Annotated in this window: 404 protein-coding genes, 2 tRNA genes, 1 other RNA gene, 1 pseudogene and 1 riboswitch (2 of these 409 running past the window's edge); of the genes and pseudogenes, 271 read left to right on the top strand and 137 right to left on the bottom strand. The window is 66.9% G+C overall.

Annotated elements, in window-relative coordinates; genetic code table 11:
• From MLG_RS11135 to lpxC, 12 genes are all read left to right on the top strand, one after another.
• Window positions 1-11: the end of a UDP-N-acetylmuramoyl-tripeptide--D-alanyl-D-alanine ligase gene (locus MLG_RS11135; protein ID WP_011629933.1), read on the top strand. 1345 nt of this gene lie to the left of the window's left edge; 11 of the gene's 1356 nt are visible here — the last part of the coding sequence; the start codon falls outside the window, past its left edge; it ends in the stop codon at window positions 9-11.
• An 18-nt stretch (window positions 12-29) separates the two neighbouring features.
• Window positions 30-1094 carry a phospho-N-acetylmuramoyl-pentapeptide-transferase gene (gene mraY, locus MLG_RS11130; protein WP_156774742.1) on the top strand — a complete coding sequence of 355 codons (1065 nt, stop codon included), beginning with the start codon at window positions 30-32 and terminating at the stop codon, window positions 1092-1094.
• Between the two features lie 2 nt (window positions 1095-1096).
• Window positions 1097-2446 carry a UDP-N-acetylmuramoyl-L-alanine--D-glutamate ligase gene (gene murD / locus MLG_RS11125; RefSeq protein WP_011629931.1) on the top strand — a complete coding sequence of 450 codons (1350 nt, stop codon included), beginning with the start codon at window positions 1097-1099 and terminating at the stop codon, window positions 2444-2446.
• Entirely contained in the window at window positions 2439-3644 is a 1206-nt protein-coding gene (ftsW, locus tag MLG_RS11120) for a putative lipid II flippase FtsW (protein ID WP_011629930.1), read from the top strand. The genes murD and ftsW overlap by 8 nt, the downstream gene beginning before the upstream one ends.
• Entirely contained in the window at window positions 3641-4714 is a 1074-nt protein-coding gene (gene murG / locus MLG_RS11115) for an undecaprenyldiphospho-muramoylpentapeptide beta-N-acetylglucosaminyltransferase (protein ID WP_011629929.1), read from the top strand. Before ftsW ends, murG begins: the two co-directional genes overlap by 4 nt.
• Window positions 4711-6150 (top strand): UDP-N-acetylmuramate--L-alanine ligase, encoded by a 1440-nt coding sequence (murC, locus tag MLG_RS11110; RefSeq protein ID WP_011629928.1) that lies wholly within the window; start codon window positions 4711-4713, stop codon window positions 6148-6150. Before murG ends, murC begins: the two co-directional genes overlap by 4 nt.
• The gene (gene murB / locus MLG_RS11105; protein WP_011629927.1) at window positions 6147-7043 is read left to right on the top strand and encodes a UDP-N-acetylmuramate dehydrogenase; all 897 of its coding nucleotides are present in this window, start codon (window positions 6147-6149) and stop codon (window positions 7041-7043) included. The genes murC and murB overlap by 4 nt, the downstream gene beginning before the upstream one ends.
• On the top strand, window positions 7040-7975 hold the full coding sequence (locus MLG_RS11100) for a D-alanine--D-alanine ligase (protein ID WP_011629926.1): 936 nt from the start codon (window positions 7040-7042) through the stop codon (window positions 7973-7975). The genes murB and MLG_RS11100 overlap by 4 nt, the downstream gene beginning before the upstream one ends.
• Window positions 7972-8787 carry a cell division protein FtsQ/DivIB gene (locus tag MLG_RS11095; RefSeq protein ID WP_011629925.1) on the top strand — a complete coding sequence of 272 codons (816 nt, stop codon included), beginning with the start codon at window positions 7972-7974 and terminating at the stop codon, window positions 8785-8787. Before MLG_RS11100 ends, MLG_RS11095 begins: the two co-directional genes overlap by 4 nt.
• Before the next feature lie 26 nt (window positions 8788-8813).
• Complete coding sequence (gene ftsA, locus MLG_RS11090; protein WP_011629924.1) at window positions 8814-10052, top strand: cell division protein FtsA; 1239 nt, start codon at window positions 8814-8816, stop codon at window positions 10050-10052.
• A 91-nt stretch (window positions 10053-10143) separates the two neighbouring features.
• The gene (ftsZ, locus tag MLG_RS11085; RefSeq protein WP_011629923.1) at window positions 10144-11283 is read left to right on the top strand and encodes a cell division protein FtsZ; all 1140 of its coding nucleotides are present in this window, start codon (window positions 10144-10146) and stop codon (window positions 11281-11283) included.
• A 172-nt stretch (window positions 11284-11455) separates the two neighbouring features.
• On the top strand, window positions 11456-12373 hold the full coding sequence (lpxC, locus tag MLG_RS11080) for a UDP-3-O-acyl-N-acetylglucosamine deacetylase (protein WP_011629922.1): 918 nt from the start codon (window positions 11456-11458) through the stop codon (window positions 12371-12373).
• Window positions 12374-12472: 99 nt separating this feature from the next.
• On the opposite strand, the gene MLG_RS15780 is transcribed toward lpxC, so the two are convergent.
• Complete coding sequence (locus MLG_RS15780) at window positions 12473-19000, bottom strand: excinuclease ABC subunit UvrA (protein WP_011629921.1); 6528 nt, start codon at window positions 18998-19000, stop codon at window positions 12473-12475.
• Window positions 19001-19106: 106 nt separating this feature from the next.
• On the opposite strand from MLG_RS15780, the gene MLG_RS11070 reads away from it, so the two are divergent.
• Window positions 19107-19754: an MBL fold metallo-hydrolase gene (locus MLG_RS11070; protein WP_011629920.1), complete on the top strand. Its 648-nt coding sequence runs from the start codon at window positions 19107-19109 to the stop codon at window positions 19752-19754.
• A gap of 12 nt (window positions 19755-19766) precedes the next feature.
• Here the strand turns inward: MLG_RS11070 and MLG_RS11065 are convergent, their stop codons facing one another.
• Window positions 19767-20990 carry an MFS transporter gene (locus MLG_RS11065; protein WP_011629919.1) on the bottom strand — a complete coding sequence of 408 codons (1224 nt, stop codon included), beginning with the start codon at window positions 20988-20990 and terminating at the stop codon, window positions 19767-19769.
• A gap of 99 nt (window positions 20991-21089) precedes the next feature.
• On the opposite strand from MLG_RS11065, the gene MLG_RS11060 reads away from it, so the two are divergent.
• Window positions 21090-21479: a DUF3775 domain-containing protein gene (locus MLG_RS11060; protein ID WP_041718040.1), complete on the top strand. Its 390-nt coding sequence runs from the start codon at window positions 21090-21092 to the stop codon at window positions 21477-21479.
• 72 nt (window positions 21480-21551) lie between these two features.
• Here the strand turns inward: MLG_RS11060 and MLG_RS11055 are convergent, their stop codons facing one another.
• Window positions 21552-22151, bottom strand: coding sequence for a hypothetical protein (locus MLG_RS11055; protein WP_011629917.1), 600 nt, complete (start codon window positions 22149-22151; stop codon window positions 21552-21554).
• A 242-nt stretch (window positions 22152-22393) separates the two neighbouring features.
• On the opposite strand from MLG_RS11055, the gene MLG_RS11050 reads away from it, so the two are divergent.
• The 5 genes from MLG_RS11050 (at window position 22394) to MLG_RS11030 (ending at window position 29429) form a co-directional block, all read left to right on the top strand.
• Window positions 22394-24982, top strand: coding sequence for an ABC transporter substrate-binding protein (locus MLG_RS11050; protein ID WP_011629916.1), 2589 nt, complete (start codon window positions 22394-22396; stop codon window positions 24980-24982).
• Between the two features lie 62 nt (window positions 24983-25044).
• The gene (locus tag MLG_RS11045) at window positions 25045-26097 is read left to right on the top strand and encodes an ABC transporter permease (RefSeq protein WP_408626111.1); all 1053 of its coding nucleotides are present in this window, start codon (window positions 25045-25047) and stop codon (window positions 26095-26097) included.
• Window positions 26094-27431: an ABC transporter permease gene (locus tag MLG_RS11040; protein ID WP_011629914.1), complete on the top strand. Its 1338-nt coding sequence runs from the start codon at window positions 26094-26096 to the stop codon at window positions 27429-27431. Before MLG_RS11045 ends, MLG_RS11040 begins: the two co-directional genes overlap by 4 nt.
• 4 nt (window positions 27432-27435) lie before the next feature.
• Window positions 27436-28401, top strand: a complete 966-nt coding sequence (locus tag MLG_RS11035; RefSeq protein ID WP_011629913.1) for an ABC transporter ATP-binding protein — start codon at window positions 27436-27438, stop codon at window positions 28399-28401.
• Window positions 28398-29429 carry an ABC transporter ATP-binding protein gene (locus tag MLG_RS11030; RefSeq protein WP_011629912.1) on the top strand — a complete coding sequence of 344 codons (1032 nt, stop codon included), beginning with the start codon at window positions 28398-28400 and terminating at the stop codon, window positions 29427-29429. The genes MLG_RS11035 and MLG_RS11030 overlap by 4 nt, the downstream gene beginning before the upstream one ends.
• Before the next feature lie 31 nt (window positions 29430-29460).
• Here MLG_RS11030 and MLG_RS11025 read toward each other — a convergent pair whose 3' ends face one another.
• Window positions 29461-30447, bottom strand: coding sequence for an alpha/beta fold hydrolase (locus MLG_RS11025; RefSeq protein WP_011629911.1), 987 nt, complete (start codon window positions 30445-30447; stop codon window positions 29461-29463).
• Between the two features lie 125 nt (window positions 30448-30572).
• Window positions 30573-31178 carry an IMPACT family protein gene (locus MLG_RS11020; RefSeq protein WP_011629910.1) on the bottom strand — a complete coding sequence of 202 codons (606 nt, stop codon included), beginning with the start codon at window positions 31176-31178 and terminating at the stop codon, window positions 30573-30575.
• 35 nt (window positions 31179-31213) lie between these two features.
• Here MLG_RS11020 and MLG_RS11015 point away from each other — a divergent pair, with 35 nt between their 5' ends.
• Complete coding sequence (locus tag MLG_RS11015) at window positions 31214-31918, top strand: transglycosylase SLT domain-containing protein (protein ID WP_011629909.1); 705 nt, start codon at window positions 31214-31216, stop codon at window positions 31916-31918.
• Window positions 31919-31950: 32 nt separating this feature from the next.
• On the opposite strand, the gene MLG_RS11010 is transcribed toward MLG_RS11015, so the two are convergent.
• A complete protein-coding gene (locus MLG_RS11010; protein ID WP_011629908.1) occupies window positions 31951-32961 on the bottom strand; it encodes a hypothetical protein in 1011 nt (336 codons plus the stop codon).
• 17 nt (window positions 32962-32978) lie between these two features.
• Complete coding sequence (locus MLG_RS11005; RefSeq protein WP_011629907.1) at window positions 32979-34205, bottom strand: EAL domain-containing response regulator; 1227 nt, start codon at window positions 34203-34205, stop codon at window positions 32979-32981.
• A 244-nt stretch (window positions 34206-34449) separates the two neighbouring features.
• Between MLG_RS11005 and MLG_RS11000 the strand changes: the two genes are divergently transcribed.
• The 5 genes from MLG_RS11000 (at window position 34450) to MLG_RS10980 (ending at window position 42148) form a co-directional block, all read left to right on the top strand.
• Window positions 34450-35280: an OmpA family protein gene (locus MLG_RS11000; RefSeq protein ID WP_011629906.1), complete on the top strand. Its 831-nt coding sequence runs from the start codon at window positions 34450-34452 to the stop codon at window positions 35278-35280.
• 113 nt (window positions 35281-35393) lie between these two features.
• Window positions 35394-37307, top strand: coding sequence for a BapA/Bap/LapF family prefix-like domain-containing protein (locus MLG_RS10995; protein ID WP_011629905.1), 1914 nt, complete (start codon window positions 35394-35396; stop codon window positions 37305-37307).
• Window positions 37308-37333: 26 nt separating this feature from the next.
• On the top strand, window positions 37334-38686 hold the full coding sequence (locus MLG_RS15885) for a TolC family protein (RefSeq protein ID WP_198003226.1): 1353 nt from the start codon (window positions 37334-37336) through the stop codon (window positions 38684-38686).
• Window positions 38683-40872, top strand: coding sequence for a type I secretion system permease/ATPase (locus MLG_RS10985; protein ID WP_011629903.1), 2190 nt, complete (start codon window positions 38683-38685; stop codon window positions 40870-40872). The genes MLG_RS15885 and MLG_RS10985 overlap by 4 nt, the downstream gene beginning before the upstream one ends.
• Window positions 40865-42148 carry an HlyD family type I secretion periplasmic adaptor subunit gene (locus MLG_RS10980; RefSeq protein WP_011629902.1) on the top strand — a complete coding sequence of 428 codons (1284 nt, stop codon included), beginning with the start codon at window positions 40865-40867 and terminating at the stop codon, window positions 42146-42148. The genes MLG_RS10985 and MLG_RS10980 overlap by 8 nt, the downstream gene beginning before the upstream one ends.
• A 169-nt stretch (window positions 42149-42317) precedes the next feature.
• Here MLG_RS10980 and MLG_RS10975 read toward each other — a convergent pair whose 3' ends face one another.
• Together MLG_RS10975 and MLG_RS10970 are read right to left on the bottom strand one after the other, a co-directional pair.
• Entirely contained in the window at window positions 42318-42818 is a 501-nt protein-coding gene (locus MLG_RS10975; RefSeq protein WP_011629901.1) for a prepilin peptidase, read from the bottom strand.
• Complete coding sequence (locus MLG_RS10970; RefSeq protein ID WP_011629900.1) at window positions 42818-43003, bottom strand: Flp family type IVb pilin; 186 nt, start codon at window positions 43001-43003, stop codon at window positions 42818-42820. Before MLG_RS10970 ends, MLG_RS10975 begins: the two co-directional genes overlap by 1 nt.
• A gap of 274 nt (window positions 43004-43277) precedes the next feature.
• On the opposite strand from MLG_RS10970, the gene cpaB reads away from it, so the two are divergent.
• The 13 genes from cpaB to MLG_RS10905 all read left to right on the top strand — a co-directional run bounded on the left by cpaB (window position 43278) and on the right by MLG_RS10905 (window position 57208).
• Window positions 43278-44228 carry a Flp pilus assembly protein CpaB gene (gene cpaB / locus MLG_RS10965; protein ID WP_011629899.1) on the top strand — a complete coding sequence of 317 codons (951 nt, stop codon included), beginning with the start codon at window positions 43278-43280 and terminating at the stop codon, window positions 44226-44228.
• Window positions 44229-44253: 25 nt separating this feature from the next.
• A complete protein-coding gene (locus MLG_RS10960; RefSeq protein WP_011629898.1) occupies window positions 44254-45540 on the top strand; it encodes a type II and III secretion system protein family protein in 1287 nt (428 codons plus the stop codon).
• Window positions 45530-46750 carry an AAA family ATPase gene (locus MLG_RS10955; RefSeq protein WP_011629897.1) on the top strand — a complete coding sequence of 407 codons (1221 nt, stop codon included), beginning with the start codon at window positions 45530-45532 and terminating at the stop codon, window positions 46748-46750. Before MLG_RS10960 ends, MLG_RS10955 begins: the two co-directional genes overlap by 11 nt.
• A complete protein-coding gene (locus MLG_RS10950) occupies window positions 46750-48066 on the top strand; it encodes a CpaF family protein (RefSeq protein WP_011629896.1) in 1317 nt (438 codons plus the stop codon). Before MLG_RS10955 ends, MLG_RS10950 begins: the two co-directional genes overlap by 1 nt.
• Before the next feature lie 9 nt (window positions 48067-48075).
• Window positions 48076-48960 (top strand): type II secretion system F family protein, encoded by an 885-nt coding sequence (locus MLG_RS10945; protein ID WP_011629895.1) that lies wholly within the window; start codon window positions 48076-48078, stop codon window positions 48958-48960.
• A 16-nt stretch (window positions 48961-48976) separates the two neighbouring features.
• Complete coding sequence (locus MLG_RS10940; protein WP_011629894.1) at window positions 48977-49915, top strand: type II secretion system F family protein; 939 nt, start codon at window positions 48977-48979, stop codon at window positions 49913-49915.
• On the top strand, window positions 49908-50663 hold the full coding sequence (locus tag MLG_RS10935; protein ID WP_232209250.1) for a tetratricopeptide repeat protein: 756 nt from the start codon (window positions 49908-49910) through the stop codon (window positions 50661-50663). Before MLG_RS10940 ends, MLG_RS10935 begins: the two co-directional genes overlap by 8 nt.
• Before the next feature lie 15 nt (window positions 50664-50678).
• Window positions 50679-50996, top strand: a complete 318-nt coding sequence (locus MLG_RS10930; protein ID WP_011629892.1) for a DUF3613 domain-containing protein — start codon at window positions 50679-50681, stop codon at window positions 50994-50996.
• A gap of 28 nt (window positions 50997-51024) precedes the next feature.
• Complete coding sequence (locus tag MLG_RS10925) at window positions 51025-52836, top strand: TadG family pilus assembly protein (RefSeq protein WP_011629891.1); 1812 nt, start codon at window positions 51025-51027, stop codon at window positions 52834-52836.
• 59 nt (window positions 52837-52895) lie between these two features.
• Window positions 52896-53357: a TadE/TadG family type IV pilus assembly protein gene (locus MLG_RS10920; RefSeq protein WP_041718037.1), complete on the top strand. Its 462-nt coding sequence runs from the start codon at window positions 52896-52898 to the stop codon at window positions 53355-53357.
• Between the two features lie 20 nt (window positions 53358-53377).
• Window positions 53378-53767 (top strand): response regulator, encoded by a 390-nt coding sequence (locus tag MLG_RS10915; protein ID WP_011629889.1) that lies wholly within the window; start codon window positions 53378-53380, stop codon window positions 53765-53767.
• A gap of 214 nt (window positions 53768-53981) precedes the next feature.
• Window positions 53982-56342: an ATP-binding protein gene (locus tag MLG_RS10910; protein ID WP_049753573.1), complete on the top strand. Its 2361-nt coding sequence runs from the start codon at window positions 53982-53984 to the stop codon at window positions 56340-56342.
• Window positions 56343-56422: 80 nt separating this feature from the next.
• The gene (locus MLG_RS10905; protein ID WP_041718576.1) at window positions 56423-57208 is read left to right on the top strand and encodes a response regulator transcription factor; all 786 of its coding nucleotides are present in this window, start codon (window positions 56423-56425) and stop codon (window positions 57206-57208) included.
• Between the two features lie 99 nt (window positions 57209-57307).
• Here MLG_RS10905 and MLG_RS10900 read toward each other — a convergent pair whose 3' ends face one another.
• The 6 genes from MLG_RS10900 to MLG_RS10875 all read right to left on the bottom strand — a co-directional run bounded on the left by MLG_RS10900 (window position 57308) and on the right by MLG_RS10875 (window position 63375).
• Complete coding sequence (locus tag MLG_RS10900; protein WP_011629886.1) at window positions 57308-57868, bottom strand: C39 family peptidase; 561 nt, start codon at window positions 57866-57868, stop codon at window positions 57308-57310.
• Window positions 57869-58237: 369 nt separating this feature from the next.
• Window positions 58238-58765, bottom strand: coding sequence for a hypothetical protein (locus MLG_RS10895; protein ID WP_011629885.1), 528 nt, complete (start codon window positions 58763-58765; stop codon window positions 58238-58240).
• On the bottom strand, window positions 58758-59984 hold the full coding sequence (locus MLG_RS10890) for an ABC transporter permease (protein WP_011629884.1): 1227 nt from the start codon (window positions 59982-59984) through the stop codon (window positions 58758-58760). Before MLG_RS10890 ends, MLG_RS10895 begins: the two co-directional genes overlap by 8 nt.
• A complete protein-coding gene (locus MLG_RS10885; protein WP_011629883.1) occupies window positions 59981-60718 on the bottom strand; it encodes an ABC transporter ATP-binding protein in 738 nt (245 codons plus the stop codon). Before MLG_RS10885 ends, MLG_RS10890 begins: the two co-directional genes overlap by 4 nt.
• Window positions 60719-60727: 9 nt before the next feature.
• A complete protein-coding gene (locus MLG_RS10880; protein WP_011629882.1) occupies window positions 60728-61981 on the bottom strand; it encodes an efflux RND transporter periplasmic adaptor subunit in 1254 nt (417 codons plus the stop codon).
• A 2-nt stretch (window positions 61982-61983) separates the two neighbouring features.
• Window positions 61984-63375: a TolC family protein gene (locus MLG_RS10875; protein WP_049753572.1), complete on the bottom strand. Its 1392-nt coding sequence runs from the start codon at window positions 63373-63375 to the stop codon at window positions 61984-61986.
• A 266-nt stretch (window positions 63376-63641) separates the two neighbouring features.
• Between MLG_RS10875 and MLG_RS15590 the strand changes: the two genes are divergently transcribed.
• Window positions 63642-63818 (top strand): hypothetical protein, encoded by a 177-nt coding sequence (locus MLG_RS15590; protein ID WP_198003225.1) that lies wholly within the window; start codon window positions 63642-63644, stop codon window positions 63816-63818.
• A gap of 90 nt (window positions 63819-63908) precedes the next feature.
• Here MLG_RS15590 and MLG_RS10870 read toward each other — a convergent pair whose 3' ends face one another.
• A complete protein-coding gene (locus MLG_RS10870; protein ID WP_011629880.1) occupies window positions 63909-64580 on the bottom strand; it encodes an SDR family oxidoreductase in 672 nt (223 codons plus the stop codon).
• Complete coding sequence (locus MLG_RS10865; protein ID WP_011629879.1) at window positions 64577-65095, bottom strand: hypothetical protein; 519 nt, start codon at window positions 65093-65095, stop codon at window positions 64577-64579. The genes MLG_RS10870 and MLG_RS10865 overlap by 4 nt, the downstream gene beginning before the upstream one ends.
• A gap of 136 nt (window positions 65096-65231) precedes the next feature.
• Between MLG_RS10865 and MLG_RS10860 the strand changes: the two genes are divergently transcribed.
• From MLG_RS10860 to MLG_RS10845, 4 genes are all read left to right on the top strand, one after another.
• Window positions 65232-65918 (top strand): SOS response-associated peptidase, encoded by a 687-nt coding sequence (locus MLG_RS10860; RefSeq protein ID WP_041718036.1) that lies wholly within the window; start codon window positions 65232-65234, stop codon window positions 65916-65918.
• A gap of 117 nt (window positions 65919-66035) precedes the next feature.
• Window positions 66036-66779 carry a glutamine ABC transporter substrate-binding protein gene (locus MLG_RS10855; protein ID WP_011629877.1) on the top strand — a complete coding sequence of 248 codons (744 nt, stop codon included), beginning with the start codon at window positions 66036-66038 and terminating at the stop codon, window positions 66777-66779.
• 86 nt (window positions 66780-66865) lie between these two features.
• Window positions 66866-67522: an ABC transporter permease subunit gene (locus tag MLG_RS10850; protein ID WP_011629876.1), complete on the top strand. Its 657-nt coding sequence runs from the start codon at window positions 66866-66868 to the stop codon at window positions 67520-67522.
• The gene (locus MLG_RS10845; protein WP_011629875.1) at window positions 67519-68250 is read left to right on the top strand and encodes an amino acid ABC transporter ATP-binding protein; all 732 of its coding nucleotides are present in this window, start codon (window positions 67519-67521) and stop codon (window positions 68248-68250) included. Before MLG_RS10850 ends, MLG_RS10845 begins: the two co-directional genes overlap by 4 nt.
• A 21-nt stretch (window positions 68251-68271) precedes the next feature.
• Here MLG_RS10845 and MLG_RS10840 read toward each other — a convergent pair whose 3' ends face one another.
• Together MLG_RS10840 and MLG_RS10835 are read right to left on the bottom strand one after the other, a co-directional pair.
• Window positions 68272-68658, bottom strand: a complete 387-nt coding sequence (locus MLG_RS10840) for a DUF4870 family protein (RefSeq protein WP_011629874.1) — start codon at window positions 68656-68658, stop codon at window positions 68272-68274.
• Window positions 68655-69710 carry an NAD(P)-dependent alcohol dehydrogenase gene (locus MLG_RS10835; protein WP_011629873.1) on the bottom strand — a complete coding sequence of 352 codons (1056 nt, stop codon included), beginning with the start codon at window positions 69708-69710 and terminating at the stop codon, window positions 68655-68657. Before MLG_RS10835 ends, MLG_RS10840 begins: the two co-directional genes overlap by 4 nt.
• A gap of 721 nt (window positions 69711-70431) precedes the next feature.
• Here MLG_RS10835 and ubiU point away from each other — a divergent pair.
• Genes ubiU through ubiT form a run of 3 tightly spaced genes read left to right on the top strand, consistent with a single transcriptional unit; the run spans window position 70432 to window position 72832 of the window.
• Window positions 70432-71427, top strand: coding sequence for a ubiquinone anaerobic biosynthesis protein UbiU (ubiU, locus tag MLG_RS10830; protein WP_011629872.1), 996 nt, complete (start codon window positions 70432-70434; stop codon window positions 71425-71427).
• Between the two features lie 17 nt (window positions 71428-71444).
• On the top strand, window positions 71445-72362 hold the full coding sequence (locus MLG_RS10825) for a U32 family peptidase (RefSeq protein ID WP_041718570.1): 918 nt from the start codon (window positions 71445-71447) through the stop codon (window positions 72360-72362).
• Window positions 72359-72832, top strand: coding sequence for a ubiquinone anaerobic biosynthesis accessory factor UbiT (gene ubiT / locus MLG_RS10820; protein WP_011629870.1), 474 nt, complete (start codon window positions 72359-72361; stop codon window positions 72830-72832). The genes MLG_RS10825 and ubiT overlap by 4 nt, the downstream gene beginning before the upstream one ends.
• Here the strand turns inward: ubiT and MLG_RS10815 are convergent.
• The 4 genes from MLG_RS10815 to MLG_RS10800 all read right to left on the bottom strand — a co-directional run bounded on the left by MLG_RS10815 (window position 72807) and on the right by MLG_RS10800 (window position 79046).
• Entirely contained in the window at window positions 72807-73577 is a 771-nt protein-coding gene (locus MLG_RS10815) for a helix-turn-helix domain-containing protein (protein WP_011629869.1), read from the bottom strand. The genes ubiT and MLG_RS10815 overlap by 26 nt on opposite strands.
• A 306-nt stretch (window positions 73578-73883) precedes the next feature.
• On the bottom strand, window positions 73884-77579 hold the full coding sequence (gene metH / locus MLG_RS10810) for a methionine synthase (protein ID WP_041718035.1): 3696 nt from the start codon (window positions 77577-77579) through the stop codon (window positions 73884-73886).
• A 166-nt stretch (window positions 77580-77745) separates the two neighbouring features.
• Window positions 77746-78069, bottom strand: a complete 324-nt coding sequence (locus tag MLG_RS10805; RefSeq protein ID WP_011629867.1) for a chaperone modulator CbpM — start codon at window positions 78067-78069, stop codon at window positions 77746-77748.
• A 5-nt stretch (window positions 78070-78074) separates the two neighbouring features.
• Window positions 78075-79046, bottom strand: coding sequence for a DnaJ C-terminal domain-containing protein (locus MLG_RS10800; RefSeq protein WP_011629866.1), 972 nt, complete (start codon window positions 79044-79046; stop codon window positions 78075-78077).
• Window positions 79047-79270: 224 nt separating this feature from the next.
• Here MLG_RS10800 and MLG_RS10795 point away from each other — a divergent pair, with 224 nt between their 5' ends.
• The 7 genes from MLG_RS10795 to gdhA all read left to right on the top strand — a co-directional run bounded on the left by MLG_RS10795 (window position 79271) and on the right by gdhA (window position 92039).
• Window positions 79271-79960: a TetR/AcrR family transcriptional regulator gene (locus tag MLG_RS10795; protein ID WP_011629865.1), complete on the top strand. Its 690-nt coding sequence runs from the start codon at window positions 79271-79273 to the stop codon at window positions 79958-79960.
• Window positions 79961-80104: 144 nt separating this feature from the next.
• A complete protein-coding gene (locus MLG_RS10790) occupies window positions 80105-82432 on the top strand; it encodes an acyl-CoA dehydrogenase (protein ID WP_232209249.1) in 2328 nt (775 codons plus the stop codon).
• A 34-nt stretch (window positions 82433-82466) separates the two neighbouring features.
• Window positions 82467-84317 (top strand): AMP-dependent synthetase/ligase, encoded by a 1851-nt coding sequence (locus tag MLG_RS10785; protein ID WP_049753673.1) that lies wholly within the window; start codon window positions 82467-82469, stop codon window positions 84315-84317.
• A 16-nt stretch (window positions 84318-84333) separates the two neighbouring features.
• Window positions 84334-86751: a 3-hydroxyacyl-CoA dehydrogenase/enoyl-CoA hydratase family protein gene (locus MLG_RS15880; protein ID WP_011629862.1), complete on the top strand. Its 2418-nt coding sequence runs from the start codon at window positions 84334-84336 to the stop codon at window positions 86749-86751.
• A gap of 35 nt (window positions 86752-86786) precedes the next feature.
• Window positions 86787-87977: an acetyl-CoA C-acyltransferase gene (locus MLG_RS10775; protein WP_011629861.1), complete on the top strand. Its 1191-nt coding sequence runs from the start codon at window positions 86787-86789 to the stop codon at window positions 87975-87977.
• A gap of 16 nt (window positions 87978-87993) precedes the next feature.
• Window positions 87994-90468 carry an acyl-CoA dehydrogenase gene (locus tag MLG_RS10770; protein WP_011629860.1) on the top strand — a complete coding sequence of 825 codons (2475 nt, stop codon included), beginning with the start codon at window positions 87994-87996 and terminating at the stop codon, window positions 90466-90468.
• 221 nt (window positions 90469-90689) lie between these two features.
• Window positions 90690-92039 (top strand): NADP-specific glutamate dehydrogenase, encoded by a 1350-nt coding sequence (gene gdhA / locus MLG_RS10765; RefSeq protein WP_011629859.1) that lies wholly within the window; start codon window positions 90690-90692, stop codon window positions 92037-92039.
• A gap of 103 nt (window positions 92040-92142) precedes the next feature.
• Here gdhA and MLG_RS10760 read toward each other — a convergent pair whose 3' ends face one another.
• On the bottom strand, window positions 92143-94782 hold the full coding sequence (locus tag MLG_RS10760; protein WP_011629858.1) for a PEP/pyruvate-binding domain-containing protein: 2640 nt from the start codon (window positions 94780-94782) through the stop codon (window positions 92143-92145).
• Between the two features lie 140 nt (window positions 94783-94922).
• Between MLG_RS10760 and MLG_RS10755 the strand changes: the two genes are divergently transcribed.
• The gene (locus tag MLG_RS10755; protein WP_011629857.1) at window positions 94923-95318 is read left to right on the top strand and encodes a DUF4870 family protein; all 396 of its coding nucleotides are present in this window, start codon (window positions 94923-94925) and stop codon (window positions 95316-95318) included.
• Here MLG_RS10755 and MLG_RS10750 read toward each other — a convergent pair whose 3' ends face one another.
• The 5 genes from MLG_RS10750 to MLG_RS10730 all read right to left on the bottom strand — a co-directional run bounded on the left by MLG_RS10750 (window position 95319) and on the right by MLG_RS10730 (window position 100279).
• Window positions 95319-95510 carry a hypothetical protein gene (locus tag MLG_RS10750; protein WP_041718034.1) on the bottom strand — a complete coding sequence of 64 codons (192 nt, stop codon included), beginning with the start codon at window positions 95508-95510 and terminating at the stop codon, window positions 95319-95321.
• A 17-nt stretch (window positions 95511-95527) separates the two neighbouring features.
• Window positions 95528-97471, bottom strand: a complete 1944-nt coding sequence (locus MLG_RS10745) for a nitric oxide reductase activation protein NorD (protein ID WP_011629856.1) — start codon at window positions 97469-97471, stop codon at window positions 95528-95530.
• Window positions 97472-97499: 28 nt separating this feature from the next.
• Window positions 97500-98312, bottom strand: a complete 813-nt coding sequence (locus tag MLG_RS10740; RefSeq protein ID WP_011629855.1) for a CbbQ/NirQ/NorQ/GpvN family protein — start codon at window positions 98310-98312, stop codon at window positions 97500-97502.
• A 110-nt stretch (window positions 98313-98422) separates the two neighbouring features.
• Window positions 98423-99766 (bottom strand): cbb3-type cytochrome c oxidase subunit I, encoded by a 1344-nt coding sequence (locus MLG_RS10735; RefSeq protein ID WP_011629854.1) that lies wholly within the window; start codon window positions 99764-99766, stop codon window positions 98423-98425.
• Between the two features lie 60 nt (window positions 99767-99826).
• Entirely contained in the window at window positions 99827-100279 is a 453-nt protein-coding gene (locus MLG_RS10730) for a c-type cytochrome (protein WP_011629853.1), read from the bottom strand.
• Window positions 100280-100475: 196 nt separating this feature from the next.
• Between MLG_RS10730 and MLG_RS10725 the strand changes: the two genes are divergently transcribed.
• Together MLG_RS10725 and MLG_RS10720 are read left to right on the top strand one after the other, a co-directional pair.
• Window positions 100476-101072: a cytochrome c oxidase subunit 3 gene (locus MLG_RS10725; protein WP_011629852.1), complete on the top strand. Its 597-nt coding sequence runs from the start codon at window positions 100476-100478 to the stop codon at window positions 101070-101072.
• A 3-nt stretch (window positions 101073-101075) separates the two neighbouring features.
• A complete protein-coding gene (locus MLG_RS10720; RefSeq protein WP_011629851.1) occupies window positions 101076-101390 on the top strand; it encodes a cytochrome C oxidase subunit IV family protein in 315 nt (104 codons plus the stop codon).
• Between the two features lie 123 nt (window positions 101391-101513).
• Here MLG_RS10720 and MLG_RS10715 read toward each other — a convergent pair whose 3' ends face one another.
• Entirely contained in the window at window positions 101514-102251 is a 738-nt protein-coding gene (locus tag MLG_RS10715) for a phosphoadenylyl-sulfate reductase (RefSeq protein ID WP_011629850.1), read from the bottom strand.
• A gap of 208 nt (window positions 102252-102459) precedes the next feature.
• Window positions 102460-103716: an OmpP1/FadL family transporter gene (locus MLG_RS10710; RefSeq protein ID WP_232209322.1), complete on the bottom strand. Its 1257-nt coding sequence runs from the start codon at window positions 103714-103716 to the stop codon at window positions 102460-102462.
• Window positions 103717-104039: 323 nt separating this feature from the next.
• Here MLG_RS10710 and MLG_RS10705 point away from each other — a divergent pair, with 323 nt between their 5' ends.
• A complete protein-coding gene (locus tag MLG_RS10705) occupies window positions 104040-104567 on the top strand; it encodes a thioesterase family protein (RefSeq protein WP_011629848.1) in 528 nt (175 codons plus the stop codon).
• 494 nt (window positions 104568-105061) lie between these two features.
• On the opposite strand, the gene fadJ is transcribed toward MLG_RS10705, so the two are convergent.
• The 3 genes from fadJ to MLG_RS10690 all read right to left on the bottom strand — a co-directional run bounded on the left by fadJ (window position 105062) and on the right by MLG_RS10690 (window position 109482).
• Window positions 105062-107206: a fatty acid oxidation complex subunit alpha FadJ gene (fadJ, locus tag MLG_RS10700; RefSeq protein ID WP_011629847.1), complete on the bottom strand. Its 2145-nt coding sequence runs from the start codon at window positions 107204-107206 to the stop codon at window positions 105062-105064.
• Window positions 107203-108519 carry an acetyl-CoA C-acyltransferase FadI gene (gene fadI, locus MLG_RS10695; RefSeq protein ID WP_011629846.1) on the bottom strand — a complete coding sequence of 439 codons (1317 nt, stop codon included), beginning with the start codon at window positions 108517-108519 and terminating at the stop codon, window positions 107203-107205. The genes fadJ and fadI overlap by 4 nt, the downstream gene beginning before the upstream one ends.
• Window positions 108520-108654: 135 nt before the next feature.
• The gene (locus MLG_RS10690) at window positions 108655-109482 is read right to left on the bottom strand and encodes an SDR family oxidoreductase (RefSeq protein WP_011629845.1); all 828 of its coding nucleotides are present in this window, start codon (window positions 109480-109482) and stop codon (window positions 108655-108657) included.
• 385 nt (window positions 109483-109867) lie between these two features.
• On the opposite strand from MLG_RS10690, the gene MLG_RS10685 reads away from it, so the two are divergent.
• Window positions 109868-111823 carry an acetoacetate--CoA ligase gene (locus MLG_RS10685; RefSeq protein WP_011629844.1) on the top strand — a complete coding sequence of 652 codons (1956 nt, stop codon included), beginning with the start codon at window positions 109868-109870 and terminating at the stop codon, window positions 111821-111823.
• Window positions 111824-112977: 1154 nt separating this feature from the next.
• Here the strand turns inward: MLG_RS10685 and metE are convergent.
• Window positions 112978-115299, bottom strand: a complete 2322-nt coding sequence (gene metE, locus MLG_RS10680) for a 5-methyltetrahydropteroyltriglutamate--homocysteine S-methyltransferase (RefSeq protein WP_011629841.1) — start codon at window positions 115297-115299, stop codon at window positions 112978-112980.
• A gap of 97 nt (window positions 115300-115396) precedes the next feature.
• Here metE and MLG_RS10675 point away from each other — a divergent pair, with 97 nt between their 5' ends.
• Window positions 115397-116323 (top strand): LysR family transcriptional regulator, encoded by a 927-nt coding sequence (locus MLG_RS10675; RefSeq protein WP_011629840.1) that lies wholly within the window; start codon window positions 115397-115399, stop codon window positions 116321-116323.
• Here MLG_RS10675 and MLG_RS10670 read toward each other — a convergent pair.
• Window positions 116320-117387, bottom strand: a pseudogene (locus MLG_RS10670) (ribonucleotide-diphosphate reductase subunit beta); the annotation flags it as partial. The gene MLG_RS10675 and the pseudogene MLG_RS10670 overlap by 4 nt on opposite strands.
• A 572-nt stretch (window positions 117388-117959) precedes the next feature.
• The gene (locus MLG_RS10665) at window positions 117960-120746 is read right to left on the bottom strand and encodes a ribonucleoside-diphosphate reductase subunit alpha (protein WP_011629838.1); all 2787 of its coding nucleotides are present in this window, start codon (window positions 120744-120746) and stop codon (window positions 117960-117962) included.
• 158 nt (window positions 120747-120904) lie between these two features.
• Window positions 120905-121051: riboswitch (cobalamin riboswitch) on the bottom strand.
• Between the two features lie 264 nt (window positions 121052-121315).
• On the opposite strand from MLG_RS10665, the gene MLG_RS10660 reads away from it, so the two are divergent.
• Window positions 121316-122593 carry an O-acetylhomoserine aminocarboxypropyltransferase/cysteine synthase family protein gene (locus MLG_RS10660; RefSeq protein ID WP_011629837.1) on the top strand — a complete coding sequence of 426 codons (1278 nt, stop codon included), beginning with the start codon at window positions 121316-121318 and terminating at the stop codon, window positions 122591-122593.
• A gap of 129 nt (window positions 122594-122722) precedes the next feature.
• Here the strand turns inward: MLG_RS10660 and MLG_RS10655 are convergent, their stop codons facing one another.
• The 13 genes from MLG_RS10655 to MLG_RS10600 form a co-directional block, all read right to left on the bottom strand.
• Complete coding sequence (locus MLG_RS10655) at window positions 122723-122938, bottom strand: SPOR domain-containing protein (RefSeq protein ID WP_011629836.1); 216 nt, start codon at window positions 122936-122938, stop codon at window positions 122723-122725.
• A gap of 105 nt (window positions 122939-123043) precedes the next feature.
• Window positions 123044-123913: a formyltetrahydrofolate deformylase gene (gene purU, locus MLG_RS10650; RefSeq protein ID WP_011629835.1), complete on the bottom strand. Its 870-nt coding sequence runs from the start codon at window positions 123911-123913 to the stop codon at window positions 123044-123046.
• 247 nt (window positions 123914-124160) lie between these two features.
• Window positions 124161-125828 (bottom strand): energy-dependent translational throttle protein EttA, encoded by a 1668-nt coding sequence (gene ettA, locus MLG_RS10645; protein WP_011629834.1) that lies wholly within the window; start codon window positions 125826-125828, stop codon window positions 124161-124163.
• A 122-nt stretch (window positions 125829-125950) separates the two neighbouring features.
• The gene (locus tag MLG_RS15470; RefSeq protein ID WP_156774671.1) at window positions 125951-126109 is read right to left on the bottom strand and encodes a hypothetical protein; all 159 of its coding nucleotides are present in this window, start codon (window positions 126107-126109) and stop codon (window positions 125951-125953) included.
• Between the two features lie 8 nt (window positions 126110-126117).
• Complete coding sequence (gene nadC, locus MLG_RS10640) at window positions 126118-126975, bottom strand: carboxylating nicotinate-nucleotide diphosphorylase (protein WP_011629833.1); 858 nt, start codon at window positions 126973-126975, stop codon at window positions 126118-126120.
• A 13-nt stretch (window positions 126976-126988) separates the two neighbouring features.
• Window positions 126989-127408, bottom strand: a complete 420-nt coding sequence (gene mnhG, locus MLG_RS10635) for a monovalent cation/H(+) antiporter subunit G (RefSeq protein WP_011629832.1) — start codon at window positions 127406-127408, stop codon at window positions 126989-126991.
• A complete protein-coding gene (locus tag MLG_RS10630) occupies window positions 127401-127673 on the bottom strand; it encodes a monovalent cation/H+ antiporter complex subunit F (protein WP_011629831.1) in 273 nt (90 codons plus the stop codon). Before MLG_RS10630 ends, mnhG begins: the two co-directional genes overlap by 8 nt.
• 11 nt (window positions 127674-127684) lie before the next feature.
• Window positions 127685-128164 carry a Na+/H+ antiporter subunit E gene (locus MLG_RS10625; RefSeq protein WP_011629830.1) on the bottom strand — a complete coding sequence of 160 codons (480 nt, stop codon included), beginning with the start codon at window positions 128162-128164 and terminating at the stop codon, window positions 127685-127687.
• Window positions 128161-129666: a Na+/H+ antiporter subunit D gene (locus MLG_RS10620; protein WP_011629829.1), complete on the bottom strand. Its 1506-nt coding sequence runs from the start codon at window positions 129664-129666 to the stop codon at window positions 128161-128163. The genes MLG_RS10625 and MLG_RS10620 overlap by 4 nt, the downstream gene beginning before the upstream one ends.
• Window positions 129663-130010 carry a Na+/H+ antiporter subunit C gene (locus MLG_RS10615; protein WP_011629828.1) on the bottom strand — a complete coding sequence of 116 codons (348 nt, stop codon included), beginning with the start codon at window positions 130008-130010 and terminating at the stop codon, window positions 129663-129665. Before MLG_RS10615 ends, MLG_RS10620 begins: the two co-directional genes overlap by 4 nt.
• 1 nt (window position 130011) lies before the next feature.
• Complete coding sequence (locus MLG_RS10610) at window positions 130012-130434, bottom strand: Na+/H+ antiporter subunit B (protein WP_011629827.1); 423 nt, start codon at window positions 130432-130434, stop codon at window positions 130012-130014.
• Between the two features lies 1 nt (window position 130435).
• Entirely contained in the window at window positions 130436-132748 is a 2313-nt protein-coding gene (locus MLG_RS10605; protein WP_011629826.1) for a putative monovalent cation/H+ antiporter subunit A, read from the bottom strand.
• Between the two features lie 307 nt (window positions 132749-133055).
• Window positions 133056-134105, bottom strand: coding sequence for a class I fructose-bisphosphate aldolase (locus MLG_RS10600; RefSeq protein ID WP_011629825.1), 1050 nt, complete (start codon window positions 134103-134105; stop codon window positions 133056-133058).
• A gap of 167 nt (window positions 134106-134272) precedes the next feature.
• Here MLG_RS10600 and MLG_RS10595 point away from each other — a divergent pair, with 167 nt between their 5' ends.
• Window positions 134273-135802, top strand: coding sequence for a DUF1631 family protein (locus MLG_RS10595; protein WP_041718032.1), 1530 nt, complete (start codon window positions 134273-134275; stop codon window positions 135800-135802).
• A gap of 10 nt (window positions 135803-135812) precedes the next feature.
• Here the strand turns inward: MLG_RS10595 and MLG_RS14900 are convergent, their stop codons facing one another.
• Window positions 135813-136277 carry a DUF721 domain-containing protein gene (locus MLG_RS14900; protein WP_011629823.1) on the bottom strand — a complete coding sequence of 155 codons (465 nt, stop codon included), beginning with the start codon at window positions 136275-136277 and terminating at the stop codon, window positions 135813-135815.
• 111 nt (window positions 136278-136388) lie between these two features.
• On the opposite strand from MLG_RS14900, the gene secA reads away from it, so the two are divergent.
• From secA to MLG_RS10575, 3 genes are read left to right on the top strand one after another with little or no spacing between them, the layout of a single operon-like run.
• Window positions 136389-139118 (top strand): preprotein translocase subunit SecA, encoded by a 2730-nt coding sequence (gene secA, locus MLG_RS10585; RefSeq protein WP_011629822.1) that lies wholly within the window; start codon window positions 136389-136391, stop codon window positions 139116-139118.
• 10 nt (window positions 139119-139128) lie between these two features.
• Entirely contained in the window at window positions 139129-140325 is a 1197-nt protein-coding gene (gene argJ / locus MLG_RS10580) for a bifunctional glutamate N-acetyltransferase/amino-acid acetyltransferase ArgJ (RefSeq protein ID WP_011629821.1), read from the top strand.
• A gap of 4 nt (window positions 140326-140329) precedes the next feature.
• On the top strand, window positions 140330-141289 hold the full coding sequence (locus MLG_RS10575) for a Nudix family hydrolase (protein ID WP_011629820.1): 960 nt from the start codon (window positions 140330-140332) through the stop codon (window positions 141287-141289).
• Between the two features lie 33 nt (window positions 141290-141322).
• Here the strand turns inward: MLG_RS10575 and zapD are convergent, their stop codons facing one another.
• The 14 genes from zapD to MLG_RS10505 form a co-directional block, all read right to left on the bottom strand.
• Complete coding sequence (zapD, locus tag MLG_RS10570) at window positions 141323-142180, bottom strand: cell division protein ZapD (protein WP_011629819.1); 858 nt, start codon at window positions 142178-142180, stop codon at window positions 141323-141325.
• Complete coding sequence (coaE, locus tag MLG_RS10565; protein ID WP_011629818.1) at window positions 142167-142817, bottom strand: dephospho-CoA kinase; 651 nt, start codon at window positions 142815-142817, stop codon at window positions 142167-142169. The genes zapD and coaE overlap by 14 nt, the downstream gene beginning before the upstream one ends.
• Window positions 142817-143698 carry a prepilin peptidase gene (locus MLG_RS10560; RefSeq protein WP_011629817.1) on the bottom strand — a complete coding sequence of 294 codons (882 nt, stop codon included), beginning with the start codon at window positions 143696-143698 and terminating at the stop codon, window positions 142817-142819. The genes coaE and MLG_RS10560 overlap by 1 nt, the downstream gene beginning before the upstream one ends.
• Before the next feature lies 1 nt (window position 143699).
• Window positions 143700-144953, bottom strand: coding sequence for a type II secretion system F family protein (locus tag MLG_RS10555; RefSeq protein ID WP_011629816.1), 1254 nt, complete (start codon window positions 144951-144953; stop codon window positions 143700-143702).
• A 24-nt stretch (window positions 144954-144977) separates the two neighbouring features.
• The gene (gene pilB, locus MLG_RS10550) at window positions 144978-146714 is read right to left on the bottom strand and encodes a type IV-A pilus assembly ATPase PilB (RefSeq protein WP_011629815.1); all 1737 of its coding nucleotides are present in this window, start codon (window positions 146712-146714) and stop codon (window positions 144978-144980) included.
• Between the two features lie 148 nt (window positions 146715-146862).
• Window positions 146863-147543: a rhomboid family intramembrane serine protease gene (locus MLG_RS10545; protein WP_011629814.1), complete on the bottom strand. Its 681-nt coding sequence runs from the start codon at window positions 147541-147543 to the stop codon at window positions 146863-146865.
• Window positions 147540-148688: a GGDEF domain-containing protein gene (locus tag MLG_RS10540; RefSeq protein WP_011629813.1), complete on the bottom strand. Its 1149-nt coding sequence runs from the start codon at window positions 148686-148688 to the stop codon at window positions 147540-147542. Before MLG_RS10540 ends, MLG_RS10545 begins: the two co-directional genes overlap by 4 nt.
• A 78-nt stretch (window positions 148689-148766) precedes the next feature.
• Window positions 148767-149522: an OmpA/MotB family protein gene (locus MLG_RS10535; RefSeq protein ID WP_011629812.1), complete on the bottom strand. Its 756-nt coding sequence runs from the start codon at window positions 149520-149522 to the stop codon at window positions 148767-148769.
• Entirely contained in the window at window positions 149512-150345 is an 834-nt protein-coding gene (locus MLG_RS10530) for a motility protein A (protein ID WP_011629811.1), read from the bottom strand. Before MLG_RS10530 ends, MLG_RS10535 begins: the two co-directional genes overlap by 11 nt.
• Window positions 150346-150358: 13 nt before the next feature.
• Window positions 150359-150787 carry a CBS domain-containing protein gene (locus MLG_RS10525; protein ID WP_011629810.1) on the bottom strand — a complete coding sequence of 143 codons (429 nt, stop codon included), beginning with the start codon at window positions 150785-150787 and terminating at the stop codon, window positions 150359-150361.
• Window positions 150788-150886: 99 nt separating this feature from the next.
• Window positions 150887-153007 carry a TRAP transporter permease gene (locus MLG_RS10520; RefSeq protein WP_011629809.1) on the bottom strand — a complete coding sequence of 707 codons (2121 nt, stop codon included), beginning with the start codon at window positions 153005-153007 and terminating at the stop codon, window positions 150887-150889.
• A 54-nt stretch (window positions 153008-153061) separates the two neighbouring features.
• The gene (locus tag MLG_RS10515) at window positions 153062-154015 is read right to left on the bottom strand and encodes a TAXI family TRAP transporter solute-binding subunit (RefSeq protein ID WP_011629808.1); all 954 of its coding nucleotides are present in this window, start codon (window positions 154013-154015) and stop codon (window positions 153062-153064) included.
• 89 nt (window positions 154016-154104) lie between these two features.
• Window positions 154105-154725, bottom strand: a complete 621-nt coding sequence (locus MLG_RS10510) for an acyl carrier protein phosphodiesterase (RefSeq protein WP_011629807.1) — start codon at window positions 154723-154725, stop codon at window positions 154105-154107.
• 86 nt (window positions 154726-154811) lie between these two features.
• Window positions 154812-156128, bottom strand: coding sequence for a DEAD/DEAH box helicase (locus tag MLG_RS10505; protein WP_011629806.1), 1317 nt, complete (start codon window positions 156126-156128; stop codon window positions 154812-154814).
• A gap of 552 nt (window positions 156129-156680) precedes the next feature.
• Here MLG_RS10505 and MLG_RS10500 point away from each other — a divergent pair.
• On the top strand, window positions 156681-158006 hold the full coding sequence (locus MLG_RS10500) for an MFS transporter (protein ID WP_041718030.1): 1326 nt from the start codon (window positions 156681-156683) through the stop codon (window positions 158004-158006).
• A gap of 40 nt (window positions 158007-158046) precedes the next feature.
• Here the strand turns inward: MLG_RS10500 and MLG_RS10495 are convergent, their stop codons facing one another.
• Window positions 158047-158217 carry a rubredoxin gene (locus MLG_RS10495; RefSeq protein WP_011629804.1) on the bottom strand — a complete coding sequence of 57 codons (171 nt, stop codon included), beginning with the start codon at window positions 158215-158217 and terminating at the stop codon, window positions 158047-158049.
• A gap of 116 nt (window positions 158218-158333) precedes the next feature.
• Between MLG_RS10495 and thiE the strand changes: the two genes are divergently transcribed.
• The 3 genes from thiE (at window position 158334) to tsaA (ending at window position 161558) form a co-directional block, all read left to right on the top strand.
• Window positions 158334-158975: a thiamine phosphate synthase gene (gene thiE / locus MLG_RS10490; protein WP_011629803.1), complete on the top strand. Its 642-nt coding sequence runs from the start codon at window positions 158334-158336 to the stop codon at window positions 158973-158975.
• A 110-nt stretch (window positions 158976-159085) separates the two neighbouring features.
• Window positions 159086-160840, top strand: coding sequence for a putative bifunctional diguanylate cyclase/phosphodiesterase (locus tag MLG_RS10485; RefSeq protein WP_011629802.1), 1755 nt, complete (start codon window positions 159086-159088; stop codon window positions 160838-160840).
• Window positions 160833-161558: a tRNA (N6-threonylcarbamoyladenosine(37)-N6)-methyltransferase TrmO gene (gene tsaA / locus MLG_RS10480; protein WP_011629801.1), complete on the top strand. Its 726-nt coding sequence runs from the start codon at window positions 160833-160835 to the stop codon at window positions 161556-161558. The genes MLG_RS10485 and tsaA overlap by 8 nt, the downstream gene beginning before the upstream one ends.
• A gap of 1 nt (window position 161559) precedes the next feature.
• On the opposite strand, the gene MLG_RS10475 is transcribed toward tsaA, so the two are convergent.
• Window positions 161560-162933 (bottom strand): CmpA/NrtA family ABC transporter substrate-binding protein, encoded by a 1374-nt coding sequence (locus MLG_RS10475; protein WP_011629800.1) that lies wholly within the window; start codon window positions 162931-162933, stop codon window positions 161560-161562.
• A 256-nt stretch (window positions 162934-163189) separates the two neighbouring features.
• Between MLG_RS10475 and MLG_RS10470 the strand changes: the two genes are divergently transcribed.
• Both MLG_RS10470 and MLG_RS10465 read left to right on the top strand, forming a co-directional pair.
• The gene (locus MLG_RS10470) at window positions 163190-164206 is read left to right on the top strand and encodes an AIR synthase family protein (protein ID WP_011629799.1); all 1017 of its coding nucleotides are present in this window, start codon (window positions 163190-163192) and stop codon (window positions 164204-164206) included.
• A gap of 102 nt (window positions 164207-164308) precedes the next feature.
• Window positions 164309-166552 carry a mechanosensitive ion channel family protein gene (locus tag MLG_RS10465; RefSeq protein ID WP_011629798.1) on the top strand — a complete coding sequence of 748 codons (2244 nt, stop codon included), beginning with the start codon at window positions 164309-164311 and terminating at the stop codon, window positions 166550-166552.
• Here MLG_RS10465 and MLG_RS10460 read toward each other — a convergent pair.
• Window positions 166496-167824 (bottom strand): MFS transporter, encoded by a 1329-nt coding sequence (locus MLG_RS10460; RefSeq protein ID WP_011629797.1) that lies wholly within the window; start codon window positions 167822-167824, stop codon window positions 166496-166498. The two genes, MLG_RS10465 and MLG_RS10460, sit on opposite strands and share 57 nt — an antisense overlap.
• A gap of 90 nt (window positions 167825-167914) precedes the next feature.
• Window positions 167915-168295 (bottom strand): hypothetical protein, encoded by a 381-nt coding sequence (locus MLG_RS10455; protein WP_011629796.1) that lies wholly within the window; start codon window positions 168293-168295, stop codon window positions 167915-167917.
• A 245-nt stretch (window positions 168296-168540) separates the two neighbouring features.
• Here MLG_RS10455 and MLG_RS10450 point away from each other — a divergent pair, with 245 nt between their 5' ends.
• Both MLG_RS10450 and MLG_RS10445 read left to right on the top strand, forming a co-directional pair.
• Window positions 168541-169641 (top strand): alcohol dehydrogenase family protein, encoded by a 1101-nt coding sequence (locus MLG_RS10450; RefSeq protein ID WP_011629795.1) that lies wholly within the window; start codon window positions 168541-168543, stop codon window positions 169639-169641.
• Window positions 169631-170728: a proline racemase family protein gene (locus MLG_RS10445; RefSeq protein ID WP_011629794.1), complete on the top strand. Its 1098-nt coding sequence runs from the start codon at window positions 169631-169633 to the stop codon at window positions 170726-170728. The genes MLG_RS10450 and MLG_RS10445 overlap by 11 nt, the downstream gene beginning before the upstream one ends.
• Here MLG_RS10445 and MLG_RS10440 read toward each other — a convergent pair.
• Window positions 170704-171078 (bottom strand): hypothetical protein, encoded by a 375-nt coding sequence (locus MLG_RS10440; protein ID WP_011629793.1) that lies wholly within the window; start codon window positions 171076-171078, stop codon window positions 170704-170706. The genes MLG_RS10445 and MLG_RS10440 overlap by 25 nt on opposite strands.
• Before the next feature lie 169 nt (window positions 171079-171247).
• Between MLG_RS10440 and MLG_RS14895 the strand changes: the two genes are divergently transcribed.
• Complete coding sequence (locus MLG_RS14895; protein WP_011629792.1) at window positions 171248-172705, top strand: DUF294 nucleotidyltransferase-like domain-containing protein; 1458 nt, start codon at window positions 171248-171250, stop codon at window positions 172703-172705.
• A 15-nt stretch (window positions 172706-172720) separates the two neighbouring features.
• Here MLG_RS14895 and MLG_RS10430 read toward each other — a convergent pair whose 3' ends face one another.
• A complete protein-coding gene (locus tag MLG_RS10430; RefSeq protein WP_011629791.1) occupies window positions 172721-172972 on the bottom strand; it encodes a hypothetical protein in 252 nt (83 codons plus the stop codon).
• A gap of 219 nt (window positions 172973-173191) precedes the next feature.
• Here MLG_RS10430 and MLG_RS10425 point away from each other — a divergent pair, with 219 nt between their 5' ends.
• From MLG_RS10425 to MLG_RS10400, 6 genes are all read left to right on the top strand, one after another.
• Complete coding sequence (locus MLG_RS10425; RefSeq protein WP_011629790.1) at window positions 173192-173614, top strand: response regulator transcription factor; 423 nt, start codon at window positions 173192-173194, stop codon at window positions 173612-173614.
• Window positions 173614-175758, top strand: a complete 2145-nt coding sequence (locus MLG_RS10420; RefSeq protein WP_011629789.1) for a 3'-5' exonuclease — start codon at window positions 173614-173616, stop codon at window positions 175756-175758. The genes MLG_RS10425 and MLG_RS10420 overlap by 1 nt, the downstream gene beginning before the upstream one ends.
• Window positions 175759-175940: 182 nt before the next feature.
• The gene (locus tag MLG_RS10415) at window positions 175941-177881 is read left to right on the top strand and encodes a DUF294 nucleotidyltransferase-like domain-containing protein (RefSeq protein WP_049753566.1); all 1941 of its coding nucleotides are present in this window, start codon (window positions 175941-175943) and stop codon (window positions 177879-177881) included.
• Between the two features lie 67 nt (window positions 177882-177948).
• The gene (locus MLG_RS10410) at window positions 177949-178224 is read left to right on the top strand and encodes a DUF4212 domain-containing protein (RefSeq protein ID WP_011629787.1); all 276 of its coding nucleotides are present in this window, start codon (window positions 177949-177951) and stop codon (window positions 178222-178224) included.
• Between the two features lie 12 nt (window positions 178225-178236).
• The gene (locus tag MLG_RS10405; protein WP_011629786.1) at window positions 178237-180018 is read left to right on the top strand and encodes a sodium:solute symporter family protein; all 1782 of its coding nucleotides are present in this window, start codon (window positions 178237-178239) and stop codon (window positions 180016-180018) included.
• Window positions 180019-180361: 343 nt separating this feature from the next.
• Window positions 180362-181390 (top strand): DUF294 nucleotidyltransferase-like domain-containing protein, encoded by a 1029-nt coding sequence (locus MLG_RS10400; protein WP_049753565.1) that lies wholly within the window; start codon window positions 180362-180364, stop codon window positions 181388-181390.
• Window positions 181391-181442: 52 nt separating this feature from the next.
• Here the strand turns inward: MLG_RS10400 and MLG_RS10395 are convergent, their stop codons facing one another.
• The gene (locus tag MLG_RS10395; protein ID WP_011629784.1) at window positions 181443-182540 is read right to left on the bottom strand and encodes a histone deacetylase family protein; all 1098 of its coding nucleotides are present in this window, start codon (window positions 182538-182540) and stop codon (window positions 181443-181445) included.
• A gap of 190 nt (window positions 182541-182730) precedes the next feature.
• Here MLG_RS10395 and MLG_RS10390 point away from each other — a divergent pair, with 190 nt between their 5' ends.
• The 5 genes from MLG_RS10390 to MLG_RS10370 all read left to right on the top strand — a co-directional run bounded on the left by MLG_RS10390 (window position 182731) and on the right by MLG_RS10370 (window position 189434).
• Window positions 182731-184332 carry a gamma-glutamyltransferase family protein gene (locus MLG_RS10390; RefSeq protein WP_011629783.1) on the top strand — a complete coding sequence of 534 codons (1602 nt, stop codon included), beginning with the start codon at window positions 182731-182733 and terminating at the stop codon, window positions 184330-184332.
• Window positions 184329-185150: a sulfite exporter TauE/SafE family protein gene (locus MLG_RS10385; protein ID WP_011629782.1), complete on the top strand. Its 822-nt coding sequence runs from the start codon at window positions 184329-184331 to the stop codon at window positions 185148-185150. Before MLG_RS10390 ends, MLG_RS10385 begins: the two co-directional genes overlap by 4 nt.
• Before the next feature lie 387 nt (window positions 185151-185537).
• Window positions 185538-186950: a cytochrome ubiquinol oxidase subunit I gene (locus tag MLG_RS10380; RefSeq protein WP_011629781.1), complete on the top strand. Its 1413-nt coding sequence runs from the start codon at window positions 185538-185540 to the stop codon at window positions 186948-186950.
• Between the two features lie 7 nt (window positions 186951-186957).
• On the top strand, window positions 186958-187959 hold the full coding sequence (gene cydB / locus MLG_RS10375) for a cytochrome d ubiquinol oxidase subunit II (RefSeq protein ID WP_011629780.1): 1002 nt from the start codon (window positions 186958-186960) through the stop codon (window positions 187957-187959).
• Between the two features lie 203 nt (window positions 187960-188162).
• Window positions 188163-189434 (top strand): sigma-54 interaction domain-containing protein, encoded by a 1272-nt coding sequence (locus MLG_RS10370; RefSeq protein ID WP_232209320.1) that lies wholly within the window; start codon window positions 188163-188165, stop codon window positions 189432-189434.
• Window positions 189435-189448: 14 nt separating this feature from the next.
• Here MLG_RS10370 and MLG_RS10365 read toward each other — a convergent pair whose 3' ends face one another.
• Together MLG_RS10365 and serB are read right to left on the bottom strand one after the other, a co-directional pair.
• Window positions 189449-190507: an EAL domain-containing protein gene (locus MLG_RS10365; protein ID WP_011629778.1), complete on the bottom strand. Its 1059-nt coding sequence runs from the start codon at window positions 190505-190507 to the stop codon at window positions 189449-189451.
• Between the two features lie 286 nt (window positions 190508-190793).
• Complete coding sequence (serB, locus tag MLG_RS10360) at window positions 190794-192008, bottom strand: phosphoserine phosphatase SerB (RefSeq protein WP_011629777.1); 1215 nt, start codon at window positions 192006-192008, stop codon at window positions 190794-190796.
• A 74-nt stretch (window positions 192009-192082) separates the two neighbouring features.
• Between serB and MLG_RS10355 the strand changes: the two genes are divergently transcribed.
• The 5 genes from MLG_RS10355 to MLG_RS10340 all read left to right on the top strand — a co-directional run bounded on the left by MLG_RS10355 (window position 192083) and on the right by MLG_RS10340 (window position 196076).
• The gene (locus MLG_RS10355) at window positions 192083-192808 is read left to right on the top strand and encodes an SIR2 family NAD-dependent protein deacylase (protein ID WP_011629776.1); all 726 of its coding nucleotides are present in this window, start codon (window positions 192083-192085) and stop codon (window positions 192806-192808) included.
• A 73-nt stretch (window positions 192809-192881) separates the two neighbouring features.
• Complete coding sequence (gene msrB / locus MLG_RS10350) at window positions 192882-193277, top strand: peptide-methionine (R)-S-oxide reductase MsrB (RefSeq protein WP_011629775.1); 396 nt, start codon at window positions 192882-192884, stop codon at window positions 193275-193277.
• A gap of 145 nt (window positions 193278-193422) precedes the next feature.
• Window positions 193423-195300 (top strand): biosynthetic-type acetolactate synthase large subunit, encoded by a 1878-nt coding sequence (ilvB, locus tag MLG_RS10345; protein ID WP_011629774.1) that lies wholly within the window; start codon window positions 193423-193425, stop codon window positions 195298-195300.
• A 280-nt stretch (window positions 195301-195580) separates the two neighbouring features.
• Window positions 195581-195874 carry a methylated-DNA--[protein]-cysteine S-methyltransferase gene (locus MLG_RS15755; protein WP_232209248.1) on the top strand — a complete coding sequence of 98 codons (294 nt, stop codon included), beginning with the start codon at window positions 195581-195583 and terminating at the stop codon, window positions 195872-195874.
• 1 nt (window position 195875) lies between these two features.
• Window positions 195876-196076 carry a hypothetical protein gene (locus tag MLG_RS10340; RefSeq protein ID WP_011629772.1) on the top strand — a complete coding sequence of 67 codons (201 nt, stop codon included), beginning with the start codon at window positions 195876-195878 and terminating at the stop codon, window positions 196074-196076.
• 41 nt (window positions 196077-196117) lie between these two features.
• Here the strand turns inward: MLG_RS10340 and MLG_RS10335 are convergent, their stop codons facing one another.
• The 6 genes from MLG_RS10335 to MLG_RS10310 are packed head-to-tail and all read right to left on the bottom strand — an operon-like array spanning window position 196118 to window position 201362.
• Entirely contained in the window at window positions 196118-196876 is a 759-nt protein-coding gene (locus MLG_RS10335) for an energy-coupling factor ABC transporter ATP-binding protein (protein ID WP_011629771.1), read from the bottom strand.
• Window positions 196866-197426 carry a hypothetical protein gene (locus tag MLG_RS10330; RefSeq protein WP_011629770.1) on the bottom strand — a complete coding sequence of 187 codons (561 nt, stop codon included), beginning with the start codon at window positions 197424-197426 and terminating at the stop codon, window positions 196866-196868. The genes MLG_RS10335 and MLG_RS10330 overlap by 11 nt, the downstream gene beginning before the upstream one ends.
• Window positions 197423-198076: an energy-coupling factor ABC transporter permease gene (locus MLG_RS10325; protein WP_011629769.1), complete on the bottom strand. Its 654-nt coding sequence runs from the start codon at window positions 198074-198076 to the stop codon at window positions 197423-197425. Before MLG_RS10325 ends, MLG_RS10330 begins: the two co-directional genes overlap by 4 nt.
• Window positions 198063-198521: a hypothetical protein gene (locus MLG_RS10320; RefSeq protein ID WP_011629768.1), complete on the bottom strand. Its 459-nt coding sequence runs from the start codon at window positions 198519-198521 to the stop codon at window positions 198063-198065. The genes MLG_RS10325 and MLG_RS10320 overlap by 14 nt, the downstream gene beginning before the upstream one ends.
• Window positions 198518-199330 (bottom strand): DUF4198 domain-containing protein, encoded by an 813-nt coding sequence (locus MLG_RS10315; protein WP_011629767.1) that lies wholly within the window; start codon window positions 199328-199330, stop codon window positions 198518-198520. The genes MLG_RS10320 and MLG_RS10315 overlap by 4 nt, the downstream gene beginning before the upstream one ends.
• A 25-nt stretch (window positions 199331-199355) precedes the next feature.
• On the bottom strand, window positions 199356-201362 hold the full coding sequence (locus tag MLG_RS10310; protein WP_011629766.1) for a TonB-dependent receptor plug domain-containing protein: 2007 nt from the start codon (window positions 201360-201362) through the stop codon (window positions 199356-199358).
• A 426-nt stretch (window positions 201363-201788) separates the two neighbouring features.
• Here MLG_RS10310 and MLG_RS10305 point away from each other — a divergent pair, with 426 nt between their 5' ends.
• From MLG_RS10305 to htpG, 23 genes are all read left to right on the top strand, one after another.
• A complete protein-coding gene (locus tag MLG_RS10305; protein ID WP_041718025.1) occupies window positions 201789-202889 on the top strand; it encodes a hydrogenase small subunit in 1101 nt (366 codons plus the stop codon).
• Window positions 202890-204677, top strand: coding sequence for a nickel-dependent hydrogenase large subunit (locus MLG_RS10300; RefSeq protein WP_011629764.1), 1788 nt, complete (start codon window positions 202890-202892; stop codon window positions 204675-204677).
• 47 nt (window positions 204678-204724) lie between these two features.
• Window positions 204725-205447: a Ni/Fe-hydrogenase, b-type cytochrome subunit gene (gene cybH, locus MLG_RS10295; RefSeq protein ID WP_011629763.1), complete on the top strand. Its 723-nt coding sequence runs from the start codon at window positions 204725-204727 to the stop codon at window positions 205445-205447.
• Window positions 205448-205509: 62 nt separating this feature from the next.
• A complete protein-coding gene (locus tag MLG_RS10290; RefSeq protein ID WP_011629762.1) occupies window positions 205510-206136 on the top strand; it encodes a HyaD/HybD family hydrogenase maturation endopeptidase in 627 nt (208 codons plus the stop codon).
• Entirely contained in the window at window positions 206136-206522 is a 387-nt protein-coding gene (locus tag MLG_RS15200; protein WP_011629761.1) for a HypC/HybG/HupF family hydrogenase formation chaperone, read from the top strand. The genes MLG_RS10290 and MLG_RS15200 overlap by 1 nt, the downstream gene beginning before the upstream one ends.
• Window positions 206491-206928 carry a thioredoxin domain-containing protein gene (locus tag MLG_RS10285; RefSeq protein WP_011629760.1) on the top strand — a complete coding sequence of 146 codons (438 nt, stop codon included), beginning with the start codon at window positions 206491-206493 and terminating at the stop codon, window positions 206926-206928. The genes MLG_RS15200 and MLG_RS10285 overlap by 32 nt, the downstream gene beginning before the upstream one ends.
• 8 nt (window positions 206929-206936) lie before the next feature.
• Complete coding sequence (locus tag MLG_RS10280) at window positions 206937-207773, top strand: hydrogenase expression/formation protein (RefSeq protein ID WP_011629759.1); 837 nt, start codon at window positions 206937-206939, stop codon at window positions 207771-207773.
• Window positions 207770-207994, top strand: a complete 225-nt coding sequence (locus MLG_RS10275) for a rubredoxin (protein WP_011629758.1) — start codon at window positions 207770-207772, stop codon at window positions 207992-207994. Before MLG_RS10280 ends, MLG_RS10275 begins: the two co-directional genes overlap by 4 nt.
• Before the next feature lie 11 nt (window positions 207995-208005).
• A complete protein-coding gene (gene hybE / locus MLG_RS10270; RefSeq protein ID WP_011629757.1) occupies window positions 208006-208467 on the top strand; it encodes a [NiFe]-hydrogenase assembly chaperone HybE in 462 nt (153 codons plus the stop codon).
• The gene (locus MLG_RS10265) at window positions 208467-209606 is read left to right on the top strand and encodes a nickel-dependent hydrogenase large subunit (protein ID WP_011629756.1); all 1140 of its coding nucleotides are present in this window, start codon (window positions 208467-208469) and stop codon (window positions 209604-209606) included. Before hybE ends, MLG_RS10265 begins: the two co-directional genes overlap by 1 nt.
• A complete protein-coding gene (gene hypA / locus MLG_RS10260; RefSeq protein WP_011629755.1) occupies window positions 209606-209947 on the top strand; it encodes a hydrogenase maturation nickel metallochaperone HypA in 342 nt (113 codons plus the stop codon). The genes MLG_RS10265 and hypA overlap by 1 nt, the downstream gene beginning before the upstream one ends.
• Window positions 209947-210894, top strand: a complete 948-nt coding sequence (hypB, locus tag MLG_RS10255; protein WP_011629754.1) for a hydrogenase nickel incorporation protein HypB — start codon at window positions 209947-209949, stop codon at window positions 210892-210894. Before hypA ends, hypB begins: the two co-directional genes overlap by 1 nt.
• Before the next feature lies 1 nt (window position 210895).
• Window positions 210896-213217, top strand: a complete 2322-nt coding sequence (hypF, locus tag MLG_RS10250) for a carbamoyltransferase HypF (protein ID WP_011629753.1) — start codon at window positions 210896-210898, stop codon at window positions 213215-213217.
• Window positions 213218-213223: 6 nt separating this feature from the next.
• Window positions 213224-213451 (top strand): HypC/HybG/HupF family hydrogenase formation chaperone, encoded by a 228-nt coding sequence (locus tag MLG_RS10245; RefSeq protein WP_011629752.1) that lies wholly within the window; start codon window positions 213224-213226, stop codon window positions 213449-213451.
• Window positions 213448-214584: a hydrogenase formation protein HypD gene (hypD, locus tag MLG_RS10240; protein ID WP_011629751.1), complete on the top strand. Its 1137-nt coding sequence runs from the start codon at window positions 213448-213450 to the stop codon at window positions 214582-214584. Before MLG_RS10245 ends, hypD begins: the two co-directional genes overlap by 4 nt.
• On the top strand, window positions 214581-215633 hold the full coding sequence (hypE, locus tag MLG_RS10235; RefSeq protein WP_011629750.1) for a hydrogenase expression/formation protein HypE: 1053 nt from the start codon (window positions 214581-214583) through the stop codon (window positions 215631-215633). The genes hypD and hypE overlap by 4 nt, the downstream gene beginning before the upstream one ends.
• Window positions 215634-215654: 21 nt before the next feature.
• Window positions 215655-217382 carry a hydrogenase maturation protein gene (locus MLG_RS10230; protein WP_011629749.1) on the top strand — a complete coding sequence of 576 codons (1728 nt, stop codon included), beginning with the start codon at window positions 215655-215657 and terminating at the stop codon, window positions 217380-217382.
• The gene (locus MLG_RS10225) at window positions 217379-218833 is read left to right on the top strand and encodes a sigma-54-dependent transcriptional regulator (protein ID WP_011629748.1); all 1455 of its coding nucleotides are present in this window, start codon (window positions 217379-217381) and stop codon (window positions 218831-218833) included. The genes MLG_RS10230 and MLG_RS10225 overlap by 4 nt, the downstream gene beginning before the upstream one ends.
• Window positions 218830-219849, top strand: coding sequence for an NADH-quinone oxidoreductase subunit B family protein (locus MLG_RS10220; RefSeq protein ID WP_011629747.1), 1020 nt, complete (start codon window positions 218830-218832; stop codon window positions 219847-219849). Before MLG_RS10225 ends, MLG_RS10220 begins: the two co-directional genes overlap by 4 nt.
• Window positions 219846-221294: a nickel-dependent hydrogenase large subunit gene (locus MLG_RS10215; RefSeq protein WP_011629746.1), complete on the top strand. Its 1449-nt coding sequence runs from the start codon at window positions 219846-219848 to the stop codon at window positions 221292-221294. Before MLG_RS10220 ends, MLG_RS10215 begins: the two co-directional genes overlap by 4 nt.
• Window positions 221295-221316: 22 nt before the next feature.
• Window positions 221317-222729: a PAS domain-containing sensor histidine kinase gene (locus tag MLG_RS10210; RefSeq protein WP_011629745.1), complete on the top strand. Its 1413-nt coding sequence runs from the start codon at window positions 221317-221319 to the stop codon at window positions 222727-222729.
• On the top strand, window positions 222722-223141 hold the full coding sequence (gene nikR / locus MLG_RS10205) for a nickel-responsive transcriptional regulator NikR (protein WP_011629744.1): 420 nt from the start codon (window positions 222722-222724) through the stop codon (window positions 223139-223141). The genes MLG_RS10210 and nikR overlap by 8 nt, the downstream gene beginning before the upstream one ends.
• A 100-nt stretch (window positions 223142-223241) precedes the next feature.
• On the top strand, window positions 223242-225200 hold the full coding sequence (gene htpG, locus MLG_RS10200; RefSeq protein ID WP_011629743.1) for a molecular chaperone HtpG: 1959 nt from the start codon (window positions 223242-223244) through the stop codon (window positions 225198-225200).
• 66 nt (window positions 225201-225266) lie between these two features.
• Here the strand turns inward: htpG and MLG_RS10195 are convergent, their stop codons facing one another.
• From MLG_RS10195 to MLG_RS10185, 3 genes are read right to left on the bottom strand one after another with little or no spacing between them, the layout of a single operon-like run.
• The gene (locus MLG_RS10195) at window positions 225267-227456 is read right to left on the bottom strand and encodes a 3'-5' exonuclease (RefSeq protein ID WP_011629742.1); all 2190 of its coding nucleotides are present in this window, start codon (window positions 227454-227456) and stop codon (window positions 225267-225269) included.
• A gap of 15 nt (window positions 227457-227471) precedes the next feature.
• Window positions 227472-228599, bottom strand: a complete 1128-nt coding sequence (locus MLG_RS10190) for a DUF294 nucleotidyltransferase-like domain-containing protein (RefSeq protein ID WP_011629741.1) — start codon at window positions 228597-228599, stop codon at window positions 227472-227474.
• Window positions 228600-228613: 14 nt separating this feature from the next.
• Window positions 228614-230482: a putative nucleotidyltransferase substrate binding domain-containing protein gene (locus MLG_RS10185; protein ID WP_011629740.1), complete on the bottom strand. Its 1869-nt coding sequence runs from the start codon at window positions 230480-230482 to the stop codon at window positions 228614-228616.
• A gap of 404 nt (window positions 230483-230886) precedes the next feature.
• Here MLG_RS10185 and MLG_RS10180 point away from each other — a divergent pair, with 404 nt between their 5' ends.
• From MLG_RS10180 to MLG_RS10170, 3 genes are all read left to right on the top strand, one after another.
• On the top strand, window positions 230887-233061 hold the full coding sequence (locus MLG_RS10180; RefSeq protein ID WP_011629739.1) for a sodium:solute symporter family protein: 2175 nt from the start codon (window positions 230887-230889) through the stop codon (window positions 233059-233061).
• Window positions 233062-233123: 62 nt separating this feature from the next.
• Window positions 233124-233363: a hypothetical protein gene (locus tag MLG_RS10175; protein ID WP_041718023.1), complete on the top strand. Its 240-nt coding sequence runs from the start codon at window positions 233124-233126 to the stop codon at window positions 233361-233363.
• Window positions 233356-233937, top strand: coding sequence for a tetratricopeptide repeat protein (locus tag MLG_RS10170; RefSeq protein WP_011629737.1), 582 nt, complete (start codon window positions 233356-233358; stop codon window positions 233935-233937). Before MLG_RS10175 ends, MLG_RS10170 begins: the two co-directional genes overlap by 8 nt.
• A gap of 40 nt (window positions 233938-233977) precedes the next feature.
• Here the strand turns inward: MLG_RS10170 and MLG_RS10165 are convergent, their stop codons facing one another.
• Entirely contained in the window at window positions 233978-234160 is a 183-nt protein-coding gene (locus MLG_RS10165) for a hypothetical protein (protein WP_011629736.1), read from the bottom strand.
• 478 nt (window positions 234161-234638) lie between these two features.
• On the opposite strand from MLG_RS10165, the gene MLG_RS14890 reads away from it, so the two are divergent.
• From MLG_RS14890 to minE, 4 genes are all read left to right on the top strand, one after another.
• A complete protein-coding gene (locus MLG_RS14890) occupies window positions 234639-235235 on the top strand; it encodes a S24 family peptidase (protein WP_198003224.1) in 597 nt (198 codons plus the stop codon).
• A gap of 478 nt (window positions 235236-235713) precedes the next feature.
• On the top strand, window positions 235714-236439 hold the full coding sequence (gene minC, locus MLG_RS10155) for a septum site-determining protein MinC (protein WP_011629734.1): 726 nt from the start codon (window positions 235714-235716) through the stop codon (window positions 236437-236439).
• 32 nt (window positions 236440-236471) lie between these two features.
• Window positions 236472-237281, top strand: a complete 810-nt coding sequence (gene minD, locus MLG_RS10150; RefSeq protein ID WP_011629733.1) for a septum site-determining protein MinD — start codon at window positions 236472-236474, stop codon at window positions 237279-237281.
• Between the two features lie 2 nt (window positions 237282-237283).
• Complete coding sequence (minE, locus tag MLG_RS10145) at window positions 237284-237568, top strand: cell division topological specificity factor MinE (RefSeq protein ID WP_011629732.1); 285 nt, start codon at window positions 237284-237286, stop codon at window positions 237566-237568.
• Between the two features lie 21 nt (window positions 237569-237589).
• Here minE and MLG_RS10140 read toward each other — a convergent pair whose 3' ends face one another.
• Both MLG_RS10140 and gloB read right to left on the bottom strand, forming a co-directional pair.
• Window positions 237590-239194, bottom strand: coding sequence for a lytic transglycosylase (locus MLG_RS10140; protein ID WP_156774738.1), 1605 nt, complete (start codon window positions 239192-239194; stop codon window positions 237590-237592).
• A 78-nt stretch (window positions 239195-239272) separates the two neighbouring features.
• Window positions 239273-240043, bottom strand: a complete 771-nt coding sequence (gene gloB, locus MLG_RS10135) for a hydroxyacylglutathione hydrolase (protein ID WP_011629730.1) — start codon at window positions 240041-240043, stop codon at window positions 239273-239275.
• A gap of 210 nt (window positions 240044-240253) precedes the next feature.
• Between gloB and MLG_RS14885 the strand changes: the two genes are divergently transcribed.
• From MLG_RS14885 to pdxH, 6 genes are all read left to right on the top strand, one after another.
• A complete protein-coding gene (locus MLG_RS14885) occupies window positions 240254-240991 on the top strand; it encodes a methyltransferase domain-containing protein (RefSeq protein WP_049753563.1) in 738 nt (245 codons plus the stop codon).
• Window positions 240969-241433 (top strand): ribonuclease HI, encoded by a 465-nt coding sequence (rnhA, locus tag MLG_RS10125; RefSeq protein ID WP_041718020.1) that lies wholly within the window; start codon window positions 240969-240971, stop codon window positions 241431-241433. The genes MLG_RS14885 and rnhA overlap by 23 nt, the downstream gene beginning before the upstream one ends.
• Window positions 241430-242161 (top strand): DNA polymerase III subunit epsilon, encoded by a 732-nt coding sequence (gene dnaQ / locus MLG_RS10120; RefSeq protein ID WP_011629727.1) that lies wholly within the window; start codon window positions 241430-241432, stop codon window positions 242159-242161. Before rnhA ends, dnaQ begins: the two co-directional genes overlap by 4 nt.
• The gene (locus MLG_RS10115; RefSeq protein WP_011629726.1) at window positions 242154-242858 is read left to right on the top strand and encodes an HAD family hydrolase; all 705 of its coding nucleotides are present in this window, start codon (window positions 242154-242156) and stop codon (window positions 242856-242858) included. The genes dnaQ and MLG_RS10115 overlap by 8 nt, the downstream gene beginning before the upstream one ends.
• Before the next feature lie 103 nt (window positions 242859-242961).
• Window positions 242962-244383 (top strand): NfeD family protein, encoded by a 1422-nt coding sequence (locus MLG_RS10110; RefSeq protein WP_011629725.1) that lies wholly within the window; start codon window positions 242962-242964, stop codon window positions 244381-244383.
• Between the two features lie 79 nt (window positions 244384-244462).
• Window positions 244463-245053, top strand: coding sequence for a pyridoxamine 5'-phosphate oxidase (gene pdxH / locus MLG_RS10105; protein ID WP_011629724.1), 591 nt, complete (start codon window positions 244463-244465; stop codon window positions 245051-245053).
• Window positions 245054-245087: 34 nt separating this feature from the next.
• Here pdxH and MLG_RS10100 read toward each other — a convergent pair whose 3' ends face one another.
• Window positions 245088-246311 (bottom strand): hypothetical protein, encoded by a 1224-nt coding sequence (locus tag MLG_RS10100; protein ID WP_011629723.1) that lies wholly within the window; start codon window positions 246309-246311, stop codon window positions 245088-245090.
• A gap of 304 nt (window positions 246312-246615) precedes the next feature.
• On the opposite strand from MLG_RS10100, the gene MLG_RS10095 reads away from it, so the two are divergent.
• Window positions 246616-246933, top strand: coding sequence for an H-NS histone family protein (locus MLG_RS10095; protein ID WP_011629722.1), 318 nt, complete (start codon window positions 246616-246618; stop codon window positions 246931-246933).
• Window positions 246934-247011: 78 nt separating this feature from the next.
• Here MLG_RS10095 and MLG_RS10090 read toward each other — a convergent pair whose 3' ends face one another.
• The 3 genes from MLG_RS10090 to MLG_RS10080 are packed head-to-tail and all read right to left on the bottom strand — an operon-like array spanning window position 247012 to window position 250064.
• Window positions 247012-248355, bottom strand: a complete 1344-nt coding sequence (locus MLG_RS10090) for a nicotinate phosphoribosyltransferase (protein WP_011629721.1) — start codon at window positions 248353-248355, stop codon at window positions 247012-247014.
• A gap of 7 nt (window positions 248356-248362) precedes the next feature.
• Window positions 248363-249145: an ABC transporter permease gene (locus tag MLG_RS10085; protein WP_011629720.1), complete on the bottom strand. Its 783-nt coding sequence runs from the start codon at window positions 249143-249145 to the stop codon at window positions 248363-248365.
• Window positions 249138-250064, bottom strand: coding sequence for an ABC transporter ATP-binding protein (locus tag MLG_RS10080; protein ID WP_011629719.1), 927 nt, complete (start codon window positions 250062-250064; stop codon window positions 249138-249140). The genes MLG_RS10085 and MLG_RS10080 overlap by 8 nt, the downstream gene beginning before the upstream one ends.
• A 230-nt stretch (window positions 250065-250294) precedes the next feature.
• Between MLG_RS10080 and carA the strand changes: the two genes are divergently transcribed.
• The 4 genes from carA (at window position 250295) to MLG_RS14880 (ending at window position 255692) form a co-directional block, all read left to right on the top strand.
• Window positions 250295-251431 carry a glutamine-hydrolyzing carbamoyl-phosphate synthase small subunit gene (gene carA, locus MLG_RS10075; protein WP_041718019.1) on the top strand — a complete coding sequence of 379 codons (1137 nt, stop codon included), beginning with the start codon at window positions 250295-250297 and terminating at the stop codon, window positions 251429-251431.
• A 52-nt stretch (window positions 251432-251483) separates the two neighbouring features.
• Window positions 251484-254705 carry a carbamoyl-phosphate synthase large subunit gene (gene carB, locus MLG_RS10070; RefSeq protein ID WP_041718018.1) on the top strand — a complete coding sequence of 1074 codons (3222 nt, stop codon included), beginning with the start codon at window positions 251484-251486 and terminating at the stop codon, window positions 254703-254705.
• Window positions 254702-255178: a transcription elongation factor GreA gene (gene greA / locus MLG_RS10065; protein WP_011629716.1), complete on the top strand. Its 477-nt coding sequence runs from the start codon at window positions 254702-254704 to the stop codon at window positions 255176-255178. The genes carB and greA overlap by 4 nt, the downstream gene beginning before the upstream one ends.
• 79 nt (window positions 255179-255257) lie before the next feature.
• Window positions 255258-255692, top strand: a complete 435-nt coding sequence (locus MLG_RS14880; protein WP_198003223.1) for a DUF4149 domain-containing protein — start codon at window positions 255258-255260, stop codon at window positions 255690-255692.
• On the opposite strand, the gene yhbY is transcribed toward MLG_RS14880, so the two are convergent.
• On the bottom strand, window positions 255679-255981 hold the full coding sequence (yhbY, locus tag MLG_RS10055) for a ribosome assembly RNA-binding protein YhbY (protein ID WP_011629714.1): 303 nt from the start codon (window positions 255979-255981) through the stop codon (window positions 255679-255681). The genes MLG_RS14880 and yhbY overlap by 14 nt on opposite strands.
• Window positions 255982-255998: 17 nt before the next feature.
• On the opposite strand from yhbY, the gene MLG_RS10050 reads away from it, so the two are divergent.
• The 24 genes from MLG_RS10050 (at window position 255999) to MLG_RS09935 (ending at window position 278514) form a co-directional block, all read left to right on the top strand.
• On the top strand, window positions 255999-256268 hold the full coding sequence (locus tag MLG_RS10050; RefSeq protein WP_011629713.1) for a hypothetical protein: 270 nt from the start codon (window positions 255999-256001) through the stop codon (window positions 256266-256268).
• The gene (gene rlmE, locus MLG_RS10045) at window positions 256255-256884 is read left to right on the top strand and encodes a 23S rRNA (uridine(2552)-2'-O)-methyltransferase RlmE (RefSeq protein ID WP_011629712.1); all 630 of its coding nucleotides are present in this window, start codon (window positions 256255-256257) and stop codon (window positions 256882-256884) included. Before MLG_RS10050 ends, rlmE begins: the two co-directional genes overlap by 14 nt.
• A gap of 92 nt (window positions 256885-256976) precedes the next feature.
• Window positions 256977-258896: an ATP-dependent zinc metalloprotease FtsH gene (gene ftsH / locus MLG_RS10040; RefSeq protein WP_011629711.1), complete on the top strand. Its 1920-nt coding sequence runs from the start codon at window positions 256977-256979 to the stop codon at window positions 258894-258896.
• Entirely contained in the window at window positions 258896-259792 is an 897-nt protein-coding gene (gene folP, locus MLG_RS10035; RefSeq protein ID WP_011629710.1) for a dihydropteroate synthase, read from the top strand. The genes ftsH and folP overlap by 1 nt, the downstream gene beginning before the upstream one ends.
• A 1-nt stretch (window position 259793) precedes the next feature.
• Window positions 259794-261149: a phosphoglucosamine mutase gene (gene glmM, locus MLG_RS10030; protein ID WP_011629709.1), complete on the top strand. Its 1356-nt coding sequence runs from the start codon at window positions 259794-259796 to the stop codon at window positions 261147-261149.
• Between the two features lie 65 nt (window positions 261150-261214).
• On the top strand, window positions 261215-261967 hold the full coding sequence (tpiA, locus tag MLG_RS10025; RefSeq protein WP_011629708.1) for a triose-phosphate isomerase: 753 nt from the start codon (window positions 261215-261217) through the stop codon (window positions 261965-261967).
• 45 nt (window positions 261968-262012) lie between these two features.
• Window positions 262013-262369, top strand: coding sequence for a preprotein translocase subunit SecG (secG, locus tag MLG_RS10020; RefSeq protein WP_011629707.1), 357 nt, complete (start codon window positions 262013-262015; stop codon window positions 262367-262369).
• Window positions 262370-262480: 111 nt separating this feature from the next.
• Window positions 262481-262565: transfer RNA gene (locus MLG_RS10015), tRNA-Leu, on the top strand.
• A 135-nt stretch (window positions 262566-262700) separates the two neighbouring features.
• Complete coding sequence (locus MLG_RS10010; protein WP_011629706.1) at window positions 262701-263057, top strand: NADH-quinone oxidoreductase subunit A; 357 nt, start codon at window positions 262701-262703, stop codon at window positions 263055-263057.
• Window positions 263048-263524, top strand: coding sequence for a NuoB/complex I 20 kDa subunit family protein (locus MLG_RS10005; RefSeq protein WP_011629705.1), 477 nt, complete (start codon window positions 263048-263050; stop codon window positions 263522-263524). Before MLG_RS10010 ends, MLG_RS10005 begins: the two co-directional genes overlap by 10 nt.
• A 10-nt stretch (window positions 263525-263534) precedes the next feature.
• The gene (locus MLG_RS10000) at window positions 263535-264278 is read left to right on the top strand and encodes an NADH-quinone oxidoreductase subunit C (RefSeq protein WP_011629704.1); all 744 of its coding nucleotides are present in this window, start codon (window positions 263535-263537) and stop codon (window positions 264276-264278) included.
• Window positions 264271-265524, top strand: coding sequence for an NADH-quinone oxidoreductase subunit D (locus MLG_RS09995; RefSeq protein WP_011629703.1), 1254 nt, complete (start codon window positions 264271-264273; stop codon window positions 265522-265524). The genes MLG_RS10000 and MLG_RS09995 overlap by 8 nt, the downstream gene beginning before the upstream one ends.
• Window positions 265521-266021: an NADH-quinone oxidoreductase subunit NuoE gene (nuoE, locus tag MLG_RS09990; RefSeq protein WP_011629702.1), complete on the top strand. Its 501-nt coding sequence runs from the start codon at window positions 265521-265523 to the stop codon at window positions 266019-266021. Before MLG_RS09995 ends, nuoE begins: the two co-directional genes overlap by 4 nt.
• 3 nt (window positions 266022-266024) lie before the next feature.
• The gene (nuoF, locus tag MLG_RS09985; RefSeq protein WP_011629701.1) at window positions 266025-267302 is read left to right on the top strand and encodes an NADH-quinone oxidoreductase subunit NuoF; all 1278 of its coding nucleotides are present in this window, start codon (window positions 266025-266027) and stop codon (window positions 267300-267302) included.
• A gap of 2 nt (window positions 267303-267304) precedes the next feature.
• Window positions 267305-269698: an NADH-quinone oxidoreductase subunit NuoG gene (nuoG, locus tag MLG_RS09980; RefSeq protein WP_011629700.1), complete on the top strand. Its 2394-nt coding sequence runs from the start codon at window positions 267305-267307 to the stop codon at window positions 269696-269698.
• Window positions 269699-269729: 31 nt separating this feature from the next.
• Complete coding sequence (gene nuoH / locus MLG_RS09975; protein WP_011629699.1) at window positions 269730-270749, top strand: NADH-quinone oxidoreductase subunit NuoH; 1020 nt, start codon at window positions 269730-269732, stop codon at window positions 270747-270749.
• A gap of 11 nt (window positions 270750-270760) precedes the next feature.
• Complete coding sequence (nuoI, locus tag MLG_RS09970) at window positions 270761-271252, top strand: NADH-quinone oxidoreductase subunit NuoI (protein ID WP_011629698.1); 492 nt, start codon at window positions 270761-270763, stop codon at window positions 271250-271252.
• 94 nt (window positions 271253-271346) lie between these two features.
• A complete protein-coding gene (locus tag MLG_RS09965) occupies window positions 271347-271943 on the top strand; it encodes an NADH-quinone oxidoreductase subunit J (protein ID WP_011629697.1) in 597 nt (198 codons plus the stop codon).
• Between the two features lie 43 nt (window positions 271944-271986).
• Window positions 271987-272292, top strand: coding sequence for an NADH-quinone oxidoreductase subunit NuoK (nuoK, locus tag MLG_RS09960; protein WP_011629696.1), 306 nt, complete (start codon window positions 271987-271989; stop codon window positions 272290-272292).
• 5 nt (window positions 272293-272297) lie between these two features.
• Window positions 272298-274259, top strand: a complete 1962-nt coding sequence (gene nuoL, locus MLG_RS09955) for an NADH-quinone oxidoreductase subunit L (RefSeq protein WP_011629695.1) — start codon at window positions 272298-272300, stop codon at window positions 274257-274259.
• A 62-nt stretch (window positions 274260-274321) separates the two neighbouring features.
• Window positions 274322-275827 carry an NADH-quinone oxidoreductase subunit M gene (locus tag MLG_RS09950; protein ID WP_011629694.1) on the top strand — a complete coding sequence of 502 codons (1506 nt, stop codon included), beginning with the start codon at window positions 274322-274324 and terminating at the stop codon, window positions 275825-275827.
• 82 nt (window positions 275828-275909) lie between these two features.
• The gene (gene nuoN / locus MLG_RS09945; protein WP_011629693.1) at window positions 275910-277376 is read left to right on the top strand and encodes an NADH-quinone oxidoreductase subunit NuoN; all 1467 of its coding nucleotides are present in this window, start codon (window positions 275910-275912) and stop codon (window positions 277374-277376) included.
• Window positions 277369-277728: a DUF2818 family protein gene (locus MLG_RS09940; protein WP_011629692.1), complete on the top strand. Its 360-nt coding sequence runs from the start codon at window positions 277369-277371 to the stop codon at window positions 277726-277728. Before nuoN ends, MLG_RS09940 begins: the two co-directional genes overlap by 8 nt.
• Window positions 277729-277803: 75 nt before the next feature.
• Complete coding sequence (locus tag MLG_RS09935) at window positions 277804-278514, top strand: pseudouridine synthase (protein ID WP_041718016.1); 711 nt, start codon at window positions 277804-277806, stop codon at window positions 278512-278514.
• Between the two features lie 58 nt (window positions 278515-278572).
• Here MLG_RS09935 and MLG_RS09930 read toward each other — a convergent pair whose 3' ends face one another.
• Window positions 278573-279790 carry a hypothetical protein gene (locus tag MLG_RS09930; RefSeq protein ID WP_011629690.1) on the bottom strand — a complete coding sequence of 406 codons (1218 nt, stop codon included), beginning with the start codon at window positions 279788-279790 and terminating at the stop codon, window positions 278573-278575.
• A 329-nt stretch (window positions 279791-280119) separates the two neighbouring features.
• On the opposite strand from MLG_RS09930, the gene MLG_RS09925 reads away from it, so the two are divergent.
• The 10 genes from MLG_RS09925 (at window position 280120) to pnp (ending at window position 292375) form a co-directional block, all read left to right on the top strand.
• Window positions 280120-280674 carry a DUF2058 domain-containing protein gene (locus MLG_RS09925; RefSeq protein ID WP_011629689.1) on the top strand — a complete coding sequence of 185 codons (555 nt, stop codon included), beginning with the start codon at window positions 280120-280122 and terminating at the stop codon, window positions 280672-280674.
• Between the two features lie 7 nt (window positions 280675-280681).
• A complete protein-coding gene (gene rlmKL, locus MLG_RS09920; protein ID WP_011629688.1) occupies window positions 280682-282820 on the top strand; it encodes a bifunctional 23S rRNA (guanine(2069)-N(7))-methyltransferase RlmK/23S rRNA (guanine(2445)-N(2))-methyltransferase RlmL in 2139 nt (712 codons plus the stop codon).
• Between the two features lie 743 nt (window positions 282821-283563).
• Window positions 283564-283640 (top strand) — tRNA-Met (locus tag MLG_RS09915).
• 128 nt (window positions 283641-283768) lie between these two features.
• Window positions 283769-284227, top strand: a complete 459-nt coding sequence (gene rimP / locus MLG_RS09910; protein ID WP_041718015.1) for a ribosome maturation factor RimP — start codon at window positions 283769-283771, stop codon at window positions 284225-284227.
• Window positions 284228-284252: 25 nt separating this feature from the next.
• Window positions 284253-285749 (top strand): transcription termination factor NusA, encoded by a 1497-nt coding sequence (gene nusA, locus MLG_RS09905; protein ID WP_011629685.1) that lies wholly within the window; start codon window positions 284253-284255, stop codon window positions 285747-285749.
• A gap of 73 nt (window positions 285750-285822) precedes the next feature.
• Window positions 285823-288474: a translation initiation factor IF-2 gene (infB, locus tag MLG_RS09900; protein WP_011629684.1), complete on the top strand. Its 2652-nt coding sequence runs from the start codon at window positions 285823-285825 to the stop codon at window positions 288472-288474.
• 7 nt (window positions 288475-288481) lie between these two features.
• A complete protein-coding gene (rbfA, locus tag MLG_RS09895; protein ID WP_011629683.1) occupies window positions 288482-288874 on the top strand; it encodes a 30S ribosome-binding factor RbfA in 393 nt (130 codons plus the stop codon).
• 11 nt (window positions 288875-288885) lie between these two features.
• Window positions 288886-289812: a tRNA pseudouridine(55) synthase TruB gene (truB, locus tag MLG_RS09890; protein WP_011629682.1), complete on the top strand. Its 927-nt coding sequence runs from the start codon at window positions 288886-288888 to the stop codon at window positions 289810-289812.
• 97 nt (window positions 289813-289909) lie between these two features.
• Complete coding sequence (gene rpsO, locus MLG_RS09885; protein WP_011629681.1) at window positions 289910-290179, top strand: 30S ribosomal protein S15; 270 nt, start codon at window positions 289910-289912, stop codon at window positions 290177-290179.
• A 99-nt stretch (window positions 290180-290278) separates the two neighbouring features.
• The gene (gene pnp, locus MLG_RS09880; protein WP_041718014.1) at window positions 290279-292375 is read left to right on the top strand and encodes a polyribonucleotide nucleotidyltransferase; all 2097 of its coding nucleotides are present in this window, start codon (window positions 290279-290281) and stop codon (window positions 292373-292375) included.
• A 166-nt stretch (window positions 292376-292541) separates the two neighbouring features.
• Here pnp and MLG_RS09875 read toward each other — a convergent pair whose 3' ends face one another.
• Window positions 292542-293825 (bottom strand): TRAP transporter large permease, encoded by a 1284-nt coding sequence (locus MLG_RS09875; RefSeq protein WP_011629679.1) that lies wholly within the window; start codon window positions 293823-293825, stop codon window positions 292542-292544.
• A 66-nt stretch (window positions 293826-293891) separates the two neighbouring features.
• A complete protein-coding gene (locus MLG_RS14875) occupies window positions 293892-294719 on the bottom strand; it encodes a TRAP transporter small permease (protein WP_011629678.1) in 828 nt (275 codons plus the stop codon).
• A gap of 250 nt (window positions 294720-294969) precedes the next feature.
• Here MLG_RS14875 and dctP point away from each other — a divergent pair, with 250 nt between their 5' ends.
• A complete protein-coding gene (gene dctP / locus MLG_RS09865; protein WP_011629677.1) occupies window positions 294970-296037 on the top strand; it encodes a TRAP transporter substrate-binding protein DctP in 1068 nt (355 codons plus the stop codon).
• 179 nt (window positions 296038-296216) lie between these two features.
• Entirely contained in the window at window positions 296217-296795 is a 579-nt protein-coding gene (locus tag MLG_RS09860; protein WP_041718013.1) for a thioredoxin family protein, read from the top strand.
• Between the two features lie 52 nt (window positions 296796-296847).
• Here the strand turns inward: MLG_RS09860 and MLG_RS09855 are convergent, their stop codons facing one another.
• A complete protein-coding gene (locus MLG_RS09855) occupies window positions 296848-297642 on the bottom strand; it encodes a cytochrome C assembly family protein (RefSeq protein ID WP_041718012.1) in 795 nt (264 codons plus the stop codon).
• Between the two features lie 177 nt (window positions 297643-297819).
• Here MLG_RS09855 and ffh point away from each other — a divergent pair, with 177 nt between their 5' ends.
• From ffh to MLG_RS09840, 3 genes are all read left to right on the top strand, one after another.
• Window positions 297820-299190, top strand: coding sequence for a signal recognition particle protein (ffh, locus tag MLG_RS09850; protein WP_011629674.1), 1371 nt, complete (start codon window positions 297820-297822; stop codon window positions 299188-299190).
• Between the two features lie 104 nt (window positions 299191-299294).
• Entirely contained in the window at window positions 299295-300920 is a 1626-nt protein-coding gene (locus tag MLG_RS09845) for a methyl-accepting chemotaxis protein (RefSeq protein WP_011629673.1), read from the top strand.
• 103 nt (window positions 300921-301023) lie between these two features.
• Window positions 301024-302403, top strand: coding sequence for an SLC13 family permease (locus tag MLG_RS09840; protein WP_156774735.1), 1380 nt, complete (start codon window positions 301024-301026; stop codon window positions 302401-302403).
• Between the two features lie 300 nt (window positions 302404-302703).
• Here the strand turns inward: MLG_RS09840 and MLG_RS09835 are convergent, their stop codons facing one another.
• Both MLG_RS09835 and MLG_RS09830 read right to left on the bottom strand, forming a co-directional pair.
• The gene (locus tag MLG_RS09835) at window positions 302704-303309 is read right to left on the bottom strand and encodes a glutathione S-transferase family protein (protein ID WP_011629671.1); all 606 of its coding nucleotides are present in this window, start codon (window positions 303307-303309) and stop codon (window positions 302704-302706) included.
• Window positions 303306-304472: an NnrS family protein gene (locus MLG_RS09830; protein ID WP_011629670.1), complete on the bottom strand. Its 1167-nt coding sequence runs from the start codon at window positions 304470-304472 to the stop codon at window positions 303306-303308. Before MLG_RS09830 ends, MLG_RS09835 begins: the two co-directional genes overlap by 4 nt.
• A gap of 137 nt (window positions 304473-304609) precedes the next feature.
• On the opposite strand from MLG_RS09830, the gene MLG_RS09825 reads away from it, so the two are divergent.
• Window positions 304610-304984 carry a putative zinc-binding protein gene (locus tag MLG_RS09825; RefSeq protein ID WP_011629669.1) on the top strand — a complete coding sequence of 125 codons (375 nt, stop codon included), beginning with the start codon at window positions 304610-304612 and terminating at the stop codon, window positions 304982-304984.
• 136 nt (window positions 304985-305120) lie between these two features.
• Complete coding sequence (locus MLG_RS09820; protein ID WP_011629668.1) at window positions 305121-305501, top strand: DUF2237 family protein; 381 nt, start codon at window positions 305121-305123, stop codon at window positions 305499-305501.
• A 20-nt stretch (window positions 305502-305521) separates the two neighbouring features.
• On the opposite strand, the gene MLG_RS09815 is transcribed toward MLG_RS09820, so the two are convergent.
• Window positions 305522-306586: a hypothetical protein gene (locus MLG_RS09815; protein ID WP_011629667.1), complete on the bottom strand. Its 1065-nt coding sequence runs from the start codon at window positions 306584-306586 to the stop codon at window positions 305522-305524.
• A gap of 224 nt (window positions 306587-306810) precedes the next feature.
• On the opposite strand from MLG_RS09815, the gene MLG_RS09810 reads away from it, so the two are divergent.
• The gene (locus MLG_RS09810; RefSeq protein WP_011629666.1) at window positions 306811-309018 is read left to right on the top strand and encodes a putative bifunctional diguanylate cyclase/phosphodiesterase; all 2208 of its coding nucleotides are present in this window, start codon (window positions 306811-306813) and stop codon (window positions 309016-309018) included.
• 9 nt (window positions 309019-309027) lie between these two features.
• Here the strand turns inward: MLG_RS09810 and MLG_RS09805 are convergent, their stop codons facing one another.
• Entirely contained in the window at window positions 309028-310434 is a 1407-nt protein-coding gene (locus MLG_RS09805) for a deoxyguanosinetriphosphate triphosphohydrolase (protein WP_011629665.1), read from the bottom strand.
• Window positions 310435-310642: 208 nt separating this feature from the next.
• On the opposite strand from MLG_RS09805, the gene MLG_RS09800 reads away from it, so the two are divergent.
• From MLG_RS09800 to MLG_RS09775, 6 genes are all read left to right on the top strand, one after another.
• Entirely contained in the window at window positions 310643-310909 is a 267-nt protein-coding gene (locus MLG_RS09800) for a hypothetical protein (protein ID WP_041718009.1), read from the top strand.
• Window positions 310910-311024: 115 nt separating this feature from the next.
• Window positions 311025-311414 (top strand): winged helix-turn-helix domain-containing protein, encoded by a 390-nt coding sequence (locus MLG_RS09795; RefSeq protein WP_011629663.1) that lies wholly within the window; start codon window positions 311025-311027, stop codon window positions 311412-311414.
• A 138-nt stretch (window positions 311415-311552) separates the two neighbouring features.
• Window positions 311553-312338 (top strand): xanthine and Co dehydrogenase maturation factor, encoded by a 786-nt coding sequence (locus MLG_RS09790; protein ID WP_011629662.1) that lies wholly within the window; start codon window positions 311553-311555, stop codon window positions 312336-312338.
• A 161-nt stretch (window positions 312339-312499) separates the two neighbouring features.
• The gene (gene modA / locus MLG_RS09785) at window positions 312500-313246 is read left to right on the top strand and encodes a molybdate ABC transporter substrate-binding protein (protein ID WP_198003222.1); all 747 of its coding nucleotides are present in this window, start codon (window positions 312500-312502) and stop codon (window positions 313244-313246) included.
• Window positions 313247-313289: 43 nt separating this feature from the next.
• Entirely contained in the window at window positions 313290-313958 is a 669-nt protein-coding gene (modB, locus tag MLG_RS09780) for a molybdate ABC transporter permease subunit (RefSeq protein ID WP_011629660.1), read from the top strand.
• On the top strand, window positions 313951-315075 hold the full coding sequence (locus MLG_RS09775) for an ABC transporter ATP-binding protein (RefSeq protein ID WP_011629659.1): 1125 nt from the start codon (window positions 313951-313953) through the stop codon (window positions 315073-315075). The genes modB and MLG_RS09775 overlap by 8 nt, the downstream gene beginning before the upstream one ends.
• 104 nt (window positions 315076-315179) lie before the next feature.
• On the opposite strand, the gene MLG_RS15465 is transcribed toward MLG_RS09775, so the two are convergent.
• The 3 genes from MLG_RS15465 to MLG_RS15460 form a co-directional block, all read right to left on the bottom strand.
• Window positions 315180-315767: a hypothetical protein gene (locus MLG_RS15465; protein WP_011629658.1), complete on the bottom strand. Its 588-nt coding sequence runs from the start codon at window positions 315765-315767 to the stop codon at window positions 315180-315182.
• 91 nt (window positions 315768-315858) lie between these two features.
• Window positions 315859-316431 (bottom strand): MarR family winged helix-turn-helix transcriptional regulator, encoded by a 573-nt coding sequence (locus tag MLG_RS14870; RefSeq protein ID WP_011629657.1) that lies wholly within the window; start codon window positions 316429-316431, stop codon window positions 315859-315861.
• 117 nt (window positions 316432-316548) lie between these two features.
• The gene (locus MLG_RS15460) at window positions 316549-317253 is read right to left on the bottom strand and encodes a hypothetical protein (RefSeq protein WP_041718007.1); all 705 of its coding nucleotides are present in this window, start codon (window positions 317251-317253) and stop codon (window positions 316549-316551) included.
• Between MLG_RS15460 and MLG_RS09755 the strand changes: the two genes are divergently transcribed.
• The 5 genes from MLG_RS09755 (at window position 317252) to MLG_RS09735 (ending at window position 322786) form a co-directional block, all read left to right on the top strand.
• Window positions 317252-317791, top strand: a complete 540-nt coding sequence (locus MLG_RS09755) for a DUF1989 domain-containing protein (protein ID WP_011629656.1) — start codon at window positions 317252-317254, stop codon at window positions 317789-317791. The two genes, MLG_RS15460 and MLG_RS09755, sit on opposite strands and share 2 nt — an antisense overlap.
• Before the next feature lie 186 nt (window positions 317792-317977).
• Window positions 317978-318523: an allophanate hydrolase-related protein gene (locus MLG_RS09750; protein ID WP_198003221.1), complete on the top strand. Its 546-nt coding sequence runs from the start codon at window positions 317978-317980 to the stop codon at window positions 318521-318523.
• Window positions 318524-318778: 255 nt separating this feature from the next.
• On the top strand, window positions 318779-319675 hold the full coding sequence (locus MLG_RS09745; protein ID WP_041718005.1) for a DMT family transporter: 897 nt from the start codon (window positions 318779-318781) through the stop codon (window positions 319673-319675).
• A 278-nt stretch (window positions 319676-319953) separates the two neighbouring features.
• Complete coding sequence (locus MLG_RS09740; RefSeq protein WP_011629653.1) at window positions 319954-321252, top strand: ATP-grasp domain-containing protein; 1299 nt, start codon at window positions 319954-319956, stop codon at window positions 321250-321252.
• Window positions 321253-321820: 568 nt separating this feature from the next.
• Window positions 321821-322786 carry a zinc-binding metallopeptidase family protein gene (locus MLG_RS09735; RefSeq protein ID WP_011629652.1) on the top strand — a complete coding sequence of 322 codons (966 nt, stop codon included), beginning with the start codon at window positions 321821-321823 and terminating at the stop codon, window positions 322784-322786.
• Between the two features lie 123 nt (window positions 322787-322909).
• Here the strand turns inward: MLG_RS09735 and MLG_RS09730 are convergent, their stop codons facing one another.
• The 6 genes from MLG_RS09730 to smpB form a co-directional block, all read right to left on the bottom strand.
• Window positions 322910-324178 carry a M20/M25/M40 family metallo-hydrolase gene (locus MLG_RS09730; protein WP_011629651.1) on the bottom strand — a complete coding sequence of 423 codons (1269 nt, stop codon included), beginning with the start codon at window positions 324176-324178 and terminating at the stop codon, window positions 322910-322912.
• Between the two features lie 97 nt (window positions 324179-324275).
• Window positions 324276-325535, bottom strand: a complete 1260-nt coding sequence (locus tag MLG_RS09725; RefSeq protein WP_011629650.1) for a class I SAM-dependent methyltransferase — start codon at window positions 325533-325535, stop codon at window positions 324276-324278.
• Window positions 325536-325537: 2 nt separating this feature from the next.
• Window positions 325538-326239, bottom strand: coding sequence for a PEP-CTERM sorting domain-containing protein (locus MLG_RS09720; RefSeq protein WP_011629649.1), 702 nt, complete (start codon window positions 326237-326239; stop codon window positions 325538-325540).
• 331 nt (window positions 326240-326570) lie between these two features.
• Window positions 326571-327008 (bottom strand): hypothetical protein, encoded by a 438-nt coding sequence (locus MLG_RS09715; RefSeq protein WP_011629648.1) that lies wholly within the window; start codon window positions 327006-327008, stop codon window positions 326571-326573.
• A gap of 379 nt (window positions 327009-327387) precedes the next feature.
• Window positions 327388-327746, bottom strand: a transfer-messenger RNA (tmRNA) gene (gene ssrA, locus MLG_RS15180).
• A gap of 51 nt (window positions 327747-327797) precedes the next feature.
• Entirely contained in the window at window positions 327798-328271 is a 474-nt protein-coding gene (smpB, locus tag MLG_RS09705; protein ID WP_041718532.1) for an SsrA-binding protein SmpB, read from the bottom strand.
• 122 nt (window positions 328272-328393) lie between these two features.
• Between smpB and MLG_RS09700 the strand changes: the two genes are divergently transcribed.
• Both MLG_RS09700 and MLG_RS09695 read left to right on the top strand, forming a co-directional pair.
• Window positions 328394-328825, top strand: coding sequence for a type II toxin-antitoxin system RatA family toxin (locus MLG_RS09700; protein WP_011629646.1), 432 nt, complete (start codon window positions 328394-328396; stop codon window positions 328823-328825).
• Window positions 328818-329111 (top strand): RnfH family protein, encoded by a 294-nt coding sequence (locus MLG_RS09695; protein ID WP_011629645.1) that lies wholly within the window; start codon window positions 328818-328820, stop codon window positions 329109-329111. The genes MLG_RS09700 and MLG_RS09695 overlap by 8 nt, the downstream gene beginning before the upstream one ends.
• A 7-nt stretch (window positions 329112-329118) precedes the next feature.
• Here the strand turns inward: MLG_RS09695 and MLG_RS09690 are convergent, their stop codons facing one another.
• Window positions 329119-329472 carry an outer membrane protein assembly factor BamE gene (locus MLG_RS09690; protein WP_011629644.1) on the bottom strand — a complete coding sequence of 118 codons (354 nt, stop codon included), beginning with the start codon at window positions 329470-329472 and terminating at the stop codon, window positions 329119-329121.
• Between the two features lie 94 nt (window positions 329473-329566).
• Here MLG_RS09690 and fur point away from each other — a divergent pair, with 94 nt between their 5' ends.
• Window positions 329567-329989 (top strand): ferric iron uptake transcriptional regulator, encoded by a 423-nt coding sequence (fur, locus tag MLG_RS09685; protein WP_011629643.1) that lies wholly within the window; start codon window positions 329567-329569, stop codon window positions 329987-329989.
• Window positions 329990-330007: 18 nt separating this feature from the next.
• Here fur and recN read toward each other — a convergent pair whose 3' ends face one another.
• Window positions 330008-331702, bottom strand: coding sequence for a DNA repair protein RecN (gene recN, locus MLG_RS09680; protein ID WP_011629642.1), 1695 nt, complete (start codon window positions 331700-331702; stop codon window positions 330008-330010).
• 133 nt (window positions 331703-331835) lie between these two features.
• Window positions 331836-332729, bottom strand: a complete 894-nt coding sequence (locus MLG_RS09675) for an NAD(+) kinase (protein ID WP_011629641.1) — start codon at window positions 332727-332729, stop codon at window positions 331836-331838.
• Window positions 332730-333133: 404 nt separating this feature from the next.
• On the opposite strand from MLG_RS09675, the gene hrcA reads away from it, so the two are divergent.
• The 5 genes from hrcA to dapB all read left to right on the top strand — a co-directional run bounded on the left by hrcA (window position 333134) and on the right by dapB (window position 339112).
• Entirely contained in the window at window positions 333134-334186 is a 1053-nt protein-coding gene (hrcA, locus tag MLG_RS09665) for a heat-inducible transcriptional repressor HrcA (RefSeq protein ID WP_011629640.1), read from the top strand.
• A 127-nt stretch (window positions 334187-334313) separates the two neighbouring features.
• Window positions 334314-334970 carry a nucleotide exchange factor GrpE gene (gene grpE, locus MLG_RS09660; protein WP_011629639.1) on the top strand — a complete coding sequence of 219 codons (657 nt, stop codon included), beginning with the start codon at window positions 334314-334316 and terminating at the stop codon, window positions 334968-334970.
• A gap of 63 nt (window positions 334971-335033) precedes the next feature.
• Window positions 335034-337049: a molecular chaperone DnaK gene (gene dnaK, locus MLG_RS09655; RefSeq protein WP_011629638.1), complete on the top strand. Its 2016-nt coding sequence runs from the start codon at window positions 335034-335036 to the stop codon at window positions 337047-337049.
• Between the two features lie 105 nt (window positions 337050-337154).
• Window positions 337155-338306, top strand: coding sequence for a molecular chaperone DnaJ (gene dnaJ / locus MLG_RS09650; RefSeq protein ID WP_011629637.1), 1152 nt, complete (start codon window positions 337155-337157; stop codon window positions 338304-338306).
• A gap of 2 nt (window positions 338307-338308) precedes the next feature.
• A complete protein-coding gene (gene dapB / locus MLG_RS09645; protein WP_011629636.1) occupies window positions 338309-339112 on the top strand; it encodes a 4-hydroxy-tetrahydrodipicolinate reductase in 804 nt (267 codons plus the stop codon).
• A gap of 37 nt (window positions 339113-339149) precedes the next feature.
• On the opposite strand, the gene MLG_RS09640 is transcribed toward dapB, so the two are convergent.
• The 4 genes from MLG_RS09640 to MLG_RS09625 all read right to left on the bottom strand — a co-directional run bounded on the left by MLG_RS09640 (window position 339150) and on the right by MLG_RS09625 (window position 343874).
• Window positions 339150-339971, bottom strand: a complete 822-nt coding sequence (locus MLG_RS09640) for a sulfurtransferase (RefSeq protein WP_011629635.1) — start codon at window positions 339969-339971, stop codon at window positions 339150-339152.
• 101 nt (window positions 339972-340072) lie between these two features.
• Window positions 340073-341287: a glycolate oxidase subunit GlcF gene (gene glcF, locus MLG_RS09635; RefSeq protein WP_011629634.1), complete on the bottom strand. Its 1215-nt coding sequence runs from the start codon at window positions 341285-341287 to the stop codon at window positions 340073-340075.
• A gap of 7 nt (window positions 341288-341294) precedes the next feature.
• Window positions 341295-342359, bottom strand: a complete 1065-nt coding sequence (glcE, locus tag MLG_RS09630) for a glycolate oxidase subunit GlcE (protein ID WP_011629633.1) — start codon at window positions 342357-342359, stop codon at window positions 341295-341297.
• 12 nt (window positions 342360-342371) lie between these two features.
• Window positions 342372-343874 (bottom strand): FAD-linked oxidase C-terminal domain-containing protein, encoded by a 1503-nt coding sequence (locus MLG_RS09625; RefSeq protein WP_011629632.1) that lies wholly within the window; start codon window positions 343872-343874, stop codon window positions 342372-342374.
• 702 nt (window positions 343875-344576) lie between these two features.
• Here MLG_RS09625 and MLG_RS09620 point away from each other — a divergent pair.
• From MLG_RS09620 to MLG_RS09610, 3 genes are all read left to right on the top strand, one after another.
• Window positions 344577-344795: a hypothetical protein gene (locus MLG_RS09620; protein ID WP_011629631.1), complete on the top strand. Its 219-nt coding sequence runs from the start codon at window positions 344577-344579 to the stop codon at window positions 344793-344795.
• Between the two features lie 198 nt (window positions 344796-344993).
• Entirely contained in the window at window positions 344994-347171 is a 2178-nt protein-coding gene (locus MLG_RS09615; RefSeq protein ID WP_232209244.1) for a PepSY domain-containing protein, read from the top strand.
• Window positions 347172-347236: 65 nt separating this feature from the next.
• A complete protein-coding gene (locus tag MLG_RS09610) occupies window positions 347237-348286 on the top strand; it encodes a porin (RefSeq protein ID WP_011629629.1) in 1050 nt (349 codons plus the stop codon).
• A gap of 67 nt (window positions 348287-348353) precedes the next feature.
• Here MLG_RS09610 and ppsA read toward each other — a convergent pair whose 3' ends face one another.
• Window positions 348354-350729: a phosphoenolpyruvate synthase gene (gene ppsA / locus MLG_RS09605; RefSeq protein ID WP_041717999.1), complete on the bottom strand. Its 2376-nt coding sequence runs from the start codon at window positions 350727-350729 to the stop codon at window positions 348354-348356.
• A 120-nt stretch (window positions 350730-350849) separates the two neighbouring features.
• On the opposite strand from ppsA, the gene ppsR reads away from it, so the two are divergent.
• The 3 genes from ppsR to iscR all read left to right on the top strand — a co-directional run bounded on the left by ppsR (window position 350850) and on the right by iscR (window position 352792).
• Window positions 350850-351674 carry a posphoenolpyruvate synthetase regulatory kinase/phosphorylase PpsR gene (ppsR, locus tag MLG_RS09600; RefSeq protein ID WP_011629627.1) on the top strand — a complete coding sequence of 275 codons (825 nt, stop codon included), beginning with the start codon at window positions 350850-350852 and terminating at the stop codon, window positions 351672-351674.
• Between the two features lie 87 nt (window positions 351675-351761).
• Window positions 351762-352202, top strand: coding sequence for a DUF1249 domain-containing protein (locus tag MLG_RS09595; protein WP_049753559.1), 441 nt, complete (start codon window positions 351762-351764; stop codon window positions 352200-352202).
• Between the two features lie 113 nt (window positions 352203-352315).
• Window positions 352316-352792, top strand: a complete 477-nt coding sequence (iscR, locus tag MLG_RS09590) for a Fe-S cluster assembly transcriptional regulator IscR (protein ID WP_011629625.1) — start codon at window positions 352316-352318, stop codon at window positions 352790-352792.
• Window positions 352793-352863: 71 nt separating this feature from the next.
• Here iscR and MLG_RS09585 read toward each other — a convergent pair whose 3' ends face one another.
• From MLG_RS09585 to MLG_RS09570, 4 genes are read right to left on the bottom strand one after another with little or no spacing between them, the layout of a single operon-like run.
• Window positions 352864-353571 (bottom strand): glycerophosphodiester phosphodiesterase family protein, encoded by a 708-nt coding sequence (locus MLG_RS09585; protein ID WP_011629624.1) that lies wholly within the window; start codon window positions 353569-353571, stop codon window positions 352864-352866.
• Window positions 353572-353599: 28 nt separating this feature from the next.
• On the bottom strand, window positions 353600-355570 hold the full coding sequence (locus MLG_RS09580; protein ID WP_011629623.1) for a transglutaminase TgpA family protein: 1971 nt from the start codon (window positions 355568-355570) through the stop codon (window positions 353600-353602).
• Complete coding sequence (locus tag MLG_RS09575; protein WP_011629622.1) at window positions 355567-356538, bottom strand: DUF58 domain-containing protein; 972 nt, start codon at window positions 356536-356538, stop codon at window positions 355567-355569. The genes MLG_RS09580 and MLG_RS09575 overlap by 4 nt, the downstream gene beginning before the upstream one ends.
• On the bottom strand, window positions 356538-357458 hold the full coding sequence (locus tag MLG_RS09570; protein ID WP_011629621.1) for an AAA family ATPase: 921 nt from the start codon (window positions 357456-357458) through the stop codon (window positions 356538-356540). The genes MLG_RS09575 and MLG_RS09570 overlap by 1 nt, the downstream gene beginning before the upstream one ends.
• 255 nt (window positions 357459-357713) lie before the next feature.
• Between MLG_RS09570 and ccoN the strand changes: the two genes are divergently transcribed.
• From ccoN to MLG_RS09510, 12 genes are all read left to right on the top strand, one after another.
• Window positions 357714-359138 (top strand): cytochrome-c oxidase, cbb3-type subunit I, encoded by a 1425-nt coding sequence (gene ccoN, locus MLG_RS09565; RefSeq protein WP_011629620.1) that lies wholly within the window; start codon window positions 357714-357716, stop codon window positions 359136-359138.
• 12 nt (window positions 359139-359150) lie between these two features.
• On the top strand, window positions 359151-359762 hold the full coding sequence (gene ccoO, locus MLG_RS09560) for a cytochrome-c oxidase, cbb3-type subunit II (RefSeq protein WP_011629619.1): 612 nt from the start codon (window positions 359151-359153) through the stop codon (window positions 359760-359762).
• An 8-nt stretch (window positions 359763-359770) separates the two neighbouring features.
• Window positions 359771-359962: a CcoQ/FixQ family Cbb3-type cytochrome c oxidase assembly chaperone gene (locus tag MLG_RS09555; protein WP_011629618.1), complete on the top strand. Its 192-nt coding sequence runs from the start codon at window positions 359771-359773 to the stop codon at window positions 359960-359962.
• Window positions 359955-360857, top strand: coding sequence for a cytochrome-c oxidase, cbb3-type subunit III (gene ccoP, locus MLG_RS09550; RefSeq protein WP_011629617.1), 903 nt, complete (start codon window positions 359955-359957; stop codon window positions 360855-360857). The genes MLG_RS09555 and ccoP overlap by 8 nt, the downstream gene beginning before the upstream one ends.
• Window positions 360858-360892: 35 nt before the next feature.
• Entirely contained in the window at window positions 360893-361210 is a 318-nt protein-coding gene (locus MLG_RS09545; protein ID WP_011629616.1) for a hypothetical protein, read from the top strand.
• Window positions 361211-361220: 10 nt separating this feature from the next.
• Window positions 361221-362603, top strand: a complete 1383-nt coding sequence (gene ccoG / locus MLG_RS09540) for a cytochrome c oxidase accessory protein CcoG (RefSeq protein ID WP_011629615.1) — start codon at window positions 361221-361223, stop codon at window positions 362601-362603.
• Between the two features lie 20 nt (window positions 362604-362623).
• Window positions 362624-363181 (top strand): FixH family protein, encoded by a 558-nt coding sequence (locus tag MLG_RS09535; RefSeq protein ID WP_011629614.1) that lies wholly within the window; start codon window positions 362624-362626, stop codon window positions 363179-363181.
• 2 nt (window positions 363182-363183) lie between these two features.
• A complete protein-coding gene (locus MLG_RS09530; protein ID WP_011629613.1) occupies window positions 363184-365664 on the top strand; it encodes a heavy metal translocating P-type ATPase in 2481 nt (826 codons plus the stop codon).
• 3 nt (window positions 365665-365667) lie between these two features.
• Entirely contained in the window at window positions 365668-365901 is a 234-nt protein-coding gene (gene ccoS, locus MLG_RS09525) for a cbb3-type cytochrome oxidase assembly protein CcoS (RefSeq protein ID WP_011629612.1), read from the top strand.
• Window positions 365902-365968: 67 nt separating this feature from the next.
• The gene (locus tag MLG_RS09520; RefSeq protein WP_011629611.1) at window positions 365969-367498 is read left to right on the top strand and encodes a sensor domain-containing diguanylate cyclase; all 1530 of its coding nucleotides are present in this window, start codon (window positions 365969-365971) and stop codon (window positions 367496-367498) included.
• A gap of 20 nt (window positions 367499-367518) precedes the next feature.
• A complete protein-coding gene (sixA, locus tag MLG_RS09515) occupies window positions 367519-368028 on the top strand; it encodes a phosphohistidine phosphatase SixA (protein ID WP_011629610.1) in 510 nt (169 codons plus the stop codon).
• A 3-nt stretch (window positions 368029-368031) separates the two neighbouring features.
• Window positions 368032-369525, top strand: coding sequence for a Ppx/GppA phosphatase family protein (locus MLG_RS09510; protein WP_011629609.1), 1494 nt, complete (start codon window positions 368032-368034; stop codon window positions 369523-369525).
• Between the two features lie 27 nt (window positions 369526-369552).
• Here the strand turns inward: MLG_RS09510 and ppk1 are convergent, their stop codons facing one another.
• Window positions 369553-371637: a polyphosphate kinase 1 gene (gene ppk1 / locus MLG_RS09505; protein ID WP_011629608.1), complete on the bottom strand. Its 2085-nt coding sequence runs from the start codon at window positions 371635-371637 to the stop codon at window positions 369553-369555.
• Between the two features lie 263 nt (window positions 371638-371900).
• Between ppk1 and MLG_RS09500 the strand changes: the two genes are divergently transcribed.
• Window positions 371901-372503, top strand: coding sequence for a DedA family protein (locus tag MLG_RS09500; RefSeq protein WP_011629607.1), 603 nt, complete (start codon window positions 371901-371903; stop codon window positions 372501-372503).
• Between the two features lie 56 nt (window positions 372504-372559).
• Here MLG_RS09500 and dapE read toward each other — a convergent pair whose 3' ends face one another.
• The 5 genes from dapE to map all read right to left on the bottom strand — a co-directional run bounded on the left by dapE (window position 372560) and on the right by map (window position 379461).
• A complete protein-coding gene (dapE, locus tag MLG_RS09495; RefSeq protein ID WP_011629606.1) occupies window positions 372560-373687 on the bottom strand; it encodes a succinyl-diaminopimelate desuccinylase in 1128 nt (375 codons plus the stop codon).
• Between the two features lie 218 nt (window positions 373688-373905).
• The gene (dapD, locus tag MLG_RS09490) at window positions 373906-374724 is read right to left on the bottom strand and encodes a 2,3,4,5-tetrahydropyridine-2,6-dicarboxylate N-succinyltransferase (protein WP_011629605.1); all 819 of its coding nucleotides are present in this window, start codon (window positions 374722-374724) and stop codon (window positions 373906-373908) included.
• 94 nt (window positions 374725-374818) lie between these two features.
• Window positions 374819-376009, bottom strand: coding sequence for a succinyldiaminopimelate transaminase (gene dapC / locus MLG_RS09485; protein WP_011629604.1), 1191 nt, complete (start codon window positions 376007-376009; stop codon window positions 374819-374821).
• The gene (gene glnD, locus MLG_RS09480) at window positions 376006-378690 is read right to left on the bottom strand and encodes a [protein-PII] uridylyltransferase (protein WP_011629603.1); all 2685 of its coding nucleotides are present in this window, start codon (window positions 378688-378690) and stop codon (window positions 376006-376008) included. The genes dapC and glnD overlap by 4 nt, the downstream gene beginning before the upstream one ends.
• 3 nt (window positions 378691-378693) lie before the next feature.
• Window positions 378694-379461, bottom strand: a complete 768-nt coding sequence (map, locus tag MLG_RS09475; RefSeq protein WP_011629602.1) for a type I methionyl aminopeptidase — start codon at window positions 379459-379461, stop codon at window positions 378694-378696.
• 241 nt (window positions 379462-379702) lie between these two features.
• Between map and rpsB the strand changes: the two genes are divergently transcribed.
• From rpsB to MLG_RS09310, 33 genes are all read left to right on the top strand, one after another.
• Window positions 379703-380449, top strand: a complete 747-nt coding sequence (gene rpsB / locus MLG_RS09470) for a 30S ribosomal protein S2 (RefSeq protein ID WP_011629601.1) — start codon at window positions 379703-379705, stop codon at window positions 380447-380449.
• Between the two features lie 85 nt (window positions 380450-380534).
• Window positions 380535-381413, top strand: a complete 879-nt coding sequence (tsf, locus tag MLG_RS09465) for a translation elongation factor Ts (protein ID WP_011629600.1) — start codon at window positions 380535-380537, stop codon at window positions 381411-381413.
• A 75-nt stretch (window positions 381414-381488) separates the two neighbouring features.
• Window positions 381489-382217 carry a UMP kinase gene (gene pyrH / locus MLG_RS09460; protein WP_011629599.1) on the top strand — a complete coding sequence of 243 codons (729 nt, stop codon included), beginning with the start codon at window positions 381489-381491 and terminating at the stop codon, window positions 382215-382217.
• Window positions 382214-382771, top strand: a complete 558-nt coding sequence (gene frr, locus MLG_RS09455; RefSeq protein ID WP_011629598.1) for a ribosome recycling factor — start codon at window positions 382214-382216, stop codon at window positions 382769-382771. The genes pyrH and frr overlap by 4 nt, the downstream gene beginning before the upstream one ends.
• A gap of 139 nt (window positions 382772-382910) precedes the next feature.
• Window positions 382911-383684 carry an isoprenyl transferase gene (locus MLG_RS09450; protein ID WP_011629597.1) on the top strand — a complete coding sequence of 258 codons (774 nt, stop codon included), beginning with the start codon at window positions 382911-382913 and terminating at the stop codon, window positions 383682-383684.
• Window positions 383677-384507, top strand: a complete 831-nt coding sequence (locus MLG_RS09445; protein ID WP_011629596.1) for a phosphatidate cytidylyltransferase — start codon at window positions 383677-383679, stop codon at window positions 384505-384507. The genes MLG_RS09450 and MLG_RS09445 overlap by 8 nt, the downstream gene beginning before the upstream one ends.
• Complete coding sequence (ispC, locus tag MLG_RS09440; protein ID WP_011629595.1) at window positions 384486-385691, top strand: 1-deoxy-D-xylulose-5-phosphate reductoisomerase; 1206 nt, start codon at window positions 384486-384488, stop codon at window positions 385689-385691. The genes MLG_RS09445 and ispC overlap by 22 nt, the downstream gene beginning before the upstream one ends.
• A 6-nt stretch (window positions 385692-385697) precedes the next feature.
• The gene (gene rseP / locus MLG_RS09435; RefSeq protein WP_011629594.1) at window positions 385698-387062 is read left to right on the top strand and encodes an RIP metalloprotease RseP; all 1365 of its coding nucleotides are present in this window, start codon (window positions 385698-385700) and stop codon (window positions 387060-387062) included.
• Between the two features lie 93 nt (window positions 387063-387155).
• Window positions 387156-389486 carry an outer membrane protein assembly factor BamA gene (gene bamA, locus MLG_RS09430; RefSeq protein WP_041717997.1) on the top strand — a complete coding sequence of 777 codons (2331 nt, stop codon included), beginning with the start codon at window positions 387156-387158 and terminating at the stop codon, window positions 389484-389486.
• A 75-nt stretch (window positions 389487-389561) separates the two neighbouring features.
• The gene (locus MLG_RS09425) at window positions 389562-390041 is read left to right on the top strand and encodes an OmpH family outer membrane protein (RefSeq protein ID WP_232209243.1); all 480 of its coding nucleotides are present in this window, start codon (window positions 389562-389564) and stop codon (window positions 390039-390041) included.
• Window positions 390042-390138: 97 nt separating this feature from the next.
• On the top strand, window positions 390139-390606 hold the full coding sequence (fabZ, locus tag MLG_RS09420; RefSeq protein WP_011629591.1) for a 3-hydroxyacyl-ACP dehydratase FabZ: 468 nt from the start codon (window positions 390139-390141) through the stop codon (window positions 390604-390606).
• A complete protein-coding gene (gene lpxA, locus MLG_RS09415; RefSeq protein WP_011629590.1) occupies window positions 390603-391379 on the top strand; it encodes an acyl-ACP--UDP-N-acetylglucosamine O-acyltransferase in 777 nt (258 codons plus the stop codon). The genes fabZ and lpxA overlap by 4 nt, the downstream gene beginning before the upstream one ends.
• Before the next feature lie 14 nt (window positions 391380-391393).
• On the top strand, window positions 391394-392542 hold the full coding sequence (gene lpxB / locus MLG_RS09410) for a lipid-A-disaccharide synthase (RefSeq protein ID WP_011629589.1): 1149 nt from the start codon (window positions 391394-391396) through the stop codon (window positions 392540-392542).
• A gap of 8 nt (window positions 392543-392550) precedes the next feature.
• A complete protein-coding gene (gene rnhB, locus MLG_RS09405; protein ID WP_011629588.1) occupies window positions 392551-393147 on the top strand; it encodes a ribonuclease HII in 597 nt (198 codons plus the stop codon).
• 190 nt (window positions 393148-393337) lie between these two features.
• The gene (gene dnaE / locus MLG_RS09400) at window positions 393338-396886 is read left to right on the top strand and encodes a DNA polymerase III subunit alpha (protein ID WP_011629587.1); all 3549 of its coding nucleotides are present in this window, start codon (window positions 393338-393340) and stop codon (window positions 396884-396886) included.
• Between the two features lie 100 nt (window positions 396887-396986).
• On the top strand, window positions 396987-397706 hold the full coding sequence (locus MLG_RS09395; RefSeq protein ID WP_011629586.1) for a MotA/TolQ/ExbB proton channel family protein: 720 nt from the start codon (window positions 396987-396989) through the stop codon (window positions 397704-397706).
• On the top strand, window positions 397696-398088 hold the full coding sequence (locus MLG_RS09390; RefSeq protein ID WP_011629585.1) for an ExbD/TolR family protein: 393 nt from the start codon (window positions 397696-397698) through the stop codon (window positions 398086-398088). The genes MLG_RS09395 and MLG_RS09390 overlap by 11 nt, the downstream gene beginning before the upstream one ends.
• 4 nt (window positions 398089-398092) lie before the next feature.
• Window positions 398093-398497: an ExbD/TolR family protein gene (locus tag MLG_RS09385; RefSeq protein ID WP_011629584.1), complete on the top strand. Its 405-nt coding sequence runs from the start codon at window positions 398093-398095 to the stop codon at window positions 398495-398497.
• Window positions 398494-399300 carry an energy transducer TonB gene (locus MLG_RS09380; RefSeq protein ID WP_011629583.1) on the top strand — a complete coding sequence of 269 codons (807 nt, stop codon included), beginning with the start codon at window positions 398494-398496 and terminating at the stop codon, window positions 399298-399300. The genes MLG_RS09385 and MLG_RS09380 overlap by 4 nt, the downstream gene beginning before the upstream one ends.
• Before the next feature lie 80 nt (window positions 399301-399380).
• Window positions 399381-399962: a PilZ domain-containing protein gene (locus MLG_RS09375; protein ID WP_011629582.1), complete on the top strand. Its 582-nt coding sequence runs from the start codon at window positions 399381-399383 to the stop codon at window positions 399960-399962.
• 92 nt (window positions 399963-400054) lie between these two features.
• The gene (gene accA / locus MLG_RS09370; RefSeq protein WP_011629581.1) at window positions 400055-401011 is read left to right on the top strand and encodes an acetyl-CoA carboxylase carboxyl transferase subunit alpha; all 957 of its coding nucleotides are present in this window, start codon (window positions 400055-400057) and stop codon (window positions 401009-401011) included.
• Between the two features lie 27 nt (window positions 401012-401038).
• Window positions 401039-402376, top strand: coding sequence for a tRNA lysidine(34) synthetase TilS (gene tilS, locus MLG_RS09365; RefSeq protein WP_011629580.1), 1338 nt, complete (start codon window positions 401039-401041; stop codon window positions 402374-402376).
• Between the two features lie 287 nt (window positions 402377-402663).
• Window positions 402664-404286 (top strand): CTP synthase, encoded by a 1623-nt coding sequence (locus MLG_RS09360; RefSeq protein WP_011629579.1) that lies wholly within the window; start codon window positions 402664-402666, stop codon window positions 404284-404286.
• Between the two features lie 53 nt (window positions 404287-404339).
• Entirely contained in the window at window positions 404340-405173 is an 834-nt protein-coding gene (gene kdsA, locus MLG_RS09355; RefSeq protein WP_011629578.1) for a 3-deoxy-8-phosphooctulonate synthase, read from the top strand.
• Between the two features lie 52 nt (window positions 405174-405225).
• Complete coding sequence (gene eno / locus MLG_RS09350) at window positions 405226-406515, top strand: phosphopyruvate hydratase (RefSeq protein WP_011629577.1); 1290 nt, start codon at window positions 405226-405228, stop codon at window positions 406513-406515.
• Window positions 406516-406542: 27 nt separating this feature from the next.
• A complete protein-coding gene (ftsB, locus tag MLG_RS09345; RefSeq protein WP_011629576.1) occupies window positions 406543-406830 on the top strand; it encodes a cell division protein FtsB in 288 nt (95 codons plus the stop codon).
• Window positions 406827-407534: a 2-C-methyl-D-erythritol 4-phosphate cytidylyltransferase gene (ispD, locus tag MLG_RS09340; RefSeq protein WP_011629575.1), complete on the top strand. Its 708-nt coding sequence runs from the start codon at window positions 406827-406829 to the stop codon at window positions 407532-407534. Before ftsB ends, ispD begins: the two co-directional genes overlap by 4 nt.
• A 49-nt stretch (window positions 407535-407583) precedes the next feature.
• On the top strand, window positions 407584-408078 hold the full coding sequence (ispF, locus tag MLG_RS09335; protein WP_011629574.1) for a 2-C-methyl-D-erythritol 2,4-cyclodiphosphate synthase: 495 nt from the start codon (window positions 407584-407586) through the stop codon (window positions 408076-408078).
• Window positions 408068-409099, top strand: coding sequence for a tRNA pseudouridine(13) synthase TruD (truD, locus tag MLG_RS09330; protein ID WP_011629573.1), 1032 nt, complete (start codon window positions 408068-408070; stop codon window positions 409097-409099). Before ispF ends, truD begins: the two co-directional genes overlap by 11 nt.
• 96 nt (window positions 409100-409195) lie before the next feature.
• Window positions 409196-409882, top strand: coding sequence for a response regulator transcription factor (locus tag MLG_RS09325; RefSeq protein WP_011629572.1), 687 nt, complete (start codon window positions 409196-409198; stop codon window positions 409880-409882).
• Complete coding sequence (locus MLG_RS15875) at window positions 409879-411942, top strand: sensor histidine kinase (RefSeq protein ID WP_011629571.1); 2064 nt, start codon at window positions 409879-409881, stop codon at window positions 411940-411942. Before MLG_RS09325 ends, MLG_RS15875 begins: the two co-directional genes overlap by 4 nt.
• Before the next feature lie 168 nt (window positions 411943-412110).
• Window positions 412111-412737: a response regulator transcription factor gene (locus MLG_RS09315; protein WP_011629570.1), complete on the top strand. Its 627-nt coding sequence runs from the start codon at window positions 412111-412113 to the stop codon at window positions 412735-412737.
• Window positions 412738-412792: 55 nt separating this feature from the next.
• Window positions 412793-413743 (top strand): diguanylate cyclase domain-containing protein, encoded by a 951-nt coding sequence (locus MLG_RS09310; RefSeq protein WP_011629569.1) that lies wholly within the window; start codon window positions 412793-412795, stop codon window positions 413741-413743.
• Here MLG_RS09310 and MLG_RS09305 read toward each other — a convergent pair.
• Window positions 413687-414223 carry a Smr/MutS family protein gene (locus tag MLG_RS09305; RefSeq protein WP_011629568.1) on the bottom strand — a complete coding sequence of 179 codons (537 nt, stop codon included), beginning with the start codon at window positions 414221-414223 and terminating at the stop codon, window positions 413687-413689. The two genes, MLG_RS09310 and MLG_RS09305, sit on opposite strands and share 57 nt — an antisense overlap.
• A gap of 84 nt (window positions 414224-414307) precedes the next feature.
• On the opposite strand from MLG_RS09305, the gene surE reads away from it, so the two are divergent.
• The 5 genes from surE (at window position 414308) to rpoS (ending at window position 418349) form a co-directional block, all read left to right on the top strand.
• Window positions 414308-415078, top strand: a complete 771-nt coding sequence (gene surE / locus MLG_RS09300) for a 5'/3'-nucleotidase SurE (protein ID WP_041718517.1) — start codon at window positions 414308-414310, stop codon at window positions 415076-415078.
• Between the two features lies 1 nt (window position 415079).
• Window positions 415080-415745, top strand: a complete 666-nt coding sequence (locus MLG_RS09295) for a protein-L-isoaspartate(D-aspartate) O-methyltransferase (protein WP_011629566.1) — start codon at window positions 415080-415082, stop codon at window positions 415743-415745.
• A complete protein-coding gene (locus tag MLG_RS09290; RefSeq protein WP_011629565.1) occupies window positions 415745-416326 on the top strand; it encodes a YqaA family protein in 582 nt (193 codons plus the stop codon). Before MLG_RS09295 ends, MLG_RS09290 begins: the two co-directional genes overlap by 1 nt.
• Window positions 416323-417117, top strand: coding sequence for a peptidoglycan DD-metalloendopeptidase family protein (locus MLG_RS09285; RefSeq protein ID WP_011629564.1), 795 nt, complete (start codon window positions 416323-416325; stop codon window positions 417115-417117). The genes MLG_RS09290 and MLG_RS09285 overlap by 4 nt, the downstream gene beginning before the upstream one ends.
• 203 nt (window positions 417118-417320) lie before the next feature.
• A complete protein-coding gene (gene rpoS / locus MLG_RS09280; protein WP_011629563.1) occupies window positions 417321-418349 on the top strand; it encodes an RNA polymerase sigma factor RpoS in 1029 nt (342 codons plus the stop codon).
• A 103-nt stretch (window positions 418350-418452) separates the two neighbouring features.
• Here the strand turns inward: rpoS and MLG_RS09275 are convergent, their stop codons facing one another.
• On the bottom strand, window positions 418453-418827 hold the full coding sequence (locus tag MLG_RS09275; protein ID WP_011629562.1) for an Mth938-like domain-containing protein: 375 nt from the start codon (window positions 418825-418827) through the stop codon (window positions 418453-418455).
• 217 nt (window positions 418828-419044) lie between these two features.
• Between MLG_RS09275 and alaC the strand changes: the two genes are divergently transcribed.
• The 10 genes from alaC to MLG_RS09225 all read left to right on the top strand — a co-directional run bounded on the left by alaC (window position 419045) and on the right by MLG_RS09225 (window position 429798).
• Entirely contained in the window at window positions 419045-420262 is a 1218-nt protein-coding gene (gene alaC, locus MLG_RS09270; protein WP_041718516.1) for an alanine transaminase, read from the top strand.
• Entirely contained in the window at window positions 420259-421572 is a 1314-nt protein-coding gene (locus MLG_RS09265) for a homoserine dehydrogenase (protein ID WP_011629560.1), read from the top strand. Before alaC ends, MLG_RS09265 begins: the two co-directional genes overlap by 4 nt.
• A gap of 22 nt (window positions 421573-421594) precedes the next feature.
• Window positions 421595-422731, top strand: a complete 1137-nt coding sequence (gene thrC, locus MLG_RS09260) for a threonine synthase (RefSeq protein WP_011629559.1) — start codon at window positions 421595-421597, stop codon at window positions 422729-422731.
• Between the two features lie 11 nt (window positions 422732-422742).
• Window positions 422743-423762, top strand: a complete 1020-nt coding sequence (locus MLG_RS09255) for a hypothetical protein (protein WP_011629558.1) — start codon at window positions 422743-422745, stop codon at window positions 423760-423762.
• Window positions 423763-423830: 68 nt separating this feature from the next.
• The gene (gene recJ / locus MLG_RS09250; RefSeq protein ID WP_011629557.1) at window positions 423831-425564 is read left to right on the top strand and encodes a single-stranded-DNA-specific exonuclease RecJ; all 1734 of its coding nucleotides are present in this window, start codon (window positions 423831-423833) and stop codon (window positions 425562-425564) included.
• A gap of 15 nt (window positions 425565-425579) precedes the next feature.
• Window positions 425580-426269: a zinc metallopeptidase gene (locus tag MLG_RS09245; RefSeq protein WP_011629556.1), complete on the top strand. Its 690-nt coding sequence runs from the start codon at window positions 425580-425582 to the stop codon at window positions 426267-426269.
• Window positions 426270-427466: 1197 nt separating this feature from the next.
• Window positions 427467-427655, top strand: a complete 189-nt coding sequence (locus MLG_RS09240) for a DUF3149 domain-containing protein (RefSeq protein WP_011629555.1) — start codon at window positions 427467-427469, stop codon at window positions 427653-427655.
• A 508-nt stretch (window positions 427656-428163) separates the two neighbouring features.
• Complete coding sequence (locus MLG_RS09235) at window positions 428164-428682, top strand: hypothetical protein (RefSeq protein WP_011629554.1); 519 nt, start codon at window positions 428164-428166, stop codon at window positions 428680-428682.
• Between the two features lie 3 nt (window positions 428683-428685).
• Window positions 428686-429309, top strand: coding sequence for an SCO family protein (locus MLG_RS09230; protein ID WP_011629553.1), 624 nt, complete (start codon window positions 428686-428688; stop codon window positions 429307-429309).
• 39 nt (window positions 429310-429348) lie between these two features.
• On the top strand, window positions 429349-429798 hold the full coding sequence (locus tag MLG_RS09225; protein ID WP_011629552.1) for a copper chaperone PCu(A)C: 450 nt from the start codon (window positions 429349-429351) through the stop codon (window positions 429796-429798).
• Between the two features lie 69 nt (window positions 429799-429867).
• On the opposite strand, the gene thiD is transcribed toward MLG_RS09225, so the two are convergent.
• Entirely contained in the window at window positions 429868-430695 is an 828-nt protein-coding gene (thiD, locus tag MLG_RS09220) for a bifunctional hydroxymethylpyrimidine kinase/phosphomethylpyrimidine kinase (protein ID WP_011629551.1), read from the bottom strand.
• 2 nt (window positions 430696-430697) lie between these two features.
• Window positions 430698-431450, bottom strand: coding sequence for a UDP-2,3-diacylglucosamine diphosphatase (locus tag MLG_RS09215; RefSeq protein WP_011629550.1), 753 nt, complete (start codon window positions 431448-431450; stop codon window positions 430698-430700).
• A gap of 128 nt (window positions 431451-431578) precedes the next feature.
• Between MLG_RS09215 and gltX the strand changes: the two genes are divergently transcribed.
• The 3 genes from gltX (at window position 431579) to MLG_RS09200 (ending at window position 434886) form a co-directional block, all read left to right on the top strand.
• Window positions 431579-433012 carry a glutamate--tRNA ligase gene (gene gltX, locus MLG_RS09210; protein WP_011629549.1) on the top strand — a complete coding sequence of 478 codons (1434 nt, stop codon included), beginning with the start codon at window positions 431579-431581 and terminating at the stop codon, window positions 433010-433012.
• A 65-nt stretch (window positions 433013-433077) separates the two neighbouring features.
• Complete coding sequence (gene cysS, locus MLG_RS09205) at window positions 433078-434466, top strand: cysteine--tRNA ligase (RefSeq protein WP_041717996.1); 1389 nt, start codon at window positions 433078-433080, stop codon at window positions 434464-434466.
• Window positions 434467-434469: 3 nt separating this feature from the next.
• Window positions 434470-434886 (top strand): DUF2802 domain-containing protein, encoded by a 417-nt coding sequence (locus tag MLG_RS09200; RefSeq protein ID WP_011629547.1) that lies wholly within the window; start codon window positions 434470-434472, stop codon window positions 434884-434886.
• Between the two features lie 18 nt (window positions 434887-434904).
• Here the strand turns inward: MLG_RS09200 and MLG_RS09195 are convergent, their stop codons facing one another.
• A complete protein-coding gene (locus MLG_RS09195; RefSeq protein ID WP_011629546.1) occupies window positions 434905-435264 on the bottom strand; it encodes an EscU/YscU/HrcU family type III secretion system export apparatus switch protein in 360 nt (119 codons plus the stop codon).
• A gap of 4 nt (window positions 435265-435268) precedes the next feature.
• The gene (locus MLG_RS09190) at window positions 435269-436474 is read right to left on the bottom strand and encodes a flagellar hook-length control protein FliK (protein WP_011629545.1); all 1206 of its coding nucleotides are present in this window, start codon (window positions 436472-436474) and stop codon (window positions 435269-435271) included.
• Between the two features lie 257 nt (window positions 436475-436731).
• Here MLG_RS09190 and MLG_RS09185 point away from each other — a divergent pair, with 257 nt between their 5' ends.
• From MLG_RS09185 to lysS, 3 genes are all read left to right on the top strand, one after another.
• A complete protein-coding gene (locus tag MLG_RS09185; RefSeq protein WP_049753556.1) occupies window positions 436732-437628 on the top strand; it encodes a GGDEF domain-containing protein in 897 nt (298 codons plus the stop codon).
• Between the two features lie 90 nt (window positions 437629-437718).
• A protein-coding gene (gene prfB, locus MLG_RS09180) for a peptide chain release factor 2 (RefSeq protein WP_156774668.1) occupies window positions 437719-438814 on the top strand; the annotation gives its coding sequence in 2 pieces (ribosomal slippage) (window positions 437719-437790 and window positions 437792-438814; 1095 coding nt in all).
• 101 nt (window positions 438815-438915) lie between these two features.
• On the top strand, window positions 438916-440409 hold the full coding sequence (lysS, locus tag MLG_RS09175; RefSeq protein ID WP_041718510.1) for a lysine--tRNA ligase: 1494 nt from the start codon (window positions 438916-438918) through the stop codon (window positions 440407-440409).
• 328 nt (window positions 440410-440737) lie between these two features.
• Here the strand turns inward: lysS and MLG_RS09170 are convergent, their stop codons facing one another.
• The 5 genes from MLG_RS09170 to MLG_RS09145 all read right to left on the bottom strand — a co-directional run bounded on the left by MLG_RS09170 (window position 440738) and on the right by MLG_RS09145 (window position 448583).
• Complete coding sequence (locus MLG_RS09170; RefSeq protein WP_011629541.1) at window positions 440738-441130, bottom strand: response regulator; 393 nt, start codon at window positions 441128-441130, stop codon at window positions 440738-440740.
• Window positions 441127-442467, bottom strand: coding sequence for a sensor histidine kinase (locus MLG_RS14860; RefSeq protein WP_049753555.1), 1341 nt, complete (start codon window positions 442465-442467; stop codon window positions 441127-441129). Before MLG_RS14860 ends, MLG_RS09170 begins: the two co-directional genes overlap by 4 nt.
• A 165-nt stretch (window positions 442468-442632) precedes the next feature.
• Window positions 442633-443301: a peptidoglycan binding protein CsiV gene (locus tag MLG_RS09155; protein ID WP_011629539.1), complete on the bottom strand. Its 669-nt coding sequence runs from the start codon at window positions 443299-443301 to the stop codon at window positions 442633-442635.
• Window positions 443302-443379: 78 nt separating this feature from the next.
• Window positions 443380-446880 (bottom strand): transcription-repair coupling factor, encoded by a 3501-nt coding sequence (gene mfd / locus MLG_RS09150; protein WP_011629538.1) that lies wholly within the window; start codon window positions 446878-446880, stop codon window positions 443380-443382.
• Between the two features lie 314 nt (window positions 446881-447194).
• On the bottom strand, window positions 447195-448583 hold the full coding sequence (locus MLG_RS09145; RefSeq protein WP_011629537.1) for an integron integrase: 1389 nt from the start codon (window positions 448581-448583) through the stop codon (window positions 447195-447197).
• A 247-nt stretch (window positions 448584-448830) separates the two neighbouring features.
• Here MLG_RS09145 and MLG_RS15935 point away from each other — a divergent pair, with 247 nt between their 5' ends.
• The 7 genes from MLG_RS15935 to MLG_RS09135 form a co-directional block, all read left to right on the top strand.
• The gene (locus MLG_RS15935; protein WP_011629536.1) at window positions 448831-450120 is read left to right on the top strand and encodes an IS91 family transposase; all 1290 of its coding nucleotides are present in this window, start codon (window positions 448831-448833) and stop codon (window positions 450118-450120) included.
• A gap of 54 nt (window positions 450121-450174) precedes the next feature.
• Window positions 450175-451284 (top strand): DUF262 domain-containing protein, encoded by a 1110-nt coding sequence (locus MLG_RS15170; protein ID WP_156774667.1) that lies wholly within the window; start codon window positions 450175-450177, stop codon window positions 451282-451284.
• A complete protein-coding gene (locus MLG_RS15165) occupies window positions 451281-451913 on the top strand; it encodes an MAE_28990/MAE_18760 family HEPN-like nuclease (protein ID WP_011629534.1) in 633 nt (210 codons plus the stop codon). The genes MLG_RS15170 and MLG_RS15165 overlap by 4 nt, the downstream gene beginning before the upstream one ends.
• 134 nt (window positions 451914-452047) lie before the next feature.
• A complete protein-coding gene (locus MLG_RS15455) occupies window positions 452048-452896 on the top strand; it encodes a hypothetical protein (RefSeq protein ID WP_011629533.1) in 849 nt (282 codons plus the stop codon).
• An 89-nt stretch (window positions 452897-452985) separates the two neighbouring features.
• Window positions 452986-453891, top strand: a complete 906-nt coding sequence (locus tag MLG_RS15450) for a hypothetical protein (protein WP_156774666.1) — start codon at window positions 452986-452988, stop codon at window positions 453889-453891.
• A 70-nt stretch (window positions 453892-453961) separates the two neighbouring features.
• Window positions 453962-454576 (top strand): poly-gamma-glutamate hydrolase family protein, encoded by a 615-nt coding sequence (locus MLG_RS15160; protein ID WP_011629531.1) that lies wholly within the window; start codon window positions 453962-453964, stop codon window positions 454574-454576.
• 159 nt (window positions 454577-454735) lie between these two features.
• A protein-coding gene (locus MLG_RS09135) for a type I restriction-modification system subunit M (protein ID WP_011629530.1) crosses the window boundary here: on the top strand, window positions 454736-456779 show its 5' portion. 134 nt of this gene lie beyond the right edge of the window; only the first 2044 of its 2178 coding nucleotides appear in the window; it begins with the start codon at window positions 454736-454738; the stop codon falls past the right edge of the window.

The following is a 456779-nucleotide window of genomic DNA, read 5'->3' as shown; positions in this document are numbered from 1 at the left end:
GAGAGAGCTGAGTGCTTTATCACCTGGCCATGGCGCTGGAGGGCGTGTACTCCGGTTTCAACGTCTTTCAGTACCTGACATTCCGGACCATCCTGGGGGTGCTCACCGCCCTCGGGATCGCGCTGCTGGTGGGGCCGGCCGTCATCCAGCGCCTGGTCGAGCATCAGATCGGCCAGCAGGTGCGCGACGACGGTCCGCAGAGCCACCTGTCCAAGGCGGGCACGCCCACCATGGGGGGGGCCCTGATCCTGGTGGCCATCGCCGTGGCCACCCTGCTCTGGTCCGATCTGACCAACCGCTATGTCTGGGTGGTGCTGCTCACCACCCTGGCCTTCGGTGTGATCGGCGGCGTGGACGACTACCGCAAGCTGGCCCTGGGCAACAGCAAGGGCCTGTCCGCGCGCGCCAAGTTCTTCTGGCAGACGGTGGTTGCGCTGATGGCCGCCGTCTTTTTGTTCTCCACCGCGCAGTCGCCGTTGGAGACGAGCCTCATCGTGCCACTGTTCAAGGACGTGGTGTTGCCGTTGGGGCTGCTCTTTATCCCCCTGGTCTGGCTGGTGGTGGTGGGCTCCTCCAACGCCGTCAACCTCACCGACGGCCTGGACGGGCTGGCCATCCTGCCCTCGGTGCTGGTGGCCGGCGGCCTGGCGGTCTTTGCCTATGCCACCGGCCACGCCGTGTTCGCCGATTACCTGGGTATCCCCTTCGTGGCGGGGGCCGGTGAGGTGGTGGTTTTCTGCGGCGCACTCATCGGCGCCGGGCTGGGCTTCCTCTGGTTCAACACCTACCCCGCCCAGGTGTTCATGGGCGATGTGGGGGCGCTGGCCCTGGGTGCGGCGCTGGGCATCCTCGCGGTGGTGGTGCGCCAGGAGCTGGTGCTGCTGATCATGGGCGGGGTGTTTGTCGTCGAGACCCTGTCGGTGATGTTGCAGGTGGCCTCCTACAAGCTCACCGGGCGGCGCATCTTCCGCATGGCGCCGCTGCACCACCATTTTGAACTGAAGGGCTGGCCCGAGCCCCGGGTGATCGTGCGTTTCTGGATCATCACCGTGGTGCTGGTGCTGGTCGGTCTGGCGATGTTGAAGGTGCGCTGAGCATGCAGGCAGTGAAACGGCAAGCAGGATACCGCGCGGTGGTTGGCCTCGGCCGCACCGGGCTGGCCTGTGTCCGTTTCCTGGCCGCCCGCGGGCTCGATGTGTGCGTCACCGACAGCCGCGACGAGCCGCCGGAGCAGGCCACCCTGCAACGGGAATGGCCGCAGGTGCCGGTGCGCGCGGGCGGCTTCGACGCCGCCCTGCTGGCGGGCGCCGGGGAGATCATCGTCAGTCCCGGGGTCAGTCTCCGGGAGCCGGCGCTGGAGACCGCCCGCCGGGCCGGTGTGCCGTTGATCGGCGAGATCGAGCTGTTTGCCCGTCACGCCGATGCGCCGGTGGCGGCGATCACCGGCTCCAATGGCAAGAGCACGGTCACCACCCTGGTGGGGCGAATGGCCGAGGCGGCGGGCCGGCGGGTGGCGGTGGGCGGCAATCTGGGCACCCCGGCACTGGCACTGCTGGATGGGGAGACCCGGCCCGATGCCTACATTCTGGAGCTCTCCTCCTTTCAGCTCGAGACCACCCACAGCCTGGCCCCCCGGGTGGCGGCGGTGCTCAACATCAGCGCCGACCACATGGACCGCCACGGCAGTGTCAGCGCCTACGCCGGGATCAAGGCGCGTATCTTCCACGGCGCCGGCGTCCAGGTGCTCAACCTGGACGATCCGGTGGTGGCCGCCATGGCGCAACCCGGCCGCACGGTCCTGGGCTTCAGCCTGGCGTCCAACCCGCGCCGGGGGGCCGGCGTGGCCGACCACCGGGGCGCCCCGTGGCTGCACCTGAATGGTGAGCCGGTCCTGCCGGCGGCGGACCTGCGGCTGCCCGGGCTGCACAACCGCGCCAACGCCCTGGCCGCCCTCTGCCTGGGGCAGGGACTGGGCCTGCCGGTGGCGGCGATGGCCGAGGCGCTGCGCCGTTTCACCGGCCTGCCCCACCGCACCGAATGGGTGGCCGAGCACGCCGGTGTGCGCTGGTACAACGACTCCAAGGGGACCAATGTGGGGGCGGCCGTGGCCGCCATCCGTGGCCTGGCGGGCCCGGTGGTGCTGATCGCCGGCGGCGACGGCAAGGGGGCCGACTTCTTGCCGCTGGCCGACGCGCTTCGCGAGAAGGGCCGGGCGGCGGTGCTGATCGGCCGGGACGCCCCGCGCCTGGCGCAGGTGCTCTCCGGGGTGGTGCCGGTGGAGCGGGCCGCGGATATGAGGGACGCCGTGCGCCGGGCGGCCAACCTGGCCCGGTCCGGCGACGCGGTGCTGCTGTCGCCCGCCTGTGCCAGCTTCGATATGTTCCGGGGCTTCGAGCACCGGGGTGAGGCCTTCCGCGACGCGGTACGGGAGGTGGCCCATGGCTGAAGTGCTGCGCTGGCTGCGTCTGGACCTCGGCCAGTCGGGCGGACTGGCCTGGGAGCGCCTGGACTGGCGCCTGGCGCTGACCGTGCTGGCCCTGGCCGGCCTGGGCCTGGTCATGGTGGGCTCGGCCTCGGTCTCCATCGCCGAGGGGGCCACCGGGGATCCGCTCCACTACCTCTACCGGCAGGCCGTCTTCCTGGCCGTGGCCCTGATGGCCGCCGTGGCCTGTCTGCACCTGTCGCTGGACCAGTTCTACCGCGGCGGCCCGGTGTTGTTGGTGCTCGGCTTCTTCCTGCTGCTGGTGGTGCTGATCCCAGGGGTGGGCCGGGAGGTGAACGGCGCCACCCGCTGGATCCCGCTCGGGCTGATCAACCTGCAGGTGGCGGAGGTGGCCCGGGTCTGTTTCATCATCTACCTGGCCGGCTACTGCGTACGCCGGCACGCGGAGCTGCCCAACACCAGCAGCGCCTTCGCCGTCCCGCTGGCGGTCTTTTCGCTGGCCGCTGTCCTGCTGCTGGCGCAGCCCGACTTCGGCACCGCCCTGGTGCTCATGGCCACGGCGCTCGGCCTGTTGTTCCTGGCCGGTGCCTCACTCTGGCGGATCGGGGTGCTGGGCCTGCTGCTGGCCGGCGCCGCCTGGCTGCTCATCGTCGGCTCGCCCTATCGCTGGCAGCGGCTGACCACCTTCACCGATCCCTGGGCCGACCCCTTCAATGCCGGGTTCCAGCTCACCCAGTCGTTGATCGCCATCGGCCGCGGCGAGTGGTTCGGCGTGGGGCTGGGCGCTAGCGTGCAGAAGCTCTTCTACCTGCCGGAGGCGCACACCGACTTCCTGTTCGCCGTGCTGGCGGAGGAGCTGGGTCTGCTCGGCGTGGTCGTGGTGGTGGCCCTGTTCACCTACCTGGCCTGGCGCGGCATGCAGATCGGCCTGGCCAGCCTGCGGGCCGACCGGCCCTTCGGCGCCTACCTGGCCTGGGGGCTGACCATCAGCATCGGGCTGCAGGCCTTCATCAATATGGCCGTCACCATGGGGCTGTTGCCCACCAAGGGGCTGACCCTGCCGCTGATGAGCTACGGCGGCAGCAGCCTGATCATGACCGGCATCGCCCTGGCGCTGCTCCTGCGGGTGGACTACGAGGCCCGGCTGGCGGCCCAGCAACCCAGGCCGCGCAAGCGACCGTCAGGGAGGGTGCGCCCATGACGATGCCCGTCCTGATCATGGCCGGTGGCACCGGTGGCCACGTCTTCCCCGCGCTGGCGGTGGCGGAGCGCCTACGCGAGCAGGGGGTGCCAGTGGTCTGGCTGGGCACCCGCGAGGGCCTGGAGGCCCGGGTGGTGCCGGCGGCGGACATCCCGCTGGAGTCGCTGCGGGTGCGCGGCCTGCGCGGCAACGGCCTGCGGGGCTGGCTGGCCGCGCCGTTTGTGCTGCTGCGCGCCCTCTGGCAGGCCCTGGGCGTCCTGCGCCGGCACCGGCCGCGGGCGGTATTGGGCATGGGGGGTTACGCCGCCGGCCCGGGGGCGGTGGCCGCCTGGCTGACCCGCCGGCCGCTGATCATCCACGAGCAGAACGCCGTGGCCGGTCTGACCAACCGCCTGCTGAGTCGGCTCGCCCGCCGGGTGCTCACCGGCTTCCCCGGCATCCTGCCGGAACGGGGCGGCGAGCACGTGGGCAACCCGGTGCGCGACGCCATCACCCGGGTACCCGGCCCGGCGGATCGCGGTGCCGGCGCCCACGAGCCTCTGCGCCTGCTGGTGGTGGGCGGCAGCCTGGGCGCGCTGGCCCTGAACAGCACCGTCCCGGCGGCGCTGGCCCGGCTACCGGAGGTGCAACGGCCGGTGGTACGCCACCAAGCCGGCGAGCGCACCCTGCAACAGGCCCGCGAGGCCTACGATCAGGCGGGTATCGCGGTGGACCTGCAGCCCTTTATTGAGGACATGGCCGCGGCCTGGACCTGGGCGGACCTGGCGATCTGCCGTGCCGGCGCCCTGACCGTGGCGGAGCTGGAGGCGGTGGGCGTGCCCGCCATCCTGGTGCCGCTGCCCGGCGCCGTGGACGACCACCAGACCGCCAACGCCCGGCAGTTCGTGGCGGCCGGCGCCGGGGTCTTGCTGCCCCAGTCCGAACTCAGTGCCCAGCGCCTGGCGCTGGAGCTCAAGACCCTGTTGGCCGACCCGCCACGCCTGCAGCGCATGGCCCAGTGCGCGCGCGGGTTGGGGCGGCCGGACGCCGCGGCCACGGTGGCGCGGATCTGCCTGGAGGAGGCCCGATGACTGACGGTGACACGAGCCCGGCCCATACCCGCCCGGACGCCTTTGGCCGCGTCCGCCACCTGCACTTCGTCGGTATCGGCGGTGCGGGCATGGGCGGTATCGCCGAGGTGCTGCACAACCTGGGCTTTACCGTGACCGGGTCCGATCTGCGGGAGAACGCCATCACCCGGCGCCTGGCGGGGCTGGGCGTGCAGGTGGTGTTCGGTCATGAGGCCGACCACGTGCAGGGGGCCGATGCGGTGGTGGTCTCCAGCGCGGTGCAGGCGGACAACCCGGAGGTGCAGGCCGCCCGCGAGTACCGTATCCCGGTGGTGCGCCGGGCCGAGATGCTGGCCGAGCTGATGCGCTTCCGTTACGGCATCGCGGTAGCCGGCACCCACGGCAAGACCACCACCACCAGCCTGGTGGCCAGCGTGCTCGCCGAGGGCGGTTTGGACCCCACCTATGTCATCGGCGGGCGGCTCAACAGCTCCGCCAGCCACGCCCGGCTGGGCAGCGGCCGCTATCTGGTGGCCGAGGCCGACGAGAGCGACGCCTCCTTCCTGCACCTGAAGCCGATGATGGCGGTGGTCACCAACATCGATGCCGATCACCTGGAGACCTATGGCGGCGACTTCGACCAGCTACGCCATACCTTCGACGAATTCCTGCACCACCTGCCCTTCTACGGCCTGGCGGTGCTCTGTCACGACGACCCGGTGTTGCGCGATTTGGGCCCGGAGATCGCCCGCCAGGTGCGCAGCTACGGCTTCGCCGAGGACGCCGACCTGCGGGCGGTGGACATCGAGCAGAGCGGCCGGCGTACCCGCTTCACGGTGGTGGATGGCGAGGCGACCTTCCCGGTGGAGGTGAATCTGCCCGGCCGCCACAACGTGCAGAATGCCCTGGCGGCCATCGCCGTGGCCCGCGAGCTGCATGTGGACGTCGCCGCCATCCAGCGCGCCCTGCAGCGCTTCCAGGGGATCGGCCGGCGCTTCCAGGACCACGGTACCCTGCGCTTCGGCGACGCCCGGGTGACCCTGGTGGACGACTACGGCCACCACCCGCGGGAGATCGCCGCCACCCTGAGAGCGGTGCGCGACGGCTGGCCCGGCCGGCGGGTCCTGGTGGTCTTCCAGCCCCACCGTTACAGCCGCACCCGGGATCTGTTCGAGGACTTCGCCCGGGTGCTCTCCGAGGCCGATGCGCTGCTGGTCACCGAGGTCTATGCCGCCGGCGAGCCGCCGGTGGCCGGCGCCACCGGGCGTGGCCTGTGCGCGGCGATCCGCGCCCGCGGCCAGGTCAACCCGGTCTTCGTGGAGACCCTGGAGGAACTGCAGCAGGTGCTCCCCGGGGTGGCCCGGGACGGCGACCTGGTGCTGACCCTGGGGGCGGGCAGCATCGGCGGTGCCGCCGCGGAGCTGGCCCGCCGCCACGGCGTGGAGGATGGGGGATGATGGCCGCCGAACGCCGCATACAGCCGGGGGAACTGCGCCATTGGGAGCCGATGGCGCGCTACACCTCCTGGCGTGCCGGTGGCCCGGCCGAACGGCTCTACCGGCCCGCCGGGCTGGCGGACCTGGTGGCGTTCCTGCGCCGGTTGCCGGAGGACGAGCCGCTGTTCTGGTGCGGCCTGGGCAGCAACCTGCTGGTGCGCGAGGGCGGCCTGCGCGGCACGGTCATCCTCACCCAGGGCGGACTCGATGCGCTGCGGGTGGAGGGCGAGCAGGTCCATGCCGAGGCCGGGGTGGCCTGCGGCCGGTTGTCCCGCTACTGCATCCGCCAGGGGCTGGCCGGGGCGGAGTTCTTCGCCGGTATCCCCGGCACCCTGGGCGGCGCCCTGGCCATGAATGCCGGCGCCTTCGGCGGCGAGACCTGGTCGCGGGTGCGCCGGGTGGAGACGGTGGACCGGCACGGTGTGCTGCGCCGGCGCGGGCCTGAGGATTTCCGGGTGGGTTACCGCCACGTCAGCGGGCCGGCCGGGGAATGGTTCGTCGCCGCGGTGCTGGACCTGGAGCCGGGCGACGCCCAGGCGATGCAGGCGCGGGTCAAGGCCCTGCTTAGCCAGCGTAACCGCACCCAACCCATCGGCGAGCCGAGCTGCGGCTCGGTGTTCCGCAACCCGCCCGGTGACCACGCGGCGCGGTTGATTGAGGCCGCCGGGCTCAAGGGGCTGCGCCGCGGCGCCGCCCAGGTCTCGGAGCGGCACGCCAATTTCATTATCAACACCGGCGGGGCCACCCCGGCGGACATCGAGGCCTTGATCGAACAGGTGCGCGATGAGGTGGCGCGCCGGCACGGGGTCACCCTGGTGCCCGAGGTGCATATCGTGGGGGAGGCGCAGTCATGAGCAGCGAACAGGCAGCGGCGATGGGCCGGGTGGCGGTGCTGATGGGGGGCGACTCCGCCGAGCGTGAGATCTCCCTGATCAGCGGCCGGGCCGTGTTCGAGGCGTTGCGCCGTCGCGGTGTTGATGCGGAGGCGGTGGATACCGCCCAGGTGGCGCTGGCGGAACTGACCGGTTTCGACCGGGCCTTCATTGCCCTGCACGGCCGTGGCGGCGAGGACGGGGTCATCCAGGGGGCGCTGGAGGCCCTGGGCGTGCCCTATACCGGCAGCGGTGTCCTGGGTTGCGCCATCGGCATGGACAAGTGGCGCACCAAGCTGCTCTGGCGTGGCGCCGAGCTGCCGGTGCCGCCCGGGGCGCTGCTGCGCCCGGAGACCAACCGCCAGGCGCTCATCGGCAGCGTCGGCCTGCCGCTGATGATCAAGCCGGCCCATGAGGGGTCGAGTATCGGCATGGCCAAGGTGGAGCGGCCGGAGGAGCTGGAGGCCGCCCGCGCCGAGGCCGCCCGCTACGACGACCTGGTGCTCGCCGAGCGCTGGATCGAGGGCGGGGAGTACACCGTGGCCATCCTGGGCGAGGAGGCGCTGCCGGCCATTCGACTGGAGACCCCGCGCGGTTTCTACGACTTCGAGGCCAAGTACCGCAGCGGGGACACCCGCTACCACTGTCCGGCCGGGCTCACCGAGGCCGAGGAGCAGCAGATCCGCCAGTTGGCGCTGGACGCCTTCCGGGTGGCCGGTGCCAGCGGCTGGGGCCGGGTGGATTTCATGCGCGACCGGCAGGGCCGGTTCTGGTTGTTGGAGATCAACACCATCCCCGGCATGACCGATCACTCCCTGGTGCCCATGGCGGCCCGGGCGGTGGGTATCGACTTCGACGAACTCTGCTGGCGGATCCTGCTCGACAGCCGCCGGCGGGAGGCGGGGCGGCCATGACGGTGCTGGCCGCATCGGCGGGCGGCCCCCGGCCGCGGGGCACGCCAACGCGGGCCCACCGCGGCGCCGGCATGCTGGGCTGGGCCGCCGGCGCCGCGGCACTGCTGCTGGCACTGGCCGGCGGCAGCGCCGCGTTGGAGCAGTTGCGCAGCGGTGAGTGGTTCCCGGTGCAGATGGTGCGCCTGGACAGCCCGGTCCGCCACCTGGCGCCGGACGATGTGGAGACGGCCCTGGAGCCGTTCCTGGACAAGGGGATGTTCGGCCTGGACGTCACCGGCATGCGGCGGGCGGTGGAGGCGCTGCCCTGGGTGGCCAGCGCCTCGGTGCGCCGGGTCTGGCCCGATATGGTGGAGTTGACCATCCGCGAGCACGCGCCCCTGGCCCGCTGGGGCGAGTCGGGGCTGATCACCGGGGCCGGCGAGGTGTTTGAACCGGACCCGGCGAGCATCCCGTCCGGGCTGCCGCGGCTGTCGGGGACGGCGGGGCGGGAAGAGGCGGTGGTGCGGCATTACCGCGATCTGACCCGGCGCCTCCAGGCCGCCGGGTTCGAGCTGATGGCGCTGGAACAGGATGCGCGGGCGGCCTGGCGGGCCGAACTGGCCCCGGAGGACGGGGTGGCGCCGGGCGACGAGGGGCCGATCCGCCTGGAGATGGGGCGCGAGCAGGTGGTGGCGCGGGTAATGCGCTTTCTGGACGCCTGGCCGCTGATTGCCCGTGAACAGGAGCAGGGCCGGGAGCTGGCCAGTGCGGATCTGCGCTACCCCAACGGCTTCGCGCTGGGCTGGCGGGACGCGGGCACGGCAACCGAATAATGCGATCGACAGGGAAACAACACGGCATGGTAAAGAAGTCCGAACGCAACCTGCTGGTGGGGCTGGATATCGGCACCTCGAAGGTAGTCGCCATCGTGGGCGAGGCCGGGGAGGACGGCGAGATCGAGGTGGTGGGCATCGGCTCCCACCCCTCCAGCGGCCTGAAGAAGGGCGTGGTGGTCAATATCGAGTCCACCGTCCAATCGGTGCAGCGGGCGGTGGAGGAGGCCGAGCTGATGGCCGGCTGCGAGATCCACTCCGCCTACGTGGGCATCTCCGGCAGCCATATCAAGAGCATGAACTCCCACGGCATGGTGGCCATCAAGGACCGGGAGGTGACCCAGGGCGACCTGGACCGGGTGCTGGACGGCGCACGCGCGGTGGCCATCCCGGCCGATCAGCGGATCCTGCACGTGTTGCCCCAGGAGTTCGTTATCGACAACCAGGAGGGCATTCGCCATCCGCTGGGCATGTCCGGGGTGCGCCTGGAGGCCCGGGTGCACATGGTGACCGGCGCCGTCTCGGCGGCGGAAAACATCACTAAGTGTGTCCGCCGCTGCGGCCTGGAGGTGGACGACGTGGTCCTCCAGCAGCTCGCCTCGGCCCAGGCGGTGCTCACCGACGACGAGCGGGAGCTGGGGGTCTGCCTGGTGGATATCGGTGGCGGGACCACCGATATCGCCGTGTTCACCGGCGGCGCCATCCGCCATACGGCGGTGATCCCCATCGCCGGGCACCAGGTCACCAACGACATCGCGGTGGCTCTGCGCACCCCGACCCAGCACGCAGAGGAGATCAAGGTCAAGTACGCCTGCGCCCTGTCGCAGCTGGCCAATCCCGAGGAGAGCATCGAGGTGCCCTCGGTGGGTGACCGGCCGCCGCGCCGGCTCTCCCGCCAGTCGTTGGCGGCGGTGGTCGAGCCCCGTTATGAGGAGTTGCTCGGCCTGGTGCAGGCAGAACTGCGGCGCAGCGGTTTTGAGGACCTGATCCCGGCGGGCGTGGTGCTCACCGGGGGCAGTTCCAAGATGGAGGGCGTGGTGGACCTGGCCGAGGAGGTCTTCCACTTGCCGGTGCGGGCGGCCAGTCCGACCCAGGTCACCGGCCTCTCGGACGTGGTCCGCAACCCCATCTATTCCACCGGCGTCGGGCTGCTGGTCTACGGCGCCCGGCACGAGGGCAAGCCAGCGCTCACCGACTTCAGCGAGGAGGGCGGGCTACAGGCACTTTGGGCGCGTATGAAGAGTTGGTTCAAGGGCAATTTCTGAGCCAGGGCGAATCCGGGCGGGCGGGTCCGGGGAAGGAAAAGTTACTGCAATTTCTGTATTCGGACCGAAACGGTCCCAGGAGGATAGGGTCATGTTTGAACTGATGGATAACGTCAACCAGAACGCGGTTATCAAGGTCATCGGCGTAGGCGGCGGCGGTGGTAATGCCGTGCAGCATATGGTGGCCGCCGATATCGAGGGTGTGGATTTCATCTGCGCCAACACGGACGCCCAGGCGCTGCAGAACGTGGCTGCGCGCACCACCCTGCAGCTCGGTTCCGGCATCACCAAGGGCCTGGGCGCCGGGGCCAACCCCGGCGTCGGCCGTGAGGCGGCCGTCGAGGACCGCGAGCGCATCATGGAAGCGATTGAGGGCGCGGACATGGTCTTCATCACCGCCGGCATGGGCGGTGGCACCGGCACTGGCGGTGCCCCGGTGGTGGCCGAGATCGCCCGCGAGATGGGGATCCTCACAGTCGCCGTGGTGACCAAGCCCTTCCCCTTCGAGGGCAGCAAGCGGATGCGGATCGCCGAGGAGGGCATCAAGGAGTTGGGCCAGCATGTGGACTCCCTGATCACCATTCCCAACGAGAAGCTGATCAGTGTGCTGGGCAACAACCTGACGCTGCTGGATGCCTTCAAGGCGGCGAACGATGTGCTGCTGGGTGCGGTAAAAGGTATCGCCGAGTTGATCACCCGCCCGGGTCTGATTAACGTGGACTTCGCCGATGTGCGCACGGTGATGTCGGAGATGGGTATGGCGGTGATGGGTACCGGCTCCGCCTCCGGTGAGGGGCGCGCCCGTGAGGCCGCCGAGCGGGCCATCGCCTGCCCGCTACTGGAGGACGTGAACCTGGCCGGGGCCAACGGCATCCTGGTCAATGTCACCGCCGGGCTGGACCTGGGCATCGGCGAGTTCAACGACGTGGGCAATGCGGTGCGCGAGTTCGCCTCCGACGAGGCCACCGTGGTGGTGGGTACCGTCATCGATCCGGAACTCGAGAACGAACTGCATGTCACAGTCGTGGCCACCGGCCTGGGTGCATTCCAGGAGCAGCGCAAGCCCGACCTGAAACCGGTGCGCAAGGCCAGCGGGGATGTGGACTACAACCAGCTGGACCGGCCGACGGTGATCCGCAAGAAGGCGGCCAACGACCGGCCGGGTGTGGAAGACGAGGGCGATATGGAATACCTGGATATTCCCGCCTTCCTCCGGCGTCAGGCGGACTGACCGCTGGCGCCGGCGGTGCCGGCCGGAAAGGGTCGCGGCGCTATGTTGCACTGCACTATACACGGTGCGGTGGATTACAGTAGAATGACGTCGCTCGCCGCCGTCCCACGGGCCCGTTGTGCCCGAAGACGCCGGTGACTGGCAACAATAAACCCTGGAGTTGGCCGTCGACATGATCCGTCAGCGCACGTTAAAGAACAGTATCCGCGCCACTGGCGTGGGCTTGCACACCGGCGAGAAGGTGTACCTCACCCTCCGACCGGCGCCGGCCAACACCGGTATTATCTTCCGACGGGTGGATCTGGACCCGCCGGTGGATATCCCCGGCCATGCGCTGAACGTCGGGGATACCCGACTCTCCACCTGCCTCTCCCAGGGGGAGGCGCGGGTCTACACGGTGGAGCACCTGCTCTCCGCCATGGCCGGCCTGGGGATCGACAACGCCTTCGTCGAGGTGAGCGCCCCGGAGGTGCCGATCATGGACGGCAGTTCGGGGCCGTTCGTGTTCCTGATCCGTTCTGCGGGCATCGAGGAACAGAATGCGCTGAAGCGGTTCATCCGGATCCGCAAGCCGGTGCGGGTGGAGGAGGACGACAAGTGGGCCGCCTTCGAGCCGTTCAACGGGTTCAAGGTGGGCTACACGCTGCATTTCGACCACCCGGTGTTCACCGAGCAAAACGGCTTCGCGGAATTGGATTTCTCCAGCACCTCCTTCGTCAAGGAGGTGAGCCGTGCGCGCACGTTCGGCTTCATGCGCGACATCGAGATGCTGCGGGCCAACCGGCTGGCGCTGGGGGGCAGCCTGGACAACGCCATCCTGGTGGACGACTACCGCATCCTCAACGAAGACGGGCTGCGCTATCAGGATGAGTTCGTCAAGCACAAGATCCTGGATGCCATCGGCGATCTCTACCTGCTGGGCCACAGCCTGATCGGGGCCTTCAAGGGCCATAAGTCCGGGCACTCGCTGAACAACAAGCTGTTGCGGGCGCTGCTGGCGCAGGAGGACGCCTGGGAGGAGGTCACCTTCGATCAGGCCTCCGACTCGCCGATCGCCTACGATCGACCGGGGCTGGCGGTGGCCGGCTGATCGGTGGCGGTCAGCTTCCGACCGGACGAAGGGGCGCCCTCGGGCGCCCCTTCGTCGTTTTAGGGGCGCCGACCCGGGGGCCGGTCGCCGTGCGCCCGGTTACTTCCGCTTCAACACCTCCGCCAGGAAGCGTCCGGTCGCGGTCGACCCGGCGGCCACGGCCTCGGGCGGCCCGGCGGCGACCACCCGGCCGCCGGCGTCGCCCCCCTCCGGACCGATGTCCACCACCCAGTCCGCCTCGGCGATGAGATCGAGGTTGTGTTCGATGACCACCACGGTGTGGCCGGCGTCCACCAGCCGCTGCAGGGCGTCGATGAGTCGCTCCACGTCTGCCATGTGCAGGCCCACGGTGGGCTCGTCCAGGACGTAGAGGGTGTGGGGGGTACGCTGGGCGCGCAGGTCGGGGCGGGCCTTGGCCAGTTCGGTGACCAGTTTGATGCGCTGGGCCTCGCCCCCGGAGAGGGTGGGGCTGGCCTGGCCCAGGGTGAGGTAGCCCAGGCCGACGGCCTCGAGCAGTGTGAGCGGGTGGTGGATGCGCGGTTGCGCGGCGAAGAAGGCGGTGGCCTCTTCCACGCTCATGTTGAGTACGTCGCCGATGTGCCGGCCTTTCCATTCCACGGCCAGGGTCTCGCGGGTGAAGCGCAGTCCGTGGCAGGTCTCGCAGGGTACGGTGACGTCGGGCAGGAAGTTCATCTCGATCCGGCGTACGCCCTGGCCGTCGCAGTCAGGGCAGCGGCCGTCTTTGGTGTTGAAGGAGAAGCGGCCGGGGCCGTAGCCGCGCAGGCTGGCCTCCTGGGTGCCGGCGTAGAGCTTGCGGATGTCGTCCCAGAAGCCGATGTAGGTGGCGGGGCAGGAGCGCGGGGTCTTGCCAATGGGGGTCTGGTCCACCTCCAGCACGCGGTCGACGGCCTGCCAGCCATCCAGGCCGGCGCAGTGGGGCAGTGGTGGGGTCGCCTGGTCCCGTTTGCGGCTCAGCAGGCGTTTCAGGGCGGGTTTGAGGACGCCGCGGATGAGGGAGGATTTGCCGGAGCCGGAGACGCCGGTCACGACCATGAGGCGGCCCAGGGGCAGGTGTAGGTCGTGGCCCTGGAGGTTGTGCAGGGTAGGGGCGTGCAGGGTCAGGACGTCGTGCTCGGCCGGCGTTGTCGGTTGCGGGTGGGACCCTGCCGGGGTGGTGGCCAGGCTGACGGTTCGCCGCTGGCCGCGCAGGGGGTGGTGCAGGGGGTGGCGGAGGTAGCGGCCGGTGATGGAGCGGGGGTGTTGCAGCAGTTGCTCGACGGTGCCGGCGGCGACGACCCGGCCGCCGTTGATGCCGGCGCCGGGGCCCAGGTCGATGATGTGTTCGGCGCGGCGGATGGTGTCTTCGTCGTGTTCGACGACGACGATGGTGTTGCCTTTGCCTTCGAGGCGGGCGAGGACGTCGAGGAGCAGGCGGTTGTCGCGGGGGTGGAGGCCGATGGTGGGTTCGTCCATGACGTAGCAGACGCCCTGGAGGTTTGAGCCCAGTTGGGCGGCGAGGCGGATGCGTTGGGCTTCGCCGCCGGAGAGGGTGGGGGCGGCGCGGTCGAGGCTGAGGTAGCCGAGGCCGACGTCTTCCAGGAAGCGGAGGCGGTGGTGGATTTCCGGGAGGACGTCGCGGGCGATGGTGGCCTCGCGGTCCGTCAATGCCAAGGGTTCTGCATTATCGTTTCCGGGCCCATGTGCGTTTGGTGGTGCGACTTCGACGGGGTTGGACGCGGGGTGGGGGGCGGAGCGCGCCGGTGCCGAGCTGCGCTTCTCCGTCCCGCTGGCGGGGCCGACCGACAGGCCATCCCTGGCCTGACGGTCGGTGGCCGCCTGCTCAGCAGCGCTATCCTGCGCTGCTGGCAGGGCCGGGGCGAGCCATCCGTGGCCCGCCCGTTCGGCGGGATCGGTGTCCACTGGACACCGATCTGTTTCCGCCTCACCCCTGCGGCCACCCTTCGGGCCTGATCCGCCAGCGGGCCGCGCTCCGCTAGGCACCGGCGTGCTCCGCCCCCCACCCCGCTCGGCAGCTTCGGGGTCATCGACTTCGATTTCCTTTGGTCCAGGCTGGGGGGAGTGGGCGCGCATTACCCGGAACCAGGCCCTGGCCTCGCGGACGGTGAGGGCGGAGAGTTCGGGGAGGGTGCGGCCCTGGAAGGTGACGGCGCGGGCCTCGGCGTTGAGGCGGGTGCCGTTGCAGGTGGGGCAGGGGGCGGGGAGGGCGTCGTCGTCGCTTTCGGTCTCCCGCCAGTGGCGCTCTTCGCCGCTGTCCTCGTCGCTGAAGCCTTCCAACACCTCGCCGGTGCCGTAGCAGGTGGGGCACCAGCCGTGGGGGCTGTTGTAGGAGAACTGGCGCGGGTCGGGTTCGTCGAAGCTGCGTTGGCAGCTGGGGCAGGCCCGTTCGGTGGAGAGGGTCTGCAGGGTTCGTTCGGCGGTGAGGATGCGCAGGACGCCTTTGCCTTGTTCCAGGGCCCGGGCGATGGCCTGGCGCAGGGGTTGGGCGTTTTCCGGTTCGATGCGCAGTTCGGCCACGGGCAGGTCGATGTCGTGTTCCCGGTAGCGGTCGAGTTTCGGCCAGTCGGCGGTGGGCAGGAATTCGCCGTCCACGTAGAGGTGCCCGACGCCCTTGCCCGCGGCCCAGCGGGCCAGTTCCTTGTAGATGCCCTTGCGGCCGCTGACCATGGGGGCCAGCAGGTGCAGGGTCTCGCCGCGGTGCTCGCGCAGAAGCTGGGCGTGGATGGCCTCGGGGGTCTGGGCCTGGATGGGCACCTGGCAGGCGGGGCAGTGCCAGGTGCCGAGGCGGGCGTAGAGCAGGCGCAGGAAGTGGTGCAGCTCGGTCAGGGTGGCGACGGTGCTCTTGCGCCCGCCGCGGCTGGTGCGCTGTTCGATGGCGACGGTGGGCGGGATGCCCTCGACGCTGTCCACGTCGGGGCGCGCCGCCGGTTGCACGAACTGGCGGGCGTAGGCGTTGAGTGACTCCAGGTAGCGGCGCTGGCCTTCGTTGAAGAGGATGTCGAAGGCGACGGTGGACTTGCCGGAGCCGGACAGGCCGGTGATGACCGTGAGCCGGTTGCGCGGGATGCGGATGTCCACGCCCTTAAGGTTGTGCTCGCGGGCGTGGTGGATGTCGATGTAGTGCTGCGTCCCCCTGCCGGACATCCCCGGCCCGGGTTCGCCCGAAGCCGCCCCCTCCGAAGCCTCCGCTGTCGTACGGAGGCGCTCTAGTGCCCCGGTGTACTCGGCCAGCGCCCGCCCGGTGTGGGAGAGGTCGCTTTGCGCCATGATCTGTTCCGGTGTGCCGGTGCAGACCAGCCGGCCGCCCCGGTCGCCCCCCTCCGGCCCCAGGTCGATGATCCAGTCCGCCGCCCGCATCACGTCCAGGTTGTGTTCGATGACCAGCAGCGCGTGGCCCTCGTCCTGCAGCCGCCGGAAGGCGCTGAGCAGCACGGCCACGTCGTGGAAGTGCAGCCCAGTGGTGGGTTCGTCAAACAGGAACAGCAGCCGTTGTTGTTGCTTGCGCCGGCCGCTGGTCTTGGCCAGGTGCCCGGCCAGTTTCAGCCGCTGGGCCTCGCCCCCGGACAGGGTGGGGACCGGCTGGCCCAGTTTCAGGTAGCCCAGGCCCACGGCCTGCAGCGGTTCCAGGCTGCGCAGCACGGCCGGGGTGGTGCGGAAGAACTCGGTGGCCTGGTCCACGGTCAGGTCCAGGATTTCGGCGATGTGCCTGGGGCCGTCGCCGGCGGTGCCCAGGTCGGCCCCGGGGTCGGGCAGGCGCTGGATCTCGAGGATTTCCGGGCGGTACCGGCTGCCGTTGCAGTCGGGGCAGCGCAGGTAGACGTCGGAGAGGAATTGCATCTCCACGTGTTCGAAGCCGTTGCCGCCGCAGGTGGGGCAGCGGCCCTTGCCGGAGTTGAAGCTGAAGACGCCGGGGGTGTATTGGCGTTCCCGGGCGAGGGGTTCGGCGGCGTAGGCCTTGCGGATGGGTTCGAAGGCGCCGGTGTAGCTGGCGGGGTTGGAGCGGGTGGTCTTGCCGATGGGGGATTGGTCGACCAGCACCACGTTGTCGATGTGTTCGTCGCCGGTGAGGGTTTGGAAGGCGCCGGGTGGGTCGCCGGGGTGGCCTTTGCGGCGGGCGAGTTCGTTGTGGAGGATGTCGCGCATGAGGGTGGATTTGCCGGAGCCGGAGACGCCGGTGAGGCAGACTAGGGCGGGGTGGACGGGGATTTCCACGGTCAGGTGCTGGAGGTTGTGTTCGGTTGCGCCCTGGATCGTGACCTTGGGGGTGTCAGGCGGTAGCGGGGTCACGGCTTGGCTGGAGCCGTTATTTGGCTCGGAGTCGGGGGCCTGGCGGTGATGGCGGGTGGGTTCGGAGCTCCGCTTCTCCGGGCTCCGGGCGGGGCCGGCCGACAGGCCATCCATGGCCTGACGGCCGGTGGCCGCATCCCTGCGGCCACCCTTCGGGCCTTCTCCGCCCTGCGCCCGCGCTCCGCTACGAACCCACCCGCCATCACCGCCAGGCCCTGCGGGGTTCGGGGCTCCGCCTTCCCCCCACGCGTCTTTACGGTTCCGCCCGGAACACGAACCGCTCTCGGCAGGCGCGTTGCCCTCGGCCTTGCGCTCCTGGAGTCGTGTCCCTGCTTTGTTACAAACTCGGCTGCCGGACTCGCCGGACTCGCCGGACTCGCCGGACTCGCCGGACTCGCCGGACTCGCCGGACTCGCCGGACTCGCCGGACTCGCCGGACTCGCCGGACTCGCCAGGCCCAGCGTCTGCGTCGTTGTGGCCATAGCGATCAGGGCGTGCATTTGTCGGCACCACCTGTCTTCGGCCGGTGAGGTAGTCGGCGGTGAGGGAGTTTTCGGTGCGTAGCAGTTCGGCGGGGGTGCCGTTGAAGGTGATCTGGCCGCCGCGTTCGCCGGGGCCGGGGCCGATGTCGATGAGGCGGTCGGCCGCCTGCATCACGGCCGGGTCGTGTTCCACCACGAGCAGGGAGTTGCCGGCGTCGCGTAAGCGGTGCATGACGGTGACGATGCGGTCGATGTCCCGCGGGTGGAGGCCGATGGAGGGCTCGTCTAGGACGAAGAGGGTGTTGACCAGGGCCGTGCCCAGGGCGGTGGTGAGGTTGATGCGCTGGACTTCGCCGCCGGAGAGGGTGCGGGACTGGCGGTCGAGGGTGAGGTAGCCCAGGCCGACGGTGTTGAGGTAGGTGAGGCGGTTGCGGATGCCCTCCAGCAGGATCTCCGCCGCCTCGTCCAGCGGGGCGGGCAGGTGGATGTCCTGGAAGAAGCGGGCGCAGCGGTCCAGCGGCAGGGTGAGGACGTCGTGCAGGTGCAGGCCGGGCAGGCCGTGGAGGGCGTGTTCGGGCAGGGTGGCGCCGTGGGGGCGGTGGCGCTCGGCGCGGTCGATGACGGCGTCGCTGTCTTCGTGGTTGCCGATGCGCCAGAGCAGGGCGCCGGGCTTGAGGCGGGCGCCGTGGCAGTCGGGGCAGGGGTCGTAGCTGCGGTAGCGGCTGAGTAGCACGCGCACGTGCATCTTGTAGCTCTTGCGCTCCAGATACTGGAAGTAACCATCGACGCCGTACCACTTGCGGCCGTTGAATTTGCCTTCCCCCTGGATGATCCATTGCCGGTCGGCCTCCGGCAGGTCGCGGAAGGGGATGTCGGTGGCCACGCCCCGGCGGCGGGCGTGGAACAGCAGGTCGTCCTGGCACTCGGCGGAGCGGCCGGACTGGAAGGGCTTGATGGCGCCGGCTTCGAGGCTGAGGGCGTCATCCGGGATGACGAGGCGGTAGTCGATGCCCATCACCCGGCCGAAGCCGCGGCAGGTCTCACAGGCGCCCACCGGGGAGTTGAAGGAGAAGAGCCCGGGGGTGGGGTCGTCGTAGTGGATGTCGCAGTCGGCGCAGTGCAGGTCGGCGGAGTAGCGCAGGGGCTTGCCGGGTTCGCGGTTTTCATCCAGCAGGCGCACCTGGATGTGGCCCCGGCCCAGCTTCAGGCCCGACTCCAGGGCCTCCACCAGGCGGTCGCGGCGGTCCGGCACCAGCCGGATGCGGTCGGTCACCACCTCCAGGTGGGTGCGGTCCTCGCCGTGGATGCGGGTGTAACCCTGACCGGCGAGCAGCTCACGCAGGGTGTCGGCGCTGGATTTTTTGGGGATGGCGACCCGGGCGGTGACCATCGCGCGCTCGCCGGCGTGGCCAGCCAGCAGGCGGGCCGCCACCCCCTCGGCGGTGTCGCGCTGGACGCGCTTGCCGCAGCCGCCGCAGTAGAGCTGGGCGGTGCGGGCGAAGAGCAGCTTCAGGTGGTCGTTCAGCTCGGTCATGGTGCCCACGGTGGAGCGGGAGGTGCGCACCGGGTTGGTCTGGTCGATGGCGATGGCGGGCAGCACGCCGTCGATGCGGTCCACCGCCGGGCGGTCCATGCGGTCCAGGAACTGCCGGGCGTAGGGGGAGAAGGTCTCCACGTAGCGGCGCTGACCCTCGGCATAGACGGTGTCGAAGGCCAGCGAGGACTTGCCCGAGCCGGAGACCCCGGTGATCACCACCAGCTCGCCCAAGGGGATGTCCAGGTCGAAGCCCCGCAGGTTGTTCTGGCGGGCACCACGCACCCGGATGCAGTCGCGCGACATTACGTACCTCCAGCGCCGAAGGAAGAGGCCATATACTGCCAGTGACGGCGCGGCTGTGCTAGAATTTAGAATTACTCCAGATTGAAAAACTTTGTTCGGGGTTGTCATGAAACTCTACGTGATTCCGGTGACCTCCTTTCGGCAGAACTGCGCCGTCGTGGCCTGTGAGCGGACCGGGCTGGCGGCGGTGGTCGATCCGGGTGGTGAGGTGGACAAGGTGCTGGCCGAGGTGGAGGACCTGGGGCTGACGGTGGACCGTATCCTGCTGACCCATGCCCATATTGATCACGTGGGCGGGGTCAGGGAGATGGCCGACCGGTTGCAGGTGCCCATTTTCGGCCCGCACCAGGCGGATCGGGAGCTCCTGTCGCAGTTGGATGAGCAGGCCCGGATGTTCGGTCACCCGCCGGCCCCGGCGTTCGAGCCGGACCACTGGGTGGAGGACGGTGAGATCGTGCGGGTGGGCGAGGTGGCCCTGCGGGTGGTGCTGGTGCCGGGACACACCCCGGGCCATGTGGCCTATTTTGACCCGGAGAGCCGGTACGCCCTGACCGGAGACCTGCTGTTCCAGGGCGCCATCGGCCGCTCGGATTTCCCGGGGGGCGATCACGACACCCTGGTGCAGTCCATCCGCGAGAAGCTTTTCCCGTTGGGGGATGATGTGACCTTCATCCCGGGCCACGGACCGGCCAGCAGCTTCGGCGAGGAGCGTCGCAGCAATCCCTTTGTGGGCGACGCCGCCATCGTCGCCTGACGCGGGCCGGGTTCAGCCGCCGGCGGGGGCTCGCATCGCTGGCGGTGCCGGGGCCGCCCGGGCGCAGAGGCCGGCCACCAGCACGTAACCCACCATCGCACCCGCCAGGGCGGTCACCGACCAGCCCCGGTCCAGCAGCACCCCGGCCACCACCGGGGCGATCGCGGTGCTGGCCACCATTACCCCGTGGGCCATGGCCCGGATGGCGCCCAGGTGGCGCACGCCATAGCGCTCGGCCCAGATGGCGCCGCCGGCGGTGGCGCCCCAGCCCAGCGTTGCGCCGGTGAGTGTCAGGTAGGCGAAGGGCACCCACCCGCCACCGCCGCCGAAGGCCAGGATCAACAGGCCGAGGCCGATGGGCCCCAGGGCCAGGGGCAGGGCCCGGTGGGCGCCGATGCGGTCCACCAGTGGGCCGGCCAGCAGCAGGCTGGCCAGGTGGCCGGCGGCGAAGCCGGTGAAGGCGGCGCCCATGAGGGGCAGCGGCCATTCCCGGGCCTCGGCGATGGCAGCCTGGTGGAAGAGCATGGCGGTGACGATGAACGGGGCGGCGAGCACCGCCGGCAGCAGCAGGTAGAAGCCCGGATCCCGCAGAGCGTCTCGCCGGCGATGGCCGTTGTCGGTGCCGCCCGCCTCCCGAGCGGCCTCCGCCGCACTGGGGGCGTGCCAGGTGAGCCGCAGCAGCAGCGGCAGCATGCAGAGCAGCAGGAAACCCGCGCCCAGGAGCCAGGGCATGCGCCAGCCCCCGAGCCCCATAATGGCCACTGCCGCTGCCGGCAACAGGGCCTCGGCGAGGGGAAAGCCGCTGGCCGCCAGGGCCATGACCTTGCCGCGGTGGGTGGAGAAATAGCGCCCGGCGGCGGTCAGGCCCAGGTGGGCGCTGAGCCCCTGGCCGGCGAAGCGGATGAGAAGGAAACCTGGGAGCAGTAACGCCGCCGTGGGGGCCAGTCCCACGGTCAGGCAGCCCAGTGCCAGCAACAGCAGGGTCACCGCCACCGCCCGGCGCAACGGCCAGTGGTCCACCCAGGCCCCGGCCCGTAGCAGCAGCAGGGCGCTGACCAGGGTAGCGGCGCCGTAGAGCGTGCCGTAGGCGCTGTGGCTGAGGTCGAAGGCCGCGCGAATCTCGCCGCCGAAAACCGACATCAGGAAGGTTTGGCCAAAGCCGGAGGTGGCCGTGGCCAATAGCGCAAAGGCGGCCAGTTCAGGCCGTGGCTGGAGGAATCGAGGCAAGGGCAGCATCGACCCATTGTAAAGGCGCTTGCAAGGGGCGCCCACTGGGGTACGCTGGTATTGCCACACCGCGAATGGGTCCGGCCCAGTGCCGCCAAGGAGGCCGCCATGCTCAACGTGAACCCCGACCTGGTCTGCAACCTGATCCAGCGGATCCGGGAGTTTCAGGCCCAGGAGGACGTGGTCATCCCGGACGATGGTCCCACCAGTTACAGCGAGGATTGGGCCATGCAGGTCCTGGCCGGCCACGCCGATGACCTGACCTACCAGGAGTGCGTGGAGACCATCGCCGATCTGGAACCGGATCAGCAGATGGAGCTGGTGGCCCTCATGTGGTTGGGGCGGGGTGATTTCGAGGCCGACGACTGGTCCGGTGCGCGGGCCGCGGCGCAGCAGGGCTGGACCCCACGCACCGGGGAGTACCTGCTCTCCACGCCGTTGGCACCGGATTACCTGGAGGAGGGTCTGGAGGCGCTGGGCTACGACTGCCACCAGTGACCGCCGCCGGCGTGGCGCGGGTGAAGCGCGCGCCACGCCGATCACCACCCTTCACGCCAGCCGTCCGGCCCGTTACTCCGTCAGGATATCGAGGACATCCAGCACCAGGCCGGTGGTCTCGAGGACCCGCACGACCTGGTCCTCCAGCTCCAGCAACTCCGTGTCCGTTGGCTGCCGGGGCAGACGCCGGCGCAGGTCCGGGGAGACCCGGCTGTAGCGGATCAGCTCGCTGTCCACCACCTCGCCGCGGGCCACCTTGCGTTGCCAGCCGGGCGGCAGCTCGCCGCCCCGCTCCAGGCGCTGCTGCAGGCCCGGGGGCAGGGTACGCTGGCCGCCGGAACGCCCCGGGGTCTGCGGTCGTCCTGGTGGGCCGCCGGCGACGGTCTCATCCTGGCGCTCGCGCAGCCATTCGCGGATGATCTCCCGCTCCTGATCGCGGAACCGGCCCTCGCCATACTCGCTGCGCCAGCGTTCCACCCGGTCGTCCGAGCGCTGCCGGTCGTCCCGGCGCTGGTCGCTGCTACGCGGCTCGGACCGTTGCCCCGGCGGGCCACGCTCGGCGCCGGCGGCACCGGGGCCGGCGTGCCCCGGCGGCTGGGCGTTGAGGGTGAGTGGGGCCAGCAGGAGGCCGGCGGCCAAAAGGGCAACGGTGTAGGGTCTGAATCGGCGCATGGGCTCTCCCTGTGCTGGTGGCTCGCTGCTTGGGCCCGCCGCGCGGTGCCCTGTACTGTAACAGTCTAACGCCTCTTCACGGCCAGCGCCGTCGGCATGGCGTCACCCCTGGTCCGGCCGCGTATCGCCTGTGGCGGGCCGGGCCGTGTCGGTGCGGCGGTGGATTGTGCTAAAAGAGGCGCGGTGGCTTCTGTACCATGCGGGGAGGGGCCTGCCGGGGTCGCCCCGGACAGGGGTGGGCGATGGCGGCGCCGGCAGGCGGTCAGGACTTCCGGAGGGCTGTGCAGTTGGGTCGATTGCGAGGATGGCTGTTCCCCCTGGTGGCGTTGGCGTTGCTGCTGGCCCTGGTGGGCTGGTTGGCCGGCGGCGCCGGTGAGGGCCACCAGGTGGTGGACCGTGGCCAGCCCGCCGACCGGGGCCAGCTCGAGGCGCGACGCGGTGCGCTGGTGGACGAGGTGGTGTTCACTGAGCAGCGGGACGTGGGTCAGGTGACCGGGCTGATCGAGCGCGGCAGCCACCAGGTGTTCGCCCAGGGCATCACCCGGCCGGGTCTGTTCCACCGGCTGCGCGATTCCGCCGCCACCGCCCACGACCTCTCCTACGGCACCTCGGTGGAGCTCACCCTCAACCCCTCCGGTCCGGAGTTTGCCGACGGCCGGCTCAACCCCTTCGCCGTACCGGCCATGCGTGAGGCGCTCAACTGGCTGGTCAACCGGCGCCACGTGGCCGAGGAGATCTACGGCGGCCTGGCGGTGCCCCGCTACCTGCCGTTGAGCACCGCCTTCCCGGATTATGCCCGCCTGGCCGAGACCGCCCGTGAGCTGGAGCTGCGTTACGCCCACAATCCGGCCCGGGCCCGCGAGGTGATCCGCCACGAGATGGGGCGGCTGGGCGCGGAGCTGCGGGAGGGGCAGTGGTACTACGGGGGCGAGCCGGTGCAGCTCACCCTGCTCATCCGCAACGACGACGAGCGCCGCCGCATCGGCGATTACCTGGGCAACCTGCTGGAGGCGGAGGGGTTCCGGGTGGAGCGGCTCTACCGCACCGCCGAGGAGGCCTCGCGGATCTGGATTGCCGGCGACCCGTCGGGGGGGCGCTGGCACATCTACACCGGGGCCTGGGTCTCCACCCTGATCCAGCGCGACCAGGCGGAGAACTTCAGCTATTACTACACCCCGCGCGGGCGCGCCGAACCCCTCTGGCAGGCCTACGAGCCGGACCCCACCTTCGACGACATTGCCGACCGGCTGCAGCGCCGCGACTACCGGGACTGGGACGAGCGCCAGGCCCTGATGCGCCAGGCCCTCGACCTGGCCATGGGGGATTCCGCCCGGGTCTGGCTGGTGGACCAACTCAATGTCTGGCCCCGGGCCCGCGACGTGAACCTGGCCGGGGACCTGGCAGGCGGCACGTCCGGCTCTGCCCTATGGCCCTACACCCTGGGCTACGAGGGGCGGCTGGGTGGCCGGGTGGTCATCGGCACGCCGGAGATCATCACCGAGCCCTGGAACCCCATCGCGGGGAGCAACTGGATCTTCGACCGGATGATCACCCGCGCGCTCAGCGACCCGCCGGTGCTGCCCGACCCCTTCACCGGCCTGCACCACCCCCAGCGCCTGGCGCGTGCCGAGGTCACCGTGGAGGCCGAGACCCCGGTGAACAGCACGCTGGACTGGGTGCAGGTGGACACTGTCGAGACGATCCGTGTGCCGGACGGGGCCTGGGTGGACTGGGACAGCGGCGAGCAGCGCTTTGTGACCGCCGCCGAGGCTGAGCCGGACGGGCTCACCGCCCGCACCCGGGTGCGGTTGATCTACGAGCCGGGCTACCTGGAGCGCCGCTTCCACGACGGCACCCGCGCCTCGTTGGCCGACGTGGTGTTGCCCTGGATCCTCACCTTCGAGCGTGCCGACGAGGATAGCCCGCTGTTCGACGTCGCCCACGTGCCGGCCTACGAGGCCTTCCGTCGCCATTTCCGCGGCTGGCACATCGTCTCGGAGGACCCGCTGGTGATCGACGTCTACAGCGACCAGATCTTCCCGGATGCCGAGACCATTGTCGCCGCCCGCGCCCCCGGCACCACCCCCTGGCACATGTTGGCCCTGGGGATTATGGCCGAGCGCGAGGGCAGTCTGGCCTTCTCCTCCAACAAGGCCGACCGGTTGCGGGTGGACTGGTTGAGTCTGGTCTCAGGACCGAGCCTGCCGGTGCTCAGGCGCCAACTGGAGCGGCTGCAACAGACCGACCATCTGCCCTATGCCCCGACGCTCGCCCAGTACCTGACGCCGGATGAGGCGGCCGCGCGTTACCAGGCCCTGGCGGATTGGTACGCCGCCCGGGGGCACTTTTACGTGGGCGACGGGCCCTTCTACCTGCGCGGCGTGCACCCCGTGGACGGCAGCGTGGTGCTGCGCCGGTTCACGGACTTCCCCGACCCGGCGGACAAGTGGCTGCAGTTCGCCGAGCCGCAGATCCCCGAGCTGACCCTGGACGGGCCGGTGGTGGTGGCCCACGGGGAATCGGTGGCCTTTGAGCTGGCCGTCACCTTCGAGGGCGAGCCCTATCCCCGTGAGGCCATCCAGCAGGTCCAGTTCCTGCTCTTCGACGGTGACAACCGGCTGGCCCACCGGGGCGAGGCCGAATACCGCGGCGAGGAACGCTGGCGCGTGTCGGTCCCCGCCGAGGTGCTGCAGCGGTTGGGGCGGGGCGCCAACAGCCTGGAGATCGCCGTCACCACCGACCGCGTGGCCCTGCCCGCCTTCGCCTCTCACGCCTTTGCCACTGTGCCGGGCGGGAAGCCGCTGGCGCCGCCGTTGGAGGTGTCGCCATGAGCCTTCGGCCCACCCTGAAACCGTCGGGGCGGGCCCGCGGTCGCTGGCGGGATGTCTGGCGCATGCTGATCTTCTCCGGCAAGCGGCTGCTGGCGCTGTTGCTCACCGTGCTGGCGGGGGTTTACCTCACCATCATTATCGCCAACATGGGCGGGCAGGTGGATGAGCTGCGCCTGGTGCAGATCCGCGGTGAGATCTCCGAGGCGGTGCGCGCGGACCCCGCCTTCCAGGACATGAGCAGCGCCGAGCGCAACGAGCTGATCCAGCGCCAGGTGGCCCTGGAGGTGGAGCGACTGAACCTGGATCAGCCCTTCATCCTGCGCAGCTTCGACTACCTCTACCGCGCCATGCGCCTGGACCTGGGCCGGGCGGAGCAGATGCACAGCGATGCCGGCTCGCGCCAGGTCTTCGATATCATCGTCGAGCGCTTGCCGGCCACATTGCTGCTGTTTGGTACCGCCAACCTGCTGATCTTCCTGACCTCGGTCTGGGTGGCGTTGCACCTCTCCCGGCGCTACGGCAGCGTGCTGGACCGCAGCGTGGTGGGGCTGGCGCCCAGTTCGGCGGCGCCCGCCTGGTTCTACGGCATGTTCCTTATCCTGGTGTTCGCCTTCGTGCTGCCGGCGCTGCCCTCCGGCGGCATGGTGACCGCGCCGCCGCCGGAGGGCCGGCTGGACTACCTGGCCAGCGTGGTGCGGCACATGGCGCTGCCGCTGGTGGCCATGTTCCTGTCGCAGATCTTCATCTCCATTTACTCCTGGCGCACCTTCTTCCTAATCCACTCCAGCGAGGACTACGTGGAGATGGCCCGGGCCAAGGGCTTGCCGGAATACCTGATCCAGCGCCGTTACATCCTGCGGCCCACCCTCTCGCCCATCGTCACCAGCTTTCTGCTGATGCTCATCGGGCTGTGGAGCGGGGCGATCATCCTGGAGCAGGTCTTTAACTGGCCGGGCCTGGGCACCCTGGTCTTCCAGGCCATCGGCCACCGGGACACGCCGGTGATCATCGGCACCGTGGTGATCTTCGCCTACCTGCTGGCGGCCACCGTCTTCCTGCTCGATATCCTCTACGGCATCCTGGATCCGCGGGTGCGGATCGAGGGGGGGCGATGAGGCGCTGGCTGGAGGGGCTGAAGCAGCTGCGCCGCTACCCCTCGGCGGTGTTGGGCACGGCGCTGATCCTTTTTTTGATCGGGTTGGCGGTCTACACCGTGGTGGCCATCCCCTACAGCCAGGCCTTGGACCTGTGGCGGGGCGGCGAGCAGTGGCGGATGCACCCGGTCAATGCCTCGCCGGTCTGGACGGACAGGTTGCGCGGCGGCGATCTGCCGGAGACGCAGATCATCTCCAGCGCCGATGTCACGCCGGAGGCGGAGCCCTTCCCCGGTGGTCGTCGGCTGCAGATTCCCCTCAGCTTCGATTACCAGAGCAGTGCCTTTCCCAGCGAGATCAACCTCTTCCTGACCGCGGAGGAGCAGGCCCGGGCGCCCTTCGTGCGCCTGATCTGGCAGGCGCCGGACGGCCGCGAGGAGGTGCTGGGAGGGCGGCGAATGGCGCGGGAGGAGCGGGTCTCCATCTCCCAGGACTGGGCGCTGGAGCGGCGCCTGGGGCATATCCCCCACGTAGGGCTGATGCTCGACCCGGAGACCGCCGATCGCCCCGGTCCGGCGGTGCTGCAGGGCACCCATACCCTGCTGCTGGACGTGGTGCTGTTCGACGAGAACGCGGGGCTCGACGCCGACCTGGTGGTCTACGGCCGGGTGCACGGGGTGGCCGGCACCGACCACCAGCGCCGCGACCTGATGGTGGCGCTGATGTGGGGCACCCCGGTGGCCCTGGCCTTCGGGCTGCTGGCGGCGGTGGGCACCACGGTCACCACCCTGGTGATCGCCGCCATGGGGGTCTGGTACCGGGGCTGGGTGGACGCGGTGATCCAGCGCCTCACCGAGGTGAACATGATCCTGCCCATGCTGCCCATCCTGGTGATGGTAGGCACCCTCTACTCCACCAGTATCTGGCTGATGCTGGGGGTGGTGGTGGCGCTGGGCATCTTCAGTGCCGGCATCAAGATGTACCGGGCCATGCTGCTGCCCATCCGCGAGGCCCCCTACATCGAGGCGGCCAAGGCCTACGGGGCCAGCAACGCCCGCATCATCCTGCGCTACATGGTGCCCCGGGTGCTGCCGGTGCTCATCCCCACCTTCGTCACCCTGATCCCCACCTTCGTCTTCCTGGAGGCCTCGCTGGCGGTGCTGGGGCTGGGCGACCCGGTGCTGCCCACTTGGGGCAAGGTGCTCAACGACGCCCAGGAGCAGAGTGCGTTGTACAACGGCTTCTACTACTGGGTGCTCTCCCCCGCCTTCCTGCTCATGCTCACCGGGCTGGGTTTCGCCATGCTCGGCTTTGCCCTGGACCGGGTCTTCAACCCGCGACTGAGGAACCTCTAGCACTATGACCGAGACCCTGCTGCGCGTGGAAGACCTTCGCCTGGCCTACCGCACCGAGCGCGGGGTGGTGCAGGCGGTGGACGGGGTCAGTTTCGACCTGCGCCGGGGCGAGGCGGTGGTGGTGCTGGGGGAGAGCGGTTGCGGCAAGAGCTCGTTGGCCAAGGCCCTGCTACGCATCCTGCCGCGCAACGTGCACAGCCATACCGGCCGGGTGTGGCTGGGCGATACGGACGTGATGGCGCTGCCGGTGGAGCGCTTCCGGCGCGAGGTGCAGTGGCTGCGCATCGCCATGGTGATGCAGGCGGCCATGAACGCCCTCAACCCGGTGGTGCGGGTGGGGGAACAGGTGGCCGAGCCGCTCGTGGTGCACCGGGGCTGGTCGCGGAAGAAGGCCATGGGCAAGGCGGCCGAGGTCTTCCAGCGGGTGGGGGTGGCCACCGATTTTCTCACCCGCTATCCTTTCGAGCTTTCCGGCGGCATGCGCCAGCGGGCGGTGCTGGCCATGGCGCTGATCACCGAGCCGGATCTGGTCATTCTGGACGAACCCACCTCGGCCCTGGACGTGCTCACCCAGGCCAGCATCATGAATGTGCTCAAGCGCATCAAGCGCGAGCAGGACACCAGCTTCATCCTGATCACCCACGACGTGGCCACCTCCAGCGAACTGGCCGACCGGGTGGCCCTGATGTACGCCGGCCAGGTGGTCGAATACGCCGATGCCCGCCGCTTCTTCACCGAACCGGCCCACCCCTACTCGCAGATGCTGATGGCCAGTGTGCCGCGGCTCCACCAGACCGAGGCGCCGGTGCATATCCCCGGCCAGCCGCCGGACCTGCTCGCACCCCCTGCGGGGTGCCGCTACGCGGACCGCTGCCCCCACCGCTTCGGACGCTGTGCCGAGGATCCGCCACCGCAGCGGTTGGGCGAACGTCACCACGTGCGTTGCTGGCTTTATGGAGGCCGCCGATGAGCCGGACCGCGAATGCCGTGCCATCGCCGCCCGACCGGCGGCGAGCGGGTGCGGGGGAGACCCTGCTGGAGGCCCGCGACCTGCACACCTGGTTCGAACTGCGCCAGTGGGGCTTCCTGCGGGTGGGCCATGTGCGCGCGGTGGACGGGGTGAGCTTCGCCCTGCGCCGGGGCGAGGCGGTGGCCTTCGTGGGCGAGAGCGGCTGCGGCAAGAGCTCCCTGGCCCGCACCCTGCTGGGGTTGCACCGCCCCACCCGGGGGGAGGTGGTGTTCGAGGGGCGGCATCTGGAGGCGCTGGATAAAGCCGGGTTGACGTCCTACCGGGCTCGGGTGGGCTACGTGCAGCAGGACCCGTATGGCGCGCTGCCCCCCTTCATGGACGTGGGCCGCATCCTGGAGGAGCCGTTGATCGTGCACGGGGTGCGCGACCGGGTCGAGCGCCGTCGCCGGGTAAGGGCGGCGTTGGAGGAGGTGCGCCTGTCGCCGCCGGAGGCCTATCTGGGCAAGTTCCCCCACCAGCTCAGCGGCGGGCAGCAGCAGCGCGTGGTGATCGCCCGGGCGCTGGTGCTGGCCCCGGCGCTGGTGATCGCCGACGAGCCGGTCTCCATGCTGGACGCCTCGGTGCGGGTGGAGATCCTGCGCCTGCTGCGCCAGGTGCAGACCGAGCGCGGCCTCACCCTGGCCTTCATCACCCACGACCTGTCCACCGTGCGCCATTTCGCCGAGCGCATCTTCGTGATGTATGGCGGCCGGGTGGTGGAGCAGGCGGCGGTGGACGAGCTGCTGGATCACCCGCAGCACCCCTACACCCAGGCCCTGCTCAACGCCATCGCCGACCCGGACCCGGACAACGCCGCCGAGGAGCGCCCGGTGCCGGCCGGCGAGGCCCCCAGCCTGGCCAGTCCGCCGCCGGGGTGCCGTTTTCACCCCCGCTGCCCGCACGCCATGGCCGGGCTCTGCGACGTGGAGGAGCCCCACGACTTCGAGCCCCGGCGGGGGCATTACTCGGCCTGCTGGCTGCACCGCTAGGCCATCGGCGCGGCGCCGTGCGGCCCGGGGGTCAGCCGGGGTCGTGCAGGTACAGCCGGTCGTCCTCCTCGCGCCGGGTGGGGATGGAGTGGCGGTCCAGTTCGCCGTGCAGGGTGTGGCAGAGGTCGCGGGCGAACAGCGGGTCGCCGATGTGCCAGGAGTGGGCGAAGTTGCCGAAGTAGTCCTCGCCGGGGGTGCGGCTGTCCGGGTCGATGCCGGCGAAGTAGGGGCTGCAGTCCACGTTCACCGCCTTGCGGTGGGCGTTGTCGGGCAGGCCGACCCGGCCGGCGCGGGCGCGCAGGCCGATGCGCTTGGCGTTGGAGACGCGCAGCACGCCATCGTGGCCGCTCTGGTAGTTGGTGAGCCGGGAGCAGTGGCGGTAGACGGAGACGAAGCGCGAGTCATCGGCGGCCAGGGAACTGCTGGAGACATCGGCACCGATGAGAGCGATCTGGCTGACCTTCCAGGGGCGGTTCTTGATCTCGGCGACCTCGTCGGCGTCGGCGAAGGCGTGGCGGATGACGTAGGCGCCGGTGGAGTGGCCCAGCAGGTGGACATTCAGGTCACAGCCGCGCGCCTGGCGTGTCGAGAACAGGCTGATGCAGTCGTCGGTGAGCCGCTCCGCGGTGTGCTTGGCGTAGCGGCGGTCGCGCATGTAGAGCAGCGTGGCCTCGGCGCTGGGCCAGTCGAAGCTGACCACGGTGCCCCGGTAGCCGGCCGCGTGCAGCGTCGCCTTGAGCTTGCGGTGGCGCTTGATGACGATCTCCTGGCTGTTGTTGTAGCCGTGGATGAAGACCAGGACGTTGCCGGTGGGGTTGTCGGACATGGGGTCCCTGCCGGTGGTGCCGGCGGCCATGACCGCCTCCACCCACTCGGCGCGGGGCACGGTGTGCGCGGGTTGCTGCACCTCGCCATCGGGGACGAGCAGGAACCGGGTGGGCCCCGGCGCGCGGCCGAAGACCCGCTTGCCGCTGCGGACACGGGTGTTGATGACGCAGACCACAAAGTCGTGACTCATGGGGGGGACTCCCTCCCTGGACGTGGTGGGCGGACCGGGCCGGTGGCGCGCAATGACGGCCCCGGCCGTTTCCTGGAAGGATAGCCCGCCGGGCCGGCCCTGCACTCGGTAGCGGCTTGAGCCGGTCAGTCGGTCTCCAGGCGGATACCGCGGGCCTGGGCGAACTGGCGCAGCGCCGCTACCGCCCCCTCGGGCAGGCGGAGGGTGAGGGTGACGCCCTCGCCATAGGCTACCGCCTCTACGGTCGCCTGGTGCTGTGCGGCCCAGTGACGCAGGGGCTGTTCCTGGGCGAAATCCAAGGCCAACCGGCAGCGGGTGTGCGGTTCGTGGGCGGCCAGCGGCAGCTCGGCGAGCACCTTTTGGGTGGCCCCGGCGTAGGCCCGCACCAAGCCGCCGGCCCCCAGCTTGATGCCGCCGAAATAGCGGATCACCACCACGATCACATCACCGATCCGCTTGTGCTGAATGACATTCAGGATAGGCTTGCCAGCGGTGCCCGACGGCTCGCCCGCATCGCTCATGGCGGCCGTGGTGGCGGACGCCGGGTCGCCGATCAGATAGGCCCAGCAGTGGTGGCGGGCGTCAGGGAAGTCAGTCATCGCCCGGTCCACGAAGGCCAGGGCCTGCTCGCGGCTCTCCACCCGCCCGGCGCGGGCGATGAAGCGGCTCTTCTTGACCTCCAGCTCGTGCTCCAGGGTCCGGGCGGGGGTGGGGTAGGTGTTCTCGGGCATGGACCTCACATCACCAACGTTGCATCATCTGCGGTATGGAGCGGGTCAGGATAACGCATAGTAGGGGCGGGACAGGGAAAGGCCGGTCGGTCCGGGCCGCAGAGGGATGGGCCCGCCGTGCGGCACTGCTGGCGCTGCTGGCCATCGCGACCAGTGGCTGCACCACCCTGGCTCCGTCACCGCCGGCGGATCAGAGCGATCTCTGCGAGATTTTCCGCGAGCAGCCCCGCTGGTATGACTACGCCCGCGCCTCGCAGGAACAGTGGGGCACCCCCATCGCCACACAGATGGCCTTCATCCACCAGGAGTCCTCCTTCCGCAGCCATGTGCGCCCGCCCCGGCAGCGGCTGCTCGGGTTTATCCCCTGGCGCCGGCCGTCGTCGGCCTACGGCTATGCCCAGGCCCAGGATCCGGTCTGGGGCGAATACCGCGAGGACGCCGGCAGCCTGATGGCGCGGCGCAGCCACATGAAGCACGCCACCGACTTCATCGGCTGGTATAACCGCCGCAGCCATGAGCGGCTGGGGATCTCGCTGCACAATCCGGAGCACCTCTACCTCGCCTACCACGAGGGGCCCACCGGCTACCGGCGCGGGACCTACCAAGGCAAGCCGCAGGTGCAGCGGGTGGCGCGGCAGGTGGCCCAGCGTGCTCAACGCTATCGCACCCAGTTGGCGGGCTGTGAGTCGGAGTTCCGCTGCCGCCGGTTCTACCAGTTCGGGCCGTTCTGCCGGGATTGATCCAAGGGAGATGGGGTGGCGCGGCCGGCCGCTCAGTCATCCAGGTGGTAGGTGTATTGGTAGAGGTCGCGGGGGTCCAGGGCCACCGCCACCCGTTCCGGACTGACCGCCTTGTCGATGGGTGATGTCATTTTGTCCACCACCAGCAGCCGGGGCTTGCGCAGCCGGCGCCCGGCCCCGTCGGCAAACAGCAGGGTGATCGGCTCGGCGGGCGAGGCGGTGAGTTGCACCACCACGCCGATGCCCTGATCGCGCACGCGGACGTAGGAGCCCGGGGGGAAGGGCGTCAACAGGGCGAGCAGCCGCTCCACGGCGGCCTGCTCCTCATCGGTCTCACGGCTGCCGCGCAGATCGCGCAGGGCGTCGATGGGGGTGACCACCGGCTGCCCGGACGGGGGGCAGACCTGCCCCAGGTAGGCACCGGTCACCCGGATGGCGGCGGTCAGGCGGTGAGGGAGCGGTTCCAGCCGGGCCGGCCCCGCCTCTGGATGGAGCGGCACGGCCAGGCAGGCGGCCACCGCCGCGTTGGCGGTCTCCGTCGGCTCGTCCCCGGCCTGCAACATCCCTGCCGTCAGCAGGGCCGAGCGGAACCCCAGTGCCAGGGGGTGGGGCCAGTCCAGGGGCAAATGGGCGAGGGCCAGCGCGGTGTCCAGGCTTTCGGTGGCCAGTTCGGCAATGCGGTGAGCGAGGGTGGCCAGCGGCTCGGTCTCCAGGGCATCGTCGCGCCTCAGCCGGCCGACCCCGAACAGCAGGCTCTCGACCCGGATGTCCAGCGCCTGTTGCTGCTGCCGGCGACGGTCGCTGCGGGTGTTGGACTTGGTCAGGTCCAGCTTGGGCGGCTTGGTGTCGGTGAACCCCAGGGCCAGCAGCTTGCGCCGCTGGTGGTGATTGGCCAGGGTCGCGCCCTTGGCCATCAGCAATCGGCCGTGATCGTCATAGACCGCGTAGGGGAGGGTATGGCCCACCATGAGGTCGATGGCGCGCACGCGATACCGCACCGGGCGCCCGTCCTGCCCGCTCTGGCTCTGCGTTGTTGGGGTCATGGGGTTATGCTGCCACGTTACCGCTCCGGCTGCCCGCCGGCAGCGTCAGGATCCGATGCTAGACCCTGAGTAGTGTAGTGTTTTTTGAAGGCCGTTTCCGCCGGTTCCGGCAGGCCCAGTCCGTAGCCCTGGCCGACGGTGAATCCCAATGAGCGGGCGGTGGCGAGCAGGGCTCGGTTTTCGATGCCCTCCATCACGGTGGTGATCCCTCGGCCATTGAAGAACCGGGCGATGCTCCTGAGGATGTCATTCTGGCCGCGATCGGTCTCCGTCGCCTTGAGCAGGGTCCGATCCATCTTGATCTCGGTAATGGGCAGGGCCTCGGCGCGCTCGAAACTGGCGTAACCGGTGCCGAAATCGTCCAGGGAGAGGCCGAAACCCTGGAGGCGGGTCCGGATGATGCTGGTCCGGCAGTCCAGGGACAGATCCGGGTCGTTCTCCGTGATCTCCAGGGTGATCTGCCGGGGTGCTATCCCGAATGCGGCAATATGCGCCTTGACCCGCTGGGGGAAATCGGGCTGGGAGAAAACGACCGCCGGCGCATTGACGCTGACCTTTTGGGGGGTGTCTGTCAGGCGGAAATGCTTGATCTCGCGGGCGACGGAGGTGAGCATTGACCAGAAGATGGCCTGCGCAAACCGATGGCCCTCCATGTGCTCCCGCAATTGCCCGGGCATAACCGGCGCGTCATCGGGGCTCCTTTGGTAGCGCAATAAGGCCTCGAACCCCACCCGGTGCCCGCTCTTTAGGTCGAACTGAGGCTGGTAATAGGGCCTCAGCTTCCCGGACCGGATCGCGTTCTCGAGCTCGTCTGCGGGAATGGGGGATGACACCGTTGGGTGGCGGCGGTGGCCCCGATCGGTCTTCAGGGTGTCCAAAAGGGCCTGCAAGGCTGGAAGGTCCACCGGCTTCGATAGATGCCCCAGTACCGTCAAACCCATGTCGTTCGCCAGGTCCGTGGCCGCCTGGCGCAGCCCGTCGTCGCTGCCGGAGATCAAGGCCACCGCCGTGTCGGGCGCGGCGACCCGCGCCAGATGGGCGAGCAGATCGAGCCCGTCCCCGTCGGGAAGCGAGAGATCAACCAGCACCAGATCGAAGGCCTGGCGTGTCGTTATCGCCCGGGCCTGGTTAATGGAATGGGCCTTCTGAACCTGGCTGTCAAAATTTAATAAGAACTGTTCGATTTCTTCGGCGAAATCCTTGTCGTCATCGACAACCAGTATCGTCCGGTTGGGTATGTCCAATTCCGTTCTCCCCGGAGGTGGTCTCGCAGGTCATGGAGCGGCTAATACAGGCTCTCGACCGTGGGCGCGGGCATCATGCAGCGTGGGCTATTGTAAAGTCGCGACCCATCGGCCACAACCAAACAAGGGGTAGTCTGCGAGGGTTAGTAGCAATCGATTATTACTATTTTAGGTGTGTACCCGGTAGATACCTGCGGATAATCTCCCTGTTCAATATGGCGCTGAATAATGGTGAAAAGCAGGGATGAACAGGATCACATTATACAGTTTTGTTGTCCTCCTCTCGGTCTGTATAAACGTTGGGGGGGCGGTGGCCTTTGCGGGGGAGCGGGGTGACGCGCCCCTGTTTCCGGATCTGGAGGTCTCTCTGGTTGATATGGAGGAGGGGCTCCTCCGCTACGGCCGCTCGGCCGATCCACTGGGCCTGGAACAGATCAGCGAGGGGCTGACCCGCGACGAAGTGCGCGATGCCATTGGTGAGCCCGCCGACCGGCGGCAGGTGGCCGGCAATCCGGTCTGGTTTTACGACTTCAATCTGCCCTTCCCCCGCAGTGACGACGTGGTGGTCTGCCAGTACAAGGTCCAGTTCGATCACTGGGGGCGGGTGTCCGGTTATCAGTGGCGTCGCCTGCTCTGCGAGATCATGGCCGAAAACCTCGCGCGGGAGCGCACGGTTGAGGTCGAGCGGGTCGTGTACCGGACCCTGTCGACGGACGTGCTCTTCGACTTCGACAGCGCCGTGCTGCGTGCCGAGGGGCAGGACACCATCCGCGAGGTGGCGGCAGGCCTTCAGAAGGAATTCATTGATCCGCTGGTGGTGATCGTCGGTCACACCGACCGCATTGGCGATCCTGGGTATAACCAGCGCTTGTCCGAGCGCCGCGCTGACGCGGTTATGGACGCACTCCTCAAGAATGGGTTCTCCCGCCGCGACGTGGTCGCACAGGGGCGGGGAGAAGCCGAGCCGGTGGTCTTCTGCGAGGGCGACCGGGCCACGCCGGCGCTTATTGCCTGCCTGTCGCCCAACCGCCGGGTGGAGGTGCAGGTGTTGGAGCGTGGCAACGACGAACGGTAGCGGCATCAGCTAGCGGTGTGGGCGATACCCAGGGAGGGCAGGCGCACACCGGCGGGTATAAACCATTGTCCGCGGGATAATCATCCGGCGGTTGTAATTGCATGGGGGTCAATATGCGGGGTTCCGATTCGATCACGTTGGTGGACAAGGAGAGCGGCCGGGTCACGGAGGTACCGCTGGGTTCCCTGGAGCCCATGGAGAACACGGTCGTCAAACTGCCGGTGGGGCCGGAGCAGGTGGCCGGCTTCGACAACCGCGCCGGGGATCTGGTGCTGACCCTCGCCACCGGCGAGGAAGTCATCATCCCGGGCTTTTTCGACGCCGAAGGCGTGGCGCGCAACGAACTGGTGCTGGAAGACTCCAGCGGGGTGCTCTGGTGGGGGCAGTACGAGACCCCCTGGTCGGAGTTCGCCTTTGCCGAGATCAACACGGTGGATGACCTGGTGGCCGACGATGGCGGCGGCCTGGGCGCGGCGGCCCTGGCCGGGCTCCTGGGTGCGGCGGCCCTGGCCGCCGCCGCGGGCAGCAGTTCATCCTCCTCTAGCGATGACGGTCCCCCGGACGATGACGATGACGACGACAATGGGGACGTGGGGCTGGTGGTGGAGATCACCGAGAATACCCCGCTGGCCGTTGCCGGGACCGCCTCCGATGACGCGGAAGAGGTGCAGGTCTGGGCGGAAGACGGCGAGACCCTGCTGGCCTCAGGGGCCGTGGACGGCGGGCAGTGGTCGCTGACGCCGGAATGGCTGAAAGACAATCTGGAATCCGGCATCGAATGGGATGACCACTTTTCAGAGGACGACAACCTGGCGGCCTTTAACGGTTATGTGTCGGTGACCGATGGCGAGGGTAATGTCTCGCCGCAGGTGGGCCTGGAGGTGCCTTCGTTGTGGCCCTTCGACGACGTGGCGGCGGCCAACCTGAAGTTCGGCATCGATGATCTGGAGGACCTCCTGGAGGACTCCCTGGAGCTGGACGACGTTGTCCTCCAGGGTGGGCTTCTCGGGGGGGAGGCCAGGGCCGAATCCGAGATTTTCACGGTAGGGGAGGGCCAAGTCGGCGCGATCTCCTTTACGGCCAGCAGCGGGGGGCTGCTGGCGCTGCTGGATAGCGGCTACGAAATCGACATGGTCGACGTCGCTACCGGCGATGTCATCAGCAGCACCAAACACAATGGCGGATTGTTGGGGCTTGACCTGCTGGGGCTGCTCAGTCCGGACCTGGATATCAGTGAGACGGCGATCCCCGAAGGGAGCTACCAGCTCATCCTTCACCGCAACGGGGGTGACGGCGGGCTGCTGAGCTCCAGCCATCAATTGAGCGATATCCGGGTCGACCTCTTCAACGAGGCCCTGCTTAAGGATCTGCTCGAGGGCAACCTCGATCAGGACCTGCTCGACAGCTTGGAGCTGGTTGGTGCCGACCAAGTGCCGGGTAATATCATCACCGACGTCGGTGCGGCCGGCCGGCCCGATATTGTCGCCGGCGATGAGCCGCCCACCGTCTGGGTGAAGAATGGCCAGGGTGACTGGCAGGCGGTGGAGAGTGAGACCACCATCGCCGGCCAGTGGGGCGAGCTCACCATGCAGGCGGACGGCAGTTACAGCTATCAGGTGAACGAGGACCGGGACGCCTACGGTGAGCGGGAGTCCTTCACCTACAAGCTGGTGCGGGGCGACGAGGAGAGCCCGGAGGCGGAACTCGCCTTCGGTATCGGCGGTGAGCTGGATGAGATTCCGCCGGAGCTCGAGGGCATGGGGGCTGACACGGTGGGCGGTGCGGTCGCCATGGCCGGGCTCGACGAGTTGAACGACGATCCGGAATCCCTGGTGTCGGCCAGCGACGAACCGCTGCCCGCCGAGGCGGACGTCCTGCAGGCGGACGAGCCGGCCATTGTGCCGGCCGGCGCTGCCGAGGGGGCGACGGTTGAGGGTGGTGGCGCTGCAGCGGCCGATGGGATCGCCGTGGAGGCGGAAGGCACCTTCGCCAATGATGACGATTCGTCGAACCTGCCCCTCGCGTGATGGGGCGCCGCTACCCACACCGGGCGGTGGCGCTATCTCTTGCCGCCGGCCTGGGCGGGCTGGCGGCCGGCGGTATGGTGCCGCCGGCCGCCGCCGGGGATGCCCTGGTGGCGAGCCCGGGCTCGGCCGGTCTCGGGGCCGAAGCGCCCGCCGATGGGCCCGAGCTGGTGCTGCCCGATGCCCTGAAGGCGGCCGTAGGGCATGACCCGCGCGTGGCCGAGGCCCGGGCCGAGCTGGCCCGGCGTGGCGACGAGGTGGACATGGCGCGGGCCGACCGGTGGCCACAGGTCTCCGCCAGCACCCGCAGCGAATTCAACAGCACCCTGAACCGCCACGTGCCGGTGGCCAGCGTTACCGCGTCTCAGCGGCTCTACGACTTTGGCGAGGTGGGGGGACGGGTGGACGGTGCCCGCGCCGGCGAGGTGGCGGCCCGGGCCGAGTGGCAGCAGACCGTGGAGGATGTGGCCGCGGACGCCGCCCACGCCTTCATCCAGGTGCAGCGCTACCAGGCCCTGCTGGTGGTGGCGGAGGAGCAGGTGGCCGCCATGAGTCGGCTTGAGGGGCTGATCCAGCGTCGCGCGGCAATGGGTGCCAGCACCCGGTCCGACGAACGGGAGGTGGCGGCCCGGGTGGACGCCGCCCGCCTGACCCGGGCGCAGGTCGCGACCCAACTGGCCGACGCCAGACGGGCGCTGCGCCGCCTGGTGCCCGGCCGCTACACGGTGGCCCACCGGGCCGAACCGCCGGCGCAACTGGCCGGGGCCTGCGACCGGGTGGACGTGGAGGACATCGACCACCTGCCGGAGTTGCAGGCGGCCGCCGCGCGCAGTGCCGAGGCGCGGGCGGGGGTCAAGGCGGCGCGGGCGGCCCGGTTCCCGACCCTGAGCCTGGATGTGACCTCGGACCGCTTCTTCGACAGCGACGTCCCCAATCAGACGGAGACCAGCGTGCTGCTGAACGTCCGCGCCGATCTGTTCGCCGGCGGCCGCAACCGGGCCGGGCAGTCGGCCAGCCGCCACCGACTGGCCGCCGCCGAAGCAGCGGCGGCCGGCGCCCGCCTGGACGCCGATCAACGGCTGCAACAGGCCGCTGAACAGGCGGCGGCGCTGGCGGAGCGCATGGGTGTCCTGGCGCGCCGGATCGAAACCCTGGACGAACTTCGCGATCTGCACCAGTCGCAGTACCTGCGGGCGGGCACGCGGTCGCTGATGAACCTGCTGGATGTGGAGCAGGACTACTTCCAGGCCCGTTTCGACCAGTTGGATTTACGCCACGATCAGAAAGCTCGCCAGGTGGACTGCCTGAGTGCCGTGGGGGCCCTCGGGGTCACCTTCGAGCTGGATGACCGTCGGCCGGAGGCGATTGATCTGCCGTTATGACAACCGTCGCCGCAGATTCCGAACAGGCCCGGCCGGGTATTGACCCGGACGCCTGGCTGGAGGCGTTTCTATACGTCGCCCGGGCCTACGACTGCAACTTCTCGGAGCAGAATGTCCGCGTGGCCAGCGCCTGGGAGGCGGATCGGGCGGATCCCGACCGGCTGCTGGCGCGGATGGCCGGGCAGCTCGGGCTGAAGCTGCACGCCCACGACGAGGCGCCGGACTGGGAGCGGTTGTCGCCCTGGCGCCTGCCGCTGGTGCTCGCCTTCGCCGACGGGCGGGTCGGGGTGCTGGAGGGGCGCAGCCGGGATGGACGGGGTTGGCAGGTGGCGTTCTCCGGCGAGGGCGGCCTGCCCACGCCGGTCTCTGTCGCCCAGTTGCGCGAGGGGGTGGTGCGGGTCCTGGTCCCCCGCCCGGCCCGCAACGCCGCCGACCCGCGGATCGACGAGTATATCCAGCCCTACCGCCCACACTGGTTCCGTTCCATCATCTTCGACCGGATCCGGCCCTACGGCCACGTGATGCTCGCCTCCCTGTTGGCGAACACCCTGGCCCTGGCGGGGCTCATATTCGCCATGCAGGTCTACGATCGGGTGATCCCGGTCGGCTCGCTGCCCACCCTCTATGTCCTGTTCAGCGGGGTCCTGCTGGCGCTGCTGTTCGAGCTGTCCATGCGGGTGGCGCGGGTCAGTCTGATCGACCTGCTGGGCAAGCGGGCGGATCTGCGCATCTCCGACCGGGTCTTCGGCCATGCCCTGCGCATAAAGAACACCCAGCGGCCGGGCTCCACCGGCACCTTCATCTCCCAGCTTCGGGAGCTGGACCGGGTCCGCGACTTCATGACCTCCACCACCGTCTCGGTGCTGGCGGATCTGCCCTTCTTTCTGCTCTTTCTGGCGGTCTTCTGGTACGTGGCCGGGAGCCTGGTGCTCATCCCGCTGGTGGCGTTGCTGGTGCTGGTGGTGCCGGGGCTGCTGGCCCAGGGGCGGCTGCACCGGTTGGCCCGTGAGGCCATCCGCGAGTCCTCCCTGCGCAACGCCATGCTGGTGGAGTCGGTGCAGGGGCTGGACGATATCAAGACCCTGCAGGCCGAGCCGCGGTTTCAGAACCAGTGGAACCACTTCAACGGCGTCACCACCGACGTCAACCTGCGGCTGCGCTTTCTCACCAATTCCCTGACCGCCTGGGCGCAGACGGTGCAGACCGGCTCCTTCGCCGTGGTCGTCCTCTTCGGGGCCCCGATGGTAATGGCGGGCGACCTGACCACCGGTACCCTGGTGGCCGCCTCCATCCTCGCCTCGCGCATGCTGGCGCCCATGGGTCAGCTGAATCAGGTACTGAGCCGCTGGCAGCATGCGCGCGTGGCGTTGCAGGGGCTGGACCAGATCATGCAACGCCCGGTGGACCACCCGGAGGAGGCCCGCCGGGTCCATCGGGTGGCGCTGGAGGGGGCCTATCGGCTGGAAAAGGCGGCCTTCCGCTACAGCGCGGATGACGCCGGCACCGCGCTGGAGGTGGCGCGGTTACGGATCGAGCCGGGTGAGCGGGTCGGCCTGGTGGGGCGGAACGGTGCGGGCAAGTCCACCCTGATCCAGGCGCTCTCCGGGCTGCTCGAGCCGGCCGAGGGCGAGCTGCGCCTGGACGGTGTGCGCCTGGGCCAGCTCGACCCGGCCGATGTGCGCCGTGACGTGGGGGTGCTGACCCAGCAGGCCCGCCTGTTTTATGGCACGGTCCGCGACAACCTGCTGCTGGGCGCGCCGCGGGCCAGCGACGAGGCGTTGCTGGCGGCCCTGCGGGCGGTGGGCGGCGAGGAGGTCTTCCAGAACCTGCCCAACGGCCTGGATCACACCGTCAAGGAGGGGGGGCAGGGGCTGTCCGGCGGGCAGCGCCAGTTGCTGCTGGTGGCCCGGTTGCTGCTGCGCGAGCCACGCATCCTCCTGTTGGATGAGCCGACCACGGCGCTGGACGACAGCGCGGAGCGGCGGGTCATCGACCATCTGGATGAATTCGCCCGGGGCCGCACCCTGGTGGTCGCCACCCACCGGCGCAATGTCCTGCGGCTGGTGGACCGGGTGATTGTCGTCGATGGCGGGCGGGTGGTATTGGATGACACCCGGGACCGGGCCCTGCGGCGCCTGGCCGGGCAAACCAACGACAATGGCAGGGAAAGGCGTCGTCATGCATGAGGGCGCGGTAACCGGGAAACGGCCGCTCTGGCGCTGGGCCCTGGCCCGGCTCTGGCATGGTCCGGATCGCGCAGCCGGCGCTTCGGCACCGGCCTGGTCGGGTGGCATCGGCGGCTTGGAGCCGGCGGAGGACGCAAGGGTGGCCCGGCGGATCGGGCGTTTTATCGGTCTGGTGGGCCTGTTTGTGGGTGCCTTTGTCGTCTGGGCCTATTGGGCGGAACTGGCCGAGGTCTCCAGTGGCCAGGCGACGGTGGTACCCAGCCGCGGCACCCAGGTGATCCAGTCCCTGGAGGGCGGGATCCTCCAGGAGCTGCTGGTGGCCGAGGGGGAGATGGTGGAGCCGGGGCAACCGCTGGCGCGCCTGGACCCGACCCGCACCCAGGCCGACATGGACGAGGTGATCGCCCGCTACCAGGGGGCGCTGGCGCGAAAGGCGCGGCTGGAGGCGGAACTGGCCGGTGAGGGCGAGATCCGGTTTCCCGAAGAGCTGGACCTCGCCTCGGAGGTGGTGGCCGCCGAGCGAACCCTGTTCGAGGCGCGCCGTGCGCATCTGGAGCGCACTGAGCAGGACATCCGGACATCGCTGCAGCTGGTCGGTAACGAACGCTCGATCACCGAGGAGCTGGTCCGTGCGGGTGCGGCGAGCGAGGTGGAGTTGCTGCAGCTGCGCCGCTCCGAGGCGGATTTGCGCCGGGAGTTGAATCAATTGCGTAACGAGTTCCGGGTGCGCGCGCGCCAGGACCTGGCAGAGACCCGCACCGAGGTGGAGGCGTTGCGCTCCAGCCTGCGCGGTCACGAGGACACCCGTCAGCGCCAGACCCTGCGCTCGCCGGTGCGCGGCCGGGTGCAGAACCTGGCGGTCACCACCATCGGCGGCGTGCTGGCTCCCAACGGCGAGTTGATGGAGATCGTGCCCCAGGACGGGGAGTTGCGGATCGAGGCCCGCATCTCGCCCCGGGACATCGCCTACATCCACCCCGGTCAGCGCGCCCAGGTGAAGATCACGGCCTACGATTACGCTATCTACGGCGGCTTGGAGGGCGAGGTGGTGAACATCTCACCCGATACCGAGCGCGACGAGATCAACCCCGAGGAGGTCTATTACAAGGTCTTCATTCACACCGACAGCGATGAGCTGGTGGTGGAGAACGGTCAGCGTTTCCCCATCTCCCCCGGCATGGTGGCGGAGGTGGATATCGAGACCGGCCAGCGCACGGTCTTGCAGTATATTATAAAGCCCTTTAACCGGGCGCGGGAGGCCTTGCGGGAGCGGTGAATCGGGCGGGAGAAACGCTGGCTCAGGGGCGACGGGCGCACAATCTGCGTGGCTAATTGTCGCAGGCATCCGTTTTGGTAGTGCGGGCGGGCATGGACGGCTTCGCTGTGGTGATTTGACGCACCGATGGTCTATTTCATTTGGCTGCGGTTAATCGCCGCGTCGCCGGTTATTGCAACCAGGTCAGCCAGACGATATAGCCAAGCAGGCCGGCACACAGGCCGACGCCAAAGGGCAGCCGGGCCTCGCGCGGCCCGGGGAGGCGCTGAAGCGAACAGCGTAAGGGCCCGGGCAGGCCCGGCCACGGTGCCAGCCGGGTGGCCAGGATCAGCGCCAGGAAGAGGCCCGTGACCGTAAAGGCCGCGACCACGAAACTGCTCAGTACCGCCGGGTGCCCCCCCAGCAGGCCAATCGCCAGCAGCAGCTTGACGTCCCCGCCGCCCAGCTTGCCCAGGGCAAAGCCCGGCAGGGTCAGCACCAGGGCGATGGCGGCGCCTGCCGCCACTGCGCCCCAGGGCAGCTCACCCAGCGCGGCGGTCTGGGTGACCACCGCGTAGGCCAGCCCGGCCAGGGCGGCCGGGAGGGTCAGCAGGTTGGGGATGCGGCGATGGCGGGCATCCCAGTACCCGGTCAGGCTGCACCAGACCGCAATGGCGGTGGTGGAGATCATTAATCGCCATTGCCGTTGGCACCGGTCAAGGCATTGAGGATGTCGTTAAAAATGCCGGTGATCGCGTCGCGGACCGGCCCGACGAACGCCACAAGGGCAACCGCCACCATCGCCGCAATCAGGGCATACTCGATGGCGGAGGCGCCCTCTTCGTCTTTCCACAGCTTTAGCAGGAACTTCTTCATCGGTACGTTCTCCGGCAGGGATGGGTGAGACTATATAGAAAGCTTAGCAAGCCGCGGGTTTTTCCACAATTACTATTATTATGTGCTCGTGGGGTGAAATTGGGCAGTGCCCGCATCGGTTTTGTGTCGACCGAGTCAATGCGTAGAATAGAACTAGTCCCTTCTTGTATTGCCAATAAACCCTGCGGCCGTCATGATTACTATTCGTTTGGTCTTGCCGCCTCCGGTGGTCGGGCGGTCATCCGTTTCTGCCTTGGGGGGATAGTTAGGCGCTATGAACAGCCGGGTTCTGATCGTACTGGCGATTGTTTTTATCGGGGCGGCACTGGTGGTGGGCTGGTGGGGCATCAGCCTGGTCACCGATGACGAGTCCGAAATCCGCATTGACGAGGTCACCGACGTCCCCGAGCCCGATGAGCCTCGGCCGGATGAGGATGGGCATCCGGTGGTGTTCGCAGTCACGGAGCTGGAGCCGGGGCAGTTGGTCGGCGAAGCGGATATCCATACCGAGACCCTGCGGCGGGTCCCGCCGCTGGCCTTTTCCGACCCCGAAGAGGTGATCGGGCTGCGGGTTGAGGCCCCGATCCAGGAGGGCGAGCTGCTCACCGCGCCGCGCTTCTCCGTGGCCAGCCAGGTCAGCCGCGGGCTGCTGCCCGGCGAGCGGGCGGTGGCCATCAGTGTCGACGACGTGATCGGGGTCGGCGGCTACCTGTCGCCGGGCGATCGCGTCGATGTCATGCTCTACCTGAGTCAGCGCGGCGTGGGCGAGATCGGCCGCCTGCTGCACCCCAATATCCGCGTGCTGGCCTACGGCGAGGACCTGGCGATTCCCCCGGACGGCGTGGTCGACCGGCGCGACGAGGAGGGCACTCAGCGCCAACGGGGCGCGCGCACGGCGGTCCTCGCCCTGCCGGAGGAGGACGTCGCCACCCTGCTGCTGGCGGACAGCGCCGGGACCCTCCGTCTCGCCGCCCGGCCGGCCATCGAGCGGCGTCCCGATTTCGATCCGGAGGCCTTCGAGGCGGAATGGGGGACGGAGCCGGCGGAGCGCTTCGCCCGCCTCCGCACCCTGCACAGTCCCGACGACCCGCGGGCCTGGGGCCGCGTCGCGCTGACCGACCTGCTGCCCGTGGAGGCGGTGGCGGATGAGCCCGCGCCGGAGCCGCCGCCGGTTTACCTGCACCGCGGCACGCAGCGGGAGACGGTCCGCCCGGGCCAAAATTAAACCAATTGGGGGCGAAACGGTGCGCATGTTCAAGCTGACCGCAATGATTCCCGGCCCTGCCCGGCAGGGCCTGCTCGGTGTCCTGGTCCTAGGGCTGATGCTGGGGGGGATATCCGGCAACGTGGCCCAGGCCGGCTGCGACCGGGTCAACAGCGTGTTGCCCCACGTCAAGCACCTGGACGCCGGGGTCCACAAGCGGTTGACCTTCCCCACCCGGGTGACCCGAGTGGCGGTGGGTGACCCGGACGTGGCGGACCTGGAGATTATCGGCGACCGCGAACTGCTGTTGACCGGTGTCGATGGCGGGTTGACCTCGGTCTATGTCTGGACCACCTGCAACGACCGGCCTGATCGGACGCTGGTGATCGTCAGTGCCCGGGAGGCGCTCCAGGTGCACGAGGCGGAGGGCAGCCGCGACCAGGTGGCGGACCTGCCCATGCAGGTCCAGGCCGATATCCGCCTGGTGGAGGTCAGCCGCTCCAAGTTGCGCGAGATGGGGGGCTCCATCCTAGGCCGGCGCGGCAGCGCCAACTTCCTGTTCGGCGGCCCGGGGTCGGTGAGCGGCTCGGTTGCCCCCGGCGGCGTGGGCGACGCCAACGTGGGGCTGCCCGCCTCCGACTCGGGGTTCAACATCTTCTACGGCGGTGGCGGCAGTCGCTTCCTCTCGATGATCAACGCCCTGGAGGCCAACGACTTCGCCTACACCCTGGCGGAGCCCAGCCTGGTGGCCCTGAGCGGTCAGAGCGCGACCTTCCATGCCGGTGGCGAGTTCCCGGTGCCGGTACCCAGCTCTGGCTCGGACACCATCAACATCCGCTTCAAGGAGTTCGGTGTCCGGGTCTCGTTCACGCCCACCGTCATCGACGGCGACCGCCTGACCCTGAAGGTGGCGCCGGAGGTCAGCGAACTGGACGATACCTCCGGAATCGAGATTGCCGGCACGCGGGTGCCCGGCCTGCGGGTGCGCCGCACCGATACCACGGTGACCCTGGGGGATGGGGAGAGCTTTGTCATCTCCGGCTTGGTGAGTAATCACATGGCCTCCCAGGTGGACAAGTTCCCGGGGCTGGGCAACATCCCCGTGCTCGGTGCCTTCTTCCGCTCTTCGCGGGTGAGCGAGGAGGACCGCGAACTGCTGATGATCGTCACCCCGCACCTGGTGCAGCCGCTGGCGCGGGACGCCGAGCAGCCGCCCCTGCCCGGCGAGGACCTGCGGGACTACCGCCCCAGTTGGACCGAGCAGTTCTTCCTGGAGGACGGCAGCTTTGAATCAGGCCGCTCCGGCGGCGGGGGGCGTGGCCATGGCGAATGAGGTGGCGGCGACCCAGGGCGCCCATCGGTTCGTGGCCGCCCTGCCGGAGGGGCGGGCGCTGGAATGGCTGAAGCTCAGCCTGGGGGAGATGGGCACGGTGGTGCCGGCGGAGACCGGTAACCTGGAGGAGATCCGCGGGGTGTTGGACCTGACCGACACACCGCTGCTCTTCGTCTGGATGGACCGCCACAACCTGGCACAGTCCGCAGCCCTGGTGGAGGGTATCCTCGACGTCAAGTCCTTGATCACCGTGATTGCGGTGGGGGAGGGGGTGCACCAGGACGAACTGCTGGCGGCCATGCGGGCGGGGGCGCGGGACTTTCTCACCGTGGGCACCCGGGCCAGCGAGGTGCGGGCCCTGATCCGCCGGGCCCTGGACAAGGCCCCGGTGCAGCCCAGCGATGCCGCCGACAAGGGGCGGGTCTGGGCGGTCATGAACGCCCGGCCCAGCATGGCCAACGCCTTTTTCTGCACCCATTTGGCCCAGGCCATCCAGCGGGACAGCCGGGATGCCCAGGTCCTGTTGCTGGACCTGGCGATCCCGCCGGCCGACTCCCTCGCCCTGCTCAACCTCAAGTCCTCCTTCTCCTTTTTCGATGCGGTCCGCAATCTGAAGCGGCTGGACCGGACCCTGCTGGTGAACGCCCTGCCCACCCACGCCACGGGGCTGCAGGTGCTCTCCATGCCGGACTCCTTCGAGGACGAGGAAGAGGAGGTGAGCACCGCCGAGCTCTATCTGCTCCTGGGCTCGCTGAAGCGCTACTACAGCCACCTGGTGGTGAACCTGGGTGGGTTGCCCGCCGGCGGGTTCCTGAATGTCATGCTGAGTGGTGCGGACGAGGTGTTGCAGGTGGTGGACCAGAGCATCCCCAGTTGCCAGCAGAACCTGCGCCGGATCCGCCAGGTGGAGGACAGCGGGGTGCGCATCGAGTCTCGGCATATCGTGGTGGACCGTTACCAGCACCGGCAGGCCCCCAAGGCCGAAATGGTGGCCGACCGTATGGGCGCACCGCTGGCGGCGGTCCTGCGCACCGGGGACGGTCAGCGGCTGCGGGCCATCAACCTGGGCAAGACCCTGCTGGAGCTGGCCCCCTCCGACCCCTATGCGCGGGAGGTGCAGAGCCTGGCCCGGCAGTTGCTGCAGGGCGATGAGGTGAGGGCCCGCAAGGGCGGGCTGGCGCGGCTGAAGCGGCTGCTGGGAGGCCGGTGATGAAAGTGGGGATGTACGGCAAGCGCATCGCGCTGCGGCAGAAAGCCGATGAGCAGAACCTCAAACTGCGGCTGCACCGGTATCTCATCGACGCCATTGAGGAGGACGGGGTCGACCTAGCCACCTGGGTGCGGCCCGCCATCCTGGAATACGTCCGCGAGAAGGTGGGCGGGTACGTGGCCAGCCACCGGCTGGCCGTCAGCCGCCAGGACCTGGACCGGCTCGCGGAGGACATCGCCGATGAGCTCTGCGGCCTCGGGCCGCTGCAGACCCTGCTGGCCGACCCCTCGATCTCCGAGGTGTTGGTGAACGGTCCCGAGCACATCATCGTGGAGCGCGACGGCAAGCTGTTCGAGACCGACCACCGATTCATCGACGACGACCACGTCAAGCGGGTCATCGACCGGATCCTCGCCCCCCTGGGCCGGCGGTTGGACGAGGCCAGCCCGATGGTCGACGGCCGTCTCCCAGACGGCAGCCGGGTCAACGCGGTGATCCCACCGGTGGCGCTGGACGGCCCCTGCGTCTCCATCCGCAAGTTCGCCGCGGACCCCCTGCGGGGCAATGACCTGATCGCCTACAAGACGCTGGACGAGGGCCTGTTGGCCTTCCTGCGCAACGCGGTGGAGCAGCGCGCCAACATCCTCATCAGCGGCGGGACGAGCACCGGGAAGACCACGCTGCTCAATGTCATGAGCGGCTATGTGGGTGCGACGGAGCGCATTGTCACCATTGAGGACACCGCCGAGTTGCAGCTTCACCATAGCCACGTGGTTCGGCTGGAGACCCGGCCGCCCAACGTCGAGGGCTATGGGGAGATCACCGCCCGGGACCTGGTCAAGAACGCCCTGCGCATGCGCCCGGACCGCATCATCCTCGGTGAGGTGCGCGGCGATGAGGTGGTCGAGGTGATGCAGGCAATGAACACCGGCCACGACGGCTCCATGTCCACGGTGCACGCCAACAACGCCACCGATGCGCTGCTGCGTATGGAGATGCTGTTCGGCATGGCGGGGCGGCAGATGTCTGAGGTCACGGTGCGCCGCATGATCGGCGCCGCCGTAGACCTGATCGTCCAGTTGGTCCGGCTCAGGGACGGAACCCGCTGTATCAGCGAGGTGCGGGAGCTGGTGACGGTGCGGGACGGTAACTTCGTCACCACGGTCCTGTATGAACGGGACGCGGAGAGCGGACAGTTTGTGCGCAGGGACGACCCGGTCTCCAACCCGAAGCTTCAGGCCCTCAACGCCCCCGCCCGGCGGGAAGGCCCCCGGGTGGGGACCCGGTGGGCAGCCCCACGCACCCGGCATGAGTGAGGCCCGGTCATGGTAGCGGAGCGTTACATCCTGCTGGTGCTGGCCCTCGGTCTGGCGGCGACCGGGAGTGTGCTGCTGTACCTCGCCAGCCGGAGGCGGGACCTGGAGACCGTCGATGAGCGGATCGATGAGTTCGTGGCGGCCCCCCGGAGCCTACCGCGACGGGGGGTATTGACCCGTTTCCTGATGCGGGCCGGGTTCTCCGGCCGGATCAGCGGCCTTTACGTTGCCCTGGCGGTGCTGCTGTTGGTCGGTCTGGCGGGGGTGTATATCGCCGGGGCCCGGGGCGGGGTCGTCAGCCTCCTGATTGCCCTGGCGGCGGCCTACCTGGTGGTCTACTGGCGCGGCCAGCGGCGGCTCCGGGCGATGGAGGCCCAGTTGCCCGGCTTCGTCGAGCACATCATCCGCAGCCTGCAGGCCGGGCGCACCCTGTCGGTGGCGGTGGCGGCCGCCACCCGGGAGATGCGCCCGCCGGTGGCCGAGGTCATGCAGCGGGTCCAGCGGGAGGTGGATATGGGTGCAAGCCTCAGCGATGCCCTGCAGGGGGCCGCCGATATCTACCGGGTGGACGCCCTGCAGCTGGTGGCCATCGGCGTCCGTATCAACCTGCGCTACGGCGGCAGCGCCATCCAGTTGATGGAGCAGGTGGTCACTCTGCTGCGCCAACGGGAGCGTGCCCGCCGGGAACTGAAGGCAATGACCGGCGAGACCCGTATCAGCGCTGGCGTTCTGGCCATACTGCCGGTGGGGGTCGGGGGTTACACGGTGATGATGAACCCGGACTACTACGCGACCATGCTGGAATCCACCGTGGGCGTCTGGCTGCTGGGTGGGGCCATGGCCTGGCAAGTGCTTGGCATCTTCTTGATCTGGCGCATGGTGAAATCGTTATGACAGGGGGAGCGCCGGCATGATGGTCTGGCTGTTCGTTGCCTCCCTGGTGTTGTTCGCGGCCGGGTTGGCCTTGGTGGTCTGGCCCCTGTGGCGCCGCTCACAGGAGTACGGCCGTGTGGAGGGCCGGCTGATGGGCACCGCCCGGGGCGGCGGGCGGGATTGGGATGAACCGGTGGACGGGCGATCCGGCGCGCACACCCTCTGGCGCCGGTTGGCGGCCGGACGCGGGGCCGCCCCAGCCCTCGCGCAGGACCCGGTCTTGGCGCGCCGCCTTCGGCAGTGGGGTCTGCGGCGGGCCGGAGACCGGGCGGCGGTGGCCCTGCTGGTCCAGGCGCTGCCCTGGGTGGTGGTGGCCGGCGGGCTGGGCTTTGTCTGGATCAGCCGCGGGGCCTTGACCGGTGAGGATGTCGGACTGCTGGCGTTGCTGGGCCTGGCCGCGCTGTTCCTGCCCAAGCGGGTGGTGGCCGGTCTCGCCTCGGCGCGCCAGATGCGCATCGGTGAACAGGTGACGACGGCCGTGCAGATCCTGCGCATGCTGCTGGATTCCGGCCAGTCGGTGCAGCATGCCCTGGGCATGGTGGCGGTGGAGGGCCGGGAGCTGATGCCGGACCTGAGCCGGGAGCTCGACCTGGCCCTGAACCGGGCCCGGAGTGGTGAGGGTCTGGTGGAGGTGCTCGATGGCCTGGCCCGGGACCTGGAGGTACCGGAGCTGGACGATACGGTGTTGATCTTGAAGCAGGTGGTGGAGCAGGGCGGCAATGTGGATGAGCCGCTGACCCGGCTGGCGGAGTTGATCAACGACCGGCAGCGTACCCGGACCCAGGAGAAGGTCACCAAGATGTCGGCCAAGATGAGCGTGGTGATGATGCTGTTTCTCTTCCCCGCCCTGCTGGTCGTCCTGGCAGCGCCCGGGCTCATCAGTCTGGTAGGGGCCCTGGGAGGTGTGGGTGACTGACTTTCGACAATGGCTCACAGGGCTGGGGGCGGCGCTGCTGCTCTCCGGCTGTGCGGCGCTGGGCCCGAACGCGGACGACGCCCGCCCCGGGGCGGGCGAATGCCGGTCCGACCTGGACCCGGAGCAGCGCATGGCCATGGAGGAGGCGGAGCAGCTGATGGCCCGGGGGCAGGCCTATGCCGCCCTCGCACACCTGGATGGCCTGGGCGGCGGGTCGGCCGAGATCCGGCTGGCCAAGGCGCAGATCCTCAGCCAGATGGGGCGGGCGGAGGCGCGGGACCATTTCCACGCCGTCGAGAACGACGCCTGCCTCCGGGGGGCGGCCCGCCATGGCCTGGGGGTGCTGGCCATCCGGGAGGGCGATTATGCGCGCGCGGCCGAGGCACTGGCCGCCGCCCGGCGCGATCTGCCCCGGGTGGCCCAGGTACGCAACGACTACGGCTTCGTGCTCCTGATGCTGGGCCGGGACAGCGAGGCGGAGTTCGAGCTGCGCAGCGCCCTGGAGTTGAGCGAGGGGCATGAGCAGCCACTGGAAAACCTGATGCTGCTCTATCTCAGCCAGGACAACATCCCCCGGCTGAATGCGTTGCTGCAGCGTTACGACGTGGACCAGACCCTGGTGGCCCGGCTCAACGAGCGCCTGCCGCGCCTGGAGCAGGCGCGGGCCCGGGCGCAACGGGGCGAGCGGGTGACGGAACCGGTCCAAGGCGTATCCGAAGCCCCGGACTTGGGGTTGCCTTCCGATTGATCAGCGAGGTCTTGCATGATGTCACAGCGAGTCAATGAACAGCCGCGATGGCGTTGGTGCTGGCCGGCGGTGCTGGTGCTGTTCCTAACCGGTCCGGTACTGGCCGACGGGGCGGCGGAGGAAGCGGAGTCGGCCGTCCGGTCGTCCCCGGAACGGGCGGGGGAGCAGACCCGTGCCTGGCTGGCGCTGCAGCGGGACGGTGACCAGGCCTCGACCTATGTGCAGGGCCTGCCGGAGGCGGCCCGCACCCGTGCGTTGCGGCGTTATCTGGACAGCTTCACCCACCCGATCCCCGAAACCTATTTCGACCGCGACTCCTTCGGGGTCGACTAAAAGGCGCGGGCGCCCGCGCAGGAGCCTGATGGTGAGACTGCAAGGACAGGGAATCGGTCCGGGGCGGCAGCGGGGTGCGATCGGCCTGGCGGCGGTCCTCCTGCTGGTGGTGGTGGTCGTGTTCCTGGCCCTGGCTCTGGATGCCGGCCGGCTCTATATGGAGCAGCGGAACCTGCAGCGGATCGCCGATGCGACGGCCCTGGAAACGGCCTGGAAGCATACCGGCTGCACGGCGGATCCTGCATCGGCGCTACAGACGGCGCAGGCGGTGGCGGAGCGCAACGGCTACCAGGGTGATGACCTCGTCATAGGAGCGCAGGGGCTGTTGCTGGGCCGTCTGGTGGAGGACGGCGTCCTCCGGGTGTTCGAGACCATGCCGGATGTAGGCCATCACGGGGTGGTGCCGGAGGCGGCGCGGGTGCACGTGGAGCACGAGGTGCCGCAGAGCTTGGTCCTCGGGGGGCTGTTTGGCCAGCAGGCCACCCTGAGCGCCGAGGCGGTGGCCCGGCGCATGCCGCTGGTGGGGATCTCCGCCGGCTCCTGGGCCGCGCGGGTGGACACCGAGAACTCCCCCCTGCTCAATGCCCTGCTTAACGGTCTGCTGGGGACCAACCTGCAGTTGGACGCGGTGGCCTTCGCCGGCCTGGTGGATACCTCAGTGACGCTGCTCCAGTTGGCTCAGGACCTGGCGGTACTGGGGGTGGATCTCAGTGTCGCGACGGTCGATGAGCTGCTGTCCGCAAATGTGCGTTTGCTGGATGTGCTGGAGGCAGCCGTCCGGGCGGTGGAACGGGAGGGTGTCCTCGACGTGAACGCCTCGGTCCTGCGCAACCAGCTCCTGAACATCGGGGTGGAAAACCTGGAGCTGCAGCTTGCCGACATCCTCCAGGTCCAGGCCCCCTCCATGGATCCGGACGCAGCCCTGGACGCCCAAGTCAATGTGCTGGACCTGATCATGACCACGGCGATGACCGCAACCCGGGACCACGCCGTGGAGCTTGATGTTCTCCTGCCACTGAGTGATCTGAATCTGCTGAACCTGGTAGATGTTGACGCCCGGGTTAAGGCCACGATTGTCGAGCCGCCGCAGATTGTCATCGGCCCGCCCGGCCGGGGCCCCGACGGGGAGTGGCGGACCATTGTGGATACCGCGCAGGTGCGCCTCCAGGCCGCCGCGGACCTATCATTGAATGTGGGTATCGCAGCGGTCGACGTCGACCTGGGGGTGGCGCTGCAGGCGGCGCAAGGGAGCGCCTGGGTTGAGGGGGTTGGCTGTCCTCCGGACACCCCCGGGGCCACGGAGGTGGCGGTCGGCACTCTGCCCGGGGTTGCTAATCTGGAGCTGGGGGAGTTTGATGACATCGCTGTCTCCGACCCGTCGGTGTTACCGGTGGCGGTCGAGGTGAGGGCCTTGGGGATTCACATTGCCACCCTGGCGCTCGCTGCGAACGCGCCGATTCAGCCTGCTGCCGGCGAAACGCTTCATTTCCTGGTTGAGGACCGGGCGGCGTTGCCTACAGAGGTGCAATCCGTCGCCAGCGGCTTGGGCGGAGCACTGGCGAACGGGTTACAGACCTTGGGCGAGAGTATCGATGTGGAGATCACCCTGGTCGAGGATTTGGGAGTGCTCGCAACGTTGCTGGGACTGACCACGGCCGTGGTGGAAGCGCTGGTTAATGAAGTGGTTGCGATCTTGCTGAGCCTGGTATTACCCCTCGTGCTGCAGCTATTAGGGAGCGTCATTCTGGAGCCGCTGCTGAGCATGCTTGGCGTTGGCGTGGGAGGGTTAGACGTCCAAGTGGTGGAGCTGCTTGAGGGCGGCGTCGATCTGGTCCGATGACGGTGAATCCAGTGTCAAGGCGATCCCGGTCCGCATCGTGGTGGCGAAAAAGGCGAATCATGGGCGTGCAGATGGGTGGCAACAGGAGGCAGCGCGGCGCGGCGGCCATAGAGTTCGCCCTGGTCTTCCTGCTCTTTTTCACGGTGTTCTACGCGATTGTCTCCTACACCTTTCCGATGCTGTTGGTGCAACAGATGAATATGGCAGTGGCCGAAGGGGCGCGGGTGGGCTTGCGGGTCGATCCCTCCCGGACGGATTTCGGCCAATATGACACCTATCCGGATGCGGTTATTGGGCATTCGAAACAGGCCACCAATGACCTGCTGTCGGAGTCGGTCCTTACGGCCCTGGCACCCGGAGATTTCGACGTGGAGGTCACCCTGACCGGAGACGTCCTTTCGGTTCGGGTGGCGTATGATTACCAGGCTGCGCCGTTTGTCGTGCCGCTGGTGTTTCCGGGAATCGGGGCTGTCCCGCAGTTGCCGGAGACACTGGAGGCCAGCACCCGTATAGAGTTCTAATACCTTGGTAAGGGGTGGTGATGATTCAGCCTAATGTCCTGTTGGTCGATGACGATGCCTTGGTCCATGAGGAATTGACCGAGGCGTTGGAGGATGCGGGTTATAACGTTTGGCATGCTAATAATGGGCAGGGGGCCATTCAGACCCTGTGTGAGGATTTGAGCATTCGCATCGTCATACTTGACTTGCGGATGCCAATCCAGGATGGTTTTTTTGTATTGAACACCCTGAGAAGGGATTTTGGTGATTATCACGGCATCATCATTATCACCGGTCACGGGACCAAGGAGGCCGCGCTCGAAGGGATTCGCAAGGGGGTGACCGATTTCCTGGAGAAACCGGTATCGCCCGACGACGTGATCGCCGCGGTGGAGGCGATCCAGGCCGCTGATGCCCTGAAGTCGTTGTAGCCGCCGGCCCTCATGGCTGATGGGGCCGTCGGAGGCCCCAGCCGGTTTGCTCGACCGCGGAGGTTGACCCTTGCCCGAGTCATACGACAGCCATCCTCACCAGGCGTCGGCCTGGCGGGAGGACTATGCGCACGGATCCGTCCGGGCGTCGGCTATTGTCTCGGAGTGTGCCCATTTGCTCTCGCTCGCGCCCCCCGCCACCGGTGCAGGCCCTTTGCGGCGCCTGGCTGGGGTGCTGGGGCAGGCGCTTCAGGCGGACCACGTCGTTATTCACTTGGATCAGGGCGAGATCTCGGGGTTTCCGGAGTCGGCTGTCCACTGGCATCTGCACCCGCCCCTCCAGTCCAGCGAGCGGTTAACGCCGCGGGCCTACGAACAGACCCGGGATTGGCAGCGGATGCTGGATACCCTCAGTCCGGGTGTCTGGCTGCGCCAACCGGACCGCAGTGGCATTGATCAGGCCGTGCCCCTGCCCAAGACCGTCGAGGGGGTGATGGCGGAGCGCCGGGTGCGCTCGCTGCTGCTTTTCCCGCTGGTGAGCGGTGGCCGGCCTTTGGGCATGCTGGCGGTGGAACAAGCCGGTATTCGGGAGGACTGGGATGACTCGCTGGCCCGCGGCCTGATGCCCGTCGGCTGCCTGGTCGCCGGTTACATCGCCCAGGTGGGGCTGGTGCAGGAGCGGCGAGGAGAGGCGGAGCGCTATCAGGGCCTGATCACGCTGGGGGGCTTGGGGCAATTGGTCTGGTGGCCCGGACCGGATCGCCTGCAGTGGTTCGGGCCCGCCACCCGAGTGCTGGGCCTGCCGCCCTCCGGCCAGGGGCACCTGGCGCAACTGGAACGGGCAGGGGCGTTGCCCGATGCGGCGCCGGTGGTCAGCGGTTTTCGCGATGCGGCCGCGGGCGCCGTCGGGCTCGAATCGGAGGTTCGGGTGGCGGTCTCTGATCCCCGCGGGACGGGCCAGGGGCGACGGTGGTACCAGCTCCGCTTCCGGCGGGAGTCCGGGTCGCAGGAGGACCGGGTGCTGGCGGTTCTGTATGAGATCACCGGGGAGGTGGAGGCCCGGGAGGCCCACCGGGTGAGCGCCTATGCCCTGGAGAGTGTGGCCGAAAAGGCGGGGATTACCTTCTACTCGGCACGGCTGGAGGGGCATCGCCTGTTGCCTGATTACGTAAGCTCCTCCTCCGAGGGGTTATTGGGGCAGGCCGTCCGGAATTTGCCGGCGCAGGAGCGCCTCAGCTCGCTGACTCACCCGGCGGACTTGGCCATCATCAAGGAGCGGGTGAAGCAGCTTCAGCGCGAAGGGCAGTTCTCGGCCATTTACCGGCTGCGCACCGCTGACGGCGGGTACCGTTGGGTCTATGAGGGTGTCCAGAGTGCGGGCGGGGGCAACGTCGTGGGCATGTTTTGGGATGTGACCCGGCGCCAGCAGCTTGAGCAGGCCATTGCGGACAGCGAGCGCCGGTACAAGGCCATCGTGGACGATGCCCCGGCGTTTATCTGCCGCTACACCACGGACTTCCGGATTGTCTTTCATAACACGGCCTTTTTCGAGTCGTTCATTGAGCCGTTGCAGGGGGAGCAGGACGGGGTTACCTGGCTGGATCTGCTTCCGGAAGAGGAGCGCGTTGGTATCGGCGACCGCCTGGGCCAGTTGACGCCGTTGTCGCCCATCATCAGCTACGAGCTGAGAATGCAGGTGCCGGGCCGGGGGGTGCGCTGGGTGACCTGGTCGGAGCGGGGGTTCTTCTCCGACGATGGCGACCTGCTGGAGGTGCAGGCGGTGGGACACGACAACACCGAGATCAAGAGCGCGCAGGAGAAGCTGATCCATGCGGCCAAGATGGCGACCGTGGGCGAAATGGCCACGGGGGTGGCGCACGAGATCAACCAGCCGCTGAATGTCATCAAGATGGCGTCGTTCAACGCCCGGCGCAACCTAGCCAAGGGCGAGGCCGGCCTGGAACAGGTGGGCAAGAAGCTGGACCGCATCATCGGCCAGGTGGAGCGGGCCGCCGCCATCATCCAGCAGATGCGGGTCTTTGGCCGGAAAAGCGATCCTGAAGCGCGATTGTTCTCGGTGGTGGCCGCCATTGAGGATGCCCTGGTTCTGATCCAGGAGCAGTTCACCGGCAATGGCCTGCAGGTGACGTTTGAGGATCGGGCCCGCGGAGCCTGCCAGGTGCTGGGTAACCAGGACCAACTGGTTCAGGTGTTGCTGAACCTGATGATCAACAGCCGGGATGCCATCAGGGAGCGGGCCCGGGAGCAGGGTAACGCGGAGTACTTACAGGGTGAATGGATTACACTAAAGTTAGAGTCCATTGACGACGATGGAGGGCGCGAAATGCTGCGCATACGTGTCCAGGACTCAGGGCCGGGGATCAGTGACGCCGCCTTGGGTCACCTGTTCGACCCGTTCTTTACCACCAAGGAGGTCGGTGAGGGGACAGGGCTTGGACTCTCGGTCAGTTTCGGGATCGTAAAGAGCATGGGCGGCGTGATTTCGGCACGCAATACCGATGCGGGTGCGGAGTTCACGGTCGATTTGCCCGCCGTTGAAGAACGGACGTTATGAGTCGGTTGAAGCGGATGCCGCAGTCGGCACCCGCCAATCAGTAGTTCATTTCTTTTTTAGAAGGTGCGACAGTGGATGTGATGCAAAGAGAAGACAGTCACTCCGAACCGGTGGCGGTTCTGGTGGTCGATGATGAAAAGTATATCGTCGAGGAGATCGTCGAATATCTCTCCGAGCTCGGTTACGATTGCGAGAGCGCGACCTCAGCGGATGAGGCGCGGAAAAAGTTCTTCGAGCGTAAAGACATCAAGGTGGTGATCACCGATATCAAGATGCCGGGCGAGGACGGGATTACGTTCGCTGGCTGGCTCATCGATTCGTTTGAGGCCGACCGGGTGTTCGAGGTGGCGGTATTGACGGGCCACGGCTCCCATAGCAACGCCATTGCGGCGCTGCGCAGTGGTGTCCGGGAATACCTGCAAAAGCCGGTCAATCTGGACCAGCTGGCCCGATGTGTCGAAAAACTGGTTGAGCGGGTCAATCGCCGGAGCGAAATCCGCGGCGGGGGCGAAATCGGGGTGAAACTCGATTCCGTGGCGACCTCGGTGAGCACCATGGCCAGTGACCTTGAGGAGATCAAGGGCAGCGTTATGGGGCAGCGCGGTGGTCAGGCAACCCGCGGGAAGGAGGGCGTCCAGGGCGGGCTGGTGGAAGGCTTCGCCCGGCTGACCAAGCGGCAACGCGAGGTGACCGAGCTGATCGCCAAGGGGCACAGCAATTACCAGATTGCCAACCACCTGCAGATCTCGGAGAACACGGTCAAGCTTTACGTGTCGCAGGTCCTCGCCCTGACCGGGGTCTCCAACCGGACCCAACTGGCCCTGCTGGCGAACCGCCACGGCTTGCTGGAGGAATCCTCCGGCTGAAACGCAGGGTATTATGGCCTGCCACTGGCCCGGGGACGCGGGGCGATGGGCAACCGTGATCGCCGCCCGTAGTGCGAACCGGGCGGCGACTGCGGCGGCCTAACGTCCGGCCGGCGGGGGGAACCAGTCGCTGACCGTTTCCGGCGGGCTGCCCGGAAGGTGCTCCTCGTTCAGGGGTAACCATTCCTCGTCCGCTCCGGCGACGTAAAGGACGTGACCAAAGGGTTTGCGAGGCACGTACCAGTGTTTCTTGAGGGCGGTCAGGTCCAGGTGGACGTTGCCGCGCATGGGATCGGCGAGCCACGCTTTGTCGTCCGCAACCCCCCGGACCACCACGTAGTGCCCGATCCGGCGCGAGGCCCCCATATGCAGTATGGCCGGTCGTTGCACCCGAAGGAGCAGGTCCAGGTCGACCGCGTAGGCATGGGCCTTGAGGCCTGCCTGGCGACTAAGCTTGCTCAGGTCAGTCAGGCTGGCGGGGCGGCGGTGTTTCAGTCTCGCCTGCAGCGCGGCTTCGCTCGTCGGTAAGTGTAGGACCTCATTCATCAGGGTGGCCAGGGCGGCCAGACCGCAGGAGTCAGGGCGGGACTGGGGAATGACCCGGCTGAAATCCCGGCCGGCCTGCGCGCGGTTGAAGGACCGATGTTTGAGCAGCGTCACGATGTCACCTCCTTTACAAAATCCTTTGGGCAACGGCTGGATAAGCCGTCATCCCGAGCCCCCCTGCGCGGGCCCGAATCACCGACGAATGGCTTGCCCCCGTCATCGCGAGGGCCGAGGCTTTCTTCCCCCCGTCATCGCGAGGGCCGAAGGCCCGTGGCGATCCAGAGGGGTAGACTGCCGCGTCGGCTTCGCCTCCTCGCAGTGACGGTGGGGGCGACCTTCCGCTTCCGGCACAGCCCAATGCTTCAAGAGGGCCGAGGCTTTCCCCCGTCATCGCGAGGGCCGAAGGCCCGTGGCGATCCAGGGCGGCCGACTGCCCCGTCGGCTTCGCCTCCTCGCAGTGACGGTGGGGGTGGCCTGCCCTTTTCAGCCGAACAACCGGGCGCCTACCAACGCCAGGGCAATCAGGGCCACCCAGGTCAGGCCGGTGAGGAGCAGGCTGCGGTTCCGAGGTTGCTCCGCCACATCCAGAAACACCAGGGCGATCAGCCCGGCAAACGCCAGCAGCATGAGGTGGCCAAGGACGGGTACCGGTCCGAGGATGAGCGGGATCATGATGAGAATGGTCCCGCTATGCACCCGCTGCCAAGCGATGCGTACGGCGCAAAGAAGCTGGACCAGCAGCCATATCACGGTCGCCGTGGCCAGTGAGGCTAGGATTGCGGATTGCGCGCCGGAGAGTAATTGCGTCCCCAACCCCTCGCGACCCATGGCCAGGGCCATCAGGGTGTTCAGAAGGATGATCCCGGCCAGGATGAGGAGCGCCGCGGACCACTCGGTCCACGAGCCGGAGAGTTGCCGCAGGGTGGTCCGCGGTGCGGTGACGACGCCCTGCAGCAGGCCTGTCGCGGCCCGGGGGACCGAAGGGAGATGAAGAGCGGTCGTTTCAGTCATAGCGCAAGGCCTCCATGGGTGGCATGTTCGCCGCTTTACGTGCCGGGTAGTAGCCGAAGAAGCCGCCAATACTCGCTGAGAAGAGCAGGACCAGCAGCACCGAGGTGACCGTCAGGCTCCCTTCCCAGGGCAGCAACTGGTTGGCGAGGAGGATGGAAATAAAGGCCAGGCACAGCCCGACCACCCCCCCGACCACGGTGAGCATGGCCGCCTCGGAGAGAAACTGCAGCCGGATCTGGTTGGCATTGGCCCCCACCGCGCGCCGGATGCCGATCTCGCTGACCCGTTCGCTGACCGAGGCCAGCATGACGTTCATCACACCGATCCCCCCGACCACCAGGCTGACGCCGGCGATGCTGACCAGGGTCCAGGTCATGGCGTCGACAATCCTTCCGGCCAGGGTCGCGATCTCGCCAAAGTCGGTCACGGTGTGGGTCTTGCCGGCATTGCTGAGCCGGGATTTGCGGGTCATCAGGTGCAGATCGATGGCGCGGGCCACTGCGTCCTTGGTTTCACGGCCGGTGGGCTCCACCATGATGTATTCCACGTGGTGGGCCCCAGCCAGGGCCCGCTGGGCATACCGGATGGGGACGAAGAGGTTGCGGTCCTCGCCCTGCCCCAGCGCCGCGTCGTCCCGTTGGCTGAGCACCCCGACCACCTCCAACGGTTGCCCGCGGAAACGGATGGACTCGCCCAGCGGCGGTTGGTTGCCGAACAATTGCTGGGCGAGCTCCGCACCGAGGACGGCAACCGGTGCCGCGGAGCGCTGATCCGCCCTGTTGAGGAGCCGGCCGGTGTCCACGCTCAGCTCCCGGAGGGCGAAATAGTCGGGCTCTGTGCCCACCACGCTGCCGGCCGCCCGCTTGTCGGCCACGCTGAGTTCGCCGCTGAGTTGAAAGACGGCCGCCACCCGGTGGACGTCCGGGATCCGGTTGCGGAAATGCTCGGCATCGGCCAGGGTCAGGCTCTCCATGATCACCGGGTTGAAGAAGCTGGTGGGGTCCTCCGAGGAACCGGGCGTCACCACCAGCAGGTCCGAGCCGAGGATCTGGACCTGGCCCTCGATGTAGCTCCGTGCGCCCATGCCAATGGCCAGCAGGGTCACCACTGCCCAGATCCCCACGGCGATGCCGAGCACCGTCAGCCCGGAGCGCACCTTGTGCTCCCGCAGCAGGGCGAAGGCGTTGCTGATCGAAGCGGTGGAAACGGGCAGTCTCATGCCGGACAGGATGCGCTGATTGTCTGCACGCCAGGCCCCGCCTGGTCCCAGTGCACCCGGTGGAGCCGACCGCGGTGGAGCTCGTAGGCGATCTCAGCGTCTGCGGCGAGCGCCATGTCGTGGGTGACCAGGATGACCGCCATCTCCGGGATGACCTGGCGCAGTTCGTGGATGATCCGCATGATGCTGCGGCCGGTGTCCGGGTCCAGGTTGCCGGTGGGCTCGTCCAGCAGCAGCACCGTCGGATGGGAGGCCAACGCCCGGGCGATGGCCACCCGCTGTTGCTGACCGCCCGAGAGCTGCCGGGGGCGGTGGTGGGCGTGCTCGGCCAGGCCGACGCGTTCCAGGCTCTCCCAGGCCCGGGCCCAGGCCTCCTCACGGGTCAGATCATCACGGTATTCCAACGGCATGGCCACGTTCTGCAGGGCCGTCATCCGGTCGATGAGGTAGAAGCGCTGGAATACGAAACCCAGGGTCTTGCCGCGAAAGGCGGACAGCTCCTCATCGGAGAGATCGCGGGTGGGCCGGCCCCGGATATAGACCTCGCCCTGGTCCGGCCGCTCCAGGCAACCGAGCACGTGAAGTAGGGTGGATTTCCCGGAGCCGGACGGCCCCACGATGGAGACCAGATCGCCGCGCCGGACCACCAGATTCGCATCAATCAAGGGCGAGACCCGATGGCCCCCCACTGAGAAGCTCTTGGCCACGTGAGCGAGTTCGAGAACGATAGACATGGTGGCACTTCACTCGTAGAAGAGGACTCGAATACCGTCAGCGTCGTCGTCGGACCAGGGGGTATCCCGCAGGACCGCATACTCGTCGTCCTGCTCGCCCAGTTCGACGCCCGCCGGGCGAATCTCCCCGGACCGGTCCTGGATCCAGATGATGCTCCGGCCCTCATCCCGCAAGGCGCGGAGGGTGTCCCGGTGCGGGTCCAGGAGGCGTTCGGATTCCGGCTCAAAGACCAGGGCCCGCAGAGGGATGGCCGGGCGGGGCTCGGTTTGTTCGATATGGATGCGTGCCTGCACACTCATGCCCGGCATCAGGCGGTGGTGCGGATTTTCGGCGTCGGCCCGCACCTCGTAGACCTGGACCCCGCGGCGCTCGTAACCGCCCGGCAGGACGCGCCGGACCTCGGCATGGAAGTCCTCCTGGCGGTAGGCCTCCACGTTGAAACGGATGCGCTGCCCGGCTCGGATCTTGCCGATGTCGGCTTCGTTGACCTCGAGCCGGAGCTCCATCGGCTCGAGGCCGGCCGCCACGGTGAACACCGGTGTCTGGCCGCCGGGGGCGACCCGGTCGCCCAGTTCGGCGGCGATATTGAGCACGCGGCCGTCGATGGGGCTGCGGACCTCGGTGTGCTGCAGGTTGTCCCGTGCCTGCTCCAGGCGGATCTCTGCCTGGCGGACATGGGCACGGGCGGTTTCCAGGGCAGCCCGCATGTCCTCGTAGTGGGCCCGCTCCTGGTCGCGTTCGTCCCTGGGGATCAGATCCTCCCGATACAGCCGCTCGGCCCGGTCCCGCTGTTGGATGGCGCGCTGGTACCGCCCTAGCGCCGAGGCCAGCTCGGCCTTGGCCCCCCAGAGCGCGGCCTCCGCGTCCTCCACCTCAATGCGGATGTCCTCGTCGTCCAGGGTGACGATGGCCTCGCCCCGGCTCACCCGGCCGTTGGCCTCCGCGGCCTCCGCGGCGATGTCGACCACGGTGCCCGCCACCCGGGGGTAGACGTTCATCTGCCGGTGGGCGCGCAGGGTGCCCTGGGCGCGCACCTCCATATTGAGGGGCCGCGGTTCGATAGGGGCCGCCGCCACGCCGTCCGGCAGTGATCGCCCGCCGCTGGTCAGCAGGGCAAGGAGCAATCCGCCGAACAGCACGGCCGCGACAATCGCGGTCCGCCGCCGGAAGCTGAGCCCGTGCCAACGTGCCAGTGCGTTATCCAGCGAACGCTGGAGGGATTGCAAGCGGTCTTCGCCATCGGGTTGTTGCGATTGGCTCATAATTACAAGCCGGCCTCCGTCAGCCGTTCCAGTGATGCCCGGCCCATGGCCCAGTAGATACCGATCACAGCCTGCTGGCGATCGAACTCGGCCAGGGCCAGTTCCAATTCGGCCTCCCGCAGATCTAGGGCGGCGTCGGAGAGGTCGGAGAATGCGCGGATGCCTTCGCGGTAGCCGATGGTGGCGCTGCGCAGGTCCTGCTCCGCCGCCCGGATCAACGTCTTGCTGAGCTCTATCCGTTCCTCGGCCTCGGTGAGTTCACGCTGTGCGTTGTGCAGTTCCGTCAGGACATCGCGGCGTGCCTCGCGTTGCCGTTCAGCGGCCGCCATCATCTCCGCGCGCGCCTCGGCGGCGCGCGCCCGGCGCTGGCCGCCGTCAAAGAAGCGCCACTCCAACTGCACCCCCACGGTATAGTTTGGTTCCGAGCCCGGTCCGGAATGGAACTCATCGACGCGGTAATTGCCGGTGAGCCGGATCTCCGGGCGCCGGTCCGCCTTCACCTGTTCCAGCTCCTCGTGGTGGGCCCGGAGGAACTGGCGTTCGGCCTGTAGCCGGGGGTGGTCTTCGATCACCCGGTGGGTGGCGTCCCGCCTGCCGAGTTCCTGCGGTGGCGTCAGTTGAGCCCCTTCGACGACCGAGAACGCCCAGCCCGCCTCATCCAGTCCCATGGCGGTGCGCAGTCGCACCCTGCTGGCCTCCAGGTCGTGGCCGGCGCGGGTGACCTCGAGACGGGCTCGGGCGCGTTCCGCCTCGGCCTTGATGACGTCACCCCGCGTTACCCGCCCGGCCCGGTGCATGCGCCGGGCGAGGTCCAGGTTCTCCTGCCGGCGTTCCAGGAATTCCTCCTGGATCCGCAGCGCGTTCTGGAACCTAAGGACATCGAAATAAGCTTGAGTCACATTGAAGACGGTGCTGGAGGTGATGTCATTCAGCCGGGCCTGTTCCGTGCCCAAATGGGACTCGGCGGCGCGTTTTCCGTGCTGCCGGCGGCCGAAATCGTAGAGCATGTATTCTGCCTGCAGGGCCGCCCCGTAGCGGGTGAAGCCCGACATGCTGGTATCCGGGTCCTTGGTCTCGATTTCCACACCGTTGAAGTCGAGTACTGCGCGGGCTGAATCGGGCCGGGCGGTGTTGAGGGTCAGCCTTTCGATCCGGCTGGATGCGGAAAAATGGGGATAATACAGGGATTCGGCCTGATCCAGGCGCGCCTGGGCCCGGTCAATGTGGGCCTCGCCGGTGCGGATGCTTGGATGGAGCTGCAACGCCTTGCCGATGGCGGAGCGCAGATCCAGTTCGCGGTTGGGGGCGGAGTGGCGGTCCTCGTCGGCCATGGTTGCTGTGGGGGCAATGCCCATGACGACGATCATCAGAACGGTAAGCCAGGTCTTTGTCATTGGGCGACTCTTGGGTAGTTGGTTCATTAACCATCTATTTCGCTAAGTATTTGCCGGATTATCCATTCGTGATATATGCTTGGTAAGGCTTATGCCAATGAGTCCATTCCCGCAGAATGATATCAGCTAATCAGGGTGGAAGGATTCGCCCAATAGTAATAGTTGAATTTAATGATTGGCTGCTTCTTGTTTCTGGGCGTAGGATCGAATTCGCTGGCTGAAGGCTGGCAATTATTTCTGCCATAGGCAAAGTCAAGGAGTCGATTATGTTCCGTGAACTGACCAACGTGGAGATGGATGCGGTAGTGGGCGGTGCCGGCGTGAGCCTGGACCTCCAGGTTAGCGGCGTGCTCGAGCTGCTGGGTGCCGTTTCGGGTATCGTGGACGGCCTGCTGGGCACCGTTCTGGGTGCCGTGGGCCCGCTGCTCGGCGGCCTGCTGTAAGCGCCCACTGATCAGTGCCTGAACGGGCACGCAGTGATCGCACCCCTGTCCGGGCCAAGGCCCTGGCAGGGGTTTTTCGTTACAGAAGGCCTACCAGGGGAGCGGCTCCCCCTTGGGTGCATGCCAGAACCGGCCTGTCTCCTCCAGGGTCAGCTCGTCCATGCACCGGATGATCCCGGCCGCCGACTCCGGCGGGTCGATCAGCCCGTTGTGGGCGGTCATATCGGTGCGCACCCAGCCGGGGTGGAGCAGGGCCACGGCGATCGCCCGCTCGCGCAGATCGTGGGCCAGGGAGACGCCCGCCATGTTCACCGCCGCCTTGGACATGCGGTAGCCGTAGCTGTTGCCGGAGGTGTTGTCGGCCAGCGAGCCCATCCTGCTGGTCAGGATCCCCAGCTTGCCGCCTGGCCGTACTCGCGGCGCCAGCGCCTCCGCGGCCATCAACGGGCCCAGGGCGTTGGTCTCGAACTGCTGGTGGATGCCGGCGACCGCCGCCTCGTCCAGGGCGCCCAGGCGCTGCTTGCTCATGACCCCGGCCACCACCAGCAGCCAGTCCAGCTCCCGGTCGGCCAGGGCGGTCGCTAGGGCGCGCAGGGTCTCGTGGCGGGTGATATCCACCTCGGTGTGGATCTCCGCACCCGTGGCCTCCAATTCAGCGGACGATGTACGGGCCGCGGCAATCACCGTATCGCCCCGTGCGCGCAATTGCCGCACCACCTCCAGTCCGATGCCGCGGCGGGCGCCGATGATCAGCTTGCTCATGAGTGGTCTCCTTGGCGTTGTCGGCGGGGCAGACGGGCGCTGGTCTCAGCGTCCACCGCCAGGGCGATGAACAGGGCGTCGGCGTAGAGGTGGGTGGGCGGGAGGCGGCCCTCCCGTTCCTGTTCCAGCGCCCTGTCGAGGGTCTGTCGGGGTTCGTCCGGTAGCCGGGCCAGGGTCTGCTCGCCGAGGGTGTCGACATAGCTGGTCAGAAAACCGATGGCGCGCAGCCGGCGGATGCGCCCTGCCACGGCCCGGCGCCAGAGAGGACCGCGTACCGAATGCACCAGCAGGGTGTAGAGCGGCGGCCCGAGCAGCATCAGGAAGAGCAGCACAGAGACGACAATGCCGAAGGGGATCTCCATCGCCTCGGCCGCCAGGTAGAAGCCGACGATCAGCGCCAGGGTGGTCAGCCCCACCAGCAGGTTGGCCTTCAGCAGCACCCGCTGCGCCAATTGAGTCAGGTTCTTGCGTTCCCGCGTAATCCACTCGTCCATCACCACCCCCTCTCTGGTCATACTTTGGGGGCTTTCCCGCCGGGACTCAAGCGGCCGGCCCGCGGTGCTGGGGCAGTCCGGCAGGGACGGGGCGTTGATGGGCGAATTCGCGGTACCCTGGTGTCGAATTGCAGAGGCACTGAGGCAGGACAGGACGATGTGTGGACGCTTCGCCCTCTCGGCGTCGCTGGAGCGGATCGCGGCGGATTGGTTTGAGCTACAGGGGGTGGGCCCGGAAGGGGGCCCGCGTTACAACATCACCCCGGGTACCGCGATCCCGGCGTTCCTGAGTGACGGCGGGAAGGGCGCGGAACTGGCCGCGCTGCACTGGGGCTTCCGGCCCGCCTGGGCCCGGGAAGGGCCCATGCCCATCAACGCCCGTGCGGAAAAGGCGGCCACCAGCCCCTATTTTCGTGAGGCCTTCGCGCGCCGCCGCTGCCTGGTGCCAGCGGACGGCTGGTTTGAGTGGCAGGAGGCGGAAGGAGGCAAGCAGCCCTACTTCGTCACCCAACGGCCACGGGCGACCGCTCCGGTGCTCTTCCTTGCCGGGCTGTGGACCCCGGGCCCGGACGGTACTCCGGGCAGTTGCGCCATACTCACCGAGCCGGCCGCCCCTGTCTTGGCCCATATTCACCACCGTCAGCCGGTGGTGTTGGATCCGGAGTGCCGTTGGGCCTGGCTGGATCCCGATCTGCGTGACCGCAGGGCGATCCGCCAAGCGGTCAGGCGTCTGGACCCGGCACGGCTGTACGCCTATCCGGTCTCCCGCCGGGTCAACCGGCCCGCCGAAGACGATCCGGGGCTGATCAAGGTTGACGATGGTTCGGATGGCGGGCCAACCTGACCGGCGCCCGCCCCCTTTCGAACGGTGAGCCATCCCCGGCTTTGACGCGGGGCGAAGGACTGCCTAGTTTCAAGAGGACGGCCCTTGTCAGCGGGCGATTACAGGGAGGCCTGCATCATGCGTTGGTTGCGATTTTCCTTGCTCACCCTAGTCCTGCTGGGACTGGCGCTGCCGGTCCACGCCGATCGGCTGACCATTGCTATCCCCTCCGGGTTCGTGCCTTTTATGTTTGAAGAGGACGGCGAATGGACCGGCTTTGAGATCGAGCTCTGGGAGGCCATCGCCGAGGAGAACGGCTGGGATTATGAATACAACACGATGAATTTCTCCGGCATCATCACCGCGCTGCAGACCGGGCGCGTGGACGGTGCCATCGCCGCCATCACCATCACCTCGCAGCGCGAGGAGACCATGGATTTCTCCCACGCCTACTACGACAGCGGCCTGATGCTGATGGTGCGTAGCGATAACGAGACGGTGCGGGGTATCGATGACCTGGCCGGTAAGACCCTGGCGGTGACCACCGGCACCACCAGCGACGACTACGCCTCGGACAACCTGCCGGACACCCAGCTGCGCCGCTTCTCCCGCGCTGAACAGGCCTACCTGGAGGTGCGCGCCGGCCGGGTTGACGCCGCCCTGCACGACACCCCCAACGTGATGTTCTATATCGAGACCGCCGGTGACGGCGAGGTGATGGCCGTCGGCGAGAACCTAGAGGCCCAGTCCTACGCCATGGCCTTCCCCCGCAACAGCGAGCTGCGCAACGACTTCAACATCGGCCTGCTGCGGATGATGGAGGATGGCCGCTACGCTGAACTGTACGAACGCTGGTTCGGCGAGGCCCCCAGCCCGCGCTGAGCTGTCTTCGTGATCTCGGGGGACGGCCGGTCCGGTCAGGGGCCGGCCGCTGGGGCCGTGTGACTGACTGAACCAAGGGGGTGTGGATGGAGTTTCGCTGGGATGTGGTCATCGACGCCATGCCGCAGATGCTGGCCGGCGCGCAGCTCACCGCCTACATCACCCTGCTGGGCATTGGCGGCGGCCTGCTCCTCGGCACCCTCTGCGGGCTGATCCTCGCCTTCCGCATCCCGGTCATCAACTGGATCGTCTTCGCCTACGTCTCCGTCATCCGCGGCACCCCCATCGTGGTCCAGGCGATGTTCATCTACTTCGCCCTGCCCATGGCCCTGGATATCGTACTCACCGGCTTCGCCGCCGCCTCCATCTGTCTGGCCATGAACGCCGGGGCCTATATCACCGAGATCGTCTGCGGTGCGGTGCTCTCCATCGACAAGGGTCAGACCGACGCCGGGTTGGCGCTGGGGTTGTCCTATCCGCAGGTGATGCTCCACATCGTCGGGCCGCTGGCGTTCCGGCGCAGCATCCCGCCGTTGGGCAACCAGTTCATCATCAGCCTGAAGGACTCCGCCCTGTTCCTGGTGATCGGGGTGGCGGAGCTGGCCCAGCGCGGGGAGCAGCTCACCGCCCAGACCGGGCGGGCGCTGGAGATCTGGACCGCGGTGGCGGTGTTCTATCTGATCATGACCTTTACCCTGGCGATGATCATGCGCGCCATTGAGCAGAGGATGCGCATCCTGTGAGCCTGATCAAATGCCGAAAACTCGGTAAGCGCTTCGGTGACACCCTGGTGTTGCAGGATATCGACCTCACCGTGGAGGCGGGGGAGGTGGTGGTGCTGGTCGGCCCGTCGGGTTCCGGCAAGAGCACCCTGCTGCGTTGCCTGAGCGTGCTGGAGCTGCCCAGTACCGGGGAGTTGGCCATCGATGGGCGGCGGCTGGGTGCGCCCGGGGTGCGCCGTCGGGACCTGCGCCGGCAGACCGGTATGGTCTTTCAGCAGTTCAACCTCTTTCCGCACATGACCGCGCGGGAGAACGTGATGCTCGGGCCACGCAAGGTGAAAGGGCTGTCGCGCCGGGAGGCCCGTGCCCTCGCCGACCGCCTGCTGGATCGGGTGGGGCTGGCGGATCGGGCCGACCACTACCCCGCCGAGCTCTCCGGGGGGCAGCAGCAGCGGGTGGCCATCGCCCGGGCGCTGGCGGTGAACCCCAAGGTGATGCTCTTTGACGAGCCCACCTCGGCGCTGGATCCGGAACTGCGCGGGGAGGTGCTGAAGGTGATGCAGGACCTAGCCGACGAGGGCACCACCATGGTCATCGTCACCCACGAGATGCGTTTTGCCGAGGAGGCCGCCAGCCGCCTGCTGTTTATGGACGAGGGCCGCATCGTCCATGACGGCCCGGCCCGGGCGTTGCTCCGGGCGCCGCCCTCCACCCGCTTCCAGGAGTTCATCGGCCACGTGGGCCACTGAGGGCCCACCGGCCGCCGTTGGTCACCAGAGCCAGGTGGTCGGCTCGGCGATGGCCCGGCGCTCGGAGTTCAGCACCAGCCCCTTGATGCAGCGGGTGAGAAACCACAGCAGCGTCAGCACCAGCACGAGAAAGCCAATCCCGATCGGGGTGGTGATCATGCCCACCACGAAGTAGAGCAGCCCGATCCAGAAGGTGCGGATCTGGTAGCGGTAGTGGCTGGCGGAGACCGGATCGGCATCGCACCGCTTGATGTAGGCGAGGATCAGGCCGGCGATGGCGGTCAGCATGACGAACAGGCCGACCAGGTAAAGGATGTAGATCACCAGCACCAGCTGCCGGCCGCTGTCGCTCTGGCCCGCGCCCGGCGGTTGCTGCCGGGCACGGGGGTCGGGATAGTGCTCACTCATGGGGTGATCGCCACCTTCAGCACGCCGTCGCGCTGGTGCGAGAAAAGGTCGTAGGCCTCGACGATCTGGTCCAGCGTGTAGCGGTGGGTCACCATGGCGGTCAGGTCCACCCGGCCGGCGGCCACCACCTCCATCAGCCGGCGCATGCGCTCCTTGCCGCCGGGGCAGAGGGTGGTCACGATGGTGTGATCGCCCAAGCCAGCGGCAATGGCGTCCAGCGGCATGGAGAGTTTTCCGGAGTAGACCCCCAGGCTGGACAGGGTGCCGCCGGGTTTGAGCACCCGCAGGCAGGCCTCGAAGGTCTCCTGAAGCCCCAGGGCCTCGATTGCGACATCCACGCCGCGTCCCCCGGTCAGTTCCATGATGGCCTCGACCGGATCCTGCTCGCGGAAGTTGACGCCAACGTCGGCGCCCAGCTTGCGGGCGGTCTCCAGCCGCTCGGGGACCCCGTCCACCACGATGATCCGGGTGGCCCCCATCAGCTTGGCGCCGGCGGTGGCGCACAGCCCGATCGGCCCCTGGGCGAAGATGGCCACGGTGTCGCCGATCCGGATATGGCCGTTTTCCGCACCGCCGAACCCGGTGCTCATGATGTCCGGGCACATCAGCACCTGCTCGTCGGTCAGCTCGTCCGGCACCGGGGTCAGGTTGGCCTGGGCGTTGGGGATGCGGACGTACTCCGCCTGGCAGCCGTCGATGGTGTTGCCCAACTGCCAGCCGCCCATGGCCTTGCCGCCGCACTGGCTGGAGACCCCGTCCTGGCAGGCGTGGCATTGGCCGCAGGGGGTGATGGCCCCGGCGATCACCCGCTGACCGGGCTCATAACCGGTCACCGCCTCGCCCAGCTTCTCGATCACCCCCACCGGCTCATGACCGACGATCCGACCCGGTTCCACCGGATACTCGCCCTTGAGGATGTGGACATCGGTGCCGCAGATGGTGGTGGTAGTGACCCGGAGCAGGGCGTCGGTGGGCCCGATCTCCGGTATGGGTTTTTCCTGGACCTCGATGCGGCCAGGCTCGACGAAGACCGCTGCCTGCATCGTGCTCATGATGACCTCCCGACCCGTTGGGTGTTGGGTGAACCGCTCTGACTCCCAATTTACGCCGTTTATCCAAGGGGTCAAACCGGCGGCTAATCCCTAAGTAGAGGTGTGGGAAATCTTGCCATCGATCAATCCCTGGGGGGTGTCGGCGAGGCATGCTTAGCCGGATAAGGAAACGCCGAAGACACCGGCCGCCGGCGCGGGCGGGAGTTCCTGCAGGGTCGCTGCCGGGAGCACCGTCTCCGTCATTGCGGGAAGGTCCCTTCTCCGTCATTGCGAGCGAAGCGAAGCAATCCATAGGGTACGGCAACTGGCGGGACATGGATTGCTTCGTCGCTTCGCTCCTCGCAATGACGGGGCGGGGGCTCCTCGCCATGACGGGGGGCCTCGCAATGACGGGGTGGAGGCTCTGGCCCTCGCGATGACGGGGTGAAGCCCTCGGCCCTCTTGAAGAACTGGACTGCGCAGGAAGGGCCAGGCCGCCCCACCGTCACTGCGAGGAGCGAAGCGACGTGGCAGTCTACCGCTATGGATCGCCACGGGCCTTCGGCCCTCGCGATGACGGGGAGGAGGCCTTCGGCCCTGGCGATGACAGGGGTGCCCCGTTCCTCGTTGATTCGGGCCCGCGCAGCGGGGGGTGGGGCTCGCGATGACGGTTGATTCAGCGCTTCCTTAATAGACCATATCGGCGCTCGGCCGGTGGCGGAGGCCAATGCGAGGAGAGGCTATGGAGCTGTTGTGCCCGGCGGGAAGTCTGGTGGGGTTGCGCAAGGCCATCGACAACGGGGCCGATGCGGTCTACATGGGGCTGCGCGATGACACCAATGCCCGCCATTTCCCCGGACTAAACTTTACCGATCAGCAGATGCAGCAGGGCCTGCGCTACGCCCGGGACAAGGGTGCGCGGGTGTTGCTGGCGGTGAACACCTATGCCCAGCCCCGGGGCTGGACCCGCTGGCAGCGGGCCGTGGATCAGGCCGCCGACCTGGGGGCGGACGCGCTGATTGCCGCCGACCTGGGTGTGCTGGACTACGCCGCCCGGCGCCACCCGGGGCTGGCGCTCCACCTCTCGGTGCAGGGGTCGGCGACTAGCGCCGAGGCCCTGCGCTTCTATCAGGATTACTTCGGCATCCGGCGGGCGGTGCTGCCGCGGGTGCTGTCCATGGCCCAGGTGCAGGCCCTGGCCGAGAGCACCGACGTGGAGCTGGAGGTGTTTGCCTTCGGCTCCCTCTGCGTCATGGTCGAGGGGCGCTGCCTGCTCTCCTCCTACGTGACCGGGTGCTCGCCGAACCGCTCCGGGGCCTGTTCCCCTGCCAGCGCCGTGCGCTGGCAGGAGACCCCCCGCGGTCTGGAGTCGCGGCTCAACGGCGTGCTCATCGACCGCTTCCAGGACGATGAGCAGGCGGGTTACCCCGTGGTCTGCAAGGGGCGGTTCCGGGTGGACGACCGGATCGGGCATGTGCTGGAGGCGCCCACCAGCCTCAACACCCTCGGCCTGCTGCCGGAGCTGATGGCCGCCGGCATCAGCGCGGTGAAGATTGAGGGCCGCCAGCGCAGTCCCGCCTACGTGGCCCAGGTGGCGCGGATCTGGCGCCAGGCGATCGACGCCTGCCAGGCCGACCGGAACGGCTTTCGCCCGCGCGAGGACTGGATGAGCACCCTGGCGGAGCTGTCGGAAGGGGCCCAGACCACCCTCGGCGCCTATCACCGGAGCTGGCAATGATGCGGGAGCGAATGCCCATGCAAGTGACCCTGGGGCCGGTGCCCTATTACTGGCCGGCCGAGCGCCTGAGCGCCTTCTACCAGTCGGTGGCCGACTGGCCGGTGGATACCGTTTATCTGGGGGAGACGGTGTGCAGCAAGCGCCGCGCCTTCAGCCTGGATGACTGGATCGGCTTGGGCCGGGAGCTGCGCCAGGCCGGTAAGGCGGTGGTGCTCTCCAGCCTGGCGCTGGTGGAGGCGCGTTCGGAGATGGGCGTGGTCCGGCGCCTGTGCGAGAACGGCGAATTCCGGGTGGAGGCCAACGACATGGGGGCGGTGCAGTTGGCGCGGGAGGCGGGTGCCGCCTTCGTCGCCGGGCCCACCCTGAATGTCTACAACCCCCGCACCCTGGCAGTGCTGCAATCGGCGGGGATGCGGGTCTGGGTGCCCCCGGTGGAGATGCCGGAGGAGATGGTCCGCGACAATGTTGACGGACTGGGGCAGGCGGCCGAGGGCCTGGAGGTCGAGGTTCAGGTCTTCGGCCCGCTACCGCTGGCCTGGTCGGCGCGGTGCTTTACCGCCCGGGCGGTGGACCGGCCCAAGGATCAATGCGGCTTTCGCTGCCTGGAACACCCCAGCGGCCTGCCCATGGCCACCCGGGACGGCGATGAGTTCCTGCGTATCAACGGCATCCAACTGCAGTCCGGCCGCTGGCTGCACCTGCTGGACGCCCTGGACTCCGTCCGCGACGCGGGGGCCACCGCCATCCGTCTGAGTCCCTGGGGCGAGGATATGGCCGCGGTAGTGCACGCCTACGCGGCGGTCGCCGCGGGCCGGCCGGCGCCGGCCCTGATCCCGGGACTGGACCCGGCGGCCTGTTGCGATGGCTACTGGTTCGGCGAGGCTGGCATGGCACGGCTGGCTCGCCAGGCACAAGAGCAGGAGGAACAGGTATGACGCATCTGCCAACGCCCCCCGGGGCACGATTCCTCAAGCGGCGCCTGGACCGGGTGCTTGTAGGGCTGATCAACCAGGCACTGGCCGACCCCCTGGCGGATGGGGTGTTCGACTTCCTGGAGGCGCGCTGCCTGGAGGTGCGGCTGAGGGACTGGGGCCTGGCCCTGCCGTTGAGCTGGCGGGACGGGCGGCTGGTGGCGGCCCACGGGTGCGAGCCGGAGGCCTCCATCCGCGGCGACCTCGGGGCCTTCCTGCTGATGGCCGGCGAGTGCGCCGACCCGGATACGCTCTTCTTCCAGCGGCGGCTGAGTATTCAGGGTGATACCGAGCTGGGCCTGATGGCGAAGAACGCCCTGGACCAGCTCGATCCCGAGGCGTTGCCCCCCCGTTTCCGGCGACCGCTGCTGCGACTGGCGGGGCTGGTGGCGGAGGGCGAGCGCCGCTTCAGGCCGAGCGAGCCGTCGGCGTAGGCTCCGACCAGTTCGCCAGCTTGGCCAGGGCCTCGGGGTCCAGCAGGGTGATCTGGCGGCCGTCCGCCTCCAGCCAGCCCTGCTCTTTCAGGAAACGGAAGGCCCGGCTGGTGGTATTGGGCGCCAGGCCGAGTTGATTGCCCAGCTCCTGGCGCGGCATGGGCAGATCGAGGGTCTGGGCGGACATGCCGCGCCGGGCCATCCGGTGTGCCAGGTCCAGCAGGGCGTGGGCGAGCCGGGCCTCGGCCAGCGTTTGGCTCATGGCCAGACGGCTGCGCTTGTGCTGGTAGACGGCCTCCCCGGAGAGCCGGAGCAACTGGTGCCAGAGCTGGGGCACCTCGCTGGCCAGTGCCTGCAGCGGTTGAAAGGGCAGCTCGCAGACGTAGCTGCTTTGCAGCAACACCGCATTGGTGGGGTGGCGCTGTTGGTAGAGGGCGTCCAGCCCCATCACCTCCCCGGGCAGGGCAAAGCCGACCACGCGCCGGGTGCCCCCCTCGCCCCCGGTCGGGCTCTCCCGTCGTGCTGACCCCACCCGGATCACGCACAACCGCTCCAGCGGGTCGTCGGCCTCGAACAGCACCGTGCCGGAGGGCAGGGGACCGCGCCGGCAGATCAGCCGCTCCAGCAGATCCGCCTCGGGGGCGTGGTGGAGGATGCCGAAACAGATATTCCGCAGGCCGCAGCCCCGGCAACGGTCGCGCCGCTGGCTCAGGGGAGTGATGTTGTCGGTCTTGTAGTCGTGCATGGCCTTTACCGGAGCCGACGCTTGGCGCGCCGGGTCTACTGATGTGTTAGGGCTTAAGCGTGGTGTCTTCCCGGTGCCGGTGCAATACCCCGAAAGGTGGAGACCGACTACGCCGACGGGGGGAGTGAGGGGGCTCCAACTCCTCCTAGGCGATAATTATGACCGCGCTGCCAGGTTATCTCATTGATTCATGGGGAGCCCAGCATCGAATCCGGTTAGGGCGCCGGCTCCGGCGGGTGGCCCCACTGGATGGGTGCGGTGAAAAGTCGCAGCGCCTCTCACCCTGGGCCCCGCCGGCACCCGCTTTCAGTCCTCCGGCTCGTAACCCAGGTTGGGGGCCAGCCAGCGCTCCATCGCCCGGCGGCTCATGCCCTTGCGCCGGGCGTAGTCCTCCACCTGGTCCTGGTAGATCTTGCCGATCCCGAAGTAGCGGCTCTTCGGGTGGGCGAAATAGAGCCCGCTCACCGCCGCCGTGGGCACCATCGCCTTGCTCTCGGTCAGGGTCAGGCCGATCCGCTGGTCAACATCAAGTAGCGCCCAGATCAGGTCCTTCTCGGTGTGGTCCGGGCAGGCCGGGTAGCCGGCGGCCGGCCGGATGCCCTGGTAGTGCTCCTTGATCAGCCCCCGGTTGTCGAGCTGCTCGTCCGGGGCGTAGCCCCAGAATTCCTTGCGCACCCGCTCATGCAGGCGCTCGGCGAAGGCCTCGGCCAGGCGGTCTGCCAGCGCCTTGAGCAGGATGGCGTGGTAGTCGTCGTGGTCGGCCTCGAAGCGGGCGATATGCTCGTCGATGCCGATGCCGGTGGTGACCGCGAAGGCGCCGATGTGATCCGGCTTGCCGGTCTCCTTCGGCGCGATGAAGTCGGCCAGGCTCTGGTGGGGGCGGCCCTCCGGCTTCTCGGTCTGCTGGCGCAGGTGGTGCAGGGTCAGCAGTACCTGCGCCCGGTCTTCATCGGCGTAGAGCTCGGTGTCGTCGCCCACGCCGTTGGCGGGGAACAGCCCGAACACCGCCCGTGCGGTCAACCAGCGCTCCTCGATGATCTGCGCCAGCATCGCCTTGGCGTCGTGGAACAGCGTGCGCGCCTGTTCGCCCACCACCTCGTCGTCGAGGATCTTCGGATAGCTGCCGGCCAGCTCCCAGGACTTGAAGAAGGGCGTCCAGTCGATGTAATCGACCAGCTCCGCCAGCGGGTAGTCGTCCAGCACATGCACGCCGGGTGCGTTGGGGAAGGCCGGCTCGAAGGCGTCCCAGTCGATGGGGGTGCGGTTGGCGCGGGCGGTCTCGATCTTGACCCACTTCTGCTTCTTCTGCCGGTTGGCGTGCTGCCGGCGCACCCGCTCGTACTCCTCGCGGAGGCCGGCCACGTAGGCCTCGCGCCGGGTCTCGCTCATCAGGTTGGAGGCCACGCCCACCGCCCGCGAGGCGTCCTTAACGTAGATCACCTCCTGGTCATACTGCGGGGCGATCTTCACTGCCGTGTGCACCCGCGAGGTGGTGGCACCGCCGATCAGCAGCGGCTGGGTCAGGCCCCTTCGCTGCATCTCCTTGGCCACATTGGCCATCTCCTCCAGCGAGGGGGTGATCAGCCCGGACAGGCCGATGATGTCCACCTTTTCCTTCTCGGCGGTCTCCAGGATGGCCTCCGCCGGCTGCATCACGCCGATGTCGGTGACCTTGAAGTTGTTGCACTGGAGCACCACGCCGACGATGTTCTTGCCGATGTCGTGGACGTCGCCCTTCACCGTGGCCATCAGGATGTGAGCGGCGGGTTTGTCGTCCCCTTCGGCCTTTTCCGCCTCGATATAGGGGAGCAGGTAGGCCACCGCCTTTTTCATCACCCGGGCGGACTTCACCACCTGGGGCAGGAACATCTTGCCCTCGCCGAAGAGATCGCCCACCACGTTCATGCCGTCCATGAGCGGGCCTTCGATCACCTCGATGGGGCGGTCGTGGGCCTGGCGGGCCTCCTCCACGTCATCGTCGATGTAGTCGACGATGCCCTTCACCAGGGCGTGCTCCAGGCGCTTGTTCACCGGCAGTTCGCGCCAGGCGAGATCCGCTTCCTTCTTCTTGGCGCCACCCTGGTCCTTCACCGACTCGGCGAACGCCAGCAGCCGCTCGGTGGCGTCCTCCCGGCGGTTGAGGATGACGTCCTCCACCCGCTCCAGCAGGTCCTTGGGGATGTCGTCGTAGACCTCGATCTGGCCGGCGTTGACGATGGCCATGTCCAGCCCCGCCTTGATGGCGTGGTAGAGGAAGGCGGAGTGCATGGCCTCGCGCACGGCGTTGTTGCCGCGGAACGAGAAAGAGAGGTTGGACAGTCCGCCGGAGACCTTGGCGTAAGGCAGGTTGGCCTTGATCCAGCGGGTGGCCTCGATGAAGTCGATGCCGTAGTTGTCGTGCTCCGGGATGCCGGTGGCCACCGGGAAGACGTTGGGGTCGAAGATGATGTCCTCGGGCGGGAAGCCGGCCCGGTCCACCAGCAGCCGGTAGGCCCGCTCGCAGATCTCAATCCGGCGCGCGTAGGTGTCCGCCTGGCCGTCCTCGTCGAAGGCCATCACCACCACGGCGGCGCCGTAGCGCTTGAGCTTCTCCGCCTGCTCCAGGAAGGGCGCCTCGCCCTCCTTCAGCGAGATGGAGTTGACCACCGCCTTGCCCTGCAGGCACTGCAGGCCCGCCTCCAGCACCTCCCACTTGGAGGCGTCGATCATCACCGGAACCCGGGCGATGTCCGGCTCGGCGGCGATCAGGTTGAGAAAGTCCACCATGCAGGCGCGGGCATCGAGCATGCCCTCGTCCATGTTGATGTCGATGATCTGCGCGCCGTTCTCCACCTGCTCCCGGGCCACCTCCAGGGCGGTGTCGTAGTCCTCTTCCTTGATCAGTCGGCGGAAGCGGGCGGAGCCGGTGACGTTGGTGCGCTCGCCCACGTTCACGAACAGGCTGTCCTTGCCCACGTTGAAGGGCTCCAGGCCGGACAGGCGCATGGCCCGCTCCCGTTCGGGGATGGGGCGGGGGACGCAGTCGGCCACCGCCTCGCGCAGGGCCGCAATGTGCTCGGGGGTGGTGCCGCAGCAGCCGCCCACCACGTTGACGAAGCCGCTCTCGGCGAACTCGCGCACGATGGCGGCCATCTCCTCGGGGGTCTGGTCGTACTCGCCGAACTCGTTGGGCAGGCCGGCGTTAGGGTAGATGGTGACGTAGGTGTCCGCCACCCGGCTGATCTCCTTCACGAAGGGGCGCATCTGGTCGGCACCGAGGGCGCAGTTGAGGCCCACAGTGAAGGGGTTGGCGTGGCGCACTGAGTTCCAGAAGGCCTCGGTGGTCTGGCCGGAGAGGGTGCGCCCGGAGGCGTCGGTGATGGTGCCGGAGATCATCACCGGCAGGCGCCGGCCGATCTCTTCGAACAGCTCCTCCAGGGCGTAAATGGCCGCCTTGGCGTTGAGGGTGTCGAAGATGGTCTCGATCAGCAGCAGGTCGGCGCCGCCCTCCACTAGGCCGCGCGCTGCCTCCAGGTAGGCGGCGCGGAGCTGGTCGAAGGTGATGTTGCGGTAGCCGGGGTTGTTCACGTCCGGCGAGATGGAGGCGGTGCGGTTGGTCGGGCCCAGGGCGCCGGCCACGTAGCGCGGGTGGTCGGGGTTTTCGCGCTCGGCGGCGTCGCAGGCCTCGCGGGCCAGCCGGGCGGCGGCCACGTTCATCTCGTAGGCCAGGTGCTCCATCCGGTAGTCGGCCTGGGCGATGGTGGTGGAGCTGAAGGTGTTGGTCTCCACGATGTCCGCGCCCACGGCCAGGTTCTCCGCGTGGATCTCGCGGATCACCTCGGGACGGGTGAGCACCAACAGGTCGTTGTTGCCCTTGAGATCGCAGGGGTGGTCGGCGAAGCGCTCGCCCCGGAAGTCGGCCTCCTCCAGCTTTCGGTTCTGGATCATGGTGCCCATCCCCGAGTCCAGGATCAGGATCCGGCGGGCGAGGGCGTCTTCCAGGGTCTTGCGGCAATCGGTCATGGTCTGGTGGCTACGTCGGCGGCTAATGCAAGGGAACCGCATAGGATACCAAGTGTGGCCTCAGGTTGCTGGAGCGCACACCGCTCGCCGGGCAGGCGGCCCGGCGCAATACGGTCTCCCGGCGGGCTGGCACCGAACCGGGCGGGCCCGGGCGGGGCCCGTCCCGTCAGGGATGGCCCTCCAGGCGCTGCAGGCGCTGGCGTAGCGACTCCATCTCCTCCAGCAGCTCCAGGGCCAGGGCGGCGCCGGCCCAGTTCACGCCCAGGTCGCGGTGCAGCTGCACTGCCCGGTGCACCCGACGCACGCTGGCGCCGTGAAACCGCCATTGGGTGGTGGGGCCGCGCTCCAGCGGTTCGATGATGCCCTCATCCACCATCACCAGCAGTTCGTCGGCGGGCAGCCGGCAGACCCGACACAACTCGCCCAGGGTCAGCACCACCTCCTCTTCCAGGATCTCGCCGCGGATGACCGTCTGCATCTTCCTTGTCATGGTGTTCACACCCCCAGCCTGGCGCGCGGGTTGAAGTCGAGGGCCTGCTGCATGTCGCGGTAGGCCTTGCGGGCCGCCTCGGTATCGGCCGGTGGCAGGGCAATCCGCAGCACCGCGTAGAGATCACCCGGCGGATGGCCCGGGATACCACGGCCCTTCAGCCGCAGCTTGTGTCCCCCCAGCGAGCCCGCCGGGATGTGCAGCGCCACCTTGCCGGTGGGGGTGGGCACCTGCACGTGGGCCCCCAGGGCGGCCTCCCAGGGCGCCACCGGCAGGTCGAGGAAGACGTCGCGTCCCTCCACCCGGTAGAGGGGGTGAGGGCGGAACGCCACCTCAAGGAAGAGATCGCCCGGCGGGCCGCCGCCGATGCCCGGATTGCCCTGTCCGGCCAGGCGGATGTGCTGGCCCTGGTGGACCCCTTTGGGGATGTGCACGTTGAGGGTGCGCTCCCGGCGCCGGGGCCGCCCGTCGTCGCCGATCTCCGTGGTGTTCAGGGTCAGGGTGCGATTGGCCCCGTGGAAGGCGTCGTCCAGGTCGATGAGGATACGGGCGTGGGCGTCCTCACCGCGGGCCCGGAAGTGGGGGCCGCCGGCCCGGCGGCCGCCCCGGGCGAATCCCCCCGGCCGGCCGAAGCCGCCCCCGAACAGCGACTCGAAGAAGTCGCTGAACTCCGAGGCGTCCGCGCCGGTGAACTCCGCGCCGTGGAACTGAAAGCCCTGTTCACCCCAGTCCGGCGGTGGCCGGAAGTCCTGTCCGGCCTGGTAGTCGCGTCCCAGCTGGTCGTAGGCGGCCCGCTTTTCCGGGTCCTTAAGGACCTCGTAGGCCTCGCCCAATTCCTTGAATCTCTGTTCCGCGTCCGGCTCTTTGCTCACATCCGGGTGGTACTTGCGGGCCAGTTTGCGGTAGGCCCGCCTGATTTCGTCCTGGCTGGCGTCCCGGCTGACGCCCATGATCTGGTAATAGTCCTTGAACTTCATGCGCGTCCGTGTCCCTCGTAGTGGCCCATGGCACTTTCAGCTGTCGCTACGTCTTATTCGCATCCTCTTCATCTATATGGGTCGTCAACGGGGTGGCTTCAAGGCAGTCGGTTGCCTCGGGAACCAGGGCGGGCCAGAATGGTGCGACGCACCATAAAAGGGGCTTGACCCGGCGCTGAGAGGCGCTATAAATAAACGTACGTTTAACTCCGGGATCTGACACCATGGCCGAAGCCTCCGACACCAAGGAACGCATTCTGGACACGGCCGAGCGGCTGTTCGCCGAGCGCGGCCTGGGGCAGACCTCGCTGCGCCAGATCACGTCGCAGGCGGAGGTCAATCTGGCCGCAGTTAATTACCATTTTGGCTCCAAGCAGGGGCTGATCAAGGCGGTGTTGGGGCGGCGGCTGGAGCCATTGAACCGCGAGCGCATCCGCCGGTTGGACCGGCTGGAACGCGCCGGCGAGCTCACCCTGGAGGGGCTGATTGAGGCCTTCATCGGCCCGCCGCTGGAACTGAGCCGGGACGGTGGCGGTGGCAGCCGGTTCGTGCGCCTGATGGGCCGTACCTATACCGAGCACGCCAGCTTCCTGCACGACCACATGCGCCAGGCCAACGAGGGGCTGGTCAGTCGTTTCAAGCCGGCCTTCCGCCAGGTGCTGCCGGACTTACCCAAGGGCGAGCTCTACTGGCGCCTGCACTTCATGGTGGGGGTGATGTCCTACGTCATGGCGGGCAACGACATGATGCAGGTGCTGGCGGCGAGCCGCAGCGCCAACCCGGACGAGCCGCGGGAGATCATTCGGCGGGTGGTGCCCTTTCTGGTGGGTGGGCTGCGCGCCCCGCTGCCCCCGGAGCTGCAGGAGGAGGCCAGCGAGGCGGGTACGACCGAGGTGGCCGCCGGCTCGGGCTGAGGTCCGGGTCGTGCGGGGTCCCGGGGTTTTTTTACCCCGGCGTCAAACAAACGTTTTACCTATAGCCGGCCGGCGGCGATCCGACCGCCGGCATCCGCCCCAGGCGGCGACAGATCGCCGGGGCCCGGAGGATGAAGGGAGGAGATGATGCTGAGCTACCTCATCGCGGTTGCGGTGCTACTGGTGCTGGCGCTGCTGTGGCTGGCGCCGCTGCGCCGTTCGCTGCTCAGCGCCCCGGTCATGGGCCTGCTCCGGCAGCGGCTGCCGTCAATCTCCGCCACTGAGCGGGAGGCGCTGGAGGCGGGCGATACCTGGTGGGATGCGCAGCTCTTCACCGGCCGGCCGGACTGGGCGGTGCTGCGCTCGCTGCCCCCGGCGCGGCTGAGCGAGGCGGAGCAGGCCTTTCTCGACGGGCCGGTGGAGGCGCTCTGCCGCATGCTCGACGCCTGGGAGGTGAACGAGCAGCGGGACCTCCCGGAGCCGGTCTGGCGCTTTATCCGCGATCAGGGCTTGCTCGGGATGATCATCCCCCGGGCCTATGGCGGCCTGGGGTTCTCCGCCGCCGCCCACTCCCAGGTGGTGATGAAGGTGGGCGCGCGTGAGGGCACCGCCGGGGTCACGGTCTCGGTGCCCAACTCGCTGGGCCCGGCGGAGCTGTTGCTGCGCTACGGGACGGAGGCACAGCGCAACCACTATCTGCCGCGCCTGGCCCGGGGGGAGGAGATCCCCTGTTTTGCCCTCACCGGGCCCACCGCCGGCTCCGATGCGGCCTCCATCCCCGATCGTGGGGTGGTCTGTTACGGCGACTACCGCGGAGAGCGGGTGCTGGGCATGCGCGTGAGTTGGGACAAGCGCTACATCACCCTGGCCCCCGTGGCCACGGTGCTGGGCCTGGCCTTCCGGCTGGAGGATCCGGACGAGCTGTTGGGCCGGGGTCCGGTGCCCGGGATCACCGTGGCACTGATCCCCACCGATCACCCCGGCGTGGAGATCGGCCGACGCCATTTCCCGGCCGGGGTGGCCTTCCAGAACGGCCCCACCCGCGGGCGCGATGTCTTCATCCCCCTGGATTTCATCATCGGCGGGCCGCCGCGCGCCGGCCAGGGTTGGCGCATGTTGATGGGCTGTCTCGCCGCGGGGCGCTCGATCTCGCTGCCGGCCGCCGGCGTGGGCAACGCCAAGCTGGCGGCGCGCACCGCTGGCGCCTACGCCCGGGTGCGCCGCCAGTTCAATACCCCGGTGGGCCGCTTCGAGGGGGTGCAGGAGGCGCTGACGCGCATTGCCGGCCAGGCCTATCGCCTGGACGCCGGCCGCTGGGTCACCACCGCCGCCCTGGATGCCGGCATCGAGCCGGCGGTGATCTCGGCCATTCTCAAATACCAGGCCACCGCCGGCGGCCGCGAGGCCATCACCGACGCCATGGATGTGCATGGCGGCAAGGCCATCTGCACCGGCCCGTCCAACACCCTCTTCGGGGCCTACCAGGCCCTGCCGGTGGGGATCACCGTGGAGGGGGCCAACATCCTGACCCGCAGCATGATCGTCTTCGGGCAGGGGGCCCTGCGCTGCCACCCGTGGCTGCTGCGGGAGGTGCAGACCGCCCAGGCGGGGGACCTGACGGGCTTCGACCGCGCCTTCTGGGGCCACGTGCGCCACCTGCTCGCCAACCTGGGTCGGGTGGCCCTCCACAACGCCACCGGCGGTCGCCTGGCCAGTGCCCCCGGCGCCGGTGCGTTGGATCGCTGGTACCGCCAGCTCGCACGCGAGTCGGCCAATTTTGCCCTGGTTGCGGATGCCGCGCTGCTGATCCTCGGCGGCGAGCTGAAGCGGCGCGAGCGCCTCTCCGGCCGGCTGGCGGACGTCCTCAGTGAGCTCTACCTGATGAGCTGTGCGTTGAAACAGCACGAGGACGACGGCTGTCCGATCGCCGACCGGCCCCTGCTGGACTGGGTCTGCCAGGAGGGGCTCTACCGCATCCAGGAGCGGTTGGACCGGGTTCTGGCCAACCTGCCGGTGCGCCCGGCGGCGTTCCTGCTGCGGCGGTTGCTCTTCCCCTGGGGCCGGCGCCGGCGCCCCGCGGACGACCGCCTGGGTCGCCGCGTGGCCGAGACCCTGTTGGAACCGGGCGAGGTGCGGGACCGGCTCACGGCAGGGCTGTACCTGAGTCGGGATCGCGACGACGCCACCGGCGCCCTGGAGTGGGCCCTGCGCGAGGTGGTGGCCACCGAGGACCTGGAGCAACGCCTGCGCCAGGCGGTGCGCGACGGCCGTCTGCCCGATCTCGACGGTGCCGCGCTCCACCAGGCGGCGCTGGACGCGGGGGGGATCAGCGAACCGGACCACCGCCGGCTGCGAGCGGCCCACCAAGCGGTGATGCGGGTGATCCAGGTGGACGAATTCGAGGCCGCGGACCTGTCCCGGCCCGGAAAAGTGCCGCGACCGGCACAGCGGTGTCAATCAGAGGCTGCCTGAAGACAGCCCGTTTGCGAGGCGTTTGGAGGAGACCGTGGAGAAGACAACCGACTACATCGAACCGGGGGAGGCCGGCACCCTGCACCGGCTGTTCCTGGAGCGGGTGCGGCGCAGCCCCGATGCGCCGGCCTACCGTCAGTACGACTACGCCCACCAGAGCTGGCGGACGTACACCTGGCGGGAGACCGCCGAGGCGGTCCGCCGCTGGCAGGCGACCCTGGCCCGGGAGGGGCTGCAGCGCGGTGACACCGTGGCGGTGATGCTGCCCAATGGCTGGCCGTGGGTGCTGTTCGACCAGGCGGCCCTGGCCCTGGGGCTGGTGGTGGTGCCCCTCTACACCAGCGACCGGCCGGACAACGTGGCCTATATCCTGGAGGACAGCGGGGCGCGGGTGCTGATCCTGGAGCAGGCGGAGACCTGGCAGGCCATCCAGCGGGGCGGCCACCGGCTGAACGCGGTGCAGCGGGTGGTGGTCACCCAGGGCGTGGCGCCGGCCGACAGCAGGGGCACCGTGGTGGCGTTGGAGGCCTGGCTGGCGCCCGAGGGCGATCCCGGCGATCCGCCCGAGCCGCCCCGCGACGGCCACGCCCTGGCCTCCATCGTCTATACCTCCGGCTCCACCGGCCGGCCCAAGGGCGTGATGCTCAGCCACCGGAACATGCTGGAGAACGCCTACGCGGGCCTGCAGCGCATTGCCATCTACCCAGACGACCTGTTCCTCTCCTTCCTGCCGCTCTCCCACACGCTGGAGCGGACCATCGGCTACTACCTGCCGATCATGACCGGCTCCACCGTGGCCTACGCCCGCTCGGTGCCCGATCTGCCCGAGGACCTGGCCACCCACCGGCCCACCGCCCTGGTCAGCGTGCCGCGCATCTACGAGCGGGTCTACGGACGTATCCAGGAGGGCCTGAAGGCGAAGTCGGGGCTGGCCCGCGCGCTGTTTCACAGCGCCGTCCGCGTCGGCTGGCACCGCTACCAGCGAGGCCAGGGCCTGTGCGGCTGGCACCCCAGGGAACTGGCCTGGCCGCTGCTCCACCGGCTGGTGGCCGGCAAGGTGACCGCCCGGCTGGGCGGCCGGGTGCGGGTGGCCATCAGCGGCGGCGCCCCGCTGAGCCGGGAGGTGGCCCAGCTCTTCCTGTCACTGGGGGTGCCGGTGCTGGAGGGCTACGGGCTCACCGAGTCGAGCCCGGTGATCTCGGTGAACACCCTGGAGGACAACCGCCCAGGCACCGTCGGCAAACCGCTGCCCGGGGTGGAGGTGCGCATCGGCGAGCAGGGCGAGCTGCTGGCCCGAGGCCCCAACATCATGCTCGGCTACTGGAACAATCCCGAGGCCACGGCGGCGGCACTGGACCGCGACGGCTGGCTGCACACCGGGGATCAGGCCCGGCTGGATGACGAGGGCCGGATCACCATCACCGGCCGGCTCAAGGAGATCATCGTCATGGCCAACGGCGAGAAGGTGCCGCCGGCGGACATGGAACTGGCCATCGCCAACGACCCGGTGTTCGAGCAGGTGATGGTGGTGGGCGAGGGCCGGCCCTACCTGGGGGCACTGGTGGTGCTGAACGAGGCGGTCTGGCCCAGCGTCGCCGGCGAGCACGGTCTGCCGGAGGCGGTGACCGCCGCCCGCGACGATCCGCGGGTGGAGCGCTACCTGCTGGAACGGGTCGGCCACCTGCTGCACGCCTTCCCCGGCTATGCCCAGATTCGCCGCCTGCGGGTCCTGCCCGAGCCCTGGAGCGTGGACAACGCCATGCTCACCCCCACGCTTAAGCTCAAGCGCGCGCGGATCGCGGAGCACTTCCAGGATGAGCTGGCCACCCTGTACGCCGGGCACGATACCCCGGGCGGCAGCGCCCGCCAGTCCGGTCAACACTGAGAAGAGGGAGGAGACGATGAGTTCAGTACTGAAAAGCCGGATGGCACCCCGGGCCGGCGCCGGCTCCGAGCGCCGGCCCCGCTACATCCGCCGCGCCGCCGTGTTGGGTGCCGGGGTGATGGGGGCACAGATCGCTGCCCACCTGGTCAACGCCGGGGTGGAGACCGTGCTCTTCGAGCTGCCCGCCGGGGGTGCCGATAAGGACGCCAATGCCCGCAAGGCTATCCAGGGGCTGCGCAAGGCACAGCCCACCCCGCTGGCCGAGCCGGCGGTGGCCGACCGGATCGTGCCGGCCAACTACGACACCGGCCTGGGGCAACTGGGCGACTGCGATTTCGTCATCGAGGCCATCGCCGAGCGGCTGGATCTGAAGCGCGAGCTGTTCGCCCGCATCGCGCCCCATCTGCCCGCCGAGGTGCTGCTGGCCAGTAACACCTCCGGGTTGTCCATCAACGCCCTGGCCGAGGTGCTTCCCGACGCGGTGCGCGAGCGCTTCTGCGGTGTGCATTTCTTCAACCCGCCCCGCTACATGCCGCTGGTGGAGTTGATCCCCAGCCGGTCCACCCGCCCGGCGGTGCTGGACGAGTTGGAGACCTTCCTGGTGGGCACCCTGGGCAAGGGGGTGATCCGGGCCCGGGACACCCCCAACTTCGTGGCCAACCGCATCGGGGTCTTCTCCATCGCCGCCACCCTTCACCACGCCGAGCGCCTGGGCATCCCCGCCGACGTGGTGGATGCGCTGACCGGACCGGCCATCGGCCGGCCCAAGTCGGCCACCTTCCGCACCGCCGATGTGGTGGGCCTCGATACCCTGCAGCACGTGGTCGCCGGCTCGGCGAAGCTGCTGGACGAGGACCCGTGGCAGGGGTACATCCACCTGCCCGACTGGTTGGACGGTCTGGTGGCGCAGGGGGCGCTGGGACAGAAGACCCGCTGCGGGGTCTATCGCAAACAGGCGGGCCGGATCCAGGTCTTCGACCCGGCACGCGGCGACTACCGGGACGCCCGACAGCAGGCGGACGAGGCGCTGCAGGCCATCCTGGCCGAGCGGGACCCGGCGAAGAAGTTGGCGGCCCTGCACGACAGCGACCACCCCCAGGCGCGGTTCCTGTGGGCCATCCAGCGGGATGTCTTCCACTACGCCGCCTACTGGCTGGGTGAGATCGCCGACAACGCCCGCGACGTGGATCTGGCCATGCGCTGGGGTTTTGGCTGGACGCTGGGGCCGTTCGAGACCTGGCAGGCGGCCGGTTGGCAGCGGGTGGCGCAGTGGATCCGGGCGGATATTGAGAGCGGGCAGGCCCTGGCCGCGGTGCCGCTGCCCGACTGGGTGGACACCCTCGACGCCGTGCACCGCCCCGAGGCCTCCTGGAGTGCGCTCGACTACGGCTGGCACCCGCGCTCGGAGCTGCCGGTCTACCAGCGCCAGTACTTCCCCGACCGGGTGCTGGGCGAGGCCGACCAGGAGACCGGGGTCACCACCTTCGAGACCGACGCGGTGCGCCTGTGGCACCTGCAGGCGGACGTGGGCATCCTCAGCTTCCGCACCCCGCAGAACGCCATCGGTGCCGACGTGCTGGAGGGGGTGCTGGCGGCGGTGGCCGAGGCCGAGCAGCGCTACCGCGCCCTGGTGCTCTGGCAGCCGAAGGCGCCCTTCAGCGTGGGCGCCAACCTCAAGCAGGTGGTCGACGCCCTGGAGCGGGAGGACTACGACGCCCTGGCGGCGATGGTGGCCCGCTTCCAGCAGGCCACCGGCCGTTTGCGCCAGGCCCGCATCCCGGTGGTGGGGGCGGTACGCGGTATGGCCCTGGGGGGTGGCTGCGAGTTCGTCATGCATTGTGACCACGTGGTGGCGGCGCTGGAGAGCTACCTGGGGCTGGTGGAGGCGGGCGTCGGGCTGATTCCGGCCGGTGGCGGCTGCAAGGAGCTCGCCCGGCGCGCCTCCGCGCTCACCCCGGACGGCGACGTCTTCCCCTTTATCCGCAACTACTTCGAGATGATCGCCATGGGCAAGGTCGCCCGCAGTGCCGTGGAGGCGAGACGATTCGGCCTGCTGCGCCCCTCCGACACCGTGGTGCTCAACCCCCACGAGATCCTGCACGTCGCCCACGCCCATGCCCGGGCCCTGGCCGAGTCGGGCTACCGGCCGCCGCTGGAGACCCCGGTGCGGGTGGCCGGCAAGGCGGGGCTGGCCAACCTGAAGGCGCAGTTGGTCAACCTGCACGCCGGCGGCTTCATCTCCGACCACGACTTTGCGGTGGCCGAGCACGCCGCCGCCGCCCTCTGCGGGGGCGAGGTGGAGGCCGAGAGCACGGTCCCCGAGGGGTGGCTGCTGAAGCTGGAGCGCGAGCCGTTCATGGCGCTGCTGCGCAGCGACAAGACCCGCGAGCGCATCGTCCATATGCTCAAGACGGGCAAGCCGTTGCGCAACTGAGCCGGTGCGGTTACCGAATGGAGGAGTGAGAGACCATGACTGAAACCGTATACATCGTCGCCGCCCAGCGCACCCCGGTGGGCAAGGCCCCGCGCGGCGCCTTCCGCCACACCCGCCCGGACGATCTGCTGGCCCACGTGATCCGCGGCGCCGTGGACCGGTGCCCGGGGCTGGATCCGGCCGAGATCGCCGACGTGATCGTCGGCTGCGCCATGCCCGAGGGCAGCCAGGGGCTGAACGTGGCCCGCATCGGTGCCCTGCTGGCCGGGCTGCCGGACCGGGTGCCCGGTTACACCGTCAACCGCTTTTGCGCCTCGGGGCTGCAGGCGGTGGCCCTGGCCGCCGACCGCATCCGTCTGGGCGAGGCCGACGTGGTGGTGGCCGGTGGCACCGAGTCCATGAGCCAAGTGCCCATGATGGGCCACAAGCCACAGTTCAACCCCGCCCTGTTCCAGGACGACCCGCATCGGGCCATCGCCTACGGCATGGGTATCACCGCCGAGAAGGTGGCCGAGCGCTGGGGTGTGGGGCGTGAGGCGCAGGACGCCTTCGCCCTGCGCAGCCACCAGCGGGCGGTGGCCGCCACCGAGGCGGGGCACTTCCGCGACGAGATCCTGCCCTACACCGTGCGCGAGTCGGTGCTGGACCCGCAGGGGGGCGCGGTGGCCCTGCAGGAGCGGGTGGTGGACAGCGATGAGGGGCCGCGGCCGGAGACCAGCGCCGAGGCGCTGGCCAAGCTCAAGCCGTCCTTCGCGGCCCGGGGCAGCGTCACCCCGGGGAACAGCTCGCAGATGAGTGACGGCGCCGGCGCCGTGGTGCTGATGAGCGAGCGCCGGGTCAGCGCCCTGGGGTTGACGCCGCTGGCGCGCTTCGTCGGCTTCTCGGTGGCCGGGGTGGCGCCGGAGATCATGGGCATCGGGCCGGTGGAGGCGGTGCCGCGGGTGTTGCGACAGGCCGGCCTCCGGGCGGCCGACGTGGACTGGGTGGAGCTCAACGAGGCCTTCGCCGCCCAGAGCCTTGCGGTGATGCGCGACCTGGAGCTGGACCCGGAGCGGATCAACCCGCAGGGCGGGGCCATCGCACTGGGCCATCCGCTGGGGGCCACCGGTGCCATCCGTACCGCCACCCTGGTGCACGGACTGCGCCGCACCGGCGGCCGCTACGGCCTGGTGACCATGTGCGTGGGCACCGGCATGGGCGCGGCCGGTCTGTTTGAGCGGATGTGAGGTGGAGGAGACAACCATGACCCTCATCTTTGCGATCGCGGTGGCCCTGGCGGGCTTTCTGGCCCTGGCTTATGCCGGCGCACGGCTGCCGGTATGGACAGCGGCCGTGGCCCTCTACCTGCTGGGCCTCTGGGTTGTCGGCGCGGCGTCCGGCGCGGCGGTGGCTCTCGCCGCGCTGGTGTTGGCACCGGTGGCGTTACTGTTCAACCTGCCGGCGTTGCGCCGGCGGGTGATCACCCGGCCCCTGTTCCAGGCCTTCAAGCGGGTGTTGCCGCCCATGACCACCACCGAGCGCGAGGCCCTGGAGGCCGGGGACACCTGGTGGGAAGGCGAGCTCTTCCAGGGCCGGCCGGACTGGCAGCGCCTGCGCGAGACCCCGGTGACCCGGCTCAGCGATGAGGAGCAGGCCTTTCTGGATAACCAGGTGGCGACACTCTGCCGGATGCTGGATAACGACCGGATCGAGCGCGAGGCGCACGATCTGCCCGCCGAGGTGTGGGACTTCATCCGCCGTGAGCGCTTCTTCAGCCTGATCATCCCCAGGCAGTACGGCGGCCGGGCGTTTTCCAGTTACGCCCAGAGCTGCGTGGTCACCCGCATTGCCACCCGCAATATCTCCGCCGCGGTGACGGTAATGGTGCCCAACTCCCTGGGGCCGGGTGAGCTGTTGATGCAATACGGCACCCAGGCGCAGAAGGACTACTGGCTGCCGCGCCTGGCCGACGGCCGCGAGATCCCCTGTTTCGCCCTCACCGGCCCGGATGTGGGCTCCGATGCGGCGGCCATGCCCGACTACGGGGTGGTCTGTCGGGGCGAGCATGAGGGCCGGGAGGTGCTGGGCATCCGCCTGAGCTTCAGCAAGCGCTATATCACCCTGGCGCCGGTGGCCACGGTGCTGGGTCTGGCCTTCAAGCTGCACGACCCGGACGGGCTGCTGGGCGGTGAGCGGGACTGCGGTATCACCTGTGCCCTGGTGCCCACCGACCACCCGGGGGTGCAGGTGGGGGAGCGCCACTTCCCCATGGGGATGGCCTTCATGAACGGCCCGGTGCAGGGCGAGGATGTCTTCATCCCGCTCGACTGGATCATCGGCGGGCCGGAGATGGCCGGCCGCGGCTGGCGCATGCTGATGGAGTGCCTGTCGGTGGGCCGAGCCATCTCCCTGCCCGCATTGGGCACCGCCGCCGGTCACATGAGCGCGCGCATGACCGGCGCCTACGCCCGCATCCGCCGGCAGTTCAAGCTGCCCATCGGCAAGTTCGAAGGGGTGCAGGCCGCCATGGCGCGGATTGGCGGCTATGCCTACCGGCTGGAAGCGGCCCGGCGGCTCACGGCCAGCGCGGGCGATCTGGGGGTGAAGCCCTCCGTGGTCTCGGCCATCGCCAAGTACCACATGACCGAGATGATGCGCACCTCCCTGAACGACGCCATGGACGTGCACGGGGGGCGCGGCATCATCTTCGGGCCGCGCAACTACCTGGGCTACGGCTACCAGGCCATCCCAGTGGGCATTACGGTGGAGGGGGCCAACATCCTCACCCGGAACCTGATGATCTTCGGTCAGGGGGCCATCCGCTGCCACCCCTACGTCTTTCCGGAGATGGAGGCGGCGCGCAAGGACGACCTGGCCGGTTTCGACCGGTTGCTGTTCAGCCATATCGGGTATTCGCTGAACCGCGGTGTGCGCGCCTTCGTCCTGGGGCTGACCGGTGCCCGCCTCGGCGACAGTCCGGTCAAGGGGGCCACCGCCCCCTACTATCGGGAGCTCTCGCGCATGAGTGCGGCCCTTGCCTTTGTCTCCGATGTGGCCATGGGGGTGCTGGGGGGCGACCTGAAGCGCCGGGAACGGCTCTCAGCCCGCCTGGGGGATGTGCTCAGCCACCTTTACCTGGCCTCGGCGGTGCTCAAGTTCCACGAGGACGCCGGGAGCCCGGAGGCCGAGCGCCCCTTCCTGCGCTGGGCCCTCGACGACTCGCTCAACGCCATCTACGAGGCCTTCGACGGCTTCCTTCGTAACTTTCCGAACCGGTTGCTGGCCGGCGTCCTGCGCCGGGTGATCTTCCCCCTCGGGCGGCCTTACCACCCGGCCGCCGACCGCGACGGCCAGCGGGTGGCCGAGGCCCTGATGGAGCCCGGTGGCGTCCGTGAGCGAGTGACCGCGATCGGCTACTGGGCGGAGGATGACCGGGACGACCCCATGGGCCGGATGGAGGTGGCGCTGCGGACCCTGGTGGCGGTGGAGCCCCTCTATAACCGCTTCCAGAAGTGGGTGGCCAAGGGGGAGGCGCAGGGCTTCAGTTTCGCCGAGCGCATCGCCGACGCCCGTGGCAAGGGGCTCATCACCGCGGCCGAGGCCGAGCAACTGCAGGCCTGGGAGCACCTGCGCTACGACTGCATCATCACCGATGCCTTCCCGCCGGAGGCGATCAGCCCCGCCGCCCCGGCGGGGCGATCCGGTGCCGCCCACTGGCGGCGCCAGGCCACCGGGTAACCGCCCCGCGGCCCGCGCAGAAACGGAGCATCCGGACCGGGACGCCGGCCCCAGAGAGGGGCCGGCGTCTTGGCGTGCGACGAATCGATACAGGCCCAAAGATGTCAATCTGTTCGATTTTGGTGCAAAATCCCCGCCCCTGAACTTAAATTGGGCGACCTGTCTCCGGTGGCCCACGAATGCCAGCACCCATTGGGTGCGCAATTTAAGGAGTACACAGTATGGCAGCCAGGCTCGACGAGAAGCTGGAACCGATCTTTCAGGACGTATTGCGCCGCAACCCCGGTGAGAGCGAATTCCACCAGGCCGTGCACGAGGTGCTGGAGACCCTGGGTCCGGTGCTGGTGAAGTACCCGGAGCTGGCCGAGCGTAAGATCATCCAGCGCATCTGTGAGCCCGAACGGCAGATCATCTTCCGCGTGCCGTGGCAGGACGACCGGGGTGAGACCCACATCAACCGTGCGTTCCGGGTGGAGTTCAACAGCGCCCTGGGGCCCTACAAGGGCGGCATGCGCTTCCACCCCTCGGTCTACCTGGGCATCATCAAGTTCCTGGGCTTTGAGCAGATCTTCAAGAACGCCCTGACCGGCCTGCCCATCGGCGGCGGCAAGGGCGGTAGCGACTTCGATCCCAAGGGCAAGTCCGAAGACGAGATCATGCGCTTCTGCCAGAGCCTGATGACCGAGCTCTATCGCCACTTGGGCGAATACACCGATGTGCCCGCCGGCGATATCGGCGTCGGTCAGCGCGAGGTGGGGTTCCTGTTCGGCCAGTACAAGCGCATCACCAACCGCTACGAGTCCGGTGTGTTCACCGGCAAGGGCCTGAGCTGGGGCGGCAGCCGCGCACGCAAAGAGGCCACCGGCTTCGGTACCGTCTATTTCCTCGAGGAGATGCTGAAGGCCCGCAACGACGGCCTTGAGGGCAAGACCTGCGTGGTTTCCGGCTCCGGCAATGTGGCCGTCTACGCCATGGAGAAGATCTACGAGCTGGGCGGCAAGGTCATCGCCTGCTCTGACTCCAGCGGCATCGTGGTCGATGAGAAGGGAATTGACCTGGACCGCGTCAAGCGCATCAAGGAGGTGGAGCGCCGACGGATCTCCACCTACGCCGATGAGGTCAAGCACGCCAAGTACATCGAGGACGGCAACATCTGGGCCGTGCCCTGCGAGGCGGCGCTGCCCTGTGCCACCCAGAACGAGCTCAACGGCAAGGACGCGAAGAAGCTGCTGCAGAATGGCTGCATCGCCGTGGCCGAGGGTGCCAACATGCCCAGCACCCCGGAGGCCATCCGCCTGTTCCTGGAATCCGGTATCGCCTACGGTCCGGGCAAGGCGGCCAACGCCGGTGGCGTGGCGACCAGTGCGCTGGAGATGCAGCAGAACGCCAGCCGTGACTCCTGGACCTTCGAGCACACCGAACAGCGGTTGCACGAGATCATGAAGAACATCCACCGTAACTGCTACGAGACCGCCGACGAGTTCGGGGCCCCCGGCAACTACGTCACCGGCGCCAACATCGCCGGCTTCCTGAAGGTCAGCCAGGCCATGGAGGCCATGGGTCTGATCTGATCGGGTGTGGCCCGATCGCGGCGGTAATGCCGCCCTGGAAAACCGCCCGCGGGCCATCCGCCCCGGGCGGTTTTTTTCGCTCGGGTGGCGCCGATGGCGCCGCTCAGGCGGTCTCCTCCGGCTGAAAGCAGAACAGGCGCTGCCGGACCACGTCCGCCACCACCCGCAGGCCCTGATCATTGACCTGGAAGTGGCTCACCACGGCCGCCACCGCCGGGTCCTCCACGGTCTCAACATCGGACGGAGCGGCGTCCAATGGCAAACGACAATGGCCGGGGAGCCGCTCCAGCCAGTCGGGCTGGTAGTCGCTGTCGCGCTCGCCCGGGAACAGGGCCACGTAGGCGATCTCTGACTCCACCAGGTCCTGGAAGAAGTGCGAGCCGAAGGAGAGGTCCGGCACCATGCCGGCGCCCAGTTCGGCCACCTCCACCAGCACGGCCACCTTGCTGATATCGGCGAAGCGCACCGGCACGCCGAGCTCCGGGCTGCTGGTGCCCCAGCGGCCGGGGCCGATGAGCATCACCGGACAGGCGATGCGGTCGGCCATGGCCCGGTTCAAGCTCCCCACCAGGCGGGCCACCGCGTACTTCTGGCTGGTGCTTAAGGCGGCGTAGCGCGGTCCGTCCACGTGGATGATGCGGGCAATGCGCAGGTCGATGTTGCCGCCCATGAAGTGGCCGCGGGTGGCGAAGAACAGCCGCTCCGGGGCGACCCGGGCGGGCAGCCGCACCGGGTCCTGGTTGGCGCCCAGGGTGGCCAGTGGGCGGCACTGCACGATGTTGAAGCTGGGCGAACCCTGGGCGTCCAGGTGCACGGTGAACTCCACGTCCACCGGGTGCTCGTAGGCGGCCTCCAGGGTCTGCAGCAGGTCCTGTGCCAGGGGTACGAAGGCCTTATCACGCAGCAGCGGGTCGAAGGTCAGGCGCCAGACCGGGCTGTCGTGGCCCAGGCTGCGGGCGCGCCGGGTGGCCTCCCGGTCCTGCTCCCCCAGGCGGGCCAGGGGCAGGCTCCGCGCCTGTGCCACCAGGTCGCGCAGGGGCACCGACTGGTGCTCGTTGTCGTTGATGTCAAGCACGTCCACCAGGTGCTGGGAGAAGCGGTAGACGTCGTCGCGGTTGCGGTAGGGGCGCTTGTGGGGCTGGTCGAGGGCGACGACGCAGGCGTGGTCGCCCTCGATGCGATCAACGGCACGGGTGCCCAGGCCCATGACCAGGCGCAGCATCCCGGCGGCCGGGTCCATGTCCGCATCCCAGACGAAGGTGTTGCGTGAGACGCCCACCCCGGCGGCGTCGGGCAGGTAGAGGTGGTCGTGGTAGCGCCCGTTGACCCGCTGGAGCAGCAGGGCCATGGGCTCCTCCTGGTGGGACAGCCCGCGCTGGCGGCGGTAGACCAGGGCGTCTTCGCTCATGGTGGAGGCGTAGACCTGGCGGATGGCGTCCTCCAGGCGGGCCAGTCGCTCTTCGGGGTCCCCCTGGTTGACGCAGAAGATGCTCTCGTACTTTCCGGCGAAGGCGTTGCCGAAGCCGTCCTCCATCAGGCTGCTGGAACGCACCAGGATGGGGTACTGGCCGTAGTGGTCCAGCATGCGCTCCAGCTCCTGGCGTACCTCCGGCGGCATCCGCCCCTGCAGCATGGCCTGGTGCAGGGCGCGGCCCTCCTCAAAGTAGCCCGCATCGGTGCGTTGCCGCATCAGCCGTGGCCACCAGCCGTTGTGGACGATGTAGGCGTAGTAGACATCGGAGCCCAGGTGGTAGGAGTCGTGGGGTTCCAGATGCTCTGCCCAGGTCCCGGGAGCGTGTTCCAGCAGGATGCGCCGGGCCAGCAACATGCCCACCGCCTTGCCGCCGATATAGCCGCTGCCGATCATCCGTGCCCGGATCCCCAGCAGGTCCTCCAGGTTGAGGTAGCGCCGGGCCAGCGCCTGCATGCGGGGCTCACGGCAGATCAGCACGTTGAGGATCTGGTCGCGCACGGCCTCGCGGGCGGTGGTGTTGTGGTCCTCGGACAACACCTGGGAGGCCCGCAGGAAGAGCCGATCCCAGTAATCCAGTAGCCGTTGCTGGCTCAACTGCTGGTGGCGCTGCTCGAGCTGGGCCTGCAGCCGGGTGGCGTCGCTGCTGTCCACCACGGGTAGGAACCGCTCGCCACGCTGGCGGTGGGGCAGGAACATGGTGGGAGAGTGGCGCTGCCAGACCTTAACCGGCTGGACCTGCATCTCGTTGTCCGCCCGCCGCACGTCGATTAGCACCTGGGTGGTCTCGCGAATCCGCGCGAGGGTGCCGTGGGAGTGGCTGTGCGGCAGCAGCGCGAAGTAGGCCACGGTATCCAGTTCGTAGAGATAGGGGCAGATTACCTGGAAGAAATTGCCCACCATATAGTCGGTGGCCCAGGCGTTGAGCAGGTCGGAGAGGCAGTCACAGACATAGAAGGCGCCGTGACCATGGTCGGTGATCAGCTGGTAGACCTGCCGGGTGAAGGCCTCAAAGCCGCCCAGGGCGTCGAGGCTGACGATGCGGATGCCCTCGTCCGGGCTCAGCAGCGGGGCGTGCTGGCCATAGCGCAGGTAGATGATGGAGCGGCCCTGGGCCTGGGCGGCATCCACGAACGGGCGGACGAACCGCCGGTAGTCATCCAGGTCGTCCACCCGCCAAACCACGTTGTCGCCGATGCGCAGTCCGTCCAGCACTTGGTCCAGGCCGTCGATCCCGGTGGAGACCACGCGATCTTCGTAGTGTGTTGTCATGCCGCTCCTGCGATTGGTGGGTGCTGTGACTGATTCTGCCAGAAAGCTGTCGGCTCGTGATCGGTCGCTCTGGCAGAAGCTCCATTGTGTCGGGGCGGACGGGTGCGTTAGCCTTGGAAGGTGTATTAACGGAGTATGTTATGTCCTATTCATCAGGGGCAGAGGGCCCGGCCACGTTGCAGGACGAACAGGCAACGGCCGGCGGAGGCGGCACCTGGGCCGCGACGGTCTACCTGCTGCTGCTGGGCGGTATCATGATGGTGGCCACCGCCCCGGTGGGGGTGGTGCTGGCCCACTGGCGGCGTAACCGGGCACCGGCATGGCTGAGGAGCCACTACACCTTCCAGATCCGCACCTTCTGGCTGGGGCTGTTGCTGCTGGCCGTGGCATTGGGCCTGGCCATGACCCTGCTCGGCTATTTCATCCTGGCTGCCTGGATGGTCTGGGCCGTGGGGCGCTGCGCGGTGGGCGTCAATGACTTGATGCAGGGACGGGCGGTGCCCAACCCCCGCGGGCTGGGCTTCGGGCGGGGCTGATCAGCCCCCATCCCGGGCCCAGCGGTCCAGCCGGCGCGCTAGGCGGATCATCAGGAACACCGCCAGGGGCACGATGAGCATCATGGCCACGCCCCAGTCATGATTGTTGATCAGCCAGGCGAGCAGCCACACCGCCCCCATAGAGATGACGGCGGCGATGGCGAAAGCGGTCAGATAGCGTCGATTGGGCATGTTCCCCCCGTCAGGGCCTATTCGCTGATGATCTGACGGTAGATGGCCGGCAAGCTCTGGGCCAGGTGGGCGGGCCGCTGGACGATGCTGTAGCCGGCCCGTCCGAACAGGTAAGGAAAGTACTGTTGGGCCTCGCTGTCCACGGTGACACCGAACACCGTCTGGGCCTGGCGCCGGGCCTCCCGTACCGCCTTGCGCGTGTCCTCGATGGCGTAGCGGCCCTCATAGTAGTCGGTATCGTTGGGCTTGCCGTCGGTGAGCACCAGTAGCAGTTTGTGCCTATTGGGCCGTTTGGCCAATTCGCCGGAGACGTGGCGTAGCGCCGGTCCCATGCGGGTGTAATGGCCGGGCTTGAGTGCCCCGATCCGGCGCTCCACCCGCGCCTGGAGGGGTTCGTCGAAGGCCTTGACGGTATTTACCCAGACCTTCTGCCGCCGGTGGGAGGTGAAGGTGTAGATGGCATAATCGTCTCCGCAGCCCTTGAGGCCATGGGCCAGCACCAGCAGGGCCTCCTTCTCCACATCCAGTATCCGCTGATCCTCCAGCCAGGCGTCGGTGGAGAGCGAGCAGTCCACCAGGATCGCCACCGCCAGGTCGCGGGCCTGGCAGCGGGCCGCCTGGTAGATGTTGTCGGAGCCCTCGCCGGTGGCCCGGAGGTCGCAATGGGCGCGGATGGTGGCGTCCATGTCCAGTTCCGCGCCATCGATCTGGGCGCGCAGCAGTTCCCGGCGCGGGCGCAGGGCCTCGAACTGGCGTTGCACCCGGCGGATGCGCCGGCGGGTGCCGGCATCGGGGCGCCAGGCCTCGCCCTCCTCGGGCTGCAGGTCCGTGTGCACGGCGCAGTGGTCCGGCAGGTAGGCCTGCTTGCGGAAGTTCCACTCCGGGTAGGTGTGGGTTGCGCGCAGGCGATCGCCGGTGACGGCGTCCGGCGGCAGGTCCAGGTCCACCTTCAGCCGGGTGGCCGCGCGCTGCTTATGGGGGCTGAGGGTGATCTCCTCGATCTGTTCAGCAGCCCGTTTGGCCTCTTCGTCCTCCTCGTCTTCAACCAGCCGGTTGACGTTCACCATCTCCGTCCAGGAGAGCATCTTCTCGAAGCGGTTGAGGACCAGCGGGTCGTCGCGCTCGCATTGGTCCTGGTGACGGCGCTCGGCCTGGCGCTTGCCCTCGCTGGCCTGCTTGGGGCTGCCCGTGGCGCCGCCCTCGTCGTGGCCCTCGCCCGGCTTGGCGCCGGTCCCCGTGCCCAGCGGGACGACCTCGCCCCAGAGCGGCATGGGCAGGGGTGGTCGGTAATCCCGGTCGGCCTGGAACGCATCCAGGGCCACTTGTGGATCGGTGACGGCGCGGACGATGGCCGTGGCGGCGCTCCGACCCGGCAGGGCGGCCCCGAGCAGGTACTGCACGGCCAGCTCCACGGCGGACTCCTGGGGCGGCAGGCGGCGCCGGGGGCGCAGTGCCAGCATGGCGCTGCCCAGGGCGCGGTAACGCTGGTGGAGCCCCGGTAGCCGGTCGCGGATGGTTTGGATCACGCGGTGGACCTCCCGCAGCCGGACGATATCCTGCTGCAATGGGTCGTGCAGGCGGTCCGTGCGCGGTGGCCGCGCCAGGGCCAGGAAGGCCGCCAGCCAAAGATAGTGGTCGCGGTTCTGAGCCGCGGTGGGGAAGTAGTCCAGCACCGGTGGCAGCAGCAGGTTCTCCTCATCGCGGCGGGCCCGATCCACCGGCTCCTCGTCGAACCCGAGGCGCTGCCGCCAGGTCAGGCGGTGACGGGAGTTGCGGGCCACGATGGAGGCCACCGGCACCCCCGCCGGCCCCCCGCTGGCGCGGAAGAACACGCCCAGGAGGCCGCGCAGGGTGGCGAGCTGGACCGCGGCCTCCGGGTGGCGCGGGTAGCTCCGTGCCTGCGATGCCCAACGGTGCCAGTGGCGACCGACGAACTCTTCCACCTCCAGGAACTGCAGCATGGGCTTCTCCTGCGCCTCGGGCGGATGGTCAGCCGAAGGTGGCGTGCACGGCTTCAGCGAGTCCGGCCTTGACGTCCTCATCGTCGCTGAGCGGCTCCACCAGGGTGCAGTGGGCCGCCTCCAGGATGGGGACGCCGGAGCGGATCAGGCTGGCGCAGTAGACCAGCAGCCGGGTGGAGACGCCCTCCTCAAGGTCCTGTCCCTTGAGGGCGCGTAGCCGCACCGCCAGGTTGACCAGGGCCAGGCAGCGGTCCCGGTCCAGCCCGCTCTCGCGACTGACGATGGCCACCTCGGTCTCCGGTGGGGGAAAGTCAAAGGAGAGCGCCATGAAGCGTTGCCGGGTGCTCGGTTTCAGGGTCTTCAGGATGTTCTGATACCCCGGGTTGTAGGAGACCACCAGCATGAAGTCCTTCGGGGCCTGCAACAGCTCGCCGGTGCGTTCCAGGGGGAGCACACGGCGGTCGTCGGTGAGCGGGTGCAGCACCACGGTAACGTCTTTGCGCGCCTCCACCACCTCGTCCAGGTAGCAGATCCCGCCCTCGCGCACCGCGCGGGTCAGCGGGCCGTCCACCCAGCGGGTCTCGCCGCCCTGCAACAGGTAGCGGCCGGTGAGATCGGCGGCGGTCAGGTCGTCATGACAGGCGACGGTGTACAGCGGCCGGCCCAGGCGGGTGGCCATATGGCTGACGAAGCGGGTCTTGCCACAGCCGGTGGGGCCCTTGAGCAGCAGCGGCAGGCCGTGCTGGTGGGCGTGCTCGAACAGGCGGCATTCACCGCCCACGGGCTCGTAATAGGGAGTGTCGCGGGATGGCGTTGCCAGTGCTTCTGCGGATCGGGGCATGAGCCGGACCTCTTGCGTATCGGGAACGGGTCGGGATCGCTCAGCCGGAGCGGGTCTGCCACCGGGTTCCGGACCCGGTGGCAGACCGTCGTGGCCTGGCCGGAAGGCAGTCAGGCGGTGCCTGGGACATTGGCCGTCTGTGGCACCTGCTCGCGGGTCCGGCCGTAAATCGACCAGAGGAACAGTACCAGGCCTACGGCCACGGCCACGCCCGCACCCAGCCGCATCACGTAGAACATATCCAGTTGGCCCTGCACCTCCATGAAGTTCATGCCCAGCACCCGTTGCAGGTGGGTCTGCACCACACCGGCGAAGGTCAGGGTGAAGGTCATGAAGCACATGGCGGAGGTCATGATCCAGAAGGACCACATGTTCATCACCTGGTTGTAGGGCTGGACCCGGCGCATCTGCGGCATGGCGTAGGAGATGAGCGCCAGGACCAGCATCACGTAGGCCCCGAAGAAGGCCAAGTGGCCGTGGGCGGCGGTGATCTGGGTGCCGTGGGTGTAGTAGTTGATGAACGACAGGGTGTGCATGAAGCCCCAGACGCCGGCGCCGAAGAAGGCGATGACCGCACAGCCGAGGGTCCACAGCATGGCCGCCTTGTTGGGGTGATTCCGGCTGCCCTTCCAGAACATGTAGAAGGCGAACACCACCATGGCGAAGAAGGGGATGACCTCCAGGGTGGAGAAGATGCTGCCGATGGGCTGCCAGTAGCCGGGGGTGCCGATCCAGTAATAGTGGTGGCCAGTGCCGAGCAGACCGGAAAACAGCGACAGACCGACGATCACATACAGCCACTTCTCGATGATCTCCCGATCCACGCCGGTGAGCTTGATCAGCAGGTAGCCGAGCAGGGCGGCCATGATCAGCTCCCAGACGCCTTCCACCCAGATGTGGACGATCCACCACCAGTAGAGCTTGTCCAGCGCCAGGTTGGACGGGTTATAGAAGGCGAACATCCAGAAGATGGCCGCCAGCCAAAGGCCCAGCATGAGCACCAGGCTCACCGCCGTGCGCCGGCCCTTGATCAGCGTCATCGTGGTGTTGAACAGGAACATCAGGAAGGAGAGGGTCAGCAAGCTCTTCACCCAAAAGGGCTGCTCCAGGTAGTGGCGTCCCTCGTGGATACCGAACTGGTAGCCCACCAGGGCGGCGGCCCCGGCAAAGGCGAAGATCCCCAGCTGGATGTAGGCCAGCTTGGGACTGTAGAGCTCGTGTTCCGTCTCCTCCGGTATCAGGTAGTAGGTGCAGCCGAAGAAGCCGATCAGTAGCCAGACGATCAACAGGTTGGTGTGGCTGGTGCGGATGATGTGAAAGGGCATCGCTTCGGCGAGGAAGTTGGGCAGTACGTAGACCGTGCCGGCCAGAATGCCGAAGGTGATCTGCAGCGCGAACAGCGCCATGGCGACCAGAAAGAAGGGGTAGGCCACCCGTTGGGTTTCATACTTCATGGTTGACGTGCTCCTCGTCTCGGGACCCGTTGTACCGGTGGTTCAGTCAGTGCCGGTGGCTCATCCGGATGGGTGGGGCGGCCAGTCTTGGGTGTCGATGTTGTCGGTCCATTCGAGGAAATCGATCAGCGCGTCCATCTCCTCATCGTTGATTTCGAAGTAGGGCATTTGCCGCCGCCCCGGGGCCCCGGTGGGCTGGGCGCGTATCCAGCCGGCAATGGCGGCGCGTGCACCCTCGGGGCTCCGGTGCCCGCCGAACCGGGTCCAGACATTGCCCATCTCAGGGCCAAAGTAGGCGCCCTCGCCGAGGATGGTGTGACAATTAATGCAGTTGTGCTCCTCCCAGACCTCCTTACCCGCCACGACCGAGTCGGTCATGCCGGCGTGGTCGGTGGAGTGATTGACGATGTACCAGTGGCTGTGTGCCGTCAGTGCGGCAAAGAGGATGAAGAAGAACAGCGACCCGCCGAAGAAAATGTTCCGGGCCGCGGCCTTGGTCAGACCGTCGGACATCGGCGTATACCCCCCAGTTGATGGCGATGGCTCAGTGCCGTGATGCTGCGGATTAACGTGACCTGTCAGCCAGAGCCATAAGATGTAAAATAACAGCATCTTTAAGTCCAGCGGTGGGCATGGAAAAGCGCTGCAAACTTGATTCACGGCAATTCGAAAACGGCGCGGGGGGAGGGCCTTGCGCGATGGAGGGCTGATGCGACCAGGTGGTGGGACCGATAACGGCGGGGCCCCGTTGGTCTGCAATCCGGGCTGGGGCCCATTGGCCGGGCTGCCCGGAAACCCGCTGATGTGGGTGTTGATCCTGAGTGAGGTGGTGGTCTTTGCCGCCTTCTTCGCGGCCTTTGCCTGGGCCCGCGCCGGCGAACCGGAGGTGTTTGAGGCCTCGCGGCAACTGCTCAACCCGCTACTGGGCGGGCTGAACACCCTCATTCTGCTCACCAGCGGTCTGTTTGCCGCGCTAGCCCTGGAGGCCGTCGCGGTGGGAGGGGTTCGGCGATGCCGTCAGTGGTTACTGGCCGCTATGGTGCTGGGACTGGTCTTTGCCGTGATCAAGGTGGTGGAGTACGCCGACAAACTGGGTGCCGGGCTCACGCCTGAGAGCAACACCTTCTTTACCTTCTACTACCTGCTGACCGGTTTCCACTTCGCCCACGTGGTGTTCGGCCTGGTGTTGCTGGCGCTGGTGGTCTGGCGGCCGCGCATGACCCATGTGGAGACGGGCACGGCCTTCTGGCACATGGTGGATCTGGTCTGGGTGCTGCTGTATCCGTTGATCTACCTGTTGAGGTGAGCGATGACTCAACCGTTGCCCGGTAAACGCCGGCTGCTGCAGACCTGGGCGGTGCTGATGGCGCTGACCGGGCTCTCCATGTGCGCCGCGCAACTGGGCGGTGAAGGGGCTGCCCGGACATTGCCGCTGTGGTCCGCCGGCTTGCTGCTGCTGAGCACCGGCTTCAAGGCCCACCAGGTGGCGATGGTGTATTTGAATCTGCGTGCCTCCGGATCGTCCTGGCGCGGGGCCTGGCTGGGGTTGCTGTTACTGACCCTGGCGGTGATCGCGGCGGGCTATCTGGCGGTCTCGTGGAGTCACCCAGCGTCCGGAGGATAACCAGATCCAGTGAGCGCAGGACCCGGGAACCGACGGCGGGCGTGTCCGGCGTCTGACGCCACCCACCCGCCGACCGCCACCGCTGACCGCGGAGGCGGGGGCGGGCGTCAACCAGGCCGATGCTCAGACCAGGTCGTGCAGACCGCACTCCCGGCGCAGGCCGAAGAAGCGCGTCTCCTCCTCGCTCATGCCGTCGGCGAGCCGGCGGGTGGTGTGGACGTCGCCGATGGAGACGTAGCCTTCGTGCCAGAGGGGGTGGTAGGGCAGGTCGTGGCGGGTCAGGTAGCGGTGGACATCCCGGTCTGTCCAGTCGATGATCGGATGCACCTTGACCCGGTCGTTCTGGATCTCGACCACCTGCCGTTGTTGCCGCGAGTGCGCCTGCTGCCGGCGCAGCCCGGCAAACCAGGCGTCGGCCCCCAAGGTCTCCAGGGCCTGCTGCATGGGCTCGACCTTGTTCATCCGATTGTAGCGTTCGATCCCCTCGACGCCCTGCTCCCAGAGACGGCCGAAGCGCGCCTCCTGCCAGGCCGCGGAGTGCGCCGGGCGGGCGACTTGAAGGTTGAGACCGAGCCGTTCAGTGAGCTCGTCCACAAAGCGGTAGGTCTCCGGGAAGAGATAGCCGGTATCCACCAGTACCACGGGGATGTCGGGCTGTTCACGGGTCACCAGGTGCAGGGACACCGCGGCCTGCGCCCCGAAGCTGGAGGCGAGGACAATGCGTCCGGGGAAGCGGGCGAGGCCCCAGCGCACACGCTCCTGCGCCGATGCCGCCGCCAGTTGCCGTCGGACCGAGTCGAGCTCCCCGGGGGCGAGAACCGGCTGGGGGTGGATCTTCAATGCCTGTGGTCTGTTGGCCATAACGCGGGCTCTCCAGTCTCCCATCCCGTGACGAGGCGTTGACGGTTTGAGAGAGCGTAACGCCTGGGGCTTAGCAAAAAAAAGAATTGATCGTGGTAATTTAATGCCGGATACGAATAAAAAAATGGAGTGAGGTCCGGCTGGTGGAATGAGAAAGGGGCCGAACGGGGGTGTCCGGCCCCCGGTGGGGCGATCGACAGGCGGGCTGTCAGAACCGGTAGTTGAATGAGGCGGTGAGGATCTGCACAGAGCTTTCGTACTCGCCCTCCACGTCCGGGACATTGGGGTTGTCGTCGTTCAGCACGATATCGGCGTCGTCCAGCCAGATGTAGGTGTAGCCAAAGTCCAGTTTCACGTTGTCATTGGGCTGGTAGCTGGCGCCGAAGGCCAGCCAGGTGCGGTCCTCGTCCGGGATGCGCGGGGTGCGGCAGCAGTTGCTGACCGGGCTTTCGTCGTGGGCCACCCCGACCCGCAGTGCCCATTCGTTGTTGGGACGGAAGGTGGCGCCCAGGGCGACGAACCAGGTGTCGTCCCAGCTGTAGTCGTCGACGCTGCCGGAGGAGGTGATCGGCCCCATCAGGGTGGTGCCGATGGTGATGTCCTCGTCGAAATCCACCCGTAGCTCATCGAAGCGGCTCCAGCGGGTCCAGGTGGCGTCGGCCATCACCGCCCAGCGGTCGTTGATCGCCTGGTGGATGCCCAGACTGAGGGTCTCGGGCAGGCGCAGTTTGGCGCTCCCCCCGACCTCCTGGGGCTCGGCGGTGCCCGGGCCGAAGTTCGCCGGGTCGTACTCGGCATCCCCCGAAAGGTCATGGGTGATGCGCGAGCGGTAGGCCACCCCGAGGCGGGTCCCCTCGACCGGTTCGAACAGGGCCCCCAGGTTGAAGCCATAGGCCCAATTGTCCCCCTCCACGTCGAGCTTGCCGTCGGTCGAGGGGTCCATCCCCTGACCGGGTATGGCGCTGCTGAGGCTGGCGTCGGCGTACTGTGCGGACAGCCCCGCGGCCACGGCGAACTGTTCATTGACCCGCCAGGCGACGGTGGGGTTAATGTCGATGGTCAGCAACTCCGTGTTGATGGCGTCGTAGCGGCCGATCCAGTCGCGGTCATAGTCGGTCTCCAGCCCGTAGGGCACCGTCACCCCGACGCCCATGCGGATATCGTCCCGCAGTTCCCAGGCGGCGTAACCCACCGGCACGAAGGCGGCCTCCCGGCTCCTGCTGGAGTGGTCCCCGGGGTAGGGGTTGCCGGCGGTGGGGTCATCCGATTCGTACTCGAACTCGGGCAGGATATAGCTGCCCACCAGGGCGATCTCGGTGCCCGAGCCCCAGGCCAGGGCGGCCGGGTTGAAGAAGCTGTAGGTGAGGTCCTCGGCGCCGGCGGTGGCGCCCGCGAAGGCATTGCCGAGCGCGGTGGCGCTTTGCTCCTTGAGGGCAAAGGCCGCGCCGGCCGCGGTCCCGGAGATGCCCCCGAGGGCGAGGGCGCAGGGCAGGGCGACGGCCAGTGTCCTGGCTCTGGGGAACTGGATGCATCGGTTCTCCTCCTGCTTTCAGCAAGGCCTTGTTGTTCGGTCGTTCTAATCGGTCGTTTGACGACCTGGTTCAAGGTTAGAAAGAGGGCGTCGCTCTTTCAAGCGTTTAAAACGAGTTAAGCTGCTGATCCGGGTGTTTAATTTTGTGCGTTTGCAGCATGGCCCGGTCGCCGTGGCGGGCCTTCGTTTTAAACGCGGGCCCGAGTTAAGGTTTGATACAGTCGTTTGAACCGTCATCGAAAGGGGGTGGCACCGCCATGAACCTGTATTTCCGGCTGCTGTGGCTCAGTCTGATGGCCCGTTTCCGGCCCCGGCTGGGGGCGCTGGACGAGTCCGTGCTGCGGATGCGGGTCTGGCCCTTCGACCTGGACCTGAACCGGCACATGAACAACGGTCGTTTCCTCACCCTGATGGACCTGGGCCGGATCGACCTGATGCTGCGCAGCGGCCTGGGCCGGGTGGTGGTGAGGGAGCGCTGGATGCCGGTGATCGCCTCCTCGATGGTGCGCTGGCGCCGTTCGCTGCTCCCCTTTCAACGCTTCGAACTGCGCAGCCGTATGCTCTGCTGGGATGACAAGTGGTTCTATGTGGAGCAGCGCTTCGTCCGCGACGGGCGAACGGTGGCCATCGGGCTGGTGAAGGGGGTGATCCGCTGCAGAGGCGGGCATGTGCCGCCGGCCGAGGTCTTCGCCCAGGTGCTGGGGCAGGCGCCGGAGGCGCCCCCGGTGCCGGCGGCCATCGAGGACTGGCGCGCCTTCGAGGGGCATCTCTCCGGCCTGGACTGATGCCGTACAAACGGTCATTGCGAGCCCCCCTCCCCGCTGCGCGGGCGCGAATCAGGGAAGAACGGCGGGGCTGCCATGGCGAGGGCCGCGGGTTTTCGGTCGTCATCGCGAGGGGGGCGCCCCACCCGTCATGGCGAGGGCCGAAGGCCCGCGGCGATCCAGGGCGCTAGACTGCCACGTCGGCTTCGCCTCCTCGCAGTGACGGTGGGGGGGACCGCGCTCCCAGTGAGGGTAGGGGGCGCCCGCAGCGTCTGGCCATGTTCATCAAGAGGGCCGAAGGCTTCCCCCCGTCATCGCGAGGGCCGAAGGCCCGTGGCGATCCAGGGCGGTAGACTGCCGCGTCGGCTTCGCCTCCTCGCAGTGACGGTGGGGGCGGGTTTGCGCTTCGCTCCTCGCATTGATGGTGGGGGCGGGTCCGCGCCCGCAATGACGGCGAAGGGGCCCGCAATGACGTGACGCCCGCGGCGGGACGTCCGCGCCGACGGGGCGTGGCCTCAGCCCTGGAGCGAGGGGGCCGGCGCGAAGCGTGGGCCGTGCTCCGCGGCCAGGGCCTGCAGGCGTTCGGTTACCCCGGCCGCGCCCTGCTGGCGCAGATAGTGGAAGGGGCCGCCGCGAAAGGGCGGGAAGCCGATGCCGAACACTGCACCGATATCCCCGTCCCGCTCGCAGCGGATGATCCCTTCATCCCGGCAGCGCACCGCCTCGTTAATCATGGGCAGCACGGTCCGGTCGATGATCGCCTCTGGTGCCATGTCGCGCCCCGGTGCCAGCCCGAGCAGCCGGTAGACCCCCTCGTCCACCGGGCGCCCCCCTTTGCCACGCTTGCGGTCGTAGCGGTAGAACCCCTTACCGCTCTTGCGCCCCTTGCGGCCGTCGGCCAGCATCCGCCCGCCCACGTCCACCGGGGTCATGCGCTCGCCGAAGGCCCGGTGCAGGATGGGCGCCACCTTCTCGCTGACATCCAGCCCCACTTCGTCCAGCAGGGCGAAGGGGCCCACCGGGAAGCCGAAGCGCACCAGGGTGCGGTCGATGTGGTCGATGGCCACGCCCTCCTGCAGCAGCCGGCAGGCCTCGTTGAGGTAGGGGGCGAGGATGCGGTTGACGTAGAAGCCAGCGCCGTCGCGCACCACGATCACGGTCTTGCCCTGGGTCCGGCCCAGGGCGACGGTGGTGGCGATGACCTCGGGGTCGGTGCGGTCGGTGGCGATCACCTCCAGCAGGGGCATCTTCTCCACCGGTGAGAAGTAGTGCATGCCGATGACCCGCTCCGGCCGTTGCGCCCCGGTGGCGATCTCGCTGATGGGCAGGGACGAGGTGTTGCTGGCGAAGATGACATGCTCCGGGCCGTGGGCCTCCACGTCGGCCAGCATCCGGTGTTTCAGCTCCGGATCCTCGAAGACCGCCTCGATCACCACGTCCAGGGCACCGAAGCCACGGTAGTCCAGGGTGGGGGTGACGCGGGTGCGCTGGCGGGTGGCCTCGAAGTCGGTCAGTGCCCCACGCTTGTGCCGGGCGCGGATCTCGCCGTCGATGTGGCGCATGCCGTTGTTCAGGCCCTCCAGCGCGATGTCCTTGAGGCGCACCGGGGTCCCGGCCTTGGCGCTGGTGACGTAGGCGATCCCGGCCCCCATCAGGCCGGCGCCGAGCACACCCACTCGTCGCACCGGCCGGGGTTCGACGCCGGCATCGGTGCCGCTGTCCTTTTTCAGTGCCGTGGTGGCGAAATAGAGCGCCATCAGGGCCCGGGCCTCGGGGGTCATGGCCAGTTCGCCGAAGTGGCGGCGCTCGGTCTCCAGCCCGGCCTGGCGGCCCCGCTCCCGGCCGGCGCGCACCGCGTCGATGATGCGCGGCGGGGCCGGGTAATTGCCGTGGGTCTTGGCCTGCACCGTGCGCTCGGACTGGCGGTAGACCAGCCGTCGGCCCAGCGGGTTGTTCTCCAGCAGCCGGGTGGTCAGTGGTCGCTTCGGCCGATGGCGGCGCGGCTCGGCCAGCTCATCGATCCGTTTGCGGGCGGCGTCCAGCAGGATGGGCGGGGCCACCAGGTCGTCCACCAGCCCGCGCTTCCGGGCCTGGCGGGCGCGCAGCTGGCGGCCGGTGAGCATCAGGTCCAGGGCCAGCGGCAGCCCCACCCGGTCGGGCAGGCGCTGGGTGCCGCCGCTGCCGGGCAACAGGCCTAGTTGCACCTCGGGCAGGCCGAGGCGCGTTGCCGGGTGGTCGGTGGCCACCCGGCCGTGGCAGGCCAGCGCCAGTTCCAGGCCGCCGCCCAGGCAGGTGCCGTGGATGGCGGCCACCACCGGTTTCGGAAAGGCCTCCAGCCGGTCGAACAGCCGCTGCCCGGCGTGGGCCAGCTCGCGGGCGGCCTCGGCGGTCTCGCAGGCGGCCAGCATGTGCACGTCGGCCCCGGCGATGAAGTTGTCCGCCTTGCCGCTGGTGAAGATCACGCCCCGCAGCGCAGGCTGCTCGTCCAGGGTATCGAGCAGGGCGTTGGCCTCGCGCACCATCTCGCCCTTGAGCACGTTCATGCGCTCGCCGGGCACATCCACCGTGATCACGGCGATACCGTCATCGCCCAGGGCCAGGTGGAAGGCGGTTTCCTGTTCCGGCCGGTTCTCTTGTGCCGTCTTCGGGTGCGTTGTCATCCGTCCACCTCCAACACCATGGCGGCGCCCAGGCCGCCGGCGGCGCAGGCGGTGGTCAGGGCGAGACCGCCGCCGCGCCGGCGCAGTTCATTCAGGGTTTGTACGATCATCCGGCCGCCGGTGGCGGCGAAGGGGTGGCCGTAGGCGATGGAGCCCCCCAGGACGTTGAACCGCTCCGGGTCCACCTCGCCGATGGGGGCGTTTCGCCCGAGGGCCTCGCGGGCAAAGCGACGGCTGGGCCATTGCTTGAGGTTGGCCAGCGACTGCGCGGCGAAGGCCTCGTGCATGTCCACCAGTGCCATGTCGTCCAGGGTCGCACCGGCCCGGTCCAGCGCCAGCGGGGTGGCGTAGGAGGGCCCCATCAGGCCGTCGTTGAAGGGGTCGATGGCGGTGAAGGCCCAGCTGCGCAGGGTGCCCAGTGGGGTGTGGCCCAGGGCCCGGGCCCGGTCCTCGCGCATCAGCAGCAGGGTGCTGGCGCCGTCGGTGAGCGGCGTCGAGTTGGCCGCGGTCACGGTGCCGTGGCGCCGGTCGAAGGCCGGGCGCAGCCGGGCGAGCTGCTCCGGGCTGCTGTCCCCGCGGATGTTGTTGTCCCGCGCCAGCGCCTCTTTATAGGGCGGGACGATGGCCGGCATCACCTCGTCGGCCAGCCGCCCCTCCTCCCAGGCTTGGTGGGCCTTGCGGTGGGAGTCGAGGGCGAAGCGGTCCTGGGCCTCGCGGCCGATGCCGTGGTTCCTGGCCATCTGCTCGGCGATATCCCCCATCCCCAGGCCGGTGGTGTAATCCTTCACCGCCGGTGGCCTGGGGATGAAGTGCCGCGGCCGGACGCCCCTGAGGCAGCGCAGGCGTTCACCCAGGGAGCGGGCCTTGCTGGCATGAATCAGGGCCCGGGCCAACGGCCGGCTGAGCTGCAGCGGTAGCACCGAGGTGGAGTCGGCGCCACCGGCCAGGCCGATCTCGATCTCGCCGTTGGCGATGGCGGTGGCCACCTCGGCAGTGGACTGGAAGCTGGTGGCGCAGGCGCGGGAGACGCTGTAGGCATCGGTGCCCGCCGGCAGGCCGGCGCCCAGCACCACCTCGCGGGCGATGTTGGGGGCCTGGGGCAGGATGCCCACCTGCCCGTAAACCACCCGCTCCACCAGGGCCGGGTCCAGGTCCAGGCGCGCCATCAGCTCGGCGGTCACCAGGATGCCCAGGTCGATGGCCGAGAGCTCGCGGTAGGCGGTGAGCTGCCGGGCAAAGGGCGTGCGCAGGCCGGCGACGATGGCCACCCGCCGTCCACGCTCACTGGGCGCGGGGTTGATTCGCGTCGTCATGGATGGTGTCTCCTCCCCGATCCGTCGCCCCGCTCGGCGCAGGTCAGGAATCGATGCCTAGGCAAAACGTTTGTTTGATTGGTCGTTGTCATCAACTCTAGTCGTTGCCGGGGATATTGCCATCGCGGGGATGGCTCAGAGAAACAGATCGTCCATCAACGCGGATTCCGCCAGGTCCGGATCGACCTGGTAGCGGCGGAAGTCGGTGACCCCGGCCTTGCGCAACACCGCCTCGTCGATCAGGAACTGCCCGGTCTGTCCCCGCGCGGCGCGGGTGAGCACGACGTGGGCGGCGTCGGCCACGATCTCCGGGCGGCGACCGCGGCGCGCCACCCCCTCGCCACCCAGCAGGTTGCGCACCGCCGCGGTATCGAGCAGCGTGCGCGGCCAGAGCGAGTTGAAGGCAACCCCGCGGTCGCGGAACTCCTCGGCCAGCCCCAGCGTGCAGAGGCTCATCCCGAACTTGGCCAGGCTGTAGGCCAGGTGGGGGCCGAAGTGCTCCGGCTTGAGATTCAGCGGCGGTGACAGGGTGAGCACGTGGGGGTTGTCCGCCCGCAGCAGGTGGGGCAGGCAGGCCCGGGCGCAGAGGAAGGTGCCGCGGGCATTCACCTGGTGCATCAGGTCGAAGTGCTTTATCTCCGTGTCCAGCGTGCCGCTCAGGCGGATGGCGCTGGCGTTGTTGACCAGGATGTCGATACCGCCAAAGTGATCAGCGGTGCGCTCCACCGCCGCCGCCACCTGGTCCTCATCGCGGATGTCCACCGTCAGGGGCAGGGCACGGCCGCCGGCCTGTTCGATGGCCTCAGCAGCGGTGTAGATGGTGCCGGGCAACCTCGGGTGGGGCCGGTCGGTCTTGGCCGCAATGGCGATATTTGCCCCGTCCCGGGCGGCGCGCAGGGCAATGGCCAGGCCCACCCCCCGGCTGGCGCCGGTGATGAACAGGGTGCGTTGGTGCAGGCTCATGGGTCACTCTCCATCCTTCCGGATCGTTCTGCTTGTTGTTCTTGGACTCTAACAGTCGTTTGATTGAGGCGGCAAGCCGCGGTTCTACGCCTTGCGGGGGTGCCGGGTATTGCCTATCCCTTCCTGTAGCCATGCCAACCACCGGGGCGATGTGGGCGTCGCCCGCTATCGGGCGGGAGGACGAGGCCTGACAAGGTGTCCTGTTCGGAGGCCGGACACCCGGCGCCCGTTTTCCGGACAGTCCGGCCATGTCCGGCGCGCACGCAGGCCGACCCTCATCCCCTCCCGCGCGCGGACTACAATGGCCTGGAACCTCAAGCGGGAAACGTGGCGCCGTTCCTGCATAGGGTATGGCCGGGACGCTGCGGGCGATGGGGAGGCCCTTATGAGTGAGAACAGCGAAGTACTCTGGCAGCCGGGCGAGGCGGAGCTGCGGCAGAGCAATATAGCCCACTACATGGGCTGGCTGGCTGCCGAGGGCTACGGCCGGTTCGAGGACTATCATGCCCTGCACGCCTGGTCCATCGAGGACCTGGAGCGTTTCTGGTCCAGCATCTGGGACTACACCGGGGTGATCGCCAGCCGGCCCTACGACCGGGTGCTCGGGCGCCGGGAGATGCCGGGCGCCGAGTGGTTCCCTGGCGCAAGGCTGAACTTTGCCGAGAACCTGCTGCGCCATGCCCTGCATGGGGATGCCTCGGCCGAGGCGCTGGTGGCGGTGTCCGAGTCCGGCGCGCCGGTGCGTCTGAGCCGCGGTGAGCTGCTGGAGCAGGTGGCCGCGTTGCAGGGCTTTCTACTCGCCCAAGGCGTGGGCCCGGGCGACCGGGTGGCCGGCGTGGTGGGCAACACCGAGCATGCGCTCATCGGCATGCTGGCGGCCACTGGGCTGGGGGCCATCTGGAGCTCCGCCTCGCCCGATTTCGGCGTCTCCGGGGTGCTCGACCGCTTCAGCCAGATCGAGCCCAAGGTGCTGCTGGCGGTGAACGGCTACAGCTACAACGGCAAGCCCTTCCCGCGGCTGGAGCAGAATGTCGAGTTGGCCGAGCGCCTGCCTGGACTGGCGGCGGTGCTCAGCATCCCGCTGCTGCCCGACGTCGGTCACCCTGAGGGCGGGCTTTTCACCCCCTGGGACGAGGCCCTGGCCGTCCACGCCGGCGCCCGGCCGGTATTCGAGCAGCTGCCGGCGGACCACCCGGTCTACATCCTCTACTCCTCGGGCACCACCGGGGTGCCCAAGTGCATCGTGCACGGGGCGGGCGGGATGCTGCTCAACCACAGCAAGGAGCTGATGCTGCACGCCGACCTCAAGCCCGGGGATACCTTCTTCTACTTCACCACCTGCGGCTGGATGATGTGGAACTGGCTGGCCTCGGGGCTGGTGACCGGGGCGCGGCTGGTGCTCTTCGAGGGCTCGCCGGGCTACCCCGACCTGGATGTCTGCTGGGACCTGGCCGAACGCGAGGGCATCACCCACTTCGGCACCAGCGCCAAGTTCCTGGGCGGTTGTCGCAAGAAGGAACTGGCGCCGGGCGAGGCGCACGATCTGTCCGCCCTGCGGGTGCTCTTCTCCACCGGCTCGCCGCTGCTGCCCGAGGACTACGACTGGGTCTACGGCCAGGTGAAGCGTGACGTGCTGCTGGCCTCCATCTCCGGCGGCACCGACATCTGCGGTTGCTTTGTCGGCGGCACGCCCAACCTGCCGGTGCGCCGAGGCGAGATCCAGTGCCGGCTGCTGGGCGTGGACGCCGCCGCCTACGAGGATGACGGCCACGACGCCGGTCACGGCCGGGGTGAACTGGTGGTGCGCCAGCCCTTTCCGGCCATGCCGGTGCGGTTCTGGAACGACCCGGACGGGAGCCGCTACAAGGGCGCCTACTTCAAGACCTTCCCGGGTGTCTGGGCGCATGGCGACTACGTGCGTTTCACCGAGCACGGCGGGGCGGTGATCTACGGCCGCTCCGACGCCACGCTCAACCCCGGTGGCGTGCGGATCGGCACCGCGGAGATCTACCGCCAGGTGGAGCAGGTGCCCGAGGTGGCGGACAGCCTGGTGGTGGGTGAGCCGGTGGACGGTGACGTGCGGGTACTGCTGCTGGTGGTGATGGCCGAGGGCCAGACGCTGACCGAGGCGCTGGAGCAACGGATCAAGCAGGCGATCAAGGAGAACGCCAGCCCGCGGCACGTGCCGGGGCGGATCGTGGCGGTGCCGGATATCCCCTACACCCGCAGCGGCAAGAAGGTCGAACTCGCCGTTGCCCGCATGCTGCAGGGGCGCGAGCCAGGCAACCGGGGCGCCCTCAGCAACCCCGAGGCGCTGGATGCCATTGCCGAGCGATTGTAAGCCGGCGACGGGGCATGCCGCCCGTTGGGTCAGAGCCGGTAGATGGCCGGGGTGGTCCCCAGGGCAGCAGCAAACAGGCCCGCGCCCAGCAGCAGGATGATCAGGCCACCGGCCAGCGCCACCCAGTCACCGGCACCGGCCAGCAGCCCGCCATGGCCGTTTACGTCCCGGGGGTCAACGTGGTGGTTGTGACCGAAACGGCAGACAGGTACACAAGGGCCGCCCGGTCTGGCGTTTCCCCATTATTTACGAGCGTATTGGGATCAGCGTTGGGCTGTCAGCAAACTGGTCGGGGATGATGGGCGGCTTGGGCCTATGAGGTCGTCGCCACCAGTGGTAATAAACGCGTCGTGCGGACTGGAAGAGCCGCTGCCAACCGGCAAGCAGCGAGGATAAGGGAAATATCGGCTGGTTCCCCCGCTTTGGCGCCGAGCCTGCACGCCCTCGAGCTGAAAGCCCTGCTTGGTGAAGCGGTACCCCTCCTCGCATGCCCACCGATCCAGGTACGCCTGGATCAGTCGCTCACCCTGGCGTCGGCCCCGGCCCCGGCCCCGATCCCCGCCCCGGCCAATCACCCATAAGGGCGCTCCAGACACATGGCGCTGAACCGTCTCCATCACCGAGAGCAAATCCGTATTCTCACTGCGATGGCCCGCTCGCGCCGAGGAGAGCAGCCGCGTGAGCAGGGGCAATGTCTGACCGCTGCCCAGATCCGGTGCCACCACGCTCATCAGCGGATAACCGCCCACCTTCAGCAGCTTGCAGACCCGCCCTGGAAAAAATGGGGAGACACCAGCCGGGTGGGTGGTGCGGGAGCAAAGCGACGAAGCAATCCATTACCCGGTGATGGTCAAGACATAAAGACTGCTTCGCTACGCTCTTGATGAACATGGCCAGACGCTGCGGGCGCCCCCTACCCTCACTGCGAGCGCGGTCCCCCCCCACCGTCACTGCGAGGAGGCGAAGCCGACGTGGCAGTCTACCGCCCTGGATCGCCGCGGGCCTTCGGCCCTCGCGATGACGGGTGGGGCGCCCCCCTCGCGATGACGGGGGGAAAGCCTTCGGCCCTGGCAATGACAGGGGTGCCCCGTTCCTCGTTGATTCGGGCCCGCGCAGCGGGGCGGGGGGCTCGCAATGACGGGCCAGGGTATTCCTCAGCGTTTCCCCTGGGTTGCCACCCGGGTCTGCGCCTGGCCGTAGCGCTCGCGCAGTATCTCCGCCGCCGCCACCATGTTCTGCAGCGCCGGCTCCACTTCCGCCCAGGCACGGGTCTTCAGGCCGCAGTCCGGGTTCACCCACAGCCGCTCCACCGGGATGCGCCGGGCGGCCTTCTCCATCAGCCTTACCATCCAGTCCACCGACGGGGTGTTCGGCGAGTGGATGTCGTACACCCCGGGGCCGATCTCATTGGGGTACTCGAAGCCCTCGAATACCTCCAGCAGTTCCATGTCGGAGCGTGACGTCTCGATGGTGATCACGTCCGCGTCCAGTGTGGCGATGGCGCCCATGATGTCGTTGAACTCCGAGTAACACATGTGGGTGTGGATCTGGGTCGCATCCTGCGCCACCGAGGCGGTCAGGCGGAAGCAGTCCACCGCCCAGTCCAGGTAGCCCGGCCACTGCCGCTGCTGCAGGGGCAGGCCCTCGCGCAGGGCCGGCTCGTCGATCTGGATGGCCGGGATGCCCGCCGCCTCCAGGTCGGCCACCTCGTCGCGCAGCGCCAGGGCGATCTGCCGGCAGGTCTCCGAGCGGGGCTGGTCGTCGCGCACGAAAGACCACTGCAGCACGGTGACCGGCCCGGTGAGCATGCCCTTCATGGGCCGTCCGGTGAGCGATTGGGCGTATTCGCTCCACCGCACCGTCATCGGCCGCGGGCGGCTGACATCCCCGTAGATGATGGGGGGTTTGACGCAGCGGGAGCCGTAGCTCTGCACCCAGCCCGCGCGGGTGAAAGCGAACCCGTCGAGCTGTTCGCCGAAGTACTCCACCATGTCGTTGCGCTCGGCCTCGCCGTGGACCAGCACGTCCAGCCCGATCTCCTCCTGGCGCGCCACGGCAAAGGCGATCTCCTCGCGCATGCGTGCCTCGTAGGCTTCGGGCGTGAGTCGGCCAGCCTTCAGATCGCGGCGTGCCGCGCGAATCTCCGCCGTCTGCGGAAAGGAGCCGATGGTGGTGGTGGGGAACAGCGGCAGTGCCAGGCGTTTGCGCTGTTTGCGGGCCCGTTCCGGGTAGGGTTGCCCGCGCTGGCGATCGGCCGGCCCGACGCGCTGCATGCGTTCCGCCACCTCGGCCTTGTGGATGTGCGTCGAGGCCTGGCGGTCGGCCAGGGCGGCGCTGGCTTCCGCCGCTGCCTGTTCGTCCGCGGCGCCGGCGCGGTCACCCAGCAGCCGGCCCAGGACGACGAGCTCGTCGAGCTTCTGGCGGGCGAAGGCCAGCCAGCGCCTCAGTTGCGGTTGCAGCTCGGTCTCCAGATCGAGGTCCACGGGCACGTGCAGCAGAGAGCAGGACGGCGCCAGCCAGAGCCGCTCCCCCAGCCGTTCGCGCACCGGCGCCAACGTCCGGGCCAACGCGGCCAGGTCGCTGCGCCAGACGTTGCGGCCGTCGATGACCCCCAGCGACAGGACCTTGTGCGGTAGCAGCCGGTCGAGCACGGCGGTGAGCTGGTCGGGATCGCGCACGCAGTCGATGTGGATTCCGTCCACCGGCAGGTTCAGGGCGGTGGAGAGGTTCTCGCCCAGGCCCCCGAAATAGGTGGCCAGCAGCAGCTTGACCGGGCCGGCCTGCAGCCGGTGATACGCCCGCTCGTAGGCCTGTTGCCAGTCGGCGGGCAGGTCCTGTACCAGTGCTGGTTCGTCCAGCTGTACCCACTCCACGCCCTGTTCGCCCAGTTGCTGGAGGATCTCGCCGTAGACATCCACCACGCCGTCCAGCAGGTCGAGGCGGTCTAGCCCGGGGGACTTGGCCTTGCCCAGCCAGAGCCAGGTGAGGGGGCCGGTGAGCACGACCTTGACCGGGTGCCCGGCGGCCCGGGCCTCGGCCACCTCGTCGAACAGGCGCCGGGAGGCCAGCCCGAAGCGCTGATCGGCGTGCAGTTCCGGGACCAGGTAGTGGTAGTTGGTGTCGAAGTACTTGGTCATTTCGCAGGCGGCCGCCGGCTCACCGGTGGGTGCCCGGCCCCGGGCCATGCGGAAGGTGGTGTCCAGGTCCACCGTCTCGCCCGCATCGCCGAAGCGCGGGGGGACGGCGCCGAGCAGGGCGCTGACGTTGAGTACATGGTCGTAGAAGGCGAAGTCGCCCACCGTCACCCAGTCCAGGCCCGCGTCCCGTTGTGCCTGCCAGTGCCTGGCGCGGAGCTCGCGGCCGGTGCGCTCCAGTTCCGCCTGGTCGATTTCGCCCTTCCAGTAGGCCTCCGTGGCGCGTTTTAGCTCCCGGCGGGCCCCGATGCGCGGATACCCCAGTACATGAGTGGTACTCATGAAAACCTCCGTCGGTATTGAATGATTCGCGGCAGTTTCCGCGTTGGGGTATCATGAATCAATCGCGCCTTTTTCAATTGGATGATTAAATTTTCTCATGAACACGCTGGAACTGCGCCACCTGCGCACCCTGGCCACGGTGCGCGATACCGGCTCGCTGAGCGCGGCGGCGCTCCGACTGCACCTGACCCAGTCCGCGCTGTCGCACCAGGTCAAGGATCTGGAGGCCCGCCTGGGCCAGACGCTGTTTCTGCGCAAGAGCCGCCCGTTACGCTTTACCCCCGCCGGGCAGCGGCTGCTGGACCTGGCCGACGAGGTGCTGCCCCGACTGCGGGCCACCGAGCAGGAGCTGATGCGCATGAGCGGGGAACGGCCGGGGCGCCTGCACCTGTCCATCGAGTGCCACAGCTGCTTTCAGTGGCTGCTCCCCACCCTGGATCAGTACCACCGCCAGTGGCCGGAGGTGGAGATCGACATACCGGAGGGCCACCAGTTCGACGCCCTGCCGGCGCTGGGGAGCGAGCAGCTGGACTTGGTGGTCACCGCCGACCCGAGGCCATTGACCGGCGTGCACTATGAGCCGCTGTTCCGCTACCAGTCGCTGCTGGCCGTGGGCCGCAACCACCGCTGGGCCGGCCGGGACTGGGTCGCCCCGCAGGAGCTGGCCGAGGAGACGTTGATCACCTATCCGGTGGAGCACGCCCGGCAGGACATCTTCACCCAGTTCCTGGACCCGGCCGGCGTGCGCCCCCACCGGGTGCGCACCGCTGCCATGGCCGTGCTGATGATGCCACTGGTGGCCAGTGGCCGCGGGGTTTGCGGGATGCCCAACTGGGCGCTGGCCGAGTACCTGGAGCAGGACTACGTCTGTGCCCTGAGCCTGGGCGAGGGGGGTGTCTGGCGCACGTTGTACGCCGCCACCCGGGAGGAGGATGGCCACCTGCCCTGGATGGCGGACTTTCTGCGCACCGCCCGCGAGACCGCCTTTCGGGTACTGAGCGGCATTCGCCCCGCCTCAGCCTAGTCCCACTGCAGGGCGCCCCCGGTGCGGTAGTCGGTGACCCGGGTTTCGAAGAAGTTCTTCTCCTTCTGCAGGTCCATCACTTCGCTCATCCAGGGGAAGGGGTTGGTGGCCCCGGGGTAGAGCTCCTTCAGCCCCAACTGGGCGCAGCGGCGGTTGGTGATGAAGTGCATGTACTCCTCGCACATGTCGGCGTTCAGCCCGAGCATGCCGCGGGGCATGGTGTCGCGGGCGTAGGCGACTTCGAGTTCGACCGCCTCGCGGAGCATGGTCAGCACTTCCTGCTCGAAGTCGTTGGTCCAGAGTTCGGGGTTTTCGTGGCGGATCTGGTTGATCACGTCGATGCCGAAGTTCAGGTGAATGGACTCGTCGCGCAGGATGTACTGGTACATCTCGGCGATGCCGGTCATCTTGTTCTGCCGGCCCAGGGAGAGGATCTGGGCGAAGCCGGTGTAGAACCACATGCCCTCGAAGACCACGTAGAAGGCCACCAGGTCGCGCAGGAAGCTTTGCGCCCCCTCCCTGGAGGTGGTGTCGAAGTGGCCGCTCTCGAGATTCTGGGTGTATTTCAGCGCCCAAGCGGCCTTGTCGGTGATGCTGGGCACTTCGCGGTACATGTTGAACAGCTCACCCTCGTCCAGGTCGAGGCTCTCGACGATGTACTGGAAGGTGTGGGTGTGGATGGCCTCCTCGAAGGCCTGGCGCAGCAGGTACTGACGACACTCGGGGTTGGTGATGTGGCGGTAGATGGCCAGGACGATGTTGTTGGCGACCAGGGATTCGCTGGTGGCGAAGAAGCCCAGGTTGCGCTTGATCATCAGCCGTTCGTCGGCGGTGAGGCCGTCGGGGTGGCGCCAGAGGGCGATGTCGGCGCCCATGGGCACCTCGGTGGGCATCCAGTGGTTGTTGCAGCCGGCCAGGTACTTCTCCCAGGCCCACTCGTACTTGAGGGGCAGCAGCTGGTTCACGTCGGCGCGGCAGTTGATCATGCGCTTCTCGTCCACGCTGACGCGGTGGGCGCCGGCTTCGATGGCCTCCAGGCCGGTGGCGTTCTGGTTTTGCATGGTGTTCTCCTTATGTTGTTCCCTTTAGGTCGGCTTGAATGTCGTTGACTTTGTCCTGTCCTTTCCAGTCCGCGGCGGGGGTGCTTGAGGGTGGATCGGGTGGCCTGACGGTGAGTCCGGGTAGCGGGCGGGCGGATTTCGCTTCAGGGGACGCCGCAAGTACGTCCCTGTAGGCTCGTCGCTGGCCATCCCTGGCCAGCGACGCCCCTGAATCGAATTCCGCCCGCCCGCTACCCGGACTCACCGTCGTGATCGCCGGTTGCCCTCCGCCGCGACTCTGGTGTCGCGGGTTGCTCGGCCGTGCGCTGGAGACGGGACGGAGCCGGGTGGCTGCAGTGGGTGTCGGTAGTGGGCTGCACTCCGTAAGCCACTTCCCTGTCGGTTGTCAGGGCTGGCCGGGGGGATCGGGGACGAATCGTAGGCAGCAGGGATGCTGCCTACGAGCCTACAGGGACGTATTCACGGCGTATTCGTCCCCGATCCCCCCGGCCAGACCGTTCCGGCACTAAAACGAAGTCGTCCCACCCGACCGGCGCTCCAGCACGCCCGGATCAGCAGCCCCGGATCACCCGAAACTACTGACACGCCTCACACTCCGGATCATCAACCGAACAGCTCTGCCCACCCCCCGGCGCCGCGCTCACCGCGTTCAACCGGTTGGCCCGCGCCGGGTCCATGGTGCTCTTCTCCACCTGGGTGGCCCCGGTGCTGCGCAGGTAGTAGGTGGTCTTCAGCCCCAAGCGCCAGGCCTGGCGGTAGAGCGCATCCAGCTTCGGCCCCGAGGGCTCGGCCATGTAGAGGTTCAGCGACTGGGACTGGTCCAGCCACTTCTGCCGCCGGCTGCCGGCCTGGACCAGCCACTCCGAGTCCAGTTCGAAGGCGGTGGCGAAGCGCTGTTTCAGTTCCTCCGGTACACGGCCGATGGGCTGCACGCTGCCGTCGTAATACTTCAGGTCATTCACCATCACCGCATCCCACAAGCCGTACGCCTTCAGCGCCCGGACCAGGGCCGGGTTCACCACGGTGAACTCGCCGGAGAGGTTGGATTTGACGTACAGGTTCTTGAACGCCGGCTCGATCCCCTGAGAGACCCCGACGATGTTGGCGATAGTGGCCGTGGGGGCGATCGCCAGGCAGTTGGAGTTGCGCATGCCGGTGCGCACCTTCTCCCGCAGGGCGGCCCAGTCCAGGCTGGACGAGGTGTCCATGGTGCAATCGCCATCCCGTGCCTCCACCACCCGCTGAATGGAATCCAGCGGCAGCTCACCGCGCTGCCAGAGCGAGCCCTCGAAACTGGGGTAGGCCCCCCGTTCCCGCGCCAGGTCCGCCGAGGCCTCGATGGCGTAGTAGCTGATCGCCTCCTGGCTGCGGTCGGCGAAGGCGACCGCCTCGTCGCTGGCGTAGGGCAGGTCCTGGGCGTAAAGCGCGTCCTGGAACCCCATCACGCCCAGCCCCACCGGGCGGTGGCGCAGGTTGGCGCGGCGGGCCTGGGGCACGCTGTAGTAGTTGATATCGATGACGTTATCCAGCATGCGCATGGCGGTGCGGACCGTGTTGCGCAGCCGCTCGTGGTCCAGACCATCGGGGGTGGTATGGGCCGCGAGGTTCACCGAGCCCAGGTTGCAGACGGCGATCTCTTCGTCCGAGGTGTTCAGGGTGATCTCCGTGCACAGGTTGGAGCTGTGCACCACACCCGCGTGCTGCTGCGGGGAGCGCAGGTTGCACGGGTCCTTGAAGGTGATCCAGGGGTGGCCGGTCTCGAACAGCATGCCCAGCATGCGGCGCCAGAGCTGCTTGGCGGAGACCACCTTGTAGTTGCGGATCTCACCGCGCGCCGCCCGGGCCTCCAGGTCTTCGTAGGCGGCCTTGAACGCCTGGCCGTAAAGCTCGTGCAGGTGAGCGGCATCGTCCGGCGAGAAGAGGGTCCAGTCGGCGTCGGCCTCGGCCCGCTGCATGAACAGGTCGGGCACCCAGTGGGCAGTGTTCATGTCGTGGGTGCGGCGGCGGTCGTCGCCGGTGTTCTTGCGCAGCTCCAGGAACTCCTCCACGTCCAGGTGCCAGGTCTCCAGGTAGGCGCAGACCGCACCCTTGCGCTTGCCCCCCTGGTTCACCGCCACGGCGGTGTCGCTGGCCACCTTGAGGAAGGGCACCACGCCCTGGGAGCGGCCGTTGGTGCCCTTGATGTGGGCGCCCATGGCCCGAACGCGGGTCCAGTCGTTGCCCAGGCCGCCGGCAAACTTGGACAGCAGGGCATTGTCGCGGATGGCGCCGTAGATACCGCCCAGGTCGTCGGGCACGCTGGTCAGGTAGCAGCTGGAGAGCTGCGGGCGGCGGGTGCCGCTATTGAACAGCGTGGGGGTGGAACTCATGAAGTCGAAGCTGGAGAGCAGCCGGTAGAACTCGATGGCCCGCTCCTCGCGCTCCACCTCCTGCAGGGTCAGGCCCATGGCCACGCGCATGAAGAAGGCCTGGGGCAGCTCGAAGCGGGTGCCGTCCCAGTGCTGCAGGTAGCGGTCGTACAGGGTCTGCAGGCCCAGGTAGTTGAACTGCAGGTCGCGCTCCGGCATCAGGGCCTCGGCCAGCCGCTCCAGGTCGAAGGTCAGCAGCTGTTCGTCCAGCAGTTCCAGTTCCACCCCGCGCCGGATGTAGCGGGCGAAGTAGTCGGTGTAGCCAGGGTCGGCGCCGGGTGCGCCGTCGTAGGGAAAATCGAGAAAGCGCAGGGCCTCGCCGTTGAGCTGGTGTTGCAGCAGGCGCGCGGCCACGTGGCCATACGCCGGCTCCTGCTCGATCAGGCTGCGGGCGCTCAGGATCAGCGCCTTGTGCACCTCCTGCTCGGTGACCCCGTCGTAGAGGTTCCGCCAGGCCTCGCGGGCCACGCGCTCGGGGTCGGTATCCGCCAGCTCATGGCAGGCGTGGTGCAGCACCCGGCGCAGCAGCGACTCATCCAGCGGTACCTGCTCACCGTCGGTGCGGGTCATGTGCAGCCGCGGCGGCTCGTCCGTGGCCTCCTGGCGGCGCTTGCGAGCGTGTTCCTCGCGGTAGAGTACGTAGGCGCGGGCCACCTTGTGCTCGCCGGCGCGCATCAGCGCCAGCTCCACCTGGTCCTGGATATCCTCGATGTGGATCGGGGTGGCGGTGGGGCGCCGGGTCAGGGCCTGGACCACCTGCGCGGTGAGTTCGGCGGTGACCTGCTGGATGCGGGCGGCATCGGCCGATCGCTCGCCCTCCACGGCCAGGAAGGCCTTCTTCATGGCCAGCTGGATCTTGTCGGGGTCGAAGGCGGTCAGCGCGCCGTTGCGGCGGATGACCTGCTGGGTATCGCTCTGGGCCGTTGGTGCGGCCTCGGCAGCCTTGGCGGACATGAGATTCCTCCTGCTCGTCCAGATGAACCGGGAGGAACCGACGCGAGGGATGTGAGGGCAGGGCGCACGCAGCGGAGCGCGACGGGCGGTTGGCTGCAGCGAGGGCGTCCTGTCCCCGGGCACCTTTGACGCGAAGGTTCCGGGCTCGGCACACCCGCCGGGGGTGGCCGGTCCTCGGAGGTATTCGGGCTCGACAGCGGCCTGGACGGCCCTGTCACACCGTTGCGCGACAGCCCCGGATTCTCACCGGTGTTCCCCTCCGTTGGCCACATATCGTGTGGCGCACGAGGACAGAGCCCAATATATGGGCTTTGGGGGCTAAGTGCAAGCCGCTGGTACGCGGGGTGGGTCAGGCTTTGGGGCGCCCTCGCGGGCGGTGGTGGCTGGACTATGATGGTGCGGAGACGGTCGCTCTGACCGCAGAAGCCAGTCGCCTAAGGGTATGCCATTTTGTTAGTGGCGCCGGGCTTTTAATCCCGCACCCTGCTGAGCAGAATGGTCGAGGCCAATAACCAGCCGGCGCCCCAGAGGCGTCTGCGGATCCGAACACCGAATAGAGGGAGCAGGACGTGAAACCGGAAACCCTGGCAATCCACGCGGGCTACAGCCCGGACCCGACCACCAAGGCGGTGGCGGTGCCCATCTACCAGACCACCAGCTACGCCTTCGACAACACCCAGCATGGGGCGGATCTGTTCGACCTCAAGGTGGAGGGCAACATCTACACCCGCATCATGAACCCCACCAACGCGGTGTTGGAGCAGCGGGTGGCCGAACTGGAGGGGGGTATCGGCGGGTTGGCCGTGGCCTCGGGTATGGCGGCCATCACCTACGCCCTTCAGTGCATCACCCGGTCCGGTGACAATATCGTCTCCACCAGCAAGCTCTACGGCGGCACCTACAACCTGTTCGCGCACACCATGCCCAACTTCGGTATCGAGGTGCGTATGGCCAGCCACGACGACTTTGACCGGCTGGAGGCGCTGATCGATGGCAAGACCAAGGCGGTCTTCTGCGAGACGGTGGGCAATCCCTCCGGCGAGCTGGCGGATATCGGGCGGCTGGCGGAGATCGCCCACCGTCACGGGGTGCCGCTGATCGTGGACAACACCGTGCCCACGCCCTTTCTCTGGCGGCCGATCGATGACGGCGCGGATATCGTCGTGCACTCACTGACCAAGTTCATGGGCGGTCACGGCACCACCGTGGGCGGGGTCATCGTGGATTCGGGCAAGTTCCCCTGGGCGGACCACGGCGAACGCTTCCCGATGATGGTGGAGCCGGACCCGTCCTACCACGGGGTGGTCTATACCGAGGCCCTGGGGCCGGCCGCCTTCATCGGCCGCTGCCGGGTGGTGCCCCTGCGCAATACCGGCGCCGCGCTCTCGCCCATGAACGCCTTCCAGCTGCTGCAGGGGATCGAGACCCTGCACCTGCGCATGGAGCGGCACAGTGAGAACGCCCTGGCCGTGGCGCAGCACCTGCAGAACCACCCGCAGGTGACCTGGGTGAAGTATGCCGGCCTGGAGTCCAGCCCGGACGACCCGCTGGTGCAGAAGTACATGCGCGGTGGTATGGCCTCCGGCATCCTCTCCTTCGGTATCCGCGGGGGCAAGGAGGCCGGGGCGAAGTTCATTGATGCCCTGCAACTCATCACCCGCCTGGTGAACATCGGTGACGCCAAGTCGCTGGCCACTCATCCGGCCACCACCACCCACCGCCAGTTGAACGAGGCGGAGCTGGAGCAGGCGGGGGTCAGTCAGGACATGGTGCGCATCGCGGTGGGCATCGAGCACGTGGACGACATCATCGCGGACATCGACCAGGCCCTGGAGGCCGCAAAATAGCCCCCGAGAAATAGACCCCTAAAAAGCAGACCTATGGGCCCGTCGCCATCAGGGCCGGGTGGTCCCGGGTCCTGCAAGCGCCCCTGCCGGTGTCTGTGTACCGCCAGGGGCGTCCCTTCTTAGGCTGGATTATTGGACGGGGCGGGCCCAGACATCTTTCGGGCTATGGCGCTTGAGGATCTCCTCGGCCTCGCGCTGCCCACTGTCCGGCACCATCACCTTCACCTGGATGTTCTCCTTGTCGAGAAAGACCTTCTCCTGGTCATAACCATCGGAGATCAGTTCATCGACCGCATTGCGGGCGGCCTCTTCGCTCTCGTATGCAGCGGTCACGGTCTGTGCCATAAATGCGTTCCTCTCGGAGTGGGGGTGTTCGTCAGCGGACCCAACGGCCCGGAGGCCGTTACTCCCAAAGGTAGACAACAGCCGCGCATATTTCCCGATTCAGGCTCAGTCGAACACCACCGTGCGGTTCTGGTAGACCAAGGTCTTGCGTTGCACATGCAGCCATACGGCACGTGCCAGCACCAGCTGCTCCAGGTCACGCCCCTTGCGCACCAGGTCGCTGACCGCGTCGCGGTGCGTCACCCGGGTGACGTCCTGCTCAATGATCGGGCCGGCGTCCAGGTCCTCGGTGACGTAATGGCTGGTGGCACCGATGATCTTCACCCCGCGCTCATGGGCCGCGTGGTAGGGCCGGGCCCCGGCGAAGGCCGGCAGGAAGGAGTGGTGGATGTTGATAATGCGCTCCGGCCAGGCGTGGATGAAATCGGCCGACAGGATCTGCATGTAGCGGGCCAGCACCGCGAAGTCGACCCGGTACTCGGCCAGCAGGTCGTTCTGTTGGCGTTCCACCTTGGCCTTGGTGTCCGGCGTGACCGGCAGGTGGTAGTAGTCGATGCCGAAGCGCTCGGCCACCGGTCGCAGGTCCGGGTGGTTGCTGATGATCAGGGGGATGTCCACCGCCAGCTCGCCGGTTTGCCAGCGGGCCAGCAGGTCGTAAAGGCAGTGCGCCAGCCGCGAGACGAAGAGCGCCATGCGCGGCCGTTCATCCGAGAAGTGCAGCCGCCAGGTCATCTCGAAGGGCTCGGCCAGCTGCCGGCGGAAGGCCTCGGCGATACCGTCGGCGGGTAGGGCAAACCCCTTCAACTCCCATTCGGCCCGCATAAAGAAGACGCCCTGTTCCACATCCACGTGCTGGTCCAGGTCGACAATGTTGCCGCCGTGTTCCGACAGGAAGCGGCTGATGGCGGCGACGATGCCGCGCCGATCCGGGCAGTGGATGAGCAGGATGGCGGTGCGACTGGCGGTATCACTCATGGCGGGGCTCGATGGGGTTGTGTTTTTGACCGGGTTGTTTCGCCCCAGCGTTATACCACATCACGCCCGCCGTTGAGCCGAGTGCGGCCTGCCGTGGAGCCGCACACTGAACCGCGAGAAGATCCATCAGGCACACTGAACCACCCGGCGGCAGCGACCCCCGACCTCGGACCAGGGACGGTCCGGGGCGTGGTCAGATGGGACGGCCGGCGCCCGGCGCGAGGGCATGGCGCCGGCCATGCCACCGTCAGGTCCCCAATCGCCGGTACTTGATACGGTGGGGGTTGAGGGCCTCGTCGCCCAGCCGCTTCTTGCGGTCCGCCTCGTACTCCTGGTAGTTCCCCTCGAACCAGGTCACCTGGCTGTCGCCCTCAAAGGCGAGGATGTGGGTGGCGATCCGGTCCAGGAACCAACGGTCGTGGGAGATGACCATGGCGCAGCCGGGGAAGGCGAGCAGGGCCTCTTCCAGGGCGCGCAGGGTCTCCACGTCCAGGTCGTTGGTGGGCTCGTCCAACAGCAGGGTATTGCCGCCGCTGCGGAGCAGCTTGGCCAGGTGCACGCGGTTACGCTCACCGCCGGACAGATCCCCGATGTACTTCTGCTGGTCCGAGCCCTTGAAGTTGAACCGGCCCACGTAGGCGCGGGACGGGGTCTCGTATTTGCCCACCTTGATGATATCCAGACCGTCGGAGATCTCTTCCCAGACGGTCTTGCTGCCATCCAGGCTGTCGCGGGACTGGTCCACGTAGGCGAGTTCCACTGTGTCCCCGACCTCAATGCGGCCGCTGTCCGGCTCGTCCTGACCGGTGATCATGCGGAACAGCGTCGTCTTACCGGCCCCATTGGGGCCGATGATGCCCACGATGCCGCCCGGGGGCAGGTTGAAGCTCAGGTCCTCATACAGCAGCTGATCGCCAAAGGCCTTGCTGACGCCATCGGCGATGATGACCTTGTTGCCCAGGCGCGGACCCGGCGGGATGTAGAGCTCCTGGGTCTCGTTGCGCTTCTGGAACTCCTGGCTCTGTAGCTCCTCGAAGCGGGCCAGGCGCGCCTTGCTCTTGGCCTGGCGGCCCTTGGGGTTGCTGCGCACCCACTCCAGCTCGGCCTTCATGCTGCGGCGGTGGGCGGCCTCCTGTTTGGCCTCCTGCTCCAGGCGCTTCTCCTTCTGCTCCAGCCAGGAGCTGTAGTTGCCCTCCCAGGGGATGCCGTGGCCGCGGTCCAGCTCCAGGATCCAGCCGGCGACATTATCAAGGAAGTAGCGGTCGTGGGTGACGGCCACCACGGTGCCCGGGAACTCCGCCAGGAACCGCTCCAGCCAGGCCACCGATTCGGCGTCCAGGTGGTTGGTGGGCTCGTCCAGCAGGAGCATGTCAGGGGCCGAGAGCAGCAGGCGGCAGAGCGCCACACGGCGGCGCTCACCGCCGGATAGCTTGCTGACGTCCGCCTCCCAGGGTGGCAGCCGGAGGGCGTCGGCGGCTTGTTCGAGCTTGCGTTCCAGCTCCCAGGCACCGGTGGCATCGATACGGTCCTGGAGCTTGGCCTGCTCGGCCATCAGTGCCTCAAAATCGGCGTCCGGCTCGGCAAACTTCGCGGAGATCTCGTCGAAGCGGGTCAACAGTGCCTTGATCTCGGCCACGCCCTCCTCGACGTTGCCCCGCACATCCTTGCTGTCGTCCAGCTGGGGCTCCTGCGGGAGGTAGCCGATCTTGGTGCCAGGCTGGGCGCGGGCCTCACCCTCGAACTCCTGGTCCACACCGGCCATGATCCGCAGCAGGGTGGATTTGCCGGAGCCGTTGAGCCCCAGCACGCCGATCTTGGCGCCCGGGAAGAAGGACAGCGAGATGTCCTTAAGGATGGTCTTCTTGGGCGGCACGATCTTGCTCACCCGGTTCATGGTGTAGATGTACTGCGCCATGGGACTCCGTCCGGTTGCTGGTGAGCCGGGCCCGCCACGGGGCGGTCCGGACTCCAGGGGTTGGTGTGAACCGGGCATTATCAGCCAGGGGCGCGGGTATTCCAAGACCGGGTGGCGGTGGGCTAAACCCAGGTGAGCAGCCCGGCCGCCAGCAGCACGGCGACCGCCACGGCCGTCCAGCGCAGCACGCGGGCAGCGCTGCGCCGGTCGTTGGCCATCAGGAACTCGGCGGCGATGAGCAACAGCAGGATGAAGATGACGCCAATGAGCAGGGTGCGCATGGCGGGGCCTAGAGCCTGAGACGCAGCGAATAGTCCACGGCGCGCACGTGCTTGGTGATCGCACCGATGGAGATGTAGTCCACCCCGGTGCCGGCCAGCTCGCGCAGTCCCTGCTCGCCCAGGTTGCCGGAGGCCTCCAGCTTCGAGCGCCGCGCGGTGAGGGCAACGGCGCGCTCCACGTCGGCCAGACTGAAGTTGTCGAGCATGATGGTGTCGGCTTCGGCGGCCAGGGCCTGTTCCAGCTCCTGCAGGGTCTCCACCTCCACTTCCACCGGCAACTCCGGCGCACGCTCGCGGGCGGCGGCCACGGCGGCGGCGATGGAGCCACAGGCCAGGATGTGGTTCTCCTTGATCAGAATGGCGTCGTACAGTCCCTGGCGGTGGTTGAGGGCGCCGCCGCAGCGGGTGGCGTACTTCTGCGCGGCACGGAGGCCGGGCAGGGTCTTGCGGGTGTCCAGTATGCGGGCATGGGTGCCGGCCACGAGGTCGACGAAGTGCCGGGCCTGGGTGGCGGTAGCGGACAGGGTCTGGAGGAAGTTCAGCGCCGTGCGCTCACCGGAGAGCAGCGCCCGCGCCGGCCCGGCGAAGGTGCAGACCGGCTGGTCCGGGGTCAGGCGCTGGCCCTCGCCGGCGGCCCAGTGGATCTCCACCCGGTCGTCCAGTTGGCGAAAGACCTCGTCGAACCAGTGGTGGCCGCAGAGCACCGCCTGCTCGCGGCAGATCACCTGACCCTGGGCCCAGGCGTTTCGTGGCACCAGCTCGGCGGTGACATCGCCGGTTCCAAGGTCCTCCTCCAGCGCCCGGGTGACGTCGGCCTGGATCTGCTCGGCGGCCGGGGGCTGAGGTCTGACGTTGGTTGGGCACATATCTATCAGCGGCTCAGTCGCGGCGAGGCTCAGTGCCGGTCTCGCCCGGAGGGCCTTCGAACCCGCTCTCCAGGCCGTGACTCTCCGGGTCGTAGTGCTTTTTTAGTTCGTCTTTCACCGTGCCCTCCCAGAGTGGTACGCCGACGAAGTAGCCGGCGCGGCCGATGACGTGCGCCGCCACCGGTGCGGTGAGCAGGATGAAGACGATAACGGCCAGCGCCCGCGCCACGATCGCCCCCTCGGGCAGGTAAAAGGCCACGGCGAGCATGGTGAGGCTGGCGCCCAGCGCACCGGCCTTGGTGGAGGCGTGCATCCGGGTGGGCAGGTCGGGCAGGCGGAGGATGCCCACCGCCGCCAGGATCATGAACCCCCCGCCAGCCAACAGCAGCAGGGCCACCAACAGGGTGGACAGGGTGGAAAGGAATTCAGTCATCGCGCTCACCTCCCTTCTCAAGGTAGCGGGCAAAGCCGATGGCGGCGAGGAAGGCCATCAGGGCCATTACCACGGCGACATCCAGGAATTTGTCCACGCCGGTGTCGATGGTGTAGACGGCGATCATGCCCATGACGATGGAGGCCACCAGCTCCAGGGCCACTACTCGGTCGGGCAGGCTCGGGCCCTTGGCCAGCCGCACGAAGCTCAGGATGAGCGCCGTTGCGAGCATCAGGTAAACGATGACGATCACGGTATCCAGCATTCCGGCTCACCTCAACGCAGGATCCTGAGGACCCGGCGCTCCATGTTCTTGATGTCGTCCAGCAGAGCGGCCTCGTCGGCCATGTACATGGCGTGGATATAGAGCACCCGCCGGTCATCGGAGACGTCCAGGCTCAGCGTCCCCGGTGTCAGGGAGATGGCGTTGGCCAGGAAGGTGATCTCCACATCGCTGCGGGCCTCCAGCGGGAAGGCGATCACGCCGGGGGAGATGGCCTTTTCCATCTCCGGGCGGATCACGTCCTGGGCCACGCGCATGTTGGCCTTGATCAGTTCACCGATGAAGAAGAAGACGAAGCCGATCACCCGTGGTGCGCGCTGGGCGTAGCCCTGCAGGATCGGTAGCTGGGACTGAATCATGGCCAGTGCCAGGTAACCCAGCAGCAGGCCCAAAAACAGGTTGGGGCCGCTGAAGTTTCCGGTCAGCGCCACCCAGGCGAGGCCGAGCAGGATATTCCAGGCAAATCCGATCATGGCTGCACCCCCAGAACGGCTTCAATGTACTGGCTCGGGTCGATCAGCTGCTCGGCGGAGGCGGCCGCCAGCTCGTAGATGGGCTGGCCGTAAAGGCCGATGAACAGCGTGCACAGCGCCAGGCCGATGATCGGTGTGTACATCAGCCACAACTGGGTGTCCTGGCTCTCCAGTCGGTGGGCGTTCTGGTTGTGCTCGGGCACCGCCTTCCAGAACGCCTCGGCCCAGATCTTGATCATGGAGTAGAGCGTCAACAGGCCCACCAGCAGGGCGATACCGGTGACCACCCACTCCTCGGCCTCAAGACCGGCGCGGATGATGACAAACTTGGCAAAGAAGCCGGAGAGCGGCGGCAGCCCGGCCAGCGAAAGTGCCGGGATGAGGAATAACACGCCCAGGAAGGGCCGCTTGCGATAGAGCCCGCCCAGGTCCTTCAGCTCGTAACTGCCCAGCAGACGGTAGGCCACGCCCGCCACCAGGAACAGGTTCGTCTTCACGATGATGTGGTGCATGATGTAGAACACCCCGCCGACGATGGCCAGCGGTGTGTACAGCGCCACACCCATGATCATGTAGCCGATCTGACTGATGATGTGGAAGCTCAGGATGCGGCGGAATTCGAACTGTGCGGCCGCGCCCAGCACACCGGTGAGCATGGTCAGCGCCGCGCCCCATAGCAGGATGTTGTGGGTGAACTCCACGTCCTGGTTGAAGATCAGCGTGAACACCCGGAACAAGGCGTAGACACCCACCTTGGTGAGCAGGCCGGCGAACAGCGCCGAGACCGCCACCGGCGGGGTGTGGTAGGAGGCCGGCAGCCAGAAGAAGAGCGGGAAGGCACCGGCCTTCACCCCGAAGGAGATCATGAATAGCATCCCGATCACGGTGACCAGACCGGGCTCCTCCACCTCCTGCAGCTTGTAGGCGATATCCGCCATGTTCAGTGTGCCCACCAAGCCGTAGAGCAGCCCGATGGCGGTGAGGAAGATCATGGAGGAGATCAGGTTCAGGGTGACGTACTTGATGGCCCCCTCCATTTGCGCCCGCTCACCGCCGAGTATGAGCAGCGCGAAGGAGGCGATCAGCATCACCTCGAACCAAACGAACATGTTGAAGATGTCGCCGGTCAGGAAGGCGCCGGCCACCCCCGCTAGCAGCAGGTGCATGAGCGGGAAATAGCCGAACTTCTCGTGGCCCTTGCCGGTGGTGGCCAGCGAGTAGAGCGCCACGGCAAAGCCCATGATGCCGGTGAGCACCACCATGATGGCGCCCAGCAGGTCGGCGACGAAGACGATGCCGAACGGCGCCGGCCAGTTGCCCATTTCCATCACCACGTGGCCTTCGCGGTGGGTGGTCATGAGCAGCCAGACACTGACATAGAGCAGGGCACCGGTGCCGAGCACGGCGATCCAGCGCTGCAGCACCACGGAGCGCCACACCACCAGCGAGAAGGAGCCGGCGAGCAGCGGGATCAGTATGGGAAGAGCGACCTCGGGTCTCACGTGTCGGTATCCTTCATCTGGTCCAGATCATCGGCCTTCACCACCTCGTAGGCACGGTGGATCAGCACCACGGCAAAGGCCAGCACGCCAAAGGCGATGACGATGGCCGTCAGCACCAGGGCCTGGGGCAGCGGATCGGCCACCGCGCCCTCCGGGCCCAGCATCCCCTCCGGGACCAGGGGGGGCGCGCCGCGGGTCAGGCCGGCGGACGTAAAGAACAGCAGGTTGGCGGCGTTGGAGAACAGGATGATCCCGATCACCAGTTTGACCAGGCTGCGCCGGAGCATCATGTAGAGGCCGGCGGCATAGGACGCCCCAACCACGATGGCGAGTAGTGGTTCCACGTCAGTCCTCCGCTTCTGCCAGTGCGATGACGATGGCCAGTACCGAGCCGAGCACCGTCAGATAAACCCCAATGTCGAACAGCAGCGGGGTGTTGAGCTTGATCTCACCGATCATCGGCACCGGCACGTCCCACCACAGGGCGGTGAATAGCGGGAGCCCCATGAACAGTGGCGGCACCGCGGCCAGGGTGCCGATGAACAGCCCCCAGCCGAACAGATCCTGGGGTGAGACCCGCAGCAACTGCTTGGTGGCCGGGATGCCGAAGGCGAACAGGTAGAGCGCAAATGCCCCGGCGGCCACCAGGCCGGCGATGAACCCGCCGCCGGGTTCGTCGTGGCCGCGCAGCAGCAGGAAGATCGAAAACAGTAACTGCAGGGGCAGCAGGAAGCGCGCGGCCGTCTGCAGAATCAGTGAATGACCCATATCAGCACTCCCTCTCGTCCTTGACGCGATCCTCGGCCTTGAACTTGATCATGGCGTAGACGCCGATGGCGGCCAGCCCCAGCACGAAGATCTCGCCCAGGGTATCCAGCGCCCGGTAGTCCACCAGGATCACGTTGACGATGTTGCGCCCGTAGGCCTCCGGCACGCTGCGCTCGATCAGCCACTCGGAGATCGGCGGATGGAACTGGTGCTCCACGGTGGCCAGAATCAGCAGCGTGATCAGCCCGCCCAGCGAGAGGGCTACGGCGGCATCACGCAGGCGCGCCCCCGGCGAGGAGAAGTTGATGAACCCGGGCAGACGGAACAGCACCAGGATCAGCAGGATGACGGTGAGCGTCTCCACCAGGATCTGGGTGATGCCCAAGTCCGGCGCGCTGAACAGGATGAAGATCAGCGCGATGGCGAAGCCGAAGACACCCGCGGAGGCCACCGCGCCCAGCCGGGAGTGGGTAAGACAGGCGAACAGGGCCGAGGCGACCAGCAAGCCCGCCACGGCATACTCGTGGAGCCGGATCTCACCGAAGGCCACCATGCTCACGTCATAGCGGCTGAACAGCGCATAGCCCACCAGGCCCACGGTGGTAAGCACGATGGTGAGGATGTAGTTGCGCAGGTAGCCGTTCTGCAGCACCCGGGTCTGCCAGTCGGCGGTCCAGACCAGCCCGTCCATGACCTTGAAGTAGCCGGCCTCCGGGCCGCGGTCGTAGAGCCAGTCCAGTTTGCCCATGGCCCCGCGCACCCGGTCCCAATTAAGGAACAACAGGGCACCGAGGAGCAGGCTGGCCAGGCTCATCAACAATGGGGCATTGATCCCGTGCCAGAGGGACAGGTAGAACTCCACCGGCTCGCCGTACACGGCCAGCACCGTCGCCTGGACCAGCAGGGTATCGGGGATGAAGACCAGCACCCCGAAAAAGAGCGAGAGCGATGCCAGCACGATGGGGCCGAGCAGCATGGGCAGCGGCGCCTCGTGTGGCTTCTTTGGCGTCTCCTTGAGCCGCCCCCAGAACGGCCGGATGGCGACGATGGCGGCCACCGCGATCACCAGCACCGCCGAGGCGATGGCCAGCACCGACAGGAACAAGGCCAGGCCGCCGGCCTCCAGCACCGATTCAAACATCAGCTCCTTGGCGACGAAACCGAACAGCGGTGGGATGCCCGCCAGCGACAGGGCGGCGATGGCCGCAAAGGTGGCGGTGACTGGCATCTTTCGCCGCAGCCCGCCCAGCTTGGTCACGTCCTTGGTGCCGGCCTCGTGGTCCACGGCGCCGGCGACCATGAAGAGCGCGCCCTTGTACAAGCTGTGCGCCATCAGGAAGCAGGCGAAGGCGATCATGGCCGTCTCGGTGCCGATGCCCACCAGCATGGTCAGCGTGCCCAAGGCCATGACCGTGGAATAGGCCAGCACCCGCTTGATGCCGGTGGAACGCACCGCCAGATAGGCGCCGGTGAACATGGTCAGCGCACCGACGATGGGCAGGATGGTCATCCACAGCTCGGTGCCGCCGAGACTCGGGTTGAGGCGGGCCATCAGGTAGACGCCCGCCTTCACCATGGTGGCCGAGTGCAGGTAGGCCGACACCGGAGTGGGCGCGGCCATGGCGTTGGGCAGCCAGAAGTGGAAGGGCACCTGGGCCGACTTGGTAAAGCAGCCCGCCAGCACCAGGATGAGGATCGGCAGATAGAGGTGGCTGTCGCGGAGCACGTCACCGCTGTTGAGGATCTCGTGCAGCGAGAAGCTGCCCGCCACCCCGGCCATCAGGATCAGCCCGGCCAGCAGTGCCAGCCCACCGCCCACGGTGACGAGCAGACCCTGCAGGGCGCACTTGCGGGCCTCCTTGTCCTCGTGGTTATGGCCGATCAGCATGTAGGAGGTAATGCTGGTCAGCTCCCAGAACACGAACAGGGTGATCAGGTTGTCCGAGAGCACCAGCCCCAGCATGGCGGCCATGAAGGCGAGGATCAGCACATAGAAGCGCGGCAGGTATTCGTCGCCCTTCAGGTAGGCGCTGGCGTAGAGCACGATGAAGGTGCCGATCAGGCTGATCAGCAGGGCGAACAGCAACGACAGCCCGTCCACCAGGAAGGAGAGGTTGATCTCCAGCCCCGGCACCCAATCGTAGTGAATGACCACGGCCTCCCCGGCCATCACCTGCGGCAGGAAGGTGGCGAAATACACGGTCAACGCGGCCGGCAGCAAGGCCAGCACCCAACCGGCACGGTCCTGCAGCGATTGATACAGCCAGGGCGCGGCGATGGCCACCAGAAACCCCGAGAGTACGGCTAGCAGCATGGCGGATGGTTACCCCGTCGCAGGCCCACCGTTCCGGCCCTCTTCCCGGCCGGGCCCCGCCTGTAGGGCGAGGTGGGCAATGATTTGTTCGAGTTGTCCCGTCGGCACAAAAGAGGCGTGCCGGCAACGGCCTCGCAAGATAACGGAGGGGGCCGTTAAAGGCAAGCGCTTCTGTCTGCGCTAACTGTTTGAACTGTTGGGCAAAAACGCCTTAAAACAGAGCGCGACACTTATTATATATAGGGCCACCGGTGGGGCCGCCGGATGGCACCGCCCCGGTGCGCCGGGGCGGTGCCTGCCAGCGGGGTCAGGCCACCGTGATGGCGTCGTCCAGGTAAACGTCCTGGATGGCGTGCAGCAGCTCCACCCCCTTGTCCGTCGGCTTTTGGAAGGCCTTGCGTCCGGAGATCAGCCCCATGCCGCCGGCGCGTTTGTTGATCACGGCGGTGCGCACGGCCTGCTGCAGGTCGTTCTCACCGGAGGCACCGCCGGAGTTGATCAGCCCGGCGCGGCCCATGTAACAGCAGGCCACCTGATAGCGGGTAAGGTCGATGGGGTGGTCACTGGTCAGTTCATCGTAGACCTTGGGGTGGGTCTTGCCGAAACCCAGTGCCTTGAAACCGCCGTTATTCTCCGGCTGCTTCTGTTTCACAATGTCGGCGTTGATGGTGGCCGCCAGGTGGTTGGCCTGGCCGGTGAGGTCGGCGGAGACGTGGTAGTCGGTGCCGTCCTTTTTGAAGTCGTTGTTGCGCAGGTAGGCCCAGAGGATGGTGCACAGCCCCAGTTCGTGGGCGCGGGCGAAGGCCTCGCTGATCTCCTGGATCTGGCGTCGGCACTCGGGGCTGCCGTAGTAGATGGTGGCGCCCACCGCCACCGCCCCCATGTCGAAGGCCTGTTCCACCTGGGCGAAGAGCGTCTGGTCGTGGATGTTGGGGTAGGTCAGCAGCTCGTTGTGATTGAGCTTGACGATGAACGGGATGCGGTGGGCGTAGCGGCGGGCCACCGACGAGAGCACCCCCAGGGTGGAGGCCACGCCGTTGCAGCCGCCCTCGATGCCCAGCTGCACGATCCTTTCCGGATCGAACATGGCCGGGTTGGGCGCGAACGAGGCCCCTGCCGAGTGCTCCACGCCCTGGTCCACCGGCAGCAGCGAGAGGTACCCGGTCCCGGCCAGCCGGCCGGTGTTGAACAGCGCCTGCAGGTTGCGCAGCACAGCGGGTTTACGGTCCTTCTGGGCGACCACCCGGTCGATGTAGTCGCCGCCCGGCAGTTGCAGTTGCTCGCGGCGAATCCCCTCGCAGCGATGGTTCAACAGGGTTTCCGCTTCATTGCCGAGTATGGCCTCAATATCCGTCATGGGTCTCCTCCTGACTTGTTCGCGCTTGCACGGCCCCGCCCCTTGCGGACAATATTGACGGCAGGGAGCGCCCCCGCCGGTTCGGGTGCGCCAAACGGCAAAGTATATCGGCTTTGCCCGGTATGGGCATCAGCATAGACACCCAGCGGGCCAATTGCGGAGGTCAAGTGGCGGACAGGGGCGGTAAGGTGGTTTACCTGCGACGGGAGGCCTCCAACGTCGGCCAGCCGATGCCGGAGCGGGTGGCGGACGTATCCCGGCTGGCCGAGGAGCGCCTGCTTACGCTCATTCGCCGGGTGTTCGATGAGGCCGATGACACCCTGTTCGACTGCGCGCGTCCGGTGGTGGCCGAGGGCGGGCGCGACCACTACCTGCGGGCGATGCGGGAGCTGCGCTTGCGGCGCCATGAGCTGGAGGAGGTGTTCCGCGCCGGGCTGGAGGCCCGCTTCACCGCACTGCCCAGTCCGATGGGGCCGCCCGTGGCCGGTGACAGCCCGTCCCCGGATGCCACCGACCTGGATGCCCGTGAGCTGGCCCTGGCGGTGGACGCCCTGGCCGCCAAGGCCCGCCGCCGTTTCAGTCCGCAACTGGTGGCGGTGACCCGGCTGTTGGGCCGGGAATACCCCGGGGGTGAGGTCCGCGAGGAGGATAATCCGCTGGATCCCGGCCGGGTGGCGCAGTGTTTTGCCCGGGCCATCGACGTGCTGCGCGTGGGGCTGGAGCCCCGACTGGTGCTGCTCAAGCTCTTTGATCGCCACCTGATGCGGGGGTTGGGGGCGATCTACGCCGAGGTGGAGACCGCCATGACCGGCCGCGCGCCGGTGGTGCCGGCCCGTGGCCCGTCGGGGTTGGATCATGCCGGTGGTGGCAGTGATCCGGCCGACCCGGGGACACAGGGGGCCGCCGGTCTGTCATCCGGGGCCGATCGGGACGCCGAGCGGGCGATGCGCCAGCAGGCGGAAGAGAACCGCAGCCAGGTCGAAGCGGCGCGGGAGCGGGTGCGCCGGGAGGTCGGCCGCTGTCTTGAGGGCCGGAACCCGCCGCGGCTGGTGCGGGAACTGCTCGAGGACACCTGGTCCCGGGTGCTGTTCATTACCTGCCTCAAGGAGGGCGTGGACAGTGAGACCTGGGTCCGCCAGTGCGCCCTGATGGAGCGCCTGCTCTGGAGCGTGGAGCCCCATGACGACCCGGTGGTGCAGCAGCAACTGGTGGTGGAGATACCGTTGCTCCTGCACGAGCTGGCCGAGGGGCTCTCCTGGGTGCTTTACAATCCCTTTGAGATGCACAAACTGCTGCGCGCCCTGGAGGCCGAGCACCTGCGCTGCCTGCAGGCGGCCGATCCGGCCCTGGACGAGTCGGTTTGGCCGGCGGAGGCCGAGGCCGTGGGGGCGGATCCGCGTGATCTGGAGGCCAACCGTCAACGGCTGCGCCAGGTGCCGGTGGGGACCTGGTTCGAGTTCCTCCGCGATCACGGGCGTCGGCTGCAGGGCCGGCTCGCGGAGCGGCGCGACGACGGGCGGGCGATGGTGTTCGCCAACCGGGCCGGGTTCAAGGTGTTGGAGACCGGCGTGGACGATCTGGCCCAGGGCCTGGCCGACTCCTCCGTGCTGATTCTCGACGACAACCGCCTGTTCAATACCGCCTTGGCGGATGTGGTCCGGCGCCTGAAAGAGCGCCATGCCGGGCAGCGGGACTAGCGTTCCACTGTCAGTCCAGTGGGTCGTCCGGTTTGCCCTCCGCGTGCCGGGCCAGCCGCAGTAGCGCCCGGCGCAGGGGCTCCGGTGCCTGTTCCGCGCTCTGGCGGATGCTCTTGATGGCCTCCGGCCCCGGCGGTTGTCGGGGGGGCTGGCGGCGGCGTGCCCGCTCCCGGGCCGGGCGGACTTGCACCTCCAGCCGCCGCGGGCGAAGCCCCCCGATGCGTTCCGCCGCGTCCAGCAGGGGCGTCTCCAGGTAGCGCAGCCGGGTGGCCCAGAGGCTGTCCTCGGTGACCAGCAGCAGGCGTTCGGCATCCAGTGCGGCCAGTTTCCAGGGCCCGTGGAGCTCCGGCGGCATCTCGGCGTTCAGCCGCCGCGCCAGTCGGGCGAAGTGGCCGAGCTGGCGCAGGGTGCGCTGCTCCACCGGCAGGTTGTTCAGCCAGTGATTCAGGGGCTTGGGTCTGCCGGGCTGACTCATCGGGTCTCTCCGCGGTTGCCGCCGGGGTCATGCGACCCCCAGCCATATGATATATAGTAGGTCGCTTCCCGAACCATCGATGAAACCCGAGCAGTCCCCCTGGGAGAGTTCATGTTCAGCGCCATTGCCAAGAAGGTCTTCGGCACCCGCAACGATCGCGCCGTGAAGCGCCTGGCCAAAGAGGTTGAGCGCATCAACGCGCTGGAACCCGAGATAGAGGCCCTCTCCGACGACCAGCTGCGTGCACGCACCGAGGCGTTCCGCGAGCAGGTGGAGCAGGGGCGCACACTGGACGACCTATTGCCCGAGGCCTTTGCCGTCGCCCGGGAGGCCTCCCGGCGGGTCCTGGGGATGCGCCATTTCGACGTGCAGCTCATCGGTGGCATGGTACTCCACCAGGGCAAGATCGCCGAGATGAAGACCGGTGAGGGCAAGACCCTGGTGGCCACCCTGGCGGTTTACCTGCATGCCCTGAGCGGCCGCGGGGTGCACGTGGTGACGGTCAACGACTACCTGGCCCGTCGCGATGCCGCCTGGATGGGGCGCATCTACGAGTTTCTGGGCCTCTCGGTGGGCGTGGTGGTCCCCGGCCAGAGCCGGGAGGAGAAGAAAGCCGCCTACGAGGCCGACATTACCTACGGCACCAACAACGAGTTCGGCTTCGACTACCTGCGTGACAACATGGCCTTCCGCCCCGAGGACCGGGTGCAGCGGGAGCTGGCCTACGCCATTGTCGACGAGGTGGACTCCATCCTCATCGACGAGGCGCGGACCCCACTGATCATCTCCGGGCCGGCGGAACAGAGCAGCGAGCTCTACCAGCAGATGACGCGTATCGTGCCCAGGCTCCAGCGCCAGGAGGAAGAGGACGGCCCCGGCGACTATTACCTGGACGAGAAGGCCCGCCAGGCCCATATCACCGAGGAGGGGCACGAGAACATCGAGCGCCTGCTCCAGGCCGAGGGGTTGCTGGAAGAGGGGGAGAGCCTGTACGACGCCCGTAACATCTCCCTGGTGCACCATCTGAACGCGGCCCTGCGTGCCCACACCCTGTTCCAGAAGGACGTCAACTACCTGGTGCAGGACAACAAGATCGTCATCGTCGACGAGTTTACCGGCCGCGCCATGCCCGGGCGGCGTTGGTCCGAGGGGCTGCACCAGGCGGTGGAGGCCAAGGAAGGGGTGCCCATCCAGTCCGAGAACCAGACGCTGGCCTCCATCACCTTCCAGAACTACTTCCGCATGTATGAGCTGCTCGCCGGCATGACCGGGACGGCGGACACCGAGGCGTTCGAGTTCCAGCACATCTACGGGCTGGAGGTGCTCTCCATCCCCACCCACAAGCCCATGATCCGCGACGACATGACGGATCTGGTCTACCGCACGGCGCGGGAGAAGTACGACGCCATCATTGAGGACATCCAGTGGTGCGCCCAGCATGATCGCCCGGTGCTGGTGGGTACTACCTCCATCGAGGCCTCGGAACTGCTCTCGAAGGCGCTGCGCAAGGCGAAGATCCCCCACAATGTGCTCAACGCCAAGAATCACGAGCAGGAGGCCGGGATCATCGCCAACGCCGGCCTGCCGGGGGCGGTGACCATTGCCACCAACATGGCCGGTCGCGGGACCGACATCGTGTTGGGCGGCAACCTGGAGGCGGAGTTGGCCGAGTTGGGGGAGGACGCCAGCGAGGAAAAGATCGAGCAGGTCAAACGCGACTGGCAGGCCCGTCACGACCGGGTGATCGAGGCCGGCGGCCTGCATGTGATCGGCACCGAGCGTCACGAATCCCGGCGGATCGACAACCAGCTGCGCGGCCGCGCCGGCCGGCAGGGCGACCCCGGCTCCTCCCGCTTCTACCTGTCGCTGGAGGACAGCCTGCTGCGCATCTTCGCCTCCGAGCGCATGTCCGGAATGATGCAGCGCCTGGGCATGGAGGAGGGTGAGGCCATCGAGAGCCCCATGGTCTCGCGGGTCATTGAGAATGCCCAGCGCAAGGTGGAGGCGTACAACTTTGATGTTCGCAAACACCTGCTGGACTTCGACGATGTCGCCAACGACCAGCGCCGGGTGATCTACCAGCAGCGCCGGGAGTTGCTGGAGGCCGACGACGTCTCCGAGACCGTCGATGCCATGCGCAACGACGTCATCGACAGCGTCATCTCCGAGTTCATCCCGCCCGGCTCCATCGACGAGCAGTGGGACGTGGCCGGCCTGGAGGAGACCCTGGAGTCCGACTTTGGACTCAAACTGCCGCTGCGCCAGTGGTTGGACGAGGACGACTCCCTGCACGAGGAGACCCTGCGCGAGCGCATCCACCACGAGGTGGAGGCCCATTACCGCGGCAAGGAGGAACTGGCCGGGGCCGAGGTCCTGCGCCAGTTCGAGAAGGCGGTGATGCTTCAGGTGCTGGACAAGACCTGGAAGGACCACCTGGCCGCCATGGACTACCTGCGCCAGGGCATCCACCTGCGGGGCTACGCCCAGCGTAACCCCAAGCAGGAGTTCAAGCGCGAGGCCTTTGCCATGTTCCAGGAGATGCTGGAGGGGCTGAAGCGCGAGGTGGTCGGACTGCTCTGCCGGGTCCGGGTCCGTGCCGAGGAGGACGTGGAGGCGGTGGAGGAGCAACGCCGCCGCCAGGGCGATATGCAGTATCGCCACGCCCAGGCCAACAGCCTGTCCGGGCAGGGCGCCGGCGGCGAGGGGGCCGCGGGCGGGACGGCGCGGGGGCCGGTTCAGCAGGCGGATCAACTGCCCTTCGGGCGCAAGGTCGGCCGCAATGAGCCCTGCCCCTGCGGCTCCGGCAAGAAGTATAAGCAGTGCTGCGGCAAGCTGAGCTGAGGAGGGTGGCATGAGCGAACCGCAGCCGCTTCCCGTGCCCGGTGTACGGCTCGGCACGGCCCAGGCGGGTATCAAGCGGGTCGGGCAACGGGACTTGGTGGTCATGGAACTGGCCGCCGGCAGCCGCTGCGCCGCGGTCTTTACCCGCAACCGCTTCTGCGCCGCACCGGTGCACGTGGCGCGCGAGCACCTGGCCGCCGGTAGCCCCCGCTGGCTGCTGATCAATACCGGCAACGCCAACGCCGGCACCGGCGAGGCCGGGATGCGCGACGCCCGCGCCTGCTGCCAGGCCCTGGCCCAGCAGGTGGGCGTGGCGCCCGAGGCGGTCCTGCCCTTCTCCACCGGTGTCATCGGTGAGCCGTTGCCGGTGGACCGCATCGTCGCCGGGCTGCCGGACGCGGTGGCGGCCCTGAGTGAGGCGGGCTGGCAGGAGGCCGGTTGGGGCATTCTCACCACCGACACCCGGCCCAAGCTGGCCTCAGCCACGGTCCAGCTGGCGGGCGGGGCGGTGACGCTGACCGGCATGGCCAAGGGCTCGGGCATGATCCGGCCCAACATGGCCACCATGCTGGCCTTCGTGGCCACCGACGCCGACATCCCGCAGGCCACCCTGCAAGGGTTGCTGGGCGAGGCGGTCGCCCAATCCTTCAACCGGGTGACGGTGGACGGCGACACCTCCACCAACGATGCCTGTACGCTGGTGGCCACCGGCCACTCCGGTGTGGCGCTTGCCGGCGAGGGGGACCGTGAGCGGTTGGCCTCCGCCCTGACCGACCTCTGCGTCACCCTGGCACGGGCGATCGCCCGCGACGGCGAGGGCGCCACCCGGCTGATCAATGTCGTCGTGGAGGGCGCGCAGGCGGTCGCCGAGGCCGAGCGGGTGGCCTTCACCGTGGCCGAGTCGCCCCTGGTGAAGACGGCCCTGTTCGCCGCCGACCCCAACTGGGGGCGCATCCTGGCCGCGGTGGGCAGGGCGGGCATCGATGATCTGGACGTCGCCGGCGTGACCATCGACCTGGACGATTACCGGATCGCCGAACAGGGGGGACGGGCCGCCGGGTACGATGAGGCCGAGGCCTCCCGCCGCATCCAGGGCTCGGAGGTGACCATCCGCATCGGCCTGGGGCGGGGCGCGGCCGCCGCCACCGTCTGGACCTGCGATTTCTCCTACGACTACGTGCGCATCAACGCGGAGTACCGTACCTGAGCCCATGGCGCGTCTGCACGTGGCCGTGGGTGTCATCCTCGACGACCGGCAGCGGGTACTGGTGGCGCGCCGGGCCGCCCACCGCCACCAGGGCGGGCGGTGGGAGTTTCCCGGCGGCAAGGTGGAGCCGGGCGAGACGGTGGTGCAGGCGCTCTGCCGCGAACTCGAGGAGGAGTTGGCGATCAGCCCCACCCGCACCTCGCCGATGATGCGCATCGAACACGACTACCCGGACCGCCGCGTCAGCCTGGATGTGCACCGGGTGAGCGCCTGGCGGGGCGAGCCACGCGGGCTCGAGGGCCAGCCGCTGGCCTGGCTGAGGGCCACGGAGTTGGCCCGCCGGCCTTTTCCGCAGGCCAATCTCCCCATCATCCGACGGCTGGCCCTGCCGCCCTTTCTGATCATCACCGAGCCGCTGGCCCCCGGTGACCTGGCGGGCCTGGCGCGCCGGCTCCAGTCGCTGGCCGTGCCGGCTCGCGGGGCCTGGCTGCAGCTGCGTCTGCCGGACTGGGATGATCGGGCCTATGGCCGGGCGCTGGCGTTGGCCATCAGGACCCTGGGGCCCCGGGGGGTGGACGTGACCGCGAACCGCTCACCCGCGGTGGCACGCCGCGCCGGTGGTCACGCCCTGCACCTGAACGCCCGCGCGCTGATGGCCTGCGAGGCGCGTCCCGAGGGCTTTGTGCGGGTGGGGGCCTCCTGCCACAGCCCTGAGGAACTGGCCCGGGCCGAGGCCCTGGGGCTGGACTATGCGCTGCTCTCTCCGGTCGCCGCCACGGCCTCGCACCCCCGGCAGGTGCCGTTGGGCTGGGAGCGATTCCGGGACTGGCTGGGCCGGGTGGACCTGCCGGTCTACGCCTTGGGTGGCTTGGGGCCGGAGGCGCTGGAGTTGGCCTGGGCCCATGGGGCGCACGGGGTGGCGGGGATCCGCGGCTTCTGGCCGCCGCGCGGATCGCCGCCATAGAGCGCGCCGATGGCGGAGGCGCCGCCGGCCGCCTCAGATCGCGCAGGTGTAGAGGCTGAAGGGGATGGCTGCGCGGGTCTGCTCCGGCCGCTCCCGGGTATCCGGCTGGGCCATGAAGCGGATGGTGACAAAATACCGGCTGCCGCTGATCTCGGGGAAGACCGCCAGCTCCGGATCCAACCCCACGCGGATGAGCTGGAAGTTGTTGTTGCGGGGGAGTTTGATCTGGGTGGCGCCCCCCTCGGCCTGGCGCCGGCGTGGGCTTGCACTGGCGCGCAGCAATTGCAGGATCAGCGTCGTGGCGGTGCCCACGTCGCGGAAGGCATTGAACCAGCGCTCCAGGGTCTCGCGGCGTTTTGCGGCCGGTTGCTCCAGCCACATCTGGTAGGCGGGGACGTCGAAGCCGCAGGTGGCGGCGCCTAGGCCGCAGCGCTGGGAGATGCTGGCGATGAGCTCATCGTCCCGCATCGGTTGGCCGAGGGGCGTGCGGTCGCCGCGCAGGCGGTCGATGATGGCCTGGCAGTCGTCGGTGTAGCGTTGTAACTGGGCCTCATCCACCCCGGGCCGGTCCCGCAACGCTTGCATGGCGCCGGCCAGGCGCTCCAGCTCCTTGATCATGTCAGAGCGCACATCACTGCGTGACAACACCCCGAGCACGTCCACCAGCGCCTCGATGCCGATGCGGCTGTGCAGTTCGCTGTCCCCGGCGATGCCCTGGCGGGCGGTTTGGAACAGGTGCTCCAGGCGCAGCAGGGTGCGGATGCGTTCGTTCAGGGGCTGCTCGTAGACGATCTGGCGGGTGATCTCGCTCTCGGGGACGCTTGCGGGCATATCCGTCTCACTCGATAGCAGGCCGGTGGCCAGTAACAGGTCATTGTCACTCCACATCATGGGCGGCTCCAAGTCCGGTTACGAGTTTCAGCCAGAGACGGTAGTGGCAAGCGACCTGGTCCGTCAGGTCGGAGGGGGGACCGGCGTTGTCGATGACGTCCGTGGCGTGGGCCAATCGCTCCCCCCGGCTTGCCTGGGTGACCAGCATACGCTCGGCGTCCTCCTGAGTCATGCCGTCACGAACTTTCAAGCGTTTAATCTGACAGGTCTCAGGCACATCTACAACCAGTATCCGGTCAAGGTATTTGCTGGCACCGGTCTCAACCAGCAGGGGGATGGCCACCAGTGCCAGCGGTGCGCGGATCGCCGCCAGCCGCGCCTCCATGCGCTGGAAGATCAATGGATGGAGCAGCCCATTGAGACGCTCCCGCTCACCGGGCTGCGACAATATGCGCCGGCGCAGGGCGGTACGGTCCAGGGCCCCCTGGGCATTGACAATCCCGCGGCCAAAGGCCCGAGTCAATCGCGCCAGCCCCGGACTGCCCGGCCGGACCACCTCCCGGGCGATCAGGTCGGTGTCCACCACCGGCAGTCCGCGGGCGGCGAACAGGCCGGTGACGGTGGACTTGCCACTGGCAATCCCGCCGGTCACGCCAATGACCAGGTCGGGGCCCGGGGGGGTGGTGGGGCGGCCCATCAGGCCAACCCCGAGGCCCGGAAATACCAGTGCACCAGGGCCTCTCCCCAGAGCAGGGTGATGAAGCCGGCGGCGGCGATGTAGGGCCCGAAGGGGATGGGCACCTCGCGGCCCCGGCCCTTGAGCGCTATCAGGGCGATGCCCACTGCAGCACCGACCAGGGACGAGAGCAGAATGATCAACGGCAGGGCCTGCCAGCCCAGCCAGGCGCCGAGGGCGGCGAGCAGTTTGAAGTCGCCGTAGCCCATACCCTCCTTACCGGTGAGCAGGCGGAAGGCATGGAATACCCCCCACAGCACCAGATAGCCCAGGGCCGCGCCCCAGACGGCGTCCGTGAGTTCGGCGAACAGACCGGTGCTGTTCACCAGCAGCCCGGCCCAGAGCAGCGGCAGGGTGAGGCTGTCGGGCAGCAATTGGTGATCGAGGTCGATCCCGGAAAGGGCCACCAGCGTCCAGGTGAGCAGCAGTGCGGCCGCGGTCTCCGGGGTCCAGCCCAGTTGCAGCACCACCAGCGCGGAGAGCAGGCCGGTGGTCAGTTCCACCAGCGGGTAGCGGCCGCTGATCCGGGTGCCACAGGCTCGGCAGCGGCCGCGCAGCAGCAACCAGCTCACCACCGGGATGTTCTCCAGCGCGGAGAGGGTGTGCCCGCACTGCGGGCAGTGGGAGCGGGGCGTGACCAGGTTGAAGGGGGTGGACTGCGCGTCCTCGTGCACCTCACCCCGGCTGGCCGCCACCTCGGATGCCCACGCCCGCTCCATCATGATCGGTAGGCGCAGTATGACCACATTGAGAAAGCTGCCGACCAGCAGCCCCAGCACCAGGGCCAGGGCCGCCGCAAGCGGGGCGTTGTCGGCCAGGAGGGCGTTGAGTTCGCCCACCATGTCAGATGGCGGCGCCCATCTGGAAGATGGGCAGATACATGGCGATGACCAGTCCGCCCACCAGGATGCCGAGGATCGCCATGATCATCGGCTCCAGCAGGCTGCTGAGGCTATCGATGGCGTTGTCCACCTCCTCCTCGTAGTAGTCGGCCACCTTGGCGAGCATGCTGTCCAACGAGCCGGACTCCTCGCCGATGGCCACCATTTGGATGGCCATATTGGGGAAGAGATTGGACAGTCGCATGGAGATCTGCAGCTGCTGGCCGGCGGCCACCTGCTCGCGAATCTGCAGCACCGCTGACTCGAACACATAGTTGCCGGTGGCACTGGCCACCGAGCGCAGCCCCTCCACCAGGGGCACCCCGGCGGCGAACATGGTGGCGAGGGTACGGGCGAAGCGGGCCACCGAGGCCTTGTAAAGGATGTTGCCGATGGCAGGGATCTTCAGCGAAAACCGGTCCACGCTGCGTGAGAAGGCCTTCGATCGTCGCTTGGCGGTGCTGAACCCCCAGCCCAGCCCGATGGCCGCGGCCAGCATGATGAACCAGTAGCTCTGCATGAAGTCCGACAGGTTGATCACCATCTGGGTGAACAACGGCAGGTCGGCACCGAAGCCGCGGAACAGCGACTCGAACTGCGGCACGACCCAGATCAGCAGGATGGCGGTGACCACGATGGCCACCACGATCACCGCCGTGGGGTAGAACAGGGCCTTCTTGATCTTGCCCTTGATCGACTCGGTCTTTTCCTTGTAGGTGGCGATCTTGTCCAGCAGGGTGTCCAACACCCCCGCGGACTCCCCGGCCGCCACCAGACTGACGAACAGGTCATCGAAATAGCGCGGGTGCTTCTGTAGGGCGGTGTGCAGGGCCGTGCCCGACTCCACATCGTTCTTGATCTCCGCCACGAGCTGGCGCATGCCGGCGTGCTCGTCCCCCTTGCCGACGATATCCAGGGCCTGAACCAGCGGCACGCCGGACTGCAGCATGGTGGCGAGCTGGCGGCTGAAATAGGCGATGTCCGCCGGCTTGATCTTCTTGTTGCCGCCGCTGAGCAGGTCCTCCAGCGCGGAGCGCTTGCGCACCTTGGAGGGGATGATGCCCTGGCGGCGCAGCTCGGCCTTCAGCGCCAGGGCATTCTCCGAGTGCATGCTGCCCTTGACCTTGGCGCCGCGCTTGTCGGTGCCCTCCCAGTTGAACACGGGTTGCTGCCTGGGCTTCTTGCGACTGGCTTTCTTTGCGGTGGCGACGGCCATATGCGGTTCCCGTAAAAGCGGTGATCAGTCCTTGGTGACCCGGTTGACTTCCTGCAGGCTGGTCATCCCCTGAATGACCTTGCGCAGACCGGAGCGGCGCAGGTCATCAATCCCCTCTCTGGCCGCCTGGTCGGCCAACTGCATGGCGTTGCCGCCCTCCATGATCAGGCGGCCCATGGCGTCGGAGACGGGCATCACCTGGTAGATACCCACCCGGCCCTTGTAGCCCTCGGTGCAGTGCTCGCAGCCCTGGGGTGCGTAGACCGTGACGCCGGCCTCCAGATCCGCTTCGGTGAACCCCTCCTCCAGCAGGGTCTCGCGGGGGACCTCCTCCGGCACCTTGCAGTGCTTGCAGAGCCGGCGGGCTAGCCGTTGGGCGATGATCAGGGTCACCGAGGAGGCGATGTTGTAGGCGGGCACACCCATGTTGGCCAGGCGGGTCAGGGTTTGCGGGGCGTCATTGGTGTGCAGGGTGGAGAGCACCAGGTGCCCGGTCTGGGCCGCCTTGATGGCGATCTCGGCAGTTTCCAGATCACGGATCTCACCCACCATGATGACGTCCGGATCCTGGCGCAGGAAGGCGCGCAGGGTATTGGCAAAGGTGAGCCCGGCCTTGGGGTTGATGTTGACCTGGTTGACCCCGGGCATGTTGATCTCGGAGGGGTCCTCGGCGGTGGAGATGTTCCGGTCCGGGGTGTTGAGGATGTGGAGGCCGGTGTACAGCGACACCGTCTTGCCCGAGCCGGTGGGGCCGGTGACCAGGATCATCCCGTAGGGCTTGCTCAGTGCCTCCAGGTAGCGCTGTTTCTGCTCCGGCTCGTAGCCCAGGGAGTCGATCCCCATCTGGGCACTGCTGGGGTCGAGGATACGCAGCACCACCTTTTCGCCGAAAAGCGTGGGGCAGGTACTGACCCGGAAGTCGATGGCCCGGTTGCGGGAGATGTTCATCTTGATACGCCCATCCTGGGGTACGCGCTTTTCCGCGATGTCCATGCGCGACATCACCTTCAGGCGCGCGGCCAGGCGTCCACCCAGGTTCACCGGCGGTTTGGAGACCTCGTAGAGGATGCCGTCCTGGCGGAAACGGACCCGGTACTCCTTTTCGAAGGGTTCGAAGTGGATGTCCGAGGCGCCCTTGCGGATGGCGTCGAGCAGGAGCTTGTTGACGAATCGTACCACCGGGGCGTCGTCCTTCTCGCCCTCGCCGGCGATGCCGACCTCCCGCTCTTCCCGGGGCTCATCGCCGCCAACCGAGAGGTGCTCCAGGTCCTCGTCCAGGTCCAGTTCCTTGAGCGCGGCATCGCCCCCGGCCGCCGCATCCAGCGCCCGCTCCATCACCTGGGTGAGCTTGTCCGGCTCCACCAGGATGGCCTCGGTGGTCAGCCCCGTGTGGAACTTGATCTCGTCCAGGGCATCGAGGTTGGTGGGGTCGACCACGCCCAGGAACAACCGCTTGCCACGGCGGAACAGGGGCAGCGCCTGGTGCGTCCGGATCAGCTTCTCCGAAACCAGCTTGACGGCATTGATGTCGGGCTCGACGGCAGCCAGGTCCAGTGCCGGGATGCCGAACTCGATGGCAGCCTGCTGGATGACCTCATGGCCCGGCAGCACCTTGGCCTCGACCAGATGGCTGATCAGTGGGCGCCGCTGTTTCACGGCCTGCTCGGTGTGCTTTCGGGCCGTCGCTTCATCAAGCAGGCCCTCGCGGACCAGGCGTCCCGCCAGACCGCTCAGCCTGACGCTGGGATTCGCAGTGACCATATAAGGGGGATCCTGTCTGCCATGGCAACCTGCGGAAAGCCTATCACAGCGGCTAGTCAGATAGATGGCCCACCCGGGCGCCGGAGGGCATTATGTGCATTATTACCAATATAAACTAGTTCCCCTCTTGGAGATAGCAGTGCGCGGCCTACCACCAGAAGACCTGCCGGCGCGGCTTGATGGGCAGGCGCCCCCGCCAGTACTGGATCAACAGCAGCCCCACCACCATGCCACCCAGGTGGGCGAAATGGGCGATACCGGCATCGGTGCGGGTGATGCCGGCAAACAGCTCAAAGGCCCCGTAGGCCATGACAAAGTACTTGGCCTTGATCGGGATCGGCAGGAAGATCAGCATCAGACGCTGGTTGGGGAACATCATGCCGAAGGCGAGCAGGATACCAAAAACCCCGCCTGAGGCCCCGACGGTAGGGTAGATGGCGCCGTCGGCGGCCATCTGGGTGGCCACCACCAGTTGCACGAGACCGGCTCCGACCACGCAGACGAGAAAATAGATCGCGAACAGCCGGGATCCCCAGGCGTTCTCCACCTGCACCCCCAGCATCCACATGGCGAACAGGTTGACCACCAGGTGAAACAGGCCCCCGTGGAGAAAGCCGTAGGTCAGCAGCTGCCAGACCTGGAACTCCGGCACCTGGGTGAGCATACCCCTGAAGGGCATGGTGTCGGGGGTGCCCAGGGGCCAGAGCGCGAAGTGGGTGATCAGTGTCGGCCCCATGAAGCCCTGGAGCAGAAACACCAACCCGTTGACGGTCAGCAGGAAGGTGATGACCGGCGGAAACAGCATAAAACGGGGGTGCGGGGTGCTCATGCGCTGGCGGGGACCTCCGCTTCGACGACTCGGTTTCTGCCATAGGCCTTGGCGTTGTACAAGGCCTCATCCACTCGGTTGAACAGGGAGTCCAGGGTCTCATCCCGGTGCAGGGTGGCAACCCCGATACTGGTAGTAAAGCCGAGCGACGGGCCCTCGGCCAGGGTCAGCCGCTCGTTCTCGCAGGCCTGCCGGACCCGCTCGGCCACCACCCGGGCCTGCTCCGAGGTGGTCTCGGGGAGGGCGGCGAGGAACTCCTCGCCGCCCCAGCGTCCGAAGTGATCGGTGGTACGCAGGTTCTGTTGGACCACGTTGGCGAACACCTGCAGTACCCGGTCGCCGACCAGATGGCCGTGGTGATCGTTGATCCGCTTGAACCGGTCCAGATCGAAGAGCAACACCGTGAGCGGGCGTCCGGTGCGCAGGAAGCGGGCGCGCTCGCGTTCGATCTGCTCGGTCAGGGCGCGCCGGTTGAACAGCCCGGTGAGCGGATCGCGGGTGGCCTGTCGGTAGAGCCGCAGCAGCATCAACAGCTGGCCGGCGACCGACCAGGCGGCCACCAGTGCCACCAGTACTAGCAGCCAGAGCCCGCCGAGGCTCTGCAGGTCCAGGGTGCGGCCGACCGCGATCTCGAGCAGGGTGTAGACGAGCAGTACCGGCAGCAGGTAGCCGAGCGCCTCGCGCAGGGTGAGCGGGAAGACGGTGAGCATGGCCACCGTCAGCACCGGAAAGAAGGAGTAGCCCAGGATCAGCCCGGGGGCGACATCGCCGTTCAGGAGCAGGCGGGCCGCGCCGTAGAGCAGCAGCGGGATGGTGATCAGCAGCCCCAGTCGGAGCCGGGCCTGCGGCAGCGTGAGCTGCTCGCGGCCACACCAGAAGAACAACCCCAACAGCACGGCGGTGCAGGCCACCCGCAGCAACGCCATTAGCGTGAACTCGCCGATCGGCATAAAGGCGTAATCCACCGGGATCCAGGCCGGGATCAGCAGGGCCAGCACCAGGGCGAGGGGCCGGATGCGGGTGTTGATGTAGCCGGCCCGGGAGCCGGAGAAATCCTGCGAGTGACCGCGGGTATCCAACAGGTCGGGGAGGCTGAGCCGCTCGAGCCATCGGTGGAGCGCCTGCATTGCGGGCGGTGTGGTCATTCTGAATAATAGCCTGTTGTTGTGTATGGGTATGGCCCGCCGAGTATGCCCGCAATGGAGCGCGCGCTCAAAGGTGGCCTACTCCGCCGGCGTCTGCAGCACCAACTCCACCCGACGGTTTTGGGCACGCCCCTCGGCGGTGGCATTGCCGGCAATGGGGCGGGTGTCGGCGAGGCCGGTGGCCTGGAGGCGGGTGGAGGCGATCCCCTCCGCCTCGAGAAAGCGCAGGACCCGCGTGGCGCGACCGGTGGACAGTTCCCAGTTGGAGGGGAAGCGCTCCGTGGCGATGGGGACATTGTCGGTGTGGCCCTCCACAGTGATCCGATGGTCGCTGACCTCCAGTACCGGGATGAGCTGCCCGAGGACCTGCAGCCCCTGGTCCGTGAGTTCGGCCTCGCCGGAGGGGAACAGGATCTCGTCGCTGATCCGGAAGCTGATGCTGCCCGCCTCCACCAGGACGTCGATATCGTCGCCCAGTGCATCCAGCTCGTCTGCCATGGCCTGGTCTACGGGGTCTTCCTCCGTGGCCGGGTCGGCGACGGGTGCCGGGGATTCCGGCAAGGCGTAGAGTGGACCGAACTCGCCCTCCAGCACACTGGGTACGCCGGCCTGCCCGGCAAACAGGCCGGGTTCCTGCTCCGGGACCCCGGCGTGATCCTCCGTGAAGGCCAGCATGACCACGAACATCACCAGCAGCAGGGTCATCACATCCAGGTAGACCAACAGCCAGCTCTCACCCTCCGTGTCCTCGGCCGGTTCCACGTGCCACTGGGCGAATCGGCCCCGGCGGAATGCGCCCGTTCCGCCCGCTGCTGCGGACTGCTCAGCGTCCACTGTTGGGTCCTGCCGGTGCCTGGGCCCCGTTCTCGGCATCCAGCCGGATGCTGGGGTCGCGGATTTCGTCCTTATAGTGCGCCATGAAGGAGTTGAGCGTCTCGCGCATCAGTGTCGGGTTGCGTTTCTGACACATCATGGAGATGCCCTGCAGCACCATATTCATCAGCACCACCCGCTGCTCGGTCCGGCGCTCCAGCTTCACCGCGATCGGTTTGAACACCATGTTGGCGAGCAGGATGCCGTAGAAGGTGGTCAGTAGCGCCACGGCCATGTGCTGGCCGATCAGGGCGATGTCCCCCTGGTCGAGGATGAACATCATGTTGATCAGCCCCACCAGGGTGCCGATCATGCCGAAGGCCGGGGCGAAGCTGGCCATCACCCGGAACAGCTGGGCCTCGGCCCGCTCGCGGGCACGCAGGCGGGAGATGCGCCATTGCAGCAGATCGAGGATGTCCTCCTCCGGCGTGAGGTCGATCAGCAACTGCACACCGGTGCGCAGGAAGGGGTTGGAGACCTTGTCCAGGGCCGCCTCCACGGCGCGGATATCGCCCCGCAGCCAGAGCCGGGAGATCTGGATCAGCTCCTCCATGTCGTCCCGGGTGTACAGGCGCTCGTTGCGCAGCACGATGCCGAACAGGCCGAAGACCCGTAGCACCTCTTTCAGCGGGTAGCTGAGAAAGGTGGCGGCGAAGGTGCCGCCGAGGACGATGGCCAGCCCCGGCAGATTGATGAAGGCGGCCGGCTCCTCGGCCGCGAAGAACAACACAGTGACCAGCATGCCCAGCCCGCCGAGCATGCCGATCGTGGTGGATGGATTCATTCGCTCTCCAGAGTCAGCCGGCGCGGGTGGCGTCCTCCAGGGCCCGCAGGATGTCCTCGCGGGCGATGACACCGACCACCCGGCCGTCGTCCACCACCGGGAAGCTCTTGGTGCGCATCTCCACCATGCGTTGGAGGACACGGGTGAGCGGCATATCGGGCTGGGTGGTGACCGGTTCCCGGGTCATGTAGTCGGCCACCTTGCGCGCCATGATGGCCTCGTAGGGGGGGATCATGGCCGTCGGCTGGAAGGTGAAGGCCTTGAGCAGGTCGAATTTGGTGGCTACCCCGAGCAAGGTCTGCTGCTCATCGGTGACCGGGACACCATTGAAATCGTGGCGTGCGAACAGCGCTTCCAACTCCCGCAGCGCGGTGTCCGGGCTGATGGTGCGGGGGGCGGGGGTCATGTAATCCTTGACCTGGTAGTTGACGAACTCGTACATGGTCGCTCCAGAGTGATCGCGGATCCGACGGGTGATACCCGAAAACTAGCACTTTGCTGCTGCCGGGGTAAGGGGCCGGCGGCGACCTGCCCGCCGGCATCAGGCGGGCCGGGGTGCGCGTCGGCGTTGCCAGAGATACAGCATGCCATACGCCGCCAGGCAGGCGATCTGGACCAGTGCGGCCGGTGCCGCGGTGGGCTCGGCCAGCCAGTCCGGGCGCAGCAGCAGCAGCGCCAGGGCCAGCAACAGCAGCCGCTCCAGCCTGTGGCAGCGGCTGCCGGCGTAGCCGGCGATGGCGGAGACCAGCGCGAACAGCCCCAGCAGGGCGGTGAGGAACGTCCAGCCGATCACCACCGGGTCGGTCTGCCAGATGATCCGCCCCGCCTCGTCCAAACCGCTGATCATCAGCAGTTCGGTATTGAAAACGAAGACGAAGGGCAGGATCGCGGTGCGCAGGTCGTAACTGAAACTCTGGACCCCGGTCTTCAGGGGCGGGCTCTGGGCGATCGCCGCGCCGGCATAGGCCGCCAACCCCACCGGTGGGGTGTCGTCGGCCAGGATGCCGAAATAGAACACAAACAGGTGGGCGGCGATCACCGGGATCAGCAGCCCCATGTCACCGCCCAACTGGACGATCACCGGGGCGGTCAGCGTGGCCATGACAATGTAGTTGGCGGTGGTGGGCAGCCCCATGCCGAGGATGATGCAGGTGAGGGCGGTGAGCCCCAGCATCAGGTAGAGGCTCCCCATGGAGAGCACCTCGATGACGTTGACGAAGCGGCCCACCAGCCCGGTGGTGCTGACCACCCCGACAATGATCCCGGCGGTGGCGGTGGCCACCCCCACGGCCACCATATTCCGGGCGCCGCCGATCATCCCCCGCAGCACATCGCCCACACCGCCCAGCAGGGCCTGCCCCAACACCCGGTAGAGGGGCGCCCCGGCGCCCATCCGCCGATGGGTCAGGTAGGCCAGGATGGGCCGCTGCACCAGCATGATCACCACGGTGGCCTGGATGGCCAGCAGTGCCGAGGCCACCGGCGAGCGGCGCATGATCACTAGGAACCAGATGAGCATCAGTAGCGGCACCAGGTAGTGCAGGCCGCGCAGTAGCGTGGACCAGAAGGGGGGCAGTTCGCTGCGCGGCACCACGGCCACGTTTTCTTTGCAGGCCTCCACATGCACTACGTAGAAGAGGGCGATGTAGGCCACCAGCGCCGGGATGATCGCCGCCCGCAGTACATCGAGATAGGGCAGGCCGACGATCTCCGCCATGATGAAGGCGGCCGCGCCCATCACCGGCGGCATCAACTGGCCGTTGGTGGAGGCGGCCACCTCCACCGCCGCCGCCTTGTGCGGCGGCAGACCCACCCGTTTCATCAGCGGGATGGTAAAAGTACCGGTGGTGACGGTGTTGGCAATGGAGGAGCCGGACACCGAGCCGGTGAGCCCGGAGGCGAACACCGCCGCCTTGGCCGGGCCGCCGCGCAGGCTGCCCAGGGCGGAGTAGGCCACGTCGATAAAGTACTTGCCGGCCCCCGCCCGCTCCAGCAGCGCGCCCAGCAGCACGAACAGGAAGACGAACCCCACCGACACGCCCAGTGGCACCCCGAAGATCCCGGAGTCGCTCAGGTACATGTCGTTGACCAGGATCTCCAGCGACACGCCGCGGTGGCGGAGCAGCCCGGGCATCCAGGGGCCGGCGAAGCAGTAGATCAGGAACAGGGCAGCGAGAATGGGCAGCGCCCAGCCCAAGGTTCGCCGGGCTGCCTCCAGCAACAGCACCACCAGCACGATGCCCAGGACGATGTCCTGGGGCTCGGGCAGCCCGGCCCGCCAGAGGATCTCCTCGTAGTCCCACCAGATCCACAGGGTGGCGGCGGCCGCCACCAGGGCGAGCAGGATATCGACCCACGGGATGCGCTGGCGGTTGTCCCGGAACAGGCCAAAGCGCTGCAGGGGGCGGAGCCAGCGCGGCGCCGGGCGGTGCCGGGCGGGGAACAACAGGTAGGCCAGGGTGATGGCGAAGGCCAGGTGCCAGACCCGGGCGATGTGGGCGTCGATGGGGTCCCAGGCGATGGCCACCTGGAAAGCGGACCAGGCCAGGCACAGCAGCGCGATGGCCGCCACGGCCAGCCGGCCGCGTGGCTGGCGGGCACCGCTCTCCACGGCCCGGGCCATCTCCCGGGCCTGGTCCTCACCGTTACGCGGGGTGCTCATTCAGCGGGGCAGGAGAGTGCCGCCCACCCCGGTGGCCCGGGGCGGGCGCAGGCCTCAGCGCCAGCCCTGCTCTTCGTAGTAGCGCAGGGCGCCGGGGTGGAGGTCCACCGAGACGCCCTCCATCATGGCCTCGGGCTCCAGATGGCGGAAGGCGGCGTGGGCGTTGCGCAGGTCGTCCATCTGTTCAAAGACAGCGGCGGTCAGGTCGTAGGCCACGGCCTCGTCCATGTCGGCGTGGGTGACCACGGTGGCGGTGACCGCATAAGTCCCGATGTCCTCGTCCACCCCGGGGTAGGTGCCGGCGGGTATCCGGGTCATCACGTAGTAGGGCCGTTCGTCCACGAACGCGCGGATGGCGTCTGAGTCGAGCGGGATCATGCGGATGTCTACCGTGTTGGCCGGCTCCTCAATGGCGGCGCTGGGGTTGCCCACGGTGTAGAAGAAACCGTCCACCTGGCCATCGACCAGGGCGCGGGAGGCCTCGTGCTGTTGCAGGTTGCGGGCGCGGATGTCGCTGCGCGGGTCGATGCCGTAGATCTCCAGGACGTCCATGGCGTTACGGCGCTGGCCGGAGCCGGGGTTGCCGACGTTGATGGTGTGGCCTGTGATGTCCTCTACGGCGTGGATATCGCTGTCGGCCCGTACCACCAGCATGACCGTCTCCGGGTGCATGGCGAACAGGCTGCGCAGACCTTCGAAGGCGCCCCGGCGCTCCCACTCGGCCTGGCCGTTGATGGCCTGCCAGGCGCGGTCGGACTGGGCGACGCCAAAGTCGATGGAGCCTTGAGAGAGGGCGTTGATATTGAACACCGAGCCTTGGGTGGGGCGGCCCACGCAGTTGTACTCCGGTTTGTGTTGCTCCAGCAGGCGGCAGCCGTGCTGGGCCACCTGATAGTAGACGCCGGTGATGGAGGCACCGCCGAAGGTCAGGTCGCGGGCGTGGGCGGGCAGCGCGGTCAGGCCGGCGGCCAGCAGCGCGAGCAGGGCAAGCAGGCTGGATCGACGCATGGGCTGTTAACTCCTCCATGTAGGGATGGTTGGCGCCGGTGCGCATCCGCCGGGGGCGGACCGGTTGCGCCGAGGCTTCCGGTAACAATTTAGCGCGCCGGGGGGCGCTCTGCACACCATCCGTCCCGAACCCGGACGCGTTCGTGGGCCACTGAGGCCCGGATATCGGGGTAAAGGGCGAGGAAGCAGCGCTCCAGGTCCGGATAGAGTTGACGCAGTCGGGCTCCGGCCCGCAACAGGGGCTCGGGCCGGCGCAGTCGTCCCGCCACCCGGGCCAGGACCCTTTCCACGCCCTCGAGATCGCTGCAGGCCCGGAGCCAGTCTCGCTCAATGAGCGTGGGCAGTCGTTGCTGCAACGGCGCAGGCATGTCCGGGCGCCGGTCGGCCAGCTCGCGGTAGACCCGCCGGACCCAGTCGGCAAGCGGCTGATCCTGGAGCACGGTCCAGTGGCGGATCAGAAAGTGATCGTGGCAGAGGTCGAGCAGGATGCCGGCGCAGCGCCGTTCGCCGTTGGGAAAGCGGGCACGCAGGGTGCGGGCGGCCGGGTGGTGATCTGCGAGGCTGTCAATGCGCCGGTGGAGGTGCAGGCCCCGGTAGACGCCGGGCGGCCAGTCCCCGGGCTGCAGCCGGCCACGCACATGGTCACCCAGCAGGTTGCCCAGGCGCTCATCGGGGCCGTCAGAGAGCTGAAGGTGGGCCAGGTGGTTCATGGCGCGTCTCCGCCGCGCGGGCATCGGTGCCCGCGCCGGGTCGTCGCGGCGGCGTGCCCGGTCAGGTGCCGGGCCCGCGCAACGGGCTAGTTGTTGCCGCCGCTTCCGTTGGAGCCGTTGTTGCCACCCCGGCGGTCGTTGCCGCTTCGACGGCGATTGCCCGCCCCGCCGGGGCGTCCCCGGCCGCCCTTGCCACCGGGGCGGCTGCGCTGGATGCGCTTGGGGGGCTTGGGCTCGACCATCATCTCGGGCGAGGGCATCTCGGCGGGGATCCGCTGCTCGATGAAGCTTTCGATGTCCGGCAGTGAGAAGACGTACTCCTCGCAGGCGAAGGAGATCGCGTCGCCGCTGGCCCCGGCCCGGGCGGTGCGGCCGATCCGGTGCACGTAGTCCTCGGGATCCTGGGGCAGATCGTAGTTGATGACGTGGGAGACGTCTTCAATGTGCAGCCCACGGGCGGCCACATCGGTGGCCACCAGGAAGCGCAGTTCGCCGTCCTGGAAGCGCTTGAGCAGGGATTCGCGCTTTTTCTGCGGGATGTCGCCGGAGATGACCGCGGCCTCGATGTCGTTGCCCAGCAGGTAGCCGGTGACCCGGTCGGCGGCCCGCTTGGTGTTGACGAAGATGATGCTGCGGTTCATCGCCTCCTCCTGGCGGATGAGGCCGAGCAGGAGGGGGATCTTTTCGTCCTTGGAGACGTGGTAGAGCTTCTGGCGGACCTTGTCGGCGGTGATCTGCTCGGATTCGATGCGGACCACCTCGGGGTCGTTGAGGTGCTCGTAGGCCAGTTCCATCACCCGGTGGGAGAGGGTGGCGGAGAAGAGCATGTTCATCCGTTTGGACGGCTCGGGCATGCGTCGCATGAGGTAGCGGATGTCGGCGATGAAGCCGAGGTCGAACATGCGGTCGGCCTCGTCGAGGATCACCACTTCGATGTGCTTGAGGTGGAAAATCCGCTGTTTGAAGAAGTCGATGACCCGGCCCGGGGTGCCGATAATGATGTCCACGCCTTCCTGCAGTTGCTGGCGCTGGGCCTCGTAGCCGGTGCCGCCGTAGATGGCGGCGCATTTGAGGCCGGTGTAGCGGCCCAGTTGCAGGGCGTCGCGGTGAATCTGCAGGGCCAGTTCCCGGGTGGGGGCCAGGATGAGGGTCCAGGGGCCTTCCTTGCCTTCCTCCACCGGTACGGTCATCAGCCGGTGCATTGCGGCGAGCAGGAAGGCGGCGGATTTGCCGGTGCCGGTCTGGGCCTGGCCGGCGATGTCGCGCCCTTCCAGCGCCTTGGGGAGGGTGGCGGCCTGTATGGGCGTGCAGTACTCGAAGCCTGCACGCTTGATGCCGTCCATCAGGGCATCGTGCAGGCCCAGGGTGTCAAAGCGGGTGTTGGAGAGATGTTCGTTTTTCATGGGCGCGTAGGTTACCGGAAATCGGCTTGCTTTTCTCGTCTTTGTCCGGTGTGGTGGGGTGAGTTGGGCTAGGGCTAGGGCTAGGGCTAGGGCTGGGGTTGGGGTTGGGGTTGGGGTTGGGGTTGGGGTTGGTGAGGTGTGCGACTTCGGTGGGAAACTGCCGGCTGGGCGGGGTTGCCGCCAGGGGGACGCTGCAAGTACGTCCCTGTAAGCTCGTCGGCAGCCATCCCTGGCTGCCGACGCCCCCTGGCGGCAACCCCGCCCAGCCGGCAGTTTTGAGGCGGTTTCGAGGTGTGCGACTTCGGTGGGTGTGGGACCGGGGGGCGCCACCCGGTCATCGCGAGGAGCGTAGCGACGCGGCGATCCAGACGCAGGCCTGGACTGCCGCGCCCCTTCGGGGCTCGCAGTGACGGTGGGGGCGCCACCCCCGTCATCGCGAGGAGCGACGCGGCGATCCATACCCCGGCGTGGTGGGGGCAGGGCAGGTGAGGGGCTGTGGCGTGTGGTCGGTCGGTCTCGTGCGGTTGCCATGGGCAGGATGGGGAGCGATGGATGACTGAGAGGGCGGTGGCACCCAAGCGGGAGATCTTTGGTTGGGCGATGTTCGATTTCGCCAACCAGGCCTATACGTTGCTCATCATCACCGTGGTGTTCGGGGATCTGTTCACCCGCGTGATCGTGGGGGACGGGCCCGATTACCGGCTGGGGAATCTGCTCTGGAGCCTGGCGCTGGCGACCAGCTATCTGCTGGTGGTGGTCTGCTCGCCGGTGGCGGGGGCGGTGATGGACTACACCGCGCGGCGCAAGCAGTTCCTGTTCGGCAGTTATCTGCTCACCGTGGTGGCCACCGCCGCACTCTACTTCGTGGCGCCGGGCTACGCCATGCTCGGGGTGCTGCTGATCATTATCTCCAACTTCGCCTATTCCATCGGCGAGGCCTTTATCGCCAGTTTCCTGCCCGATCTCGGGCCGCCGGACAAACTGGGCGCCATTTCCGGCATCGGTTGGGCGCTGGGCTATGTGGGCGGGATGGTCTCGGCCGTCTTTGTGCTGCTGGTGCTGGGCGAGGTGAGTGCCGAGAATTTTGACCGCATCCGCTGGGTGGGCCCGTGGGCGGCGGGCTTTTTCCTGGTGGCGGCGATCCCCACCTTCCTCTTTCTGCGTGAACGCGGCCGGCCGCGCCCGCTGCCGGCAGGACAGGGGTATTTCCGGCTGGGGCTTGCCCGGGTCGGGGCCACGCTCGGCAATCTGCGCGGCTACCGTGACCTGGCGGTCTTCCTGCTCTCCACCTTCCTGGCCATGAGCGGGATGTACATCATTATCGCCTTCTCGTTCATCTACGGCGCCCAGGTGATCGGTTGGGATCAGGGGGTACGCACGCTGATGTTCATCATTGTGCAGATCAGCGCGGCGGTCGGGGCGGTGGGTTTCGGGTTGCTTCAGACCCGGCTGGGTGGGTTGCGGACCTACCGGGTGACGGTGACGCTGTGGGTGCTGGCGGTGGTCTGCATTTACGCGACGCCGCAGGTGGCCGCGGCGGCACGGGCGCTGTTCGGCGTGGAGTGGCAGGCGCAGTACGTCTTTCTGGTGGTGGGCACGCTGGCCGGTTCGGCCCTGGGCGCGTGCCAGTCCACCACCCGTGCCCTGGTCGGGGCCTTCGCGCCGCAGGGGCATGCCGCCGAGTTCTTTGGCTTCTGGGGGTTGTCCCTGAAACTGGCCGGGGCGTTCAGTCTGCTCCTGATGGGGCTGCTCCAGGCCTGGGTGGGCCTGCACCTGGCCATTCTCTTCTGTGCGCTGCTGTTTATCGGGGCCTTCCTGGTCAGTTGGCCGGTGGACGAGCAGCGGGGCCGGCGTGCGGCTGAGGCGGGGGGTGGTTGAGCGGCCGTGGCCGCCTGCCGGCGGCCCGCGGCCCGGCGGCTCACACCTCGATCATCTCGAAATCGGACTTGGCGGCGTCGCACTCGGGGCAACGGAAGTCATCAGGGATATCCTCCCAACGGGTGCCCGGCTTGATGCCTTCCTCGGGCAATCCCTCCTCCTCGTCGTAGATCCAGCCGCAGACCACACACATCCAGGAGCGGTATTCCATCAGTCAACCCTTTACAGTCAGTCGGAGAACGTTGTACCAATGCGGATCCGCCAGGCCGTTGGGCGCATCCGCCACCGACTGCAACTTTAACCTCGAACAATGCTCAGGTAAACGCGATGCCGCAGCGCGAGGAGCGACGCCGCCGGGTCCGGGGGCTTTACGTGATCACCGACCCCGGCCTGCAACCCCCCGGGGCGCTCCCCGGGCGCGTGCTGCAGGCGATTCGCGGTGGCGCGGCGATGGTGCAGTATCGGGACAAGGGCGCTGACGCCGCCCGCCGGCGGGAAGAGGCCGGGGCCCTGGCCGAACTCTGCCGGCGCCATGGCGTGCTCTTCATCGTCAACGACGACGCGGCGCTGGCGGCGGCGGTCGGGGCGGATGGGGTGCACGTTGGCCGGGGGGACAGCGCGGTCGCCGATGCCCGCGCCGTGGTTGGGCCGGAGCGCCTGGTGGGGGCCTCCAGCTACAATGACCCGGAACGCGCCCGGCACCTGCAGGCCGAGGGGGCCGACTACGTGGCCTTCGGTGCCTTCTTCCCGTCGCCGACCAAGCCCGGAGCGGTGCGGGCCACCCCGGAGATGCTGCGGCGGATCCGGCCCCGGTTACGTGTTCCAGTGGTGGCCATCGGCGGTATTACGGCCCGCAACGCCGCGCCGGTGGTGGCGGCGGGGGCCGATGCCCTGGCCGTGATCACCGACGTCTTCTCGGCCCCTGACGTGGAGGCCGCGGCACGGGCCTATGCCTCCCTCTTTGACTGATCCCACGCCGGCCTGATGCCACTGTCCCTGGCCACCGCGTTGGCCAGGTCGTAAGCTGCTTGTACGCCCGTCGCGGTGGCCTTTACAGCCTTTAGTTCCAAGGAGCGGAGATGGAGCAACGACCCAACCCCGAATCGTCGCCGGACCCCGAGCCTGGGGCGCCGATGGCCGACCAACCGGCCTTCCGACTGGCCCCGGTGGCGCAATTGATCCTCGATGAAGGGGGCACCATCCATGCCCTGAACGAGCAGGCCCGGGCCTTTCTCGAGGCCTCGGCGGAGCCCCTCCGGCAGCGGCCATTCTGGCAATTGATGGTGGACGGGGACGCCGTACGTCTGCAGCGTGCGCTGGCGAACCAGCGTCCGGAGGCGGGCGTGCGCCGGTACTGCGGCCTGCAGCTTGCCGCGGGCTGCCGTGTGGATCTGTCGGTGCGCCATGTGGGCGCCGGGCGACTGCTCTGTGCCCTGGAGCATGTGCCGCCCGGTACCGGGGATGACAAGGAGGTGGCGCGGCTGGCCCGTGAAGTCCGGGAGCAGCGCACCGCGCTGGAGCGCCTGGCCCACTACGATGCCCTGACAGGGCTCCCCAACCGATGGTTTTTTGAACGGTTTCTCGACAACCAGTTGCAGCGGGCGGGGGATAACGACGGGCATCAGATCGCGGTGCTGGTGCTGGATCTGGATCACTTCAAGGCCGTTAACGACCGGTTCGGCCACAGTGAGGGGGACCAGGTGCTCAAAGAGGCCACCCGGCGTATCCTCGCCTGCGTGCGCGATGTGGACATGGTCTCTCGCATCGGTGGCGACGAGTTTGTGGTGGTCCTGGGCCGGTTGCGCGGTCGTGGCGGTGCCAGCCGGGTGGCGCGGGCGCTGATCCGCTCGCTGAGCCGGCCCTTTACCGTGGGCGCGCGCAGCCACCGGCTCACCGCCTCGGTGGGTGTGGCCTTCTACCCCAAGGACGGGGAAACGGTGGAGGACCTGATCCGGCGGGCCGATCTGGCGATGTTTCAAGCCAAGGACCGCGGCCGCAATGGCTGGGCGGCCTTTGACTACGAGCATGAGCACCACTTGTTGGAGGAGGATCACTGGAAGGGGCTACTCTGGCGCACCATCGACGCCCCTGGTCGTTATCTCACCATGAACTACCAGCCGATCCTGCGCCTGCGCGACGGCCGGCCCCGGCCCTGGGCGCTGGAGGCCCTCCTCCGGGTCCAGGGCCACGACCAGCAGACCCTAGACACCGGCACCCTGGTCCGGGCGGCCGAGGAACACCACATGATACTGCCGCTGGGGGAGGCCATCTTCGCGCGGATCTGCGCCGAGGTGGCGGCGATGCGCCAGGAGGGCATGAGGCTGCCGGTGACGGTCAACCTTTCCGCGGATCAGTTCCTCGATCCGTGCCTGGTGGGGCGGATGGATAGGGTCTGCCAGGCCCACGGCGTGCCCATGAATGCCCTCTGCTTCGAGATCACCGAGACGGCGCTGGTACGCAATCTGTCGGGGGCCCGGGAGATGGTCCAGGCGCTGCAGGCGGCGGGGGCCCTGATCCTGCTCGATGACTTCGGCAGTGGGTACGCCTCGCTCTCCCAGTTGCACAGCCTGCCGGTGGATGTGCTCAAGATCGATGCCGGCTTCATCGCGGAGGTCGGGCGCAGCCCCCAGGCCGAGGCCCTGATCCGCGCCATCCTGGCGATGGCGCGCGCCCTGGGTATCGACGTCGTGGCCGAAGGGGTGGAGACCAACGCCCAGCGGGTCTGGTTGGAGCGCGAGGGGGTGCAGGGCCTGCAGGGCTACTATTTCTCCCGGCCGCTGCCCCGTGAAGCGGTTCAGGACTGGGTGCGCATCCAAGGGCTCGCGGATGACTGAGCCATGCACGGAGAGCCCCCTGTCACCCATCGGCCGGGTGCGTACCCCCTTCACCCAGCGCTTCGGGATTCCCCGCCAGGGCACGCTGCTGGACGCCATCCCCGGGTATCTCGAACTCGATCCCCCCTACGACCGGGCCGAGGCCTGGCAGGGCATCGAGGCCTTCAGCCATCTCTGGTTGCTGACCTGGTTCCACGCCGGCAAGGGCCGCGGCGGGCTCACCGTGCGCCCACCGCGCTTGGGCGGCAACCGTCGCCTCGGGGTGTTCGCCACCCGCGCCCCCTATCGGCCGAATCCGGTGGGGCTCAGTCTGGTGCGACTGGCGGCGGTGGACCTGTCCGGGGCGCGCGCCTCAATTCAGGTACGGGGGCCCGATCTGCTGGACGGCACCCCGCTGCTCGACGTGAAGCCCTATGTGCCCTATTGCGATGCCTGTCCGGACGCCACCGGCGGCTTTGCCGGCAGGGCCCCCCAGCCGGCCCTGTCGGTGCGCTGGCTGGCGACGGCGCGCAGCGAGGCGGAGATGGCCGAACGCCGCCACCCAGGGCTGGTGGCGTTGATCGAGGCGGTACTGGCCGCCGACCCGCGCCCGGCCTATCAGCGCGACACCCGACGCCGCTACGCAGTACGCCTCTACGACCTGGATATCCATTGGGAAGCCGAGCCGGGTCTGGCCGAGGTGGTGGGGCTCCGCCCTGCGGATGTGGACCGAATGTGATTCAGACGCTGTTGCCGAGGCGCTCGCGGACCCGCTGGCGCATGTAGGCGATGTGCAGCCGCAGGTTATAAAACTCTTCCATGTAGGACAGCGGCACCTCCGTCCCGGACACGTCGTGGTCCAGTTGCTTCAACTGGGCCAGGTTGCTCTCCAGCCGGGCGACGGGCAGCTGTGGCCGGCCCAGCTCCTCGTCGATCACCCGCAACTGGCGGTACCAACGGAAGATCCGCCGGCGCATGCTCCAGGTCACCGCCGCCGGGGCGATGCGCACCAAGGGGATGATGATGGTCAGCAGCGGGATGATGAGAATGGCCAGGCGATCCACCAGCGAGGCGGCCCAGAAGGGCAGGTGGCGGTGCAGAAACCCGGGGCCGCGCTGGAAGAAGTAGCGGGCCTGGTCGGAGACCGGGATGTCCATGTGGGCCAGCGACGGGAATTGATCCCCGTTGCCCACCAGGTGTATGCGGCGGCTGCGCTGCTCCGCCTCCACCAGCAGCTGTGCGATGGCGCGGTGGGTGTCCTTGCGGGTGACCAGGTAGGTGGCCGGCGCCAGCATCTGAACCCGGTGCGGGGGCAGGTTGCGGCGCGGGTCCACCACCCCCTCGTGCAGGGTGACGGTGGCCAGGTAGGGCAGCCGCTGGGTGAAGGTGGGGGCCTGGGCCTGATTGAGCACCCCGATGCCTTCGGCGGCCAGCAGGCGCTGTACCAGCGGGGCGGTGGGTGACATGACGAAGGCGGCCGCACCCAGTTTGCCCTCCAGCAATCCCCGCGCAGCGGCCTCGCCGCCGATAGCCACCAACGCGGTGTCGGTTGCATCGTCCGTGGCCAGACCCAGCTCATCGAGCAGGGTCCGGACCAGGGTCCGGGTGCCGCTGCCCTCGGAGCCAATGGCGATGCGCAGCCCGGAAAGGGTCTCCAGTCGCTGTGGCACCGGTGGGTCGCCGCCCAGCAGGTGGGCGGCATTCAGCGCGTCCTCCCGGTAGAAGACGAACAGCGGCTCGTAGGCGACACTCACCAGCCCCTCGAGCTGGTCGCCGGCCCCGGCCGGGGCGGTGCCGCCCTGCACGATGGCGGCGTCCACCTCGCCGGCCAGCAGCCGCTGCCAGTTCTCCGTGGCCCCCTGGGTGGCGACCGTCTCCAGGGTGATCCCCTTGTCGGCGAACCACTCGGCGTAGCCGGCGCCGATCTGTTCGTAGGCACCGCCGGGGGCCCCTGTGGCCAGGGTCACCTGCCGCGGCGGGGCCGGCTCCACGAATTGCCAGGTGACGGCGAGGGCGATCACCCCCAGGAACAGGATGGCGCCCCAGATCGCCAGGGGGCCGCCCGGCAGGCGAGCCCTCAGGGTCGGGCGACGGGGGCTGGGCGCTGCTGCCATGGTGGTGACCGCCCCGCGTCAGGCCATGACACCGAGGCGCGTGCCCATCGCGGGCGTGAGGGTCGAGAGGCCGGCGGTGAGGGTGGCAATCGGGCTGGTGTCGGACATGGGCGTCCCCCCTGGTTGGTCTGCTCAGTGTGCCCGTCCGGTGCCGGCGTGTGAAGCCGGCAACCGGTTGACCTGCCCGGGCTGGCGGCCTAAAAGGGGCGGGTCGCTGCGGACGCCCCGGTCCGCTGAACGGAGGAGGGACGATGCCATGACCGACGACCCCATGCTGGAGAGCGGCAAGCTGCCGCCGGAACAGCTCGCCCGACTGCTGGCGGGCCTGCCGCCCACCGGCGCCGATGTGGTGATGGGGCCGGGGGTCGGGCTGGACTGTGCCGTGGTCCGCCACGGTGGGCACCTGCTGGTCTGCAAGTCCGACCCCATCACCTTCGTGGCCGATGACCTGGGCCACTACCTGGTCCAGGTGAATGCCAACGATGTCGCCACCACCGGTGCTACGCCGCGCTGGTTGCTGGTCACGCTGTTGCTGCCGGCCGGAGGCACGCCGCGGGCCCTCCCGGAGCAGCTCATGGGACAGATCAGCGAGGCCTGTGAGCGGTTGGGGATCGCACTGATCGGTGGACACACGGAGGTGACCACGGCGGTCACCCGGCCGGTGGCGGTCGGCGCCCTGCTGGGCGAGGTGACCGAGGCGCGGCTGGTGACGCCGCAGGGTGCCCGACCGGGCGATCGGCTCCTGCTGACCAAGGGCGTGCCGTTGGAGGGGACGGCGATCCTGGCCAGCGATTGCCGGGCGCGGCTGGCGGACCGCTTCAGCGTGGCGGAGTTGGACGCGGCGGCGGCGTTCCTGGAGCGGCCGGGGATCAGCGTGGTGGCGGACGCCCGCATTGCCCTGGCGGCGGGGCGGGTCAATGCCATGCACGACCCCACGGAGGGGGGCGTGAAGGCGGCACTGTGGGAGCTGGCGCAGGCCAGCGGGCGTCGTCTGCGGGTGGAGGCGGGAGCGATCCCGGTGCCGGCACTGTCGCGCCGGATCTGTAGCCATCTCGGTCTGGACCCCCTGGCGACCATCGCCTCCGGCGCGCTGCTGTTGGCGGTGCCGGCTGCTGAGGCGCCGGCGGTGCGACAGGCACTGGACGGCTCTGACATCCCCTGCGCCGATATCGGCGGCGTCGAGGCGGGGCCGGCAGCGGTTATCTGGTGCACGGAGACCGGCTGCGGGCCGTTGGCGCCGCCCGGTCAAGACGAGCTGGCACGATTGGTCTGAGCCCCACGCCAGGCCCGCTCCGCCCGATAAGCCGAAGACGCCCCAAGGAGACGGGTGCGTTAGACTGCTGGCAATCACCGCTGCCGCTCAGATGTCCCGCCCATGCCGGAATGCCGCCGTCTCCTGTCTCTGTTTCTGGTCCTGCTGACCCTGCTGCTGGGGGCGGCAACGGCGCCCGTATCGGTGGCCGGCGGTCAGGAACCTGAGCAGCGGGAGTCGGCGCTGGAGTCGCTGGACGACGTCATCCAGACCCTGGAGGACGGGGAGCAGCGGGATCTGCTGCTGCAGGACCTGCGTCGGCTGCGGGCGGTGTTGGGCGAGGACCAGGACCTTTTGGACGCTCCTGGCCGGCAGGGTGTCCTCGGGGTGCTGGGGGAGGGGCTGAGCGAACTGCGGGAGATGGCACAGGCGGGGGAGGCGCCCATCGAGTCCTGGTCCGAGCGCTTCGAGGCGGCGCGCGATGACCTGGGCCGGTTGTTCGCCGAGGCCGGGTCCGGAGCGGTGGGGCAGTTTCTGTTGGATGCCGGGGTTTTGCTCGCCCTCTGGGTGTTCACCCTGTTCCTGCTCATGGGCTTGGCCCGATTGCTCGACCGGCGGCAGGACTGGCCACTGCGTCTGCCCAATGAGGCCCGCGTCTTTCTCCTGGTGGTGCATTTCACCCGGCGGGTGCTGCCCTGGGCGCTGGCCTTCGCGCTGATCCTGGGCCTCAACCAGTTCCTGCCGACCTCACCCGGCCATGCGGCGGCGCTGGTGGTCGCCTACGTGGCGCTCCTCGGTCGTCTGCTGGCGCTGGCCGCGGAGACCGTATTCTCGCTCTACACCCGCGGTCACCGCCGGGTGGCGGTGCGCATCCTGCGTGAGCGTTCCCTGGGCCTGCTGTCGGCTATCGGTGTCCTGGTCGCCCTGGCCGATGCCCTGGACAGCCAGCGGGTGGCCGGATTCCTGGGGCCGGAACTGGCCGAGCTGATCTCGTTGCTGGCCAGCCTGGCGGCAGCGATTCTGGCGGGGGCATTCGTGGTCTGGTTCAAACGGCCGGTGCGCCACCTGCTGGTCAACCGCCCCTACTCGCAGCGTCACCATTGGAGCACCGCCGACGACGTGTTGCGGCTGCTGGGCAATGTCTGGCACATCCCGGCGCTGGTGCTGGTTGGCGCCTCAGTGCTGGCGGTGCTGATGGAGGCCGGCGATCCCGGGGCCGCGGTGACCCGGGCAATGATCAGCGCCGCCCTCCTGGTGCTTACGTTGGTCGTGACCCGCCTGCTCCGACGCCAGGGCGAGCGGCGGATGACCCGGCGTCGGATGACCCTCTACCGGGAGCGCCTGGAGCGGTTTGGGCACACCCTGCTGCATCTGGTCATCTGGGTGGCGTTCGTCGAACTGACCCTGCAGGTCTGGGGTGGCACCCTGGTGGGTCTGGGCGGCAAGGGCGTCGCGGCGCAACTGGGCCAGACCGTGCTCGCCGTGGTGGTCACGGTATTGCTTGCCTGGCTGGTCTGGATCCTGGCCGATACCGCCATCCAGCGGGCGCTGACCTCCACGGCGCGGGCCCGCGGCCGGCGGGTGAACGTGGCGCGGGTGCAGACGGTCACCCCCATGCTACGTAACATCCTGTTCAGCCTGATCCTGGTGCTGACCGGTATCGCGGTGCTGGCCAATCTCGGGGTCAACGTGACGCCGCTGCTCGCCGGGGCCGGTGTGGTGGGCCTTGCCCTGGGCTTTGGCGCCCAGAAGCTGGTCCAGGACGTGATCACCGGGATCTTCATCCTCATCGAGGATTCACTGGCGGTGGACGACTTCGTGGAGATCGAGGGCCATATGGGCACCGTCGAGGGGCTCACCCTGCGCACCGTGCGTCTGCGTGATCTGGACGGTGTCCTGCACATCATCACCTTCAGCCAGATCCAGGCCATCCACAACATGTCCCGTCAGTTCGGTATCGCCTTGATCCGGGTCCGGGTGCCGCCGGTGATGGGTGTCGACGACACCATCGCCCTGCTGCGCGAGGTGGCCGCTGACTTGCGCCGGGACAGCTTCCTGGGCTTCCGGGTCTGGTCGGGTCTGGAGGTCCAGGGGGTGGAGCGCTTCGACGAGGGGGGCGCGATCCTCCGGGTGCGTATGCGCACGGCCCCGGAGTGGCAGTGGGACGTGGCGCGGGGCTTCAACCTGCGGCTCAAGCGGTTGATGGAGGAGCGGGGCATCGATGTGGCCGCGCCCCGGCTCAGCGTGCGCATGGAGAGCGACAGCGGTGGGCCCTGCGGTGACGATGGCCCCGGGGCACGGGGGCCGACCTCAGGTGACCTCGGGCAGGCGGGCGGACAGCCAAGCCCCGGCGATCCCCATCCCTGACAGGATGAGGATGACGCCGGAGACCGGTATCACCGCCGTCAGCAATCCGACCCCCCCCATCAGCAGGAGCACCACCCCGATCACCGTATTACTGACCGCCACGTAATCGGTGCGTTTGTCCCCACCCGCCAGGTCCACCACGTAGGTCTTCCGGCCCAGCCGCACGCCGGCGTGGGCGATGGCCAGCAGGAAGAAGAACAGCGGGTACAGCCAGGCGCTGCCCGCCAGTGGCGGCAGCGCCTGGACCAGCAGGACCAGTCCCAGGCCCACCATCCCCGCGCCGGCCCCGGCGACCACCATCACCCGCCGGCTGGAGGTGTCGGCGAACCGGCCCCAGAAGGGGGCGGAGACCAGGCTCGCCAGGCCATCTGCGATGACAAACAGGCCCAGGACCAGCGCCGCGCCCCCGGTCTGCTCATGGGCCAGCATGATGATAAAGGGGGCGGTGAGCGCCGAGCAGAGCAGCAGGGCGCGGGCGATGACAAAGCGCCGGAAGGGCTCGTCGGTGCGCAACCGGTCCAGGCGCTGGACGGCCTCGGTGAAGGCATTGCCGCCGCCGGAGGTGGCCCCGGGGTACTCACGAATCGCGCCATAGCCGGCCGCCGCCAGCAGCCAGAGCAGGGCCGCCCCGCCGAGCAGCAACAGATAGATGCCGGTCTCGCCAGGGCTGCCCCCTCCCAGCAGCAACAGGGCGCCCACGCCGATGGTCACCAGGCCGGCCGCGGAGGCGGACCAGCCGTTGACCTGGCCGCGCCGGGTCTTGGGCACGGTCTTACCGAGCACGTCTTTGGAGGCCACAGAGCAGAGCCCGCGGGCTAGGCTGAACAGTACCAGTGCGCCGATCAACGCGGTGCCCGCGGCGGCGCCCTCCAGGCCCACCGCGATCAGGGCCATGGCCAGTACCGCCACCGCCTGCAGGATACAACCGACGACGAAGGCCCATTGGCGTCGCGCCAGGCGCCGCACGTAGCTGGCGATGAACAGTTGCGGGATCAGCGAGCCGGACTCGCGGATGGGCACCAGCAGGGCGGTGAAAAAGCCCGGGGCCGAGAGCGCGCTGAGCAGCCAGGCGAGCACCGTCTTCGGGTTGGCCACCGCATCACCCAGCTTGGTGAAGAAATGGCTGAGGATCTGCAGGAAAAAGTTGCCCGGCACCACCTGACAGGCTTCGTCACTGATGTCGCGGCAGACCCGCGCATCCTCCTCGTCCACCAGCGTCCGGTAGGCCTTGTCCAGTGTCGGATTGGCATACCAGTGATGATCCGCCGCCATAGCCACTCCCTGACTGTGCTGAAAAGGGGATTATGGCGGTTTTCGCTAACGGGAGACAGGGGCGGGCCGGGGTGTCCCCCGGCCCGTGGATCAGGCGGCTTGGCGTGCGGGCTCGTGGCGCAGCGCCTGGGAGAGGCCTTCGGAAGTGTGCCGGTTCAGAATCTGTACGTGCTCCAGGTAGAGCGCATGCAGGCGGGCCTGGACCTTGGCCGCGCCCAGGACCTCGTCCTGCCAGCGGCGCAAGGCCTGCTCCTGGGCGTGTAACAGGGCCTGCGGCTCGTCCCCGGTGGTCACGGGCAGGCCCTGGCGTGCCAGTTCGATGACTTGGGTGTGCTGCCGCTGGGCGCTGTCCAGCTGCTCCAGCATCAACCGCTCGAGGTAGACCAGGGTGAGCCCGGTCAGTGCCTTCAGCGGGCTGACCAGCAGCCGCTGCAATGGCATGGCGTAGGGGTTGAGAGCTGACGTATTCATGGTGTCGGCACTCCGATGAGCGTGTGGCCGCAGTGAACGCACTGCAAGCTGAATGCTACATCAGGTTCTGTTGCGTTGCAACATAACATGAATTGGTCAGACCGCAATAGGCTGTAAAACCCCGCCCACGGGTCCTAGAATCAGGGGCAATCGCGAGGCAGACAGCGCAGGAGGCGGTGGCTGGCGCCGCCGGTCCCCTGCTGTAGAAGGGCGATCATTGGTCGAGCAGGGAGGACTCCGTATCTATGGCGAAGAAGACAATGCACGCCGTGCAACTGACCCGCCACGGTGATTTGGATGCCCTGGTCTATCGCGACGATGTGCCGCGCCCGGAACCGGCGAGGGGCGAGGTGCTGATCGAGGTCAGTGCCTGCGGCATGAACAACACCGACGTCTGGGTGCGGCAGGGGGCCTACGGCACCGAGACCGATCCGGACAGTGTCTCCACCTGGCGCCGGGGCCGCTCGACCCTGACCTTTCCGCGCATCCAGGGCACCGATATCGTCGGCACCGTCGTGGCCGTAGGCGAGGGCGTGCCCGAGGCCCGCATCGGTGAGCGGGTCATGGTGGACTTCAGCCTCTATAACCGGGCGGATGACAGCCTCGCCGATATCGACTACATCGGCCACGGCCGTGACGGGGGCTATGCCGAGTACACTGCGGTGCCCTCGGAGAACGCCCACGTGGTGGATACCGATATGAGCGACGCCGAACTGGCGACCTTCTGCTGTGCCTATCTGACCGGCGAGCACATGCTGGAACGGGCCCGGGTGCAGGCGGGGGAGCGGGTGCTGGTGACCGGTGCCTCCGGCGGCGTGGGCTCCGGCATCATACAGCTGTGCCGGGCGCGGGGCGCCATCCCCTACGCCGTGACCAGCCGGGACAAGGCAGAGGCGGTGCGCGGGATTGGTGCCGAAGCGGTCATCCCCCGTGAGAGTGGCGATCTGGTGACGGCGGTGGACCAGGCCACCGAAGGCCGGCCCATCGACGTGGTGGCCGATCTGGTGGCCGGCCCGCTGTTCAACGACCTGCTGCGGGTGCTGCGTCCGGAGGGCCGGTATACCACGGCCGGCGCCATCGCGGGGCCCGTGGTGCAGTTGGATCTGCGGACGCTCTATCTCAAGCATCTGCAACTGCACGGCTCCTCCCAGGGCACCCGCGGGGATTTTCGGCGCCTGGTCGGCTATATCGAGAGGGGGCAGGTGCGGGCGCTGCTGTACAACACCTACCGGCTCTCCGATTTCCATCGTGCGCAGCGGGATTTCATGGAAAAGTCCTATATCGGCAAGCTGGTGGTGGTGCCTGATCGAAAATGGGACGAGGTGGGCCGCCCCCATGCGCGCTAAAGCCAGCCTGCGCCAGCTTCGTCTGGTGGATGTGGACGTGGGCGGGGATGTGCACCGGGTGGTGATGGGCGGGGTGGCCCCCTGCCCGGGGCCCACGGTGCGCGACAGCATGGACTATCTGGAGTCGCGCGCCGACGGCCTGCGCCGGTTGCTGATCAGCGAGCCCTTCGGTTACGACTCCATGTGCGTCGACCTGGTCATGCCCGCCTGCCTGCCGGAGGCGCAGCTGGGCTACGTCATCATGGAGGTCATGGGGTACCCCTTTTACTCCGGTTCCAACACCATCGCCACCGCGGCCGCGGTGCTGGAGGCGGGCCTGGTCCCCATGGAGGAGGGCGAGCAGTCGCTCTGCCTGGAGGCGCCGGCGGGCCTGACCCGGGTGCGCACGCGCAATCGTGACGGGGTCGTGGAGTCGGTGACCGCGCAGGGCTCGCCGGCCTTCATCCAGGCCAGGGATGAGTCCGTGACTGTGCCGGGTCTGGGGACGGTGCGCTACGACCTGGCCTGGAGCGGGGGTTATTACATCATGGTGGATGCGGCCAGTCTGGGGCATCGGGTGGCGGAGGCGGAGATCAACGCCATGATCCTGACTGCCGATCGCATCGTCAACGCCGTGCAGCGTGAATTCCGTTATCAGCACCCGGAACTGGGGGCCGTGGGGCTGCCCCGGTTCCTGCATTTCATGGGCCCCGTAGAGCGACGCGCCGACGGCAGATTGTGGGCCGCCTCCGCCACCTATGGCCATCCGGGGGTGATATGGCGCTGTCCCACCGGCACCGGGACCTCGGCCCGACTCGCGCTGATGGCGGCCCGGGGGGAGATTACGCCGGGTGTGCCCCTGGAGACGGTCTCGCCCGCCGGCAACGCCTTCACCGGCGTGATCAACGGCTTCTCCAGCGTGGGCGGGCACCAGGCGGTGGACACGGCCATCACCGCACGACCCTACCCCGTGGCGAACATGGATATGACCATCGATATCGACGCCCCCATGATGCGGCCCTACCAGCTACACCACATCCTAATCACCCCCGGTAATGCCCTGACCGCCGCCGGGCGCTGCGATCAGAATCGCCGGTCGTCGTCCTGATCGTCCCACTCCTGGGGCGGGTCGATGCGCGGCGGTCCCGCCCGCCGCTGGGAGATGATCTGCCAGGCCACGTGCGCGATGGCGATGAGAAAGGCCGGCAGAAACAGCAGGATCAGCACCGGAGTGCCGCCGATCACAAAGAGGGTGCCCAGCGGTGAGGTCTGGATCAGAATCAGCACCAGCGCCAGGATGAACCAGCGGGCGGCGAAGGTGCCGCAGTGGTCGCGACACCAAGCCGCCCGCGCCAGCCGGTCCGTGTCCCGGGGCAGGCGGGCCAGGTGCCAGTGGGCGAACCAGAAGGCCAGCAGCCACTGGCCCGCGGAGTGCGGTTCTCGGGGTCGTTGTGACATGGGTGAGGTGCTCGGTTAGCGAAGCCTGGTGGGAGTGTACCGGATGCGGTCCCAATGGGCCTAAGCCGGAAACCGCGGGGCCCTCCGCCGGGGCAGACGGTACCGGGCGCCCGTGCCAGACTGGAGGGCACGGGGGGTTATCGCGGGCCGGGCGGAATAAGGAGGGAACGTGGCTGGGTATTCGGAGCTCTTCCTGCGCACTGCCAAGGACGCCATGCGTCCGGCCGTGGTGGTCTGTGACCGTACCACCCCCTGCGAAAAGGTCATTGCGCGGCTCGCGGAGACGGGAAGCAATTGCGCCGTGATCACCCGCGGCGGGGGGCGGGTGGTCGGGCAGTTGAGTGGCCGCGACGTGGCCCATCGCGTGGCCTTCAGGGTGGCGCCGGAGACGCCGGTAAGTGAGGTGCTGACCGGGCCGGTGCGGGTGGCGCGGCACGATGAGCGGTTGTACCGCCTGGTGGGGGTGATGCGTGTCACCCGTGCGCAATACCTGCCGGTGGTGGACGATGCCGGGCGGGTGATTGGCCTGTTGTCCCGGGCCGACGCCCTGGGTGCGGGATTGCCCCGCTACCTCGAGCGCCTGGACCGGTTCGCCCAGTCGGCGACGGTATCCGGCCTGCGCGCCATCCGGCAGGCCCAGTCCGACCTGGCCGGCGACCTGCTGGCGGACAGGCTGGATGCCCCCGAGATCCAGGCCCTGCTGTCCGGAATCAACGAGGACATCTACCGCCAGCTCACTGCCAACGCCGTGGAGGGTCTGGCGCTGGATGGCTGGGGGCGGCCGCCGGCGGCCTTCGCGGTCATGGTGATGGGCTCGGGAGGCCGGCGTGAGAGCTTCCTCGGGCCGGATCAGGACAATGGCCTGATCATCGCCGACTACCCGGACGCCGAGCACACCGCGGTGGATGCCTATTTCGCGGAGTTCGCCGCCCGGCTCAACCGGGATCTGGACCAGGTGGGGATCCCCTACTGCCAGGGGCACGTCATGGCCCGCAACCCACTCTGGCGGAAGAGCCACAGCCAGTGGCTGGCACAACTCGACTACTGGATGCGCAGCCGCCGTCCCCAGGTACTGCTCAACGCCAGTGTGTTGCTGGACTTTCGGGTGGTCTGCGGGGACGTTGCCCTCGGGCAGTCGCTGCGCCGCCTGATGGTGGAGCGGGTGGGCGGCTCACCGGGATTCATGCGGGCGTTGATGCTGGCCGACTCGCCGAAAGAGGTGGGGCTGGGGTGGTTTGACCGCTTGGTCACGGAGTCCGATGACTCGATCCACCAGGGCGAGATCAATCTCAAACGCCACGGCATCATGCCCATCGTCGAGGCGGTGCGCCTATATGCGTTGGCCCATGGGGTGGAGGCGACCGCCACCCGGGAGCGCATGAGGCGGCTCCATGAACTGGGGGCGCTGAACACCAATGACCTGGACGCGCTGACCCACGCCCATGGCTTCATGTGCCACCTGCTGCTCGCCCACCAGGTCCAGGAGGTGGCGGCGGGCCGCGCGCCCCGGCCGCACCTGCCGCCGGAGACCCTCACCCGCCGGGAACACGATCAGTTGGTCCGCAGCATGAAGACCTCCCAGGGGCTGCTCAGGCGTCTGCGTAAGACCCTGGTCGGCGATATCTGAAGGGGCGCAGGCGGCCTAGGGTTGCTGGCGCTCCGCCTGGCGCTTTTGCCGAACCATCAGGATGACCAGGCGAATGTTGTACGCCATGCCGATGGCGAAGGCCAGGAGCGCGGTAATGAGAAACAGCGGCATCAACATCGGGGTGTCGGTGAAATAGGCCAGCCACAGCGATAGCAGGCTGATGGCCCCGATAGGAACACCGATTTTCATCAGGATGCGTAGACCGCGATCCGGTGGTATAACACTGCGCTTCTTTTCCTGCACCATAGTGATTGCTCCGCGCGCCCGCGCCGCCTCAGTGGGCGACCAGAATAGGCAGTCACGCCCGCCTGATCAAGCGCTCGGGGTGGAGGGCTCGGCATGACGGCGGTAAGCCCGCTGTGCTATGTTTTCTGGAAAACTATAGCCAGAAACTATAGCGATAATCGCTGAACCAACGGGTTCCCCCAAGCAGGGCCCGGGCGGCGTAAGGTTTCGGGAGGAGCCATGGAGTCCCATTCCGTTCTCGTTGTCGACGATGAGCCCAACATTGTCCTCTCCCTGCGTTTTCTGATGCAGGCGGAGGGCTATCCGGTGCATGTGGCCTGCGACGGATGCCAGGCCCTGGAACTGGCGCGGGTCCATCGGCCCCGAGTGATCCTGCTCGACCTGATGCTGCCTGGTGAGGACGGCTACGAGGTCTGCCAGCGGTTACGCGAGGTGCCGGGGGGCCGGGATGCGGGCGTTATCATGCTCACGGCCCGTGGGCGCCAAACCGAGCGTGAGAAGGGCCTGGCGCTGGGCGCGGACGATTACGTGACCAAGCCATTCAGCACCCGGGATCTGCTCCGGCGGGTGGCGCACTACATGAAGGCCGGCCGCGATACACCGCTGGCCTCCGCACCGACGCCGATCGCCGGAAGTATGTAATGCGGCAGCGGCCCTTCGTCACCTGGGTCCTGACGGGCGCAGTTGCCGTCGCCGCCGCCATAGTGGTGCTCGCGGTCTACAGCGTCACGCCCAGCGAGCCGGGGGGCACCGATAACACCGCGCTGGTGGCCAGCCTCGGGGTACTTGGGGTGGTGGCCGTCGGGCTGGTCAGCTGGCTCTTGCTGGAGCGCCTGTTGATGCGGCCCTCCCGGAAGCTCAGCCGCGGGGTCCGGGCGCTGCTGGAATCCCGCCAGGCGAACCAGGAGATCATCCTCCCCCGGCGCCATGCCCTCGGGGACCTGCCGACCACGGTGGAGTCACTGGCCGATGCGTTGCGCAAGTCGCGGCGAGAGACCCGCAAGGCCATGCAATCGGCCACCGCCGAACTCTCCGAGCAGAAGACCTGGCTGGAGACCATCCTGCAGGGACTCAGCGAAGGGGTGCTGGTCTGCAACCGCCAGCACCAGATCATGCTCTACAACCGGGCGGCCGGGACTATCCTCGGACACCCGGAGGCCATCGGTCTCGGCCGCCCCCTGTTCAACGTGCTCTCCAGTCCGCCGGTGCAGCACACCCTGGAGCGCCTGGAGCGCCGCCACAAGGGCGATGTGGACCTGCCGACGGAACTCTCCGCCCCCTTCGTCTGCACCAGCGCCGATGCCCAGCGCATGTTCCATGGGCGCATGGCCTTGATTCAGAACAGCCAGGGCCAGATTACCGGTTATCTCATCACCCTGGTGGACATCTCCAGCGATCTCACCCGACTGGCCCAGGGTGACGCCGTGCGCCGGGCGCTCACCCGCGACCTGCGTGGCGTGGTGGGCAACCTGCGCGCCGCCGCGGAGACCGTGGCCAGCTATCCGGACATGAAGCCGGAGGAGCGCCAGTCGTTCGATGCCGTCATTCGCAGCGAGAGTGAGAAGCTGAGCGAGCAGATCGACGAGCTGGCCCACCAGATCCGGGGCTACAACCTGGGGCGGTGGCCCATGGCCGACGTCTTCGTGGGGGATCTGGTCAACTGCCTGCAGCAGCGGCTGATGGACCTCCCGGACGTCCGGTTGACCCTGGTGGGGCTGCCGCTCTGGGTCCATGGCGACAGCCTTTCACTGATGCTGGCGCTGGATTGCCTGGTGCGACAGGTGCATGACCATACCGGCGCGACGGCCTTCGATGTGGAGGCGTTGCTGGGCGATACCCGGGTGTACGTGGACATCAGCTGGCAGGGCGAGCCGATCACTACCGGCGAGCTGAACCGCTGGATGGCGATCCCCTGCGGCGGCGATGAGGTGGGCGGCCAGCACCTGGGGGATATCCTGGAGCGGCATGGCTGTGAGCCCTGGAGCCAGACGGGCAGGCGCGAGGGGCAGGCCTTGTTGCGCTTGCCGCTGATGATGTCCCGCCGGCCCCAGTTCATGGAGGAGGAGGAGCGGCTGCCGGCACGGCCCGAGTTCTACGACTTCGGGCTGATGCAGGAGTATGCCGGGGACGAGGCCCTGGCGGCCCGGCGGCTGGCCGACCTGAGTTTCGTGGTGTTCGATTGCGAGATGACCGGGCTGAACCCCGAGGGGGGCGATGAGATCATCTCCATCGCCGGGGTCCGGGTGGTGAACGGCCGGGTACTGACCGGTGAGACCTTTGACCGAATCATCAATCCGGGACGCCCCATCCCGCCTGGCTCCGTGCGCTTCCACGGCATCACCGACGACGATGTGCAGGACAAGCCGCCCATCGAGGTGGTGCTGCCCCAGTTTAAATCCTTCGTGGGGGACGCCGTCCTGGTGGCGCACAATGCCGCCTTCGATATGAAGTTCATCAGCATGAAGGAGCGCGAGGCCGGGGTGCGCTTCGATAATCCGGTGCTCGACACCCTGCTGCTCTCGGCCCTGCTGGACGGTGATGAGGAGGACCACTCGCTGGACGCGCTGTGCGACCGCTACGGCATTGCCATCACCGGCCGTCACACCGCTCTGGGCGATACCCTGGCCACCGCCGAGCTGCTGGTTCGTATCATTGAGCGGCTGGAGGCGCAGGGCTACCAGACGTTCGGCGAGGTGATGAAGGCCTCGCGGATGGCCGCGGAACTCCGCCACCGCTCCGCGGTCTTCAGTGCACAGGGCGAGGGGATGGAGTCCTCCCGCACCTGATCCCCGTTACCCTCCGTTACCTACCGTGGCAAGGGTTCGCGTCACCAACGGTGACAGCTTGTTACCTTGCGTGACACCGCCCGCTGCACCCCCGCGCCAAGCCGCTGATTGCTGGGCTCGCAATTTCTGGCATGACTTCTGCAAGTCTCCCTGCCGTACTTTCAGCGCGCAGTGGCATAAAGATGGGCGACGACCAACACAACAAGGCGGAGCAGGGCGCAGCGTCCGATCGGGGCGACGTGCGGGTCTTTCTTCGCCAGTATGCGCCCTTCGACGACATGACCGATGAGCACTTGGGCTATCTGGTGGACCGCTTGGCCATCCGTGTCTATGCCCGGGGCGAGGCGCTGACCCATCCCGACCGCGGCCCTGTCGACCGGCTGTTTATCATTCGTTCCGGCCGGGTGGGCGGGGAGTCGCCGCGGGGTGACGATCAAGAGGCGGGCAACGTCTGGGAATTGCGCGCGGGTGAGTGCTTCCCGGTGGGCGCCCTGGTGACCGGCAAGCCGGCGCGGACCATCCATCGCGCCCTGGAGGAGACCACCTGCCTCGAACTCGAGGAAGGCGACTTTACCCATTTGCTGCACGTGTCGGAGGAGTTTCATGCCTTCTGCACCCGGCGCCTCTCCACCATGCTGGACCAACTACTGGCCCAGTATCAGAGCCAGGAGGTGAAGGGGCTGGGCAACGGCGACACCTCGCTGGACATCCCGCTGGGCGAGCGGCTGCGGCGGGAACCGGTGACCTGCCGGGAGGAGACCACAATAAAAGAAGCGTTGCAGGCCATGGATACCCAGCGGGTGGGGAGCATTGTCGTCACCGATGACCGGCTTCGCCCACTGGGGGTCTTTACCCTGCACGACCTGCTGCGCCGGGTGGCCCTGCCCCAGGTGCCGCTCGATCGCCCCATGCGCGAGGTGATGACCTCCGACCCGGTATCCATGCCGCGGTCGGCCTTCGCCTTCGAGGCGGCCATGGTCATGGCGCAGCACGGCATCCACCACGTCTGTGTGGTGGAGCGGGGCCGCCTGCAGGGGGTGATCTCCGAGCGCGACCTGTTCACGCTGCAACGGGTGGGGTTGGTCAATCTCACCCGCAGCATCCGTCGGGCGGCCAGTGTCGAGGCCCTGGCGCCGCTGCAGGCGGACATCCACCGCCTGGTCGGGCAGATGATCGACCAGGGGGTCAAGGTCGCGCAGATCATGCAGATGATCACCCTGCTCAACGATCATATCGGTGAGCGCATCATCCAGCTCTGCCTGGCCGAGGCCGATGATGACGTCTCCGATATCGACTTTTGCTGGATCGCCTTCGGCAGCGAAGGGCGACAGGAACAGACCCTGAAAACCGACCAGGACAACGGCATCCTGTTCATGGTCGATGACGACGGCCCCGATGCCGACGCCATCCGTGCGCGGCTGGTGCCGGTCGCCCAGCGCATCAACCAGGCCCTGGACCGCTGCGGCTATCCCCTCTGCCCCGGCAACATCATGGCCGGCAACCCGGAGTGCTGCCTGTCGCTGGAGGAGTGGCAGCAGCGCTTCAAGCGCTGGATCGACCAGGGGACACCGGAGCACCTGCTCAAGGCCGCCATCTTTTTCGACTTCCGGGTCATCCACGGGCCCACCGGCGGGGCCGAGGGGCTTCGGACCTGGTTGCTGGAGCGGACTTCACGCAACAGCCGGTTCCGCAAGCAGATGGCGGCCAACGCCCTGCGCAACCGGCCCCCGCTGGGGGTGATCCGCGATTTCGTCACCCGAACCCACGGTGATCAGCGCAACGTCATCGACCTCAAGCTCAACGGCGTCACGCCCTTCGTGGACGCGGCGCGTATCTTTTCCCTGGCCCACCGGCTCCCGGCCACCAACACGGTGGACCGCCTGGAGCAGGCGGCCGAGGCCGGTGCCCTGGTCCGGGGGGATGTGGAGGCGTGGGTTATCGCCTACCACTATATTCAGGTGCTGCGCACCCGGCAGCACCAGGAGCAGGCAGCGGCCGGGAAGCCGCTCAGCAATCATGTTTCACCCAACGAACTCAATGAACTGGATAAAAAGATTCTCAAGGAGGCATTTCGCGAGGCGAGGAAACTACAATCAAAACTCACTTCGGAGTATCAACTGTAACGGCCGTAAGCACTGCAAAGGGAATTGCCGAATCATCCTTTAATCCTAGGAAAGAGGAGTGTCATCCATGTCTGATTCGGAAAATCAGGTGACAAAAGACAGAGGCGAATACTGGCGAAAGAACCTCAAGATCATTGGGGGTTGCCTGGTCGTCTGGGCGTTTGTCTCGCTGGTACTCGGCGTGTTGCTCGCCGACTGGCTGAATAACTTCAGCATCGGCGGCTATCCGCTCGGGTTCTGGTTCGCGCAGCAAGGCTCGATCTACGTGTTCCTCGTGATCATCTTCTTCTATGCCTGGCGCATGAACAAACTGGATCGCGAATACGACGTCTACGAAGACTGAGGCTATAGAACAATGGAAGGATCTCAACAGATACTCAACCTGACCGTGGTGGGTCTCACCTTCGCGCTCTACATCGGTATCGCGATCTGGGCCCGCACCGGTAGCACCAGCGAGTTCTACGTGGCCGGCAAGGGGGTCAACCCCGTCGCCAACGGCATGGCCACGGCCGCTGACTGGATGTCCGCCGCCAGCTTCATCTCCATGGCCGGCCTGATTGCCTTCCTGGGCTTTACGGGTGGCGCCTTCCTGATGGGCTGGACCGGTGGCTACGTGTTGATGGCCCTGCTGCTGGCCCCCTACCTGCGTAAGTTCGGTAAGTTCACGGTGCCCGAGTTCATCGGCGACCGGTTCTACTCGAAGACGGCGCGGGTGATTGCGGTCATCTGCCTGCTGGCCATCTCCATCACCTACGTTATCGGCCAGATGCGCGGCGTCGGTATCGCCTTCTCCAACATCCTGGAGGTGCCGCTGACCGTGGGCCTGATCTCCGGCATGGTGGTGGTGTTCATCTACGCTGTGTTCGGCGGTATGAAGGGTATCACCTATACCCAGATCGCCCAGTACTGCGTGATGATCTTCGCCTACACCGTCCCGGCGGTCTTCATCGCCATCGCCATCACCGGCGTGCCGATCCCGCAGATCGGTCTCGGCAGCACCCTCGCCGGCTCCGACACCTATCTGTTGGAGGCGCTGGACCAGACCCTGGTGGACTTGGGCTTTGCGGCCTACTCGGCCACCGAGGGCGGCTTCAACATGCTCAACATGTTCCTGCTGACCATCTCCCTGATGATCGGTACCGCAGGTCTGCCGCACGTGATCATCCGGTTCTTCACCGTGCCGCGTATCCGCGACGCGCGTAAGTCCGCCGGCTGGTCCCTGGTCTTTATCGCCCTGCTCTACACCACCGCCCCGGCTGTGGGTGCCATGGCGATGTGGAACCTGCTCGACACCGTGCTGGTGGACCGCCACAGCATCGGTGAGGCTGAGGCCCACACCCGGTATGAGGACCTGCCCGACTGGATGTACCGCTGGGAGCAGACCGGTCTGCTGCAGTGGGAGGACAAGAACAACGACGGCCGTATCCAGTACTACAACGACGGCAATGCGGAGTTCGACCAGATGGCCCGCGAGCAGTGGGGCTGGGAAGGCTCGGAGATCACCAACCTGGACCGTGACATCATCGTGCTGGCCAACCCGGAGATCGCCGGTCTGCCGACCTGGGTGATCGCCCTGGTGGCGGCGGGTGGTATCGCGGCGGCGCTGTCCACCGCGGCCGGTCTGCTATTGGCCATCTCCTCGGCGGTTTCGCACGACTTGCTCAAAGGCGTGTTCAAACCCGATATCAGCGAGAAGAACGAGATGCTCGCGGCCCGTATCTCCATGGCCGTCGCCATTATCTTCGCGGGGTATCTGGGCTTGAACCCACCAGGCTTCGCGGCCGAGGTGGTGGCGCTGGCCTTCGGTCTCGCCGCGGCCAGCCTCTTCCCGACCCTGATGATGGGCATCTTCTACCGGAAGATGAACCGCGAAGGGGCCATCGCCGGCATGCTGGCGGGTCTGATCGTGACCCTGGGTTACGTCTTCACCTACAAGGGCTTCCTGTTCTTCCCGCAGCTGGCCCTGCTGCCGGACACCGCCGAGTACTGGCTGTTCGGTATCAACCCGGCCGCATTCGGTGTGATCGGCGCCGTGGCGAACGGCATTGTCTCCTTCGCCGTGGCGAAGATGACCGCGCCGCCGCCGGCCGAGATCCAGAAGCTGGTGGAGAGCGTGCGTGTGCCGCGCGCCGACTGATCGCTAACTTCTGCGATTGGGTTGCCGCACCCCCCGGGTGCGGCAACCACCCGACTGAACGCTTAAGCCCGCCATCCGGCGGGCTTTTTTTATGAGCGGCGGGCGGACCACCGGGGGGGCTGGGCGCCGTCCTGTGCCGATTCGGGGTGGTACGCAGCGCCGTGGGGCCATAGCGGAAGCCCCTGAAAGGTGAGTAAGCTGCAGCCCAGGGGCGCTGCCGGGCAGTGCCGTGTTCAGGGAGGTGGGTGTTGTGGATGAGACGCAGGACCAAGGGGCTCCGGGCGCCAGTGAATCAGGTGCCGGTAGCGGGGCAACGGCAGGGACCGGTGCGGAGGGCACGGGTTTGGGGCGGGCTCTGGAGCAGGCATCGGACCTGGCGGCCATCCAGGCCGTTGCGGGCCGCTTCCCCGAGGGTCAGGCCGCGCTGCAGCGCTCCGGCAGGGACGCGGTGACCCAGGCCCGGATCGTCAGCGGTTGGGTGGACGCCCTGACCCGGCGGTTGATTGTCCTCGCGGAGGCGGAAATGGGGACGCCGGCGCCGGGGCCGTGGGCCTGGCTCGCGTGCGGCTCCCAGGGGCGGGGTGAGCAGACCGTGCACACGGATCAGGATAATGCCCTGGTCTATGGGGATGATCTCCCGCCGGGGGCCGACGACTGGTACCGGCGCCTGGCGGGGCGGGTGACGGAAGGGCTGGCGGCCTGTGGCTTGCCGCATTGCCCGGGCGGCGTCAGTCCGGCGAATGGTGATTGGCGGCGCAGCGTCGGCAGTTGGCGGCGGGCGCTGCTCACAGTCATTGAGGCCCCGGGACGCAAGGCGGTGATGCTGGCCACCCATTACCTGGATCTGCGGGTGGTGGCCGGCGATCCGGCCCTGTTTGAGCCCGTACGCCGGGAGGCCTTGGAGCGGGCGGCGAGCAACCGCCGGTTCCTCGCCCGGCTGAGCGATGGGGCGACGCGGCCGCGCCCACCGTGGCATGGCCTGGGGCGGGTCTGGACCCCCTGGTGGGGTGCGAATGCGGGCCGGGTGGATCTGAAACAGGGCGGGCTGCTGCCGTTGGTGCAGTTGGCCCGGGTCTATGCCGTGCGCGCGGGCCTGCCCGCCCACCATACCCTGGAGCGCCTGCAGCAGGCCGCCGGGGCGGGCACGCTGGACCGCGGTGAGGCCGGCGCGCTGATACAGGGCTACCAGGTTGTCGCCGGTATCCGCGCCCGCCTGCACGCCGAGGCCATCGACGCCGGCCGCCCGCTGCACAACCAGGTCCCGGTGGCGGCACTGAGCCGGGGGGAGTACGCGGCGTTGCGCGCCGCCTTTCGCAGTATCCTGCGCCGCCAGCGCGCATTGCGCCGGGCCGTGGTGCGCGAGGGGCTATAGCCCCCGGGGTGCGCGTGGTGGAATCCGCCTACGGGGTAGCCCCGCCCGGCCTTCAGGGCGCCTGGAAGGCATCCCGGTGGAAGGCGATGGCCTGTTCCAGCTCTTCCATTCCGGCCGCCTGCAGGGGTTCGAGTTCGGCGCCGGCCAGCACCTCCAGCACGGTCCGTACCCCCCGGGACAGCGCCTCCAGGTTGTAGCCCCCTTCCAGCACGAAGGCCAGCCGCCCCTGGGCGTGCCTTGTGGCGATCTCCTGCAGCACTGCGGTCAAGGCGGCGAAGCCCTCGTAACTCATATTCAGGGCCTGGTCCAGCCGGTGGGGGTCGAAGCCGGCCGAGACCAGCACCAGGTCGGGCTGGAACCAGTCAGCGGCGGGGACGAGGATTTCGTGGAAGGCCCGCAGGAGCGCGGCATCACCGGCCCCGGGCGGTAACGGGACGTTGACCGTGGTGCCTTCCCCCAGGCCGTGACCGACCTCCTCCAGTCGGCCCGAGCCCGGGTAGAAGGGCGAGGCCCGGTGGGTGTCGAAAAAGAGCACATCCGGGTCGGCGCGGAAGATGTCCTGGGTGCCGTTGCCGTGGTGGACGTCCCAGTCCACGATCAGCACCCGCTGGCAGCCCAGTGCCGCTTGGGCGTGGGCGGCCGCCACGGCGACATTGTTGAACAGGCAAAAACCGCGGGCGCGCACCGCCTCGGCGTGGTGCCCCGGGGGGCGCACCAGGGCGAAGGCGGCCTCAGCGTCACCCTGTACCACCGCCTCCACCGCGGCAATGGCGGTGCCGGCCGCCACCTCGGCGGCGTCCACACTGCCCGGGCAGACCGCAGTGGTGTCCACATCCAGCCAGGCGTGCTTGCCGCGCAGGGCGTAGATGGTCTCCAGATAGGAGAGGGTATGCACCCGGCCCAGTTCTGCCGGGGTGGCGGCCCGGCCAGTGCGGAAGGTCACCCCGGGGACCGGCTCGCGGACCAGCAGGTCCATGATGGCGGTAAGGCGCCCTGGATGCTCCGGGTAGTTCCACTGGATGGTGAGCCCGTCCAGCATGCGCTTGACCCGGGTGGCCAGGCGGCCCGGCTGATACGCATCCTGCACGTCCGGCCGGTGCTCCAGCATTCGGGCATCGTGGAAGGCGATGACGCGGCGGTCCCCAATCACTTCGGGCTCCTTCGGCCGATGGTCATTCGATCATAGTCGATTCCAGAGGTGCGGTCGCGGCCTGGGGGGCAAGCCGCGCTCTCCTGCGTAAAAATGCGCTACCGTGAGTGCTTGACCACGACCCCGGACCGGCTTGTTGATAACCGTTGCATGTGCGGGTGAGCCGGGCCATCGATTGGAGGCGACGGCGATGCTTGCCAATGACACGCCGCTGAGGGCGGCGGTGAGTGCACCCCATCATCTGGCGGCCGAGGCGGGCGCCGGCGTGCTGCGGGAAGGGGGGAATGCCATCGAGGCCATGGTGGCCGCTGCCGCAGCGATTGCGGTGGTCTATCCGCACATGAACGGCCTGGGGGGCGACAGCTTCTGGTTGTTGCGCGAGCCGGGCAGGGCGCCCCTGGGTATCGAGGCCTGTGGCCCGGCGGCGGTCGGTGCGACACCCGCCTGGTACCGCGACCGGGGGCTGACGGTCATCCCTAGCCGCGGAGGGGCGGCCGCCAACACCGTCGCCGGCACGGTGGCCGGCTGGCAGGTGGCGCTGGCGCTTAGTCGTTCGCAGTGGTCGGGGCGCCTGCCCCTGCACCGGCTCCTGGCGCCCGCCGTGGCGCATGCGCGAGAGGGGTACCCGATGACCCATAGCCAGGCCGAGGCCACCCGGGACAAGCATCCGGAGCTGGGGCCGCAGCCGGGGTTTGATGCCCAGTACTTGCCCGGCGGGGCCTTTCCCGTCCCGGGCGAGACGTTCCGCCAGCCGGAGCTGGCCAGCACCCTGGAACGCCTGGCGGCGGTCGGCCTGGCGGACTTCTATTCCGGCGAGCTGGCACAGGCGCTGGGTGAGGGCCTCGCCGAGGCGGGCAGTCCGATACGGGCCCCGGACCTGGCGGGCTATGCCGCCCGCCGGGTGGCACCGCTGAACATGAGGCACAGCCTGGGCACCCTGTGGAACATGCCGCCACCCACTCAGGGGTTGGCCTCGTTGATGATCCTCGGAGTCTTTGACCGGCTGCAGCGGCGCCACCCGGTAGCGGCGGAGAGCGCAGAGTGGTTGCACGCCATGGTGGAGGCAGTCAAGCAGGCCTTCCTGGTGCGGGACCGCGTTGTCACCGATCCCGCCTATCTGCCGGAGGATCCAGCGCAGTGGCTGAAGCCGGAGGCGCTGGACGCCTTGGCGGATCGGGTGGACTGGAGCCGCGCCCTGGCCTGGCCGCAGCCGGCCTCCCCGGGGGACACCGTATGGCTGGGGGCCATCGACGCCGAGGGTCGCTGTGTCAGCTTCATCCAGAGCCTGTTTCATGAGTTCGGCAGCGGGGTGGTCGTCCCCGACACCGGCGTGATCTGGCAGAACCGGGGCTGCAGCTTCTCGCTCGCGCCCGATGCCCTGAATGACCTCAAGCCGGGCCGCCGTCCCTTCCATACCCTGAACCCGGCCCTGGCGGTTCTGGATGACGGCCGTACCCTGGTATACGGCACCATGGGGGGGGAGGGCCAACCGCAGACCCAGGCGGCGGTGTTCACCCGGGTGGCCCTCTACGGCCAATCACCGGAGCAGGCGGTGGCCTCGCCGCGCTGGCTGTTGGGCAGGACCTGGGGGGCCGGGACGGACACGCTGAAGCTGGAAGCGGATTTCCCGCCGGAGTTGGTGGAAGCGCTGCGGGGCCGTGGCCACGACGTGGAGGTGGTGCCGCCCCGCAACAGTGCGATGGGCCACGCCGGCCTCCTGGTGCGTGACCGGGCGGGCCATGTCCGGGCGGCATCCGATCCGCGTAGCGATGGAGGCGTGGCGGGGCTATGACCGCACCGGAGTTGGCATTGCTTGCGGCGGGGTTGCTGGGCACTGGGGTGGTGGCCGGTATCATGGCCGGTCTCTTGGGGGTCGGGGGCGGCATCGTTATCGTGCCGGTGCTCTTCTACGTGTTCACCCTGTTGGAGGTCGACCCGGCGGTGCAGATGCACCTGGCGGTGGGGACCTCTTTGGCGGTGGTGGTCCCCACCTCCCTGCGCTCGGCCATCAGCCACCACCGCAACGGCACAGTGGACGTGGCCTTGCTCAGGGAACTGTGGCCGACGCTGTTGCTCGGCGTGGTGCTCGGCATCCTGCTGAGCGCCCGGGTGTCCGGTGCGGTCCTCACTGGGGTGTTCGGCTTCGTGGGGCTGCTGGTGGCCCTCAACATGGCCCGGGCCGCACCGCCGCCGCACCTGGCGGAGCGGGCCCCCGGACCCTGGGTCCGGGGCGCCATTGGCGGCTTTGTGGGCACGGTCTCCACCATGATGGGCATCGGCGGGGGTACCCTGAGCGTGCCCATCTTCCAGGCGCTGCGCTTCCCCATGCACCGATCGGTGGGGACGGCCGCGGCCATTGGTTGCATCATCTCCATCCCGGGGGTGATCGGCTTTCTCTGGGCCGGGATGGGGGTGCCGGAGCGGCCGCCGTTCAGCGTGGGTTATGTCAGTCTGCTGGGGTTCCTGTTGATCGCCCCGACCACCGTGCTCTGTGCCCCTTACGGCGTGAGACTGGCCATGCATCTCAATACCGTGCAGCTCAGAAGGGCCTTCGCCCTGTTCCTCCTGATCACCGCGCTTCTCATGCTGCACCGGACCTTCTCCGGTTGACGCTCCGGTTGGATAACAGAGCGATACGCTGAGTCTCTGTCGTTAGTGGCAGTCGCACTGCGTCCGATTGTCGCAGGAGGGGGGCGTGCGGAGGCCGGGGCAGACTATGATAGTCAGTGCTGGCAGTAGGCAGGCCGTTTGTTATCCATGGTTCGGGAGTTTAGTGATCATGTCAGATATGACAGCCATATGACACACATGGCTGTCATATCCCACAGGTCGATCGGGTCAAACGGCCACCCGGTGGCCGGGCGGTCCTTTGTAAGGCCATGATCCCGAAACGGAATCAGGCATCGCTTTCAGGCGGCTGCACGGTGGCATGGCACTTGCTGAAGCTGCAGACGAACAGCTCGCTGCAGCATCGCAGTTTTGCAACGGAGGTCGATAATGGAGCTGGATCCGGTTTTCCTGTCCCGACTACAGTTCGGGTTCGTGGTGTCCTTCCACGCCATATTCCCGGTGTTCACCATCGGGTTGGCATCGTACATCGCTGCCCTGGAGGGGCTGCTGTACCGCACCGGCAACCCCGTGTACGAGCGCTTGGCCAAGTTCTGGACCCAGGTCTTTGCCGTGGTCTTCGGTATGGGCGTGGTTTCGGGTATCGTCATGTCGTTCCAGTTCGGCACGAACTGGAGCGCGTTCTCATACGCCTCGGCCAATTTCCTTGGGCCTATCCTCAGCTACGAGGTGATCACGGCCTTCTTCCTCGAGGCGGTGTTCCTGGGCATCCTGCTTTTCGGGCGTAATAAAGTGCCCCGGGGCACACACCTTTTCGCGGCCTGCATGGTGGCCATCGGGACGTTTATCTCATCCTTCTGGATCCTCTCGGCCAATAGCTGGATGCAAACCCCGGCGGGCGTTGAGCTTCAGGGCGGGGTGTTCCAGATAACGTCCTGGATGGAGGCGATCTTCAATCCTTCCTTCTGGCCGCGTTTCTTCCACATGGCATTGGCCTCCTTCCTGACTGCCGGTTTCGTGGTCGCGGGGGTGAGTGCCTGGTATCTGCTCCGCGACCGCGCGGTGGTGGAGTCGCGCAAGGCGCTGGGCATGACCCTGGTGCTGCTCGCCATCGTTGCGCCGGCTCAGCTGGTGGTAGGTGACATCCATGGCCTGAACACCTTCGAGCATCAGCCGGAGAAGGTGGCCGCCATGGAGGGCACCTGGGAGACCCAGTCGGGTGCGCCGTTGCTGCTTTTCGCCATCCCGAGCATGGAGCAGGAGCGCAACTTCATGGAGATCGGCATCCCCTACGGTGCCAGCCTGATCCTGACCCACTCCCTGGATGGCGAGGTGCACGGCCTGAAGGATTGGGCACCGGAGGACCGGCCCAATATGCCCATCGTCTTCTGGGCCTTCCGCATCATGGTGGGCATCGGCCTGCTGATGATCGTGATGGCGCTGGTGGGCGCCTGGAAGCAGTGGCGTGGCACCCTGTGGGAGTCTGAGAAGCTGCTGCGCGGCTTTTCCTGGATGATCCCCGCGCCCTTCCTGGCGGTGCTGTCCGGCTGGTTTGTCACCGAGGTCGGGCGCATGCCCTGGGTGGTGCACGGCATCATGCGGTATGAGGAGGCGGTCTCGCCCTCGCTTACCGGGGGGATGGCCCTGTTCTCGCTCATCGGCTACGTGGCGGTCTACGCCGTGGTCTTCAGTGCGGGCGTCTATTACGTCACCCGAGTGGTGCGCAAGGGTCCGGAAGCGATTGAGGTGGAGACACCCAGCGAAGGGGGTCACCCCAAGCGGCCGATGTCCGCCGCCGGTACCACTTTTGATGATGAGATGCCGCAGCCCAGCGGGAGGTAACAACACCATGGAATTGATTGATCTGACTCTGGTCTGGATTGCCATTATCGGGCTGGGCGTGTTCATGTACGTCCTGCTCGACGGCTTCGACCTGGGCGTGGGGATTCTCTATCCCTTCGCCCCCGGCGAGGAGGAGCGTGACCTGATGATGGACTCGGTGGCCCCGGTGTGGGACGGCAACGAGACCTGGCTGGTGCTGGGTGGTGCCGGCCTGCTGGGCGCCTTCCCGCTGGTCTACTCGGTCTTTCTGCCGGCGCTCTACATCGGTGTCTTCCTGCTTCTGGCGGGCTTGATCTTCCGCGGGGTGGCGTTCGAGTTCCGGGCCAAGGCGAACCGTTCCCGGCCCTTCTGGAACTGGGCCTTCACCCTGGGTTCCGGGGTGGCCTCCTTCGCCCAGGGCGCCGTGGTCGGGGCCTACATCCAGGGTTTCGAGACCGAAGGCTTCACCTATGTGGGCGGTCCGCTGGACTGGCTGACGCCGTTCGTCGTGATGACCGGTCTCGGCGTGGTGGCCGGCTACGCGCTGTTGGGCGCCACCTGGCTGATCATGAAGACCGAGGGGGAGCTGCAGGACTGGGCACGCCGGGTCGCCAGCCGTACGCTCCTGGCCGTGTTGGCCTTCTTCGTCATCGTCAGCCTGTGGACCCCGTTGGCCCATGCCGAGGTCATGAGCCGGTGGCTGGATAACCTGAACTGGTTGTGGCTCTTCCCGGTGGTGACGCTGCTGGTCAGCTACTGGTTGTGGCGGGCCTTGCAGCAGCGCCAGGAGGGGACGCCCTTCGTTGCCGCCATGGCCCTGTTTGCCACCTTCTACGTGGGTCTGCTGATCAGCATGTGGCCCTACGCGGTGCCGCCGCACCACACCTTCTGGGATGCCTCGTCCAGCCCGGATGCCCAGCTCTTCCTGCTGGTGGGCATGCTCCTCTTGCTGCCCGTGGTCATGGGGTATACCGCCTGGACCTACTGGGTCTTCCGCGGCAAGGTGCGCCCTGGCGAGGGTTATCACTGAGGCCGAAGGAGGGGGTAATGGGCTATCATGGGGCCATGAGTGACGATCCTCGTGGCCCCTGTGCCCGCAACGCCCCCGATCAATGCATCCTGCGGGATGCCGAGGTGGAACCCTGCCCGCTCAAGGAAGAGGGTGAGTGCCGGCTACCGGAGCAGGTGGGCACGGCAGGGGGCACCGGGCGCTGGCAGCCCGATGCGCGGGCGATGCTGGAGGCCTTTGACGAGGCGGCCATCCTGATCGGCCTCGACTACGTGATCGTCGCGGCCAACGACGCCTACCAACGCCTCTACGGCGATGCCCCCATCGACCGGGGGCAGCGCTGTTTCGAGGTCTCCCACCACTACAACGTCCCCTGTGACCAGGCCGGTGAGGCCTGTCCGCTGCGCGAGTCCTTGCGCTCCGGGCGGCGGCACCGGGTGCTGCACGTCCATCATGGCCCTGAGGGTCAGGAGCACGTGGATGTGGAGACCTGGCCGGTCCCCGGGCCGGACGGGCAGGTGCAGTTCTTTATTGAGGTGTTGCGCCGGCTGCCGGTGGCCAGTGCCCAGGCCAACGGCGGTGAGCTGACCGGCCGCTGCCGCGCCTTCAACCGGATGCTTGGGCTGATCAGCCGGGCCGCCCCCAGCGATGCCTCTGTGCTGCTGCAGGGCGAGACCGGGACCGGCAAGGAGTTGGTGGCCCGTGCCGTGCACCAGGCCAGCCTGCGCCAGGAGGCGCCTTTCGTGCCGGTGGACTGCTCGGGGCTCACCGAGACCCTGTTCGAGAGCGAGCTGTTCGGTCATGAGAAGGGCTCGTTCACCGGTGCGGTCTCCTCGCGGATCGGCCTGGTGGAGGCGGCCTCGGGCGGGACGCTCTTCCTCGACGAGGTGGGGGATATCCCCCTGGCCCTCCAGGTCAAGCTGCTGCGCCTGCTGGAGACTCGCAGCTTCCGCCGGGTGGGCAGTGTCGAGCCGCGGCGGGCCGATTTCCGCCTCGTGGCGGCCACCCACCGCGACTTGCGGCGGATGGTGGAGCAGGGCCAGTTCCGCGAAGACCTCTACTACCGGATCTCCACCTTTCCCATCGATGTGCCGCCACTGCGCGCGCGGCTGGATGACCTGCCGCTGCTCTGTCAGGCCATCCTGCGCCGGCTGCAGTACGGCCAGGGGCGGTATCTCTCCGACGAGGCATTGGCGGAGCTCCAGGGCTATGACTTTCCGGGCAATGTCCGCGAGCTGCGCAATGTCCTGGAGCGTGCGAGCCTGCTGGCGGACGGCCCGGAGATCCTGCCAGAGCACCTGTCACCAGAGGTCAGGGGGCGGCAGGGGCTTGCGGTGCTGCCGGAGGACGAGCTGCTGAGCCTGGAGGAGGCGGAGGCGCACTATCTGGGCCGGGCACTGGCCCTGCATCAGGGCGACCGGGCCAGCCTGGCCCGCCTGCTCGGGGTGAGTGAGCGGACCCTTTACCGCAAGCTGCGGCGCCACGGACTGGGTTGAGGTGCGGGGCGGCCTCAGCCCAGGACGGGAGGCGGTGAGGCGGGCCGGGCGAAGTGGAAACCCTGGACGTAGTCCACGCCGCGCTCGCGCAGCCAGTGCCAATCCTCCGGCTGTTCGATGCCCTCGGCGATGATCCGGACCTGCAGATCCTTGCCCATGCGGATCAGGTGCGCGGTGATGGACGCCTTGTAGTTGTCCCAGTGCACCCCGTCCACCAGTTCCCGGTCCAGTTTGATGAAGTCGGGGCGGATCTGTTTCAGCAGTGTCAGTGAGCCGAATCCCGCCCCCAGGTCATCCAGTGCGATACGAAAGCCCTGCCGGCGGTACTCCTCGAGGATGGACTTGAGGTGGGTCTCGTCGGTCACCGAGTCGGTCTCCACCACCTCGAAGACGAAATTGGCCGGGTCGATGCCCAGCCGCCGGACCTCCTTGAAGGTGGTACGCAGGCAGAAGCCCGGGTCGTAGATGGCGGTGGGATTGAAGTTGATGAACACCGGCTGCTGGATACGGTGCTGGTGGGATTGTCGGATGGCGCTGATGCGTGCCGCCCGATCCAGGTGAAACAGGAGATTGGCCGCCCGCGCTGCGGGGAAGAGCCGGCCCGGGGAGATCAATTGCCCCGCGTGGTCCAGGCCGCGGGCCAGCGATTCGTAGGCGAAGATCGTGCGGCCATCATCGGCGTGGACGATGGGCTGAAAGTGCATCTGCAGCCGCAGGTCCTCGATCAGTTCGTTCAGCCAGACAAACTGACTGCGCGCCACCAGCACGTCCAGCGGGCGGGTCGCCAGCAGCGTCTCGGGGGACCAGTCGCCGCCGTCGGCGAAGAAATTCGCCTGGCAGGCGGCCTGCTCCTGTGGCGTCAGGGCACCGCCGAGCAGCGCCATGATCCGGTTCAACGCCCCGGGCTCCACCGGCACGGCTAGGATCGAGTCGCCGTGCTGCTCTGGCGTCAGGCCGTCGCCCACCAGGGCCTCGACGATGGTGGCGGCCGCGTGCGGTTGGGCGGGCAGGATGTAGAGTGTTCCCGCACCCTGCGGTTGCTTCGGGACCTTCTCGCAACCTGGACAGCTCATTTCGCCCCCTTGTGTTCTTGGCGTCCCAACACCGATTCCCCTGATGGATTATCTGCAAATAGGTCGACACCGTAAACGCCGATTGAGTCTGGCCTGAGTCGATGGCGGGCGGGGTGTTCCGGTGGGCCTTCAAGCGCGCACCCCTTCGGGGTGCCCTGCGCTACTCGGGAAAAATCGGCGCGCGTGAACTCGCTTCGCTCGAACAGGCACGCGCTTTTCCCGATTTTTCCCTGCGTTGCTCGGTGCGCGCAAGGCGGCCCACCGGAACACCCCGCCCGCCATCGACTCAGGCCGGTGTCTCGGTATCCTTGATACCCATCAGGTAGAGGGTGGCGTCCAGGCCCAGCGTGGAGATGGACTGGCGGGCGCTCTCCCGTACCACCGGTTTGGCGTGGAAGGCGATGCCCAGGCCGGCCAGACGCAGCATGGGCAGGTCGTTGGCGCCGTCGCCGATGGCGATCACCTGCTCCAGCCGGATCTGCTCGCGCTGAGCGATCTCGCGCAACAGCTCGGCCTTGCGCGGGCCGTCCACGATCGGGCCGGTGACCCGGCCGGTCAGCAGGCCATTCTCGATCTCCAACTCGTTGGCGAACACGTAGTCGATCGCCAGGCGCTCCTGCAGCATGCGCCCAAAGTAGGTGAAGCCGCCGGAGATGATCGCCGTGCGGTAGCCAAAGCTTTTCAGGGTGCGCACCAGGCGTTCCGCCCCCTCGGTGAGGGTCAGGCGGTCGGCCACGCTCCGCAGGGTGGACTCCGGCAGCCCCTCCAGACAGGCCACCCGCTGGCGCAGGCTCTCCTTGAAATCGATCTCGCCGCGCATGGCGGCCGCGGTCACCGCCGAAACCTGATCGCCCACGCCCGCCGCCTTGGCCATCTCGTCAATGACCTCCTGCTGGATCAGGGTGGAATCCATGTCGAAGGCCACCAGGCGCCGGTTGCGACGATAGACGTTGTCCTCCTGGAAGGAGATATCGATGCCCAGTTGGCCGGAGATCTCCAGAAAGTCCCGCTTCATGGTATCCAGGTCCACCGGCTGGCCGCGCACCGTCAGCTCGATACAGGCGCGGGAGCGTTCATCCGCCTTGTGCAGGGGGCGGCGGCCGGAGAGCCGGATGACATCCTCGATGTTCTGGCCCTGGGCGCTGATCACACTGGCGATGCGGGCGATCTGCTCGGCGGTGATCCGCCGGCCCAGCAGGGTGATGATGTAACGGGCGCGGCCGGCCCCGGCCACCCAGGCGCTGTAGTCCTCGGCGCTGACCGGGGTGAAGCGCACCTGCATCCCCTTCTCATGCAGGTGGAAGAGCACATCCTTGAGCACCGGCGAGACATTGGCCTCCTCCGGCACCTCGATGAGGATGCCGAGGGAGAGGGTGTCATGGATCATCGCCTGGCCGATATCCAGGATGCCCACGTTGTATTCGGCCAGGATGCCCATCAGCGAGGAGGTAAGCCCGGGTTGGTCCTGGCCGGAGACGTTGATGAGGATGATCTCGCTCATGATCGCTTGGGTTCCCTCTGGCTGATGGGTCATGCTGTCGCGGTGGGCCATTGTAGCGAAAGCGGGAGTGGGATGTGGCCAACGTGCCCCTTGATACGGACCTGATGGAACACCTGCGGGGCGCTCGCCGGCCGGTGGTGCTCACCGGCGCCGGCATGTCCGCCGAGAGCGGCGTGCCCACCTTCCGGGAGGCGCAGAGCGGTCTGTGGGCCCGGTTCGACCCCGTGGAACTGGCCACCCCGGAGGCCTTTGAGCGCCATCCACAACGGGTGCTGGACTGGTACGCCTGGCGCCGGGAGCAGGTGGCCAAGGCCCGGCCCCACGCCGGGCACCAGGCGCTGGCGCGCTGGGAGGCGGCGTGTGCAGCGCTGGTGATCGTCACCCAGAACGTGGACGGGCTGCACCAGCGGGCCGGTAGCCGGAACGTGGTGGAACTGCACGGCCGGATCGACCGCGACCGCTGCCACCATTGTGGTGAGCGGGCGGAGACGCCGGCGCGGGTCTGTGCCCAGTGCGGCGGTCCGCTGCGGCCCGACGTGGTCTGGTTCGGTGAGATGCTCCCGGAGCCGGCCCTGCGGCGCGCCCTTGGCGCCGTCTCCGAGGCGGACCTGGTGCTCAGCGTGGGCACATCGACGTTGGTTCAGCCGGCGGCCTCGCTGCCGGCGGAGGCCCTGGCCGCCGGCGTTCCGGTGGTGGAGATCAACCCGGAACCCACCCCCCTGAAGGGGCGCACCCTCTACCGCCTGCGGGGCAAGGCGGCGGAATGGCTGCCCCGGCTGGTGGCGATCGCGTGCGACTAGCGCCATGCTTCCGGGGTAAAGAGCGCGCAGGGGCCAAACGCCCTCCCGACCGAACAGCAGGAGGAGAGAGATCATGGTTGAGGTGGAGAAGAGCGATGCCGAGTGGCGGGCGCAATTGACGGATGAGCAATACGCGGTTTGTCGCCAGGGGGGCACGGAGCAACCGTTCTCCGGCGCCTACTACCATTGCAAGGAGCCGGGCACCTATCACTGCGTGTGCTGTGATGCGCCGTTGTTCTCCAGCAGGGCCAAGTATGACTCCGGCTCCGGCTGGCCCAGCTTCTGGGCGCCGATTTCGGACGATCACCTGCGCATCCTGGAGGACCGCAGTCTGGGGATGGTGCGTGAGGAGGTCCGGTGCGCCCGTTGTGATGCCCATCTCGGTCATGTCTTCCCGGACGGCCCCATGCCCACCGGCCTGCGCTACTGCATCAACTCCGTCTGCCTCGATCTGAAGCGCAGTGGCTGACCTCACGAATCGCGTGTCACGAGGTGACATTACGCCGCGGGTTCCAGTTTGCCGGGCAGCGCCGTATCATGGTGGGTCACCCTGACTGGTCTGCAGGCCGGTGGCAGGGCCGACCGTCAATCCGCAACAGGTAATCGAGCACACCATGGACAGCGCAACCGCGAAGACCGAAGAGTACACCGACAACCAGGTTCATCCCATGGCCGGCCAGACCATGTCCGGTTCCGACATGATCGTAGAGGTACTGGCCCAGGAAGGTGTCGACACGGTATTCGGTTACAGCGGCGGCGCCATCCTCCCCACCTACGACGCGATCTTCCGCTTCAACGAGCGGCACCGCCCGGCGGGCGCCGGGGACGATCCCATCAAGCTGATCGTGCCCGCCAACGAGCAGGGTGCCGGTTTCATGGCCGCGGGCTACGCGCGGGCCAGTGGCAAGGTGGGGGTGTTCATGGTGACCTCCGGCCCGGGGGCGACCAACACCGTCACCCCCATCCGCGATTGCATGGCCGACTCCGTGCCGGTGGTGGCCATCACCGGGCAGGTGCCCACCCACGCCATGGGCACCGACGCTTTCCAGGAGGCGCCCATCGTCAACATCATGGGGGCTTGCGCCAAACACGTCTTCCTGGTGACCAAGCCCGAGCAGTTGGAGGCCACCATCCGCACCGCCTTCGAGGTGGCCCGTTCCGGCCGGCCGGGGCCGGTGGTGGTGGACGTGCCCAAGGACTCGCAGAACTGGATTGGCCAGTTCCAGGGCAGCGGGTTGCTGGACATGCGCGGCTACCGCCAGCGTATGGAGTCGCTGCGCTCGGCCAAGCTCTCCGACCGCAAGTGTCGCCAGTTCTTTGAAATGCTGGAGCGCTCCCGCCGGCCCCTGATCTATGCCGGCGGGGGCGTGATCAACGGCAATGCGGCCGAGCAGCTTCGCGAGTTTGCTCGTACCTTCCGCATCCCGGTGGTGACCACCCTGATGGGGCTGGGCGCTGTGGATACCACCGACGAACTTTGTATGGGCATGCTCGGCATGCACGGGTTCGCCCACGCCAACTACGCCGTCGAGGACTGTGACTTCCTGATCGCCGTGGGCTCGCGCTTTGACGATCGCGTGGCCGGAAAGGTGGCGGAGTTCGCGCCCCTGGCCGAGCAGATCGCGCACATCGACATCGACGCCGCCGAGATCGGCAAGGTTAAATCGGTGGACTGGGCCCATGTGGGCGAGGCCGGGCGGAGCCTGCGCCAGCTGCTGCGTTATGGCGAGTCCATGGGCTTCAAGGGCGAGTTCCAGCCCTGGCTGGACCACTGCACCGCCCTGCGCGAGCGCCACGGCATGGACTACGACCGGGAGAGCGAACTCATTCAGCCCCACTACGTCATCGAGGAGATGAACAAGCTCACCGACGGGCGGGCGATTGTGGCCACCGGCGTAGGCCAGCACCAGATGTGGGCGGCCCAGTACTGCGACTTCCGGGAGCCGCGGCTGTGGCTCACCTCCGGCAGTATGGGCACCATGGGCTTTGGGCTGCCCGCCGCCATCGGCGCCCAGTTCGCCCGCCCGGACGCCCTGGTCATCGACGTGGACGGCGATGGCAGCCTGCGCATGAACCTGGGCGAGTTGGAGACCGCCACCACCTACGGCCTGCCGGTCAAGGTCCTGCTGTTGAACAACTGCGGCGATGGCATGGTGCGCCAGTGGCAGCGGCTGTATTTCGGCGACCGCTTCTCCGGCTCCGACAAGTCCCTGCACCGGAAGGACTTCATCAAGTGTGCCGAGTCGGATGGCTTCGAGTTCGCGCGCCGGGTCAGCGACAAGGCCGAAGTGACGGAGGCACTCAAGGCCTTCCTCAACTTCGACGGTCCGGCCTTCCTGGAGGTCCTGATTGACCCCGAGGCCTCGGTGCTGCCCATGGTGGGGCCGGGTGCCGGCTACAAGGAGATGGTGACCGGTGACTGGATTACCCCGCGGGAGCGGCCGTTACAGCCCCGCGATAGGGACGAGCAGGAGGCCCCGGACCTGTTCTGAAGCCTGTCAGGACAGGCCACCGAGGCGCATTGGGTGCGCCCGCCCAGGCGGTGTTGGCCCGGGCTGGTGCCTTGCCGGCGGAGTATGACACGTGACGTCCCCTTGGCGTTGTACGCTGGAGACGCCTATCGGCCGATTGGTCCTCAGTGGTGATGACCGGGCCTTGAACGGCGTTGCCTGGGTCGAAGGGGCTGACGGGCACTCGGAGTCGTGCCGCCACCCGCTGGCGGAGCGGGCTTGCACGCGCTTGAGCGCTTGGTTTGCCGACCCGCGTACGCCCTTGGATCTTCCCCTTGCCCCATCAGGTACGCCCTATCAGCAACGGGTCTGGTCGCTTCTGCGCACTATTCCAGCGGGGCAAAGCCAGACCTACGGGGAACTGGCGGAGCGACTGGGCAGTGCGCCCCGCGCCGTGGGTGGGGCCTGCGCGGCCAACCCGCTGCTCCTTCTCATCCCCTGCCATCGGGTGGTTGCCCGGCAGGGATTGGGCGGGTTCAGCGCAGGTGTCGGACGGGAGGGCTCGCTGGCCCTGAAACGCTGGCTGCTGGACCATGAAAGTTCGTTACGGAGCTGATATGGCGGATGGAAAGACATCACATCACATGACCCTGGGCCACCTCTTTCTCGGCTTGTCGGTACTCGTGCTCCTGTTCGTCGGGCCGCTCTGGGAGCGGTTGGGGGTGGGGGTGTTGGTGCTCTGGGTGTTGTTGGCCGGCGTGGGGATGTACTTCTTCCTCTCCGACCGCAGTGAGGAGCCGCCGGGGCCGCCTAACTGAGGGCGTGTTAGCCACCCCATTGCGCCAGGGCCGTCTGCCGTTCAGTAGGCGAGGTTGTTGGCGAGCAGCAAGGCGCGGTCGGCCAACGCGGCCTTCACAGGGCCGTCGAACACAACCCGGTGATCTTCTCCGAGGACGATGGCCCGCTCGCCCAGGTCGGAGGCGCTGGGCAGGTAATGGGTGGCCACCACGGTTGTCATTGCCTGAGTGGCCAGCCACTCGAGCAGCCAGCCCGTGGTCCGTGGGTCCAGGTTGGCGGTGGGCTCATCCAGGAGGAGCACCTCCGGTTCCGGTGCCAGCAGGCAGGCCAGGCAGAGGCGCTGCTTCTCCCCACCGGAGAGCTGTGACGGTGGAGCATCCAGCAGGTGGGCCAAACCCAGGCGGTTCGCCCATGTCTGGCAGCGTCTCCGCCGGCTTTCCCGGGTCAGATGACCCAGCCCATAAGCGATCTCCTCGGCGACCGTCGGGTTGAACAGCATGGCCTCTGGATGCTGGAACATCAGGGCCACCCGACGACGAAAGGCCCGCTCCCAGTCACGATCCCGGAGCGCCGGGCCCATCCGCTTACCCTCAAAGCAGAGTCTGCCCTCGCAGGGAGGAATCAGACCGTTGAGCACCTTGAGCAGCGTGCTTTTGCCACAGCCATTGGTGCCCAGCAGGACTATCCGCTCACCGGCGGTGATCTGCAGATCGACCTCTCTGAGCGCGACCCTCCCCCCAGGATAGCGGACCGCAACCCCCGTTAATGCGTAGAGCGTCTGGCTCGTCGGGTCGGTGCCTGGGTGATGGTCAGCGCTCATTGAAGACGCCCCGCGAGCGCATGCCCTGGGTCAGGGCCTCGCTGTTATGCATGGCCTTGTCAAGCGCGGCCAGGCCAAGCGCGGCCCCGGTCCGGTACCGTTCGCGCAAGGGAGGCTTGGCCCGTTGTCGGCTGCGTTGTGCCAGTCGGACCTCTTGGCCGAGACGGCGGAACAGCGCGAGCTGGATGCGCACGAGGCCCAGCCAACGGCGGGCGCCTGGCCATGGGGCCAGCGCCGCCGCCAAGTCCAGATCCCGTAGCATCCAGGCGGTGAGCACGGTCAGCAGGGTCAGGCGAAGGTTGATCCGCAGCAGGTAGACCCAGTCCGGTGCGCCACTGATTAGGGTCATCACACCGTAACCGACGCTGATCACCAGCGCCGGGGCCGCCACCATGCCGAGCGCACGGCGTAGCAGCGCGAGACGGCCCGGCCCGGACAGCACCAGCGTGACCACCAGGGCGCTGGCCAGCGAGGTCGGCGCGTGGAGAAGGGTTCCGGCGACCACTGCTGCAAGGTACGCGAACAGTCCCCAGGTGGCGGTCATAGTCATAGTGCGCGGGCCTCCATCCAGCCGCGGTGCCGGGCATGACGAAGAATGAGAAGGGTCAATACCGCCTCGCCAATGGCCAGCAGCATGTGTGGGAGGACCACCGCTGGTAGCGTCACCGTTAACCCGAAGGGAAAATACAGCGGGCTGCCCGTCTCGTCCTGGGCAATCAACGGCTGGACGCCGAGGAGTGTGGCCATCAGGGTTGCCGAGAGCACCACCGAGACCCAGACGGCGACGCCGGTGGCAGCGTCTCCGTGGAGAGGGTGCAGCCAGCGATGCAGTATCACAGCGGTCCAGGCCCCGACGAACCCCATGAGCAGCGCGTTGGCAGCCAGGGCGGTGATACCGCCAGCACCCACCAGCAGGGCCTGGACCACCAGCACCAGGGTGTAGGCCAGAAAGGCAGTCCAGGGGCCGAGGACTAATGCCATTAGGGCCACACCCACGGCGTGGGTGGAGGTTCCGCCAGGCAGGGGCACCATGAGGCTGGAGAGGAGGAAGGCGAGGGCCGTGAATACCGCCAGTCGGGGCAACAGGGTCTCGTCGAGCGTCCCCCGCAGCTTCCGGGTGGCATGCAGCCAAAGGGGGGCGGCCAATGCAAAGGCGGGCAGGTAGGTTTGGGGGGCGAGTAAGCCGTCAGGAATGTGCATGACCGCCTCCGGATCGCCGGTGCTTCTGTTGTTGCCAGAGGTTGAGCAGTCCGAACAGTCCGAGTAGATAACCCAGAGCGACCACGATCCGGTTGATAGGACCGCTGCCGGTGCCTGCCTGGTGGGTTACCACCCCCTCCGGGTCCACCTGAATGTGCGCTGTGCTGGCGTGGCCATCCTCGGTCGTCACCTGGACCTGCCATTCTCCAGGGCGGTCCGGCCGGAAGCTCACTTCGCCCAGGGCGTTGACGCGACCGGTCTGGAAGGGGTGGTCGTCGCCAGGCCCGTGGACGTCATAATGTTCGAACCAGGGGCGCTCACTGCCGGGGAAGTGAAACAGCACGGTGATGGCCCCCTCCGGTCCCGGCTCATTGAGCAGGGCATGGGCCGCCGCTGGTACCGGTAGCCATAGGGCCAGGAGCAGGAGCAGACCGGCACGGATCATGGGACCTCCAGGGTGAGCGTGGCATTGTACTGAATGACATCACAGGTGTTGGGGGTCGGGTAAGGGGTGCTGGCGTGCACGTGCAGCAGCCAGCGTCCGGGGCGGTCCAGGGTGAGTTTGGCGTACCCGTCACCGTCGCTATCGGCGATGGCGTCCGGGGTGTCGGTGACATCGCCCCGGGTTTCGGCGTGGATGGCAGCGACTGGGCCGGTGTAGGGCTCGCCCTGCCAGAGCACGCGCACTTTCAGTGCACCGGTTTCGGCAATGGCCTCCGGTGTCTGCAGGGGGATGATCTCCAGCGGCATGTCCAGCCGCACGGCGATCAAAGCCTCCGCCGGTGGGCTGCCCAGCAGGGCCTTGGCGCTGTTGACCGACCGACTGCAGGAGAGGGCATCGGGGTGTTCCTTCCGGCTGGCCCGTTGCCCGCCCTGCGGCGTGCGGCTGTAGTAGCCCGGGGTCTGCCAGATGCCGATCAGGCCGGTGCCGGACGGACCCAGCGGCGGTGTCTGGAACTGTTCGCCGGGGTCGATGGGTATCGCTCTCTGTCCTGCTTCCGGCGTCCACAGCACCAAGTCTTGTAGGCGTGTCCCGGAAAGGCGGCTGTCCTCTGGAAAGGTGTGTCCCCAGCCCACCTCCAGCGCGAGTGGCTGCCCGCCGGGCGGGGTGTGGGTTGTTGGGTCGGCCCAGGGGTAATGCGCCTGGACCAATGCCGGCAGGGTCAGCGCTGTGAGCAATGCAGATACCATCACGCCCCGGATAGGCAAGGGGTGGCGACCGCTTTGTGGGGGTAACGGTTGTTCTTGGGTCATGGGTCTCTCCTGGCAGCGGCCGGTGTCAGAACTCTACGTCAATACGGGCACCTAGGCGGCGGCCCTGGCGGAAGGCGAAGGCCGACTCGCCGCGATCGGAATTGAACACGTTGTTGATGTCCAGCCGCAGGGTGCTGGCCGGCGTCAGGTCATGCCAAAGCCCCAGATCGACCACTTGGTGGGCGCTGATACGTCGGGTATTGGCCGCATCGCGGTATTGTCTGCCGTAGGCGTTAATCCGCCCCTGTATACCCGTCTGCCCCGAAGCGGTGACATAACGCGGGGTAAGGCTTGCGGTGTGTCGCGGCACATAAGGCAGCCAGTCGCCGCTGCGCCGATCACGGGCGTGGGTCAGGCCCAGTGCGGCGTCCATGCTCCAGCCGGTCCTGTCGCCGACGCGCATTTCCGCTTCGATGCCCTCGATGCGAGAGCGGTCGATATTGATGTAGGACTGAATGGGGTCGCCCTGGCTTGTTGTCTCGCCGGTATCTGCCCGGGTGACCCGGTCTTTCAACTCGGTACGGTAGACCCCCAGGGCGGTCCAGACCCGGCTGCCCGGCCACGTGCGCTCCACGCTCAGATTGGCGCTGATCGCCCGCTCCGGTGACAGATCGGGGTTGGAGGCCAGGTAGTAGTCGCCGTGCCGGTATAGCCCCTGATAATAGAGCTGGCGCAGTGTGGGTGACTTGAATGCGCGACCGATAGAGGCCCGCCAGGTTGTGTCCCCGGTTTGCAAGCGCGCGGCCAGCTTGGGGTTGAGTTCGCTGCCGAAGGTGTCGTGATCCTCGTAGCGGGCTCCGGGGACCAGAATCAGGCGCTGCCCGAGTAGCCAGATCTCGTCCTGTACATAGACGCTGTTGACGTCGATACGCTCGTCCACGTGCACGGTGTCTTCCAGTGCGCCGTCGGCGTAGTTCCGGAAGCGGTAGTCGAGGGTTTGGCGCTGATGCTGGGCCCCCATGGTCAGCCAGTGTCGTTCGCCGAAGTAGGTATAGCGGACATCGGCCTCACGATAGCCCACGCGCCCGTCGCGAAAGCCGTGCGCGAAACCCGGGTAGCCGGTCTCGAAGTCCTGGTCGAAGTGGTACCCACCCATGGATAAACTGTGTCGCCCCTGCTCATAGTCCAATCCGGCGGTCAGGCTGGCATCGTCGTAGGCGCGATCATGACGGGCCTCCGGGCCGTGATGATCGCGCCGGGCACGGGCGAAGTAGCCGTGTAGGGTTGCGGACCAGTGGTCGTTCAGGTCCGTCTGCCAATGGCCCATGGCGGTATCTTTGCGAGTCGTGGCGGCGGTTTGGTCGGTGCCCTCGTCCTGTTGATGGTGCCCCCCGACCAGAAAGGTCGACCCCTCGCCAAACGGGCCGCTGTAAAGGGCATGAGCATCCACATCGCGCCGGTGGGATCCGGTCGCATCCCGATCGTCGCGATCCAGCGTTTCGTAGAAGCCTGCACCCAGGCCGGCGCGGCCTGTGGGCTCACGCTCCGGGCGTCGGGTGATGATGTTGATGACCCCGGCCATCGCATCGGCACCGTAGAGGGCTGAGCCTGCTCCGCGTACCACCTCAACCCGGTCGATCATAGACAGGGGGATTTGGTTGAGACTGACCCCGTAATCGCCATGGGCGCCAAGTCCACCGTGAATCCGACGCCCGTCTACCAGTATCAGGCCGTAACCCTCGTTGAGTTGCAGCCCTCGTAGCGTCAGCCGCAAGTTGTCGGCCCCCAAGGTGTCGTCCAGGTTGCTCGCGGACACCCCCGGCAAGGTGCCCAGGAGTTGGGGCAGATTGCGCGCCTGGCTTCGGTCGATGGCCTCCCGATCCAGCAAGCGGGTTTCCACCGGGACCTCCGATAAGGGGTGTGGTGAGCGGGTTGCGGTCACCACGACGGAGTCCAATTCGGCTGTAGATGCGCTGGCAGGGGTTGAGGCAAGCAATACCGCACCAAGCAGTCCGGTGATCGCTGGCCAATGATCCGATGGGTTAGCCCAGCCTTCTGCCCATTTGTAGGCCCGGAGGAGTTGTCCCGACATGCATTGGTCTCCGTCGTTATGATCAATCCTGGAATGTTCATAACAAGTTTCATGCCAATAACCGAGAGACCCTTGCAGGGTGCGGCATTGTGTCAGCCTCAGGGCAGCCGACGCTCCGATAAGTGTCAGGAAAGTTTCCGGCGTCAGGCTGATAGTGGGAGCGTTCCTGCCAGAGACATAATGCCGCAGCTCCTCTCGTAGCACCTTCAGGTCACTGATTTTTCGTTTTTTTGGCCCCTGAACACCCTGTTGGCGTGCATCTTGTAACCAGTGGCCTACCGGAGCGCAGCGTCTATCCGGTCAATGCGAGACGCTCGAAATCAGACCCCGACAAGACGGGTCCGAAGAATTGCCAACCCAGCCCAGGGCAGATGGCCATAAGGGTGGGAAAGCAAACAGGAGGAGAGACGGATGGCAGGTGAAACAATGGAAACATTCTACGATGTCATGCGGCGTCAGGGGATAACGCGCCGCAGCTTCATGAAGTTCTGCAGCCTTACGGCGGCGGCTCTAGGTCTGGGGCCTCAATTCGCCGGCCGTATAGCCCACGCCATGGAGAACAAGCCCCGCACCCCGGTGCTTTGGGTGCACGGGCAGGAATGCACATGCTGCTCCGAGTCCTTCATCCGTTCGGCCCACCCTCTGGCCAAGGACGTCGTGCTGTCGATGATCTCGCTGGATTACGATCCACTGCTGATGGCCGCGGCGGGGGATGATGCGGAGGCCGCCTTGGAGGCGGCGATAGAGAAGTACCATGGAAACTACATCCTGGCCGTAGAGGGTACCCCGGCATTGGGCCACGACGGCATGGCGTGCGTTGTGGGCGGGCGGCCATTTCTGGATCAGCTTAAGCACACTGCGGAAGGTGCCAAGGCGATCATTTCATGGGGCTCCTGCGCGTCCTGGGGTTGCGTGCAGGCGGCGCGGCCCAACCCAACCCAGGCTGTCCCTGTCCACAAGGTCATCCGGGACAAGCCAATCATCAAGGTCCCGGGCTGTCCGCCCATCGCTGAGGTAATGACCGGCGTCATCACCTACATGCTGACGTTCGATCGCTTGCCAGCATTGGACCGGCAGGGGCGACCGAAGATGTTCTATGGGCAACGAATTCACGATAAGTGTTATCGGCGCCCCCACTTTGATGCCGGTCAATTTGCCGAGCAGTGGGACGATGAGGGGGCCCGTCGTGGATACTGCCTATACAAGTTGGGCTGCAAGGGGCCGACGACCTATAACGCCTGTTCCACCATGCGTTGGAACAGCGGGGTTTCGTTCCCAATACAGTCCGGCCATGGGTGCATCGGGTGTTCCGAGGATGGCTTCTGGGACAAGGGCTCTTTCTATGACCGGGTGACGAATATCCACCAGTTCGGTATCGAATCCAATGCCGATCGCATCGGCAAGACCGCGGCCGGTGTGGTGGGTGCCGCCGTTGCCGCACACGCAGCGGTGAGTGTGGCCAAGCATACCGCGAATAAACGGAAAGAGGTCCGGGAACAGACCGCCGACCAGGAGGGGGAGAAGTAAATGTCAGTCGTTACAACGTCGAACGGATTTACTCTTAACGATGGCGGCCGCCGTTTGGTGGTTGATCCGGTAACCCGCATCGAAGGGCATATGCGTTGCGAGGTGAACCTGGATGAAAACAACGTCATTACCAACGCTGTTTCCACAGGGACCTTGTGGCGTGGGTTGGAGGTGATCCTGAAAGGGCGGGATCCTCGCGATGCCTGGGCATTTACGCAGCGCATCTGCGGGGTGTGCACCGGAACCCACGCCCTGACTTCGGTGCGTGCGGTGGAAGATGCCCTCGGCATCAGTATCCCGGAGAATGCCAACTCCATTCGCAACATTATGCAACTGGCCCTTCAGGTGCATGACCATCTGGTGCATTTTTACCATCTGCATGCCTTGGACTGGGTTGATGTGGTGGATGCGCTTAAGGCGAGCCCTCAGGCGACGTCCAGTCTTGCCCAGAGCATTTCGAGTTGGCCACTTTCCTCGCCAGGGTACTTTCGGGACATTCAGCACCGACTGAAGCGATTCGTGGAGTCCGGGCAGCTCGGGCCCTTCGCCAATGGCTATTGGGGTAATCCGGCTTATAAGTTGCCGCCGGAAGCCAACCTGATGGCGGTTGCACACTACTTGGAGGCCCTCGATTTCCAGAAGGAAATCACAAAGATTCATGCAGTCTATGGCGGAAAGAACCCGCACCCGAATTGGTTGGTTGGTGGCGTGCCGTGCCCAATCAATATGGACGATACTGGGGCAGGCGGAGCGATCAACATAGAGCGCCTTAACCTGGTCTCGGAAATCATTGATCGTTGCATCCAGTTCGTCGATCAGGTTTATCTCCCTGACCTCAAAGCCATTGCTTCGTATTATACGGACTGGCTATACGGAGGTGGCCTGGCCAGCCGGAGTCTTCTCTCCTATGGGGATGTGCCGGAGCATGCCAACGATTACAACAGCCTGCTGATGCCGAAAGGCGCCATCATCAACGGTAAGCTTGACGAGGTCCACCCGGTGGACCTGCGGGACCCTGATGAAATTCAGGAGTTCGTCACTCATTCTTGGTACCGCTACGGTGATGACGATATCGGCCTGCACCCGTGGGATGGTATCACCGAGGCCGATTACCGGTTGGGCCCCAATACCAAAGGACGCCACGATAATATTCAACAATTGGACGAGGCGGGCAAGTACTCCTGGATTAAGGCGCCGCGTTGGCGGGGCCACGCTATGGAAGTCGGCCCTCTGGCCCGCTATGTGATCGGTTACATGCAGGGAAACCCGGAATTCAAGGAACCGACCGACGCCTTTCTTCATGACTTGGGTGTTCCGTTGGAGGCCCTGTTCTCAACCCTCGGCCGGACGGCCGCACGGGGCCTGGAGGCGTCCTGGGCCGCCCATAAGATGCGGTACTTCCAGGATAAGCTGGTCGCGACTATCCGGGCCGGGGATACAGCCACCGCCAACGTGGCCAAATGGGAACCCGACAAATGGCCCTCGGAGACCCGTGGAGTTGGGTTCACAGAAGCGCCTCGGGGCGCGTTGGGACACTGGGTGGTAATCAAGAATCGGAAGATCGAGAACTACCAGTGCGTTGTGCCTACCACATGGAATGGGTCGCCCCGCGACGCCAGGGGTGAGATCGGGCCGTTCGAAGCCTCCCTGCTGAATACGCCGCTAGCGAAGCGCGACCAACCGCTCGAGATCCTGCGGACATTGCACAGCTTCGACCCCTGCCTCGCCTGTTCTACCCATGTGATGGGCGATGACGGCCGGGAACTCACCCGAGTGAAGGTGCGCTAAGCGGTGTATGGAGGGCCCCGGGCGGGGCCTCCTGGGAGGATAGAGTTATGGCTACAGCAGAAGAAGAAGTGAAAGGTGGCACATCAACAAAACAGGAGAAGTGGAAGGAGCTTTACGTTTATGAGGCCCCATTGCGTCTGTGGCATTGGGTGAATGCACTTTGCATCATCGTTCTGATAGCGACGGGGTATCTTATTGCCCATCCCCCGGCGAGCCGGCCGGGGGAAGCGATTGATAATTACCTGTTGGGTTACATCCGATTTGCCCACTTTACCGCCGCGTACATATTTGCGATCGGCTTCCTGGGGCGGATTTATTGGGCCCTGGTGGGTAATGAGCATGCGAGGCAGCTCTTTAAGTTGCCGCTCTACCGAGGGAGCTGGTGGCGCGAGGTCGGTAGGGAACTGCGTTGGTACCTGTTCTTGGAGCGGGAACCCAAGAAGTATGTGGGCCACAATCCTCTGGCACAACTCGCGATGTTTCTGTTCATGACCCTCGGTTCAGTATTCATGATCTTTACAGGCTTTGCTCTGTATGCCGAGGGCGCGGGCCAAGGAAGCTGGCAGGACGCCCTGTTCGGGTGGCTGATCCCTCTCTTTGGGAATACTCAGTTGCTGCACTCATGGCACCACCTGGGAATGTACTGGATCGTGCTCTTTGTGATCGTCCACATTTACGTGGCGTTCCGAGAGGACATTATGTCGCGGCAGAGCATCATCAGCACGATGGTCAGTGGCCACCGTCTGTTCAAAGACAATCGGCGCGATTGAGTTGGGCACTCTGTTGCCGGGCTCGGCGTGGGGTCCGGCAGAGAATCGGAGGATGTGAACCGATGGGACAGGAACCAGACATTCTCGTGTTGGGCATCGGCAACCTGCTCTGGGCGGATGAGGGTTTCGGTGTGCGTGCCGCAGAGGCGCTGGCGGCGGAGTATGACCTGCCGGAGGATCGGGTACGGCTCCTCGATGGCGGCACCCAGGGGTTGTATCTGCTGGAGTACGTGACGGCCGCACACCGCCTGCTCGTATTCGATGCGGTGGATTACGCCTTGCCGCCGGGCACCCTCAAGGTGGTTCGTGGTGCGGATGTTCCGAAGTTCATGGGCGCCAAGAAAATGAGCCTTCATCAGACAGGCTTTCAAGAGGTCCTCGCAACGGCGGACCTCTTGGGTCAACTGCCTGAGGCCCTCGTATTGATCGGGGTTCAACCCGAGGAGCTGGAGGATTACGGCGGTAGCCTTCGGGCGAGTGTCAAGGCCCGGGTGCCGGAGGCACTGGCGATTGCGTTGGATTGCCTTCGCGAATGGGGGGTATCGCCCGCGCCGCGCTGCCGGTCCGCCAGGCCGCGGCTGAACGATTCCGCTCTGGATATGGCCCGCTACGAGGCGGATCGGCCGGATGAGGGGGCAGCCTGCCGCTATGGTGATCCGCGTGTTCTGGCCGTTAGGGGGCAAGCCTGATGTGCATTGGCATACCGATGCGGGTATTGGAGTGTCACGGTACCTGGGCGCTCGCAGAAGGTTGCCAGGGTGTGGCTCGGGTGGACCTGATGCTGGTCGGCCCGCAGCCTGTGGGTAGCTGGCTGCTGGTGCATATCGACACGGCACGGGAGGTCATCGACGGGCAGCGCGCCGCAGAGATCGCCACGGCACTGGAGGCGCTTGAGGCAGCGCGTGCCGGTGTAACAGTTGCGGGCCTGTTTCAGGATCTCGAAGGACGTGAGCCGCAACTGCCGGCACACCTCAGGCCGCAGGATGACGGCGACGGAAGTCAACCTGAAAGCGCTCAACGACATAGTGTTGGAGGCAAGATTTATGAGCCAAATCCTGCTGGATCAACTGACTGAGGAGCATGGCCTGCCTCGGGTCAATGAGGCCGGGGTGGAGGAGTGGGCAGAGCAGGCCGGCGAGGCAATGTTGTTGCTGGCCGGAGATCCCGGGCGTGTGCGGGAAAGCGGGGATTTTGCGGTGGTGTTGCCGGAACTCCTGACGGCTATGGGAGGGCGGCTGCAGGCCGCCGTGGTAAGCCAGGATTCGGAAAAGGCTGTCGGGCGGCGTTTCGGTGTGCGCCGGTGGCCAGCCCTGGTGGTGCTGCGTGATGGGGGCTACCTGGGTTGTATCGAGGGTATGAGGGACTGGTTGGTCTTCCTCGAAGAGCTGAATCGATTGCTCGAGGGGCCGGTACGTCGGCCACCGTCGGTGGGTATTCCTGTAAGTGGCGGGGCCTCATCGGCCACCGGTTGCAATTCATAGGAGGCGTTATGTCGAACCAGGATGGGCATGTGGAACACCCCCTCTCCGGCCCCGCGGGCAGCGGCTTTGAGGAGCCAGGGCTGGATTATCTGCCGATGCCAAAAGGGATGGGCACATTCTCCCCGGCGGTGCTCCCCGATCCCGAGGTGCTGAGCGACCGGGAGGGGACCCTGCGTTGCCTGGAAAGCGTGATCGCCGGGGCCCGGCGCTGGCAGCCGGATGAGCGGAACATCCATCTCGATGTATCGACGCTCTCCGACGCGGAACGCAGACTACTGGATGAGGTACTTGGGGATGGCGAGGTCAGCGCACGCCTTCCGGGGCATGGTGTGGTCGCCCAGGAATCGGTGTTTGCCGGTGTCTGGCGGGTTGCGGATGCGGCGGCTGGGAGAGACCGCCTGGAGATCGGGCCGGTGCCGGATTGTTTGCTGAACGCCTTCGCGGAAGCCTCGCCGGCGCCGCGGTTACCGGAGCAGTGGCCGGAAGGTGTAATGAACGCGCCCGGCGTCCTGAGCGAGCTCACGGAACATCTTGATGTTCTATCGAACAACGGGCGCCATGTCATTAATCTCAGCCTACTGCCCTTGACGCCGGAAGACCATGAATGCCTGGACGAGGCGCTGGGTCGTAGTGAGACCGCGGTACTGTCGCGGGGATACGGGAACTGCAGGGTGACCGCCACGATGACTGCCGGAGTCTGGTGGGTGCAGTACTTCAATTCAGTGGACGTCCTCATCCTCAACACCCTTGAGGTCGTGGCTGTGCCGGACGTGGTTTGTGCAGCACCCGAGGATATTGCTGACAGCGCTGATCGAGTGGCTGAAGTATTGGAGGTGACGCGATGACCCCCACCTTCGAGGGCTCCTACTTGGGGGACGCCAGCCGTATCGCCCCAGAGACGCGCATGGAGTGCAAGATCTGCTGGTATGTCTACGATCCGGAGGAAGGCGACCCCGAGTCCCAGGTTGCCGCAGGCACGCCATTCGCCGACCTGCCATCTGACTGGGTCTGTCCCGTCTGTGAGGGGGCACGGGAACAGTTCATGGTGGTTCCGGACGACTTATGAAGGATCCGGCGATGAATCGCGACACGTGGCTGACGCAACAAGTCCGGCTACTGGAAGCGGCATTCCACCGTGTTCAGGCTGAACAAATGGCTGAGATAGCCCTGGCCAATCCGGCACTGACGGTCGAGGCTGTGGGATTCCATCGTTACCAGGGGCGACCGTTCGGGGCACTGCTCAGTCCTTGGTTCCTCAACCTGATCCTTATGCCCGGCGAAGGCGAGGACTGGGAACAACTGCCCGAACGGAGCGAGCAGCATTGGGCCCTGCCGGCGGGCGTTTACTTGTTTCATGTTTGCAGGGCGGCCGGCATCGGCACCTTTCAGGCCTGTTCCATTATGTCGCCCGTTGAGCGGGTGGAGGACCAGGACAGCTTTCGGATGGTAGCGGAGGCGGCCTTGCGCGCGGTATGTCGTCCGTCGGGTCATAGTCGCCGGGCCGTGCTGACGGGCCGTTTCGACGATGAGGGGCGCTGATGTCTTCGGGCGCGGAATTGGTGCTGCAGCTTCATCGGCGGCGCGGTCGGATCAACGAAGTCGTTCTGCAGGGACGGCGTCCACCTTGGGTGGGTGACCTACTGCGGGGTTCGGCCGCCGGCTATGTGCCGGGGCGCATGCGGCTGCTGTTCGGTGTGTGCGGCGAGGCGCAGGCAACCGCTGCGCGCGCGGCGCTGGCGGGTGCGGGCGTGCAGCGCGGTGGGGGGGCGGGTGTCCAAGAGCACCCCGGTGTTCTGCTGGAGTGGATCCGCGAGCACCTTTGGCGGCTGGGGCTGTGTCTGCCTCGACAGTTGCTGAAGGGCACGCCGGCAGGGCTTAGCGAAGCCAACAGGGCCTTGCGGGGGGTAATGTGCGCGGTGGGTGATGACATAAGGGGGCGCGACGCCGCCGTAAACCGGCTGGAGTCTGCCTTGTTCGAAATCGTGGGGACCTCGGTACTGGCCGACAGCGCCGACGTCGATAGCTGGCTGGATTGCTGCGATAGCGAAGTGGCGGCGGCGCTGCGCTGGGTGCGTGATGAGGTGCCGCAGGGCTTTGGTGTGGCTAGTTTGCCGTCGTTGGAGCCGGCTGGTTTACGCGCCGTGGGCGACTGCTTGCAAGGTTCACGCGACCTTGCGGTATGGCCCCTCGACCCGCGAGACGAGGCAGGCGAATCCGGCACGGCCCAGGCTGGGCTACGGGAGACTGGACCCTTCGCCCGCCAGCGGGCGAACCCGGCACTCCAGGGGGTGCTCGCCCGCCATGGCCCGGGAATCCTGCCCCGCCTCTTGGCCGCGGTGCTGGAACTATTGGTTCTGCCCGGCCGCCTGCGCAATGCCCTACGGGCAATAGGCGTTGAACCTGTTTCCGAGGAGGTGGGTCAGGTCACGGGCACCGGCTGTGGCATCGTGGATACGGCCCGCGGTCTTCTGCTGCATTGGGTGCGGTTGCACAGGGGCCAGGTCGCGGATTATGCCGTTGTCGCCCCCACCGAATGGAACTTTCATCCCCGGGGTGTCTTGGTGAGCGGGCTTCGTGAGCGACCAGGCGGAGGCCCGGCGGAGGGGGTCCGGCGGCTTGCGGAACTGGCAGTGCTGGCTCTGAACCCCTGTGTCGGCAGCCGGGTGGAGGTCCACTGATGCATGAGATGTCGCTTTGTGAGGGGATTCTGCAAATCCTGGAGGAAGAGGCGCGTCGTCAGATGTTCAGTCGGGTGCGGACGGTTCGCCTGGAGGTGGGGGAACTGGCCGGGGTGGAGCTCGACGCAATGTATTTCGGTTTTGACGTCGTTTGCCGCGATACGCTTGCGGACGGGGCGCGACTTGAGATTGTTCAACGACCAGGGCAGGCATTCTGTCTCGGATGCGGGGAAAGGGTCGCCGTCAGGCGCCGGTTTGATGCCTGCCCTGATTGTGGCAGCTATCAGTTGCAGGTGATTGGTGGCGATGAACTACGGATCAAGGATCTGGAGGTGGACTGATGTGTACGGTATGCGGTTGCGGGGCTGATGAGACCCGCGTGGACGGTGAAGTGACCCACCACCATGGTCACGACCCAGCCGATGAGCCGCGGGGACATCCTGTTGCTGCCGCGGCTGCCGGGCTTGCGGTGGATGCCCCGAGCGATGGCGCTGACGGTGCTCAAGCGCACCATGCGCACGCACCCGGGATGAGCCCAAGCCGCATGGTGCGCATCGAGCAGGACATCCTCGCCAAGAACAATCGCTATGCAGAGGCCAATCGTCAGCAATTCCGGGACCGGGGCCTTTTCGTACTGAATCTGGTGTCTAGTCCCGGCTCAGGCAAGACCACGCTGCTCACGGCCACGATCCGTGCGTTGCGGGAGCGGTTGCCGGTGGCGGTGATCGAGGGCGATCAGCAGACGGATCATGATGCGGCGCGGATCCGGGCCACCGGTGTGACTGCAGTCCAGGTGAACACCGGCAAGGGCTGCCATTTGGACGGTCACATGGTGGGGCATGCGCTGGAGCGTATCCCGGAGCTGCAGGATGGCGTCCTGATGATCGAGAATGTCGGTAACCTGGTCTGTCCTGCCGCGTTCGATCTCGGAGAGAACCATAAGGTTGCGGTCCTCTCCGTAACTGAGGGGGAGGATAAACCGCTTAAGTATCCTGATATGTTCGATGCGGCGGATCTGCTGCTGCTGAACAAGATTGACCTGCTACCCCACGTTGACTTTAACGTTGAGCGCTGTCTGAGCTATGCGCGACAGGTGAACCCCGACATCCAGATCATGCAAGTCTCGGCCCAAAGCGGTGAAGGGCTTGCGGAGTGGGTTGGTTGGGTTGAGCGTGGTGTGGCTCGCGCCAGCGCAGCTCGCGAGGAAACGGTGGCGACGCTGCGTAATCGGGTGGCGGCGATGGAAGCGGAGTTGCGCCGTCTTCGGGCTGCGGGTGCGGGTCGGTGAGATGAATGCGGTCAGCCGGCATTCGGTGCCCAAGCGTCTGGCAGTCCGCGTATGCGGCCGGGTCCAGGGTGTGGGCTTCCGGCCTTTCGTCAAGTGCCTTGCTGACAGCTGCAACGTTAGTGGTTGGGTCCGCAACGATGCGGGCGGCGTCAGCCTGGAGGTCCAGGGAGGCGGGTCGCAGCTTGCCCGGTTTATGGTGGCTCTGCGAGAGCAGGCACCGCCCCTGGCCCGCATCGAGGCGGTGGTAGAGAACCCCTGCCCTTTGCAGCCCCGGGAGCGTGGGTTTCGTATCCGGCCCAGCAGCGGCGGTGCGGTGGCAACCGAAATCACGCCGGATGCGGCGGTTTGTGATGCCTGTCTCGAAGAGCTGTTCGATCCGGCAGACCGGCGCTACCGTTACCCTTTTATCAACTGCACCCACTGCGGCCCACGGTACACACTCACCTCCGGACTGCCCTACGACCGGGTCCGGACCAGCATGGCCAAATTCCCCCAATGCCCCCGGTGTCTGGCGGAGTATGAGGACGCCGGCGATCGCCGGTACCATGCCCAGCCGAATGCCTGCCCGGAGTGCGGCCCCAGTCTGCAACTACTTGACGGTGACGGACATCCGCTGCCCGTGGGGGACGTACTTGCGGCCACGGTCGACCGGTTGACCAGCGGACAGATCCTCGCGATCAAAGGGTTGGGCGGCTTCCATCTCCTGTGCGATGCCGGAAACCCGGAAGCTGTTGCGCGTCTGCGGACCCGCAAACGGCGGTCCGAGAAGCCCTTCGCCGTCATGGTCCCCGGCATTGAGGCAGCCGAGAGGCTGGTACGACTGGCCCCAGGCGAGCGCCACCTGCTGGCGGGCGTCGACCGTCCAATCCTGCTGGCTGGGAAGCGTCCCACCGTGGATCGGCAACTGCCTGGCGTGGCGCCAGGGATGCCTTGGCTGGGCGTGATGTTGCCGTATACGCCTTTGCATTACCTGCTGTTTCACGAAGCCGCCGGACGCCCGATGGGATTGGCTTGGTTGTCCGGCACCGGGCAGCCGGTGTGGGTCTGTACCTCCGCCAACCCTGGCGGAGAGCCTCTGGTCACGGATAACCAGGACGCTGTGCGCCGTCTTTCTGGCCTGGCGGATGCGCTGCTGGTGCATGACCGGGACATTCTGGTGCGTTGCGACGACAGCGTGGTTCGTCAGGCAGAGGGACGGGCCGTGTACCTTCGCCGTGGCCGGGGGGTCACCCCATCGCCGATCCGATTGCCCCGTGGCGGGCCGCCGGTCCTCGCTACCGGCGGCCATCTGAAGAACACCGTTTGCCTGACACGCGGTGACCAGGCGTACATATCCCAGCACGTTGGGGATCTGGACAACGCCGCTACCTGTCGAGCCTTGGACGACACCGTAGCCCATCTGCAGAGGGTGTTGGCGGTCAGGCCCGACTGCGTCGCCTGTGACCGTCATCCTGATTTTTACAGCAGTGCCCTGGCTGCCCGCTTAGCGGCGGAGTGGGCGATCCCCTTGGTCAGGGTGCAGCACCATCATGCGCATCTGGCCGCAGTGCAGGCCGAGCATGGCCTGGAAGGCCCGATGTTGGGTGCAGCACTGGATGGCGTGGGGTTTGGGGATAACGGCGAGCCCTGGGGGGGCGAACTGCTCGCCCTTGATGGTAGGGGCGGCTTTCGCCGCCTTGGTTTCCTGCGCCCTCTGCCTTTGCCGGGGGGGGACCGGGCTGCCCGGGAACCCTGGCGCATGGCTGCGGCCGCGCTGCACGAGCTCGGTTGGGGCGAGCGGATTCCCGCATGGTTCCCGGAACATCCCCGTGCACAAGGGCTGGCCGGAATGCTGGCTACGGGCACCCGCTGCCCGCGGACCAGTAGCCTTGGACGCTTGTTCGATGCCGCGGCGGGCCTACTCAAGGTGAAGGCGGTCAGCCGGTTCGAGGGACAGGCCGCCATGCTGCTCGAAGGTCTTGCTGCCGAGCATGGGGCGGTTCCGGCATGGGAGGGGGGCTGGACGTTGGATCAGGAGGGGCTCGACTTTCGTCCCTTGCTTGCGGAGCTGACCCGGAGCTCGGAACGCGGGTTCGGAGCTGCTCTGTTCCACGCCACGCTGGCTGCCGGCCTGGCTGACTGGTTGTGTCGGGCGGCAGAGAAAGCAGGGCAGAAACGAGTGGCGATCGCGGGAGGGTGCTGTGCCAATCAGGTGATGATGCGCGATCTTTGCATGCGACTGGAACACGCTGGCCTGAGTGTATACCAGGCCCGACAGGCGCCGCCCAACGACGCCGGGTTGAGTCTTGGACAAGCCTGGGTGGCGTTACAAACCGTGAGGTAAATGGCTATGTGTCTGGCAATACCTGTGGAGGTGCTCGAGCTGAAGGAGGACGGGGCTGCCCTGGTCGATGCCGGCGGGGTGCGGAAAACGGTGGATGTCAGTCTGGTTGAGGGCGTGACCGAGGGTGAGTTCGTCATTCTGCACGTGGGGTTCGCCATCAGCCGCCTGGACCGCGCAGAGGCCGAGCGGACCCTGGCACTGTTCCGGGAGATGGGACTGGAGGGGGATGAATGAAGTATGTCAGTGAGTTCCGGGACGGGGGGCTGGCAGGGAGGCTGGCGCGCGCCATCACCGCTGAGGCCTGTTCCGGACGGGAGTACCGGATCATGGAGTTCTGTGGCGGCCATACCCACGCAATATCACGATACGGGCTGCGTGATCTATTGCCGGCATCGATTCGTTTCATTCACGGACCCGGCTGCCCGGTTTGTGTGCTGCCCATCGGCCGGATCGATAACGCTATCGATATTGCCCGGCGGCCTGACACCATCCTTTGCAGCTACGGTGACACCCTTCGGGTCCCGGCGTCAGGCGGGCAAAGCCTACTCAAGGCGAGGGCGGAGGGGGCGGACGTCCGCATGGTCTACTCCGCGCTGGATGCGCTGAGGATCGCACGCGCACACCCCGATCGCGAGGTGGTCTTCTTTGCCATCGGCTTTGAGACCACCACACCGCCGACGGCGGTCGCCGTAAAACAGGCCAGGGATGACAATCTTCAGAATTTCAGCGTCTTCTGCAATCACGTCCTGACGCCAGCGGCGATCCAGAACATCCTCGAAGCACCGGCGGTTCGCAATCTGGGCACGGTCCCCCTGGATGGCTTTATCGGTCCCTCCCATGTCTCCACGGTGATCGGTAGCCGTCCGTACGAGTATTTCGCAGCGGAGTACCAGAAGCCGGTAGTCATCGCCGGGTTCGAGCCGCTGGATGTATTGCACAGCGTGCTAATGCTGGTGCGCCAGCTCAATGAGGGACGGTTCGAGGTGGAGAATCAGTTTTCGCGCGCGGTGACGCGAAACGGTAACCGTAAGGCGCAGCAAGCGGTCGCCGACGTCTTTGAACTACGCGCCCGATTCGAGTGGCGGGGTTTGGGCGAAGTGCCTTACAGCGCTCTCCGCATCCGTCCCGACTACGCGGATCTGGATGCGGAGCATCGCTTCGGACTGAGCTACCGCTCGGTCCCTGATGCCAAGGCGTGTGAGTGCGGTGCCATCCTGCGTGGGCTCAAGCACCCGCTTGACTGCAAGGTGTTCGGGAACGCATGTACACCTGAGACCCCGCTCGGGTCCTGCATGGTCTCTGCCGAAGGGGCGTGCTCAGCCTATTTCACTTACGGGCGGTTCCAACAGACGGAGAAGGCATCGTGACCAGTGGCGCAAAACCCGGCTATGTCCGGCCCCTGAATTTCCGGCGAGGCAGCGTGGAGCTGGCCCACGGCGGTGGTGGTCGTGCCATGGCGCAGCTCATTGATGAGCTTTTCATGGCGGCCTTCGACAATCCTGCGCTTCGCAAAGGAAATGATCAGGCTGTTGTTGAGCCGCCGCCCGGCCGTTTGGTGGTGGCCACCGACAGCCATGTCGTCTCGCCGCTCTTCTTTCCCGGGGGGAATATCGGGAGCCTGGCAGTTCATGGGACGATCAATGATGTGGCGATGTGCGGGGCCCGTCCGCTGGCCTTGACCGCTGGTTTCATTCTCGAGGAAGGGTATCCGCTTGCCGATCTGCGCCGGATCGTGGAATCCATGTCGGAGGCAGCGAGTGCGGCGGGGGTATCGGTGGTGACCGGCGATACCAAGGTCGTCGAGCGGGGCAAGGGTGACGGGGTGTTTATCAACACGACGGGCATCGGCGTGGTGCCTCCGGGGCTGGAGCTGTCGGGGGATCGAGCCCGTCCTGGTGATCACGTACTGGTCAGCGGCCCCATCGGGGATCATGGTGTTGCCATTATGTCGCTGCGGGAAAGCTTAGGCTTCGAGGCCCCGATTACCTCCGATTCGGCCGCGCTGCATGAACTTGTGGCCGCCATGCTGGATGAGGTCCCGCAGGTGCGTTGCCTGCGGGATCCCACGCGCGGGGGAGTGGCGGCGACGCTGAACGAGTTGAGCCGCCAATCAGGCGTGGGAATAGTTATCCGGGAGGAGGCCCTGCCGATCCGCGAGGCGGTCGATGCCGCCTGTGAATTGCTCGGGCTCGATCCCTTGTACGTGGCGAATGAAGGCAAACTCTTGGCCATTTGTCCGCCGGATGCCAGCGAGCGCCTGCTAGCTGTGATGCGCGCTCATCCTTTGGGCTCTGATGCCGCCCTGATTGGGGAGGTGATAGAGGATAGTCATGGCTTCGTACAAATGGAAACAGCCTTCGGTGGAACAAGGAATGTGGATTGGATCGCGGGAGAGCAGCTTCCCCGCATCTGTTAACCGCAGCCGGGTGTGATCATTATGCGGATACTGTTACTGACCCACAGCTTCAACAGCCTGAGCCAGCGATTGTTTATTGAACTCCAGAAACTCGGGCATGAGGTGTCGGTGGAGTTCGATATCAATGACCAGGTTACGGCGGAGGCCGTGCGCCTTTTCCGGCCTGATCTGATCCTTGCCCCCTTCCTCAAGCGGGCCATCGCCGAATCCATCTGGCGGGAGCATCTCTGCTGGATTGTTCATCCCGGCCCTGCGGGTGACCGGGGGCCATCCTCGCTGGATTGGGCCATTCAGACCGGTGTCTCGACGTGGGGGGTCACCGTACTGCAAGCCGAGGCGGAGATGGACGCCGGGCCGGTTTGGGCCAGCGTGGAATTTCCCATGCGGGCCGCATGCAAAGGCCATCTCTACCGGCATGAGGTTGCCGACGCCTCAGTGACCGCGGTCCGGCAGGCACTCGAACGCCTGGAGAGCGACCGGTACACGCCACAGCGACTCGCCCTGGGGGAGGACGGCCGGCCAGGAGGATGGCGTCCCTTGATGAGGCAATCGGATCGCAGGATCGAATGGTCGCGGCACACCACCGCGGAGGTGCTGGCCCTGCTGCGGGCAGCGGACGGTCATCCTGGGGTACGTGACAGGCTGGCCGGGCTGCGGGTAAGGATGTACAACCCCTGGCCGGAGGGCGAGTTGCGCGGGGAGCCGGGCGCAATATTGGCCATTCGGGACGGTGCCGTGTGCCTCGGCACGGTTGATGGGGCGGTTTGGGTAACCCATTTGTGCCGTGACGACGCTTCCGGCAATGGTGGCCTCAAGCTCCCGGCCGCCCAGGTATTGGGTGATCGTATTGCGGATGTGCAGGAGGCGCCCCTGGACGCCTTTGAAAACCCGGACTATCCAACCTGGCAGGAGATCCGCTACCGGGAACGCAATGGCGTCGGTTACCTGTACTTCGATTGCCATAATGGGGCACTGAGCGTCGATCAGTGCCGTCGCCTTACAGCAATATGTCGCCGGGTCAAGGCAAGCCCGCCCCGGGTACTGGTGCTGATGGGCGGGGCCGATTTCTGGTCTAACGGCATCCATCTGCACCGTATCGAGGCGGATGATCATCCAGCTGAGGCCTCGTGGGGCAATATCAATGCCATGAACGATCTGACCCGTGAGATCGTTGAGCTGGTTGAGTGCCCGGTGGTGGCGGCTTTGCGTGGCAACGCGGCGGCCGGAGGTGTCTTCTTCGCCTTGGCGGCTGATTATGTCTGGGCCGTCGATGGTGTGGTATTGAACCCCCATTACAAGAATATGGGTAACCTTTATGGGTCGGAGTATTGGACATACCTGTTACCACGCCGGGTCCGGCATGGTGACCGGGCAGTGCTGCTGGAGCAGCGACTTCCGATGGGGGTATGGGAAGCGCACCAGGTGGGGGTTGTGGACGAGGTGCTGAGTAGGGATGGCGCGGAGGCTGATATCCAGGCCCGCGCTGAAGCCTTGGCCTCGGACCCCAATTGGTCTGGTATTGTGCGGTCCAAGAGGGTGCAACGTGCCCGCGACGAGGCACGGAAACCGCTGGCCCGCTACCGGGAGGAGGAGATGACCGAGATGCAACTGAATTTTTTCGGCTTTGATCCAAGTTATCACGTGGCGCGTTTCAATTTCGTACACCGCCGTCCCTTGTCACGAACGCCGATACATCTGGCGCGCCACCGGGACCAAAGGCTCAATGCGCTCACTGCGGATGCATCATGACGGGAGGGCCGCCCACCATTCTGGTGGTCGATGACGAACCCCGTGCGTTGCAGACCCTTCGACGGGTGTTGGACGAAGACTTTCGGGTGCTGACCGCGAACGACGCCGAAGAGGCCATCGCCGTACTCGAGACCGAATTCGTCCAGGTGGTGCTTTCCGACCAGCGCATGCCGGGGACCACCGGGGTGGAGCTGTTACGCAGGGTGCGTACGCGCTGGCCCGACGTGGTGCGTCTGATCATCTCCGGTTACACCGATCCCGCGGATATGATGTCGGCCATTAACGATGCGGGCATCTACCAGTTCGTGCATAAGCCCTGGCAGCCCGAAGGGCTGCTGCTTACGGTGAAGCGTGCTGCGGAGCTGCATCGACTTCAGCAGCAGAACGAACTGCTCAACCTCGAACTGCGCTCCGCTGAGCCGGTGCTGCGTGAGCGCGTCCGGACCAAGCGGGAATGGGCGCGGGAGTCCGTCCTGCACCGGGACCTCATCACCCGGGCTGAGGACAGTCCTATGAATGAGGTTTGTCGGCTCGCCTATAAGGTGGCCGCCTATAACATCCCGGTGATGCTGACGGGTGCGTCCGGAACGGGTAAGGAGCTGCTGGCGCGCGCAATCCATTATCGAAGCAGTCGGCACGATCAGCCGTTCGTGGTGGAGAACTGTGCCGCCTTGCCGGAGCAACTGCTTGAGAGTGAGCTGTTCGGGCATAAGCGTGGAGCCTTCACCGGAGCACACGAAGATCGTCAGGGCCTCTTTCAAAGGGCGGACGGCGGGACTATCTTCCTGGATGAGATCGGCGAGACCTCACCTGGTTTTCAGGTCAAGTTGTTGCGCGTCCTCCAAGAGGGTGAGATCAGACCCGTCGGTAGTTCCCAGACGGTGCGGATCGATGTCCGGGTAATCTCTGCGACCAACCGCGATCTTCAGGAGGAAGTTCGTCAGGGGAACTTTCGTGAGGACCTGTTTTATCGGTTGAGCGCTTTTCAGTTGCATATCCCCCCTTTGCGTGAGCGACCGATGGACATTCCGTTGCTGGCGGACTATCTGCTCGGGGAGGTTAGCCGGGTACTGGACAAGCCGGTGCTTGGGTTCGACCAAGAGACACTAGCTTGTCTGCGCCGTTACCACTGGCCGGGCAACGTCCGGCAACTGCAGAATGAGATTTTGCGCATGGTGGCATTAACTGAGGACGGTCGGCTGAGTGCCGATTTGCTGTCGGCCGCCGTGGTGCGGGGCGGGACCGAGGATGACCAAGCCGAGTTGGATCATCTCTCCAGGCTTGATGGCAGTCTCAAGGATCGTATTGAGCAACTGGAAGCGGCGATCATCCGTGAAGTCCTGACCCGCCTGCGATGGAATAAGTCCCGCGCGGCCGAGGAACTCGGGCTCTCCCGAGTCGGTCTGCGTGGCAAGCTGCAACGTTACGGCATTGAGGACACATCATCATGATGCGGTTGAACGCCCGCCCGCTCAATGTGCTCTGGTTGCAGTCCGGAGGGTGTGGCGGATGCACAATGTCTCTGCTGTGTGCTGACACGCCGGATCTTTTTGGTGAGTTGGCCGGCATGGGTATCAATCTGCTCTGGCACCCCTCGCTCAGTGAGCCGTCCGGCCGGGACGTTCGGGAGATACTCGATGCCTGTCTGCGCGGTGAACTGACGCTGGACGTGCTTTGTCTGGAGGGCGCCGTGATGTGCGGCCCCGGTGGGACCGGCAGGTATCACCTGTTTGCCGGAACCGGCCGACCTATGAGGGATTGGGTGAGGGATTTGGCCGAAGTGGCGGACTACACCGTTGCGGTGGGAAGTTGCTCGGCCTATGGGGGAATCTCAGCTGCAGGACATGCCCCGGGTGAAATGCCTGGCTTGCAGTATGAATCGGATCTGGTCGGTGGCCTCTTGGGCGCCGATTTCCGATCCAAGGCCGGCCTTCCGGTGATTAACCTGGCGGGCTGCCCGACCCATCCGGAGTGGGTCACGGAAACCCTAATGGCGGTGGCAATGGGGCTTCTGGATGAGGATGCTCTGGATGAATGGCGGCGGCCCCGCTTTTATGCCGACCACTTGGTTCACCACGGTTGTGCACGTAACGAGTACTACGAATTCAAGGCGAGCGCGGAAAAGCCCTCTGACCTTGGCTGCATGATGGAGCACCTGGGCTGCAAGGGGACCCAGGCCCACGCCGATTGCAATATCCGGCCCTGGAATGGGCAGGGCTCCTGCCTTCGTGGCGGTTACGCGTGCATTAGTTGCACGGAGCCGGGGTTTCAGGACCCCGGTCACGGCTTCCTGAGCACCCCCAAGGTGGGAGGCATCCCCGTGGGCTTGCCGACCGATATGCCTAAGGCTTGGTTTGTGGCGTTGGCGGCACTGTCCAAGTCGGCCACTCCGGAGCGGCTCCGGCGCAATGCCGTCGCCGACCATCAGGTCGTACGGCCCAAGAACCGAAAGACGGGGTTGAAATGAGTCGTGTGGTGGTCGGCCCGTTTAATCGCGTGGAAGGGGACCTGGAGGTCACTCTGGACGTTCGCGATGGGTATGTGCATCAGGCATGGGTTAACTCGCCTCTATACCGCGGGTTCGAGCGGGTGCTGCTGGGACGGGAGCCGCTGGATGCCCTGGTCTTTGCACCGCGCATCTGTGGAATCTGTTCCGTATCGCAGTCTGTCGCCGCTGCCAGCGCACTGGCAGACCTGGCTGGAGCGCAGATGCCTCGGAACGGGGCGTTGATACGAAACCTGATACATGCGGCCGAGAATCTGGCGGACCACTTCACTCATTTTTATCTCTTTTTCATGCCCGATTTTGCCCGGGAAGACTACGCGGATCGCACCTGGCACTCGGCGGTACAGACCCGGTTTCGGGCGGTGCGTGGCCAGGCCCCGGCCCAGGCCCTGCCAGCCCGGGCGCGCTTCCTGACCCTGATGGGGCTATTGGCCGGTAAGTGGCCGCACACCCTGGCCATTCACCCAGGTGGCGCCTCCCGGGCAGTGGAGCCGGCCGAGAGGCTTCGACTGCTCGCGATAGTGCGGGAGTTTCGCACCTGGCTGGAGCGTCACCTGTTTGGTGACCGGCTGGAGTGTGTACTCGCCTTGGAGAGTCCGGCGGCACTTGAGGCCTGGCGGGCACGGCCTGGCCCCGCCCAGGGTGATTTCGCCGGGTTTCTTCGCCTGGCGGATGATCTGGATCTGGTATCGCTGGGGCGGAGTCCGGGTGGCTTTCTAAGTTATGGGAGCTACCCCATTGGCGATGAAACCGCTTTCGCACCTGGCCAGTGGGTGGACGGGCAGGTGCAGCCTTTGAATACTGAAGCCATTGACGAAGACCTGACGAGCGCCTGGCTGTCCGGGCCGGGGAAACCGGCACATCCTCTTCACGGCGTGACAGAACCTGTGGTGCAGAAGGCCGACGCCTATAGTTGGTGCAAGGCACCGCGGATGGGCGGGGCCGTGGTGGAGACGGGGGCACTCGCCCGTCAGTTGGTGGATGGGCAACCGCTGATTCGCGCACTGGTGGCGGAAAGCGGTGGTAACGTGCGTAACCGAGTGATTGCCCGCCTGATTGAACTGGCGCGAGTTCCGCCATTGATGGAGCATTGGGTGAGATCACTGCAACCGGGCGAGCCCTGCTATGCCGATTACACCCTGCCCGGCGAGGGCGTCGGGGTCGGTTTGACCGAGGCGGCCCGCGGTAGCCTGGGCCACTGGCTCACGGTTAGAAACGGCATGATCAGCAATTATCAGATCATTGCGCCGACGACGTGGAACTTTTCGCCTCGGGATCACGCCGGTGTGCCCGGGCCGCTGGAGCAGGCGCTGGTAGGGACACCTGCTGCGGATGCGGGGGAGTCGGTAGCGGTCCAGCATGTGGTGCGGTCGTTTGATCCCTGTATGGTGTGTACCGTGCACTGACTAGCGGAGGCCCGAACGGGCGATGGGTGAACGTTCAAGACATCGACGTGGGGCGGAGACCCTGCTCAATCAGGCCATGTCGCCCGGGGCAGGGCAGACCGATTCCGAGGGCAGCTTCGACGAGCAAACCTGGCTGGAAGTCATCCATCGGATGGATGAGGTCTACAGCGAACTGCTGGAGAACGAGACGGAGCTCGAGCGCAAGAATGCAGAACTGGAGCGCTCCCAGCAGTTTCTCTTTAGTGTGCTCTCCGCCATGTCGGATGTCCTGGTGGTGTGCGATCACCAGGGGCGGGTCCAGCGGGTGAACCCGGCTATGGAACAGCTGGTAGGAGAGGGTAGCGATGTACTGGTGGGGCGGCCGCTGCGGGATCTCCTTGCCGATCAGGCATCCCGTGATCGCCTGTTGACCAGGGGCGTTTTTGAGCATGCCGAGGCTGTGGCGGTTAATGATTGCGAGGTCAACTTCGTTGATCACCGGGGCGGCCATAACCCGGTGGCGGTGAACTGTGCGCCTCTGCGTGACCGGATCGGACGGATTCAGGGATTGGTTTTGATCGGGCGGCCGGTCGGCGAACTGCGACAGGCTTACCATGACTTAAGTGAGGCCCATGAGAGCTTGAAGCGGACCCAACAGCAACTCATTCAAAGCGAAAAGCTGGCATCGATCGGTCAGCTGGTTGCCGGTGTGGCCCATGAGCTGAACAATCCCATTAGCTTTGTCGTGGGTAATGCCTTCGCCCTGAAGCGTTATCTCGGGCGTCTTGAGGAGTATCTGGGCGCCATCCACCGGGGAGTGAGCGCGGAAGAGCAGCAACGCCTGAGGAGTAAACTCCGCATCGACTACGTCCTGGAGGATATTGCGCCGCTACTCGAGGGGACAGTCGAAGGGGCTGAGCGCACGCACGATATCGTGGATGCCTTGAAACGTTTTGCAGCAGTAGACCGGGATGCGGATCAGGTGTTTGATCTGCGGGAGGTGGTGGAGCGATCAGTGCATTGGGTGGAGAAGGCGGTATCCCACCCCGTTTCCGTTGTCCATGCCTTGCAGCAGCCGTACTGGGTCCGTGGCTCACAGGGGCAGATGCAGCAGGTGGTCGTTAACCTCGTGAGCAACGCGGTTGATGCCTTGCAGGGGTGCCCGGATCCAGTGTTGCGAATCTCCGGTCATGTGGTGGATGGAATGGTAGAGCTCTGGTTCCACGATAACGGGCCAGGGATTGATGAGGAGGCATTGGGGCGGATATTTGATCCCTTTTTTTCCACCAAACCCGTGGGGAAGGGAACCGGACTGGGGCTCTCGGTCAGCTTTGGGATAGTGGAGCGTCATGGGGGCCAGCTAAGCGGCGACAACCATGTCCAAGGCGGGGCGTTGTTCCGCCTGCGGCTGCCGTTGGAGACAGATGAGAGCAGCGTGGGGTGTCCGGATGAGTGAGCGGGTGACGGTCTCATTGGAAAGCGGATTGGCGGCCGAGTTCGATAACTTTCTGGAGAGGCGGGGGTATAACAACCGGTCCGAGGCTGTTCGCGACCTGATCCGTGGTGCGCTAGGCTCCGAGGCACTCGATGAGCGTCCGGATACGCCGTGCGTTGGGGTGCTGACCTATCTTTATGACCACAAAGAGCGTGAACTGGCCAAGCGGTTAACCGAGGCCCATCATGCACATTTCGATCTGACGGTGACGACGTTGCATATGCACGTGGATCACGACCTCTGTGTGGAGGCGGTCATGCTCAAGGGAGAGGCTGCTCAGATTGAAGGGTTTGCCGAGTCAGTCATGGCCAGGCCCGGTATACAGCATGGCCGTTTGCACCGTATCCCGATGATCGCTCGCAAGACGCCTTGAAAAACGCTTCGGTCGCCCCCATCCCGAGTTGCATCCGACGATGCCTGCCCACGTATGAGCAGACATTATTGCCACCAAGACTTGGGAAAAGAGGGAGCCCATGGCGACAGACGCACACAAGGAAACCCTGGAGTTCCAGGCCGAGGTGCAGCAGCTCCTGCACCTGATGATCCACTCGCTCTACTCCAACAAGGACATCTTCCTCCGCGAGCTGATCTCCAACGCCTCGGACGCCATCGACAAGCTCCGCTTCCAGTCCCTGCAGGATGAATCCCTGCTCGAGGGCGAGGGCGACCTGCGTATCCGCGTCTCCGTGGACAAGGACGCCCGCACCATCACCGTGGCCGACAACGGCATCGGCATGACCCGCGACGAGGTGGCGGAGAACCTGGGTACCATTGCCCGCTCCGGCACCAAGGCCTTCCTGGATCAGCTCACCGGCGACCAGCAAAAGGACGCCAAGCTGATCGGCCAGTTCGGCGTGGGCTTCTACTCGGCCTTCGTGGTGGCCGAGCACGTCACCGTGCATACCCGCAAGGCCGGCCTGGGCGCCGAGCACGGGGTGCGCTGGTCCTCCGACGGCAAGGGCGCCTACACCCTGGAGAACGAGGAAGTGGCGGAGCGCGGCACCCGGGTGGTGCTGACCCTGCCCGAATCCCAGAGCGAATACCTGGACGACTGGCGGCTGAAGGGCATCATCCGCCGCTACTCTGACCACATCGACGTGCCCATCCAGATGCCGGCCCAGGCCGAGGACAAGGACGAGCCGGAAGATGAGGCCGAAAAGGCGGAAGCCGCCGAGACCTGGGAGACGGTGAACAACACCAACGCCCTGTGGATGCGCCCCAAGTCGGAGATCAGCGACGACGACTACAAGGCCTTCTACAAGCACGTGGCCCACGACTTCGACGACCCCATGGTCTGGCTGCACAACCACGTGGAGGGGCGCCAGTCCTACACCTCGCTGCTCTACATTCCGAAGAACCCGCCCTTCGACCTCTACGAGCGGGAGCCGGCCCACGGCATCAAGCTCTACGTGCGCCGGGTCTTCATCATGGAGGACACCGAGAAGCTGATGCCGCGCTACCTGCGCTTCGTGCGTGGCCTGGTGGACTCCGACGACCTGCCGCTCAACGTCTCCCGCGAGCTGCTCCAGCACAACCCGCTCCTGGACAAGATCCGCAGCGCCTCGGTCAAGCGCATTCTCGACCGCCTGGAGAAGATGGCCAAGAACGAGCCGGAGCAGTACGCCGAGTTCTACGGCAACTTCGGCAAGGTGCTGAAGGAGGGCGTGGCCGAGGACTTCGCCAACCGCGAGCGCATCGCCAAGCTGCTGCGCTTCTCCACCACCCAAGACGAGAATGAGACGCCGGATGTCAGCCTGGACGACTACATCGCCCGTATGAAAGAGGGCCAGGAGGCCATCTACTACGTCACCGCCGAGAGCTTCAACGCCGCCCGCAACAGTCCCCACCTGGAGGTGTTCCGCAAGAAGGGGGTCGAAGTGCTGCTGCTGCCCGACCCGGTGGACGAGTGGGTCATCACCCACCTGAATGAATACGACGGCAAGCCGCTGAAGTCGGTGGCCAAGGGCGGCCTGGACCTGGGCGAGCTGGAGGACCAGGCGGAGAAGAAGGCCGCGGAAGAGGCCACCGAAAGCCACAAGGACCTGCTGGAGAAGCTCAAGGGCGCGCTGGAGGACAAGGTGAGCGAGGTGCGGGTCTCCACCCGCCTGACCGACTCCCCGGCCTGCCTGGTGGTGGGCGAGTACGACTTCGGCATGGGCATGCAGCGGTTGCTCAAGGCCGCCGGCCACGCTATGCCCCAGGGCAAGCCGGCGCTGGAGATCAACATCGACCACCCCATCGTTCAGCGCATGGACACGGGGCTGGACGATGCCCGCTTCAGCGATTGGGCGGCGGTGCTCTACGACCAGGCCCTGCTCACCGAGGGCGGGCAGCTGGAGGACCCGGCCGCCTTCGTCAAGCGGGTCAACGCCCTGCTCACCGAGCAGGCCCGGGCCGGCGAAGCAAAGAGCAACGCCGCCCGCGGGGACTGATCCGTCAGCAACACCGGGGTGCGGGGCGCATGGGTCGCCCCGCACCGGCTTGCCCCCCGCCTCCTTTCAGAACTGCGCCTGTTGCCGGCGTACCTCCACCATCCGCTCTGATGCCGCCACCGCGTCCCTTAGCGTGTGGACCCCCCGTTCGCGCAGTAGCGGTAACAGGCAGGCGAAGACCCGTGCCGTGACCAGGGCATCGCCCCAGGCGGTGTGCTGCGCGGTCACCTCCACCCCAAGCCGAGCGGCGATGGCCTCGAGGGTGTGGTCCGCGGTGTGGTCGTGGAGAAAGACCGAGAGCAGCAGCGTGTCCAGAACCGGGTTGTCGAAGCGCACGCCGCAGCGCCGCTCCTTCAGTCGGATGAACTTCATGTCGAAGGCGGCGTTGTGGGCGACCAGCACTGAGTCGCCGACGAAGGTGTGGAATCGCGGCAGTACCGTTTCGATGCGGGGCTTATCCGCGACCGTCGTATCGTGAATGCCGTGGAACAGGATCGAGCTGCGGGGGATGGTCCGGCCGGGGTTGACCAGTTGCTCGAAGCGCTCGCCGTCCAGGAGGCGGCCATTGACCATTCGCACCCCGGCGATGGAGACGATCTCGTCACCCTCCGCTGGAGACAGGCCGGTGGTCTCGGTGTCGAACACCACGTAGTTCAACGCGTCCAGGGGCCGGTCGAGGAGAGCGCCCTGGTCCGCGGCCTGGTCGATGAGAGAGAAGTCATAGAATTCCGGGCGCGGGGGGAGGCTCTCCCCGGGCGGGTTCCATTGCCGGCTGGAGGCAGGCAACGGGATGCGCAGGCACGCCCACCCCGGCGTTCGCCGGTCCCGTTGACTCCAGGCCAGGCTGTTGTGCCGCTCGAGCACGGCGCGGGCGTTCAATTCCCCTATGGCCTCCGGCAACGGGGTCTCAAGCCACTGCTCTAGGGTGGGGCCCGGCACCGGCTCGCCCGCCCAGGAGATGTCCAGGTACACCCGGCGGTTGCCCATCAGCGCCTCGATGCGCACGGCCAGGACGCCGTGGTCCCGTCCCAGACGGTGCAACAGATGGGTGAGCACGAGTCCGATGGCGTGGCTCTCCGCATGGAGCCATAGGGGCAGGCCAGCCAGCGCCACGCGGGGCAGGGTGTCGCGGTGGCGCAGCAACACGCTGTCCACCAAATCGTCGCTGCTGATATCGGCCATGGTCCAGGGGGCGGAGACGTTCTCCTGAGTGGCCTCCGCGATTTGTTCGAAGCGCTGGACCAGCACGTGGCTCTCTTTGGCCAGGATGTCGATGAACCGGCGTCGGCGGGCATCGTCGATCTGCGGGTACTCGTTGAGCAGCTCCGCCGCCACCGACACCGCGGCCAGGGGCGAGCGCAGGGCCTCCACGGCGCTGCGCAGGGCTTGGTCACGGCGGGCCACGCCTTCGATCCGGCGGGTGATGTCCTCCAGGGTGATGACGAAGGCCGAGCGCAGCGGGCCGTGGGTCGGCAGCAGACTCATCTGGCAGCGGAGCAGGGCGCCGTCATCGACCGTGGTACAGACGAACTCCACCCCCTCGTCCATGACCGGGTCGTCCGAATCCTGGCGCAGTCGGTGTTGCAGCAGTTGTCGGGGGTGCTCAACGGCGGCTGGGTTCAACAGTTCATGGATGGAGCGGCCAAGCCCCAGGGCGTCGCTGTGGAGCAGCTCACCGGCGGCGGGGTTGTAGAGCAGGATCCGTCCGTCGGCATCACAGACCACGACCCCCTGCCGGATGGCGCGCAGCACCACCTCCAGCCGCGCCTTCTGCGCCTCGGCCTGTTCGGCGGCCGTGGCCGCGGCGGCCTCTACCTCCCGGCGCCGGACCTGCAACTGGCGGGCGAGGTTGCGCAGCGTCCCGGGCAACTCGCCGAGCAGGTGCACCGACGGCAGCTGAAGCCGGTGATCGGGGTTGGTGTAGGCCAGTATGGCCGCATCGCGGGCCAGCGCGGACAGGGAGCGCAGCACGGTGGCATCCAGCAACAGCCAGATGGCCGTGATCGCCGCCAGCAGGAGCAGCCCCGCAGCGCCGAAGGCGACCACCAGCGGTGTTGGGTCGGCGCCGGCGGGCAGCGCGGAGAGGGAGAGATAGGCGAGGCCGAGCAACAGCCCTGTCAGCAGAACAGCCAGCCCCATTGCCGGCGCCCAGAACAGCAGTCGGCGGCTGGTGTGGCCGGTAGGCGTGGCGTGCCGGCCGAGCAGACCCCGGCTGATCCGCTCCACCCAGTGTTCACTATGATCAGAGACAGACATGGTCTTCGTGCCTCCTCAGAAGATCTGTCCGGTGATGTCATTGCGCGCCTGGTCGCGCAAGCGGCGAATTCGCTTCAGGGCCTCTTTCAAGGCTTGCCGCTCCTCCGCCGGCAGGGCCGTCGGGTCGAGGAAATAGTCCGCTGTCTGCCCTTCGTGCAGTTGCCGGAGCTGGTGGCGCAGGACTTGGTCCGCCAGGGTGTCCATGGCTGTCTGCAGGGCTTGGTGGTCGGCCTCGGTGAGCGCCCCCCGACGGTGGAGGCCCCGTAAGCGCCCCCGGGTGCTGAGCGCCGGGACACGGTGGTAAAGGGCCAACTGCCGTGCGGCGGTGATGAAGGGGAGCAGGGCCGTGTGCTTGAGGTTGATGCAGCCCCGGTGGGGATCGGACCGGCCCATAGTGACAAAGCGGTTGAACCACCCCAGTCCGACACCGCGGTCGCCATGGGCCATGACCGTGGCCTTCAGGAACGCTGCTGTGGCCAATTGCCGGGTCAGCGCTGTGCGCAGGGCGCGGGCCAGCGCCGGGGCCCCAAACAGGGGGCGGCAGTCCAGCAGTACGTCGGCGAGGCAGAGGCTGACGGTATCGGCCCGCCGCGCCCAGGTGGTGATCTGCTGCGTCCACTGCCCCAGCGTTTTGCGCCAGAGCGGGTTGGTGCACATGACGTCGCCGGTATCACGGGGAAAGCCGGCGGCCTCCAGGCGCTCCACCAGGTGGCTGCTGTAGCAGCGGAACCAGGCATCGACCGCGTCATGATCCCGGTCGGGGTAGTCCGCCAGGACCATGCCATGGTCCTGGTCCGGCCCCAGGAAGTGCTCGTCACGGGCGCCTGAGCCCATCACCAGCAGACAGAAGCGCACCGGCGGCGGTCCGGCGCCACGCCGGAGCGCCACGGCCACCGCCTGTCGGGCGAGCCGGCGGATGACTGTATTGTTCAGGGTGGTAAGCCGGCGCTGTATGCGACCCGCGGGCAGGCCCCGGGCCCGGAGCTGTGCCACCAGCCGCTGCTGTGCCGCGGTGATCTGCGTTGGGTCCCCCGCCCCCCGCGGCCGGCGGGCCGCCTCCAGCCGAACCGCGATCAGCTGACGCTCGGGCTCCGGGGCGCACCGGTGGTCTCCGTTCCGGGGCGACTGGGTCACGTCAGGCATCAGTCAGCACCCCGCTAAAGGCCGAAGACGCCTTGCACCCGGTCCTGGAACCGGCGAATGGCGCGCAGGCTGGTGACCAACGCCTGGCGCTGCATCTCGTCCAGCGCGTCCGGGGCGATGTACTTGTCCGGGCGCCGGCCCTCGCCCCACTGCCGAAGCTGGTGGTCCAGTAGCAGGCCCAGCAGGGCCTCCTGGGCGGCCACCAACGAATCCACCTTGTCCGGCGTGAGCACGCCTTGGTGGCGCAGGGCCTGCAAGCGGGCCAGGGTGCCGGTCGCCCGCACCTGGTGGCCAAGGGCGTAAATGCGGCAGCCATTGGCCAGGATGCGCATGCCGTTGCGTTTGATATCGACCCGACCCCGGGCCTCTTCGCGCTCGGAGGTGACCAACCGGTTGAACAGCCCGAGCGCCGGTGTGCCCTCGGCATCGTCGGCGGCCATGAACCGCAGCAGCTTTCGGTGCTGCGCAAAGGCCTCCAGAACCGCCCGCCAGAGCGCATCCACCAGGCCGGCATCGCCCTGCAGCAGTTCAAAGTCCAGGAAGATATTGGCCCAGCGGGCCCGGTCTCCGTTCGGGTGTCGTGTCGCCGTCATGACCCATTGCCGCCACTGACCTAGTTGACGGTGCCATACCGGCGTGCGGGCCATGATGTGACCCTGGCACCAGTCGTAGCCCAGGGCGTCCAGCCGGTGATTCAGGCGATCAGCAAAGGTGTCGAACCAACGCCGCTCGCGGTCGTCGAGGGGGCTCGGCTCCGTCTCGCCAGGCCGGTTATCGGCGATGATCAGGGCGTTGTCCTGATCCGGATTGAGCAGCGACTCCCGCCGGGCCAGCGATCCCATGACCAGCAGGGCATAGCGCCGGGGCGGGGGGCCGAGACCTTCCGATGCCAACTCCGTGAGGAGTATCTCGACGCAGCGTCGCTGGAGCTGCAGGTGGAATTCACTGAGCTGGGTTACCGCCCGGCTGGCCTCGCGGTTGGCCTCACGCGCCTGGCGGGCGACGCTGGGTAACTCGGCGGCGAGGGCCTGCAGGTCGGCCAGGGTGCCCGTACGCTCCACCCGGTCACGCAACAGGGTCTGGTGGGCGCGGATGGTCTCGATGAGGTTGCTCTGCGAGAGCATGCCCAGGGGGCGGTCGTTTTCCGCCACCACCAGGTACTTCAGCGCCTCCCGTGCCTGGATCTCCTCCGCCTGCCACAGGGCGGCATCCGGCGAAATGCGCCTGGCCGGCATGGCGGCGGTGGACAGCTGCGCATCCGGGCTCTGGCGTTCGATGAGCAGCCGGTGGGCGAGGGATTTGATGGTGGCCAGCCCGATCAGCCGGTCCTGCCCGTCCACCACCCCCAGGCTGCCGATGCCGCGGGCGGCCATGAGCTGGTACGCCTCAGTCAGGCTGGCGCCACCTGGCAGGCAGACCAGGGGCGCGGTCATGGCCCAGCGGACGGGCTGTGAAAGGGCGCCCACCGCCCCGGTGCGCCACTGGGCGGTCCCGGCGCGGATGCGGTCGGCAATGATGTGACTCAAGGCGTCGGCGAGGGCAGGGTGCTCCCGCTCCAGGCACCGTACAGCGCTGAACGGTACCTCGATGAGCTGGCAGGGCCCCGCGGCCCGGGCGGTCAGGGAGTAGGGCTCGTCGTCGAAGTAGCTGGAGAGACCGAGCAGCGCCACGGCCTCGTACAGGGTGCTACTCCCGTCGGTGCCGGTCAGGGTGACGCGACCGTCGTAGACAATGTACAGGATATTCTTATCCGGCTCCCCGATGCGGAAGATGACCTCGTCATCCTCTAGGCGGTGTTCGGTGCCGTGAGCCAGCAGGGCGCCCAAGGCTTCGTTGTCCACGGCACCGAAGGCCTCTGCCGAGGCCAGGCGTTCGATCTCCATGTGATGTCAGTCCTCTGGATCTGCTTAAGGATCGGGATCCATCGTGGTGTGCCGTCAAAGATAGCCGCTTTCGCGATGAATGTAGACTGACAAAAAAGTGCCTGTGGCCCAAGTGTTTAATCCCCTTTTTTTCTTTTTGTGTGGGCAAAAAATAAGGGGTCCTCGGGTATTTTTCCCCTTCGTTTAGAGGATCGTTAAAGTTTTTTTGGAGTGGTGCTAATAAAGTGGAGTGAAGTCGCAAAAAAGTAAAAAATCTACGCAAAAACAGGATGTTGGAAAACTCCATTCGCTAGACTAGAATCCGGAGCAGAGTGGGCTGGAACCGGTTTTCTCGTCATTTCGAGTTCGGGACAGTGCTGCTCTGCAGTATAAATAAGTTGAATATATGATGGAGGGGAGAAGTAATGGAACCCAAGGCCATATGGCTTTTGGTTTTCGTCGGCCTCTATTGGGGGTACTGTATCTTCTGGGGCATCAAGGGTGCCCTGGCGACGAAAACCGCCAGTGATTATTTCATTTCCGGGCGGTCGGTGCCCATGTGGGTGTTCATACTCGCAGCCACCGCCACATCCTGGTCGGGGTGGACCTTTGTCGGTCACCCCGGCCTGCTTTACATGACCGGGCTGCAGTACGGTTTCATTGGGCTGTACGCCATCGGCATCCCCATCTCCGGTATGTTGTTCCTCAAGCGGCAGTGGATGATCGGGCGCCGCTGGGGGTTCGTCACGCCGGGAGAGATGTACGGGACCTACTTCCGCAGCAATGCCATCATTTGGCTGGTGGTCATCGTCGCCACCATCTTCGCGATTCCCTATCTGGGTATCCAACTGCGGGCCTCCGGGTTCCTGTTCAACATCCTCACTGACGGTGCCCTGGGCACCAACGTGGGGATGTGGGCGCTCTCTGCCATCGTGTTGTTCTACGTCGCCTCCGGCGGTCTTCGGGCGGTGGCCTACGTGGACGCCATGCAGTGTGTCCTGCTGCTGTTCGGCATGACCGCGATCAGCTTCGTGGCCATCAACTACATGGGCTCCATCGGCGAGCTGTCACGGGCGATCGCCGCGGCGAGCCAGTGGGACCTGATCACCGGTGGGCAGGAGGCTGGTCGACCGGGGCTTACGCCGGCTGGGCACAGCGGCTACGTGGCGACACCCGGGGTGATCCAGTGGGTCAGCAACGTCGGGGATGCGACCGGTGGTGCCTGGACCTCGGTGATGGTGCTCAGCTACATGATGAGCATGGCCGGCATCATGGCCTCGCCCTCCTTCACCATGTGGGCCTTCTCCAACAAGGACCCGCGGCCGTTCGCCCCGCAGCAGACCTGGGCCTCGGCCCTGATCTCCGGTGCGGTGATCGTGGTGCTGCTGGCGGTGCAGGCCATGGCCGGTCACGGCCTGGGGGCCAACACGGACCTGGCCCGCGACGTCCACAACCCGGCCTATGAGGAGACCCTGGGGCAGTACCGGGATCTGTACGACAGCCGGGAGGATGTGGTGCTGCAGCGTGGCCTGATCGCGACCTTCAACCCGGAGTTGAGCCGCGGCGAGGTCAACCAGATGATCGATGACGGTCTGGTGGCCCTGCGTGCCGGGGAGGACCCGCGTGAAGTGGCCGGTTGGGTGGACCTGCGCCGCGAGGGTGGTGGTGACACCGGCCTGGTGCCGCAGCTGATGGGCCTGTTGGAGGGGGTGGCCCCCTGGTTTGTGGGTCTGCTGGCGGTTTGTGCGCTGGGTGCGTTCCAGTCCACGGGTGCGGCCTACATGTCCACGACATCCGGGATCTATACCCGCGATGTGCTCCGGCGGTTCATCAACCCCAATGTCAGTCACAACGTTCAGAAGCAAGTGGGTCGCATCGTCGTGGTCATCCTGGTGTTTGCGGCGTTGATGGTGGCGACCTTCACCACGGACGCCTTGGTGTTGCTGGGCGGTACCGCGGTGGCACTGGGCCTGCAGATGTGGGTGCCGCTGATCGCGGTCTGCTACTGGTCGTGGCTGACCCGGCAGGGCGTGGTGGCTGGCCTGATCGTCGGTATCCTGGCCGTGCTGTTCACCGATAACATGGGCCTGGCACTGGCCAGCACGCTGGGGCTGGATCTGCCCTGGGGCCGTTGGCCGCTCACCATCCACTCCGGTGGTTGGGGTATTGTGCTGAACATGGGTGTGGCCATTGCGGTGTCGGCGTTCACCCAGGATGCCCGCGAGATGGAACACAAGGAGACGTTCCACAAGTGGCTGCGGGAGCACGCCGGGGTGCCGCAGGATAAGCGCCGGCTCATCCCGGTGGCCTGGGGCATCGTTGCGGTGTACTACATCTTCGCCATCGGCCCGGGCAACATCATCGGGACCTACCTGTTCGGTAACCCGAGTGATCCGTCGACCTGGTGGGTGTTCGGCTTCCCGTCCATCTACGTCTACCAGATCCTGTGCTGGCTGTTCGGCGTGTTCATGATGTGGTTCCTTTGCTACAAGATGGAGATGAGCACCGTGCCGAAGAAGGAGATCGAGATCCTCTACGACGAGGATGCGGTCAGCAGCCCGGATGTGAGGCAACCAGAGCCTGCGCCGGCCAAGAGCTGAGCGGTGTTGGAAGCGACGGGTCGGCCCTGGCTGGCCCGTCGTTCTGCTTTTAGGAGGTGTCGATGACGCCATTCACGTTCGCAATGTACGTCATTGCCTTTGCAATCCTTTTGTCGTTTCCGGTGCGACACTTGATTTTTAATTTCAGCGTTCGCCGATTGCAGATTCGGGTGCAGCGGGAGCTGTCGGAGGAAGAACTGGCCGGACAAAAAAGGCGCGCCTGGGTGTTGGCCACCTTCATCAGTATCTCGTTCTCCTTCATTTTCAGCCTCAATATCGTGGGTATGCCGAGCTATGGATGAACTCAGCCGTCGAATCCTAACCCGACTCGCTGTGGCCGTGATGGTGCTGTCCACCGGCTGGATTATCTTCGAGGCCCTGCGCACGGACCCGGCGCCGGGCGAGGTGGCCCACAAGGCGGCGGACCGCGCCTTTGCCGACGGCCACTATGAGCGTGCCCTGCGCAACTACCGCGATGCCCTCCAGGCGGACCCCGAGCGTATCGATGCCATTCGAGGCAAGGCCCGCACCCTGCTGCAGAAGGGGCGCCATGAGGAGGCCGTCCACTGGTTTGATCAGGCCATCGAACGGGTGCCCGGGTTTCCCGGGACCTATGCCAACCGGGGGATTGCTTACGACCGCATGGGGCGCTTTGAACAGGCGCTGGCGGACTATGAATACGCCCTGTACCTGGATGACGGGGTGGCGGACGGGCCAGGCTGGATCACCCGCCTGCTGCACATGGACGAGCCACCACCTACGGTGGCGGATCGCGCCGATTACCTGCGGGCCCAGCTGGCACTCCCCGAGGAGGAACGCATGCTGAGCATGCCGGAAGAGGATGCGGCGCAGCGGACCTATCGGCAGCGGCCCTGACCTGGAGGCGAGCCGCTGGTAGCGCGTCCCGGGGCGCCTATCAGCTGGAGATGGGGACGCCCGGGATGGGGAGTTCCATGATGTCCACCAGCAGGAAGCGCAGGCAAAACATCAGGGCGATGCACCCGAAGAGTAGGTGCACAGGGGGGTGTTCACCGTTCTTGTCGCGATAGGTCAGACCGTGCCACGCAATCAGGCCGGTGACGATGACGTAGATCCACATGGCTCGACTCGCTCCTGGGTGTGAGTCTTTTACGTTATTGTTGGAAAAAATGGCAAAACAATTAGAATATAACGGAGCCTGTAGGGCTACCGGTTGCCTTGAATAATAAGCGACCCGTCGCCTTAGGACCACCCCCGTTTTTTGTGTCCGAGGTTTTTTCAGACGCGGACTGGCGTGCCGGAAAAAAATAACGATCGGTGGTATGGTAATCCTTAGGGAAAAGGAGGAGAAGCAGCCGGCGCGGTCGATGGCCGCGGCGGTGGTGATCAGTGCGTCAGCGGCCCCGGCCAGGAAGAGGCAAGTGCCCTGCGTCAGACTGTGAGGCGTCACTATGCATAAAGCACAAGAGCAGCAGCGGCTCAAGGAAGTCATGTCAGGGGGGGAGCGTGAGGCGGAAAGCGTAGGTGCGGCGTTCTCCCGGCGTCTGCGTCTTGCGATCGGTGATCAGCCAGTGTTTCGCTTTGCGCAGAAGTGTGGCATGAGCGACAGCCTTATCCGTAAGTATCTCGAGGGCTCGATGCCCGGGCTCGAGAAGTTGATTATGATCGCCCGCGCCGCGGACATCCGGGTCGGTTGGCTGGCAACCGGCGAGTTACCGGTGCGCGATTGCGGTGAGACCGCAGGGCTGCGAGTTGCGAGCAGCCTGCAGACGCGGTACGCGGGTGAGTTCGCATTGATTCCCTGGTACGACGCCCAGTCCCATCCCTCTGCCGACCAGCCCGCTGAGCAGCGGATGTTGGAGCGGCTGGCCTTCCGCCGTGACTGGCTGCTAGGGGAGGGGCTGGCCCCGGACGGGCTGGTGCTGGTCGGCGCCGGCGGCGATTCCATGGTGCCGACGGTGGCGGATGGGGATCTGCTCCTGGTGGACACCCGAGAGCAGGAGCCTGCCGAAGACGCCATTTATGTCTTACGGCTCGAACACCACGTGGTGGCCAAGCGCCTGCAGGTGGACTGGAAGGGTGGGCTGTGGGTCCGGAGTGATAACCCGCAGTATGCCGATCAGCATATCAGCACCGAGGATGCCGCTGAACTGAACATTGTCGGGCGAGTGGTCTGGATGGCGCGGCGGATCTAAATGCTGGTTGGATGCCCGGAAGCCGGGTCACCGGGACATCAGCTGACCCGGCTGAGATACGCCTCCAACTCATTGGCCGGCCAGGTCACCACTGGCCCGCCGTGGGTATCATGGTCGATGTACGTGTTGGAGCGCTGGTTGCCCAGTCGCCCCCATGCCGAGCATGTGCTGCCTTACTGTCGACCTGGCTAATTTCCGGCGCTTGGCCCAGACACTGCGGCATAAGCGCGAGGTGAAGTCCTTCCGGGTCGCGCCGTTGGCCGACTAACCGGCGCTTTCTAATTGCCCTGGGGCGCGTGTCTTGGGTGACTTCGGCCGCATTGGCTCGCTGTACGGGTTGATCGCCCATGCTGCAGCGCGCTATAAAGGGCGCGGCGCTCCGGCCGGGACGGCGGGGGCGCCGCCTTGTTTTCCGAACCCTGCAGGAAGCCATGATCACCAGACGTGAGACCCTAGCCCCCGCGATGGTGGGTATCGCATGAGCGTGGAGGCCACGCGTGTGAGGGCCCTGGAGTTTAAAGGGCGAATGATGACCGTCACGGTGCTGCGTCTGTTGACCGCGCAGCAGACGGATCTGCTGGACAGCCTGGCTGCCCGTATCGCGGAGGCCCCCGAGTTTTTCCGCGGGCTCCCGGTATTGCTCGACCCCGAGCCGCTGGGCGAGACAGTGGCCGATCTGGATGGCGAGGCGCTGCGCCAGGCGCTACAGGCGCACGGCCTGGTGGTCCTGGGGGTCAGGCCGGCCGGTGACCAGGCCGTGGCATTCGCGGCAGGCGCCGGCCTGCCGCTGATTGAGGCGAGTGGCCGGGCGCCGGCGCCCCCTAAGGCCGGGCCGGAGCCGGAGCCTTCGCCGGCCCCCGCGCCGGCGCCGCAACCGACCCGTTCGATGCTGATCACCCAACCGGTGCGTTCCGGCCAGCAGGTCTATGCCCGGGGAGGGGATCTCATCGTCACCTCCATGGTCAGCGCCGGTGCCGAGGTGCTGGCCGACGGCCATATCCACATCTATGGCGCGCTCAAGGGGCGCGCCATGGCCGGTGTGCAGGGGGATACCGAGGCGCGCATCTTCTGCGCCCGGCTGGACCCGGAACTGGTCTCCATCGCCGGGCAGTACCGGGTCAGTGAGCACATTGGCGACGACGAACGTGGCAGGAACGTACAGATTTACCTGGAGGGCGACAGCCTGAAGGTGGCCCCGCTGTAAGGGCGGACCCAACGGATCGAGGAGATAACCCCGTGGCAAAGATCGTCGTAGTGACCTCCGGTAAGGGCGGGGTGGGCAAGACCACCACCAGCGCCGCCATGGCGGCCGGCCTGGCCGAGGCCGGGCACCGGACCGCCGTGATCGATTTCGACGTGGGGCTACGCAACCTGGACCTGATCATGGGCTGCGAGCGCCGTGTGGTGTACGACTTCGTCAACGTCATCAACGGTGACGCTAACCTGAATCAGGCGCTGATCAAGGACAAGCGGGTGAAGGACCTGTTCATCCTCCCCGCCTCGCAGACCCGCGACAAGGATGCGCTCACCCACGCCGGCGTGGAGCGGGTCCTGGATGAGCTGTCCCAGCAGTTCGACTACATCATCTGTGATTCGCCGGCCGGGATCGAGCGGGGCGCACTGATGGCGGCCTACTTCGCCGATGAGGCGATTGTGGTGACCAACCCGGAGGTCTCCAGCGTGCGGGACTCCGACCGGGTGCTGGGGATCCTGGCCAGTAAGACCCGGCGTGCGGAGCAGGGCGGCGAACCGATCAGCGGCCGGCTGTTGCTGACCCGGTATTCGCCGGAGCGCGTGGATCGTGGCGATATGCTGTCCGTGGACGATGTGGGGGAGATCCTGGCGGTGGAGCTTCTGGGGGTGATCCCGGAGTCGCAGGCGGTGCTCAATGCCTCCAACGCCGGCATCCCGGTGATCCTGGACGGGGACTCGGATGCCGGCCAGGCTTACCAGGACGCGGTGGCCCGGTTCCTGGGCGAAGAGCGCCCACACCGGTTTCTCACCGTGGAAAAGAAAGGCTTCTTCGGACGCCTGTTCGGGGGGTGAGCATGGGCTTTCTCAGCTATTTCCGTTCGCAGAAAAAGCGCAGCGCCTCGGTGGCCAAGGAGCGGCTGCAGATCATCGTCGCCCGGGAGCGCTCGCAGACCGCCACCGGGCCCGACTACCTTCCCATGCTCAAGGAGGAGTTGCTGGACGTGATCCGAAAATACGTGCAGGTGGACCGAGATGCGGTGAATTTCCAACTTGACCGGGAGGGCGACTGCGAGGTGCTGGAGTTGAACATCACCCTGCCCGATCAACAGGACCAGGCCGCCGCCCACGATCGCGGCTGACCCGGCCCTGGATCGCGCCGTTCAGAGTCCGGCCGACTGGTTGGTGACGTCGACGTTCAGGGTCAGGGTCTGGCCGGGTTGCAGGTACTGGCCCGAGCGGAGGTTATTCCAGCGCTTCACGTCCTGCATGGAGACGTTGAAGCGCCGAGCGATGGTGTAGACCGAGTCGCCGCTGCGCACCGTATAGGTGACCCGCTGCAGGCGCTCGCCCGGCCCGCTGTTGCGGGCGTTGGCGGCAGCGCCGTCGCCACTCCAGATGACCAGCGTGTTGCCCGGCCGCAGGGGGTCGCCGGGCGCCATATCGTTCCACCCCGCCAGTTCCCGGACGCTGACGCCGTGGCGCCGGGCGAGCTCCCAGAAGGTATCGCCGGGGCGCACCGTGTGCTCCAGCTTGTGCCTCCCATCCCGCTGCCGGTTCTGGTTGGCGCGGCGCCGGTTGTCCGCGCTGAGGGTGTAGGCCTCGTTGCCCTGGCTCGCGGTGGGGACCAGCAGCGCCTGTCCGACCCGGATTCGGTCACCGCTCAGGTCATTGGTGTCGCGCAAAACCGAGACCGAGGTGTTGTAACGGCTGGCGATGCCGCTGAGTGTTTCACCGCGCCGGACCTCGTGGCGTTGCCAGCGGACCATCTCGGAGGGGTGGAGATCGGCCAGCGCAGCGGTGAAGCGCTCTTTGCTCGCCTTGGGGATGGCCAGGCGGTGGCGGCCCTCCGGCAACGTCGCCCAGCGGTTGAAACCGGGGTTATAGCGATAGATCTTGTCCAGCTCGACGCCGGCCATCTCCGCCGCCAGGGCCAAGTCCAACTGGTGCTCCAGTTCGACCACCGCCAGTTGTCGTTCGTTGTCGATGGGCGGCAGCCGGATGCCGAACCGGTCCGGTTCGGCAAGGATGTCGCGCAGTGCCAGCACCCGGGGGACGTAGGCGCGGGTCTCGGCCGGCAGGTTCAGGCTCCAGAAGTCCGTGGCCTTCCCGGCCCGCTGGTTGGCCCTGACCGCCCGCTGTACCCGGCCCTCCCCGGCGTTGTAAGCGGCCAGTGCCAGCAGCCAGTCGCCGTCAAAGAACCCGTGCAGGTAGTCCAGGTAGGTCAGGGCGGCCTCGGTGCTGGCAATGACATCGCGCCGGCCGTCGTACCACCAATTCTGCTCCAGGCCGAAGTGCTTGCCGGTGGCGGGTATGAACTGCCAGAGGCCGGCCGCGCGACCGTGGGAATAGGCGAAGGGCTGGAAAGCGCTCTCCACCATCGCGACCAGTACCAATTCGGTGGGCAGGTCGCGCGCCTCCAGCTCGCCGAGGATGTGGTAGAGGTAGGGTCGGGCTCGCTGACCCACCGCGTCGAAGTAGTTCTGACGACCGGTGAACCGGGCGCGTTCCTGGTCGATGCGCTGATGGGTGACCGCGGGCAGTTGAAAGCCGTCACGAAGCCGGGCCCAAATATCCTCCGCCGCCGCCGGGGCTGCGCTCTCCGCGGGGCGGCGCTCTTCTTCCGGCACGGGGACATTGGCGAGGGGCTCGCCGGGGAGGATGACACGGGCGTGATGGCCCCGTTTGGATTCGCCGTCGGCGCCGCGCGGGTCCAGGCTGGCACAGCCGCTGGCGCCCAGGGCCAGCGCCAGGCATAGCGGGATCATACGTGTGTGAACCACGGTCACTACCTCGCCGAGTTGTTTTGTCTTTTGGGCTGTCGGCCGGTCCGTGGCGCTTGACGGTTAACTCTGGTCCTTCCAACGACGCAGCGCGGCGAACACCGCCACGGGTTCGTCCAGGGTCTGCCCCGACCAGCGCTCTGCGGCCGTCCGCACTGCCGGCAGGTGTGCCCGCAGGAAGGGATTAGTGGCATGCTCATCCGCCATTCGGCTGGGCACGGTCGGCTCGCCGCGTTGACGGGCGGCCTCGGCCTGGCGCAGGCGCTGCGTCAGGTTGGGGTTGTCCGGTTCGACCTGGTGCGCAAAGCGTAGGTTGGCCAGGGTGTATTCGTGACCACAGTAGACCCGCGTGGCTTCCGGCAATGCCGCCAGTTTCCCCAGACTGGCGTACATTTGCTCCGGCGTGCCCTCGAACAGCCGCCCGCAGCCCCCGGCGAACAGGGCGTCGCCGGAGAACAGGGCCCCGTCGGCCACCAGCGCGATGTGTCCGGCGGTGTGGCCGGGCACGTCCAGCACCCGCAATGGCAACCCCAAGCCAGGTACTTCAAATGCATCCGGCTCGCGGAGGGGCTGGCTCACCCCCGGCACGCTCTCATCGGCCGGACCGTACACCGGCACCGGGTGGGCGGCGAGCAGTTCCTCCACCCCGCCGGTGTGGTCGTGGTGGTGGTGCGTGATCAGGATAGCGCTGAGCCGCAGCCCCGACGCCCGCAGGGCCGCCTCCACCGGTTCGGCGTCGCCCGGGTCCACGACCGCGGCGAGGCGTCGGTTCCGGTCCACGGCCAGCCAGATGTAATTGTCGGCAAACGCGGGAATGGCTACGATTTCAGTCATTCCGGCATCGTAAACACTTTTTCCCGTAGGGGCAAAAGCGGGCCGGGGGTCTGGCGCGCCAGTGCGTCGATCTGCCCCGGTTGGCCGGCATCCACGGTGCGGAGAGGGGTGAGGTGAACCTGCGGAGCCGGTATGCTAGTCGGCCGGGCCACGGGGCGGGGCTGCGGCCCGCCGGACCGGACAATGCGGCAACTGGGGAGGTGCCGGCTCTTGGATTCGCTGGTGCAATGGTTTCAGACCCCGGCAGGCCGGGAGTTGGCCGGGATCGAGCGGTCGGTCCTCGATGAGCGTATACAGCGCAGCGCCCCCCATGGCCCGCGGGCGCGAGTGGTGCGGGTGGGGGGCAGCTGGCTTGGGGACGGCCTGTTCATGGCACTGCCCGCGAGCGACTGCTGGGCGCTTGACTGGGAGCCGACCGCTGGTGCCGATGCGTGCACCGACCTGGAGCAGCTCCCGCTGCGCAAGGAGAGTGTGGACCTGCTCCTGCTTGCCCATGCGCTGGATTGCAGCGCGGATCCCGCCTCGCTGATCCGCGAGGCCGTCGAGGTGCTGGCGCCGGAGGGGGAGTTGTGGGTGCTGGGGTTCAACGCCTGGAGCACCTGGGGGCTGCGCCACCTGCGCGCCCGCCCGGTAATGCGCCGGCGCGGGCTTGGCCCGGGGCTCCTGACCTTGCTGCTGGCCCGCCACGGTCTCGAATGCCGGCACCAGGCCTATCACGGCCTCAAGGCCCCCTGGCCCCGGGCGGGCACCCGGGTCCGGGCGCGCAACGGTTGGGAGCGGCGGCTGGCCCCCTGGCTGGCGGGTGTTCATCTCCTGCAGGCGCGCAAGCGCCGGCCTGCCCCGATCGATATGAAGCAAGTCTGGCAGACGCCGCCGGTGGAGGTGCCGGGGCGGCTGGTCCAGCCGACACCAAGAACGAGGATCCATGTCCACCACCGACAAATCTGAAGTGTACGCCTGGACCGACGGCGCCTGTCGCGGAAACCCCGGGCCGGGCGGCTGGGGGGTGGTGCTGCGCTATCGCGGGCACGAGCGCACGCTGCACGGCGGCGAGCCCCACACCACCAACAACCGCATGGAGCTGACCGCGGCCATCCAGGCGCTGGAGGCGCTGGACCGGCCCTGTGTCGTGCACCTGACCACCGACTCGCAATATGTCCGCAAAGGGATCACGGAGTGGATGGCCGGCTGGAAGCGCCGGGGCTGGCGCACGGCGGCCCGCAAGCCGGTGCTCAACGAGGACCTCTGGCGTCGGCTCGATGCCCTCAACCAACGCCACGAGGTGCACTGGCACTGGGTACGCGGGCACAGCGGCCATGCCGAGAATGAACAGGCGGATGCCCTGGCCAATCGGGGTATCGACGAGATGCAGGAGGCGGGCGCGACATGAGGCAGATCGTGCTGGATACTGAGACCACCGGTCTGGAGTGGAGTCAGGGCGATCGGGTGATCGAGATCGGCTGCGTGGAACTGGTGGACCGCCGGCCCACCGGCAATAACTTCCACCAGTACCTGAACCCCGATCGCGAGGTGCCCCAGGAGGCGGTGGAGGTGCACGGCATCACCAACGACTTTCTGGCCGACAAGCCGCGCTTTCACGAGGTGGCGGAGCGCTTTGTCGAGTACATCCGGGGCAGCGAGTTGGTGATCCACAACGCCGCCTTCGACGTCGGCTTCCTGGACTACGAACTCAGCCGTCTGGGCCGTGGCTGGGGCCGGGTGGAGGACTTTGCCTCGGTGCTCGACACCCTGCTGTTGGCCCGGCAACGTCACCCCGGCCAGCGCAACTCGCTGGATGCCCTGTGCAAGCGCTACGACGTGGACAATACCCAGCGTGAACTGCACGGCGCGTTGCTCGATGCCCGCATCCTGGCCGACGTTTATCTGGCGATGACCGGCGGCCAGAAGGCCCTGTTCACCCTGGACGAGGAGGAGGCTCAGGCCCACGAAGGGGAGGGCGGTGGGATACGCCGGCTGCCGTCGGATCGGCCCCGCCTTGCAGTGGTGCGGGCCGGGGAGGCCGAGCGCCGGGCCCATGAGGCGCTGTTGGACCGTATCGACAAGGCCTCCGGGGGGGGTTGCCGCTGGCGCCGGCCGGAGGTGGCGGGTGATGCCTGAGTCGGGCGCGATCCGGGCGGTCACCTTCGATCTCGACTTCACCCTCTGGGACTTGGAACACGTCATTCAGCGTGCCGAGCAGCGCATGCAGCGCTTTCTGGCGGCGCGCTATCCGCGGGTCAGCGAGCATTTCGACGAGGAGGCCATGCGCCGGCTGCGGTTGCGTATGGCGGAGGAGCACCCGGAGTTGCGGATCAATGTCAGCGCCATGCGCCGTGCGTCGCTGCGACGCATCGCGCTGACCTGCGGCTATGGTGAGGATATGGTGGAGGCGGCCTTCCATGTCTTCATGGAGGGGCGCCACGAAGTGGTGCCATATGACGACGTGGCCCCCACCCTGACGGCATTGCGCCGTCACTACCGGATCGGAGCGCTGACCAACGGTAATGCCGACGTCAACCGCCTGGCCTTGGGCGAGTACTTTGACTTCAGTGTCTCAGCGGTGGAGGTCGGCGCGGCCAAGCCGAGCCGGATCATCTTCGAGGCGGCCTGTCATCGGGCCGGCATCGCCCCCGGTGAGATGGTCCATGTGGGTGATGAGGTGCACAGCGACGTGCTGGGCGCGGTGCGCTTTGGGATGGGGGCCGTTTGGCTCAACCGCCGGGGCGAACCCTGGCCGGAGGACCTGGAGCGGCTGCCTCATGTGGAATTGGCGGACCTGAGCCGGTTGCCGACGGTGCTGGCCCGCTGGCGTTGAGCGAACGGCGGTGGCCGCGCCGCTGTCTGAGGGTTAAGAACGCGCCCTACCCGGACCACGGGTGGGGAACGCCACGCGCGGGAGTAATCGAGGTGGGATCCCTGTGTTGAAGAACGTCCTCGCAGTCCTGTTGCTTTATCTGGCCACCGCACTGCCCCTGGGCGCGGACGCGGACCGGCTGGCCCTGGTGCTGGATGTGGAGGGCCCCATCGGCCCGGCCACCAGCCATTTCATTGCCGGCGGTCTGAAAACCGCTGAGGAGCGCGACGCCGTGGTGGTCATCCTGCGTATGGACACGCCGGGCGGCCTGGACAGCGCCATGCGCGACATCATCAAGGACATCCTCGCCTCTCCGGTTCCGGTGGCCACCTGGGTCGGGCCGGACGGGGCCCGGGCCGCTAGTGCCGGCACCTACATCCTCTACGCCTCGCACGTGGCGGCGATGGCGCCGGCCACCAATTTGGGTGCGGCCACGCCGGTGCAGATTGGGGGCGGGGGCGGCTTCCCGCCGGGCGGCCAGCCGGAACAGGAGGAGGCCGCGGACGACAACGACGAGGCGGCCAACGGCAATGACGAGGCACCTGAAGAGCGGCCCCGGCGCGACCCCGGTTCGGCCACCGAGCGCAAGGTGTTGGAAGACGCGGTCTCCTACATTCGCGGGCTGGCGGAATTGCGCGGCCGCAACGCCGACTGGGCGGAGAAGGCCGTGCGCGAGGCCGCCAGCGCCAGCTCCAGCGAGGCGTTGGAGCTGGGGGTGATCGAGCACCGGGTCTCCAATCTGGAGGCGTTGCTGGAGGCCATGGACGGGCAGACGGTGCAGACCAGCGTTGGCGAGGTGACCCTGGATACCGCCGGCGCCACGCTGGAGGTGATCGAGCCGGACTGGCGCACCCAGTTGCTCTCTGTGCTCACCAACCCCAATGTGGCCTACATGCTGATGCTGATCGGCATCTACGGCATCATCTTCGAGCTGATGAACCCGGGCAGCCTGGTCCCCGGTGTGCTGGGTGCCATCTGCCTGCTGTTGGCCCTGTTTGCTTTCCAGGCACTGCCCATCAGCTATGCCGGTATGGCGCTCATCCTGCTGGGGTTGGGCTTCATGGTGGCGGAGGCCTTCGCGCCCAGTTTCGGTATCCTCGGTATCGGCGGGGTGATCGCCTTCATATTGGGCTCGATCATGCTCTTCGATACCGACGTGGAGGGCTTTCAGGTCTCCCTCGGGTTGATCGTCGGTTTCGGCATCGCCAGCCTGGTGATCGTGCTGGGGATCGCGACCATGGCCCTGCGGGCCTGGCGTCGGCCACGCAAGGGCGGCCGTGACAGCATTGTCGGCGCGCGCTGTGAGGCGGTGTCGGATTTCGAGCACAAGGGTAAGGTGCGCATCCAGGGGGAGCTCTGGAATGCGTTCACCGACCAGCCGGTCAAGGCCGGACAGGCCCTGGTGGTGGTGGATATGGAGGGGCTGAACGTCAAGGTCGCTCCGGCGGAGACGGCCAGCCACCACGAGGGGTTGCAACATACCTGAGCGGTACGGGGATTCCCGTGCCAACAACCATCGGGGTGGTGACCCCGCTGACCCGTCGTGATGACGGAAAGGATTGCACATGCAGTTGCTAGAGCAGGCCCTGGCCCGATTCGCAGAGGTCTATGGCCGGGCCGCTGAAGCGGCGGATGTGGTGGATCATACCGCCTGCACCCTCGCCACCTGCAGCGCCAGTGGCTGGCCGCAGGTGCGTACGGTGTTGTTGAAGGGCTATGACGAGCGCGGTTTTGCCTTTTATACCAATCGCCATAGCCGTAAGGGGCAGGCATTGGCGGAGAACCCGCGCGCCGCAGTCTGCTTCCACTGGGCGCCGTTGGCCGAGCAGGTGGTCATTGAGGGGGTGGTCACGCCGGTGGCGGAGGCGGAGGCCGATGCCTATTGGGCCGGCCGGCCGCGGGAGAGCCAGATCGGTGGCTGGGCCTCGCACCAGTCCCGGGGGCTGGAGTCCCGCGAGGTTCTGGAGCAGCGGGTGGCGGAGTACGCCGCCCGGTTCCCCGACGGGGAAGCGGTGCCGCGGCCCCCGCATTGGTCCGGCTACCGACTGGCGCCGGTCCGTATCGAGTTCTGGCGGGCCCGCCCCGGCCGGCTGCACGAGCGTGACGTCTACGAGCACACCGCCGAGGGCTGGTGCCACCGGCTGCTCAACCCCTGAGAATCGTCGCCCCCGCCCCGAGCCTTTGTCGCACTCAGGGGGCCTCTGGCCGGTCGCCGCGCAGTTGCCCCGGTGCCTGCGCGTCGGTCACCACCCGCCCCGGCCGAAACAGCTCGAATGCCGCGCCCAGGCCCTGGGCCCGCGCCTGCCAGTCGGCTTGAATCGATTGCAGCGCCCCCGGGTGCAGCGGGTAATCGTGGACTTGCTGCAGCAGTTCGCCGTCCGGTCCGTGCAACTCGGCGGTGTAGGCGATCGGGCCCAGGTCGGGGAGGTGCTGTTCGGTCAGCGTCACCCGGGTCGCTGCGGTGAGGTCGCCCTCCTGGCTCTCCACCGCCTTCTCCCGCAGCCGGTCCGGATGGGGCAGGGCCTTCTCCTGCAGCCGGGCCACACCCTTGTTGGCACAGGCCCCGGCCAGTGCCGGGTCCGCAGCGCACAGGATCACCTCGAGCCCGTGCGCGCCCAGGCCGGCCATGTATTGGCGCTGAGTGCGCAACCAGGCGGCATAGCCATCGAGGCCGCTGCCGTGCTCGGCCTGCCACTGGGCCACGGTGTAGAAGGGGGTGTAGACCCGTCTCCCATCGAGCCAAAAGGCGTTGCCACTGTCCAGGCGGGTCACCTGGCGCCGCTCAGGATGGAACAGGGCCCCCTGCAGCAGCGTCCAGAGTTCGGCGAAGCCGTGGTGCTCCAGCTGTAGCCGGAGCATGGCGCAGAGGTCGTTGAAGGTGGCGTAGGCCAGATTGACCGCCGGTACCTGGAAATCGCTCTCCATCAGCTCCCGCGTGCGCAGCCCGGCGCGCCCCTTCTCCAGCAGGTGCTCCTCCAGCCGCCGCTCCAGGTCCGCCATTGTCTCTGCCGGGCCAATGAATACCAGCGGCAGGCCCAGCATCGGGCCGGCGCCCGGGGTGCGCTCGGGGGCGATGGCCTCCACCGGCCAATGCCCCTGATGGGCACCTATGGCCATTAATTGGGGCTGGAAGGCGCCACCCTGCAATCCGCCCCGGTAGAGTTCCATCAGGATGTCCACCATCGGCAGTCCGGGGCGCAGGATCTCGGTCAAATCGTAGAGAGCGGCGGGGATCACCAGCCCGTAGTCCTGAAGATCGCCGAGGACCTCCTGCAGGTCCGCGGCCAGGGCCCAGGCCAACTCCTCGCCCCGGTCGCGTTCCAGCGGGCGGGGCGGCTGGTAGCCCTGGGCGACGGCATCGGGGGCCAGTTCCACGGTGAGTACGGCGGCAATAGCGGAAAGTTGGCTGGACATAGGAATAAGGGTCTCGAACCGGTTGTTGATGGCTGGGCGGCCAATTCTTACAGAAAGGGTGGGTGACGTCCACGGGACTGTTTATGCCGTCTATCAAGTTAATTGATAGTCGCCGGGGTGGTTAGGGGCAGACGCCCGCAACCGGGTCATATTGACCCAAAAGAAGGGCGCCACATAATATCTTGCGCCCGAACCTGCCAATTTGTTGCGCAGCTGTAATCCGTGGAATAAAATACTTTCATAACGAGGGATCGTTAAGTCGTATTCTTTGATCTGAAGCCATGTTTTCCAACGAGGAGAGGCAATGGACCTTAGTGGGTATTCTGTCAGCGAGCTGAATAAGCTGAAAACCGATATTGATCGTGAGATCCGTCAGCGCCGTAAGCAGCAGGCAAAAGAGGCGCAGCGGGAGCTGAAGGCGGTAGCCGAAAAGTATGGTTTTGCGCTCAACGAACTGGTGGGCAATGCCCAGCCCGCCAGCGGGCAAAAGGCCAAGGCAAAGGCCATCTATCGCCACCCGGAGGATCCTTCCAAGACGTGGTCGGGCCGCGGGCGCCGTCCGCGCTGGATCAACGAGTGGGAACAGAAGGGGCGCGATATCGATGAGCTGCGCGTCGGCTGAGGCGCTGCTGTCCCGGCCGGCGGCGGGGCCGTTGGGCGGTGTCCCGGCGGCCCCGATTTCTCATCGGCAGGGGGTGCCCTACGGCCCCTGATAACCCGTGACGCGATCCGCTCGCCGGGCCGCTGACTTCAGCGCATCGGTGGGGTGTACGGTGATGGGCGTGGGCTGTTGCAGGTCCCGGCAGTGGCCGGGGAGCCGACGCAGGCTCTCGCGGGTGCGGCGGCGGATGACGTCCAGCGACTCCGGGGCGACCAGCCGTTCGCCATCGCGCATCGCGCATTGCAGCAGCGGTTCGGCGGCTGCCGGGGGGCGCTCCTCCGCCAACCCGAGGGTATCCGCCTGGACGCGGCCCTGAGCGTCGTGGTGGCGCCAGATCTGCTTGCGTCCGGCCCAGTGGCCCTTACCCTCCGAGCGCTTACGCCGGGGTTCGCCCGCGTAGGCCATCAGCTTGTAGGCGCACTCCAGAAAGGGCTGCTCGGAGGCGGTGTCGATACGGGTGCCTAGCCCGAAGCCATCAATCGGCACGCCTTGTCCGACCATTTCCGCCACGGCGTATTCGTCGAGATCGCCACTGGCCAGGATCAGCGTCTCGGTCAATCCCCCATCGTCGAGGATGCGCCGCACCTGGCGGGCATGGTCCGCCAGATCACCACTGTCCAGGCGCACTGCCGAGGCCCGGTAGCCCTGGCGGGCCAGCTCCACCACCTTGGCGGCGGCGGCCTCGGTGTCGTAGGTGTCGATCAGCAGCACCGCCTTGTCGGGGTGCGCCTCGATAAAGGCCTTGAAGGCTTCCGTCTCTTCGGCGAACGCGAGAATGTAGGAGTGCGCCATGGTGCCGGTCACCGGGATGCCGTATTCCGCACCGGCCAGCACCGTCGCGGTGGCATCGAATCCCGCCAGGTAGGTCGCCCGGGCCGCGAACAGAGCGGCCTCGGCCCCGTGAGCGCGGCGCATGCCGAAATCCACCACCCGACGGCCCTGGGCCGCCTCCACCACCCGGGCGGCGCGGGTGGCCACCAGGGTCTGGAACTGCACCAGGTTCATCAGCCGGCTCTCCACCAGCTGCGCCTCCGGCAGCGGGGCGGTGATCTGAAGCAGGGGCTCGTCCGGGAACAGCGCTGTGCCTTCCGGCAGCGCATACGCCTCGCCGGTGAAGCGCCAGTCCGCCAGCCGCTCGATGAACCGCGGTTTGAACAGGCCGCTCCCATCCAGCCAAGCCAGCTCCTCCGGGCCGAAGCGCAACTGCTCCAGCCAGTCCAGCGCCTGCTCCAGCCCGGCGGCGATCAGGTAGCCGCAGTGGGGCGGCAGTTTGCGGGCATAGAGCTCGAAGGTGGCTGGGGCGACCATGTCGCGCTCGTAATAGCTCTCCAGCATGGTGAGCTGGTAGAGGTCCGTCAGCAGGGGCGAGCGCAGTGGATCCATGGTTTTTTCAACTCCTCAGGCCGGTGCCGCGGTGCAATAGCCACAGGCTAATACTTCCCAGCAGAACAATGAACCCTAGGATCAGCCCATAGGCGGTGACAATGCCGATGTCCGACTGGCCCAATATCCCATAGCGAAAGGCGTTGACCATGTGGAGTATGGGGTTGCCCATGGAGACGCCCTGCCAGAAATCCGGCAGCAGGTTGATGGAATAAAAGACCCCGCCCAGGTAGGTGAGCGGTGTCAGCACAAAGGTGGGGATCAGGGCGATATCGTCGAATTTGCGCGCGAATACGGCGTTGATGAAGCCGCCCAGGGAAAACAGCACGGCCGTCAGGAAGACCACCGAGATGGTGATGGGTAGGTTGTTGACCGGCAGGCGGGTGAAGAACAGCGCCACGATGGTCACGATAAGACCGGTGAGTAGGCCCCGCCCCACGCCGCCGGCAACATAGCCCAGCAGGATGATGTAATTGGGCGTGGGTGAGACCAGTACCTCTTCGATATGGTGCTGGAACTTGGCGCCGAAGAAGGACGACACCACGTTGGCGTAGCTGTTGGTGATCACCGCCATCATTATGATCCCCGGCGCTATGTACTCCATGTAGGAATAGCCCTCCATGGGGCCGATGCGCGGGCCGATGAGATTGCCGAAGATCACAAAATAGAGGGTCATGGTGATCGCCGGCGGTACCAGGGTCTGGACCCAAATCCGCAGGTAACGATGGGTCTCCTTCCAGGCCAGGGTCTGCAGCGAGATCAGCGACCGCTGGAGCTGCGAGCTATGCACCTTGGGACTCCTCCTTCTGCACCAGCCGCATGAAGGTCTCCTCCAGGCGGTTGGCCTTGTTCTTCATGCTGGCGATGCGGATGCCGTGCTTATCCAGTTGGGCGAACAGTTCCGTCAGGCTGCGGTGGCGGTCCACCTCCACCTCGACGGTGTAGTCATCGAGCTTTTTCAGCCGGTAATCGGGAATGGTGGGCAATTCCGCCAACGGCTCCACCAGGTCGAGGATGAAGCTGTGGGTGGAGAGCGTGCGCAGCAGGCTGCGTACGTCGGTGTTCTCGATGATCCGGCCACCGTCAATGATGGCCAGGTTACGGCACAGGCTCTCCGCCTCCTCCAGGTAGTGGGTGGTGAGGATGATCGTGACGCCCTCGTCGTTGATGTAGCGCAGGAAGTCCCACATGGAGCGGCGCAGTTCTATGTCCACGCCGGCGGTGGGCTCGTCGAGGATGAGCAGGCCCGGCTCGTGGACCAGGGCGCGGGCGATCATCAGCCGGCGCTTCATGCCCCCGGAGAGGTTGCGCGAGACGGTGTTGCGCTTGTCCCACAGCCCCAGGGCCTTGAGGTATTTCTCCGCCCGCCCGCGCGCCAGGCGGCGTGGCACACCGTAATAGCCGGCCTGGTTGAGCAGGATCTGCTCGACCGTCTCGAAGTTGTTGAAGTTGAACTCCTGCGGTACCAGGCCCAGGTTGCATTTGGCCCCCCACGGGTCCCGGTCGAGGTCGTGCCCGAACACCCGGACCTGGCCGGCGCTCTTGCGCACCAGGGAGCTGACGATGCCGATCAGCGTGGATTTTCCAGCGCCGTTCGGCCCCAGCAGGCCGAAAAACTCCCCTCGACTGACGCGGAGGTGAATATCGCGCAGGGCGATGGTGCCGTCATCGTAGATCTTGTTGATATTGGTCAGCGACAGCGCGGTCATGACACCCCTTGTCGTGGCGGATGAAACGGTTGCCAAGCGTGTGATGATAACCGGCGCATCTTACATGAGATGCAGGCGGGTTCGGTGGCAGGCGCTCGCCGGGTAAGCGGCGTTGGACATGCGCTATCGGGTGGCGGTAAAATCCCCGCCACATCGAATGGCAGTCATCTAAGAGCGGGAGGGTGTCCAAGGATTCCCTCCCGTTTTTGCGCGCGCAACCAGGAGGTCTCTTGAGCACGCCCGCTATTCTCGTACTGGAGGACGGCACGGTTTTTCGCGGCCGGTCCATCGGGGTGGACGGCCTGGTGACCGGTGAGGTGGTGTTCAATACCGCCATGACCGGCTATCAGGAGATCGCCACCGATCCTTCCTACACGCGGCAGATCGTCACCCTGACCTACCCCCATATCGGTAACACCGGCACCAATGAGGTGGATCCGGAGAGCAGCGGGGCGCGCCTGGCCGGGCTGGTGGTGCGCGACGTGCCCCCGCGCATGAGCAACTGGCGGGCCACCGGGGACCTCTCCGGCTGGCTCAGCGAGCAGGGCGTAGTGGGCATCGCCGGCATCGACACCCGGAAGCTCACCCGTCTGCTGCGCGAGCAGGGCAGCAAGAACGCCTGCCTGATGGCGGGCGAGGTGGACGAGGACAAGGCGCTGGCCGCCGCCCGCGAGTTCCCCGGCCTGAAGGGCATGGATCTGGCCACCGATGCCGGCACCGAGGTGCCCTACGAATGGCGTCGCGGCAGCTGGGCCCTGGGTATGGGGGTCAGCGATGCGGGCGACCAGCCGGCGGACCGCTTCCACGTCGTGGCCTGGGACTACGGGATCAAGCACAACATCCTGCGCATGCTGGCGGATCGCGGCTGCCGGGTGACCGTGGTGCCACCGCGCACCAGCGCCGACGAGGTGCTGGGTATGAACCCGGACGGGGTCTTTCTCTCCAACGGGCCCGGCGATCCCGAGCCGTTGGGGTATGCCATTGAGGCGATCCGCCAGGTGGTGGAGGCCGGTCGACCCACCTTCGGCATCTGCCTGGGCCACCAGTTGCTCGGCCTGGCCAGCGGTGCCCGCACCGTGAAGATGAAGTTCGGTCACCACGGGGCCAACCACCCGGTACAGGACCTGGATACCGGCCGGGTGATGATCTCCAGTCAGAACCACGGCTTCGCGGTGGACGAGGACAGCCTGCCGGACAACCTCCGGGCCACCCACCGGTCGCTGTTCGACGGTTCGTTGCAGGGCGTGGCCCGGACCGACCGGCCGGCCTTCAGCTTCCAGGGACACCCGGAGGCGGGCCCCGGGCCGCGGGACGTGCAACCGCTGTTCGACCGGTTCATTGACCTGATGGCGGCCGAGGGCCGCTGAGGCGCCCGGTCACCCAATCCCATTCGCTCACCCAAGGTTGAGACTGCGCGGCATGCCCAAGCGTACCGATATCAAGAGCATCCTCATCATCGGCGCCGGTCCCATCGTGATCGGCCAGGCCTGTGAATTCGACTACTCCGGCGCCCAGGCCTGTAAGGCCCTGCGCGAGGAGGGGTACCGGGTCATCCTGGTCAACTCCAACCCGGCCACCATCATGACCGACCCCGAGACGGCGGACGCGGTCTACATCGAGCCCATCGAGTGGCAGACCGTGGCGCGCATCCTGGAAAAGGAGCGGCCCGATGCGGTGCTGCCCACCATGGGGGGGCAGACGGCGTTGAATTGCGCCCTGGACCTCTCCCGCGAGGGCGTGCTGGAGCGCCTGGGCATCGAGATGATCGGGGCCAACAAAGAGGCCATCGACATGGCGGAGGACCGCGAGTCCTTCCGCGAGGCCATGGCCCGCATCGGCCTGGAGACCGCCCATGCGGAGATCGCCCACTCCATGGAAGAGGCGCTGGATGCGCAAAAGCGCATCGGTTTCCCCACCATCGTCCGGCCCTCCTTCACCCTGGGCGGCTCCGGCGGGGGCATCGCCTACAACCGTGAGGAGTTCATCGAGATCTGTGAGCGTGGTCTCGACCTTTCGCCCACCAACGAGCTGCTCATCGAGGAGTCGGTGCTGGGCTGGAAGGAGTACGAGACAGAGGTGGTGCGCGACAAGGCGGACAACTGCATCATCATCTGTTTCATCGAAAACCTGGACCCAATGGGCGTGCACACCGGGGATTCCATCACCGTGGCCCCGGCGCAGACCCTGACCGACAAGGAATACCAGATCATGCGCGACGCCTCTCTCGCCGTGTTGCGGGAGATCGGCGTGGAGACGGGTGGCTCCAACGTGCAGTTCGCCATCAACCCGGCGGACGGGCGCATGGTGGTGATTGAGATGAATCCGCGGGTGTCGCGCTCCTCGGCGCTGGCCTCCAAGGCCACCGGCTTCCCCATCGCCAAAGTGGCCGCCAAGCTGGCGGTGGGTTACACCTTGGATGAGCTGCGCAACGAGATCACCGGCGGTGCCACCCCGGCTTCCTTCGAGCCGACCATCGACTACGTGGTCACTAAGATCCCGCGTTTCACCTTCGAGAAGTTCCCCAAGGCCCCGCCGCGGCTGACCACCCAGATGAAGTCGGTGGGCGAGGTGATGGCCATCGGCCGCACCTTCCAGGAGTCGCTGCAGAAGGCCCTGCGCGGCCTGGAGAACGATTTGACCGGCCTGGACGAGCGGGTGGACCTGTCCGTCGAGGGGGGCAACGACCTGATCCGCCAGGAGCTGCGTCAGCCCTCGCCGGAGCGGCTGCTCTACCTGGCCGATGGCTTCCGCGCCGGCTTCACCCTCGAGGAGCTGTTCGAGCTGACCTGGATCGACCCCTGGTTCCTGGCCCAGATCCAGGAACTGGTGGCGGTGGAACAGGGCCTGCGCACCGGCGGCCTGAAGTCGCTGGACCGTGACCGCTTGTTCAATCTCAAGCAGAAAGGGTTTTCCGACGCCCGGCTGGCCCGCCTGCTGGGGGTGCGCGAGGCGGACGTGCGTGCGCGCCGCCTGCAACTGGAGGTGCGCCCGGTGTTCAAGCGGGTGGACTCCTGCGCCGCCGAGTTCGCCTCCGCCACCGCCTACATGTACTCCACCTACGAGGAGGAGTGCGAGGCCGAGCCCACCGACCGGCGCAAGATCATGGTCCTTGGCGGCGGCCCTAACCGGATCGGCCAGGGCATTGAGTTTGACTACTGCTGCGTGCACGCCGCCCTGGCCATGCGTGAGGACGGCTATGAGACCATCATGGTCAACTGCAACCCGGAGACGGTCTCCACCGACTACGACACCTCCGACCGGCTCTATTTCGAGCCGCTCACCCTGGAGGACGTGCTGGCGATCGTCGAGATCGAGCGGCCCGAGGGCATCATTGTTCAGTACGGTGGCCAGACGCCGCTCAAGCTGGCGCGCGACCTGGAGGCCGCCGGGGCGCCGATCATTGGCACCACCCCGGACTCCATCGACCTGGCGGAGGACCGCGAGCGCTTCCAGGGGCTGATCAACAAGCTGGGGCTCAAGCAGCCGCCCAACCGCACCGCCCGCAGCGCCGATCAGGCCCTGCGCCTGGCCGCGGAGATTGGTTACCCGCTGGTGGTGCGCCCGTCGTACGTACTGGGTGGCCGCGCCATGGACATCGTCTATGGCGAGGATGAATTGTTGCAGTACATGCACGAGGCCGTGCGGGTCTCCAACGACTCGCCGGTGCTGCTGGACCGCTTCCTGGACGATGCCGTGGAGGTAGACGTGGACGCCATCTGCGACGGCGAGGACGTGCTGATCGGCGGTATCATGGAGCACATCGAGCAGGCCGGCGTGCACTCCGGGGATTCCGCCTGTTCGCTGCCGCCCTATACCCTGGCGCCCGATGTCCAGGACCGGTTGCGTGAGCAGACCCGGGCCCTGGCGCTGGAGCTGGGTGTGGTCGGGCTGATGAACATCCAGTTCGCCATCAAGGGCAGTGACGTCTATCTGCTGGAGGTTAACCCGCGCGCCTCGCGTACGGTGCCCTATGTCTCCAAGGCCATCGGCACCCCGTTGGCCAAGGTGGCCGCCCGCTGCATGGCCGGGCAGACGCTGGCCGCGCAGGGGATCACCCGTGAGGTTATTCCGGCCTATTATTCGGTGAAGGAGGCGGTCTTCCCCTTCATCAAGTTCCCCGGCGTGGACCCGATCCTCGGCCCGGAGATGAAGTCCACCGGCGAGGTCATGGGTATCGGCCGCAGCTTTGGCGAGGCCTACGCCAAATCGCAGGTGGCGGCCAGCGTCAAGCTGCCCCGGAGCGGACGCTGCTTCATCAGTGTCCGTGACGTGGACAAGCCGGGTGCCATCGAGGTGGCGCGCGAGCTCATCCGGCGGGGCTTCTCTTTGGTGGCCACCCGCGGCACCGCCGCTGCGCTCTCCGAGGCCGGCGTCGAGTGCGACGTGATCAACAAGGTGCTGGAAGGCCGGCCGCACATCGTTGATGCCATCAAGAACGATGAGATCGACCTGATCGTGAACACGACGGAGGGGCGTCAGGCCATCGCCGACTCCTACTCCATCCGCCGCGAGGCCCTGCAGCACAAAGTGTGTTACACCACCACCATCAATGGCGCCCGGGCCACGCTGCTGGCGCTGGACTACCTGGATGCCGCCGACGTCAACCGCCTGCAGGATCTGCACAGGGAGGCAACCGCATGAGCAAGGTTCCGCTGACTGCGCGCGGCGCGGAAAAGCTGCGGGAGGAACTGCAGCGCCTGAAGACCGTGGAGCGCCCGCGCATCATACAGGCCATCGCCGAGGCCCGTGAGCACGGCGACCTGAAAGAGAACGCCGAGTACCACGCCGCCCGCGAGCAGCAAAGCTTCGTGGAGGGCCGGATTCAGGAGATCGAGGGCAAGCTGTCCAACGCCCAGGTGATCGACCCGGCCGCGGTCAATGCCCAGGGCAAGGTGATCTTCGGCGCCACCGTGGACCTGGTGGACGAGGACTCCGGCAAGGAGGTTACCTACCAGATCGTCGGTGAGGATGAGGCCGACATCAAGCAGGGCCTGGTCTCTGTCAACTCACCCATCGCCCGGGCCCTGATCGGCAAGGAGGAGGGTGATCTGGTGACGGTGCAGGCCCCGGGCGGGGAGCGCGAATACGAGATCGTCGAGGTGCGCTATTCCTGATCGCAAAGGTCGACCCACCGGAGCGGGGGTCTTTCGGCCCCTGGCCCCCCTTCTGCGCCCGGTGGAGTGGGTCCTGCTGGTGTTCTGGGCCGGCAGCCTCTGGGCGGTGGGCTACGTGGTGGTGCCGGGGTTGTTTGAGACCCTGGACCAGGTCACCGCCGGCGAGGTGGCCGGAGAGATCCTGAGCCGCATCAACCATATCGGGCTGTTTTGCCTTGCGGTGCTGCTCCTGGGCCAACTGCTGCGCCGGGTCCGGCCCTGGGCCACTCATTGGCGTCTCTGGCTGGTGCTGGGGGTGCTGGCGCTGACCGCCTTTGCCGAGTTCGTGCTGGCCGCCCAGATGGCCGAGGTAAAGGCCTCGGGTGAGGCGGATGGGGAGCTGTTTGCCTCCCTGCACCGCACCGCCGCCTCGATCTACCTGGTCCAGAGCGTCATCGCCTTCGTCTTGGTGCTGGCGGGGACCGGGCCGGCGCCAGAACCGAAGCCGGCCCCGGAGGGGGTCACGGCAGACTGACCCGCTGGCCGGGCTTCCGGCGCGGGTTGGCGCGATAGAGCACTGCCACCTGACCCACCTTCTGCACCAGCTCGGCCCCGGTTTCGACGCAGATCTGCTCGATGGTGGGCTGCCGGTCTGCGCGTTCCAGGCCCACCAGCTTCACCTTGATGAGCTCGTGGGACTCCAGCGCCAGTTCGATCTCGGCCATCACCGCCTCGGTGAGGCCGGCATTGCCGGTGCGGACCACGGGCTTGAGGTCGTGGGCCAGGCGACGCAGGTGGCGACGCTGGGACTCGTTGAGCCGCATGAGGAACTCCTGAGAAGATGTCGGATAGCGATGGGCGCGAAAGACTACCACGGCGGCCGGTCCTGCGCACGGATAGCGGGCCGTTCAGCAGCGTCAAGCTGGAGCTGGGCGCGGTCACCCTGCTGGCGCTTTGTGCCGCCCTGGTGGTGGTGGCCACGGACTTGGGGCTGTTGGCGGACCTGCTGATCCTGATCTCAGTGGGCGTTGGCGGCGGCCTCTGGGTGGCCTGGCGGACCCGCCGGGTGGTCCGGGCGCAGCAACGGGAGCGGGATCATGGGGCGTCGTAAGCGCAGGCCGGGCAGCCGGCGCTGGCTGGACGAGCACCACAGCGACCACTGGGTGCAGCAGGCGCAGAAGGCCGGCTACCGGTCCCGGGCGGCGTTCAAGCTGCTGGAGATCCAGGAGAAGGACCGCCTCATCCGCCCGGGCATGACCGTGGTGGACCTGGGCGCGGCCCCCGGTGGCTGGTGCCAGGTCGCCGCGGAGTTGGTGGGCGACCGTGGTGCCGTCTTCGCGCTGGATATCCTGCCCATGGAGGCCTTGCCCGGCGTCCACGTCATCCAGGGCGATTTCACCGAGGAGGCGCCCCTGCAGGCGCTGCTCCAGGCGCTGGAGGGTCGGCCAGTGGACCTGGTGCTCTCCGACATGGCCCCGAACCTCTCCGGTGTCCGGGTGGTGGATCAGCCGCGGGCCATGTATCTGGCGGAACTTGCACTTGACTTTGCAGGTCAAGTATTACAACCGGGCGGTGATTTTCTGACCAAGGTGTTCCATGGTGAAGGCCTGGATGACTATCGGCGCGATTTACAACGTCAATTCAGCAAGGTAATCACCCGAAAACCGCGTGCTTCGCGGGCCCGCAGCCGTGAATCCTACCTGCTGGCCCGCGGGTTCGGACTGTAGTAGGGTTCTAGGGAATTGCATTCAGCTCACTGGTGGCCCGGCGTCCGCGCCGGGCCCCATGCAAGTGAAGGAGAGGTCGGCCCGTGAATGACATGGCCAAGAATCTGATCCTCTGGATCATCATCGCCGTGGTCCTGATGTCCGTGTTCAGCAACTTCCAGGAACGCGGTGCCCCGGGGCCGGAGCAGATGAAATACTCCGAGTTCCTCCGCCATGTGGAGGCCGGAGAGGTCCGTGAGGTGATGATCCAGGGCGATAAGATCACCGTGGAGCGCGCCGATGGCACGCGGGCCCACACCTACAACCCGGAGTCGGACAACCGGGCGCTGATTGGCACCCTGCTGGAGCACGACGTCACCATCGATGCCCGCGAGCCGGAAGGCCGCAACATGTTGGTGCAGATTCTCATCTCCTGGTTCCCGTTCCTGCTGCTGATTGCCGTGTGGATCTACTTCATGCGCCAGATGCAGGGGGGTGGCGCGGGTCGTGGGGCCATGTCCTTCGGTAAGAGCAAGGCCAAGCTCATGACCGAGGAGCAGAGCAAGGTCACCTTCAACGACGTGGCCGGCTGCGACGAGGCCAAGGACGACGTGGCGGAGCTGGTGGACTTCCTGCGGGATCCGTCCAAGTTCCAGCGCCTGGGCGGGACCATCCCCCGCGGGGTGTTGATGGTCGGCCCCCCCGGCACCGGTAAAACGCTGCTCGCCAAGGCGATCGCCGGTGAGGCCAAGGTGCCGTTCTTCAGCATCTCCGGCTCCGATTTCGTCGAGATGTTCGTCGGCGTGGGTGCTTCCCGCGTGCGCGATATGTTCAGCCAGGCCAAGAAGCACAGCCCCTGCATCATCTTCATCGACGAGATCGACGCCGTGGGCCGCCAGCGCGGTGCCGGCCTGGGCGGGGGGCACGACGAGCGTGAGCAGACCCTGAACCAGCTGCTGGTGGAGATGGACGGTTTCGAGGGCAATGAGGGCGTCATCGTCATCGCCGCCACCAACCGCCCCGACGTGCTCGACCCGGCCCTGCTGCGCCCGGGCCGTTTTGATCGCCAGGTGGTGGTGCCGTTGCCGGACGTACGCGGCCGCGAGCACATCCTCAAGGTGCACATGAAGAAGGTGCCCCTGGACGACGATGTCACCCCCGCGATCCTGGCCCGCGGCACCCCGGGCTTCTCGGGCGCTGACCTGGCCAACCTGGTCAACGAGGCCGCCCTGTTCGCCGCCCGCGCCAACAAGCGGGTGGTGGACCAGGAGGACTTCGAGAAGGCCAAGGACAAGATCATGATGGGCTCCGAGCGTAAGTCCATGGTGATGAAGGAGGATGAGAAGCGCCTGACCGCCTACCACGAGGCCGGCCACGCCATCGTCGGGTTGGTCACCCCGGAGCACGATCCGGTGCACAAGGTGACCATCATCCCCCGCGGCCGGGCCTTGGGCGTGACCATGTTCCTACCGGAAGAGGACCGTTACAGCTACACCAAGCAACGCCTGAACAGCATGATCGCCAGCCTGTTCGGCGGCCGTATCGCCGAGGAGCTGATCTTCGGCCACGAGCGGGTGACCACCGGCGCCTCCAATGACATCCAGCGGGCCACCGAGATTGCCCGCAACATGGTCACCAAGTGGGGGCTGTCCGCCCGCCTGGGCCCCCTGGCCTACGGAGATGAGGAGGGCGAGGTCTTCCTCGGTCATTCGGTGACCCAGCATAAGGACGTTTCGGAAGAGACCCAGCACGCCATCGACGAGGAGGTGCGGGCCATCATCGACGCCAACTACACGGCGGCGGAGAAGATCATCCGCGAGCACATGGATCAGCTTCACGTGATGGCCGATGCACTGATGCGCTACGAGACCATCGATCGTGCTCAGATCGACGACATCATGGCCGGGCGCGAGCCGCGGCCGCCGAAGGGCTGGTCCGGGCCTTCGGACGATGACGATGACCGTGCCGAGGGCGAGAAGGTGGGTAAGGACGAGCGCGGCCGTATTGGCGGCCCCGCCACCAGCGAACACTGATGGCGGGCAGTGAAGCAGGGCCCGAGGCGCAGCCGCCGCTGCGCCTCGGGCGTTTTCGGCTGCCGTCGACCCGGCCCCTGGTGATGGGGGTCCTGAACGTCACTCCCGATTCCTTCTCGGACGGGGGGGTCCACCTCTCCCGGGCGGCTGCCATCCGCCAGGCCCGGTGTTTGGTGGGGCAGGGCGCGGATATCATCGATATTGGCGGTGAGTCCACCCGGCCGGGCGCCGAGCCGGTGCCGACGGAGCAGGAACTGGAGCGGGTGCTCCCGGTCCTGGAGGCGGTGACGGGCGAGCTCGATGTGCCCGTATCGGTGGATACCAGCAAGCCGGCAGTGATGACCGCAGCCGCCGCGTCCGGCGCCGCCCTGATCAACGATGTCTATGCGCTGCGGGCGCCCGGTGCCCTGGCCGCCGCCGCCGACAGCGGTCTGCCAGTGTGCCTCATGCACATGCAGGGTGAGCCGCGGACCATGCAGCGCGACCCCCGCTACCGGGATGTGGTCGACGAAGTCAATGCCTTCCTCATGGCACGGGTCCGGGCCTGCGAACAGGCCGGCATCCCGCGCGCACGGCTGCTGCTTGATCCGGGCTTTGGGTTTGGCAAGAGTCTCAATCATAATTACACCCTGTTGGGCCGGCTCGATGCCGTCTGTGCGCTGGGGCCGCCCGTGCTGGTGGGCATGTCGCGCAAATCCATGCTGGGGGGCGTCACCGGTCGTCCGGTGGACGGGCGGCTCGCCGCCGGCCTGGCAGCGGCCGTGTGCGCCGTGGAGCGTGGCGCGCGCATCGTGCGGACCCATGACGTGGCGCCGACCGTGGATGCGCTGCGGGTCGCCGGGGCGGCGATGGCCGCGGCACAGGGAGCACCCATAACGGGGCAGGAGAAACAGTAACGTGAAAAAGGAATACTTTGGCACCGACGGCATTCGCGGCACCGTCGGGGAGCCGCCCATCACCCCGGATTTCATGCTGCATCTGGGCTGGGCGGCCGGGCGGGTTTTGGCGCGCGCCGGGCAGTCCTCGGTGTTGGTCGGCAAGGACACCCGGATCTCCGGCTACATGCTGGAGTCCGCCCTGGAGTCCGGCTTTGCGGCCGCCGGGGTCAACGTCAAACTGCTCGGGCCCATGCCCACCCCGGCCATAGCCTACCTGACACGCACTCTGCGGGCCGCCGCCGGGGTGGTGATCAGCGCCTCACACAACCCCCACGAAGACAACGGGATCAAGTTCTTCTCCGATGATGGGGAGAAGCTCGACGATGCCACCGAGCTGGCCATTGAGGCCGAACTGCGGCAACCCCTCAAGCCGGCGCCCTCCGCGCGGCTGGGGAAGGCCTCCCGGATCAACGACGCCCCGGGGCGTTATATCGAGTTCTGTAAACGCAGCTTTCCCTACGAACTGAGCCTGCGGGGCCTGCGCCTGGTGGTCGACTGTGCCAATGGCGCCACCTACCACGTGGCCCCCGCGGTCTTCCACGAGCTGGGCGCCGAGGTCATCCCGTTGGCCGATGACCCGGATGGTCTGAATATCAACGCCGACTGCGGCTCGTTGCACCCGAAGGGCCTCCAGGCCGCCGTGCGTGAGCACGATGCGGACGCCGGCATCGCCTTTGACGGGGATGGCGACCGCGTGATTATGGTGGATCACCGGGGCGAGGTGGTGGACGGCGACGGTCTGCTCTACATCATCGCCCGGCAGCGGATGGCCAACGGCGGGCTTGCCGGTCCGGTGGTGGGTACCGTCATGAGCAACCTGGGTCTGGAGCAGGGCATCGGCCGCTTGGGGCTGCCCTTCCTGCGCGCCAAGGTGGGCGACCGTTACGTGATGGAGATGCTCCGCCGTGAAGGCGGCATCCTCGGTGGTGAATCCTCCGGCCACTTGATCTGCCTGGACCGGACCACCACCGGCGACGGTATTGTCTCGGCGCTGCAGGTGCTGGAGGCCATGGCGGCGCAGGAGCGGACGCTGGCGGAGCTGGCGGACGGTATGGACCGGCTGCCGCAGATCATGGTCAACGTGCCCATCAGCCGCGGCGTGCCGGTCCAGGACCATGCCACCGTCACCGACGCCGTGCGCGATGCGGAAACCCGGCTCGCCGGCCGCGGGCGGGTGCTGCTGAGGCCCTCCGGGACGGAGCCGGTGCTGCGGGTGATGGTCGAGGGGCCGGATCAGGCCGAGGTTTCAGCCACCGCCGAGGCCATCGCCGGCGCCGTGCGTGAGGCGCACGCCACCCTGACCGCCCCCCGTTAAATTGACCCTGCCCGTGGCCGACGGTATTCTTCCCGGCGGTTAATTGTTACGGCAAGGAGTGTGCCATGCGTAAGCCGATGGTTGCGGGCAACTGGAAGATGAATGGGTCCCTGGCGCTAGTCAACGACATGGGGCGGGCCCTGGCCGATGTCGACTGCAGCGCCGTCGACGTGCTGGTTTGCCCTCCGTTTCCCTATATCGGGCCGCTGCGCCGCGCGGTTCCGGACGAGTCCGGCGTGGCGCTGGGCGGGCAGGACGTCTCCCGCTACGACTCCGGTGCCTACACCGGTGAGGTGGCGGGTGCCATGCTTGCCGAAATGGGCTGCCGCCATGTCATTGTCGGCCACTCGGAGCGCCGGGCCATGCACGCCGAGACCGATGAGGTGGTGGTCGACAAGGTGCAGGCGGCGCTGCGCGCCGGATTGACGCCCATCGTCTGTGTCGGCGAGACCCTCGAGGCCCGGGATGCTGGCGAGACCGAGCAGGTGGTGGGTCGTCAGTTGGACGCGGTGCTCGAGTTAGGCGGTTTCGTGGTCGAAAAGCTTGTCTTGGCCTACGAACCGGTCTGGGCCATCGGTACCGGCCGCACCGCCAGCCCGGAGCAGGCTCAGGCAGTGCATGCCTTCATTCGGCAGCGCGCGGCCGATGCCCTCGGCGACGAGTTGGCCCAGCGACTGCCCATCCTCTACGGCGGCAGCGTCAAGCCGGGCAACGCCCGGGAGTTGTTCGGCTGCGCCGATGTGGACGGTGGGCTGATCGGCGGTGCCTCGCTCGACCCGGACGGCTTTCTGGAGATCATCTCTGCGGCGCGGCCCTGAACCTGGCCGCCCCGCTCCCCTTCAACCCGACGTGACAGAGGCTCCATGTTTCAGATTCTGCTCGCCATACACGTGATTATCGCCGTCGTTCTGGTCGTGCTCGTCTTGCTGCAGCAAGGCAAGGGTGCCGATATGGGGGCGGCCTTTGGCAGCGGGGCCTCGTCCACCGTGTTCGGCTCCCGCGGCGCCGGTAGCTTCCTGACCCGGGTCACCACCGGGCTGGCGATCACCTTTTTCGCCACCAGCCTGGTCTTGGCGATCCTCGCGGCCAGGGGAACGGATGCGCCGGGGAGCCTGCTGGAACGCGAGCAGGAGGTGGAGGAGACGGTGCCGCCGGCCGCTGACGATGAGCCAGAGGCCCCGGAGGTTGATGACGAACTGCCGCCGCCTGCCGGAGAGTGATCCCGGCAGGCGTTTTTGCGTTGAGATGGCGGGGGCAAACTGGTAGACTTACCCCCGCTTTCAACGAGTACCACTTGCCCTCAAAAAGGGGCGAGTTACCACCGAATAAATGCCGATGTGGTGGAACTGGTAGACACGCTGTCTTGAGGGGGCAGTGGCGAAAGCCGTGCCGGTTCGAGTCCGGCCATCGGCACCATATAAATGCATAAAAAGAAAAGAGTCCCGACCTGACGTCCATGGGGGCGATCTAAACCTAACGTCGGGGAGCAGCCCCACAGCGCCGGCCCTTGGCCGGGCCGGCGCGGGGCGCCCAGCAGAGAGGCGAGTCTAGATGCTGGAAAACTATCTGCCCATTCTGGTCTTCATCATCTTTGGGCTTTTATTCGGGATGGTCTTTCTGGCGGTGGGGTTCCTGTTGGCGCCCTCCAAGCCGGATGCGGAGAAGCTTTCGCCGTACGAATGCGGTTTTGAGGCATTCGAAGACTCCCGCATGAAGTTCGACGTGCGCTACTATCTCGTCGCCATCCTGTTCATTATTTTTGATCTGGAGATCGCCTTTCTCTTTCCCTGGGCGATCGTACTGGACGACATCGGCATGTTCGGCATCCTGGCCATGGCGCTGTTCATCGGCCTGCTGCTGATCGGCTTCCTCTACGAGTGGAAGAAGGGGGCGCTGGAATGGGAGTAGAAGGCCTGCTCGAGAAGGGCTTTGTCACCACCTCGGCGGACAAAGTCATCAACTGGGCCCGCACCGGCTCCATGTGGCCGATGACCTTTGGTCTTGCCTGCTGCGCGGTGGAGATGATGCAGGCCGGTGCCGCCCGTTACGACCTGGACCGGTTCGGGATCATCTTCCGGCCCAGCCCCCGCCAATCCGATGTCATGATCGTCGCCGGCACCCTCTGCAACAAGATGGCCCCGGCGCTGCGCAAGGTTTACGACCAGATGCCCGAGCCCCGTTGGGTGATCTCCATGGGTTCCTGTGCCAACGGCGGCGGCTACTACCATTACTCCTACTCCGTTGTGCGCGGCTGCGACCGGGTGGTGCCGGTGGATGTCTACGTCCCCGGCTGCCCACCCACGGCCGAGGCCCTGATCTGGGGCATCATGCAGCTGCAGAAGAAGATTCGCACCACCAATACCATCGCCCGCTAAGGGGAGTCGGATGGCCAAGAAGCTGGAACAGCTCCAAACAGCCGTTCAGGAACGGCTGGGAGAAAGACTGCGCGATTGCGTTCTGGATGCCGACCGGGGTGAACTCGCCATCGAGGTGGCCCCGGCCGATCTGCACCAGGCAATGACCACGCTGCGCGACGCCGAGGGCTTGCGCTTCGATATGCTGATGGACCTCGCCGGTGTCGACTACGCTGCCTGGGGCGAGGACGAGTGGTTCACGGACACCGCCGAAGGGACGGGGTTCAGCCGCGGCGTCCAGGGCAACAACTTTGCCCGCCTCGGAATCACCGGGATCTACGGCGTCCAGGAGATCACCGAAAACACCGGCCGGCGTTTTGCCGCCGTCTATCAGCTGCTCTCGGTGGAGCTTAACCAGCGCCTGCGGGTGCGGTGCTTCTGTGAAGACGACCGCTTCCCGGTGCTCGACTCGGTGGTCGATGTCTGGAGCGGCGCCAACTGGTTCGAGCGCGAGGCCTTCGATCTCTACGGCATCATTTTTGACGGCCACCCGGATCTGCGCCGTATCCTCACCGACTATGGCTTCGTCGGCCATCCGTTCCGCAAGGACTTCCCCCTGATCGGCAACGTCGAAGTGCGCTACGACGAACAAAAGCGCCGGGTGATCTATCAGCCGGTCTCAATTGAACCGCGCGTGCTGGTGCCGCGAGTGGTTCGCGAGGACAACCGCTATGCCGATCGCAAGCGCCGGGAGGAGGGTGCCAGCGATGCGTGAGTTCAAGAGCTATACCGTCAACTTTGGCCCCCAGCACCCGGCCGCCCACGGGGTGCTGCGGATGGTGCTGGAGATGGAGGGCGAGACGGTCCGGCGTGCGGACCCGCATATCGGGCTGCTGCACCGGGCGACCGAGAAGCTGGCCGAGTCCAAGCCCTATAACCAGTCCATCGGCTACATGGACCGGTTGGACTACGTCTCCATGCTCTGCAACGAGCACGCCTATGTGATGGCGATCGAGAAGCTGCTCGGCATCGAGGCGCCGATCCGGGCCCAGTACATCCGGGTGATGTTCGACGAGATCACCCGCATCCTCAACCACCTGATGTGGCTGGGGGCACACGGCCTGGACGTGGGCGCAATGACCGCCTTCCTCTACTGCTTCCGCGAGCGTGAGGACCTGATGGACTGCTACGAGGCGGTCAGCGGCGCGCGTATGCACGCGGCCTATTACCGGCCGGGCGGTGTCTACCGCGACCTGCCTGAGAGCATGCCCAAGTATGAGCCCAGCAAGTTCCGGAGCAAGAAGGAGCTGGAGCTCATGAACGCGGCCCGGCAGGGGACGATGCTCGACTTCATCGAGGACTTCACCGAGCGCTTCCCCGGCTGCGTGGACGAGTACGAGACCCTGCTCACCGAGAACCGGATCTGGCGCCAGCGCCTGGTGGACGTCGGCGTGGTCTCGCCGGAGCGCGCGCTGCAACTGGGCTTCAGTGGCCCGATGCTGCGGGGCTCCGGGATCGAGTGGGATCTGCGCAAGAAGCAGCCTTACGACGTCTACGACCGGGTCGAGTTCGACATCCCGGTGGGCACCAATGGGGACTGCTACGACCGCTATCTGGTGCGTATCGAGGAGATGCGCCAGTCCAATCGCATCATCAAGCAGTGCGTGGACTGGCTGCGTCACAACCCCGGCCCGGTGATGCTCGAGGACCACAAGGTCGCGCCACCCAGTCGGGAGGAGATGAAGGACGACATGGAGTCCCTCATCCACCATTTCAAGCTGTTCACCGAGGGTTACACCACGCCCCCGGGCGAGGTCTACGCCGCGGTGGAGGCCCCCAAGGGTGAGTTCGGCTGCTACATGATTTCCGATGGCGCCAACAAGCCCTATCGCGTCAAGCTGCGGGCACCGGGCTTCGCCCATCTGTCCGCCATGGATGAGATGGCGCGCGGCCACATGCTGGCTGACGTGGTGGCCATTATCGGTACACAGGACATTGTTTTCGGGGAGATTGACCGTTGAGCAGCGGGCTTGCAGAAAAGGTGCTGACGCCCGAGATGCGGGCGGAGATCGACCACTGGCTGACCAAGTATCCCGAGGATCAGAAGCAATCGGCGGTGATCCCGGCGCTGCATGTGGTGCAGGACAACAGCGGTGGCTGGTTGCGGCGCGAGCAGATGGACGCGGTGGCGGAATACCTGGGCATGGACCCGGTGGCCGTTTACGAGGTGGCCACCTTCTATTCCATGTTCGACCTGGAGCCGGTGGGCCGGCATAAGGTCAACATCTGCACCAATATCTGCTGCTGGTTGAAGGGCGCCGAGGACATCGTCGCCTACACCGAGAAGAAACTGGGTATCAAGCTCGGCGAGACCACGCCCGACCAGCGGATCACCCTCAAGATCGAAGAGGAGTGCCTGGCGGCCTGTACGGGGGCGCCGATGATGGTGGTGGACGGCCACTATTACACCGATCTGACCCCCGAGAAGATCGATCAGATTCTCGACGCGCTGGAGTAAACCATGGCCAATCAGGTGTGTCTGACCACGCTGGACAAGGAAACCCCCTGGAGCCTGGAGACCTACCGGGCGATGGGCGGCTACCAGGCCTGGGAGAAGATTCTCAAGGAGAAGACGCCCCAGGAAGAGATTATCGAGACGGTCAAAAAGGCCAACCTGCGCGGCCGCGGTGGCGCCGGCTTCCCCGCCGGGGTTAAGTGGGGCTTCATGCCCCGAAATGCGCCGGGCCAGAAGTACATTGTCTGTAACTCTGACGAATCGGAGCCCGGCACCTGTAAGGATCGCGACATCCTGCGCTTCAATCCCCACGCCCTGGTGGAGGGCATGGCGATTGCCGGCTATGCCATGGGTGCCACCGTGGGCTACAACTACCTGCGCGGTGAGTTTCACCACGAGCCCTTCGAGCGGATCGAGCAGGCGGTGCGCGAAGCCCGCGAGGCCGGCCTGCTGGGGCGCAACATCCAAGGCAGTGGCATCGATTTCGAGCTCCACAATCATATCGGGGCGGGCGCCTATATCTGTGGCGAGGAATCGGCGCTGATGGAGTCGCTGGAGGGCAAAAAGGGCCAGCCCCGCTACAAGCCGCCTTTCCCGGCCCAGGTCGGCGTATACGGGCGCCCCACCACCATCAACAACACCGAGACCCTCGCCTCCGTGCCCTCGATTATGCGCAAGGGCAGCGAGTGGTTCCTCGAGCTGGGCAAGCCCAATAACGGCGGTGAGAAGATCTTCTGTGTCTCCGGGCACGTGGAAAGGCCGGGTAACTTTGAGGTCCCGCTGGGGACGCCGTTCAAGGACCTTTTGGAGATGGCCGGGGGCGTGCGCGGCGGGCGTAAGCTCAAGGCCGTGATCCCGGGCGGTTCCTCCATGCCCGTGGTCCCCGGCGAGACCATGCTGCAGGCCACCATGGACTACGACGGCCTGGCGGAGATCGGCTCGGCCCTCGGTTCCGGCGGGGTCATCGTGATGGACGAGACCACCGACATGGTCAAGGCGATCCTGCGCATCTCGCGGTTCTACTTCGCCGAGTCCTGCGGTCAGTGCACCCCCTGCCGGGAGGGCACTGGCTGGATGCAACGGGTGCTCCGGCGCATCGTCGAAGGCAAAGGCCGGCACGAGGACATCGAACTGCTGGAGGCGGCGGCGGGGCAGATCGCCGGCCACACGATCTGCGCCTTCGGCGAGGCCGCGGCCTGGCCGGTGCAGAGCTTCCTCAAGCACTTCCGTCACGAGTTTGAATACTACGTGGAGCATAAGCGTTCCATGGTGGAGGCCGCCTGAGCATGAGTGCCAAGGTCGAAGACAAGCCGCAGGACATGGTGACCATCGAGGTCAACGGCCAGGAGATCCAGGCCCCCAAGGGCTCGATGATCATTGAGGCCACCGACGCCCACGGGGTGGACGTGCCCCGCTTCTGCTACCACAAGAAGCTGCCCATTGCGGCCAACTGCCGGATGTGTCTGGTGGAGGTGGAGAAGGCGCCCAAGCCCCTGCCGGCCTGCGCCACGCCGGTGGCCGAGGGCATGAAGATCTACACCGACTCGCCGCGGGCGGTGGCCGCCCAGCGCGGGGTCATGGAGTTCCTGCTGATCAACCATCCGCTCGACTGCCCCATTTGCGATCAGGGTGGTGAGTGCGAGCTGCAGGACGTCTCCATGGGCTACGGTCGCGGGGTTTCCCGTTTCAGTGAGCGCAAGCGCGTGGTGGACGATGAGAACCTCGGGCCGCTGATCGCCACCGAAATGACCCGCTGCATCCACTGCACCCGGTGTGTGCGCTTCCTCGACCATATCGCCGGCAAGCGTGAGCTCGGGGGTATGAACCGTGGCGAGTACACCGAGATCTCCACCTTCGTCGAGGGCGGGGTCCACTCGGAGCTCTCCGGCAACATCATCGATCTTTGCCCGGTGGGGGCCCTGACCAACAAGCCCTTCCGCTTCAAGGCCCGGGCCTGGGAGCTGCTGGCTCACCCCTCGGTCGCACCGCACGATGCGGTGGGCTCCAACGTCCACCTGCACCACCGCCGCGGCGAGATCATGCGGGTGGTGCCGCGCGAAAACGAACTGGTCAACGAGACCTGGATCGCCGACCGCGACCGCTTCAGCCACCAGGGTGTGTACAGCGAGGACCGCCTGGACCGGCCGATGGTCCGGGTGGACGGTGAGCTGCGCCCGTGCGAGTGGGAGGAGGCGCTCGACCGCGCCGTAACGCTGCTGCGGGATGTGGCGGCAAAGCACGGTGCCGACCAGCTGGGCACCCTGGTGGGGCCGACCAGTACCGCCGAGGAGATGTACCTGCTGAATCGGCTGACCCGCGGTCTGGGCAGCCCGAATATCGATCACCGGCTACGCGACGGCGATTGCAGTGACCAGGCGGAGGCCCCCGCCTTCCCCTGGCTCGGCCAGCCGATCAGCGCCCTGGAGGATGTCCAGGCGGCGCTGCTGGTGGGCAGCTACCTGCGCCACGAGCAGCCGATCCTGAATCACCGGTTGCGTAAGGCCACCAAGGCCGGGGCCCGGGTCTCGGTGATCAACAACCGCCGTTACGACTTCAACTACGATCTGGTCGAGGAGATCCTGGCCGGTCCTTCGGCACAGATTGCCGAACTGGCCGCGGTATTGCAGGCGGTGGTCACGGAAAAGGGGGGCAAACTGCCGGAAGGCGTCGATGCCCTCTATCGGGAGAAGCCGCAAGCCCACCACCAGGCGATTGCCCAGCAGCTGGTCGAGGCGGAACGGGCGACTATCCTGCTAGGGAATCAGGCGGCGGCAAACCCGCGGGCCGCCCTGCTGCGGGCGCTGGCCAGTGCGCTGGCCGAGCAGACCGGCGCGGTGCTGGGTGTCCTGCCGGAGGCTGCCAACAGTGTCGGCGGTTGGCTGGCCGGCGCGGTCCCGCACCGCGAGGCGGGCGGTGACGCGGCCGACAATGTCGGCCTCCATGCCCGCGAGATGCTGGCGCAGCCACGCCAGGGCTACTTGCTCTACAACGTGGAGCCGGAGCTCGACTGCTGGGACGGCCGGCAGGCTGCGGCGGCGCTGACGGCCGCGCAGGCCGTGGTGGCGTTCAGCAGCTGGTTGACCCCGGAACTGGCCCGCGAGGCGGATGTGGTGCTGCCCATCGCCGCGTTCGGGGAAACCTCCGGCACCTTCGTCAATCTGGAAGGGCGCTGGCAGAGCTTCCCGGGTATCGGCCGACCGGTGGGCGAGGCCCGGCCCGGCTGGCGGGTGCTGCGGGTGTTGGGCAACCTGCTTGAGCTGGATGGGTTCGAGTACGAGTCCTCCGAGGAGATCCTGCGGGAGCTGCAGGCCCGGGTGGGCGAGGTGACGCCCTCGGCCGCGTACCCCTGGGTGGCGCCGGAACCGGTCTCCCCCCGGAGCGAGGGCCTGGAGCGGGCGTCGGCGACGCCGATCTACGCGGTGGATCCGCTGGTACGGCGGTCCGCGCCGCTGCAGCAGACCCGGCACGCGGTGGCGGCCGAGGCGTGGCTGGCGCCGGCGACCGCCTCCCGGCTCGGCGTCGAGGAGGGGGGGCGTATCCGTCTCGGTGAGGACTCGGTGGAACTGCCGGTACGGGTGTCCGACGAGATTGCGGAGGGGACCGTTTGGGTGCCGGCCGCGCTGCGGGACAGCGCCGCATTGGGGCCGATGAACGGCGAACTGGACGTGGCTGGCCACTGAGCCGGCCAGGGGCTACGGGAAGCGTAATCGCATGGCGGTTTTCACAGAACTTTTCTGGATAACGCTCAAGATCATGGCGCTGGTGGTGCCGCTGATGCTTGCAGTGGCTTACCTGACCTACGCCGAGCGCAGGGTCATCGGGGCGATGCAGGACCGACGCGGCCCGAACCGCGTGGGCTATCAGGGGTTGTTGCAGCCGATCGCGGACGCGCTGAAGCTGGTCATGAAGGAGATCAGCATCCCGTCCAACGCCAACCGGGTCCTGTTCGTCATCGCACCGTTGCTGGCCATCATGCCCGCACTGGCGGCCTGGGCGGTCATTCCGGTGGCCGAGGGCTGGGCCATCGCCGATATCAACGCGGGTCTGCTCTATATCCTGGCCATGACCTCCCTGGGGGTCTACGGCATCATCATTGCCGGCTGGGCCTCCAACTCCAAGTACGCCCTGTTGGGGACCCTGCGGGCGTCCGCGCAGGTCGTCTCCTACGAGATTGCCATGGGCTTCGCCCTGGTCGGCGTGCTGATGGCGGCCGGTTCCATGAACCTGGGCCAGATCATCCAGGCCCAGGCGGGCGGTATCTTCCACTGGTTCTGGCTGCCGCTGTTGCCGCTCTTCCTGGTCTACTGGATCTCCGGTGTGGCCGAGACCAACCGCGCACCCTTCGACGTTGCCGAGGGCGAGTCCGAGATCGTCGCCGGCTTCCACGTGGAGTACTCGGGGACCTCCTTCGCGGTCTTTTTCCTGGCGGAATACGCCAACATGATCCTCATCTCCGCGGTGGCCGCGGTGATGTTCCTGGGGGGCTGGTATTCGCCCTTCCACGGTTGGCCGATTTTGGGCCCGATGCTCGACTGGGTCCCCGGTGTCGTCTGGTTCATGCTCAAGACCGCCTTCTTCATGTTCTGTTACCTGTGGTTCCGCGCCACCTTCCCGCGATACCGCTATGACCAGATCATGCGGCTGGGGTGGAAGGTGCTGATCCCGGTCACCGTGGTCTGGCTCATCGTGCTGACCATCTTCATCGTCACCGGCTTCGGGCCCTGGTTCTGAGAGGAGACGCCATGACTGCCCTCAGGGATTACGTCAAGAGTTTCCTGCTGGTCGAGCTGCTCCAAGGGCTTCGGCTGACCGGGAAGCATTTTCTCAGCCGCAGCGTCACCCTGGAGTATCCAGAGGAGAAGACGCCAAAGTCGCCGCGGTTCCGGGGGATGCACGCGCTGCGTCGCTATCCCAACGGCGAGGAGCGTTGCATTGCCTGCAAGCTGTGTGAGGCGGTTTGCCCGGCCCTGGCGATCACCATTGAGGCCGGCCCGCGTGAGGACGACGGCACCCGCCGTACCACGCTCTATGAGATCGACATGTTCAAGTGCATCTATTGTGGGTTCTGCGAGGAGTCCTGCCCGGTGGATTCCATCGTCGAGACCCGGGAGCACGAATACCATATGGAGCACCGTGAGGAGCGCGTGTTCGACAAGGCGCGGCTGCTGGCCAACGGCGATAAGTACGAGGCCCAGATCGCGGCCGACCGGGCCGCCGATGCGCCCTACCGGTGATCACCACCGGCGACAACGATAATGTGATTCGACCTGTCGCGCGCCCGCTCCGCGCGGCAGCCGGTTTCCTGGCATAGGCATTGGGGACTCACCCATGGAGCAGGTCATTTTCTATGTGTTCGCCGCGGTGCTGCTGTTTGCCGCGACGATGGTCATCACCGCCCGTAACCCGGTGCACTGCGCCCTGTTTCTGGTGTTGGCGTTTTTCAACAGCGCCATTCTCTGGGTGATGGCGGGCGCGGAGTTCCTCGGGATCGCCCTGGTGGTGGTCTACGTGGGTGCCGTCATGGTGTTGTTCCTGTTCGTGGTGATGATGCTCGACATCGGGCGGAGCGTTCACCAGGAGGGCTTCACCCGATACCTGCCGGCCGGCGCGTTGGTCGCGGTGCTGATGGCGGTGCAGTTGGGCCTGGTCCTGGTTTCGGACCACACCGGCATCGCCGGTGGCGTGATTCCGGAGGTGCCCGCCGACGTCGACAACATCCGCGGGCTCGGTGGCCTGCTCTACACCACCTATGTCTACCCGTTCGAGATCGCCGGGGCCATCCTGTTGGTGGCCATCATTGCGGCCATCGTGCTCACCCTCCGCCGCCGGGAGGGCACCAAGCACCAGGATGTGGCCAAGCAGGTGCGGGTGCGCCGCGAGGACCGGGTACGCCTGGTCAGCATGAAGTCCGAGGGGCGGGAATAAGCCCCCGCAAGGGGAAACAACGCGTCGGAGTAAGCGAACAACCATGATTGGACTTGCCGACTATCTGATATTGGGGGCACTGCTGTTCTCCCTGGGCGTGGCCGGGATCTTCATCAACCGGAAGAACCTGCTCGTGCTGCTGATGTGCATTGAGCTGATCCTGCTTGCGGTGAACATGAACTTCATCGCCTTCTCGGCCTATCTGCAGGATCTGGCCGGGCAGGTCTTTGTGTTCTTCATCCTCACCGTCGCGGCGGCAGAGGCCGCCATTGGCCTGGCCATTGTGGTGGCGCTGTTCCGTAACCGGGGCTCCATCAATGTGGGCGATCTGGACAGCATGAAGGGCTGATGTTCATGGAAACGATCTATCTCGCCATTCCGCTCATCCCGCTGCTGGCGGCCGTTGTCGCCGGCTTTTTCGGCCAGCAGATCGGCCGGGCCGGCGCCCACTGGGTGACCATCCTGGCCGTGGGGGCCTCCTTCCTGCTGTCCACGGTGGTGCTCTACGACCAGGTCTGGGCCGGCGCCCCCGTCTACAACGAGACGGTCTACACCTGGGCCGTGGTCGGCGGCCTGCAGATGGAGGTGGGCTTTCTGATCGACCGCCTGACGGCGGTGATGATGACGGTGGTCACCTTCGTCTCGTTGATGGTGCACATCTACACCATCGGTTATATGCACGATGACGACGGCTACCAGCGTTTCTTCGCCTACATCTCACTGTTCACCTTCGCCATGCTCATGCTGGTGATGGCGAACAACTTCCTGCAGCTGTTCTTCGGCTGGGAGGCCGTGGGCCTGGTCTCGTACCTGCTGATTGGCTTCTGGTTCAAGCGTGATACGGCGATCTTCGCCAACCTTAAGGCCTTCCTGGTCAACCGGGTGGGGGACTTCGGCTTCCTGCTCGGCATCGCGTTGATCGTCTTCTACTTCGGTACCCTGGACTATCAGGAGGCCTTCGCCGCCGCCGAGGCGAACGCCGGACTGACCCTGTCGATCTTCGGCACCGCGGAGTGGTCGGTGCTCACCGTGGCCTGCATCCTGCTGTTCATAGGTGCCATGGGCAAATCGGCCCAGGTGCCGCTGCACGTCTGGCTGCCGGACTCCATGGAGGGCCCGACCCCGATCTCGGCCCTGATCCACGCCGCCACCATGGTGACCGCGGGCATCTTCCTCGTGGCCCGCATGTCGCCGCTGTTCGAGCTGTCCGAAGTGGCACTCTCCTTTGTTCTGATCATCGGTGCGGTGACCGCCCTGTTCATGGGCCTGATCGGCCTGGTCCAGAACGACATCAAGCGGGTGGTGGCCTACTCCACGCTTTCGCAGCTCGGCTATATGGTCGTCGCCTTGGGGGTCTCCGCCTACGCCGCCGGGATCTTCCACCTGATGACCCACGCCTTCTTCAAGGCGCTGCTCTTCCTGGGTGCGGGCTCGGTGATCATCGCCATGCACCACGTGCAGGACATGCGCCAGATGGGCGGGCTGAAGAAGTACATGCCCATCACCTACTGGACCATGTTGCTGGGTACGCTGGCGCTCATTGGTTTCCCCGGTTTCTCCGGCTACTTCTCAAAGGACGGCATCATCCTAGCGGTGGGTGAGTCGGAGCGCGCCGGCGCCACCTTCGCCTACCTCTGCGTGATGCTTGGCGTCTTCGTCACCGCGCTCTACAGCTTCCGTCTCTTCTTCCTGGTCTTCCACGGTAAGGAGCGGATGGATGAACACACCCGCTCGCACCTGCACGAATGTCCGCGGGTGGTCACGGTGCCGCTGCTGTTGCTGGCCATTCCGTCGGTGCTGATCGGCTTCTATACGGTCACGCCGATGCTGTTCGGTGACTTCTTCGGTCCGGCGATCCACGTTGCCGAGGGCAACGACGTCCTGGCCGCGGTGGGTGCCAGCTACGGCTCGGCCATGGCACTGCTGCTGCACGGCTTTGCGGCGCCGCCCGTGTACCTGGCCGCTGCCGGGGTGTTGACCGCCTGGTTCTTCTACATCAAGCGGCCGGACCTGCTGCCTGGCGTCAACCGCACCTTCGCCCCGGCCATCCGGGTGCTGGAGAACAAATACGGCTTCGACGATCTGTACATCAAGTACATCGCCGGGGCCGGGCGCGGGCTGGGCAATGCCCTCTGGCAGGTCGGTGACCGCAGCTTCATCGACGGTGCGCTGGTCAACGGGACGGCGCAGTTGATCGGGCGGATGGGCGCCCGGGTGCGTCTGCTCCAGAGCGGTTACCTGTACCACTACGCATTTATCATGATTATCGGCCTGCTGGTGCTCATCGGTTGGTTCCTCGGGGGCCAGTTGTTCTGAGTTGGGGCGAGCGCCAGGCAGGAACCCGTCTCGCGGACTTTGATTTGGTAAGGAAATAGCGGATGTTTGACGGTTGGTTGCTGAGTCTGCTGATCTGGCTGCCCATCCTCGGTGGGGTAGCGGTGATGGTCCTGGGGGACAGTGCGCCCGATCGGGTCCGCTGGACGGCTCTGGGTATTGCGCTGGTGACCTTCCTGGCCAGCCTCCCGCTGTATTTCGGCTTCGAGCCGGGCACCCACGAGATGCAGTTCGTGGAGCAGCGGGAGTGGGTATCGGCGCTGCAGGTGTACTATCACCTGGGTGTGGACGGCATCTCCATGCCGCTGATCATCCTCACCACCTTCTGTACCCTGTTGGTGGTCATTGCCGGCTGGGAGGTGATCAAGTATCGGCCGTCCCAATACCTGGCCGCCTTCCTGATTATGGAGGGCATCATGGTGGGCGTGTTCTCCGCCCTTGATGCCATCCTGTTCTACGTCTTCTTCGAGGCGATGCTGGTGCCGATGTTCCTGATCATCGGCATCTGGGGCGGGGCCAACCGCATCTACGCGACCATCAAATTCTTCCTCTACACCTTCCTGGGCTCCGTGCTCATGCTGGTGGCGGTGATCTACCTGCGGCTGCAGGCCGGCAGCTTCGGCATCCTGGACATGCACGGCCTCGACCTGGGGCTCACCGCCCAGGTGCTCATCTTCCTGGCCTTCCTGGGCGCGTTCGCGGTGAAGGTGCCCATGTGGCCGGTGCACACCTGGTTGCCGGACGCCCACGTGGAGGCGCCCACCGGGGGGTCCGTGATCCTGGCGGCGATCATGCTGAAGATCGGCGGCTACGGCTTCCTGCGCTTCTCGCTGCCGATCACCCCGGAGGCCAGCATGACGCTGGACTGGCTGATCATCCTCATGTCCCTGGTGGCCGTGGCCTATATCGGCCTGGTGGCCATGGTCCAGAAGGATATGAAGAAGCTGATCGCCTACTCCTCCATCGCCCACATGGGCTTCGTGACCCTGGGCTTCTTCCTGATCTTCCAGATCATGGCCAACGGGGGCGGTGAGCAGGGGGGCATGCTGGCGCTGCAGGGTGGCATGGTCCAGATGATCTCCCACGGCTTCATCTCGGCGGCCATGTTCCTCTGCGTCGGCGTTCTGTACGATCGCATGCACTCCCGCCAGATCGCCGACTACGGCGGCGTGATCAACACCATGCCCTGGTTTGGCGCCTTTTTCGTCCTGTTCGCCATGGCCAATGCCGGGCTGCCGGGCACCTCCGGCTTCGTCGGCGAGTTCATGGTTATCCTGGCGGCCTTCCAGGCGAACTTCTGGTACGCCTTCGTGGCGGGGACCACCCTGGTGTTGGGGGCCGCCTACTCGCTGTGGATGGTGAAGCGGGTGATCTTTGGCGAGGTGGCCAACGAGAATGTGGCCAAGCTCGAGGACGTGAATCGGCGCGAGGTGCTGGTGCTGGGGCTGCTGGCGGCCATGGTGCTGCTCCTGGGCCTGTGGCCGGCCCCGCTGGTTGAGGTGATGGAGCCGAGCCTGCTTCACCTGCTGAACCAGGTCACGGGTGCCTGAACCGGGGCGGCCGGACCACGGATTTACCAAACTGACATGGGAACGAGGGGCCGCGCCGGCGGCCCGTTGCTGAGGATCTGCTATGACCGTCGAGACGCCGGACTTCGTGATGCCGGATTTTTCCCTGGCGCTGCCGGAGATCTGGATGCTGGTGATGGCCTGTGTGGTGCTGGTCGTGGACCTGTACAGCCAGGACAGCCGCCGCGGGATGACCTTCATGCTGACCCAGTTCACCCTGGTGGTGGCGGGGGTGCTGGCCATTGTCGCCCATTGGGGTGAGCCTGCGGTCACCTTCAGTGGCACCTATGTCTCCGACAACCTGGCGGCGGTCCTTAAGGTGGCCATCGCCGGTCTGGGCTTCCTCAGCTTTGCCTACTGCCGCGATTACCTGGAGGACCGCGGCCTGCTCAAGGGTGAGTACTTCGTGCTCGGGCTCTTTTCGCTGCTGGGCATGATGATCATGGCCTCGGCGCACAATCTCATGACGGTCTACCTGGGCCTGGAGCTGCTGGCGCTCACCCTGTACGCCATGGTGGCCTTTAACCGCGATAACCTGCGGGCCACCGAGGCGGCGATGAAATACTTCGTTCTGGGTGCCATCGCCTCGGGCATCCTGCTCTACGGCATGTCCCTGATCTACGGCGCCACGGGCTCGCTGAACCTGGCCGAGGTGGCGGTCTATGCCGGTGAGCAGGGCGCGAACGATTGGCTGTTGCTGCTCGGGATGACCCTGGTGGTGGTAGGCGTGGCCTTCAAGTTCGGCGCCGTGCCGTTCCACACTTGGATGCCCGACGTCTATCAGGGCGCGCCGACCACGGTGGCGCTGTTCGCCAGCACCGCACCCAAGGTCGCGGCGGTGGCGCTGTTCGTCCGGCTGCTCTCCGAGGGACTGGGGCCAATCCACGACCAGTGGCAACCGATGATCATCCTGCTCGCGGTGGCCTCCCTGGTGGTGGGTAACCTGGCGGCATTGGCGCAGACCAACATCAAACGCATGCTGGCCTACTCCACCGCGTCACACGTGGGCTTTATCCTGCTCGGCTTCATTGCCGGCACCGCTGAGGGCTACTCGACGGCGCTGTTCTACGCCATCACCTACGGCATCATGTCGGCCGGGGCATTTGGTCTCATCATCCTCCTCTCCCACCGCGGCTTTGAGGCGGAGAATATCAGTGACTTCAAGGGGCTGAACGATCGCAGTCCGGCCATGGCGCTGATGATGCTGTTGTTGATGTTCTCCATGACCGGTATCCCCGGCACGGTGGGCTTCTACGCAAAGTGGTTGGTGATCAAATCGGTGGTGGACGTGGGCCTGGTCTGGCTGGCGGTGTTCGCCGTGGTCTTCGCCGTTATCGGCGCCTTCTACTACCTGCGGGTCCTCAAGTTCGTCTACTTTGATAAGCCCGAGACGGACGCGCCGCCGCAAACCGGCTCGCCGGCGATGCGAGGCCTTCTGGTGGCGAACGGCATCGCCGTGCTGCTGCTTGGCATCTTCCCGGACAGCCTGATCTCCGCCTGCATGGCGGCCTTTGGCGTGAGTTATGGGTGAGAACAGTGCGATCGCGTTGCTATTCCTGCTCGCGGTGGTGGCGGCCAATCTGCCCTGGCTGACCGAGCGCGTCTTCCTTGTCGCGCCAACCCCGCCCCGGGGTAAACGGGAGTGGGTGCGCTTCCTGGAATGGGGGGTGTATTACCTGGTCGCCGGGGCGGCCGCCATTGGCTTGGAGTACAGCGTCACCGGCGACATCTATCCCAAGGACTGGGTGTTCTATGTGACCACCCTGTGCCTGTTTGCGGTATTCGCACTCCCGGGCTTCATCTATCGGCACGATCTGCGCAAGCACCTGCAGAAACGCAAGGAGCGGAGTGACCGCCTGCGCCGGGCGGCATCGCAGGACTAGCCACCCCTCTGGCCCCTCCTGGGGCCGGGGGAGGACGGTGGCGGGGTGCGCGCCGCCCCGACGATCCCTCTCACCATGACTTCGGACGCGCCCCTGGACATTATCCACCGGGATCACGACCTGGTGGCGGTGGACAAGCCGGCGGGTATGCCGGTGCACCGGTCCCGCCGCCATCCCGGCGACGCTGTGTTGCTGCAACGGCTGCGCGACCAGCTCGGCCAGTGGCTCTGGCCGGTGCACCGGCTGGACCCGCCCACGTCGGGGTTGGTGGTGTTCGCCCTGCATCCCGAGGCCGCGCGGGCCCTCGCTGCGCAGTTTCAGCAGCGTGAGGTGGAGAAACGCTACCTAGCAGTGGTTCGGGGCTGGCCGTTGGAGCAGGGGCGGGTGGAGCACCCGCTCCGGCGACCCGGGCGATCCGAGCGCCAGCCGGCGGTCACCGATTTCCACCGACTCGCGACCACAGAGCTGCCGATCCCCATGCCGCCGCATCCGACCGCACGCTACGCGCTGTTGGAGCTGCGCCCCATCACCGGCCGGCAACATCAGTTGCGGCGGCACATGAAGCACATCAGCCACCCGATCATCGGTGACACCACCTACGGCAAGGGGCCCCACAACCGCCTGTTCCGGGAGCGGTTTGGTGCCAGTGAATTACTGTTGCGGGCGACACGGCTTGCCTTTCGGCATCCCGGGACAGGGGCGCGGCTGCACCTTGACTGCCCGCTGAATGAGGCCTGGAGGGCGGTGCTGAGGGGGTCGGGGCTGGCAGGCGCGGATGGGATCTAGGCAAAAAAACGCGGGCCAGGGGCCCGCGTTATGGCGTGTACAACAGTCGCCTATCGGATCAGAAATAGTAGCCGATGTTGATGTTGTACAGGGTCTCCCAGCTGCCGTCATCACCGACCATGGTCTGGCCGCCGACAAAGGGCTGGTTCTTGCCACGGATGATGTCCACGTAGGTGAAGATGTTACCCGCGGTGATGGACATCCCGGTGACGTTCTGCTCCGTGTTGCGGGAGCTGTCGGACTTGCTCCGCACCGTGGAGTAGTCGTTGTAGAAGCGCAGGTTGCTCACCGGGCCGAAGCTGACCGGCAGGTCGTAGGCGACATTCAGGATAAAGGTGTCCGCCTCTGACGGGGTCCCAAAGCCGGTAAAGCCCTGGATGCTCATGTTGATGATGTCGTCGTTGGCCCCGTCCGGGTTGCGCGGATCATGCTCGTAAGAGGCAAACTGGGCCATGACATTCCAGCGCTGATACTGGCCGTTGAGGTGCGCGGCCGCCGCCCAGCTGTCACCGCGGTCACCGGTCAGGGTGTTGCGCAGTTTGCCGGCCATGCCGGAGATGCCGAACTCAGTGGCGGCGTCCGGTCCATGGTCGAAGGTGTAGGCGGCGCGGGCGTAGAGTTGGTTCATCTCCTCGTTGCACAACCCGGCGTCGGCACCGGCGCCACAGTCAGCGGCCGGGGCCACCTCGGTGGAGTAGTGCCCGGAGCTGCCGGCGCTGCCGGAGGCCGGGTTGCTGAAGAAGCCCAGGTCCAGCTTCAGCGGGCCCTGCTCATGGTCTACGTTGATGCCGATGGCTAGCTTGTCCTCCAGCCCGACATAGTAGTTGCTGCTGAACCAGAAGTTGTTGGATTGGTAGGGCTGCAGGCCGAAGGCGGCACGCTGCTGACCAATCCGGGCCGTGGTGGTGTCGGTGAAGTCGTAGCCCACCCAGCCGGTGTGCAGGAAGTGCTGGTCGAAGTCCGGATACCAGCGATACTCGGCGGCAAAGGTCACCCGATCCTGGCGGCCGTCCACGTTGACGCGGAAGGTGTCCAGGTTGATATCGCCGCCGCGGTCGCGGATGGCGGAGCCGGCGTCGGTGTCGTCGTAACGGACGTTGAAGCGCAGCGCGCCCCCGAACCGGATGCCGTCGCCGGTGGCCGGACTCGCCTCCAGCGCCTCGATACGCTCCTCGAGTTCGGCAATCCGGGCCTCGTCGGCCATCACCGCGCCGGAGAGCGACGCACCGGCAGCCAGCGCCGCCGCGCTGCAATAGCAGGTCAGTTTACGCATCATGAGTGGCGTACTCCTCTTCATCCAATGGATTGCTTCTGCTACCCGGGCCGGCTGGTGGGAGTCGCCCCGCCCGCCGGCCTGACCCCTGGCCCACGGCCCGGCTGGGTGCCGGAGACGTGCCGCGGGCCGAAAATCCCGTGCCAGCAAGGCGCTGGCGAATGTCTCGTGAAAACAACAGGCGTGTCGTATACGACACATGCTTAACTGTAATGTATGGAACCGGGGTTTTCCACCAGGGTTTTAGTGTAATGGCCGGTCCTTGGCGCCCCGGGCGGCGCCTGCTAGCCTACCCGTTTCCCCAAAGCGGATAATGGCTCGGGCCGACCATCATGGAATCGTTGCAGGATCAACTTTTAAAGGCGGGCCTGGCATCCAAGGAGCAGGCCAAGGATGCACAGCGTGAACTGCGCGAACGGCGTCGCTCAAAAAACCGGCGTAAAGGCGGCAAGGCGGCCAAACCCGACACCACCGCCGACCAGGCGGAGCGCCAGGCGCAACGGGCACAGGCGGAGAAGCGCGCGCGTGATCGCGAGCTGAACCGCCGGCGTGAGGCCGCCAAGGCGGCAAAGGCCGGGCGTGCCGCCGTCCAGCAGTTGATCCGCAAGGTCCGGGTGGACGACAACCGGGGCGAGGTGCCCTTCCACTTTGCGGTCGGCAAGGTGATCAAGCGGATCCTCGTGACCGAACACCAGGCCCGCTCCTTGGCCGAGGGCCGTCTGGCGGTGGTGGCGCTGGACCGGGAGTACGCCCTGGTGCCCCGGGAGACGGGGGAGAAGGTCCGCGAGCAGCATCCCGAGGCGTTGGTCCTCCTCAATGAGCCCGGCGGCGGCGACGCCGATCCCGCCTACGAGGAGCACCCCATTCCCGACGACCTGATGTGGTAATGACCGGGTGAACGAACACCATTCCCTGTTTGCGGCCTGCCCCCGGGGCCTGGAGCCGGCGCTGGTCGAGGAGTTGGCCCGGCTCGGGGTCGCCCAGCCCCGGGCGCAGCGCGCCGGGGTCGCCTGGGAGGGGGATCTGGAGAGTGCGCTCCGGGCCTGCCTATGGTCCCGACTCGCCAGCCGGATCCTGCTCGGGTTGAGCACCGTCCCGGTGGAGGATGCCGACGGCCTTTATCAAGCAGCTCGCGACCTGCCCTGGGAGGACCATCTGTTGCCGGGTGACACGTTGGCGGTGGATTTTCATGGCAGCAATGCCGCCATCCGCCATACCCGGTTCGGGGCGCAGCGGGTGAAGGATGGGGTGGTGGATCGCATGCGGGCCGTTGGCCACCCCCGGCCCTCGGTGGACACGGCCGCCCCGGATCTGCGCATCAATGCGGTACTGGCGGGCGGGCGGCTGCGTCTGGGGATCGACCTTTCCGGCGAGAGCCTACACCGGCGTGGTTACCGCCAGGGCGGGGGCCGTGCCCCCCTGAAAGAGAACCTGGCCGCCGGACTCCTCTGGCTGGCGGGGTGGCCGCGCATTGCCGAGGACGGCGGTGGTCTGCTCGACCCCATGTGTGGCTCCGGGACGCTGGTGCTGGAGGGGGCCCTGATGGCGCTGGACCGTGCTCCGGGGCTGGGGCGCGAGCGCTGGGGCTTCAGCCGCTGGGCAGGGCACGTCCCGGTCTACTGGAAGCGTCTGCGCGACGAGGCCGAGGAGCGCGCCGCCGCCGGGGGCCGGCGACGGCTGGCGCTGGTGGGCTACGATCAGGACCCGCAGGCGATCCGCGCGGCGTTGGACAATCGCGAGCGGGCGGGGCTGCGAGACCGCGTCCACTTCGAGCGCCGGTCGCTGGAGGCGGCGGAACCGGTCGGGGAGCGGCCGGGTCTGGTGGTGGTCAATCCTCCATATGGGGAGCGGTTGGGCCAGCGCCAGGCACTGGTCACCCTCTACGCCAGCCTGGGGGCCCGCCTGCGAGGGGCCTTCGGTGGCTGGCAGGGTGCCGTCTTTAGCGGTGCGCCGGAGCTGCTCGATTACCTGGGGCTTTCCATCGCCCGCCGGCACGCCTTGTATAACGGTGCCCTGGAGACCCAACTGGCCGTCTTCGCCCTGCGTGAGCAGGGCGCGGACCGGCGGAGTCAGGGGGCCACGGCCCTGGACAACCGGCTGCAGAAGAATCACCGCCACCTCCGGCGCTGGTTGCGACGCGAGGGCGTTAAGGCCTACCGGTTGTACGACGGTGATCTGCCGGAGTATGCGCTGGCGGTGGATGTCTACGAAACGGAATCGGGGCGCCATGCCCATGTCCAGGAGTATCAGGCCCCGCGCAGCGTCGACCCACGCAGCGCCCGGCGGCGGCTGCGTGAGGCGCTGGAGGTGATCGCGGCGCACCTGGAGGTGGGGCCGGAGCGGGTTCACCTTAAGGTGCGCCGCCGGCAGAAGGGGGCGGACCAGTACCGCCCGGTGGACCAGACCGGCGAGCGGTGGGTGGTGCAGGAGGGCCCGGCCCGGTTCTACATCAACCTGAGCGATTATCTCGATACCGGTCTGTTCCTGGATCATCGCATCACCCGGCTGCGACTCGGGGAGCAGGCCAGGGGGCGGCGGTTCCTCAATCTGTTCGCCTATACCGGAACGGCGACGGTGCATGCGGCGTTAGGCGGTGCCAGAGAGACCATCACCGTGGACCTGTCGGCCACCTACCTGGGTTGGGCGCGGGATAATCTCCTGCTTAACGGCATCGAGCCGGGAGCGCGCCATCGGCTGGAGCGGGCGGACTGCCTGGCCTGGCTGGCCGGGCAGGCGGAAAGCCGGCCCGGGCGTTACGACCTGATCTTCATGGACCCGCCGACCTTTTCCAACTCCAAGCGCATGTGCGAGAGCTTCGACGTGCAGCGCGATCACCCCCGGCTGATCCGCCAGGCCATGCAGTTGCTGGCCCCGGATGGGTTGTTGGTCTTTTCCTGTAACCGGCGGGGGTTTTCCCTGGATGAGGCGGTGGCGTCCGACTACGCCTGCCGGGAGATCACCCGGGAGACGATCCCCCCAGATTACGCCCGTAATCCCCACGTGCATTATTGCTGGGAACTCCGGCATCGGTGAGCTGAACGCCATTGGGTGTCCGGTCGGCACAGCGAGGCGGCAAGCGACCTGACAGTCCACGCGCCACCTGGATCGCCGCGTCGCTGCGCTCCTCGCGATGACGGGGGCTTCCCCCGCCGTCACTGGGAGCCCCGCAGGGGCGTGGCAGTCCATGGCGGGGTGTGGATCGCCGCGTCGCTTCGCTCCTCGCGATGACGGGGGCTTCCCCCACCGTCACTGGGAGCCCCGCAGGGGCGTGGCAGTCCAGGCGGGGTGTGGATCGCCGCGTCGCTGCGCTCCTCGCGATGACGGGGGCTTCCCCCACCGTCACTGGGAGCCCCGCAGGGGCGTGGCAGTCCATGGCGGGGTGTGGATAGCCGCGTCGCTTCGCTCCTCGCGATGACGGGGCTTCCCCCGCCGTCACTGCGAGGAGCGAAGCGACGTGGCAGTCTACCGCTCTGGATCGCCACGGGCCTTCGGCCCTCGCGATGACGGGGAGGAAGGCCGTCGGCCCTCGCGATGACGGGGGAAAGTGTTCGGCCATCGCGATAGCGGGGGGCGGTGGCGGCGCCCACTCCGCCGTCGGGCGCCGAAGGGGCGCGGTCGTTCACGGTTTGTCGCCTTGGGGGAGGGGTTGCACGCGGCGGTGGGGCTGTGTCATTATCCGCGTCCCCTGAACGAGGGGCGCCCCCCGGGGCGGCCGGCCAGAGCAGGCAAGGCCCTTGCGTAAAGCCGGCAAGCGCTGTAGAATGCGCAGCATCAGTTGCGGGGTGGAGCAGTCTGGCAGCTCGTCGGGCTCATAACCCGAAGGTCGCAGGTTCAAATCCTGCCCCCGCTACCAGTTTCTTGAAAAGGGCCGCTTGCGGCCCTTTTTTGTAGCTGGAGGAAGGCCCAGGGGTGCGGCACCCCAGGCCTCCGGCCGGCACAGGGAAGGGGCCTTGGGCCCTTTTTTTATTTGTAGCAGGTGCTATGGCGGCAACCGAAGACACCCTATATGCGTTGATCGACCCCCTGCTGACAGGCATGGGCTACGAGCTGGTGGGCATTGAATACGGCGGCCCGGCCGGCAAGCGATTACTGCGCATTTATATCGACAGCCCCGACGGGATCACCCTGGACGATTGCGAGACCTGCAGCCGGCAGATCAGCGCGGTTCTCGATGTGGAGGATCCCATCCCCGGGGAATACACCCTGGAGATCTCCTCGCCGGGTCTGGATCGGCCCATCTTCAAGGCGTCCGATTACGATCGATTTGCCGGTGAGCAGATCAAGATCCGCCTGAGCGCCCCCTGGGAGGGGCGCCGGCGTTTCAAGGGCGTGTTGGCGGGTCTGGGCGACGAGGGCGTCCGGGTTGTCGAAGCCCAGGGGGATGAAGTGCAGATCCCCCTGGACCTCATTGAAAAGGCAAGGCTGATCCTGGAGCCGTGATCGGCCTGATGGTGGAGACGGGAGCATGAGCAAAGAAATCCTGCTGGTTGTCGAGGCGACCTCCAACGAAAAGGGCGTGGACCGCGAGGTCATCTTCGAGGCCATCGAAGCGGCGTTGGCCTCTGCCACGCGCAAGCGTCACCCGGAGGACATCGACGCCCGCGTGGAGGTCAACCGCAACACCGGCGATTACAGCACCTTCCGGCGCTGGTGGGTGGTGGAGAGCGACGAAGATGTCGAATCGCCGGCCCGTCAGATCACGCTGGAGGAGGCACGCCAGCGCCAGCCGGACATCGAAGTGGGTGAGTGCCTGGAAGAGCCCATGGAATCGGTGGAGTTCGGCCGTATCGCCGCCCAGACCGCCAAGCAGGTCATTGTGCAAAAGGTGCGGGAGGCCGAGCGTGCCAAGGTGGTGGAGGCCTTCCAGGACCGGATCGGCGAGCTGGTGACCGGCACCGTCAAGCGGCTGGAGCGTGGCAGCGTGATCATGGACCTGGGCGGCAACGCCGAGGCGCTGATCCCGCGTGAGGCCATGATCCCGCGCGAGGCGGTGCGGCGGGAGGACCGGCTGCGCGGCTATCTGAAGGATGTGCGTCCGGAGCCGCGCGGCCCGCAGCTGTTCGTCAGCCGCACCGCGCCGGAATTCCTGGTCGAGCTCTTCAAGCTGGAGGTGCCGGAGGTGGGCCAGGAGTTGATCGAGATCATGGGCGCCGCTCGCGACCCCGGCGTTCGGGCCAAGATCGCCGTGCGGGCGCTGGATCCGCGCATTGACCCGGTCGGGGCGTGTGTGGGTATGCGCGGCTCCCGCGTGCAGGCGGTCTCCAACGAACTGGCCGGTGAGCGCATCGATATTATCCTGTGGGATGACAACCCGGCGCAGTTCGTGATCAACGCGCTGGCCCCCGCCGAGGTGGAGTCCATCGTCGTGGACGAAGACCGCCACAGCATGGATATTGCCGTGGCCGAGGAGCAGCTTTCCCAGGCCATCGGGCGCGGTGGGCAGAACGTCCGCCTGGCCAGTGAGCTCACCGGCTGGGAACTCAACGTGATGACCGCCGAGGAGGCCGAGGCCAAGAACCAGGAGGAGGCGGCTCAGTACCAGCAGCTTTTCCAGGAGAAGCTGGACGTGGACGAGGAGATCGCCGCCATCCTGGTGCAGGAGGGTTTCTCCAGCCTCGAAGAGGTGGCCTATGTCCCGGCCGCCGAGCTGCTGGAGGTCGAGGAGTTCGACGAAGACATCGTTGACGAGTTGCGGGCGCGGGCCCGTGATGTCCTCGTCAGTGAGGCGGAGGAGCGCGAGAGTGCCGGCACCGAGCCGGCAGAGGATCTGCTGACCATGGAAGGCATGGACGAGGACCTGGCCCGGGCGCTCGCCGCACGGGGCGTGTGCACCATGGAGGACCTGGCGGAACAGTCCGTGGATGAATTGATGGAGATCGAGGGCATGGACGAGACCCGTGCCGGTCAGCTCATCATGAAGGCCCGGGAGCCGTGGTTCGCGGACCAGCAGGACGATGAATAGCACCCGGTTGCGTTAAGTTTGGGGGCGCCAGCCCCCGTTGTCGGCAACAGGGTATGCGGGAGAGAGAGTAGAGATGGCTGAAGACAAGGTAAGAGAGTTCGCGGAAACGGTCGGCATCCCGGTGGAGCGCCTGGTGTCCCAACTGGAGGCGGCGGGCATCAGTGGGCGTGGGCCGGAGGACCCCCTTTCCGATCTGGACAAGGCCACCCTGCTCGAATACCTGCGCAAGGGGCGTGACGGCGGTGAGCAGGACGACGACCAGGCGCCCAGCAAGATCACCCTCCGGCGCAAGAAGGTCAGTACGCTGAAGATGCCCGCCAGCGGGGGCGGGGGCAGCGGCGCCCGGGGCCCCCGGCAGACGCGCACGGTCAACGTGGAGGTGCGCAAGAAGCGCACCTACGTGAAACGCAGCGTGGTGGAGGCCGAAGAGTCCAAACACGACGTCGAGCGCCTGGAGCGGGCCCTGATCGAGGACCGCAAGCGGGCGGAGGAGCGGGCGCGTCGGGAGGCCGAGGAGGCTGAGGCCCGCCGCCGTGAGCAGGAGGAGGCCGAGCGCCGACAGGCGGAAGCCGAGGCGCTCCGTCAGGCGGAGGCCGAACGTGAGGCCACGGCCGAGACGGCCGGCGTCGCCGACGAGGCGGACAAGGCCGAACCCCAGCCCGATCCGGAAGCGGCACGACTGGCTGCCGAGAAGGAAGAGGCGCGCAGGCGCGAGGAAGAGAAGGAGCGCCGCCGGCTGGAGCAGGAGGCCCGGCGCGAACGCGAGGCCGAGGAGCGCGCGGCCCGTAAGACCGGCGCCACCGCGCCTGCTGCCAAGGGCAAGCAGAAAAAGGGCCGGGAGAGCCTCTCCATGGGCGCCGGCAAGCCCGGCCGCCGGGGGGGCAAGAAGGGCGGCAGGCGTGCCGCCTCCGGTGGTGAGGCGGCCAAGCAGCTACAGCATGGCTTCGCCAAACCCACCCAGCCGGTGGTGCGTGAGGTGGAGATCCCTGAGAGCATCACCGTCGGTGATCTGGCACAGAAGATGAGCGTCAAGGCCGCCGTGCTCATCAAGGAGATGATGAAGCAGGGGGTGATGGCGACCATCAACCAGGCCCTGGACCAGGACACCGCGGTCCTGCTGGTCGAAGAGATGGGCCACAAGCCGGTGATTGTGCGTGCGGACGCCCTTGAGGAGGAGGTGCTGCAGGATACCTCCCAGGCCCAGGAGGGCGACAAGGCCCCGCGGCCGCCGGTGGTCACCGTCATGGGCCACGTCGACCACGGCAAGACCTCGCTGTTGGACAACATCCGCCGGGCCAAGGTGGCGGACGCCGAGGCCGGGGGGATCACCCAGCACATCGGCGCCTACCACGTGGAGACCGACCGCGGCATGGTCACCTTCCTGGACACCCCGGGACACGAGGCCTTCACCGCCATGCGTGCCCGTGGTGCCCAGTTGACCGACATCGTGGTGCTGGTGGTGGCGGCCGACGACGGCGTCATGCCCCAGACCGAAGAGGCGGTGCGCCATGCCAAGGCGGCCGAGGTGCCGATGGTGGTGGCGGTCAACAAGATCGACAAGCCGGATGCGGACCCGGACCGGGTCAAGCAGGAGCTCTCGCAGATGGAGGTCATCCCCGAGGAGTGGGGCGGTGATGTCCAGTTCATCCACGTCTCGGCAAAACAGGGCGAGGGTCTGGATGATCTGCTGGAGGCGATCCTGCTGCAGGCCGAGCTGATGGAGCTGGGGGCCGTGGCCGAGGGCAACGCCTCCGGTATCGTGCTGGAGTCCAGTCTGGACAAGGGGCGCGGCCCGGTGGCCACGGTGCTGGTGCAGAGCGGCCTGCTGAAGAAGGGCGACAGCCTGCTCTGCGGCACCGAATACGGCCGCGTGCGTGCGCTGATCGACGAGACCGGCAAGCGGGTCGACGAGGCCGGGCCCTCGATCCCCGTGGTGGTGCTTGGGCTCTCCGGTCTGCCCTCCGCCGGCGACGACATGGTGGTGGTCGACGACGAGAAGAAGGCCCGTGAGGTGGCCGAGATGCGCAAGGAGCGTCAGCGCGACAAGCGTCTGGCCCAGCAGCAGGCGGCCCGCATGGAGAACCTCTTCAACCAGATGAAGGAGGATGAGGTCAACACGGTCAACCTGGTGGTCAAGGCGGACGTCCAGGGCAGTGCCGAGGCGCTGCAGCAATCGCTGGCCAACCTCTCCACCGACGATATCCAGGTCAAGGTGATCTCCTCCGGCGTGGGCGCCATCAACGAGTCCGATGTCAACCTGGCCCTGGCCTCCAACGCCATCCTGATCGGCTTCAACGTGCGTGCCGATGCGGCTGCCCGGCGTCTGGTCCAGGAGAACGACGTCGACCTGCACTACTACAGCGTCATCTACGACGCCATCGAGCAGGTGAAAAACGCCATCTCCGGGATGTTGGAACCGGAACTCGAGGAGCACATCATCGGCCTGGCAGAGGTCAAGGACGTGTTCCGCTCCTCCAAGCTTGGCGCGGTGGCCGGCTGTCTGGTCACCGAGGGGGCAGTGCGCCGGAAGAACCCCATCCGCGTGCTGCGCGACAACGTGGTCATCTACGAGGGCGAGCTGGAGTCCCTGCGCCGCCACAAGGACGACGTCACCGAGGTCAAGTCCGGCACCGAGTGTGGTATCGGCGTTAAGAACTACAACGACGTCCGCATTGGCGACCAGATCGAGTGCTACGAGCGCGTGGAAGTGCGCCGCGAGCTGTGAGGTAGAGATGCCCAGGGATTTCCCGAGAACACGCCGGGTCGGCGAGCAGATCCAGCGCGAGCTGGCCGAGCTGATCCGTGACGAACTCCGCGACCCGCGGCTGGGTATGGTCACGGTCTCCGAGGTGACGGTCAGCCGGGATCTGGCGCACGCGAAGGTGTTCGTGACCGCCCTGGGCGGCAGCGATGAGGACAACGCCAAGACCGTCGAGGTGCTGACCCGGGCAGCCGGCTACCTGCGCAAGCTGCTCGGCCAGCGCCTGCGTATCCGCCAGGTGCCGGCCCTGCACTTCCAGCACGACACCGCCTTCGACCGCGGCGACCGGCTCAGCCGGCTCATTGATGAGGCGGTGGAGGAAGACCGCCAGCAGCACGACGACGACAAGCCGGACAACGGCTGACGGGGCGCTTAATGGCACGTAAGCATCTGCGCCGGGTCAACGGCATCCTGCTGCTGGACAAACCCGCCGGGCTGTCCTCCAACCAGGCCCTGCAACGGGCGAAACGGCTGTTCCAGGCCCGTAAGGCCGGTCATACCGGCAGTCTGGACCCGCTGGCCACCGGCCTGCTGCCCCTCTGTTTCGGTGAGGCCACCAAGGTCTCCGGCTTTCTGCTGGACGCCGACAAGCACTACCAAGTGCGCTGCCGCCTGGGCGTCACCACCGATACCGGCGATGCCGAGGGTGAGGTGCTGGAGGAGACCCCGGTGCCGGCACTGGACGCGGACCGGGTGGAGGCGGCACTGGCCGGATTCCGGGGCGACATCGAGCAGGTGCCGCCCATGTACTCCGCGCTCAAGCACAAGGGCCAGCGGCTTTACAAGCTGGCGCGTGAGGGTAAAGAAGTCAATCGCGAGCCGCGCCCGGTGCGCATCAATGGGCTCACGCTGGTGGCGCTGGAGGGTGACACCCTGGCCCTGGATGTCCGCTGCTCCAAGGGCACCTACGTGCGCACCCTGGTCGAGGACATCGGCCGGGCGTTGGGCTGCGGAGCCCACGTCATCGGCCTGCGCCGCACCGGGCTGGGTCCGTTCGACGATCCCGACATGTTCACGCTGGAGGCGCTGGAGGCCGCGGCCGGAGAGGGCCTCGAGGCACTGGACAACTGCCTGCTGCCGATGGACAGCGCCCTTGTGCAGTGGCCGGCCGTGGAGCTGGCCGAGGACGTCGCCTTCTTTCTCATGCAGGGGCAGCCGGTGTGGGTGCCCCGCATTCCGGAGGCCGCCTGGTTGCGGCTCTATACCCGCGAGGGCCGTTTCCTGGGCATGGGCTGCCCGGATGCGGAGGGCCGCATCGCGCCCAAACGCCTGCTGGCAACGGGCGGGGGCGGTAAGCAGTAACCCGATGTTGCTTGTTACCCCTGGCGGCCGGGGGCTAAAATACGCCGATTAACCATCAGGTCCATACCAACTGTTTGAGTTTTCAGGAGTCAGTTACATGTCGCTTTCCGCTGAGCAGAAGGGCGAAATCGTCAAGAAACACGCACGTACCGCCTCCGACACCGGTTCGCCCGAGGTGCAGGTGGCGCTGCTGACCGCCCGCATCCAGCACCTGAGCGGTCACTTCGCCGAGCACAAGCAGGACCACCACTCCCGCCAGGGCCTGCTCAAGCTGGTCAGCCAGCGGCGCAAGCTGCTGGACTACCTCAAGCGTAAGGATCGCCAGCGCTATCTCGACCTCATCGAGAACCTGGGCCTGCGCAAGTAAGGGCACGCCCGTCCGCACGCCGCCAATGGGCGCGTGCGCCGGGTGTCCCGCAGGGGCGGGGCACCTCGTCAGTCATTTCAAGAGCAGCCGGATATTATCGTGAAATCAGTCAAGAAGAGCTTTCAGTACGGAAACCACACGGTCACTCTGGAAACCGGTGGCGTCGCACGGCAGGCCGATGGCGCCGTGCTGGTCAACATGAGTGATACGGTGGTGCTCGTCACCGCTGTCGGTCGCAAGGAGGCGGACCCGGGCAAGGGCTTCTTCCCCCTGACCGTCAATTACCAGGAGCGGACCTATGCGGCGGGCAAGATCCCGGGAGGCTTCTTCAAGCGTGAGGGCCGCCCCTCCGAGAAGGAGACCCTCACCTGCCGTCTGATCGACCGGCCCATCCGGCCGCTGTTCCCGGAGGGGTTCTATAACGAGGTGCAGGTGGTGGCCACCGTGCTCTCCATGAACCCTGAGGTGGATGCCGACATCCCGGCATTGATCGGGGCCTCCGCGGCACTGTCTATTTCCGGTATCCCCTTCGATGGCCCCATCGGCGCCGCCCGTGTTGGCTATAAGGACGGCGAGTACCTGCTGAATCCCACCTTCGAGGAGACCGCCGCCTCCGACCTGGACCTGGTGGTCGCGGGCACGGAGAACGCCGTGCTGATGGTGGAGTCGGAGGCCAACCAGCTCCCCGAGGAGGCCATGCTTGGCGCCGTGCTGTACGGCCACGAGCAGATGCAGGTGGCTATCCAGGCGATCAACGAGCTCACCGCCGAGGCGGGCAAGCCGCGATGGGACTGGCACCCGCCGCAAGGCGACGCTGCCCTGGAGACGGCGATCAAGGACCTGGTGGGCGACGACCTGGCCGCCGCCTACCAGATCCCGGAAAAGCAGGAGCGCCAGAACCGGATCGGCGAACTGCGGCAGCGGGCCGTCGAGGCGCTGGGTGAGAACCGTGAGGAAGAGGGCGGTTGGCCCGAGAAGGACGTGGGCGACGCCTTTAAGGGGCTGGAGAAGGACATCGTCCGCGGGCGCATCCTGGCGGGTGAGCGCCGTATCGACGGGCGGGATACCCGGACCGTCCGGCCCATCGACATCGAGGTGGGGAGCCTGCCGCGTACGCACGGTTCGGCGATCTTTACCCGCGGCGAGACCCAGGCTGTGGTGGTGACCACCCTCGGGACCGGCCGTGATGCCCAGATCATCGATGCCATCGAGGGCGAGCGCAAAGAGCAGTTCATGCTGCACTACAACTTCCCGCCCTACTGTGTGGGCGAGACCGGCTTCATGGGCACGCCCAAGCGCCGCGAGATCGGTCACGGTAAGCTCGCCAAGCGGGGCATTGAAGCGGTCATGCCGGCCGCGGACGATTGCCCCTACGTGATCCGCGTGGTCTCCGAGATCACCGAGTCCAACGGCTCCTCCTCCATGGCCACCGTCTGCGGCACCTCCCTGTCGCTGATGGACGCCGGCGTGCCAGTGAAAGCACCGGTGGCCGGTATCGCCATGGGCCTGATCAAGGAGGACGAGCAGTTCGCCGTGCTCTCCGACATCCTCGGCGATGAGGACCACCTGGGCGACATGGACTTCAAGGTCGCCGGGACCGAGAGCGGCGTGACCGCGCTGCAGATGGACATCAAGATCCAGGGGATTACCCGCGAGATCATGGAGCAGGCGCTGGAGCAGGCCCGGGAAGGCCGCCTGCACATCCTTGGTGAGATGAACAATGCCATCAGCGGCCCGCGGAGCGAGATGTCCGAGTACGCTCCGCGCCTGCTCACCATCCGGATCGACCCGGACAAGATCCGTGATGTCATCGGCAAGGGTGGCGCCACCATTCGCGCGTTGACCGAGGAGACCGGCACCACTATCGACATCTCCGACGATGGCAAGGTGACCATCGCCTCCGCGGACAAGGCCGCGGCCGACGAGGCCCGCCGGCGCATCGAGCTGCTCACCGCCGACGTGGAGGTGGGGACGGTCTACGAGGGGAAGGTCTCGAAGCTGATGGATTTCGGCGCCTTCGTCAACATCCTGCCCGGCCGGGATGGCCTGGTGCACATCTCCCAGATCTCCAACGAGCGCGTGGAGCGGGTGGGTGACTACCTCAAGGAAGGTGACACCGTGCGCGTCAAGGTGCTGGAGGTGGACCGCCAGGGCCGTATCCGGCTGAGCATGAAGGCGGTGCAGGACGGCGAGTGATCGCCTGACGCCATCCCGGGGGCCGATGGCTCGGTCCGCGGGATGGGCCCGGCCTGCTGGCCGCTCAGGCCAATAAGAAGGGGAGGCCCGGTGACGGGTCTCCCCTTTTTCGTGATGGCGGCGCCCGCCCGCGACGGGCAGGCGCCGTTCGCCGTACCCGTGGCGCCTAGCCGAAGGCCAGTTGCGGCAGGAACAGCGAGATCTGCGGGAAGGCGATGAGCACCGCCGTGGACAGCAACAGGATAAAGATGAACGGCGGCGTGCCCTTGATGGTGTCCCAGTAAGGTCGCCTGAAGATCGCGATGGCGGTGAAGATGTCGCAGCCAAAGGGTGGCGTGGCCGAACCGATGGCCGCCTGCAGGGTGACGATGACGCCCACGTGCACCGGGTCGAGCCCGGTGGCGTCCACCAGCGGGGTGAAGATCGGTGTCAGCACCAGGATGACCACGATGGGGTCCACGAACATACAGCCGATGAAGTAGGCGAGGGCGATGACGATTAACGCCATCTCGGGGTTGCCCGCCAGGGTCTCGATCAGCGGCCCGATCAACTCCCGGGGGATCCGCGCTGCCGAGACCACGTACGAGAAGACCTGGCCGGAGGCCACCAGCACGAAGACCACCGCGGTGATCAACCCGGTGGACAGGGCGATGGGCCAGATCTCCTTGATGTGCAGCGACCGGAAGATCACCACCTCCAGCAGGAAGGCGTAGGCCACGGAGACGGCCGCTGCCTCGGTGGGGGAGAAGAAGCCGGCGTAGATGCCACCCACGACAATGATCGGGAAGCCCATGGGTAGCAAGGCCCCGCGCAGGGCCTGCAGCCGAATCGACCAGGTTGACCTGTCCTGCACCGGGATCTGCTTTAGCCGGGAGTAGATATAGGTGTAGACACAGAAGAAGAGCAGGATCAGCAGCCCGGGCAGGATGCCGGCGATGAACAGTTCGCGCACCGAGGTGCGGGAGACCACGCCGTAGACGATCATGCCGATGCTCGGCGGGATGAGCAGGGCGATGTCACTGGCGTTGATGATCAGTGCGGTGGTGAAGCTGTCCTTATAGCCGGCCTTGATCAGCTTTGGGCGCAGCGGCCCGCCGATGGCCACCACCGTCGCCTGGGTGGAGCCGGAGACCGCACCGAAAAGGGTGCAGCTGATGGCCGCGGTGACCGGCAGCCCCCCGCGCAGGTGGCCGAAGAAGCTCATGACCAGATCCAACAGACGGTTGGCGGTGCGGCCCTTGGTCATGATGTCGGCGGCGAGGATGAACAACGGCACCGCCGCCAGCACCGGCGAGGAGATGCCGGAGACCATTTGCGCGACAATGCGGTTCGTGCTGATGAAATCCAGCTCGAACAGCATGACGTAGAGGGCTGCGGAGAGCAGCGGCACCATCAGCGGGAAGCCCAGGAGCAGCAGCCCCACCATGATGCCGACCATGATCCAGATCATCGGCGGTAAACTCCTCGAGTCGATCTCTGCAATGGCCGGCCCCTGCCCGCGGGCGCGGCGGGTGACTTACGGCTCATCGGGGTTAGCGTCACCGTACTGCTCCTTCTGGGTGAACGAGCGGTAGATCTCCCGGCTGGTGAGGTTGCGCAACGCGGTCAGCAGGAACTGTACCCCCCCCAGGGCCAGGCCGATGGGCACCAGGGCGTAGGGAATCCACTGTCGGAGCTGGGTCTGCCAGCCCAGTGGCCCTGTGCCCGGGTCGGCCAACAAATGGACGATGACTACCCCGGCAATCCAGAGCAGGGCGGCACCGGTGACCACGGTGGTGACCCAGGCGCCGATATCCCTGCCCCGCAGGGCGCCCAGGAACGCGCCGGTACGCCGCAGGCCGCGCTGCCAGGCGGCCCAGTAGCCGATCCAGAGCGCCAGCAGGGCTGGCAAAAGGATGTGGATCTGCCAGGCGTAGATGGCCATGCCGCGGAAGGTGCGGTCGCGGCGGTGGAGCGCCTCCACGTATTCGTAACCCAGGAAGGCGAGGTAGAAGAGCAGCCCGGCCGTGCACAGACTGATGAGCACCAGCATCCCCTTGCGCCATACCCCCCAGAGCTGATCGTAGAGGGCGGTCATGGCGATGTGCCGGCCCTGGCGGGCCGCGAACCCGATCCCCATGAAGGTCACGATGACCAGCAGGATGACAGTGATGTCCTCGGTTCCGGGGATGCTGAAGCCGTGGAAGTTCCGGGTGTAGACGTTACTGATGGCGACGATGGCCATCAGTAACACGCCTGCCCCCACCAGCAGGCCCTCCACATGCTCCACGCCCCGGTCAAGCAACCGGATTGCTATTGTCAGTTTGCCGCTCAACCCGCTGCCGGGCCCACCCTGAGTGCTCATGCGTTATGGCTGCCGTTTTGTGTGAAGTGGGTCGTATGCTTCAGCATAAACCATATAAACTGATCCTCGTAAAGCCTAAACCAGACGTCGGCATTTGGCGACGTTGGGCGTCCGGGCCCGGACGCGTGCATGCGGCCACTCTGTGCTAGGGTTGTAAAAGACGCGTGATTACCGTCGGCCGGCCTGGGACCTGTGGGGTCCACGCCGGGCAATTGAAAGCGTGCATTGTTGGATAACTAAGGAGACTCTGATGAAGAGAACGTCTTGGCTGATCTCCACGGCTGCTGTGACAGCTTTGGGTCTCTCGGCCTGCGGGGGGGATGCGCCGGATACCGAGGCGAATGGTGAGGCGGCCGCGCCCGCGCCCGAGATGCAGACCTGGCGCGTCGCTCTGGAGGAGATCGAGGGTAGTGTCCAGCACCGCTATGCGGAACGCTTTGCCGAGCTGGTGGAGGAGCGCACGGACGATGTGGAGTTCGTCATCTACAGCTACGGTGAGCTGAGCCCGAGCTTCGATGAGATCTACACCCAGCTTCAGGACGGGGCCGTGCAGTTCGGCTTTGGTTCCGGCTTCTTCGGCGGGGTGGTCCCGGAAAACGACGTCTTCAGCCTGAGTTTCGTGCTGACCGACGACGAGTGGACCAACACCCAGATCCTCAACGATGAGGCATTTCTCTGGAGTGACCCGCTGCAATCGGCCTTCCGCGACCGCGATGTCCAGATCCTCTCATTGGTCCCTGAGGGCTGGCAGGTCTGGGCCGGTAATGTAGAGATTCGCAGCGTGGAGGACTTCGAGGGCGTGCGCATCCGCGTGATGGATAACCGTCTGCTGCGCCAGACCTACAGCGCTTACGGCGCCGATCCGACCTCCGTCAGCTATGCCGACATCTACGGTGCGCTGGAGACCGGTTCCATTGACGCCAACATCCAGCCGGTGTTCGCCCACCAGGAGATGAGCTTCTACGAAGTCCAGGACTACATGATCTTTGGCCGGCACAAGCCCTTCGTCGCCGCCTGGCTGGCCAACCGGGACTTCTGGGACAACCTCTCCGAGGAGCACAGGCAGGTCATCCGTGAGGTCAACGAGGAGTTGGTGGAGTACATCCACGAGGTCCAGGTGGAGCTCAACGACCGCCGCATGGACCAGATCCTCGAGGCGCGGCCGGATGTGGAGATTATCGATATCGACGAGGAGACCCGCGAGGCCTTCCGCGAGGCCAGCATGCCGGTGCGTGACACCTACGTGGAGATGACCGGCGAGCGGGGTGGCCAGATCCTGGACCTCCTGCTGGAGACGGTGGAGGCGCACCGGGACTGAGCGTGCCCGACCCAGGTCGGCCCGTGGCCGGCCAAGGGGCCTGGCCCCAATGGAAAAGGCCTGCCGCTACCGGCAGGCCTTTTCTTATGTCCGGGAACGGGGGTATGTTGAAGCCCGGCCGCGCCGGACGGCGGAACGCCTGGCGGGCTACGCAACGAGTGAACCAAGGAGCCGATACCATGGTAAGGACCGAATCGACAATGATGCCGCTGGGGACAGCGGCCCCGGACTTCACCCTGCCTTCCACCGAGGGTGGCGAGGTCAGCCTGGAGCAGGTCCGTGGCGGGCGCGGCCTGCTGGTGGCCTTCATCTGTAACCACTGCCCCTACGTCAAGCACATCCGCGGTGGGCTGGCGGCGTTCGCCCGGGACTACGCCAGCAAGGGCATCAACACCGTGGCGATCAGCGCCAACGACATCGAGGCCTACCCCCAGGACAACCTGGAGGCCATGGCCGAGGAGAAGCGGGTGGCGGGGTACGACTTCCCCTATCTGCTGGACGAGACCCAGGAGGTGGCCAAGGCATACGGTGCGGCCTGCACCCCGGACTTCTTCCTGTTTGATGCCGATCTCAAGCTCGTCTACCGGGGCCGGTTTGATGCGGCCACACCCGGCAATGACCAACCGGTGGACGGACGGGACTTGCGGGCGGCCGCCGACGCCCTGCTCCGGGGCGAGACCCTCCCTGAGGAGCAGCAGCGGCCGAGCATGGGCTGCAATATCAAGTGGAAACCGGGGAACGAGCCGGCCTACTTCTAGTCGCGAAACAGCGGCGGTGGGGCAGTGAGGGCCCGCCGCCGGCCGCCCCAGGTCAGGCGAGTAGCAATTCCAGCACGAATTTGCTGCCGAAATAGGCCAGCATCAGTGCGGCGAAGCCGCCGAGCGTCCAGCGCACGGCGGTCTGGCCCCGCCAGCCCAGCCGCCAGCGGCCCACCAGCAGCGTGCCGAAGACCACCCAGGCGACCACCGAGAGCGTGGTCTTGTGGACCAGGTGCTGGGCCAGCAGGTCATCCACGAACACCAGGCCGGTGAGCAGGCCCACGGAGAGCAGCGCGAAGCCCAGCCAGAGCATCCCGAACAGCTGTTGCTCCATGGTGTTGAGTGCCGGCAGCCGGCGCACGAAGCCCCCCATGCGCCGGTGCCGCAGGCGGTAATCCAGGGCGGCCAGGATCAGCGCCTGAATGGCCGCCAGGGCCAGGGTGCTGTAGCCGAGCATGGAGGTGAGGATGTGCAGGTCGACCCCGGGCTCGCGCGGCACCACCGTGCCGCAGTCGGGGGTGCAGGCCATCAGCACACTGAAGGCGCTGATCGGCAGCAGGATGACACCGAGGTGGCAGACCGGCAGGCGACTGGTGGCCAGCAGCATGCCCACCACCATGAACAGGCTGACCACCGCCAGGGCATTGAAAAAGCCCAGGTTGAGCCCAACCGGTGTCCACACCGCCGACCAGACCACGACCGCGTGCAGCAGCGCCGCCACCGCCGCCAGCCCCAGGGGCAGGCCGCGGCCCGTCACCCGGGCGGTGCCGTGGATCAGGCGTAGGAACAGCAGGCCGCCGGCCAGAAGGTGGAGAGCGGCGGCCAGCATGGCGATAAGCAACAGCATGGTCAGGTTGAAGCGTCTCCGGGCAGCCCCCGGGAAACAGGGGGGCAAACTGGGAATCTGCGCTGATCATCGCATACAAGCTGAAACACGGGAAGTCAGCGAAGGCCGCTAACGATATACTGATGCCAAACTCCGGGTGGGTGGACGCCCACCCCCGGCAACGGGACGAGATGAACCATGTTTGACAACCTCAGTGGACGCCTCTCGGACGCCATGGGCCGCTTGCGCGGCAAAGGGCGTCTGACCGAGGACAACATCAAAGATACCCTGCGCGAAGTGCGCATGGCGCTGCTGGAGGCCGATGTGGCCCTGCCGGTGGTGCGCGAGTTCATCGCCCAGGTGCGCGAGCGCGCCATGGGGGCGGAGGTGATGAAAAGCCTCACCCCCGGACAGGCACTGATCAAGATCGTCAAGGACGAACTGGTCCAGGTCATGGGCGAAGAGAACGACGCCCTGGACCTGGCCGCCAAGCCGCCAGCGGTGGTGCTGCTCGCCGGCTTGCAGGGCTCGGGCAAGACCACCAGCACCGCTAAGCTCGCCCGCTATCTCACCGAGCGGGAGAAGAAAAAGGTGCTGGTGGTCAGTTGCGACATCTACCGCCCGGCGGCCATCGAGCAGCTGCGTACCCTCGCCGACGAGGTGGGCGTGGAGTGGTTCCCCAGCGCCGCCGATCAGGACCCGGAGCGGATCGCCCGGGCGGCGCTGGATCACGCCCGCAAGCAGTTTTTCGACGTCCTGCTGGTGGACACCGCCGGCCGGCTGCATATCGATCAGGACCTCATGGACGAGGTGCAGCGCCTGCACAAGGCCGTGACGCCGGTGGAGACGCTGTTCGTGGTCGACAGCATGACCGGCCAGGACGCGGCCAACACCGCGCGCGCCTTCCACGACGCCCTGCCGCTCACCGGCGTGATCCTGACCAAGACCGATGGCGACGCCCGGGGCGGGGCGGCCCTGTCCATCCGCCACATCACGGGCAAGCCCATCAAGTTCCTGGGGGTGGGGGAGAAGACCACCGCCCTGGAGCCCTTCCACCCCGACCGGGTCGCCTCCCGGATCCTCGGCATGGGCGACGTGCTCTCCCTGGTCGAGGAGGTGGAGCGCAAGGTCGACCGCAGCGAGGCCGAGAAGCTCAGCAAGAAGCTCAAGAAGGGCAAGGGCTTCGACCTTGAGGACTTCAAGTCGCAGATGGAGCAGGTGAACAAGCTGGGGGGCATCGGTGGGCTGATGGACAAGATGCCGGGCATGGGCAACATGTCCGAGCAGGTCAAGGGCCGGATGGACGACAAGCAGGTGCGCCGCCTGGTGGCCATCATCAATTCCATGACCCCGGATGAACGGCGCCGGCCCGATATCATCAACGGCTCCCGCAAGCGCCGCATCGCCCAGGGCTCCGGCACCCAGGTGCAGGAGGTCAACCGCCTGCTCAAGCAGTTCAAACAGATGCAGAAGATGATGAAGCAGATGAAGAAAAAGGGCGGCATGCAGCGGATGATGCGCCAGCTCGGCGGGGGCGGCGGACAGTTGCCGCCGGGCATGGGCTTCTGACACCGGAGGGCACCGTTTGCCGCACCCGCTCAAGTTACCCCGTAAGGCGTCGATGTTAAGAGGGCACGCCATGACTGAAAAGGACCTTACGGGGCAGGTGTCCAATGAATCTTGTCAATCGCTTCAACAACTGGCCAATCTGGGTGCGGCTGCTGCTGGCCATCTGGCTCATGCTGGTGGTCGCCTGGAGTGCGCTCATCGCCTGGTCGGTCTACGAACAGCGCAACACCGCGCTCACCCAGGCGGTCACCTTCAGTGAGACCATGAATGAAATGACCATGGCCGGTCTCACCACGCTGATGATCCTCTGGAAGATGGATGACCGGGACGAGTTCCTGGACCAGATCCTCGCCCTCCACAACATGGAGGACCTGCGCGTGCTGCGCTCCGAGGCCGTCAGCCGGCAGTTCGGCGAGGGGTTGGCGGTGAGCCAGCCGGCCAATGCCGTCGAGGAGCAGGTGCTGGCCAGCGGTGAGGCGCATATCGAGGTGGAGCCGGGGGGTGATCACCTTTACGCGGTCATCCCGAACGTCAACGCGCGGGACTACCTGGGTAAAAACTGCATGGCCTGTCACGCCATGGCCGAGGAGGACGAGGTGTTGGGGGCGGTCAGCATGCGCATCGGCCTGCAGGAGGTGAACCAGGCCGTGTTCCGCTTTGGCACCCTGGTCTTCGGCCTGGCGGTGTTGCTCAGCATCCCCTTGCTGGGCGTGGTCTATCTGTTCATCAAACGCTTCGTCTCCGCGCCGCTCAGCGATATGACCGAGCGGCTGGAGGACATCGCCAGCGGTGACGGGGATCTGACCCGCCGGCTGCCCGACCGGGGCACGGATGAGATCGGCAAGGCCTCGCTGGCCTTCAACCACACCATGGACAAGTTCCACGACCTGGTGAAACGGGTGGTCAACACCGCCAGCCGGCTGACCGATGCCGCAGACCGGGTCTCGTCCGTGACCGTGCAGACCAACCAGGGGGTGGAGTCCCAGCGCGAGCAGATCGAACAGGTGGCGACGGCCATGAATGAGATGACCGCCACCGCCCAGGAGGTGGCCCGCAACGCGCAGGACGCCGCCCAGGCCACCCGCGCCGGTGCCGAGGCCTCGGAGCGGGGCCAGGATGTGGTGGAGCGCACCATCGCCAGCATCGACCGGTTGGCCGAGGAGGTGCAGAAGGCCTCTGAGGTGATCCGCAAGCTGGCAGTGGACAGCGAGCGCATCGGTGAGGTCTCCGACCTGATTCGGGAGATCGCCGAACAGACCAACCTGCTGGCGCTCAACGCCGCCATCGAGGCGGCCCGCGCCGGCGACGCCGGTCGCGGCTTTGCCGTGGTCGCCGACGAGGTCCGCTCGCTGGCCAGCCGGACCCACGAGTCCACCCAGAGCATCCAGGAGATGATCAGCGGCCTGCAGCAGGAGACCCAGACCGCGGTCCAGGTCATGGAGGCCGGTTACGGCCAGGCGCAGCAGACCGTGGGGCAGGCGGGCGATGCCGGCGAGGCTTTGAAGGAGATCGCCTCCTCGGTACAGACCATCAGCAGCTCCAACGAGCAGATCGCCAGTGCGGCTGAGGAGCAGAGCGCGGTGGCCGAGGAGATCAACCGCAATATCACCAGCATCACCGATGTGGCCGAGCAGACGGCCAACGGGTCCCGCGAGACCGCCACTGCTGGCGATGAGCTGGCGAAACTGGCCCGGGAGCTGAAGGGGCTGGTGGGGCAGTTCAAGGTCTGAGGTGAGTCCGCCCGGTCCCGATAATACGCAACAGCCCGAACGCGCGGCCCATCACTGGCGCCGGGTGTTCGGGCTGTTGCTGGGACCTTCGCTCTTCGCACTGATGGTGGGACTGGGGCCGCCCGGGGAGCTCTCGCCCGAGGCCTGGCGGGTCGCCGCGCTGACCTTGTTGATGGCCACCTGGTGGGTCAGTGAAGCGCTGCCGCTGCCCGTCACGGCCCTGTTGCCGGTGGTGGTACTGCCGCTTATGGGGGTCAGCAGCGTGGAGAGTGCCGCGGCCCCCTACGCCAACCCGCTGATCTTTCTCTTCCTCGGTGGCTTTCTGTTGGCCATGGCGATCCAGCGCTGGAATCTGCACCGGCGTATCGCGATCACCATCCTGAGCCTTGCCGGCCGGCGGCCGGACCTGCTGATCGGGGGCTTCATGGTCGCCACGGCGGGCCTCAGTATGTGGGTCAGCAACACCGCCACCGCTGCCATGATGCTGCCGATCGGACTGTCGGTGATTGCCCTGCTGGAGGACAGAGGGGGGCGGATCGAGCGGGATTTCGTCCTCGGCCTGCTCATCGGTATCGCTTTTGCCGCGAACATCGGCGGTATGGGCACCCTTATTGGGACGCCGCCCAATGCGCTGCTGGCCGGGTTCCTGGCCGATCGCCAGGGCGTGGTGATCGGCTTCGCCCAGTGGATGTTGTTGGGCGTCCCGCTGGCGCTGACCCTGCTGCTGATCACCTGGTGGCTGTTGACCCACAAGGTCTACCGCGTGGAGCGCCAGACCATGGAGGGGATCACGGAGCTGATCGCCACCCAGCGGAAATCACTGGGGCGGATCGGCCGGGGCGAGCGCCGGGTCGCGATCATCTTCGCGCTCACCGCCTTGGCCTGGGTCAGTCGGCCCTTGTTGCAGCAGGTCTGGCCGTGGGGGGTGCTGAGTGATGCCGGTATCGCCCTGACCGCGGGGGTGGCGCTTTTTCTGGTCCCGGTGGACTGGCGCCGCCAGCAGTTCCTGCTGGACTGGGCCTCGACCCGCGAGCTGCCTTGGGGAGTGCTGGTGCTGGTCGGCGGTGGTTTGAGCCTGGGGGTGGCGATCGAGGAAAGCGGCCTGTCCAGCGCCATCGCGCTGTTGCTCACTGACCTGGCGGGGTGGCCGGTCTGGTCGTTGATTGCGGTAATCGCCGCACTGACCATGCTGCTTAGCCACGTGACCAGTAACACCGCCACTGCGGCGACGCTGCTGCCGTTGATGGTCTCCCTGGCCTTGATGCTGGAGCTCGACCCGCTGCTGCTGGCGGTGCCGGTGGCGCTGGCGGCCTCCTGTGCCTTCATGCTCCCTGTGGCCACGCCCCCGAATGCCATTATCTTTGGCAGCGAACGGCTTCGGGTTACGGATATGCTCTATGCTGGGGCGTGGGTTACCGCGGCGGCCCTGCCATTACTGGTGCTGGTGAGCACCCTGCTGGTAATCCCACTTTTGGGTGATTAGAAATAGTCATAATGGGTGAGGAATAGTAATAAAATCATAGACTAGAAAGTCTCAAGGATGCGAATGAATTGATGCAGGTCAATTTATAGATGACCGAATAGGCGTAGCTTACGTAACCAGACAGGGAGGTCGACCGTCACAAGGATGTGACGGGATATAACTTCAGCATGATGCAGCAAGAAGCGCAGCAAGGATGCCTCGGCCGCGCCACTGGAAGGTACGGTCCGGAGAGCCGGAAGGCCGCCAATGCCCCCACCCGATGGCGCCATCGGGTGGGGTGCTTTCTTTCCCCACGCCCCTTCAAGGGAAACGGGTCCGGAGGAAACTGCTCCGATTGCTCATCTCGTCGTGCCAGCGCGCCAGCGCCGGGTGACGGTCCTGCCAAGCCACCTCGGGCAATCGGAACAGCAGGTAATCCAGTGCCACCGCCACCACGATTCCCCCCAGAGTGACCGTGTTCGTGCCGGGTTGATCCATCCCGTGGTCCGCCAGCGCGGCCAGGGTGCGATCGATCGCACGCAGCCGTCGCTGCCCCAATACGCTCTCATCGGCTGCTGCCCCCTGGTGTTTGCGGGCGATCACGGTCTGAAAAGCCGCCTCCATCAGGCCCTGACCCCAGCCCGTCTGCTGCAGGGTCTCGCTGCGCCCTGCCTGCGGCACAAGGTCCGGCCCAGGGCCCACCGCATCCAGGTGATGGACGATGAGCAGGGACTCGCTCAGGGTGTGGCCCTCATCCGTGACCAGGGCCGGAACCCGGGCGGCGGGGTTGACCGCCAATAGGCGGGGGTCGTCGCTCCACGGGTCGCACCACTGCAGGGTGATCGCCGTCTCCAGGCCCTTTTCCAGGGCCGCGATGCGGACCACGCGGGCGTAGGGGGAGGTGGCATTGAGGTAGAGCTCCATCATCTGTTCTCCGACGGGTGGGTGGGGGAATCGGGTCTTGGGGCGGGCCGCCAGGCCATGCGTACCATCTGGGCCAGCAACAGCCCAAGGGCGAGGCTCCACAGGCCAGCCGCCAACCAGAGGCCGGTGACCGTATCCGCCCAGAGCAGCCGGGCGGCGGCGCTCAGGCTGAGCAGCCCGGAGAGTGGCAGCAGGTACCGGTACTGTTCCGGCCGCCAGCGGTGCCGATGCCCCCAGGTGCGGGTGATCACGGCGCTGGCGAGATGACCCAGCGCGCCGACGGTGACGGCGTGGGTGGCGGTGCCCGGTGTCACTGCGCCCAGCTGCTGGGCGCCCAGCAGGGCGATGCCAACCACCAACCAGGCGTAGCCGATACCCAGGGTGATCAGGTCCGGGCGGTGGCGGCACCGCCAGAGGCGCCAGCGGAGCAGGCGGATGGCGGCCAGGGCCGCCGCCGCCCAAAGCAGCGAGCCGGCCAGTATGCCGGCCGTCGGCAGCGCGAGGGCGATCGCGGCCGCCGCCATCAGGATCAGCAGCGCCGCCTCCAGCCGCGGTTGCACCCGTGCCGTCAGGCGGCCGCCCTGGCGTTCGATGGCACCCGCGACGGCGGGCGCGATGATGCGCCCGCCCACAAAGAGCATCAGTAGGGCGAACAGCAACACCGCCTCCCGCAGCAGCAGCCAGGCCGGCCCCTGCAGGGTTAGCAGCCGCAGCACCGGCGCGGTGAGGGCGGCCAGGCAGATGGTCAGCAGCAGCCAGCCGAAGGCCAGGTTGCGCCACTTCTTGGCCCGGCGGAGCAGGGGAGGGACGATCAGCACGGCCAGCAGGACCACGAACAGGGCGTCCGGTACCAGCGCGATCATCCCGGCGGGCCAAAGTGTCGCCACCCGGCCCAGCAGCCAGAGCCCCGCCAGCGCGGCCAGGATGCCGGCGGAGACCCGGGTGACCAGAAAGCCGGCCACCAGGGCCAGCGCGAAGCCGAACAACACCCCCTGACCGTGACCCAAGGGGCTGGCCAGGCCCGGGGCCCAGGCCGGGTCGCCCAGTAGGCCTTGAACCGACAGGGGCACCGCCACCAGGGCATAGGTCACCGCTGCCGGGAAAAAGAACCGGTCGGCCGGGATGCGGCGGGGGCGTCGGGAGGCGGTGGCATCGTGGGCGTTCATGGTGGGTCAGACGTTACGGCCTCCACCAGAAAGGGGCAATAAAAGGGCATTGTTTCCTTGCCTTCCATCAAGGCAGAACAGCGGGGCGGGCGGCAGGCTGCCCGCCAGGTTCATCCTGCATTGAAGTGCGAGGCCCCATGACAGTATCGAACTCCCGTGGACCGTTGGTCTACGCCTGCTCCGGCTGCTCCAGCGTAGCGCAACTGGCCAACCAACTGGCCTTGCGCCTGCAAACAGCGGGCGTGGCGGAAATGTCCTGTATCGCCGGTGTCGGGGGTGATGTGGCGCCACTGGTCAAACAGGCTCGCTCGGGCCGGCCAATCCTGGCACTGGATGGCTGCCAACTGCAGTGCGTGCGCAACTGCCTGGCGCGGCACGATGTGACCCCCACCTGGCATGAGTTGCTGACCGATTACGGGATCCGGAAGAAGTACCGCCAACCGTGGTCGGAGGAGGCCGCTGAGCGGATCTTCCCGGTGCTGGTAGACCGTTTGCAGGGGAGTGCGGCTTAAGCCCCACCAACGGACCCGGGTAGGCCGCCCTGCAATCCGGGCGGGCTGTGCCGTCGGCGCTTGGGGTACTATTATAGGGCCAGCGCCGGTCCCCGCGGGGGTCGGGGCTATCGGCACTGGCAACCGAGGTCCGTCCATGAGCAGCGACGCCCTGAACGTACTGGGCACGCCCCTGGAGGCGTGCTGTCGGGATCCCATGACCGGCTACTACCGCGACGGCTATTGCCACACCGACGTCTCTGACGAGGGGCTGCATGTGGTGTGTGCGCTGCTGACCGATGACTTTCTGGCCTTCTCCCGGCGCCGCGGTAACGACCTGCAGACCCCCCGGCCGGAGCTGGGCTTTCCGGGGCTGCAGGCGGGCGACCGCTGGTGCCTTTGCGCCGCCCGCTGGGACGAGGCCTGCCATGCGGGGTGTGCCCCGCCGGTGATCCTGGAGGCCACCCACGAGTCCGCGCTGCGAGTGGTCTCGTTAAAGGACCTCAAGGCCCATGCAGTGGGCCGCCCGCCACTCTGAGCCCCCGCAGGCCGCCGTCCTCAGACGGCCAGGTCCACGTGCTGCACGGTGCCGGCGCGGCCGGAGTCACCCACCCATAGCCCGGTGCTCTGAATATGGCCCTGAAGCTGATTGGCACCGCTTCTCAGGTCGAACGGCGTGCTCACGTGGCCCAGATAGATCGCGCCCACGCCCACCTCGCCCAGCGCCAGCAGGTGATCGTTGCCCTCCGCGTCGCGGGTCCAGACCCGGAGGCGGTCATAGACGGCGTCATCGGCGTCGATCCAGCCATTGCGATCGTCGTCGTAGGCGCGCAGCTCGGCAAACCCGTCGCCGGTGAGCGGCCCGAACAGCTCACCGCCGTTATCCACCCGGCCGCTGCCCGAGCGGTCGATGGCCAAAAAGCCACTGCCGGGCTGGAGGAAGGCGATCTGCTGTTCCTGGCCATCGGCATCCAGATCGAACCGGAACCGGGTCTCTGTAAGCTCTGCGGCGTTGCCGTCAAAATTGATGACCAATGGGTCGTGCAACCGCTGCGCGCCCGTCTGCACGCTGAGGCGTGTCTCCTCCATAAGGGCCCGGGACATGTCCAGTTCCACTGCCAGGTCGATGCGTTGGCCATCGGCGGTGTGGATCGTGCCGCTGGCCTGGAACCGCGTGCTCTCCACCTCTACCCGGCGCTCGTGGTACTCATAGGCCACGCCCCAGCCGCTGCGATTAGGGGTGCCCGGCTGCGCCGAGCCGGTCGGCATTGGTACGTCCGCCTCCGGGGTGTCGGGGACCAAGTCGCGCGGGCTGATGACCCGGAGACTGCGGCCGGTGAGGCGCTCCACCAGCAGGCGCAGCAGGTTCATCTTGAGGTCATCCAGCGGGCCGGGTTCGGCATCCGCCGGCGCCAGGGCGCGGGTCGGGCCTGGGGCCGTCGCGCCGGCTCCGGCGCCATTGGGGGCCTCGCCCCGCAGGCCCAGGGCGAGGCCGGGTGGGGCTGCCGGTCGGCCGGGAGGGCCGGCGGGAGGTGGCCCGGCCACCCACTGTTCGCGGACCTCACGTTGCTCAAACGACAAGCGCTGACTGGCCATCTGGATGCTGTACTCGGCGATGTGCATGGCGGGCTCCGGACGCTGAAATGCCACCGGGTGATCGGCTGAATTGCGGCAACCTTTAGCCGCAGGGGCGGAAAATCTTTGCTGGTTTTGCGGTGTTATACTCCGAAGAGACTAGTTCGTTCGTGGGTGTTCTCGCGCTATACCTATAAAAAATAAAGGGCAAAAACCCGGGATGGCCGCCTGAGCCACTCCTCGTCGGCCCCACCCGGGATGCAGCAGCTACCGTGACTGGCGTAAGCGCACAACTCGAGACCCAGCAGGCGATCCAGGACCTGATCGCGCGGCATGCGCCGCTCGACGAGATCCTGGCCGCCATCACCCGGATGATCGAGGAGCACCTGCCAGGGGCCCTCTGTTCGATCATGCTGGCCGATCCGGAAGAGCGCACCCTCAACCTCAGCGGTGGTCACAGCTTCTCCGAGCGCTTCTGTCAGGCCATGCAGGGAATCCCGGTGGGCCCCGGGATCGGCACCTGCGGCAGCGCAGCCCACGAACGGCGCCTGGTGGCCACCGCCGATATCATGGCGGATCGGAGCTGGAACGGGTTTCACGATTTGGCCCGGGACGAGGGGGTGCGCGCCTGTTGGTCCGTGCCAGTGATCGCCCGCAGCGGGGCGCTTCTGGGCACCTTCGCCACCTACTACCGTCAACCGGGCGAGCCGACGGCGCATGATCAGGCACAGATCCAGCGCGCCGCCGGGCTGGTGGCCCTGGCGGTGGAACGCCAGCTCGACCGGCGGGCGCTGCAGGAGGCCGAACAGCGTTACCGCTCGTTGTTCACCGAGCACCCGGATGCGGTGTTCCAAGTGGACCTGGAGGGGCGGCTGCGGGCGGCCAACCGTTCCGCGACCCGACTGATCGGACTGCCGGAGTCCGAGCTGCTCGGACGCCATTACCATGCGTTTGTCTTCAGTGAAGACCGGCGCCGCAGCGATGCGGCCTTCGAGGCCGTATGCCGCGGCAAGGCCCAGCACTACGAGGTGCAGGCCCGGACCGCCAATGGGAGCAAGGTAGAGTTGGAGATCACCAACCTGCCGATCATTGTCGATGACCGGGTGGTCGGTATCTACGGCATCGCCCGTGATGTCACCCTGCGCAAGCAATACGAGGCGCGCCTGGCCTATTACGCCAGCCACGACACCATCACCGGGTTGCCCAACCGCCGCGAGTTTGAGTCGCGGCTGCGCCACGACTTTTATCTGTGTCGCCAGCACAACGATCTGTTGGCCGTGCTCTATATCGACCTGGACGATTTCAAGCCGGTGAATGACAGCCTGGGCCACGCCTTTGGCGACCAGTTGCTGGTCGCCGCCGCCCGCCGCCTGGAGCGGCTGCTCGGGCCCAGTGACACGCTGTCGCGGTTCGGCGGTGATGAGTTCGTCATGCTGTTACCCGGGTTGTCCGGGGAGGCGGAGGCGCTGGCGGTGGCCGATCGTGTGCTCACGCTGTTTAAGCGCTCCCACAGCCTGGGCCGGCACGAGGTGCACATCAGCGCCAGCATTGGCATCGCCCTGAACCACCGGGATGTGAAAAGCCCGGAGGAGATGGTGCAGTTCGCCAACCGGGCGATGCAGCAGGCCAAGCAGCAGGGGCGCAACACCTGGCGCCGCTACGCCGGCGAGTTGGGGACCAGGGCGCAGGGCGAGGACATCAGCCTGCGCCGCGACCTGCAGGAGGCGATCGCCGGTGATCAGCTCATGCTGCACTATCAGCCGGTGGTCGATGCGGCCACGGGGTATCTGCACAGCGTGGAGGCATTGGTGCGCTGGCAACATCCCGAACGCGGGCTGATCCCGCCTGGGGTGTTCATCCCGCTGGCGGAGCAGACCGGTCAGATCATCGATATCGGGCACTGGATCCTGCACCGGGCCTGCCGTGACATGGCCGATCTGAAGGCGCGCACCGGACGCACCCTTCCGGTGGCGGTGAATATCTCGCCGCTGCAGTTCCGGCGTCCGGGGTTTCTGGATAACCTGGCGCAGGTGCTCAGCGAGAGCGGACTGCCCGCCGAGACGCTGGAGCTGGAGCTGACCGAGGGGGTGCTGATGGCCGACACCGAGGCCACCATCGACACCCTGGCGGCGCTGCGCTCGCTGGGCGTCCACGCCGCCATCGACGACTTCGGCACCGGCTTTTCCAGCCTGAGCTACCTGCGTTACTTACCCATCGACAAGGTGAAGCTGGATCGCAGCTTTATCCAGGATGTCACCAACAGCCGCAACACCGCCGCCATCGTCCAGGGGGTTATCACCATGGCCCACCACCTGGAGCTGGCGGTGGTGGCCGAGGGCATCGAGACCGAGGCCCAGCGCCGGGACCTGCAGGATCGCGGCTGCGACCTGCTGCAGGGCTTTTTCTTCGCCCGCCCCATGCCGTTGACGGTGCTTCGCCGGCGTCTGGCAGAGCCCTTCGGCGCCGCGACCGCCCGGTAACGCCCCGCCTCAGCCGTGGTGGGGCAGAGCCATCCCGGTCAGCTTCTTGTAGAGCGAGACCGCGTAGCCGTCGGTCATGCCGGCGATGAAGTCGGTGAGATTGAGCAGCAACAGGTAGGGGTCGGTGACCCGATACCGCCGGCCGGAATCGGGGTCGTACTGGTAGAGGAACTGCTCCGGCACCAGGTTGGTCACAGTGCGCGAGCGCGGTGGGGCCTGCTTACCCTCCTCCAGGGCCACGGCGGTGTCGTGGACCGCCTCATGAAACAGGTCCAGCAAGCCGCCGATCACGCTGTAACCCGCCGCGCACACCCCCTGCACCTCCAGGTGGTCGTAGATCCGCTCCTGAGACACCCCGGCGATAGCGCGCAGGGCCTCACTGAATGGCAGGGTGTCGGTCAGTTCCCGCTCGAAGCGACCGGTCATGATCTCCGCCTCGTGATCCATGAAGGCGCGGGCGCTGGCCTCCACCAGCTCATTGATGGCGCGCGCACGCAGGTACTCCACCCGCTCCTTGTCGTCCCGCAGCCGGGCCAGGCGTCGCTCCACCGTGCCCTGGTCCTTGCCTCGGAGGAGGGCGCGGAAGTGATCGTGCACCGTGCGGTACTCCAGGATACCGAGCCGGAAGGCATCCTCGAAGTCGACGATCAGGTAGGCGATGTTATCCGCCGCCTCCATGACGAAGGCCAGCGGGTGGCGGCAGTAGGTGCGCGGGGCCTGCTTGAGCAGGCCGTTGGTCTGGGCCACAGCGCGGAAGAGATCGGCTTCGGCGACGAAATAGCCGTACTTCTTTCGGCTGATGCCGTAGCCGGGGTCGATGGCGTGGGCGGGGCAGGGGTACTTCAGGGCGGCGCCGAGGGTCGCGTAGGTCAATTGCAGACCACCGCGGTTGTCCGGGTTCTGCAGCCGGGTGACCACCCGGAAGCCCTGGGCATTGCCCTCGAAGTGCTCGAACTCCGCCCGCTGTGGCGGGCTTAACTCGTCCAGCGCCCGGCGGGCCACCGGACTGGTTCGCACCCAGTGGCGGATGGCGTCCTCGCCGGCATGGCCGAAGGGCGGGTTGCCGATGTCGTGGGCCAGGCAGGCGGCTGCCACGATGGCGCCGATGTCGCCGGGGGCCACCTCGGTGTAGCCCTCGCGACGGGTGATCGCCTCGCCCACCCGCGTGCCCAGGGAGCGCCCCACACAGGAGACCTCCAGGCTGTGGGTGAGCCGGGTGCGCACGTAGTCGCTCTCCGCCAGCGGGAAGACCTGGGTCTTGTCCTGCAGCCGGCGAAAGGCCGAGGAGAAGACGATACGGTCGAAATCCCGCTGGAAATCGGTGCGGAAACCGAGACTGCCTTCCTCGTCGGGGCGCCCGAGCCGTTGCTTGCTCAGCAACCGTTCCCAATCCATCGACGTTGCTTCAGGCTCCATGGCACCTCCATCGGTGGGGTTGTTGCGCGTTACCGGCCGTGGCGCCTAGTCTGAGGTCTCCGCCCATGAGAATGCCAGCGTTGCCCGCCCGATCCGTGGCGGAATGCGAATGGAGGTTGCAGAACGTGGCACCATCTTGGCATTCTGTGGTCAGATTTCCTAACCACTGTCTTTAACCACAGCCGATCCTTCAATGGAGGTGGAATCGATGGCGAAACGACCGGGAGCCATCCTGGGGATCTCGGATACCCGGAAATGGCCGTTGTCAGCATTGCGCGATCTCGCCGCGCAGGTGGAAAAGGAACTGGGCCAGCGGGCCAAAGCCAAAGCGGAAGCCAAAAAGGCCGCCAGAAAGAACAAGCGGTCAGCGCCCGAAAAGAATAAGGAACAAGGGCTGGCTGCCCTGGAAGAGAGCCTGCTGAAAGAGATTCAAGAGTACGAGCGGGGGCGCAAGGCGGGTGTGATCCGGGTCTGACCCATTGTCTGACTGCTTTTCCCGGTAGCACCGCCTTATTTCGGGGTTCAATGAGCCCGCTTTTCTAGCCCTTCCGGCTTGGGCCGCCTCGGTGGTTGGGGTAGCCTGTCGCCCCATGAACGCATCGAACGCCTCTCCCGCCCAGGGACCTGACGCAGGCATCCTAAGCCCGCGGGTCAAAGTCAACGAATCGCTCTCGCTCGGGCCCGGCAAGATCCGGCTGCTGCGCTGCGTGGGCGAGCACCGCTCCATCTCTGCCGCGGCGCGGGCCATGGGTATGCCCTACAAGCGGGCCTGGATGCTGCTCAACACGATAAACGAGGGGCTGGGGCACCCCGTGGTCGAGACCGTTGCCGGTGGCCGGGGTGGCGGCGGAACCCGCCTGACCCCGCTGGGTGAGGCCCTGCTCGAGCGCTACGATGCGCTGGAGGCGCGAATTCGCGAGGCCGCCCAGGCGGAATTGGCGGACTTACTGGCGCTGCACGAGCCCGGACGCCGGGCCTAACTGAAGTGAGCTTGGAATCACAGAAGCCTTCCGGTACATTGCTGCTTAACGCTATGTCCTATGTGACATAGCGGTTGCTACGAGGCGGGCCTGCCCCGAGTTGGGTGCAAAGTCCGCTACACAGGCAGGGATACCGTGATGGACGGAAGGACGCGAACGGCGATTGTGAGGGGGGTGAATGATGTGGCGTCGGCGGTTGCTCTGTCGCTGCATCAGGCCGGGTTTTTGGTCGTCATGGTGGACCGCCCGGCGCCGGCCGTTCATCGGCGGGGCCAAGCGTTTGCGGATGCGCTGTTTGACGGAGAATCCGAACTCGAGGGGGTGGTCGCATGCTGCATTGATGGCATGCCGGGGTGGCAGCGACGCTCGTGTGGGTTCATCGCGGTAACCGCGTGCGCGCTCCAGGAACTGCTGCCCGTCCTGGAGCCTGTGCTATTGGTTGATGCCCGGATGCGCAAACGTGACCAACCCGAAGACCAACGTGGCCTGGCGCCCCAGGTGATCGGGCTGGGGCCGAACTTTGCTGCCGGCCGGAACGTCGATGTTGCCGTAGAAACTGCCTGGGGCAAAGACCTGGGCCGGGTTGTTTACCGCGGTCGGACGCGGCCGCTGGCCGGGGAGCCGCGTTCGATCCAGGGTTATGGTCGCGAGCGCTACGTCTATGCGCCGTGCGCGGGTGTTATCGCGGGGGCACGCCAAATCGGTGAGCCGGTGAATGTCGGCGAGCCCGTGGCCCACCTGGGGCTCCGCCCGTTGCGGGCCCCGGTTACCGGGATCGTGCGGGGCGTGCTGCGTGACGGCGTCCGGGTTGCCCCAGGGGGCAAAGCGGTGGAGGTGGTGCCGGCAGGCACCAATGTGCACGGGGTTGCCGAAAGGCCCGCCGCGATCGCCAACGGTGTATTGCGTGCCGTCGGTCAGGGGTGAATAGTCGGGTGGCGCGCTGTGGAACAGCTCTGTCCGTCGGGATCAAAGCTTGCTGGATGAGGAAAGAAGGAATGACGAGATCACCATGCAGGGGGCAACCCCAAGGCGGGGAGGCTATTGCGCAGGTGGTGGGGGTTGCCGGGCTGATGAGCCTTTTTTTGATGATCGCTCTGCTTGTCACCGGGCCGGCGCAGGCGCAGCGCCCGCCCACGGTGGCGGCGGCCTCGGACCTGCAGTTCGCTATCGAGGATCTGGCGGCGCGCTTTACCGAAGAGACTGGCCAGCGGGTGCGGCTCAACTTCGGCTCCTCCGGCAACTTCCGCCGCCAGATCGCCCAGGGGGCGCCCTTCGAGCTTTACATGTCCGCCGACGAGGCCTATGTGGAGGCCCTGTACGAGTCCGGTCACCTGGAGGATGCCGGTGACCTCTACGCGGTTGGCCGGGTGGTGCTCATCACCCGTCAGGGCGCGTCGCTGGACCCGGAGGCGGGGCTGGCCGCCCTGGCCGGGGCCCTGGAGGCCGGCGAGATCCGCCGCTTCGCCATCGCCAACCCCGAGCACGCCCCCTACGGCGTGGCCGCCAAGCAGGCGCTGCAGTCCGCGGGCCTGTGGGAGGTCATCCAGCCGCACCTGGTGTTCGGCGAGAATGTCTCCCAGGCCGCCCAGTTCGCCTTGTCACCCGACGCCGATGGCGGCATCGTGGCCTGGTCGCTGGCCCTGGCGCCCTCCCTGGACCGGCGCTCCGACTGGGCGCTCATCCCGGAAGATCACCACGAGCCTCTGCGCCAGCGCATGGCCCTGGTGAAAGGGGCGGGGGAGACCGCCCGGGCCTTCTATGATTTTATCCTCAGTGACCCGGGCCGGGCGGTGTTGGCCGAGTATGGATTCATCACTCCGGACCCGGACTAAGGCGAGGAGCGGGAACGGACCCGACATGCAGGAGCCGCGGTAAATGGATTGGGAAGCACTGGAGGTCTCCCTGTGGCTGGCCTTCTGGACCTGCGTGGTGCTCACCCCGGTGGGCATCATCGTGGCCCGGCAGTTGGCCTGGCGCCGCTTCCGTGGCCGCGGTTTTGCCGAGGCCCTGGTAGCGCTGCCGCTGGTGTTGCCGCCCACGGTGCTGGGGTTCTACCTGCTGGTGGCCTTTGGCAGTGACTGGCCCATCGGGCAGTTCTGGCAATGGCTCACCGGCGGCACCCTGGTCTTCACCTTCGAGGGTATCCTGATCGCCTCCATCATCTTCAACCTGCCCTTTGCGGTGCAGCCGTTGCAGCGCGCCTTCGAGGCGATCCCCCACGAAGTGCGCGAGGCGGCCTGGTGCAGCGGCCTGTCCACCTGGCAGACGTTCTGGCGGGTGGAACTCCCTTTGGCCTGGCCGGGGCTGATCTCCGCCGTGGCCCTCACCTTTGCCCATACCCTGGGTGAATTTGGCGTGGTGCTCATGGTCGGCGGCAGCATCTCCGGCGAGACCAAGACCATCGCCATCGCCATCTACGACCGGGTGCAGGCCTTTGACGAGGCGGCGGCGGGCAATATGTCGGTCCTGCTGCTGCTGATCTCCTTCATCACCATCGGCATTGTCTACGGGCTGGCCGGGCGCCGGAGGGGGGTGCGTGTCTGAGCAGGGGCTGGCCATTCAGGTGGGGCAGGCCGCGCCGATCCCGCTGAACGCCGCGCTGGACTGCGCGCCGGGTGAGCTGCTGGCGCTGGTGGGGCCCTCCGGCAGCGGCAAGACAACCCTGTTGCGCAGTATCGCCGGGCTCTACCGGCCCAGCTCCGGCCGGATCGACTGCAACGGCGTCACCTGGTTCGACGCCGGCCGGGGCGTCAGCCTGGCGCCCCAGCGCCGGCGAGTGGGGGTGGTGTTTCAGGACTATGCCCTGTTCCCCCATCTCACCGCGCTACAGAATCTGGTGGTCGCCATGGGCCACCGGCCACGGGCCCAGCGCCGGGCGTGCGCGGCGGCGCTGCTCGCCCAGGTGCACCTGGAGGGCCTGGAAGACCGCTACCCGTCGGAGCTTTCCGGAGGCCAGCGCCAGCGGGTGGCCCTGGCCCGGGCGCTGGCACGCGATCCAGAAGTGCTGCTGATGGACGAACCCTTCTCTGCCGTCGACCAGGTGACCCGCCGCAAGCTGCAGCGTGAGCTGGCCCTGTTGCGTAGCGATCTGTCCATTCCGTTGGTGCTGGTCACTCACGACCTGGACGAGGCGGTGCGGTTGGCGGACCGGATCACCGTGCTGCACCGGGGGGTTACCCTGCAGACCGCCCCGCCGGATGAGTTGATGCTGCACCCGGCCTCCGCCGACGTGGCCCGCCTGGTCGGCCACCAGAACCTCTTCCGTGGGCGGGTGATCGCCAGCAACGCCGCCACCGGGCGGCTGTGGCTGGAGTGGCAGGGTCAGACCCTGGAGGCGACCTATAACCCGAGCTTTCCCCCGGGCAGCGAGGTCACCTGGCTGGCGCCGGCCTCCCACGTGCTGCTGCACCGGCGCGGCCGGCCCTCCCTGGGCGAGCGGGAGAACCCGGTGGCCGGGGTGGTGCGCGAGCTGGTGGTGCTGGGCGAGCAGACCAGCGTCACCCTGAGCCTTTCGGGGGGGGCCCCCCTCAACTTCACGGTGGGCACCCACGCCGCCCGGCGCAACGGCTTGGCGCCGGGGGAGGAGGCGCGGGTCTCGCTGCTGGCCGACGGTATCCACCTGATGGCGCCGGAGCCGGACCCACAACCCGCCACCCGCTGAAAGGACCGGATAAAAAAATCCCCCCGAGCCGGGGGGAAATGGCAGCCCTTGATGGCCGCCGGAGGAGAGCAGGCGTGGGTGCTCCTGTGCGTTGGATGGGGCGGTCAGCCCGCCAGCTCCGATATGGGCACCCGGCGGGCAGCGTAGTAATCCAGCGCGGCGAGCCGCTCGGTGGTGGCCCGCAACGGCCAGTCTTCCAGCTCGGTCTGAGGCAGGGGGCGGCGGAACCGCACCAACCCGTCCACCAGCCCGGGCCAGGGCCAGGCGCGGCTGTCGTCGGTCACCAGTGAGGCCAGCAGCGGACGGCCGCTGTGCCCGTCATCCTCTACCGCGGCCTCAAGGGCCCGGTCCACGCTGCTGTGGCTGGCCTCCGGCACCTGGCGGCGGAGAGCCCGCAACAGCTCGCTTTCCGAAATCAGGCGTCGTTCGCGGGCCACCTGCAGCAGCACCGAACGTGTCAGCAGCCGAACAGCGGGCGGCACCGTATGGCCCACGCGGGACGGCGTGGTGAGGTTCGGATCATGGTTCACGGCCTCGGCCGGGATGTCCGCAGCGCGGCGGCCGGGATGTTGCCAGAGCTGGCGGTTCACCGCCCCGGTAGTGTTCAGACGGTAGACGGGCGCATAGCGGCTGTCCGTGACCGGCGCCGAGGCGCGTCGTTCACTCAGGGGTTGATGGATTCGCTTGCTCATGGTGCCCCCTAATCTGGTGCGGCGGTTTTTCGGGTGCGGTTGGTGACTGTTGCTGGCGCGATGCGCCGGCAGTCGGCCAACAGCTTTATCGTCATCGGTCGGCCACCGGTTCGTGCTGGATACAAATCTGGTTCAGGTCTTTTCGCTGCAAGGTCTGTTCCTTCCGCCAGCAGTAGAAGGCCTCGTCCTTACCGTTCGCCCCAAGACAGCTACAGTCATGGCAGGTGCCGACCGTCAGCTGCGGGTTATCGGTCTCCAGCTCGGTCAGCAGCCCGGAGACGATGCGCTCCAGCGCCGCCTGATCGGCCGGCGGAAGGTGGCCGATCGCCTCGTTCAACCGGTTTTCAGGGTGGTCCCTAAGCGCCCGGGCACCGCTCTCGGTGACCGTGATCCGCGTGCTTCGCCCGTCCTCGCTGGAGCGGGTTTTGCTCACCAGCCCACGCCGCTCCAATACATTGACCACCTGAGAGGCCGTCCCCTTGGAGGTGGCGTTGTACGCCGCGAAGCCGGACACCGTGCGCGATGCCGGGTTGGCGATCGCGAAGTAGTTCAGCGCGATCCATTGCAGCGGCGTGACCTGATCGTGCGAGAGATTGCTCTCGCCGACGCGCACCAAGTAGCGCATCAGGGCACCGACGACAGCAGGTTGCAGACCAGAGGGCATAGGGCTTGTCCGTTTTGAATCGAAACGAGTTAGACAGATAGTAGCGAATCAAAACCAAGTAGGCAAGTATGAAAATGGCGCCCGCCTGGTGTCGCACCGTCGCAGTGCGAAGGGGCATCAGTGGTGCACTGGGGCGGGGTGGACACCACGGCGCTGATCATCGGCGACTTCTCCGCCGGCAACGACGGCGTGGTGCTCAAGGACACCGACCGGCTCGCCGACATCGCCGGCCAGCGTGTGCACCTGGTGGAGCTCTCCGTCTCCCACTACCTGCTGGCCCGGGCGCTGGAGTCTGTGGACATGACCGAGCGGGACATCCGCGAGGACGAAGTGGGTGAGCGGGCCCGCGCCGACATGGGCGATGCCGCCGGCACCGACCTGGCGGGCTACGAGGCGCAACTGGCCTCCACTGAGTTCTTCCACTCGGCGGCCGTCGCGGTGACCTTCATCACCGGCGAGCAGCCCCCGGAGACCATGGAGAGCGTCCGCCAGTTCGCCTTCGATCACGGCCTGCTGGGCGAGCGCGCCCCGAACCCCGACTTCGTCGGTATCCAGTTCCCCGACGGCGAGCCCATGCCCGACGAACCGGGGCCCGACCGGGGCGTGGTCTTCCAGAAGTACTCGGTCTTCCCCCACCTGACCGCCCTGCGCAACGTCATGCTGGCCATGGAGTTCACCCAGTCGCGCTTTCTCGGCCGGCTGTTCGGCGGCGCCCGCCGCAAGGCCCGGGCGCAGGCCGAGGCCATGCTGGAGGCGGTGGGTCTCGCCGACGGCCGACACCCTCAAGGGCCAGCACACCGCCCGCCTGCGCAAGGGCAACATGCTCTATTCGGACATGGGCGGGGTGCTGCTCTCCATGGTGGACGAGACATTGGGCTGGCACGACCCCATCGGCGGCATCACCACCGCCGAAGACATCCGCGCCCAGGGCAACGTCTACCTGACCACCGGCAGCCGGCTGATGTCCAACGAGGGCAACGTCATGCTCACCCTCACCGCCGACACCTGCGGCCGCCACGACACCCTGGGCGGGGCCTGCGCGGCCGAGTCCAACCAGGTGCGCTACGCCCTGGACAAGAAACCCATGCACTCCTGCCGCGACAACTACCTGCTCGCCATCCAGGAGAGCCACTACGGCCTCACCAAGCGGGATATTGTCAGCAACATCAACTTCTTCATGAACGTCCCGCTGACGCCGGACGGGGGGCTGACGTTCGAGGACGGCATCTCGGCGCCGGGCAAGTACGTGGAGATGCGTGCCGAGATGGACGTGATCGTGCTGGTCTCCAACTGCCCGCAGCTCAACAACCCCTGTAACGCCTACAACCCGACCCCCATCGAGATGATCATCTGGGACTGACCCGGACCGGACATCCCGGGCCGGGGACGACCCTGGCCGCCAGAACGAAAACGGCGGGAGGACCTGGACGTGGCCCTGCAGGCCGCCGAGGGCATCGGCTACGGTGCTGGAATCCATGAAGATGGAAATCCCCTTGGCCGCTGAACGGGCCGGGGTGGTGCGGCGGGTGCTGTGCGAGGGGACCCGGTGGGTGTGAACAGCCGGATGGGCACCTACACCAACTTCGTCAACCTGGCGGACTTCTGCGCCCTGTCGGTGCCCGCCGGGTTCCGTGCGGATGGCCTGCCTTTCGGGGGCACCCTGATCAGCGGCGCCTGGAAGGACGGTGAGCTCCAGGCCCTGGCCACCGAGTGGCTGAACCACCAGCCCACCCCCTTGGGTGCCACCGACCGGCCCCGCCCCGTGGAGCAGGCGGTGACGCCGGAAAGCGAGCCCACCACCGCACCGCGCTATCGCCTGCACGCCCTGCCGGACACGACCCCGCCCAAGCCGGGCCTGCGCCGGGTGGGCGACGACAGCGGGCGGTCCATCGTGCTGGAGGTCTGGCGGATGCCGGCCCACGCCTTCGGCTCGCTCGTGGACCTTATCCCGTCGCCGTTGGGGATCGGCAAGGTGGAACTGGCGGACGGCCGCTGGGTGAACGGCTTCGTGTGCGAGGGGTACGCCCTGGAGGGTGCCCGCGACGTGACGGATTTCGGTGGCCGGCGGGCCTATATTGAGCAGGGTCGATAGCGTGACGGCGCGCACCCTGCCTTTGAAAGGGGCGCATGGCAAACGGCGGCGGGATCACATCGTGCCGGGCACCAAAGCCCCGTGCCAAATCTGTATCATGCCGGTCTCCTGAAAAGGTGCAGCGTGAGGGGCACCGCGACCTCGCCGGGGCTGTGAGCCGTAACGGTTCGGTCTGACACCGGGGCTCGCGGGGTGCCTATGCGGACCCGGCCACCGGGCGGTCTTGAATCCATTACCAACGAGCGAGATCAAATAATGGGTGCGAGCACGGCTTTCGTCGCAATGGCGGCGCTTTTCTGGGGGTTGTCCGGCGGTATCGGCGGAATCCTCATGGCCGATGGCTGGGACCCGTTCGTCGTCTCCTTCTACCGGGGCGCGATCGGCTTGCTGTGCGTTCTCGCCTGGCTGATGCTGCGCCCGCAGGGCAGTGGGCTGGGCAATCGCCGGCTGTGGTTCTGGTCGGCGGTGGCCGGGCTCGGCGTGGCCGGCAACTTCTCGTTCTATTTCCTGAGCATCGCGAACGGCAGCGTGGCGGTGGCGGCGACGTTGATGTACTGCGCGCCGGTGTTCGTGTACCTCGTCTCGTTCGCGCTGAAGCTGGAACGCCCCACCACCCTGAAGTGGGCCGCGATCGCGGTGGTCATGGTGGGCATCGCGCTGCTGACGCAGATCTACGACATCAGTGGCAGCGGTCTGACGGCGATTGGCGTGGGCGCCGGGCTGCTGTCCGGGCTGTCCTACGCGATCTTCATCTTCGGATTCAAGTATGCGGCGCCGCACGGCAGCCCGCAGGCGATTCTCTGCATTGCGTTTGCGGTACTGGCCGTCATCCTGATCTGGCCGGGCGATGCCGGGCAGATGGTCGTTGCCCTGAGCACGCCGGACTGGCCGTGGTTCGTGGCACTGGGCGTGCTCGGCGCAGGATTGTCGTTCGTGCTCTATATCATCGGCCTGAACCATACGGCCCCGGCGGTGGCCTCGATCGTGGCCATGGTGGAGCCGGTGACCGCGTCCTTGTTCGGCGTCGTGGTCTTGAGCGAGAGCCTGGTGGCAATGCAAGTCTTGGGCATGGCGCTGATATTGGTTACGGTGACGGCGCTGAGCGTGCATTCCAGAGCCGCACGGCCACCTTCCCATTTGACCGATAACTGATCAGCGTCCCTGCCTGCCCGGATGGGGCCATGCAACCATCCGGGGAGAGGCAGATGGACCTTCCTACTCCATGCCTAGGGCATTGGGGCAAAAGGGAAAAAGCGGGTTTATGTTGCCGACGCCCTCACTTTGACTAGACTGTTCGGACAAAGCAGGCAGTTAATCCAAGCATCAGACCGGGGCCTTTTTCATTGAGCCGTTGAGCACCTGGTGGTGTGACCCGTGGAAAATCGGGCTGCAGTGCACGATTTTTCTTAAAACAGTAAGGGGTACGTCCAATGGCAGCAGCTCCGGAAAATACAGACCTTTCATCCTGGGTGGATCCAACGCTGGATTCGGTGCGCGGAACGGAAACGCCCAAGGATCCCAATAAGGGCTACATCGCCCTTCTGGGCTGGAGTGTTAATGCCATCAAGGCGGCGCAGAAATTCGACCGTCGTTATGTGGTTGTTGCGCCTGATTGGGCTGAGGATTTCTGCAAGGCAAACAAGATTCCGTATGTTCGCTGGGATTTCTTGCGCCTGAATGACCGTTCCCTGGAGATTGCCGAAGTGCTCAAGGAAGAGGGCGTTGATGTCGCCATTCCACTGTTCGAGGAGACGGTTGAATGGGCGGGCGCAATCAATTCCGTTCTGTTAGGTAATCCCCGCATTTACGGGCAGTCTATCCTATTCCGTGACAAGGCGTTGATGAAACGTCGTGCCCAGCTTGGTGGTATTCGTGTGGGGATATTCGAGGAAGCCCACGAGAAAGAGGACGTCATTCGTTTCATGAAGCGCGTTAACCAGACGCTGCTCAAGCTTGATGGCGATCCCGATGACCCGATTCACCTCAAGGCATTCGACAAGGCGGGTTGCCTTGGGCACCGGATGATCAAAAGCGTGGAAGAGATCGACCACATTCCGGACGAAGAGTATCCCTTGCTGATGGAAAGCCACCTTGATGGCTGGGAGTTTGCTGTCGAGGCCTGGATTCACGATGGCAAGATCAAGTTCCTCAATATCTCCGAGTACGTGACTCTGGGCTATTCGGTATTCGTTCCCGCCACCAAGGAGCTTGAGAGCTGGCGCGACGCGGTTACCAAGCAAATCGAGAAGTTGATCAAGACGTTCGATATCCAGTTCGGGCTGATTCATCCAGAGTATTTCGTGACCGCGGACGGTGAGATGTACTTCGGCGAGGTCGCTTATCGCCCGCCCGGGTTCAAGGCCTTCGAGCTTATCGAGCGTGCCTACGGGTTCAATGCCTATCAGGCATCGATGCTGGTCTTCGACCCCAAGAGCACCGAGGAGGAGGTGAATGCCTTCTTCCCGCGCGAGGTGGTCGACGCGAAGGGCTACGCGGGCTGCTTCGGGGTGTATCCGCGCCGCCGGGTTGTCAGCAAGCTGGAAATGCCCAAGGAGACCATAGAGCACCCCTATTTCGAATCGCACGAACTGGTCGCGCCGGCCGAAGAGACGGTGCCGGAGCGCTCGGCGTTCGGCACCCACTGGGGGCTCATATTCTTCTTCGGCGACGACCCGATCACGATGCGGGAGCTGCTCAGGGCCCAGGAGGAGTTGGACTTCTACGTCTAGGGAGACGCTGAATTAAGTTGTCACGGCGAGGAGCAAAGGGTAGGCCGCCCCACCGTCGCTGCGAGGAGGCGAAGCCGACGTGGCAGTCTACCGCCCTGGATCGCCGCGGGCCTTCGGCCCTCGCGATGACGGGGGAAAGCGTTCGGCCCTCTTGAAGAACTGGACTGTGCCGGAAGCGGAAGGTCGCCCCCACCGTCACTGCGAGGAGGCGAAGCCGACGTGGCAGTCTACCGCCCTGGATCGCCACGGGCCTTCGGCCCTCGCGATGACGGGGGAAAGCGTTCGGCCCTCGCGATGACCGGGGGAAAGCCTTCGGCCCTCGCGATGATGGGGGTACGCCGTTATTCGTTCATTCGGGCCTGCGCAGCGGGCGGCAGGGCGCGCAATGACCGGAGATGGCTTTGCTCAAGGCCTTTTGCCGCAGGCGTTGCTCTTGGTGCGCGGAGCGCCTCGGGGTGATTCCGAGGCGTTCTCCGCTGTTGAATCCGGTCTTTGCCAGGGGCGGGTGGACGGATCGGCCTGCACCGCCCAGTATGGTGGGTGACATCACCTGGCAGGAGTCCTGCGCATGCGCGTGTTCGCCAACCCGGTCGGTGGGGGCTCGCTTTGGTTCGATAACTTGGCCACCGCCGACGGTACCCCGGTCGCTTACGACCCCCAGGCACGGGCTTTCCTGCCCATGCCGCCGTTCTGCGCCAACCGGGACGTCATCGGCTGCAACTGGATTGCGCCGGAGGAGGGGGCCTTCTGCCGCTCCTGCGCCATGACGGCGTTGGCCCCGGACCCGTCGATCCCGAACGCGATTCCCAACTGGGCGAAAACGGAGGCAGCCAAGCGGTGGGTGCTGGACAACCTGGGGCGCTGGCACTGGTTCCGGCCAGAGGACCCCGGGGCGCGGCCGGTGTTCCACATGCTGGCCGAGGGCCCCACGCCGGTGCCCATGGGGCATGCCGAGGGGGTGGTTACGATCAGTGTGGAGGAGGTGGATCCGGTACTGGTCGCCACCCGGCGCGAGGCGCTGCAAGAGCCCTATCGCACCATGATTGGCCACATGCGCCACGAGATCGCGCATATGCTGTGGTGGCGGCTGAGTCTGCGTAATGATTTCCTGGACGCGTTCCGCGCCATGTTCGGTGATGAGCGAATCGATTATCGGGCATCGTTGCAGTACTATTTTGAGAACGGCCCGCCTCCCGAGTGGCGGCAGTACTACCTCACCACCTACGCCTCGTCCCATCCCCACGAGGACTGGGCGGAGACGGCCGCGCACCTGTTGCATCTGACGGATATCACCGACAGCTTCGTGGCCTCGGGTCTGTCAATGCCGCAGCTTCCGCATGCGGGCTGGGATCCCTACTCCGAGCCGGACCCGGACAGGTTGATTCACATCGCGGCGTCGCTCTCGGTGGGCGTCAACCACGTCAACCGCTCCATGGGGCTGCCGGATCTCTACCCCTTCGTGCTCTCAAACCACGCCCGCCACAAGCTGGCCTTTGTGCATGGTTGGCTGCGGCGCGGGGCCCAAGGGCGTTGAGCCGTGGCCACCCCCCGCTGGCCCCCGCAGCCCTCCACCGCCTGTAGCAGGAGGGCTACGGGGCGGAGCGGTTCCGTGCCAGGCAGCGGACGACTGCCCTTGCCGGCCCTGACCGGGGCTCGGTCAGGTGGTTTTCTCCGGCGTTGTGGACGGCTCGCCGTCATCCGGCTTCTCTCCGCCCTGATGGCCCAGTGAATTGGCCTGGTCCAGGCGTGGGTGGTTGTCCAGGAACTCCCGATGCGGATCCGCCAGGGCGTCCAGCGCCTGCAGGCTGCGGGTGATGGCGTGGATGGCCGCCAGCACATCGCGGGTGTTGCCGGTCTCGGAGATGGTGTGCATGTTCCGGATCGGGAAGCCGATGGAGGTGGCCACGCAGTCCACGGAGGCGAGCACGCCGGCCATGCCGTCGGTACCGGTGTCGTTCCCCACAACGTCGCGCTGCATGGGGATCTGTTGCGCCTTGGCGGTGCTTTCGATGATCCGGTTGAGCTGCTCGCTGGCCACGGCACCCACCGACAGGGTGAAGCCCTTACCCATCTCCAGCGGCTGCATGCGCCGGTCGCCGATACCGGGGGCGGCCACGTAGTCGTGGTTCACGTCCACGGCGATGATGGCATCGGGCTTGAGCTCCCCGGCCAGTACCCGGCTGCCGAAGCGGCCGATCTCCTCGTAGCTGGCGATGGCGAACAACACCCTGACCTTTTCCGTGCCGCCGGCCTCGGCGATCAGCCGGGCCACCTCGGCGGTGACGAAGCAGCCCAGGCCGTTGTCCAGGTAGGCGCCATAGAAGGTGTCGGGGCTGAAACCGTGGCGGATGGGGCGGTTGAACAGGATCGAATCCCCGGGGCGCACGCCCAGGTTCTCCACCTGCTGCTTTTTGTTTTCGCCGTGGATCTGCAGGTCCAGGTAGATCTGCTCTTTCTTGATGCCCTGCTCGCCGGTGCGCTGCTTCGGGTCGGAGAAGTGGATGGCGCCCAGCGCCTCCACGGTGCCGCCCTCGATGCGCCGGTATTGGCCCGGGGCCTCGGGGTCCTCGCTGAAGAGCGTGACCTCGTGGCCGACCAGTACGTTGGGCAGGAAGGCGTCGGTGTTGATCCAGATCTTGCCGTCGTCGCCGATGGAGCGGACCTGCATGCGGATCTTGTCCGCGTGGCCGATCACCATGACCTTGAACAGGTCATCACGGCCCGGGTGGGTATCCAGCACCACGCCGGCGTGGCCCTTGAACTGGTGCAGGTGCCAGTCCGCGGGCGCGAACCCCTCGAAGTGGGGCTTGAGCACGCCGTAGGTCATGGCGCCCTCCAGCCCCACCGGGCTGGGGGCGGCCAGGATGCGCCGCATCAGCTCGAATTGCGGCTCGGGCATGGGGTTCGTCCAGGGGGCATTGCTCATGACACACACTCTCTCTTGTCAGGGGTGGGGCGTCGAGCATCGTATGGGGGGCAGCGCAGGAGGACAACCGGTTCGTTGCCCGGCCGGTCCTGGGAAGTCAATATCTCGGTATGTCGCTGGCCACGTCGACCATCTCCCGGGCCCAGCATTCGACGAGGCTGCGGTAGATGTGGGGGCGTGTTTCCGGGTCGGCGGTGATCGCGGGTTCGAGCTTAGCGGCGGTGGCCAGGATCTCTTCTAACGGCTGCCATTCGGTGGTCTCCGCCAGGGTCGCCAGCAGGGCTTGTGCCGGGCCGTTATCGCTGGTGATCTGGTGGCCGGTAACGCCCTCGAAGGTCAGACGCGCGCCCGGCGCATGCAGGATGACTTGTGGCTTGATCCGCCCGCGCAGGTAGTGGCCCTGAAATATGTCGATGCTGGGCCGTAACGGCTCGCTGCGTTGCGTGATCAGCAGGGAGTGCCGGAAGCGCCGGTTCACCACGTAGTCCAGGTATTGTTCCGCCATCAATGGCGCCAGGCTCCCGTCCAGCAATGCCTCCCGTGCCTGCGGTGACTGCAGGGTTGGCCAACCGCGGGACAGATCGACATCCCCGACGTAGTCCAGCTCGTGCTCCGCGGCCCAGGCAATGAACTGGAGGAAAAAGCAGGGGTCGTTGACAGTGTCCAGGTCATCATGGAACAGGGCGTTGGTTGTGCTTTGCTGCAAATGCTTTATCTCGTGGTGCAGCAGGGGGGCGTGGGGGTGTTCGGCGTCACCCAGTGCCCGTTGCAACCGGCCCAGGATGTCATCGGCACCTTGGCGCACCTGCCGGGGGTCGCTCACCGCACTCAGGTGAAGCTGCAGCAGTTGGCGGAGGTTTTCGCGGAAACTCCAACCCGGGTAGGTGTTGTAACTGATCAGGGCCACCCCGTCAGCCGCGAGATGACCACGGCAAAGCTGGAAGATGCGTTCCTTGACCCCATCGGGCACCCACGACAGAAGGCCGTGGGCGAGTATGTAGTCAAACTTGACAGCTCCGAGGTCCAGTTCACACAGATCGCCCTGCCGCAATTCGATATTGTCCAACCCTCTGGCCCGAATGTGCCGCTGTCCTTGCCCGATATGAGACTCCGCCAGGTCAATACCGAGACACCGGGCATCGGGCAGGTCTGCAGCGATCTCGATCAGGTTGCCGGCGGCACCGCAGCCCAGATCCAGAATCGTCGCGGTGGCGGGGTTGGGCACGGTGGCATGCCCGTGCAGCCGGGCCAACGGTGCCAGGCGGACAGGGTGGAGTTGAGGGAAAATGCCGTCGGCATAAGGGACCGACTCATACCGCTGGCGGAGTTCGCCATGCCGGTCCCTTTGCTCCGGCATGGTCAGCGGGCCGTGGTGGCCTGAACGCGCCGGCTGCTGAGGCGCACCGCCAGGCTACCCAGCCACCAGGCGGCTGCGCCCCCTGCGAACAGCAGCAGTGACGAGGGCTCCGGGATCGCGGTGGTACCGATATCGCCGGTCTGCAGCGAGGCATCGGGGCTGTCATTGAACGCCCATTGGTGAACGGTAATGAAATCGCCCTCATCCTGAATGGAAACCTCCATCCAGCCGTAGTAACTCTGGTCATCGATCAGCGAGAGCAGGCCCACATAGCCGGAGGAGCCATCGGGCCAGTGGGAGGTTCGGGCCCTTAGCTGGGAATCGCTGTTCAGCCAGTCCAGCGCATCGTCGACAAGGGCGCCTTCGGGGAGTTGGCCCACAGACGACCCAGGATAGTGGATACTGTTGCCACCGGTGGTTTCCACCTCGAAGGCGTACTTCGAGGCCATTTTTGCCGCTAACGTCCCCTGCTTGGAGTCGTCATAGGTATCGCTCTTACGGGTGGTGATGAAGAAGTCCGGCTCATCACGACCGAAGGGGTTGATCGCAAAGGGATCGCTGTAGAAGCTCAACACCTGATCAATCTGGCCGCTGGTGATCAGCCCGGCTGTCGCGCTCCCCGTGGCCCCCAAGGTGGCCGCGCCCCCCAAAGCCACCGCCGACAGGCGGGTGGTCCGGAACCGATTTTCCCTTGAATCATGCATTCAGTGCACCTCGACGCCATGTTTTTCGATAGGGCGGCCGCTTTTCCATCGCCCCCCTTTAGGTCTGGTCACGCAAATCCTTGTTTTTTGCATAGCAATAAACGCGCCACACTGGGTGTTTTTCCCTCTATGACATAGGGTTGGATGGAGAGGTTGGGGCACGTCAGGTGCTGGCTGGCCCGGTCTGTAAAGGTTGCTGACAAAAGGACAGGGGATTCCCGGTAGCAATCGACACCCTGCTTGGAAGAGAAAGCTAAGCGCAGCGGGCTACAGTCAGCCATCTCATGAAGGCGCGCGGCCTCATGGCTTCTCCCCTCTCACTCCGCAGCGCTCACATGGACTCCTGGCTACGGCAATAAAAGGCCTGTGGCCACGTTGCTTTGAAGTACGCCCGCCTCGCCGGCCAGAGGAAGGTGTCGTCGCGAAAGCCGTAGTTGCGGGCGCGGAGAGCCTGGGCCTCGGCGAGGGGCAGCGGGCCGTCCACCACGAGGGCGTGGTTGCGGTTGTCGCCTACGGGCGGGGCGATACGCAAATCCGGGAACTCGGTGCAGGGAATGGGCTGGCCCCGCTCGTCCGCCCGGATCTGGAGCGCGGTCTGGGTGAGGTCGACACGCGCCTCGCGCACGTGCTGGCCTGCCTCGGCATCGATGGCGCTACGTGCCTCGATCATCGAGCGGTCCAGTTCCTCCCGGAGCAAGGCGTCGAGCTGGCCCCGCAGATGCTCGCGAGCCTGGGTCTCGATGTATTTGTCGATACTGCTGTACCACACGCGTTCAGGGTGCCGAGGCCGAGGGCGCCGAGGACCGCGGTGAGGGCGAGGAGGCCGCCGAACATCTTCGAGCGGGCCTTGAGGTAGACCTCGTGGGCCCAGAGGTCGTCATGGACCTGGCGCATCCGGGAGAGTTCCGCCTCGAGCCGCTCCACCTCGCGGGTGAGGCGCTCGTTCTCCTCCCGTTGCGGCTGCGCATCATGGCCGGCCATGCGTGTCTCCTCTGGCGCCTTGACCGTCATGGTCAAGCTTAGGTCAGGGGCGGTGGGCGCACCAGGGAAGCTGGCATAATGCTGTCATTCCGGCGTCTAAACAGCCCAAATGCAGGCAAAAAAAAGCAGCTACGTTTCCGTAACTGCCTGATTTGTATCGCATTGTATGGTGGAGGCGGCGGGAATCGAACCCGCGTCCGCGGATGATCGACCTTCGGGTCTACATGCTTAGCCCCACCCTTTGATTTAACTGCCGACACCCCGGTAGGCAAGGTTGCCGACAGCGAGTCCCTTGAGATTCGCCACAGGGCTCGGGACCGCGCCCTGTGGCTAGCTTGTGAGCTACGACCGCGATTTGATCAGCACAAGCACTGGATCAAATGCGGCTGGCGGGGTTTACGCCGCCAGAGCGTAGTTTTCGTCGTTGGCAACTATGTTTAAGTTGGCAGCAGGTTTTACGAGGTTGAGCTGCATCCTCGGCATGCACCTCAGGCTTCACGACCCGCGTCGAATCCAAGTCGCCCCCTGTGTGTTATCTGTTCAGACAGTGTAGCCGGTGAGGAGTTCCGGATAAAGCCTAGACTTTGTGCTTCATCAGCCGCTGTTTCTGGCGCTGCCAGTCCTGCTCCTTCTGATCGGCGCGCTTGTCGTGCTTCTTCTTGCCCTTGGCCAGGCCGATGCTCAGCTTGGCCTTGCCGCGCTTCCAGTGCAGGTCCAGGGGCACCACGGTGTAGCCCTCGCGGTCTGCGGCACCGGTGAGCCGCGCGATCTCTTTTTTGTGCAGCAGCAGCCGCCGGGTGCGCGTCGGATCGGGCTTGATGTGGGTGGAGGCGGTGGGCAGCGGCGTGATGGTGCAGCCGATCAGCCACGCCTCACCCCGTCGGATGAGCACGTAGGCCTCCTGCAGGTTCACGCGGCCGGCCCGGAGGCTTTTGACCTCCCAGCCCTCCAGCGCCAGGCCCGCCTCCATTGTCTCTTCGATGTGGAACTCGAAGCGCGCCTTGCGGTTCAGCGCGATGACGTTTTCCGGTGTCTTCTTTTTCTTGCTCACGGCGCGCATTGTAAGGCCTGTGAGGGCACGAGGGCCAGCCGCATCCACGGGAAGCCTTGCGGAACCTAGGCCCGCTCGCGGACAATTCCGGGTCTGCGTCCAAACCGAGGATGGGCTGATACATGGCGAGTATTTCCCGCACGGCCCTGGTGCCGTACTCCGCAGAAGCGATGTTCGAACTGGTGGACGATGTCGACCGGTACAAGGAGTTCCTCCCCTGGTGCTCGCACAGTGAGGTGCTGGAGCGGGACAGCGACCACGTCAAGGGGCGGGTGGTCATCTCCAAGGGGGGTCTGGAAAAGGGCTTTACCACCATTAACCGCCGCCAGTACGGCAAGATGATCGAGATCCGCCTTGTCGAGGGCCCCTTCCAGCGCCTGGACGGCTATTGGCGGTTCCAGCGCCTGGACGATGAGGCCTCAAAGGTGGTGCTGGACCTGGAGTTTGAGTTCGCCAACCGGTTGGTGAGCATGGCCTTCGGGCGGGTGTTCACCCAAGTGGCCAACCGACTGGTGGACGCCTTTGTCACCCGCGCGGAGCAGGTTTATGGCTGAGCAGATGATGACCGTGGAGGTGGCCTACGCCGAGCCGGACGAGCAGGTGTTGCTGACCGTCGAGGTGCCGGAGGGGGCTACGGTAGAGGAGGCCATCGAGCGCTCCGGCGTCCTGCAGCGCTTCCCCGATATCGACCTGGACGGGGTCAACAAGGTGGGGGTGTTCGGCAAGCTGCGCAAGCGCTCGGATGTGCTGCGGCCCTACGACCGGGTGGAGATCTACCGGCCGCTGCAGGCGGACCCGAAGGAATCCCGCCGCCGTCGGGCGGCGGGCAAGGCGGAGTGAGCGCCGCTTAGCTCTCCTCCCAGTGGGAGGGGCGCAGGTCGCCGCTGATGTCCACCAGGCGGCCGTCCTCGAAGCGCAGGGTCATGCGCTTTTTCTCCATACTGCCGCCCCCGGGCCGCATGGTGTAGACATAGTCCCAGCGGTCGGTGCGAAAGGGGTCGACCACCGCCGGCGGGCCCATGATGGTGCGGACCTGCTGCTGCGACATGCCGACGCGCAACTCATCCACCATCTCCTGAGTCATAATGTTGCCTTGCTGGGCGTCGCGTTGGTAGGTGAACGGAATGCGGTCCACCTGTGCGCAGCCGGTCAGGAAGAGTGTGGTAGTGATGTATAATGCGAATAATCTGCGTTTGCCCATAGGTCTCTCACGCCCTCTTCGGTGGGGGCCGTCGTTGGTGGGGCAGATGTTAGCGTATCCATGCAGTTGTGGCACAGCCTGAACGGGGGAAACCTTGGAGTCCAACAATCTGCGCAAAGCCGGCCTGAAGGTCACGTTGCCCCGGGTGAAGATCCTCGAGATCCTGGAGCGCAACCGGGAGGGTCACATGTCGGCCGAAGATGTCTACAAGGCCCTCCTCGAGGCGGGCGAGGACATCGGTCTGGCGACCGTCTACCGGGTGCTGACCCAGTTCGAGACGGCGGGCATCGTGACGCGCCACAACTTTGAAGGCAACCAGTCGGTCTTCGAACTCGATGACGGTGGCCACCACGACCACCTGATCTGTGTGGAATGCGGCCACATCGAGGAGTTTATCGATTACCTGATCGAGATCCGTCAGCGCGAAGTGGCCATGCAGCACGGCTTCGAGCTGCGTGACCATGCCCTGATCCTGTACGGGATCTGCGGCAAATGCCGTGAGCAGAAGGGCAACTGAGGGGGCGGCTGCTGCGCCTCAGGCGGTCTCCCGGCGCCTGCCGGCGCCGCGTTCCAGCATCTCCCGGGCCGAGGCCAGGGTGTTATCACTGATCTCCACGCCGCCCAGCATTCGGGCCACTTCCTGAATCCGCTGCTCGCCGGTGAGCGGGGTGACCCGGGTGCGGGTCCGGTCCCGTTCGCTGTGCTTGCTGACCTGAAAGTGGCACCCGGCCTGGGCGGCCACCTGGGGCAGGTGGGTGATGCACAGCACCTGGTAGCGTTGGCCCAGCGAGGCCAGCAGGCGCCCGACCACCTCGGCCACGGCACCGCCGATCCCGCTGTCCGCCTCGTCGAAGACCAGGGTCAGGGTGGGGGCGCCGGTGCCCTTGGTGCTGGCGACCTGCAGGGCCAGCCCCAACCGTGACAGCTCGCCGCCGGAGGCCACCTTGGCCAGCGGCCCGAAGGCTTGGCCAGGGTTGGTGCGGACCAGAAACTCCACCTGATCCAGCCCGTGCGGGGTGGGCTCGGCCTCGGCGTCGAAGGCCACCTGGATCTGGAGCTCGGCCCCGCCCATGCTCAGCTCCTCCAGCAGCCCGGCCACCCGCTGCTCCAGGGCCCGGGCGTGGGCCTGGCGTTGCTCACTGAGCGTGGCGGCGGCCTCCCGGTAGTCGCGATGCAGGGCCGCGCGCTGCTCGCGCAGGGCCTGGACCCGCTCCCCGGCCCCCTCCAGCTCTGCGAGCTCCGCCTGCAGGGCCTCGAGCCGCTCGGGGAGGGCCTCCGGACGGCAGCGGTGCTTGCGCGCCAGGTCGCTCAGTTGGCCCAGTCGCTCCTCGGCCCAGGCCAGGCGCTCCGGGTCCAGCTCCAGGTTGTCGGCGAACCGGCGCAGGGCATCGCAGCCCTCCTCAAGTTGCACCAGGGCGTTGCCGAACAGCTCCCGGGCCTCGTCCAGGGCCGGGTCCAGCCCGGCGTGGCCGTCCAGTTCGCGGCTGGCGCGGCCCAGGGCGGCCTGCGCGGACTGCTCGTCGTCGTAGAGCGGGTCGAGGATCTGCTGTGCCATCTGAATCAGGGCGCCGGCATTGGCCAGGCGCTTCTGTTCCTGCTCCAGCGCCTCGATGCCCTCCACCGTCAGCTCCAGTGCGGCCAGCTCGTCCACTTGGTAGCGCAGCAGCGCCAGGCGGTCCTCGTGGCTCTCCCGGTCGCCCTCCAAGGCGCGCAGCTCCTCGTCCACCGCACGCAGCTGCTGGTGGAGCGAGCGGACCCGTTCCAGGGCGCCGCCCTCGTCGGCGTGCTCGTCCAGGATCCGGCGCTGGACGTGGCGGCGCAGCAGCAGCTGGTGGGCGTGCTGGCCGTGGATGTCGACCAGTTGCTCGCCCAGGGCCTTGAGCAGGTTGAGCGGGGCGGGGCGGCCGTTGATGTAGCCGCGGGTGCGGCCGCTCTCCTGGATGGTGCGACGGAGGATGCAGTCGCCGTCCTCATCCAGGTCGTGCTCGGCCAGCCAGTCGTGCACGGGGCTGTCGGGGGCGAGCCGGAAGCTGACGCTGAGGTCCGCCCGCTTGGCCCCGGGGCGGACGGTGCCGCTGTCGGCGCGGTCGCCCAGGCAGAGCCCCAGAGCGTCGAGCAGGATGGATTTGCCCGCCCCGGTCTCGCCGGTGAGCACGTTCATCCCGGCGCCGAAGTCCAGTTCGAGCTGGTCGACGATGGCGAAGTCGCGGATATCGATGTGGCTGAGCATGGTCAGGCAGCACTCCCTGGCCGGTGGGGTGGTCCACGCCGGCCCGCGCCCGATCGCGGCGCGCGGGCCAAAGGCCCGATTCTGTGCCCGCCGTGGCTGCGGTGCAACTGCCACTGCCGCGCGCTCGGCGTGGCTAGCGCAGGTTGGTGTCGCCCCAGCGCAGCTTGGCGCGCAGGATCTCGAAGTAACCGTGGCTCGGCGGGTGGATCAGGTGGGCCTGCTGCGGATGCTGGCGGATGCGGATACGGTCCCCTTCCGCCAGCCGTAGCTCGTCCTGGCTGTCACAGCTTACCCGCAGGTGCTCGGTGCCGGTCTCGTTGAGCTCGATCTCCACCACGCTGTTGCCGGGGATGACCAGCGGCCGGTTGCTGAGAGTGTGCGGGCAGATCGGGACCAGCACCATGGCGTCCACCCCGGGGTGGGTGATCGGCCCGCCGCTGGCCATGGCGTAGGCGGTGGAGCCGGTGGGGGTGGAGATGATCAGGCCGTCGGAGCGGTGGTTGTTGAGCAGTTCGCCGTTGATATAGGTCCGGAAGTCGATCATCCGCGACGTATTCCAGCGGTGCAGCACCACGTCGTTGAGGGCCAGGCCGCTGCCATGAACCCCGTCGCTGCCAACGGATTCGGCCTGCAGCAGGGTGCGATCGTCGCGGACGAAGTGGCCGCTCAACACAGCCTCCAGCTCCGCCTCCAGCCGGCTGGGGGAGACATCCACCAGAAAGCCGAGGCGACCCCGGTTGACGCCGAGGATGGCGATATCGTGTTGGACCAGGGAGCGGGCGGTGTTGAGCAGCGTGCCATCGCCGCCCACCGAGATCACCAGATCGGCTCGGGTGCCCAGTTCGTTGCGATCGACGCTGGGCAGGCCGTCCAGGCCCAGGCGGCCGGTGGACTGTTTGTCCAGGATGATTTCCCGTCCGTGTCGCTGCAGCAACGCCACCAGGCTGCCCACCGTTTCAGTGACGCTGGGGTCGTCCGGTTTGCCGGTGATCGCGACGACGGGGAAGTGCGGTGTCGGGTTATTCATTGTGCGCGCAAAGTTATCACGCCGGCCGGATGCCGCCAATCCTGCGACGGTGAGCCCATCCGGCGTCGCGAGCCTCACCCCCCCGGCTGCGCGGGCCCGAATCAAGGAAGAACGGCGTACCCCCGTCATCGCGAGGGCCGCTCACCTCCTCCCCGTCATCGCGAGGGCCGCTCACCTCCTCCCCGTCATCGCGAGGGCCGCCCACCTCCTCCCCGTCATCGCGAGGGCCGAAGGCCCGTGGCGATCCAGAGCGGTAGACTGCCACGTCGGCTTCGCCTCCTCGCAGTGACGGTGGGGAAGTAGCCCTCCTCGCAGTGACGGTGGGGGGGGTGGCCTGCCCCCCTCCCCCGCACCCAGTTCTTCAAGAGGCTGTAAGCGTGGGGTGGCGCGGGTACAATGAGCCTATGAGCCAGTCACGAGAGACAACCGAGCTGAGCCCCCGGGCGCAGCACCTGCTGCGTACCCTGGTGCAGTGCTATATCAGTGACGGCCGGCCGGTGGGCTCGCGCAGCCTGGTCAAGGCCTCCGGGTTGTCGGTCAGCTCCGCCACCGTGCGCAACGTGATGGCCGAGCTCGAGGAGCTGGGCTATGTCTGCTCGCCGCACACCTCGGCGGGCCGTCAGCCCACCGACAAGGGCTACCGGTTCTTCGTGGACACCCTGCTCAGCGCCCGGTCGTGGGACACCGATCAGTTCGACGCGCTGGAGCTGCGGTTGGAGGCGGGCGGCCGCACCGATGAACTGCTGGGCTCGGCCTCCCATCTGCTCAGCGGGCTGACCCGCTATGCCGGTGTGGTGACCCTGCCGCGCCAGGACCTGCGCGCGCTGCGGCACGTGGAGTTTCTGCCGTTGTCGGGCAACCGGGTGCTGGCCATCGTGGTGCTCAACGAGAGTGATGTCGAGAACCGGGTGATCGAGACCGACCGGCCCTACCAGGAGTCGGAGCTGCGCACCCTCAGCAACTACCTCAACGCCCAGTTTTCCGGCTGGGACGTCCAGCGGGTCCGTCAGTCGCTGGTGGAGGCCATGCGCGAGGATCGCGAGCGCATGGACCAGTTGATGCAGACCGCCTTCGAGATGGGCGAGAAGGTCTTCAACGACGAGGAGACCGGTGAGGACTGCGTGGTGGCCGGGGAGACCAACCTGATGGCGCTCTCTGAACTCTCCGACCTGGACAAGCTGCGGGAGCTCTTCCGCGCCTTCAACGAGAAGCGCGACATGCTGCACCTGCTGGACCGCTGCCTGTCGGCCGAGGGGGTGCAGATCTTCATCGGCCGGGAGGCCGGGTATCGGGTCTTCGACGGCTGCAGCCTGGTCACCGCCCGGTATGCCATGGAGGGGCAGCCGGTGGGCGTGTTGGGCGTCATCGGCCCCACCCGCATGGCCTACCAACGGGTCATCCCCATTGTGGACATGACCGCCCAATTGCTCGGCGCGGCCTTGAATCAGACCCGCTGAGTCCCCATATGCTTCACCAGACCGCGCCCCCGGGCTGTGGCGGGGGCGCCCGGGCCGCCCGGGCGGCGTCGCCCCGGGTCGGGCCCTATTGGCCGAACACATCACCAGAAATCCGCGGAGATCAAGCATGAGCGATAAGCAGCGAGAGGCGGAACGCCAGCAGTCCGAGGACAAGGCGCATTCGGAGGCGGAGTCCGCCGAGGCCGGACAGGCGCCGGAGGCGCAGGCAGCCGAGGATGGCGCCGAGTCCGCTTCCGGTGACTCCGGTGACGAACTGACCGAGCTCCAGCAGGCGCTGGAGGAGGCGCGGGCCCGGGCCGAGGAGAACTGGAACGAGTGCCTGCGGGCGCGGGCGGAGATGCAGAACATCCAACGCCGGGCCCAGGCCGATGTGGAGAAGGCCCGCAAGTATGCGGTGGAGAAGATCGCCGGGGACCTGCTGGGGGTGAAGGACAGCCTGGAGATGGGCGTCAAGGCCGCGAAGGAGGAGGGCGCCGACCCGCAGAAGCTGCTGGAGGGCTCGGAGCTGACCCTGAAGATGCTCAGCCAAGTGCTGGAGCGGTTCAATGTCCAGGAGATCGACCCCCAGGGCGAGCGCTTCAACCCCGAGCACCACGAGGCGGTGGCCGCCCAACCCTCCCACGAGCATGAGCCCAACACCGTGCTCAACGTCATGCAGAAGGGCTATGCCCTGCACGACCGGGTGCTGCGCCCGGCGATGGTGGTGGTTTCGCAGAAGGCCCCGGAGCCGCCCCCGTCCGGCTCCATCGACGAACAGGCCTGAACGAATGGCAAGCGCGCCCTTGAAATGCCCGGGCGCGGCCCCATGTAAAGGGGCAGACAGCGAATGGCAGCCCGGCGCCGCGCCGGGGCAGGGTCCACGGACAACAGCATTCAGGAGCATTTTATGAGTAAGATCATCGGCATCGACCTGGGCACCACCAACTCCTGCGTGGCCGTCATGGACGGTGGCAGCACCCGGGTCATCGAGAACAGCGAGGGCGATCGCACCACCCCCTCGGTGGTGGCCTTCGCCGAAGACGGCGAGGTGCTCACCGGCGCGCCGGCCAAGCGCCAGGCGGTGACCAACCCGGAAAACACCGTGTTTGCGGTGAAGCGCCTGATCGGCCGCCGCTTCGAAGAGGACGTGGTGCAGCGCGACGTGCGCGAGATGCCCTACAAGATCGTCAAGGCCGATAACGGGGACGCCTGGGTGGAGGTGCGCGGCAAGAAGATGGCGCCGCCGGAGATCTCCGCCCGCACCCTGCAGAAGATGAAAAAGACCGCCGAGGACTACCTGGGCGAGACCGTCACCGAGGCGGTCATCACTGTCCCGGCCTACTTCAACGACTCTCAGCGCCAGGCCACCAAGGACGCCGGTAAGATCGCCGGGCTGGAGGTCAAGCGCATCATCAACGAGCCCACCGCGGCGGCCCTGGCCTACGGTCTGGACAAGAAGGGCGGCGATCGCAAGGTGGCCGTCTACGACCTGGGCGGCGGCACCTTCGACATCTCCATCATCGAGATCGCCGAGGTGGACGGCGAGCACCAGTTCGAGGTGCTGGCCACCAACGGTGACACCTTCCTGGGCGGCGAGGACTTCGACCGGGCGGTCATCGACTACCTGATCGCCGAGTTCAAGAAGGACCAGGGCATCGACCTGGGCGGCGACCGCCTGGCCATGCAGCGCCTCAAGGAGGCCGCTGAGAAGGCCAAGATTGAGCTCTCGTCGGCCCAGCAGACCGAAGTGAATCTGCCCTACATCACGGCCGATCAGGCCGGCCCGAAGCACCTGGCCATCAAGCTCACCCGGGCCAAGCTGGAGTCGCTGGTCGAGGGCCTGATCAAGCGCACCATCGAGCCCTGCAAGGTGGCCCTGAAGGATGCCGGCCTGTCCGCCAGCGATGTGGACGAGGTGATCCTGGTGGGCGGCCAGACCCGCATGCCCAAGGTCCAGGAGGCCGTCACCCAGTTCTTCGGCAAGGAGCCGCGCAAGGACGTCAACCCGGACGAGGCCGTGGCCGTGGGTGCCGCCATCCAGGGCGGTGTGCTGGGCGGTGACGTCAAGGACGTGCTGCTGCTGGATGTCACCCCGCTCTCCCTGGGCATCGAGACCCTGGGCGGGGTGATGACCAAGCTGATCGAGAAGAACACCACCATCCCGACCAAGGCCTCGCAGACCTTCTCCACGGCCGAGGACAACCAGGGGGCGGTGACGGTGCACGTGCTCCAGGGTGAGCGCGAGATGGCCAAGGACAACAAGAGCCTGGGCCGCTTCGACCTGACCGACATCCCGCCGGCACCGCGCGGCGTGCCGCAGATCGAGGTCACCTTCGACATCGACGCCAACGGCATCCTGCACGTCTCCGCCAAGGACAAGGCCACCGGCAAGGAGAACAAGATCGTCATCAAGGCCTCCTCCGGTCTGTCCGAGGAGGAGATCGAGAACATGGTCAAGGACGCCGAGGCCCACGCCGAGGAGGACCGCAAGGCGCGCGAGTTGGTGGAGGCCCGCAACCAGGCCGATAACATGATCCATGCCACCAACAAGTCGCTGAGCGAGTTCGGCGACAAGATCGACTCCGGCGAGAAGCAGTCCATCGAGGAGGCGATCAAGGAGCTGGAAGAGGCCATGAAGGGCGATGACAAGGAGGCCATCGAGGCTAAGACCCAGCAGCTGGCCGAGCGCTCCGGCAAGCTGGCCGAGAAGATGTACGCCGCCCAGGGTGGCGAGGAGGCCGCGGAGCAGGCGGCCGGCGGCGAGCAGCAGCAGGCCGGTGGCAGCGGCAAGTCCGAGGACGACGTGGTCGACGCGGAGTTCGAGGAGGTCAAGGATCAGGACGAGGACAAGGACCGCAAGTAAGCCGGCGCTTGGCGTCGAGAGCTGACGGACGGGGCGCAGGCCGGTATCCTCACCGGCCTGCGCCTTCGCCGTTGAGGTCCATCCTGAAAGCCTGGAACCTGCATCATGTCCAAAAGCGATTACTACGAAGCCCTGGGCGTTGCCCGCAACGCCTCGGATTCAGAGATCAAAAAGGCCTACCGCCGCATGGCCATGAAGTATCACCCGGACCGCAATCCGGGTGACAAGGAGGCGGAGGCCCGCTTCAAGGAGGCCAAAGAGGCCTACGAGATTTTGTCCGACCCGCAGAAGCGGGCCGCCTACGACCAGTTCGGTCACGCCGGTGTGGACCCCTCCGCCGGCATGGGGGGCGCCGGGGGGCCGGGTGGCCCGGGCGGGCCGGATTTCGCCGATATCTTCTCCGACGTCTTCGGCGACATCTTCGGGGGCGGCGGTCGCCGTGGCGGCGGGGGCCGGCGCGTCTTCCGTGGCGCGGACCTGCGCTACAACCTGGAGCTGTCGCTGGAGGACGCGGTGCGCGGCACCGAGGTGCAGATCCGGGTGCCCACCCAGGAGGTCTGTGACGCCTGTGACGGCAAGGGCACCAAGGAGGGCAGCCAGCCCGAGACCTGCCCCACCTGTAAGGGCCACGGTGATGTCCGTATCCAGCAGGGCTTCTTCTCCGTGCAGCAGACCTGCCCGCGCTGTGGCGGCAGTGGTTCGGTTATCACCGACCCGTGCCGTAAGTGTGGCGGGCGCGGGCGAGTGCAGTCGCAGAAAACGCTCTCCGTACGGGTGCCGGCCGGGGTGGATACCGGCGACCGGATCCGCCTGTCCGGCGAGGGCGAGCCCGGTGAGAATGGCGGTCCGCCCGGCGATCTGTACGTGCAGATCATGGTGCGTGAGCACGAGTTCTTCCAGCGCGACGGGGCCAATCTGCGCTGCGAGGTGCCCATCAGTATCACCAAGGCCGCCCTCGGCGGTGAGGTGGAGGTGCCGACCCTGGACGGGCGCGTCAACCTGCGCATCCCCGCCGGCGCCCAGTCGGGCAAGGTCTTCCGGGTGCGCGGCAAGGGGGTGAAGCCGGTGCGCGGCGGTCCGCAGGGCGACTTGCTCTGCCGGGTGCACGTGGAGACCCCGGTCAACCTCACCAAAAAGCAGAAGGAGCTGCTGGAGGAGTTTGGCCGCACCATGGATGACACCGGCGACAAGCACACCCCGCGGACCAGCTCCTGGCTGGACAAGGCGCGCAAATTCTTCGAGGACTGGAAGCTCTGATCATGACCACACGTATCGCGATCGTGGGCGCGGCCGGCCGCATGGGCCGCATGTTGATCGAGGCGGTCGGGGAGGCGGACGGGGCCGAACTGGTCGCCGCGGTGGACCGGCCGGGCAGTGACTTTGTGGGCGCCGATGCCGGCGAGCTGGCGGGGATCGGGCGCCTGGGCCTTGCCGTGGGGGACGATCTGGAGGCGGCGCTCGCTGCCGCCGATGTGCTGATCGACTTCACCCTGCCGGAGGCCACTGGGGGGGTGCTCCAGGCCTGCCGGACCACCGGCACGGCCCTGGTCATAGGGACCACCGGACTGGGGGAGGCACAGCTCGCCGCCCTGGACGCCGCGGCCGGGGAGATCCCGCTGGTCTTTGCCCCCAACTACAGCACCGGGGTCAACCTGACGCTGAAGCTCGCCGAGCTGGCGGCGCGGGCGCTGGGTGACAGCGTGGATATCGAGATCATCGAGGCCCACCACCGGCACAAGGTGGATGCCCCGTCCGGTACCGCGCTGGCGCTGGGCCAGCGGGTGGCGGACACCCTGGGTCGTGATTTGAAACAGTGCGCGGTGTATGGCCGGGAGGGTCGCACCGGTGAGCGCGACCGACAGACCATCGGTTTCGAGACCATTCGTGCCGGCGATATCGTGGGTGAGCACACCGTGCTCTATGCCGGCGCCGGTGAGCGCATCGAGATCACCCACCGGGCCTCCAACCGCATGACCTTCGCCGCCGGGGCCGTGCGCGCCGCCCAGTGGGTGGCGGGCCGCGAGCCGGGCCGCTACGACATGCAGGACGTGCTGGGTCTGTGACCGGCACGGGCCCCGGCGCCGGCCGCCGGGGCCCTGATCACTTCTCTACCGGGGTGTCCGTGCGATTGCCCCATTCCGACCAGGAGCCATCGTAGCCCCGCACCCTGTCGAAGCCGAGGTGGCGCAGCATCACGTAGGCGTGGGAGGAGCGGTGGTGGGTCTGGCAGTGGGTCACCACCTCCTGCTCCGGCTGAATGCCGCGCTCGGCGAGCATTGCCCGCAGGCGCTCGTCCGGCAGCAGCTTGAGGTGGTTGCCCCGGTCCATGGTCTCCAGCCAGTCCAGGTTCGCCGCTCCCGGGATGTGGCCGCCCCGCATGGCGCGCACGTCCTCGCCGCGGTATTCCGGCGCCGAGCGCGAGTCCAGCACCGCCACTGAGGGCGAGTCCAGGTGCGCCAGCACCCAGGCGCAGTCGGCGCGGTACTCCGGGTGGCGGAGTTCCGCCCGGTAGTCGCTGTGCCGGGGCGTGACCACACCCCCCTCCAGCGGCCGACCCTCGCCCGCCCAGGCGGTGACGCCGCCATTGAGCCAGGCGCGGTGCGGGTGGCCAAGCAGGTCCAGGGTCCAGATCAGTCGTCCGGCGCGGCCGCCGCCGTTGCGGTCGCAGGCCACCACGTGGGTCTCGGGGGTGAGCCCGATCCCGGAGAGCACCGCGGACAGGGTCCGCAGGTCGGGCAGCAGGCCCATTGCCGGCGGGACCTGGCGCAGCAGGTGGGGGAAGTCCAGATGCACGGCCCCGGGGATGTGGGCCTCCCGGTAGTCGTTGCCGTCGCTGAGATCGACCACCAGCAGGCCGTCCCGTTGTGCCAACGCCTCCTGGAGGCGGGCGGGTTCCAGGACCAGGGGTAGTGCTTCGGCCATTCGGGGTCCCTCTTGCTGGCTCGTGACTGTGTTGGGCCCGGGGGGGCCAGTCCGGTAGTCTACCGGCCGGGTCGGGCATCTGCCACCGGCCGGCGTCCGGCTCAGCGCACCGTCAGCAGCTCTACCCAGTGGCGGACCGGGACCGTGGCCTCCTCACCCAGGTGGGTCTGGCAACCCACATTGGCGGTGACGATCATCTCCGGCCGCCCCGGCTCGATGTTGTTCAGTTTGCGCCGGCGCAGCCGCTTGGCCAGCGCCGGCTGCAGGATCGAGTAGCTGCCGGCGGAGCCGCAGCACAGGTGCGGCTCGCCGACCGGAGTCAGCTCGAAACCGGCCTTGCGCAGCAGGGCCTCCACCCGCCCCGGCATCTTCTGGCCGTGTTGCAGGGTGCAGGGGCACTGGAAGGCGATCCGCCGGGGTGCGTCGGGCCTCGGCGCCAGGCGGTCGCCCAACCCTTCCAGCAGCTCCACCGGGTCGCAGGCCAGACGGGCCACCTCGGCGGCCTTATCCGCATAGTCCGGATCGTTGCGCAGGAAGTAGCCGTACTCTTTCACCTGGGCGCCGCAGCCGCTGGCGTTGACCACGATGGCGTCGGCGCCGTTTTCGATCTCCGGCCACCAGGTGTCGATGTTGTGCTTGATGTAGCCGTGGGCGGCCTGCGGATCCCCCAGGTGCTGGTGCAGCGCGCCGCAGCAGCCGGCCTTGGGCGTGCGCACCACTTCGATGCCCGCCTCGCCCAGCAGCCGGACGGTCTCCGGGTTGGTGGCGGGGGTCATGGCCGGTTGGGCGCAGCCCTCCAGCAGCAACACCCGGCGCTGGGGCTGGGCAGGGGCCGGCGGCCAGGCGGGGGCCGACGCCTTGGCCGGCAGTTTGTTACGCAACACGCCGGGAACCAGCGGGCGCACCGCCTGCCCCAGCCCCATCAGGGTGGAGAACAGGGTCCGGTTGGGGACCACGGTGCGAATGAATGCACGCAGCAGCCGCTGGTTGCTGCGCGGCACCTGCTCCTCCACCAGCTCGCGGCCGATGTCGGCGAGTTTGCTGTACTGGACACCGGACGGGCAGGTGCTCTCGCAGGCCCGGCAGGTCAGGCAGCGGTCCAGGTGGAGCTGGGTCTCGGCGCTGGGCTCGTGGCCCTCCAGCACCTGTTTGATCAGGTAGATCCGGCCCCGGGGGCTGTCCAGCTCGTTGCCCAGCTCCTGATAGGTGGGGCAGGTGGCCAGGCAGAAGCCACAGTGGGTACAGGTGCGCAGGATGCGCTCGGCCTCACGGCCGGCGTCGGTGTCTTTGATGGAATCGGCGATATGGGTCTGCATGGCGGCCTCAGAGGTCAGCGTAGAGTCGGCCCGGGTTGAGGATGCCCTCGGGGTCGAAGGCCTGCTTGATGTTGCGGTGCAGACGCCGGAAGACGGGGCCGCCGTCGGGCAGCACCTCGCCCCGGCGATCGCCGCCGCGGAACAGGCGGGCATGGCCGCCTGCCGTCCGCGCCGCCTGCTGCAGGGCCCCGAAGTCCTGTTCACCGCCAATCCATACCTGCTGGCCGTTCCAGTCCAGCAGGGCGTTGCCCAGGAAGCCCTCGGGCAGGGTGCGCCCCGGTGGCAGGGCCACCCGCCAGAGCAGGGTCTGGCGGGCAAACCAGGGCAGCCGGTGGTCGCGCAGATCCTGCCAGAAGGCCAGGTCCTCCTCCTCGCCGCCGATCATCTTGCGTGAGGCGTTCACCCCCAGGGCGGACCCGGACAGGCGCAGGTGTAGCCGGTGGCCGTCGTGGGCGCTGCCGGTGACCGGCGCACCGCGGGCCTGCCAATCCATGACGTTCCGGAAGCCCTCGTTGCGGGGCAACTCCAGGGTCAGCCCGAGCACCTTCTCGGGCCGCGGCAGGACCTTGAGCGAGACCTCCAGCAGGACGCCCAGGGTGCCCATGGCCCCGGTCTGCAGGCGGGAGATGTCGTAGCCGGCGACGTTCTTCATGACCTCGCCACCGAAGTGCATGTCCTCACCGCGGCCGTTGACCAGCCGGCAGCCCAGGACCAGGTCACGCGCCGAGCCGGCGAAGGGCCGGGCCGGGCCGGACAGGCCGCTGGCTATGGCGCCACCCAGCGTGCCACCGCCGTCGAACTGCGGCGGTTCGAAGGGCAGCATCTGGCCGGCGTCGGCGAGGATGTGTTCCAGTTCTTCCAGCCGGGTGCCGGTGCGGGCGGTGAGCACCAGCTCGGTGGGTTCGTAGTTGACGATGCCGGTGTGTTCCGCCAGCGACAGCGGCTCGCCCTGGGGCTCACGGCCCAGGAAGCCCTTGCTGCCGCTGCCCTCGATGGCCAGCGCGGTTCCGCTGCCGGCCGCGGCCGCCACCCGCTCGCGAATGGCCTGGCTGTGATCGTTCTCGTGGGTCATGGGTCCGTCCTGTCAGAAGCGCTCGATGTCCGGGAAGGGCAGTTCGCCGTGGTGCACGTGCATGGCGCCGAACTCGGCGCAGCGGTGCAGGGTGGGGATGGCCTTGCCGGGGTTGAGCAGCCCCTTGGGATCGAAGGCGCGCTTGAGGGCGAAGAACTGCTCGCGCTCCGCCTTGTTGAACTGCACGCACATCTGGTCGAGCTTCTCCATGCCCACGCCGTGCTCGCCGGTGACCGTGCCGCCGACCTCCACACACAACTCCAGGATGCGCCCGCCCAGCTCCTCGGTGCGTTCCAGCTCGCCCGGGACGTTGCCGTCGTAGAGCACCAGCGGGTGCAGGTTGCCGTCACCGGCGTGAAAGACGTTCACCACCCGCAGGCCGTACTGCTCGGAGAGGGCCTGCATGCGCTTGAGCACCGTGCCCAGGTGCTTGCGTGGGATGGTGCCGTCCATGCAGTAGTAGTCGGGGGAGATACGGCCCACCGCGGGAAAGGCCGCCTTGCGCCCGGCCCAGAAGCGCTGCGCCTGTTCGGGGGTCTCGGCGATGCGGATTTCGGTGGCCCCGTAGCGCTCCATCAGCTTGCGCACCCGGTCGCACTGGGCGGCCACCTCCGCCTCACTGCCGTCCAGCTCGCAGATCAGGATGGTGGCGGCATCCACCGGGTAGCCGGCGTGGACGAAGTCCTCGGCGGCGCGGATGGCGGCGTTGTCCATCATCTCCAGGCCACCGGGGATGATGCCGTCGCCGATGATCCCGGCCACCGCCTCGCCGCCGGCCTCGACGGTGGGGAAGGCGGCCAGCATCACCTTCTTGGTCAACGGCTCGGGCAGCAGCTTGACCGCCACCTCCACCACCACGCCGAGCATGCCCTCGGAGCCGATCACCGCCGCCAGCAGGTCGTATCCGGGGGCGTCCGGCGCCTCGCTGCCCACCTTGATGACATCGCCGTCGATGGTGATCAGGGTGGCCTCGAGGACGTTGTGGATGGTCAGGCCATACTTCAGGCAGTGCACCCCGCCGGCGTTCTCCGCCACGTTGCCGCCGATGCTGCAGGCAATTTGCGAGGAGGGGTCCGGGGCGTAGTAAAGCCCGTAGGGGGCCGCGGCCTCGGACACCGCCAGGTTGCGCACCCCGGGCTGGACCCGCGCAATGCGCCGTTCGGCGTCCACCTCCAGAATGCGGTTGAAGCGGGACAGGCTGAGGAGAATACCCTGGGGGTGGGGCAGGGCGCCGGCGGAGAGGCTGGTGCCCGCACCACGGGCCACCACCGGCACCTCCAGCTCATGGCAGATGCGCAGGATGGCCTGCACCTGCTCCACCGTGTCCGGCAGGACCGCTGCTACCGGCAGCTGGCGGTAAGCGGCCAGACCGTCGGTCTCGTAGGCCCGTAGGGCCTCTTCGTTGGTGATCAGCGCTTCGGGGTCGTCCAGAACCCCGCCCAGGCGGGCGATCAGGTCCTCGCGATCGTACTCGAAGCGGCAGTCCTCCTCGCGGTATACGGAGTGCGCGCTCATGGTCGGAGTCTCTCAACGGTGGGCAGTTGTCTAATTGTCTGACCAATTTATCAGGAATGCCACACGCTTGTGAATCGGCCGGGCCCCGTTCGCGGAAGTACGCGCCGAATAACCCGTCATCACGAGGGGCGCCGACCCCCTCCCCGTCATCGCGAGCCCCCCTCCCCGCTGCGTGGGCCCGAATCAACGAGGAACGGGGCACCCCCGGTCATCGCGAGGGCCGAAGGCCCGTGGCGATCCAGGGCGGTAGACTGCCGCGTCGGCTTCGCCTCCTCGCAGTGACGGTGGGGGCGACTTTCCGCTTCCGGCACAGTCAAGTTCTTCAAGAGGGCTAGCCAGCCCCTCCCCGTCATCGCGAGGGCCGCAGGCCCCCTCCCCGTCATCGCGAGGGCCGCAGGCCCCCCTCCCCGTCATCGCGAGGGCCGCAGGCCCGTGGCGATCCAGGGCGGTAGACTGCCACGTCGGCTTCGCCTCCTCGCAGTGACGGTGGGGGGATGCCCATCCCTCAGTGACGGTGGGCCGCCACCACCCCCGTCATTGCGAGGAGCGAAGCGACGAAGCAATCCATGTCCGTCCATTGCCACACCATAATCATGGCCTCTCGGCCCTCGCCACAGCGGACGACGGCCCTCTCCACCGTCCCCCGACGAGGGGCCGGGCTCCGCTATACTGTCTAGACCATTTGGAAAGGGAGGACCGCCGATGTCCCGCTGGAACTGCTATATCAAACCGGGCGCCATGGAGGATGCCCGCGCCTCATTGGGCGAGCTGGCCGAGGAGACCTTCACCGTGGAGGCGGAGGATCAGATTCAGGCCCTGGCGGAGGTCAAGGCGCAGCTGTCCGAGCGCTATAACATGAGCACCCTCCCTGCCGACCTGCTGGACGACTGGCTGGTGATTCAACCCGCCCCGCGCCGCTGAGGCCGCCCGCATCGCTCACACCGCCTGCCCTGGGCGGCGCTGAAAGACCGACCCCGTGTGCCGCACGCTGCTGGTTGCGCTGTATCAACGCCCTCTTGGCGCGGAAAAGGTAGGCTGGACGCCTGAACCGCTGCCATATCGAGGGCGGGATTTTGGCCTGGGTAGCGGGTAGGGGGTGGAACCTTGAAGCGGAGGCTGTTGTGGCTACATCGGTGGCTCAGTATCGGGCTGGCTCCCCTGCTGCTGGTGCTGATTGTGTCCGGCGGCCTGCTGGCGGTGCAGCCGGTGGTCGAGGACTGGGTGGCCGGCCCCGATGCCGACGTGCCCGTGGCGGTCCCGGAGACGCTGACCTGGCTGGACCGATTGGATCAGCGGCAGCGGGCGAGGGCGTTGCGGTTCGAGGCGGACCGGGTACTGGTGCTTACCTTCAGCCAGCGCGGTGAGCGCCGGGTGGTGCCCTTCGACCTCACCACCGGAGAGGCCGGTGTGGAGCGGGCCACAGGTGAGTCCTTCTTCCGCACCGTGCGTCACCTGCACAAGGACCTTCTACTGGGTCTGGACGGGTTGGTGGAGTGGGTGACCTACGCCCTGCTGATTATCGTCGTGACCGGGCCGTGGCTGGCCTGGCCGCGGCTGCGCAACACCTTGAGTGACTGGCACACCGGGCTGGGCTGGTTGACCCTGCCACTGATTTTTCTGGTCACGGCCACCGGCGCCCTGCTGGCGTTGCAATGGGGCACCCCGGCGCTGCCGGAATTCGACCGTGACCAGCCCCAAGTGACGCTCCCGGCCGCTATCGCGCGTGCCGCACAGCAGGGAGACCTGGTCGCCGTTTACGAAGCCGAGCGCTTTGCCCAGGTTTCGGTGGCCTTGCAGGGGGCGGACGCCACCGGCAACCGGGTGACCTACGTGGTGACGCCGGGAGAAGTGGCCCGGGTCACCGCCTACCCCGGGCTGGTCCAGTCACTGCACCAGGGGACGTGGGCAGGTGCCATCTCCGGTGCACTGAACGGCATAGCCGCATTGGCGCTGGGCTTTCTGCTGCTGAGCGGGACCTGGGTCTGGCTGCGGCGGCAGTGGCAGGCGCGGCGCCGCGAGGGTGATCCCGCCGCCGACATCCTGGTGGCCTACGGCAGCCAGACGGGCACCGCGGCACGCTGGGCCCGGGCCACGGCAAAGGCGCTACGCGATGGCGGCGAGCGGGTGCTGGAGGCCTCCCTGGCGGGGGTTCGGCCGGAAGAGCTGCCGGGTTTCCGGCAGGTCCTGCTGATCATCTCCACCACCGGTGACGGCGAAGTGCCTGACGCCGCGCGCCGCTTTGTCGATGCCCTCCCGGGCAGCCGGTTGAGTGGCGCCAGGTTCGCCGTGTTGGCCCTGGGCGACTCGTCCTACCGGCAATTCTGCGCGGCGGGCGAGCGGTTGCGTCAGCGCCTGCTGACTTCCGGGGCGGAGGAGGTCCTGCCCTTGGTCAAGGTGGATGGTGATCCGGCCGGCCCGTGGCGGGGCTGGATGGACCGGGTGGGCCGGGCTGTCGGTACTGACCTCGGCGAGCTGGAGGCGCCGGACGGCGGCGACCAACCGGTCCGGCTGACCCTGGCGCAACGCCAACAGCTCAATGATCCGGCCGATCCCGATACCAATGAAGTCTGGAGCTTGGTATTCGAGTGCGCGGAGCCGCTGGACTACCGGCCCGGGGATTTGCTGCTGGTGCGACCCGCGCCGGGCGCGCCGGCCCGTCCCTACTCCATCGGCAGTACCCCGTTGACGGACCCACGGCGGCTGATGTTGACCGTCGCCGTGGTGACCCGGGACGACGGGACCCCGGGCGAGGCCTCGGGACTGCTCTGCCGGCAGCTGCCGGTGGGGACCCCGCTGGATATGACCCTGCGCCGTCATCCCCACTTCCATCCGCCGGAGTCGCCGGACCGGCCAATGATCATGGTGGCTGCGGGTTGCGGCATCGCCCCGTTTATGGGATTTCTGGCCGAACAGGCTCACCGTCCCCGTACCGGGCCGGCCTGGCTGCTCTTCGGCAATCGAAAACGGGCGGGGGACTTCTTCTACCGGGAGCGCCTGCAGCGCTGCCTGGAGGAGGGGCACCTGTATCGGCTCGATACTGCCTTCTCGCGGGATGCGGATGACGGGCGCTACGTCTCGGACTGCATCCGTGAGGCCGGGGCGGAGCTGCTGGACTGGCTGGAGCGGCGCGATGCCCTGCTTTACGCCTGTGGCAAGGCGAGCACCCTGGGCCGGGGGTTGCGGGAGGCGTTGACTGGAGTGTTGGTCGAGCAACGGGGTCTCGCTCCACCCGAAGCGCGTGAACGCCTGCGCCAATGGGAGGCGGAGGGGCGACTGCGCCTGGATTTGATCGACTGATCCGGGGGGCTGAGATAGGGCGCCCCCTTCCGGAAGATCAGTAAAGGAGAGAAGGAGATGACGTTTTGATTAGGCAATCGGGGATTCGCTTCGTGGCTGTCGGCGGCCTGTCGCTGCTGGTGGCGTTACCCGCCGTGGCGCAGCCGCTGGACTGGCCTGAGCTCTACGGGCGGCTGCACCTCTCGGCCGACGTGCTGAACAACGGCGATGGCACCTCGCGCCACCTCTCGGACAACTCCAGTCGCTTGGGTTTGCGCGGCCAAGTGCTGTTGGATGATGACCGCCTGCGCGCCGTCTACCAGGTGGAGATACAGGCGGCGCTGAACGAGGATGACAGCAGCGATGAGCTGACCTTGCGCAACACCTTCGCGGGCCTGGAGGGCCCCTGGGGGCTGCTGCGCGCCGGTCGGATTGACACGCCGGTAAAGCGCATGCGCAGCAACGTGGACCCGTTCAGCGACAGCGTGGGGGACGCCCGAAACATCCTGCGCCTGAACACGGCCGCCTATGATGACCGGGACCTGCGGGTGAACTTTGACCGCCGTCTGAAGAATTCCCTCAACTACACCACCCCCCGCTACCAGGGACTGGGTGCGCAGTTGCATTACTCCGCCGACGCGGAAGGTGACGGCAGCGCCAGCGATAACGATGACGAGGCCTGGAGCGCGATGCTCGACTATGAGCGGGACGCGACCTGGGTGGGACTCGGCTATGAGCGTTACCGGGCCGGTGAGACACCGACCATCTGGCGGGTGGCGGCCAGCCAGGGGCTTGGCGACTGGCGGCTGACCGGTCTTTACCAGTCCACGCGTGATCCGGACAGCTGGGCCCTGGGTGGCTCTGTGACCTATGCCTTCGGGGTGAACCGGCTTCTGGCGCAGGTCTACACGGTGGACGCGAGGGATGGCGATGACCTGGACGCGACGATGTACGCGCTGGGTGCCGAGCGCTTCCTGGCGGACAGCGTGCGGGTCTATCTGCGCCTGGCGTGGCTGGACAACGATGACGAAGGGGATCTGACCCCCTACCGCCAGTCCCGTTCCGCCGACCCGGAGATGGATACCCCGGGTGAAGACCCCTATGGCGTCTCTGTGGGGTTACGGATCGACTTCTGACCGGCTGAGAAAAAGAAAGGGCGCCCTTTTGGGGCGCCCTCTCAGGTCGGCTCTTGCCGGAGGCAGCCTATTGGGCCTGTTCCCCAGCCAGGTAGAGCCAGGTCTCCACCACCGAATCGGGGTTTAAAGAGACACTTTCGATACCCTCGTCCATCAGCCAGCGGGCGAGGTCGGGGTGGTCGGACGGCCCCTGGCCGCAGATGCCCACGTACTTGCCGGCCCGGCGGGCGCTCTGGATGGCCATGGAGAGCAGTTTCTTGACCGCTTCGTCGCGCTCATCGAACAGCTCGGCGATCAGGCTGGAGTCGCGGTCCAGGCCCAGGGTGAGCTGGGTGAGGTCGTTGGAGCCGATGGAATAACCGTCGAAGTGCTCCAGGAACTCGTCGGCCAGCAGGGCGTTGGACGGCAGCTCACACATCATGATGACCTTGAGCCCATTCTCGCCCTTTTTCAAGCCGTTTTTCTCCAGTTCCGCCAGCACCCCTTTGCCTTCCTCGACGGTGCGCACGAAGGGCACCATGACCCAGACGTTGTCTAGGCCCATCTCGTCACGGACCTTCTTCAGCGCCTTGCACTCCAGGGCGAAGCAGTCGCGGAAGCTGTCGGCGGTATAGCGTGAGGCGCCGCGGAAGCCCAGCATGGGGTTCTCCTCGTCGGGCTCGTACTGCGCGCCGCCGATCAGGTTGGCGTACTCGTTGGACTTGAAGTCGGACAGCCGCACGATCACCGGCTTCGGCGTGAAGGCGGCGGCCAGGGTGGAGATGCCCTCGGCCAGCTTGTCCACGTAAAACTGGACCGGATCGCTGTAGCCGGCCGCCTGGGTGCGGATCACCTGCTTTAGGTTCTCGTCCTGCTGGTCGAACTCCAGCAGCGCCTTGGGGTGGATGCCGATCATCCGGTTGATGATGAACTCCAGCCGCGCCAGGCCGATGCCGGCGTTGGGCAGGCTGGCGAAGTCGAAGGCGCGGTCCGGGTTGCCCACGTTCATCATGATCTTGAAGGGGAGCTCGGGCAGCTTGTCCAGGGCGATCTTGCGGACCTCGTAGTCCTGCTTGCCGGCATAGATGTAGCCGGTGTCGCCCTCAGCGCAGGAGACGGTCACCTCGTGGCCGTCCTTGATACGCTCGGTGCCGTCACCGGTGCCCACCACCGCCGGGATCCCCAACTCGCGGGCGATGATGGCCGCGTGACAGGTGCGGCCGCCGCGATTGGTGACGATGGCGGAGGCCCGCTTCATGATGGGCTCCCAGTCCGGGTCAGTCATGTCGGTGACCAGCACGTCACCGGCCTTGACCTTGTTCATGTCGTTGATACTGTCGACCACCCGGGCCGGTCCGGCGCCGATGCGCTGGCCGATGGCACGGCCGGTGGAGAGCACATCGCCCCGGGCCTTGAGGTGGAAGCGCTCCAGGGTCTGGCCGGCGTCACGGCTCTTCACCGTCTCCGGGCGGGCCTGCAGGATGTAGAGCTTGCCGTCCTGGCCGTCCTTGCCCCACTCGATGTCCATGGGCCGGTCGTAGTGCTTTTCAATGATCATTGCCTGGCGGGCCAGGTCCTGCACCTCGTCGTCGGTCAGCGAGTACTGCAGGCGTTCGGCCTCGTCCACGTCTACGGTCGCGACCGTCTTGCCGTGGGTCTGGTCGCCGGAGTAGACCATCTTGATGGCCTTGCTGCCGAGGTTGCGGCGCAGTACGGCCGGGCGGCCGGCCTCCAGCGTGGGCTTGTGGACGTAGAACTCATCCGGGTTGACCGCGCCCTGGACCACCGTCTCACCCAGGCCGTAGGACGAGGTGATGAAGACCACGTCGCGGAAGCCCGATTCGGTGTCCATGGTGAATATCACGCCGGCGGCGCCGATGTCGGAGCGCACCATGCGCTGGATCCCGGCGGAGAGCGCCACCTGGCTGTGCTCAAAACCGTGGTGCACCCGGTAAGAGATGGCGCGGTCGTTGAACAGGGAGGCGAAGACGTGCTTGACCGCCTCCATGATGCCGTCCAGCCCGCGCACGTTCAGGAAGGTCTCCTGCTGCCCGGCGAAGGAGGCGTCCGGCAGGTCCTCGGCGGTGGCGGAGGAGCGTACGGCGAAGGAGGCCTCGCCCGGGGTCTCGGCCTCCAGCTTCTGGTAGGCCTCGGTGATAGCCTGTTCCAAGGCCGCCGGGAAGGGCGTGTCGATGATCAGCTGGCGGATCTCGGCGCCGGTGCGGACCAGGGCGTCCACGTCTTCGATATCCAGGGGCTCGAGCAGGCCGTTGATACGCTCGCGCAGGCCGCTCTCGTCCAGGAAATCCCAGTAGGCCTTCGCGGTGGTGGCAAAGCCCCCCGGCACGCTCACGCCCGCTGCGGACAGGTGGCTGATCATCTCGCCCAGGGAGGCGTTCTTCCCCCCTACGCGATCCACATCCCCCATCCCCAGGGTGTCGAAGTTGACCACATACTCTTGCAAGGTTGCGTCCCCCTTGATATTTCGCGATTGCCTACGGGTTGCTGTGCACGGTGCCGGCAATTCCGCTAGCATGCATGGGCATCCAGTCAGCCGCCCAGTCCAGCGGAGCCCGCATCGTCAATGACCGAAGCCAGACGTAGCGTCTATTTCATCTCCGACCGCACCGGCATCACGGCCGAAGCCTTGGGTCACAGCCTGTTGACCCAGTTCTCTATTGACTTCGAACAGCGGACCATCCCCTTCGTCGATACCGAGGAGAAGGCCGCCCAGGTGGTGGAACAACTGAACGTCGCCAGCCAGCGCTCCGGCTTGCGGCCCATTGTGTTCTCCACAGTTGTCGATGCCGAGGTCCGCCGGGTATTGCAGACCACGGACGCCGTGCTGTTCGACTTTTTCGACACCTTCATCGCCCCGCTGGAGCAGGAATTGCGTATGCCCTCCAGCCACGTCATTGGGCGGTCCCACGGGGTCGTGGATAATAACATGTATGACGTCCGGATTGACGCCATGAACTATGCGCTCAACCACGACGACGGGGCAGTGACCCATCACTACTCCCGGGCCGACGTCATCCTCACGGCGGTCTCGCGCAGCGGCAAGACCCCGACCTGTATCTATCTGGCGCTGCAGTACGGCATTTACGCCGCCAACTACCCGCTGACCCAGGATGATCTCAACCGCGGCAAGCTGCCGCGGAAGCTGGTGGAGCACAAGCGCAAGCTGTACGGGCTGACCATCAACGTCGACCGGCTGCAGACAATCCGCTCCGGGCGGCTGCCCAACAGCGATTACGCCTCCCTGCGCCAGTGCAGCTACGAGGTGGCGCGCGCGGAGGCCCTGTTCCGCAGCGAAGGCATTCCCTATGTGAACACCACCACCATGTCCATCGAGGAGATCGCCACCAAAATCATCCACGAGGCCAAATTGGAGCGGCGACTTTATTAGAACTGTCGCCCGTTTTCCAGTCCGGTCCGGTTCGTGCGCCCATTCGTCCGCCGCCGAGGTGCCACCCCTGTGGTAAGATCGGGCCCCATGATGCACTTGTCGCCAGCGTTGGACCGTCAGCGGGCCGGGCCCAGTTTCAGCGGCCTGATGGAGCTGTACGAGTCGAACTATCTCTTCCTCCGGCGGCTGCTGCCTGAGGCCGAGCACGGCCTCTGTCGGGTCAGCCCGATGGCCCGGGGCGCGGCGCTGCACGCCGAGTTGCTCGAGTCCACCCCCTATACCCGCACCTACTTTCTGACTCACCAGTTCGCGGGCGGGGCGGCACTGGGGCCCGAGGCGCTGCCCGCCCTGCGGGTGCGCATCTATTACGACGCCCGGGTCGCCGAGGTGGTGGGCCGGGGGCGGCGCGGCAAGGCCCGCGACCAAGGGCCGTCGCTGGCGTGGCGCTGGCGTGCCAACCGGTTCCTGAACCGCTGGCTGCGGTTTTGTCTCGGCGAGGGGCACCGTTTCGATTCCCCAGTCGTTTGAGCCTTGTACGTTTAAACCGTATTTATAACCAATACCCCTTGACGAAAGTGGGTTTAGTGCCTATAAAAGGCGAAAGGTTTTTTGCCCTGGATGAGTCTTACGGGAAGGTTGGGATGAAACTATCGACCAAGGGCCGCTACGCGGTCACAGCCATGATGGATCTTGCCCTCCACGAGGGGCAGGGGCCAGTCACTCTGGCGGACATCTCCGAGTCACAGGGGATCTCCTTGTCCTATCTGGAGCAGCTCTTTGCCCGGCTGCGCAAGCACTCGCTGGTGTCCGGGGTGCGGGGGCCCGGCGGCGGTTATCGCCTGGCCCAGCCCGCGGATCAGATCACCATTGCCGATATCATTACGGCCGTGGACGAGAACGTGGATGCCACACGCTGCAAGGGGCGGGGTGATTGCCAGGAGGGTGAGCGCTGCCTGACCCATGATCTGTGGATGGACCTGAGCCGCCAGATCTACGACTTCCTGAACGGCATTACCCTGGCGCAGTTGGCCCAGGAGCCGGCGGTTCGTCGGGTTGCCGAGCGCCAGGGTCTGGCCGAGCAGCCGCTGGCCGACCGGCGCCGGACCGCGCGCGGCTGACCAGGGGAGCGGCCGGGGACCGGTCCGCCGGGGGCGCCCCGGCGGCGAGGGGTGTTGTTTTCCCTCGCGCCTCACCGCCAGACAGAAAGCCTTCCCGTCTCGATTGCCTTCACACCACGCCGGGCCAGCGCCCCTGCGGGCCCGGTTTCGTTGATTTCATAGATGGCCCAGTCCCAGGGGCCCGCCCAAAGCGGCGCCGTGCCCGGCGGCAGCAGCGCGGTGTCACAAAACAACCAGTCGGGTTGCAGCGCCTCGGCTCGCTCGCGACTGGCGATGTCCCATGCCTCCAGCACCCAGCCGACGGGCACCCGCGCATGCGATCGGGCGATCCGCAGGGCGGCCTCGCTGAAGCTGATAAGCACCCGATGACTGGCGATGGCCTCGCTGTCCCGGAGGACATCGGCCACGGCCGTGGGAACCTGATGATGGGGCAGTGCGTCGGTCTTGATCTCGACGAAGAGCGGGACTCGGGCGTGGGCGAGGCACTCGCAGGCCTCCCGCAGGGTGGGCAGGTGAAAGCCGGCCTGATCCGGTCCCGGGCGCAGGCCCAGGGTGTCCAGCGCCTTATCCTCCAGGTCCGCCAGATTACCCCGCTGCCCGGTGATCCGCCGGAGGTCCCGGTCGTGAAAGACTACCGGCGTGCCCTCGGCGGTGAATTGCACGTCCAGCTCAATGCCATCTGCGCCGCGTTCCAGGGCCGAGCGGAAGGCGGGCAGTGTGTTCTCTGTATGCCGCTCAACATCACCGCGGTGGGCGATGATCCAGGGGTGTTGCTTCATGGGTCGCTCTCTCCTGTCTGGGCGCCGGTCAGGGCCGCAGGCGTCTGATGCATTTGCGGAGGGCCTGCAGGTCGGCCTGGCTGGGGTTGGGTTCATACCGATACTGCTGGTAGAGCCGGGCCACATGCAAGATGGCGGCAGCCAGGTCCGGGCGCGCCCGGGCAATCCGGCGGGCATAGCAGTTGGGTGGCTCACCCGGCCGTGGGGGCAGGCCCCGGCGGGCCAGACGCCGGCACAGACGCTGCCAGGCACGGACGGCCGGATCGGCGGCAGGCGGGGCGTTGCGGTAAAGCGTGACCCAGGCCAGCAGCAGGGAGGCGGCGATCAGGGCCAGGCCCAGGGCCATCACCGCTTGTTGCCAGCTCTGTAGCCCCAGGCGTTCCAGCCACTGGCGCTGCAACTCCGGGCCGTAACCGAGCATCCAGCGGTGCCAGGTCATGTTCACCGCATCCCAGCGCAGGCGCAGGTCGCGCAGCCACGAGGCGTCCAGCCGGGCCAGGGCCGGGGCGCTGGCGGGGTCCCCGAGGGCGCCGGCCAGACCCTCGTCCAGCCGTGCCGGGGCGGCCAGTGCGGTGGGGTCGATCCGGATCCAGCCTTCGCCCTCGAGCCAGACCTCGTTCCAGGCGTGGGCGTCGGACTGGCGCACGATCATGTAGTCGCCGGTCGGGTTCATCTCGCCGCCCAGGTAGCCGGTGACTACGCGGGCGGGTACTCCGGCGGCACGCATCATCACGGCAAAGGCGGCCGCGTAGTGTTCGCAGAACCCCTGTTGATGGTCGAACAGAAACTCATCGACCATGTCGTCGCGCATCAGGGGTGGGCTCAGGGTGTAGCCGAAATCCTGCTCACGGAAATGGCTGATGGCCTGCCCCAGCAGGGCCTGCGGGTCGTCGGTCTGCGCCCGCCAGGAGCGGGCCAGCGCCACGGTTCTCGGGTGGCGGTTCTGCGCGAGGGCCAGATTGGTCTCACGGCGCTGCGGGTCCAGCGTGGCGCCCAGACGGTAATCGGGCGTGCTTTGGCCCGCGTAGCGTACGCGCCGGTTGACCGGCGTGTCCCGCTCCCAGGTCTGGGCGCCCCGGGCGCTGGCATGCCCGGCCGCCAGGGTCAGCGGAAGATCCAGGCCGAACAGCCAGGGTTGGCCATGGGGCTCCAGGGTCACGGTGTATTCGATGCGCTCGGCGTCCGCCGCTGGTTCGACCGGCTCCCGGCGCTCGTGCAGGTGGTCGGCGGGCTGCCAGCGCTGGCCGTCGAACGCCTCGAACACCGGGCCGCGCCAGTAACGCCGGGATCGGGGGGGCGGCGCGGCCTCGAACTCCACCCGGAAGGCCACGGCGTCCGAGCGGGCCAGTTCGCTGATCTGACCGGGCTCCATGCGGTCGCTGAGCCCGGTCCGGGCCCGGTCACCATCCTCCGGCATGGCCCAGAGGGGGCCGTCCAGGCGGGGGAAGAGGAAGAACAGCAGGACCATGAAGGGCAGGGCCTGGAGCAGCAAGGTGGCCGCCTGAGGCAGATGCGCCAGCGGGTGGGGTGGGGCGTTCTCCCGGGTCGCCCCCATCAGGCTGATGATCAGCCCCAGGGTGCAGGCGCCCAGGTAAAAGGCCATGGGCAGTTCCTGGGAGCGCAGGAACTGCGTGGCCACTAGGAAGAACCCCAGCCCCACCAGCAGCACCGCGTCGCGCCGGCTGCGCAGTTCCAGCAGTTTGAGCCCCGTCATGGCAAGCAGCAACGCCGTTCCCGCCTCCTGGCCCAGGAGTTCGCCGTAGCTCAGGTAGACCCCGCCGGTTGCCAGCAGGGTGAGTCCGAAGCGCAGGCTGCGCGGCGGCAGGCGGCGCCACTGGCGGGTGTTTTGCCAGCACCACAGTCCGCAGGCCAGCGCCCCCAGGCTAAGCCACCAGGGCAGGTGGGGGGCGTGGGCGGCAGCCACCAGTGCGAGGGTGGCCAGCAGCCAGGCCTGGGCCTGGCGGGGCAGCGGGGTCGGCGGGTGCGCTGTTCCGCTCATTGACGGGCGTCCGGGTCGTACAGGGCCAGGGCACGCAGGCAGGCATGGCGGTGGGCCTCACCCCGGCCCGGCGCGATCCGCAGGTGACCGAGCCGCAGGCCGTAGGGGTGGCCGGCCCGGTCCAGGTCAACCACCCAGCGACAGAGCCGGGCAAGGCGCGCCTCCGGGTCCAGGTGGGGGTCAATGGCCCGCTCATCCAGCCAGCGCGGGGCGCCGGCGGCGCCGGAGAATTGCTTGGTGTGCAGGTGCTCCTCGCCGCGGGCCAGCCGCTTCCAGGCGATGTGACCCTTGGGGTCGCCGGCCTGGTAGCGGCGCAGGCCACGGAAATCGTCGTCCCCCTCACCGTGACGTTCGCCTTGGTGGCCCCCGGCGCTGTGTGGGGGTGGGGGCACCGCACCGTGCTCGGGGGTGGGATAGACCAGCGCGCGCTGGCGCGGTGCGGGCAGCGCCCAGGCCACGAAGAGCCCGGTGGGAAACCGACTGTGCACTCGGAACCGCGGCAGGGTCTGCCAGCCGCGCCGGTGGGTGGGCACCGGCAGCCACCAGCGTACGCTCCCGCCGGGGGGCAGATCGGCTGTCTGCTGGCCCTCGCCGCCCACCAGGGTGAGCGCCGGCTTGCCATGTCGGGTGGGGTTGTGGGCGGTTACCGGGAAGTGCAACGTCTGGCCGGCAAAGACGGCGTCCGCCGGCCCGGCCAGGAGCATGAGGCGGTGCAGGTTGCGGAAGGTATGGTGGATGCTCACCACGATCAGCCCGATCAGCAGAAAGGAGAGCAGGAGCACCATGTTATTCGTGTAATTCACCCCGCCGAGCCAGACCAGAGCCGCCACCAAAGTCAAAAACAGGCCGTAGCGGCTGGGGAGGATGAAGATCCGCCGATAATCGAGGGTAAGGCGGTCGGAGGTGCTCTCCCCACGGCGTCGGGGCAGCCGCAGCAGGCCTGAGTGGAGCCGGTGCCGGACGGACATCAGGGGATGGTCACCTGCTCCAGGCTGTCCCGGACCAGGTCCTCATGGGCCTGTCCGCCCCCCTCTTCGCGCGGTTCCAGGCGGTGACCGGCCACCGGGACGAAGACTGCCTGGATATCCTCGGGCAGCACCGCGCCACGGTCGTCCACCAGGGCCCAGGCCTGGGCCGTGCGCAGCAGTGCCAGGCCGGCCCGGGGGGAGAGGCCGTGCCGGAAGCGCCCGCACTCTCGGGTATGGCGCAACAGGGCCTGAAGGTAGTCCAGCAGGGCGTCGGAGGCATGCACCCTCGGCGCGGCGGTTTGCAGCTCCCGCAGCTGCTCGGGGCTGAGGGCCGGGGTGTCGATGCGGTGCAGCAGGTCCCTGCGCTCTGTGCCGCGCAACAGGGCCCGCTCAGCGTCGTGCCCCGGATAGCCCAGGCTCAGGCGCATGAGAAAGCGGTCCAGTTGGGACTCCGGCAGCGGGAAGGTGCCCAGTTGCGAGTCCGGGTTTTGGGTGGCGATCACGAAAAAGGGGTCGGGTAGGGCGCGGGTCTCACCCTCAACGCTGACCTGGCGTTCCGCCATGGCCTCGAGCAGGGCGCTCTGGGCCTTGGGTGTGGCGCGGTTGACCTCATCGGCCAGCACCAGGGAGGTGAAGACCGGCCCCGGGTGGAAGCGGAAGCGGCCGCTGTCCTTTTCGTAGACGGTCGCACCGATGATGTCGGCGGGCAGGAGGTCGCTGGTGAACTGGATTCGCTGGAAATCCAGCCCCAGCAAACGCGCCAGCGCCTGGGCCAGAGTCGTCTTGCCGACGCCGGGCAGGTCCTCGATGAGCAGGTGGCCGCGGGCGATCAGACAGACCAGGGCCAGCCGTACTTGGTGCGCCTTGCCGAGGATGATCTCATTGGTGGCGGCGAGAAAGTGACGGATGTCCTGTTGCAAGCGTGCGGCCTCCCGAGCCGGTGTCCCGGTGGGTTCATCGTGGCGGGGCTGCGAATTGGTTGCAAACAAATTTTTATTCAGACAGGGCCACTTCGCTGCGAGTTCCCACCCCGGTTCACACTGGAGTGTGGCATGTTGTCACGGTTCCGGCCGGTATTGACCTGTATCAAGGCGGCCTTGTTGTCGGACCCGGATAATCCAATCCCGTGGAGGATCGCCTGAATCCATCTCAAACCACCTTGCGGATCTGGAGCTATGGACACCAGCACAACCTACAATGAAAAAGTCGTGCGCCAGTTCGCCATAATGACCGTCGTCTGGGGCGTGGTCGGTATGGCGGTTGGCGTTCTGATCGCGGCGCAGCTGATTTGGCCGGCGCTAAACTTCGACCACCCGTGGCTGACGTACAGTCGGTTGCGGCCACTTCATACCAATGCCGTTATCTTCGCCTTCGGGGGCTCGGCGCTCTTTGCCACCTCCTACTACTGTGTGCAGCGTACCTGCGGGGTACGTCTGCTCTCCGACAAGCTGTCCGCCTTCACCTTCTGGGGTTGGCAGGCGGTGATCGTCGCCGCAGCGGTCTCGTTGCCGTTGGGCTTCACCATGGGCAAGGAGTACGCCGAGCTCGAGTGGCCCATCGCCCTGCTGATCGCCCTGGTGTGGGTGGCCTACGCCATCAACTTCTTCGGCACCATTGCCATCCGGAAGGTCAAGCATATTTACGTGGCCAACTGGTTCTTCGGTGCCTTCATCCTGACGATCGCGGTCCTGCACATTGTCAACAACCTGGTGATCCCGGTGGGCCCCATGTGGTCCTACCCGATCTACTCCGGGGCGGTGGACGCCATGGTGCAGTGGTGGTATGGCCATAACGCGGTGGGCTTCTTCCTGACGGCCGGTTTCCTGGGCATGATGTACTACTTCGTGCCTAAGCAGGCCGGGCGGCCCATCTACTCCTACCGCCTGTCCATCGTGCACTTCTGGGCGCTGATCTCCCTTTACATGTGGGCCGGCCCCCACCACCTGCACTACACCGCGCTGCCGGACTGGGTGCAGTCCCTGGGCATGGTCTTCTCGCTGATCCTGCTGGCCCCCTCCTGGGGTGGCATGATCAACGGCATCATGACCCTCTCCGGTGCCTGGCATAAGCTGCGTACCGATCCGATCCTCAAGTTCCTCATCGTCTCGCTGTCCTTCTACGGTATGTCCACCTTCGAAGGGCCGATGATGTCCATCAAGACGGTGAACGCACTCTCCCACTACACCGAGTGGACGGTGGGTCACGTGCACTCCGGTGCCCTGGGCTGGGTGGCGTTCATCACCTTCGGTTCCATCTACGCCCTCATTCCTCGTGTCTTCGGCCGCGAGGGCATGTACAGCACCAAAATGATCGAGTGGCACTTCTGGATCGCCACCATCGGTACCGTGCTCTACATCGCCTCCATGTGGATCGCCGGCGTCATGCAGGGGCTCATGTGGCGCGCCGTCAACGAGGACGGGACGCTCACCTACACCTTCTCCGAGGTGCTGGTGGCCACCTACCCGTACTACATGGTGCGCCTGCTGGGTGGGGTCATGTTCCTCATCGGCATGTTCCTGATGGCGTATAACGTCTACAAGACGGTGACCAGCGCGCCGAGCCGTGAGCCGGCCCCCAGTGCTGCTGGTCAGACCGCGTAAGGAGGGAGCGGGATGAATCACGAGGTAGTCGAGAAAAACGTTGGTGTGCTTGCCGTGTTTATTGTTCTGGTCATCAGTGTGGCCGGTCTGGTGCAGATCGTGCCCCTGTTCTTCCTGAACGAGACCACGCAGGCGCACGAGGGGGTGGAACCCTATCCGCCCCTTGAGTTCGCGGGCCGTGATATCTACGTGCGCGAAGGGTGCTACAACTGTCACTCCCAGATGGTGCGGCCATTCCGGGCCGAGACCGAACGCTACGGCCACTATTCCCTGGCCAGTGAGTTCGTCTACGACCGGCCGTTCCAGTGGGGCTCGAAGCGGACCGGTCCTGACCTGCACCGGGTCGGTGGCCGCTACACCGATGAGTGGCATCGGGTCCACCTGATGAACCCGCGTGACGTGCTGCCCAACTCCAACATGCCGGCCTATCCCTGGCTGGCGGCGCGGGAGCTCAATGGTGAACAGGTGGCGCACCGCATGCGGATGCAGCAGCGCTTCTTGGGCGTGCCGTATAACGACGACATGATTGAGTCGGCGGCCGATGAGCTGGAGGGCAAGACGGAGATGGATGCCGTTATCGCCTACCTGCAAGGGCTCGGTACCGCCATCGAGCGGACCCGCTGAGGCGATCAATGGGCACGATTCACGGCATCGCAACTGCATTGCTGGTCATCCTCTTCCTAGGCGTGGTCTGGTGGGCCTACCACCCGCGCAAGAAGAAGGACTTCGACGAGGCGGCGCGCCTCGCCCTGGACGAGGACGACCAGCCGCAGGTTGACGAGCGCGAACAGAACAAGCGTAACGAGGATAATCGCCATGAGTAGCTTCTGGCATTGGTGGGTCATCGTCCTGGTTCTAGCGAACATTCTCGGGATGGTGTGGTTGATCAAATGGGCCGAGAAGAAGAAGCCCGGGGAGGCCGCAGAGCACGAGACGACCGGCCACAGTTGGGATGAAGGCACCCTGGCCGAGTACAACCGGCCCATGCCCCGTTGGTGGCTGTGGCTGTTCTACATCACCATCGTCTTCGGTCTGGTCTATCTCATCCTCTATCCGGGGTTGGGCAACTTCGGCGGTGTGTTGGGTTGGAGCTCCGCCGCCCAGTACGACCGTGAGGTGGAGCGCATTGAGGAGCGGCTGGAGCCGATCTTCGCCCAGTACACCGAACTTTCGATCCCGGAACTGGCTCAAAACGATGAGGCCATGCAGACCGGCCGTCGGCTGTTTGGGTATGAGTGTGCGGTCTGCCACGGGGTAGACGGCGGCGGGGCCCGCGGCTTCCCGAACATTGCCAACGACAAATGGCAATGGGGTGGCACCCCGGAGAAGATCGTGGAGACCCTGACCCAGGGTCGCAGCGCGGTGATGCCGCCCCATGCCGGGCGCCCGGCCCTGGAAGGGGACGGCCTGGATAACCTGGTGGCCTACGTGCAGCACCTCGGTGGTCGCGAGGGGATCAGTGAGGACACCATCACTGCCGGACGCTCCGCGTACGAGCAGGCGGGCTGCATCGCCTGTCACGGCGCCGACGGCACCGGGAACCAGGCCGCGGGCTGGCCCAACCTGACTCTGGGCGAGTACACCTACGGCGGCGATGCTGAGACCATGAAGGAGACCATCCTGAACGGTCGCAGTGGTGAGATGCCGGCCTTCCTGGAGCGTCTGGGTGAGGACCGCATCCACGTGCTCGCCGCATACGTCTACAGCCTTAACAACTGACGAGGGCCTCGTTGCCCTTCGGGAGGTGGGTCCTCATGAGTGACGACCCGAAGCACGGCCCGGAGGTTGAGGCGGAAGAGACCCGGACGGACCAGGGTACCTGGTTCGTCCGGGTGGTAGGGCCAGTGATCTGGCCCTCCTTTCTGGTCTCAGCCTTGGCGACCTGGGTGTTTTTCCTGGCTATTGACCCGTCAGACCTGCATGCGGCCACGTTTCCCGGCTGGGAGATAGGGCGGCAGACGGGCTACTCCATTGGATTCTTGATGTTTTGGGCGGTGAGTGCGGGCGCAAGCTTCCTCACTGCCGTTTTGGTGCGGCGCCCTGAACAGGGCAAAAGTGAAGGTGGCAAATAGGAGTAGCATTATGGCGAACCAGCCCGAGACGGGTGAGTCGCTTTATCAGGCGAGCGAAAAGATCCATCCCAGAGAGATAGGGGGGCGTTTTCAACGATTGCGGGTCCTGGCGGTCCTGGCGCTGCTGGGGCTTTACTACGTTATGCCCTGGGTGCAGTGGGATGGCCGGCAGGCCATTCTGTTTGATCTGCCCTCCCGGCAGTTTTACATCTTTGGGATGGTCTTTTGGCCGCAGGAGTTCTACTTCCTGTCGGCGCTGCTGATCATCGCTGCTATCTCCTTGTTTTTCTTCACCGCGTTGGCGGGCCGCCTGTGGTGCGGCTATGCCTGTCCGCAGACCGTCTGGACGGAGGTCTTTCTGTGGATGGAGCGCTGGACGGAGGGCCCGGCCACCAAGCGGAAGAAGCTCGATAAGGGCCCGTGGACCCGCGAAAAGATCCTGCGCAAGACCTCGAAGCAGGCCGTCTGGATCCTCTTTGCGTTGTTCACCGGCTTTACCTTTGTGGCCTATTTCTCCCCGGCGACCGAACTGGCCTCCCGACTGGCGAGCTTCAGTCTCGGGCCGTGGGAGACCTTCTGGACCCTGTTCTACGGCTTTGCCACCTATGGTAACGCCGGCTATATGCGCGAGCAGGTCTGCAAATACATGTGCCCCTATGCCCGTTTTCAGGGCGCCATGTTCGATCCGGACACCCTGATCATTTCCTATGATGAGGAACGGGGCGAGCCGCGGGGCCCGCGCAAGCGGGGGATCGACCATCGCGCCAAGGGCCTGGGGGACTGCATTGACTGCAAACTGTGTGTGCAGGTCTGTCCCACCGGGATCGATATCCGAGACGGCCTGCAGTACGAATGCATCGCCTGTGCGGCCTGTGTCGACGCCTGCGACTCGGTGATGGACAAGATGGGCTACCCGCGGGGTCTGGTACGGTACTCCAGTGAGCGCGGGATGGAGGGTAAGCGCACGAAGGTCCTGCGACCGCGTATTTTCCTCTACGGCACCCTGCTGACCATCCTCGCGGCTGTCTTTGTGACGGCGCTGGCGATGCGATCGCCGGTGGGCCTTGATGTGCTGCCCGAGCGCAACCCCATGTTCCGCGAATCGGGGTTTGGTGACATCGAGAACATCTACACCCTCAAGGTCATCAACAAGGACAGTGAGCCCCGGACCTTCGAGGTGGAGGTGTCCGGCCTGACCGGGGCGGAGTTGTCACTCCGGCCGGAGACCGTGAGCGTGCGCCCGGGCGGGGTGCAGGACATCATTGCCACGGTGACGGTGAATATGGAGCACCTTGAGGACCGGACGTCCGATGTATACTTTACAATCACCCGCACGGACGACGAGAGCGTGAGCACCACCACGCGCACTCGCTTCCACGGGCCTGCGCGTTGACTCGGGAGGCATACCGGTCCATGAGCGTTCATCATAGCGCCAAACAAAAAGAACCTCGTCAGAAGCCCTGGTACAAGGAGTTCTGGTGCTGGTTCGTCTTCGCCCCGCCCATCCTGGTGGTCCCCATGGGGCTCGGTCTGGTGTACACCGCGGTGACCAATCAGGACCCCCTGGTCATCGACGACCACTTTGACACCGGGCGCGCGACCTATCGCAACTTTGAGCGCGAACTCGTGGCCTACGACATGGGGCTCTCCGCCCGCGTGCGGGTACCCCGGGAGGGCGGGGAATTGTCCCTGGTGCTGCAGGGCAAGAACGCCGAGGCGAAGCCGGAGCACCTGCGCCTGACGCTGGAGCCCCGTACCGGTGCCGATGACGTGGTCGCGGAGCTGGAGCTGGGCGCCGACGGCGTCTACCGGGGGCAGGTCCGGGCGGTCAGTAACCGGCGCTACCTGCACTTGGAGCCCCTGGACGGGCGCTGGCGGATCATTGGGGAGCTGGACGCAACCCAGGTTCACGGTGTGTTGGAGCCGCGGACGGACATGATCCGTGGCCTCCGTGCCGATCTCGGGGGCTGAATTTGTCGGGCCAGAAGTGTTTTCACTGCGGCGAGCAGGTGCCGCCCGGCGAGGACCGCACTGTCACGGTGAACGGGCGGGAGGAACCCGTCTGTTGCACCGGGTGCCATGCCGTGGCCAACATGATCCTGGGCAGCGGCCTGGAGAAGTTCTACCAGGTCCGCACCAGCGCCGGGGCCCGACCGGATGACGAGGCCGTTGCATCCAGTCCGGACCAGTGGTCGGCCTACGACCGTGACGAGGTCCAGCGCGACTTCGTGCGGATCGGCGACGGCCCGCGCGAGGGCTCGTTCCTGGTCGAAAACCTCTACTGCGCGGCCTGTGGCTGGCTGATCGAACACCTCCTCAGCCAGGTGGACGGGGTCCTGGATGTACGGGTCAACGCCGCCACCGGCCGCGCGATCATTCGCTGGGAGCAGGAGCGGGCCCCGCTTTCCTTCCTCCTCCGTGAGATGGCGCGTCTGGGCTATCGCGCCCACCCGCTGCGCGCCGACAAAGTGCGCTCCATGGCCGACCAGGAGCGGCGCAAGGCCCTACGCCGGCTGATCGTCTCCGGGCTGGGGACGATGCAGGTAATGATGCTCGGCATCGGGCTCTACCTGGGCGACTACTACGGTATGGACGCGGTGCATGAGCAGTTCCTGCGCTTGGTCAGCCTGCTGGTGGCCACGCCGGTGTTGTTCTACGCCGGTGCTCCCTTCTTCATCGGCGCCTATCGCGATATCCGGGCCCGCACTGTGGGCATGGACGTCCCGGTCAGCCTCGCCATCGGCATCACCTATACCGCCAGTCTCTGGTGGACGCTCACCGACGGGCCGAAGGTCTACTTCGACTCGGTGGTCATGTTCATCTTTTTCCTGGGGGTGGCCCGTTTTGCTGAGATGGCGGCCCGCCACAAGGCGAACGAGACCACCGACGCACTGGCGCGACTCATCCCCAGCAACGCCACTCGGGTCACCGAGCAGGGCGAGGAGCAAGTCCCGGTGGCGGACCTGCGCACCGGGGACATCCTGCTGGTGCGCTCTGGCGAGACCGTGCCCGCGGACGGTGAGCTGATCTGGGGCGAGGGCAATCTGGACGAGTCGCTGCTGACCGGCGAGTCCATGCCGCAGTCGCGCGGTGAGGGCGAGCGCCTGGTGGGTGGCAGCCTCAACACCGCCGGCGTCTTCCGCATGCGCGTCGAGGCCCTGGGCCAGGACACGGTGCTGTCCTCTATCTCCCGCCTGCTGGCCCGGGCCCAGGCCGACCGGCCGCGCCTGGCGCGGGTCGCCAACTGGGTGGCGGCACGCTTCATCTCCGTGGTGCTGGTGGCAGCCGTTGGGGTGTTCGCCTGGTGGTGGCAGCATGACCCGGTGCAGGCCTTCCCGGTGTTGATGGCGGTACTGGCCGCCACCTGCCCCTGCGCCCTGGCCATGGCCACGCCAATGGCGATTGCCGGCGGCACCAATCGACTGGCGCGGTCCGGGCTGTTGATCACTCAGCGGGATGCCCTGGAGACCATGACCAAGGTGGGTCACGTGGTCTTCGACAAGACCGGGACCCTGACCCGCGGCGAACTGCGGGTGGAGCGGATCGAGCTGCTGACTGATGAGCCCGGCCTGGATGAGACCCGTGCACTGGCGCTCGCCGGTGGCCTTGAACGCCACTCGGAGCACCCGATCGCCCGGGCCTTCGACGGGCATGGGCAACGGTTGGCGTTCGACGACGTGGAGGCGGTGCGCGGCGATGGGGTGCGCGGGGCCCTGGACGGCGACGAATACCGTATCGGGCTGCCCCGTTTCGCCTGTGACCAGGCGGTGGGCGAGGGTGAGCCCAGTGACGAGGGCAGTTGGGTGGTTTTGGCGCGCAACGGGCAGCCGCTGGCGCGGTTCCAGTTGGCGGACCGGCCCCGGGAGGATGCCGCGGAACTGGTGGCCGCGCTCAAGGCCCGTGGGCTCACCGTGGAGCTGGCCAGTGGCGATCATCCGGCCGTGGTTGAGGCCGTTGCCCGGCGCCTGGGCATCGACCGGTGGCAGGCGCGCATGCGACCCGACGACAAACTGGCTCGAATCCGGGAGATCCAGGCGCAGGGCGTCAAGGTGGCCATGGTGGGGGATGGGCTTAACGATGCGCCGGTGCTGGCCGGGGCCGATGTCGCCATTGCCATGAACACCGGCACGGCGCTGGCGCAGACCTCCGCCGATATGGTCTTGTTGGGTGAGCGTTTGACCCCGGTGGAGCGGGGGTTTCACTGGGCGCATCAGAGCCGGCGCATCATGATCCAGAACCTGACCCTGTCGGCCTGTTACAACTTCTCCGCCCTGCCGTTGGCGGCGGTGGGTTTCCTCACGCCCTGGATGGCCGCCTTGGGTATGGCTGGCAGCTCTATTCTCGTCATCCTCAACGCCAGCCGCCTGAGTCGGGGGCAGCGGCCGGTGGCGGCTTGCCCTGTACCCGTCGGCCGTGGGAAGATCCAAGCACAGCCTGTCCCGGGTCGGTCCTGAGCCATGAGCGTCATCTTTTTTTCCATACCGGTCGGTATCATCTTTCTGCTCATCGCCATCTGGGCCTTCTTCTGGGCAGTGGACAGCGGGCAGTATGATGACCTGGACAGCCCGGCCTATCAGCCGTTGCTGGATGATGAGCCGCTGCCCGGTGAGAAAACCAAGCGGTCCGAGCAAGAGGTCGAGCCCGAAGCGGACACCCGGGACGAGAATACCAACAACAAATCATCGCGTTGAGCGGGGACCGGCGCCCCCAGGGGCGTGCCTCAAGGCCGGTTGCCGCGCGCTTTGAGGGGAGTGCTGCATGCTTGACGCCCGTCTTGCCCGCCGGCTGGAGCTGGCGCCGGGGCTTCCCACGTTGCCGGCCGCCGCCATGCGGCTGGTGGAACTGGGCAATCAGCCTGATGTGGGCACCGCGGACCTGGCGGAGGTGATCGGCAAGGACCCCGCGCTCAGTGTCCGCATCCTCAAGGTCGCGAACTCCCCCTTTTACGCCCGCCGTCGCGAGGTCACCAACGTCCGTCAGGCCCTGGTCACCATGGGCATGAATGCGGCGGTGACCCTCGCGCTCAGTTTCACGCTCATTCCCACCCTGCAGCAGGCGTCCGAACAGGGCGGCTACGACCGGCAGCGGTATTGGCGCCGGTCCCTGCTGGCCGCCGCTGCCGCGCGGGAGATCGGGCGCCGCCAGTGCCTGATGCGGGAAGAGGACTTGATGCTGGCGGGGTTGGTTCAGGACCTGGGAATCCTGGTGCTGGATGTCGCCCTCAAGGACGAGTACCGACAGATCGCTGCCGCTGCGCAGTGCCACGACAGCCTGGCGGCGGCAGAGCGGGCCGCCCTCGGCTGTGACCATGCGGACGTGGCGGCTTGGTTGATGGGCCGCTGGGGGTTGCCGGGCCATCTGGTGGAGGCGGTGGCCGGAAGCCATCAGGTGGCGCTGGATGTGGCGTCCCCGACCACCGATGGGCCCACCCTGTTGCGGGGTGCCGTGGCGTTGTCCGGCGCCATCGCCGATGTGTGGCTCGCTGATGACACCCGCCGTGCGGCGGACCGTGCCGCTCAGCAGGTGGCGCGGGCGCTCGGGTGGTCCGCGGAGGAGGTACAGGCCCTGCTGGAAGCGGTTGGTGCCGCAGAGCCGGAGCTGGCCAGGCTCTTTGAGATCCGGTTGGATGACCCGGAGAGCACCGCGGGTGTGCTGGAGCAGGCGCGCGAGGCCCTTATTCTGCAAAACCTCCGCATGGTCCACGAAGTGGTCGAAGTGCGAGAGCAGGCACAGGCCTACGAGCAACAGGTCCGGGAGCTGGAGGAACGCACCCGGCGTGACCCCCTGACCGGCCTCTACAATCGCGACCAACTCTTCCGTCGGCTCCAGGATGAATTCACCGGGGCGGCGATGGGGGGCTGGCCGCTGACCCTGGTGGTGCTGGACCTGGACCACTTCAAGCAGGTCAACGATGAATACGGTCATCTCGCCGGCGACCAGGTCTTGCGCCGGGTCAGCGCGGTGCTGCACGATGCCGTGCGCGGTGAGGATGTCGTCGCCCGCTATGGCGGTGAGGAATTCGTGCTCTTGCTGCCCGGGGTCCACTGGCAGGATGCACAACGCGTGGTTCGGCGGGTGCTGGAGCGGGTGCGGGGTACCGACTTGGGCCTGAAGGAGGCGCCGCAGCTGCGGGTGACGGCCTCCGCCGGGCTCGCCGTCCAGGAGGGCGGCCGCCCCTTCGTTGACACCGACAGCCTGGTGGCGGCAGCCGACCAGGCCCTCTACACCGCGAAGAACCAGGGCCGCAACCGCCTGGTGGTCGATCCGGTTCTCCGCGAACACGCCTGAAACCCTTCGGGAGCGACACTATGTGGGAATTGGTACTGGTGCGGCACGCCATTGCCGAGGATCCGCCGCCGGATGGCTGCCTACCCGACGCCGAACGGGCGCTGACCGACAAGGGACGGGACCGTATGAAGGCAGCGGCACGGGGAGTGACCCGGCTGCTCCCCGAGATCGACCTCCTGTTGCACAGCCCGCTGCTGCGGGCCCGACAGACGGCGGATATCCTTGCCGAGGAGGGCCCGCCGCCGGTGGAGCGCGAACTGCACGAGGGCCTGGCCCCGGGGGGGGACCCCGACGCCTTCCTCGCGTGGTTGGTGGATCACCCGGGTCGGGTGATGGCGGTGGGCCATGAGCCCGATCTGGGGGCCCTTGCCGCCTACGCGCTCTCCGGTCAGACCCGTTCCTTCATGCACTTCAAGAAGGGCGGGATGCTTTCCTTGGTGTTCGATCAGCCGCCGCGGCCTGGCGGGGGCGAGTTGCAGTGGTATCTACCCGCCCGGCCCCTGCGTCAGCTCGCGAAAGCCGGACGTTAGCGCATGGGCAAGCCGGATATCCTGGCCGCTGTCGATCTGGGTTCCAACAGCTTCCATATGATCGTCGCCCGCCACGAGGGCGGACAGCTGCGCATCCTGGACCGGTTGCGAGAGCCGGTCCGTCTTGCCGAGGGACTGGAGACCCACCGCACCCTGAGCGCGCCGGCTCGGGAGCGTGCTCTGGCCTGTCTGCGCCGGTTCGGCCAGCGTTTGCGTGAGGTGGATGCCGGCGGGGTTCGGGCAGTGGGTACCAATACCCTGCGCAGGGCCCGGCAGAAGCGGGGCTTCCTTGAGGAGGCCGAGGCGGCCCTGGGGCACGGGATTGAGATCATACCGGGTTACGAGGAGGCGCGGCTGGTCTACCTGGGCGTGGCCCGAAGCCTGGATTTCGATGGCCGCCCGCGGCTGGTGGTGGACATCGGGGGAGGCAGCACCGAATTGATCATCGGGGCCGGGGAGCAGCCCCGAGCCATGGACAGCCTGCACATGGGCTGCGTGAGCTTTACCGAGCGCTATTTCCCGGGCGGCGAGATTACTCCGGCGTGCATGGAGCGGGCGTTGACAGCCGCGGGTGTGGAGATGGAGCCGGTGGGCGCCCATTATCAGACGCCCCTTTGGGCGGAGGCCGTGGGGGCCTCGGGGACGATCCGGGCCGTGGCCAACGTGGTCCAGGCGGCGGGCTGGTGCGACTACGGCATCACCCGGGAGGCGCTGCAGCGGCTCGGTGACACGCTCCTGAGCGCCGGCCACGTGGATCGGCTGCGGCTGGACGGGTTGAGCGATGACCGTCGGGTGGTGTTGCCCGGCGGCGTCGCTGTGCTCAGCGCGGTGTTCGAGACCCTGGGTGTGGGCCGGATGGAGGTGGCCGAGGGGGCGCTGCGTGAGGGGCTGCTCTACGACCTGGTGGGGCGCCTGGGGGAGGCGGACGTGCGCGCCGCCACGGTGGAGAGCCTGGTCCGGCGCTACCATGTGGATGAACTGCAGGCCGGACGGGTGGCCGCCACCGCCCACTATTGCCTGCAGCAGGTGGCCGCTGATTGGTCACTGCAGCGGCCCTTCTGGGCGCGCCTGTTGCGCTGGGCGGCGCAACTGCATGAGGTGGGCCTGGATATCTCCCACAGCCAGTACCACAAGCATGGGGCCTACATCACCCGCCACGCGGATATGGCCGGGTTTTCCAGCCTGGACCAGCAGCTGTTGGCGGTGCTGGTCCGGGCCCACCGGCGCAAGTTCCCGGTCGTCGAGTTCGACGCCCTGCCGGGCAGCCACCGGATCCCGTTGATTCGCCTGGGGGTGTTATTGCGGCTCGCCGTCCTGCTGCACCGCAGCCGCAGCGAGACCCCGCTGCCCGATTTCCGCCTGCGTGGCAACGGCCACCACCTGAAGCTGGAACTCCCCTCGGACTGGCTGGAGCAACACCCCCTGGTGCGCGCGGATCTGGAACAGGAACGCCGCTGGCTCAAGCGGGCGGATCTGCGACTCTATCTCGGCGCTTGATCCGCCGCGTTGCTCGCCGGCCGCGCTTCAGGCACTGTCGGCGAGCAACGCGAGGAGGGCCCGCTGGGCGCAGTAGGGTTCCTCGCCCTCCGCGGGCTGGAGGCGCACGTAACTGCCGTCGGGTTGCAGCAGCCAGGCCTGGGTGTTGTCCTTGAGATAGCACTCCAGGTCCAGCAGCACCCGCCGGCGCGCCTCCTCGTCCAGGAGGGGGAAGGCCGTCTCCACCCGCCGGAAGAAATTGCGCTCCATCCAATCGGCGCTGCTGGCATAGAGGTCGCTGTCGCCCCGGTTGTGGAAATAGAACACCCGGGTATGTTCCAGGAAGCGGCCGATGATGGAGCGGACTTGAATGTTGTCCGAGACCCCCGGTACCCCGGGGCGCAGACAGCACATGCCGCGCACGATCAGGTCGACGGTGACGCCTGCCTGCGAGGCCTGGTAGAGCGCCTGGATGACACCAGGCTCGGTGAGGGAATTGACCTTGACGATAATGCGGGCCTCGTGACCGGCGAGGGCGTGTTCGGCCTCCCGTTGGATGCGCTGGATCACCCCCTCCCGCAAGGTGAAGGGCGATTGCAGCAGGCGTTTCAGCTCGGAGAAACGCCCCAGGCTGGTCATTTGCAGGAACAGCCGGTGGACATCCTCACCCGTATGCTTGTCTCGGGTGAACAGGCCATAGTCGGTGTAGAGCCGCGCGGTGCGTGAGTGGTAGTTGCCGGTCCCCAGGTGCACGTAGTGGCGCAGCTTGCGCCCCTCGCGGCGCACCACCAGCAGCATCTTGGCATGGGTCTTGTGGCCCACGACCCCATAGACCACGTGCACGCCGGCCTCCTGCAGCCGGTTGGCGAGGGCGATGTTGGCCGCCTCGTCAAAGCGGGCGCGCAACTCGATGATAACGGTGACCTCCTTACCGTCCCGCGCCGCGCGCACCAGGTGATCGACGATGGCGGAATCGGGCCCGGTGCGGTAGAGGGTCTGCTTGATGGCGAGCACGTCCGGATCCAGCGAGGCCTGGCGCACCAGCTCGATGACCGGGGCAAAGGACTGGAAGGGGTGGTGCAGCAGCACCTGGCGCTTGCGCAGGACCTTGAAGATATCGCCGCTGTGGCTGAAATCCGCCGGCAGCCCGGGGGTGAACGACGGATACTTCAGATCGGGGCGGTCCACCAGGTCGTAGACCGCCATCATCCGGTTCAGGTTGACCGGCCCGTCCACCTGGTAGAGGTCGTCCGGCCCGAGCTCGAACTTGCGCAGCAGGAAGTTGGCCAGGTCCTCGGAACAGTTGGCCGCCACCTCCAAGCGAATGGCCTCGCCGTACCGGCGGGAGAGCAGCTCCCCCTCCAGCGCCCGCAGCAGGTCGTCCACCTCCTCCTCGTCAACAAACAGATCGCTGTTGCGGGTCACCCGGAATTGATAACAGCCCTTGATCTTCATGCCCGGGAAGAGCTGATCCACGAAGGCGTGAATGACCGAGGACAGGAAGACGAAGTCCCAGGGTCCGTTGTCCTCACCCTCCCGGGGCAGTTGAATCAGGCGCGGCAGGGCGCGCGGCGCCTGCACGATGGCGAACCCGCTGTTGCGGCCGAAGGCATCTTTGCCCTCCAGGCTGACGATGAAGTTCAGGCTCTTGTTCAGTACCTTGGGGAAGGGGTGGGCCGGATCCAGTCCCAGGGGGCTGAGCACCGGCAGCAGCTCGTCCTCGAAAAAACGGCGCAGCCACTCCGTCTGGGCGTCGGTCCAATCGGCCCGGCGGATGAAGCGGATGTCCTCTTCCGCCAGGGCCGGGATCAATTCCTCGTTGAGGACGCGGTACTGCTCGGCTACCAGCTCGTGGCTGACGGCACTGATGGCATTCAGGGTCTCCTGCGGGCTGCGATTGTCCGACTCGGCCTGAACCGAACCGGCCTCGGCCTTGTGTTTCACCCCCGAGACCCTCACCTCGAAGAACTCGTCCATGTTCGAGGTGCAGATACAGAGGAACTTGAGGCGTTCCAGCAGCGGGGTGTCGGTGTCCTTGGCCTGGGCGAGCACCCGGCGGTTGAACTCCAGCAGGCTGAGCAGGCGGTTGAAGTAGAGGTCCGGTTGCTTGAGATCGATCGTTTTTTGGTCCATGCGAAGGCGCGGTCTCGTGTTCTGGCGGCGAAGGCACCCGCACGCCGGCCGAAGGTGTTAGCCTAACGGGTTCGCGTGGGGGCAGCCGAAAAGGATTACCCTCAACTTACCAGTGAGCGTGGAACCCTGCCATCCCCGGCGTGTGACATCCCGGTGATATCGAGGCGCGGGCGGGGCGCTCCCGCGGACCATTGCGAAACGTTGAATGTTGCGGCCCGGCCACCCCTGAGGGGGACAAGCCGCCGGGAAGGGACAGAGGGCGGATGTCGAGTGAGGTGACCCTGGCCTGGTGGCGGTCGTTGGTGGAAGGGTTGGGCTACCGCGGGCTGGCCCTGGTGATGATCGTCGTCGCCCCCGAGGTGATCATGCCTTTCGCCGGCTTCCTGGCCTTCACGGAGGTGTTCACCCTCGAGGGGGTGGTGGTGGCCGGAAGCATCGGGGCCACGTTCGGTTCCACCCTGATCTACCTGGTGGCGCGCCAGGTGGGGGAGGCGCGCACCCGGACGCTGGTCACCGGACCGGGGCGTTATCTGCTATTGAAGGGCAAGGACCTGGACCGGGTGATGATGGCCTTTCAGTATTACGGGGACTGGATGGTGTTCTTCGGGCGCCTGGTGCCCAGCTTCCGCAGCCTGGTCTCTATACCGGCCGGGCTCATGCCCATGGGGTTCCTGCGCTTCGTGCTGCTCACCGCTGCCGGCACCGCGTTGTGGAACGCCGTGCTGGCTGTGGCCGGCTATTGGCTGGGCAACCAATGGGCCCGGCTGGCCGACTGGCTGGGCGTCTATTCCGCCGCCACCATCGTTATCCTGCTCTCGCTGCTCGCTGGCCTGCTGCTGCACCGGGCACGGCGACGGTTTCTGTAGGACCGGTCTCCCGCCGTCGCATCGTCGGCCCCGCCGTGCAGCCGGGGGGTGCCTCCTCAGCCGAGCAGTCGGCGCAGGACGCCCTCGTAAATCCTTGACAGCGTGTCCAGATCCGCCGCCCGCACGTGCTCGTTCACCTTGTGGATGGTGGCGTTCACAGGCCCCAGCTCCAGGACCTGGGCCCCGGTGGGGGCGATGAAGCGGCCGTCTGAGGTGCCGCCGGAAGTGGAGAGCACCGGTGGGTCGCCGCAGACATCGCGGACCGCCGCCTGGGTGGCGGCCACCAGCTCCCCCTCCGCGGTCAGAAAGGGCTCGCCCGAGAGCGACCAGTCGATCCGCCCGTCCAGGCCGTGACGGTCCAGCACCGCCTCTACCCGCTGCTGTAACTCATCCGCCGTTACCTCGGTGGAGAAGCGGAAATTGAACGTCACCTCCAGCTCGCCGGGGATCACGTTGGTGGCGCCGGTGCCGGCTTGGACGTTGGAGATCTGGAAGCTGGTGGGCGGGAAATGGTCGTTGCCCTCGTCCCAGCGGGTGGTGACCAGCTCATCCAGGGCGGCCAGCGCCTGGTGCACCGGATTGCGCGCCAAATGGGGATAGGCCACGTGGCCCTGGTCGCCGCGCACCGTCAGCCGCCCGTTGAGCGACCCGCGCCGGCCCACCTTCACCACATCCCCCACGCGTTCGGTGCTGGAGGGCTCACCCACCAGGCACCAGTCGATGCGCTCGCCGCGCTCGGACAGGGTCTCGACCACGTGCCGGGTGCCGTCCACCGCCGGGCCCTCCTCGTCGCTGGTGATCAGCAGGGCGAGCGAACCCCGCGGCCGGTGGCCGCCGGCCAGGTAGCGCTCCAGGGCGGTGACAAAGGCCGCGACGCTGCCCTTCATGTCCGCCGCGCCGCGGCCGTAGAGCAGCCCCTGCTCGACCACCGGCTGGAAGGGTGGGTGCCGCCATTGGGCCTCCGGCCCCGGGGGCACCACATCGGTATGGCCGGCGAAACAGAACACCGGCCCCTGCTGACCCCGCCGGGCCCACAGATTGTTCACCTCGCCGTAATCCAGCCGCTCACAGTCAAAACCGAGGGGCCGCAATCGCTCCGCCAGCAACTGCTGGCAGCCGGCGTCCATGGGCGTCACCGAGCGGCGGGCGATGAGTGCGGAGGCGAGTTCCAGTGTCTCGGACATGATTTCCGGGCCTTGAAAGAAGAGGGCAGAAGCGCAATTCAGATGGCACAGCGGCTTCAGCCCGGGGCGGGGCGCCCCACAGGGGGCGTCGGCGGCCAGGGATGGCCGCCGACGAGCTTACAGGGATGTACTCGCAGCGTCCCCCTGTGGGGCGCCCCGCCCCGGGCTGAAGCCGCCCCGGGCGAAGCGGATAGAAACGGATACCCGGCAGGCAGACCTTACGGCCGCAGCAGCTCGTTGATCCCCACCTTGGAGCGGGTCTGCGCGTCCACCTGCTTGATGATCACCGCACAGTACAGGCTGTGGCTGCCGTCCTTCGCCGGCAGGCTGCCCGGCACCACCACCGCGCCCTTCGGCACCCGGCCGTAAGTCACCTCACCGGTCTCGCGGTTGTAGATCTTGGTGCTCTGGCCGATGTAGACCCCCATGGAGATCACTGCACCTTCCTCCACGATCACCCCCTCCACGACCTCGGAACGGGCACCGATAAAGCAGTTGTCCTCAATGATGGTGGGCGCGGCCTGCAGCGGCTCCAGCACGCCGCCGATCCCGACGCCGCCGGAGAGGTGCACATTCTTGCCGATCTGGGCGCAGGAACCCACGGTGGCCCAGGTGTCCACCATGGTCCCCTCGTCCACATAGGCGCCGATATTGACGTAAGAGGGCATCAGCACCGCACCGGGGCCGATATAGGCACCGCGCCGGGCCATTGCCGGCGGCACCACCCGCACCCCGCTGGCGCGCATCTGCTCGCTGTTGGTGTCGGCGAATTTCAGCGGCACCTTATCGAAGAAGTTGGTGGCCCCGCCGCGGATGATCTCGTTGTCGTTCAGCCGGAACGAGAGCAGCACCGCCTTCTTCAGCCACTCATTGACCACCCAGTCGCCATCGCGCTTCTCGGCCACCCGGGCCTCGCCGCGATCCAGCATGGCCAGTGCCTGCTCCACGGCCTCCCGCACCGCGGCGGGTGCGCTGGCGGGGCTGAGCTCGCCCCGGTTCTCGAACGCGGTTTCGATGGTCTGTTTGAGATCCTGCATGGTGTTCTGCTCCTGTGCTATGACTGTTCAACCCGGCGGCCCGGCCCCGTTGATGGGGTCCCGGCGGAGCCGGTCATGATAACCAAATCGACAACTATTGCAGGTAGCGGCGGATACGCTGCGCCGCCACTACACAGGCCTCGGGCTCGGCCACCAGCGCCATGCGCACCCGCCGCGCCCCCGGGTTGCCGGTGCCCCCGTCACGGGCGAGAAAACTGCCAGGGAGTACCGCCACGTGCTCCTCGCGCCATAACCCCAGGGTGAAATCCGTATCCCGTTCCGGCACCTCCGGCCAGAGATAGAACCCCGCTTGCGGGCGTTCCAGGCCCAGCGGCTTACCCAGGATGTCCAGCACCGCGTCGAACTTCTGCCGGTACAGGGCGCGGTTCTCCCGCACATGGGCCTCATCCGACCAGGCGGCGATACTGGCGGCCTGGGTGGCCGGGGGCATGGCGCAGCCGTGATAGGTGCGGTAGAGCAGGAAGCCCGCCAGCAGCTCGGCATCGCCGGCCACGAAGCCGGAGCGCAGCCCGGGCAGGTTCGAGCGCTTGGACAGGCTGTGGAAGACCACGCAGCGCTCAAAGCCGCTGCGCCCCATCGCCGCACAGGCCTGCAGCAGGCCCGGTGGCGGGTTGGCCTCGTCGGGATAGATCTCCGAGTAGCACTCGTCGGCGGCGATGATGAAATCGTGCTCGTCGGCCAGCCGGATCAACCGTTGCAGCTGCGCGTTGTCCAGCACCGCCCCCGTGGGGTTGCCCGGGGTGCAGATGTAGAGGAGCTGGCAGTCGCGCCAGGCCGCGGCGGGCACGGCATCGAAATCGGGCTGGCCGCCCGGCGTGGCGTCCAGATAGCGCGGCTCGGCACCGGCCAGCAGCGCTGCCCCCTCGTAGATCTGATAAAAGGGGTTGGGCATGAGTACCCGGGCGCCAGGGCGCCCGCGGTCCACCATGGCCTGGGCAAAGGCGAACAGCGCCTCGCGGGTGCCGTTGACCGGCAGGGCGTGGCGTTCCGGGTCGAGCCAGCCGGCCGGCACCTGGAAGCGGCTGCTGAGCCAGCTGCAGATGGCCTCGCGCAGGGCGGTGTCGCCCCGGGTGGCCGGGTAGCGGGCGAGTCCGTGGGTGTGTTCGATCAGGGCCTCGGCCACGAACCCCGGCGCCGGGTGGCGCGGTTCGCCCATGGCCAGGCTGATCATGTCGCGATCGGCGGGCGGCTGCACGCCTTCGCGCAGGGCGGCCAGGCGCTGAAAGGGGTAGGGCTGCAGGCGGTCCAGGTCGGGATTGCTCATTGGGAGGTGCCCTCGCCGGTATTCTCCAGGCAGTCGGACAGGACGTCGCGCAGACAGCGGAACTGCACTGGGTCGGCCAGCGGTTCATCCTGGTCGTCGGTGATAAAGAAGACGTCCTCGGCCCGCTCGCCGATGGTGGCGATCTTGGCGTTCTTCAGCTTGACCCGGCACTGACTGAAGGCCTGACCCACCTGGGCCAGCAGGCCGGGCCGGTCGCCGGTGATCAGTTCCAGCACGGTGCGCTGGTTGGGCCCGTCGGTGCTGAAGTTGATCTGTGTGGGCGTGGAAAAGTGCTTGAGCCGCCGCGGCAGGCGGTGCTCGGCCAAGTCCGGTGGCCGGTGGGCATCGGCCAGGCTGGTGCGCAGGCGCTCGACCATCTCCCGGCAACGGCCCTCGTCAGTAACCGGCTCGCCGTTGTCCTCCAGCACCAGATAGCTGTCCAGGGTGTAGCCCTGGTCGGTGGTGATGATCCGCGCGTCCTGGATGTTCAACCCCAGCCGATCCAGGGTGGAGACCGTGCGGGCGAACACGTAGCGGTTGTCCCGGGCGTAGATGAACAACTCGGTTCCGCCACGGGGACCGCGCTGTTTCACCAAAACGATGGGCAGGTCCTCTGGCCGGGCGGCGGCGATGGCCTCGGTGTGCCAGGCGATCTCCTCGGCCGAGTGGCGCAGGAAGTAGTCGTCCGCCAGCCGGCGCCAGATGGCGCGCACGGTCATGTGGTGGAGGCCGCGCTGACGCAGCCGGCGGCGGGACTGGGCCTGGGTCTCGTTGATCAGCTCCCGTTTGTCGATGGGGTTGCCCAGACCCCGGCGCAGGGCCCGCTTGGTGAGCACATAGAGCTCGGCCAGCAGCGCGTCCCGCCAGGAGTTCCACAGCGACGGGTTGGTGGAGCGGATGTCCGCCACGGTGAGCAGATAGAGGTAGTCCAGGTGGATCTGGTCGCCCACCCGCCGGGCGAACTCAGTGATCACCTCCGGGTCGGAGATGTCCTTGCGCTGGGCGGTCATGGACATCAGCAGGTGGCTGCGCACCAGCCAGCTCACCAGGCGGGCATCGTACGCCCCCAGCCCGTGCTGGATGCAGAAATCGTAGGCATCCCGCGCGCCGAGCTCGGAGTGGTCGCCGCCGCGCCCTTTGGCGATGTCGTGGAACAGCGCCGCCAGGTAGAGCAGCTCCGGCTTGGGCAGCCGCGCCATGATGGTATTGCACTGCGGGAACTCGTGGGCGTGCCGGGGGATGGCGAAGCGCCGGAGATTGCGCACCACGAACAGGGTGTGGCTGTCCACGGTGTAGACATGGAACAGGTCGTACTGCATGCGCCCGGTGATTTGACCGAAGGCCGGGATGTAGCGGCCCAGCACCCCGTAGCGGTGCATTCGGCGCAGCTCGTGGGTGAGCCCGCGGGGCTGGCGCATGATCTCCATGAACAGGCTGCGGGCGCGCAGGTCCTTGCGAAAGCGCTGGTCGATCAGATTGCGGTATTGGCGGATCAGCCGGATGGTGGAGGCGCGCACCCCTTTCAGTTCCGGGTGCTGCTGCATCACCAGGAACACTTCCAGCAGGGCGAAGGGGTAGCGCCGGAAGACGTTCTTATGGGTGACTTCCAGAAACCCGCGCCGGGACTGGAAGCGCTTGTTGAGCAGCACCGGGGCCTCGTGCTCGCCGGCGTAGAGAATGGCTTCCTGGAACAGCTGCAGGAGCATCTCGTTGAGCCGGGAGAGCTCCATCACCGTACGGAAGTAGCGCTGCATGAACTGCTCGACCGCGAGATTGTGCTCGCGGTCGCGGTAGCCGAACTGCTCGGCGAGTTGGGTCTGGTGGTCGAACAGCAGTCGGTCCTCGCGACGGCCAGCCAGCAGGTGCAGGGCGTAGCGGATATCCCACAGGAAGTTCTGCCCGGCGATCAGCGCGTCAAACTCCTGCTCGGTGAGAAACCGCTGATCGACCAGGGCGCGCAGGGTGTTGGCGCGGAAATGGCGCTTGGCCACCCAGCCCACCATCTGGATGTCGCGCAACCCGCCGGGGCTGCTCTTGATGTTGGGCTCCAGGTTGTAGGCGGTGTCGTGATACTTCTGGTGACGGGCCACCTGCTCGGCCCACTTGGCCTCGAAAAAGGCCCGCGAGGGCCACAGCCGGTCGGGGCCGGTCACCTGGCGCATGGTCTGGAAGAGGGCGGCGCTGCCGCAGAGCAGGCGTGCCTCCATCAGATTGGTGGCCACGGTGATGTCCATCTCCGCCTCGCGCACGCAGTCCTCGATACTGCGCACGCTGTGGCCCACCTCCAGGCCCAGGTCCCAGAGGGCGGTGATCATCCCCTCCAGGGCATCGCCCAACGCCTCGCGGGCATCGGGCTCGATCAGGATCATGACATCCACATCCGAGCCCGGGTGCAACTCGCCGCGGCCGTAGCCACCCACCGCCACCAGGGCGCAGCGGTCCTCGGCATGCTGTAGGTGTTGGGCCCACAGCCGGCGAATGATGCGGTCCATCAGGTAGGCGCGGCGCGGCACCAGTTCGGCAGCGGGGGTGCCGGCATGGAATTGCCCGGCCAGTGCCCGGTCCCCCTCCTCGAGGGCCCGGCGCAGGGCCGGGATCGCCGGCTCGCCCCGCTCCAGGGCGGTGTCCAGGGCGTGGGCGTCGAACAACTCGCCCGCCGTTACTGCGGTGTGGACGGTCATCGTTCAGCCGGGGTAACGGTCGGTGACCGTCAGCACATCGTAGCCGTCAGCGGTCACCGCCAGGGTGTGCTCCCACTGCGCTGACAGGCTGCGGTCACGGGTCACCGCCGTCCAGTTGTCGCGCAGCAGCTTGGTGCCGGGCTTGCCGGCGTTGACCATGGGTTCGATGGTGAAGGTCATGCCCTCCTCCAGGCGCAGCCCCTGGCCCGGCTCGCCGTAGTGCAGCACCTGCGGGTCCTCGTGGAACTGCTGGCCGATGCCGTGGCCGCAGTACTCGCGCACGATCGAGTAATTGTGGCGCTCGGCCCAGGTCTGGATGGCGTGGCCGATGTCCCCCAGGGTGGCCCCGGGGCGGACCTGCTCGATGCCCTTCCAGAGACACTCCTTGGTGACCTCGACCAGCCGTCGTGCCTTGATGCTGGGCTCACCGACGAAGAACATCCGGCTGGTATCGCCGTGCCAGCCGTCCTTGATGACGGTGATGTCGATGTTCAGGATATCGCCTTTGCGCAGCTTCTTGGGGCCGGGGATGCCGTGGCAGACCACGTGGTTGACGGAGGTGCAGGTGGCCTTGGGGAAGCCGCGATAGTTCAGCGGGGCCGGCACCACCTCCAGTTCGTTCACCATGTAATCGTGACACAGGGCGTCCAGGTGTTCGGTGGTGACCCCGGGGCGGATGTGCTCACCGATCATGTCCAGCACGCTCGCGGCCAGCCGGCCGGCTTCGCGCATGCGTTCGATTTCTTCTGGGGTTTTGATGACTACGCTCATGGCTGGGGATGGTATCACGGCGCGGCGGGCGCCTCCGGCTGGTGGGCGAAATTGTGGCGGTCAGCCGATTATGGTATAAAGCGCCGGCCGTTCAGGCAAATACCCGCCGCCCGCTATTGTCGGCGCGGCAAATCCACACATACACCGGCACTCGCGGCCGGGTGCCCCAGCGGCTTGCCGCCGGGGGTCGTCGCGAGAGGGTGTATGGAGGCGTAACCCGTAAAATCAGGAGTTTATACTCATGGCGAATGTCAGCATGCGTGACATGCTGGAGGCCGGCGTTCATTTCGGCCACCAGACCCGTTACTGGAACCCGAAGATGGCCCCCTACATCTTCGGCCAGCGTAACAAGATCCACATCATCAACCTGGAAAAGACCCTGCCCCTGTACCAGGAGGCCATGAACTACGTCGGCCGTCTGGCCGCCGAGGGTGGCAAGGTGCTGTTCGTCGGTACCAAGCGCTCCGCCCGCAAGGCCGTGCGCGAGGAGGCCTCCCGCTGCGGCATGCCCTATGTCGATCACCGCTGGCTCGGCGGCATGCTCACCAACTTCCGCACCGTCAAGGGCTCCATCCGCCGCCTGAAAGACCTGGAGGCCCAGGCCGAGGACGGCACCTTCGATAAGCTGACCAAGCGCGAGGCGCTGTCGCTGAGCCGCGAGATGGAGAAGCTCAATCGCACCCTCTCCGGCATCAAGGACATGAACGGTCTGCCGGACGCGATGTTCGTCATCGACGTGGGCTTCGAGCACATCGCCGTACAGGAGGCCCGCAAGCTGGGTATCCCGGTGGTGGCCGTGGTTGATACCAACAACTCCCCGCGCGAAGTCGACTACGTCATTCCGGGCAACGACGACGCCATCCGTGCCATCCAGCTCTATCTGAGCGGCGCGGCCGATGCCGTGCTCGAGGCAAAGACGGCCACTGCGCGTCCCGGCGGCGATGACGACTTCGTCGAGGTGGACGAGGCCACCGAGCAGCAGGGCTGAGCCCGGCGGCCACGGTACTGCACAACAGCATGCGGCGGGCGTCGGTCCGCCGTATCGACACCTGACATTGAGGGGTTAAGGAACCATGGCGATTTCCGCATCTCTGGTAAAGCAACTGCGCGAGCGCACCGGCTCCGGCATGATGGAGTGCAAGAAGGCGCTGGTGGAGACCGACGGCGATCTGGATGCCGCCGTCGAGCTCATGCGCAAGAAGGGCCTGGCCAAGGCCGACAAGAAGTCCGGCCGCATCGCCGCCGAGGGCATCATCGCCGCCAAGCGCAGCGAGGACGGCCACAGCGGTGTGCTGGTGGAGATCAACAGCGAGACCGATTTCGTGGCCAAGAGCGACGACTTCCTGGCCTTCGCCGACGGCGTGGCGCGGCTGGCCCTGGAGGAGAAGCCCGAGGATCTCGAGGCCCTGATGGCCTGCGAGCTGAACGGGCAGGACCTGGCCACCGCCACCAAGGAGCTGGTGGCCAAGATCGGCGAGAACATCCAGGTGCGCCGGTTCGTGCGCTACGGCAGCAGCGGCAACACCGTCGCCCAGTATCTGCATGGCAGCCGCATCGGCGTCATGGTGGAGCTGGAGGGCGGCGACGAGCAGCTGGCCCGGGACGTGGCCATGCATGTGGCCGCCAGTAAGCCCGAGTGTGTCTCCGAGGACGACATGCCGGCCGAGGTCATCGAGAAGGAGAAGGCGATCCTGGTCGAGCAGGCCCGCGAGTCCGGCAAGCCGGAGGAGATCATCGAGAAGATGGTCCAGGGCCGGTTGAAGAAGTTCATCAATGAGCAGACCCTGGTCGGCCAGCCCTTCGTCAAGGACCCGGATCAGACCGTCGGCGAGCTGCTCAAGGGCGCCGGTGCCAAGGTGGCTCGTTTCGTCCGCTACGAGGTGGGCGAGGGCAAGGAGAAGAAGGAAGAGAACTTTGCCGAAGAGGTGATGGCACAGGCGCGCGGCTCCTGATCGTCCAGGCCTGAAGAGGGACGCCCCGGGGACGGGGCGTCCGGTATACTCCAGCCGGACGATAGGGATACCACGATGAGCCAGCCCCAGTACAAACGCATACTCCTCAAGCTCAGCGGCGAGGCCCTCATGGGCGACGCCGCTTACGGTATCAGCCCGGATGTGATCCGGCGTATCGCCCACGAGGTGGCCGAGGTCAGCCGCATGGGGGTGGAGATCGCCCTGGTGATCGGTGGCGGCAACATCTTTCGCGGTGCCGGCCTGGCCGCTGCCGGCATGGATCGGGTCACCGCCGACCATATGGGCATGCTGGCCACCGTGATGAACGGGCTGGCCCTGCAGGATGCCCTGGAGCACGAAGGCGTCTATTGTCGGGTGATGTCCGCGGTCAAGATCAACCAGGTCTGCGAGGATTACATCCGCCGACGTGCCATCCGCCACCTGGAAAAGGGGCGGGTGGTGGTCTTTGCCGCCGGCACCGGTAACCCCTTCTTCACCACCGACTCGGCCGCCAGTCTCCGCGCCATCGAGGTCGGTGCTGACATCATGCTCAAGGGCACCAAGGTGGACGGTGTCTACAGCGCCGACCCGACCCGGGACCCGGATGCCCGTCGATACGAACTGCTGACCTACGATCAGGTCCTGGAAGACCGGCTGATGGTCATGGACGCCACCGCCGTGGTGCTCTGCCGGGATCAGAACATGCGCATCATGGTGTTTGACATTACCTCGCCGGGCGCGCTGGTGGACGTGATCACCGGCCAGCGCACGGGCACCATCGTCGAGAGGGGAGACGAGCTGTGATTGACGAGATTCGTAAGGACGCCGAGACGCGGATGAAGAAGAGCATCGAGGCCTTCCGCGCGGAGCTTCGCAAGATCCGCACCGGCCGTGCTCATACCAACCTGCTGGATCACATCAGCGTGACCTACTACGGTACCGAGGTGCCGCTCAATCAGGCCGCATCGGTCAAGGTGGAGGACGCCCGCACCCTGTCGGTGATCCCATTTGAGAAGAGCATGGTCCCGGAGGTGGAGAAGGCGATCCAGAGCTCCGATCTGGGGCTCACGCCGACGACCGCCGGTACGGTGATCCGCATCCCGATGCCACCGCTCACCGAGGACCGGCGCAAGGAGCTGGTCAAGGTGGTGCGCAGTGAGGCGGAGCAGGCCCGGGTGGCCATCCGCAATATCCGCCGTGACGCCAACTCCGATCTCAAGGAACTGCTCAAGGAGAAGGAGATCTCCGAGGACGAGGAGCGCGGCGGCGAGGATGCCATCCAGAAGCTCACCGACAAGTACACCGGTGAAGTGGACCGCATCCTTCAGGAGAAGGAGAAGGAACTCATGGAGATCTGACGCGGGCGGTAGCGTTCGCGACGGCGGGGCGGCGTTCCCCGTCCAATGGGTCCGGGCAGGCCCCGCCGGTGCCGCTCACCGCCGGGGTCTTGCCGTTTATTCGGGGGCTGGGATGACCGCCTCCTGTACCGGGAAGTCGATGGGCAGAAAAACCGCAAACGATGCGCAGGTTTCAGCCGACGGGCCCCTGCCTGAACATGTGGCCATCATCATGGACGGCAACGGCCGCTGGGCCCGGGCGCGTGGGCTGCCGCGCCATGCCGGCCACCGGGCCGGTGCCGCCACGGTGCGCCGGGTGGTGGAGCATTGCGGCCGTCTCGGGATCCACGCCCTGACCCTGTTCGCATTCAGCAGTGAGAACTGGCGGCGGCCCCGCAAGGAGGTGAGCGTCCTGATGGAGCTCTTCCTGAGTACGCTCGACAAGGAGTCGGCCCGGCTGCACCGCAATGATGTCCGCCTGCGCTTCATGGGGGCCCGGGAGGACTTTCCCCGCCGCCTGCAGCAGCGCCTGGCGGATGCCGAGGCGCTGACCCGCGACAACACCGGTCTCCAACTCAACGTGGCGGCAAGCTACGGCGGGCGCTGGGACATCGCCAATGCCGCCCGGCGTCTGGCAGAGGCGGTGCAGGCGGGTCACCTGCAGCCCGACGAGATAACCACCGAGACCCTGGGTAAGGAGGTCTGCCTGGCTGAGCTGCCGGAGCCGGACTTGTTCATCCGCACCGGTGGCGAGCGCCGGATCAGCAACTTCATGCTCTGGCAGTTGGCCTACACCGAGCTCTACTTCACGCCGGTGCTCTGGCCAGCCTTCACCACCGACCACCTGGACGAGGCCCTGGCGGACTTCGCCGGCCGGGAGCGCCGCTTCGGGCGCACCTCCGATCAGTTGCAGACGGAGTCGGGACGTGCTTAAGCAGCGACTGCTCACCGCGGCCGTCCTGATTCCGCTGGTGCTCTGGGCGGTGTGGACCTGGCCGTTGCCGGCGGTGATGCTGCTCTACACCGTGGTCTTGCTGCTGGCCGCCTGGGAGTGGGGGGGCTTTCTCCGCGCCAACGACAGCCGCCGCCGGGCGCTCTGGCTGGTCGGGCTGACCGCCACATTGATTCCCGGCTGGTGGTGGTTTCAGGCCGATGGCGCGATGCTTCCGATCTTTGTCTTTGCCGCCGCCTGGTGGGCGGTGGCACTGGTCTGGCTGCTGCGCTACGCCGGTACCGGCGGGGCCCGCGGTGGCCCTTCGGATGCGGTGTTGGTCCTGGTGGGCTGGTGCGTGCTCTGGCCTGCCTGGATGGGGTTGTTGTGGTTGCAGGGCGGCAGCGGGCATGGCGGCTTCTGGGTCACCTTCCTCTTCGTGCTGGTCTGGGGCGCCGACACCGGCGCCTACTTCGCGGGTCGCAGCCTGGGCCGGCATAAGCTGGCGCCCCGGGTCAGCCCGGGCAAGACCTGGGAAGGGGTGGCCGGGGGATTGCTGGCAGCGGTGGTCGCCGGTCTAGTGCTATCGATGGTGTTTGCCGTACCGGGGCCGGGGGCGGGCCTGCTCGTGCTCCTGATCCTGGTGACCGTGGCCCTGTCGGTGGTCGGGGATCTCTTCGAGAGCCTGTTGAAACGCCAGCGCGGGGTCAAGGACAGCGGTACCCTGCTGCCCGGTCATGGGGGCATCCTGGACCGGATCGACAGCCTGACGGCCGCCGCGCCGCTACTGGCACTGGGACTGACATGGTGGCACACGACGCTGTAACCGGATTGAGCATCCTGGGAGCCACCGGCTCCATTGGCACCAGCACGCTCGACGTGGTGGCGCGCCACCCGGACCGATTCCGGGTCCGGGCGCTGGCCGCTCATCGGGACGTGGCAGGCATGGCGGGCCTTTGTCGCCGGTTTCGGCCGGAGCTGGCGGTGATGGCCGACCCGGACGCGGCCGTGGCGCTGCGCCGCCAGCTCGGTGACGACCTCCCCGGTGTGCGGGTGGCCGGGGGCGAGGCCGGGTTGATCGAGGCGGCGACCTGGCCTGGCGTGGACTGCGTGGTCGCCGCCATTGTCGGGGCCGCCGGGTTGATGCCCACCCTGGCCGCCGCCCGGGACGGCCGCCGGATCCTGCTCGCCAACAAGGAGGTGCTGGTTATGGCCGGCGAGCTGTTCATGGCCGAGGCCCGCGCCCATGGGGCCGTGGTGCTGCCGGTGGACAGTGAGCACAACGCCATCTTCCAGTGCCTGCCCGAGGCCTATCCGGCCCGCGATCTCGACAGCCTGGGGATCCGCCGGCTGATCCTCACCGCCTCCGGCGGACCGTTCCGGGCCCGGGCACCGGAGACCCTCGCCCAGGTGACCCCGGACGAGGCCTGCGCCCATCCCAATTGGTCCATGGGGCGCAAAATCTCGGTGGACTCGGCGACCATGATGAACAAGGGCCTGGAGCTGATTGAGGCCTGCCGGTTGTTCTCGGCGGAACCCGGGCGTGTGGATGTGGTCATTCATCCACAGAGCATCGTGCACTCCCTGGTGGAGTATCGGGATGGCTCGCTGCTGGCCCAGCTGGGCCAGCCGGATATGCGGATACCGATTGCCCATGCCCTGGGCTGGCCCGAGCGATTGGTATCGGGTGCGGAGTCGTTGGACCTGGCCGCATTGGCGCGCCTGGACTTCGAGGCGCCTGACCCGCGCCGTTTCCCCTGCCTGCAGTTGGCCTACGATGCGCTGGAGGCCGGGGGGCACGCCTGTGCGGTGCTCAACGCCGCCAATGAGGTGGCGGTGGAGGCCTTCCTGCACGGGGAGATCGGTTATACCCGGATCGCCGTCGTGGTGGCGGAAGTACTGGAGCGGATGAGTGGCGGGCCGGCGGCGGCCGACCTGGAGGCCATCCGCGGGGTGGACAACGAGGCGCGGTCGGTGGCCCTGCAGGTCGTGCGGCGAGAGGCGGGATAACAGACGATGGGCATCCTCTGGAGCATACTGGCGTTCGTCGTGGCCATTGGCATCCTGGTCACGGTGCACGAGTTCGGCCATTTCTGGGTGGCCCGGCGGGCCGGCATCAAGGTGCTGCGCTTCTCGGTGGGCTTCGGCCGGCCGCTGTTGCGCTGGCGCCGTGGGGCGGATCGCACCGAATACGTCATTGCCGCGATCCCGCTCGGCGGCTACGTGAAGATGCTGGACGAACGCGAGGCCGAGGTGCCCGAGGCCGAACGCCACCGCGCCTTCAACGTCCAGCCGCTGTACAAGCGCACCGCCGTGGTGCTCGCCGGACCCTTGTTCAATTTCCTGTTCGCAGTGCTCGCTTACATGGCCATCGGCCTGCTCGGCACTGTCGAGATGCGCCCGGTCCTGGGGCCGGTGGCGGAGAACACGCCGGCGGCTGAGGCCGGTTTTCAGGAGGGCGATGAGCTGCTCGCCATCGGCGGCCGCGAGACCCCCACCTGGCAGCGCACCGCCATGGCGCTGGTGGATGCCGGCTTTCACCGCGCCGACATCCCGGTGGAGGTCCGGGGCGAGGACGGCCGTGCCCGCAGTCTGGTGCTGGACATGACCCTGGCCGGTGAGATCGGGCGGGCGGACAATCTGCTGGCGCAGGCCGGTTTCCGTCCCTGGACCCCGGCCTTGGACCCGGTGCTCGGCCGTGTGGTGGATGACGGGCCCGCGGCCCGGGCCGGGCTCATGGCCGGCGACCGCATCGTCTCGGTGGAGGGCGAGCCGGTGGCGGAATGGCGTGAGCTGGTCGAGTGGATCGAGCACCATCCGGGCGAGGTTCTGACCCTCACGATCGAGCGCGACGGCCGTCAGGAGACCATCGATACGCGGCTGGACAGCGTGGAGGCGGCCGGGCGCACCATCGGTCAGCTTGGGGTGGCCCCCGAGGTGCCGGAGGGGGCCTATGACCGGCTCTACCGCGAGGTCCAATACGGACCGGTCGGGGCGCTGGGCCATGGCCTGTCCTCCACCTGGGATGCCAGCGTGCTGACGGTGAAGATCCTCGGCCGTATGGTGATCGGCCAGGCCTCGCTGCAGAATCTTAGCGGCCCGCTCACCATCGGGCAGTTTGCGGGCGATACCGCCTCGCTGGGCGTGGTACCCTTCCTGGGCTTCCTCGCCATCGTCAGTATCAGTCTGGGGATCATCAACCTGTTGCCGATCCCCATCCTGGACGGCGGGCACTTGCTCTATTTCGCGGTCGAGGCCGTACGCGGCAAGCCGCTGTCGGAGTACGCCCAGGCGGTGGGCCAGCAGGTGGGGCTGCTGATGCTGTTCCTGCTCATGGGACTGGCGTTCTACAACGACCTGGCGCGCCTGTTCGGCGGCTAAACGGGGACTGCCGGGGGGGCCCCGGTGCCTATCGCCCACATTTTCCGCACCGGCGCGGACCCTGTCCCGCCGGTTCAGATTGGACGAGAGTCGATGCGACGACCACTGCTACCCGCATTGTTGCTGGCCCTGGCCGCCCCTTCGGCCCAGGCCTTTGACCCCTTCCAGGTGGAGGGGATTCGAGTGGATGGCCTGCAGCGCATCGCAGAGGGCACGGTTTTCAACTACCTGCCGCTGGAGGTGGGGGAGACCATCGACAGTGAACGGGCCGCCGAGTCTATCCGGGCGCTGTACGAGACGGGCTTTTTCCGCGACATCGAACTGAGCCGTGACAATGGCGTGCTGGTGGTCTCGGTCATGGAGCGGCCTTCGGTGGCCCGGATCGAGATTCGCGGCAACGACGAGATCCGCAGTGACGACATCCTCGATGCGCTGGCGGCCGCCGGGCTGGCGGAGGGCCAGGTCTTTGACCGGTTCCGCCTGGCCGACATCGAACGGGAACTGCGCCAGCTCTACTTCAGCCGCGGTAAGTACGATGTCTCCGTCGAGAGCACCATCTCGCCGTTGGAGCGCAACCGGGTGGCGGTGCGCCTGGATATCGACGAGGGGCCGGTGGCGGCGATCCGTGAGATCCACTTCGTCGGCAATGAGACCTTCAGCGAGCGCCAGCTGCGCCGGCAGATGGAACTGCGCCCCCGCCGCTGGTGGCACTTCTTCTCCGATCGCCACCGCTACGCCCGCGACCGGCTTGGGAACGACCTGGAAGACCTGCGTAGCTTCTACATGGACCAGGGCTACATCAACTTTGCGGTCACCTCCACCCAGGTCTCCATCAGCCCGGATCGCGAGGATGTCCACATCACCGTGAACCTCTCCGAGGGCCAGCAATTCACCGTGGGCGAGATGAACGTGGTCGGCGATCTCATCGTCGAGCGCGAGGAGCTGGAGGGCTTCTTTGAACTGGAGTTCGGTGACGTCTATTCACGCTCCCGGGCGCAGGCCGCGAGCCGGGCCATGCAGAACCGCCTGGGTGAGGAGGGGTATGCCTTCTCCAACGTCGGGATTCGGCCCCAGGTCGACGAGGACCGTGGGGTGGTGGACCTGACCTATGTGGTCGACCCGGGGCGGCGGGTCTATGTCCGCCGCATCAATATCTCCGGCAATGAGCGGACCCAGGACGAGGTCGTCCGCCGTGAGCTGCGCCAGTTGGAAGGGGCGGCGCTCAACACCGCGGCCCTGCGCGAGTCGCAGACCCAGTTGGACCGCACGGGCTTTTTCGACCGGGTCAATATCGAGACCCCGCAGGTGCCCGGCAGCGACGACGAGGTGGATGTGGACGTCGACGTGGTGGAGCGCATGTCCGGCAGCCTGACCGCCGGTATCGGTTATGGCGAGAGCCAGGGCCTGCTGCTCAACCTCGGCGTGGCCCAGGACAACGTGCTGGGCACTGGGGACCGCATGAGCCTGGAGATCAACAACAGCCGGGTGAACACCATCTACTCGGCCTCCTATACCGACCGCTACTACACCCTGGACGGGGTCTCCCGGCGGTTCTTCGGCAGTTACCGGGAGACGCGCGCCCGGCGGGCGGACCTCTCCGATTTCGGCTTGACCTCCATCCGTGCCGGCGGCGGTCTGGGGATCCCGATTACCAACAACGACCGGATCTCGGTGGATCTGGCCTACGAGCACATGGATATCGAAGAGCGGGAGAACACCCCGCCCCGGATCACCGACTTCCTCGAAGACGAGGGCAACCGCTTCGATATGCTCAAGCTGGAGGCGGCCTGGACCCGCGACACCCGCGACCGGGCCATCTTCCCGCGACGCGGCGGCCGGCAGCGTCTGAGCGGCGAGGTCAGCGTGCCGGGGCTGGATCTCACCTTCTTCAAGACCAGCTACAGCCACCGGCGCTTCTGGCCCGTCAGTGAGAACCTCACCTTCTCGGTGGACGGCTCGATCAGCTATGGCGACGGCTATGGTGATACCAGCCGCCTGCCCTTCTTCGAGCACTATTACGGTGGCGGTGTCTCGACGGTGCGCGGCTATCGCGCCAACTTCCTGGGCCCGCGGTCGCTGGAGAACGGCAATGACCGGCCCCAGGGGGGTAACGTGCGTATCCTCGGCAGCGCCGAGCTGTTCTTCCCGCCGCCGTTCACCGAGGCCGAGTCGGTGCGTATGTCGCTCTTCCTGGACGCGGGGCAGGTCTACCAGACGCGCGGCGACCTCTACACCGGCAGCGAAGAGGTCTTTCCCGACAACCTTGACAGCGTCAACCTGGATGAGCTGCGTGCCTCTGCCGGGGTGGGGCTCACCTGGATGTCACCGATCGGTGCATTGACATTCAGCATAGCGGAACCGTTAAATGACACGAATGACGACGACACGGAAAGCTTCCAGTTCTCCCTGGGCACCTCGTTTTAGCGGATATCGGCGGGCAATGGCGTGATGGCAGCGACACACACCGGTTTAGCGCGCCCCGTGCTCCTGGGGCTTTTGTTGTGCCTGCTGTCCTGGCCGGTGGCCGCAGAGCTGCGCATCGGTTTCGTCAACCCGGCACGGGTGACCGCCGAGGCGCCTCAGGCCGATGCCGCCCGGGCCCTGCTCGAAGACGAGTTCTCCGGCCGCGATCAGCAACTGGCGGAGCTTCAGCAGGAAGTGGCCGAGTTGGAACGGCGCCTCACCCGCGAAGCGGCGGCGATGAGCGAGGCGGAACTGCGCCGCATGGAGCGGGAGCTGGCCTCCCGCCAGCGGGAGATCCGGCGCAGTCAGGAGGAGTTCCGCGAAGACTTCAACATGCGGCGCAACGAGGAGCTGAGCCGGCTTCAGAGGCGCATCCTGGAGACCATCCACGAAGTGGCCCGGGACAACGATTACGACCTGGTGCTTAGCGAGGGTGTGGTGTTCGCCAGCGAGCAGGTGGATATCACCGATAAGGTCATCGAGCGCCTGGAACAACAGCACCGCACCGCGCAATAGTCCGCCCGCGCCGGAGTCCGTTCCCACCGGTCGGTCGCCACGTGGCGCACCGCGGTCCGCCGCGCGCAAGGAACACGACGGAAAGGAAGATTAAGCATTGAACGCATCGACGGAAACCTCTATCGCCCTGCCGGATATCAATGACATCATGCGGAACCTGCCACACCGCTATCCTATGCTGCTGATCGACCGGGTGGTGGCGTTCAGCAAGCGGGAACGGCTGGTGGGGATCAAGAATGTCACCATCAACGAGCCCTATTTCGCCGGCCACTTTCCCCAGAAACCGGTGATGCCCGGGGTGCTTATCCTGGAGTCGATGGCCCAGGCCTGTGGCATGCTTGCCTTCAAGAGCGAACAGGAGGAACTCGGGGGTAACCACATTATCTATCTGGTGGCGATCGACAAGGCGCGGTTTAAACGCCCGGTGGAGCCCGGCGATCAACTCCGCCTGGAGGCCAGCCTCAAGCGGGTGATGCGGGGGCTGTGGATGTTCCAGGCCCAGGCCTGGGTGGGTGATGCCCTGGCGGCCGAGGCCGAGATTCGCTGCACGGTGAAAGAGGCGTGACCCGGATCGATCCAAAGGCAGTGGTGGACCCCTCGGCAGAACTGGACGAGGGGGTGACGGTCGGACCCTTCACGGTGATCGGGCCGGATGTCCAGGTGGGCGCCGGAACACGGGTTGGCCCCCACGTGGTGATCAACGGGCCCACCCGACTGGGCCGGAACAACCGCATTCACCCCTTCGCCTCCATCGGCGATGACCCGCAGGACAAGAAATACGCCGGCGAGCCCACCCGGCTGGAGATCGGTGACGACAACGTGATCCGCGAGTACGTCACCCTCAACCGGGGCACGCCGGAGGCCGGCGGCCTGACCCGTCTGGGTGACCGTAACTGGATCATGGCCTACAGCCACGTGGCCCATGACTGTCGTTTGGGCAACGACATCACCTTTGCCAATTCCGCCTCTCTGGCCGGCCACGTGGATGTGGAAGACCACGCCATCCTGGGTGGTTTCGCCCTGGTGCATCAGTTTTGCCGCATCGGTGCCTATGCCTTCTGCGGCTTCGGCAGTGTCATCAACCGCGATGTACTGCCCTTCACTACCGTGTCCGGCCACATGGCCCAACCCCATGGCATCAACGTGGTGGGGCTGCGGCGCCATGGCATGGGCCCGGAGCGTATCCGTGAGCTCAAGCGCGCCTACCGGCTGATCTTCAAATCCGGCAAGCGCCTGGATGACGCGCTGGAGGAACTGCGGCTGCTGGGCAAAGAGAACCCCGATCTCGAGCATCTGGCGGCCTTCATCGCCGCCAGCAATCGCGGTATTCTGCGGTAACCCCAGGGGGGCGCATGCGGGTGGCGTTGGTGGCCGGCGAGCACTCCGGTGATCGTTTGGGTGCCGGATTGATCCGCGCCATCAGGGCGCGGTGTCCGGAGGCCGAATTCGATGGCGTGGGCGGTCCCCTGATGCAGGCCGAGGGGCTGCGCAGTCACTACCCGATGGAGGCCCTGTCGGTGATGGGCCTGGTGGAGGTGCTGCGCCATCTGCCGCGCCTGCTACGGATCCGTCGCGACCTGGTGGCGCGCTACCGGACGGACCCGCCGGATGTCTTTGTGGGCATCGACCTGCCCGATTTCAATCTCAGCATCGAGCGCCGGCTCAAGGCCGTGGGCGTGCCCACCGTGCACTATGTCAGCCCCCAGGTCTGGGCCTGGCGGCAGGGCCGGGTGCGGACCATCGGGCGTTCGGTGGATCGGATCCTGGCCCTGTACCCCTTCGAGGCCGAGTTTTATCGCCGGCACGGCGTGCCGGTGGACTTCGTGGGCCACCCCGCCGCGGATCGCTTTCCCTTGCAGCCCGACGCCGGTGCAGCGCGGGCCGCGCTGGGCCTCGTCGACGACGGCGGAGGACCGTGGGTGGCGCTGTTGCCCGGCAGCCGTCTGGGCGAGGTTCAGCGCCATGCCGAGCTCTACGCCCGCACCGTGGCCCGGCTGCGGGAGCGCCAGCCGGATGTTCGCTTCATCGCGCCGCTGGCCTGGCCCGGTTTGCGTGCGGTGTTCTACGAGGCGCTGGTTCAGCAGGGCGTGTCCGACGCGGTGCAACTGTTCGAGGGTCGGGCGGACGAGGTCATGGCGGCGGCCGACGTCGTGCTCACGGCGTCGGGCACCGCCACACTGGAGGCCATGCTGCTCAAACGGCCCATGGTGGTGGCCTACCGGTTGGCGCCGCTGACCTTCTGGCTGATGAAACGCTTGGTGAGGGTCAGCCATGTCTCGCAGCCTAATCTGCTGGCCGGGGAGGGCCTGGTGGAGGAGTACCTGCAGGACGCGGCCACCCCCGACAACCTGGCCTACGCCCTCTACCGCCTGCTCAACGACGAGCCGCGATCGGCCTATTTGCGGGCGCGATTCGCGGAGTTGCACGGCACCCTGCGGCGGGGTGCGGATGGGCAGGCGGCCGCCGCCGTGCTCGCCGCGGCCGGGGGGAACGGGTCGTGACCGCGCCGATGGACACCCTGCCGCTGGATGGCAGGGCTAGCGTACTCCTGGCCGGAGTGGACGAGGTGGGACGCGGTCCTCTGGCCGGCGCGGTGGTGGCGGCAGCGGTGATCCTGGACCCGGACCGGCCGATCGCCGGTCTGCGGGATTCCAAGCGCCTTAGCGCGGCCCGACGGTCAGAGCTGGACCGGCGGATCCGCGCCCAGGCCCTGGCCGTTTCCTTGGGCCGTGCCGAGGTGGCGGAGATCGACCGGCTGAACATCCTGCAGGCCAGCATGCTGGCCATGCAGCGGGCGGTGGCCGGGCTGGATCCCGCGCCGGTGCAGGCGCTGGTGGATGGTAACCGGGCGCCGGCGTTACCCTGTCCTGCCCAGGCCATCGTCAAGGGGGATGACCGGGTGCCGGCCATTGCCGCGGCGTCCATCCTGGCCAAGCAGGCGCGCGACGCCGAGATGCGGGCCCTGGCCGAGCAGTACCCCGGCTACGGGTTCGAGCGCCACATGGGCTACCCGACCACCGAGCACCTGCAGGCCCTGCGGACCCTGGGGGCCTGCCCGGCGCACCGGCGTAGTTTCGCGCCGGTGCGCCGATGCCTGCTGGGCTGAGTGGTTTGCCACAGGGTTGCGGCATCTGCCGCGCAGCGGGCCTGCCTCGCCCCGCCAAGGGCCTGATGATAGTGCCGAATGGGGTTGGTCTGTAGCTTGCAAGGTTTTTCGGTGGGGCCGACCAGGGACGGTGAGCCCTGCTTCGAGATACCGCCTGCCCCCCGGCTCCTCCGGATAGAACAGGAAGACAATGAGCGCCCAGAGCGGTTTCGTACACCTGAATGTCCACTCGGAGTTCTCCCTCTCCGACGGTATCCTGCGTATCCCCGAGCTGGTGGACGCGGTGGCCGGGCAGGGTATGCCGGCGGTGGCCATCACCGATCAGGGCAACCTGTTCGGCATGGTCAAGTTCTACAAGGCGGCGCTGGCAGCGGGGGTCAAGCCCATTGTCGGTGCCGAGATCCGGGTTGAGGACGAGGAGGCGGAACGGGACCACTCCGCGCTCACCCTCCTGTGCCGCGATCTGGACGGCTATGCCGCTCTGTCCAGGCTGCTCTCGCTGAGCTACCAGCAGGGCCGCACCGTGGACGACACCCCCGTGGTCCAACGTGCCTGGCTGGAGGCCGACCACGAGGGCCTCATCGTGCTCTCCGGTGGCAAGGACGGTGATGTGGGCAAGGCCCTGCTGGCCGGCAACACACGCCGCGCCGAAAGCCTGGCCCGCTGGTATGCCGGGCACTTCCCCGACGCCTATTTCCTGGAGCTGCAGCGCACCGGCCGTCCCGGCGATGAGGACCACCTGCACGCCGCCGTGGCGCTGGCCACCGAGCTGGCCTTGCCGGTGGTGGCGACCAACGCCGTGCGCTTCCTCGCTGCCGACGATTACGACGCCCATGAGGTGCGGGTCTGTATCCACGACGGCTACACCCTCGACGACCCAAAGCGCCCGCGCCGTTACACCAACCAGCAGTACCTGCGCAGCCCGGCGGAGATGGGGGCGCTGTTTTCCGATCTGCCCGAGGCGCTGGAGAATACCGTCGAGATCGCCCGGCGCTGCAGCCTGGATCTGACCTTGGGCGAGAACGTCCTGCCCGATTTCCCCATCCCCGAGGGATTGACCATTGAGGAGTTCCTGCACCAGGAGGCCCTGCGCGGGCTCGAGCAGCGGCTGGAGGAGCGCGGCCTGGCGGAGGGTGAGACCGAGGAGGGCGTGCGCGAGACCTACCGGCAGCGGCTGGACTGGGAGCTGGGGATCATCAATCAGATGGGCTTCCCCGGCTACTTCCTGATCGTGGCCGATTTCATCCGCTGGGCCAAGGAACACGATATCCCGGTGGGCCCGGGGCGCGGCTCCGGGGCGGGGTCGCTGGTGGCCTACGCCCTGGCGATCACCGATCTCGATCCGCTGCGCTACGATCTGCTGTTTGAGCGCTTTCTCAATCCCGAACGCGTCTCCATGCCCGACTTCGACGTGGACTTCTGCATGGAGCAGCGTGACGAGGTCATCGAGTACGTGGCCCGGCGCTACGGCCGCGAGAAGGTGTCGCAGATCGCCACCCACGGCACCATGGCCGCCCGCGCCGTGGTGCGCGATGTGGGCCGGGTGCTGGGCCATGGCTACGGCTACGTCGACCGCATCGCCAAACTGGTGCCCTTCGAACCGGGCATGCAGCTGACCAAGGCCTTCGAGCTGGAGCCGGAGCTCAAGGCGCTCTATGAAAAGGACGAGGAGGCCGGCCCGCTGCTGAGCATGGCCCTCAAGCTGGAGGGCCTGGCCCGTAATGTCGGTAAGCACGCCGGCGGGGTGGTCATCGCCCCCACGGCGCTGACCGACTTCTCGCCGCTCTACTGCGAACCGGGCGGTGAGGGGTTGGCCACCCAGTACGACAAGGACGATGTGGAGGAGGTGGGCCTGGTCAAGTTCGACTTCCTGGGCCTGCGCACGCTCACCATCATCGACTGGACGGTGAAGGCGGTGAATGCCCTGCGCGAACAGCGGGGAGAGACCCCGCTGGATATCGCCCGGATCCCGTTGGACGACCGCGCCACCTTCGACCTGCTCAAGCGCTGCCAGACCACCGCGGTGTTCCAGTTGGAATCCCGCGGCATGAAGGAGCTGATCAAACGCCTGCAGCCCGACAGCTTTGAGGACATCATCGCCCTGGTGGCGCTGTTCCGCCCCGGCCCGCTGCAGTCGGGCATGGTGGACGACTTTATCGACCGCAAGCACGGCCGGGCGCAGGTGGCCTACCCGACCCCGGAACTGCACCACGACGACCTGGAGCCGATCCTCAAGCCCACTTACGGCGTCATCCTCTACCAGGAGCAGGTGATGCAGATCGCCCAGGCCCTGGCCGGTTACAGCCTGGGGGCGGCCGATCTGCTGCGCCGGGCGATGGGCAAGAAGAAGGCGGCCGAGATGGCCAAGCAGCGGGAGATCTTCCTCAAGGGCGCGCAGGAGCACGGCCTGAGCGAGGCGCACGCCGGCGCCATCTTTGACCTGATGGAGAAGTTCGCCGGTTACGGCTTCAACAAATCCCACTCCGCGGCCTACGCACTGCTCTCCTACCAGACCGCCTGGCTCAAGCACCACTACCCGGCGCCCTTCATGGCCTCGGTGCTCTCCTCGGACATGGATAACACCGACAAGGTGGTGATCTTCATCGAAGAGTGCCGGGAGATGGGGCTCACCGTGCGCCCGCCGGACGTGAACCGCTCCGGGTACCGGTTCCGCGCCGAGGACGAACAGACCATCATCTACGGCCTCGGTGCGGTGAAAGGGGTGGGGCAGTCGGCCCTGGACGCCATCATTGAGGAGCGCGACGCCCACGGCCCGTTCAAGGACCTGCAGGACCTGTGCAACCGGGTGGACCTGCGCAAGGTGAACCGCCGGGTGCTGGAGGCCCTCTGCCGCTCCGGCAGCCTCGACAGCCTGATCCCCAACCGCGCCACCGGGATGGCCTGGCTACCGGAGGCCCTGGCGGCGGCCGAACAGAAGACCCGTAACGCCGCCGCCGGTCAGGAGGACCTGTTTGGCCTGCCCGGCGACGGCGCGGCCGTGGCGGAAGCGGAGGAGCCGCATTTTTCCACCCCGGAGCAGGCGGAGTGGGATGAGCACGACCGGCTGGCCGCCGAGAAGGAGACCCTGGGGCTGTTCCTGACCGGCCATCCCATCGACCCCTACGAGGCCGAACTGTCCCATCTGGCCGAACGGCGCATCGCCCAGGTGCTGGCAGCGGCCGGAGAGCCGGGCGAGAAGCCGGAGAACGGCCGGGGCCGGCGGCGCAACGGCCCCAGCGTCCGGGTGGTGGGGTTGGTGGTGTCCCTGCGTACCCGCAACACCGCCAGCGGCGGGCGCATGGCCAGCCTGGTGCTGGATGACCGCACCGCGCGCATGGAGGCCATGCTCTTTCCTGAGGCCTACGAGCGGCTGCGCGGGCTGATCGCGGTGGACCGGGTGCTGGTGGTCCAGGGCAGTCTCGATTACGACGACTTCGCCGGCGGCTGGCGGATCACCGTGGAGCAGTTGCAGGACATCAACGACGCCCGCGCCGAGCGGCTGCGCCAGGTGGTCATTGAGCTCTCGGCGGCCATTGCGGACAACGGCTTCGCCGACGCCCTGGAGGAAACCCTGAAGCCCTATCGCCAGGGGCGGTGTGACGTGCATCTGGACTACCGTGGCGAGCGGGCCAGCGGGCGCCTGCGCCTGGGTGACGACTGGCGGGTGCACCCCAGTGACGACCTGTTGCGCCGTCTCGAGCGACTGGCGGGCCCGGCGCGGGTGCGCCTGGAGTATTGATCCGGAGCAAGGATTGGGTGATTCGGGAAGATTTCCTGTTGAAAATGATTCGCATCCGCAATATTTTGGCGGACAATCGTGAAACGATCGGATAGCCGCTATGACTGAAACCGCCAATGGAACCCTCGCCGCGCTGGCCGCCTTCCTGGACGCCGGCGGCCCAGTGCTCAAGATCATCGCCGCGCTCTCGGTGCTGACCCTGGCCATTGTGCTGCTCAAGGTCTGGCAGTTCCGTGCCGTGCGCCTCACCCGCATGGGCTTTGTCGAGGAGGCCCTGCAGCACTGGCGCGAAGGCAGGGACCAGGCCGCCCTGGACACCGTGAGCAATACCCGCAACCCGGCCGGCCCGGTGCTGGCCGTGGCCATGCGCGGATGTCTGGACCGTCAGGTGCCCACCGAACTGGTGCGCGAGGAGGTGACCCGTATTGCCAGCGCCAGTATGGAGCGGCTGCGCAGCATGATCCGCGGCCTGGAGGTCATCGGGGCCCTGGCGCCGATGCTGGGGCTGTTGGGCACGGTGATCGGTATGATTCAGGCATTCCAGCAGCTCGAAGGGGCCGGCAGCAACGTGGATCCCGCGCTGCTCTCCGGGGGGATCTGGGTCGCGTTGCTGACCACCGCGGCCGGGCTCGCCCTGGCCATCCCCGCCATCGCGCTGGCGAGCCTGCTGGAGCGTTACATCGACCAGTTCCGCCATCGTCTGGAGGACGCCGTGACCCGCGTCTTCACCCTGCGGGTCTGGCACGAACAGCCGCCCGAGGGGGTAATGGACACCGCCCCGGCAGCGCCCCCCGCACGCGCCGTGGCCCATGCAACTTGAGCAGCGGCGCAAGCGGCGGCGACTGGTCAGCCTGACCCCGCTGATCGATGTCGTCTTCATCCTGCTGATCTTCTTCATGCTCGCCACCACCTTCGCGCAGTGGCGGGCGGTGCCGGTGAGCGCAGCGGGTGAGGGCGGCGACGCGGTGGCCGAACTCACGGCCCTGCGGGTCAGTGTCGATGCCGACGGCCGCTTCCGTATGGAGGGCCAGGCGGTGGATCTGTCCGTCCTGAAGCAACGGGTCCGTGACGGCCTCACGGCGGATCCGGACCGGCCCGTCCGCCTTCAGACCCACGATGATGCGCCCCTGCGCGCCGTGGTGGCGGCCATGGACGGCATCCGCGCGGCCGGTGGCCACAACCTGAGCCTGGCCCGGGAGTGACCCCATGCAGTTGCCGCAGAAAGAGAGCCGCCTGCCGGAAGAGAACGTCATCCCCCTGATCAACATCGTCTTTCTGCTGTTGATCTTCTTCATGATGGCCGGCATGTTCACCCGCCCCATGCCATTCGAGGTGGCGCTGCCGTTCAGCACCAGCCCGGAGGAGACCGCACCGGACGAATTGGTCGTGCTCTTGGGTGGGGAGGGGCAATTGGCCCTGAACAGCCGGGAGCTGGACTTGGCCGCGCTGCCCGCTGCGTTGCAGGACTGGCCGGAGGACCTGGCCGAGAAGGCCGTCCAGATCAAGGCGGACGGGGACGTGGCTGCGGGACGGTTGATGGCGGTGCTGGATGCGCTCCGGGACGCCGGTGCGGACCGGGTCGTCCTGCTGGCGCGGAGGGAGTCGCCGTGACCGGAGGACCGGACTGGCGGCATTGGCTGGTGGCCCTCACGCTGGCGGCGGTGATCCACGTCGGGGTGGCCTGGATGCTGCCGCGGGATCAGGAAGCGCCGGAGGAGCCGGAATTCGTCCAGGTGGCGGAGATCCGCCTGGCCGGCGGCGGGGTCCCGACGCCGCCGGTGCCCGAGCCTGAGCCTGAGCCCGAGCCCGAGCCCGAGCCCGAGCCCGAGCCTGAGCCCGAGCCTGAGCCTGAACCCGAGCCTGAACCCGAGCCTGAACCCGAGCCTGAACCCGAGCCTGAACCCGAGCCTGAACCCGAGCCTGAACCCGAGCCTGAGCCTGAACCCGAGCCTGAACCCGAGCCTGAACCCGAGCCTGAGCCTGAACCCCAGCCAGAGCCTGAGCCGGAGCAGGAACGTGAGGCGGTGGTCGAGGTCGACGAGGTCGTGGACGAGGAGCTCCCGCCGGATGAGGCCGGCACCCCGGGTGATCATGAGGAAGAGGTGATCGAGGTGGGCCAGGTGGGCGATGTGGACGACGCCTTCGCCGCCGAGGTCCGGGCCCGTCTGCAGACGGTCCAGCGCTACCCCCGCCAGGCGCAGCGCCGCCGGCTGGAGGGCACGGTCATGCTTTACTTTATGATGGACCGGGAGGGCGAGGTGCTGGAATGGCGTATCGTCGAGACTTCCGGGCAGCGCCTGCTGGATGACGAGGTGGAGGCCATGCGCGAGCGGGTGGACCTTCCCAGCGTGCCGGACGACATCCCCCATCAACGACTCGAGTGGCGGGTGCCGGTGGAGTTCCGGCTGCGCTAGCGCCATCGGGTGCGTTGCGTCCACGGTCCCTTGCCAAGTAAACCCGCTTGTATCAGGGTTACCCCCAGAGGGGGGAGCGCATGAACGATGCCAGCCACGACAATCAGGAGCGCCGCCAATTCTTTCGTATCGACGACACCCTGGCATTGAGCTGGGTGGCGGTGGCCCCGAACCGGATCGGGGCGGTGATGGAACAGCTGCGCCGGGAGGAGGACCTGGGCGTGGCGGCCGAGGAGACCTTCGCCGCGCTCAGTCGGCGCGCCGAGAAGCTGAGGCGGGTCCAGGAGCCGGAGATCCGGGCACTGTTCGAGCTGGTCGAGCAGCGTCTGGAAATGCTCGCGGACCGGATGCTGCACTGGGATCGGCGCAACACCCGCGCCGATCTTCAGCAGGTCAATCTCAGCGCCGGGGGCGTCGCCTTTCGCACCGTGCAGCCGGTGTTGGTGGGCGAATGCATGGTGATCCGGCTGGGCCTGCTGGAGATGCGGCGCACGGTGTTTGCGGGCGGGCGGGTGGTCCGCAGCCAGGAGGACGCGCCCGGCCAGTGGTGGGTGGCCGTCGCCTTTCAGCACATCCGCGAGGAGGATCAGCAGAAGGTGCTGCAATACACGCTGCATAAGCAGTCGCTGCAGATCAAAGCGCAACAGAAGCAGGGCGAGTGAGCCGGTAACGGCCCGGTGGCTGGATCAGCGCTTGCGCAGGTTCCGGCCCGGGGTTACGGTTATGCCCCCAAACGCCGGATTGCCTGGACCCGATGAACCTGAACTTCCTGGATTTTGAGCAACCGATCGCCGAGCTGGAGGCGAAGATCGAAGAGCTGCGTCACGTCGGCCACGACGCCGAGGTGAATATCAGCGAGGAGATCCAGCGGCTGCAGGAGAAGAGCCACGTCCTCACCGAGAAGATCTTTGCCAACCTGACCGCCTGGCAGATCGCCCAGCTGGCGCGGCACCCCAACCGCCCCTACGCACTGGATTACATCGACGGCCTGTTCGAAGAGTTCGAGGAGCTGCACGGGGATCGTACCTACGCCGATGATCCGGCCATCGTCGGCGGGGTCGCCCGTTTCGATGGCCGCCCGGTGATGGTGATCGGTCACCAGAAGGGCCGCGACACGCGCGAGAAGGTGCGGCGTAATTTCGGCATGCCCCGGCCCGAGGGCTACCGCAAGGCGTTGCGCCTGATGCGCATGGCCGAACGCTTCCAGCTCCCCATCTTCACCTTCATCGACACCCCCGGCGCCTACCCCGGTGTCGGCGCCGAGGAGCGTGGACAGAGTGAGGCCATCGCCCGCAACCTGGCGGCGATGGCCCGACTGCGCACGCCCATCATCTGCACGGTGACCGGCGAGGGGGGGTCCGGTGGCGCGCTGGCCATCGGCGTCGGGGACCGGCTGCTGATGCTGGGCTACAGCGTCTACTCGGTGATTTCACCGGAGGGCTGCGCCTCCATCCTCTGGAAGAGCGCCGAGCGGGCCTCCGACGCTGCGGAGGCGATGGGTATCACCGCGCACCGGCTGCACGAACTCGGCCTCAACGACCGGGTGGTGGAAGAGCCCCTGGGCGGCGCCCACCGTAACCCCGAGGCCATGATGGAGAGCCTGCGCGCGGAGCTGCGCGAGCAGTTGCAGGCGCTGGAGGGGCAGTCCACCGAGACCCTGCTGGCTGATCGCTACCAGCGAATGATGGCCTTCGGTCAGTTCCGCGAGTAACCCCCCGGGGCACGGCCCCGACCCGCCATGGCCCCGACCCCCGAACTGAGCCCCGAGACCCTGGCCCGGCACCTTGCGGTGCTTGGCCCTGCGTCGGGCTATTGCGTGGCCTATTCGGGGGGGCTGGACTCCACGGTCCTGCTGCATCTGATGGCCGCGCTCAGCGCGGCCCGCGAGCTGCCGTTGCGCGCGGTGCACATCCACCACGGGTTGCAGCCGCAGGCCGATGCCTGGGCCGAGCACTGCCGGCAGCAGGCCGCTGCCCTGGGGGTGGACTGCCTGGTCCTGCCGGTTGAGGTCCGGCGCGACAGCGGGGAGGGGCTGGAGGCCGCTGCCCGCCAGGCGCGCTACGCTGCCCTGGCGTCGCACCTGCAATCGGGCGAGGCCCTGCTCACCGCCCATCACGCCGACGACCAGGCGGAGACCGTCCTGCTGCACCTGCTGCGCGGCAGCGGCCCCCGCGGCCTGGCCGGAATGCGCGCGCAGCGGCCGCTGGGGCGCGGTCGGCTTTTGCGCCCGCTGCTCCCCTGGCCGCGCGAGCGGCTGCGCGCCTACGGCGACACCCACGCCCTGTGCTGGGTCGAGGACCCCAGCAACGCGCACGTCGCCCACGACCGTAACTGGCTGCGCCACACCCTCTGGCCGGTGCTGACGCAGCGCTGGCCCGACGCCAGTCGCCGCGTCGGCCGCGCCGCCGGCGAGCAGGCCGAGGCGGAGGCCCTGCTGCGTGAGCTGGCCGGGGAGGACCTGGCCCGCCACCCACCGGGGCCGGGGCTGGCGGTCTCTGTCCTTGCCCGACTCAGTCCGGCGCGGGCTCGCAACTTGGTCCGTCACTGGCTGCTGATGTCCGGCCTGCGGCCGCCCCCCCGCGCTCGCCTGGAGCAGGGGCTGGCCGACCTGATCCGGGCCGGCCGGGACCGGCAGCCGGTGCTTACCTGGCCGGAGGGGGAGCTGCGCCGTTACCGCGACCGGATTCACCGGCTCCCGGCCGGTGGGCCGCCACCCTGGCCCGGGCCAGATCGCGAGTGGGACCTGCGGGTGCCGCTGGTGGTCCCCGGTGTGGGGGTGTTGCGCCTGGTGCGCGCGGATGAGGGTATTGCGCCGTCATTGATCGGGGCCGAGGGCCTGAGCGTGGGGCGTCGTCGTCGCGGGGAGCGGTGCCAGTTGGCCCACGACCCGGGGCACCGTCCGTTGTCGAAGCGCTTTCAGGAGGCCGGGATCCCTCCCTGGGAGCGCGACCGCGTTCCGATTCTGCGCCGCGGCGAGGAGGTGGTCGCCATCGCCAACCTGGGTACCGCCAAGCGCTTCACGGCGAGGCCCGGCTACCGCCTGATCTGCGAGGAGCATGGCCCTGACGGCGGCTGAGGGTCTGGCCGGCGGGCGGGGGTGTCCGTCACGGGGACGCTGTGAATACATCCCTGTACGCTCGACGGCGGCCATCCCTGGCCGCCGACGCCCCGTGACGGACACCCCCGCCCGCCGGCCAGACCCTCAGCCGCCCCACCCACCGCCCCGGCGGTACCCCGGTGCCGGCGGTCGCTCTGAAGGGGCGCGCGCCGGTGTCCGTTGTGAATTGGCCCCCCTTCTGCTAATGTTTGCGCCCATCCAAGGCCAGCCCCGGCCGCCCACACTCATACCTCCGCGAAGCCCGTATGACCCGATACATTTTCATCACCGGCGGTGTCGTATCGTCCCTGGGAAAGGGCATCACCGCCGCTTCCCTGGGTACCATCCTGCAGGCCCGTGGCCTGAGTGTCTCCATGACCAAACTGGATCCCTACATCAATGTGGATCCGGGCACTATGAGCCCTTTCCAGCACGGCGAGGTCTACGTCACCGACGACGGCGCGGAGACCGACCTGGACCTGGGGCACTACGAGCGTTTCGTGCGCACCACCATGACCCGCAACAACAACTACACCACCGGCCGGATCTACGAATCCGTCATCCGCAAGGAGCGCCGGGGTGAGTATCTGGGCGGTACGGTGCAGGTCATCCCCCACATCACCGACGAGATCAAGCGCAGCATCCAGCAGGGTGCCGACGACGCGGACATCGCCCTGATCGAGATCGGCGGTACGGTGGGCGATATCGAATCGCTCCCCTTCCTGGAGGCCATCCGCCAGATGGGCGCCGAGCTCGGCCGTGGCCGTTGCCTGTTTATGCACCTCACCCTGGTGCCCTTCATCGGTGCCGCGGGCGAGATGAAGACCAAGCCCACCCAGCACTCGGTCAAGGAACTGCGCTCCATCGGCATCCAGCCCGATATCCTGGTCTGCCGGGCCAGTCAGCGCATCCCCGAGGAAGAGCGCCGCAAGATCGCCCTGTTCACCAACGTGGAGCCGCGGGCGGTGGTCTCCTGTCTGGACGTGGACAACATCTACAAGATCCCCGAGGTGCTGCACCGGCAGGGGCTGGACAACATCGTTGCGGAGAAGCTCGGTCTGGAGCTGCCGCCGGCCAGCCTGCAGGACTGGCAGCGGGTGGTGGAGGCCATGCAGAACCCCGAGGGCGAGGTCACCATCGCCATGGTGGGCAAGTACGTGGATCTCACCGATGCCTACATGTCGCTCAACGAGTCGCTGCGCCACGCGGGGATACAGACCCGGCACCGGGTCAATATCCGGTACATCGACTCCGAGGAGTTGGAACGCGAAGGGACCCACGCCTTGGACGGGGTGGACGCCGTCCTGGTGCCCGGTGGCTTCGGCGAGCGCGGCGTGGAGGGCAAGATCCTGGCGGCCCGCTACGCCCGGGAGCGCAAGGTGCCTTACCTGGGCATCTGCCTGGGGATGCAGGTGGCGGTCATCGAGTACGCCCGCAACGTCGCCGGGCTGGAGGGGGCCCACAGCACCGAATTCACCCGCCACCCCCACCATCCGGTCATCGGCCTGATCACCGAGTGGATGACCGACGAGGGCACCGTGGAGCAGCGTAGCGAGGACTCCGACCTGGGCGGCACCATGCGCCTGGGGGCCCAGCCCTGTCGGCTGACCGAGGGCTCGCTGGCCCGCCAGGTCTACGGCAAGGACGTGGTGGAGGAGCGCCACCGCCATCGCTACGAATTCAACAACCACTACCTGGAGGCGCTGGAGGCGGCCGGGCTGCGGTTCTCCGGCTGGTCCCACGACCGCAAACTGGTGGAAGTGGTGGAGCAGCCGGACCATCCCTGGTTTCTGGCCTGCCAGTTCCACCCGGAGTTCACCTCCACGCCCCGCGACGGCCATCCGCTGTTTGCCGCCTTCGTGCGTGCCGCCATCGCCCACAGGGGCTAAGGTACAGGCAGGGCTGAAAATACTCGCACCAACGTGACAGGGGACTGATAGCCATGGATCTTTGCGGTTTCCGGGTGGGTCTGGACAGGCCGCTGTTCCTCATCGCCGGTCCCTGCGTGGTCGAGTCCGAGCAACTGGCGCTGGACACGGCCGGGGCACTGGCGGAGATGACCGGTGAGCTGGGCATCCCGTTCATCTACAAGTCCTCCTTTGACAAGGCCAACCGCAGCTCCCACGAGAGCTATCGGGGCCCCGGTCTGGAGGCCGGGCTCCGGGTGCTGGAGCAGGTACGCCGCCAGATCGGCGTCCCGGTGATCACCGACGTGCACGAGGACACCCCGCTGGTCGAGGTGGCGTCGGTGGTGGACGTGCTCCAGACCCCGGCCTTCCTGTGCCGGCAGACCAATTTCATCCAGAACGTGGCCCGGCAGGGCCGGCCGGTGAATATCAAGAAGGGCCAATTCCTGGCCCCCTGGGACATGCGCCATGTGGTCGCCAAGGCCCGCGAGGCGGGCAACCAGCAGATCATGGTCTGCGAGCGGGGCGTCTCCTTTGGCTACAACAACCTGGTCTCGGACATGCGCGCCCTGGCAGTGATGCGCGAGACCGGGGCCCCGGTGGTGTTTGACGCCACCCACTCGGTGCAGTTGCCGGGCGGGCAGGGCAGTGCCTCGGGGGGGCAGCGGGAATTCGTCCCGGTACTGGCGCGGGCGGCGGTGGCCGCCGGCGTGGCCGGGCTGTTCATGGAGACCCACCCCGACCCGGACCAGGCGCTCTCCGACGGCCCCAACGCCTGGCCGCTGGAGCGCATGCGCGAGCTGCTGGAGACGCTCATGGAACTGGACCAGGTGGTCAAGGGGCGCGGCTTCACGGAACAGGGCCTTTAGCGCACCGTCGCCCGACAACATCGTATTTGTTCGTTTTTTGGAAGGGGAACCGATGGGGACCATCAAGCAGATCAAGGCACGTGAAATACTCGACTCGCGGGGCAATCCGACCGTTGAGGCGGATGTCATCCTCGATTCCGGCGTCATGGGCCGGGCGGCTGTGCCCTCCGGCGCCTCCACTGGCACCCGCGAGGCGGTGGAACTGCGCGACGGCGACGCCGGGCGCTACCTGGGCAAGGGGGTGCGCAAGGCGGTGGAGAACGTCAACACCGTAATCGCCGACGCCCTGTGCGGCATGGACGCCTCCGGCCAGCGGGCCCTGGATGATCGGATGCGGGAGCTGGACGGGACCGACAACAAGGGCAAGCTGGGTGCCAACGCCCTGCTGGCGGTCTCCCTGGCGGCCGCCCGCGCCACCGCTGCCGAGCGCGGGCAGTCATTGTTCCGCTACCTGAACCCCGAGGGGCCCTGGTCGCTGCCGGTACCGATGATGAACATTCTCAACGGCGGCGAGCATGCGGACAACAGCGTGGACATCCAGGAGTTCATGGTCATGCCCACGGGCTTCGACCGCTTCTCCGAGGCCCTGCGCTGTGGCACTGAGATCTTCCACGCCCTCAAGAAGGTGCTCCAGGACCGTGGCCTCAACACCGGGGTCGGGGATGAGGGCGGTTTCGCCCCCGATCTGCCCTCCAATGAGGCGGCGCTGGAGGTGATCCTGGAGGCGATCGACCGGGCCGGCTACAAGGCCGGTGAGAACGTCTGGCTGGCGCTGGACGCGGCCAGCTCCGAGTTCTACCAGGATGGGGTCTACCGCTTGGCCTCGGAGGGTCGGGAGTTTTCCGCCGAGGCGTTCGCCGACTACCTCGCCGATCTCTGTGCCCGCTACCCCATCCTCTCCATCGAGGACGGGATGGACGAGTCGGACTGGGTCGGCTGGAAGGCGCTGACCGATAAGCTTGGCGACCGGGTGCAGTTGGTGGGGGACGACCTGTTCGTGACCAACACCCGGATCCTCAAGCGCGGGATCGACGAGGGGGTGGGTAACTCCATCCTCATTAAGTTCAACCAGATCGGCACCCTCTCCGAGACCCTGGACGCCATCGCCATGGCCCACGAGGCCGGCTTCACCTCCGTGGTCTCCCACCGCTCCGGCGAGACCGAGGACACCACCATTGCCGACCTGGCGGTGGCCACCACCGCCACCCAGATCAAGACCGGTTCGCTGTCCCGCTCCGACCGGGTGGCCAAGTACAACCAGCTGCTGCGCATCGAGGAGGAGCTGGGCGAGCAGGCCGACTACCCGGGGCTGGCGGCCTTCCCGCAGCTTCGGCGCGGCTGACGCGCGGGGCGCGCCCCGTGAACCCTCATGCGTTGGGTGCTCGCCGGTCTCACCGCGCTGCTGCTGTGGCTCCAGGGGCTGCTCTGGTTCGGCGAGGGCGGTCTGAACGACGTCCGGGGGCTGAGCCGCAGTGTCGAGGCCCAGCGGGAGGAAGTGGACCGGCTGCGCCAGCGCAATCAGGCCCTGGAGGCCGAGGTCAACGACCTCAAGACCGGCCTGGAGGCGCTGGAGGAGCGGGCCCGCAGCGAGCTGGGTATGATCCGCGAGGGCGAGACCTTTTATCAGATCATTGAACGGGAGGATGACGCCCGGTGAGTGAACCACGGATCTGGGCGGTCCTGCCGGCGGCCGGTGTCGGCCGGCGTATGGGCGGACCGCTGCCCAAACAGTACCTGCCGCTGGCCGGGCGTCCGGTGATCGCCCGGACCCTGGATCGACTGCTGGCACTGCCGGCCGTGCACGGCGCCGTGGTGGCCCTCTCCCCCGAGGATAACCACTGGGATGCCCTGGGCTACCGACACCGGAAACCCGTGCACCGGGTGCCGGGTGGGGCGGAACGCAGCGATTCGGTCCAATCCGTTCTGCATTGGCTCGCCGAACAGGGGGGCACACGGGACTATGCCCTGGTGCATGACGCGGTGCGGCCCTGTGTCGGGATGGCGGAGCTGGAGCGGCTGATTGACCGCGCCCGGGACGAGCGCGGCGGCTTGCTCGCCTTTCCGGTGCGCGACACCCTCAAGAGGGACGACGGTGACGGCCACGTGGCCCGCACCGTGGACCGCGAGGGGCTGTGGCACGCCCTGACCCCTCAGCTCTTTCCGGTGATGGCATTGCGCGAGGCGCTGGCGAAGGCCGGCGAGGCCGGACTCACCATCACCGACGATGCCTCGGCCATGGAGGCGGTGGGCGGGCGCCCGCGCCTGATCCCGGGCGAGGCCACCAACATCAAGATCACCCGCCCGGCGGACCTGGCCCTTGCGGAGGCCATCCTGGTCGCCCAGGGCGGGACCGGCGCCTGACCCCCCCCCTGGTCGGCGACATGGACTCAAGGCGCGGAGGCAGACAGACATGATCCGGGTAGGACAGGGCTTTGATGCCCACCGGTTCGGCGAGCCCGGCACCCCCCTGATCCTGGGTGGGGTGCAGGTCCCCCATGAGCGTGGGCTGGCGGCCCACTCCGACGGCGACGTGCTGATGCACGCGGTCACCGATGGGCTCCTGGGTGCGGCCGGTGAGGGCGATCTGGGCACCCACTTTCCCGACTCAGACGATGCCTATAAAGGCATCGACAGCCGGATCCTGCTGCGCGACGCGCTGCAGCGGGTCCGGGCCGGTGGCTGGCGCGTGGTGAACGTCGACGCCACCCTGATCGCCCAGGCACCCCGCATGAACCCCCATGTGGGGGCCATGCGCGACCATCTGGCCGCCGACCTCGAGGTGGCGCCTTCGGCGGTAAACGTCAAGGCGACCACCACCGAGCGCATGGGGTTTCCGGGCCGGGGCGAGGGCATTGCCGCCATGGCGGTGGTGCTGATCGCCCGGGATGGTTTTTTTGAGCACTGAGCAAGCCGCGTCCCTGCCCCGCGCCTGGGGCCCCCCGCTGGGCACGGCGCGCCTCAAGGCCACCCCGGAGGACTTCCTGGTCGAGGAGCAGACCGGGCTCTGCCCTTGCGGCGACGGGGAGCACCTGTGGCTGTGGGTGGAAAAGCGGGGTCTGAACACCGCGCAGGTGGCCCGGGCGCTGGCCGAGGCCGCCGGCATCCACCCGCGGGCGGTCTCCTTTGCCGGCCTGAAGGACAAACACGCCCTGACCCGCCAGTGGTTCAGCCTGCAGTCGCCCGGTCGGTCGCTGCCCCTGGGCGTGGGGGAGGGGCCGATCCCGGGCGTGCGCATCCTGATCGCCCGGCGCCACCATCGAAAGCTGCGCACCGGGGCCCTCAAGGGCAACCGGTTCGTGCTGACCCTGCGGGACTGCGACGCCGATCCGGCGGCGGTGGCACAGCGCCTCTACCGCATCAGCACCCAGGGCGTGCCCAACTACTTCGGCCACCAGCGCTTCGGGCGTGGCGGCGGCAATCTGGCCCAGGCCTCGGCCTGGTTCGCCGGCGGGCGTCCGCCCCGCGACCGCAAGCTGCGCGGCCTGCTGCTCTCCAGCGTGCGGTCCGAGCTGTTCAATCGGGTGCTGGCGCGGCGGGTCGGGGAGGGCAGTTGGAACCGACTGTTGCCGGGCGAGGTGGCCATGCTCGATGGGCGCGGAGCGGTGTTCGAGACCGATCCGGCCGACCCCGCTCTGCCCGGGCGGTGTGCCCGTCTGGAGATCCACCCCACGGGGCCACTGGCGGGCGAGCGCGGGGTGCAGCCCGGCGGCGAGGTCGCGGCCCTGGAGCGGTCGGTATTGGCGGCCGAACCCCTCTGGCACCAGGGCCTGGCGCGGGCAAGGATGGAGGCGGCGCGCCGTGCGCTGCGCCTGCGGGTGGTCGATCTCGCCTGGCATTGGCCGGCGCCGGGCCGGCTCCAACTTAGTTTCCGGCTGCCTGCCGGGGCCTATGCCACCGTGGTGGTACGGGAGGTGTTGGAGTGTTGATTAACGCACGCAATTACACAAAAACCCAATTATAATAAGATGACTATACTGAAAGGCGTAGTCTTTTCTCGCCTTGAATGTTGGGGGGGCCGGGGTTTGAGCGATCTGGAGACGGGAGCGGGTACCGTCTGCCTGAGCGGCTTTCCGGCGGAGGAGGCGGAGCGGCTGACAGGCCTGCTCCAGGGTGCGGGCCTGCGGGTGACGCTCTGCACCCGCCGCTGCCGGGAGGGGGGCTGCGAGCGGGGCGAAGTCCCCGGGTGTGTGTTGCTGAACCTCGATGCCGACCCCGATTGCCTGGCAAGCCTGGACAGGGCGTTGGGGCCCGGGTCGGCTATTGCCCCGCTGGTGGCCCTGGTGCGGACGCCCGCGGTGGCGCCGGTGGTTCAGGCCCTGCGCCACGGTGCCTGGGACGTCCTGCGGGTCCCGGTGAGTGACCAACTGCTCCTGGACACGGTCTGCCACGCCGTGCAGGCCGGCCAGGCCCGGGTCCAGGAGCACCGGCGGCGCCAACGGCTCTGCACCCAAATGGCGCGGCTCACCCAGCGCGAGCAAGAGGTGTTCCGGGCACTGGCGCGGGGCGGGAGCCACCGTGACATTGCCCAGGGGCTGGGTATCAGTCCGCGGACATTGGAGGTCCACCGGGCCCGGCTGTACCGCAAGTTGCGCATTGAAACCTATACTGAATTGGTGCGTATGGCGGTCCTGGTCGGCGTACTGGATCGCTACCCATTGTTACCGGAGGTGGAACGGGCGCCCGGCGGGGCGCTGGATCGGCCATCATGAGCAGGGCGAGCGGGGGCCGGGAGGCGTTACCGGACGAGGTCTTTGTCCGGGCCATGGAGCAGTGCCCGGATCCCGTATTGATCACCGACACCCGCCTGGATTGGCCGGGCCCCACCGTGCTGTTCGTCAACGCCGCCTTCGAGGCCATGTCCGGCCATCGCCGGGACGAGATCATCGGGCAAAGCCCCCGCCTGCTCCAGGGACCGCGTACCGAGCGCAGCGTATTGCGCCGCCTTCGCCGTCAACTGGAGGCCGGTGAGGACTTTACCGGCGAGACGGTCAATTACCGGCGGAATGGCGAGGAGTACCAACTGGAGTGGCGCATCACCGCGCTGCGCGATGAGCAGGGCCGGACCACCCACTATCTGAGTATTCAGCGGGATGTCACCGAACGGCGCCGGGAGCGCCAGCGTGTGCGTGACTACGAACGGGAGCAGCGCCGGCGCCTGCGGTTACTCACCTTGTTGCACCGTGCCGCTGTCCTCGCCCACGACGCCCGGGACGATAACCGTGACGACGTACTGGTCCGGTTCGCTGCACTGCTGCCCACCTGCCTGCGAGAGCCGGCGCGCGCCGCGGCCCGCATCGTTTACAACGGCCGGGCCTACCCCTGTCCGGGCTTCCAGCCCCAGCCCCCACTGCACCGCCAACCGCTTCCGACCCTGCTGCCCGAGGACGGCTTCATCGAGCTGGTGCCCCGTCGTGGCTCAGGCGGTGGTCAACGGCCGCCGGAGGGGGATGAGCTCGACATCCTCAACGCCGTTCAGGAGGTACTTCGGCTCTACCTGATCTGCGTGGAGACGGAACAGGCGCAGCGCAATGGGCAGGCGCTGATTGGTCTGATCCGACGGCTCAGCACCGACCGCCGCGCAGCCGTGGAGCAGAAATGTGCGGTGCTGCTTGAGCAGGCCAGCCGCTGTCTGGGGGCCGACCTGGCGGTGGTGGCGCGCCGGCAGGCAGGGCAATGGACGGTGCTCCATGGCCACCCGGCCTCCCATCTGCCGGTGGCTACCGCACTGGATGTATCGCCTCTGCTGCCGCCGGGCTGCGGTGCGGTGGAGGACCTGCAGGCCGCGTCCAGCTGCGCCTGGTCGCAGGCCCCGCGCCACTGGCGCCTGGCGCATGGCGAGGAAGGCCCGGCCCTGCAGGCGGGCCTGCAGGCGCCGATCCTGGTCCAGGGCGAGGTGGAGGGGTACCTGGCCTTCTTCTGCACCCGCGCGCATTGCGCCGGTTGGTGTGCCATGGACGCGGAGAGCCTGCAGTTGCTCGCCCAATGGGTGGGTGATCAGTGGGCGGAGGCGGAGTATGAGGCCCGCAGCCGGGAGCAGCGCGAGGCGCTCAGTCATGTCTACCGCATCAGCCTGCTGGGGGAACTGACCTCCGGGCTGGCGCACGAACTCAACCAACCGTTGAGCGCGATCATCGCCTATGCGGACGCCGCGGCGGAGCAGTTGGAGGGGGCCCGCGCGACGCCCGGCGAGGTGCGCCGGTTGCTGGACAAGCTGATCGCCCAGGCCCAGCGGGCCAGCACCGTCATGCAGCGGGTACGCGCCTTCGCCCGCCGGGATCCGGGGCGGCCGCGGGAAGCATGCCGCACCCCTGCCGAGCTGGTGGCGGAGATCCGGGAGTTGATCGATATCGAACTGGATCGGGGCGGGGCGGCGTTGCGGCTGGATCTGCCTGACGTCTTGCCTGCCGTACAGGTGGATGCGGTCCAGATCCAGCAGGTGCTGCTCAATCTGATCCGGAACGCGGTGGATGCCATGCGGGAGAACGCAGCCGATCAGCCGAGAGGCGTCACGGTCAGTGCCACGGTCGACGGGGCGGGGGATGTGGTCTTCTCCGTCTGCGATACCGGGCCGGGAATGAGCGAGGCGGTGCGGGCAAATCTGTTCGTGCCCTTCTACACCACCAAACCGGATGGCATGGGGCTCGGGCTACCCATCAGTCAGTCCATTATAGAGGCCCACGGTGGTCGGCTCTGGGCCGGCGAGCCCGATGCGGGGAGTTGCCTCTGCTTCCAGTTGCCTGCGGCGCGGGTCAACCCTTGTACCCAATAATTGGCGGGGAATAAGGGTAAGCCTTTTGAGAGATATGGCGGGCCCCCATACCGGTACCGCCAACACTTCATTACATTGAGATCAACGGGTGCCGCTTGGCCGTGGGGCTGCTGCCGGGCCTTGGGTGGCCCCGTCCGATGGTTCGTGCCAGGGATCAATAATCGTTTAATGGATCATTATTCTGAATCTGATGCGACGGTATTTGTCGTTGATGACGATCACGCTGTCCGGGAGTCAATTTGCGATTTAATGCGCGCCCACGGTCTTTCGGTGCGGGGTTTCAGCGACGCGTGGACCTTTTTGGAGGCCGTGGATGAGCAAAGCCGCGGCTGTGTGGTGCTGGATGTGCGCATGCCCGGCCTCAGTGGTCTGGGGTTGCAGAAGGCCCTGAACGCCCGCGGGGTGGAACTCCCGGTGATTATCGTTACCGGGCATGGCGATGCCGAGACAGCGATCACGGCCATGAAGCACGGCGCGGTGGACTTCCTGTGCAAGCCCTTCCGGGGGGCGGAACTGCTCCGGAAGGTGCGTGAGGCGTTGGACGAGGACGCGGAACGGCGGGAGAGCCAGCGGCGCCGGGTGCTGATCCGCGAGCGCCTGGCGCGACTGAACCCCGGCGAGCGGGCGGTGCTGGAGGCGGTGGTGGAGGGCAAGCCCAACAAGGTGATCGCCCGTGAGCTGCACGTCAGTCTCTCCACCGTGGAGGCCCGGCGCCGGCGGATACGGGAAAAGCTCGGGACCGGCAACCTATCGGTGCTGGTGCGGATGGTGGACAGTGAACGGGTGGGCGGATGAGATGGCGGCGCGGTGATCGCTGGATGAGCCGGACTCGGTGACGACGGAGGATGGGATGGGACTGACCTTTCAGGAACCCTTGCTGGAGGCCCTGCCCGAGGCGGTGGTCTGGGTGCGCCCGGACGGCCGGATCGGCTACCTGAACCCCCGGGCGTCGCAACTGACCGGCTGGCCCGTGGCGAATGCCCGGGGCCAGCCCCTGGGCGCAGTCCTGCACTTGGAGGAGCAGGGGCAGCCGCTGCCACCGGAGGCGCTGGTGGCGCAGTGCCGGCAGCTCGGGCAGGCGGGGGAGCGCCACGCCCGCCTGCGGCGCCAGGATGGCGAGACCCTGGAGGTGGCACTGACCGGGGCCCCGATTCAGGACGGGGCCGGGCAGCCCCGCGGGGTCATCCTCTCGTTCCGCGACATCGGCGACTACCTGAAGATGGCCCGGCGGCTCACCTACGAGGCCAGCCACGATGGGCTGACCGGGTTGGTGAACCGCCGTGAGGCCCTTCGGCGGCTGGAGCGCATGGTGGCGTCGGCCGGGGAGCAGTGCTGTGAGCACGCCCTGTGCTACCTGGACCTGGATCGTTTCAAGGGCATCAACGATCTGGCCGGCCACGTGGCGGGTGACCGGGCGCTGGCCGAGGTGGCGGGCCGGCTGCTCGACTGTGTGCGCCAACGGGACACCGTGGCCCGGCTGGGCGGTGATGAGTTTCTGGTGCTGCTGGAGCATTGCCCGTTGCTCCAGGCCATCCGGGTGGCCCAGGTGATCCGCGCGGCCGTCCGGGACTATCGCTTCCACTGGCGGGGGCAGACGCTGGGGTTGGGGGTGAGCATCGGCCTGGTGCCGGTTCTCGGTCACGGCCCGGGTGCGGAGGCGCTGCTGGAGGTGGCCGACCAGGCCTGCTACGAGGCCAAGCGAAGCGGCGGCATAGGGATTCGGGTCCGGTCCGGGCGGGAGCGCTCAACGTGCCAGGCGCAGGAGGACATAGGCGGCCCCCGTGCCACCATCACTGGGTAGCGCCGAACAGAACCCCAACACCTCCTCCCGCTGGCGCAGCCAGTAATCGACCTTGCGCTTGAGTACCGGCCCCCGGTTGCTCGAACGGTTGCCCTTGCCGTGGATGATCCGCACACACCGGTGGCGTCCCCGGCGGCTCTCCTGCAGGAAGGCCGCCAGGGCCTGGCGGGCCTGGGTCGCCGTCATGCCGTGCAGGTCCAGGCAGGCGGTGGGCGGGAACTGGCCGCGCCGGAGCCGCCGCCGAACCCGCCGTTGCAGGCCCTCCCGAAAGTAGAGCAGCTCCTCGCCGGTCTCGATCTCGGCCGGGTCGGGCGGGTCCATCAGTTCATCCATCACCCGGCGCTCGTCCCGCTGCCGCTGCAGGGGGCGGGGCGGGGGCGGCGGTTTGCGGGCCGCCACCCGATTGTGCTGGAGTGGGCGGACCCCGGCCATCGCCCGGCGGAAGAGCCCGTCGTGGTTGTCGTGGTCGTTGCAACTCATGGCCGCCCTCAGTGACTGGATGTCGCGGTATACTCTCGGCCAATCCACCCTACAGCTACCGGCATACGCGACGGCGTTTCTATGATGCACATTCTGGTCAGCAATGACGATGGTTACCAGGCGCCCGGCATACTCGCCCTGGCCGAGGCCCTGTCCGAGATGGCGCGGGTGACCGTGGTGGCCCCGGAGCGGGACCGTAGCGGCGCGAGCAATTCGCTCACCCTGGACTATCCATTGCGCGTGCATGGCACCGGCCCGCACCGCTACCGGGTGGAGGGGACCCCCACCGACTGCGTCCACCTGGCCATCACCGGGCTGCTCAGCGAGGAGCCGGATATGGTGGTCTCCGGGATCAACGCCGGGGCCAACATGGGCGACGATGTCCTCTACAGCGGCACCGTGGCCGCGGCCACCGAGGGGCGTTTCCTGGGCCTGCCGGCCATTGCCATCTCCCTCAATGCCTTCGAGCCCCGGCACCTGGCCACGGCAGCCCGGGTGGCGCAGCTCATCGTTCAGCGCCTGAGCCGTGACCCGTTGCCCTCCGACACCATCCTCAATATCAACGTCCCCGACCTGCCCTGGCATGAGGTACAGGGCTGGGAGGCGACGCGCCTGGGTCGGCGCCACCGGGCCGAGCCAGTGGTGCGTGACGAGGACCCGCGCGGCCGGGCGATCTACTGGATCGGCCCGCCGGGTAGTGAGGAGGACGCCGGCCCCGGGACCGACTTCTATGCCGTACGCAACGGCTATGTCTCGGTGACCCCGATTCAGGTGGACCTGACGCGCTATACCGCGTTGGACCAGGTGGCCGGCTGGGTCAGCGGTCTGGGCCGGCCGGCCGAGGAGGGGCACTGACATGGACCCAAACCGCTACCAGGGCATCGGGATGACCTCGCGCCGCACCCGCGAACGCCTGGTCAGCCGCCTGGCCGAGGAGGGCATCCGCGACCCGCGGGTGCTCCAGGCCATCCTCGAGGTGCCGCGCCACCTGTTCGTGGATGAGGCCCTGGCCAGTCGGGCCTACGACAACACGCCGTTGCCCATCGGCCACGGCCAGACCATCTCGCAGCCCTGGGTGGTGGCCCGCATGACGGAGCTGCTGATCGAGCAATCGATCCCGGAGCGGGTGCTGGAACTGGGCACGGGCTCCGGTTACCAGGCGGCCGTTCTGGCTTACCTGGGGGTCGAGGTGTACACCATCGAGCGGATCAAGGCGTTGGCCGACCAGGCCCGGCAGCGCATGCGCGATCTCAGGCTCCACCGCGTCCATGTCCGTTATGGCGATGGTAGCGAGGGGTGGGCGCAACACGCGCCCTACCAGGGCATCATTGTCACCGCCGCGCCCGAGGAGGTGCCCGACCCCTTATGGGACCAGCTGGACGAGGGTGGACGGCTGGTGGCGCCCCTGGGCGGGGCCGGCCGGCCCCAGGAGCTGGTGTTGATCGAGCGCGTGGATGGGGAGCTGCGCCGTCGCCACGTCGCCTCGGTCAGCTTCGTCCCGCTGCTGGGTGGGTGCCGTTGATGCATCCCTTCTCCTGGCTCTACGTCCGCATGCTGCTCTGGGCCGGCCACCCGCGCGCCCCCTGGTACCTGGGTACCCTGAGCTTCGCCGAGTCCTCCTTCTTTCCGATACCGCCCGACGTGATGCTGGCGCCGATGAGCCTGGCCCGCCCGCAGCGGGCGATGTGGTACGCCACGGTGACGACTCTGGCCTCGGTGGCGGGCGGGGTGCTGGGCTATTTCATCGGCTACTTCGCGTTGTCACTGGTGGAGCCCTGGATTCAGACCGCGGGGCAGTACGACGCCTATCAACAGGCTCGGGACTGGTTCGCCGACTGGGGCTTCTGGGTGGTCCTGCTGGCCGGTTTCTCGCCCATCCCTTACAAGGTCTTTACCATCGCCGCCGGCGCCATGGGTGTTGGTCTGCTGCCCTTCATCGTTGCCTCGCTGGTTGGGCGCGGTTCGCGCTTCTTTGCCGTGGCGGGTCTGGTCAGTTGGGGCGGACCCAAGGTCGAGCCACTGCTTCGGGCCTGGATCGATCGACTGGGTTGGGCGACAGTAGCACTATTGGTTTTCGGTTATGTGATCTATCAAGTGCTATGAACGGGCTGATCCGGCTGGCGTGGGTGGCCCTGGTGGCGGTTTCGCTGGCGGGCTGTACCACTTTCTCCTGGCCGTCGTTCACGGGCGACGGGAGCAGCCGGGTCTATCACTACGAGGTCCGCCCCGGTGACACGCTGTACGCCATCTCCTGGCGCCACGGCCTGGACTACCGCGACGTGGCCCGCTGGAATAACCTCGAATCCCCCGACCGTATCTACGCAGGTCAGCGCTTGCGGCTCAACCCGCCGGGCGCCGGCGGCCGCAGTGGTGGCGCCGTTGCCAGTCGCTCCGGCGGGGGCGGCACCCCCCCTTCCCGCAGCGATCGTCCAGCGACCGGAAGCACCACCGCAGGGCGCGACAGCCGGTCCACCGGAACCCCATCCCCCGTCCGCCAACAGGCGCCGGCCAGCGATATCGACTGGGACTGGCCGGTCTCCGGCCAGGTGGTCAAATCCTTCAATCGGGGCGGCGGCAAGCAGGGGATCGAGATCCGGGGGCGTGAGGGCGACGCCATCCGGGCGGCGGCCGCCGGCTCGGTGGTCTACAGTGGCTCGGCCCTGCGGGGCTACGGCAACCTGGTCATCATCAAGCACGACAGCCGGTACTTGACCGCCTATGGCTACAACCGGCGTTTGCAGGTGGGCGAGGGCGAGCAGGTGCGCCGGGGCCAGGTGATCGCCGAGATGGGGCACGGCCCGGGGGCCGACCACCCCGGGCTGCACTTCGAGCTGCGCCGGGACGGCGAGCCGGTGGACCCGACCCGGTATTTGCCGGAAAAGACTAATCAATAGGCCTAATATAGCTAAAAATTATTGTAAAGTGGTCGTTGCCCGGTTCTATAGTGACTCGTGTCAAGTTTCGGCTTGGCATTAACCATAAAAAATATATGTGCATCAATACACTGCACAGCACACGCTGAAGGGTAGCCAAGAGCGGACGCGCCGCGTCGCACCGTGGAACGTCTGCCATATGAGGGTCAGGATCGGAGGATCGCATGGCGGATCTCACAAGGCTTGATGCAGAGGAACCAGCAGTGGACATGGATATAGTCGATTCAGATGATAGGGACAACCGTAGTGAACCCGTGAGCCTGGACGGGGATACCCCCCAGGCCCTTACCGGCGAGACCGAACCCGTTAACCGTCCAGAGCCGCGTCTGCCCCGCCGACGGACGCAATCGGCCTACCAGGCCTCCCTGGACGCCACCCAGATTTACCTCAATGAAATCGGCTACTCCCCGCTGCTCTCCGCGGAGGAGGAGGTCTATTTCTCCCGCCGGGCCCAGCGTGGCGACGCCGCCGCCCGCGCCCGCATGATCGAAAGCAACCTGCGGCTGGTGGTCAAGATCGCGCGTCGCTATATGAACCGCGGTCTGGCCTTTCTCGACCTTATTGAGGAGGGCAACCTGGGGCTCATCCGGGCCGTCGAGAAGTTCGATCCCGAGCGGGGCTTCCGGTTCTCCACCTACGCCACCTGGTGGATCCGGCAGACCATCGAGCGGGCCATCATGAACCAGACCCGCACCATCCGGTTGCCCATTCACGTCATCAAGGAGATCAACCAGTATCTGCGGGCGGCCCGCAAGCTGACCCAGGAGCTGGACCACGAGCCCTCGGTGGAGGAGATCGCCGACCATATGGGCCGTGATGTGGAGGACGTGCGCCGGATGCGGGGGCTCAATGAGGGCACCACCTCGGTGGACGTGCCCATCGGCCGTGATGCGGATCGGGTGCTGCTCGACGCCATCCCGGATGAAAACAACGTCGACCCGGTCTCCGCGCTTCAGGACGGCGATGTCTTTGGCAACTTGGAGGCCTGGCTGGGTGAGCTGACCGAGAAACAGCGGGCGGTGGTGGAGCGCCGCTTCGGTCTCAACGGCCATGATCGGGCGACGCTGGAGCAGGTCGGCAATGAGATCGGCGTGACCCGTGAGCGGGTACGCCAGATCCAGATCGACGCCCTGCGCCGGCTGCGCGAGGTCATGGAGCGGGAGGGGTTCTCCCAGGACGCCGTGTTCGGCTGACGGCACCGCCATCAGGTTCAGACCCGGGCAGAGCACCCCGGCGGTCGGCGACCGTCGGGGTGCTCTGCGTTTGGTGGCAGGAGGCCGGCGGTGGGACCGGGGCTCAGTCGGTGAGGATCAGCGCCAGGGCCACGCGCCGGTCCTCACTCATCAGGATGTTGTAAGTCCGGCAGGCGGCATCGTTGGCCATCACCTCCACCCCGATGCCCTCGCGCAGCAGCGGCAGCATGATCTCCCTGGACGGGAAGCGCTGGCGCTCGCCGGTGCCCAGGATGATGACCTCGGGGGCCAGGCTGAGCACCGCCTCCATGTGCTCGGCGGTGAGCTCGTCCAGCGACTCCGGCCCCCAGTCGGTGATCAGCGACTCCAGGCCCAGGATCAGGCTGTTGCGGTGGCACTGGTCGTTGATCTGTACCTCGCCCGGCTGGTAGGCGCGTATGCGGTAGCGGGCGGTGCCGTACTCCTGAGTGATCTTCATTGGCCGGGGTCTCCGCGTAACAGGGGGTTTCAACCGCCCATTGTACCAAGGGGCTGGGTTTCAGGGGGCGGGGCCGCCGCGCACCGGGGATGACAAGCGGGGCGACAAATGGGTACATTGACACGCTTAGTTACCAGAATTAACGTGCCCGCCTTCCGCGCCGTATCCGACGCTGGGCGGGCTTAGCCGTATATGGAGTGCTGCGAGTACCATGAACCTGAGCGATGAGTTTCCCCGCATCAAGCGTCTGCCGCCCTATGTCTTCAATATTGTCAACGAGTTGAAGGCGGCGGCCCGTGCCCGCGGGGAGGACATCGTGGACTTCGGCATGGGCAACCCGGATCAGCCCACCCCGCAGCACATTGTCGACAAATTGACGGAGGTGGCCCAGCGCGGGGACACCCACCGTTACTCCATGTCCCGTGGCATCCCGCGCCTGCGTCGTGCCATTTGTAACTGGTACCGCGACCGCTACGATGTGGACCTGGACCGGGAGACCGAGGCCATCGTCACGATCGGCTCCAAGGAGGGTCTGGCGCACCTGGCGCTGGCCACGCTGGCCCCGGGCGACGCGGTGCTGGTCCCCAACCCGGCCTACCCCATTCACCCCTACGGGGTGGTGATTGCCGGGGCCGATATCCGGCATGTGCCCATGCTCCCCGACGGCGATTTCTTTGCCGAGATGGAGAAGGCCATCCGGGACAGTTATCCCAAGCCCAAGATGTTGATCCTTAACTTCCCGTCGAACCCCACCAGTGCCTGCGTGGACCTGGAGTTCTTCGAGAAGGTGGTGGCGGTGGCGCGTCAGCACAACATCTGGGTGGTCCACGATCTGGCCTACGCCGATATCGTGTTCGATGGCTACCGGGCGCCCTCCATCCTTGAAGTGCCGGGGGCGAAGGAGGTGGCCGTCGAGTCCTTCTCGCTGTCGAAGAGCTACAACATGCCGGGTTGGCGCGTCGGTTTCATGTGCGGCAACCGCCATCTGATCGCGGCGCTGGCGCGCATGAAATCCTACCTGGACTATGGCACCTTCACGCCCATCCAGGTGGCAGCCATTGCGGCGCTGGAGGGCCCTCAGGAGTGCGTCCAGGAGATCTGTGAGATGTACCGGCGGCGGCGTGACGTGCTCTGTGAAGGCCTTAATGCGGCCGGCTGGGAGGTGGAGAAACCCAAGGCCACCATGTTCGTCTGGGCCCGCATCCCGGAGCGCTATCGCGACATGGGCTCGCTGGAATTCGCCAAAAAGCTGCTGCGGGATGCCAAAGTGGCGGTCTCGCCGGGGATCGGCTTCGGTGATTACGGCGACGAGTACGTGCGCTTCGGGCTGATTGAGAACGAGCACCGCACGCGTCAGGCCATCCGCTGCATCAAGCAAATGTTCCGTCGGGACGGTCAGCACGACCAACAACAGGAAGGGGAGGTGAGCTCTTGAAACCGGTCAAAGTCGGCCTGCTAGGTCTGGGTACCGTGGGCAGCGGTACTGTGAATATCCTGGAGCGCAACAACGACGAGATCACCCGCCGCGCCGGCCGTGAGATCCAGGTGGTGGCCGCCGCCGCCCGCCACCTGGACCGTCCGCGCAGTTGCCGCACCGAGGGTATCCGCCTGACCAGCGACCCCTTCCAGGTGGTCGATGACCCTGAGACCGAGATCATCGTTGAGCTGATCGGCGGCTACGAGCCGGCCCGGGAGCTGGTGCTGCGCGCCATCGACAACGGCAAGCACGTGGTGACCGCCAACAAGGCGCTGATCGCCCTTCACGGTAATGAGATCTTCGCCCGTGCCCGGGACAAGGGCGTCACCGTGGTCTTCGAGGCGGCGGTGGCCGGCGGCATCCCGATCATCAAGGCCGTGCGCGAGGGCCTGACCGGCAACCGCATCCAGTGGCTGGCCGGCATCATCAATGGCACCGCCAATTACATCTTCACCGAGATGTTCTACGCCGGGCGCGAGTTCGGCGAGGTGCTGGCGGAAGCTCAGCGTCTGGGCTATGCCGAGGCCGACCCCACCTTCGACGTGGAGGGCATTGACGCGGCGCACAAGCTCACCATTCTGGCCTCCATCGCCTTCGGCATCCCGCTGCAGTTCGACAAGGTGCACGTGGAGGGTATCGCCCATGTCACCGCCGAGGATGTGGGCTGGGCAGAGGAGCTGGGCTACCGCATCAAACACCTGGGGATCTGTGTGCACGAGGAAAACGGTTACTCCCTCCGGGTGCACCCCACGCTGCTGCCCCAGCGGCACATGCTCGCCAACGTGGACGGGGTGATGAACGCGGTCATGGTCTGCGGTGACGCCGTGGGCCCCACGCTCTACTACGGCCCGGGTGCCGGCTCCGAGCCCACCGCCTCCGCGGTGGTGGCCGACCTGGTGGATGTGGTGCGCGAATTCAACCTGGAGCCGGAGAACCGCGTGCCCTACCTGGCCTTCCAGTCCCACTTCCTGTCCAACGACCCGGTGCTGGACATGGGCGAGGTGGAGAGTGCCTACTACATTCGCCTGATGGCCCAGGACGAGCCGGGCGTGCTCGCCGAGGTGACCCGCATCCTCGGTGAGTTGGGCATCAGCATTGAGGCGATCATGCAGAAGGAGCCGGCCCCGGGCGCCGAGGACGTGCCGGTCATCTTCCTGACCCACCGGGTCAAGGAACACCGCATGAACGCCGCTATCGAACAGATCGAGGCCCTGCCGGCCGTCAATGGGCGCCTGACGCGGATCCGCGTCGAGCGTTTCGATTCCTGATCCACCCGAGGTTTGCACACCGATGCCGTTCCGTCCGCGTTATACCGGTCTCATCGCGAAGTACCACGACCGCCTGCCGGTCAAGGATGACAGCCGCCTGATCAGTCTGGGCGAGGGCAACACCCCGCTCATCCGGCTCAACAACATCCCCGGCGAGCTGGGCAAGGACGTGGACATCTACGTCAAATACGAGGGGCTGAACCCCACCGGCTCGTTCAAGGACCGCGGCATGACCATGGCGGTGACCAAGGCGGTGGAGGAGGGCAGCAAGGCCATTATCTGCGCCTCCACCGGCAACACCTCGGCCTCGGCCGCCGCCTACGCCGCCCGTGCCGGCATCAAGGCCTTCGTGCTCATCCCCGACGGCAAGATCGCCATGGGCAAGCTCGCCCAGGCGATCATGCACGGCGCCGATGTGCTGCAGATCCGTGGCAACTTCGACGATGGCATGCGTCTGGTCAAGGAGGTGGCGGAGCAGGCCCCGGTGACCATCGTCAACTCGGTGAACCCCTACCGGCTCCAGGGCCAGAAGACCGCCGCCTTCGAGATCGTCGAGGAGCTGGAGCGCGCCCCTGACTATCACTGCCTGCCCGTGGGCAATGCCGGCAATATCACCGCCCACTGGATCGGCTACTGCGAGTACTCCGGGCGCGGCGAGGGCATCCTCACCGAGGCCTGCACCCTGTGCAACGGCCACTGCCGCTACGCCAGTGCTATTGTCGACAAGCGCCCGGTGATGGTGGGCTACCAGGCCAGCGGCAGCGCGCCCTTCCTGCGCGGCCACATGGTCGACGACCCGGAGACGGTGGCCACCGCCATCCGCATCGGCCATCCCCAGTCCTGGGACTACGCCTGGAAGGTCAAGGAGGAGTCCGGTGGCTGGTTCGACGAGTGCACGGACCAGGAGATCCTCGAGGCCCAGCGACTGTTGGCCGATCGCGAGGGCGTCTTCTGCGAGCCGGCCTCGGCCACGTCTCTGGCCGGTGCCCTGCGCGATATCCGCCACGGCACCATCCCCGAGGGCAGCACAGTGGTCTGCACCCTGACCGGCCACGGGTTGAAGGACCCGGATATCGCCATCCGCCAGTCCAGTGACGCCCTGCGCACCATCGACGCCACCCTGGACGACGTGCGCCGGGCGATCACGGATCGCCTGTAGGGGCCTGCCCGATGGCCGGCGAAGGTACCCTGCACCTGCTCCTGCCCGGCCTGCTCGGCCCGGTGCCCCGGGCCGCCGCCCGGGCACCCGAGGTCCTGGGGCGGTTTCCGGGGCTGGCCGATCTGCTCAACCGGAGCACTGCCGAGCGCTCCCCTTCCGGTGAGCTCACCACGCTGCTGGCGGCCCGGCTTGAGGATCCCGATGCCCTCTGCGCCGGCCCCCTGGGCCTGGTGGCGGAGGGCGTGGATCCTGCCGAAGGCTACTGGTTCCGTGCCGACCCGGTCATGCTGCACCCGGATCGTGACCGCATCGTCGTCTTTCACGGCGGCCCGGCGTTGCCGGAGCCGTCCGAGACCGACGAACTGGTGATGGCGTTCAACGGCTTTTTCTCCGGTGACGGTGTGGAACTGCGCGCCCCCGCCCCCCAGCGCTGGTACCTGCGGGTGCCGGAGGCGCTGGCCACGGTGACCACCACGCCCCTGCACGCGGTGATCGGCCGCGGCATGGGCGAGGCCCTGCCGCGGGGCGAGCAGGCCGGTCGCTGGGCCAGCCTGCTCAACGAGGCGCAGATGCTGTTCCATACCCATCCGGTCAACCAGGTGCGCCAGGATCAGGGCCGGCCCATGATCAATGGTATCTGGCCCTGGGGTGGGGGGCGATTGCGCCCGCTGCGGTGGCGCAATGAGCTCGCCGGCCTGCACGGGGACGACCTCACGCTGATCGGGCTCGGCAAGCACACCGGAGTGCAGGTGGCGCCGCTCGACCTGGACCGGTTGCCGGAGACCGATGATGGCGATCACCTGGTGGTCTGCGACGGTCCTGCCCGGGCCCTGGCCGAGCAGGATCTCGGCGCCTGGCTGGCCTGGCTGGAGGCGCTGGAGCGGGGTTGGTTCCGGGGCCTGGCCGCCAGTCGCCGCAGGGTGCGTCTGGACGCCGGTACCGGCCGGGCCTGGACCCGGACCGGTGGCGGCCGCTGGCGCTTCTGGCGCCGCCGCCACGACCTGGATCGCTGGTTGAGCCTGGAAGGCTGACCGCCCAAGTCTATCCTGCGAGTGCGATCCGGCCAGGAAGGCGCGCGCTCGCCCCGATTGGTTGCCCCATGCGCCGTATCGTCCGTCGTCCCGCTATCGAACTTCCCGCCGAGGTCTCAAACCGCCTGCCCGGCGTGCTCCAGCGGGTCTATGCCCGCCGTGAGATCCGCTCCGCACGGGAGCTGGAGCTCGGCCTGGCCCACTTGCTGCCGCCGGGCGACCTGGCCGGCATCGACCCGGCCACCCGGCTGCTGGCCGAGGCCCTGCGCCGCCAGCACCGGATCTGCGTGGTGGGCGATTTCGACGCCGATGGGGCCACCAGCTGCGCCCTGGCCCTGCGCGGCCTTCGGGCCATGGGCGCCCGGCGCATTGGTTATCTGGTGCCCAACCGCTTTGAGTACGGCTACGGGCTGTCGCCGGAGCTGGTGGACCTCGCCGTCCGCGAACAGGATCCGGACCTGATCATCACCGTGGACAACGGGATCTCCAGCCTGGAGGGGGTGGCCGCCGCCAGGGCCCGCGGCATCGGGGTGCTGGTCACCGACCACCACCTGCCCGGTGACGCGCTGCCCGCGGCCGATGCCATTGTCAATCCCAACCTCCCCGGGCAGGCCTTCGGCAGTCGCGCACTGGCCGGGGTGGGGGTCATGTTCTATGTCCTGGCCGCGTTACGCAGCCACCTGCGCCGGGAGGATTGGTTTGCCGACGAGCACCTGCCGGAACCCCGTCTGGACCGGCTGCTGGACCTGGTGGCGCTGGGTACGGTGGCCGATGTGGTGCCACTGGATCACAACAACCGCATCCTGGTGGCCCAGGGCCTGGGCCGGATCCGCACCGGCCAGGGCTGTCCGGGCATCCGCGCGCTGCTCGAGGTGGCCGGACGCGATCCCGATCGCCTGGTGGCCTCCGACCTGGGCTTTGCCGCCGGCCCGCGCCTGAACGCCGCCGGCCGGCTCACCGACATGGCGCTGGGGGTGGAGTGCCTGCTGACCGACGACCCGCGGCGGGCCCGGAGCCTTGCCGCGCGCCTCGACGGACTCAACCGGGAGCGCCGTGAGATCGAGGCGCGGATGACCGATGAGGCGTTGGCACTGCTCGACCACTTGGGCGATCCGGTCTCGGGCGGGCAGCGTCCGCTCGGTCTCTGCCTGATGGACGGGGCCTGGCACCAGGGGGTGATCGGTATCCTGGCCTCCCGGCTGAAGGAGCGCTATCAGTGTCCGGTGGTGGCCTTTGCGCCCACCGGAGAGGGTATGCTGAAGGGGTCCGGGCGCTCCGTGCCGGGGCTGCACCTCAGGGACCTACTGGAGGCCATCAGCCGGCGCCATCCGGGCCTGGTGGGGAAGTTCGGGGGGCATGCCATGGCCGCCGGACTCAACCTGCGGGCGGCGGACTTCCCGCGCTTTCGCGAGGCCTTCGAGGCCGCCTTGGCGGAGGCCCTGCGGGACGGGCTGCCGGACGCGGAGGTGGCCTCGGACGGGGAACTCACCGGCGCTGAGCTGAACCTCGATGCGGCGCGCCAGCTCCGCGAGGCCGGCCCCTGGGGCCAGGGCTTCCCCGAGCCGGTCTTCGACGGCTGTTTCCAGGTCACGGGCAGCCGGATCGTGGGCGAGCGCCATGTCCGCTTCAACCTGGCGCACCCGGACGGCGGCGGGCCCCTGGAGGCCATCGCCTTCAACGGCGTGGCCCAGGGCTGGGAGGCCCTGGACGGCGCCACCCCGAGACTCGCCTACCGCCTGGACGTCAACCACTGGCGGGGTCGGGAGCGGGCCCAGCTGGTGGTGGAACACGTGGAGCCCTGAGGGGAAACCCGAGCCATGATTGCCCTGATCATCCTGGCGGTGGTGGTGCTGGCGGTGCTCTACCTGCCCGGCTTGTGGGTTCGGCACGTCATGGCCAAGTACAGCACCCCGGCGGACCGCTACCCCGGCACCGGCGCGGAGCTGGCCCGGCACCTGCTCCGGCGCGCCCAGCTGGACGAGGTGGCCGTGGAGATGACCGACCCCGGTGCCGATCACTACGACCCGGAGGCGCGGGCGGTGCGGCTGTCACCGGACAACTACCGCGGGCGCTCGCTCACCGCTGTCACCGTCGCCGCCCACGAGGTGGGTCATGCCCTGCAGCACGCCAGCGGCTACCCGCCCTTCAAGGCGCGGGGCCACCTGGTGCGGCTGGCGGCCGGTGGGCAGCGCCTGGGCGCGATCATGATGTTCGCCATCCCGGTGGTCACCCTGCTGGTGCGGATGCCGGCCCCCGGGCTGCTGCTGTTCCTTGCCGGCATGCTCTCCATGGGGCTGGCGGCGGTGGTGCACCTGGTCACCCTGCCCACGGAGTGGGACGCCAGCTTCGGTCGCGCCCTGCCCATGCTGGAGCGGGGCCGCTATCTGAAACCGGTGGACTATCCCCACGCCCGCCGCATCCTCACCGCCGCGGCCCTCACCTACGTGGCCCAGTCATTGATGAGCCTGCTCAATATCTGGGCCTGGCTCAGGATGCTCCGGCGCTGAAGGTCAGCGGCAGCGCCACCACTCCCGTCATCGCCAGGGCCACCACCTCCTCCCCGTCATCGCGAGGGCCACCACCTCCTCCCCGTCATCGCGAGGGCCGCAGGCCCGCGGCGATCCAGGGCGGTAGACTGCCGCGTCGGCTTCGCCTCCTCGCAGTGACGGGGGCGGCGGCACCCCCACCGTCATCGCGAGGGCCGCAGGCCCGCGGCGATCCAGGGCGGTAGACTGCCGCGTCGGCTTCGCCTCCTCGCAGTGACGGGGGCGGTGGCACCCCCACCGTCATCGCGAGGGCCGCAGGCCCGCGGCGATCCAGGGCGGTAGACTGCCGCGTCGGCTTCGCCTCCTCGCAGTGACGGGGGCGGCGGCACCCCCACCGTCATCGCGAGGGCCGAAGGCCCGTGGCGATCCAGGGCGGTAGACTGCCGCGTCGGCTTCGCCTCCTCGCAGTGACGGGGGCGGTGGCACCCCCACCGTCATCGCGAGGGCCGCAGGCCCGCGGCGATCCAGGGCGGTAGACTGCCGCGTCGGCTTCGCCTCCTCGCAGTGACGGGGGCGGCGGCACCCCCACCGTCATCGCGAGGGCCGCAGGCCCGCGGCGATCCAGGGCGGTAGACTGCCGCGTCGGCTTCGCCTCCTCGCAGTGACGGGGGCGGCGGCACCCCCACCGTCATCGCGAGGGCCGAAGGCCCGTGGCGATCCAGGGCGGTAGACTGCCGCGTCGGCTTCGCCTCCTCGCAGTGACGGGGGCGGTGGCACCCCCACCGTCATCGCGAGGGCCGCAGGCCCGCGGCGATCCAGGGCGGTAGACTGCCGCGTCGGCTTCGCCTCCGCAGTGACGGGGGCGGTGGCACCCCCACCGTCATCGCGAGGGCCGCAGGCCCGTGGCGATCCAGGGCGGTAGACTGCCGCGTCGGCTTCGCCTCCTCGCAGTGACGGGGGGCGGACCCGCGCCCGCAGTGGTGGACGTCGCCATGTTCCAGCGTTTCCTTAGGGGCGTTGCTTCTTAATATTGGGCCGGGGATTTCGCGGGGAAAGACACAGGGCCTAAAACTAATTAATGGTGACACGTTGTCACGTCCCTCTTGCGATCCCAGGGCAGAGGGTGGATTATCTTAAATGCCCATGTGAGATAGATGTAAATGTTGAGTGTCGCGATAGGTTTCAAGCACCCCGATTGCAAAACAAAGGATAAGGCATATGGAACTCTGGGCAGAACTGTTGACCACCTGGATTGGCCTTCTCTCGCTGTTCGTCATTGTCTTTATGATCGGCATGATGGCCTTTCTGATTACGATGTTCATCCGCAAGTCGGCGAAAAAGCCGGATCAGGCGGAGGGACAGGACAAGGGCGGTATACCCGGCAGTCACCGACACCCTAGCCATTAACCGCCGGGCGGCGGCCCCTGCCGTCGTAGCCATGACCATCGGGGTGTCGGAGGCGCTTACAGGCGCCTCCGACGCTGCCTGTTGAATTTTTCCCGGGCACTGGCAGCGGCGGCCGTCGCTTCGGTATTCTGGCGTCTATATCCCTCTGCTTGTCCGCACCGGGGTTGTACTGTCCGCATCGGTGCCTCCCCGTGATCCGCATCGGTGCCTCCCCGTGACCGGAACGCGGCCATGGCGGCCCGTAATTCCCGTTTCCTGACCCGAAGTGCCGTTCGCCCGTTATCCGCCGGGCGCCGAAGCCCTGTGCGGACACGCCGCCGACTTGCCGGCGTGCTGACGGGCGCCGCTGGCGGATCTGATACAGTCCTGCAACGGGCACCGGGTGGCGGCCCTGTGGCAAATCACACACCCACCGCGCGATCTGCCACAGGGCGCCGACGGTCTGCACCGCTAACCCGCTGTTTCGCCGGGTGTAAAGAGTTGGCCCGGTTTCTGCAGGAGTATGGCCGTGTCCATTAATCAGATCCTCACTGTGGTGGTTATGGCCCTCATCTTGGCCCTGCTTATCGTGCTGGGCTGGAGGGGGCCTTCTCTTTTACAGCCCACCGCGGGTAACGAGGCCCGGGTCGACGGTGACTGCGACCTGCATCGGGGTGCCTGCGAGGCGCACTGGCCTGATGGAACACAGTTGACATTCGCGATTACCCCCCGCCCTATCCGCATGCAGCAGCGGCTGCAGCTGCATGCGGAGGTGACAGGGCCGACCCCGCCCGAGCGGGTCCAAGTGGACTTCCAGGGCGTGGAAATGTACATGGGCTATAACCGTCCGGAGCTGGAACGGCGGGACGGGCGTTGGCAAAGCCTGGGCATCCTGCCCTTGTGCGTGGCCGATCAAATGACCTGGGAGGCCACGGTGATGCTGCATCGGGGTGAGGCCGACGAGGACCTTTACACCGCGCGATTCCGGTTCCTGACCCGCCGCGACGACGCCGGCGATCTGCCGGCCGATGCATTGGATAGGGAGTGATTGATGAAGGGAAAGCCCCATGTCACCGCGCTGCTGATCCTGCTGATCCTATTGCTGTTGGGTACGCTCTATTGGCTGGTGGTGGGTATGGCGCCGTCGGAGCCGGAGGGCGCGGACGGCGGGCACGAGCGCCTGGAGCTGGTGGCCGAGCCGGTGGGCGGTGACTTCACCCTCATCAGCAAGCAGGGCGAGGTCTCGCTCTCCGATTTCGAGGGCAAGCTGGTGCTCATCTATTTCGGTTACGTCTTCTGCCCCGATGTCTGCCCCGACTCGCTCGCCCGGGTGGCTGCCGCGCTGGAGCAGCTCGATGACGAGGCGCGGGCGCAGGTGCAACCGCTGTTCGTCAGCATTGACCCGGAGCGTGACACCCTGGACCACCTGGACCACTACGCGCGCTGGTTTCATGAGGACATCGTCGGCCTGACCGGCGATCCGGAGGTTATTCGCGAGATCGCCGACCGCTACGGCGCGGCGTACCGCAAGGTCGAGGAGGAGGGCCAGGCCGGCTACCTGGTGGACCACTCTTCATTCTTCTACCTGGTGGACCGCCAGGGCGAACTCGACGAGATCCTGCCCCACGGCATGGATCCCGCCGAAATGGCCGCCGCCTTGCGCGCGGCGCTGTAATGGGGTGAACCGCAAAAACCAGCGGAGGAACGGAAACCGATGAAGACCACGACCCAACTGACCCTGGCCGGGCTGCTGACGGCCTCCCTCATGGGCACGGTGCAGGCGCTGGAGGTGAGCGACCCCTGGGTGCGCGCCATGCCGCCGGGCCACCACTCCACGGCGGCCTACATGCAGCTTGAGAACACCCGCGACGAGGCGGTGCGCGTGGTGCGGGCGCAGGCACCGGGGACCACGGAGCGGGTGGAACTGCACACCCACATCCACGACGACGGCGTGATGCGCATGCGCGAGGTGCCGGACATCGAGGTGCCCGCCGGCGAGACCGTCAGCCTGGAGCCGGGCGGCCTGCACGTGATGCTGATGGAGCTGCCGGCGATGCCCGAGACTGGCAGCAATGTAGAACTCATCCTGGAGCTGGATGATGGCACGGAGCTGACCCTGCAGGCCCCGGTGCGGGATCACCGGGGTGGGGGTCATGGCCACTGACAGGTCCTGGGGCGAGACGCCGCGCCGTGTCCGCTAGCGGCGCGGCGGGCGCCTCGCCCGCGGTCTGACTCAGAAGGGGCGGATGGTGTGCCGGTGGTTGACGGGGCCGGCCCCCTGGCCCAGTGCCCGCGCCGTGCGCAGGGCCTCGTGCAGGTAGGCGCGGCCCCGCACCACCGCGTCGCGCACCGACAACCCCTGGGCGATGCCGGCGGCGATGGCACTGGCCAGCGTGCAGCCGGTGCCGTGGGTGTGACGGGTGGGCAGCCGCGGCGCCTCAAAGCACTCCACGCCCTCGGCGTCCGCCAGTACGTCGAGCACGTCGTCCCCCTTGGCGTGGCCGCCCTTCAGTAGCACCGCGTCCGGCCCGAGCGCCAGCAGCTCCCGGGCCGCCTCGATGCGCGCCTCCCGGTCCGCCAGGGTCCGGCCCAACAGCTTTTCCGCCTCCGGCAGGTTGGGGGTGAGCAGGGTGGCGCGCGGCAGCAGTTGCTCGCGCAGGCAGTCGATCGCTGAGTCCGCCAGCAACTCCGCACCGCTCTGGGACACCATGACCGGGTCCACCACCACCGGGATGTGCGGCGCCTGGGTCTGTAGCGCCTGGGCCACGGTCTCGATGGCAGGCACATCGTGCAGCATGCCCGTCTTGATGCAATCGGCGCCGATGTCGTTCAGCACCGCGGTGATCTGCGCCTGCAGGAAATCCGGCGGCACCGGCAGGATGTCGCTGACCTCCAGCGTGTTCTGTGCGGTGAGCGCCGAGATGGCCGTGGCTGCATAGGCGTCCAGGGCGGTGATGGTCTTGATGTCTGCTTGGATGCCGGCGCCGCCACCGGAATCGGAGCCGGCGATCACCAGCACCCGAGGCTCCACAGCCGGCGTCTCCGTCGCTGTCTCGCTCATGCTCAGCTCTCCTGCAGATCCTGCATGGTCAGCCCTTCCAGGCGGCACTCGTCAGGGGTGCAGCGTAACACGCTGCCCTGATCGAACCAGTCGCCCAGCACGATGCGCTCCGCCGGCTCACCGGCCACCTCCAACGTGTGGACCGCCGGCCGGTGGGTGTGGCCGTGGATCATGCGCCGCACGGCGTGCCGCTCCATGGCCGCCTGCACCGCCTCCGGGTTCACGTCCATGATATCGTCCGGCAGCGTGCTGTTGCGGTTCTGACTGTAGTCGCGCGCCTCCCTGGCCTTGGCCAGTCGCTCCTCCCGCGGGAGGGCGAGAAACTCCGCCTGCCACTTCGGGTCAAGCACCATGCTGCGGAAGGCCTGGTACTCCGGGTCGTCGGTGCACAGGCTGTCGCCGTGCAGCAGCAGGGTGGGCTCCCCGAAGAGGTCGATCACCGCCTCGTCCGGCAGCAGGGTGCAGCCACTGAGCTCGGCAAACCCCTCCCCCATGAGGAAGTCGCGGTTGCCGCGCATCACATACAGCGGGGTGCCGCTGGCCGCAAAGTCGCGCATACCGGCCAAGACCGGGTGCTCCGCGGGGAGGGTGTCGTCCCCCAGCCACGCCTCGAACAGATCCCCCAGGATGTACAGCGCCCCCGCCTCATCGCGGCTGCGCTGGAGAAAGGCGAGAAAGAGTTCGACGATCTCGGGACGGCGCTCGTCGAGGTGCAAATCGGCAATGAAAAGTATCGGGGCCTGGGGGGCAGTCATCGGCGTCCTCTTATTCCGTGAGCGGTATCAGCGAAAGGATACTGCGCCCGCGCGGGGCGACGCAAAACGGGTGTTTGTTCCGCCCGCTTTTGCGCCGGATGAGCCTGGCCGGATAACATAGCGCGGTTATGACGCCTACAAACGTAAAAACCCGATTCGCCCCCAGCCCCACCGGCCGCATGCACCTGGGGAATCTGCGCACGGCGCTGTTCAATGCCCTGCTGGCACGCAGTCGCGGTGGCCGCTTCCTGCTGCGGCTGGAGGATACCGACGAGAGCCGCAGCAGCGGCGCCCACGCCCAGACGCTGATGGCCGACCTGCGCTGGATGGGTCTGCACTGGGATGAGGGCCCGGAGGCCGGCGGTGAGGCCGGTCCCTACCACCAGTCGGAGCGTGGCGCGGTCTATGAGCGCTACTATCGGGCACTGGAGGCAGCGGACCAGGCCTATCCCTGCTTCTGTACCGAGCGCGAGCTGGAGCTCTCCCGCAAGGCCCAGCGCGCCGCCGGCAAGCCGCCCCGCTATGCGGGCACCTGCGCCCACCTCACCGCCGAGGAGCGCGAGCGGCGCCGGGCCGAGGGCCGCCGGCCCACCCTGCGTTTCCGGGTGCCGGCGGAGGAGACCGTCGTCTTCCACGACCTGGTTCGGGGCGAGCAGCGCTTTCCCACCGACGAGATCGGTGATTTCATCATCCGCCGCGCCGACGGCACGGCGGCGTTCTTCTTCTGCAACGCGGTGGACGATGCCCTGATGGGGGTCAGCCACGTGCTTCGCGGCGAGGACCATCTGACCAACACCCCGCGCCAGCTCCTGCTGCTGCGGGCGCTGGACCTGCCGCAGCCCGAGTACGGCCACATCAACCTGATCACCGGGGACGACGGCGCGCCGCTGTCCAAGCGCAACGGCAGCCTGTCGGTGGCGGAGCTGCGCGAGGCCGGCTGGCTGCCCGAGGCGGTGCTCAACTACCTGGCGCGGCTGGGTCATCACTACACCGGCGAGGTGGAGTCGCAGTTACTCGATCTGCAGGGGCTGGCGGACGCCTTCCGCACCGACGCCCTGGGCCGGGCCCCGGCGCGCTTTGACCGTCACCAGCTCAGCCACTGGCAGCAGTTGGCGGTGCACCGGGCCGATGAGGCCACCCTGGCCCCCTGGCTGGAGCGGCTGGACGACGCCGTGCCGGCGGACCGGCGCCGGGCCCTGCTGGCGGCGGTGCGGGACAACATCCTCTTCCCTGACGACCTGGCGGCGTGGGGTCAGCGGGTGTTCGGCCCGTTGCCGGCGTTGGCACCGGATACGGAGGCGGTCATCCGCGACGCCGGGCCGGCCTTCTACGAGGCGGCGCTGGCGGAGCTGGAGACCACCGCCGGTGACTTCCCGGCCTTGGCCAAGGCCGTGCGCAAGGCCACTGGCGCCAAGGGCCGGCAGCTCTTCATGCCGCTACGCGCGGCGCTCACCGGCCTGTGCCGGGGCCCGGAACTGGGACCGGTCTACGCCCTGATGCCCGTCGATATCGCCCGATGTCGGCTGGAGCAGGCGCGCGAGCTTGCCGCCACCACGCCATGAAACGGGCGGCCCCCGCTATCCGGGGCCGTACGCCGGGGATCAACGAATTGAACAGGGACGCCGGAATGCTGCATATCCACAACAGCCTGACCCAACGCAAAGAGCGCTTCGAACCCATCCAACCCGGTCACGTGCGCATGTACGTGTGCGGCATGACGGTGTACGACTACTGCCATTTGGGCCATGCCCGTGCCCTGGTGGTGTTCGACATGGTAGCCCGCTACCTGCGCCACCTCGGCTACCGGGTCACCTTCGTGCGCAATATCACCGATATCGACGACAAGATCATCCGCCGCGCTGCCGAACTCGGCGAGCCCATGGGCGCGGTGACCGAGCGCTTCATCCGTGCCATGCATGAGGATGCCGAGGCGCTGGGGGTGCTGCCCCCGGACCACGAGCCGCGGGCCACCGGCCATATCGACGACATCATCGCCATGATCGAGCGCTTGGTCGAGCGCGGCCACGCCTACGTGGCCGATGATGGCGACGTCTACTTCGCCGTCTCCAGCTACCCGGAGTACGGCAAGCTCTCCGGGGAACGGCAGGAGGACCTGCGCGCCGGTGCCCGGGTCGAGGTGGACGAGGGCAAGCGCGACCCGGTGGACTTCGCCCTGTGGAAGGCGGCCCGCCCCGGAGAGCCCGCCTGGCCCTCGCCCTGGGGCGAGGGGCGGCCGGGCTGGCATATCGAGTGCTCGGCCATGTCCACGCAGGTGCTGGGCGATCACTTCGACATCCACGGCGGCGGTCTGGACCTGAAGTTTCCGCACCACGAGAACGAGATCGCCCAGAGCGAGTGCGCCACCGGCCACCCCTTCGTCAACTACTGGATGCACAACGGCCACGTCCGCATCAATGACGAGAAGATGGCCAAGTCGCTGGGCAACTTCTTCACCGTGCGCGAAGTGCTCAGCGAGCACCGCGCCGAGGCGGTGCGGCTGTTCCTGCTCTCCAGCCATTACCGCAGCCCGCTCAACTACTCCCTGGACGGGCTGCGCCAGGCCCAGGGGGCGTTGGAGCGACTCTACCTGGCGCTGCGCGGCCTGCCGGAGGCGCCGGTGCCGGAGGCGGACCCGCAGGGTTTCCGGGCCCGCTTCCACGCCGCCATGGACGACGACTTCAACACCCCGGAGGCGCTGGCGGTGTTGTTCGAGCTGGCCCGGGAGGTCAATCGCCTGCGGCAGGGGGACGACGACGCCGGAGCGGCGGCCCCGGGGGCGCTGTTGAGGGTGTTGGGCGGCGTGCTGGGGCTGCTCCAGGACGACCCCGAGCGCTTCCTGCGCGGCGGCGACGCCGGTGGTGATGAGGATGCGGAGATTGACGCGCTGGTCGCCCGCCGCACCGAGGCCCGCAAGAACAGGGACTTCGCCGAGGCCGACCGCATTCGCGACGAACTGGCGGAACGGGGTATCATCCTCGAGGACGGCCCGCAGGGGACCACCTGGAGACGCGAATAAGCCATGGAGCTGCCCGACGCCCTTCCACTCTACCTCGGTGCCGCCGGCCTGGTGCTGGCCGTGCTGGCGCTGTTGGTAAGCTGGCGGGCGGTGGCGTCGGTGCGGCGGCTGCGGCGCCGGTTGGAGGGCCTGGAGAGCGGCCTGCGGCGCACTAATGAGCAGTACCAGGGGCTGTCCACCGCGGCGGTGGGCTCCGGGGATCAGCTCGCCAAGACCCAGCAGGAGCTCACCCGGCTGAAATCGCGCATTGAGCAGGTGGCGCAGAGCGCCCCGGCGCCCGCCGGCTACGAGCAGGCCATCCGGATGGCACGCAAGGGTATGGGGGCCGCCGAGATCATGGAGACCTGCGGCGTCGGGCAGGTGGAGGCGGATCTCATCGTGCGCCTGCATGGCCCGCAGGCCGGGCAGAGCCAGCAATAGGGTGGCCGCAACCGGGGGCTAGTCGTCCCTTTGCGCCCCTGTCTCACCCCGCGGGGCGCCCTGGTCGCGCTGCCGTTCCTCCCAGCCCTCCGGAAAACGGCCCTTCACCAGGTAGGCAAAGGCGATCACCTCCGCCACCACCCGGTAGAGCGACTCGGGGATCGCCTGCTCCAGCTCCAGTTGGGCGAGCACGGCCACCAGGTCGGCGTCGGTTTCCAGCGGCACGTCGTGTTCCGCCGCCAGCTCGATGATGCGTTCGGCCAGCGGTCCGGCGCCTTTGGCGGTCACCCGGGGCGCGCCCTGGCCACCGTACTCCAGGGCCACGGCCAGGCGGCGCTTGCCCTCCAGGGGCGGGGTGTTGTCGTTACGTCCACTCACCGGTTCAGGCCCTCAGGTCCAGCAGGGGCCGGCGCGCCCCGGGGTCGGGCTCGGGGGGATGGGGTGGCCGGCCCCGTTGGCAGCCCATGTAGCCCAGTTCGAAGCCCTGGGCGCGCAGGCGGGCCTCCAGGCGGGGCAGGAGATCATCCAGCACCGCCACGGTCTCGTCGCGTTCCGCCCACCAGGCGATGCTCACCGTCTCGCCGCGCAGCCGCACGATGGCATGGAGCGGGCCGGTGCGCCGGAAGTCGAACCCGAGCCGCAACTCCAGGGGACGACCGCCGTCCTCATCCTCCCCCGACCCGGTGCTGTCGTCGTCGCGTACCCGCAGGCGCAGCAGATCCAGCTCGCCCCCGTCCTTCAGCGGCAGGTCCAGGCTGAAGTCCAGCCGCTGCTCCAGTGCCGCGGTCTGCACCTGCAGCAACTGCACCCGGGCCAGGGCGCTCTCGGTCTGGCGCAGTAGGGTGGCCAGCAGGCCCTCCGCAGGCAGACCGGGCAGTGGCGCGGCGCCCCGGCCGGTCGCCTCCGGCGCACTGCCAGCGGTACGGTTCTGACCGGCCGGGGGCGTACCGCCGCTGGCGGCCTGCTGGCGGATGCGGCTGGCCAGGCGCAGCAGCGCCGCCTTGAGGTCCTGATTGAGCACCTGAGCGGCCGCGGTGCTCTGGGCCTGCGGGCTTTGGGCCGTTGGTTGCAGGAGGGTGGCGAGACGGGCCTCAAGCAGGGGGCCGGCCTGCTGCAGGGCCTGGCGAAACCCCTCGGGCCGGCCAGCCTGCTCGGCGGTGGGGATGCGGGCGAGGAGCGCGTTCACGGCCTCGCGCACCGGCGCGGGCAGCTGGCGCCCGGCGGCCGCCTCGCCCCGGCCCGGCCGGCTGGCGGCGAGCTGATCCAGGAGGGGGGCGAGGCTGCCCTGCTGGGGTAATAGCTGGCGCAGGGCGTTGTTGATGGCCGGCTCGCGTCCCCGGTGCTCGAGCACTTTGAGCGTGACCCGGGGTTGGAGTTCGGCCACCTGCAGGCTCAGCCGGTCGCCCTCGCGCAGCGGGATCTCGGCGCGGGCACCGAGCAGGTGGTTGGCCATCTGCAAAGCCAGGTGGCCGTCGGGACCGGTGCGCACGGTGGCCTGCAGCACCTGGTCCAGGCGCAGGGCCAGCGCCGGCCGGGCGATATTGGCCCCGCGGATCTCCAGCGTCGGTGTGGTGTGGGTAATCTTCATGCGCGGGCTCCTGTGCTGATTGTACACCCGCGCGCAGGGTGGGGTGGCCGGCGACGGTTGGCCGGCAGCCTTTGGCCGTCGTGGTGTCAACCCGCCGGCAGTCGCTTGCCGGGGGTCGTCAGTAACCCGTCACTGACTACGGCAATTCGGACTGTCCCTTGGCAAATCCCCCCTTATTACACTGTGAAAACAGTGGGTTGTGGTGTTGGCACACATTTCGCTTGCTCTCTGTCACAGGTAATCGGCCGGAGAGGACCATGAGCGAACAGGTGGTGTCCATGGAAAGCAGGGTGGGGAAGCCGCAGGCGGTGCCGACGGCGTCGTCGCCGGAAGGGGTGGCGCTGCGGGTGGCATTGCGCCTGCAGAGCACGCTGGACCCGGCCGCGGTGCTGCGCTACTTCCTGCAGGAGTGTGAACCGCTGATCGGTCTGGCGTCGGTGCGCTTTCAGAGCGAGGCCCTGCCCGAGGTGCTGCAGGCGGGAAGCGCCCGGCGCTGCCGGGTGGTGCAGCGGCTGCGCCTCAACGGGCGTCTGCTTGGTGAATTGACCCTGTCGCGGGCCGCGCCCTGGCGGCCAGAGGACCGGGAGGCCCTGGACCAGTTGGTGGCCCTGCTGGTGCACCCGCTGAACAATGCTGTCCGCTTTCAGCAGGCCGAGGCCGCCGGCCGGAAGGACAGCCTGACCGGGCTGCAGAACCGCCAGGCGCTGGCGGAGGCGCTGGCGCGGGAGGTCAGCCTGGCGCACCGGCACGGCCATCCACTCTCGCTCATGGTGGTGGACCTGGACCGGTTCAAGGCAATCAACGACACCCACGGCCATCGGGTGGGGGACACGGCGCTGTGCCGGCTTGCGGCCTTGCTGCAGGAGAACTGCCGTGGCGGCGACCTGGTGTTTCGCTACGCCGGCGATGAGTTCGTGGTGCTCATGGCGCACACGGCGGCGGCCGGGGCGGTGCGCTCGGGGCAGCGCCTGCTGGCGCGCATGGCGCAGGAGACCCTGGCCATCGGCGAATCCGACGACCAACTCAACCTGCGCGCCAGTGCCGGGGTGGCGGAGTTGGAGCCGGAGGAGGCGGGCGAGGGGCTGTTCCATCGTGCCGACATGGCCCTGCTGCGGGCCAAGCGCTACGGGCGGGAGCGCCTGGTCTGCGACTGAGCCCATGGCGCCCCCGGCCTGACACCGCGCGGCCCTTGTTGTACCATTGCGCGTTTTCCGCGATCACGGTAACGCGAGGGTACCGCGAACATGGAACTGAACCCGATTACCCAGAAGATCGATGACCTCAAGGGCCGTGCCGAGGCCCTTAGGGGGTATCTTTGACTACGACCTCAAGCGTGAACGGCTAGAGGAGGTCACCCGCGAGCTGGAGCAGCCTGAGGTCTGGAACGACCCGGAGCGGGCCCAGTCCTTAGGGCGCGAGCGCGCCCAGCTGGAAGGCCTGGTTGAGACCTTTGAGCGCCTGGACAGCGTGCTCGGCGATGCCGACGAGCTGCTGGAGATGGCCGCCGACGAGGGCGACGAGGAGACGGTGGCCGCACTGCAATCGGACCTGGGCGACTGTGAGCGCGAGCTGCAGAAGCTGGAGTTCCGGCGGATGTTCTCCGGTGAGATGGACCCGGCCAATGCCTTCATGGACATCCAGGCCGGCGCCGGCGGCACCGAGGCGCAGGACTGGGCGAACATGCTGTTGCGCATGTACCTGCGTTGGGGCGAACGCCACGGCTTCAAGACCGAAATCATCGAGTTGTCCGAGGGCGACGAGGCCGGCATCAAGAGTGCCACGGTCAAGTTCGAGGGTGAGTACGCCTTCGGCTGGCTGCGCACCGAGATCGGCATCCACCGCCTGGTGCGCAAGTCGCCTTTCGACTCCGGCAACCGCCGTCATACCTCCTTTGCGTCGGTGTTCGTCTCGCCCGAGGTGGACGACGACGTGGATATCGACATCAACCCGGCCGACCTGCGGGTGGACGTCTACCGCGCCTCCGGGGCGGGCGGCCAGCACGTCAACCGCACGGAATCGGCGGTGCGGATCACCCACATGCCCAGCGGCATCGTGGTGCAGTGCCAGCAGGACCGCTCCCAGCACAAGAACCGCGCCACGGCGATGAAGCAGCTCAAATCCAAGCTCTTCGAGCTGGAGATGCAGAAGCGTCGCGACGAGGCCGAGGCGGTGGAGGGGACCAAGTCGGACATCGGCTGGGGCAACCAGATCCGCTCCTACGTGCTGGACCAGAGCCGCATCAAGGACCTGCGCACCGGCGTCGAGGTGGGCAATACCCAGGCGGTGCTGGACGGCGATCTCGATCAGTTCATCGAGGCCAGTCTCAAGGCCGGCGTCTGAGCGCGCCCGCGCCCGACCCCCGGGGGCCGACCCGGGGGCCGAGGCCCGGCCCCTGTCCGCCCGCGGCGCTTTCCCAAGGTTGACCAACAGAGCAGATGACCATGACCGAGCAGGACGACAACAAGCTCATCGCCCAGCGGCGGGAAAAGCTCGCCGCGTTGCGCGAGGCCGGCCAGGCCTTCCCCAACGACTTCCGCCGCGACAGCCTGGCAGCGGACATCCACGCCCGCTGCGCGGAGCTGGACGACGAGGCGCTGGAGGCGGAGAACATCCGCGTGCGGGTGGCCGGGCGGATGATGGCCAAGCGGGTGATGGGCAAGGCGAGCTTTACCCACCTGCAGGATCAGTCCGGTCGCATCCAGCTCTTTCTGGCCCGAGATGAGCTGCCGGAGGGGGTCTACCAGCAGTTCAAGGGCTGGGATGTCGGTGACATCATCGGCGCGGCGGGGACGTTGTTCCGCACCCGCAAGGGCGAGCTGTCGGTTAAGGTGGACGAGCTGCGCCTGCTCACCAAGTCGCTGCGCCCGCTGCCCGAGAAGTACCACGGGCTGACGGACACCGAGGCGCGCTACCGCCAGCGCTACGTCGACCTGATCATGAACGACGACTCACGCCGGGTCTTCATGCTGCGCAGCCGGCTGGTGGCGGGCATTCGTGACTTTTTGAACGGCCGTGGTTTTCTCGAGGTGGAGACGCCGATGATGCAGCCCATTCCGGGCGGCGCGACGGCGCGACCGTTCGTGACCCATCACAACGCCCTGGGCGCGGACCTGTACCTGCGGGTGGCGCCGGAGCTGTACCTGAAGCGGCTGGTGGTGGGCGGCTTCGAACAGGTCTACGAGATCAACCGGAATTTCCGTAACGAGGGGGTGAGCACCCGCCACAACCCCGAGTTCACGATGCTGGAGTTCTATCAGGCCTACGCGGATCACAACGACCTGATGGACCTGACCGAGGCTATGCTGCGGCGGCTGGCCGAGGAGCAGTTGGGCACGACGCAGATCACCTATCAGGGTGAAACCTTCGACTTCGGCCGGCCCTTCCGGCGGATCCGGATGGTGGATGCGATCTGTGAGTTCAACCCCGACATCGGGCCGGAGGCGCTGACCGACCGGGATTCGGCGCTCAACCTGGCTGGGCACCTGAACATCCCGCTGATGGGGCATGAGGGGCTCGGCAAGCTGCAGATGGTGATCTTCGAGACCACGACGGAGCACAAGCTGCGCGAGCCCACGTTCGTGACCCACTACCCCAAGGAGGTCTCGCCGCTGGCCCGGCCGGTGGATGACGACCCCTTCTACACCGAGCGGTTCGAGCTGATCGTCGGCGGCCGGGAGATTGCCAATGGCTTCTCCGAGCTGAACGACGCCGAGGACCAGGCGGAGCGGTTCCGGGCCCAGGCGGCGGAAAAGGCCGCCGGCGATGACGAGGCGATGCACTACGACGCCGATTTCATCCGGGCGCTGGAGTACGGGTTACCCCCCACGGCGGGCGAGGGCATCGGCATCGACCGGCTGGTGATGCTCTTCGCCGACGCCCCATCCATCCGGGACGTCCTGCTGTTCCCGGCCATGCGCCCGGAGACGGGGGAGTAACACCCACCCCCACCGTCACCCCGGGCGCGGGCCCGCCCCCATCGCCACTGCGAGCCCGGCCCCGCCCACCGTCACGGCGACCCCGGCCCCGCCCCACCGTCACAGGGAGCGCGGACCCGCCCCCACCGTCACAGGGAGCGCGGACCCGCCCCCACCGTCACTGCGAGCCCGGCCCTGCCCCACCGTCACTGCGAGGAGGCGAAGCCGACGCGGCAGTCTACCGCTCTGGATCGCCACGGGCCTCCGGCCCTCGCGATGACGGGGGGAGGCCTTCGGCCCTCGCGATGACGGGGGGAGGCCTCCGGCCCTCGCGATGACGGTTGCGCGGCTATCGGTCCCGCTTGAGGTAAACCCCGACCAGCGCCTTCACCTTCTGCATGTTGTAGGGCTTGGCGATAAACCCCCCCACCCCCAGCTCCTTGGCCTCCAGGACATTGTCGCGGGTGGCGTCGCCGGTCTGCATGATGACGAAGGCCTGGTCCCCGCCCTCCAGCTCCCGCAGCTCGCGCAGCACCTCCAGGCCGGTCATGTCGGGCATGCTGATGTCGAGAAAGACCAGCGGCTGTTTGCGGCCGCGGAAGCTCTCCAGCGCGCTGCGGCCGTTGTGTGCCTGGTCGATATTCTCGAAGCCCATCTGGCGCAGCATGGTGTTGAGCAGCGAGCGCATGGGCTGGAAGTCGTCCACGATGAGGACGCGGTCGGGCAGGCTCGGGGTCGTCATGCCGGGGCATCGCCTTTCTGTTCTGGGTCGGGCTGCCGGGGCAGGGTCACGGTGAAGCGGGCGCCGCCGCCGGGGGCCGCGTCCACCGCCACCTGTCCGCCGTGGGCCTGAACCAGTTTCTGGACAATGGACAGACCCAGCCCGGTGCTCTTCTCATCGGCGGTGGGGGCGTTACTGCCGCGCCGGAAGGGCTGGAAGAGCTGCGCCCGTTCCTCGGCCGGGATGCCCGGGCCCTGGTCACTGACGCTGATCCGAACCGACTGATCGTCGGCGCGGCCGCCGAGGGTGATGGTGCTGTCCCTGGGCGAGAACTTGACCGCGTTGGCGATCAAGTTGTCCAGCACCTGGCCCAGGCGGCGGCTGTCCACCGCCACCGTGGGCAGCGGTTCCGGGATGTCCAGCACGATGCGGATCGACTTGCCCTGGGCGATCAGCCCTTGGGCGTGGGCCTGCCCCTGCAGGAAGCGGTTGAGGTCCAGCGGTTCGCGCTCCAGCTCCAACTGCCCCGATTCGATGGCGCTGACATCGAGCAGGTCCTCCACCAGCGCGCTCATGCGCTCGGCGACGTCCGCCATCACCCCCATCACCTCCTGTTGGGCCTCGTTCAATGGGCCGAGGGCCTCCTGGCGCAGCAGATCGATGTAGCCGTTGAGCACCCCCAACGGGTTGCGCAGGTCGTGGGCCGCCACGCCCAGGAAGCGGTTTTTGAGGTCGTTGAGCTCCATCAGCCGCTCGTAAAGGCGGCTCTTTTCCAGGATGGTGGCGAGCTGCCCGGCGATCTGCTGGAAGGTGGCGATGTGGGCGTTGCGGTAGGTGTTGGGCGCGTTGCTGGAGAAGAAGATGAAGCCCACCGGACGGCCCATGGCCACCAGCGGGCAGGTGAGGCTGGAGCGCACGCCGTCTTTGAGGATCTGCTGGGTGGACTTGGAGCGCGGGTTGTGCAGCAGGTGTTCCTGCAGGTCGTTGATGATGCGCGGCTCGCCGGTCTTGAGGATGCGCTCCAGGCTACTGCCGGCCAGCGGCGCGGCGTAGCCCGGGCCGATGTGGGCGGTGCGGTGGTCGGAGCGTGCCCAGCGCGAGCGGACCAGTTGCTCGCCCTGGTCGTTCTCCTCGAGCAGGGCGACACCGATCCGGTCATAGGGGATGATCGGCCGGAAGGAGTCGTAGATCTCGTCCAGCACGTCGTCCAGCAACAGCCCGCGGTTGATTCGTTCGGTGACGCTGACCAGCGCCTCCAGTTCCCGTACCCGGCGCTCCAGCCGCAGGCTGACCTCCACCAGCGCCTGTTGCAGTTCACGGGGGTCCTGGGGCGCGGGATGGCCGGTATTGTTTGGCATGATCTCGGGTGACAACCTCTTATGTATCATTTCCCTCCATGATAACGCGCTCCGAGCGGTCGCACAGGGCGGATTCGGTACCGCGCTGAGGGCGTCAAAAAAATGACGGATCGGTGTGCGGGCGGCGCACCGGCGGGCATTCCGGTGCTTACCCCGTGGGCCGGGTCAGTCGACCGGTCGGATCTGGATGAGCACACCCAGCACCGGATGGTCCAGGTAGTGCAGCTCATCGCTGCGCATACGCCGGCTCTGTTGCAGGGCATGGACGGCGCCGGCCGGCAGCAGGGCGTCGCGGTCGCCGGTATCACGGCGGTAGCGCAGATCGATCACCGCGTGCAGGAAGCGCTCGCGGTAGACGCGCACCAGCCCGTAGAGCCGCTGGGGCTCCAGCGAGGGGGCCCATTCCTCCGGGGCCTGCGGGGGCATCCAGGCGGGGGGGAGGGGCACGGCCACCGAGCGGTTGCGCGGCAGGCCTTCCTGGCGCCAGCCGATATGCAGCAGGGGGTCATAGGCGTCGGACTGCTCCAGGCGCTGGCGGGCGCCGTGCAGACGCAACTGGTTGCCGGACAGGCGTTGGAAACCACGGGCGCCCAGCGGCTGCCAGCGTCCGAAGTGGGGCGCGCCCACCGACAGCGGCCAGGCCTCGGCGTCGTCGCCGCGCGCCTCCCACTGGCGGAAGATAATCAGCTCCACATCGTACTGCTGCTCTGCCGCCACGGTACCGGGCAGCAGCAGTGCGGTACCGCCCACCAGCGAGAGCAGAAGGGCCAACAGGCCGGGCACGGCCCAACCGGTGCGGCGGGATGGAGTGGCGTGCGGGCGAGGTGTCTGCATGCGTCCGTGGCTCAATCCGTGGTGGGTAGGGTGGGCTTTTCGCGAATACTATGACATAAGCACCGGGGTGTTGCCCCCTCAGGCGCCGGCGGTCTCCCGAGCGGAAGGTCGCAGCGCCCGCAGCAGCTCGTCCACGGCGCGGATCCGGTCCTCCGCCTCCGGCAGGTGCTTGCGGTACTGCAGCTTCTCCTGACCCTGCAGCCGGTAGGTCTCCGGGCTGGACTGGATCAGCGAGATCAGCGCCTCCGGGTCGATCTTCGGCTTGCTGCCAAAGTGCAGGGTAATGCCGGAGGCCAGCCCCTCCACCTTCTCGATGCCCAGGGCGTCGGCGCGCAGCTTGAGGGCGGTAACGCGGAACAGGTTGCGGGTGGCGTCCGGCAGCAGGCCGAAGCGGTCGATCATCTCCACCTGCAGCTCGTCCAGCTCCGCCTCCGTGCGGGCGTTGGCGATGCGCTTGTACATCACTAGCCGGGTGTGCACGTCGGGCAGGTAGTCCTCCGGCATCAGCGCCGGGATGCGCAGATCCACCTCGGCGCCACGGTGCATGGGCTCATCCAACGCCGGCTCCTCGCCGCTCTGCAGCGCCTTGACCGCCCGGTCCAGCAGCTCGGTGTAGAGGTTGAAGCCCACCTCGCTGATCTGCCCGCTCTGCTCCTCGCCCAGCAGCTCGCCGGCGCCGCGGATCTCCAGGTCGTGGCTGGCCAGGGCGAAGCCCACGCCCAGGTCCTCCAGGTTGGAGATGGCCTCCAGGCGCTTCTTGGCGTCCGCCGTCATGGCCTTCTCCGGCGGCGCGATCAGGTAGGCGTAGGCCCGGTGGTGGGAGCGGCCCACCCGGCCGCGCAGCTGGTGCAGTTGGGCAAGGCCCAGCTTGTCGGCGCGGTTGATCAGGATGGTGTTGGCAGTGGGCACGTCGATGCCGGACTCGATGATGGTGGAGCAGACCAGGATGTTGAAGCGCTGGTGGTAGAAGTCGAGCATCACCCGCTCCAGGTCGCGCTCCGGCATCTGGCCGTGGGCCACGTCCACCCGGGCGTCCGGCACCAGCTCTTCCAGCTCCCGGGCAATGCGGTCGATGGAGTCCAGGTCGTTGTGCAGGAAGTAGATCTGCCCGCCGCGCTTGAGCTCGCGCTGGCAGGCCTCCTGGATGATGGCCGGGTCCCACTGGTTGACGAAGGTTTTCACCGCCAGGCGGCGGGCCGGCGGGGTGGCGATGATGGACAGGTCGCGGATACCGGCCAGGGACATGTTGAGCGTGCGCGGGATGGGCGTCGCGGTCAGGGTGAGGATGTCCACCTCGGCGCGCAGCTTCTTCAGCTTCTCCTTCTGGCGGACGCCGAAGCGGTGCTCCTCGTCGATGATCACCAGCCCCAGGTCCTTGTACTTGACCGAGTCCTGCAGCAGCTTGTGGGTGCCGATGACGATATCCACCTTGCCGTCGGCCAGGTCGCGCAGCACCGCGTTGGTGTCCTTGGTGCTGCGAAAGCGCGAGAGCACCTCCACGCGCACCGGCCAGTCCGAGAAGCGATCGCGGAAGTTCTGGAAGTGCTGTTGGGCCAGCAGGGTGGTGGGCACCATCACCGCCACCTGGCGGCCGTCCTGGATGCCCATGAAGGCGGCGCGCATGGCCACCTCGGTCTTGCCGAAGCCCACGTCGCCGCAGACCACCCGGTCCATGGGGCGGGACGAGCGCATGTCCGCCTCCACGGCGGCGATGGCGCTCTCCTGGTCCGGGGTCTCCTCGAAGGGGAAGGCATCGGCGAAGGCCTGGTAGTCCTCGTCCCGCCACTCGTAGGCATGGCCCTCGCGGGCGGCGCGGCGGGCGTAGATATCCAGCAACTCGGCGGCGGCGTCCCGGGCGCGTTTGGCGGCGCGCTTCTTGGCCTTCTCCCACTTGTCGCTGCCCAACTGGTGCACGGGCACCGCGTCGCCCTCGGCGCCGGTGTAGCGGGAGATCAGATGCAGCGAGGCCACCGGCACGTAGAGCTTGTCGCCCTTGGCGTACTCCAGGGTGAGGAACTCGGTGGTCAGCCCGCCGGCCTCCAGGGTCTGCAGCCCCAGGTAGCGGCCCACGCCGTGGTCCTCGTGCACCACCGGGGCACCGATGGCCAGGTCGGTCAGGTCGCGGATGATGGTCTCGGGGTCGCGCACCGCCCCGGCGCGGCGCCGGCGCCGCTGCTGGGCCCGGTCGCCGTAGATGGCGTCCTCGGTGATCAGCGCCATGGCGGGCTGATTCACCTGGGCGCCGTGCTCCACCGGGGCCACGGCCACGCCCATGGGCATGTCACCGGTGACGAACCCCTCCCAGTCGCACGCCTGGGGGCGGATGCGGTGCTTCTGCAGCCGCTCCAGCAGCGCCTCGCGGTGGCCGGTGGTTTCGGCAATGAAGAGCACCCGGCCGGTGTAGTCGGAGAGGTAACTGGTGAGTCGCTCCAGCGGGTTGTCCGCCTGGGGGCGGTTGCGCAGGTCGGGCAGCGGCTCGGTTTCGAAAACCACTTCGCGGGGGCGCGGGGCCTCCGGCGCCGGGGTGTCGGCGTGCAGCACCACCTGGGGCAGGGTGTTGAACCGCTCGCGCAGGTCGTCGGGGCTCAGGAACAGCCGTTCCGGTGCCAGCAGCGGCCGCTCCAGGTCGTGGCGGCGCTGCTCGTAGCGGTTGCGCACCTGGGTGTAGTAGGTGTCGGCCTGGGTGTCCGACTCGCCCAGGCGGGCCACCAGGGCGCCCTTGGGCAGGTAGTCGAACAGGGTGGCCGTCTCCTCGAAAAAGAGCGGCAGGTAGTACTCGATGCCCGCCGGCAGGTGGCCGGCGCTCACCTCCCGGTAGACCAGGCTGCGCGAGGGGTCACCCTCGAAGGCGGCGCGCCACGCCCCGCGGAACTGGGTGATGCCCGCCTCGTCGGTGGGGAACTCCCGCGCCGGCAGCAGCTCCACCCGGTCGATCTTCTCGGTGGTGCGCTGGGTGTCCGGGTCGAAGTGGCGCAGGGTCTCCACCTCGTCGTCGAACAGGTCGATGCGCACCGGCTGTGTGGCCCCCATGGGGAAAAGGTCGAGCAGGGCGCCGCGCACCGCGAACTCGCCGTGCTCGCCCACCTCGGAGACGCAGCGGTAGCCGGCCTGCTCCAGCCGCTCGCGCATGGCGTCCAGGTCCAGCCGGTCGCCCACCCCCAGCATCAGGCCCTGGCCCTCCAGCCAGCTCACCGGGGCCAGGCGCTGCATCAGCGTGTTCACCGGCACGATCAGCACGCCGCCCCGGGTGCGCGGCAGGCGGTAGAGCGCGGCCAGCCGCTCGGAGATGATGTCCTGGTGGGGTGAGAAGACGTCGTAGGGCAGGGTCTCCCAGTCCGGGAAGCTGAACACCGGCGTCTCGCCCCGGGCGTGATCGCCGAGGAAGAAGCGCAACTCCGTATCCAGCCGCGCCGCCTGCTGGGGGCTGTCGGTGACCGCCACCACCAGGCCGTCATGGGCCCGGGCCGCCTGGGCCAGGGCCAGCGCGCCGGTAGCCCCGTGCAGGCCGTACCAGTGCTCGCGGTTGCCGGCCTTGGCGGGGAGGGGCGGTGTCAGCGGTGAGGCGTGTTTCTCGGGCATGCAGTCACGGCAGGTTGGGGAAGCGGGCCGCCATTTTAGCGGTGGAGGGGGCTGGGGCAAAGGTGGGGATGCCGGGGCGGACTTGCAACTGGAGCGCTGCGGAGGCGACCATGCGTAAAAACGCCCAGGATGTGATGCAGTGCTCGGACTGCCGGAAGTCACCAGGGTGACCGGTCGCCGGTAGCTTTGAACACTTGGGCATTGTCGGATCGCTGATGCCTTGAGCTGGCTATAGAGACTACGGCAGGGGGCCCCCCAATGTCGTACTGGCGGTAGCGTGCCCGCTTTCTGGGCCAGGACCCTCCGGGGCGGTCCTAAAGCCCGTCCAACGGGCTCGCCGCAGGGACGCCACCTTTGCTCATTACATGCGTGTAGATCATGGTCGTCGATACATCCGCGTGGCCCAGGAGCTCTTGCACGGTTCGGATATCCTGGCCGCGCTCCAGCAGGTGCGTGGCAAAACTGTGCCGCAAGGTGTGGCAACTGGCCTGTTTCGGTATTCTGGAGGCTCTCACCGCCCGTTTTACCGCACGCTGGACAGCGGTTTCATGAAGATGATGTCGACGGATCGCCCCTGATCGGGGATCGACCGCTACCCGGGCACTGGGAAACACATACTGCCAATGCCATTCCTTCCCGGCATTGCGGTACTTCCGGGCCAGGGCATGGGGGAGGGAGGCTTCACCGTACCCATCGGCCAGGTCTCCCTCGTGAATGGCCTTCACCTGCCGCAAGTGGTTCTGGAGCGGCGCTATCGTGGATTCGGGAAGGGGTACCACGCGATCCTTATCGCCTTTGCCGGATCTCACCGTGATTGCCCGCCGCTCGAAATCTATATCTTTGACGCGCAATCGTAGTGCTTCCATGACCCGCATGCCGGAACCATAAAGCAATGAGGCCAGCAAATGGTGAACACCGTGCATTTCACTCAACAGCGCCTTGACCTCATTGCGAGAGAGAACCACAGGAAGGCGCCTGGGCCGTTTTGACCTCTCAATAGCCTGGAGTTCGCCAAGCGGTCGCTGCAGAACGTACCGGAAGAAGAAGACCAAAGCGTTCAGAGCCTGGCTCTGGGTGCTGGCGGCTACATTGCGCTGTGTGACCAACTGACTGAGAAATTGTTGAACATCCGCCTCGTCCGCGCTTTCCACAGGCTTCGACTGCAGAAACACAATGAACCGGCAGGTCCACGCCAGGTAGGTTTTCTCGGTGCTGATCGCCAAGCCTCTGCTGGTGACTGTTTCAGAAAAAGCCTCAAAAAGCGCGGGGTGCGCGTGTACCACGTGTGCCAGACGAGTGTCAGCAACACGTTCGGCAAGCCGTACCGGAGTTGGCGCTGGGGTGTCCCGGGCCGTAGAAACGTGTTCAGGCTCGAGCGTTCGGGCGGCATCCATCCAATACTGCCAGTCGAACCTCGCAGCCCATGCTATGTTAGCCGTGCTATACAGCGTCTGTATAGCACGAACCACTTGCTGGAACTGCCAGGCCTTGAGATTACCGGCGTGTCCCTTCCGTCGCAGGTAGCTTTGCACGCCATCAGGGCCCAACTCGCGAAGCCTTTGATCAGGGTGCGCCTTGATGAACTCCTCCGCCCGACGTACGTGCCATCGGTCGAAGGGTGGCTTCACGCCTTGCTTTCGGAGAGCCTGGATGTAACGATCCCAGAACCGGGCACGGGCATCTTTGCGGCTTGGATCAACCATGATTCCTTACTCCGTCAGTCCATGACTATGCACGATAAGCATGCGCCACCGACTGGTTCGATATCAAGTATCCCGGGTGTGACATGCGGCGTCTGCATATCACCGCCTCTACAGACGCAGTAGAATCAACTGTTGCACAAAGCCGCTTCGCGGCAGATGTTGCGATTTTTCAGTTAGTTGGCGAAGACATGCCGCGTTGCAATGTCTGTAATATACGGCATGGAGCGCCGTACAGGAGGCTCAATCAATGGCAAGGAAGCCGACCATTCAGGACGTATTTCTGGAGCATTTTGATGGGCTTCGTAAACATCATTGTTTTCCGCTCCCGCAGCTCAAAGCGGCAGAATCGATTATGAATTGCCGGACGGAAGCGCTGGGGGGCCACGAGCAGTGTTGTCCCCATGGCCACCACCGCCGCGTGCAGTACCACTCGTGCCGGCATCGTAGCTGCCCGCAATGTGCGGAGCGTGCCAAGGCACAGTGGATGGAGCGTGAACGAGGCCGCCTGCTGCCTTGCGATCATTTCCACGCTATCTTTACCGTGCCCCATGAATTGATCCCCCTGTGGCGGTACAACCGCCGGTCCTTCGTGGCCGCGCTATTCGATGCCAGTCGGGACACCCTCATCCAACTGCTTGCGCAAGATCGTCACCTAGGGGCGGTCCCCGGCATTGTGATGGCCCTGCACACGTGGGGTCGAACCCTTAACGCCCACCCCCATGTTCACTGCTTGATCAGTGGGGGTGGATTGACGACGGGTGGACAGTGGCGAGCGGTGAAGGGTGACTTTCTGCTGCCTGCGGCCGTGGTGAAGCGCGTGTTCCGGGGCAAACTACTCTCCCGTCTGCGCCATGATCTGGATACTGGCCGACTGAAAGCGCCCCGTGGCGATCATCCGACCGTGGATTACTGGCTCAAGGCCACTGCGAAGAAAGAATGGAATGTCCGTTTGCAGGGCCGCTATACACATGGACGAGGAGTCGCTGCGTACCTGTCTCGCTACGTGCGCGGCGGACCCATCACAAACACCCGGATCAAGTCGTTGGGGGAAGGCCAGGTTCAATTCCGTTACCATGACCACCGGGATGGTCGACGGAAACTGCGGCGTGTGGCGGTGGAGCGATTCATGGAACAGATCCTGTGGCATGTCCCGGAGCCGGGTCAGCACACCGTCCGCCACGTTGGTCTGTATGCCCACACCTGCCGTGCCAAGCGAATGGCTTGCCGAGAACAAATGGGGGCGCCTATGCCCGAAGTGGAGCCGAAGAAGCAGACCTGGCAGGCGTACCTGGAGATGCTTGGCCATAGCGACGCCCTGTGCTGTCCCGCTTGCGGTGCCGAGCTGATCCGGGGATTCACGCTTCCCCCGAGTCGCCACCGGATTCAAAATTCCCTAATAAGAAGTGGGTCGCCTCCGAAGGCTTCGGGCAGTGTGCAACAAGGCGTTGAACCGGACCCGCTAGTGCCTTCGAGGAGGTCCGAGGTGAATGAGGGCGATCGGCATTTTTATTTGCCTCGATGCGGGCCGGTTAACTAGGCGTTGTGCAGATGAAATTTCTGCTTATGATTCTCCATGCTTGAGGGCTGCTTAATGTTAAGAAATGAACTAGAAACCGCAAAGCGATCAGTTGTTACCGATAGTTTGCAAATCTCCATTGGGGAGATCGCTTCCATGTATGCGGCGGAGGAGCTAGATATTATCCCTGATTTTCAGAGATTATTTCGTTGGTCTCCTGAAAAGAAGACGGCTTTTATCGAATCGATTTTGATTGGAATCCCTGTGCCCCCGGCTTTCGCATATGAAAAGCCAGATGGAACATGGGAGCTGATAGACGGGTTACAACGTATCTCCACAGTGCTCGAGTTCATGGGCGTTTTGCGCGAACCAGATAATCCTGCAGAGAAGATGCCGCCTTCTACTCTGACAACTGCAACCTATCTTCCGTCCTTAGATGGTGTCGTGTGGCCAACAGAAGGAGGAGATGGAGGTGCTCAAGTTCTTGAAAAATCTCTTCAGCTTTTCTTTCGTCGGTCACGCTTGGATTTCCAGATACTTAAACACCCAAGTGACGCAAAAACGAAATTTGATTTGTTTCAGCGATTGAATCGGGGTGGCGAGTACGCTAATGAGCAGGAAGTCCGCACTTGTTCAATGGTGCTTGGAAATGCAGATGCTACCGCTCGAATAAGGAATCTGGCAAGAAGCGAAGAATTTATAAATATTTTTAAAATTACGGAAGAGCAGAATTTAAAACAAAAAGATGTTGAATATGCGGTTCGTGCTATTGTTCATACAGTCGAAGATTTTGGCTCAGATGCTGATGTTCAGGAGTTCCTCGACCGAAGTATTGCGCGAATTATCGTGGATCAAGATCCGAATGATGTGATCCATACGGTGGAATGGGCCGTCAATAGCTTGCATAGCTTATTCGGGGGCGATGCCTTGATTCCTCATGACGAGGCTTATCAAGGAATAGCCAAAAGATTTTCTCTGCGTGCACTGGAAGCGATATTGGTAGGGGTCGCCAGAAACAAAGAAAAAATTCAGGACTTGGAAGACCCGGATGGTTTTTTGCGTGAGCGCGTCGATCGGTTCTGGCGAGAAAGAGATGTCGCCGAGTTGAGTGCGTCAGGCTTGCGAGGGACTACTCGGATCCAAAGAACCGTACCATTTGGTGAGAATTGGTTTTCTCCACAATGAGCGATGTTTTTCAATTTCTCTCAGACTTGGATTCGATCCGCTTGCGCCGAGCCAAGGAACTGTCAGAGATAAAAGTCCGAATGAATGAGCTAGGCTCTATTGCGCAATTTGGGGTCCAGTCGAAGGCAGTTATCGTTTTATCCTATTCTCACTGGGAAGGGTTTTATAACGATTGCGTATCTCTTTACATAGATTTTTTGAGGGAGGCTAGAAAGAAGGTTTCAGATGTCTCTTGGCCAATGCTGATTGGGTTGCTCCAGTCTGATTTTCAAAGGCTCAGAGATAGAAATCATTCTCAGCTTGCAGCAGTAGAGTTTATCTTGCGATTTCAGGAAGTGACAAGAGGGGACTTTTTGAATTTTGATAAGGAAGTGGTTTCTTCTAGATCAAATCTAGATTTCAGAAAGTTAAAAGACAACTTCGAAGTCATGGGGTTCGATTGCTCTCCATTCTTGCGGTGGCGCCTTAAAATAGACAACGAGCTTGTGAGGTGGCGCCATAGTATTGCGCATGGCGATGACCCGGATTTGTCGACGATAGATATCAGGGAGCACGTCACGTTTACGCAAAGGATGCTTCTGGTTTTATCGGATTGTTTCCAAAATAATATTATGAATTGTGCAGAGTAATGGATAAGGAGTGGCGGCGAGACGAATTCGATCCGTCAGCTTAGCACAACAACAGCGTCAACACGGATCGGCTTTTCCGCTGACGCTCCAAATCCGACCGGTTACGCTGCGCGTTAGGGATAAATGGAATCGTCATGTCCGGAAATATTTTCAATAAGCTGTGGGTTATAGAATCTTTACCATCAGGTGAGCTTAGAACCGGGAAAAATCTCTTCGACAATCAGCTGGACAAGGCTAAGCAGGTACAGCAAGACCTTGTCGTCGAATTCGCTGAGCCAATAACTAAGTCCGAGCTGTTTGACGTATTAGAAAAAATACGAAATGAGGCTTTGAGCGGAATATATCCAATGATCCACTTTGAGTGTCATGGGTGTGAAGACGGCTTGGGAACCGCTAGCGGAGAACTGGTTGAATGGGATGAAATCAGAGAGATACTTATTGAGATTAACCGAGCGACTAAGCTAAATCTGATGATTGTAATTGCTGCCTGCAATGGTGCCCATTTAATAAAAGCATCTACAAGGCTAGATGCGGCTCCTTTCTGGGCAATAATTGGTCCGGAGGTAGAAGTAACTGCTGGGCATATTCAGGATAATTTCGGTCGGTTTTATGAGTCCTTCTTTTTCGACCTCGATGGTGATAAAGCCATAGGTATCCTTAATGAAGGGGCAGAGCATCAAGATCGAACCTATCATTTTTTAAGCGCTGCTGGACTATTTTCAAGGGCTTACCGAGCCTACTATAAAAGTCACTGTGTCGGGAAAGGGAAGAAAGAAAGGGTAGAACGCCTTGTTTCTGAGGCGATGAAAAACCCCGACGTAAAGAGACGTGGTGTGGCATGGGCCAGACAGCAAGTAAAGAAAGGTCTTGCATCTGAAGATCAGCACTTTGATAAACTCAGAAAAAGGTTCTTCTTCATTGCTGATTTTCCAGAAAATGATGCGCGCTTCCCTTTATCTAAGGATGATATTGTTGCCACGTAAAATCCCTAACAATGCGCTGCTGTCGGACAAATTCTCCGCTGCGCTCCAAATTTGCCGCAGAGCGCGGCGTTAGCGAGTCTGGGAGACGTATGAAGATATTCCAGCGCATTCCACCTCAAGTGGCCGTTCCAGCGTTCTACGCGTTCATTTCGATTGGGATGTTGGTGCACTTTCTTTTCGGCACTGCATTGGGTGCACTAGCGCTGGCGATATCACTATACGTAGGGGCGGAGACTGTGCTCGGTGTAGAGCCATTTTCCCCTGGCGAGTTGGTATTGTGGTTCAACGGACAGCCGGAGGCTTACAAAGTAGGACTTGCCACCGCAGCGGTAACTCTTGGTGGCTTTGTGGTGGCATTTCATACGGCAACCGTGAGCTGGAAGCAGCAGCAACAGGCGCAGCTTAGAACCCAGACAGCGGGCGAAATCGAGCATTTTTTTGGAACAACCAACCAACTTGTAACTGATGCGCAGCTCTTCGTAGAGTCCCTCGTTGAAGCGGTGAATGAGGTCCAAAGAGGGAGTAACGCTCGTGAGGCAAAATTTAAGGTGGACTGGGCCCTGAGCCAGACTAGAGAATTCCTATCAGCGAGAGAGCAACTGTCGCAGGCCACGGTACAAGTTCATCGAATAAAGGGAAGGAACTACACAATACTATGTTCGGGCTGGGGAATGCCGGATGCCTTTGATGAGGCAGTGCAGGCTCTTGAGGAGATCGGGAGAAAGATGTGGATTCATGTACCAATAGTCGATGTGAATAATCCCAATTACATCCAAGAGTTCCATAATCAAGTGAACGTACAGGAATGCCAACAATTTATTGACTGTGCGGAGAAGTTGAGCGGGCCAATATCCATGCTGGCCGGCAGCATTCGTGGCAATCTGCTCTCTCCCGTTATCGGATTTAATCTGCCGACGTATGTGCGACTGCTTAGGGAACGCTCCGCGTTCGCAAGTGCAGTGAGAGAGTTCTATCGTGTTATGTCGAATCGCTAACATAACACTCAAGCCGACTGGGCTACGCTACGCTCCGCCCAGCGGCTTAGTTGAGCGTTAGAGCGAATTGATGGACAGATACTCAAATTTTAAAGCACTTAAAGCTGAGCAAACTGAAGGGCGCGATTTTCGCGTTCAGGTGGCGGTGCGAGACGAAGCAGCGGTAGCTGTGATTGCCCCGCATGGTGGTGCAATTGAGCCAGGCACATCAGAGTTGGCCTTTGCTATTGCAGGCGAGCAGTTTAGTTTCGCAATTTTTGAGGGTACTAAGGTAGCCAAGAACCGGGACTTGCATATAACCAGTACGAATTTCGATGAACCTCGTTGTGTCGAAGTAGTCGCGCGGTCTCGCACTGCTGTAGCAATACATGGTGAAAACAGCCCAGGGGAAACGGTATTTGCTGGCGGTGCCGATGCGCTGCTGCGCTCTCAAATAAGCGAAGCACTTGCAGAGGCCGGTTTTACCGTGCGCAAGCATGAAAACCCGAATCTTCAAGGGACATCACGAGCGAATATCTGTAATCGCGGAACGAGCGGAGCTGGTGTTCAATTAGAGCTCTCCCGCGGCTTGAGAAGCACTCTCTTTGAGTCTCTCAATAAAGCTGGAAGAGCACGCCAGACTGACGTGTTCTATAAATTTGTCGATGCCGTTCGTCAGGGGCTGATTCGTGCAGGCCTGCTCTAACCAAGCGGTCAACCGGACGCCAAAAGCGTTCCGCTTTTGGTTCCCCCCGCTGGCGCTCCGGCGCCGGTTACCTTTGCGTTATACGCACTCACAATACCGCTTCACCTGAGAACATTATCTACAGAAACACGCACTAATATCAAAAGGATAATCAACTAAATGAACTTGCAGTTGCACGACCAGCTCAAAAGCCACATCTGGGAAATCGCCAACCGCCTTCGCGGCCCTTACCGCCCCCCTCAGTACCGCTTGGTCATGCTGCCTATGGTCGTGCTGCGGCGACTGGATTGTGTGCTGGAGCCCACCAAAGAAGCGGTGCTGAAGCAATACGAAAAGCTGTCCGCTCAAGGTATGCCGGAAAATGCCATGGAGAAGCTGTTGGGCAAGGCGGCCGATCCTGACCGAACCCACCCTCTCTACAACACCAGTCCGTTCATCTTCGAGAAATTGTTGGGGGATTCGGAGAACATTGCGCCTAACCTTGTCGCCTATATCAACGGTTTCTCGCCTACGGCTCGGGCCATCTTCGAGCGTTTTAAATTCACTGACCAGATCGAAAAACTCGACGCCAGCAACCGGCTGTTTACCATCGTCAAGGCGATGTCAGAAGTGGACCTGCACCCGGACCGCATCGACAACCTGCAAATGGGCTACCTGTTCGAGCATCTGGTGATGCGCTTCAATGAGCAGGCCAACGAAGAGGCCGGGGACCACTTCACCCCGCGCGAAGTCATCCGCCTGATGGCCAATCTGGTCTACACCGGCGAACAGGATGTTTACACGCCGGGCATCTACCGCACTATTTACGACCCGGCCTGCGGTACGGGCGGCATGCTGTCGGAATCGGAGAAATTCATCCTCGACCAGAACAGTCAGGCTAACTTGGCGCTGTTCGGTCAGGAGTACAACGACGAGTCCTGGGCCATCTGCTGTTCGGACATGCTGATCAAGGATGAAGACACCAGCAGCATCGTGCTGGGCGATACCCTGGGCGACGGCAAGACCCGCGACGGCTTCGAGGGCAAGCAGTTTCACTACCTGCTGGCTAATCCGCCCTTTGGTGTGGAGTGGAAAGACCAGAAAACCGTCGTCGAGAAAGAACACAAGGAGATGGGCTTTGCCGGACGATTCGGCGCCGGCCTGCCCGCCATCAATGACGGCTCCCTGCTGTTCCTGCAGCACATGATCGCCAAGATGCACCCCTACAAAGAGGGGGATGACGACTCCGTCGGTTCCAAGATCGCCATCGTCTTCAATGGCTCGCCGCTATTTTCCGGTGATGCCGGTTCCGGGCCGTCGAATATCCGCCGCTGGATTATCGAAAACGACTGGCTCGATGCCATCGTCGCGCTGCCCGACCAGCTTTTCTACAACACCGGTATTTTCACCTATGTCTGGCTGGTGACCAACCGCAAGGCCCCGGAGCGGCGCGGCAAGGTGCAACTAATCGACGGCACACGCTTTTTCCAGCGCATGAAGAAAAGCCTCAACAACAAGCGTAACGAGGTCACCGAAGACCAGATCCGCGATCTGACCCGACTCTACGGTAACAACCGGGACGGTGAAACCGCCGAGGTAAGAATCAACGGCGACACCGAAACCCGTGTGGTCTCCCGCATTTTCGAGAACCGCGAGTTCGGCTTTCTCAAGGTGACGGTGGAGCGCCCCCTGCGCATGAACTTCGAAGCTTCGCCGGAGCGCATTGCCCGGCTGGATGAGCAGACCGCCTTTGCCAACCTGGCCACCTCGAAAAAACGCAAGAATGAGGCTGCGGCTGCCAAGGAGATCGCGGAAGGGCAAAAGCAGCAGGAGGCGATTCGCGCTCTGTTGGCGAGCCTAGCACCCAAGGGGCAGTACACCGACCGCGCCGTTTTCGAAGCGGATCTGAACGCCGCTGCCAAGGTGGCTAGCCTCAAACTCCCGGTACCGATCAAAAAGGCCATCTTCAACGCTCTGGGCGAGCGCGACCCCGATGCCGAAATTTGCCGCGACAGCAAGGGCAGACCGGAGCCTGACAGCGAACTGCGCGACACCGAGAACATCCCCTTGCCCGAGGGCACCCAACTGCCCCTGCCAATGCAGTTCGGCCCGGACAAACCCAATGACAAGCTGGTGACCGCCTTCCGGGCCGAGATCGACGCCTACATGGCCCGCGAGGTGCTGCCCCATGTGGATGATGCCTGGGTGGACTACAGCAAGACCA

Source organism: Alkalilimnicola ehrlichii MLHE-1 (genome assembly GCF_000014785.1).
In the GTDB taxonomy this organism is placed as follows: Bacteria; Pseudomonadota; Gammaproteobacteria; order Nitrococcales; family Halorhodospiraceae; genus Alkalilimnicola; species Alkalilimnicola ehrlichii.
Note: the sequence above shows the minus strand (reverse complement) of the source record. Positions and strands in the feature narration are given on the sequence as shown.

Excerpts from the sequence above, each read along its gene's own strand:
- MLG_RS10455 (WP_011629796.1), bottom strand. The coding sequence starts at position 168,295 with ATGAATACGTCAGCTCTCAACCCCTACGCCATGCCATTGCAGCGGCTG.
- MLG_RS10665 (WP_011629838.1), bottom strand. The coding sequence starts at position 120,746 with ATGTCCGCCAAGGCTGCCGAGGCCGCACCAACGGCCCAGAGCGATACC.
- MLG_RS09940 (WP_011629692.1), top strand. The coding sequence starts at position 277,369 with ATGGGTGAGAACAGTGCGATCGCGTTGCTATTCCTGCTCGCGGTGGTG.
- MLG_RS10175 (WP_041718023.1), top strand. The coding sequence starts at position 233,124 with ATGACGCCATTCACGTTCGCAATGTACGTCATTGCCTTTGCAATCCTT.
- murD (WP_011629931.1), top strand. The coding sequence starts at position 1,097 with ATGCAGGCAGTGAAACGGCAAGCAGGATACCGCGCGGTGGTTGGCCTC.
- rpoS (WP_011629563.1), top strand. The coding sequence starts at position 417,321 with ATGGCGGATCTCACAAGGCTTGATGCAGAGGAACCAGCAGTGGACATG.
- glnD (WP_011629603.1), bottom strand. The coding sequence starts at position 378,690 with ATGACCGTCCACACCGCAGTAACGGCGGGCGAGTTGTTCGACGCCCAC.
- MLG_RS15780 (WP_011629921.1), bottom strand. The coding sequence starts at position 19,000 with ATGTCGCGCGACTGCATCCGGGTGCGTGGTGCCCGCCAGAACAACCTG.
- truB (WP_011629682.1), top strand. The coding sequence starts at position 288,886 with ATGGCACGTAAGCATCTGCGCCGGGTCAACGGCATCCTGCTGCTGGAC.
- yhbY (WP_011629714.1), bottom strand. The coding sequence starts at position 255,981 with ATGCGGCTCAACGAGTCCCAGCGTCGCCACCTGCGTCGCCTGGCCCAC.
- MLG_RS11025 (WP_011629911.1), bottom strand. The coding sequence starts at position 30,447 with ATGAGTCACGACTTTGTGGTCTGCGTCATCAACACCCGTGTCCGCAGC.
- MLG_RS10090 (WP_011629721.1), bottom strand. The coding sequence starts at position 248,355 with ATGGATCCACTGCGCTCGCCCCTGCTGACGGACCTCTACCAGCTCACC.
- MLG_RS15470 (WP_156774671.1), bottom strand. The coding sequence starts at position 126,109 with ATGCGCACCCTGCTCATTGGCGTCATCTTCATCCTGCTGTTGCTCATC.
- MLG_RS11055 (WP_011629917.1), bottom strand. The coding sequence starts at position 22,151 with ATGCGCCGATTCAGACCCTACACCGTTGCCCTTTTGGCCGCCGGCCTC.
- surE (WP_041718517.1), top strand. The coding sequence starts at position 414,308 with ATGCACATTCTGGTCAGCAATGACGATGGTTACCAGGCGCCCGGCATA.
- MLG_RS09595 (WP_049753559.1), top strand. The coding sequence starts at position 351,762 with ATGATGCACTTGTCGCCAGCGTTGGACCGTCAGCGGGCCGGGCCCAGT.
- minC (WP_011629734.1), top strand. The coding sequence starts at position 235,714 with ATGAGCGTGGAGGCCACGCGTGTGAGGGCCCTGGAGTTTAAAGGGCGA.
- MLG_RS10975 (WP_011629901.1), bottom strand. The coding sequence starts at position 42,818 with ATGATCTCCACCACCGCCATTGCGGTCTGGTGCAGCCTGACCGGGTAC.
- MLG_RS10300 (WP_011629764.1), top strand. The coding sequence starts at position 202,890 with ATGTCAGTCGTTACAACGTCGAACGGATTTACTCTTAACGATGGCGGC.
- minE (WP_011629732.1), top strand. The coding sequence starts at position 237,284 with ATGGGCTTTCTCAGCTATTTCCGTTCGCAGAAAAAGCGCAGCGCCTCG.
- MLG_RS10415 (WP_049753566.1), top strand. The coding sequence starts at position 175,941 with ATGGGCGACGACCAACACAACAAGGCGGAGCAGGGCGCAGCGTCCGAT.
- MLG_RS10470 (WP_011629799.1), top strand. The coding sequence starts at position 163,190 with ATGACCGACGACCCCATGCTGGAGAGCGGCAAGCTGCCGCCGGAACAG.
- MLG_RS09290 (WP_011629565.1), top strand. The coding sequence starts at position 415,745 with ATGCATCCCTTCTCCTGGCTCTACGTCCGCATGCTGCTCTGGGCCGGC.
- MLG_RS09310 (WP_011629569.1), top strand. The coding sequence starts at position 412,793 with ATGGGACTGACCTTTCAGGAACCCTTGCTGGAGGCCCTGCCCGAGGCG.
- MLG_RS09360 (WP_011629579.1), top strand. The coding sequence starts at position 402,664 with ATGACCCGATACATTTTCATCACCGGCGGTGTCGTATCGTCCCTGGGA.
- iscR (WP_011629625.1), top strand. The coding sequence starts at position 352,316 with ATGAAACTATCGACCAAGGGCCGCTACGCGGTCACAGCCATGATGGAT.
- MLG_RS09555 (WP_011629618.1), top strand. The coding sequence starts at position 359,771 with ATGGGCACGATTCACGGCATCGCAACTGCATTGCTGGTCATCCTCTTC.
- MLG_RS10800 (WP_011629866.1), bottom strand. The coding sequence starts at position 79,046 with ATGAAGTTCAAGGACTATTACCAGATCATGGGCGTCAGCCGGGACGCC.
- MLG_RS10895 (WP_011629885.1), bottom strand. The coding sequence starts at position 58,765 with ATGACTGAAACGACCGCTCTTCATCTCCCTTCGGTCCCCCGGGCCGCG.
- MLG_RS09225 (WP_011629552.1), top strand. The coding sequence starts at position 429,349 with ATGAAGACCACGACCCAACTGACCCTGGCCGGGCTGCTGACGGCCTCC.
- MLG_RS09625 (WP_011629632.1), bottom strand. The coding sequence starts at position 343,874 with ATGAGCGCGCACTCCGTATACCGCGAGGAGGACTGCCGCTTCGAGTAC.
- MLG_RS09835 (WP_011629671.1), bottom strand. The coding sequence starts at position 303,309 with ATGATGGAGCTCTACCTCAATGCCACCTCCCCCTACGCCCGCGTGGTC.
- MLG_RS09925 (WP_011629689.1), top strand. The coding sequence starts at position 280,120 with ATGGAATCGTTGCAGGATCAACTTTTAAAGGCGGGCCTGGCATCCAAG.
- ppk1 (WP_011629608.1), bottom strand. The coding sequence starts at position 371,637 with ATGGACCAAAAAACGATCGATCTCAAGCAACCGGACCTCTACTTCAAC.
- MLG_RS10285 (WP_011629760.1), top strand. The coding sequence starts at position 206,491 with ATGAGCCAAATCCTGCTGGATCAACTGACTGAGGAGCATGGCCTGCCT.
- MLG_RS11030 (WP_011629912.1), top strand. The coding sequence starts at position 28,398 with ATGAGCCGGACCGCGAATGCCGTGCCATCGCCGCCCGACCGGCGGCGA.
- nuoN (WP_011629693.1), top strand. The coding sequence starts at position 275,910 with ATGACCGTCGAGACGCCGGACTTCGTGATGCCGGATTTTTCCCTGGCG.
- ccoS (WP_011629612.1), top strand. The coding sequence starts at position 365,668 with ATGAGCGTCATCTTTTTTTCCATACCGGTCGGTATCATCTTTCTGCTC.
- MLG_RS09855 (WP_041718012.1), bottom strand. The coding sequence starts at position 297,642 with ATGCTGTTGCTTATCGCCATGCTGGCCGCCGCTCTCCACCTTCTGGCC.
- dnaE (WP_011629587.1), top strand. The coding sequence starts at position 393,338 with ATGAGCGCCCAGAGCGGTTTCGTACACCTGAATGTCCACTCGGAGTTC.
- MLG_RS10850 (WP_011629876.1), top strand. The coding sequence starts at position 66,866 with ATGGAGTTTCGCTGGGATGTGGTCATCGACGCCATGCCGCAGATGCTG.
- MLG_RS10685 (WP_011629844.1), top strand. The coding sequence starts at position 109,868 with ATGAGTGAGAACAGCGAAGTACTCTGGCAGCCGGGCGAGGCGGAGCTG.
- MLG_RS10000 (WP_011629704.1), top strand. The coding sequence starts at position 263,535 with ATGGCCAAGAAGCTGGAACAGCTCCAAACAGCCGTTCAGGAACGGCTG.
- MLG_RS10925 (WP_011629891.1), top strand. The coding sequence starts at position 51,025 with ATGGTGAGACTGCAAGGACAGGGAATCGGTCCGGGGCGGCAGCGGGGT.
- MLG_RS10050 (WP_011629713.1), top strand. The coding sequence starts at position 255,999 with ATGTCGGATAGCGATGGGCGCGAAAGACTACCACGGCGGCCGGTCCTG.
- MLG_RS10940 (WP_011629894.1), top strand. The coding sequence starts at position 48,977 with ATGATGGTCTGGCTGTTCGTTGCCTCCCTGGTGTTGTTCGCGGCCGGG.
- cydB (WP_011629780.1), top strand. The coding sequence starts at position 186,958 with ATGGAATTGATTGATCTGACTCTGGTCTGGATTGCCATTATCGGGCTG.
- MLG_RS10655 (WP_011629836.1), bottom strand. The coding sequence starts at position 122,938 with ATGGCACAGACCGTGACCGCTGCATACGAGAGCGAAGAGGCCGCCCGC.
- MLG_RS09520 (WP_011629611.1), top strand. The coding sequence starts at position 365,969 with ATGCTTGACGCCCGTCTTGCCCGCCGGCTGGAGCTGGCGCCGGGGCTT.
- MLG_RS10425 (WP_011629790.1), top strand. The coding sequence starts at position 173,192 with ATGGAGTCCCATTCCGTTCTCGTTGTCGACGATGAGCCCAACATTGTC.
- MLG_RS10955 (WP_011629897.1), top strand. The coding sequence starts at position 45,530 with ATGGCGAATGAGGTGGCGGCGACCCAGGGCGCCCATCGGTTCGTGGCC.
- MLG_RS09875 (WP_011629679.1), bottom strand. The coding sequence starts at position 293,825 with ATGATCTGGATCATGGTCGGCATCATGGTGGGGCTGCTGCTCCTGGGC.
- MLG_RS10825 (WP_041718570.1), top strand. The coding sequence starts at position 71,445 with ATGCAAGTGACCCTGGGGCCGGTGCCCTATTACTGGCCGGCCGAGCGC.
- MLG_RS09740 (WP_011629653.1), top strand. The coding sequence starts at position 319,954 with ATGGCAGCAGCTCCGGAAAATACAGACCTTTCATCCTGGGTGGATCCA.
- MLG_RS09675 (WP_011629641.1), bottom strand. The coding sequence starts at position 332,729 with ATGAATAACCCGACACCGCACTTCCCCGTCGTCGCGATCACCGGCAAA.
- MLG_RS09170 (WP_011629541.1), bottom strand. The coding sequence starts at position 441,130 with ATGACGACCCCGAGCCTGCCCGACCGCGTCCTCATCGTGGACGACTTC.
- MLG_RS10870 (WP_011629880.1), bottom strand. The coding sequence starts at position 64,580 with ATGAGCAAGCTGATCATCGGCGCCCGCCGCGGCATCGGACTGGAGGTG.
- kdsA (WP_011629578.1), top strand. The coding sequence starts at position 404,340 with ATGGATCTTTGCGGTTTCCGGGTGGGTCTGGACAGGCCGCTGTTCCTC.
- MLG_RS10520 (WP_011629809.1), bottom strand. The coding sequence starts at position 153,007 with ATGAGCACCCCGCGTAACGGTGAGGACCAGGCCCGGGAGATGGCCCGG.
- MLG_RS11070 (WP_011629920.1), top strand. The coding sequence starts at position 19,107 with ATGAAACTCTACGTGATTCCGGTGACCTCCTTTCGGCAGAACTGCGCC.
- MLG_RS10805 (WP_011629867.1), bottom strand. The coding sequence starts at position 78,069 with ATGACAAGGAAGATGCAGACGGTCATCCGCGGCGAGATCCTGGAAGAG.
- zapD (WP_011629819.1), bottom strand. The coding sequence starts at position 142,180 with ATGATGTGGAGTGACAATGACCTGTTACTGGCCACCGGCCTGCTATCG.
- MLG_RS10815 (WP_011629869.1), bottom strand. The coding sequence starts at position 73,577 with ATGCACGACTACAAGACCGACAACATCACTCCCCTGAGCCAGCGGCGC.
- MLG_RS09800 (WP_041718009.1), top strand. The coding sequence starts at position 310,643 with ATGGCGAAACGACCGGGAGCCATCCTGGGGATCTCGGATACCCGGAAA.
- MLG_RS09935 (WP_041718016.1), top strand. The coding sequence starts at position 277,804 with ATGACTTCGGACGCGCCCCTGGACATTATCCACCGGGATCACGACCTG.
- MLG_RS10445 (WP_011629794.1), top strand. The coding sequence starts at position 169,631 with ATGCGCGCTAAAGCCAGCCTGCGCCAGCTTCGTCTGGTGGATGTGGAC.
- MLG_RS10340 (WP_011629772.1), top strand. The coding sequence starts at position 195,876 with ATGGCGGATGGAAAGACATCACATCACATGACCCTGGGCCACCTCTTT.
- MLG_RS15165 (WP_011629534.1), top strand. The coding sequence starts at position 451,281 with ATGAGCGATGTTTTTCAATTTCTCTCAGACTTGGATTCGATCCGCTTG.
- MLG_RS10230 (WP_011629749.1), top strand. The coding sequence starts at position 215,655 with ATGCGGATACTGTTACTGACCCACAGCTTCAACAGCCTGAGCCAGCGA.
- MLG_RS10170 (WP_011629737.1), top strand. The coding sequence starts at position 233,356 with ATGGATGAACTCAGCCGTCGAATCCTAACCCGACTCGCTGTGGCCGTG.
- coaE (WP_011629818.1), bottom strand. The coding sequence starts at position 142,817 with ATGGGCCGCCCCACCACCCCCCCGGGCCCCGACCTGGTCATTGGCGTG.
- MLG_RS10985 (WP_011629903.1), top strand. The coding sequence starts at position 38,683 with ATGACAACCGTCGCCGCAGATTCCGAACAGGCCCGGCCGGGTATTGAC.
- modA (WP_198003222.1), top strand. The coding sequence starts at position 312,500 with ATGATCGCTCTGCTTGTCACCGGGCCGGCGCAGGCGCAGCGCCCGCCC.
- rlmE (WP_011629712.1), top strand. The coding sequence starts at position 256,255 with ATGGGGCGTCGTAAGCGCAGGCCGGGCAGCCGGCGCTGGCTGGACGAG.
- nadC (WP_011629833.1), bottom strand. The coding sequence starts at position 126,975 with ATGTGCCCAACCAACGTCAGACCTCAGCCCCCGGCCGCCGAGCAGATC.
- thrC (WP_011629559.1), top strand. The coding sequence starts at position 421,595 with ATGCCGTTCCGTCCGCGTTATACCGGTCTCATCGCGAAGTACCACGAC.
- dnaJ (WP_011629637.1), top strand. The coding sequence starts at position 337,155 with ATGTCCAAAAGCGATTACTACGAAGCCCTGGGCGTTGCCCGCAACGCC.
- MLG_RS09815 (WP_011629667.1), bottom strand. The coding sequence starts at position 306,586 with ATGCACATCGCCGAGTACAGCATCCAGATGGCCAGTCAGCGCTTGTCG.
- MLG_RS09795 (WP_011629663.1), top strand. The coding sequence starts at position 311,025 with ATGAACGCATCGAACGCCTCTCCCGCCCAGGGACCTGACGCAGGCATC.
- MLG_RS10835 (WP_011629873.1), bottom strand. The coding sequence starts at position 69,710 with ATGAGCACGATGCAGGCAGCGGTCTTCGTCGAGCCTGGCCGCATCGAG.
- MLG_RS14860 (WP_049753555.1), bottom strand. The coding sequence starts at position 442,467 with ATGCCAAACAATACCGGCCATCCCGCGCCCCAGGACCCCCGTGAACTG.
- dapC (WP_011629604.1), bottom strand. The coding sequence starts at position 376,009 with ATGAGCAATCCCGACCTGGACCGCCTGCAGCCCTACCCCTTTCAGCGC.
- rpsB (WP_011629601.1), top strand. The coding sequence starts at position 379,703 with ATGGCGAATGTCAGCATGCGTGACATGCTGGAGGCCGGCGTTCATTTC.
- MLG_RS09995 (WP_011629703.1), top strand. The coding sequence starts at position 264,271 with ATGCGTGAGTTCAAGAGCTATACCGTCAACTTTGGCCCCCAGCACCCG.
- MLG_RS10330 (WP_011629770.1), bottom strand. The coding sequence starts at position 197,426 with ATGACTATGACCGCCACCTGGGGACTGTTCGCGTACCTTGCAGCAGTG.
- MLG_RS10600 (WP_011629825.1), bottom strand. The coding sequence starts at position 134,105 with ATGACGGATATTGAGGCCATACTCGGCAATGAAGCGGAAACCCTGTTG.
- nuoL (WP_011629695.1), top strand. The coding sequence starts at position 272,298 with ATGGAAACGATCTATCTCGCCATTCCGCTCATCCCGCTGCTGGCGGCC.
- accA (WP_011629581.1), top strand. The coding sequence starts at position 400,055 with ATGAACCTGAACTTCCTGGATTTTGAGCAACCGATCGCCGAGCTGGAG.
- MLG_RS10290 (WP_011629762.1), top strand. The coding sequence starts at position 205,510 with ATGGGACAGGAACCAGACATTCTCGTGTTGGGCATCGGCAACCTGCTC.
- MLG_RS09820 (WP_011629668.1), top strand. The coding sequence starts at position 305,121 with ATGAGCAGCGACGCCCTGAACGTACTGGGCACGCCCCTGGAGGCGTGC.
- MLG_RS10540 (WP_011629813.1), bottom strand. The coding sequence starts at position 148,688 with ATGACCACACCGCCCGCAATGCAGGCGCTCCACCGATGGCTCGAGCGG.
- MLG_RS09620 (WP_011629631.1), top strand. The coding sequence starts at position 344,577 with ATGTCCCGCTGGAACTGCTATATCAAACCGGGCGCCATGGAGGATGCC.
- hybE (WP_011629757.1), top strand. The coding sequence starts at position 208,006 with ATGAATCGCGACACGTGGCTGACGCAACAAGTCCGGCTACTGGAAGCG.
- MLG_RS10495 (WP_011629804.1), bottom strand. The coding sequence starts at position 158,217 with ATGGAATACCGCTCCTGGATGTGTGTGGTCTGCGGCTGGATCTACGAC.
- MLG_RS15935 (WP_011629536.1), top strand. The coding sequence starts at position 448,831 with ATGGCAAGGAAGCCGACCATTCAGGACGTATTTCTGGAGCATTTTGAT.
- MLG_RS10225 (WP_011629748.1), top strand. The coding sequence starts at position 217,379 with ATGACGGGAGGGCCGCCCACCATTCTGGTGGTCGATGACGAACCCCGT.
- ubiU (WP_011629872.1), top strand. The coding sequence starts at position 70,432 with ATGGAGCTGTTGTGCCCGGCGGGAAGTCTGGTGGGGTTGCGCAAGGCC.
- MLG_RS09695 (WP_011629645.1), top strand. The coding sequence starts at position 328,818 with ATGGCTGAGCAGATGATGACCGTGGAGGTGGCCTACGCCGAGCCGGAC.
- MLG_RS10410 (WP_011629787.1), top strand. The coding sequence starts at position 177,949 with ATGTCTGATTCGGAAAATCAGGTGACAAAAGACAGAGGCGAATACTGG.
- MLG_RS09315 (WP_011629570.1), top strand. The coding sequence starts at position 412,111 with ATGGATCATTATTCTGAATCTGATGCGACGGTATTTGTCGTTGATGAC.
- MLG_RS10690 (WP_011629845.1), bottom strand. The coding sequence starts at position 109,482 with ATGAGCCTGCACCAACGCACCCTGTTCATCACCGGCGCCAGCCGGGGG.
- MLG_RS10855 (WP_011629877.1), top strand. The coding sequence starts at position 66,036 with ATGCGTTGGTTGCGATTTTCCTTGCTCACCCTAGTCCTGCTGGGACTG.
- MLG_RS10305 (WP_041718025.1), top strand. The coding sequence starts at position 201,789 with ATGGAAACATTCTACGATGTCATGCGGCGTCAGGGGATAACGCGCCGC.
- nuoK (WP_011629696.1), top strand. The coding sequence starts at position 271,987 with ATGATTGGACTTGCCGACTATCTGATATTGGGGGCACTGCTGTTCTCC.
- grpE (WP_011629639.1), top strand. The coding sequence starts at position 334,314 with ATGAGCGATAAGCAGCGAGAGGCGGAACGCCAGCAGTCCGAGGACAAG.
- tpiA (WP_011629708.1), top strand. The coding sequence starts at position 261,215 with ATGCGTAAGCCGATGGTTGCGGGCAACTGGAAGATGAATGGGTCCCTG.
- tilS (WP_011629580.1), top strand. The coding sequence starts at position 401,039 with ATGGCCCCGACCCCCGAACTGAGCCCCGAGACCCTGGCCCGGCACCTT.
- MLG_RS10180 (WP_011629739.1), top strand. The coding sequence starts at position 230,887 with ATGGAACCCAAGGCCATATGGCTTTTGGTTTTCGTCGGCCTCTATTGG.
- MLG_RS09200 (WP_011629547.1), top strand. The coding sequence starts at position 434,470 with ATGGAGCTGCCCGACGCCCTTCCACTCTACCTCGGTGCCGCCGGCCTG.
- MLG_RS10795 (WP_011629865.1), top strand. The coding sequence starts at position 79,271 with ATGGCCGAAGCCTCCGACACCAAGGAACGCATTCTGGACACGGCCGAG.
- MLG_RS10750 (WP_041718034.1), bottom strand. The coding sequence starts at position 95,510 with ATGCCCAATCGACGCTATCTGACCGCTTTCGCCATCGCCGCCGTCATC.
- MLG_RS10475 (WP_011629800.1), bottom strand. The coding sequence starts at position 162,933 with ATGGCAGCAGCGCCCAGCCCCCGTCGCCCGACCCTGAGGGCTCGCCTG.
- MLG_RS09575 (WP_011629622.1), bottom strand. The coding sequence starts at position 356,538 with ATGTCCGTCCGGCACCGGCTCCACTCAGGCCTGCTGCGGCTGCCCCGA.
- MLG_RS11050 (WP_011629916.1), top strand. The coding sequence starts at position 22,394 with ATGGCGGCGCCGGCAGGCGGTCAGGACTTCCGGAGGGCTGTGCAGTTG.
- ccoP (WP_011629617.1), top strand. The coding sequence starts at position 359,955 with ATGAGTAGCTTCTGGCATTGGTGGGTCATCGTCCTGGTTCTAGCGAAC.
- MLG_RS10630 (WP_011629831.1), bottom strand. The coding sequence starts at position 127,673 with ATGCTGGATACCGTGATCGTCATCGTTTACCTGATGCTCGCAACGGCG.
- MLG_RS10730 (WP_011629853.1), bottom strand. The coding sequence starts at position 100,279 with ATGTCCGACGGTCTGACCAAGGCCGCGGCCCGGAACATTTTCTTCGGC.
- MLG_RS09395 (WP_011629586.1), top strand. The coding sequence starts at position 396,987 with ATGACTGAAACCGCCAATGGAACCCTCGCCGCGCTGGCCGCCTTCCTG.
- MLG_RS09965 (WP_011629697.1), top strand. The coding sequence starts at position 271,347 with ATGGAGCAGGTCATTTTCTATGTGTTCGCCGCGGTGCTGCTGTTTGCC.
- MLG_RS09145 (WP_011629537.1), bottom strand. The coding sequence starts at position 448,583 with ATGGTTGATCCAAGCCGCAAAGATGCCCGTGCCCGGTTCTGGGATCGT.
- MLG_RS11000 (WP_011629906.1), top strand. The coding sequence starts at position 34,450 with ATGAACAGGATCACATTATACAGTTTTGTTGTCCTCCTCTCGGTCTGT.
- MLG_RS15170 (WP_156774667.1), top strand. The coding sequence starts at position 450,175 with ATGTTAAGAAATGAACTAGAAACCGCAAAGCGATCAGTTGTTACCGAT.
- MLG_RS10735 (WP_011629854.1), bottom strand. The coding sequence starts at position 99,766 with ATGAAGTATGAAACCCAACGGGTGGCCTACCCCTTCTTTCTGGTCGCC.
- purU (WP_011629835.1), bottom strand. The coding sequence starts at position 123,913 with ATGAGTGATACCGCCAGTCGCACCGCCATCCTGCTCATCCACTGCCCG.
- MLG_RS09730 (WP_011629651.1), bottom strand. The coding sequence starts at position 324,178 with ATGAGCAATGCCCCCTGGACGAACCCCATGCCCGAGCCGCAATTCGAG.
- infB (WP_011629684.1), top strand. The coding sequence starts at position 285,823 with ATGGCTGAAGACAAGGTAAGAGAGTTCGCGGAAACGGTCGGCATCCCG.
- MLG_RS10460 (WP_011629797.1), bottom strand. The coding sequence starts at position 167,824 with ATGGCGGCGGATCATCACTGGTATGCCAATCCGACACTGGACAAGGCC.
- ppsR (WP_011629627.1), top strand. The coding sequence starts at position 350,850 with ATGACCGAAGCCAGACGTAGCGTCTATTTCATCTCCGACCGCACCGGC.
- MLG_RS10725 (WP_011629852.1), top strand. The coding sequence starts at position 100,476 with ATGCGACCAGGTGGTGGGACCGATAACGGCGGGGCCCCGTTGGTCTGC.
- bamA (WP_041717997.1), top strand. The coding sequence starts at position 387,156 with ATGCGACGACCACTGCTACCCGCATTGTTGCTGGCCCTGGCCGCCCCT.
- MLG_RS10555 (WP_011629816.1), bottom strand. The coding sequence starts at position 144,953 with ATGGCCGTCGCCACCGCAAAGAAAGCCAGTCGCAAGAAGCCCAGGCAG.
- MLG_RS15450 (WP_156774666.1), top strand. The coding sequence starts at position 452,986 with ATGAAGATATTCCAGCGCATTCCACCTCAAGTGGCCGTTCCAGCGTTC.
- rimP (WP_041718015.1), top strand. The coding sequence starts at position 283,769 with ATGGCGGCAACCGAAGACACCCTATATGCGTTGATCGACCCCCTGCTG.
- nusA (WP_011629685.1), top strand. The coding sequence starts at position 284,253 with ATGAGCAAAGAAATCCTGCTGGTTGTCGAGGCGACCTCCAACGAAAAG.
- MLG_RS09155 (WP_011629539.1), bottom strand. The coding sequence starts at position 443,301 with ATGCAGACACCTCGCCCGCACGCCACTCCATCCCGCCGCACCGGTTGG.
- MLG_RS10275 (WP_011629758.1), top strand. The coding sequence starts at position 207,770 with ATGACCCCCACCTTCGAGGGCTCCTACTTGGGGGACGCCAGCCGTATC.
- MLG_RS09295 (WP_011629566.1), top strand. The coding sequence starts at position 415,080 with ATGGACCCAAACCGCTACCAGGGCATCGGGATGACCTCGCGCCGCACC.
- MLG_RS10365 (WP_011629778.1), bottom strand. The coding sequence starts at position 190,507 with ATGAGCTGTCCAGGTTGCGAGAAGGTCCCGAAGCAACCGCAGGGTGCG.
- rnhA (WP_041718020.1), top strand. The coding sequence starts at position 240,969 with ATGTCCACCACCGACAAATCTGAAGTGTACGCCTGGACCGACGGCGCC.
- MLG_RS10905 (WP_041718576.1), top strand. The coding sequence starts at position 56,423 with ATGCAAAGAGAAGACAGTCACTCCGAACCGGTGGCGGTTCTGGTGGTC.
- MLG_RS09215 (WP_011629550.1), bottom strand. The coding sequence starts at position 431,450 with ATGACTGCCCCCCAGGCCCCGATACTTTTCATTGCCGATTTGCACCTC.
- MLG_RS09790 (WP_011629662.1), top strand. The coding sequence starts at position 311,553 with ATGGACGGAAGGACGCGAACGGCGATTGTGAGGGGGGTGAATGATGTG.
- MLG_RS14870 (WP_011629657.1), bottom strand. The coding sequence starts at position 316,431 with ATGCCCTCTGGTCTGCAACCTGCTGTCGTCGGTGCCCTGATGCGCTAC.
- ccoN (WP_011629620.1), top strand. The coding sequence starts at position 357,714 with ATGGACACCAGCACAACCTACAATGAAAAAGTCGTGCGCCAGTTCGCC.
- MLG_RS10465 (WP_011629798.1), top strand. The coding sequence starts at position 164,309 with ATGCCGGAATGCCGCCGTCTCCTGTCTCTGTTTCTGGTCCTGCTGACC.
- MLG_RS11045 (WP_408626111.1), top strand. The coding sequence starts at position 25,045 with ATGCTGATCTTCTCCGGCAAGCGGCTGCTGGCGCTGTTGCTCACCGTG.
- MLG_RS10995 (WP_011629905.1), top strand. The coding sequence starts at position 35,394 with ATGCGGGGTTCCGATTCGATCACGTTGGTGGACAAGGAGAGCGGCCGG.
- MLG_RS10010 (WP_011629706.1), top strand. The coding sequence starts at position 262,701 with ATGCTGGAAAACTATCTGCCCATTCTGGTCTTCATCATCTTTGGGCTT.
- MLG_RS09720 (WP_011629649.1), bottom strand. The coding sequence starts at position 326,239 with ATGCATGATTCAAGGGAAAATCGGTTCCGGACCACCCGCCTGTCGGCG.
- MLG_RS10385 (WP_011629782.1), top strand. The coding sequence starts at position 184,329 with ATGACCGCACCGGAGTTGGCATTGCTTGCGGCGGGGTTGCTGGGCACT.
- MLG_RS09545 (WP_011629616.1), top strand. The coding sequence starts at position 360,893 with ATGAGTGACGACCCGAAGCACGGCCCGGAGGTTGAGGCGGAAGAGACC.
- MLG_RS09390 (WP_011629585.1), top strand. The coding sequence starts at position 397,696 with ATGCAACTTGAGCAGCGGCGCAAGCGGCGGCGACTGGTCAGCCTGACC.
- MLG_RS10140 (WP_156774738.1), bottom strand. The coding sequence starts at position 239,194 with ATGATCCCGCTATGCCTGGCGCTGGCCCTGGGCGCCAGCGGCTGTGCC.
- MLG_RS10980 (WP_011629902.1), top strand. The coding sequence starts at position 40,865 with ATGCATGAGGGCGCGGTAACCGGGAAACGGCCGCTCTGGCGCTGGGCC.
- MLG_RS10865 (WP_011629879.1), bottom strand. The coding sequence starts at position 65,095 with ATGACCAGAGAGGGGGTGGTGATGGACGAGTGGATTACGCGGGAACGC.
- tsf (WP_011629600.1), top strand. The coding sequence starts at position 380,535 with ATGGCGATTTCCGCATCTCTGGTAAAGCAACTGCGCGAGCGCACCGGC.
- MLG_RS10575 (WP_011629820.1), top strand. The coding sequence starts at position 140,330 with ATGGCGCGTCTGCACGTGGCCGTGGGTGTCATCCTCGACGACCGGCAG.
- hypB (WP_011629754.1), top strand. The coding sequence starts at position 209,947 with ATGTGTACGGTATGCGGTTGCGGGGCTGATGAGACCCGCGTGGACGGT.
- murB (WP_011629927.1), top strand. The coding sequence starts at position 6,147 with ATGATGGCCGCCGAACGCCGCATACAGCCGGGGGAACTGCGCCATTGG.
- MLG_RS10310 (WP_011629766.1), bottom strand. The coding sequence starts at position 201,362 with ATGTCGGGACAACTCCTCCGGGCCTACAAATGGGCAGAAGGCTGGGCT.
- MLG_RS10515 (WP_011629808.1), bottom strand. The coding sequence starts at position 154,015 with ATGCGTCGATCCAGCCTGCTTGCCCTGCTCGCGCTGCTGGCCGCCGGC.
- lpxB (WP_011629589.1), top strand. The coding sequence starts at position 391,394 with ATGCGGGTGGCGTTGGTGGCCGGCGAGCACTCCGGTGATCGTTTGGGT.
- ubiT (WP_011629870.1), top strand. The coding sequence starts at position 72,359 with ATGACGCATCTGCCAACGCCCCCCGGGGCACGATTCCTCAAGCGGCGC.
- MLG_RS09840 (WP_156774735.1), top strand. The coding sequence starts at position 301,024 with ATGGTGGGACTGGGGCCGCCCGGGGAGCTCTCGCCCGAGGCCTGGCGG.
- MLG_RS10245 (WP_011629752.1), top strand. The coding sequence starts at position 213,224 with ATGTGTCTGGCAATACCTGTGGAGGTGCTCGAGCTGAAGGAGGACGGG.
- MLG_RS10210 (WP_011629745.1), top strand. The coding sequence starts at position 221,317 with ATGGGTGAACGTTCAAGACATCGACGTGGGGCGGAGACCCTGCTCAAT.
- dctP (WP_011629677.1), top strand. The coding sequence starts at position 294,970 with ATGAAGAGAACGTCTTGGCTGATCTCCACGGCTGCTGTGACAGCTTTG.
- MLG_RS10215 (WP_011629746.1), top strand. The coding sequence starts at position 219,846 with ATGAGTCGTGTGGTGGTCGGCCCGTTTAATCGCGTGGAAGGGGACCTG.
- fadJ (WP_011629847.1), bottom strand. The coding sequence starts at position 107,206 with ATGACAACGCACCCGAAGACGGCACAAGAGAACCGGCCGGAACAGGAA.
- MLG_RS10380 (WP_011629781.1), top strand. The coding sequence starts at position 185,538 with ATGGAGCTGGATCCGGTTTTCCTGTCCCGACTACAGTTCGGGTTCGTG.
- ffh (WP_011629674.1), top strand. The coding sequence starts at position 297,820 with ATGTTTGACAACCTCAGTGGACGCCTCTCGGACGCCATGGGCCGCTTG.
- MLG_RS10755 (WP_011629857.1), top strand. The coding sequence starts at position 94,923 with ATGTCCTATTCATCAGGGGCAGAGGGCCCGGCCACGTTGCAGGACGAA.
- MLG_RS10165 (WP_011629736.1), bottom strand. The coding sequence starts at position 234,160 with ATGTGGATCTACGTCATCGTCACCGGCCTGATTGCGTGGCACGGTCTG.
- MLG_RS10390 (WP_011629783.1), top strand. The coding sequence starts at position 182,731 with ATGCTTGCCAATGACACGCCGCTGAGGGCGGCGGTGAGTGCACCCCAT.
- fadI (WP_011629846.1), bottom strand. The coding sequence starts at position 108,519 with ATGACGACGCGAATCAACCCCGCGCCCAGTGAGCGTGGACGGCGGGTG.
- nuoH (WP_011629699.1), top strand. The coding sequence starts at position 269,730 with ATGGCGGTTTTCACAGAACTTTTCTGGATAACGCTCAAGATCATGGCG.
- glcF (WP_011629634.1), bottom strand. The coding sequence starts at position 341,287 with ATGCAGACCCATATCGCCGATTCCATCAAAGACACCGACGCCGGCCGT.
- hrcA (WP_011629640.1), top strand. The coding sequence starts at position 333,134 with ATGAGCCAGTCACGAGAGACAACCGAGCTGAGCCCCCGGGCGCAGCAC.
- secG (WP_011629707.1), top strand. The coding sequence starts at position 262,013 with ATGTTTCAGATTCTGCTCGCCATACACGTGATTATCGCCGTCGTTCTG.
- MLG_RS09755 (WP_011629656.1), top strand. The coding sequence starts at position 317,252 with ATGCTCTATTCGGACATGGGCGGGGTGCTGCTCTCCATGGTGGACGAG.
- MLG_RS10605 (WP_011629826.1), bottom strand. The coding sequence starts at position 132,748 with ATGCTGCTAGCCGTACTCTCGGGGTTTCTGGTGGCCATCGCCGCGCCC.
- MLG_RS11020 (WP_011629910.1), bottom strand. The coding sequence starts at position 31,178 with ATGCCCGAGAACACCTACCCCACCCCCGCCCGGACCCTGGAGCACGAG.
- hypF (WP_011629753.1), top strand. The coding sequence starts at position 210,896 with ATGAATGCGGTCAGCCGGCATTCGGTGCCCAAGCGTCTGGCAGTCCGC.
- lpxC (WP_011629922.1), top strand. The coding sequence starts at position 11,456 with ATGATCCGTCAGCGCACGTTAAAGAACAGTATCCGCGCCACTGGCGTG.
- MLG_RS10740 (WP_011629855.1), bottom strand. The coding sequence starts at position 98,312 with ATGCCCCGATCCGCAGAAGCACTGGCAACGCCATCCCGCGACACTCCC.
- cybH (WP_011629763.1), top strand. The coding sequence starts at position 204,725 with ATGGCTACAGCAGAAGAAGAAGTGAAAGGTGGCACATCAACAAAACAG.
- ilvB (WP_011629774.1), top strand. The coding sequence starts at position 193,423 with ATGGACAGCGCAACCGCGAAGACCGAAGAGTACACCGACAACCAGGTT.
- MLG_RS10185 (WP_011629740.1), bottom strand. The coding sequence starts at position 230,482 with ATGGAGATCGAACGCCTGGCCTCGGCAGAGGCCTTCGGTGCCGTGGAC.
- MLG_RS10080 (WP_011629719.1), bottom strand. The coding sequence starts at position 250,064 with ATGACCGCGCTGTCGCTGACCAATATCAACAAGATCTACGATGACGGC.
- pilB (WP_011629815.1), bottom strand. The coding sequence starts at position 146,714 with ATGGTCACTGCGAATCCCAGCGTCAGGCTGAGCGGTCTGGCGGGACGC.
- MLG_RS10970 (WP_011629900.1), bottom strand. The coding sequence starts at position 43,003 with ATGAAGAAGTTCCTGCTAAAGCTGTGGAAAGACGAAGAGGGCGCCTCC.
- ispC (WP_011629595.1), top strand. The coding sequence starts at position 384,486 with ATGGTGGCACACGACGCTGTAACCGGATTGAGCATCCTGGGAGCCACC.
- pyrH (WP_011629599.1), top strand. The coding sequence starts at position 381,489 with ATGAGCCAGCCCCAGTACAAACGCATACTCCTCAAGCTCAGCGGCGAG.
- secA (WP_011629822.1), top strand. The coding sequence starts at position 136,389 with ATGTTCAGCGCCATTGCCAAGAAGGTCTTCGGCACCCGCAACGATCGC.
- MLG_RS09305 (WP_011629568.1), bottom strand. The coding sequence starts at position 414,223 with ATGAGTTGCAACGACCACGACAACCACGACGGGCTCTTCCGCCGGGCG.
- MLG_RS10610 (WP_011629827.1), bottom strand. The coding sequence starts at position 130,434 with ATGGGTCATTCACTGATTCTGCAGACGGCCGCGCGCTTCCTGCTGCCC.
- MLG_RS09230 (WP_011629553.1), top strand. The coding sequence starts at position 428,686 with ATGAAGGGAAAGCCCCATGTCACCGCGCTGCTGATCCTGCTGATCCTA.
- MLG_RS10505 (WP_011629806.1), bottom strand. The coding sequence starts at position 156,128 with ATGAAAAACGAACATCTCTCCAACACCCGCTTTGACACCCTGGGCCTG.
- MLG_RS10500 (WP_041718030.1), top strand. The coding sequence starts at position 156,681 with ATGACTGAGAGGGCGGTGGCACCCAAGCGGGAGATCTTTGGTTGGGCG.
- metH (WP_041718035.1), bottom strand. The coding sequence starts at position 77,579 with ATGACCGATTGCCGCAAGACCCTGGAAGACGCCCTCGCCCGCCGGATC.
- MLG_RS09450 (WP_011629597.1), top strand. The coding sequence starts at position 382,911 with ATGGGCAGAAAAACCGCAAACGATGCGCAGGTTTCAGCCGACGGGCCC.
- MLG_RS11060 (WP_041718040.1), top strand. The coding sequence starts at position 21,090 with ATGCTCAACGTGAACCCCGACCTGGTCTGCAACCTGATCCAGCGGATC.
- MLG_RS09805 (WP_011629665.1), bottom strand. The coding sequence starts at position 310,434 with ATGGAGCCTGAAGCAACGTCGATGGATTGGGAACGGTTGCTGAGCAAG.
- MLG_RS14900 (WP_011629823.1), bottom strand. The coding sequence starts at position 136,277 with ATGAGTCAGCCCGGCAGACCCAAGCCCCTGAATCACTGGCTGAACAAC.
- gdhA (WP_011629859.1), top strand. The coding sequence starts at position 90,690 with ATGGCAGCCAGGCTCGACGAGAAGCTGGAACCGATCTTTCAGGACGTA.
- ettA (WP_011629834.1), bottom strand. The coding sequence starts at position 125,828 with ATGGCGCAGTACATCTACACCATGAACCGGGTGAGCAAGATCGTGCCG.
- MLG_RS10930 (WP_011629892.1), top strand. The coding sequence starts at position 50,679 with ATGATGTCACAGCGAGTCAATGAACAGCCGCGATGGCGTTGGTGCTGG.
- MLG_RS09500 (WP_011629607.1), top strand. The coding sequence starts at position 371,901 with ATGTCGAGTGAGGTGACCCTGGCCTGGTGGCGGTCGTTGGTGGAAGGG.
- tsaA (WP_011629801.1), top strand. The coding sequence starts at position 160,833 with ATGACTGAGCCATGCACGGAGAGCCCCCTGTCACCCATCGGCCGGGTG.
- MLG_RS10890 (WP_011629884.1), bottom strand. The coding sequence starts at position 59,984 with ATGAGACTGCCCGTTTCCACCGCTTCGATCAGCAACGCCTTCGCCCTG.
- MLG_RS10920 (WP_041718037.1), top strand. The coding sequence starts at position 52,896 with ATGGGCGTGCAGATGGGTGGCAACAGGAGGCAGCGCGGCGCGGCGGCC.
- rseP (WP_011629594.1), top strand. The coding sequence starts at position 385,698 with ATGGGCATCCTCTGGAGCATACTGGCGTTCGTCGTGGCCATTGGCATC.
- recJ (WP_011629557.1), top strand. The coding sequence starts at position 423,831 with ATGCGCCGTATCGTCCGTCGTCCCGCTATCGAACTTCCCGCCGAGGTC.
- MLG_RS10450 (WP_011629795.1), top strand. The coding sequence starts at position 168,541 with ATGGCGAAGAAGACAATGCACGCCGTGCAACTGACCCGCCACGGTGAT.
- nuoG (WP_011629700.1), top strand. The coding sequence starts at position 267,305 with ATGAGTGCCAAGGTCGAAGACAAGCCGCAGGACATGGTGACCATCGAG.
- MLG_RS10405 (WP_011629786.1), top strand. The coding sequence starts at position 178,237 with ATGGAAGGATCTCAACAGATACTCAACCTGACCGTGGTGGGTCTCACC.
- folP (WP_011629710.1), top strand. The coding sequence starts at position 258,896 with ATGGCGGGCAGTGAAGCAGGGCCCGAGGCGCAGCCGCCGCTGCGCCTC.
- rpsO (WP_011629681.1), top strand. The coding sequence starts at position 289,910 with ATGTCGCTTTCCGCTGAGCAGAAGGGCGAAATCGTCAAGAAACACGCA.
- MLG_RS10875 (WP_049753572.1), bottom strand. The coding sequence starts at position 63,375 with ATGACAAAGACCTGGCTTACCGTTCTGATGATCGTCGTCATGGGCATT.
- MLG_RS09700 (WP_011629646.1), top strand. The coding sequence starts at position 328,394 with ATGGCGAGTATTTCCCGCACGGCCCTGGTGCCGTACTCCGCAGAAGCG.
- MLG_RS09745 (WP_041718005.1), top strand. The coding sequence starts at position 318,779 with ATGGGTGCGAGCACGGCTTTCGTCGCAATGGCGGCGCTTTTCTGGGGG.
- MLG_RS10625 (WP_011629830.1), bottom strand. The coding sequence starts at position 128,164 with ATGATCGGATTTGCCTGGAATATCCTGCTCGGCCTCGCCTGGGTGGCG.
- thiE (WP_011629803.1), top strand. The coding sequence starts at position 158,334 with ATGCCGCAGCGCGAGGAGCGACGCCGCCGGGTCCGGGGGCTTTACGTG.
- MLG_RS10880 (WP_011629882.1), bottom strand. The coding sequence starts at position 61,981 with ATGAGCCAATCGCAACAACCCGATGGCGAAGACCGCTTGCAATCCCTC.
- MLG_RS10440 (WP_011629793.1), bottom strand. The coding sequence starts at position 171,078 with ATGTCACAACGACCCCGAGAACCGCACTCCGCGGGCCAGTGGCTGCTG.
- MLG_RS10760 (WP_011629858.1), bottom strand. The coding sequence starts at position 94,782 with ATGACAACACACTACGAAGATCGCGTGGTCTCCACCGGGATCGACGGC.
- murC (WP_011629928.1), top strand. The coding sequence starts at position 4,711 with ATGACTGACGGTGACACGAGCCCGGCCCATACCCGCCCGGACGCCTTT.
- MLG_RS09275 (WP_011629562.1), bottom strand. The coding sequence starts at position 418,827 with ATGAAGATCACTCAGGAGTACGGCACCGCCCGCTACCGCATACGCGCC.
- nuoF (WP_011629701.1), top strand. The coding sequence starts at position 266,025 with ATGGCCAATCAGGTGTGTCTGACCACGCTGGACAAGGAAACCCCCTGG.
- sixA (WP_011629610.1), top strand. The coding sequence starts at position 367,519 with ATGTGGGAATTGGTACTGGTGCGGCACGCCATTGCCGAGGATCCGCCG.
- MLG_RS14875 (WP_011629678.1), bottom strand. The coding sequence starts at position 294,719 with ATGAGCACTCAGGGTGGGCCCGGCAGCGGGTTGAGCGGCAAACTGACA.
- MLG_RS10950 (WP_011629896.1), top strand. The coding sequence starts at position 46,750 with ATGAAAGTGGGGATGTACGGCAAGCGCATCGCGCTGCGGCAGAAAGCC.
- MLG_RS09190 (WP_011629545.1), bottom strand. The coding sequence starts at position 436,474 with ATGAAGATTACCCACACCACACCGACGCTGGAGATCCGCGGGGCCAAT.
- ftsB (WP_011629576.1), top strand. The coding sequence starts at position 406,543 with ATGCGTTGGGTGCTCGCCGGTCTCACCGCGCTGCTGCTGTGGCTCCAG.
- MLG_RS15465 (WP_011629658.1), bottom strand. The coding sequence starts at position 315,767 with ATGAGCAAGCGAATCCATCAACCCCTGAGTGAACGACGCGCCTCGGCG.
- MLG_RS10005 (WP_011629705.1), top strand. The coding sequence starts at position 263,048 with ATGGGAGTAGAAGGCCTGCTCGAGAAGGGCTTTGTCACCACCTCGGCG.
- MLG_RS09950 (WP_011629694.1), top strand. The coding sequence starts at position 274,322 with ATGTTTGACGGTTGGTTGCTGAGTCTGCTGATCTGGCTGCCCATCCTC.
- MLG_RS11035 (WP_011629913.1), top strand. The coding sequence starts at position 27,436 with ATGACCGAGACCCTGCTGCGCGTGGAAGACCTTCGCCTGGCCTACCGC.
- rnhB (WP_011629588.1), top strand. The coding sequence starts at position 392,551 with ATGGACACCCTGCCGCTGGATGGCAGGGCTAGCGTACTCCTGGCCGGA.
- MLG_RS10885 (WP_011629883.1), bottom strand. The coding sequence starts at position 60,718 with ATGTCTATCGTTCTCGAACTCGCTCACGTGGCCAAGAGCTTCTCAGTG.
- MLG_RS10510 (WP_011629807.1), bottom strand. The coding sequence starts at position 154,725 with ATGAACCACCTGGCCCACCTTCAGCTCTCTGACGGCCCCGATGAGCGC.
- MLG_RS10860 (WP_041718036.1), top strand. The coding sequence starts at position 65,232 with ATGTGTGGACGCTTCGCCCTCTCGGCGTCGCTGGAGCGGATCGCGGCG.
- msrB (WP_011629775.1), top strand. The coding sequence starts at position 192,882 with ATGGTTGAGGTGGAGAAGAGCGATGCCGAGTGGCGGGCGCAATTGACG.
- MLG_RS10100 (WP_011629723.1), bottom strand. The coding sequence starts at position 246,311 with ATGTCCAGCCAACTTTCCGCTATTGCCGCCGTACTCACCGTGGAACTG.
- MLG_RS09240 (WP_011629555.1), top strand. The coding sequence starts at position 427,467 with ATGGAACTCTGGGCAGAACTGTTGACCACCTGGATTGGCCTTCTCTCG.
- MLG_RS11015 (WP_011629909.1), top strand. The coding sequence starts at position 31,214 with ATGGAGCGGGTCAGGATAACGCATAGTAGGGGCGGGACAGGGAAAGGC.
- MLG_RS10675 (WP_011629840.1), top strand. The coding sequence starts at position 115,397 with ATGAACACGCTGGAACTGCGCCACCTGCGCACCCTGGCCACGGTGCGC.
- MLG_RS09375 (WP_011629582.1), top strand. The coding sequence starts at position 399,381 with ATGAACGATGCCAGCCACGACAATCAGGAGCGCCGCCAATTCTTTCGT.
- MLG_RS09725 (WP_011629650.1), bottom strand. The coding sequence starts at position 325,535 with ATGCCGGAGCAAAGGGACCGGCATGGCGAACTCCGCCAGCGGTATGAG.
- MLG_RS11065 (WP_011629919.1), bottom strand. The coding sequence starts at position 20,990 with ATGCTGCCCTTGCCTCGATTCCTCCAGCCACGGCCTGAACTGGCCGCC.
- MLG_RS15875 (WP_011629571.1), top strand. The coding sequence starts at position 409,879 with ATGAGCAGGGCGAGCGGGGGCCGGGAGGCGTTACCGGACGAGGTCTTT.
- MLG_RS09510 (WP_011629609.1), top strand. The coding sequence starts at position 368,032 with ATGGGCAAGCCGGATATCCTGGCCGCTGTCGATCTGGGTTCCAACAGC.
- pdxH (WP_011629724.1), top strand. The coding sequence starts at position 244,463 with ATGCAGTTGCTAGAGCAGGCCCTGGCCCGATTCGCAGAGGTCTATGGC.
- MLG_RS14890 (WP_198003224.1), top strand. The coding sequence starts at position 234,639 with ATGAGCGACAGCCTTATCCGTAAGTATCTCGAGGGCTCGATGCCCGGG.
- MLG_RS15200 (WP_011629761.1), top strand. The coding sequence starts at position 206,136 with ATGTGCATTGGCATACCGATGCGGGTATTGGAGTGTCACGGTACCTGG.
- MLG_RS10790 (WP_232209249.1), top strand. The coding sequence starts at position 80,105 with ATGATGCTGAGCTACCTCATCGCGGTTGCGGTGCTACTGGTGCTGGCG.
- mnhG (WP_011629832.1), bottom strand. The coding sequence starts at position 127,408 with ATGACTGAATTCCTTTCCACCCTGTCCACCCTGTTGGTGGCCCTGCTG.
- dapD (WP_011629605.1), bottom strand. The coding sequence starts at position 374,724 with ATGCAGGATCTCAAACAGACCATCGAAACCGCGTTCGAGAACCGGGGC.
- MLG_RS10775 (WP_011629861.1), top strand. The coding sequence starts at position 86,787 with ATGACTGAAACCGTATACATCGTCGCCGCCCAGCGCACCCCGGTGGGC.
- ftsW (WP_011629930.1), top strand. The coding sequence starts at position 2,439 with ATGGCTGAAGTGCTGCGCTGGCTGCGTCTGGACCTCGGCCAGTCGGGC.
- MLG_RS15160 (WP_011629531.1), top strand. The coding sequence starts at position 453,962 with ATGGACAGATACTCAAATTTTAAAGCACTTAAAGCTGAGCAAACTGAA.
- hypA (WP_011629755.1), top strand. The coding sequence starts at position 209,606 with ATGCATGAGATGTCGCTTTGTGAGGGGATTCTGCAAATCCTGGAGGAA.
- MLG_RS10280 (WP_011629759.1), top strand. The coding sequence starts at position 206,937 with ATGTCGAACCAGGATGGGCATGTGGAACACCCCCTCTCCGGCCCCGCG.
- MLG_RS15880 (WP_011629862.1), top strand. The coding sequence starts at position 84,334 with ATGAGTTCAGTACTGAAAAGCCGGATGGCACCCCGGGCCGGCGCCGGC.
- ftsA (WP_011629924.1), top strand. The coding sequence starts at position 8,814 with ATGGTAAAGAAGTCCGAACGCAACCTGCTGGTGGGGCTGGATATCGGC.
- glcE (WP_011629633.1), bottom strand. The coding sequence starts at position 342,359 with ATGACCCACGAGAACGATCACAGCCAGGCCATTCGCGAGCGGGTGGCG.
- MLG_RS09845 (WP_011629673.1), top strand. The coding sequence starts at position 299,295 with ATGAATCTTGTCAATCGCTTCAACAACTGGCCAATCTGGGTGCGGCTG.
- MLG_RS10430 (WP_011629791.1), bottom strand. The coding sequence starts at position 172,972 with ATGGTGCAGGAAAAGAAGCGCAGTGTTATACCACCGGATCGCGGTCTA.
- MLG_RS10770 (WP_011629860.1), top strand. The coding sequence starts at position 87,994 with ATGACCCTCATCTTTGCGATCGCGGTGGCCCTGGCGGGCTTTCTGGCC.
- MLG_RS09860 (WP_041718013.1), top strand. The coding sequence starts at position 296,217 with ATGGTAAGGACCGAATCGACAATGATGCCGCTGGGGACAGCGGCCCCG.
- MLG_RS11095 (WP_011629925.1), top strand. The coding sequence starts at position 7,972 with ATGACGGTGCTGGCCGCATCGGCGGGCGGCCCCCGGCCGCGGGGCACG.
- murG (WP_011629929.1), top strand. The coding sequence starts at position 3,641 with ATGACGATGCCCGTCCTGATCATGGCCGGTGGCACCGGTGGCCACGTC.
- MLG_RS09385 (WP_011629584.1), top strand. The coding sequence starts at position 398,093 with ATGCAGTTGCCGCAGAAAGAGAGCCGCCTGCCGGAAGAGAACGTCATC.
- MLG_RS09285 (WP_011629564.1), top strand. The coding sequence starts at position 416,323 with ATGAACGGGCTGATCCGGCTGGCGTGGGTGGCCCTGGTGGCGGTTTCG.
- MLG_RS10220 (WP_011629747.1), top strand. The coding sequence starts at position 218,830 with ATGATGCGGTTGAACGCCCGCCCGCTCAATGTGCTCTGGTTGCAGTCC.
- modB (WP_011629660.1), top strand. The coding sequence starts at position 313,290 with ATGGATTGGGAAGCACTGGAGGTCTCCCTGTGGCTGGCCTTCTGGACC.
- dapE (WP_011629606.1), bottom strand. The coding sequence starts at position 373,687 with ATGTCCGAGACACTGGAACTCGCCTCCGCACTCATCGCCCGCCGCTCG.
- lysS (WP_041718510.1), top strand. The coding sequence starts at position 438,916 with ATGACCGAGCAGGACGACAACAAGCTCATCGCCCAGCGGCGGGAAAAG.
- nuoI (WP_011629698.1), top strand. The coding sequence starts at position 270,761 with ATGACTGCCCTCAGGGATTACGTCAAGAGTTTCCTGCTGGTCGAGCTG.
- MLG_RS10195 (WP_011629742.1), bottom strand. The coding sequence starts at position 227,456 with ATGTCTGTCTCTGATCATAGTGAACACTGGGTGGAGCGGATCAGCCGG.
- MLG_RS10960 (WP_011629898.1), top strand. The coding sequence starts at position 44,254 with ATGTTCAAGCTGACCGCAATGATTCCCGGCCCTGCCCGGCAGGGCCTG.
- thiD (WP_011629551.1), bottom strand. The coding sequence starts at position 430,695 with ATGAGCGAGACAGCGACGGAGACGCCGGCTGTGGAGCCTCGGGTGCTG.
- gltX (WP_011629549.1), top strand. The coding sequence starts at position 431,579 with ATGACGCCTACAAACGTAAAAACCCGATTCGCCCCCAGCCCCACCGGC.
- MLG_RS10715 (WP_011629850.1), bottom strand. The coding sequence starts at position 102,251 with ATGGCCAACAGACCACAGGCATTGAAGATCCACCCCCAGCCGGTTCTC.
- map (WP_011629602.1), bottom strand. The coding sequence starts at position 379,461 with ATGAGCGTAGTCATCAAAACCCCAGAAGAAATCGAACGCATGCGCGAA.
- gloB (WP_011629730.1), bottom strand. The coding sequence starts at position 240,043 with ATGACTGAAATCGTAGCCATTCCCGCGTTTGCCGACAATTACATCTGG.
- greA (WP_011629716.1), top strand. The coding sequence starts at position 254,702 with ATGAGCAAGGTTCCGCTGACTGCGCGCGGCGCGGAAAAGCTGCGGGAG.
- MLG_RS10485 (WP_011629802.1), top strand. The coding sequence starts at position 159,086 with ATGGAGCAACGACCCAACCCCGAATCGTCGCCGGACCCCGAGCCTGGG.
- MLG_RS10720 (WP_011629851.1), top strand. The coding sequence starts at position 101,076 with ATGACTCAACCGTTGCCCGGTAAACGCCGGCTGCTGCAGACCTGGGCG.
- mfd (WP_011629538.1), bottom strand. The coding sequence starts at position 446,880 with ATGCCCGAGAAACACGCCTCACCGCTGACACCGCCCCTCCCCGCCAAG.
- metE (WP_011629841.1), bottom strand. The coding sequence starts at position 115,299 with ATGAGTACCACTCATGTACTGGGGTATCCGCGCATCGGGGCCCGCCGG.
- ccoO (WP_011629619.1), top strand. The coding sequence starts at position 359,151 with ATGAATCACGAGGTAGTCGAGAAAAACGTTGGTGTGCTTGCCGTGTTT.
- cpaB (WP_011629899.1), top strand. The coding sequence starts at position 43,278 with ATGAACAGCCGGGTTCTGATCGTACTGGCGATTGTTTTTATCGGGGCG.
- recN (WP_011629642.1), bottom strand. The coding sequence starts at position 331,702 with ATGCTCAGCCACATCGATATCCGCGACTTCGCCATCGTCGACCAGCTC.
- MLG_RS10335 (WP_011629771.1), bottom strand. The coding sequence starts at position 196,876 with ATGAGCGCTGACCATCACCCAGGCACCGACCCGACGAGCCAGACGCTC.
- MLG_RS09830 (WP_011629670.1), bottom strand. The coding sequence starts at position 304,472 with ATGAACGCCCACGATGCCACCGCCTCCCGACGCCCCCGCCGCATCCCG.
- MLG_RS09640 (WP_011629635.1), bottom strand. The coding sequence starts at position 339,971 with ATGGCCGAAGCACTACCCCTGGTCCTGGAACCCGCCCGCCTCCAGGAG.
- rbfA (WP_011629683.1), top strand. The coding sequence starts at position 288,482 with ATGCCCAGGGATTTCCCGAGAACACGCCGGGTCGGCGAGCAGATCCAG.
- ftsH (WP_011629711.1), top strand. The coding sequence starts at position 256,977 with ATGGCCAAGAATCTGATCCTCTGGATCATCATCGCCGTGGTCCTGATG.
- MLG_RS15455 (WP_011629533.1), top strand. The coding sequence starts at position 452,048 with ATGTCCGGAAATATTTTCAATAAGCTGTGGGTTATAGAATCTTTACCA.
- MLG_RS15590 (WP_198003225.1), top strand. The coding sequence starts at position 63,642 with ATGTTCCGTGAACTGACCAACGTGGAGATGGATGCGGTAGTGGGCGGT.
- MLG_RS09585 (WP_011629624.1), bottom strand. The coding sequence starts at position 353,571 with ATGAAGCAACACCCCTGGATCATCGCCCACCGCGGTGATGTTGAGCGG.
- htpG (WP_011629743.1), top strand. The coding sequence starts at position 223,242 with ATGGCGACAGACGCACACAAGGAAACCCTGGAGTTCCAGGCCGAGGTG.
- mraY (WP_156774742.1), top strand. The coding sequence starts at position 30 with ATGGCGCTGGAGGGCGTGTACTCCGGTTTCAACGTCTTTCAGTACCTG.
- MLG_RS10525 (WP_011629810.1), bottom strand. The coding sequence starts at position 150,787 with ATGTACGAGTTCGTCAACTACCAGGTCAAGGATTACATGACCCCCGCC.
- MLG_RS10315 (WP_011629767.1), bottom strand. The coding sequence starts at position 199,330 with ATGACCCAAGAACAACCGTTACCCCCACAAAGCGGTCGCCACCCCTTG.
- MLG_RS10530 (WP_011629811.1), bottom strand. The coding sequence starts at position 150,345 with ATGAATCCATCCACCACGATCGGCATGCTCGGCGGGCTGGGCATGCTG.
- MLG_RS11040 (WP_011629914.1), top strand. The coding sequence starts at position 26,094 with ATGAGGCGCTGGCTGGAGGGGCTGAAGCAGCTGCGCCGCTACCCCTCG.
- MLG_RS10265 (WP_011629756.1), top strand. The coding sequence starts at position 208,467 with ATGTCTTCGGGCGCGGAATTGGTGCTGCAGCTTCATCGGCGGCGCGGT.
- MLG_RS09535 (WP_011629614.1), top strand. The coding sequence starts at position 362,624 with ATGAGCGTTCATCATAGCGCCAAACAAAAAGAACCTCGTCAGAAGCCC.
- ispF (WP_011629574.1), top strand. The coding sequence starts at position 407,584 with ATGATCCGGGTAGGACAGGGCTTTGATGCCCACCGGTTCGGCGAGCCC.
- MLG_RS10115 (WP_011629726.1), top strand. The coding sequence starts at position 242,154 with ATGCCTGAGTCGGGCGCGATCCGGGCGGTCACCTTCGATCTCGACTTC.
- serB (WP_011629777.1), bottom strand. The coding sequence starts at position 192,008 with ATGAGCGAGATCATCCTCATCAACGTCTCCGGCCAGGACCAACCCGGG.
- dnaQ (WP_011629727.1), top strand. The coding sequence starts at position 241,430 with ATGAGGCAGATCGTGCTGGATACTGAGACCACCGGTCTGGAGTGGAGT.
- MLG_RS09930 (WP_011629690.1), bottom strand. The coding sequence starts at position 279,790 with ATGATGCGTAAACTGACCTGCTATTGCAGCGCGGCGGCGCTGGCTGCC.
- MLG_RS10190 (WP_011629741.1), bottom strand. The coding sequence starts at position 228,599 with ATGCCTGACGTGACCCAGTCGCCCCGGAACGGAGACCACCGGTGCGCC.
- nikR (WP_011629744.1), top strand. The coding sequence starts at position 222,722 with ATGAGTGAGCGGGTGACGGTCTCATTGGAAAGCGGATTGGCGGCCGAG.
- MLG_RS09580 (WP_011629623.1), bottom strand. The coding sequence starts at position 355,570 with ATGAGCGGAACAGCGCACCCGCCGACCCCGCTGCCCCGCCAGGCCCAG.
- MLG_RS09690 (WP_011629644.1), bottom strand. The coding sequence starts at position 329,472 with ATGGGCAAACGCAGATTATTCGCATTATACATCACTACCACACTCTTC.
- MLG_RS10560 (WP_011629817.1), bottom strand. The coding sequence starts at position 143,698 with ATGGTGGGCGAACTCAACGCCCTCCTGGCCGACAACGCCCCGCTTGCG.
- MLG_RS10745 (WP_011629856.1), bottom strand. The coding sequence starts at position 97,471 with ATGCTGCAGTTCCTGGAGGTGGAAGAGTTCGTCGGTCGCCACTGGCAC.
- MLG_RS11010 (WP_011629908.1), bottom strand. The coding sequence starts at position 32,961 with ATGACCCCAACAACGCAGAGCCAGAGCGGGCAGGACGGGCGCCCGGTG.
- MLG_RS10320 (WP_011629768.1), bottom strand. The coding sequence starts at position 198,521 with ATGATCCGTGCCGGTCTGCTCCTGCTCCTGGCCCTATGGCTACCGGTA.
- MLG_RS10545 (WP_011629814.1), bottom strand. The coding sequence starts at position 147,543 with ATGAGCACCCCGCACCCCCGTTTTATGCTGTTTCCGCCGGTCATCACC.
- MLG_RS10420 (WP_011629789.1), top strand. The coding sequence starts at position 173,614 with ATGCGGCAGCGGCCCTTCGTCACCTGGGTCCTGACGGGCGCAGTTGCC.
- MLG_RS11100 (WP_011629926.1), top strand. The coding sequence starts at position 7,040 with ATGAGCAGCGAACAGGCAGCGGCGATGGGCCGGGTGGCGGTGCTGATG.
- MLG_RS09735 (WP_011629652.1), top strand. The coding sequence starts at position 321,821 with ATGCGCGTGTTCGCCAACCCGGTCGGTGGGGGCTCGCTTTGGTTCGAT.
- MLG_RS09825 (WP_011629669.1), top strand. The coding sequence starts at position 304,610 with ATGACAGTATCGAACTCCCGTGGACCGTTGGTCTACGCCTGCTCCGGC.
- MLG_RS09255 (WP_011629558.1), top strand. The coding sequence starts at position 422,743 with ATGGCCGGCGAAGGTACCCTGCACCTGCTCCTGCCCGGCCTGCTCGGC.
- argJ (WP_011629821.1), top strand. The coding sequence starts at position 139,129 with ATGAGCGAACCGCAGCCGCTTCCCGTGCCCGGTGTACGGCTCGGCACG.
- eno (WP_011629577.1), top strand. The coding sequence starts at position 405,226 with ATGGGGACCATCAAGCAGATCAAGGCACGTGAAATACTCGACTCGCGG.
- MLG_RS10915 (WP_011629889.1), top strand. The coding sequence starts at position 53,378 with ATGATTCAGCCTAATGTCCTGTTGGTCGATGACGATGCCTTGGTCCAT.
- MLG_RS10370 (WP_232209320.1), top strand. The coding sequence starts at position 188,163 with ATGCTGGAGGCCTTTGACGAGGCGGCCATCCTGATCGGCCTCGACTAC.
- MLG_RS15460 (WP_041718007.1), bottom strand. The coding sequence starts at position 317,253 with ATGTTGCCCTTGCGCAGGCGGGCGGTGTGCTGGCCCTTGAGGGTGTCG.
- MLG_RS10325 (WP_011629769.1), bottom strand. The coding sequence starts at position 198,076 with ATGCACATTCCTGACGGCTTACTCGCCCCCCAAACCTACCTGCCCGCC.
- ftsZ (WP_011629923.1), top strand. The coding sequence starts at position 10,144 with ATGTTTGAACTGATGGATAACGTCAACCAGAACGCGGTTATCAAGGTC.
- MLG_RS10945 (WP_011629895.1), top strand. The coding sequence starts at position 48,076 with ATGGTAGCGGAGCGTTACATCCTGCTGGTGCTGGCCCTCGGTCTGGCG.
- dapB (WP_011629636.1), top strand. The coding sequence starts at position 338,309 with ATGACCACACGTATCGCGATCGTGGGCGCGGCCGGCCGCATGGGCCGC.
- ccoG (WP_011629615.1), top strand. The coding sequence starts at position 361,221 with ATGGCGAACCAGCCCGAGACGGGTGAGTCGCTTTATCAGGCGAGCGAA.
- MLG_RS10840 (WP_011629874.1), bottom strand. The coding sequence starts at position 68,658 with ATGAGTGAGCACTATCCCGACCCCCGTGCCCGGCAGCAACCGCCGGGC.
- MLG_RS10095 (WP_011629722.1), top strand. The coding sequence starts at position 246,616 with ATGGACCTTAGTGGGTATTCTGTCAGCGAGCTGAATAAGCTGAAAACC.
- hypD (WP_011629751.1), top strand. The coding sequence starts at position 213,448 with ATGAAGTATGTCAGTGAGTTCCGGGACGGGGGGCTGGCAGGGAGGCTG.
- carB (WP_041718018.1), top strand. The coding sequence starts at position 251,484 with ATGCCCAAGCGTACCGATATCAAGAGCATCCTCATCATCGGCGCCGGT.
- dnaK (WP_011629638.1), top strand. The coding sequence starts at position 335,034 with ATGGCAGCCCGGCGCCGCGCCGGGGCAGGGTCCACGGACAACAGCATT.
- cysS (WP_041717996.1), top strand. The coding sequence starts at position 433,078 with ATGCTGCATATCCACAACAGCCTGACCCAACGCAAAGAGCGCTTCGAA.
- MLG_RS09185 (WP_049753556.1), top strand. The coding sequence starts at position 436,732 with ATGAGCGAACAGGTGGTGTCCATGGAAAGCAGGGTGGGGAAGCCGCAG.
- MLG_RS10705 (WP_011629848.1), top strand. The coding sequence starts at position 104,040 with ATGAACCTGTATTTCCGGCTGCTGTGGCTCAGTCTGATGGCCCGTTTC.
- MLG_RS09245 (WP_011629556.1), top strand. The coding sequence starts at position 425,580 with ATGATTGCCCTGATCATCCTGGCGGTGGTGGTGCTGGCGGTGCTCTAC.